Genomic DNA, 456565 nt, shown 5'->3' with positions numbered 1-456565 from the left:
GCTGCGCTGCCTGGCTCTGGGCGGCACCGCCTGGAGCGACCAGGCCGTGGCGGAGAACGCCGCCGGGGGCCTGCCGACGCTGGACAGGGACCGGCTGCGGGCGACGGCGGCCGAACGGCTGCGCGACATGTTCGACGAACTCCCCACGGTGAAGAAGCCGTTGATGGTGGTGACCGCCGAGTGGCTGCGCGAGCCCTCCCGACCGCTCTCCCTCCTCGCCGAGGAGCACGAACTGCCCGGCTGGCCGCGCCAGAACAGTGCCCCCCTGCTGTACCTGGGGCTGCTGTCGGTGTTCGGCGACTGGTTCGGCACGGAGTGGAGCTACGCCACGTACGACACGGTGGACACGCACGCGTTGCGCCTGACCTGCGTGCCCGAGTGGTCGTCCCAGGCGGCGGGCGCCCGGTCGCTGGCCCGCATCCGGCTGCGGCTGCCCGCCGAGGGGGACGTCGAGATGGCAGCGGCGAAGGAGATGGTCGAGTACGTGCTCGACCGCCCCGGCGCGGCTCCGGGCGTGCCCCTGCTGACCGGCGAACTCCTCTCCGCCGCCCGCCTGCCCCGGCAGGAACGGCGCGAGGCCCTGCGCCGCATGCTGAACGCCCGGCACGCCCCGACCCTCGCACCGGCACCGGCACCGGCACCAGCACCGGCACCAGCACCGGAGGAGGGCCGCCACCGCCGCGTACGGCAGGAGGACCGGTACGGGCGGGGGGACCAGGAAGAGGACCGGTACGGGCGGGGAGACCGGCAGGAGGACCGATACGGGATCGAACCCCGACGGGAGGACCGCTACACCATCGAACCCCGGCGGGAAGACCCGTATGCGATCGAGCCCCGGCGGGAAGACCGGTACGCGGCCGAGCCCCGGCGGGAGGGCCGGTACGCGCGCCAGGACCGGGAGGAGGAGCGATACGCGCGCCAGGACCGGGAGGAGGACCGGTACGCGCGCCAGGACCGGGAGTCCCACCACAAGCAGGAACTCCATCGCCTGCACCAGGAGCTGCTGGTTCACCAGCGCGCCGACGCCGCCCAGTCCGCACGGCTGGCCGCCCGGCTCCGGAACCTCCGGGACACCGATCTGCTGACCCTCCTGTCTGCCGACGGGCTGCCGTGGGCGTCCCGCGATCTCGTCCTGGCCGAACTGGCCTTCGCGGAGCGACAGCGGTCCCGGGACGAAGCGACCGCTCACGCGCTCTGCACCGAAGTGCTGCGGCACAACCTGTACTTCCGACCCGGCCGGCCCGAGGCGGACAGTCCGTCCGCCCCGGAGATGCGGGAGCGTGCGGCCGATCTCTTCTCCTGGGCCGTCGCCCCGCTGGTACGGGACCCCCTCCGGGCCCCCGATCTCCGCCCGCTGTTCAACATCGTCCTCAAGGACGGTCGCACCACCGGCATGGAGTGGCTGCGGCGCATCCTGGTCACGCCCCCGGGCGGCCGGGCCCCCGACCTGCCCCCGCAGCTGTGGCAGCAGGTCGTGACCGACCTCCTCACCCGCCCCGCGTCCGTACCCGCACCTGGGTCCGTGCAGGCACCGGCACCGGCACCGGCACGGACCCAGGAACCCGCGCCACCCGCCGGCGTGCCGGCCCCCGCCAAGCCGACAGTGTCCCTCCCGCCCTCGTACGCATCGGCGTCGTCCACCACACCGCTGCCGAAGAGCGCGCCGATGCCGACGGCGCGACCGGCCACTCCCCCGCCGAAGGTGGCTCAGTCGTCCCCCTCGGCAAGGGACGGAACATCCCAGCGGTCGGATCTCGGGGAGAAGTTGTTCGTGGCTGCCCTCGTCGGGATCGGAGCGATCGTCATCGGCTTCCTCCTGCTGATCGTTCTCACCTGACCGCCGTCCGGTGGCACGGGCCCGTCCGTCAGCCGCCGAGCGCGTCGACCGCGGCCCGCACGGCCCGGGTCGGACCGGGTCGCGCGAGCCGGCGGCCCGCGAGCCGGCGGCCCGCGTCAGCCGCCTTTCGCCGCCTCTCCCACCGGCCGCCGGTCCACGACCCGGGCCGTCGCGTCCGCGTCCAGGTGGGCGGTGCCCTCCTTCCCGGTCACCGCGACCCGGACCCGGGGGCCCTCGCCCGGACCGGCGCCGGGTGTCACGTCGATGCGCCAGCTCTTCGGCTCGCGTACGCCCAGGGTCGTGCGGGCCTCGTGGACCAGCGCGGGGAACAGCTCGTACGGGAGCATCTGGACGTGCATCGTCTCGGCGGCCGGGCGGGCTGCGTCGCCACGGATCTTCATGTGGCGCTCCTCGATGGTGATCGCGGTGACCTCCGAGGTGCCCACGCGGGCCTCCAGCTCCGTGGCCGTCTCCCGCATCCGCCCGAGGACCAGCAGCGAGGAGGAGGGCCCGGAGACGGTGGTGGAGGAGGTGAACGTCCGGGAGGAGGAGGCGGACGACGTGACGGAGGGCTGCTTCGACGAGGGCCCCGTGTCACCGTCGGACGTGAACAGCTCGCCCCGGAAGAGGAGCACCACCAACGCCGCACCCGCCAGGCAGGTGAAGAGCACCAGCATGCACCAGGAGCCCTCGCTCAGCCCCGGATTCTCCACCAGCGTGGACTCGGGCGCCGAGTCGATCTCCGCCTCATCGGCCCGGCGGCTCCACTCCGGGGTCGGGCGGGTGACGATCCGCACCTCCCAGGGCTCGTCCGGCCGGTACTCCACGACGGCGATGGAGCGCGGCCGGTAGGCAGGGAGGTCGACCAGGTTGATGTGCTGGGTGGTGTTCACGCGGTACGCCGGCCGGCCGTCCTCCGGCTCCGGCGCCACGGTCAGCCTGAAGTCCACCGGTACGTCGGCCATTTCGCCGCTCGTCGCCCGCAGGTCCTCGATCCGGGCGAGGGCGGTCCGGGTGGCCGGCGGCACGACGGGCCCCGGGGGCCGCCGCCCGGCGACGAAGCCGATCAGGATGAGGACGACCAGCACTCCGCCGCCGGAGAGGAAGACCGGGGCACGCTCCAGGATCACGCCGACCACGACGGCCGCGATCGCCGCCCCGGTCACGCCCGAGGTGACCGTCAGGCGCAGCCCGACGAGAATTGCGGCCGGCGTCGAACGGCCTTGTACAGCCTGCGCGTTGCCCTCAGCGGCGTCCTGCGCCGCCGCCCCCTGCCCCGTTTTCCCCATGACCGTGATTGTGCCGGTCGGGGGCGATCCGGGGCAGGGGGCGGCGGAAGAAATACGCCGGAGTCAGTCCTCGCCCTCCAGGTTCCCTTCCGTCTCCAGGTACACCTGGCGCAGCGCGTCCAGCACCGCCGGGTCGGGCTTGGCCCACATGCCGCGCGACTCGGCCTCCAGGAGGCGTTCCGCGATGCCGTGCAGGGCCCAGGGGTTGGCTTCCTGGAGGAACTGCCGGTTCTCCGGGTCCAGGACGTACGTCTCGGTGAGCTTGTCGTACATCCAGTCGGCGACGACGCCGGTGGTGGCGTCGTATCCGAAGAGGTAGTCGACGGTGGCCGCCAGCTCGAACGCGCCCTTGTAGCCGTGGCGGCGCATCGCCTCGATCCACTTCGGGTTGACGACCCGGGCGCGGAAGACGCGGGACGTCTCCTCGACGAGGGTCCGCGTGCGGACGGTCTCGGGGCGGGTGGAGTCCCCGATGTAGGCCTCCGGGGCCTTGCCCTTGAGCGCACGCACGGTGGCCACCATGCCGCCGTGGTACTGGAAGTAGTCGTCGGAGTCCGCGATGTCGTGCTCGCGGGTGTCGGTGTTCTTCGCGGCGACCTCGATGCGCTGGTAGGCGCTCTCCATCTCCTCGCGGGCCGGGCGGCCGTCCAGCTCGCGGCCGTAGGCGTAGCCGCCCCAGACCGTGTAGACCTCGGCGAGGTCGGCGTCGGTGCGCCAGTCGCGGGAGTCGATGAGCTGGAGGAGGCCCGCGCCGTAGGTGCCGGGGCGGGAGCCGAAGATCCGGGTGGTGGCCCGGCGTTCGTCGCCGTGCTCGGCCAGGTCGGCCTGGGTGTGTGCCCGTACGTAGTTCTGCTCGGCGGGCTCGTCCAGCGAGGCGGCCAGCCGTACGGCGTCGTCGAGCAGGCCGACCGTGTGCGGGAACGCGTCGCGGAAGAAGCCCGAGATGCGCAGCGTCACGTCGATCCGGGGGCGGCCCAGCTCCTCGTACGCAATGGGCTCCAGGCCGGTCACGCGGCGCGAGGCGTCGTCCCAGACGGGGCGGATGCCGAGCAGCGCGAACGCCTCGGCGATGTCGTCGCCCGCCGTGCGCATCGCGCTGGTGCCCCAGAGGGAGAGGCCGACCGAGGTGGGCCAGTCGCCGTTGTCGGTGCGGTAGCGGGTCAGCAAGGAGTCCGCCAGGGCCTGGCCGGTCTCCCAGGCGAGCTTGGAGGGGACGGCCTTCGGGTCGACCGAGTAGAAGTTGCGGCCGGTGGGCAGGACGTTGACCAGGCCGCGCAGGGGCGAGCCGGACGGGCCGGCCGGGACGAAGCCGCCGTTCAACGCGTGGACGGCGTGGGTGAGTTCGTCGGTCGTGGCCGCCATGCGCGGGACGACCTCGGTGGCCGCGAAGGTGAGGATGTCGGCGACCGCGTCCGGCAGCCCGGCGGCGACGGACGCCACGGCGGCCGGGTCCCAGTCGGCGTCGTCCATCGCCTGGACCAGCGCGCGGGCCTGCTCCTCGATGGTGTCGGCCGCGGTGCGGGTGGCGGCCGACTCGTCGAGGCCGAGAGCCTCGCGCAGCCCCGGCAGCGAGGCCGTCCCGCCCCAGATCTGGCGGGCGCGGAGCACGGCGAGCACCAGGTTGACCCGGTCGTTCCCGGCGGGGGGGTTGCCCAGCACGTGGAGCCCGTCGCGGATCTGGACGTCCTTGATCTCGCAGAGCCAGCCGTCGAGATGCATGATGAAGTCGTCGAAGCCCTCGTCCTCCGGCCGGTCCTCCAGGCCGAGGTCGTGGTCGAGCTTCGCGGCCTGGATCAGCGTCCAGATCTGCGCGCGGATCGCGGGCAGCTTCGCCGGGTCCATCGCGGCGATCTGGGCGTGCTCGTCGAGGAGTTGCTCCAGGCGGGCGATGTCGCCGTAGCTGTCGGCGCGGGCCATCGGCGGCACCAGGTGGTCGATCAGCGTGGCGTGGACGCGGCGCTTGGCCTGCGTGCCCTCGCCCGGGTCGTTGACCAGGAACGGGTAGATCAGCGGCAGGTCGCCGAGGGCGGCGTCCGGGCCGCAGGCGGCCGAGAGACCGGCGTTCTTGCCGGGCAGCCACTCCAGATTGCCGTGCTTGCCGAGGTGAATCATGGCGTCGGCGCCGAAGCCGTTGTCGTCGGCGGAGGCGGCGATCCAGCGGTAGGCGGCCAGGTAGTGGTGCGAGGGCGGCAGATCGGGGTCGTGGTAGATCGCGATCGGGTTCTCGCCGAAGCCGCGCGGCGGCTGGATGAGGATGAGGAGGTTGCCGCGCCGCAGGGCCGCGAGGACGATGTCGCCCTCCGGGTTGGCCGACCGGTCGACGAACATCTCGCCGGGAGCCGGGCCCCAGTGCCGCTCCACGGCGAGGCGCAGCTCCTCGGGGAGGGTGGCGAACCAGCGGCGGTAGTCGGCGGCCGGGATACGGACCGGGTTCTTGGCCAACTGCTCGTCGGTCAGCCACTCCTGGTCGTGGCCGCCCGCCTCGATCAGCGCGTAGATCAGCTCGTCGCCCTCGCCGGAGACCAGCCCCGGGATGTCGGCCTCCGGGCCGAAGTCGTACCCCTCGGCGCGCAGCCGCCGCAGCAGCGCGACGGCGCTGGCGGGCGTGTCGAGCCCGACCGCGTTACCGATCCGGGAGTGCTTGGTCGGGTAGGCGGAGAGTACGAGCGCGATGCGCTTCTCCGCGTTCGGGATGTGCCGCAGCTTCGCGTGCCGTACGGCGATCCCGGCGACCCGGGCCGCGCGCTCGGCGTCGGCGACGTACGCCGGGAGCCCGTCCTCGTCGATCTCCTTGAAGGAGAAGGGGACGGTGATCAGCCGGCCGTCGAACTCCGGCACCGCGATCTGGGTGGCCGCGTCCAGCGGGGAGACGCCCTCGTCGTTCTCCTCCCAGGCGCTGCGCGGGCTGGTGAGGCAGAGCGCCTGGAGGATCGGCACGTCGAGCCCGGTGAGCGCGCCCGCGTCCCACGACTCGTCGTCGCCGCCGGCCGACGCCTCGGCGGGCTTGGTGCCGCCCGCCGCGAGGACGGTGGTCACGATGGCGTCGGCGGCGCGGAGCGCGTCGATCAGCTCGGTCTCCGGCGTACGGAGGGAGGCGACGTACAGCGGGAGCGGCCGGGCCCCGGCGTCCTCGACGGCGGTGCACAGCGCGTCGATGAACGCGGTGTTCCCGCTCATGTGGTGAGCGCGGTAGTAGAGGACGGCGACCGTCGGCGCGCCCTCGGCCACCTCACGGGCCTCCCGCTCCAGCGGCCCCCACGCGGGGGCCGGGGCGGGCGGCTCGAAGCCGTGGCCGGTCAGCAGCACGGTGTCGGAGAGGAACCGGGCCAGCTGCTCCAGGTTGGCGGGCCCGCCGTGCGCGAGGTAGGCGTGCGCCTCGGCGGCGATGCCGATCGGCACGGTGGAGGCGGCCATCAACTGGGCGTCGGGGGCCTGCTCCCCGGTCAGCACGACGACGGGGCGGCCGGTGGCCAGCACCGCGTCGAGCCCTTCCTGCCAGGCCCGGACGCCGCCGAGGAGGCGTACGACGACGAGGTCGACGCCGTCCAGGAGGTCCGGCAGTCCGTCGAGGGAGACGCGGGAGGGGTTGGCATACCGGTAGCTGACGGGTCCCTCACAAGCGCGGGCGCTCAGGAGGTCGGTGTCGGACGTCGACAGGAGCAGGATCATGCTGCGTCAGGCCTTCCTCGGGGTGTCCACGCCCCGGGCGGTGTCGGAGGGTCTCCCCACGTCCGGCTCGGGAACCGGGCGCTCGGGGAAGGGAGTTCCTGACTCGCCCGGCCGGTGGTGGCGGCCGTGCTCACAGTGGCGGGACCGCGCCGGAATCTCACCGGGCTTCCTCCCCTGTCGCCGTCTGGCGATGGCGGCCTGAACGGACCACCGCCTGCATCCTAAGCGGCGGGGGCGGGGCGGGGGCAGGGGGCGGGGGTGCGGTGATGATCACTGGGCACGGGCGCGGCGGCTCTCCGCACCCCGCTGAGCAGCGGGTCGAGCCTGCCGTGCCCGTCCCGGCGGGCCCGCGCGTCTGTCCCGCGCGTCTGTCCCGCGGGTCTGACCCGCAGGTCTGACCCGCAGGCCGGCCCCACCCGTTCCCGCAGGACGGCCCCACGCCATGTCCGCAGGCCGGCCCCGCGCCGTTCCCGCAGGCCAGCCCCACGCCGTTCCCACAAGGCCGGACTCACCCGTCCCCGCAAGCCGACCCCACGCCGTTCCCACGATCGGCCTCACCCGCTGTCCCGGACCGGCCTCACCCGCTGCCCCACGGATCGGCCCCACCCGCTGCCCCACAGATCGGCCCCACCCGCTGTCCCGGACCGGCCTCACCCGCTGTCCCGCAGGTCACAGGAGCGAGCCTGCCGACGGGACCGGCCCGGTCGGTATGCTCGCCGCCATGCCCGATTCCGCCCCCTCGCCCCTTTCCGTGGGCGGCACATCCCCCCGCGACGGCGGCGACGCCTGCCCGGGGACGCTGCGGCTGCACCGGGCCGACGACGGTGGCCTGGCCCGGGTACGCGTCCCCGGCGGGGTGTTGAGCGCGGACCGGGCGGACGCGCTGCTCGCGGTGGCCGGCCGGTTCGGGGACGGTGAGCTGCATCTCACCTCGCGGGGCAACGTCCAGCTGCGCGGCCTCGACGCGGAGTGCGGCGGCGGGCCGGCCGAACTGCTCGGCGCCGCCGGGCTGCTGCCGTCCGCCGCGCACGAGCGGGCCCGCAACATCGTGGCCTCGCCGCTCGCCGGACTCGACGGATCGCCCTCGGTCAGCGGCTGGTTGTCCGAGCTGGACGGCCTGGTGTGCGGGTCGGCCGCCACCGCCGCGCTCTCCGGCCGCTTCCTCTTCGCCCTCGACGCGGGCGGCGGTGACGTGGACGCGCTGGGCGCTGACGTGACGCTGATCGCGGAGGGCGGTGCCTGCCTCCTGCGGGTCGGGGCCGCCGACGAGGTGTTCCGGCTGCCGGCGGCGGACGGCCCGCGCGCCGCGCTCCTGGCCGCCGAGGCATTCCTCCGCGCCGCCCGGGACTCCGGCGCGTGGCGCGTGAAGGACCTGCCCGACGAGGTACGCGCCGCACTGGTCCGCACGATCGGGGCGGCGGCGGGCCCCCCTGTCCACCGTCCCCGTCCGCGTACGGCGAAGGCCCCGGCCCCGGGCCCGGTCACCGCACGAACCCACAGCACGACCGAGACCGCGACAGCACTCGCGACCGCGACCGTGACAGCACGCGCGACCGTGACCGCGATCAGCGTCGGCGTGCCGCTGGGCCGGCTCGCCCCCGCCCAGTGGCGGCTGCTCACCGAGACGGCCCGGCGGTACGGGAACGAGCGGTACGGGCACGAGCTGCGGCTCACCCCGTGGCGCGGGATCATCATCCCCGGCTCCTTCGGGGAGTCCGGGCCCTCCGGGCGCTCCGGGCACGCGGCGGAGGCCCTGGACACGCTGGCGGCAGCCGGACTGATCACCGGCCCGGACTCCCCGTGGACCGGCGTCGGCGCCTGCATCGGCCACCCCGGCTGTGCGAAGTCGCTGTCCGACGTACGGGCCGAAGCGGGGGCCGCTGTCGGACCGGTCGGCCGGCTCCCTGTGTACTGGTCCGGGTGCGAACGCCGCTGCGGCCACCCCCACGGCGAGTGGATCGACGTGGTCGTCACGCCCGACGGACACCGGATCGCGCACGTACGGGGCGAACACCGTGACCCCCGGGCAGCGGTCCGCGACGACCCGGCGGAACTCGCCGCGGCGGTGGCCGCGGCCCGCGCCTGAGCACGCTCCCCCAGCTTCCCCTCCCTCCCCGACCGGCAGAAGAAAGCGACAGCACTGTGCACCAGTACGAGAAGGACGGACCGGCGATCTACCGCCAGTCCTTCGCCACCATCCGCGCGGAGGCGGATCTGGCCGGGCTGCCCGCCGACGTGAGCCAGGTCGCCGTCCGCATGATCCACGCCTGCGGCATGGTCGACCTCGTGGCTGACCTCGCCTTCTCACCGAACGCCGTGGCCGACGCCCGCGCGGCCCTGCGGTCCGGCGCTCCGATCCTCTGCGACGTGGCGATGGTGGCCAGCGGGGTCACCCGCAAGCGGCTGCCCGCCGACAACGACGTGGTGTGCACGCTGTCCGACCCGTCCGTGCCGGAGCTGGCCGCGAAGATGGGGACCACGCGCAGCGCGGCGGCCCTGGAGCTGTGGCGGGACCGGATGGAGGGGGCGGTCGTCGCGGTAGGCAACGCCCCGACCGCCCTGTTCCGCCTGCTGGAGATGATCGAGGAGGGCGCCCCGCGCCCGGCCGCGGTCATCGGCGTCCCGGTCGGCTTCATCGGCGCGGCCGAGTCCAAGGAGGCCCTGGCCGAGCACGCGTCGGGCCTGGAGCACCTGATCGTGCGCGGCCGGCGCGGCGGCAGCGCGATAGCGGCCGCGGCGCTCAACGCCATCGCGAGCGAGGAAGAGTAGTGACTTCTCCGGTGAAGGACACCAGTACCGGCAGGCTCTACGGTGTCGGGCTCGGCCCCGGCGACCCGAACCTGATGACGCTGCGGGCCGTCCGGGCGATCGGCGAGGCCGACGTCGTCGCGTACCACAGCGCCCGGCACGGCCGCTCGATCGCCCGGTCCATCGCGGCGGCGCACCTGCGGCCCGACCACATCGAGGAGGCCCTGGTCTACCCCGTCACGACGGAGACCACGGACCACCCGGGCGGCTACCGGGGCGCGTTGGAGGAGTTCTACGAGAAGGCCGCGGCCCGTCTCGCGGCGCACCTGGACGCGGGCCTGACCGTCGCGGTGCTCGCCGAGGGCGACCCGATGTTCTACGGCTCGTACATGCACATGCACAAGCGCCTGGCCGACCGCTACACCACCGAGGTCATCCCGGGCGTGACGTCCGTCAGCGCGGCGGCGGCCCGCCTCGGCACCCCCCTGGTCGAGGGCGAGGAGATCCTCACGATCCTCCCCGGCACCCTCCCGGAGGAGGAGCTGACGGCCCGTCTCGCCGCCACGGACACGGCCGTGGTGATGAAGCTGGGGCGTACGTTCCCGGCGGTGCGCGGGGCGTTCGAGGCGTCGGGGAGGCTGGCGGAGGCGCGGTACGTGGAGCGGGCGACGATGGCCGGGGAGCGCACGGGCGACCTGGCGGACATCGACCCGGCGTCGGTCCCGTACTTCTCGGTGGCGGTGCTGCCGAGCCGCGTCGACGCGCCGCGCCCGTCCGGGCAGGGCGACTCGGGCGAGGTCGTGGTCGTGGGCACAGGACCGGCGGGCCCGCTGTGGCTGACGCCGGAGACCCGGGGAGCACTCGCGGCGGCCGACGCCGTGGTCGGCTACACGACCTACCTGGACCGGGTGCCGGTCCGTCCGGGTCAGGCGCGGCACGGCTCGGACAACAAGGTGGAGTCGGAGCGCGCCGAGTTCGCGCTGGACCTGGCCCGGCGCGGCCACCGTGTCGCGGTGGTCTCGGGCGGCGACCCCGGGGTCTTCGCGATGGCGACGGCGGTGCTGGAGGTGGCCTCGCAGGACGCGTACGCGGACATCCCCGTACGGGTTCTCCCCGGCGTGACCGCGGCCAACGCTGCGGCGGCCCGCGCGGGTGCGCCGCTGGGCCACGACTACGCCACGATCTCCCTCTCGGACCGGCTCAAGCCGTGGGAGGTCATCGCGGAGCGCCTGCGCGCGGCGGCCTCGGCGGACCTGGTGCTGGCCCTGTACAACCCGGGCTCCAAGTCCCGTACGTGGCAGGTCGGCAAGGCCCGCGACCTGCTCCTGGAGCACCGCTCGCCGGACACCCCGGTGGTGCTGGCGCGCGATGTGGGCGGCCCGGCGGAGAGCGTACGCACGGTGCGGCTGGCCGATGTCGACCCGGCGGAGGTGGACATGCGGACGCTGCTGATCGTGGGCTCGTCGCAGACCCGGTGGGTGCGGAGGGGCGGCTCCGGCGCGGACCGGTCCATCGTGTGGACGCCGCGCCGCTACCCGGAGGCGTAGAGCCGGCGCACCCACTCGGCGGCCTCGTCGGGCGTACGGGCCACCGGCACCCCTTCCGGTACCGGTGGCCGCCGGACGACGACGACGGGAATCCCGGCTTCACGGGCGGCGGTGAGCTTGGGGGCGGTGGCGTCCCCGCCGCTGTCCTTGGTGACGAGCACATCGATCCGATGGCGGCGGATGAGATCGAGCTCCCCGGGGAGATCGAACGGCCCCCGGTCGAGCAGCACCTCCATCCGGGCCGGACAGGGCGGCTCCGGCGCGTCGACGGACCGCACGAGGAACCACAACGCGTCGAGTCCCGTTCCCGCGAAGGCGGCGAGCCCCATCCGCCCGGTGGTGAGGAAGACCCGCTCGCCGAGTGCGGGCAGCAGCTCGGCGGCCTCGGCGAGCGATCCGGCGATGTGCCAGCGGTCACCGTCCTGGGCGACCCAGCCGGGCCTGCGGAGGGCGAGGAGAGGAACATGGGTTTGTGCGGCGGCCTCGGCCGCGTTCCGGCTCATGGTCGCGGCGAAGGGGTGGGTGGCATCGACGAGGAGGTCCACACCGTGCTCACGCACCCAGGCGGCGAGCCCCTCGGGCCCCCCGAACCCGCCGACACGCACGTCACCGGGCGGAAGCCGGGGAGCGGAGACCCGCCCGGCGAGCGAGGTGGTGACCCGGACCTCCGGGTCATGGGCGACCAGGTGCTCGGCCAGCCGGCGCGCCTCGGTCGTACCCCCCAGAAGAAGCACATGCACAGGCAGAACAGGCAGAACACGCAGCATCGAAACGGACTCTCTCATGAACGCTGAGGCGCGGGGCGGTCGCAGTGCCCAACTCAAACACACCGGCCTGCGCCCCGGCTGGACGACCGGGGCCTGTGCGACGGCGGCGACGACGGCCGCGTACACGGCGCTGCTGACCGGCGACTTCCCGGACCCGGTGACCATCACCCTGCCGAAGGGCCAGACACCGGCGTTCGCGCTGGCGGTGGAGGAGCTGACGGCCGGGCCGGGTGAGGCGGTGGCGACGGCCGGAGTGGTGAAGGACGCGGGCGACGACCCGGACGTGACGCACGGGGCGCTGGTCCGGTCGACCGTACGGAGACTGCCGCCCGGTTCCGGTGTGGTGTTCCGGGCGGGCCCGGGCGTGGGCACGGTCACCCTCCCCGGCCTGCCGCTGGACGTCGGTGAGCCCGCGGTGAACCCGGTCCCGCGCCGGCTGATGCGCGAGCATGTGGAGCGGGTGGCGGCGGAGCACGGCGGGACGGGGGACGTGGAGATCACGGTCTCGGTCGACCACGGCGAGGAGATCGCCCGCTCGACGTGGAACGGCCGGCTCGGCATCCTGGGCGGCCTGTCGATCCTGGGCACGACGGGGGTGGTGGTCCCGTACTCCTGCTCGGCGTGGATCGACTCGATCCGCCGGGGCGTGGACGTGGCGAGGGCGGCGGGCCTGGCCCATGTGGCGGGCTGCACGGGCTCGACGTCGGAGAGGACGGTGGTGTCGGAGTACGGCCTGCCGGACATCGCGCTGCTGGACATGGGCGACTTCGCGGGCGCGGTCCTGAAATACGTACGCCGGCATCCCGTCGCCCGCCTCACGATCTGCGGCGGCTTCGCCAAGCTCTCCAAACTGGCGGCGGGCCACCTGGACCTCCACTCGGCCCGCTCCCAGGTCGACAAGCCCTTCCTGGCCGAGCTGGCCCGGACGGGCGGGGCGAACGAGGAGCTGGCTTCCCGGATCACCACCGCCAACACGGGCCTGGAGGCCCTGCGCCTCTGCGAAGCGGCGGGCGTCCCCCTCGGCGACCTGGTCGCCGCCCGAGCCCGCGACGAGGCCCTGGCGGTGCTACGGGGCGCGCCGGTCGCGGTCGACGTGATCTGCATCGACCGGGCGGGGGTGGTGGTGGGGCGGGGGTAGGGCAACGGGCACCGACGCTTGGCACGATCGAGGGTGTCAGCCGCACGGTCTACGCTGCACGGAAGCCCACGGGGTCGAATCGTTCCTACCAGGAATTCATCGCGGACATCTGCGACTGGGAGGTTCCCCGCTCGCCGGGCCGCTGACCGTGCCCTTGCCCCGGGGCTGCTCCGCTGTGCCCCTGGGCCTTCTTGAACGCATGGGGTCAGGCCAGGCCCTCGGCTACGCACCCCTGACTGGCTCCGAACGCAGACCACTACGTGCCTGCTCGCACACAGTTCTTGCCCCGTCGGCAGCACCAGCTCCCCCGGGCACCCCCGCAGCAGCCGCAGCCGCTGCGAGCCGCCCCCGCCACCCGTCCGGATCGCGCCCGGCCTCCACGGCGGCCGCCGCGTCGTCGGCGAGGTCGACGCCGAGGTCCGCGGCCCGGCGCTCGGCCCAGCGGGCCCAGGCGGCGGCCTGCTGGCAGTCCGGGCACTCGGTCTCCTCGGCCATGGCCCGGAAGACATGCTCGGTCCCGGGTCCGGCGCAGGTGACGAGGGGTGCGACGTACTGGGGGACGGCAGGCGGGGACGGGGGCGGCGGGTCCGAGGGCGCACGCACCGGTTCGGCGTCGGGTACGGAGACGACGGCTTCGGGCAGCTTCTGCTCCAGCCTGTGCCGCAGGAACCCCACGGCGCACCGGACCCCGTCCTGCGGCAGATCGCTGCTCAGCACACGGCGCAACTCACCCCCGGAGACCCCTCGCCGCAGCCACTCCACCGTCTGCGCGAGGAGCGAACGAGCCTCGGCGACACCGAGGCGGAGCCCGTGGCTCGTATGCCGCAGCGACAACAACACCCGTTCGGCTTCGACTTCTTCGGCGGTCAGCAGCGGTTCCACCACCTGTGCCGCGTTCGCGTCCGGGGCTTCGGTGGGTGGGTGGGAAGAGTTCTTCTCCCGTTCTTCGTCTACCGGTAGTTGATGACCGACGGCCCGACCCCTCGGCTGACCGACGGTCGGAAACCGCGCACTCGGAGGCGAGGCGTCACCGGCATCGATACCCGCGTCGCACCACAGCCCCAGGACCTCGGCCTCGGCCAACGGCACGTTGGCGAACACCTGTTGTGTCGCCCAATGTCCCCGCTCTCCGCGGACCTTCCGCTCATGCACGAATCCGCACATGACCAGCTCCTTCTTGGCCCGCTGGTACGCCCGCCCCTTGATGCCCAGCTTCCGGGCATGCTCGGACAACGCCAGATCCGTGCCGCCGTCCGGCAACCCCTGAACGTAAAGAATCAGAACCTTCGCGTCACTGCACAGACGCGGATGACGCACGACGTCGTGCGAAGCCTTCGTGTAGCGCCGAGACGGCGCGATAGCATGCCAAAGCATCCCGGTGGGACCTGTTCTTCCACTAGTTGGGTGAAGGCCCTCGGATCGGTGCTGTGAACACCACCGGGGGCCGCCCCATGCGCGGGAACACACAGAGCGTGATGACGCGATTACGGTACCGCAGCCGCGAAGGCGCGAGGACCAAAAAGGTGGAACACCCCACCCGACCAGGTGACTTGCTGATTCCGTGGGCGCATGCGCGACGACGACCACACACCCGGGGCGCATCCTCCGCGTCCGCTGCTCCTCCTGGACGTGGACGGCGTACTGAACCCCTTCGCCGCCCCGGCCTGCCCGCCCGGCTACCGCGAACACGGCTTCTTTTTCGACGACGCCCCCCCGGTCCGCCTGAACGGCCGGGGCTGCGAGGCCCGGACTGGTTTCCTCCAAGGCCCCGCAGCGCCATTCCTCGCCCCCCTACTCCGCCCCCGACTCCACCTGCGTCAGCGCCTCCGTGATCATGCAGGTCGCGAAGTTCTGGTCGCCCGTCATGCGGTTGATGTGTTCGGCGAGCAGGAACGCCGTCGCCTCCAGCGGGGTCAGTTCCGCTTCCGTCCAGTCGCCGTACTGCTTGCGCCAGAGGGTGGGGCTCAGGCCGGTGGCAGCCGCAATGGCCAGGCCCGCCATCGTGGGCACGGCCTCGGGCGGGACGCTCCTCGGCAGCATCTTCAGGGAGGTGACGAGAGTCGGCACCACGTATTCGACGACGTCCTTCTCGTGCGCCTCGTGGGCCTCCCGGAGCCACTTCATGTACAGGTAGATGAGCGTGCATGTTCCGTCCCGCACGTCGTCGATGCCCTCCGGGCCGAGTGACGAGAGCAGTTGCTGGATCAGCTGCTCCTGTTCGGGGTCGGTCCCGCTCTTGCCCGCGTGGACGGTCCTGAGCCGGGAGTCGATCAGCATGAGCGCCGCGCCCACATCGCCGGCGGGAGCGTGTCGAGGTTCGAAGAGCGACATGGCAGAAGTCCTTTTCGGGGTGGCTGCGGGTGGGCAGCACGCTGTGCCCGGGTACGCTCCGTACCTCTGCGCACCCGGACGACTACGCAAACGACTCTCCACGATCCCCGACGGCTCCGCCCCGCACTTCGTGGATTCGGCCGACCCTCGCCGTCACTTCCGCCAGAACAGGTGATGCGTCATGCCGCTCGGGCTCGGGACGACGTCCAGGTGGTAGCGGTCGCGCAGGTCGTCCGGTGAGTCCCACAGGTGCAGGCCGGTGCCCAGTTTCACCGGGGCGACCGCGACGTGCAGGGTGTCGATCAGGTCGGCGTCGAGGAACTCGCGGATCGTGGTGACGCCGCCGCCGAGCCGGACGTCCTTGCCGCCCGCCGCCTCCCGCGCCCGGTCCAGCACCGCCGCCGGGTCGGCGTCGACGAAGTGGAACGTGGTGTCGGAGAGCGTGACCGAAGGGCGCGTGTGGTGGGTCATCACGAACACCGGTGTGTGGAACGGAGGTTCGTCGCCCCACCAGCCCTGCCAATCGTGGTTCTCCCACGGGCCCCGCTGCGGGCCGAACTTGTTGCGGCCCATGATCTCCGCCCCGATGTTCTGCGCGAAGTCCCGCGTGAAGTAGTCGTCCAGGCCACGACTCCCGCCGGGATCGGTGCGGTTCGGCCAGCTCGCCGTGGCGCCCGCCCAGGAGAAGAGCCGGCCCGGGTCGACGTGGCCGAACGGCCGCTCCAGCGTCTGGTCCTCACCGGCGGCGATGCCGTCGCTCGACACCGTGAAGTTCTGAACTCGCAGAAGCTGAGTCATGCCGTCCGTCCTCCTGTGTTCCGTGCTCTGGGGGTACTCCGTTGTGAGACCGGGATCGCCGCCTCAACTCATCGGTACGGCGGTCGCGTCCGCAGGCCTCTCCCTCACTATCGCCGTCCGCACCCCCCGTACGCTGCTGAGCCGCACCGCCTCAGCGATCAACAGGGGAGCCCATGAGCGATCAGCCCGACCGGCCGGCCCGGAAGCCGTTCTTGTACGTCATCGTCTGCGCGGCCGGCGTCGCCCGTGACGTCGACCGGCTCTTCGTCGCGGCGCAGGACGCCGGCTGGGACGTCGGCGTCGTCGCCACCCCGCAGGGGCTCGGCTTCCTCGACGCGGCGGCCGTCGAGGCGCGGACCGGATACCCGGTCCGCTCCGCCTGGCGCTCCCCCGGAGAACCACGCCCGCTGCCCGACCCGGACGCCATCGCCGTCGCGCCCGCCACGTTCAACACCGTCAACAAGTGGGCGGCCGGGATCTCGGACACCCTGGCCCTCGGCATCCTCTGCGAGGCGTACGGCCTCGGCGTCCCCACCGTCGTACTCCCGGCCGTGAACTCTTCCCTCGCCGCGCATCCCGCGTACGCCGAGAGCCTGCGGAGGCTGCGCGGCATGGGCGTCCTCGTCAGCCCCCACACCCCGCACACGCCCAAGTCCGGTGAGGCGGCTCCCTTCCCCTGGAAGGACGCCCTGGAGCTGCTCGCGCCCGTGCTCTCCGCGCGGACCTGAGCGGCTGCTGCGGCCGGGCGGCCCCGATGGGAGGCGCCGCGTCACTGAAGAAAGTACTTTCCCTGGGGGAAAGTAGATGTCATCATGAACATCTGCAGGTCACCCGTGCTCCCGGAAGGTCCCCGCATGTCCATGCCCACGCCCTCGTCGCCGTCGCCGTCGCCGTCGCAGGAGGACGCGGGCGAGCGCCCCGTCGCCTCGGCCGAGTACGCGGCCGGTGCGCTGAGCGACGTGCGGCTGGCGCAGGAGCGGGCCGGGCTCCGGGCGGGGCTGACGCCTGCCTGGTACGGGCCGGCCGCCGCGGTCTGCCTGGTGGGGCCGAGCGTAGTGCGGGCCTGGAGCGACGGCCGGGGCGGAGTCGCGACGGTGATCGCGCTGCTCGTTTCGGTGCTCGGGCTCGGCGTCGTCGTCGCGCTCGCGCGGGCCGCCCGACGGGGGGCCGTGGTTCTGGTGGCGCGGTCCTGGTCCTCGCGCCTGCGGCGGAGCCGGGTCGTGCTGCCCGCCGTCTTCGCGGCCGGAGCGATCGCGGGGCTCGTCTGCTGGGCGGCCGGCGCAGGCCAATCTGCCACCCGGATCGGCGTGTTCGGCGTATGGGGGATCGGCGTCTGGGGCGCTTGCCTCGCCCGTAACGCCTCCGTCCGGCGGGCCCTGCGGAGGCTCGCGTGAGCGACAGAGCTGCCCTGGGCGAGAGCCCCCCGCGAGACGACAGGGCCGCGCAGGACGAGGCCCCCGCTCTGGACGGAGTCATCCACCATCCGACCCGGCTGACCCTCGTCGCCTTCCTCTCCGCCTGCGACGAGGCCGAGTTCGCTGCCGTACGCGAAGGGTGCCGGGTCTCCGACTCGGTCCTCAGCAAGAACGCCTCCGCGCTGGAGGCCGCGGGCTACCTCCACGTACGCAAGGGGCACGTCGGCAAGCGGCCCCGGACCTGGCTGTCCCTCACCCCCGCCGGGCGGCAGGCGCTGGCCCGGCACCTCGCGGCGCTCCAGGGTCTGGTGGACACCGCCCGCCGGGCGGCGGGCTCGGTCGGCACGTAGCCCATCCCCTCCCGCGTACGCGAACCGAACGACCAGGGCGATTCTCGGCCAGGGCGGCGAGGCCGACCACGGCGGTGGCTCGTGGGAGCACTCCGTCATACGTGCCCGTACGGCTTCCGGCCGCGGCCCCAGGCGGATTTTCGCCGCCCGATAAGGTCATGGCCGGATAAAGAGATCGCCAAGTGCGCGCGCACCGCCGCACGTCTCGGGAGGAAGCCATGGGAACCCGCCGCACGTCACTGCCCGGAGTGGGTGCTCAGTACGACTTCACGACCGAGACGGGCCAGCACATTTCGGTCGTCGTCCACAACGACGGTCGCCGGTTCATCGGGTTCTACGAACAGGACGATCCTGATTCGTGCCAACTCTCCGTCCCTCTGTCGACGTCCGAGGCCACCGCGCTCGCGCACCTCATCGATGCGGCGCCCATCGACGCCGTACGGACCGATGGCATCGACCTCGTCACCGAGCACATCCCGCTCGGGTCCCGCTCCCCGTACGGCGGGCGGCTGCTGGGGGAGACGCGGGCACGGACTCGGACCGGGGCGTCCATCGTGGCGGTGCTGCGCACCCACAGCGCGCACCCGTCGCCGGAACCGGATTTTCGACTGGCCATCGGGGACACACTCGTCGCCGTCGGTACGCGTGAGGGCGTCGACGCGCTCTCCGAGATCATTGCGGAGGGCTGACCGTGCATGACACGACTGCGTTGCTGGTGGAGCTGGGAGCCGTCATCCTCGGGCTGGGGCTCGTGGGACGGTTCGCCGGGCGGATAGGCCTCTCCCCGATCCCGCTCTACCTCCTCGCCGGGCTGGCGTTCGGACACGGCGGGCTGATTCCGCTCAAGGCCAGCGAAGAGTTCACCGCGGTGGGCGCCGAGATCGGCGTCATCCTGCTGCTTCTCCTGCTGGGGCTCGAATACAGCGCGTCCGAGCTGGTCACCAGCCTGAAGACGCAGTACCCGTCCGGCGCCGTGGACTTCGTGCTCAACGCGACGCCCGGCGCCGTCGCGGCCCTGATCCTCGGTTGGGGCCCCGTGGGCGCGGTCGCGCTCGCCGGGGTCACCTGGATCTCGTCGTCCGGGGTGATCGCCAAGGTCATGACCGATCTCGGCCGGCTCGGCAACCGCGAGACACCCGTCATCCTCGGCGTCCTCGTCATGGAGGACCTGGCGATGGCGGTGTACCTGCCGCTGCTCACCGCCATGCTCGCCGGGGTCAGCCTGGCCGGCGGCAGCCTCGCGCTCGTGATCGCGCTCGGCGCCGTCGGGTTCGTCCTCTACCTGGCGCTCCGCCACGGCCGCCTGATCAGCCGCGCAGTCTCCTCCGACAACCCGGAGATGCTGCTCCTGGTCGTCCTCGGCCTCACCGTCCTCGTCGCCGGAGTCGCCCAGCAGCTCCAGGTGTCCGCGGCCGTCGGCGCGTTCCTCGTCGGCATCGCGCTCTCCGGCGAGGTCGCCGAGGGCGCCCGCAAGCTGCTCACCCCGCTGCGGGACCTGTTCGCCGCCGTGTTCTTCGTCTTCTTCGGGCTCTCCACGAACCCGGCCGACATCCCGCCGGTGCTGCTGCCCGCGGCCCTGCTGGCCATCGTCACCATCTTCACCAAGATCGCCACCGGCTACTACGCGGCCCGGCGCGCCGGGATCGGCTCGCGCGGCCGCTGGCGGGCGGGCGGCACCCTCGTGGCGCGCGGTGAGTTCTCCATCGTCATCGCCGGTCTGGCCGTGGCCACCGAGCCGCGCATCGGCCCCATCGCCACCGCGTACGTCCTGATCCTCGTCATCGTCGGCCCGCTCACCGCCCGGTGGACGCAGCCCCTCGCGGCGAAGATCGAGGCCCGTCGCGCCGGCGGCGACGGCGACGGAGACGGAGACCACGTCGGCGGCGGGAAGAGCCAGGGCGCGAGCGGCGCGGAGAAGGAGCCCCCCGCGAAGTCCGCTCCCGAGCGCCGACTGGCGTCACACGACGACCTCACCCCCGAACCGGCGGGCGAGACGCGCGAGTAGCCGCCTTGCGGCCCTGTCGCTCGCAACCCCCGCCGGAGCCCCCGGATGCCCTCACCGCGTCCGGGGGCTTCGCCGTGTCCGAGGCTTCTCCGCGAAGGCACCCCGCACCCCATCATCGATATCTACACGCCTGTAGAGTTGCACCCGTTCCGGTTCCGGTCCCGGATTCGCACCGCAACGTAGGGAGACGTCATGGCTCTGTGGGATCGCATCAAAGAATCCGCGTCGTCGATGCAGACGCAGCTGGAGGCGAAGAAGAACGACCTGAAGTCGGGGTCGTTCCGGGACGCGAGCATGGCCATGTGCGCGCTCGTCGCCGCCGCCGACGGCTCCATCGACCCGTCGGAGCGTCAGCGCGTCGCCACCCTCATCTCGACCAACGACGTCCTGCGGAACTTCCCCGCGGACGACCTCCAGCGCCGCTTCAACGCCTACGTCGACCAGCTCACCGCCGACTTCGCGTTCGGCAAGGTCAACGTCCTCCAGGAGATCGCCAAGGCGAAGAAGAAGCCGACCGAGGCCCGTGCCGTGGTCCAGATCGGCATCGTCATCGGCGGCGCCGACGGCGACTTCGACCCGTCCGAGCAGGCCGTCGTGCGGGAGGCGTGCTTCGCGCTCGACCTGCCGCCGCACGAGTTCGACCTGTAGGGCCCACCAGGACCGCCGGTGCGGTCGCTCGGGCCGGCAGACCATCGGCCCGCGTCCCCTCCCCACCGGCAGGCCGGGGGTGCGTCACCCCCCTGAGCACCCCCGGCCACACCTTCCGTCCCCCGCCCCCACGTTCCTCCGCCGGGCGGCCGTCCGTCACAGCTCCTTGGCCGGCCAGTCCAGCAGCCGGGCCCCGATGACCGCCGTCTGCAAGGTGTAGCGGTGCATCGGATCCGAAGGGTCGGACCCGGTCAACTGGTGGATGCGCTCCAAGCGGTACGTCAGCGCCCGCACGCTCAACGCCAGTCGGCGGGCGGTCTCGGCGGCGACACAGCCCGCGTCGAAGTAGACCGCCAGCGTGTTCAGCAGCGGTTCCGCGCCGCCCCGGGCCTTCTGGAGCGGGCCCAGCTCACTGCGCACCAGATCGGCCATCGCCTGCCGGTCCCGGGTCAGCACCGGGTAGACCATGAGGTCCGAGGCGTACAGCACGGGGTCGTCCATCCCCATCCGGCCCGCGAGGTCGAGGGCTTCGAGCGCCTCGTCGTACGAGTGGACCACCCCGCCGGGGCCCTTGTGCGGGCGGCCGACCGCGACCTGGCCGCCGTCCGTCGCCGCGTGCGCCTGCTTGGCGAAGTAGCGCAGGACGTCGGGCTGACTGCCCGGTGCGATACAGACGATCCGGCCGTCCTTCGTCGTCAACAGGATCTTGCGGCCGCTGAACCGCGCCAGCAGCGCCGCCTCCACACTGCGCGGCACCGCGTCCGTCTCCGTGTACGCCTCCGGGCCGGCCGCCACTGCCACCGCGTGCGCCCGGGAAAGCCGCAGGCCGAAGCGGGTCGCCCGCTCCGCGAGGCGCACCAGATCGCTGCGCCCGTAGAGCAGGTCGTCGATGAACTCGCGGCGCGCCGCCTCCTCCCGTCGCACGGTGAGCCGCTGGGCACGCTCGAAGCCCTCGGCGAAGGCGTCGACCGCCTGCTCCACAGCGGCCAGAACGGCGTCGGTCGTGGCGGGGGAGTTTCCGGCAGCTCCTCGTGGCCAGGACTCACGAGTCTGTGCCAGATGCATCGTCACCAGAGCGCGGAGCTGATGACCCGCGTCCGCCGCCGCACGGCCCAGCGCACGGCGAGCTTCCAGTTCGTCGCGGGTCAAGCGACGGCCGGTGAGGGCGACTTCGCCCAGAATGTGGGCATAATTGCCCAGCATTTCCTCGGGAATCCTCAGCTCGGCCACGCACTCTCCTTCAGCCTTGCAACAGTCTTGTCATTTCCCCGACGCACACGGGGCGGTGCCGGTGCCCGGCATGAGCGAAGCGTATAGATTGCCGGGTTCCGGCAATGCGCTGGGCCGGTGTCGGATGACACGATCAGGTCAGCAACAACACGGGGGAAGCACGGGGGAGCACGGGGGCGGAAGCCCCTTCCGGATCCCGGGTGCCGGACCGTCCACGGGGGATCGGGGACGGTCCAGGGCCCGGGATCCGGGATCCGGCGGGAGGAGTCCCGAGGGGCGTTCCGGCCGCCGCGGCAGGTTCGGACAACGCCGCGGCGCCGAGCCTCGCCACCCGCCCGCCGAGCGACCGCTCGCCGCCCCCGTGCCGAATCACACGGACGCGCACCGCCTCAGGGCCCGTGCGCAGAACCGCAGGGGGTGGGACCGATCGGCGAATTCCTGAGCGCGACACTCGGATTCCCCGCCGTCGTTTTCGGCGCCGCTCTGGTGGTCGTCGTCTGCTTCTGGCTGCTGGTGCTCGCCGGGGCCGCCGGCCACGACTCCTTCGACGCGGATCTCGACACCGGCCCGGCCGGTCTCGGCGGCGTCCCTGTCTCCGTCTCCGTCTCCCTGCTGGTCGTCTTCGCCTGGTTCGGCAGCGTGACCGGCACGGTCCTGCTGCACCGGAGCGAGACCGGCAGCGCCACCCGCGCCGTGCTCTCCGTCGCCGTACTCGCCGGGTCGCTGTTCCTCGCCTGGGCGGCCGTCCGCCTCCTCGTCCACCGCTTCCGCCGGTACTTCCCGGCGGAACCTCCGCCATCGCGGCTGGACTTCGTCGGAAGTGTCTGCACGATCCGCACGGGCTCCGTCACCGCCACGTTCGGCCAGGCCGAGGTCGTGTCGCACGACGGATCGACGGCCATCGTGCAGGTCCGCACGGCCGGACCGTTCCCGTCCGCTTCCCGGCTCTCCGGCCCGGCCGCCGAAGAAGCACCGCTGGTCATGGGCGGCTCCGGACTGCTCTACGCGTACGACGAGGACGGCGAGTTCTTCTGGGTCTCGCCCTATGACGCGGCGCTCGATCCGGGTCCGAGCGCCAGACCGCACGAACTGCCGGGCGGGGCGACCGGCTGACCCGGACGGGCCACCGGGCCACCGGGCCACCAGGACTTCAAGCCTTCGGGTACCACCGTCGTCGCCGCCCACCGGCCGCCCGCCCCCGTGACAGGCAGGCCACCTCTACTTCGCTTGTTCCCTCTCCGTACCGACAAGCCGCCAAGGACTCTTCAATGGATGCCATCTCCTTGGGCATCGGCGTGCTCATCGCCGTTGTCCTGCTCATCGTCATCGCCATCGCCTTCGTCATCACCCGGCTGTTCCGCAAGGTCGAGCAGGGCAAAGCACTGATCATCTCCAAGACCAAGAAGGTCGACGTCACCTTCACCGGAGCCGTCGTCCTGCCCGTGCTCCACAAGGCCGAGACGATGGACATCTCGGTGAAGACGATCGAGATCCGCCGTGCCGGGCGCGAGGGTCTGATCTGCCAGGACAACATCCGCGCCGACATCCAGATCACCTTCTTCGTCCGGGTCAACAAGACCGTCGAGGACGTCATCAAGGTCGCGCAGTCCATCGGCACGGCACGGGCCAGCGACAAGGTCGCCATCCAGGAGTTCTTCGCCGCGAAGTTCTCCGAGGCACTCAAGACCGTCGGCAAGCAGCTCGACTTCGTCGACCTGTATACCAAGCGCGAGGAGTTCCGCGACCGGATCATCCAGGTCATCGGTACCGACCTGAACGGCTACCACCTCGACGACGCCGCGATCGACTTCCTCGAGCAGACCCCGATGGCCCAGCTCGACGGGGCCAACATCCTGGACGCCCAGGGCATCCGGAAGATCACCGAGCTGACCGCGATCGAGCACGTGCGGACCAACGAGTTCCAGCGCACCGAGCAGAAGGAGATCACCCGGCAGGACGTCGACGCCCGCGAGACGATCCTGGAGCTGGAGCGCCGGCAGGCCGAGGCGGAGATCAAGCAGCGCCGCGAGGTCGAGGTCCTGCGGGCCCGCGAGGAGGCGGCCACCGCCCGGGTGCAGGAGGAGGAGCGGCTCGGTTCGCAGACGGCGTTCATCAAGACCGAGGAGCAGCTCGGCATCCAGCGCGAGAACCAGGCGCGGGAGATCGCCGTCGCGCAGAAGAACCGCGAGCGCGTCATCGCCGTCGAGAGCGAGCGCATCGAGAAGGACCGGATGCTGGAGGTCATCGGGCGCGAGCGCGAGACCGAGCTGAACAGGATCGCCGCCATGAAGGAGGTCGAGGCCGAGCGCCGCGAGGTCGCCGACGTCATCCGGGAGCGGATCGCGGTGGACCGCACGGTCGCCGAGCAGGAGGAGTCGATCCTCACCCTGCGCGCCGTCGAGGACGCCGAGCGGTCCCGCAGGTCGGTCATCATCGCGGCCGAGGCGGAGGCCCAGGAGAAGCTGGTCAAGGACATCAAGGCGGCCGAGGCCGCGGAGGCGGCCTCCACCCACCTGGCGGCCGAGCAGCTCACGCTCGCCGAGGCCCGGCTCAAGACCGCAGACCTCGACGCGCAGGCCAAGCTGCGGCTCGCCGAGGGCATCCAGGCCGAGACGGCCGCTCCCGGGCTCGCCGCCGTACAGGTGGCGGACGCGGAGGCGGACGTCACCGAGAAGGCCGGTCTCGCGGAGGCCGGGGCGACGGCGGCCCGGCTCAAGGCCGAGGCGGAGGGCTCGCGGCTCAAGGCGCTCGCCACGGCGGAGGGCACCGCAGCCCAGGCGACCGCCGACGCGGCGGTCATCGGCGAGAAGCTGAAGGCGGAGGCCGCGGGGCTCACGGACAAGGCGGCCGCGATGGCGGCGCTGGACGAGGCGTCGCGCGGGCACGAGGAGTACCGGCTGCGGCTGGAGGCGGAGAAGGAGATCCGGCTGGCCGGTCTCGACGTGCAGCGGCAGGTCGCCGAGGCACAGGCGACGATCCTGGCGACGGGCCTGGAGAACGCCGACATCGACATCGTCGGCGGCGACTCGGTCTTCTTCGACCGGCTCGTCTCGTCGATCTCGCTCGGCAAGGCGGTGGACGGGTTCGTCGACAACTCGCGGACCGCGCAGGCGCTGGCGGGGCCGTGGCTGGACGGTTCGTCGTCCTTCACCGACGACATCAGCCGGGTGCTGGGATCCTTCTCCACGGGCGATGTCCAGAACCTGACGGTGTCGGCGCTGCTGATGCGGCTGATGGGGCCGGGGGCGTCGGGGGCGGCGTCGGGGCAGGTGCAGCAGTTGCTGGCGGCGGCGAAGGAGCTGGGGCTGGCGGATCTGCCGGTGTCGTCGCTGACGACCGGTACGCCGGTGGCTCCGGCGGCCACGACCGCCTCCCGGAACGGGGCGGGGGCGGGGGCCGGGGCCGGGGCGCTCGGGTAGCGCACGCCACCCCGTCCGCCGCTTGAGGACGGAACCCTCGGCCACTCCCAGCCCGTCCGCCGCTTGAGGACAAGCCCTCGGCCACTCCCAGCCCGTCCGGCGCTTGAGGACGGAACCCTCGGCCCGGGGGCCCAGGACCGAACGAGGGCGGCCACATCAAGCCCGTCCGGCGCTTGAGGACGGAACCCCTGGCCCGGGGGCCACCGGACTGGGTGTGCGTCCCACGGGGGCGGGCGCACCAGGGACCGGTCTGCCCGTCAGGGCTGGCTCACCGAGCCGAGGGTTCCGTCCTCAAACGCCGGACCGGCTGGAATCCCGGGCCCGCCCCCGCACGCCAGGAGGCGGGACCACCGGCCGCACGGTTCCGTCCTCAAACGCCGGACGGGCTGGGGGTGCCGGGCCGGCTGAAGACGATGGAACACGTAGGGAGCCGTACCCATGGACAGCGACACCACCGCCACCACCACCGCCACCGCCACCGCGCCGCAGAACACCCCGAGCGCCGCCGACGACGTGGACACCGGTGCCTACGAGGTGCTGCGGCGGCGGCTCTCGGCGCAGGCCGGGGAGCTGGTGCGGCGGGCCGAGGCGCTCAACGTACGGCGGACCGAGGAGTTCGGCTCGACCGGGCTGCGGCTGCTGGCCACCGAGCAGGTGCGCACCGAGCGGGCCTCCGTGCCGCGTGACCTCGTCGCGGTGGGCGACCAGTTGCTCTTCGGTTTCGAGCGCGGGCCGGGCGCGCGCGGCGAGGCCGAGGTCGAGGACGTCCTCCTCGTACGGGACTCCGCCCCGGCGGACGACGCCCCGGCATCGGAGTCCGGTGCGGAGACCGGTGCGGAGACCGCCCTCCTCGACGACGACGGTTTCCGGCGCGAGTTCGCCTCCCTCCACCGCTACTTCCGCGACGCCCGCCTGCTGCGGCTACGCCGCGTCGACGGCAGGCTCCTCGCCGTCTTCCGGACCGGCGAGAACGCCGACGACATCCGGGTGCTGCGCTGGGCGCTGGGGCCGGACGGGTCGCCGGGGGCGTTCCTCGACGCGCAGGGCGAGCGCGACCACGTCTTCCCGCCCTCCCACGACTTCGCGTGGATCGTGGCGGGGCGCGAGGCCCACGTCCCGGGACGCCATCCGCACATCGCCGTCGGCAAGGGCGGCGGGCTCTTCGTCGACACGCTCGGCGGCACCCTCACCGTCAAGGTCACCGACGACACGGAGTCGCCGGACGGGATCTACGAGGAGCCCGTCGACGAGCCGTTGCAGTCGCTGGCCGACGCCGACGTCGAGTACGCGGAGGTCGGGCCGCTGGTGCTGCTGCGCGTCCGCCCGTACAAGGAGGACGCCTGGCGGCACCTGGTCTTCAACTCGCTGCTCGCCACCGTCCAGCGGCTCGACGGCATCGGCCCGTCCTGCCACCGGCTCCCCGAGGACCAGGGCATCATCTTCCCCGGCGGCTACTACCTCACCACCGGCACCGCGAAGACCTTCGACACCGCCGAGGAGCTGACCGAGCCGGTCTTCGAGGGCGCGGTCCGCTCGCCCAACGGGGAGGACGTGCTCTACGTCTTCCGCTCCCGCGACGGGCTGCGCAGCCTCCTGCTCCCGTACAACCTGATCCGTCAGGAGGTCGCCACCCCGCTCACCGGGCGCGGGCACGCCCTGCTGGACGACGGGACGCTGGTCCTGCTCCGGGACGCCCCGGACGGGCCCGCGCGCGTGCACCCCTTGCAGCGCTGGGAGACCCCGTACGTCTCCGACACCTACGCCGCCGCCCGGCCCGCCGGGACCGGCCCGCTCGCCCGGACCGGCAACGCCGACCTGGTACGCGGGATCTCCGACTGCCTCGCCCTCGCCCACGGCGTACGGGACATGACGCCGACGACCGCTGTCTACGGCCGGCTCGCGGCCGACTGCGCCCGTGCCCAGGACCGGTATCACTGGCTGTCCGACCCCGAACTGGGTGCGCTCGACGAACCGTTGCGCGAACTGCGGGTCACCGCGCAGCAGGTGCTGGCCGAGTTCACCGCCGTACAGGAGCTGACCCGGCGCGCCGCCGACGCGCTGGAGGAGACCGCCGCCCGCATCACCGCACTGGTGCGCCGGGTGCGCGGCGAGGCTCCCGGGTCGGCTTCCGCCTGGATCGAGCGGCTGACCGAACTCCGCCGGGCGCACGGCCACTTGGCGACGGTCGGCGAGATGCGGTACGCCGACGTCGAGCGCGTCGCGGAACTGTCGGCCCGGACCGAGGACGACATCGCATCGGCCGCCCAGCGGGCCGTGTCGTTCCTCGCCCGCGAGGACGCGTTCGACGGGTATCACAAGGACATCGCGGGGCTCGTGGCCGACGCGGGTGCGCTGGAGACCGTCCGGGACGCATCCGCCGTGACCGACCGGCTGTCGGCGATGACGGAGGGGCTGGCCACCGTCACGGATGTCGTCGCCGGTCTCGACATCGGCGACGCCACCGTCCGTACGTCGATCCTGGAGCGGATCGCGGAGGTGCTGGGCGGTGCGAACCGGGCCCGCGCCACGCTCGACGCACGCCGCCGGGAGCTGCTGTCGAAGGAGGGGCGGGCCGAGTTCGCCGCCGAGTTCGCGCTGCTCGGACAGGCGGTGACGGGCGCGCTGTCCGCTGCCGACACCCCGGAGACATGTGACGACCAACTAGCTCGCTTGTTGCTCCAGTGGGAGAACCTGGAGTCGCGGTTCGCGGAGTTCGACGACTTCCTCGCCGAGCTGGCCGAGCGCCGCACCGAGGTGTACGAGGCGTTCTCGGCGCGCAAGCAGACCCTCCAGGACGAGCGGGCGCGGCGCGCGGAGCGGCTGGCCGGGTCGGCGGGCCGGGTGCTGGAGACCATCGCCCGGCGACTGGCCTCGCTGGAGGACCTCGACGCCGTCCACACCTACTTCGCCTCCGACCCGATGGTCGCCAAGGTCCGCCGGACCGCCGACGAGCTGCGTGAACTGGGCGACCCCGTACGGGCGGAGGAGCTGGACGGGCGGCTGAAGGCGGCCCGCCAGGAGGCCGGCCGCGCCCTGCGCGACCGCACCGAGCTGTACGCAGACGGCGGCTCCGTGATCAAGCTGGGCCGCCACCGGTTCGCGGTGAACACCCAGCCGTTCGACCTGACGCTCGTGCCCGCAGGGGAGAGCCTCGCCTTCGCGCTGACCGGGACGGACTACCGGGCCCCGGTCACCGACCCGGCGTTCGCGGCGGCCCGGCCGTACTGGGAGCAGCTGCTCCCCTCCGAGAACGCCTCCGTCTACCGCGCCGAGCACCTCGCCGCCCGCCTCCTCGACGAGCACGGGGCCGGACACCTCGCCTCGCTGGCCGATCCCGAACTGGCGCGTCTCGTGCGGGAGTCAGCTTCCGATGCGTACGACGAGGGGTACACGCGGGGCGTCCACGACGAGGATGCCACCGCGATCCTGGCCGCACTGCTGCGCCTGCACGCGGACGCGGGGCTGCTGCGCCACGAGCCCGCCGTCCGCGCGGCGGCCCAGCTCTTCTGGGTGTACGACGCCGACGACCCGCTGCGCACCTCCTGGACCAGGCGCGCGGTCTCGCTGGCGCGTGCCCGCGACACCTTCGGGCTCGCCCCGGCCATCGCGGTGCTCCAGGGGGAGTGGGCGGCGGCGATCGGCTCCCCGTGCCCGTCCGCGCCGGGTCACGCCGTCGCCGCGTACCTCTTCGATGAGCTGACCACCGGGCCCGCCGGATTCGTCGTGGGCTCCTCGGTCCGCGCCTTCCTGGAGGCCTTCCACCGGGCGGTCGGCCCTGACGCGTACGCCGAGGACCTGGCGGCCCTGGGCGACGACCAGGCCGCCCGCCGGCAGCTCGTGGAGGGCTGGCTCGCCCCGTACGCCGAGACGGCGGGGGCCTGCGGCGGAGCCGGTCTCGGCGGCGGCGACCTGGCGGAGGCCGTGGCGGTGGAGCTCTGCCCGGAGCTGGAGCGGTACGCGAGCGACGCGCCGCTCACCGAGCGCCTGGAGGGCCTCCTCGGCGACCACCCGCGCATCGAGGGCGGCGGGGCCCTCACCGTACGGATCGACGAACTCCTCGCCCGTACCGCCGCGTTCCGCGCGCACACCGTGCCCGGCTTCCGCGCCTACCAGCGGCTGCGCACCTCCCTGGTGACCGCCGAGCGCGGACGGCTGCGGCTGGACGACCACCGGCCGCGCGTGATGTCGGCCTTCGTCCGCAACCGGCTGCTCGACGAGGTGTACCTGCCGCTGATCGGCGACAGCCTTGCCAAGCAGCTCGGCACCGCCGACGCCGACCGGCGCACCGACTCGCAGGGGCTGCTGCTGCTCGTCTCGCCGCCCGGCTACGGCAAGACGACGCTGATGGAGTACGTCGCGGAGCGGCTCGGCATGGTGCTCGTCAAGATCAGCGGGCCGAACCTGGGCCACGACGTGACCTCCCTCGACCCGACCCGGGCCCCGAGCGCCACCGCCCGGCAGGAGATCGAGAAGATCAACTTTGCGCTGGAGGCGGGCAACAACACCCTCCTCTACCTCGACGACATCCAGCACACCTCGCCCGAGCTGCTCCAGAAGTTCATCCCGTTGTGCGACGCCACACGCCGGATCGAGGGCGTGCGGGACGGCGAGCCGCGCAGCTACGACCTGCGCGGCAAGCGGTTCGCGGTGTGCATGGCGGGCAACCCGTACACCGAGTCCGGCGAACAGTTCCGGATCCCCGACATGCTCGCCAACCGGGCCGACGTCTGGAACCTCGGCGAGGTCCTCAGCGGCCGGGACGACGTCTTCGCGCTGAGCTTCGTGGAGAACGCCCTGACCGCCAACCCGGTCCTCGCCCCGCTGGCCGCCCGGTCCCGGGACGACCTGGCGCTGCTGGTGCGGCTGGCGGGCGGCAGCGACCCGGCGGCGCGCGCGGAGCACATGGACCACCCGTACAGCGCTGCGGAGTTGGACCGGATCCTGGCGGTGCTGCGCCATCTGCTCACGGCCCGGGACACCGTGCTCGCGGTGAACGCGGCGTACATCGCCTCGGCCGCGCGGACGGACGCCACGCGCACCGAGCCGCCGTTCCGGCTCCAGGGCTCCTACCGCAACATGAACAAGATCGCCGAGCGGATCGTGCCCGTCATGAACGACGACGAGCTGTCCGCCGTCGTCGACGACCACTACGCCGGCGAGGCCCAGACGCTCACCACGGGGGCCGAGGCGAATCTCCTCAAGCTGGCCGCCCTGCGCGGGACGCTCACCGCCGAACAGGCCGAACGGTGGGCGGCGATCACCGCGTCCTACGTCCGCACGCAGGCGCTCGGCGGCCCGGACGGCGACCCCATGACGAGGGCGGTGGCCGCGCTCGGGCTGCTCGCGGACCGGATCGCGGCGGTCGAGGCGGCGATCCAGCGCGCGGCGGACCCCCGGCACCTGCTGGCGGGCGGACACCACGGACCGGTGGGCGCGCTGAACGACCGGGCGGTTCCGGAGCACCACGCGGAGATCACCGACACTCCACACTGACCGCAAAGACACTCGGACCGCAAAGACATACGGACCGGGAAGACACACGGACCGGGAAGACCGAGCCGAAGGATCACGGCATGCTGGGTTTCGTGCCTCCACTTCCTCAGCAGCCGGGACGCCCACCGTCGGCCGGCCACATGATCGTCTGCGGTGACGACGCCCTGGCGCGCCGGCTCGCCGTAGAGCTGCGCTACGTCTACGGGGAACGGGTCACCCTGCTCCTGCCCCCGGGCCGGGACGCCAACAGCCCGGAGACGCCGCTGACCCAACGGGGGCGGGCGGCGGCCCTGTTCGGCCGGATGTCGGCGGCGATGAACCGCGCGGGCAACGGCAACGGGACGACCGGGGGCGGCGACAGCAACGGGACGGCCGGGGACGGCAGCGGCGACACCAACGCCGGGGTCGAGGCCGTCCGCATCATGGAGGCCCCCGAACCGTCCGACGACGTACTGGAGGAGGCGGGCGTCGACCGGGCCGCCGCCCTCGCGCTCGTCTACGACGACGACGAGCGCAACATCCGCGCCGCCCTGACCGCCCGCCGCCTCAACCCCCGTCTGCGGCTGGTGATCCGGCTCTACAACCGCAAGCTCGGGCTCCACCTGGAGGAGCTGCTCGACCAGGCGGCGGCCGTCGCCATGCCCGGCATTGACCCGGCACTGCTGGACGCCTCCACCACCGTCCTGTCCGACGCCGACACCGCCGCCCCGGCCCTCGCCGCCACCGCCCTCACCGGCAGCAGCAAGATCATCCAGGCCGAGGGGCTGCTCCTGCGCGCCGCCGAACGCCCACCGCCGCGCTCGGGGGAGACAGCCGACCCCGGCCTGTGCACCCTCGCCCTGCTCTCCTCCACCACCAACGACCCGGCGGGCGCGGAGGGTTCGGACAGCAGCGGCGACGAGGCCCCGCAACTGCTGCCCGACGCGAGCGCCGTCGCCGCAGCGACCGGCCGGGGCACGGTGGTCCTCGAAGCGGTCAGCCGGGCCGGTCCGGCCCGTCCGGCCACCCGGATGGGCGGCAGGGGCGCCCCGCTCTCGCAGGTCTTCTCCCGCAGGCTGCGCTGGTCGGCCCTCGGGGTCGCGGCCTCCGTGGTCGCCCTGGTGATCGCCTCGGTCGTGACCACCGAGGACAGCGTGGTGCACTCCACCCACCTGACCCTGCTCGACCTGCTGGCGATGGGCGACCCGGCCGAGGGCGAAAGGGACGCCCGGCAGATCATCCAGCTCCTCTCCGGCGTCGCCGGCCTCCTCCTGCTCCCCCTGCTGGTCGCCGCCGTACTGGAGGCGTTCGGCACCCTGCGCACCGCCTCCTCGCTGCGCCGCCCACCGCGCGGTCTGTCGGGGCACGTGGTGCTGCTGGGGCTCGGCAAGATCGGCACGCGCGTCCTCGTACAGCTCCGCGAACTCGACGTCCCCGTGGTCGTCGTCGAGGAGGACCCCGACGCGCGCGGCATCCCGCTGGCGCGCTCCTTGCACGTGCCGACCGTCCTTGGCGACGTCACCCAGGAAGGCGTCCTGGAGGCGGCCAAGATCCGCCGCGCCCGCGCTCTCCTCGCCCTCACCAGCATCGACACCACGAACCTGGAAGCGGCGCTGTACGCCCGCTCGGTGAAGCCCGAACTCAGGGTCGCGCTGCGGCTGTACGACGACGAGTTCGCCACCGCCGTCTACCGCACCCTGCGCACCGCGCACCCCGGGGCCCTGACCCGCTCCCGCTCCGTCTCCCACCTGGCCGCCCCGGCCTTCGCCGGCGCCATGATGGGCCGCCAGATCCTGGGCGCGATACCGGTCGAGCGCAAGGTCATGCTGTTCGCGGCCCTGGAGGCGGCGGGGCACCCGCAGCTGGAGGGCCACACGGTCGAGCAGGCCTTCCGCGCGGGCGCCTGGCGGGTCCTGGCCATCGACGCCACCCCGCCGGCCGACCGGACCCCGGACCTCGCCGCGATCCCGCCGTACAACCCGGACGGCGACGCGGAGCCGCCGCCGTCCGGACTGGTCTGGGACCTGCACCCCGGCTACGTCCTGCGCGCCACGGACCGGGTGGTGATCGCCGCCACCCGCCGGGGGCTCGCGGAGCTGCTGCGGCGGCAGCGGCCGGTGGCGCCGAGACGGTAGGGGGCGCGGGGCGGCAGGGGGCCGGGCAGAGGGGGCGCCGGGCGGGCGGAGGCCCGACGGCACCCGGCCTACCCGGCTACCCGGCCTACCGCGTTACCGGAACGCGCCCATCTTCTCCCGCACCTCGTCCAGCGTGGCCTCCGCCAGTGCGTTCGCCCGCTCGTTGCCCGCGCGGAGCACCGACCGTACGTACGTCAGGTCCTTCGCGTACTCCGCCCGCCGGACCCGGAAGGGGGCCAGGTGGCTGTTGACCGCGTCGGTCACCGTCCGCTTGAGAGCGGCGGCTCCGCCGTCGCCGATCTCCGCCGCGACCTCGTGCGGGTCCCGCTCCAGACAGAGGGCGGCCAGCAGCACCAGGGAGGAGACGTTGGGGCGGGCGTCGGGGTCGTAGGTGATGTGCCGGTCGGCGTCCGTGGTCGCGCCCTTGATGAGGCAAGCCGTCTCGTCGGCGGTGGCGCCGAGCGGTACGGAGTTGGCCCGGCTCTTGCTCATCTTCGTACCGTCCGTGCCGAGCAGCAGAGGCGCGGCGGAGAGCATGATGTCCGGTTCCTGGAAGACGTCGCCGTACCGCTCGTTGAAGCGGCGGGCGATCGTCCGGGTGACTTCCAGGTGGGGCGCCTGGTCCCGGCCGACCGGAACCAGGTTTCCCTTGCAGGACAGGATGTCGGCGGCCTGGTGGACCGGGTAGGTGAGCATCAGCCCGCTGACCGTGGACTGCCGTGAGTACGCGATCTCGTCCTTGACCGTGGGGTTGCGGTTCAGCTCCGCGACGGAGACGAGGCTGAGGAAGGGCAGCATGAGCTGGTTGAGCGCGGGGACGGCGCTGTGGCAGAAGACGGTGGACCGGGCGGGATCGATACCGAGGGCCAGATAGTCCAGGAGCAGCCCGTCGGTGTACTCCCCCAGCCGCTCGGCGGTGTCCCGGTCGGTGATCACCTGGTAGTCGGGGATGAGGACCATGACGTCCACGCCGAGGTCCTGGAGGCGGACCCGGTTGAGCAGGGAGCCGAAGTAGTGGCCGAGGTGGAGGGGGCCGGTGGGGCGGTCCCCGGTGAGGACCCGGAAGCTTCCGGGGTCCTGGGCGATGCGGCGCTCCAGCTCGGCGCTGGAAAGCCCGGCGCTGTGGCGCTCGGCGCTGGGGAGCCCGGTGGGGGCGGCCGGGGCGGGGGCCGTGCCGGTGGCGGCGGGCGCTGTGCCGGGTGCGGTGCCGGTGCTGGGTGCGGTGCTGGTCATGGGATCGGGTCTCTCCTCGCGTGGATGGTGCGTGGAGGACGGCCCCGCCGGTGAGCGCCGCTGCGCTTCGTCTCCGTGTCCGCGCCGTACGAGAACGCCGTACGAGAACGCCGTACGAGAACGCCGTACGAGAGCGCTTTGCGGGGGCAGCGAAAAGGGCCGTCCATGTCGAACGGCCCTGGTTCCGTGCAGATGCTGTGGCCGCTCCTAGAAGGAGCGCCACCAGTTTCGGCACAGGACGGAGGTCATGGGCCGAGTGTAGCGGCCGCAGGGCGCCGGGCCGCGTGGAACAGGCAGGAATAGGCCGGAGGGGGGTCCCGTTGTAGGGTGTAGTTCAACGTTCAACCAAATCGGCCAGGGCTTCGACCCAGAGCTTCGGAACGGAGCTCGGAACCACGGCCGGGACTCAGGAAGGCGGACGCCATGCAGTTCGGGATCTTCACCGTCGGGGACGTCACGACCGACCCGACCACCGGCCGGACCCCCACCGAGAACGAGCGGATCAAGGCGACCCTGGCCATCGCGCAGAAGGCCGAGGAGGTCGGCCTGGACGTCTTCGCGACCGGCGAGCACCACAACCCGCCGTTCGTCCCGTCCTCCCCGACGACCACCCTCGGCTACATCGCCGCCCGCACCGAGAACCTCGTCCTCTCCACCTCCACCACGCTGATCACCACCAACGACCCGGTGAAGATCGCGGAGGACTACGCCACCCTCCAGCACCTCGCGGACGGCCGCGTCGACCTGATGATGGGCCGGGGCAACACCGGACCGGTCTACCCCTGGTTCGGCAAGGACATCCGCCAGGGCATCCCGATGGCGATCGAGAACTACGCCCTGCTGCACAAGCTGTGGCGCGAGGACGTCGTGGACTGGGAGGGCAAGTTCCGTACGCCGCTCCAGTCCTTCACCGCCACCCCGCGCCCGCTGGACGGCGTCCCGCCGTTCGTCTGGCACGGCTCCATCCGCTCCCCCGAGATCGCCGAGCAGGCCGCGTACTACGGCGACGGCTTCTTCCACAACAACATCTTCTGGCCCATGGAGCACACGAGGAAGATGGTCGACCTCTACCGGCGCCGCTACGCCCACTACGGGCACGGCACCGCCGACCAGGCCATCGTCGGACTCGGCGGCCAGGTGTTCATGCGCAAGAACTCGCAGGACGCGGTACGGGAGTTCCGCCCGTACTTCGACAACGCGCCGGTCTACGGCCACGGCCCGTCCCTGGAGGACTTCACCCGCGAGACCCCGCTGACCGTGGGCTCCCCGCAGGAGGTCATCGAGCGGACCCTGACGTTCCGGGACGCGGTCGGCGACTACCAGCGCCAGCTGTTCCTGATGGACCACGCGGGGCTCCCCCTGAAGACGGTCCTGGAGCAGCTCGACATCCTCGGCGAGGAAGTCGTACCGGTGCTGCGCAAGGAGTTCGCGAACCTGCGGCCGGCCGGAGTGCCGGAGTCCGCGCCCCTCCACCCGGCGGTCGCCGCCGCCCGAGCCTCTGGAAAGGAGGCCTGACCCCGATGTTCGCCACCACCCCCCTGCGCATCGTCGCCGTCTCGGCCGGGCTCAGCCAGCCGTCCTCCACCCGGCTGCTGGCCGACCGGCTGGCCGCCGCCACCCGCGAGCGCCTCGCGGCCGAGCAGGACCGGAACGTCGAGGTCCAGGTCATCGAGGTCCGCGACCTCGCCGTGGACATCGCCCACCACCTGCTCAGCGGCTTCCCCTCGGCCACGCTGCGGGAAGCGATCGACGCGGTGACGGAGGCCGACGGGCTGATCGCCGTGACGCCGGTGTTCACCGCCTCGTACAGCGGTCTGTTCAAGTCGTTCTTCGACCTGATCGACAACACCGCGCTGACCGGCAAGCCCGTGGTGATCGCCGCGACGGGCGGGACGGCCCGGCACTCGCTGGTCCTGGAACACGCGCTGCGCCCGCTCTTCGCCTACCTCCGGGCGGTCACCGTGCCCACCTCCGTCTACGCGGCCTCGGAGGACTGGGGCTCCTCGGGCGACGAGTACACCGAGGGCCTGCCGTCCCGGATCCGGCGCGCCGGCGGCGAGCTGGCCTCCGCGGTCCTGGGCCGTACGGTCTCCGGCGCCTCGCGGTCCCCGGGCCTGGACGACGGGGAGGACGCGGTCGTCCCGTTCGAGCAGCAGCTCGCGGACCTGCGGCTGGACTGAGGCCGTGGGGGTGGTTCCCACCGAACCACCCCCACTTGTCCGATGTGATTACAGTGAGATCAAACGCTGTACGAGCGGGACAGAACGGGACCGCGCTGTACGGACTCGGACTCACTGGGCTGTACCGAGCTGGAGGCACATTATGGGCAGGATCGTTGTGGGCGTCGACGGCTCCGACTCCTCGATCAAGGCGCTGCACTGGGCCGTGCGGCAGGCCGAGCTGACCGGCGCCACGGTGGAGGCCGTGAACAGCTGGGAGTACCCCGCCACCAGCTGGGCGTCGATGATGCCGGGCTTGCCGGAGGACTTCGACCCGCAGGCCCTGGCCACCGTCTCCCTCACCGAGGCGCTGGAGGAGGCCCTCGGCGCCGAGGGGGCCGCCGCGGTCAGCAAGGTCGTGGTCATCGGCAATCCGCCCCAGGCCCTGCTCGACCGCGCCCAGGGCGCCGACCTGCTCGTCGTGGGAGCCCGCGGCCACACCGGCCTGAAGGCCACCCTGCTCGGCTCGGTCAGCCTCCATGTCACCCAGCACGCGCCGTGCCCGGTGACGGTCGTACGCGACTGAGGCGTCTCCCCGGTCGTACGCGACCGAGGCGGAGGCGTCTCTCCGTTCGTACGTGACCGAGCCGCCTCGCCGGTCGTACGCGACAGAGCCGTCTCCCCGGTCGTACGCGACCGAGGCGTCCCTCCAGTCGTACGCGACAGAGCCGTCTCGCCGGTCAGAGAACGGAGGGGCCGTTGTCAGTGGCTGCTCCTATCGTGTGGTCATGACCCCTGCTCTCTTCGGGCGCGACCACCCCGCAGGCGTTCTCCGCTCGGAGATCGCCCGGGCCACGGACAGCCACGGCGGTCTCGTGCTGGTCACCGGCGAGGCCGGGATCGGCAAGAGCACGCTCGTCACCGACGCCGCCCACGAGGCACGGCGGCGCGGGGCTCTGGTGGTCGGAGGCTCCTGCTGGGACTCGGACAGCACCCCCGGCTACTGGCCCTGGGTCCAGATCCTGCGCGGCCTCCGCAGGTCCGCCACCGCGGCCGAATGGGCAGCGGCCCAGGATGCGTCGGACGGCCGGCTCGCCGCGTTCCTGGGCGACCCGGTCAGGGTCGCCATGGGCGGGACGGACGGTCCCAGCGTGCCTATGGCTCCGGCTCCGGCTCCGGCTCCAGGGCCGACCCCGGGCGCCGCCGGTGGCTCGGGCCCCCAGGGGGCGCACGACGGCGGCTCCGGCTCCGGCACGGAAACGGGCACGAGCCCGCCGGGCGGCGGCTCGCCGGGCGACGGTTCGTCGGAGGGGGCCGAGGCCTTCGGGCTCTTCGACGCGGTGACCACGGCTCTCGTCACGGTCTCCCAGAGCCGGCCGCTGGTGGTCGTCCTCGACGATCTGCACAGCGCCGACCCGGCCTCCCTGCGCCTGCTCGAATTCGCCGCCCAGCACGCCTGGTTCGAGCGGCTGCTACTGATCGGCACCTACCGGGACGTCGAGGTGGAGGCCCCCGGGCACCCGCTCCAGCAGCTGATTCTGCCGCTGGTCTCGCGCGCCGCCGCGACCCTCACCCTGACCGGTCTCGGCCGGGACGAAGTGGGGGCGCTGATGACGGTGACGACGGGCCGCGAGCCCACACCGCAACTGGTCGACGAGGTCCACCGGCGCACCGGCGGCAACCCCTTCTTCGTCGAACAGACCGCCCGGCTCTGGCACAGCGGAAGCCCGGTCTCCACCATTCCGCCCGGCGTGCGGGAAGCGGTCCGCCGGCGGCTCGCCCTGCTGCCCGAGCCCGTCGTCGCCCTGCTGACCAGCGCCGCCCTGCTCGGCCGGGAGTTCCGCCGCCAGGTCCTGGCCGTGGTGCACGGCGCACCGGTCCCCCACGTGGACCGGCTGCTGGAGCCCGCCGTCGTCGCCCGTGTCGTCGTCCCCCGCCCCTCCGGGCAGTACGCCTTCACCCACGACCTGCTGCGCGAGACGCTGTACGCCTCGCTGGACGACGCCGAGGCCCGCGACCGCCATGCCGCCGCCGTACGGTCCCTGGACGCGCACGGCGGCCTCGGCGACGCGGTCCGACCCGGCGACCTCGCCCGGCACGCCCACCTCGCCGGCGAGGCCCTGGACCGCGACCGCCGGATCGACCTGCTGCTGGCGGCCGCCCGGGACGCCTCGGGACGCCTGGCCGACGAGGAGGCCTCCGGCCACTACCGGCGCGCCCTCGCGGTGGCCGGGACGGGCCCGGCGGGGGCCGAGGGCCGGGGCCCGGACCTGCGGCGTGCCGCGCTGATCGGTCTCGACCTCGCCGGACAGCTCCGGCACGCGGGGGAGACGGCCGAGGCGGAGCGGCTGCTGGACCGGTCGGTCGCCCTGGCCCGGGAGCTGGACGAACCGGAGCTACTGGCCCGGGTGGCGATCACCATCCACCGGGACGGGTCCTTCGGCGGCCACGGCGTGGCCACGATGGGCCTCCTCGCCGAGGCACACCGCAGGATCACCGGCAAGGAGGGCCAGGAGGGACTCTCCGACGACCGGCTCGCCCAGGAACTGGCCATCCACATCATGGCGCTGGCCCGGAGCGGCTCGGACGACGAGGCGCTCGCCTTCTCGCTCTGGGCGCGCCACGACTCCGTGTGGGGTCTCGGCTCGGCGGTGGAGCGGCTCGGGCTGACCGACGAGATGACCGTCGTCGGCCGGCGCACCCAGCACCAGGACATGGAACTGAACGCGACGTCCATGCGCTGGGTGACCCTGCTGGAGCTGGGCGACCCGGCCTTCCTCGACCAGTTCCGGGCGTTCGTCCGGCTCGCCGAGCTGACCGGGCTGCCCCGGTTCGCCCTGGGGGTCGCCGTCGACACCAGCCTGATCGCCTCCCTGCAGGGCCGGTTCGCCGAGGCGTCCACCGCGCTGGAGGACGACGCACTCGCCCAGGAGAACAGCGACCACGCCTCCTTCGGCTTCATGGGGTACCACCTGCGCTGGGCGATGCACCTGCTCCGGGGCCACTTCGCCGAGGCCGAGGAGACCCTCGGCGAGCTTCCGGGCTCCGGGTATCCCTATCCCGGGCTGCTGGAAGCGGTCACCTCGGCGGAGCAGGGCGACGCCGCTCCCGCGCTGCGCCTGATCGCCGAGCACGCGGACCGCGCCGCACCCTATCCGCGGGCGTTCATGCCGCTGTGGCTCAGGCTGCTGGCCCAGACGGCCGCGATCAAGCGCGACCCGCGGCTCATCACCCGCGCGGAGGACGAGCTGACGCCCTACACGGGCCAGTGGGTCGTCTCGCTGTACGGGTGCGACATCGGCGGCCCCGTCGACCTCTGGCTCGGGATGCTCGCCGCCGCGCGCGACGACCAGGACGCGGCGGTGGCGGCGCTCACCGAGGCCGCCGCCTCCTCGGACCGCCTCGGCGCCCGCCCCTGGGCCGTACGCGCCCGGCTGTGCCTGGCCCGCTCCCTGCTCGCCCGCGCCGAAGCGTCCGGTGCCGGGGCAGCCGGTGAGAGGGCAACCGGTGCCGGGGCAGCCGGTGACGCCGGGCAGGCCCGTCGGCTGCTCGGTGAAGTGGAGCGGGAGGCGGGTGAGTTGGCCCTGGCCCACATGGCCGCCGAGGCCGCAGCCCTCCGCACGCCCCCGCCCATCACGGCTGCCCGTAGCACTACGGCGATCGACGCCTCCGCCGCCTCCCGCCTCGCCATCGCCTCCGGCCCCGCCGCCTCCGGTCCCGCCGCCTCGCCGGCCCAGGACCCGGTCGCGGCTCCGGAGCGGAGCACGGCCGGGGTAGCGGCCGCATCATCATCGGCAGGGGTATCGACCGGGTCGTCATCGGCCGGGGACCGGGCCGTGCCGTCCGCCGAGTTCCGGCGGAACGGGCCGGTGTGGCAGCTGCGTTGGGACGGGGTGACCGTGCACGTCCCGGACGCCAAGGGCCTGCGGGACCTGCACAGCCTGCTGGGGCTGCCCGGCGCCGACGTCCCGGCCGTCCGGCTCCTCGCGCCCGAGGGCGGGGACCTCGTGACCGCCGCCGGACAGCTCGGCGGCGATCCGGTGCTCGACGAGGAGGCCAAGCGCCGCTACAAGGAACACCTGGCCCGGCTGGACGCCGAGATAGACCGGGCCGCCGCCCGGGACGACGTCCGGGGGGTCGAGACATACGACCGGGAGCGGCAGGCCCTCCTCGACCAGCTCCGCACCGCGGCCGGTCTCGGCGGCCGGACCCGCCGACTGGGCGACCAGACCGAGCGGGCCCGCAAGACGGTCACCGCCCGGATCCGCGACACCCTGCGGAAGCTGGACACCCTGCACCCCGCGCTGGCAGCCCATCTGAAGGCCTCCGTGACGACCGGGACCACCTGCGCCTACCGTCCCGAGCACACCCCCGACTGGCGCCTCTGACCCGAGCCGCTACGCCTCTTCGCGGCTACTCCTCTGCTCCTCTTCACCGCTACTCCTCGACGACGTCGGCGACGACGCACGCCACGTTGTCGGGTCCGCCCGCCTCGCGGGCCAGGCCGACCAACCGGCGTACGGCCGCCTCCGGGTCCTCCGCCGCGATGACCGTCGCCCTCAGCTCCGCCTCGTCCACCACTGCGGACAGCCCGTCCGAGCAGAGCAGATAACGGTCCCCTGCCCTCACCTCCCGCAAGCTGACGTCGGGGCGGCCCGCCACGGCCACCGGGGCGGACCGCGCCTCCCCGACCAGCGCCTTCAGCAGCAGCGCGGGCCCCGGGTGGGAAGCGGCCTCCTCCCGGCTCAGCGAACCGTCGTCGATCATCGACTGGACCAGGCTGTGGTCATGCGTGATCCGGAACAGCTCCCCGCCCCGCAGCAGATAGGCCCGCGAGTCCCCGATGTGCACGAGCCCGAGCCGCGATCCGGTCCACAGCATCGCGGTGAGCGTGGTCCCCGAACCGTCCGGGTCCGCACAGGGCGCGACCGCGTCCCGGACCGCCCGCGAAGCGGAATCCGCCGTGTCCTCCAGGGCGTTCAGCAGATCCGCCGCGGACAGCGCACCCTCACGGGCGCCCCACGCGGAAGGCTTGAGCGCCTCGATCGCCGCCGCACTCGCCTCGGCCCCGCCCTCCCCGAAACCGTCGGCGACCGCCAGCAGCCGGGACCCCGCGAACGCCGCGTCCTGGTTCGCCGTACGCACCGCCCCGGTATCGGTCAGCGCCGCACACCGGACCGCGAGCGCCACCGCCCCCGGGCCGCTAGCTGTGTCCCCTGTGGTGCCCGTCTTGCCTGCATCCCCCGTGTTCCCTGTCTTGCCCGTGTTCTCCGTGTTCCCTGTGTTGCCTGTGTTGCCCGGTATCCGCGACATGACCCTGCCCTCCGCTGACAGATGGTCGACGAGGTACATCGCCAGATCGCGCCGGGCCGCCGTCTCGGCCTCCACCCGCGCCCAGTAGGCCCGGATCTCCACGGCCGCGGCGCCCGCGTCGAGCGCCACGACCCGGCCGATCCGGCTCAGGGGCATGCCGATCCTGCGCAGCCACGCCACGAGCCGGGCCCCCTCCGCCTGCGCCGGGTCGTAGTACCGGTAACCGTTCACCGGGTCGACCAGGGCGGGCCGGAGCAGCCCCAGCTCGTCGTAGCGCCGGAGCGCCTTGGCGGAGAGCCGGGACAACCGGGCGAACTCCCCGATCGTCACCAGCTCTCCGCTCCCGGCGCCCACCGCGCGGCCTTCGCGTTCCACCCCGTACCTCCTCGTACCGGGCGCCTTCCGCCCGGCCCCACCGATCCTGGGGCTTCCCCTGCGGGGAAGGTCAAGGACGCACGCGGCGGATGCCTCCGCGACGCACGGGCATACGAGCCCGCCCGCCGCAGGTCACTTCCGGTTGTAGAGCCGCATCGTCACCGCGCCGAAGACCACCAGGAGCACCCCGGACCAACCCAGCGTCCAGGCGATGTCGGCGGCCGGCCAGTTGCCCTGCATCAGCTCACGCACCGCCGTGCTGAGGTGGGTAACCGGGCTGTTGTTCACGAAGACCTGGAGCCAGCCCGGCATCGTCTTCGGGTCGACGAAGACATTGCTGAGGAACGTCAACGGGAAGATCACCATCATGCTGACGCCCATCACCGACTTCTCGGAGCGCAGCAGCAGCCCGAACATGGTCCAGATCCAGGAGAACGAGAACGAGAACACGACCAGCAGAGCGACACCGGCCAGCACACCGAGCACACCGCCGTCCGGACGGAACCCGATGATCATGCCGACGGCGAGCATCACCGCCGACGCCAGCAGATAGCGCAGGACGTCGCCGAGCAGATAGCCGACCATCGGAGCGGGCCGCCAGATCGGCAGCGTGCGGAACCGGTCGAAGACGCCCTTGGCAATGTCCGTGTTGACCGCGATACCCGTGTACATCGTGATCATCACGACGCTCATCACCATGATGCCGGGCAGCAGGAACTGGATGTACTCCTCGGTGGAGCCGGCCAGCGCCCCTCCGAAGAGGTACGTGTACATCAGGACCAGCATGATCGGGAAAGCCGTCACATCGAAGAGCTGTTCCGGCACGTGTTTGATCTTCAGCATGGCGCGCCAGCCGAAGGTCATCGATGCCGACACGGCGCTGGGCCTCGGTGGCGGCTGCTGGCCCACCAGGAGCGCCGAGAGGCGTTCCTGGTCCGGTGCGGCGAGCTCGACGCCCTCCAGCTCCGTCTTGAGCTCCGTCTTGGCGGTCGCGGTGCTCATGCCGCCGCTCCCTTCTTGTCCGTGAGTGCGAGGAAGACCTCGTCGAGGCTGGGCTGTCCCAGCGAGAAGTTGTCGACCGTGATGCCGCGACGGGCCAGCTCGGCCAGGGCACGCCCGGCCACCTCCGCGGCCCCCTGCTCGGTGCTCTGCCCGTCGACCCGGGCGGTCAGCGCCACCGGGTCCGCATCCAGCTGGACCTCCGTGTCCAGCGCGAGCGCCAGCACCTGCTGCGCCTCGGCCCGCTGGTCGGCGTCCCGCAGCCGCAGATGGACGGTGCCCGCGCCGACGGACGCCTTGAGCTCGCCCTTCGTTCCCTCGGCGATGACCTTGCCGTGGTCGATCACCGCGATACGGGCGGCCAACTGGTCGGCCTCGTCCAGATACTGGGTGGTCAGCAGGACCGTGGTGCCGTGGTCGACGACCGCCCGCACGATGTCCCAGACCTGGTTGCGGCTGCGGGGGTCGAGCCCGGTGGTCGGCTCGTCCAGGAACAGCACGTCCGGGGTGTTCAGGATGGACGCGGCGATGTCGATGCGCCGCCGCATGCCTCCCGAGTAGTTCTTCACCTGCTTGCCCGCCGCCTCGCTCAGCCCGAATCCTTCGAGCAGCTGGGTCGCCCGGTCGCGGGCCGCCGGCTTGGAGTGGCCGAGCAGCCGGGCGAGCAGGACGAGGTTCTCCGCCCCGGTCAGGTCCTCGTCCACCGAGGCGTACTGCCCGGTCAGGCTGACCCGGCTGCGGACCGCGTCGGCATCCTTCACGACGTCCTTGCCGAACACCCGGGCCGTGCCGCCGTCGGGGCGCAGCAGGGTCGCGAGCATGCGGACGGCGGTGGTCTTCCCGGCGCCGTTGGGTCCGAGGACGCCGTAGACGGTGCCGGTGGGGACGGCGAGGTCGATGCCGTCCACCGCGCGGTTGTCGCCGAAGACCTTCACCAGCCCCGTGGTCTCGATGGCCAGTTCAGTGCTCATGATCCATTCCTTGTGGGTTGTCGGGGAGGGGGGTCGGTGGTGATCCGTGTCCGGATACCGGGAGCTCAGGAGACGTACGGGCGGGCGGCGCGTGCCTCGCGCAGGGCCCGGCCCCACCAGCCGAGCTGGTCGAGCATCAGCCCCACGGACCGGTCACGGCCGGTGTCGCCGGGGTGCCCCTCCAGCGGCTGCCGGAGGAAGTCGAGAGCGACCCCGTTCCTCAGGGTCACCGTGTGCAGCTCGGTGAAGACCGAACGCAGCTGCTCCACGGCGTACAGCCCGGCGGAACCGTGTCCGTAGCTCACGAAGGCGACCGGCTTGGTCTGCCACTCCTCGTAGGCGAAGTCGATGGCCTGCTTCAGGGAGGCGGGGAACGAGCGGTTGTACTCCGGGGTGACCACGACGAAGGCCTCGGCCCTGGCGATCTCCTCGGTGAACTCCGTCATCTGCTCGGTCGCCCGCCCCGGATAGTGCACGGGGAAGTCGTAAGCGGCGAGATCCAGCACGGCGAGGTCCAGCTCGCTCCGGTCCTGGGCCCGCTCCATGAACCAGCGGCCGACCGCGTCGCCGATGCGCCCCTCTCGGGTGCTGCCGATGATCACCGCGACACGGAGGGGAAGGCCGCTTCCCGCGTCCCGGCTCCCGCCGGGGCTCTCGTCCGTGCTCCCGCCGGGCCTCTCGTGCGCGTTCCCGCCGGTGGTCCCGTCCGTCGTCATCACCCGCTCCTCCTCCCGCGACCTCCGTCGCCTTCCGGACCTTCCGGGCCTCCCGTCCGGCCCGGCCCGTTCCGCTCCCTCACCTCTTGGGCGCCAGACGCGGGGGCGCGGCCGCCAGATTGAATCTGGCGGCCGCGCACGCGGTCGGTGAGGACGGCCGGAACCCGGTCCCGGGCGGCGGACAGGATTCAGGGCTCCCTCGTGTAGAAGACGTAGAACGAGACGCAGAAGACGCCCGCCCCGACCACCAGGCCCAGAACGGTCGACCTCAGCACGCTGGTGTCGGTGAGGCTCACCAGGAAGCCGATGGCGCATGCGGTCAGCGCGCCGTAGACGGCTGCCCGCAGTTCGCGCGGCAGCGAGCGCTGGATCCGGCCCACCGCGAAGCAGAGGACCGCCAGAGCGACACCGGAAAGAAGCCCCAGCAGGACCTGCCCGCCGGTGCTGGGGCCGCCGTCGCGACGGATGAACGCCGCGTAGAACCCGTAGGCGACGCCCAGCACCAGGGGCAGCGCCCAGGCGAGCGGGGTGTGGTGGCGGGCCCGCGCAGGGGCGCGGGAACCTCTTCGGCCGGGCATGGCTGCGTGTGTGGCCATCGCGGACAGCTCCTTCCGTCGCCCCCGTCGCACGCCCCCGTTCCTCCAGAGCACACCCGACCGCGCCGCCCGGCAACTCGAATGGCGTACGGCCCGGAGCGGCCCGGCCCCGCACGGGATTCCCTGGAGGAGTGCGGACCTCTCACTCGACGATCCCGGCGACCACCGCGGCCTTCTCGGCGCTCCTGCTCGTTCTGCTCGCCGTCCTCGTGCCGCTGAGCGCGCTCTCCGCCTGGGCCGATCTGGAGATCGACGACACGGACCGGTACGTCGCCGCCGTGTCGCCGCTCTCCTCCGACCCGGCGGTCCGGAGCACCGTCGCTGACCTGGTCACCGAGGAGGCGATGCGGCAGATCGATCTAGGCCCGCTCCAGGACACGGTCCGGGAGTTCCTGCACGAGACCGTGCGGTCGTTCACCACCACCGAGGCCTTCCGGAACGCCTGGGACACCGCGAACCGGGCCGCTCACAAGGCCGTGGCAGCCGCCCTGGACGGTGACAGCGGGGAGGCCGTGACGATCGATCTGGCCCCGGTGATCGACCAGGTCAGACAGGACCTGGTCCGTGACGGTGTGCCGTTCGCCGACCAGATTCCGGTCGAGCGGACGGAGATCACTGTGCTCGGCCCCGATCAGGCCGACGTCCTCAGGAACTCGTTCCGCTGGCTCCGCTACTGCAGCATCTGGCCGGCCGTCGCCACGCTGGTGTTCCTCGTCCTGGTGGTGGGCATCGCCACCGTACGGCGTGGGCTGCGGGCCGGGCTGTGGGCCACCGCGACCGTGGGCGCCGGGTTCGTGCTCGGTGCGATCGTGCTCCGGGTGCTGGTCGCGGTCGGCCGGAGCCGGGTGCTGGACGAGGTGCCGGGCAGCGACCGGGACGCGGCCGCCGCCGTGGTCGACGCGCTGACCGCCTCCCTGCGGACCACGGTGTGGGTGGTGCTGGCAGTCGGTGTGGCCCTGCTCGTGGGTGCGGTGCTGACCCGGGTGCTCCTGCGGGGCAGACGGTCCGCGGCCGACGTGCGATGAGACGGCACCGGGGCGAGAGTGGGATCCGAGACCGCCGCCGAGCGACCGGGAGAGGCGTCATGGCCGACCGCGACATCTTCGAGAACATCGACGACCTGGTCTCCGAGGAACGCGAGCTACGCGACCGCTCCGTGGCGAAGATGGGTCTGTCCACGGACGAGAAGGCCCGGCTGCGGGCAGTGGAGGTCCAGCTCGACCAGTGCTGGGACCTGCTGCGCCGACGGCGGGCGCTCAGCGAGTACGGCGAGGACCCCTCGACGGCGAAGGTCCGCCCCGCCGACGAGGTGGAGGGGTACCAGAGCTGACCAGTGCCCCGGGGGTGCGCCTGGGGCAGCCACTCGGTGTTTCACGTGAAACACCGGGGCGGCCTCAGCGCTCTGGCGGGTGTCCCTGAAGGCGTTCCATCTCCCGGCGGTCGCGCTTGGTCGGACGGCCCGTACCCCGGTCCCGTACGGGGACCTGGAGCGCGACCTCGCGGGGCGGCGGAGGCGGACTGTTGTCGACGAAGCACTCCACGGCCACCGGCGGGCCGACCCGCTTCTTCACGATCTTCGAGACGACGACCACCCGGTCCCGCCCCGCGTGCCGGAGCCGCACCTCGTCGCCGACGCGCACGGCCTGGGCGGGCTTGGCCCGCTCGCCGCCGACCTTCACATGTCCCGCCCGGCAGGCGGCGGCCGCCTGCGCACGGGTCTTCGTCAGCCGGACCGACCAGATCCACACGTCGACCCGGACGCTTCCCTCCGCCTGCGGCGCGTCACCGGAAACCATGGGTCCGACTGTAATGCGGACCGGTGGTGGGCGGGCGGCAATAAAGCCGCCCGCCCACCGGACCTCACACGCCGATGTCGCGCCCGTCCTTGCGCCAGACGGCGACGACCGAGGGGCGGACGATCTTGCCCGGGCCGTCGGGCCAGACACTCGCCGGCTTCTCGACGGAAGCCCCGTCGATCTCGCCCGGGTGCTGGACCGCGACCAGGACCCGGCGGTCCTGGATGACCGGACCGCAGGTCTCGGCCCCGGCCGGGACGGTCAGGAACTGCTTCAGCTCGCCACGCCGGTCACCCTGGGTCGCCACGCCGAACAGGCCGTCGTGCGAGTCGAGCTTGTTGCCGTCCGTGGAGATCCACAGGTTGCCGTGGTCGTCGAACGCCACGTTGTCCGGGCAGGAGATGGGGCTGACGTTCTCCTTGGGGAAGCCGGCGAAGTACGTCGACGGGTCGTCCGGGTCGCCCGCCACGAGGAACAGCCGCCAGGCGAATCCGTCACCCGCAGGGTCGTCCCAGTTCTCCGCGAGCTCCAGGATCTGCCCGTGCTTGTTGTTGTTGCGCGGGTTGGCCTCGTCCGCACCGGCCTTGCCCGCCTTGCCACGGTCCGTGTTGTTGGTGAGCGCCACATACACCCGGCCGGTGCGCGGCGAGGGCTCGACGTCCTCGGGGCGGTCCATCTTGGTCGCGCCGACCTTGTCGCCGGCGAGGCGCGTGTAGACGTACACCTCCTCGGCGGTCATACCGGGCACGTGCGACGTGGTGCCGGTGGCCAGCGGAATCCAGACGCCGCTGCCGTCGAACTCCCCGTCGCCCGGCAGCTTTCCGGTGCCGTCGATTTCGGTGACCGGCGAGTCGCCGCTCAGCTTGGCGACGTACAGGGTGCCCTCGTCCAGCAGCGTCAGGTTGTGCTCGCGGGCCGCCCGCGAGTTGCCCTTCTTCATCCGCCTGCTGGAGACGAACTTGTAGAGGTAGTCGAACTTCTCGTCGTCGCCCATGTAGACGACCGGGCGGCCGTCGGAGGTGAGCCGGGGCTCTGCCGCCTCGTGCTTGAACCGGCCCAGCGCGGTCCGCTTGCGCGGGGTGGAGTCCGGGTCGTACGGGTCGAGTTCGACGACCCAGCCGAAGCGGTTGGCCTCGTTGGGCTCCTTCGCCAGGTCGAACCGCCGGTCGAACTGCTCCCACTTGCGCTCGGTGGCGCTCGTGCCGATCCCGTACCGCTTGTGCATGTCGGTGTTGCCGTTGGCGAAGTACTGGTTGAAGTTCTCCTCGCCGTGCAGCGTGGTGCCCCACGGAGTGGTGCCGCCCGCGCAGTTGTTGAGGGTCCCGAGCACCTTGCGGCCGGACCGGTCCGCCGAGGTGCGCAGCAGGGTGCTGCCCGCGGCCGGGCCCGTCATGCGGAACTCGCTGGTCGCGGTCAGACGGCGGTTCAGCGGGTGCCGGTTGACCGGCCCCAGCCTGCCGGTGCGGTGCTCCTCCTGGACGACGACCACGGAGAGTCCGTGCGCCGCCCAGGCGATCTCCACCTGCTCACGCGTCGGGTTGGCCGGATCGTAACCGCGGAACATGAGGATCTCGTCCGTGTACTCATGGTTCGCGACCATGACCTGCCGGCCGCGCTCGCCGCGCAGCGGGAGCAGGGAGAGGAAGTCGTTGTTGTAGCCGAACTGGCCGGCCTGGGCCTTCGCCGTCTGCTTGTCCGGGTTGAAGGCGGGCGCGCCGCGCAGGATCGGCTCGCCCCAGCGGATCACCACGTTCTGGGCGTACCCGTCGGGGATGGTGACCTTGTCGTCCTTGTTGGGCGCGACCGGCGAGAACCGCAGGCCACGCGCACCGGACGGGGCCGGTTTGTGGGGGTGGCCCGGCTTGTGACCGTGTCCGGCGAGCGCGGCGGCCTCGGCCTGCGGGGCGTTCGGGCCGGTCAGCGCCGCGGTGCCGGCGGCGGTGGCGACGGTGACCACGGCGGCGGCGCGCATCATCGAGCGGCGCGACACGGCACCGGCGATGATGTCGCCGGCGTACTCGTTGTCGCTGTTGTTGGGCGTCTCCTTGAAGCAGGCGTCCCCGCAGCGGAAGCGGCAGGTCAGCGCGGAACGCCCACCGGGATGCGAGCTGATGAACGGCAGCAGGTTGCGCACGTGGATTCCCTCCGTCTGGTGTCGTGCGTGACGGTATGTGTGCCCCCACGCGGTCCGAGGGACTCCCGGTGAACGGCGGGTGAAGTCCGGGCCACTGCTGTTCCCTTGGGGTCCGGTGGTGGACACCGTCGTGGACTCGGTCCGGGTACGGTTTCGGCTCGGTTGACGCAGGGGCGGGCCGCACCGGCGAACGGCCGGATCCGGCCGCTAACCTTACGTATCCGTCCTGGCCAGGGATGAATTCACCCAGGTCGGACATTCACCGCACCCAACTCATGCGAAAGGCCTCGCCCATGGGCATTCGGAGCTTGCTGCGTAAGGTGTTCGGCCGCACGGAGCAGGACGAGCCGACCACGGCCACCGTCCCGCCCCAGGCCGAGCGCGTTCAGCCCAAGGAGCCGGAGCCGGAGACCACTTCGGCGGCCGAGCCAGCGGCGGAGCCGAAGGTGTCGATCCCGGCCCCGGCCTCGCCCTCGTCCTCCACCTCGTCCTCCACGCCCTCCGCGTCCTCCACGGAAACACCCTCCACCGCGTCCACGGCTTCCTCCGCCGCCGACTCCACGGAGCGTGACGACTCGCCGGCCACCGACCTGGTGGCGGAGGCCTTCGACAAGGCGGCCGCCGCGCCGGCGTCGCCGACCGTCCCCGCGCAGAAGTCGGCCCCGGAAGACACGCCGTTCGCGGAGAAGGCGGAGAAGGCAGAGACGGGGAAAGAGGCGGCGCCCGCCGAGGAAGCCGTCGAGCCCGAGGCGCCGGTGACCACCGTGGCTCCTGTCAAGGCCGCCGAGGAACCCGAGTCGGCGCCGGAGCCCATCACGATCGACCTCGACCTCGACGAGACCCCGATGCCCACTCCGGAGCCGAAGGCCGAGCCGGAGCCGGCAGCGGAGGCGGAGGCTTCAGCGAAGCCGGCAGCGGAGGCTTCAGCGAAGCCGGCAGCGGAGGCTTCAGCGAAGCCGGCAGCGGAGGCTTCAGCGGAAGCCGCCCCCGAAGCGGAGACCAAGGCCCCTGAGACCGCCCCCGAGTCACCTCAGGCAGCCCCCGCCGAAGCCCCCGAGACCCCCAAGGTCCCCGAGGCCTCAGCGGCACCGGCAGCCACAGAGGCACCGAAGACCGCAGAGACACCGACCATCACGGAGACCCCGGCGGCCCCGGAGCCCGTCGTGACCGCACCCGAGCCGGTCGTCGCCGCCCCCGAGTCCGTGGTCACCGCGCCGGAGGCCGCCCCCGGCAAGCCCGCCACCACGCTCGCCCGGGTCAAGACGCATGCTCCGCAGCTCGTCGCCCCGTACAAGGCGGCACAGGCAGCGCTCAAGGCGCACGGGCTGACCGGTCTCCGCGCCCGCGTCTACCTGGTGCTCGACCGCTCCGGCTCGATGCGGCCGTTCTACAAGGACGGCAGCGCCCAGCACCTGGGCGACCGGACGCTCGCGCTCGCCGCGCACCTGGACGAGGACGCCACCGTGCCGGTCGTCTTCTTCTCGACGGACATCGACGGCACCGGGACGATCGAGCTCTCCGGACACGAGGGCCGCGTCGACGAGCTGCACGCGGGCCTCGGCCGGCTGGGCCGGACGCACTACGAACGTGCGGTCGAGGAGATCGTCGCGCACTACGAGAAGACGGAGGCCACCGGTCCGGCTCTCGTGATCTTCCAGACGGACGGCCCGCCGGACGCCAAGCAGGCCGCCCGGCAGGCCCTCACGGAGGCGGCCCGGCTGCCGCTGTTCTTCCAGTTCGTCGCCTTCGGCGAGCAGGACGCGAAGGGCTTCGACTTCCTGCGGAAGCTCGACGCCCCGAACACCGGCTTCTTCCACGCGGGCCCCGCGCCCCGCGAGGTCGCGGATGCCGAGCTCTACCGCGAGATCCTCGCCGGGCTGCCGGCCTGGACCGCCGCGCGCCCCGCCGGCTCCGAGGCCTGATCGACCGGCAGCCGTACGGTCACGGCGAGACCGCCGCCCTCCGGGCCCGGTACCGCCGTGACCGTACCGCCGTGGGCCACCGCGATCGACCGGACGATCGAAAGACCGAGGCCCGACCCCGGGCCCATCCGGTCCCGGCCCTCGCCCCGCCGGAACGGCTCGAAGAACACCGCGATATCGGCCTCCGAGACCTCCGGTCCGGTGTTGCGCACCCGCAGGGCCCCCTCCCCGGTCAGCGAGACCTCCACCGAGCCGCCCGGCACGTTGTACGTGACCGCGTTGGCCAGCAGGTTCGCCACCAGCTGGGCAAGCAGCAGCCGGTTGCCGCGCACGGAGCAGGCCGCCACCACGACGTTCACGGCCGGACCGCCGCCCTCCACGCCCCGTACCGCCGGACCGCCGCCCGGCTCCCGTACCGCCGGACCGCCGCCCTCCGCTCCCCGGCCCTGCGGACCGCCGCTCGCACCCCCTACCGCCGCACGGCGGGCCGCCTCCTCACGGACCACATGGTCGAGGCGGACTCTCTCGCGCTCGTCCGCGGCCAGTCCCCTTTCGCTGCGGGCCAGCACGAGCAGCCCCTCGATGAGCCGCTCGCTGCGCCGGTTGGTGTCCAGCAGGGTCTGCCGGGTGCGTACGAGGTCCTCGGGGGACGGATCGTCCAGGCCGATCTGGATCGCGGCGCGCTGGGTGGCCAGCGGGGTCCTCAGCTCGTGCGAGGCGTTGGCGATGAATCTCTGCTGGCTGTCGAACGCCTTCTCCAGCCGGGCCAGCAGCGCGTCCAGCGTCTCGCCCAGTTCCTTGAGCTCGTCGTCGGGCCCGGTGGGCGCCATGCGTTCGTGGAGGGTGTGCGCGGAGAGCCGGCGGGCCTTCTCGGTCATGTCGTGGACGGGTCGCAGCACCCGCCCGGCGGTCCACCAGCCCACCGCGACCGCGCACCCCGTCATCACGAGCAGGGCGGCGATCGACCAGTACAGGAGCTGTTGCCCCGCCGCGTTGCTGACGTTGTCGGTGAGGTCGTAGACGGTGGGCGGCCCCAGGTGCCGGCGGGAGATCAGCGGACCGTTCACCGCGTAGCCGGGCTGGGCGACGGCGGCGGACGAGGCGATGGAACGCGCCTCGGTCTCCGTGCCGGCGCGGGAGGCCAGGTTGACGGTGGCCAGCAGGGCGGTGCCGAGCACCAGGAAGACACCGCCGTACACGAGGGCGATCCGGGTCCGGATCGTCGAGTGCGGCAGCTTCGAGGCGTCCACCAGCCGCCGCAGGGACGGCCGCATCACAGGGCGTACCCGACGCCCTGCACGGTGCGGATCAGCGCGGGCTCGCCGAGCTTGGCGCGGAGCTTGCTCATGCAGACGCGCACGGCGCCCGTGAACGGGTCGGCGTTGGCGTCCCAGGCCCGCTCCAGCAGCTCTTCCGCGCTGACCGTGCCGCCGTCGGCCTCCAGGAGCAGTTGCAGCACGGTGAACTCCTTCGGCGAGAGGTCCAGGTCCCGGCCGTCGCGGAGCGCGGAGCGCCGTACGGTGTCGAGCCGGATGCCGTGGCGCTCCAGCTGGGGCGGTACGGGTCTGGCGCTGCGCCGGCGCAGGGCGCGCACCCGGGAGACCAGCTCGGGGAACTCGAACGGCTTGGCCACGTAGTCGTCGGCCCCCAGATCGAGCCCGGCGACCCGGTCCTCCATGGTGCCGGAGGCGGTGAGCATCAGGATCCGGGTGCGGGAGCCGGAGGCCACCAGCCGGCGGGCCACGTCGTCACCGTGCACCCGGGGGAGGTCGCGGTCGAGCACGACGACGTCGTAGTCGTGCAGGCCGAGGTAGGCGAGGGCCGCGTCCCCGCTGTACACCGTGTCGACCGCGAAGCCGGCCCGGCGCAGTCCGGTGGCGACCAGCTCCGCGAGGATCTCCTCGTCCTCGGCGACCAGTACCCGCATGGTGATGTCCCCTGCCTCGTGCACGCTTGTCCGCTCCCTCCCAGGATGCGACTTTCCTACGGGAACCATTACGGGAACGGATGTTTCGCAAAGCTCTCCACCGGAGGCCGCCGCTCCGCCCGCACGGGGCCCCACGTTTATCGATGTGAGTGGATCTTGATCTGGCCGTTAGGATTTCGACCATGGCGGCCACTGGATCCGAGAAGCAGGGGGCGAAGGCGTACTACGTCTCGACCCCCATTTACTACGTCAACGACGCTCCTCACCTGGGCCACGCCTACACGACCGTCGCAGGCGACGTGCTCACGCGCTGGCATCGCCAGCGCGGCGAGAAGGTGTGGTACCTCACCGGCACGGACGAGCACGGTCAGAAGATCATGCGCACGGCCGAGGCGAACGACGTCACGCCGCAGGCCTGGTGCGACAAGCTCGTCGAGGAGGCGTGGAAGCCCCTCTGGGAGCACCTCAACATCGCCAACGACGACTTCATCCGGACGACGGAGAAGCGGCACACCGACCGTGTGCAGGAGTTCGTGCAGGACCTGTACGACAAGGACGAGATCTACAAGGGCGGGTACGAGGGCCCGTACTGCGTGGGTTGCGAGGAGTACAAGCTCCCCGGCGATCTGATCGACGGCGAGGGCGAGTTCGCCGGGCAGAAGCTCTGCCCGATCCACAAGAAGCCGGTGGAGCTCCTCAAGGAGGAGAACTACTTCTTCAAGCTGAGCGAGTACGGCCCGAAGCTGCTGGAGTTCTACGCGGCGAACCCCGGCTTCATCCAGCCCGAGTCGGCGCGCAACGAGGTCGTGAACTTCGTCGAGCAGGGGCTCCAGGACCTGTCGATCTCGCGCTCGACGTTCGACTGGGGCGTCCCGGTTCCGTGGGACGACAAGCACGTCATCTACGTGTGGATCGACGCGCTGCTCAACTACGCGACGGCCGTGGGCTACGGCGCGAACCAGGAGAAGTTCGACGGTACGTTCCCCGCGAACGTGCACCTGATCGGCAAGGACATCCTCCGCTTCCACTCGGTAATCTGGCCCGCGATGCTGATGGCACAGGGTCTGCCGCTGCCCGGCAAGGTCGTCGCCAACGGCTGGCTGATGGTCGGCGGCGAGAAGATGTCCAAGTCCAACCTGACCGGCATCAAGCCGCAGGACCTGACCTCGCACTTCGGCGTGGACGCGTACCGCTGGTACTTCCTGCGGGCCATCGCGTACGGCAGCGACGGGTCGTTCTCGTGGGAGGACTTCACCGCCCGCTACACCTCCGAGCTGGCCAACGACTACGGCAACCTCGCCTCGCGGGTCGCGGCGATGGTCGGCAAGTACTTCGGCGGTGCGCTGCCGGAGGCAACGGCCGCCGGTGACGCCGAGCGGGCCGTGCAGGAGGGCCTGGCGAAGGCCGTGGCGACCGCCGACCGGAAGATCGGTGAGGAGCTGGACTTCCAGTCCGGCATCCTGGCGGTCTTCGACTTCGTGAAGCAGGTCAACGGCTACATCACGGAGCAGGAGCCGTGGAAGGTGGCCAAGGACACCAGCCCGGAGGGCCAGGCCCGCCTGGCGACCGTCCTGTACACGGCCGCCGAGGCGCTGCGCGGGGTCGCGGTCCTGCTCAACGCCGTGATGCCGGAGACCTCGCAGAGCCTGTGGGAGTCCCTGGGGGCCGAGGAGTCCCTGGGCGCGCTGGCCGACCAGAAGGTCCAGGACGCGGGCGCGTGGGGCGTACTGCCCGTAGGCGCGACGGTGACGAAGGGCGCGGTGCTGTTCCCGCGCCTGGAGGAGAAGCCGGCGTAGCCCCCCCGTGCGTACGCGAGGAGCCCGGGACCACGAGCGGTGGTCCCGGGCTCCTCGCGTACTGCGTCGGGTCAGCGCGTCCAGTTCTTGAGCGGCCCGGTGTCCAGCTCGATCCCGACCGGGTCGGCGAGGGTGACGGGGATCACCGAGTCGCCAGGGTCACCTGGAAACACCGCCGGCGTACGGATGCGCTCCCCGCCCGTACGCCCGATCAGTGGCTCACCGCCCCAGCGTCGCCGGGTCCCCCATCACGATCACCGGGCTCATGGCCGGGTCCAGGGTGCGCAGGAGTTCCTCCATGTTCGCCTCCGGGATGGAGACGCAGCCCTGCGTCGGCCCGCCGTGGTCGACGTGGATCCAGATGCCGCCGCCGCGTTCGAGGCCGAGCGGGCGGGTGCGGTCCAGGGGGCTGACGCCCTCCGTGCGGTTGTAGTTGATCGCGACGACGTAGTCGAAGGAGCCCTCCAGCGGCTCTCCGAAGAAGCCCTCGCCGTCCACCGCGAACCGGGGGTGCTCGTCGTACGGCAGCAGCGCTCCCGGGTCGGGGAGCCGGCCGCCCGCGTCGGTGAGCGGGTAGACGCCCGTGGGGGACCTCAGGTCGCCCGCCACATGGTGGTCGGTCCAGCCCTCCATGCCGTTGTGCGCCGGCCAGGGCCCCGCGACCGGTTCCCAGCCCTTCACCGGGTCCTCGCGGCTGTACAGGACCGCGCTGGACTGGTTGGAGTCGACCTCTTCGCCGGTCACCACGAACGCCTGCCGGGCCTCGGCGGGGATGTGGGCCAGGGTCTCCGGTCCCAGGTCCGGGATCTCGGCGGGGCTCGGGGTGGGCGCCGCGCTGGGTGAGGCCCGGAGCGCGGACGCCGCGTCGGACTGCGGGCCCGCGGCACCCTGCCCCGGAGCGCCCACGGGGGCCTTCGCGGGAGCGGCGCCGGAAGCGCAGCCGGTGAGCAGCAGGGCCAGGACGAGGAGTGGTGCGGCGAGCAGGGCGGGCGGGCGGCGCGGGACGGACACGGTGGCGGGCTCCTCGGGTGGCGGCGGCTCGACGCGGCAGCGGGGTGCGAGAGGGGTGTCTCGGTGCCAGTCTTTGCCGGGCCCGGCCCGCCCGAACCCGAACCGGGGCCATCCGGCTGTACCGCGTCGCCCTGCCGTCACCGGCTCGCCGTCGCGTGCAACGAAACAGCCCCCGATCGGGTGATCGGGGGCTGTTTCACGTGAAACATCCGCAGAGCGGGACCGGAGCCGCCGGTCCTGCGCGGACTACTTCTCCGAGGCGGGCTTCTCCGACGCGCCCTTCGCGGCGACCGGCTTGCGCAGCTGGATGTTGAGCTCGCGCAGGCGGGTCTCGTCCAGCTCGGTCGGGGCGCCCATCATCAGGTCCTGGGCGTTGCCGTTGAGCGGGAAGGCGATCGTCTCGCGGATGTTGGGCTCGTCGGCGAGCAGCATCACGATGCGGTCGACGCCCGGGGCGATGCCACCGTGCGGCGGGGCGCCGAGACGGAAGGCGCGGAGCATGCCCGCGAACTCGTGCTCGACGGTCTCGCGGTCGTAACCGGCGATCTCGAAGGCCTTGAGCATCAGCTCGGGCTCGTGGTTACGGATGGCTCCCGAGGACAGCTCGATGCCGTTGCAGACGATGTCGTACTGCCAGGCAAGGATGTCGAGCGGGTCCTTCTCCTCCAGGTCGGCGAGGCCGCCCTGGGGCATCGAGAAGGGGTTGTGCGAGAAGTCGATCTTCCCGGTCTCCTCGTCCTTCTCGTACATCGGGAAGTCGACGATCCAGCAGAACCGGAAGACGCCCTCCTCGAAGTGGCCGGCGCGCTTGGCGGCCTCGACCCGGACCGCCGACATGATCTTGGAGACCTCGTCGAACTCGCCCGCACCGAAGAAGACGGCGTGGCCCGGGACCAGCGAGAGGCGCTCGGTGAGCGTCTTGACGTCGGTCTCGGTGAGGAACTTGGCGATCGGTCCGGCCAGCGCCCCGTCCTCGCCCACGCGCACCCAGGCAAGGCCCTTGGCGCCGTGCTCGACGGCGTACTCACCGAGGCCGTCGAAGAACTTCCGGGACTGGCCCGCGGTGTCCGGGACCGGCAGCGCGCGGACGTGCTTGCCGGCGAACGCCTTGAACCCGGAGTCGGCGAAGACGTCCGAGATGTCGACGAGCTCCAGCTTGGCGCGCAGGTCCGGCTTGTCGTTGCCGTACTTCAGCATCGACTCGCGGAACGGGATGCGCGGGAACGGCGAGGTGACCTCGCGGCCGTTGCCGAACTCGGTGAAGAGCTCGGTCATCAGCTTCTCGATCGGCTGGAAGACGTCCTCCTGCTCGACGAAGGACATCTCTACGTCGAGCTGGTAGAACTCGCCCGGGGAACGGTCCGCGCGGGCGTCCTCGTCGCGGAAGCAGGGCGCGATCTGGAAGTAGCGGTCGAAGCCCGAGATCATCAGCAGCTGCTTGAACTGCTGCGGGGCCTGCGGCAGCGCGTAGAACTTGCCGGGGTTCAGCCGGGACGGGACGACGAAGTCACGGGCGCCCTCGGGGGAGGTCGCGGTGAGGATCGGGGTCGCCATCTCGTTGAAGCCGAGGGCCACCATCTTGGAGCGGATGGAGGCGATCACGGCCGAGCGCAGCAGGATGTTGCGGTGCATGCGCTCGCGGCGCAGGTCGAGGAAGCGGTACTCCAGGCGCCGCTCCTCGTTGACGCCGTCCTCGGTGTTGATCGTGAAGGGCAGCGGGCCGGCCTCGCCGAGCACCTCGACCTCGGTGACCTCGATCTCGATCTCGCCGGTCGGCAGCTCCGGGTTGACGTTGTCGGCTCCGCGCGCGGAGACCTTGCCGTCGATCCGGACGACGGTCTCCTTGGTGAGCTTCGCCAGGGCCTCGTTGCCGGGGGTGCCGGGGCGGGCGACGAGCTGCACCAGACCGTAGTGGTCGCGCAGATCGATGAAGAGGATGCCACCCAGGTCTCGGCGATTGTGCAGCCAGCCGCTCAGCCGGACGTCGGTGCCGACGTCAGAGGCGCGGAGCTCGCCGCAGGTGTGGGACCTGTACCGATGCATCGTCGTTCATCCAGTCTTCGCGGTTGGGGGTGGATTGAGCTTCCCCAGGCTACCGCCCGGGACGGGACGCTTCATTTCCCTTTACGTCGCCGTATTCGCCGGCCCCCGGGGCAGGTGGCGGCCCCTCGGTGGCGTCCGCCGAGCACATCTTCCTAAAGTGGGGCAATGCGCACCGAGGAAGTCCTGGCCGCGATCGCGACGGGCCTGTGGCGCTGGGACAACGCAGCCGGCACGGTCACGCTCGACGCGGAGGCGGCCCGGCTGCTCGGGCTGCCCGCCGAGCCGGGCAGCTACCGGGAGTCCACGGTGCGCTCCCGCTTCCACCCGGTCGACTGGAACGAGATCTACGCGGTGGTGAACCTCGCGGTCGCCGAGGGCACTCTCGCCGAGGCGCGGCTCCGCATCGTGGACGAGCGCGGCCGGGTGCTCCGTACCGTGCGCAGCCGCTCCAAGCCGGTCGTGCCGCCGGACCGGGACGCCGACAGCTACGTCCTCTTCGGCACGCTCCAGGAGGTCGCCGAGGCGCAGCCCGGCTCCACCGACGCCGCCCACACGCCGATCACCGGGGACTGGCGCCGGTCCCGGGAGGCGTTCCTGCTGGACGCCGGGCGGGCGCTGGCCGAGGCCCGGTCCACCGCGGAGGTGCTGCGGGTCGCCGGTTCGCTCTCCATGCCCGGCTTCACCCCGGACGGCCTCGCGGTCTTCGGCTCCGCCGGGGAGCGGCTGACGATCATCGGGCACCACGGGCACAGCTCGGAGGACGAGGAGCCCTTCACCGACATGCCCCTGGAGACGGACTACCCGGCCGCCGAGGTCGTCCGCACGGGCCGGGCGATCTATCTCCCCTCCCCCGACGAGTACCGCCGCCGCTACCCGGCCACCTGGCCGCTCGCCCGGCGCTTCGGACGGCAGTCCTGGGCCTTTCTGCCCCTGGTGTCCTCGGGCCGCACGATGGGCGCCTGGATGGCAGGGTTCCAGCATCGGGTGGGGTTCTCCCCCGATGAGCGCGCGGTGCTCTCGACGGTCGCCCGCATGCTCGCCCAGGCCCTGGCCCGCGCCGGGGTGGCCGAGACGGAACGCGAGCTGTCCCTCGGGCTCCAGCGCTCGATGATGCCGACCCTGGGGCCGCAGATCCCCGGCATGACGGTGGCCGCGCGGTACGTGCCGACCGGCGGCGGGCTCCAGGTGGGCGGCGACTGGTACGACATGATCCCGCTGCCCAACGGCCGCATCGCCCTGGTCATCGGCGACGTCCAGGGCCATGATGTGCGGGCCGCCGGGCTGATGGGCCAGCTCCGCATCGCTCTGCGCGCCTACGCCTCCGAGGGGCACCGCCCGGACGCCGTGCTCGCCCGGGCCTCGCGCTTCCTGTCCGGGCTCACCGACGCGTACGAGAGCGTCGAGGGCGACCAGGAGCCCGCGACGCCGCGCTTCGCGACCTGCCTGTACGCGGAGGTGGACCCGGAGGCCGGGACCCTGGACATCGCCCGCGCGGGCCACCCCGACCCGGTGGTGATCAGCGCCGACGGGACCGCGGTGATCCGGCAGACGGCCGGCGGGCTGCCGCTCGGGATCGAGACGGACTCCGACTACCCCACCACCCGGGTGGTCCTGGAGCCCGGCGAGACGATCATGCTCTGCACGGACGGTCTCATCGAGACCGGCGGGCACGACATGGCCACCGGCTGGGACCGGCTGCGCCCGGTCCTGGAGGAGCCCGTCGAGGACCTGGAACTGCTGGCCGACGCCCTGGTCCAGGCCGTGCACGGGCCGACCTCGCACTACACGACGGGGCCGCTCGCGGACCGGCGGGAGGACGACATCGCGGTCCTGGTGCTGCGGCGCGAGAGCATCTTCGCCCGGGAGACGCCGCCCCGCCGCAGCGTCATGACCATCGCGCAGGCCGAGCCCGAGCGGATCTCGGTCGGCCGGCAGCTCGTGCGCGAACTGCTCCACGACTGGCGCGATCCCGAGCAGGTCGACTCGGCGGTCCTGATGGTCTCCGAGATGGCCACCAACGTGCTCGTCCACACCGACGGGGACGCGCTGATGGTGGCGGAGATCTCCGGCGAGCAGGGGAAGCGGCGGCTGCGCGTCGAGGTCGCCGACGCGAGCGACGAACTGCCGCACAAGAGGCGGCCGGGCGAGATGGCGTCCAGCGGGCGGGGGCTGGTGCTGATGGAGATGCTGGCGGACGCGTGGGGGGTGGATCCGCGCGGGGAGGGGAAGTCGATCTGGTTCGAGCTGTACGAGGCGGCCGGGCCGGGGGAGCCGGCGGAGGCCGCGGTCTCCTGAGCCCTGCCCACGGGCTCCGCGGCCCTTGCCTGCCCGGCCCGGCCCTTGCCTGCCCGGCCCTTGCCTGCCCGGCCCCGCGGCCGCGCCGGCGTTCCCGGGCCCCTGCGGCCCTGGCCTCCGGAGCGCTCGGGCTCACCCCCGTAACGGTTCCGTCCTCAAACGCCGGACGGGCTGGGGTGGCTGCCCGAAGGGCCGGGGCCGCCACCAGACGGACTGGGATGGCTGCCTTCCGGACCCGACGTGCTTCCGGGTGGTCCGGGCGGTGGCCCGTACCCCCTGCGCAGCTCCCCCAGGACACCGAAGGCCGCCGCGCACAGGGGCACGGCCAGCAGCATGCCGAGCAGGCCCGCCACGCTCGCGCCCGCCGTCAGCGCGATCATGATCATGGCGGGGTGCATCTGGACCGTACGGCTCTGGATCATCGGCTGGAGCACATGGCCCTCCAGCACCTGGACCGCGAGGACCACCCCCAGGGCCCACAGGGCGATCACGAACCCCCGGTCGGCCAGCGCGACCAGCACCGCCACCGCGCCGGAGAGGAACGCCCCGAGATACGGGATGTACGCGCCGACGAACACCAGGGCGCCGAGCCCCACCGCCCCGGGGACGTCCAGGATCAGCAGGCCCACCGTGATGCACACGGCGTCGATCAGGGCGATGAACGTGGTGCCGCGCATGAAGCCCTCGACGGCCTCGAACGCCCGGCGCCCCATGGCCTCGACCAGGTCCCCGGTGCCGCGCGGGGCCACCGCGTGGGCCAGATTGACCGCCCGGTCCGCATCGCGCAGGAAGAAGAAGGTCAGCAGCAGGGCCAGCACACTGGTCGCCACCAGCGAACCGACCAGGCTGATGCCGCTGAGCAGACCGCCCGCCGCGCTCGCCCCGAACTTCTCGACCAGGTTCTTCGCATTGTCGGCCAGGTCGTCGACGTCCGTGGCCCCCGCGATGTCCAGATGGTCCACGACCCACTGGCCGGCGTCCTTCAGCGAGTCGACGATCTGGGCGCCGGAGTCGACGAGAGCGGTGACGACGATGTACCCGGCACCCCCGACCACCGCGATCAGGGCCGCACAGGTCAGCCCCGCGGCCAGCGACCGGTTGAGCCTGCGGGCGATGAGCCACCGGTGGACGGGGCCGAGCAGCGCGGTGCCGAGCAGGGCGAGCAGCACCGGGGTGACCGCGGTCTTGAGGGCGACGACGAGCCAGATCGCGACGGCGGCGACGCCCACGGCGAGCAGGACGACACCGCACCAGGCGGCCGCGCGGCGGGCGCTCTCGGGAAGGAGGGGCTTGGGTGCGGGCACCCTTCCACCCGATCACGGGGCACGGCGGTCGGCCCGTCCGCCGCCCCCGTACGGGTGACGGGGAGTCACCTGACGGAAGCGGCGGGAGGGGTCACATGCCGTGGACTGCGGGGACCGTGCCCAGGCGGCCGGCCTGGAAGTCCTCGAAGGCCTGCTTCAGCTCGGCCTGACTGTTCATCACGAACGGTCCGTAGTGCGCCATCGGCTCCCGGATCGGACGGCCGCCGAGGAGGACGACCTCCAGGTCCGGGGTGTTGGCGTCCTGCCGCTCGTCCGCGCGGACGGTCAGCGAGCCGCCGGCTCCGAACACCGCGGTCTGGCCCATCGCGACGGGGCGGCGTTCCGCGCCGGCCGTGCCGCGCCCGGCCAGGACGTAGGCGAGGCCGTTGAAGTCCTCGCGCCACGGGAGGGTCACCTCGGCGCCGGGCCGGACGGTGGCGTGGATCATCGTGATCGGGGTGTGGGTGATGCCGGGGCCCTCGTGGCCGTCGAGCTCACCGGCGATGACCCGGAGCAGCGCACCGCCGTCGGGGGAGGCGAGGAGCTGGACCTCGCCGCCGCGGATGTCCTGGTAGCGCGGGGCCATCATCTTGTCGGCCTTGGGCAGGTTCACCCAGAGCTGGAGGCCGTGGAAGAGCCCGCCGGACATGACGAGCGACTCCGGCGGGGCCTCGATGTGCAGCAGGCCCGATCCGGCGGTCATCCACTGGGTGTCGCCGTTCTCGATGGTGCCGCCGCCACCGTTGGAGTCCTGGTGGATGAAGCTCCCGTCGATCAGGTACGTGACCGTCTCGAAGCCGCGGTGCGGGTGCCAGGGGGTGCCCTTCGGCTCGCCGGCGGCGTACTCCACCTCACCCATCTGGTCCATCATGATGAACGGGTCGAGGTGCCGGTAGTTGATGCCCGCGAACGCGCGGCGGACGGGGAAGCCCTCGCCCTCGAATCCGCTCGGCGCGGTCGTGACGGTGAGGACGGGACGGGCCAGGGCCTCACCCGAAGCGGTCACCTTGGGCAGGGTCAGCGGGTTGTCGACGGTCACTGCGGGCATGGAAGCCACCTCCGGGCGAGTGTTCTGCGATCAATTTAGTTGAATGGTGAACATCCCGCAAGGCGTCACGCATTCCCGGGCGGCCACGCCGGTGGGCCCGCCCGTGACCCGACAGCGAAAAGGGCCCGCGCCACTCCCGGCACGGACCCGCGTCCGAACAACGAAACAGCAGGTCAGCGACCCGCTTGTAGGTCCCCCCTACGCATAGGCGCCTACCCGTACATACGGCGCATCGCGAAGTCGACCATCTGCTCGACGGCCTTGGCGTCGAAGACCATCCGGTGATCACCCTCCATGTCCAGGACGAAGCCGTACCCCGTCGGCAGCAGGTCGATCACCTCGGCCCCGGTGATCACGAAGTACTTGGACTCCTTGCCCGCGTACAGCCGCAGCTCCTTCAACGTGGTGAACATCGGGATCACCGGCTGCTGCGTGTTGTGCAACGCGAGGAAGCCCGGATTGTCGCCGCGCGGGCAGTAGACCTTCGACGTGGCGAAGATCTGCTGGAAGTCCTCGGCGGAGAGGGAGCCGGTGGTGAAGGCCCGGACCGCGTCGGCCAGGGAGGGCGGCGACGGTTCGGGATACAGCGGCTGCTCCCCGTAGCCGCCGCCCATCTGACCCATCTGGCCCATCTGACCCATCTGCTGCTGAGCACCAGGGTTCTGGTCGTAGCCGTACATGCTGCAAAGAGTAATCGGACACATCTGCGGCTTGAGGGGTTGCGCCTTATTACTGACGGGTAGCATCATCGTAGAGGTCAGCTGATAGACCTACGCCTGCCTGTCGCCCGACCCGCATCACTCCCCGGGGCGCTGTGCGCCACTGCTATTGATTACGGAGCCTTCCCATGGGGCACTACAAGTCGAATCTCCGCGACATCGAGTTCAACCTCTTCGAGGTCCTCGGGCGCGACAAGGTGTACGGCACCGGTCCGTTCGGTGAGATGGACGTCGATACCGCGAAGAGCATCCTGGACGAGGTCGCGCGCCTCGCGGAGAACGAGCTCGCCGAGTCCTACGCCGACGCCGACCGCAACCCGCCAGTCTTCGACCCGGAGACGAAGACCGCTCCGGTCCCGGCGAGCTTCAAGAAGTCGTACCAGGCCTTCATGGACTCCGAGTACTGGCGCCTGGGCCTCCCCGAGGAGATCGGCGGCACCACCGCGCCCCGCTCCCTGATCTGGGGCTACGCGGAGCTGCTGCTCGGCGCGAACCCGGCCGTGTGGATGTACTCCTCCGGCCCGGCGTTCGCCGGCATCCTCTTCGACGAGGGCAACGACGAGCAGAAGAAGATCGCGGAGATCGCCGTCGAGAAGCAGTGGGGCTCGACGATGGTGCTGACCGAGCCGGACGCCGGCTCCGATGTCGGCGCCGGCCGGACGAAGGCCGTGCGGCAGGAGGACGGCTCCTGGCACATCGAGGGTGTGAAGCGCTTCATCACCTCGGGCGAGCACGACATGTCCGAGAACATCCTCCACTACGTGCTGGCCCGCCCCGAGGGCGCCGGACCCGGCACCAAGGGCCTCTCGCTCTTCATGGTCCCGAAGTTCCACTTCGACTGGACCACCGGCGAGCTGGGCGAGCGCAACGGCGTCTACGCGACGAACGTCGAGCACAAGATGGGCCTCAAGGCCTCCAACACCTGCGAGATGACCTTCGGCGACCAGCACCCCGCCAAGGGCTGGCTGATCGGCGACAAGCACGACGGCATCCGCCAGATGTTCCGCATCATCGAGTTCGCCCGCATGATGGTCGGCACGAAGGCCATCGCCGCCCTCTCCGCGGGCTACCTGAGCGCGCTGGAGTACGCCAAGGAGCGTGTCCAGGGTCCGGACCTGGCGAACTTCATGGACAAGACGGCGCCCAAGGTCACCATCACGCACCACCCCGACGTGCGCCGCTCGCTCATGACGCAGAAGGCGTACGCCGAGGGCATGCGCTCCCTCGTGCTGTACACCGCCTCCGTCCAGGACGCGATCCAGGAGCAGGAGGCCGCGGGCGAGGACGCCAAGGCGCTCAACGGCCTCAACGACCTGCTGCTGCCGATCGTGAAGGGCTACGGCTCCGAGAAGTCCTACGAGCAGCTCGCGCAGTCGCTCCAGACGTTCGGCGGCTCCGGCTACCTCCAGGAGTACCCGGTCGAGCAGTACATCCGGGACGCCAAGATCGACACCCTCTACGAGGGCACCACGGCGATCCAGGGCCAGGACTTCTTCTTCCGGAAGATCGTCCGCGACCAGGGCGCCTCCCTCAACACGCTCTCCGAGGAGATCAAGAAGTTCCTGGCGGGCGCCCACGGCAACGAGGAGCTGGCCCCGGCGCTGGACTCGCTCGCCAAGGCCGCCGTGGACCTGGAGGCGATCGTCGGAACGATGATCACCGACCTCACCGCCACCGGCGAGGACGTCAAGAACATCTACAAGGTGGGCCTCAACACGACCCGCCTGCTGATGGCCTCCGGCGATGTCGTCGTCGGCTACCTGCTGCTCAAGGGCGCGGCCGTGGCGGCCGAGAAGCTGCCGACCGCCTCCGCCAAGGACGTCCCCTTCTACCAGGGCAAGATCGCCGCCGCGAAGTTCTTCGCCGCGAACGTCCTGCCGGGCGTCTCGACCGAGCGCGCGCTCGCCGAGTCGATCGACAACTCCCTGATGGAGCTGGACGAGGCCGCGTTCTAAGGAATCGCTCGCCTGTTTCGTCAACACGCGCCGCCATCCGGAATTCGTTCGGGTGGCGGCGCTGTCGTATCAGCTGGGTACGCTGAGTGCACGGGCCAGGATCCCTTCCATGGGAGGAACCATGACCGCCGAGGCACAGTCCGAAGCGTCGCAGCAGCGGCGCACCAACCCCGGGTGGCCGGTCCCGCCACCGGACGGCTACACCGTGGACGATTTCTTCACGCTTGACGACCTCCCGCCGCACACAGAGCTGATCGACGGGAGCCTGGTTTTCGTGAGTCCGCAGCGAGACTTCCACACGCTGGCGATGTATCTGCTGGAGCAGGGGCTGCGGCAGCACGTGCCGAACGACCTGCGCGTGCGTCGCGAGATGGCGATCGTGCTGGGCAAGAGAAACGCCCCGGAACCCGACCTCGTCGTTGTCAAGGCGGAAGCGATCAAGGGCCGCCGCCAGACCCGCTACGAGGCCGCCGACGTCCTCCTCGCCGTCGAGGTCGTCTCCCCCGACTCCGAGGACCGCGACCGCGACACCAAGCCGCACAAGTACGCGGCGGCCGGCATCCAGCACTTCTGGCTCGTCGAGATGGCCGGCGAGAACGACCGCCCCATGGTCATCACCTACGAGCTCGACCCGGTCAACAAGACGTACGTCTCCACCGGCGTCCACCACGACCGGCTCAAGCTCTCCGCCCCGTACGACATCGACATCGACCTGACCGCGATCGACGAGCTGTAGGGCCACCGAACTCCCCGGTCACCGGATACCGGACCCCGAGTCCTCGTTACAGTGAAGAACATGAGTTCCCCTCCCCGGTTCGACCGCGCGCACACCGATGACCTGATGTCCTTCCTGGCGGCCAGCCCGTCCCCGTACCACGCCGTGGGGAACGCCGCCTCGCGGCTGGAGGAGGCCGGCTTCCGGCAGGTCGAGGAGACCGCCGCCTGGGACGCGTCGGCCGGCGGGAAGTACGTGCTGCGCGGCGGGGCGATCGTCGCCTGGTACGTGCCGGAGGGCGCCGAGGCGCACACCCCGTTCCGGATCGCCGGGGCGCACACCGACTCCCCGAACCTGCGGGTGAAGCCGCTGCCCGACACCGGGGCGCACGGCTGGCGCCAGATCGCCGTCGAGGTCTACGGCGGCACGCTGCTGAACACCTGGCTCGACCGGGACCTGGGCCTGGCCGGGCGGATCTCGCTGCGGGACGGCACCCACCGGCTGGTCAACATCGACCGGGCGCTGCTGCGGGTGCCACAGCTGGCCGTGCACCTGGACCGGTCGGCCAACACCGAGGGGCTCAAGCTCGACCGGCAGAAGCACATGCAGCCGATCTGGGGGCTCGGCGAGGTCGAGGAGGGCGACCTGATCCGGTTCGTCGCCGAGGAGGCGGGTGTCGACGCGGAGGACATCACCGGCTGGGACCTGATGCCGCACGCCATCGAGCCGCCCTCGTACCTGGGCCGGGACCGGGAGCTGGTGGCCGGGCCCCGGATGGACAACCTGCTCTCGGTGCACGCCGCGACCGCCGCCCTGGCCGCCGTCGCCGGGCAGAACGACGCCGACATCCCGTACATCCCGGTGCTCGCCGCCTTCGACCACGAGGAGAACGGCTCCCAGTCCGACACCGGGGCCGACGGGCCGCTGCTGGGCTCGGTGCTGGAGCGCTCGGTGTTCGCGCGCGGCGGCACGTACGAAGACCGCGCCCGTGCCTTCGCCGGCACGGTCTGCCTCTCCTCCGACACCGGCCACGCCGTGCACCCCAACTACGCGGAGCGGCACGACCCGACGCACCACCCGGTCGCCAACGGCGGGCCGATCCTCAAGGTCAACGTCAACATGCGGTACGCCACCGACGGCAGCGGCCGTGCGGTGTTCGCCGCGGCCTGCGAGAAGGCGGGCGTGCCGTGGCAGAGCTTCGTGTCCAACAACGCGATGCCCTGCGGCACCACGATCGGACCGATCACCGCGGCCCGGCACGGCATCCAGACCGTGGACATCGGCGTGGCGATCCTCTCGATGCACAGCGCGCGTGAGCTGTGCGGCGCCGACGACCCGTATCTGCTGGCGAACGCGCTCACCTCGTTCCTCGCGGGCTGACCCGCCCACCCAACCGCCCTCGCACACATGGTTGTTGCCGGGCCGGGTACGCGACCCGTACACCGGCCCGGACTGACCGGGCGGTCGAGGAGGCGTGATTCATGGGACTCGGAGGATGCATTCTGCTGATCGGCGCGGGCGCGATCCTGGCGTTCGCCACCGACTGGCAGATGGACACCGTCAACGTCGACCTGGTCGGCTGGATCATGATGCTCGTCGGCCTCGTGGGGGTCTTCGTCTACATGAGCATCGCGCGGCGCCGCCGTATGGTCGTGCCGCCCACCACCACCACCGTCGTATCGGACGACGAACAGCGCTACCGCTGACGGCCGCGCCCGCACCACCGGACGGCCCGTGCGACAACCGGCCCGCACCACCGCTGACAAGCGCGGGCGGTCCCCAAGGGCGGCCCGGAATGGCGGCCCCTTGGGGGACTGCCTCAGCCCTGCTCGTCCATGCCCGCCAGCACCAGCGGCAGCCGGGGCGTTCCCTTGGCGGTCACGCGGACGGGGACGCCCCAGTCCTGTTGGTGCATATGGCAGGCCGGGTACTCGTTGGCCGGGTCGTCGTCGCAGGACGCCGCCATCGCCGAGACGTGCAGGACGCCCTCGGTGACCCCGTCCGCGAGGACCAGGTCGCGCCCGAGGTCCGTCCCCGCGCCGGAGCCCTCCGCCAGGAGCTCGGGCGGGGTCGCGGAGACGAGCAGCCGGGTCGAGGGGCCGTAGCGGGTGTCCAGCTTCTGGCCCGCGGGCGCCTGGAAGACGACGTCGAGGCGGAGGGTGCCCGGGGCGATCTCGGTCGCGGCCCGCTGGGTGCGGTGCGCCTGGTCGGCGACCCGGACCGCCTCCTCCGGCAGCCGGAGCCGGGTCAGCCGGTGGCGGGCCGACTCGACGACGACCAGATCGCCGTCGACCAGCACCGCGTCGCTGGGCTCGCGGACGTCGGTGGCCAGGGTGGTGACCTCGTCGGAGGCCGGGTCGTACCGGCGCAGGGCGTGGTTGTACGTGTCGCTGATCGCGACCGACCCGTCGGGCAGGGCGGTCACGCCGAGCGGATGCTGGAGGAGTGCCCGGTCGGCGGCACCGTCGCGGTGGCCGAAGTCGAAGAGGCCGGTGCCGACGGCGGTGCGGACGTGCTCGTCGCGGTCGATCCAGCGCAGTGAGGAGGTCTCCGAGTCGGCGACCCAGAGCCGCTCGCCGTCGGCGGAGACGGCGAGTCCGGACGGCTGGGCGAACCAGGCCTCGGCGGCCGGCCCGTCGACCAGGCCCTCGTTGGTGGTCCCGGCGGCGACGCGTACGGTCGCGCTCTCCGGGTCGTACGTCCACAGCTGGTGCACGCCCGCCATGGCGATCCACAGCCGGTCGCCGAACCAGGCGACGTCCCACGGCGAGGAGAGGTCCACCTCGCGCGCCGGACCGCTGGTCGCCGTCCCCTGCCACCACTGGCGGCCGGTCCCGGCGAGGGTGCTGGTAACGCCGGTCGTGAGGTCCAGGGCGCGGAGGGCGTGGTTGACGGTGTCCGCGACGGCGACCCGGCCGTCGGGGAGGACGGCGAGCCCCTGCGGTTCGCTGAAGCGGGCTTCGTCCGGGCCGCCGTCGTGCAGACCGCGTTCGCCCGTGCCGAAGTGGCGGCGTACGGTCTCGCCGTCGGCGTCCAGCTCGACGAGGCGGTGCCGGGTGGTGTCGGAGACCAGGAAGCCCCCGTCCGGCAGGAGCAGCGCCTTGCCGGGGAAGCGCAGATGCGTGGCGACGGGCTCGGGCGCCACGTAGGGGCCGTCACCGCGGCGGAGCGTGCCCTTGGCCCCGTGCTCGGCCTCCAGCTCCTCGACGAGCTTCTCGATGGCGTGCGCGTGGCCCTCGCCCGCGTGCTGGGCGACGACGTAGCCCTCGGGGTCGATCACGACGAGCGTCGGCCAGGCGCGTACGGCGTACTGCTTCCAGGTGGCCAGCTCGGGGTCGTCGAGGACGGGGTGGTGGACCTCGTAGCGCTCGACGGCGTCGACGACGGCCTGGTGCTCGGCCTCGTGGACGAACTTCGGCGAGTGGACGCCGACGATCACCACGGTGTCGCGGTGCTTCTCCTCCAGCTCGCGCAGCTCGTCCAGGACGTGCAGACAGTTCACACAGCAGAACGTCCAGAAGTCGAGGATGACGATGCGTCCCCGCAGGTCAGCGAGGGTGTACTGCCGGTCGCCTGTATTGAGCCAGCCGCCCTTGCCGATGAGTTCGGGGGCGCGGACGCGTGCACGTGATGCCATGCCACCAGTCAACACCGTGACCGCCTGCACGCATTCCGCAGGACCCCGCGGGAACCTGTGACGCATGAGACTTCTCGTACGTGAGCGGCTGTTCGCCATCGGCGACGACTACTGGATCGAGGACGACGGGGGCCGCAAGGTCTTCCTGGTCGACGGCAAGGCGATGCGGCTGCGCGACACCTTCGAGCTGAAGGACGCCGACGGCCGGGTCCTGGTCGAACTACGGCAGAAGCTGGTCAGCCTGCGCGACACGATGCTCATCGAGCGGGGCGGGGAGGAGCTGGCCAAGGTCAAGCGCAAGCGGCTGTCGCTGCTCCGCAACCACTACCGGGTGACGTTGGTGGACGGCACGGAGCTGGACGTCAGCGGCAGGATCCTGGACCGCGAGTTCGCCATCGAGTACGACGGCGAGCTGCTGGCCCAGATCTCGCGCCGCTGGCTGACCCTTCGGGACACGTACGGCATCGACGTCGTCCGGGACGACGCCGACACCGCGCTGCTCATCGCGGTGGCGATGTGCGTGATCGTGCTGGCGGACAAGGAGCACGAGGACTGAGCGCCCGCCCGCGCACGGGAGTTCGTTGTTTCACGTGAAACGTCGGGCACGGGCCGTAAGGTCCCCGAGAGCCGGGGGCGGGGGTGCTCATCCCGCCTGTCGCGCGGCGGCCCGCCGGTCCGCCTGGACGAAGGCGGTCGCCGTGAGGGCGACGGTGGCCGCGAAGGAAACCGCGAGCGTCGGGTTGAGCCAGGAGGGGACGACCCGACTGGTGAACTCCCCGCCGTCGGTGGTGCGGCACAGGATGTGCACCGGGAGGTAGCTCACCTCGTGCGTCTCCACGTGAGTGCCTTCCGGCACGTTGGGCGCGTACACGCACTGGTGCATGGGCGTCGAGTTCGTTCCCGACCCGACCTCGCTGACCGTGAGGCCCACGAGGAGGAGGCCGAAGAGGTAGAGAACGACCGTGACCGAGGCGGCGAAGATCGCCGTGCCCCGCAGCAACGTCGATTCGGCGGCGCCCTGTTCAGCCATGGCGCTCACTGTAGACAGGGCGTCCCGCCCGCCCGCACCGGGCAGCCCTCAGAGCGGCGGCGCGAGCCCCAGTCGGCGGTCCTTGAGCGCCGGGAACTGCTCCCGGGTCGCGCGCACCTTCGCCGGGTCCAGCTCGACGGTCAGGACCTCCTCGTCCGCGCCCGCCTGGGCCAGCACCTCGCCCCACGGGTCGACGACGATGCTGTGGCCGGCCTGCTGGATGTCGCCGTGGGTGCCCGCCGTCCCGACGGCCAGCACGTACGCCTGGTTCTCCACGGCACGGGCCTGTGCCAGGAGCGTCCAGTGGGCGCGCCGGCGCTCGGGCCAGCCCGCCGCGACGACCAGCATCTCGGCACCCGCGTCGACGAGCCCCCGGAACTGCTCGGGGAAGCGCAGGTCGTAACAGGTGGCGAGGCCCAGGGTGGTGTCGGGCAGGGCGACGGTCACCAGCTCCTCGCCCGCGCCCATCATCACCGCCTCGCCTTTGTCGAAGCCGAAGCGGTGGATCTTGCGGTACACGGCCGTGCGCTCGCCCTGGGGCGAGAAGACCAGGCTGGTGTTGTAAAGGGTGCCGTCGTCCGCCCGTTCGACGAAGGAGCCGGCGTGCAGCCAGGTCCCGGCCTCGGCGGCGGCCTTCGCCATCACCTCGTGCGTGGGGCCCTCCAAGGGCTCGGCCTCCGCCTCGAAGGCGGTGTAGGCGAATGCCCCGACCGGCCATAGTTCTGGGAGAACCACCAGGTCAGCGCCGCGCTGGGCGACTACCAACGAGGCCGCTCGCGCCCTGCGGGCATCGACGGATTCGTCCGGGTCCACTGCGATCTGGATGAGGGAGGCGCGCACACTACCACCGTCCTGGCATTCGAGCCGTCAACACGGGCCTACGATCGTCACACCAAAGCACTGCCGGGGTGCCTGCTCGCAGCGTAACTTGGACCCATCGTCGGTGGGTCCGGCGGTCGAACCTCCCACGCAGCTCGCCGACAGCGCCGTCAGTGCCAGCCCGCCCGCCAGCACTCCTGCTCTCCAGCCCATGCACCGCAGAACCGCACGAGGGGTCCCGTGACCGTCCATCCCAGCCTCCAGCCCTACACCGACGCCGCGACCCACTCCATCGAGGCGATAGCCGAGCTGGTGAAGCCCCTCCCCGAGGGTGAGTGGAACCGCCGAACGCCCTGCCCGGGATGGTCGGTGCGCGACATCGTGTCGCACGTCATCGGCATGGAGTGCGAGATGCTCGGCGATCCCCGGCCGATCCACACCCTGCCGCGCGACCTCTACCACGTGCAGAGCGACTTCGCCCGCTACATGGAGATGCAGGTCGACGTCCGGCGGCACCACACCTCCCCGGAGATCACCTCCGAGCTGGAGTACGTCCTCATCCGCCGGGCCCGCCAGATCCGCAACGAGTCGCGCAGCCCCGAGACCAAGGTCCGCGCGCCGCTGGGCGCCGAGCAGACCCTCGAAACAGCGCTCAATCTGCGGGCGTTCGATGTCTGGGTGCACGAGCAGGACCTGCGCGCCACGCTCGGGCAGCCCGGCAACCTGGACTCTCCCGGCGCCCTGATCACCCGCGACATGCTGCTCGCCGGACTGCCGAAGGTGGTGGCCAAGAAGGCCGGCGCCCCCGCGAATTCGGCGGTCGTCTTCGACGTGCACGGGCCGGTGGAGTTCCTGCGGACGGTACGGGTCGACGCGGAGGGCCGCGGTTCGGTGGACGGCGCGCCCTCGCTCGGCCCCGCCGTGACGCTGTCGGTGGACTGGGAGACGTACGTCCGGCTCGCCTGCGGCCGGGTCCGCCACACGGCCGTCGCGGACCGGATCAAGGTCGAGGGCGACCAGGAGCTGGCCACCGCGATCCTGGACAACTTCGCCGTGACCCCGTGATCTCGCGACTACCTGACCCCCTGGCCCCCTGGCCCCCTGGCCCCGTGAGTACCTGACCTCGTGACCTCGTAACACCGCCCCAGCGCCCCGGCGGCGCCCGTCCCGGACCATGGGCGACGGGCGCGCCGCCGAGCGCGAAGGAGACGGTTACGCCGGTACGTGCACGGCCTCGACGCGGCTCACCACGTGGTGCTCGCGTTCCCTGAGCGCCGCCCGGCGGCGCAGCCGCAGGATCTGGGTGACGCCGAGCGCCTCCAGGACGAAGACCGAGGCGAACGCGGCGCGGTAGTTGTCGCCCGTGGCGTCCAGCAGGAACCCGACGGCGAACAGGGTGGTCATCGAGGCGATGAAGCCGCCCATGTTGACGATTCCCGAGGCGGTGCCCTGCCGCTCGGGCGGATTGGCCGGGCGGGCGAAGTCGAAGCCGACCATCGAGGCCGGTCCGCAGGCGCCGAGCACCACGCACAGGACGACCAGCAGCCACATCGGCGTGTGGTCGGCCGGATAGAAGATCGCGGACGCCCAGAGCAGGGCCGTCGTGGCCACCGTGCCCAACGCGATGGGGACCCGTGCCTCGTGGTGGCGGGCGATGATCTGCCCGTAGACGAGCCCCACCACCATGTTGGACAGCACCACCAGAGTGAGCAGCGTGCCCGCCGTGCCCCGGCTCAGCCCCTGCGCCTCGACCAGGAACGGCATCCCCCACAGCAGCAGGAACACCATCGCCGGGAACTGGGTGGTGAAGTGCACCCACATCCCGAGCCGGGTCCCCGGCTCCCGCCAGGCGGCGGCGATCTGGCGGCGGACGTACGCGGCCCCGGCGTGCTCGGCGGGCGGCGGCTCGTGGCCCTCGGGGTGGTCCTTGAGGAACAGCAGGAGCGGCACCAGCACCAGGACACCGGCCAGCGAGCTGCCGACGAACGTCGCGGTCCAGCCGTAGCTGTGCAGCGCCCGCGCGATGAACAGCGTCGAGACGAGGTTGCCCGCCATCCCGAACAGCGCCGCGACCTGCCCGATCAGCGGTCCGCGCCGGGCCGGGAACCAGCGGCTGCCGAGCCGCAGCACGCTGATGAACGTCATCGCGTCGCCGCAGCCGAGCAGCGCGCGGGCCGCCAGCGCCATGCCGTACGACGGGGAGAGCGCGAAGCCGAGCTGCCCGACGGTGAAGAGAACGGCCCCGATGGTGAGGACCTTCTTGGTGCCGAGCCGGTCGACCATCAGGCCGACGGGTATCTGCATGCCCGCGTAGACGAGGAGCTGGAGGATCGAGAACGTGGACAGCGCGGAGGCGTTGACGTCGAACCGGTCGGCGGCGTCGAGTCCGGCGACGCCCAGGCTCGTACGGAAGATGATCGCGACGAAGTAGACGGCGACCCCGATGCCCCAGACCCAGGCGGCAGTCCGGCCGCCGGGCGGGTCACCGGGCAGCGAGAGCGTGGGGGCGGCCGAACTCACCGGTCCTCCCCCCGCACCAGCACCCGCACCCGGCCGACATGGCGGCGCACGACCAGGGCCGCCCCCTCGGCGTCCCCGGCGCGGATCGCCTCCAGCAGCTCACCGTGCTCGGTGATGTTGGCCTCGATCCTGCCCGGGTGGGACTCCATCACCGCGACGCCCATCCGCAGCTGACGGTCGCGCAGCTGGTCGTAGAGGCGGGAGAGGATCTCGTTGCCGGCGTTCTTCACGATCTCGGCGTGGAAGCAGCGGTCCTTGACCGCCACGGCGGCCAGGTCCCCGACCTCCGCCAACTGCCGCTGCTCCTCCAGGAGCTGCTCCAGCCGCGCGATCAACTGCGGAGACGCGGGCACCGCCCTGCGCGCGGCGAACTCCTCGACCAGCAGCCGGGTCTCCACTACGTCCTTGATCTCCTGCGCGGAGACGGCGAGGACGAGGGCGCCCTTCTTCGGGTAGAGCTTGATCAGCCCCTCGACCTCCAGCCGCAGCAGCGCCTCGCGCACGGGCGTCCGGGAGACGCCGACCGCGTCCGCGAGATCCCCTTCGGTGAGCAGCGTCCCGCCCTCGTAGCGGCGGCCCAGGACGGCTTCCTTGATGTGCGTGTAGACGCGCTCGGCGGCGGGCGGGCGCTTGAGGGAGGAGGGCGGCGGCTGTACGGGGGCGGAGGGTGCGGCAGGCATGCGCACAGCATAGATACAACATGCACGCATGTGGGCCCGCGTCCGGATTCTGGACCTCCGGGGCGACCGAGAGGTCAACAGTTCACCCTCTTCTGAATTCAGACTTGGCTGTACTATCAGCCCATGCTGACCGTCGCTTCCGACATCGAGGTGCTCGCGCGGTTCGGCCGCGCGCTCGCCGACCCGATCCGCTGCCGCCTGCTGCTCGCGCTCCGCGAGGCCCCGGCGTACCCCTCCGACCTCGCCGACACCCTGGGCATCTCGCGTACCCGACTCTCCAACCACCTGGCCTGCCTGCGCGACTGCGGCCTGGTCGTCACCGTGCCGGACGGCCGCCGGACACGCTACGAACTGGCCGACGAACGCCTCGGCAGCGCCTTGGGCGACCTGCGTTCCGCAGTGGTGGCCGTCGAGACCGACCGCACCTGCCCGGACGCGGAGACGAAGGGCTGCTGCTGATGACCACGCTCTCCCTGGGCCCCTCCCCGGCCCGCCGAGAGGCGCTCGCCCGCCGGATACGACTCCTGGTCGCGATCACCATCGCCTACAACGTCATCGAGGCGGTGGTGGCCCTCACCGCCGGAACGATGGCCTCCTCCAGCGCCCTGATCGGCTTCGGCCTGGACTCCGTCATCGAGGTGTCCTCCGCCGCCGCGGTGGCGTGGCAGTTCTCCGCCCGGGAGCACGCGGTGCGCGAGAGCCGGGAGAGGACGGCTCTCCGGATCATCTCCGTATCGTTCTTCGCGCTCGCCGCGTACGTCGCCATCGACGCGGTCCGAGCGCTGACCGGCACCGGCGAGGCCGAACCGTCCCCCCTCGGCATCGTCATCGCCGCGCTCTCGCTGGCCGTCATGCCGTTCCTGTCGGCCGCCCAACGGCGGGCGGGACGCGAGATCGGGTCCGCCTCCGCCGTCGCGGACTCGAAGCAGACCCTGCTGTGCACGTACCTGTCGGCCGTCCTGCTGGTCGGACTGCTCCTCAACGCCACGCTCGGCTGGACCTGGGCCGATCCGGTCGCCGCCCTCGCCATCGCCGGCCTCGCCGTCAAGGAGGGGCGCCAGGCCTGGCAGGGCAAGGGCTGCTGCGCCCCGACGGCCCATGGTCAAGCCTGCGCAAATTCACCCGATCAGTAACACATCCATTGCCCGCTCTCAGGAGTCTCACCTCCGAGCGGCACCCTTATGTGGCCGCATATCAGGGGCATTTGGAGCGTTCAGTTGAATATCGGCATCAAGCGCATCAATCGCGTCACCGTCACGGCCACCGTGACGCTCACCGCCGGTGCGGTGCTCGCGGGCAGCGCCTTCGCCTCCACGGCGCACGCCGCCACGCCGCCGACTCCGAAGATCGTCGCCAAGGGCGGCTTCGTGATGAACAACGGCACCGGAAAGACCCTCTTCACCAAGTCCGCGGACACCCGTCGCGCCACGGGCTCCACCACCAAGATCATGACGGCGCTGGTGGTCCTGTCGCAGAAGAACGTGAACCTGAAATCCAAGGTCACGGTCCAGAAGGCGTACAGCGACTACATCGTCAAGAAGAACGCCTCGTCCGCCCGGCTCATCGTCGGCGACAAGCCCACCGTCGGCCAGCTCCTCTACGGCCTGATGCTCCCCTCCGGCTGCGACGCCGCGTACGCCCTTGCCGACAAGTTCGGCTCCGGCAAGACCCGTGCGGCCCGCGTGAAGTCGTTCATCGGCAAGATGAACGCCACGGCGAAGAGCCTCAAGCTGAAGAACACCCGCTTCGACTCGTTCGACGGCATAGGGGGCGGCAACAACTACTCGACCCCGCGTGACCTGACGAAGATCGCCAGCAAGGCGATGAAGAACTCCACGTTCCGCTCGATCGTCAAGACCAAGTCGACGAAGCAGAAGGTGACCACGAAGAGCGGTGGCTACCGCTACATGTCGTGGAGCAACACCAACAAGCTGCTCAGCAGTTACAGCGGTGCCGTAGGCGTCAAGACGGGCTCCGGCCCGACCGCCAAGTACTGCCTGGTCTTCGCCGCGACCCGCAAGGGCAAGACGGTCATCGGCACGGTGCTGACGTCGTCCTCCGAGGCGAACCGCACCGCCGACGCGAAGAAGCTGATGGACTACGGCTTCAAGAAGTAGCCCGCACGCGTTGTACGGCGAAGGGGCCCGGCCCGCACGGTGTGTGCGGGCCGGGCCCCTTCGCCGTTGCCGAGGCCTACGGCTGCCGGCGCCGCAGGTCGGCCGTGAAGGCGTCCCAGGCTGCGGGAGCGAGGGTGAGGACCGGGCCGCCGAGGCGCTTGGAGTCGCGGACGGCGACGGTGCGGGGGATGTTGCGGGCGACCTCGACGCAGTCGTGTTCCTTGGTGCTGTAGCTGGACTTGGCGAACTTGAACGCTGTCATTCACTCATTCCTTTGGCGATGCTCTGCATGAACTGGTGCGAGTCGTGCGGCGACAGGCTCGACTTCACCAGGCTGTTGAACATCCCGATGAATACCGTGCTCCGCTCCGCGTCCTCGATCCAGATCTCGGAGCGCGACGCGTCCATGTGGACCACGTCCACAGCCCTCTCCTCACCGAAGGACAGGATGTTGAACGGACCGCCGACACCGCTGTGCCCACCTGCCCGGAACGGCAGCACCTGAATGTGAATGTTAGGCAGCTCCGACAGCTCACACAGGTGGTTAAGCTGCCGCCGCATGACGTCGGGACCTCCGATGAGCTGTCGCAAGGCAGCCTCCCAGATCACCGCGTGCATCAACAGCGGGTTGTCGCCATGCAGCCTTCGCTGCCGCCTCGCCCGTGTCTCCACCACCGCTTCGAGCTGTTCGATGTCGTCCCACGGCATATCCGCAACGGCCATCGCCCGAACGTAGTCGGCCGTCTGAAACAGCCCCGGGATCAAGGCAACCTGCCACTGCCTATTGCGCAACGCGCCATCCTCCATGGCGATGTAGTCCACGCCGCCCGGAACGAGGCCGTTGTCCCACCAGCCTTTTACCTTCCGGCGTTCTCGGTCCGTCTTCGCGAGATCCAGCAGCCCGATGATGACCTGGTCGTCCGTCATCCCATACAGCTGGCACAGCGCCCGGATGTCCGGATCACGGACCGGAACCCACCCGCTCTCCATCTTCACCACCTTGGTCGCCGTCGCGCTCAGGTACTCGGCAGCCTCTTGCTGCGTCATACCCGCTCCGAGCCGCAGACGTTGCAGCTCGCCACCGAGGCGTCGCCCAAGCACAGTTGACGTCCGACTGCCACGTGGCGCAGCTCCAGAATTCCGCATCTCGCCCTCCCGCTGATCGCGCCCAGTGTGCCAGGAAACACGCTGACGGCACCCACCATTCGCTCGTACGGGGAATATATTCCCCGGACTACTTGAGCGCGGGAGCCTTCTACCGCTACGTTCGGCGCTCATCCGCTCGCACAGCGGAGCCAACCAGGCACACCGCCGACTCCACCCCACCCCGGAGGCACCCACCCATGTCCGCAGCCCAGGAGACCCCCGTACCCGCCCCCACCCCCCTCCTCCGCGAGGACCGCGTCGACTACACGCCCACCGCGCACAGCGTCGTACGCAGCCGGCACCGCGCCGCCCGGCTCGTCCTCCAGTGGGGGCATCCCGCGCTCGCCGGTGACGCGGCGCTCCTGGTCAGTGAGTTGGCCACCAACGCGTTGCTGCACGGGGCCATCCGGGGGCGGCTCTTCCGGGTCCATCTCGCCCTCACCGCGAGCGCACTGCGTATCGCGGTGAGCGATCCGCGCGGGGAGCGGCTGCCCAGTGTCCGGCGGCCCGACGCCGAAGACTGTTACGGGCGCGGGCTCCTGGTCGTCGCGCAGCTCGCCGACGACTGGGGCGTCGAGCCGCGCACGGTGGGGAAGACCGTGTACGCCGAACTCGCCGTGCGGTGAGGGCCGGACATGCCGGTGGGCCCGTACGGAGAAACGTACGGGCCCACGGGGAAAAGCAGTTACGCCCAGGTGATCAGGCGCTTCGGCTGCTCCAGGATCGCCGCCACATCGGCCAGCACCTTGGAGCCCAGCTCGCCGTCGACCAGGCGGTGGTCGAACGACAGGGCCAGCGTGGTGACCTGACGTGGTTTCACCTTGCCCTTGTGGACCCACGGCTGGAGCTTGATCGCGCCGACCGCCAGGATCGCGGACTCGCCCGGGTTGAGGATCGGCGTACCGGTGTCGACGCCGAAGACGCCGACGTTGGTGATGGTCACCGTGCCGCCCGCCATCGCCGCCGGGGACGTCTTGCCGTCCCGGGCCGTGGTGACCAGCTCGCCCAGGGCCGCCGCGAGCTGCGGCAGCGTCTTGTCGTGCGCGTCCTTGATGTTCGGCACGATCAGACCGCGCGGGGTGGCCGCAGCGATGCCCAGGTTGACGTAGTGCTTCTGCACGATCTCCTGGTTGGCCTCGTCCCAGGCGGCGTTGACCTCGGGGTTCCGCTTGATCGCGACGAGGAGGGCCTTGGCGATGATCAGGAGCGGGTTGACCCGCACCCCCGCCATGTCCTTGTCCTCCTTCAGCTCGGCCACGAGCTTCATCGTGCGCGTCACGTCCACCGTGACGAACTCGGTGACGTGCGGCGCGGTGAACGCGCTGCCCACCATCGCCTGCGCGATGGCCTTGCGGACGCCCTTGACCGGGATACGGGTCTCCCGGGCGGAGTCGGAGGCCACGGCGGCTGCCGGGGCCTCGGGGGCCGCCTGCGAGGGGGCCGGGGCAGCCACCGGAGTCGTAGCGGCCGGGGCCGCCGCCGCGTGGACGTCCTCGCGGGTGATGACGCCGTCCCTGCCGGTCGGCACCACCGTCGCCAGGTCGATGCCCAGGTCCTTGGCGAGCTTGCGGACCGGCGGCTTGGCGAGCGGACGGCCGCCGGCCGGAGCGTCGGCCACAGGCGCGGAAGCGGGAGCGGGAGAAGCAGCCGGCGCCGCGTGCCCGTTCAGCTCGGCCTGCACCGCCGCCGCGACGGCGGCGGCCTCCGGTGCGGCCGTCGTCCCCTTGCGCGGGCGGCGCTTGGTGGAGGACTCGGCGACGCCGTAGCCCACCAGGACCGGCGTACGGCCCTTCGGCTCGGCTTCCGCCTCGGGCTCCTCCACCGGCTCCTGGGCCGGGGCGGCGGCCGGAGCAGGCGCGTCGCCGCTGCCCGGGGCCACGTCGATCGCGATGATCACCTGGCCGACGTCGACGGTCGTGCCCTCGGGGAAGCGCAGCTCGTGCACCACCCCGTCGAACGGGATCGGCAGCTCGACGGCCGCCTTCGCGGTCTCGACCTCGCACACGACCTGGCCGTCGGTGACGGTGTCGCCGGGCTGGACGAACCATTTGAGGATCTCGGCCTCGGTCAGTCCCTCGCCCACGTCGGGCATCTTGAACTCACGGAAACGAGCAGACGTTTCGGTCATCGTCGTCACGAACCCTCTCCTCAGAACGCCAGCGAGCGGTCGACGGCGTCGAGCACCCGGTCCAGGCCGGGCAGATACTCGTCCTCCAGCCGGGCCGGCGGGTAGGGGACGTGGTAGCCACCGACCCGCAGCACGGGCGCTTCGAGGTGGTAGAAGCAGCGCTCGGTGATCCGGGCGGCGATCTCCGCGCCGGAGCCGTAGAAGACGGGCGCCTCGTGGACGACCACGACCCGGCCGGTCTTCTCCGCCGACCTCTGGACGGCGTCGAAGTCGATCGGCGACATCGAGCGCAGGTCCAGGACCTCGATCGACTTGCCCTCCTCCTGGGCGGCCGCGGCCGCTTCCACGCAGACCTTCACCATCGGCCCGTACGCGACGAGCGTGAGGTCGCTGCCCTCGCGGACGGTCACGGCCTTGTGCAGCGGGCCGGGGATGGACTCGGTGTCGACCTCGCCCTTGTCCCAGTAACGCCGCTTGGGCTCGAAGAAGATGATCGGGTCGTCGCTCTGGACGGCCTGCTGCATCATCCAGTAGGCGTCGCTCGCGTTGGACGGCGAGACCACCTTCAACCCCGCGACGTGCGCGAAGAGCGCCTCGGGGGACTCGCTGTGGTGCTCGACCGCGCCGATGCCGCCACCGTACGGAATACGCACGACGACCGGCAGCTTGATCTTGCCGAGCGCGCGGGCGTGCATCTTGGCGAGCTGCGTGACGATCTGGTCGTACGCGGGGAAGACGAAGCCGTCGAACTGGATCTCGACGATCGGGCGGTAGCCGCGCAGGGCCAGGCCGATCGCCGTGCCGACGATGCCGGACTCGGCGAGCGGGGTGTCGATCACCCGGTCCTCGCCGAAGTCCTTCTGGAGCCCGTCGGTGATACGGAAGACGCCGCCGAGCTTGCCGACGTCCTCGCCCATGATGAGGACCTTGGGGTCGTTGTCGAGGGCGAGGCGGAGCGACTCGTTGAGCGCTTTCGCGATGGACATCTTTTCCACGGCCATGGCTACTTGCCCTCCTCGGCGGAATCGGCGAACGATGCCTGGTAGGCGGCGAACTGGGCCCGCTCCTCGTCCACGAGGGAGTTGCCGTCGGCGTAGCCGTGCTCGAACAGGGCCATCGGGTCCGGGTCGGGCATCGCACGCACCGCTTCCCGTACCCGCTTGCCGAGGGTCTCGCTCTCCTCGTCCAGCGCGGTGAAGAAGGCCTCGTCCGCGAGCTTGTCCTTCTCCAGGTACGCGCGCAGCCGCAGGATCGGGTCCTTGGCCTCCCACGCGGCCCGTTCCTCGTCGGCCCGGTACTTCGTCGGGTCGTCGGAGGTGGTGTGGGCGCCCATGCGGTAGGTGAACGCCTCGACGAGGGTCGGGCCCTCGCCCCGGCGCGCGCGCTCCAGCGCGGAGCGGGTGACGGCCAGGCAGGCGAGGACGTCGTTGCCGTCGACCCGGACGCCGGGGAAGCCGTAGCCCTGGGCGCGCTGGTAGAGCGGCACGCGGGTCTGGCGCTCGGTGGGCTCGGAGATGGCCCACTGGTTGTTCTGGCAGAAGAAGACGACCGGGGCGTTGTAGACCGCGGAGAAGGTGAACGACTCGGCGACGTCGCCCTGGCTGGAGGCCCCGTCACCGAAGTACGCGATCACGGCGGAGTCCGCGCCGTCCTTGGCGACGCCCATGGCGTACCCGGTGGCGTGCAGCGTCTGCGAGCCGATGACGATCGTGTACAGGTGGAAGTTGTTGCTGTTCGGGTCCCAGCCGCCGTGGTTCACCCCGCGGAACATGCCGAGGAGGTTGGTCGGGTCGACGCCGCGACACCAGGCGACCCCGTGCTCCCGGTAGGTCGGGAAGACGTAGTCGTCGTCGCGCAGGGCCCGGCCGCTGCCGATCTGGGCGGCCTCCTGGCCGAGCAGCGAGGCCCACAGGCCCAGCTCGCCCTGGCGCTGGAGGGCGGTCGCCTCGGCGTCGAAGCGGCGGGTGAGGACCATGTCCCGGTACAGGCCGCGCAGCTCGTCGGCGCTCAGGTCGATGCTGTAGTCCGGGTGCTCGACGCGCTCGCCCTCGGGCGTCAGCAGCTGTACGAGCTGAGGCTCGGCACTCTGCGGCTTCTTCGCGGCGCTGGTCCGCTTACTGGCGCGTCGCGGTTTACGCGCGGCGGCAGTGCTCTCCACGGTCACGTGCGTGCTCCTCCGTCGGTCCGGCCCCCGGGGTCTACCGGGGACCAGTGCGGCTCGCCTGGATCCGGAGCCGTGCACGGGGTGGGTGCCGGTCGGCCGGAGTCAGGCGTGACAGGTGCCCCGGCGAGTGCCCTGTCATAGGCACGTTACCCACAGCGTCGCAGAACTGCGAAACCCTATCTGACCTGCGATTTTGCTTGGATTTCCAAGTAAATCGAAAAAATCGCGAACCTCTGCTGGTCAGGGCACTGGAAGCAGCCTTGCGGGCCGCCGGAACAACGGCACGTTATCCCGCGGATCAGCGCCAGGGAAGAGCGGAGGAGAGGCGAGTGTGTGAGACTGCGATCGTGCGCGAAGATGGAAAAATCACGGTATTTCTGCTCGATGATCACGAGGTCGTCCGGCGCGGCGTCCATGAGCTGCTCTCCGTCGAGGCGGACATCGAGGTGGTCGGCGAGGCCGGTACGGCCGCGGACGCCCTGGTGCGGATCCCGGCGACGCGTCCCGATGTGGCGGTGCTCGACGTGCGGCTGCCGGACGGCAGCGGTGTGGAGGTGTGCCGGGAAATCCGTTCCCAGGACGAGAACATCAAATGCCTGATGCTCACCTCGTACGCCGATGACGAGGCGCTTTTCGACGCGATCATGGCGGGCGCGTCGGGATATGTGCTGAAGGCGATCCGCGGCAATGAACTGCTGAACGCCGTACGGGACGTGGCGGCCGGAAAGTCGCTGCTGGACCCGGTGGCCACCGCCCGGGTGCTGGAGCGGCTGCGCGACGGCGGCAGCGGCAGGGGCGACGACAAGCTCGCCGGCCTCACCGAACAGGAACGCAAGATCCTGGACCTGATCGGCGAGGGCCTGACCAACCGGGTCATCGGGGAGCGTCTGCACCTCGCCGAGAAGACCATCAAGAACTACGTCTCCAGCCTGCTGTCCAAGCTGGGCATGGAGCGCCGCTCGCAGGCCGCCGCGTACGTCGCGCGGCTCCAGGCCGAGCGCCGCTGAGTCCCGTCGCCCGCCGGGACTTTGGTCCCGGGCCACCCGGGGCAGGCGACTCTTACGCGGTCCCTACGGCCGGGGGACAGTGGAATCCATGTCCTTCGACGAACTCCCCGCGACCGGGACGATCCGGCGGGCCCCGGCCGGCACGCCAGGGTCTCCCGCGACCGGCACGATCGAGCGGGCCGAGCCGACCCGGGGAGCCGAGCCCATCGAACTGCTCCGCCGCGTCCCGTACGGCCGCCTCGCGACCAGCATGCGGGCCCTGCCGTTCCTGACGGTGGCCCGGCACATCGTGTGCGACGGTCGCATCCTGCTGCGGATGCACAGGGGCTTCGGCCACCACGAGGCGTGCAACGGGAGCGTCGTCGCGTACGGCGCGGACAACTACAACGCCGTCGCGTACGGCGCGGACCACTACAACGACGCGGCCTGCGCCGACGGCGGCGACCTGTGGTCGGTGCAGTTCACCGGCCCCGCCGAGATCGTGCACCCCTGCCCCGAGCAGGAGCGGCTGTTCGGCGCCGCGCCCGTCTCCGTCAACGGGGAGCCCTTCGCGCCGGCCTACCTCCGGGTCGATCCGCACTTCGTCACCGAGCACACGCTGAAGTTCTGAGGCATCCAGGCCTTCCAGACGGCGTCGGACGGCGTCAGACGGCCTTAGCGCACCTCCGGGCGTGACCGCAACTCCGCCGAGCGGCCACGCAGAGTGATCTAACATCTGGTAAGTGCCGCGCTCATATGTCACTCGTCCACCTGTTCCCCCGGTCGGCGAGGTGCTGCGCCGTTACCCGAACGTGGGCGAGCCGCTCGCCTGCGACCCGATCACCAAGGGCCTGCTGAACCACGGATACCGCGTCTCCACCACGAGCGGGTCCTACTTCCTCAAGCACCATCTCGACAAGAAGCACCTGGACGACACCAGCGGCGAACGTGCCGCGATCGTGCGCCAGCACCGCGCCACCCAGCGCCTGAAGTCGCTCGGCGTGCCCGTCGTCCCGCCCCTGACGGACACCCGGGGCGACACCGTCACCGTGATCGGCGAACGGTGCTACGCCCTGCACCCCTGGGTCGACGGCCTCCACCGGGTCGGCTCCGAGCTGACCCTCTCCCAGTCGCGCCGGCTCGGTGCGCTCCTGGGGACCGTGCACACCGGCCTGGAACAGGTGATGGCGCCGCGCGACGGCCCGCACCCGACGAGCCCGCCCGCCCGGCCGGGCCACCGCAGCCCGGACGCCGCCGACACCTTCGCGCTGATCGACGACCTGCTGGCCGCCGCGCGCGGGCAGGGCGGGCGGGACGCCCCCCGCGACGCCTTCGACGAACTCGCCGTGCACCGGCTCGTGGAGCGCCGCGCCCTGCTCGAACAGCACGCCCACCGCCGCCCGCCCACCCCGGAGGGGCCCGCCACCGGCTGGGTGCACGGGGACTTCCACCCGCTGAACCTGCTCTACCGGGGCGCCGACCCGGTCGCGATCGTGGACTGGGACCGGCTGGACGTACAGCCGCGCGCCGAGGAGGCGGTACGGGCGGCGGCGATCTTTTTCGTCCGCCCGGCCGGGGAGCTGGACCTCGCGAAGGTACGGGCGTACGCCCGCGCGTACCGGCGCGCCGCGGGGGCGGGCGCCGCCGAGCTGGCGGCCGCCGTACACCGGGTGTGGTGGGAACGGCTCAACGACTTCTGGATACTCCGCTGGCGCTACCGCCTCGACGACCGCAGGGCCGACCCGCAGTTCCCCGCGGTGTCGGCCCTGGCGGTGTGGTGGACGCGGGAGTACGAAGCGGTGTATGCGGCCTTCACGGAGTGACGCGGTTGCACCACCGCGTGAGCCCGGCGCGCGCCACGAGGGCGCACGCCGGGCTCAGAGGGTGGTGCGGTGGTGCGTTACGGCGTGGTGGCGCCGAGCGACGTGTCGCCGGGCGTCGTACCCGTACCGCCGTCGTCGCCGGCCCCGCCCTCGTCGTCGCCGCCGGCTCCGCCCGGGGTGCCGGGGTCGGTGGTCGGCTCGGTGGGCTCACCGGTGGGCTCGCCGCTGTTGCCCTCGTTGGTGTTGCCGTCCGAGGTCCCGGGGGCCGTGCCGGTCGGGTCCGGGGACGGGGTGAACGACGGCTTGCTCGGGATCGGGTCCGGGTTGTACGGCGGCGGATTCGGCTGCGTCTGGCCGCCGGTGGAGGAGGTGTCCGGGGCCTCCGGCTCGTCGCTCTCCTCCTCCTCGGACGGCGACTCCGAGGGCTTCTCCTTCTCGGACTGGCTGACCGAGGTGGACGGCGTGACCGGGTCCTTCTTCCCGCCGTCGTCCTTCGCGGCGTTGACGGCGAAGGCGACCCCCGCGCCGATCGCGACCAGCGCGAGCAGGACGAAGAGCCACATCTTGCCGCGCCCGCCGGAGCGTCGGCCGCCGCCGTCGTAGCCCCCGTCGTCCGGGTTGTACGGCGGCAGGATCGGGCCCTGCGAGGTGTCCCCGTGCGTCGGGTGGCCCATGGCGCGGGTGGAGCCGGACATCCCGTGCGGCGAGGTCTGGCCCCCCTCGTGCAGCGCGACCGGGCCGGTGTTCCACGTGCCCGTGTGACCGCCCTGCACCTGGAGCATCTGGAGGCTGTACTGGACGAGCCCGCGCATCTCCTCGGCGCTCTGGAACCGGTCGTCCGGGTCCTTCGCCAGCGCGCGCATCGCCATCCCGTCCAGCTCCGGCGGCACCACGTCCGAGACCTCGGACGGCGGCACCGGGATGTCCTGGACGTGCTGGTAGACCACCGAGAGCGGGGTCTCACCGGTGAACGGGGGCCGCAGCGCCAGCAGTTCGTAGAGCAGGCAGCCGGTGGCGTACAGGTCGGACCGGTGGTCCACGGCCTTGCCGAGCGCCTGCTCGGGGGAGAGGTACTGCGGGGTGCCCATGACCATGCCGGTCTGGGTCATCGTCGACTGCGCGCCGTGCAGCGCGCGGGCGATGCCGAAGTCCATCACCTTGACCGCGCCCGATTCCGTGATGATCACGTTGGCGGGCTTGATGTCGCGGTGCACGATGCCGTGCTGGTGCGAGTACGCGAGGGCCTCGAGCACCCCCGAGACGATGATCAGCGCCTGCTCGGGAGGCGGGGCCTCCGCGGTCAGGAGCAGATCGCGGATGGTGCGGCCCTCGACCAGCTCCATCACGATGTAGGGGACGGTCTGGCCGCCCACGACGTCCTCGCCGGAGTCGTAGACGGCGACGATCGCGTGGTGGTTGAGGCCCGCGACGGACTGTGCCTCGCGGGTGAAGCGCGCCTTGGAGACCGGATCCTCGGCCAGGTCGGAACGGAGCAGCTTCACCGCGACCGTACGTCCGAGCCGGACGTCCTCCGCCGCGTAGACCTCTGCCATGCCGCCCCGGCCGAGCCGGTAGGTCATCCGGTAACGTCCGTCACCGACCACGCCGCCGACACCCCAGGCGTCGGAGCCATCCGAAACTCCGCCGCCGTTTGCTTCGGAATCGGGTGCCATCAGTCCTCGCCGTCGTATCTGTCCGCGCGTCCGCGGGTTCTCACGGTGCCTTGCTGCATTGCAGCGTCACGCTACAGCCTCCACCGGACACCACGGTTCCGCTGCGGCAGGATCATCGGGCCACCCGGCGCGTCGTACACATGGATTTGATGCGTTTCCTGTAACGCTTCCGAGACGCTTCTTGTGCGTAGGGTCACGGAACGGGCACCCGGCTTGACGTGTCGGACCCCTGCGGCAGACTTGGCGCGTAATCGCGTTGTACGGAACCGCGTCGCACGCAACCACGTCAGACAGAAACGACGTCAGACGGATATACCGCGTGCGACCGCGCGCCGCCGAGGGGGAAGCAAGTCATGAGCCAGGACGGCGCACAGGGCCGCTACGCGGGCGGGGCGGTCGCGGGCGGCCGCTACCAGCTGCGCGACCTGCTCGGCGAGGGCGGGATGGCGTCCGTATACCTGGCCTACGACTCCGCCCTCGACCGCCAGGTCGCGATCAAGACCCTGCACACGGAGCTCGGCCGCGAGCAGTCCTTCCGTGAGCGTTTCCGGCGTGAGGCGCAGGCCGTCGCCAAGCTCCAGCACACCAACATCGTCTCCGTCTTCGACACCGGCGAGGACGAGCTCGGCGGTGCGCTGATGCCGTACATCGTCATGGAGTACGTCGAGGGGCAGCCGCTCGGCTCGGTGTTGGCAGCCGACATCCGCAGTCACGGCGCGATGCCCGCCGACAAGGCCCTCAAGGTGACGGCGGACGTGCTCGCCGCGCTGGAGACCAGCCACGAGATGGGCCTGGTCCACCGGGACATCAAGCCCGGCAACGTGATGATGACCAAGCGCGGCATCGTCAAGGTCATGGACTTCGGCATCGCCCGTGCCATGCAGTCCGGTGTCACCTCGATGACGCAGACCGGCATGGTCGTCGGCACCCCGCAGTATCTCTCCCCCGAGCAGGCCCTCGGCCGCGGCGTCGACGCCCGGTCCGACCTGTATTCGGTCGGCATCATGCTCTTCCAGCTGCTCACCGGCCGGATCCCGTTCGACGCGGACTCGCCGCTGGCCATCGCGTACGCGCATGTGCAGGAGGAGCCGGTCGCGCCGTCCAGCATCAACCGGTCGGTCACCCCGGCCATGGACGCCCTCGTCGCCCGCGCGCTCAAGAAGAACCCGAACGAGCGCTTCCCCAGCGCCGCCGCGATGCGCGACGAGATCGCCCGCGTGCTGAACGCCTCCGGCGGCCAGACCGGCGCCCCCGTGATCGTGGCCGGCGGCGGACCCGCCAACAGCGGCTCCGGTGTCGGCTCCGCGGTGTTCCCGCCGGTCGACCAGAGCGCCCCGTCGCCCCAGAGCGTCCAGACGCCGTACCAGCCGCATCCGCAGCAGCAGCCCCACCAGCCGGGTCCGTACGGCCAACCGACCCCGGCGCCCACGCCGGGCTACGGCTACCCGCAGGCGGCCCAGGGCTACCAGACCTCGGGACCACTGGCCCACCAGACCCCGCCGCCGTACTCGATCAGCCCGCAGCACGCGACGGCCGTGGGCGCGGCCGCCGGCGGCGGCTCCAAGCGGAACATGCCGGTCGTCGTCGGTTCGATCGTCGTCGCGCTGCTGGCCATCGGCGGCCTGATCACCGCGATCGCCCTCCAAGACGGCAAGGACGGCAAGGACGACGAGGCGGGCAAGGGCGGGGACCCGGGCACCAGCGAGGTGGAGGGATACCGCCCGCCGGAGCGCAACCGGACGATGAAGAGCACGGAGTGCACGAATGCCTCCGAGGACTCCAACGACCCGGCGAAGGTCCAGGCGCCGAACTTCGTCTACAAGGACATCCAGTCCGCGAAGGCGTGCGCGGCCGCCGCGGGATGGACCGTCAAGGAGATCGAGGAGAAGGGCAACACCTACGCCGACGGCCAGGTCGTCGGCCAGTTCCCGTCCTCCGGCGCGGCCGTCTCCGAGCGCGGCGCCCACTTCGAGCTGCAGGTCTCCACCGGCAAGCCCTCCTGATCCGCCGGCCACCTGTCGAATCCGTCCGGCCGGGCGGTGTCCGGAGGTGACCGTTACGGGCCCACGGATCTCCGCCCCGGACCGCTATCAGGGCACTATCAGGGCCCGAATTTCCGGATACCGCGTCCGGGATGCCGGATGAGGGGGCCCGTGTGACGCTGATCTCATGGGTCCAGGACTTCCGGCCGCATGGCCGTCGAGGTGTGCGGTCTGTCTGATGGCTGCAGCCGGAGCGGCGCTGGGGCCGCTGGGCGGCTCCGCCCACGGTTCACCGGCGCCCGCCAGCCCGCCCCACTCCGCCACGCCCCCCACCCCCGGCACGTCGAGCCCCGCCGCCACCCCGTCCGCGGCCCCTGCCCGTCCGGCCGCGCCACGGCCCGTACCGTCGGGCTCCGCGTCCCCCTCGGCGCTCCCGTCCGCCCTGCCCGGGCGGTCCGGCGTCCCTGTCTCCGGAACTCCGGGCAGCGGCCCGGACCCGTCCTCCCCGGCGACGACCGGGCACGGGGCGCAGGCCCCCGCCGGGCCCGGGTCCGACTCGCCGGACTCCGCCTCCTCCTCCCCTTCCGCTTCCCCCGGCGTATCCGGGTCGACCGCCCCCCTGGCCGGCCGCGAGGCCGGGGCGGGCAAGGCGCGGCCGGGGCGTTCACTGACGCCGCTGGAGCTGGCGCGGGCCGACGAGCCGGTGCCGGAGGACGAGCCCGATGCGGACCTCGTAGAACCGGTTGACCTGCCCGGTTCCGCCCCGCCGCCCAGCGCCTTCACCGATCCGGGGCCCCGGTCCGGACAGGCTCTGGACGCCGCGTCCGTACAACGGATACAGCAGGTCTCGCTCGGTACGGGCATCGCGCTGGTCGGGCTGGGGCTCGGCTTCCTCGCCTTCCGTATGCGTCAGGCGAACTGAGCGTCGCGCCCCCTCGTCGCGCTGCGCATAACACCTTGTCGCGCTGCGCGGAACCGTACCGATGCGACTTGCCAGGACGAACATACTCGGTATACATACTCAGTATGTCCATTCGCCACGGCCTGCTGGCCCTGCTGGAGCGGGGCCCTCGTTACGGGTCCCAGCTCCGCACCGAGTTCGAGTCACGCACCGGCTCCACCTGGCCCCTGAACGTCGGGCAGGTCTACACGACGCTCAGCCGGCTGGAGCGCGACGGCATGATCGTCCAGGAGGGCTCGGACGACGCCGGGCACGACCTGTACGCGATCACCGACGACGGCCGCACGGAGCTGCGCACCTGGTTCGAGACGCCCGTGGACCGCACCAGTCCGCCCCGCGACGAACTGGCCATCAAGCTCGCCATGGCCGTGGGCGCGCCCGGCGTCGACATCCGGGACGTCATCCAGGCCCAGCGCCACCACACGCTCAAGGCGATGCAGGACTACACCCGCCTCAAGGCACAGGCCCTGGCCGACGTCCCGGCCAACCGGGACGAGGTCGCCTGGCTCCTCGTCGTGGAGCAGCTGATCTTCCAGGCGGAGGCCGAGGCCCGCTGGCTCGACCACTGCGAGTCCCGGCTCGTCCGTCTCGCCGAGGCCGCCGCGACCGAACCCTCCGCCGAGCCCGGCCCCACGGCGACCCGCGGCCCGGCCCGCTCCCTGGCCGGCCGGACCCGGTCCAGGCGCTGACGCCGGCACCCGCGGCACCGGCGGACGCCTCTCCCGGCACCGCCGCCCACATCCCGGGCACCACCGCCGCCGGCCATACCTCCGGGCAGCACCGCCGCCGCCCCCATCCCGGGCGCCACCACCGCCCGCACCTGACCCCGTCCGTTCCCAGGGGGGAACCACTCGCCATGCCTTCGTCCGCCACACCCCCGCCCCCGCCGTCCTCCGGGACGCCCGGCGGCAGCCCCGTACTCGAACTGCGGGCGCTGACCCGTACCCATGGCTCCGGCATCGCCGAGGTGCACGCCCTGCGCGGGATCCAGCTCGCCGTGCACCCGGGCGAACTGGTCGCCGTGATGGGCCCCTCCGGCTCCGGCAAGTCCACCCTGCTGACCCTGGCCGGCGGGCTGGACACCGCCACCAGCGGCCAGGTGGTCATCGAGGGCCAGGACATCGCCGCCCTCGGCCCCAAGGGGATGGCCGCACTGCGCCGCCGCAGCGTCGGCTACGTCTTCCAGGACTACAACCTCATCCCCGCCCTCACCGCCGCCGAGAACATCGCGCTGCCCCGCGAACTCGACGGCGTCTCCGTGCGCAAGGCCCGCAAGGAGGCCCTCGCCGCACTGGCCGAGCTGAAGCTGGAGGAGATCGCCGACCGCTTCCCCGACGAGATGTCCGGCGGCCAGCAGCAGCGCGTCGCCATCGCCCGCGCCCTCGTCGGCGACCGGCGCCTCGTGCTCGCCGACGAGCCGACCGGAGCGCTCGACTCCGAGACCGGCGAGGCCGTCCTCGCCCTGCTGCGCACCCGCTGCGACCAGGGCGCGGCCGGCGTCATGGTGACCCATGAGCCCCGGTACGCGGCCTGGGCCGACCGGGTCGTGTTCCTCCGGGACGGCTCGATCGTCGACCAGACGCTGACCACCGGGGCCGACTCCCTGCTCTCCACCGGAACCGCCGAGGCCGCCACGTGAACCCGCTCCCCGGCTGGCGCGCCGCCTTCCGCATAGCCCGGCGCGACGCCGTGCGGGCCAAGGGCCGCAGCGCCCTGGTCGTCGCGATGATCGCCCTGCCGGTCCTCGGCGTGACCGCCGCCGACCTCACCTACCGCAGCGCCCTGCCCACCAAGGCCAAGGAACTGACCGCTGAGCTGGGGGCGGCCGACGCCCGGTTCTCCGCCACGAGCATGGGCCCGGTGAAGCTCCAGCAGATGCCCGACGGCGCGACCTGGGGAACACCCCAGGGCGCCCCGGACCCCACCCCGGAGGAGCAGGAGAGGCCGGTCGACGTGCCCGCGGCCTTCCCCGAGGGCTCGCGGTATCTCACCGAGCGGACCGCACCGGCGTCGGTGACCACCCGCCACGGCATCACGGACACCGAGATCACCGAACTGAGCGTCTCCGACCCGATGCTGCGCGGCCGCATCGAACTGACCGAGGGCGCCTACCCCCGGGCCGACGACGAGATCGCGGCGACCGAGGACTTCATCGAGGCGTCCGGGCTGTCCGTCGGCGACCGCGTCACGGTGCGCGGCCCCGACCAGACCTACACGCTCACCGGCGCGGTCGAACTCCCCGCCGACCTGCGGGCCGATTCCCTGTACGCGCTCCCCGGCTCGGTCATCGACCCCTGGCAGAAGACCGCCGACCGCGACAAGAACGTCCTGCCGCCCCAGGCGAGCGACCCGAGGTGGCTGGTCCAGGCCCCGACCGGCGCGGGCGTGACCTGGCAGGACGTTCTCGCCGCCAACGACAAGGGCGTGGTGGTCATGTCCCGCCGGGTCGCCCTGGATCCGCCGCCGGACTCCGAGATCCCGATGGCCGCCATGATGGGCGACCCGTACAACGCCACGGACAAGGCGCTGACCGCGGCGGCCCTCACGGTGGCGGCCATGGCCCTCCTGGAGATCGTGCTGCTGGCCGGCCCGGCGTTCGCCGTCGGCGCCCGCCGCTCCCGCCGGCAGCTGGGCCTGGTCGGCTCGTGCGGCGGCACCCGGGGCCAGGTCCGGGCCGTGGTGCTCGCGGGCGGCGCCGTGCTGGGCGCGGTCGGCGCGGTGGTCGGGGTCGGCGCCGGATTCGGTCTGACCGCCCTGTTCCGCCCGATGATCGAGGACTACGCGGGCAGCCGCTTCGGCGAACTGACCGTACGGCCCTGGGAGATCCTCGGCATCGCCGTGCTCGGCCTGGTCACCGGCGTCCTCGCCGCACTCGCCCCGGCGATCGTCGCGGGCCGCCAGTCGGTCCTGGAGTCGCTCACCGGCCGGCGCGGCACCCGCCGCGGCTCCCGGGTGCTGCCCGTCATCGGCGTCACCGCACTCGGTGCCGGTGTCGCCGTCGCCGTCTACGGCGGGGTCAACGGCAGCACCAATCTCGTCGCCGGCGGTTCCATCCTCGCCGAACTGGGCGTCCTCGGCTGCATTCCGGTGATCGTCGGCCTCCTCGGCCGGCTCGGCCGGAGGCTCCCGCTGACGCCCCGCATCGCCCTGCGCGACGCGGCCCGCAACCGGGGCCGCACCGCACCCGCCGTCGCCGCCGTGATGGCGGCCGTCGCGGGGAGCATCGCCATCGCCACGTACACCAGCAGCGGCGCCGCCGAGCAGGCGTACGACTACACGCCCAACATGACCCCGGGCACTGCGGCGCTGATGGCCTCCGACGACCGCGACAACGCCGACCTGCCCCGCTCCCGGGCCGCCGTCGAGGAGAACCTCCCGGTCAGCGGTGGGCGCGCCGACATCGGACGCGTCTGGGCCGGAAGCGACTGCTCCGTGTACTACGAGGAGGAGAACGGCTGCGGCACCCTCGAACTCGTGAAGCCCACCGGCAAGGGCCACTCCTGCCCGCTGAAGGGCAAGGGAGCCAAGGAACTCGCCCTGCGGATCTCGGCCGACGAGCACAAACGGCTGATGAACTCCCCGGCCTGCATGGACGAGAACTACACGATGGTCGCGTTCGGCACCGATGAGCACAAGATCGTCATCGGCGGCGCGGACGTCCTCGACTCGTACGTGAAGCTGGAGGACCCGGCGGCGGCGAAGGCCATCGCCGAGGGGACCCCCGTCCTGCTGAACCCGGCGTACGCGAAGGGTGGCGAGGTCACGCTCAAGGCCACCCATATCTACAACGCGCGCGACAAGAAGAACCGGGCCCTGCACCCGGGCAAGGCCCGCACCACCACGGACCGGCTGAAGGTGTACGTCGCTCCGGACCACTACGCGGCGACGCCGGGCATCCGGATGGTCATGCCGGAGAAGACCGCCGAGCGGCTCGGCCTGCACGTCAAGGAGTACGGCAGCTTCTTCACGCTGAACCGCGAGCCCACGGACGCCGAGAACCAGTCGGTCCAAGCCGCACTCGACCAAGCGGGGAACCGCGCGTACCTGATGACCTCGGAGGAGAGGTCCCGGACGGACGACGACACGATCCTGCTGATCCTCGCCCTCTTCGCCGGAGTGGTGACCCTGGGCGCGGCGGCGATCACGACCGGGCTGTCCAAGGCCGACGCGGAGGCCGACCTCACCACGCTCAGCGCGGTGGGCGCGCCCCCGGGCGTACGGCGTTCGCTGTCCGGCTTCCAGTGCCTGGTCGTCGCCCTGACCGGGGTGCTCCTGGGAACGGTGGCGGGGCTCGTGCCCGCGGTGGCCCTGCGGCTGACCGACCTGCGCGCGGCCCTCGCGGACATGCGGGAGGACCCGATGCAGTCGGCCTACACGCCGATCGTGATGCCGTGGGAGACCATCGGGCTGCTGGCCGTGGTCGTCCCGGTGCTCGCCGGACTCCTGGCCGCCGACCTCACCAGCTCCCGGCTGACCCTGGCCCGACGCGCGGGGTGAGAGGCGCTGCCGGAGGCTTCCGGTGCTGCCGGCGCTGCCAGTGCTGCTGGTGCTGCTGGTGCTGCTGGAAGGCTTTCGGTGCCCCCGAGGACGGTGGATCTTCCGTTTTCGGGGGCACCAACGTGGGGTACGGCACGTGTGCGAGACAATGGCGGCATGGAAATGCCGAGGAATGACCGGTCGCAGGAGCACCCGCAGGTCCTTGTCGTGGGCCAGGACGGAATGGCTATCGGCGGCGGTGCCAGTGACGACGAGTCGCGCGAGGTCCCGGTGACGGAAATGGTGGAACAGCCCGCGAAGGTCATGCGCATCGGCAGCATGATCAAGCAGCTCCTGGAGGAGGTCAGGGCGGCTCCTCTCGACGAGGCGAGCCGGGTAAGGCTCAAGGAGATCCACGCCAGCTCCGTGAAGGAGCTGGAGGACGGCCTGGCGCCCGAGCTGGTCGAGGAGCTGGAGCGGCTCTCCCTGCCGTTCACCGAGGAGTCGGTGCCCTCCGAGGCCGAGCTGCGGATCGCCCAGGCCCAGCTGGTGGGCTGGCTGGAGGGCCTGTTCCACGGCATCCAGACGGCGCTGTTCGCGCAGCAGATGGCGGCCCGCGCCCAGCTGGAGCAGATGCGCCGCGCCCTGCCGCCCGGCACGGGACACGAGGACGAGGAAGGCGGCGCGGACCCGCACGGCCCGATCCGTTCGGGCCCGTATCTGTAACCCCCTGCCCCCTGTCCCGTCCCCCCTGTATCCCCCGTATCCGCCTCCTGAAGTCCGAGGACCGACCGCGAGGGGCCCGGCGCACACATCGTGTGCGCCGGGCCCCTCGTCGTGTGCGCGGTCGTTTGCGGACCCCTCGTCGTTCGCGCGGCCGTTTGCGGGTCAGATGCCGGCCGACGGCGCGACCAGCAGCACCTTCCCGATGTGCGCGCTGGACTCCAGCACCCGGTGCGCCTCGGCGGCGTCCGCCATCGGCAGCGCCCGGTCCACCACCGGCCGGACCACCCCGTCCGCGATCAGCGGCCACACGTGCTCGCGTACGGCGGCGATGATGGCTGCCTTCTCGTGGAGCGGGCGGCCCCGCAGGGAGGTCGCGGTGACGGCGGCCCGTTTGGTCAGCAGGGCGCCGAGATTCAGCTCGCCCTTGGCCCCGCCCTGGAGCCCGATGATCGCGAGGCGGCCGTTGACGGCGAGCGCCGTGACGTTCCGGTCCAGGTACTTGGCGCCGATGAGGTCCAGGATGACGTCGGCCCCCGACCCGGCAGTGTTCTCCCGCAGCTCCTCGACGAAGTCCTGCTCGCGGTAGTTGATGAGGATGTCCGCCCCCAGCTCGGCACACCGGGCGAGCTTCTCCGGGCTGCCCGCCGTGACCGCGACCCGGGCCCCGACCGCCTTCGCCAGCTGGATCGCCATCGTGCCGATGCCGCTGGAGCCGCCGTGCACCAGGAAGGTCTCGCCGGGGCGGAGGTGGGCCACCATGAAGACGTTGGACCACACCGTCGCGGTGACCTCGGGGAGCGCCGCGGCCTCCACCAGGTCGACGCCCTCCGGTACGGGGAGGAGCTGGCCCGCCGGCACGGCTACCTTCTCCGCGTAGCCGCCGCCCGCCAGTAGCGCGCACACGGCGTCGCCGACCGCCCAGCCGGTCACCCCGGGGCCGAGCGCGAGGATGCGGCCCGCGCACTCCAGACCGGGGTAGGGGGACGCGCCGGGCGGCGGGTTGTAGAAGCCCTGGCGCTGAAGCACATCGGCGCGGTTCACGGCGGAGGCGACGACCTCGACGAGGACCTCGCCGTCGCCGGGTACGGGATCGGGCACCTCGGCCCACACGAGCGCCTCGGGGCCGCCGGGTTCGGGAATCGTGATCGCATACATGGCCGCGAGGCTACTCCGGCACGGCGTGCGTTCAGGGACGCGGCGGCATCGAGTTGTTCTGCGCGGAGACGGAGCTGGGGCTCTTCCGCACGATGGTGATGACCCGGTCCGTCAGCTGCAACGGGCTGGCCGCCGGGTCGTCGTAGCCGAGCAGCCGGTGCCCGCGCAGGACGCTGACGACGAGGTCGTCCGTCTCCCGTACGTTCTTGCCCACCTCGGCCTTTATGACCGGCCGTTCCACCAGGTCGAGGCCGCTGCCCTGCTGGATCAGGTCCTCCATCACGGTGCCCGCGCTGGGGCTGAGGACGGAGAGGCCGAGCAGCCGCCCGGCAGCACTGGCGCTGGTGATCACGGCGTCGGCGCCGGACTGCCGCAGCAGGGGAGCGTTCTCCTCCTCGCGCACCGCCGCCACGATCTTCGCCCCACGGTTCAGCTGTCGTGCGGTCAGGGCGACCAGGACGGCGGTGTCGTCGCGCTGGGTGGCGATGATGATCTGACGCGCCTTCTGGAGCTCGGCGCGCAGCAGGACATCGCTCCGGGTGGCGTCGCCGAGCACGCCGGTGAAGCCCTCGGCGTTGGCGGCCTCGATCACCTTGGTGGCCGGGTCGACGACGACGATCTGGTCCTTCCGCAGGCCGGTGGTGCAGAGAGTCAGGATCGCCGAGCGGCCCTTCGTACCGAAGCCGACGACGACGGTGTGGTCACGCAAGTTGGATCTCCAACGCTTCAGCCGGAAGTCCTCGCGGGTCCGTTCCGTGAGGACTTCGAGAGTGGTACCGACCAGGATGATCAGGAAGAGCACGCGCAGCGGTGTCACGAGCACCACGTTGATCAGCCTGGCCCCGTCGCTGAACGGCGTGATGTCGCCGTACCCGGTGGTGGAGAGGGTGACCGTCGCGTAGTAGATCGCGTCGAGCAGATCGACCTTGCCGTCGGCGTTGTCGTTGTAGCCGCCGCGGTCGAGCCAGACGATCAGCACGGTCGCGGTCAGTACGAGCAGCGCCATCAGCAGGCGCTTGCCGACCTGACGGGCCGGGCCGTCGACGACCCGGCGGGGCAGCATCACCCGGGTCGGCACGACCAGTTCGTCCGCTCGCCTGGCCATCGCATCGTGGCCGGGAAGTTTCACGTGAAACACCCTTCCGTCCACGGCGTCGCCGGGGCCCATGGGAGATCCAGAATCTCCACCTCGGTGCCGGACCGTACCCCGCCCGGCACCACCACGGCCAGCCCGTCCGCCGCGGCGATTCCCCGCAGCATCGCGGGGCCGTTGTAGCGCAGCGGCGCGACATGGTCCCGGCCCCCAGCCTGGCCCGCGCGGTGGACCACGGGGACGAGGCGGGTGTCGTGCGGATGTCCGTGTACCTCGGCATGGACGAGGGCCCGGTACGCGTCCTGGGCGGGGCGGCCCGCGATCCCCGCGAGCAGCGGCTCCGCGAGCGTCAGCAGGCCTGATACGGCCGCGAGCGGGTTGCCGGGCAGCCCGACCAGATAGGGCCCGTCCGGCGGGCCCTGCGACTGCCCCTGCGACTGCCCCTGCGGCTGTCCGTTCGGCGGTCCCTCCGGCTGCCGCACTGGCTGTCGCTCCGGCTGTGTTGGAGCCGGCAGCCGTGCCAGCAGCATGGGGTGGCCGGGGCGGACGGCGACCCCGTCCACCAGGAGTTCGGCCCCGAGGGCGTCGAGGACCCGATGCACATGGTCGACCGGGCCGGAGGCGGTGCCGCCGGTGGTGACGATCAGGTCGGCGTCGGAGGCGGTGAGGGCGTCGCGCAGCGCTTCCGCGTCGTCGCCGAGACGGTGGGGCCCGGAGACCTCGGCGCCCAGCGCCCGTAGCCAAGGGCCGAGCATGGGGCCGAGGGCGTCCCGGATGAGCCCGTCGTGCGGCAGGCCGGAGGCCAGCAGTTCGTCGCCGAGGACGAGGATGTCGACGCGCGTACGGGGGACGGCGGGCAGCGCGTCGTACCCGGCGGCCGCGGCGAGACCGAGCACGGCCGGGGTCACGACCGTCCCGGCCGGGACGAGCTGCTCGCCCGAGCGGCACTCCTGGCCCCGGGGCCTGATGTCCTGCCCGGCGGCCACCGGCCGCCGGGCGTGCAGCAGCCCCTTGGCCTCGTCGGCGTGCGCGTGCTCGCTGCGGATGACCGCCGTGGTGTCGGGCGGGACGCGGGCGCCGGTGGCGATCCGTACGGCGGTGCCGTCGGGCAGCGCGGTGCCGGGGCCACGTCCGGCGAGGAGCCCCGCCCCGGCCCCGAACACCCAGGGCCCCGGCCCCGCGACCGCCCAGCCGTCCATGGCCGAGGTGTCGAAGGACGGCAGATCGGTGAGCGCGCCGAGCGGCTCGGCCAGCACGTGCCCGAGTGCTCGGTCGAGCGGCAACCGGATCATCGCGAGCGGACCCGCCCGCCCGGCCCGCGCCGCGACCGCCCGCGCCCGGTCCCAGGAGAGGGGCGGGGGCGGGGGCGGCGACGGGTGCGGGGGCGGGGCACCGGTCGGAGTGGCGCCGCCCGGGGTGGCGCTGTTGGCGCTGTTCAGGGTGGAGTGGGGGCTGCCGGTGGAGGCGTCGTTCGCGTCACCGCGCGGGTCGCCCGCGGAGGCGTCGTCCCCTCGGCGGTCGTGGTCCCGGCCCGGGCCGGATCGCGCCCCGCCGACCAGGGCGAGCGCCTGCTCGACGGCCCGCTCCGCCTCCGCACGCGCGAGGTCGTCCGGGTCGCGGCGGGAGCGACCGGGGCCGACCGGGTCGGGGCCGGTCATGGTGTCCCGGTCCCTTCGCGCCCCGCGTCGGGCTTCGTCTCCGCGTTGGCCTCCGCGTTCGCCTCCGGGCTCACTTCCGCTTCCCAGCGCAGAGCCAGGGCGGTGGCCTTGCGAGCGGCCTCCGCGACCGCTGCCGCGGCCTCGTCGGGACCCGCGCCTGCGCTCGCCCTGGCGGCCGCGTACCCGACCAGGAAGGTCGTGAGCGGTGCGGCGGGGCGGGCCACTCCGTGCGCGGCGTCACGGGCGAGGTCGAGCAGGACACCGGTGTCGACGTCGAGTTCGATTCCCAGTTCGTTCTTGACCGAGGTGATCCATTCGTCCAGCACAGCCCCATGCTCCCTGATCCGGGCTCTGGCGGCGGCGATGTCGTCCCAAGTGTCGCAGTCGAACGCGGCGTCGGGGCCCGCGTCGACCCGGGCGAGATCGAGCTCCGCCGTCAGAAGCCGGAGCGGCAGCCCGGCAAGGCCCCCGTACTCGGTGGCGAGCAGGGCCAGCTCCCGGCGGAGCGGCTCGGCACGGTAGGCGGCCACCAGCGGCTGGTCACGCCCGTCGGGGTCGGTGCACAGGGCCCCTTCCCGGCCGGGTTGTCCGGCCGCGGCGAGCAGCGTGTCGACCGTCCCCGCGCCGAGGAACGGAAGGTCGGCGGAGAGGACGAGAACGCGCTCCGCCGTCGTCAGCCGCAGCCCGGCCCCCAGCGCCGCCAACGGCCCGCCGCCCTCGGGCACTTCCCGGGTCCAGAGCACCGGTCTGGCGGTGGCGCGACGACCGCCCACCACGACGGTGAGCGCCGCGCCGTCGCACGCCGCGAGCACCCGGTCGAGCAGCGCCCGGCCGCCCACCCTGACTCCTGGCTTGTCGGCGCCGCCGAGCCGCTTCGCGGCCCCGCCGGCAAGGACGATCACGTCATAGGCGGTCATACGTCGAGTATGGGCGGCGGCCCTGAGCGACGCCCCCGCCGGGGTGGCCGGAAGGTCCGGTCCCTGAGGGGCGCGTCCGGCGGGAAGCCGACCGGTCGGCTACAGGGTGCGCAGCAGCACCGCCGGCTGCTCCACGCAGTCCGCCACATACCGGAGGAAGCCGCCGGCGGTTCCGCCGTCGCACACCCGGTGGTCGAAGGTGAGGGACAGCTGGACGACCTGACGTACGGCCAGTTCGCCCCGGTGCACCCACGGCTTGGGCATGATCCGGCCGACGCCGAGCATCGCCGCTTCCGGGTGGTTGATGATCGGCGTCGAACCGTCGACGCCGAACACCCCGTAGTTGTTCAGCGTGAACGTGCCTCCGGTCAGCTGGGCCGGGCTCAGCTTCCCGGTCCGCGCCAGCTCGGTCAGCCGGGCGATCTCGGCCCCGATCGACTCGACGTTGCGGGTGTGCCCGTCCCGGACGACGGGAACGACGAGGCCCCGCTCGGTCTGGGCCGCGAACCCGAGGTGCACGCCGGGCAGCCGGACGATCTCCCGGGCCTCCGTGTCCACGGTGGAGTTGAGCTCGGGGAAACGGGCCAGTGCCGCCGTGCAGATCCTCGCCAGCAGGGCCAGGACCGACACCTTGGGTCCGGCGGACGGGCCCGTGGCGGCGTTCATCGCGGCCCTGGCCGCCATCAGCTCGGTGGCGTCGGCGTCGACCCAGCAGGTGGCGTCCGGGATCTCGGTCCGGCTCCGCGACAGCTTGTCGGCGACCGCTCCGCGCACCCCGCGCAGCGGAATCCGTTCGGCGGCCGGCGGAGCGGGAGCCGCAGGTGCCTGGGCTGGCTTCTGGGCTGATGCCTGGGCTGGCGTCTGGCCCGGTGCCGGTGCCTGGGCCACACGTGCCGTCACCGCCGCGGTCTCCTCCGCCTGCCGGATCGCGCCGTCGACGTCGGCGCGCAGGATCAGCCCGTCGGGACCCGAGCCCGCCAGCCGCCGCAGATCGATGTCGTGCTGCCGGGCCAGCCGGCGTACCAGAGGTGAGACCACCGGCACGGGCCCCTGCCCGTTCACCACGGCGACAGCCCCACCCGCGGGAGCGGTCTCGGCGGCAGCGGTCGCGGGAGCGGTCTCGACGGCAGCGGTCGCGGGAGCGGTGACGGACACGGCCGGGGCGAGCGCGGGTGCGTCGGGCACCGGAGCGTCGCATGCCGGCGCGTCGGGCCCCGGGGCCTGGGCGACCGTCCGGTCGAGTCGGTCCGGCCTGATGCGCCGACGCCGCGCGGCGGGTGCGCCCGTCCCGTACCCCACGAGCACGTTCCCCGAGCCGCCCGAGGTCTCCGTGGCGGAGACGGAGGATGCGGCGGAGGACGGGGATGCCCCGGAGAGATCCAGCCCCTCCGGCGCTCCGACGGCGACCGTCAGCAGCGGTGCGCCGACGGGAAGTTCCGTGCCCTCCTCCCCGAACCGCGCGGTCACCACGCCCCCGTAGGGGCAGGGCACCTCCACCATGGCCTTGGCCGTCTCGACCTCGACGACGGGCTGGTCGATGACGACGACGTCGCCGACCTCCACCAGCCAGCGGACGATCTCCGCCTCGGTCAGTCCCTCACCGAGGTCCGGAAGCTTGAACTCGAGCACCTTGGCCATCAGCTGTCCGCCTCCCACTGCAACCGGGCCACCGCGTCGAGCACCCGGTCCACTCCCGGCAGATGGTGCCGCTCCAGCATGGGCGGCGGGTAGGGGATGTCGAACCCGGCCACCCGCAGCACCGGAGCCTCCAGATGGTGGAAGCACCGCTCGGTGATCCGGGCGGCGATCTCACCGCCGGGCCCACCGAATCCGGGCGATTCATGGACGACGACCGCGCGCCCGGTGCGCCGCACCGAAGCGGCCACCGTCTCGTCGTCGAACGGCACCAATGAGCGCAGGTCCACCACTTCGAGGTCCCAGCCCTCGGCGAGCGCCGCCTCGGCGGCCTCCATGCAGACCGGCAGGGAGGGCCCGTACGTGATCAGTGTGGCGCTGCGCCCGGGACGGCGCACCACGGCCTTGCCGATCGGCTCGACCGCGGCGGGAGCCTCGGGCGACCAGTCGGCCTTGGACCAGTAGAGCCGCTTGGGCTCCAGGAAGATCACCGGGTCGTCCGAGGCGATCGACTCCCTCAGCAGCCCGTACGCGTCGTCGACCGTGGCCGGGGTGACGACGTGCAGGCCGGGGGTGGCCATGTAGTACGCCTCGGAGGAGTCGCTGTGGTGCTCGACCCCGCCGATCCCGCCGCCGTACGGCACCCGCACGGTGATGGGCAGCGGCATGGCCCCGCCGGTGCGGTTGCGCATCTTCGCGACATGGCTCATCAGCTGCTCGAACGCCGGGTAGGCGAACGCGTCGAACTGCATCTCCACCACGGGCCGCAGCCCGTACATCGCCATGCCGACGGCCGCGCCGAGGATGCCCGCCTCGGCCAGCGGGGTGTCCGTGCAGCGGTCGTCGCCGAACTCCTTCGCCAGCCCGTCGGTGATCCGGAAGACCCCGCCGAGCGTGCCCACGTCCTCACCGAGCACATGGACGGTGGGGTCCTCTGCCATCGAGTCGCGGAGCGCGCGCCCGAGGGCCTGCGCCATCGTGGCCGGTTTCGCCTTCGTCCGACGTCCGTCGGCCGTCACTGCCGCGGTCGTCATCGTCCCGCCTCCGCGTCGTGCTCGTCATGGTCCTGCTCGGCGTCCAGCTCGGCACGCAGGGCGGCCGCCTGCTCCCGGAGCTGGCTGGTCTGCTCGGCGTAGACATGGGTGAACAGGTCCATCGGGACCAGCTCCGGATCCGCGTTCATCCGGTCGCGCAGGGCGGCGGCCATGCGCTCCGCGGCCTCCTTCGCCTGCGCGATGCCCTCGTCGTCCAGCAGCCCGCGCTCCGTCAGCTCACGCTCCAGCAGCCGCACCGGGTCGTGCGCCTTCCATGCCTCGACCTCGCTGTCGACCCGGTAGCGGGTGGCGTCGTCGGCGTTCGTGTGGGCTTCCATGCGGTAGGTGACCGCCTCGACCAGGGTCGGCCCCTCGCCGCGCCGGGCCCGTGCCACGGCCTCGCCGAGGACCTGGTGCACCGCGGCCGCGTCGTTGCCGTCGACGAGGCGGCCCGGCATCCCGTATCCGACGGCCTTGTGGGCGAGGGAGGGGGCGGCGGTCTGCTTGGCCAGCGGAACGGAGATCGCGAAGCCGTTGTTCTGGACGAAGAAGACCACCGGGGCCTTCCAGACGGCCGCGAAATTCAGCGCCTCGTGGAAGTCGCCCTCGCTGGTGCCGCCGTCGCCGACCATGGCGAGCGCCACCACGTCGTCGCCCTTGAGCCGGGCGGCGTGCGCCAGCCCCACGGCGTGCGGGAGCTGGGTGGCCAGGGGGGTGCACAGCGGAGCGATGCGGTGCTCGCGCGGGTCGTAGCCGGTGTGCCGGTCGCCCCGCAGCAGGGTCAGCGCCTCGACCGGGTCCAGGCCGCGCGCGACAGCGGCCAGCGTGTCGCGGTAGCTGGGGAAGAGCCAGTCCCGCTCCTCCAGAACCAGGGCCGCGGCGATCTCGCACGCCTCCTGGCCGGTGCTCGACGGGTAGACCGCCAGCCGGCCCTGCTTCGTCAGCGCGGTGGCCTGGGCGTTGTAGCGGCGCCCGCGGACCAGCTCGGCGTGGAGCCGGAGCAACAGCCCGGGATCGACGTCGGCGACCGCGTCCGTACCGAGCACCCGGTGAGGCTCCGGGTCCGGGAGCAGCGGGGCGGGGTCGGTGATCGGCTTCCAGGCCGGGGGCGGCGTGGGCCGGTAGGCGGCCGCGCCGGGCAGCTCTTGGACCGTCATGAGAAGCACCTCCTGGCATCGAGGGAGATCGGGGGTGGTCGATCGTGGGTCGACAGGGAGCGAGACATCAAGCGTTGGGCGAGGCGCAGATGTGGTGTGCCTCACCTACCGATTGTTCGGTCGTGGGGGCATTTTGGCTACAGGCACCGCCAGCCTGTGGACAAACGGTTCTCCACAGCCTGGGATAGGTACAGGTCGTCCACAACAGGGAGGCGCGGGCAGATGGCAGCTGAACAAATGGCCGACAGGGGCGAGGAGCCGCGCCGGACCGCGCCCGCCGTCGTACCGCAGGCCGCATCCGCGGCCGTCCCGACGACCGCACCTGCCGGCCCGGCGGGGGAGCCCCCGGTTCCGCCCGCGCGGCCGCTGGACGCCATCGACCGCGACATCCTGCGCATCCTCCAGACGGACGGGCGCGCGTCGATACGTTCCGTGGCCGAGCGGGTCCACGTCTCGCGCGCCAACGCCTACGCCCGGATCAACCGGCTCGTCGAGGACGGCGTGATCCGCGGTTTCGGCGCGCGGGTCGACCACGAGCGGGCGGGCCAGGGGGCGTCCGCGTACATCACGCTCAAGATCGTGCAGAACTCCTGGCGCACCGTGCGCGAGCAGCTTCAGGCGCTGCCGGGGGCCACGCACATCGCCCTGGTCAGCGGCGACTTCGACGTACTGCTCCTGGTGCACACGCCGGACAACCGGGCGCTGCGGGAGCTGGTCCTCACCCGGATCCAGTCCATACCCGAGGTGCTCTCGACGCGCACCCTGCTGGTGTTCGAGGAGACGGACCTCGGTCCGCGCCCGGACCGGCCGGCCGAGCTCGCCTGACCGCGACGGGCGGGCTCAGCTGCCGTTCGCCCGCAGCCCCTCGAAGGCCAGCTGGACGATGGTGTCCGCGAGCTGCTCCTCCCCCGGGAAACCGCCCGGCTGCGGCCGGTACCACTCGACCAGCGAGTTGACCATGCCGAACAGCAGCCGGGTCGCCAGCCGTATGTCCACGTCCGCCCGGAGGTCGCCCTCGGCGACCGCCGCCTGGAGCAGCTCCGACACCCGCTGGTCGAACTCGCGACGCCGCTCCAGCGCCCAGCGCTCCGTCTTCGTGTTGCCGCGCACGCGCAGCAGCAGGGTGACGTAGGGGACCTCGGCCATCAGCAGGTCGACCGTCCGGCGCGTGACGTACTCGACCCGCTCGACCGCGCGCCCGCGCTGCGCCCCCGGCTCGTCGAGGATGTCGAAGAGCCCGTCGAGCGCCCGGCTCACGGCCCGGCGCAGCAGCTCCTCCTTGCCCGCCACATGGTGGTAGATGGAGGATTTCGAGATGCCCGCCGCCCGGGAGAGGTGCTCCATGGAGGTGCCGTCGTAGCCGCGCTCGTTGAAGACACGGACGGCGACGGTGAGCAGGGTCTCCGGTGTGTACGTGTCCCGCTTGGCCGTGGTCATGTCCGCGATCCTCCCCCATGAGGTATCAGCCCCGCACAGGCGGGGAGCGTCGAAGTTGTCCACAGGTTCCCCGGGGCCCCTTGTCCCGACCGATCGTTCGGTTACTCTAACTCCGTCCGTACCTCCCCGCCCGGCTCGATGAGGAGTTGGTCCGCCATGGCCGCCGCGCTCACCCCCCAGCAGCTGTCCGAGACCCACCGGCCCACGCTCGACCAGGCCCTCGACGCGATCAGTACCCGCGCGTACTGGTCGCCGCACCCCGAGCACCCGAAGGCCTACGGGGAGGGCGGCGCCGCGGGCAGTCTCGGCGCGGCCGAGGGCAAGGCCGCCTTCGACGCCGTCCTGAACACCCGTCTCGACCTGGGGCAGCCGGGCACGGACGGCTGGACCGGCGGCGAGGTCTCTCCGTACGGGCCGGAGCTCGGCGTCGAGTATCCGCACGCCGACCTGGACGTCCTGCTTCCGGCGATGAAGGCCGGCACGGGTGCCTGGCGGGCGGCGGGACCGGAGATCCGGGCCCTGGTCTGTCTGGAGATCCTTTCCCGGATCAGCGCCCGCACCCACGAGCTGGCCCACGCCGTGATGCACACGAGCGGCCAGGCCTTCATGATGGCGTTCCAGGCGGGCGGCCCGCACGCCCAGGACCGCGGCCTGGAGGCCGTCGCGTACGCCTACCGGGAGCAGGTCCGCACCCCGGAGACCGCCGACTGGTCCAAGCCACAGGGCAAGCGCGATCCGCTGAAGCTGCACAAGTCGTTCATCACGTCCGGCCGCGGCATCGCGCTGGTCATCGGCTGCAACACCTTCCCCACGTGGAACGGCTATCCCGGCCTCTTCGCCTCCCTCGCCACCGGCAACCCGGTGCTGGTCAAGCCGCACCCGCGCGCCGTGCTTCCGCTGGCCCTCACGGTGTCCATCGCCCGCGAGGTGCTGACCGAGGCGGGCTTCGACCCGAATCTGGTCGCGCTGGCCGCCGAGCGGCCCGGCGAGGGCATCGCCAAGACCCTCGCGGTCCGCTCCGAGATCCGGATCATCGACTACACCGGCTCCACCGCCTTCGGCGACTGGCTGGAGGAGAACGCCCGCCAGGCCCAGGTCTACACGGAGAAGGCCGGCGTCAACACGATCGTGCTCGACTCCACCGACGACTACCGGGGCATGCTCGCCAACCTGGCGTTCTCGCTCTCGCTGTACAGCGGTCAGATGTGCACCGCCCCGCAGAACCTGCTGATTCCCCGGGACGGCATCGCCACCGACGACGGCGCCAAGTCCTACGACGACGTGGTCGCCGACATCGCGGCCGCCGTCACCGGACTGCTCGGCGACGACGCCCGCGCGTCCGCCCTGCTCGGCGCGCTGGTCAACCCGGACGTCAGGGCCCGGGTGGAGGCGGCCGGTGAGCTGGGCGAGGTGGCCCTTCCCTCGCGTACGGTCGCGAACGCCGAGTTCCCCGACGCGGTCGTCCGCACGCCGGTGCTCGTGAAGCTCGACGGCACCAAGACCGACGACGGCGCGGCCTACCTCTCGGAGTGCTTCGGGCCGGTGTCCTTCGCCGTCGCCGTCGACTCGACGTCCGCCGCCGTGGAGCTGCTCCGCCGGACGATCCGCGACAAGGGGGCGATGACGGTCGGCGCCTACACCACGTCCCCCGAGGTGGAGCGTGCCGTCGAGGAGGTCTGCCTGGACGAGTCCGCCCAGCTCTCGCTGAACCTGACCGGTGGGGTCTACGTCAACCAGACCGCGGCCTTCTCCGACTTCCACGGCTCCGGGGGCAACCCCGCCGCGAACGCGGCGCTCTGCGACGGAGCCTTCGTCGCCAACCGCTTCCGCGTGGTGGAGGTGCGCCGCCAGGCGTGATCAGAGGGTCTCTCGCGGGTCCGGGACATCGGCGTGGCGCTGCACCCACGCGTGCATCGCGATGGCCGCGGCAGCGCCGGCGTTGATGGACCGGGTCGAGCCGAATTGCGCGATCGAGCACACCATGGAGGCGTACTCACGCGCTTCCTCGGTCAGGCCCGGCCCCTCCTGGCCGAAGAGCAGGACGCAGCGGCGCGGCAGCTCGGTGCGCTCCAGCGGTACGGCGCCGGGGAGGTTGTCGATCCCGATGATCGGCAGCCCCTCGGCCGCCGCCCACGCGGTCAGGTCCGCCGTGTCGGGGTGGTGGCGCACATGCTGGTAGCGGTCGGTGACCATGGCCCCGCGCCGGTTCCAGCGCCGCCGGCCCACGATGTGGATCTCCTTGGCCAGGAAGGCGTTGGCGGTCCGCACCACCGAGCCGATGTTGAAGTCGTGGCCCCAGTTCTCCACGGCGACGTGGAAGCCGTGCCGCCGCAGATCGAGATCGGCGACGATCGCCTCCCGCGTCCAGTAGCGGTACGCGTCACCGACGTTGCGCCGGTCGCCCTGGGCCAGCAGCTCGGGGTCGTAGCGCTCGCCCTCGGGCCAGGGCAGCGGGTGCGGCCCGACACCGACCGGCTGGCCGTAGCCGTCGTCGTACTGGAGGGGTTCCTCCTGAAGAGGCCCCGCCGGGGAGCCTTCCGCCGGGCGGGGTTCCGCAGGGCGGAGTTCCGCCGATGTCGGGGTCTCATGGGTTCTGCCGGTCTCGCTGCTCACCCGACGAGCGTATGGCCCCCGCCGCCACCCTGGCGCCGGGGCTCCTCCGTACCGCCCCCGCCGTCCTTCACCGGCCCGGCCTCCTCGGGTGGGTCGGCGGGCCCGCACGCGGCGCCGGGCTCCCCGGGCTCCCCCGGTGTGCGCGACCGGCCGGGCAGCCCGGAGAGCAGCCGCCGTCTGCCGATCGTGGCGCGGGCTCCCAGCCACATGAGGAAGGCCGTGGGCAGGAACACGGCGTCGGCCGCGATCATCGCCATGGAGAAGAACGGCAGCCCCAGGAGCAGGGCGATCCCCGCGTGCTCGCAGATCATCACGACCAGCAGGACGTTCTTGACCCGCCGGTTGAACAGCGTGAACGGAAAGGCGACCTGCACGATGACCGTGCCGTACGTCAGCACCATCACCATCAGCCCGCTGGCGCCCAGGACGTCCGACAGGGCGGGCCACGGGGTGAAGTAGTCGAGGTTCAGCGGGTAGTAGAGCGCGGTGCCGTCCTGCCAGCGCGATCCCTGGATCTTGTACCAGCCGGCAGTCGCGTAGATCAGGCAGACCTCGGCCATGATCACGGCGAGCGTGGCGTTGTGCGCGAGGTTGGCCAGCACATCGAGCAGGGTGCGGGGCTCGCCGTGCGGCAGGTAGCGGTTCACGACCCACCACGCGGCTGCGGAGAGCCAGATCGTCCACAGCAGGGTGGGGAACCACCAGGTGCCGCCGAGTCCGCCCATGAACGTGGCCGCCACGAGGACGTGGCCGAGGAGCACCCAGAGCACCGGGCCCACGATGTCCCGCGGGGGCGGCAAGCCCGCCGCGGCACGCTGCGCGTCGCGCGCCGCACGCCGCGCGTCCAGCGACCAGACCTGGGCGCAGCGCGTCAGCACCAGGTAGATCGCCATGAGGTGGACGACGTTGTCGCCGCCGTCGCCCATGAAGATGCTGCGGTTCTGCACGGAGAGCACGCCGACCATGAAGAGGACGGACATGGTCCGCGTCCGCCACCCGAGCAGCAGGGCCGCAGCGGACAGCAGCGTGAGGGCGTACACGGCCTCGAACCAGACCGTGTTGTCTGTCCACATCAGGACGGAGAAGGCCTCGTTGCCCTTGGTGAGCTGGCGGGCCAGGTCCCAGTGCCACGGACTGTCCGGGCCGTACAGCTCATGGCGGTTCGGCAGCTCGCGCAGCAGGAAGAAGAGGTAGGTGGCGGCGAAGCCGATCCGGACGACGGCGCTCTGGTACGGGCCGAGGGCCGAGGCGGTGACGCGCTGGAGGGCACGGGCCGGGCCACCGCCGGGACCGCCGGAGCCGCCGAAGCCGCCGGACGGGGGCACGGCCGGGCGGGGAGCCGGAGGCTGCATGCCCACGTTCTGAGGGCCGGTGTTCTGAGGGCCGGTGTTCTGGGAGATGGTGTTCTGGGAGATGGAGTTCCGCGGGCCGGTGTTCTGTGGGCCGGAGGGCGAGGGGATGGTCACTGGTTCTCCTCCACACCGCGCGCCTCGTCCCGGTCCTGGTCCGCGGCACGCTCGGGAAGATCGTCCGGCGTCACGGTCCACCAGGGGAGTACGCGGTAGACCGGCCGGGTGCTGATCTTCTCGTTGCTCCACGGGGGCGGGGCGATGGAGCTGGTGGCGGAGCGGAGCTGGATGCGCTCGATCGCGCCGCCGTAGTCGCGCTCGCTCAGCCGCAGCATCGTGATGCGCCGCACGTAGCGCTCGGAGAGGTCCCCGCGCAGACCGTTGGGGCGGTTCTCGCCGTCATGGGAATTGACGTAGAAGTCCCAGCCCCGGCGGAGCTCGTTCTGGTCCACGTGGCTGGGGAAGAAGTTGCCCCGTATCTGCTCGCCGTCCTCGTACGTCAGGTTCATCCACCTGGTCGTACGGCGGCCGTCGGCCCCCACCACTTCGGCCCGCACGTGGACGGCGACGTTCTGCTGGAGCGGGTTGGGAGCGAAAAGCTTCCAGTTCTGCTCGAACTCCGGGTAGATCCATTGGTCGATCGTCTTCCCGTGCTGCTTGGACAGCGTGTTGGACGGGGCGACGTGCAGGAACACCATGGCCACCTGCGTGCAGGCGAGCAGCCCGATCAGGGACAGCGCCAGAGCGGCGACCACCTGGTAGGGAGCGGAGAGCCCGGCTATGCCCCGGCCGGTGGCCGAAGGACCCTGCACAGGTACGGGCACAGGACCCGGGACCGGCGCCGAAGGCGAAGGTGGGGTCGGCGGGGGCGACGGCGGTATGGCTTCGAGGGCGTCCTGCGCTTCCGCCGGCCGGTTCAACGCCTGCGGCCAGACGTCCTTCCCCCCGCCCGCAGAGCTCCTGTCGTGGTCCGAATCCATCCCGCCCCGATCACCGTCGATCACCACTCAGTTATCCACAGGGTTGACACCCTACGGGCCTCCGACTCACCATTGAAGTCAAGGAACCGAACGATCGGTCGGTAGGGAGCCCGGGATGGCGGCAGTGACTGCGGACCAGAGGACGCAGAAGACGATCGGCGCGGAGGATGCGGTGGACGCGGACCGCATCGCGGCTTTCGACGCGGCCGTGGCAGCGGACGAGCGGATCGAGCCGCGCGACTGGATGCCCGACGCCTACCGGGCGACGCTGGTGCGCCAGATGGCCCAGCACGCCCACTCGGAGATCATCGGCATGCAGCCCGAGGCCAACTGGATCACCCGGGCGCCCTCGCTGCGCCGCAAGGCGATCCTCATGGCCAAAGTGCAGGACGAGGCGGGCCACGGCCTGTATCTCTACAGCGCCGCCGAGACCCTGGGCACCGGCCGCGAGGAGCTGCTCGACAAGCTCCACGCGGGCCGACAGCGCTATTCGTCGATCTTCAACTACCCCACGCTGACCTGGGCCGACGTCGGGGCCATCGGCTGGCTGGTGGACGGGGCGGCGATCACCAACCAGGTGCCGCTCTGCCGCTGCTCCTACGGCCCCTACGCCCGCGCGATGGTCCGCATCTGCAAGGAGGAGTCCTTCCACCAGCGCCAGGGGTACGAGCTGCTCCTCGCCCTCAGCCGCGGCACCGAGGCCCAGCACGCCATGGCCCAGGACGCGGTGAATCGCTGGTGGTGGCCCTCCTTGATGATGTTCGGCCCGCCCGACGACGCCTCGTCGCACTCCGAGCAGTCCATGGCCTGGAAGATCAAGCGGCACTCCAACGACGAGCTGCGCCGGCGCTTCGTGGACATCTGCGTTCCCCAGGCCGAAGCGCTGGGCCTGGAGCTCCCCGACCCCGACATCCGGTGGAACGACGAGCTCGGCCGGCACGAGTTCGGCGCGATCGACTGGGCCGAGTTCCACGCGGTCCTCAAGGGCAACGGCCCCTGCAACGAACAGCGGATCACCCAGCGGCGCAGGGCCCACGAGGAGGGCGCCTGGGTCCGGGACGCGGCAGCGGCGTACGCCGCCAAGCACGCCCCGGCGCGGTCATCGCCCCGGACACCGGCACAGCACAGCGCGCCCGCGCACCACATGGAGGAGACGGCATGAGCAGCTCGACCGACTGGCCTCTGTGGGAGGTCTTCGTGCGCTCGCGCCGCGGACTGTCCCACACCCATGCGGGCAGCCTGCACGCGCCGGACGCCGAGATGGCCCTGCGCAGCGCCCGCGACCTTTACACCCGCCGCTCGGAAGGCGTCTCGATCTGGGTGGTCCCGTCCACCGGGATCACCGCCTCCTCCCCCGACGAGAAGGACTCCTTCTTCGAGCCGGCCGGCGACAAGCCCTACCGCCACCCGACCTTCTACGAGATCCCGGACGGGGTGAAGCACCTGTGAGCGCCGCCCTCGCCCTCGGCGACGACGCGCTGGTGCTCTCGCACCGGCTGGGGGAGTGGGCCGGCCACGCCCCCGTCCTGGAGGAGGAGGTGGCCCTCGCCAACATCGCCCTCGACCTGCTGGGCCAGGCCCGGGTGCTGCTCTCGCTCGTCGGCGACGAGGACGAGCTCGCGTACCTCCGCGAGGAGCGGGCCTTCCGCAACCTCCAGCTGGTCGAGCAGCCGAACGGGGACTTCGCGCACACCATCGCCCGGCAGCTCTACTTCTCCGTCTACCAACACCTGCTGTACGAGCGACTGGCAGCCGGCAACAGCGAGTTCACCGGCCTCGCCGCCAAGGCCGTCAAGGAGGTGGCCTACCACCGCGACCATGCCGAGCAGTGGGTCCTGAGACTCGGCGACGGCACCGAGGAGAGCCGCGTCCGGATGCGGAGCGGCCTGGACGCGCTGTGGCGGTTCACCGGGGAGATGTTCCAGCCGGTCGAAGGGCTCGACTCCCCGGACTCCGGTGTCGACTGGCAGGCTCTGGAGGCCGGTTGGCTCGCCGCCGTCACCGATGTCGTCGAGCGGGCCGGTCTGGACCTTCCGGCGGGCCGGCGGTCCGGGGGCTGGGCGGCCGGAGCGGGCCGGCAGGGCCTGCACACCGAGCCGTTCGGCCGCATGATCGCCGAGATGCAGCATCTGCACCGCAGCCATCCGGGGGCGTCATGGTGACCGACACCCAGCTGGAGGCGGAGCTGCGTGACCTCGCCGGCTCCGTGCCCGACCCCGAACTGCCGGTGCTGACCCTGGCTGAGCTCGGCGTCCTGCGGGACGTACGTCTGGACGGGGCGGGCCGGGTGACCGTACAGCTCACTCCGACCTACACCGGCTGCCCGGCGATCGAGGCGATGTCCGCCGACATCGCGCGGGTGCTGCACGACCACGGCGTACCGGACGTCTCCGTGGTCACCGTCCTGGCGCCGGCCTGGTCGACGGACGACATCAGCGCCGAAGGACGCCGCAAGCTGGCCGAGTTCGGCATCGCCCCGCCGCGCGCCCAGGGCCCCGCCGGCGGCCCCGTGCCGCTGACGCTCTCGGTGCGCTGCCCGCACTGCGGTTCCACGGACACGGAACTGCTCAGCCGGTTCTCCTCCACGGCGTGCAAGGCCCTGCGCCGCTGCGTCGCCTGCCGTGAACCGTTCGACCACTTCAAGGAGTTGTAGATGTTCCATCCGCTCCGGGTCAGCGCGATCGAACGGATCACGGACGACGCGGTGGCCGTGACGCTCGCCGTGCCGGCCGAGCTGCGCGAGACCTTCCGCCACACTCCCGGCCAGCATCTGAACGTGCGCTACACCGTGGACGGCCAGGAGATCCGCCGTTCGTACTCGATCTGCGCACCGGCCACCGAACAGCCCGGCGAACCGGTCCTGCGGGTGGGCATCCGCATGGTCGACGGCGGGGCGTTCTCCACGTACGCCCTGAAGGAACTGGCCGTCGGGGACCGGGTGGAGGCCATGCCTCCGATGGGCCGCTTCGTCCTGAAGCCGCGTCCCGGGCTGTTCGCGGCGGTGGTCGGCGGCAGCGGCATCACCCCGGTGCTGTCCATGGCGGCCACCCTGCTCGACCGGGAACCGACGGCCCGGTTCTGCCTGATCCGCAGCGACCGCACAGCGGCCTCGACGATGTTCCTCGACGAGGTGGCCGATCTCAAGGATCGTTATCCGGCCCGCTTCCAGCTGGTCACCGCGCTCTCCCGGGAGGAGCAGTCGGCCGGACTCCCCTCCGGACGGCTGGACGCCGAACGGCTCACCGGCCTGCTGCCCGCCGTGGTTCCGGTGGCGGAGGTGGACGGCTGGTTCCTGTGCGGGCCGCTCGGCCTCGTACGGGCCACGGAGAAAGCCCTGAAAAACCTCGGCGTCGACCGCTCCCGGATCCACCAGGAGATTTTCCACGTCGACGAGGGCCCCACCGACGTGACGGTGGTCAAGGTCGCCGCCCCGTCCGACGCCGTGCTGACGGCCACCCTCCACGGCCGCTCGGGCAGCTGGCCCGTGCAGGACACCGAATCCCTGCTGGAGACGGTGCTGCGAAGCCGCTCGGACGCTCCGTACGCCTGCAAGGGAGGGGTGTGCGGGACCTGCCGGGCGTTCCTCGTCTCGGGCGAGGTCCGGATGGACCGCAACTTCGCGCTGGAACCGGAGGAGACCGGGGCGGGCTTCGTACTGGCCTGTCAGTCGCATCCGCTCACCCCGGAGGTGGAGTTGGACTTCGACCGCTGAGGTCGCCGAGGCGGCTGGGATCACTCAGGTCGCTGAGGTCGCTGCAACCCTCCGGTGCCGGGGCGCTGACGTACACCCACATCTCTCCGCACTGTTCCCTTCCCCTAGAACCTGTTCTATCTTGACGCTCCGTCAGGTCGTGCACGGTTAGCGGGAGGCCGGGACAGTGGACTTCACCTTCACCGAGGAGCAGCAGGCGGCCGTCGAGGCGGCCAGGACGGTCTTCTCGGACGTCGCACCCGACCGCGCCCCCAGTCCCGCCCTGACCCCGGGCGCCGTGGCGGATGACATCGACCGACAACTGTGGAACGAGCTGGCGCGCACGGATCTGCTCGGTCTCACCCTGTCGCCGGACCACGGAGGCGCGGGCCTCGACCCGATCGCGCTCTGCCTGGTCCTCCGGGAGTCGGCGAAGGTGCTGGCCAGGGTCCCGCTGCTGGAGAGCTGTGCGGTGGCCATGGCGGTCCAGCGGTACGGCGGGAGCACCCTCGCGGCGGAGCTGCTGCCCCCGGCAGGCCGGGGTGAACTGATCCTGACCGTCGGCGCCAATGGGCGGAGTGGCCACGATCCCGCCGAACTCGCCGTCGCCGCACGGCCGTACGGGGAGAGCCGCGAGAACGAAGAGAGCCGCGGGGCGTCGGCAGGCGGCTCCGGCTGGGTGCTCGACGGGGTGCAGTCCGCGGTTCCCTGGGCCCAGGTGGCCGACTGGATCGCCATCCCCGCGCACACCGCGGGGGGCCGACCGGTCCTGGCCCTCGTGCCCCGTACCCGCGACGGCGTCAGCCTGGCGGACCAGGTCTCCACCAGTGGTGAGCGCCTGGCCGAGGTCCGGCTCGACGGCGTGCGGGTGACGGACCGCGAGCTGATCGACGTCCCGGGCTGCTGGGAGTGGCTGCGGTCCCTGCTCACCACGGGGACCTGCGCGCTCGCGCTCGGGCTGGGCGAGCGGGTGCTCGCGATGACCGCCGCGTATACCGGTAAGCGCGAGCAGTTCGGATACCCGGTCGCCACGTTCCAGGCGGTGGCCGTCCAGGCAGCCGACCGGTACATCGATCTGCGGGCGATGGAGGCGACGCTCTGGCAGGCCGCCTGGCGGATCTCGGCCGACGCCGGGGGGCCGCTGCCCGCGGCGGGCGATGTCGCCGTGGCGAAGATCTGGGCCTCCGACGGCGTCCGCCGCGTCGTGCAGACCGCACAGCACCTGCACGGCGGCTTCGGCGCGGACACCGACTACCCACTCCACCGCTTCCACGCGTGGGCGAAGCAGATCGAGCTCTCCCTGGGCCCGGCCTCGGCCCATGAGGAGGCCCTGGGCGACCTGCTGGCCGCCCACCCGCTCGGCTGACCGACAGCACTGCCAGCACTGCCAGCACGAACATTCCGGATACCACCGACATCGCCGACGGCCCCGACCAGGCCGCCCGGGGGTCAGAGGACGAAGGCGGGCGTCCCGTTGTCCGTGACCATCGGGCGTCCGGCGCCGTCCCAGGCCTGCATGCCACCGTCGATGTTCACGGCGTCGATACCCTGCTGGACCAGGTACTGCGTGACCTGGGCCGACCGGCCGCCGACCCGGCACATCACGTGTACGCGCCGGCCGTCCTCGGCGGACTCGGTCAGCTCGCCGAACCGGCCCACGAAGTCGCTCATCGGGATGTGCAGCGCGCCCTCGACGTGACCGGCCGCCCACTCGTCGTTCTCACGGACGTCCAGGACAAAGCCGTCCGACGGCACCGCCGCGGCGTCCACCGAGGGCAGCGGGGCGAAGTTCATGGGTCATGCCTTCTCTCGTGCGGTCTTGGACCTCGTACACGGGGCCTCGTGCAGGGGCCTCGTCCGTACGCGGCAGAGTCACCCGGAACGCTACTGCACCGTCTCCGCGAGCTCGGCCTCGCGCCGGGACACCTCGCCCAGCAGTTGCTCCGCGATGTCCTCCAAAAGCTGATCCGGGTCGTCCGGGGCCATCCGGAGCATCGAGCCGATCGGGCCGTCCTCCAGCTCCTTGGCGAGCACCGTCAGCAGCTCCTTGCGCCGGCTGAGCCACTCCAGCCGGGCGTAGAGCTCCTCGCTCTCGCTCAGCGGGGCCGGGGGCTGCACCGGGCCGGCCGCCCACTCCGCCGCGAGTTCCTTGAGGAGGTCGACGTCGCCGCGCCCGTAGGCGGCGTTCACCCGGGCGATGAACTCGTCCCGGCGCTGCCGTTCCGGTTCGTCCTGGGCGAGGTCCGGGTGCGCCTTGCGGGCCAGCTCCCGGTAGAGCTTGCGGGCCTCCTCGCTCGGCCTGACCCGCTTCGGCGGCCGGACCGGCTGTTCGGTGAGCATCGCCGCGGCCTCGGGGGACAGCCCGTCGGTGTCCATCCAGTCGTGGAACAGCTCGTCGACCCCGGGCATCGGCATGACGACCGCCCGCGCCTCCCGCGCCTTGCGCTCGTCCTCCGGGTCCCCGGTCCGGGCAGCCCGCGCCTCGGCGATCAGCGCGTCCAGCTCGTCGAGGCGGGTGTACATCGGGCCGAGCCTCTGGTGGTGCAGCCGGGAGAAGTTCTCGACTTCCACCCGGAAGGTCTCCACCGCGATCTCGAACTCGATCAACGCCTGCTCGGCGACCTGCACCGCCCTGGCCAGCCGCGCCTCGGGGCGTGGTGCGGCGTCCTCGGGGCCGGTGGGCTCCCCGGCAGCACCATCCGCGGCGTCCGCGCCGCCGGAAGCGTCCGGGGTCCCCGGAGCGTCCTCAGCCCCCGGGGCATCCCCCGCTCCGGGGGCGGGTCGGGGCGCGTCCGGCCGGTCGTTGTCCTGCCGGTCTTCATCGTTCCGGGTGGTCGGCACCCCGGCGGCTTCGTGGGTCACCCGTCCAGCGTATGGCCACGGCCCGGCGGCACGGCACACACGGTGGGACCCGGCCCCGGGCCCCACCCCGTCACGAACAGGCCCCACCCCTCCACGAACAGGCCTCCGCGCCTCACGGACATGGCCCACCGCGCGGGCCCCACCGCCTCAGGGAGCCGTCATATACCGAACTCGGCGGCCAGCCTGCCCGCCTTGATCGCCCGCACCAGCTCGGCGTGATCCGCTTCCGTACGGTCGGCGTACGTCACCGCGAAGGCGGCCACGGCCCCGTCGAGCTCGTCGTTCTTGCCGCAGTAACCCGCCAGCAGGCGGGGGTCGGCGCTGTGCGCGTGCGCCCGCGCGAGCAGCGCGCCCGTCATCCGCCCGTAGTCGTCCACCTGGTCGGCGGCGAGCGCGGCGGGGTCCACGCTGCCCTTGCGGTTCCGGAACTGCCGGACCTGGAACTGCCTGCCGTCCACGTCCGCCCAGCCGAGCAGGATGTCGCTGACGACCTGCATCCGCTTCTGCCCGAGCACCACCCGGCGGCCCTCGTGCGCCACCTCCGGAACGTCGAAGCCGACCGCGGGCAGATGGGGAGCGAGCACCGAGGGGCGCGCCTCCTTCACCTGGAGGACCAGCGGCTCTCCCCGGTGGTCGAGCAGCAGCACCACGTACGACCGGGTCCCCACACTGCCGGTGCCGACCACCCGGAACGCCACGTCGTGGATCGTGTACCGGGCCAGCAACGGCACCCGGTCCTCGGAGACGGTGGAGAGATAGCCGCCAAGACCGGCGGCCACGACCGCAGCCTCGGCGTCCGGCACCCGGCGCAGCACCGGCCGGGCGTCGACGAAGCGCCGGCCGCCGTCGGGGCACTCCTCGGTGGAGCGGGCGGCGAAGCGGGCGCTGGTGTTGTTGCGGGCCTTCTCCGAGACCCGCTCCAGGGTGCCGACCAGGTCGCGCGCGTCCGTGTGCGAGACGAGCTCCTCGTCCGCGATCGCGTTCCAGGCGTCGAGGGCGGGCAGCCGGGCCAGCAGCCGCATCGTGCGCCGGTAGGCGCCGACGGCGTCGTGCGCGCCCCGGCGGCAGGTGTCCTCGTCGGCGCCGGCGGCCCGGCCCGCGAGCACCAGGGAGGTGGCGAGCCGCTTGAGGTCCCACTCCCACGGCCCGAAGACGGTCTCGTCGAAGTCGTTCAGATCGATGACCAGGCCGCCCCGGGCATCGCCGTAGAGGCCGAAGTTGGCCGCGTGCGCGTCGCCGCAGAGCTGGGCGCCCACGCCGGTGACCGGAGTGCCCGTCAGATCGTGGGCCATCAGCCCGGCCGCACCGCGCAGGAAGGCGAACGGTGTCGCCGCCATCCGGCCCACCCGTATCGGTGTCAGGCCCGGCACCCGGCCCCGGTTCGACTCCTCGACCGCCCGCACGGCGTCCGGCCGTCCCGGTGGCAGGACCAGCGAGGCGTGCGAGGACCGAGGCACCCGGTCGCGGAGGGCCTTGCCCGCAGCCTTCGGTGAACTCGCGGCGCCACGCCGGGCGAAGCCGGGCACGACCGGAATGCGCGGCTCTCCGCCCGCAGTTGGCTCCGTCGCCGCACTTGCCCCGGTCCCTGCGGTTCCCGTCGTTCCCCCGGCTCGCCGCTCAGGCACCGTCGCCTCGGTTCCGCTCATGGAGCGTCGCCTCCCCCACCCTCGTACCGCTTCCGGCTGCCCGGCTGTCCGACCGGTCAGCGGCCCTGTCCTCCAGCGACCGAGCACGACGGTACCGCCGGATGCCCGACACCCGCCGGGCCTGTGGACAGACGCTACGCCGGGAGTGGGTCCGGTGGACGGCAGTGGTACGCCCGGGGCGGCCGGACGAGGTCAGCGGACGGACGAGGTCAGCGGCCGGCCCCGGAGCCGGCCGTGCCGTCCCGCGTCAGATAGGTGTCCGCCCACCGCCCCAGCTCCTTGAGCGCGGGCTCCATCGCGGCGCCCGCCTCGGTGAGCCGATACGCGACGCGCAGCGGCGGTCCCGCGTCGGCCTCTCTGATCACCAGGCCGGCCGCGCCGAGTTCGGCCAACCGGTCCGAGAGCATGCGCTCGCTGATTCCGGGAATCGCCCGTCGCAGCTCGGCGAAGTGCACCGGTCGCTGGAGCAGCACCGAGACGATCTGGCCGGTCCAGCGCTTGCCGAACAACGCGAAGACGCGGCTGATCCCCCGGTCGACCGGCCGACAGGGCTGCTCGCCGTCATCCGCCATCTCCCCAGAATACCGGGCCGCACTTAGCGGCTTACTAAAGGTAAGTAGCCGCTCGGTGAACTCCGACACGGCTGGGGAGGCTCCAGGAGCACCGCGAATCTGCCGTATGATGATCATGACCAACCGGACGTTTCACGTGAAACAACAGCACGCCCGGAGCGAATCAGGCGACGACCCCTCCGGCCGCCACCCCCGCACCTGCGGGCTCCTCATCGCCCTCGTCTCCGGCCCCCCCGGCCCGCGGACCACGGCCCGACCCACCGCCCCGCAGACCTGACCCGCCCGATCGGGAGCCCGAGTCGGTCGCGGCATCGGAGCCCGCACCCTTGGCCTCCGCGGCGATCCTGGCCTTCTGCTCCTCACGCTCCGCCTTCTCGCGCGCCTGGGCCGCCAGATCCACGCGGCCCTCCGGCTTGATGTGGGCAATGACGCCGGGGTGAGCGATCGACGGCAGAATGTGGCGCCACATCTCCGCCACCTGCTCCCGCAGATCGGCCCGACCGGAATCGGCCTCCGAGACCAGCTGAATACCGGTGAACGAAGCGACGATGATTTTGGCTGACACCATCGGGTCGATCTGTGGGAACACCTCGCCGCGCTCCTGGCCCAGCTCCAGCATCCGGGCCGTCGCGTCGATCCAGTCGCCCCATGGATGCGGTCCACCGAGGAAGACACCCTCGATGGAGAGCCTGGTGCCGGCCCGGGCCATCGAGTTGTGGCGCAGAGCGAAAGCGAACTGCTGGCCACCGTCCACCAGGGACTGCAACGGCGACCCCTCCTGCTCGAACTCGACCGTGGAGGTCTGCTCGTCCATGATCGCCTGCGCGATGGCCTCCTTGGAGGCGAAGTGGAAGTACAAGGCCCCCTTGGTGACCTTGGCGCGGCGGAGAATCTCCGAGATGGCGGCACGCTCGTAGCCGTAGTCGTCGAAGACACTCGCCGCGGCATCCACGATCGACCGCCACGTCTGGACTGCGCGAGCCTGCTTCGCCATTTCCTGCCTCCGGGACGTTCTGTGCGCTCAGCCCTTCACCGCCGAGTCGCCGTCGATCCAACCTCTGCGGCCAGCGTATGCAAGTACGCCGTTGCACGGGCCATCGGTCTGTCCGGAAACCGTGCCCACACCCGGTGGATCACCGCCCGCGGACACCGCCGCCGCCTCCTCCTCATCCGCCTGTCCGTACCCCGCACGTCCATCAAAAACACGGACCCGCGAGAACGCGGAGGGGGAGGAACACACGTATACCCGGCAGGGAACCACCGAACAACGGCAGAACCCCCGCTCCGGATCTCTTCGAAGCGGGGGTTCTGGCGGACCAAACCCGACAGTCGCGAGCGACTGAGAATATGCGAGGAAAACCAGCTGTCCGCATACGACTGAGGCTCCTCAGGCTACAGCCGAGCACCCCCGCCTCCCGGAGCGTCCTGTCTCAGCGGTGGTGCTCGGCCAGGGCCTGACGTATCTGGCGGGTGGACGTATCCGGCGAGTGGTCCGGGCGACCGTCGGGGCCCGCGAGGCGATCGCCCGTGGGGAAGCCGCCGTGGAACCACCGCGGGAAAGCGAAATGGTCGGCATCGTCATGACGATGCCGACCATTTCGTCGGTGCTACCAGGACACCCTCTTCGGGGTCCGTCGTGCGCGAGGGGGGATTTGAACCCCCACGTCCCTAAGGACACTGGCACCTGAAGCCAGCGCGTCTGCCGTTCCGCCACTCGCGCATGAGTGGTGTTTTCAGACTCTCTCACCGTGTGGTGCGAGCGCCTGGCGACATCCGGAAGATTAGCACGGTGAACAGGGTGGAATCACATCCGTTGTTTCGTCGCCTCCGGCCAGGGAAGCGGGAACCCCGAACCATCGCCCCCACTCCTCCAGAGTGCGTCCCGGGTGCGGGACACTGTGAGGAGGTCACCTCTACGATCCGTGTGAGGGGTGACACTCATCCACAGGCCAGACAAGGGGAACCAGCCGATTTCCCGACGCGTGGATACGATCAGTAAGCAGTACAGGGACGATGACAACGGAGGAGGTGCCCCATGGGGGTCATGAAGCGTTTCGAGCAACGCCTCGAGGGGCTGGTCAACGGCACCTTCGCCAAGGTCTTCAAGTCCGAGGTGCAGCCCGTCGAGATCGCCGGCGCCCTCCAGCGCGAGTGCGACAACAACGCGACAATCTGGAACCGTGAGCGGACCGTCGTCCCCAACGACTTCATCGTCGAGCTCAGCACACCCGACTACGAGCGGCTCAGCCCGTACTCCGGTCAGCTGGGCGACGAGCTCTCCGGCCTGGTGCGCGACTACGCCAAGCAGCAGCGCTACACCTTCATGGGGCCGATCAAGGTCCACCTGGAGAAGGCCGACGACCTCGACACCGGGCTCTACCGGGTCCGCAGCCGCACGCTGGCATCGAGTTCGTCACAGCAGGACCCATCTGCGCAGCCCCAGTCCCAGCCCCAGCAGCCCGCGGCCGGGCGGCCCGCCGCCCCGCAGGCTCCCGGCGGCTACGGCTACCCCCCGAGCGCCGCTCCGCCGATGCCCGCGGCCCCGCCGCCCGGCGCCGGACGGCCCTCGGCCCCCACGAACGACCGGCGCCCGCCGGCCACGCCCGGCCCCCTGCCGGACGCCCGGACACGGCGCTGGATCGAGATCAACGGCACCCGCCATCAGATCTCCCGCCCGACGTTGGTGATGGGACGATCCACCGACGCCGACGTGCGGATCGACGACCCCGGCGTATCGCGCCGGCACTGTGAGATCCGGACCGGAACGCCCTCGACGATCCAGGATCTCGGGTCTACCAACGGCATCGTGGTAGACGGGCAGCACACCACCCGCGCTACGCTCCGCGACGGCTCGCGGATTGTCGTGGGCAGCACCACCATCGTTTACCGGCAAGCCGAAGGGTGAAGCGGGGGCAATGTCAGAGCTGACCCTGACGGTCATGCGGCTAGGTTTCCTGGCTGTTCTGTGGCTGTTCGTCATCGTGGCCGTTCAGGTCATCCGCAGCGACCTGTTCGGAACGCGCGTCACGCAGCGCGGCTCACGCCGCACTGCCGCCGACGCGCGCCCCCAACAGGGCCGCCAACAACAACAAGCGGCGCCGCCCCAGCAGCGCCAGCAGCCCGGGCGGCAGCGCCGCGGGGCACCCACCAAGCTGGTCGTGTCCGAAGGCACGCTCACGGGTACGACGGTCGCGCTCCAGGGGCAGACCATCACCCTGGGCCGCGCCCACGATTCAACGATCGTGCTGGACGACGACTACGCGTCCAGCAGGCATGCCAGGATCTACCCGGACCGTGACGGTCAGTGGATCGTCGAGGATCTCGGGTCCACCAACGGCACGTATCTGGAACGGACCCGGCTCACCACCCCGACACCAGTTCCGCTGGGCGCGCCGATCCGTATCGGCAAGACCGTCATCGAGCTGCGGAAGTAGTACGACAATGAGCGAGCGGAGCGAGCGAGCCGCGGCGGTCCCGACGGCGGACGCTGCCCGGTTCCCGACCGGAGGGTGGGCAGTGTGGCTCGAGACAGGCTGTACCCCGAGCCGACGGGCGAGGTGCGCATGAGTCTGTCGCTGCGCTTCGCCGCCGGGTCGCACAAGGGCATGATCCGGGAGGGCAACGAGGACTCCGGCTATGCCGGTCCCCGGCTCCTCGCCATCGCCGACGGCATGGGCGGTCAGGCGGCCGGTGAGGTCGCCAGCTCCGAGGTGATCTCCACGCTCGTCCCGCTCGACGACGACGTACCGGGATCCGATCTCCTGACCTCGCTCGGCACCGCCGTGCAGCAGGCCAACGACCAGTTGCGCGTCATGGTCGAGGAGGACCCCCAACTGGAGGGCATGGGCACCACGCTCACCGCCCTGCTCTGGACCGGTCAGCGCCTCGGCCTGGTGCACGTCGGCGACTCCCGCGCGTATCTGCTGCGGGACGGCGTCCTGACGCAGATCACCCAGGACCACACCTGGGTGCAGCGCCTCGTCGACGAGGGCCGGATCACCGAGGAAGAGGCCACCACCCACCCGCAGCGCTCCCTGCTGATGCGGGCGCTGGGCAGCGGCGACCATGTCGAACCGGACCTCTCCATCCGCGAAGTCCGCGCCGGCGACCGCTACCTGATCTGCTCGGACGGCCTCTCCGGCGTTGTCTCGCACCAGACGATGGAAGAGACCCTCGCCAGCTACCAGGGCCCGCAGGAGACCATCCAGGAGCTGATCCAGCTCGCTCTGCGCGGCGGCGGCCCGGACAACATCACCTGCATCGTGGCCGATGTCCTGGACGTCGACAGCAACGACACCCTGGCCGCGCAGCTCAACGACACCCCGGTCGTCGTCGGCGCGGTCGCGGAGAACCAGGCCCAGCTCGGCGACGGCGGGGCCATGCAGACGCCCGCCGGCCGCGCGGCCGGCCTCGGCCGCCCCGTGCCCCCGCCCGCCGGCGGCTTCGGCCCACCCGGCAGTGGCGACGTCGGCTACGGAGGCATGCCGGACGGCTCCTACGACACCTACACGGACGAGGACTTCGTCAAGCCGGGCGGCGGCCGGACATGGCTGAAGCGTTCCGTCTACATCGTGCTGGCACTGGCCGTGATCGGCGGCGGTCTGTACGGCGGCTACCGCTGGACGCAGACGCAGTACTACGTCGGCGCGCAGGACGAGAACGTCGCGCTGTTCCAGGGCATCAGCCAGGACCTCGCCTGGATCTCGCTCTCGAAGGTCGAGAAGAACCACCCCGAGATCGAGCTCAAGTACCTGCCGCCGTACCAGCGCAAGCAGGTCGAGGCGACGATCGCCGAGGGCAACATCACCGACGCCCGCGAGAAGGTCGCCGAGCTCGCCGCCCAGGCCTCCGCCTGCAAGAAGGACGCGCAACGCCGCGCGGCCGACGCCGAGAACCGGGCCCGTACGGGCGAGGGTGAGGCCGGCGGCACCGCCGGAGCCCCCGCCACCAGGACTTCCGCCACGTCCTCCGCCAAGGGGACCAAGCCGACCACCGCTCCCACTCCCGGCCCCAGCCTCTCGGAGGAAGAGAAGAAGCTGGTCCCGCAGTGCGGTAAGCAGTAAGCCGTAGGGGGCCTCAGCACCATGAGCGTTGTCACCAACACGACCACCATCGGCGCGATCGACGCACCGAGCCGCCGCAACACCGAGCTGGCACTCGTCGTCTTCGCCGTCGCCATCTCGGTGTTCGCCTACGCCAACGTGGGCCTCGCCCTCAACGGCGAACTGCCCGCGGGCATGCTCGGCTACGGAGCGGGCCTCGCCCTGCTCGGCGGCGTCGCCCACCTCGTGGTACGCAGATATGCCAAGTACGCCGATCCGCTGCTGCTGCCGCTGGCCACCCTGCTGAACGGCCTGGGCCTGGCACTGATCTGGCGCCTGGACCAGTCGGAGCGGCTGCTCGCCCACCCCAGCTTCGCGCCCGCCGCCTCCAAGCAGCTGATCTTCTCGGCGATGGGCGTGGCGCTGTTCATCGGTGTGCTGCTCCTGCTCAAGGACCACCGCATCCTCCAGCGCTACACCTACATCTCCATGGTGGTCGCGCTCATCCTGCTGATCCTGCCGATGTTCTTCCCGGCCCAGTTCGGCGCGAGGATCTGGATCACCATCCCCGGCATCGGCTCCATCCAGCCCGGTGAGTTCGCGAAGATCGTCATCACGATCTTCTTCTCCGGCTACCTGATGGTGAAGCGCGACGCCCTGGCCCTCGCCAGCCGCCGGTTCATGGGCATGTACCTGCCCCGCGGGCGGGACCTCGGTCCGATCCTCGCCATCTGGGCGATGTCGATCCTGATCCTCGTCTTCGAGACCGACCTCGGCACCTCGCTCCTCTTCTTCGGCATGTTCGTCGTCATGCTCTACGTGGCGACCGAGCGCACCAGCTGGATCGTCTTCGGCCTCACCATGTCGGCCGTGGGCGCGGTCGGCGTGGCCTCCTTCGAGAAGCACGTGCAGGACCGGGTCACCGCCTGGCTCGACCCCTTCGCCGGCTGGGGCACCCACGCAGCCAGTGAGCAGATGGCCCAGGTGCTGATGGCCTTCGGCTCCGGCGGCACGCTCGGGACCGGTCTCGGCCAGGGCAACTCCGACCTCATCCTCTTCGCGGCCAACACCGACTTCATCCTCGCCACCGTGGGCGAGGAGCTCGGGCTCGCCGGAGTGATGGCGTTCCTCCTGCTGTACGGGCTGATCGTCGAGCGCGGTGTGCGCACCGCGCTCGCCGCACGCGACCCGTTTGGCAAGCTGCTGGCCATCGGGCTCTCCGGAGCCTTCGCCATCCAGGTATTCGTCGTCGCCGGCGGTGTCATGGGCCTCATCCCGCTCACCGGTATGACGATGCCGTTCCTCGCGGCCGGCGGGTCGTCGGTCATCGCCAACTGGGCCCTGATCGGCATTCTGATCCGTATCAGCGACACCGCCCGCCGTCCCGCACCGGCTCCCGCGCCCTCCACCGACGCCGAGATGACGCAGGTGGTCCGACCGTGAACAAGCCCCTGCGCCGGGTGGCGATCTTCTGCGGTCTCCTGATGCTCGCCCTGCTCATCCGGGACAACTGGCTCCAGTACGTCCGCGCCGACGAGCTGACCAGCCACAAGTACAACCGCCGCGTCGAGATCGAGCGGTACGCCCACGAGCGCGGCGACATCATCGTCGACGGCAAGGCGATCACCGGCTCCGCCGAGACCGAGGACGGCGACTTCAGGTACAAGCGGGTATGGAAGGACGGCCCCCTGTGGGCCCCCGTGACCGGCTACTCCTCGCAGGCCTTCGACTCCTCGCAGCTGGAGAACCTGGAGGACGGCATCCTCACCGGCAACGACGACCAGCTGTTCTTCGACCGGACGCTGTCGATGTTCACCGGCGAGAAGAAGCGCGGCGGCAACGTCGTCACCACGCTGAACGGCGATGCCCAGAAGGCCGCCTTCAAGGGGCTCGGCGAGAAGAAGGGCGCGGTGGTCGCCCTCGACCCCAAGAGCGGCGCCATCCTCGCCCTCGCCAGCACCCCGTCCTACGACCCCTCGGTCTTCGCCGGCAACTCGCTCAAGGACTCGGACAACCGGCAGAAGCTCCTGAAGGACGAGGACAAGCCGATGCTCAACCGGGCCTTGCGCGAGACCTACCCCCCGGGCTCCACCTTCAAGGTCGTCACCGCCGCCGCCGCCCTGGAGAACGGGCTCTACGACGACATCGACGCCAAGACGGACTCCCCGCTGCCCTGGACGCTGCCGCAGTCCACCACGCAGCTCCAGAACGAGGGCAACATCCCCTGTGAGAACGCCACGCTGCGTGAGGCCCTGCGGGTGTCGTGCAACACCGTCTTCGGGAAGATGAGCGACGACCTCGGCAACAAGAAGATGATCGAGCAGACGGACAAGTTCGGCTTCAACAAGGAAGTCTTCACGCCCGTCCGCGCCGACGCGAGCATCTACCCCGAGGACAACAGGCCGCAGAACGCGATGGCCGGCATCGGCCAGGCGTCCAACCGCACCACCCCGCTCCAGATGGCCATGGTGGCCTCCGCGATCGCCAACGACGGCAAGCTGATGCAGCCGTACATGGTCGCGGAGCGGCAGGCGCCCAACCTGGACCCGGTCTACACCCACGAGCCCGAAGAGCTCAGCCGCGCGCTCTCGGGTGAGAACGCCCAGAAGGTCCAGCAGATGATGGAGACCGTCGTCAAGGACGGCACGGGAACCAACGCGCGGATCCCCGGCGTCACAGTGGGCGGCAAGACCGGTACGGCACAGCACGGTCTGAACAACAGCGAGAAGCCGTACGCCTGGTTCATCTCGTACGCGAAGACCGACAGCGGCTCACCGGTCGCCGTCGCCGTCGTGGTCGAGGACGGCAACGCCAACCGGGACGACATCTCCGGCGGCGGGCTGGCCGCCCCCATCGCGCGCGACGTGATGAAGGCGGTCATCGACAGCAAGAAGTGAGACCTGTCACGGCGGCCGCCCGTCATACCGGACATCGGATACCGGTCGGATATCGGCTGCCGGGTGCGGGCTGATCACGTCACCCGTGCCCGGTAGCGTATGCGCGAACAGCGCACCGCCGCGGACCACACACGGGTGCGGTCGGGACTGACGGAGAGGGCTGGAACAGATGGAAGAGCCGCGTCGCCTCGGCGGCCGGTACGAGCTGGGCTCGGTGCTCGGCCGTGGTGGCATGGCCGAGGTCTACCTCGCGCACGACACCCGGCTCGGCCGCACCGTAGCTGTGAAGACGCTCCGGGCCGATCTGGCCCGCGACCCGTCCTTCCAGGCCCGGTTCCGCCGTGAGGCCCAGTCGGCCGCCTCGCTCAACCACCCCGCGATCGTCGCCGTGTACGACACCGGCGAAGACTACGTCGACGGGGTCTCCATCCCGTACATCGTGATGGAGTACGTCGACGGGTCGACGCTGAGGGAGCTCCTGCACTCCGGTCGCAGACTGCTCCCCGAGCGCACGCTGGAGATGACGGTCGGCATCCTCCAGGCCCTGGAGTACTCGCACCGCGCCCAGATCGTCCACCGCGACATCAAACCGGCGAACGTCATGCTGACGCGCAACGGCCAGGTCAAGGTCATGGACTTCGGCATCGCCCGCGCCATGGGCGACTCCGGGATGACGATGACGCAGACCGCCGCGGTCATCGGCACCGCCCAGTACCTCTCCCCGGAGCAGGCCAAGGGCGAGCAGGTCGACGCGCGCTCCGACCTGTACTCCACCGGCTGCCTGCTGTACGAGCTGCTCGCCGTGCGACCCCCCTTCGTCGGGGACTCGCCCGTCGCGGTGGCCTACCAGCACGTCCGGGAGGAGCCGCAGCCGCCGAGCAACTTCGACTCCGAGATCACGCCCGAGATGGACGCGATCGTGCTGAAGGCGCTCACCAAGGACCCGGACTACCGCTACCAGTCCGCCGACGAGATGCGCGCCGACATCGAGGCCTGCCTCGACGGCCAGCCGGTCGCGGCCACGGCGGCGATGGGCGCCGCGGGGTACGGGGGCTACGACGGTTACCACACCGACCAGCCCACCGCCGCCCTGCGCCCGGCCGACCCGAACAACGCGCAGACCTCGATGCTGCCCCCGGTCAACCCGGACGACGGCGGCTACGGCTACGACGACCGCCAGGGCCGCCGACGCCAGCAGAAGAAGAGCAACACCTCGACGATCCTGCTGGTCGTCGCGGGCATCCTGGTGCTGGTCGGCGCGATCCTGATCGGCCAGGTGATCTTCTCCCCGACCAGCGACGACGGCCAGATCAACGCCCCGAACCTGGTGGGCTCCACGGTGCAGGAAGCGGAGAAACTCGCGGCCAGAACCGACGTCACCGTGAAGGTCGGCGCCGAGGAGCCGTGCGAGGAGCAGGAGAAGGGCGAGATCTGCTCGCAGGACCCGGCGGCCGACGCACTGATGGACAAGGACGGCACCGTCACGGTCGTCGTCTCCGCCGGAGCGCCGAAGATCGAGATCCCCAACGTCCTGGAGAAGTCCGAGGACGGCGCCCGCGAGGTCCTGGAGGGCAAGGGCTTCACGGTCAACGTCACCACGGAGGAGTCCGAGAAGACCGAGGGCACCGTGATCGAGCAGGACCCCAAGGGCGGCGAGAAGGCCGCGGACGGGGCCGAGATCACCATCACCGTGGCGACCCAGGCGACTCTCGACCTGCCGGACATGCGGACCCGCACGTACGAGGCGGCGGAGCAGCAGTTGCGGGGCATCGGTTTCACCAACATCTCGCGCACCGACGTGGATTCGGAGAAGCCGGCCGGAGAGGTGATCGAGCAGACGCCCACGGGCCCGAGCAAGCAGGCCAAGGGCGCGCAGATCGTCCTGAAGGTCTCCAAGGGCCCGGCGCAGCCGGAGCAGGTCGCGATCCCCGGTGACATCGGCAACAGGCCGTACCAGGACGTGAAGGCCCAGCTCGAAGGGCTCGGCTTCGTGGTCGCGCTCTCCCAGGGTTCGGTCGACAAGCCGAACGCCAAGGTGATCACCAGCAGCCCGGCGCCGACCACCCAGGCGGACAAGGGCAGCACCGTCACCCTCGTGACCATCGAGGGCGGCGGGAACGGCGGGAACGGGAACGGCGGGAACGGCGGGGGCTTCATCGGAGGCCTGGGCGACGACTGACCCTCCGCCCACCTCACCCGACATGGGAAGGGCCCCGGTCGCCTTGACGGTGACCGGGGCCCTTCCCGTGTGCCCGGGCGCGAGCGGCAGTTCCTCGGCGGCTCAGCGCAGCTCGACCGGCTTGGTGCGGTCCTTGTCGACCTTCTCCGTACGCTCCAGCTCGCCCCACACGATGTACCGGTACTTCGAGGTGTAGACCGGCGTGCAGGTCGTCAACGTGATGTAGCGGCCCGGTTCCTTGACGCCCGACTCCTCCGGGACCGGCTGGATCACGTCCACGTTGAACTTCGACGTCTCGGGGAGCTTCTTGTAGACCTTGTAGACGTACCAGGTGTCCTTGGTCTCGAAGACGACCGGATCGCCGTTCTCCAGCTTGTGGATGTTGTGGAACTTCGCTCCGTGCCCGTCGCGGTGCGCGGCCAGCGTGAAGTTGCCCTCGTCGTCCCAGGGGAGGGCCGACTCGACCGGGTCCGTGTAGTAGCCCGCGATGCCGTTGTTCAGGGTCTCGGGCTCGGTGCCCTTCTTGACCAGGATCTCGCCGTTCTTCATGGCGGGCACGTGCAGGAAGCCGATGCCGTCCTTGGTGTCCAGGGCGCCGGGTCCGTCCGCCCATCTGCTGCGGACCGTGTCGCCCTGTCTGCCGGCCTCGCGGTCGGCGAGCACATTGGTCCACCACAGGGAGTACGCGACGAACAGCGCGAGCACCAGGCCCGCGGTGATCAGCAGTTCGCCGAAGACGCTGACGGCCGTCTGGACGGGGTGGCGGCCTCGCCGGCGCGCCGCGGGCGCGTCCAACTGGGAGGGAGACGTGTCGGCCCGCTCGTCGTGCTCGGTCCTCGCTGCCACCGCACCGTCCCTGTCGTGAGGATGTTCAGCCGACGAGCGCGTCGGGCTTTCCCTGGCTGCGCGGCCGTTCGTCGACCATCTTGCCCCAGACGATCAGCCGGTAGGTACTCGTGAATTCCGGGGTGCAGGTCGTCATCGTGAGGTACCGGCCCGGGCCGTCGAACCCGGAACCCACCGGTACCGGCTCGATCACCGAGATGTTGGACGGCGCGGTCTGCGGGAGGATGCTGGCCATCTCGTACGTGTAATACGCGTCCTGGGTCTCGACCACGATCGGGTCGCCGGGTTCGAGCTTGTTGATGTAGCGGAACGGCTCGCCGTGGGTGTTGCGGTGGCCGGCCACGGAGAAGTTGCCCTGCTTGTCGGAGGGCATCGCGGTCTTGAGCCTGCCTTCGCCGTAATGGCCGAGCATCCCCCGGTCGAGCACCTTCTCCTTGTCGATGCCCTCGGCGATCGGGGCGACGACGTCCAGCTTGGGGATGTGCATGATCGCGAAGCCCTGGCCGGGTGCGAACACCCCGGGCTTCCGGTCGCCCTTGGCCCACTCGTCCTGGATGCGGTTCGTCTCCTTGCCGGCGATCTGCTCGGCCCGGATGTTGGTCCACCAGAGCTGGTAGGTGACGAACAGCAGCATCAGGACGCCCAGCGATATGAACACCTCGCCGACCACCCGGCTGGCGACGACCGCCGGGCTGTCCTTGGCCGCCTTGGCCGCGCGCCGGGCCTCCATCCGGGACATCGGGGCGGCCGGGGCGGCCTGTTCGACGACCGGTTCCGGGCGCCGCCGGCCGCGTCCCTTGGCCGCCCGCCTCCGCTCGGCCCGCCCACCGGAGGGAGGCGGCCCGGGGCGGGAAGCCGTCCCGGGACCGGGACCGGGCTCGGCCGGTATGCGGCTGATGACTTCGGTGCGGGGCTCGGCGGGCCCTCCGGCGACGGCGGCCATGACTTCGGTGCGCGGTTCGGCGGGGAGGTCCGGGGCCGGTCCCTCGGCCGGAGCCATGCGCGCAGACGGCTCCTGCGGCCCGTACCAGTCGCGCTGGTACCCGGCGGGGTCGTACCACTCGTTCGGGGCTCCCTGGGGCCGCTGAGGCCCTTGGTGAGCCGTGTAACCGGCCTCGTGCGACGACACCGCCGTCGGTACGTGTCCGGGCACGGGATCCGGTACGTGGCCGAGCACGGACGCCGACACCGACTCCGGCGCTCCGGGGCCTGGTGCGGGCACCGGCCCGGGAGCTGACCCGGGGCCCGGCCCCGGGCCGTCCGGGATGTTGTCCGCCCGGAACCACGGTGAGGCGTGCCCGCCGGGCAGCGGATCGCTCAGCGGATCCGCGAGGCCGTCCACCGCTGCCACGAACGCGCCGTCGGCCCCGTACCCCCCTTGCGCGTGGGGGCCCTCCGGTCCGGCCTCGTGCCCGGGGCGGCCTACGGTCACGCGGCGGCCTTGCCCACCACCGGCGCGAGCCCCGCCGACCGCGCGACGGCCCCCTGGTCTCCGCACTGCTCCAGCCAGTTGGCGAGCATCAGGTGGCCGTGTTCGGTGAGCACCGACTCGGGGTGGAACTGCACGCCCTCCACCGCCCGGTCGCGGTGGCGCAGCCCCATGATGATGCCGTCCGCCGTGCGGGCGGTGACCTCCAGCTCCGGGGGCAGCGCGCCGGGTTCGGCGGCGAGCGAGTGGTAGCGCGTCGCGGTGAAGGGGGACGGCAGTCCGGCGAAGACGCCCTTGCCCTCGTGGGTCACGGGGGAGGTCTTGCCGTGCAGCAGTTCGGGGGCCCGGTCGACGACGCCGCCGTACGCGACCGCCATCGACTGCATTCCCAGGCAGACGCCGAAGACCGGGACGCCGGTGTCCGCGCAGTGACGCACCATTTCGACGCAGACACCTGCCTGTTCGGGCGTCCCGGGGCCCGGGGAGAGCAGGACCCCGTCGAAGCCGTCCTGCGCGTGGGCGGGGGTCACCTCGTCGTTGCGCAGCACCTCGCACTCGGCGCCGAGCTGGTAGAGGTACTGGACGAGGTTGAACACGAAGCTGTCGTAGTTGTCCACGACGAGGACGCGTGCGCTCACTGGTCTGCTCCTGCTCCACCGGCGCTCTCGCCGTCGACGGTCACATCACCGAACGGCAGCAGCGGCTCCGCCCAGGGGAACACGTACTGGAACAGCGCGTAGACGACCGCCAGAACCAGCACGAGCGAGATGACACCCCGCACCCATGCGTTGCCCGGCAGATGCCGCCAGATCCAGCCGTACATGCTGACCCCTCCATTCGGTACCGGCACCAGACTAGAGGGCCGCGGCCGGGGAGGGGGTCAGCTGTGGAAAAGCACGGACGAGCACGGTCAGCCGGAGAGTTCCGGGGGCCTTCCGCCGCTCACCGGCCGCGTGGCGTCCAGATGCGCCCAGGCGATCAGCCGGTGGCTGCTGCCCCATTCCGGCTCGCACGTGGTGAGCGTCAGATAGCGTCCGGCGTCCTCGAAGCCGGAGCCGCGGGGCACCGGGGCGACGACGGCGGTGTCGGTGGGCACGGTCCGGTACGGCTTCCTCGCGATGCGGTACGTGAACCAGGTCGTCCCGTCGTTCACGACCACCGCGTCCCCGGGCCGCAGCCGCGGGAAGTCCTTGAAGGGGTCACCGTACGTCCGCCGGTGCCCGGCCACCGCGAAGTTGCCCGTGTCACCGGGGCGGGCCGTTCCGCTGTAGTGCCCGAGCCCCTTCTGCAGGGTGGTGACCGCGGTGTTCTCCAGGACGGGCCACTCCCAGTCGGCGCCGAAGCGCGGGATGTGCATCGTCGCGAAGGGCTTTCCGGCGCGGTACGGGGCTGGGCCCGGGTCCGGGGTCCGGTCCGCGTCCGGGGTCGTGGAGGGGGACGTCTCCGGGGAGGCGGGCGGTGGGGCCGGCGCCACGGGCTCATGGGCCCACTGGCTCCGGAGGGTGTCGATCTCGCCCTCGGCCGCGTCGGCCGCCTGCACACCTGTCCAGAACAGGAAGTAGACGACGAAGAGGATGATCAGCGCCCCCGCGGTGATGCAGAGTTCGCTGAAGGTTCTGACGACGACTCGCACCGACACCGGACGGCCTCCCCGGGGCTCAGCTCGGGCTCACTCCACAGGCTGCGCGTAGTGGAGATCCACTGTGCCCGAGTACCCGGGAAGAGTCACCGCCTCGTTGTCGTCGACTTTCCAGCCCAGCCCGTACGCCTTCACGTACAGCAGGTAGTTCTGGATCGCGGTGGAGTCGTTGAGCGCCTGCTTGAGCTTGCCCGGGTCACCGACCGCGGTGACCTTGTACGGCGGGGAGTAGACGCGGCCCTGGAGGATGAGCGTGTTGCCCACGCAGCGGACGGCGCTGGTGGAGATCAGCCGCTGGTCCATCACCTGGATCCCCCGCGCCCCGCCCTGCCACAGCGCGTTCACCACGGCCTGCAGGTCCTGCTGGTGGATGACCAGGTCGTTGGGCTGGGGCTCGGGGTAGCCGGGGTTGGCGGTGGCGTCGGGGGGCGCGTCGTCGAGCGTCACGCTGACGGAGTCGCCGCTGATCTTCGTGGTGCCGGCCGCCTTCTCCAGGGCCTTCAGCCGGGCGTCCTCGGCCTTGGTGGAGCCGTCGTCGCGCTGGGCGAGGGCGTCGACGTCCGCGCGGGCGCCGGCGACCGCGTCGTTCAGCTCGCCGTTGTTCTCGCTGCGCTCCCTGATCAGGTCGGAGAGCTTGAGCAGGGAGGAGTCGCTGCGCAGATTGGTGCCCTTGGCGGTGTTGGCGCTGGTGACGAAGATGAGTCCGGCCAGGGCGAAAACCGCAGCGGTGAGGCCCCGGACCGCCCACGCGGAGGTGCGCCGGGCCGGGCCTTCTGGGGAGTCGGCGGAATTGCTCAACGTACCCTTATCTCATCAGGCGCCAGAGAAGCACTACGCTAACGGACGCTCGGGGGAGGCAGCATTCCCCCTGGCACCCGCCCCCGGCGCCCGCCACAGATCCCTGCGCGGTCACGCAGCGCATCGACAGGAGAGTCCCTCGTGCCGAAGTCACGTATCCGCAAGAAGGCCGACTTCACGCCGCCCCCGGCGAAGCAGGCAACGACCATCAAGCTGACCAACCGCAGTTGGGTCGCTCCGGTGATGCTGGCCCTGTTCCTCATCGGGCTGGTCTGGATCGTGGTGTTCTACGTGACCGAGGGTGATCTCCCGGTCGACGCCCTGGGCAACTGGAACATCGTGGTCGGCTTCGGCTTCATCGCCGGCGGATTCGCCGTGTCGACGCAGTGGAAGTGACGGACCACCTCCGCGCGCAAGCCCTGCCCTGAGTTACCCACAGAGTTATCCACAGTCGGGGGAAAAGGTCAGACGATCTGTGGATAACCTCCGCTCACGTTGACGCCGGTGTGACCGCAGCCTCCCTCGTCGAGGGGGGCTGCACCCCGTTGCCCAGAAGGAAAGACCCAGTTCAGCGACGAGGGGAACGCATGTTCCTCTTGCCATGCACAAGATTCTGCGCAGACTGTGGACAACTTCGGTCCACCGGGGGGTGGAGGACCCCATTCCGCTCAGGTGAGCGACATCGTGCGGGCGACGATCATCCCGGCCGTCACCAGCAGGACGAGCGCACAGACACCGGCCTGCACCGCCGTACGCCGCTCGCGCGGGGCGTGGACCATGCCGATGGCGATGACGACGCCCGCGATCAGACCGCCGACGTGCGCCTCCCAGGCGATGCCGCCCCAGGTGAAGGTGAAGACCATGTTGATCGCCAGCAGCACCAGCACCGGACGCATGTCGTAGTTCATCCGGCGCATCAGCACGGCGGTGGCGCCGAACAGGCCGTAGACCGCACCGGACGCCCCGAGCGAACCCTGGTTGGGCGCGGCGATCAGATAGGTCAGGGCGCTGCCGGCGAGACCGGACAGCAGATAGAGCGCGAGATAGCGGGAGCGGCCGAGCGCGGCCTCCAGCTGTCCGCCGAGCCACCACAGCCCCAGCATGTTGAACCCGATGTGCACCACTTCCTGGTGCAGGAACATCGAGGTCACCAGGCGGTACCACTGGCCCTCGGCGACGCCCTCGACGGATCCCGGCGGCGGGCTCGGGTCCCACGCCAGCCCGAGCAGCGTCAGATCGCCCACCAGCGCGGGGCGGACGGAGACCAGGAGGAAGACGGCCAGATTGATGCCGAGCAGGATCTTGGTGACCAGGCGCGGATCGGCGGCCACCGGGCCGCCCGCCAGCGTCCGCGGCCGACCGGCCGCCGGGTGGTGCCCGGTGCCCGAGCCCTGGCGTACGCAGTCGGGGCACTGGAAGCCGACCGAGGCGCTGACCATGCACTCGGGGCAGATGGGCCGCTCGCAGCGCGTACAGCTGATGCCGGTCCCGCGGTCGGGGTGGCGGTAGCAGGTCGGCGTCGGCGCCCCGCTTCCCGTGGCGGCACGGTCCCCCGGCGGCTGCTGGTCCATCGGTCCTGGCCTGCCTCTCGGTCCTCGTCGCTCGGCGGCGCGAACAGGGCCGCCCCGCTGGTCCGCTATGTATCAGTACGGACGGCCGGGGCGGTTGGTTCCCGCGCGGGTATCCGGCGGGAGCGGACGTCAGCGGGTCTCGACGACCACGGACTCGATCACCACGTCCCGCAGCGGACGGTCGGTGCGCGGATTGGTCGGGGTGGCCGCGATGGCGTCGACGACCTTGCGGCCGGCCTCGCCGGACACCTCGCCGAAGATGGTGTGCTTGCCGGTCAGCCAGGCGGTGGGGGACACGGTCAGGAAGAACTGCGACCCGTTCGTCCCCGGGCCCGCGTTCGCCATGGCCAGCAGATACGGCTGCGTGAAGCCCAGCTCCGGGTGGAACTCGTCGGCGAACTTGTAGCCCGGGCCGCCGGTGCCGTTGCCCAGCGGATCGCCGCCCTGGATCATGAAACCGCTGATGACGCGGTGGAAGACGGTGCCGTCGTACAACCGGTCCGTGGATTTCTCGCCCGTCTCCGGGTTGACCCACTCGCGCTGCCCGGTGGCCAGCTCGACGAAGTTCCGGACCGTCTTGGGCGCGTGGTTCGGCAGAAGCCGAATCTCGATGTCGCCCTGATTGGTCTTCAAGGTGGCGTAAAGCTGCTCGGCCACGGTCTGCCTTCCTTCGTCCTTCACCTGACGTCACATCCATCGCTGACGTCCGCCGATCCTCCCACGGACCGGGAAACATGCGGCCGGATGCCGGACGAAACGGCGCGTTCGGCACCGAACCATGGCATTGTCGTCGGCACACTTCACATGAACCGTATGGGCCGCAAAGGGCGATCATGACCCGGATGCCCGTCCCGCATGCCGGGCGTGGACCCAACAGGCATGATTTCGAACTGGGCGGACAGGCGGAGTACCTACCCGCCACCAAGGAGGAGGATCTCGTGACCCGCATCGACAGCGTGCGCGCCGCAACCGACTCGGCGAAGGACAGCGCGCAGCACGCCGCGGAAGTGGTGGCGCCTTACGCCGACACAGCCAAGAAGCAGGCGGCCCACTACGCGCACGAGGCTCGTACGCAACTCGCGCCGAAGGTGACGAAGGCCGCCAAGCAGGCCCGTGTGCAGTACGCGTCCCACCTCGCACCTCGCCTCGAACAGGCCCGTACCCACGTGCCGCCCAGGGTCGACGAGGCCGCGCACCGCGCGGCGGCCTCCACCCGTAAGGCCGCACGGAGCGCCGCCGACTACACCGCCCCCCGCGTCGAGCACGCCCGGTCGGTGGCCCTGCCCGTCGCCGAGCAGGCTTCCGCCCGCAGCGCGGCCGCCCTCGCGGCGCTGCGCACCCAGGTGACGGCCAAGGAGATCCAGAAGCTGGCCAGAAAGCACCAGCGGCGGGCCAAGGCGGGCCGGGCCGCGAAGGGGTTCCTGGTGCTGGGCGTCCTGGCCGGCGGCGCCTACGCCGCCTGGCGCTGGTGGGACAAGCAGGCCAACCCGGACTGGCTGGTCGAACCGCCCGTCGCCACCGAGGTGGGCGACGAGCGTTCGCCGCTCAGCTCGGTCGACGGCAGCGCCCGGGCCGACCTCGACCCGGAGGTCAAGGCCAAGCAGGCCGAGGCCGAGTCGGGCGAGGGGGACACCCCCGGCCTCGACGACCGGCCCTGACCCGGAGCGCCCCGGGCCTGCCTACCCCCTGAGAGAACGGACGCGGCTGCGGTAACCGCCCTGGCGGTTACCGCAGCCGCGTCCGTTCGTGCCCCCGACCCGCCCCGCTCCACCGTAAGACGGCGGCGGGGCCCCGATCCACCGGCGACTACCGGCTTACGGCGAAGCGCATCAGGGCCTGCTCGTCGCCCTGCTTGATCTTCCCGGTCTCGTTGATCACCTGGAGCTTCCAGCCGGCGCCCTCGCGGATCGCCTTGGCCACGGCGACCCCGTTGTCCTGGGTGAGCATGCTCGGCCAGATGTCCGCGACCTGCTGCGTGCTGCCGCCCGTCGCGTCGTACACCTTGAAGCTGATGTTGCGCGCGTTGCTGAACGCGCTGCGCTTCTTGTACGCGGCGGCGATGAAGACGATCGCCGTGATGTTCGAAGGAATCTTGGCGAACTCGACGGTCACCGTCTCGTCGTCTCCGTCACCGTGCCCGCTCTGGTTGTCCCCGCTGTGCACCAGCGAGCCGTTGCCCAGCGGGTCCAGCGAGTCCAGACCTGCCAGCCGCACCGGGTCCCCACCCTGCAGCGCGATGGCGATCAGGTCGAGGTCCGTGCCGGCCTTCTGCCGGAGCTTCCCCATCAGGCCGCCGCTGCTCCCGACGGTGGGGTCCCAGGACGCCCCGATGGACAGATGGGTCACCCCACCCAGGTCGGCCGGGCCGTCTTCCTTCGTCAACGTGATCATGCCTGAGTCCTTTTTGTGGCTCGACTGTTTACGTATGAAGTGTGCCTGGTACCTCCGGCACCCGGCCCCGTAGGAAGCGCGCCGGTTCCGGATCGTACGAGACAGGAGCCCGGCAGGAGCCCAAGCGCTCGGCAGTACGCCAACGCGGACGCAGGCCGCGACAGAACGAGAAAGGCCCCCTGAACCGCGTTGTCGCAGTTCAGGGGGCTGGGATTGTGGAGCCTAGGAGATTCGAACTCCTGACATCTGCCTTGCAAAGGCAGCGCTCTACCAACTGAGCTAAGGCCCCGGGCCACAACGAACGAGGGCAACGCCCAGCACGTCCGTGCCAAGGCTACCGTCGCAGACCAGAGTACCGGGTGACCCCCGTAATCCTGCAAAAGGATAGGGACTCCCCGTGGACGACCACGCTCCGTAAGATGCTCGCAAGGTTCGCAGCAGCGAAGCCGCAGGGATGGGGAGACGCCATGGACGCAGCGCAACAAGAGGCGACGGCAAGAGCCAGAGAACTTCAACGCAGTTGGTACGGGGAGCCGTTGGGGGCGCTCTTCCGTCGGCTGATCGATGATCTCGGCCTGAACCAGGCCCGGCTGGCCGCTGTTCTCGGGCTCTCCGCCCCGATGCTCTCCCAACTGATGAGCGGCCAGCGGGCCAAGATCGGGAATCCCGCGGTGGTCCAGCGCGTCCAGGCCCTCCAGGAGCTGGCGAGCCAGGTGGCCGACGGCAGCGTCAGCGCGGGCGAGGCCACCGACCGCATGGAGGAGGTCAAGAAGTCGCAGGGTGGGTCGGTGCTGACCGCCACCGGCCAGACCACCTCCACCGGCGGCGCTCCCACCGTCCGCCGCGTGGTGCGCGAGATCCAGTCCCTGCTGCGGTCGGTCGCGGCGGCGGGCGACATCATCGATGCCGCGGACGCCCTCGCCCCGACCCACCCGGAGCTGGCAGAGTTCCTCAAGGTGTACGGAGCGGGACGCACCGCGGACGCGGTCGCGCACTACGAGGGGCACCAGAGCTAGCGGCTCCGGACCGCGACGGACGACGGAGCCAGGGCACGCGCACACCGTGCGGCGCCCTGGTGCCGGCAGGGCACGGGGGCCGGACACGGGCCGCGGCAGACGCCGCGGCACCACGGGAACGGGGAGCGGGCGCAGCACAATGGGTGAGGTCTTCGCTGGTCGGTACGAGCTGATCGATCCGATCGGACGGGGCGGGGTCGGCGCCGTCTGGCGCGCCTGGGACCACCGCCGCCGCAGGTACGTCGCGGCCAAGGTGCTCCAGCAGAGCGACGCGCACACGCTGCTGCGCTTCGTCCGCGAACAGGCCCTGCGCATCGAGCACCCGCACGTGCTGGCCCCGGCCAGCTGGGCCGCCGACGACGACAAGGTCCTGTTCACCATGGACCTGGTGAGCGGCGGCTCGCTCGCCCATGTCATCGGAGACTACGGCCCGTTGCCCCCGCGCTTCGTCTGTCTGCTGCTGGACCAGCTGCTCTCGGGGCTCTCCACGGTGCACGCCGAAGGGGTGGTGCACCGCGACATCAAGCCCGCCAACATCCTGATGGAGGCGACCGGAACGGGCCGCCCGCATCTGCGCCTCTCCGACTTCGGCATCTCGATGCGCAAGGGCGAACCCCGGCTCACCGAGACCAACTACGTGGTCGGTACGCCCGGTTACTTCGCCCCCGAGCAGATGATGGGCGCCGAGCCCGACTTCCCCGCTGACCTCTTCGCGGTCGGGCTGGTCGCGCTCTACCTCCTCCAGGGCCAGAAGCCCGACTCCCAGGCGCTGGTGGAGCACTTCGCCGCGCACGGCACCCCGAGCGCGCCCAACGCCATTCCCGAGCCGCTGTGGCAGGTTCTCGCCGGGCTGCTCCAGCCGGACCCGCACGCCCGGTTCCGGACCGCGACGGGCGCCCGCAAGGCCCTGACCGCGGCGGTCGAGATGCTGCCCGAACCCGGCCCGGACGACGAGCCGGTGGAGGTGTTCGACCAGATCGGGCCGCTGCCGGCGGGATTCGGCCCCGACGGGCCCGTAACCACCCCTCAGCAGCCCGAGGAGCCCGCACCCGCCCCCACGGCCGCCCCGGCGCGGCCGGCCGTTCCGGGGCCCGGTCAGCATGCCTCCGCACCGCCCCCCACGTCGATGTCCGAGACGGGCAGCTTCCACCTCGCGCCCCCGCCCGGGGCCTCTCCCCCGCAGCAACAGCCGTACCAGCAGCCGGGGTTCCAGCAGCCGCCGGCCGCACCGTTCACGGCGGACGCGCCGCCCCCGTACGCCGTCGGCGCGCCGGATGCCTCCCAGGCACCGACCTCCGGCGTACCGCACGATCCCGTCGCCACCCGCGCCTACACCGCCCAGCGGGGGCAACCACCGGTGCCGGCCCCGCCGGTGCAGCACGCCGCGCCCCACGCGCCCGTACGGGTGACGCGTCCGGGACCGCCGCCGAAGGTGGCTGCCGCGGTGCTGGTGGTGGCGCTGATCTGCTTCGCGGTCGGCATCTGGGCCCTGACCCGGATCTGACCGCCCCGCCGCCGGGCCGGCTACCAGCCCTGCGGCGGCTGGTGGCCCCCGGCGGTCGGCGAACCCGCCGCCGGGGCCCCGGCGGCGCGGCGGCGGGCCAGCAGCGTCCAGACGCCCAGCCCGAGCACCAGCACGGACCCCGTGCCGATCCCGGCCGCGGCGACCACCGTCATCGGGCCGCTCTGCGCGGCCTCCCGGGCGTTCTTCCCCTTCCGGGCCACTTCCCGGTCCTGGTCGGTGACGCCGAAGACCCCGGCGTCACCCTCGTACGGGGACGTCTCGGCCTTGTTCTTCACCTGGACCGCGAGCTCGAACGGGATCGGCTCGGCACCGTAGGACTCCTTGAGCTTCGGGCTGAGGGACACCGACAGGTAGTACCAGCCCGCGAAGCGCACGGCGCTGACCTGGGTCGAGGGGGCGAACCGGTTGCGGTAGGCCACCGGGGGCAGCGGCCTCAGGGACGCGGAAGCGGGCCCTCCGGAGTACGAGAGCGTGGCGTCGGAGACATGCCCCTGGGCGGGGTTTTCCAACGACAGGGTGAGCGCGTTGCCCACGAACTCCTTGCCGGTGCCCGTGCTGTTGGAGAGCCCTGCGGTGGCGTGGAGTTGCTGCCCCCAGTCCACCGGCACCCGGTAGAAGCGGGTCTGCCCCGGGGCGACCGTGTCCTGCCAGCGGCCGTTCTCCAGGCTGGTGGCCTCGGAGTACCCGGACCCACCGGACCGCTTCTGCTGCTTCCCGGTCAGCGGCTTCGCCGAGGCCGAGGGCCAGCTTTCGGGCCCGTCGGTCGGCATGGCCGCCCCGCTCTTCAACCGCGGCTCCTGGAGGAAGCGCAACTCCAGGTCCCAGGCATCGGAGTTGGACGTCTCCTTGCTCTCGCGCTCGACGAGGACGTCGTACTGGCCGCTCTCCTGGCAGGTGGGGCTGCCCTCCTTGACGGTCCGGGAGACGTACGCGGCGATGGGACGCGCGTACGCGCCCGCGCCGAAGTTCGCCCGCTCCGCGCTGCATTGGGTGTCGTCGTTCTCCCGGAGGCTGACGTTGATGCCGTCGCCGTAGGCGACCGCGCCGCTGTCGCCGGGCACCGCGACCGCCGAGACATAGGCGGCGGAGGCGTCGTCCAGCGTGACCCGGTAGTAGAGCTTCTCGCCCGGCTTGATCGTGCTGCGGTACGGGACGCCCTCGTCCAGCGTGGACGCCTCGACGTTGGTCGCCGCACCCTGCACGTTCTTCGCGTCGGGGTCGAACGCGTACACCCCGGGGCCCGCCGCGTGCGCCTGCCCCGGCAGGGCCGCCGCCGCACACATCGCCGCGAGTACCGCGGCCACCACCCGGCCCCTGTTGCGCTGCCTCTTCACGCGCTTCCCCTCGTCGTCCTCACGCGCCGGTGCCGTCGACCGCCCGGCCGCGATGCCGGTCCATCCTGCCCCGCCCGCACCGCCGGTGTCTCCGGCCACAGCTGCATTGCCCCTCTTGTCCGCGTTCCGGCCCCGGCCGACACCCCACCGGAGTTCACCAGAGCAATTTATGTATGTGCTCCAGTGAACTCAAGAGGCCGGAAGACCAAGAGACGCGGGCTCACGCGCGCACGACAAGGGGCCCGCACGCCGCCGAACGGCCCCCGGACAGCACGAAGCCCCGGCCGCTCAGCGACCGGGGCCCGTAACAGACTGTGCCGTCTCACACACCCGAACCTGCGGGCACGGAGTCGGTCGCCTCCGTCCACAGATCCTGCTCGGCGCGATCCGCCTGGATCTGGCGGTACACGAGGAGCCCGCCGATGGCAGCCAGTGCGACCAGGAGAAGCTTCTTCACCGCGCGACCTCGTCTTTCCTTGGCGTATGGGCCTTCTGTCGCCGACTATACACACCGGCCGATACCGATCGGTTACCTGCCCGGGGGCCCCGGAGCACCCCCTCCACGGCGTCCGGAAGGACCTCCGAGCACCCGTTTCCGACCGTCCGCGAGGGCCTGTCCACTCCAGTTGCACCATACGAGTGGTGTTCATCCGAAGATCGGCGCGGAGCGGGCGTCGCTCCTCGAAATCACGGGCCGGATCCACATGATCGGAGAAGTCAGCAACCGGACCGTCCGAAAGCGAGGGGCCATGAGCACCTTCCAGCCCAAGAACCTCTGGACCGCCTTCATCACCGCGTTCTTCGCCCTCCTGGCGTCGCTGGGCCTCGCCACCGCCACGGCGAGTACCGCGAACGCCGCGGCGCAGCCGAGCACCACGACCCAGGAGCACACGGCAGCCGCCGCGGCAACCCCGATCGCCCCCTCGGTCCGATGGACCCTTCCGCGTGACCGGGCCCTTCCGCCCACGATGAAGCAGCGCATCCGAGCGGAGGCCCACGGCTCCTCCCCGGCCACCCGGCACCTGTCGCTCGACCCCGCGGAGGCCGCCCGCACGACCGGACCGGCCGGCTCCCACCACGCAGCCCCGGAAGGCGACTCCCCGGCGCCACCCCCCTGATCCCGGCGCCCACCGCACTCCGGGGCCCCTGGTCCGGTTCACACCGGCCGGGGGCCCTTTCCGTGTGTCCCGAGCCGGTTCTGCGCCCCGGTGACCTCCCATGGACACCGGGCGGGCAACGTCCCGCAGGCCCGGGGCCTTCCCCGGGCCGGGCCGCCCCCAAGGACCCGCCCGTACGCCCGGCTCCCCGACCCAACTCGCCCACGCGAACCGACCCCGGCCTCAGCCAGCCCCGACCCGAGCCAGCCCGACCCAGCCCGACCCAGCCCAGGCCAGCCCGACCCAGCCCCGTCCGGCCGAGAGCCGACCGACCGACCGCACCGGCCCCGTCAACGCGAAGACCCCCAGCCACTGGTGACTGGGGGTCTTCGTTCTGTGGGGCTAACAGGATTTGAACCTGTGGCCTCATCCTTATCAGGGATGCGCTCTAACCAACTGAGCTATAGCCCCGCCGCGCTGTCGCGCTGACTTCTGAAGATTAGCGCACGTCGGGGCCAGTCCCAAAATCGATACTCGGCGCGCTACTCGTCCTCGGCCAGCGTGAGCTCGACGCCGCCCACGAAGCCCGCCGACAGGTTGTAGATGAAGGCGCCCAGCGTCGCCAGCGCGGTGGCCAGCACCACGTCGATCACGGCGATGACCGAGGTGAAGATGAGCACGCGCGGCAGCGACAGGAACGACTGCAGATCGAAGCCGTTGCTCTCGTTCGAGCCGGTGGCCTCGCTGATCGTGCCGCCGACGGTCTCGAAGACGCCCATCGCGTCCATGACCATCCACAGCACCGCCGACGCCACCACGGTGCAGATGCCCAGCGCGATCGACAGCAGGAAGCTGACCTTCATCACCGACCACGGGTCGGCCTTGGCCACCCGCAGACGGGCCTTGCGGGTACGCGGAGTGGTCCGCGCCCCCGTGCGCGGCTTGCGCGTCGCCTGAGCGCCGCCCACGCCCTGCGCGCCCCCCAGCGTGCCGCCGACCGGCTCTCCGGGGCGCTGGCCGCCCTGGGTGTCGCCGCCGGGCCCCTGGTACGCCTTGGGCGGGTGGTACGGCCCCGACGGCCCCGGTGCGGGCTCACGCTCGCCGGGCAGGGGCCCGGTCGCGTAACCCTCGTACTGGGGCTGAGGCCCTCGTGTGTCCGTCACAGTGCCCCCTTGGGAGTCCGTGGCAGGGCCACGGGCACCGTTCGCTCCAGCTCCGGAAGCGGCCGAACCGGCGCCCGTGGCTCCACTCACGCTCTACTCCTCGTGCTCCCCGGTCGAAGGCTCCATGCCCTCGACAGTGCCCTCGCTCACGCCCTCGGCGTGAACCTCGGCCAGCTCGCCATCGACGTCATCGGCCCCATCGACCTCTTCCGCCTCACGGCCGGCCTCGGCATTGCGCGCGATGCCGACGACGGCGTCGCGCTTGCCCAGATTGATCAGTTGAACGCCCATGGTGTCACGGCCCGTCTCCCTGACTTCATTGACTCGCGTACGAATCACACCACCGCCGAGCGTGATGGCGAGAATCTCGTCCGTCTCCTCGACCACCAGCGCACCGACGAGCGTTCCGCGGTCCTCCACGATCTTGGCGGCCTTGATGCCGAGGCCGCCGCGGCCCTGGACGCGGTACTCGTCGACGGGGGTCCGCTTCGCGTACCCGCCGTCGGTAGCAGTGAAGACGAACGTACCGGGCCGGACGACATTCATCGAGAGCAGTTCGTCGCCCTCGCGGAAACTCATCCCCTTGACGCCCGAGGTGGCACGGCCCATCGGGCGCAGCGCGTCGTCCGTCGCGGTGAACCTGATCGACTGGGCCTTCTTGCTGATGAGCAGCAGATCGTCCTCGGCCGACACCAGCTCGGCGCCGATCAGCTCGTCGTCGCCGCCGTCCGGCATCTCGCGCAGGTTGATCGCGATGACACCGCCCGAGCGCGGCGAGTCGTAGTCCTTGAGCGCGGTCTTCTTCACCAGACCGCCCTTCGTCGCCAGGATCAGGTACGGCACGGCCTCGTAGTCGCGGATCGCCAGGATCTGGGCGATCTTCTCGTCCGGCTGGAAGGCCAGCAGGTTGGCGACGTGCTGGCCGCGCGCGTCCCGGCCGGCGTCCGGGAGCTCGTACGCCTTGGCCCGGTAGACCCGGCCCTTGTTCGTGAAGAACAGCAGCCAGTGGTGGGTCGTCGAGACGAAGAAGTGGTCGACGATGTCGTCTTCCCGCAGCTTCGTCCCGCGCACGCCCTTGCCGCCGCGCTTCTGCGAGCGGTAGTCGTCCGTCTTCGTGCGCTTCACATAACCGCTGCGGGAGATCGTGACGACGATGTCCTCCTCGGCGATCAGGTCCTCGATGGACATGTCACCGTCGAAGGGCACCATCGCGGAGCGCCGGTCGTCACCGAACTTGTCGACGATCGCCGCCAGCTCCTCGCTGACGATGGTGCGCTGCTTGGCGGGCGAGGCCAGGATCTGGTTGTACCCGTTGATCTTCGCCTGGAGCTCGTCGTGCTCGGCGGTGATCTTCTGGTGCTCCAGCGCGGCCAGCCGGCGCAGCTGCATCTCCAGGATCGCGTTCGCCTGGAGCTCGTCGATCTCCAGCAGGCCCATCAGGCCCTCGCGCGCGATGTCCACCGTGTTGGAACGCCGGATGAGGGCGATGACCTCGTCGATGGCGTTCAGGGCCTTGAGGAGGCCGCGCAGGATGTGCGCCCGCTCCTCCGCCTTGCGCAGCCGGAACTTCGTCCGCCGGACGATGACCTCGATCTGGTGCGTCACCCAGTGGCGGATGAACGCGTCGATCGACAGCGTGCGCGGCACCCCGTCGACGAGCGCCAGCATGTTCGCGCCGAAGTTCGTCTGAAGGTCGGTGTGCTTGTACAGGTTGTTCAGGACGACCTTGGCGACCGCGTCCCGCTTGAGGACGACGACCAGGCGCTGGCCCGTACGCGAGGAGGTCTCGTCGCGGACGTCCGCGATCCCGCCGACCTTGCCGTCCTTGACCAGGTCGGCGATCTTCTGCGCGAGGTTGTCGGGGTTGGTCTGGTACGGAAGCTCCGTGACGACCAGGCACTGACGGCCCTGGATCTCCTCGACCGCGACGACCGCGCGCATCGTGATGGAGCCACGGCCGGTGCGGTACGCCTCCTCGATGCCCTTGCGGCCCACGACCAGCGCGCCGGTGGGGAAGTCGGGGCCCTTGATGCGCTCGATCAGCGCGTCCAGCAGCTCCTCGTGCGAGGCCTCGGGGTGCTCCAGATACCACTGGGCGCCGGAGGCGACCTCGCGGAGGTTGTGCGGCGGGATGTTGGTCGCCATGCCGACCGCGATGCCCGCGGAGCCGTTGACCAGCAGGTTCGGGAAGCGCGCCGGCAGGACCGTCGGCTCCTGGTTGCGGCCGTCGTAGTTGTCCTGGAAGTCGACGGTCTCCTCGTCGATGTCCCGGACCATCTCCATGGACAGCGGCATCATCTTGCACTCGGTGTACCGCATGGCGGCGGCCGGGTCGTTGCCCGGGGAACCGAAGTTGCCGTTGGAGTCAACCAGCGGCATGCGCATCGACCAGTGCTGCGCGAGGCGCACCAGGGCGTCGTAGATGGAGGAGTCGCCGTGCGGGTGGTACGTGCCCATCACGTCGCCGACGACGCGGGCGCACTTGTAGAAACCCTTCTCGGGGCGGTACCCGCCGTCGTACATCGCGTACAGCACCCGGCGGTGGACGGGCTTGAGGCCGTCCCGTACGTCGGGCAGCGCACGCGAGACGATGACGGACATCGCGTAGTCGAGGTAGGAGCGCTGCATCTCCGTCTCGAGCCCGACGGGCTCGACGCGCATGCCCACACCGGGGACGATGACTTCCTCGGGCGTCGCGGGTTCAGGTGTCACAGGGGTGTTCTCGTCGGCCATTGCTGGTCAAAGTCCTTTCGAGCTGCGGCGTCGCTGGTACGGCCGACTCAGATGTCGAGGAAGCGGACGTCCTTGGCATTGCGCTGGATGAACGAGCGCCGCGCCTCGACGTCCTCGCCCATGAGCACCGAGAACAGGTCGTCGGCCTGCGCCGCGTCGTCCAGCGTCACCTGCCCGAGCACCCGGTGGTCGACGTCCATGGTCGTGATGCGCAGCTCTTCGGCGTTCATCTCGCCGAGGCCCTTGAAGCGCTGGATCGAGTCTTCCTTGATCCGCTTGCCGTTCTGCTTGCCGAGCGCCACCAGGGCGTCGCGCTCCCGGTCCGAGTACGCGTACTCGAAGTCGTCCCGGCCCCACTTGATCTTGTAGAGCGGCGGGCGCGAGAGGTAGACGTTCCCCTGCTCCACCAAGGGCCGCATGAAGCGGAAGAGGAAGGTCAGCAGCAGGGTGTTGATGTGCTGACCGTCGACGTCGGCGTCCGCCATCAGGATGATCTTGTGATAGCGGAGCTTCTCGATGTCGAAGTCCTCGTGGACCCCGGTGCCGAACGCCGAGATCAGCGCCTGGACCTCGGTGTTCTGGAGGATCTTGTCGATCCGGGCCTTCTCGACGTTCAGGATCTTGCCGCGGATGGGCAGGATCGCCTGGTACATCGGGTTACGGCCGGACTTCGCCGAACCGCCGGCGGAGTCACCCTCGACGATGAAGATCTCGCACTTGGTGGGGTCGTTCGACTGGCAGTCGCTGAGCTTGCCCGGCAGCGAGGCGCTCTCCAGCAGCCCCTTGCGCCGCGTCAGGTCACGCGCCTTGCGGGCCGCCACCCGGGCGGTCGAGGCGGCGATGCCCTTGCGGATGATGTCGGCGGCCTCGTTGGGATTCCGGTCGAACCAGTCCGTCAGCTGCTCGTGCACGACCTTCTGCACGAAGGTCTTGGCCTCCGTGTTGCCCAGCTTGGTCTTCGTCTGGCCCTCGAACTGCGGCTCGCCCAGCTTCACCGAGATGATCGCGGTGAGGCCCTCGCGGACGTCCTCGCCGGTGAGGTTGTCGTCCTTCTCGCGGAGCAGCTTCTTGTCGCGCGCGTACCGGTTGACCAGCGAGGTCAGCGCCGCACGGAAGCCCTCCTCGTGCGTGCCGCCCTCGTGCGTGTGGATCGCGTTGGCGAAGGAGTAGACGCCCTCGGTGTACTGCGTGTTCCACTGCATGGCGATCTCGGCCGAGAGAAGACGGTCCTTGTCCTCGGCCTCGATGTCGATCACCGACTGGTGAATGACGTCGCCCTTGCGGGAGTTGAGGTACTTCACGAAATCGACGATGCCGTTTTCGTAGTGGTACGTGACCGTGCGGGCGGCCTCCTCCTCGGCGGGCTCGACCGCGTCCGCGCTGTCCGCGCCCGCCGTCGCCTTCGCAGACTCCCGCTCGTCGGTGAGCTTGAGGGTGAGGCCCTTGTTGAGGAACGCCATCTCCTGGAAGCGGCGCGAGAGGGTCTCGAAGCTGTACTCGGTAGTCTCGAAGATGTCCCCGTCGGCCCAGAAGGTGACCGTCGTACCGGTCTCATCGGTGGCCTCGTGCTGGGCCAGCGGGGCGGTCGGGACACCGAGCTTGTAGTCCTGGGTCCAGCGGTGGCCGTCGGTCTTGACCTCGACGGCGACCCGGGTGGACAGGGCGTTGACGACGGAGACGCCGACGCCGTGCAGCCCGCCGGAGACGGCGTAACCGCCGCCGCCGAACTTGCCGCCCGCGTGCAGCACGGTCAGCACGACCTCGACGGCCGGCTTTCCTTCGGACGGCACGATGCCGACCGGGATGCCACGACCGTTGTCGATCACACGCACCCCGCCGTCGGCGAGGATCGTGACGTCGATGGTGTCCGCGTGGCCCGCCATCGCCTCGTCGACCGAGTTGTCGACGACTTCCTGCACGAGGTGGTGCAGGCCGCGCTCACCGGTCGAGCCGATGTACATGCCAGGCCGCTTGCGGACCGCGTCCAGCCCTTCCAGCACGGTGATCGCGCTGGCGTCGTACGAGGCGGCGACCTCGCCGTGCTCGCCCGCTGTGGACGGAATGTTCTCGTTGGGGTTGCCGGAATCGGCCACGAAGCGCCCTTTCTGGCACAGCACAGGCCGTTCTCCGGACAGGCGGGAGCGGCTGCGTCGTTCGGCTTGTATCGACGACTCCCGCCTCAGCGGCGGGATTACTCACCAGTCTACCGGTAGCACTGACATGAATGGGGGTTTGCCGGTACCTGAGTACGCATGTGCCGCCCTGAATGAGCGGCTGACGACTCCCCATATTCGGGAAGGGGCTCCAAGAGGCCCTGAAGGGCTTTGAGCGCTTCGGGCTGTCAACCTCTCGCTACGGTGAGGGACGCTCCGGCCGTACCGCCCGGTTTCCTCTCGCGCGAACCACGACGAACCCACCCATACGCCCGCCCGGTACACGACAAGTTTACGCCAAAAGTGCAGCTCAGCGCGGTGACCAATGATTCTTACGGAAGGGGCGTACGGAGCGGGAACCCGACGGCGGGGCCACGAGGGCCCGCCCCCCTCCCGTCGGCGGCCCGCACCCTCACCCGTAGGTGTCGCCAGGACCCTTGCTGCCGGGCGCCCGCAACGGCCCGAACCGGCGCTCCGGGCCCCCCGGCCCGACCACCTTGATCATCCGTACGGTGCCCTGCCCCAGATCCGCGTTCAGCCGGGCCACCAGCTGAGGAGCCAGCAGCCGCAGCTGCGTCGCCCACGCCGTCGAGTCGCAGCTGACGGTCAGCACCCGGGCGTCCGGATCGTCGTCGTACCGCAGGGGTACGCAGTGGTTCGCCAGATCGTCGCCGACGATCTGCGGCCACCGCCCCATCACCCCGCCGACCGCCGCGGGCGTCTCCCAGCCCCGCTCGGTGATCAGCCGGTTGATCGCGGAACCCAGCGGCTGCGGATCCCGGCCGTCCGACCGGGCGCCCGAGCGCAGCCCGCCGCCCCGCCGGGCCTGCTTCTTCTGCTGCGCCGCCGCCCCCCGTGCCCTGGCCTGCTCCTTCGCCGCCCGCAACGCGACCCGGGCGAGATCGACGCCGGTCACCTCGAGCGGCTTCGACGCCCCCGAAGGCGCCCCGGAGGCCGTCCCGGACGTCGTCCCGGAAGCGGCCGGATCCGGCAACGCCTCTGCCGGCCCACCGGCCCGGCCCGCGCCCTTCGCCCGCGCCGCTCCCGTACCGCCCGCGCGGGAGGCCGATCCCCGTCGGCCCGCCCCGCTCTCGCCCCGGCCGGTCATACGCGCTCCACCTCGCCCGAGGACACCGCGTACCGCGCCCCCGCCAGCACGCCCGGAACGTCCTCCGCCACCGCGGCCGTCACGAGCACCTGCTCGCCCGGAGCCACCAGCTCCGCCAGCCGCTCACGGCGACGGGCGTCCAGCTCGGCGAAGACGTCGTCCAGCACCAGCACCGGCTCGTTGCCCTCGGAGCGCAGCAGCTCGTAACTGGCCAGCCGCAGCGCCAGCGCGTAACTCCAGGACTCGCCGTGGCTCGCGTACCCCTTCGCCGGCATCCCCCGCAGACCGAGCACCAGATCGTCGCGGTGCGGGCCGACGAGGGTCACACCCCGCTCGACCTCCTGCTTGCGGACCCCCACGAGCGTCGCGATCAGCTGCTCGTACAGCTCGTCGCGGGTGCGCTCGGGGCCCACGTCCTCGCCGACCGAGCTGCGGTACTCCAGCGCCACCGGACCGCCGCCCGGAGCCACGTCCCCGTACGCCTTGTCGGCCAGCGGCTGGAGCGTGGCGATCAGATCGAGACGCTGCGCGAGCAGCTCCGCGCCCACCCGGCCCAGGTGCTGGTCCCAGACGTCGAGGGTGGACATGTCCATCGAGCGACCGCCGTGCCGCCGGGCCATCGCCGCGGACTTCAGCAGGGTGTTGCGCTGCTTGAGCACCCGCTCGTAGTCGGAGCGGACCCCGGCCATCCGGGGCGACCGCGCCGTGATCAGCTCGTCCAGGAACCGCCGCCGCTCACCGGGGTCGCCCTTGACCAGGGCCAGATCCTCCGGCGCGAACAGCACGGTCCGTACGATCCCGAGCACGTCACGCGGCCTGACCTGCGAGGACCGGTTGATACGGGCCCGGTTGGCGCGGCCGGGATTCAGCTCCAGCTCGATCAGCTGGGACCGTTCGCCCTGGGTGACCGCCGCACGGATCACCGCCCGCTCCGCGCCCATCCGCACCAGCGGGGCATCAGAGGAGACCCGATGGCTGCCGAGGGTGGCGAGATAGCCGACCGCCTCGACCAGGTTGGTCTTGCCCTGCCCGTTGGGCCCTACGAACGCGGTGACGCCCGGGTCGAGAGGGACCTCGACCCGGGCGTACGAGCGGAAGTCGGCCAGCGAGAGATGGGTGACGTGCATGGTGGCCGACCTCTCCCGATGGTGCTTCGCAGGTTGTTGCGCTGCCGACGCGTCGCCGGCGTTCCGATCAGTTCTCGGACTTGGACTCGACCGCGTGGCCGCCGAACTGGTTGCGCAGCGCGGCGATCATCTTCATCTGCGGCGAGTCGTCCTGGCGCGAGGCGAACCGCGCGAACAGCGACGCCGTGATCGCGGGCAGCGGCACCGCGTTGTCGATCGCGGCCTCCACCGTCCAGCGGCCCTCGCCCGAGTCGGCGGCGAAGCCCCGCAGCTTCTCCAGGTGCTCGTCGTCGTCGAGCGCGTTGACCGCGAGGTCGAGCAGCCAGGAACGGATGACCGTGCCCTCCTGCCAGGAGCGGAAGACCTCACGCACGTCGGTGACGGAGTCGACCTTCTCCAGGAGCTCCCAGCCCTCGGCGTAGGCCTGCATCATGGCGTACTCGATGCCGTTGTGGACCATCTTCGCGAAGTGGCCGGCGCCGACCTTGCCCGCGTGCACGGAGCCGAAGTCGCCCTCGGGCTTCAGTGCGTCGAAGATCGGCTGGACCTTCGCCACGTTCTCCTCGGTGCCGCCGTACATCAGGGCGTAACCGTTCTTCAGGCCCCAGACGCCGCCGGAGACGCCGCAGTCCACGAAACCGATGTCCTTGATGCCCAGCTCGGCGGCGTGCTTCTCGTCGTCGGTCCAGCGGGAGTTCCCACCGTCCACGACGACGTCGCCGGGCGAGAGCAGCTCGGCCAGCTCGTCGATCGTGGACTGGGTCGCGGCACCGGCCGGGACCATGACCCAGACGACCCGCGGGCCCTTCAGCCTGCCCACAAGCTCTTCGAGACTGTGGACATCGGCGACATCCGGGTTGCGGTCGTAACCGATGACGGTGTGGCCTGCGCGGCGGATGCGCTCGCGCATGTTGCCGCCCATCTTGCCGAGGCCGACGAGACCGAGCTCCATCAGAGATTCCTTAAGCGTCGTGGCGATAAGCGTCGGGGCGTTTGCGCCCAGGACCGAGCCTACGCCCGGCGGGGGACAGCGCGGCGGGCCCGCTCCGCGCCGAGCGGGCCCGCCGGAAACTGCTGCGGACAGCTCCCCCGGTCGGCCGGGGGAAGCCGGGATCAGCCGGAGAGGCGGACCGGCATGATCAGGTACTTGTACGCGGCGTCCGCCTCGGCGTCGACCGCCGGGCGGCCGCTGAGCAGGGCGGGCTTGGTGGACGTGGTGAACGAGAGCTGGGCGACCGGGGAGTCGATCGCGCTCAGACCGTCCAGCAGGAACGTCGGGTTGAAGGCGATCGAGATGTCGTCGCCCTCCAGCACCGCGTCGACGCGCTCCACAGCCTGTGCGTCGTCACTGGAACCGGCTTCCAGGATGAGGACGCCCTGCTCGAAGCTGAGCCGTACGGGGGTGTTGCGCTCGGCGACCAGGGCCACGCGCTTGACGGCCTCGACGAAGGGAGCCGTCTCGATCACCGCGACGGAGTTGAACTCGGTCGGGAAGAGCGTGCGGTACTTCGGCAGATCGCCTTCGAGGAGGCGCGTGGTCGTCCGGCGTCCGGCGCCCTCGAAGCCGATCAGGCCCTCGCCCGCGCCGGAGCCGGAGAGCGCCAGGGTGACCGTGTCGCCGCTCGTGAGCGCCTTGGCGGTGTCCAGGAGGGTCTTGGCGGGCACCAGGGCGACCGCCGAGGCGTCGGCGTTCTCCGGCTTCCACAGGAACTCGCGGACCGCGAAGCGGTAGCGGTCGGTGGAGGCGAGGGTGACCGTGTCGCCCTCGATCTCGATCCGCACACCGGTGAGCACGGGCAGCGTGTCGTCGCGGCCGGCGGCGATGGCGACCTGGGCGGCGGCCGAGGCGAAGACCTCACCGGGGACGGTGCCCGTGGCGGTCGGCATCTGCGGCAGCGCTGGGTACTCCTCCACAGGCAGTGTGTGGAGGGTGAAGCGGGAGGAGCCGCAGACGACCGTGGCCCGCACACCGTCGGTGGAGATCTCCACCGGGCGGTTGGGCAGGGCGCGGCAGATGTCGGCGAGCAGCCGGCCGGAGACGAGCACCGTGCCGTCCTCGTCGATCTCCGCGTCCACGGAGACCCTGGCGGAGACCTCGTAGTCGAAGCTGGAGAAGCTGAGAGCTCCGTCCTCGGCCTTCAGCAGAAGGCCCGCGAGAACGGGCGCCGGCGGACGGGCCGGGAGGCTGCGGGCCACCCAGGCCACCGCCTCCGCGAGTACATCGCGCTCCACCCGGATCTTCACCGGAACCGCCTCCTGCTGTTGCTCGCTCGCCCTGCTGGCCTTCGTCGTCTGGACCGGAGCTCCCTGCCGAGGGCTGGGGAGGCTCCGGGGTCCAGTCTGACGTACGGCACCGACAGTCGTTGCTGCTCGGGGTCAAGTCGGGCCACGAGCTTCGCTGCGGTCGAGGGCCGAGTTGTCCACAGCACCCACTTCGAAGCTGATTCCTAGCTAACTCTGGGTGGTAGTAGTAGTAGGCCTTGTGGATACCGTGGATAACGTCGTTTGCGCAGGTCAGCGACTGTTTTTTGTCCACCGGTCCTGTGGGTGGCGCCCGTGGACAACCGGGGCTTTCTGTGGACGGGCGAAAGTTCTGCACACCCGATGCACAGGAGGGGGCCACTTCTCCCCAGGCCTGTCCCCAGCTTTACCCACGTTCCCCACAGCCCAACCGACCCCCTTGGTGTGACGCCTTTCACTCCGGGCGGTGAGAGCGTGTGTTGCGTTGCCGAACAGTGGACAGAGGTGTGGAGAAGCGGGACGAAGCTGGGGACAACAAGGCTCAGCCTGTGGGTCGCCGGTGGACAACCGCGACGGCCCCCTGTGGACGAAAATTCTGTCCACAGCCTGTGGATGACGGTTGACCACAAATCCCCAGCCGGGTGACCTGGCCTGATGGAGTATCGGCAGCGCGCCCTGTGGACGCAATATGGACAACTTCCCAGTCCCCAGGCTGTGGACGGAAGATTTCTCCCACATCTGTGGAGAAGAGCCTCTGAGCAGCCCCTATTCGAACAGCGCGGGCTCGACGGAGCGCTCGACGAGGGCCTCGAACAGCCCGATGGTGGCTCCGGGCAGCCCTCTGCGGGGCCCCGGGTACGCGAAAAGCGCCTGGCGCGGACCGTGGAGGTCCGCGCCAGGCGCCCCTGAGAAACGCTTCGGGAGAAGCCCCGGAAGCCGGCGTCAGCCGTTCTTGATGCGGTTGGTCAGCTCGGTGACCTGGTTGTAGATGGAGCGGCGCTCCGCCATCAGCGCCCGGATCTTCCGGTCCGCGTGCATCACCGTCGTATGGTCGCGGCCGCCGAACTGCGCACCGATCTTCGGCAGCGAGAGGTCGGTGAGCTCGCGGCACAGATACATGGCGATCTGGCGCGCCGTCACCAGGACCCGGCTGCGGGAGGACCCGCAGAGGTCGTCCACGGTGAGGCCGAAGTAGTCCGCGGTCGCCGCCATGATGGCCGGCGCGGTGATCTCCGGCGCCGATTCCTCGCCGCCCGGGATCAGGTCCTTCAGGACGATCTCGGTCAGCCCGAGGTCCACCGGCTGCCGGTTCAGCGAGGCGAAGGCGGTCACCCGGATCAGCGCGCCCTCCAGCTCACGGATGTTGCGCGAGATCCGCGAGGCGATGAACTCCAGTACCTCCGGCGGGGCGTTGAGCTGCTCCTGCACCGCCTTCTTCCGGAGGATCGCGATCCGGGTCTCCAGCTCGGGCGGCTGGACGTCGGTCGTCAGACCCCACTCGAAGCGGTTGCGCAGCCGGTCCTCCAGCGTCACCAGCTGCTTGGGCGGCCGGTCCGAGGAGAGCACGATCTGCTTGTTCGCGTTGTGCAGCGTATTGAAGGTGTGGAAGAACTCCTCCTGCGTCGACTCCTTGCTCGCCAGGAACTGGATGTCGTCGACCAGCAGGATGTCCACGTCGCGGTACCGCTTGCGGAAGGTGTCGCCCTTGCCGTCGCGGATCGAGTTGATGAACTCGTTGGTGAACTCCTCCGAGCTCACGTACCGCACCCGGGTCCCCGGGTAGAGGCTCCGCGCGTAGTGCCCGATGGCGTGCAGCAGGTGGGTCTTGCCGAGCCCCGACTCCCCGTAGATGAAGAGGGGGTTGTACGCCTTCGCCGGAGCCTCGGCGACGGCGACGGCCGCGGCGTGTGCGAACCGGTTGGACGCCCCGATGACGAAGGTGTCGAAGAGGTATTTCGGGTTCAGCCGGGCGTGCGGTTCGCCGGGGCCGGGCGCGGGGGCGGGCTGGGCGCCCATCGGACCGGGTACCGAACCGCCGGTCCGCCCGGGGCCGTGGCCGCCCTGGCGGGGCCCCGGCTGCTGCTGGTCCTGGCGGTCGGGGCGCTGCTGCTCGTACCCCTGGTGCTCGGGAGGCTGCGACCGGTAGTCGTGCTGCTGGGGGCGGCCGGTGCCGTAGGGCTCGCGCCACTGCTCCGGGGGCTGCTCCCGGTACTGCTCGTTCTCGCGCTCCCGGTACGACTCGCTCTCGCGGTACGGCTCGCCGGAGGGCTGCTCGCGGTCCTGGTACGCGCCGTGCCGCGGCTGCTGCCAGGAGAGGTCCTCCTGGGTACGCGGCCAGGCGCCGGGCTCCGGGCGCTGCTGCTGGTAGTCCGGGTAGGCCGGCCGGGCCGTCGGCATGCCGTCGTCGGAGGGCCGGTGGCCGTATCCGTCGTACGTGTCGCCCCGCGGGCCGTCGTCGCGGGGCTGCGCCGGGTAGCGGCGGCCCTGCTGGCTCTGGTGCGACTGGTGCATCGGGGGCGCGGGCGGGTCGCCCGCGGAGTCGTCGACGGTGATCGCGATCCGGATGGGGCGGCCGCACTCGCGGGTCAGCGTCTCGCTGAGGAGCGGCGCGAGCCGGCCCTCCAGGACGTGCTTGCCCCATTCGTTGGGAACGGCCAGCAGCGCGGTGTCGGCGACGAGTGCCAGGGGCTGGCAGCGCTCGATCCACTGCTTGTCCTTCGGCTCGATGCCCTGCTGACCCTCCCCGAGGAGTTGTTCCAGCACTCGCGGCCACACTGCGGCAAGATCGGCAGGTACGTCAGCCACAAGGCACGCTCTCTCGCATGTCCCACGAATGTGTGGTTCTCGGGACGGGATGGGTCGGGTCGGGTGAGGCCCGGCAGTCGGGAAGGAAAAGAACCGGAGTTCAGCCACGGTAGTCAGGCGGAGCCGCGCGGTTCAAGTTGTTGTCCACAGGCTGTGCACAATGAGGGGTCACGCGAAGCCGGTTTGACCGGATGGCGTAGCCGCGCGTACCGTGACCAGGTCGAGTTGTCGATGGCTGCTGCCGCCTGCCTCCGATGGGCAAAGATCACGATCTGTGATTGTGAAGCGGTGCACTAAGGCGTTTACGCGAGTTCCTCGTGGGCGCACGGTGACAGCCAGGCGATGTCCCGCCAACACACGAATCATTTCTGGAGCCCCCGAGTGAGCAAGCGCACCTTCCAGCCGAACAACCGTCGTCGCGCCAAGACCCATGGCTTCCGGCTGCGCATGCGTACCCGTGCCGGCCGTGCGATTCTCGCGAACCGCCGTGGCAAGGGCCGCAGCAGCCTGTCCGCCTGATCGCCAACAGGTCCATGACGTGCTGCCTACCGAGAATCGGCTGAGGCGGCGCGAGGACTTCGCGACCGCGGTACGACGAGGACGTCGAGCCGGACGTCCACTGCTCGTCGTCCATCTACGCAGCGGTGATACGGACCCGCACGTGACGGGGGAGACTGTTCCCCCGCCGCGTGCGGGTTTCGTTGTCAGCAAGGCAGTGGGGGGCGCAGTCGTCCGTACCGCGGTGAAGCGGAAGCTTCGCCACCTGGTCCGCGACCGGCTGGCTCAGCTGCCCCCCGGTAGCCTTGTTGTCGTACGGGCGCTGCCCGGTGCGGGCGACGCCGACCATGCACAGCTGGCCCGAGACCTGGACGCCGCCCTTCAGCGGCTGCTGGGAGGGGGCGCGCGATGAAGTACCCGCTGCTTGCTCTCATCAAGCTGTACCAGTGGACGATCAGTCCACTCCTCGGGCCTGTCTGCCGTTATTACCCGTCGTGTTCCCACTATGGATATACGTCGATCGACAGGCACGGTGCGATCAAGGGAACAGCGCTGACAGCCTGGCGCATCCTGCGGTGCAATCCGTGGTCACCCGGCGGTGTGGATCATGTCCCGCCACGCAAGCGTCCGCGGTGGCACGAGCTGCTGCGCAATGCCCTGCGCGGCGAAAAGGGCGGGGAGTCCGCCGCTGATGTGCCGTCCGGGGGGTCGGTCTCCGAACCTCCGAGCCCGGCCGCAGAGACCTCGCCCAATGCTCAAGGAGCCTGATTAGTGGACACGATTGCCAGTCTGTTCAGCTTTATCACCACACCCGTCTCATGGGTGATCGTTCAGTTCCACAAGGTCTACGGGGCGCTCTTCGGCGACGACTCCGGCTGGGCCTGGGGCCTGTCGATCGTGTCCCTGGTGGTGCTGATCCGGATCTGCCTGATCCCGCTCTTCGTGAAGCAGATCAAGTCGACCCGCAACATGCAGGTGCTCCAGCCGAAGATGAAGGCGATCCAGGAGCGCTACAAGAACGACAAGCAGCGTCAGTCCGAAGAGATGATGAAGCTGTACAAGGAGACGGGCACCAACCCGCTCTCCTCGTGCCTTCCCATCCTGGCGCAGTCCCCGTTCTTCTTCGCCCTCTATCACGTACTCTCGTCCATCGCCTCGGGCAAGAAGATCGGGGCGATCAACCAGGACCTGCTGGACAGCGCCCGTGAGGCCCACATCTTCGGCGCCCCGCTCGCCGCGAAGTTCACGGACAGCGTCGAGAAGGTCACCCAGCTCAACGCCGACCTGCTGGACGTCCGGGTCGTCACCGCCATCATGATCGTCCTGATGTCGGCTTCGCAGTTCTTCACCCAGCGCCAGCTGATGACGAAGAACGTCGACCTGACGGTGAAGACCCCGTACATGCAGCAGCAGAAGATGCTGATGTACATCTTCCCGGTCATCTTCGCCGTGATGGGCATCAACTTCCCCGTCGGTGTCCTCGTCTACTGGCTGACCACGAACGTCTGGACCATGGGTCAGCAGATGTACGTGATCAACCAGAACCCGACGCCGGGCAGCAAGGCGCAGGACGCCTACCTGCAGCGGGTCCTCAAGAGCGTGACCGCCCGCGAGCAGGTGCGCGGCCGCACCCGCCGCAACACCGTCAAGGCCATCGTCGCCAAGGGTCCCGACCGCAACGACATCGAGCGCAAGTTCATCACCGGCCTCGGCAAGCTGGGTTTCGCGGCCCAGGAGGACGGCACGGTGCAGAAGAGCGAGACCGCCGCCGTGGACGCCGAGAGCAGCCAGGCGCCCAAGCGCCAGCAGCCCAAGCGCCAGACCAAGGCGAAGCGCCAGACGGCCGGTGCCACGGCCGGTGGAGTCAAGGACACGGAGCCCGCGGAAGCCGGCTCCAAGACCTCGCTCGAGAAGCAGGACGCACCGCAGGACGAAAAGCCGAAGTCGGCGGGGCAGCCCGCCTCCGGCTCCTCACGCCAAGCCAAGTCCGGACAGCGCAAGGGCCCGCAGCGGCCCAAGCACCCGTCCAAGAAGTAAGAAGGAGTCCATCCGTGACGGAAGGCACCACCTCCACGGCCGCCGCTGAGGCCGGCAGCGACACCCTGACCCGCCTGGAGCAGGAGGGCGAGGTCGCGGCCGACTACCTCGAGGGACTGCTCGACATCGCTGACCTCGACGGCGACATCGACATGGACGTCGAGGCGGACCGGGCCGCGGTGTCGATCATCAGCGAATCGGCGCGTGACCTCCAGAAGCTCGTGGGCCGTGACGGCGAGGTCCTGGAGGCGCTCCAGGAGCTGACCCGGCTGGCCGTCCACCGGGAGACGGGCGACCGTAGCCGTCTGATGCTGGACATCGGTGGCTTCCGCGCCAAGAAGCGCGAGATCCTCGCGGCGCTGGGTGCCAAGGCCGCGGACGAGGTCAAGAGCTCGGGCGAGCCGGTGAAGCTGGACCCGATGACGCCGTTCGAGCGCAAGGTCGTGCACGACGCGATCGCCGCGGCCGGTCTCCGGAGCGAGTCGGAGGGCGAGGAGCCGCAGCGCTTCGTCGTCGTTCTCCCGGCCTGACCGGATCCTTGTACTGTCGGCCCCGTCTGTTCGCAGGCGGGGCCGATCTTTGTCAGCCTGATAGTCAGCCACCCACAGTGCGCTAGTGCGGTATGGAAGGACGGTTCCCGTGACGGAGGCAGCAGAGCTCCCCCAGGCACCTGCGGAGGCGCAGGCGGTGTTCGGAGAGCTCTTCCCGGAGGCTGTCCGATACGCGGAGCTTCTCGCGGATGCCGGGGTCAAGCGAGGCCTCATCGGGCCGCGTGAGGTCCCCCGGCTATGGGAGCGGCACCTGCTGAACTGCGCGGTGCTCTCCGAGGTCGTGCCCGAGGGCGTCACCGTCTGCGATGTGGGCTCCGGCGCGGGTCTGCCCGGCATCCCGCTGGCTCTGGTGCGCCCCGATCTCAAGATCACCTTGCTGGAGCCGCTGCTGCGGCGGACGAATTTCCTCCAGGAAGTCGTCGAACTGCTCGGACTGGACCATGTGACGGTCGTGCGCGGCCGGGCCGAGGAGGTCCTCGGGACGCTCCAGCCCGTTCACGTGGTGACCGCCCGTGCGGTGGCGCCTCTGGACCGGCTGGCGGGCTGGGGGGTGCCCTTGCTGAAGCCGTACGGGGAGATGCTCGCGCTCAAGGGCGACACCGCCGAGGAGGAGCTCAAGGGCGCCAGGGCCGCGCTCAGCAAGCTCGGTGTCCTGGAGACCGAGGTGCTCCAGGTCGGTGAAGGCTTGGTCGATCCGCTCGCCACCGTGGTCCGCGTGGTGGTGGGAGAGAGCCCGGGTGGTGTGAGGTTCGCCGCAAAGAAGGCCAAGGCCGCTCGGACGGAGCGGACGCGCAGGCGTCGCTGAGGGGCGCTGCGGGACGGCGGCACCGCCCGGTCAGGGCCCTGTCCGGCAGGTCGGTATGCGGGTTCTGTTGGCTCTTGAGCCGCTTAGCAGTGGTTCTACCGGAAGGTAGCGATACGTACCCCGTGCGGAGTGTCGTGGCCTGGTAGTTGCTTCGCGGGGGCATCGTGTTTCACGTGAAACGTCGCTCTCTGCTGCAGGGAATCATCGGCCGCGGTCGTGCGGCTGCCACGCCGCGCGACCGCAAGCCCGGACGGGTTGCCGAGTTGTCCACACGCACGGATTCATCCACAGAACAGCGGGCCTCGCTGGTTCACGACCCCGAAAGCATGGCAGGCTCTGTTCATTGTGAGCCTGAAGTCGAGGAGAGTGAATCCTTGCGGTCCGACGCCAACATCGCGGGACCGATGACCGACCCGGTCCCCGGTCCCCGAACCGAGTCCGTGGGCGAGGGTGTTTCACGTGAAACACCGCCGCCCATGGACGACACACCCATCGGCCGAGCCGCTCAGCTGGCGGTCGAGGCCCTTGGCCGCGCCGGCGAAGGGCTGCCCCGTCCCGACCGCACCCGCGTCATGGTGGTGGCCAACCAGAAGGGCGGGGTCGGGAAGACGACCACGACGGTCAACCTTGCCGCTTCCCTGGCCCTGCACGGTGCACGTGTTCTGGTGGTCGATCTCGATCCGCAGGGCAACGCCTCCACGGCTCTGGGCATCGATCACCACGCCGATGTCCCCTCGATCTACGACGTCCTGGTGGAGAGCCGCCCGCTCTCCGAGGTGGTCCAGCCCGTACCGGACGTCGAAGGTCTCTTCTGTGCCCCCGCCACCATCGATCTCGCCGGTGCGGAGATCGAGCTGGTCTCGCTGGTGGCACGGGAGAGCCGGCTCCAGCGGGCCATCCAGGCCTACGAGCAGCCGCTGGACTACATCCTCATCGACTGCCCTCCCTCGCTGGGTCTGTTGACGGTGAATGCGATGGTGGCCGGGGCCGAGGTGCTGATCCCCATCCAGTGCGAGTACTACGCGCTGGAAGGCCTGGGGCAGCTCCTGCGGAACGTCGACCTGGTGCGGGGCCATCTGAATCCGGATCTGCACGTCTCGACGATCCTGTTGACGATGTACGACGGCCGGACGAGGCTCGCCTCGCAGGTCGCCGAGGAGGTCCGTACCCACTTCGGCAAGGAAGTGCTGCGGACGAGCATCCCGCGGTCGGTACGCATCTCGGAGGCGCCGAGCTATGGGCAGACCGTGCTGACCTACGACCCGGGGTCCAGCGGCTCGCTCTCGTATCTTGAGGCCGCCCGGGAGATCGCCCTGCGGGGTGTCGGGATGCACTACGAGGCTCAGCACGCCCACACGAGCAGTCAGAACAGCCAGCAGAACGTTTCGGAGGGCATTCAGTGAGTGAGCGTCGTAGAGGACTGGGGCGTGGGCTCGGTGCGCTGATCCCCGCCGCTCCCCAGGAGAAGCAGGTGTCAGCGCCCGGAGGCGGCGCGGGGTCGTCCGGCGCGGGTCCGGTTCTGACAGCGGAGCGCGGGGTGGCCGCCGCGAAGGTGACCGCGCTGCCTTCCGTCCCGGTGGTGCCGGAGCCTGCGTCCACTCCGGAGGGCCGGTCCGAGCAGGAAGCCGGGACGTCCGGTGCGTACTTCGCCGAGCTGCCGATCGGGACGATCACCCCGAACCCCCGCCAGCCTCGTGAGGTCTTCGACGAGGACGCGTTGGCCGAGCTGGTCGTCTCCATCAAGGAAGTCGGCCTTCTCCAGCCGGTTGTGGTCCGGCAGGTGGGCCCGGACAGCTACGAGCTCATCATGGGTGAGCGTCGGTGGAGGGCCTGCCGTGAAGCGGGCCTGGAGCGGATTCCCACCATCGTTCGCGCTACGGATGACGAGAAGCTGCTGCTGGACGCGCTTCTGGAGAACCTCCACCGGGCTCAGCTGAACCCGCTGGAGGAGGCCGCTGCGTACGACCAGCTGCTCAAGGACTTCAAGTGCACCCATGACCAGCTGGCCGACCGGATCGGCCGTTCGCGTCCACAGGTGACGAACACGCTGCGGCTTCTGCGGCTTTCGCCGCCGGTGCAGCGCCGGGTCGCCGCAGGCGTTCTTTCGGCCGGTCATGCCCGCGCGTTGCTGTCCGTGGACGATTCCGAGGAGCAGGACCGGCTGGCGCACCGCATCGTGGCCGAGGGGCTTTCGGTGCGCGCGGTCGAGGAGATCGTCACGCTTATGGGCTCGCGCCCCACGAGCGCTGCGAAGCCGAAGGGCCCGAGGGCAGGCGGCCGGCTGTCCCCCGCTCTGACCGACCTGGCGACCCGTCTCTCCGATCGCTTCGAGACCCGGGTAAAGGTCGACCTGGGGCAGAAGAAGGGCAAGATCGTCGTGGAGTTCGCCTCGATGGAGGACCTGGACCGGATCCTCACCAGTCTCGCCCCGGGAGAGGGCCGTGTGCTGGAGCGTCGGCTCGCCGAGACGTCCGAGGAGGACGACGAGGGCTGAGCAGCGGGGCCCGAGGAAGGGCGGACCGTGAGCCGGGTGCATACCGGAACACGGCCCGCCCTTTGCGCTCTCTCGGTATCCGCATCACCTCTGGGTGGATACGATGCGTTCTGGGATGGCGCATCCACGGTGATCGACCTCAGAGGAGGGCGGAGGCCTTGCGAAGAGTGAGCCGCAGTCGGCTCGTCACGGTCGGGCTGGGCCTGGGCGCCGTCGGGGGATTCGTCGGCAGTCTGTTCCATGAACGGAGCACACTGGCAGCCGCACGCGGTGCGGCGGGCGAAGGAACGGAGGGATCGCTGTCATGGGGCGTCGGCTCGTACCACTCACCCTCGACAACCTTCCGGATCTCCCCGAGCGTTGCCGCTCGTGCGTCTTCTGGGAGCTTGACCCGGTCAGTGGGGAAGCCGCGGTAAAGGCGGGCAAGCCGGAACTGGAGAAAGAGGCCTGGATCTCCGCAGTCCTCCTGGAGTGGGGGTCCTGCGGCCGGGTGGTCTATGTGGACGACGTGCCGGCCGGCTTTGTGCTCTATGCCCCGCCCGCGTATGTCCCCCGCTCGACGGCGTTCCCGACCAGCCCGGTCTCCCCTGATGCCGTCCAGCTCATCACTGGGCTGATCATTCCCGAGTACCAGGGTCAGGGACTGGGCCGTGTCATGGTGCAGACGGTGGCGAAAGACGTTCTGCGCCGGGGCTTCAAGGCGATCGAGGCGTTCGGTGACGCGCGGTCCGAGCAAGCCACCTGCGTGCTCCCCGCGGATCATCTGCTGGCCGTCGGCTTCAAGACCGTGCGCCCGCATCCCGTGTACCCACGGCTGCGGCTGGACCTGCGGACGACGCTCTCCTGGAAGGAAGACGTGGAGATGGCGCTCGACCGGCTTCTGGGGGCGGTTCAGAAGGAACCGGTGCTGCGGCCGTTGTGAGATTGGGCCGTCGCTGCCTGCCGCGATGTTTCACGTGAAACGGGCCCACCCCTTCAAGGGGTGGGCCCGTTTCACGTGAAACATCGCGCCGAGGCGCCGCTGCGCGCTTACGCGCTGATGAAGCCTTCGAGGTCGCGGAGGATCGCGGCCTTCGGCTTGGCGCCGACGATGGTCTTGGCCACCTCGCCGCCCTGGTACACGTTCAGGGTCGGGATGGACATCACGCCGTACTTGGCGGCGGTGGCCGGGTTCTCGTCGATGTTGAGCTTGACGATCTCGATCTGGTCGCCGTGCTCCGCTGCGATCGCCTCCAGCGAGGGGGCGATCTGGCGGCACGGGCCGCACCAGGCGGCCCAGAAGTCGACCAGAACGGGCTTGTCGCTCTTGAGGACGACCTCGTCGAAGGTGTCATCCGTAACGTGCTTCAGGTCGCCGGCCACGGCGGCCTCCTTAGTCTCTCGGGGTGGTGGGGTGCGGTGCGGACGTTCAGACGGCCGGGGTCTTCTCCGGCTCGGCGGGCTCCGCGTCGGCCAGGGCCGCGAGGAAGCGCTCGGCGTCCAGGGCGGCGGAGCAGCCGGTGCCCGCTGCCGTGATGGCCTGACGGTAGGTGTGGTCGACCACGTCTCCGGCGCCGAAGACGCCGGTGAGGTTGGTGCGGGTGGAGGGCGCCTCGACCTTCAGGTAACCCTCGTCGTCGAGCTCCAGCTGGCCCTTGAAGAGCTCGGTGCGCGGGTCGTGGCCGACAGCGATGAACAGTCCGGTCACCGGGAGCTCGGACGTCTCGCCGGTCTTGGTGTTGCGCAGGGTCAGACCGGAGAGCTTCTGGTCGCCCTTGACCTCGGCGACCTCGCTGTCCCAGGCGAACTTGATCTTCGGGTCGGCGAAGGCCCGGTCCTGCATGGCCTTGGAGGCGCGCAGGGTGTCACGGCGGTGGACGATCGTGACGGACTTGGCGAAGCGGGAGAGGAAGGTCGCCTCCTCCATCGCGGTGTCGCCGCCGCCGATCACGGCGATGTCGTGGTCCTTGAAGAAGAAGCCGTCGCAGGTGGCGCACCAGGAGACGCCGCGTCCGGAGAGGGCGTCCTCGTTGGGCAGTCCGAGCTTGCGGTGCTGGGAGCCGGTCGTGACGATGACGGCCTTGGCGCGGTGGACGGTGCCCGCGGTGTCGGTGACCGTCTTGACGTCACCGGTGAGGTCGACCGCGACCACGTCGTCGGGGATCAGCTCGGCGCCGAAGCGCTCGGCCTGGGCGCGCATGTTGTCCATGAGCTCGGGGCCCATGATGCCGTCCTGGAAGCCGGGGAAGTTCTCCACGTCGGTGGTGTTCATCAGCGCACCGCCGGCCGTGACGGCGCCCTCGAAGACCAACGGGTTCAGCGAGGCGCGGGCGGTGTACAGCGCGGCGGTGTACCCGGCCGGTCCGGAGCCGATGATGATCACATTACGGACGTCGCTCACGGGTTTCTTCCTCGTTTCTGCAGACTGCCTAACTGCCTACGGGGTCGGTTCAACGACTCACACCCCACCCAACGGATCCTACGGCTGATGCATTCCCGAACGTGCCGCGGCGGTCGCGGACGGTTTTCAGGGGCGGTCGTAGGCCCGGGTGAGCAGCAGCTGCCCCGTGGACTCCGGGGCGGTGTCCACGCAGGAGGAGGCCACGAGATAGGCCTGCACGCGTGAGGGGTCGCTCGTGTGCGGAAGGACGACGAGATAGGCGTCCGTGCCCTGGTACGTCCCCTTGTCGAGGGCGAGGGCCGGCGTGGTGCGGCCGATGGCCTGCTGAACGCAGGGGGGAACGTCGACGGCAGGGGCCTTCAAGGGGCTCCTGGACGTCTCGGACTCGGGGGTGATCGCCTCGCTCGTCGACTTGGTGTCCGCGCCCGGCGGCACCTTCTGGGCGCCGGGGCTCTCCTGTGCGGCCCCGCTGCCGAGGATGTCCTGCACCTGGGCTTCCAGCGTGCCGTCGGCGTAGGAGTGCGCGCGGCTCTCTCCGGCGCTGACTCCGCTGTCGGCCGCAGTCTTGGAGGAGTCGCCGGACGGGGCGATGGACTGGAGGAAGAAGACGCTCATCCCGATGACCGCCGCGCCGAACGCGGTGCCGAGGACCACAGCGCGCCGCCGCCGACGGGAGGGTTGACGGCCGGGTCCGGTGGCGGTGGAGGCCCGGCCCGCAGGACGATCCCGCACGGACGAGCCGACGCTCCTGGAAGCGGGCTCGCGCGCCCCAGGGGTGGTCGTCCTGTCCTCGGCGGTCGTTGTTTCACGTGAAACAACGACCGGCTCGGCCACGGCGGGAGCAGTGGGATGAGCCTCCCCCGCGAGAGCCGCGTCGATACGGGCGGCGACGTCCTCGGGCATCGGCTCCGGGGCGGGCATCGCTCCGAGGAGCCCACGGATCTCTTCCAGGGAGTCCTGCACCTCCGAGCAGAGGTCGCATCCCGCTACGTGCTGCCGGACTTCCGTCGCCCGGGAAGGGGAGAGCAGTCCCTCGGTGAGATCGGAGATCTCGGAGACCTCCGGGTGCTGAGCCGTGTCGGCCGTGGATGTCACGGGCGCCCACCTCCTCCCTTCGTAGCGGCAGGATCGCTTGCTCCTGCGTCCTTGGGACCTGACGCAGGTGGGACGGATGCTCCGGGCGTCCGGTTCCTTCCGGCCGCGCCGTTCTCCCCGTCGGGGGTCTGCCCCCCGGTTCCCGCGCGCAGATGGCGGACCAGGGGGGCCAGTCTCGCCCGGCCCCGGGCACATCGGCTTTTCACGGTGCCGGACGGCACATCGAGGATGCTGGCTGCCTCCGCGACGGGGTAGCCCTGCATGTCGACGAGGACGAGGGCTGCCCGCTGCTCGGCGGGCAGAGTGGCCAGGGCTTCCTGGAGCTGGCGGTGGAGGTCCTGCCGGACCGCGGGGGCCTCGGCCGATTCGTGGGGTTCCAGGAGCTGATCGAGCCGTTCGGCGTCGTCCACCGGGGACGTTTTGCGGGAAGCTGCCTTGCGGACCCGGTCGAGGCAGGCGTTGACGGTGATCCGGTGCAGCCAGGTGGTGACCGCGGACTGGCCGCGGAAGGTGTGGGCGGCGCGGAAGGCGTTGACGAGGGCGTCCTGGACGGCGTCGGCCGCCTCTTCCCTGTCCCCCAGGGTGCGCAGCGCCACGGCCCAGAGCCGGTCGCGGTGGCGGCGTACGAGCTCACCGAAGGCGTCGGGGTCGCCCGCCACATGCTGGGCGAGCAGGTCCGAGTCGCTCGGTGCCTCGGGTGGAACGGAATCCACCGTGCTCCCCCTCCGAACCGGATCCGATGTCACATGCGGGCCGCACCCGGTGAAGCGGTGCGACGGGGAGAAGCCTGCCGTCACGGGTGTGACGGACGCAACCCTGGTCACCGCAGGCGCTCGGTGGTGTGGGCGGTCGCCCCACAGTAGCGGGCGAGTGGCGCCGGTGATCACGGACCGGCACGGGTGGCCCGGACCGGCCCGGCGTCAGCCGAGGACGGAGATGTCGGTGATGCCACCGCGGTAGCCGCCGGTGCCGTCCGAAGGGAGTTCCGTGACGTGGACCAGGACGTAGCGCGTGCGGACGGGCTCGTCCAGCTTCTCCTCCAGCGTCTTTCCCGCGACCGTCCGCTTGACGATCTGCTGGTCGAAGTCGGCCGTCGTGGACGGGTACGAAGCGTCCGGGGAGGCGGCGAGCACGGCCGTTGTCTGCCCCTTCCGGTACATGGACACGTCGACGCCGGAGACGTCCCGCACCTTGCCGAGGTCGATGACGATTCCGCTGCCCTGCTTGCGCTGGGGGAGGTTCCCGAAGTTGGCGAACCCCTGGTACCGAGGGGTGACCCAGTGGGTTCCGGAATCGCCGTCGATGGTGTTCTGCACCTCCCGCTCCTTGATGCCGGAGCCGTCGGGCATGAACTCGGTGGCCCCCGCGATGTTCAGCGGGTCGGCGGACGGCGCGGGCTTGTCGTCCTTGTTCTTGTCGTCCTCGTTCGGTTCGGCGACGCCGCTGTCGTCGGAGGCCTTGGTGCGGTCGAGCAACGCCTCCGCGAGCTGCCAGCTGCCGAGGCCCAGCGCGGCGATGAGGAGCGCGGAGACGGTCCACTTGAGCGCGCGGCCGGCACGGCTCTGCAGGGGGGCCGGAGGGGCTGGCATCACGGGCTGGGTGACGGCGGACGGGTGGGAGGACGGCCGTCCGTACGTGCCCTGCTGATAGGTCGTCCGCTGGTAGGCCGGCGGCGCGGTGAACGTGGGTTCCGGAGGAAGGATGCGCGGCATGGACGCGACGGCCTTGGCCAGCTCGTCCGGGGTGGTGCAGGGCGGTTCCTGCCGGGAGGCGGTGGCGCCGTCGTTGGCGAGCGCCCGCATGGCGAGCTCGGAGAGACCGCGGTGGACGCCGGCCCGGACCTGGTCCGGGGCGATGAGTCCCATGCCCTTGGGCAGCCCGGCGAGTCCGTGGGCGTCGTCCCCGTACGGCCAGCGGTGGGTCAGTGCGGCGTACAGCAGGGCGCCGATGGCCTCGGTGTCCGTCCGGAGGGGGTGCTCGGCGGTGATGCCGCGCAGGGCGGCGTTCACGGCGAGGCCACGGATGCGGTACTGCCCGGTGGAGCTGCGCAGGACCGCACCGGGGGTGAGGCGCAGATGGGACAGGCCCTCGCGGTGGGCGGCGGCCATCGCCTGGGAGACCTGGCTGACGAGTTGGTAGGCGTCGTGGGCCTCCATCGGCCCGGTGGCCAGCAGAGCGGTGAGCTCGGTGGCGTCCGGCAGCCATTCGTGGACCACGTAGACGAGGTCGTTCTCCTCGACGGCGTCCAGGACCTGGACGAAGCGGGGGTCGCCGAGCAGCGCTGAGGAGCGGGCGGCGGCCAGCACCGAGCGGGCCCGCGGGTGGGCCGCGGGCAGCAGGTGCACGCCCACCGCGCGGCGGAGCTTCTCGTCGACAGCACGCCAGCTGCTGAAGCCGTCCAGACGGGTGACGCACTCCTCCAGGCGGTAGCGCCCGGCGAGTTTGTGACCGCTGTGCAGATCGGGTGAGGCCGGAACAGCCTCGGAACGCTCCCGCCCACCGTCCGATGTCTCGGTGTCCTTGGGGCTCGCGCCCTCGGTTTCCTCGGCTTGCGCCGTCCCGTCGGTCGTGACCTCGTCCGCCTTGGCGGTCAGCGGCTCGTCGCCGCTGTTGTCAGCCACGTCGACGGCAGCCGTGCTACGTTCCGCCACCGTCGTTCCTGCCTCCCCATCCGTTGCGCGATGCCAGCCAGCTCTGCACAGTCACGCCAATTGTGCCCACACTCCGGCGCTATGCACGACACGCGGAGTGCGGCGATGGTTGTGCGGGCGAGCGCTCATTCAGCGTCCGAGCCGTCCACGGACCATGCCGACCAGGCCGTTGACCTCTTCGATGCGCATCTTCTTCGCCGCGACGAAGAAGATGCCCAGGAGGATGACGCCGCCGCAGATCAGCGCGGCCAGTGAGCCGAGTGCGCCGGTGCCGACGAGTTCCAGGATCCCGAATCCGACGGCGCCGCCGACCAGGGCGGCGGGCACCGCTGCCATGCAGAGGCGCGCGTAGGTCCGCACGATGTGCGCGCCGTCCAGGTCGCCGCCCAACCGGTTGCGCAGTCGGCGCCAGGCGACACCGACGCCGACCGCGTAGGCCAGACCGTAGGAGAAGGCCATGCCGACGACGGCCCAGCGGGCGGGCAGGACGACGTAACAGAGAGCGGAGGCGGCGGCGTTGACGGCGGCCACGATGACCGTGTTGTAGAAGGGGGTGCGGGTGTCCTCGTAGGCGTAGAACCCTCGGAGGACGACGTACTGCACGGAGTACGGGATCAGGCCGAGAGCGAAGGCCATGAGGATGAAGCCCATGGAGCGGGCGGCCTCGATGCCGCTGGATGCGTACAGCAGGGTGGCCATCGGCAGGCCGAGCGCGAGGAAGGCGAAGGCCACCGGCACGATGGCGACGGCCGAGTTGCGCAGTCCCTGCGAGATGTCGTCGCGGACCGCGCCCGGGTCGTTGTCATGAGCGGCCCGGGAGATGCGGGGCAGCAGCGCGGCCATGACCGAGACGGTGATGATGGCCTGCGGCATGCCCCAGATCAGCTGGGCGTTGGAGTAGGCCAGGAACCCGGTGCCGTCGTGGCCCGAGGCCGTGCCGGCCGCGGTGGCGAGCTGGGTGACGACCAGGACGCCTGCCTGATTGGCCAGGACGAACAGCACGGTCCACTTGGCGAGCTTGACGGTCTTGCCGAGCCCGTGGCCCTTCCAGTCGAACCGGGGGCGGAAGCGGAAGCCTGCCTCGCGCAGGTACGGGATCATCGCCAGCGACTGGACGACGAGGCCGAGCAGGGTGCCGATGCCCAGCAGCCGGACGCCTTCCGGCGGGATGGTGTCGACGCCCATCTGCGATTCGGCGGAGGTTCCGTAGACCCAGATGAACAGTCCGAACGTGATGATCATGACGATGTTGTTGAGGACCGGAGTCCACATCATCGCGCCGAACTTGCCGCGGGCGTTGAGGATCTGACCCATCACCACGTGTACGCCCATGAAGAAGATGGTGGGCAGGCAGTAGCGGGCGAAGGTGACGGCGACGCTGTTGGCGGCCACGTCGTCGGCGATCGTGCTGGACATGAGCTTGATCAACACAGGTGCGACAAGGACCGCTGCGGCGACGATCAGGCCGAGCGCGACCATCACCAGGGTCAGGAGCCGGTTGGCGAAGGCCTCACCGCCGTCCTCGTCGTTCTTCATCGCGCGGACTAGCTGGGGGACGAAGACCGAGTTGAGGCCACCGCCGACGGTGAGGATGTAGATCATCGTCGGCAGGGTGTACGCGATGGTGAAGCTGTCGCCGAGCAGCGCGGCGCCGAGTGCGGCGGTGATCACCAGGGACCGTACGAACCCGGTGAGCCGGGAGACGAGCGTGCCGGCGGCCATGACCGCGCTGGACCTGAGGAGTCCGGAGACCTTGCCGCCGCCGCCCTTGGCGGGCACGGGTGCGGGAGCCGGTTCGGGCTGGGGCGGTACCGGGGGCTTCCCCGATCCCTCCTGGTCCCGGAAGAGATGGGCGAAGGCGTCCGGCTCCTGCCGGTCGTCCGACGCCTGGGTGACGAGCGCGTCGACGCCGACGAACTGCGTGGTCGCCGGGTCGTCCCCGTACGGCAGGTGCCGGGAGGGACCCGCCGGCTCGGGGGGCGGGGTCTGGGCCCAGATGCGCGGGTCGGGGGCGTAGGGGGCGGCGGGCGGCTGCTGGTAGAGCGGCCCCGGCTCCTGGTACGTGCCGGGAGGCGGCGGCGGGTGCGCGGCGCGGTCGTAGAGCGCCTCGCCCACCGGGTCCTGGGCGGCCAGGTCCCGCGCCCGGTAGGGGTCGTCCTCGTAGGCGTGCTGGAGGTACGGGTCCGGCGGCACTGAGCCGTCCCGGCCCGCGTCCGGAGGAACCGGAGGCCCGCCCGGAGACGCTGCTCCGCCCGCGCCCTGCCCGCGGTCTCCGTCGTACGGCGCGTTCATCGAAACCCCTACCTCATCGTCCCCGGCCGACCGGCCACGACAGACATCGCTCAACGGTTCACTTTCTCACCCGTTCCCGACGGGGCCCCGCTTTCCGGACCGGTGTCCGGAGTCGGGTCACTCGGCTGCTCGGGTCCGTCGCCGTTGCCGTCCGCCGTGTCGCTTGCCACGGCGCGCTTGCGGTGGCTGTACATCCTGATGCCCGCCAGCACCAGGAGCAGCAGGCCGCCTGCGATGACGAGCAGCACGGTGGGCGTCACCTCGGAGACCTTCACGGTGAAGGTCATCTCCTCGCCGTACTGGGTGCCGTCCTCCGTGTACAGCCGGGCGGTCACCTGGGCGCGGCCGTTGGCGCTGGTCGCCGTGTCGAACTTCACCGACTGGCTGTGGCCGCCCGCGATGCTGACCGGCAGTTCGGCCATGCTTCCGTCGTCGTTGAACTTGAGCCGGATGTTGTCCGACGTCAGCTGGAGAACCAGCCGGTCCACGCCCTGCACCAGCTTGTTCTGCACGGTGACGGGGATCGTCGCGCTGCGCCCGGAGAGGGTGACGTCGGACTTCTCGATGAGCTGCACCTCGGAGGTGAGGCTCCGCAGGTAGTCGCGGACCGCGTCCCGGTACTGCTGCGCCTCCAGGGACCGGCCGCGCCAGGACGTCGACATCGAGCGGTTGACGGCGTTGCCGAAGGGCGTCACCACGCGCTCGGGCTGCGTCAGGATCGTCTCGAAGCTGTCGAGCGAGCCCTGGGTGGTGCGGATGTCCTGGAACGCCTGCGTGGGCAGCTCCTGGGATCGGAGCTTCTTGGGGTACGCCGAGGCCCGGGGGACCTCGGTGGTGGCCCTCGGGTCGGGCTTCGCCTCGGCGGCGGCGACGAGGTCCAGGGGCTGCGTCCAGCGGTTGCCCGCCAGGCCCTCCAGCGCGCGGGCCATCGTCTGGGCCTGTGCGGCGGTGGGCATCCGCGGCGGGGCCACGACGATGCTGCGCTCGTTGTCCGGTGCCTGCTCGGTCAGGGCGAGGGTCTGGGCGAGGAACTTCTGGACCGCGCGGGTGGAGGAGCCCGCCCTCGACATGTCGCCGTCGAACAAGGTCGACAGCCGGGCGTCCGCGACGACCGCGGTAGTGCCCCCGCCGATCGGCCGCGCCGCGGTCGGTGTGTAGGGCAGTTTCGTGGTCTCCCGGAAGCTGTCGCTGCGGGCGATCACGTTGTGGGCCCCCGCCGAGGTCGCCACATCGACGATGGACGAGTCCACGGCGCCGTTCACGGGCCAGGCGAAGTCGGTGGACGGCTTCACATGGAGGATGGTCTCCACGGTGGTCGCGGCCACGGCGGAGGCGTTCTGCAGATGGCTGAGCGTTCCGGAGACGTTCTTGCCGCGGTGCGCGATGGAGGCCAGATCAGGGTCGGCGAAGGGCAGCGCGATCACCTTGCCGTCCTCGACCACCTTCTCCAGCGCGCTGAGCCACTGCTTGGCGACGGCCTGATGCTTGCCCGGGACGGTCGTGTCACCCGACTCGACCTCGTACTTTCCGGCCATCGCCGCGACGCTCGCCAGGAGGTCCGGGTCGACGACCCAGGTCACGGGGAGCCGGCTGCCCAGGGACACCAGCTGCTCCAGCCGGCCGCCGGGCGCCAGCTCCTTGGCCAGGTCGTCGTCGGTGAACACGGGGGTCTGCTGTTCGTCCGAGCGGGTCTCCGCCGTGACATGGGGGGACGCGATCAGCGGCCAGAGGAAGGTCAGCTTCGTCCTGCTGTCGCTCGCCTCGGGCTGCCAGGGCAGGAACGAGCGCTCGATGCCCAGCACCTGCTCGTAGGGAGTGGTGGTCGTGCGGCCGGAGACCGAGACGCCGAGCTGGTAGACGCCCGGGTCGTCCAGGCCGAGCTTGTCGACGGGCACGGTGAGCGTGAAGTCCTGGCTGATGCCCTTGGCGAGCTTGGGAAACTTCACCGTGTACTTGTCCCCGACGGTGGCCGGGTCGACGCCGGGAACGTACGCGGAGCGCTTCGCGGCGTCGTCGACCTCTCCGCGGCCGGAGAGCCGGGGCCCGACCCGCAGGTCGACCTCGGCGCTGCTGATCGTCTTCTTGCCCTTGTTGGTGAGCGTTCCGGAGACGGTCAGGGTGTCGTCCTCCGCCGGAACGCTCGGGGAGAGCGTGTTCAGGGACACATCGACCGTACGGGAGCCGGTGGGGGCTTTGGCGGGCTCGGCGGCCGGGGCGGCACCGGCCGCCGGAACGGCCAGGAGACCGGCCAGCAGCGGTGCTCCGAGCACCGCCGAGGCTGTGCGCCGGAGCCACCGGCGGGCAGGAGAGGGACGAGTCCCCTGGAAGTCTGCCGCCTCGGCCACGCGCCTACCCGTCCCTCGTCGTCATCAAATGCTGTCGATCGTTCGGTCCTGCGTCCCCGCATGGTAACGAGGTGCGGCGGGCCGAAGTGCTGGGGTCCATCGCACATGATCGCGGGTATCCCGCAGGGCCCCCGTAAACGATGACGCCGCGGCCGGTCCGTGCACGTACCCTTTTCTGTTGTGCCGAATGCCAACGAAGAGAACGCCAGTGCACTGAGCCAGGTGCAGCACCGCGCGGTGAGTGAGCTGCTGCGGGTGTCCCCGGTCGCCGACGACCTCGCCCGTCGATTCCAGGAGGCCGGATTCGGCCTCGCGCTGGTCGGCGGCTCGGTCCGCGACGCACTGCTGGGCAGGCTCGGGAACGACTTGGACTTCACCACCGATGCCCGCCCCGAGGACGTGCTCAAGATCGTCCGCCCCTGGGCCGACTCGGTGTGGGAGGTCGGGATCGCCTTCGGCACCGTCGGCTCCCAGAAGGACGGGTATCAGATCGAGGTCACGACCTACCGGTCCGAGGCCTACGACCGGACCTCGCGCAAGCCGGAAGTCTCCTACGGCGACTCCATCGAGGACGACCTCGTGCGCCGTGACTTCACGGTCAACGCGATGGCCGTGGCTCTGCCGCAGAAGGAGTTCGTCGATCCGTACGGAGGTCTGAAGGACCTCGCCGAGCGGGTGCTGCGCACCCCGGGAACGCCCGAGGCGTCCTTCTCCGACGACCCGCTGCGCATGCTCCGCGCCGCCCGCTTCGCCGCGCAGCTCGACTTCGAGGTCGCCCCCGACGTCGTGACCGCCATGACGGAGATGGCCGCGCGGATCGGCATCGTCTCCGCCGAGCGGGTCCGCGACGAACTCAACAAGCTGCTGCTCTCCCAGCACCCGCGCAAGGGTCTGGGGCTCCTGGTCGACACGGGACTGGCCGAGCAGGTGCTGCCCGAGCTTCCCGCGCTGCGCCTGGAGAGTGACGAGCATCACCGCCACAAGGACGTCTACGAGCACTCGCTGACCGTCCTGGAGCAGGCCATCGACCTGGAGGAGGACGGACCCGACCTCGTGCTGCGTCTGGCGGCGCTGCTCCATGACATCGGCAAGCCGAGGACCCGCCGCTTCGAGAAGGACGGCAGGGTCTCCTTCCATCACCACGAGGTGGTGGGCGCGAAGATGACGAAGAAGCGCATGACCGAGCTCAAGTACTCCAACGAGCTGGTCAAGGACGTGTCGAAACTGGTGGAGCTGCACCTGCGCTTCCACGGGTACGGGGACGGCGAGTGGACCGACTCCGCGGTGCGCCGGTATGTGCGCGACGCGGGGCCGCTGCTCGAACGTCTACACAAGCTGACCCGATCGGACTGCACGACCCGGAACAAGCGCAAGGCGAACGCGCTCTCCCGCACCTACGACGGGCTGGAGGAGCGCATTGCCCAGCTGCAGGAGCAGGAGGAGCTCGACTCGATCCGCCCCGACCTGGACGGCAACGAGATCATGCGGATCCTTGAGGTCGGCCCAGGTCCGGTGATCGGCAAGGCGTACGGGTTCCTCCTGGAGCTGCGCCTGGAGCACGGGCCCATGGAGCGGGACGCCGCTGTGGCCGCGCTCAAGGGGTGGTGGGCGGCGCAGAACTGAGCCCGGCGGCTGATGTTTCACGTGAAACATCAGCCGCCGGATATGGCGAGGGGCGTTGTTTCACGTGAAACGACGCCCCTCGCCACATCCGTGACCGGCTACCGGTAACCGTCGATCCGTCGTCGGCGGAACATCGTCACCGCGACCACCGCGTACAGCACCGACACGACCGCCACGACGGTGACCGATCTGCCGTCCGGCGGGAGCATGAGAGCCGCCACTCCTGCGGCGCTCACGAACGCGACGTTGAAGAGCACGTCGTAGAGCGAGAAGACGCGGCCGCGGAAGGAGTCGTCGACCGAGGTCTGCACGACCGTGTCGGTCGCGATCTTCGACCCCTGGGTCACGACGCCGAGCACGAACGCGGCGATCAGCATCGGGAGAAGGGCGAAGGAGAGGCCCAGGGCGGGCACCAGGACCGCCGCCGCCCCGGCACAGCCCACGATCCACCCGTACCGGCCGAGCCGCCCCACCGCCCATGGGGTGAGGACGGCGGCGACGAAGAATCCCGCACCGGAGACCCCGACCGCCAGGCCGAGCAGGGCCAGCCCGTCGGACTCGGTGTCCGACCAGGCGTAGCGGCAGAGCATGAGCACCATCACGGTGAGGGCGCCGTAACAGAAGCGGAGCACGGTCATCGCGGCCAGCGCCTCGGCCGCATGTCTCCGGTGCGCCAGATGGTGCAGCCCGGCGACGAGCCCGCGCGCGGTGACGGCCAGAGCGGCCCGCAACCGCAGGGGGCTCCCGTCGGCATCCGGTCCCAGCAGGGCGCGGGGCAGGCTCAGGGACGCCAGCGCGGAGAGCAGGTAGAGCACCGACCCCAACAGCACGACCGCCGCGTCGGACTCGTCGGCCACCAGCCGTACGACGAACGCGAGACCGCCTCCCGCGGTGGCCGCCAGAGTTCCGGCGGTGGGAGACAGGGAGTTGGCGACGACGAGGCGATCGGTGTCGACCACCCGGGGCAGGGCGGCGGAGAGACCGGCCAGCACGAAACGGTTGACGGCGGTGACGCAGAGGGCCGAGGCGTAGAAGAGCCAGTCGGGCACCGAGGTGAGAATCAGCAGGGCCGTGGAACAGGCCAGGGCGGCCCGAAGGAGGTTCCCGTAGAGGAAGACCTGGCGTCGGGGCCAGCGATCCAGCAGAACCCCGGCGAAGGGGCCGATCAGGGAGTAGGGCAGGAGGAGCACGGCCATCGCGGAAGCGATGGCGGCGGCCGACGCCTGCTTCTCGGGGGAGAAGACGACGTACGAGGCGAGGGCGACCTGGTAGACGCCGTCGGCGGACTGGGAGAGCAGCCGCACAGTGAGCAGGCGGCGAAAGTTCCGCAGGCGCAGCAGGGTGCGCAGATCACGCGCGACAGACATGGGAGCAAGCGTCACACACGTCGGGGGTCCGCGGGCGGATTGCCCGGGGACCCCCGACGTGCGGCAGGAAGAGGTGAGCGTCTCCGCTCAGCGCTCCGGTGAGGCTTCTCGGCCGAGAGGGCCGGTTCAGCTCTCGGTGTCGCCGTTGATGAACCGCTCGACGTTCTCGCGCGCCTCGTCGTCGAAGTACTGCACGGGCGGGCTCTTCATGAAGTAGCTCGAAGCCGACAGGATCGGGCCACCGATGCCGCGGTCCTTGGCGATCTTCGCCGCACGGACGGCGTCGATGATGACACCGGCCGAGTTCGGGGAGTCCCACACCTCGAGCTTGTACTCCAGGTTCAGCGGAACATCGCCGAACGCGCGGCCTTCGAGGCGCACGTACGCCCACTTGCGGTCGTCCAGCCAGGCCACGTAGTCCGAGGGGCCGATGTGGACGTTGTCCGCACCGAGCTCGCGGTCACGGATCTGCGAGGTGACGGCCTGCGTCTTGGAGATCTTCTTGGACTCCAGGCGCTCACGCTCGAGCATGTTCTTGAAGTCCATGTTGCCGCCGACGTTCAGCTGCATCGTGCGGTCCAGGACGACACCCCGGTCCTCGAAGAGCTTCGCCATCACGCGGTGCGTGATGGTGGCGCCCACCTGGGACTTGATGTCGTCGCCGACGATCGGGACACCGGCCTCGGTGAACTTGTCCGCCCACTCCTTGGTGCCGGCGATGAACACCGGGAGGGCGTTGACGAACGCGACCTTGGCGTCGATGGCGCACTGCGCGTAGAACTTCGCAGCGACCTCGGAACCGACGGGCAGGTAGCAGACGAGGACGTCGACCTGCTTGTCCTTGAGGATCTGGACGACGTCGACCGGGGCGTCCGCGGACTCCTCGATCGTCTCGCGGTAGTACTTGCCCAGGCCGTCGTGGGTGTGGCCGCGCTGGACGGTCACACCCGTGTTCGGCACGTCCGCGATCTTGATGGTGTTGTTCTCGCTGGCGCCGATGGCGTCCGCGAGGTCGAGGCCGACCTTCTTCGCGTCGACGTCGAAGGCGGCGACGAACTCGACGTCACTGACGTGGTACTCGCCGAACTGGACGTGCATCAGACCGGGCACCTTGCCGGCCGGATCGGCGTCCTTGTAGTACTCGACGCCCTGCACCAGCGAGGCGGCGCAGTTGCCCACGCCTACGATGGCTACGCGAACCGAACCCATTCCGGTTGCTCCCTGTGTAATCGGTGATTCCGATGAAGTCGCCGCGGAGTGCGATGACTTCACTTGGCGGTGTCGTCGGACGGATCCGGCCGGGTGTTGTCCCGGTGCCGGGGCAGGCCGCCCGTCTCTCCAGGTGTGTCCTGCTGAGCAGAGCCCTCGGGCGAGGATCGTCGCTGATCCCGTCCCGACCGCTCGCTCTCGATGAGCTCGTTCAGCCAGCGCACTTCGCGCTCCACGGACTCCATGCCGTGTCGCTGCAGCTCAAGTGTGTAGTCGTCGAGTCGTTCACGGGTGCGGGCGAGAGAGGCGCGCATCTTCTCCAGGCGCTCCTCCAGCCGGCTGCGCCGGCCTTCGAGCACCCGCATCCGCACCTCGCGCTCGGTCTGGCCGAAGAAGGCGAAGCGCGCTGCGAAGTGCTCGTCCTCCCAGGCGTCCGGACCGGTGTGCGACAGCAGCTCCTCGAAGTGCTCCTTACCTTCTGCCGTCAGCCGGTAGACGATCTTCGCCCGGCGTCCCGTCAGTGAGGAGGACGCAGTGGCCGGACGCCCGGTGACCGGCGCGGTGTCCGCCGGGTCACCGGCGGGTTCCTCGATCAACCAGCCGCTGGTTACCAGCGTCTTGAGGCAGGGGTAGAGGGTTCCGTAGCTGAACGCACGGAAGATTCCCAGCGAGGTGTTGAGGCGTTTGCGCAGCTCATAGCCGTGCATCGGCGATTCGCGGAGCAGGCCGAGAACAGCGAACTCGAGGATGCCGGAGCGTCTGCTCACCGGTGCCTCCCCCTTCTCCCGCTGCTTCCGTCGGCACGGTCAACCGGGGCCACCGGCGTACTTATGCCGTGCTGATGTATCGACTCGATACATCAGCACGATAGATCGCTCCGACCTGTTCGACAAGGGTGACCTTCGTGAACGGCGTCACATCGGCGATTCCCAGGGTTCGACTTGCGTTGTTTGGGGTGAAGTTCGGCCCTAGGCGGGTTTTGACCGTGCGTAGTCTGTGCGGCATGCAGACCACCGGGAACCGCGAGGCGCTTTCGCGCGTCAGTCATCGCGGACTGCCGGATGTACTGCGGATGAGCCTTCCGCAGTGGCTTGTCCGTAATTCGGGGGGACCGGATCTCAACTGCCGCTTCCAGGCGCTCTCGCCTGCCCGAGGAGTAGTCGTTCCATGAGCGAGCACCGTCGCAAAACGCCGCAGCCACAGGGTGGCGGGCGTGCAGCGGCCAGACGAGCCGCCCAGCAGTCGACCGGACGCCGAGCAGTCCCGTCACGCAGAGCCACGTCGGCATCACCTTCCGAATCGCCGTCCGAGTCGCACGGCGAGGAACGCCAGTACGGCAGCCGCGCCGAGGCCCGCCGCGCGGCCCAGAAGGGCGGTGGCCGACGCCGTGGTGGCGGCGGTTCCGACGGGCCGGGGGGGCGGGGGCACGACCACGGTGACCCCGGCAAGAAGCGCATCATCGACTACCCGCGCCACGGCAGGTACGGGTTCCGCCGCTGGGTGCCCTCGTGGAAGTTGGTGTCGGGGCTCTGCCTGGGCTTCCTCGGCGTGCTGATGGGCATTGCGGGCATTGCCTACGCGTTCGTGGTCCCACCGGACATCAACAAGACGGCCCAGGCGCAGAACAACGTCTACTACTGGGCCGACGGCACGCAGATGGTGGCGACCGGCGGGGCGGCGAACCGTCAGATGCTCAAGTACGAGCAGATCCCGGTGGAGATGCGTAACGCCGTGATCTCGGCCGAGAACAAGAGCTTCGAAACAGACAAGGGCATCGACCCGAAGGGCATCGGCCGTGCGGTGTTGAACATGGCCACGGGCGGTGAGACCCAGGGCGGCTCGACCATTACCCAGCAGTACGTGAAGAACTCCATGCTCACCCAGGACCAGACGCTCAAGCGGAAGTTCCAGGAGCTCTTCATCACGCTCAAGGTTGCCGGCGATCAGTCGAAGGAAGAGGTGATGGCGGGCTACCTCAACGTCTCCTACTACGGGCGCGGGGCCTCGGGGTTGCAGGCGGCTGCCCGCACCTACTACAACAAGGACGCTGGCGAGCTGAACGCGAGCGAGTGCGCCTTCCTGGCCACCCTGCTCAAGGGCGCGAGCTACTACGACCCCGCCGGGGCCCCCGACATCGACAAGAACAACGCGACCGCGGCGAAGAACACCGAGCGGGCCAAAGAACGTTGGAAGTGGATTCTTGACGAGCAGGTCAAGGACGGGCGCATGACGGCGGAGAAGCGCGCCGAGTTCAAGAAGTTCCCGAATCCGCTGCCGAAGAAGAAGGACGCCAAGCTGGGCGGCCAGACCGGCTACCTGGTGGAGCTCGCCAAGAAGTACTTCCTCGCCAACAACGACCGCGGCATCGACGCCAAGCAGCTCGAACTGGGCGGCTTCGAGATCCACACCACCTTCCAGAAGAAGAGGGTGGAGGAGCTCGAAGCAGCGGTGAACAAGGTCTACAAGGCCAAGATCCGGCCCGAGGAGCGCCCCAAGACGGATACGCACGTCGAGTTCGGCGGGGCGTCCGTCGACGCGAAGACCGGCGCCATCATCGCCACGTACGGCGGCCAGAACGCCACCACGCACTTCATGAACAACGCGGACGCCACCGGTGCCCAGGTCGGTTCGACGTGGAAGCCGTTCGTCCTGGCCGCAGCCATGCAGTACGGCGTGCGCGACCCTTCCGGCGGGAAGGAGCAGAGCGAGTCCCAGCGCACCCAGGTCTCGCCGAAGAGCATCTACAACGGCGACAACAAGCTGCAGATCAGGGACTACACGGGCAAGGTCTGGCTGAACGAGAACGACGAGGTGTGGCGTCAGACCAACGACGGCGATGAGGACTACGGCGAGATCGACCTGCGGACGGCCATGGAGAAGTCCGCCAACTCCCCGTTCGTGCAGCTCGGCATGGACGTCGGTACGGACAAGGTCAAGGACGTCGCCGTTGTCTCCGGTCTGAAGGACGACGACTTCATGGCGGACGCCACCGTTCCCTCGTTCTCCATCGGCACCTCGTCGCCCAGCGCCATCCGCATGGCGGGCTCCTACGCCACCTTCGCCACGAGTGGCCAGCAGAACGACACCTACTCGGTGACCGAGGTGAAGCAGGAGGGCGTGACCGTCTTCAAGCACGAGAAGAAGCCCAAGCGCGCCTTCAGCCCGGTCATCGCCGACAACGTGACGGACGTGCTGAAGAACGTCGTGGAGAACGGAACGGGCAAGCCCGCCCGTCTGGAGGGCCGTGAGGCCGCGGGCAAGACCGGTACGACGGACGGCAACCGGTCCGCCTGGTTCGTCGGGTACACACCGCAGATCTCGACCGCCATCAGCATGTTCCGGTACGACGACGACGAGACGAACAAAGAACGCGAGTTCTTGAAGATGTTCGGCACCGGAGGCGAGCAGAAGATCCACGGAAACTCGTTCCCGGCCACCATCTGGCACGACTACATGACCGGCGCGATGAAGGGCAAGAAGGCCGTCTCCTTCCCGGAACCGAAGGACCTGGGCAAGAAGGTGTGGGGCGGTGGTGCGGAGAGCCCCAGCCCGACACCCAGCCCCACACCTTCGCCGACGCCCTCCGAGGAGGAGGACGAGGAGGAGAAGCCGCCGCCGAGTCCGAAGCCGACTCAGACCACGCCGAGTCCGCCGTCACCGTCGCCGAGCAGGACCTGCGGCATCTGGGACCCGAACTGCCAGGAGGCCAACGGCGGGGCGAACGCCGGGGCGGATGGCGGGGGCGACAACACGGGAGCGGATGGCGGGGGCGACAACACCGGAGCGGATGGCGGGGGCGACAACACCGGAGCGACCGACGGCGCCGACAACGGCGGAGCTCAGGGAGCCAACGGCAACTCGGGCGGAACCGGCTCCATCTGGGGCAACAACGGATAGCCGGACGCCCCGGCCGGGCCCTCACCGGCCGGCCCAGCACAGCGGCGAGGGCCGCCGTACCCACCCGGGTGCGGCGGCCCTCGCCGTGTTACCGGCGGTGACGTGCGGCATCCTGGTTCGGTGTCTGTGTCCCCCGGGCGGCCCTTGCCCCGGGCACAGCCCCGTACGGCAGGATGTGCGGCATGCCAAGCCCCAGCGGAGAAGACACGAGCGTGCACCAGGAGCGGCCCGTCGTGCGGCCCACCGATCAGGACGAGGTCGCGGCGGCCGGCAGCGAGCTGTTCGGTGGCCGGGTGGGACGCTGGGCGCGGCTCGGCGACGGCCCGCTCACGCCCGTGCGCATCGTCGCGCTGGTCATGATCGGGATGTTCGCCCTCGGCATGGTGCAGAAGATCCCCTGTTACGAATGGGCCTGGTTCCGCGGGGCCACCTCGCAGTACACCCACGCCTGCTACTCCGACATTCCGCACCTCTTCATGGGGCGCGGGTTCGCCGACGGTCTCGTGCCGTACTTCGACCGGCTGAGCGGCGATATGCAGTACCTGGAGTACCCCGTGCTGACCGGGGTGTTCATGCAGGTGGCGTCCTGGCTGACACTGACGCCGGACAGCGACCCCATCCAGCAGCGCGAGCAGATGTACTGGATGGTCAACGCGGGCATGCTGATGATCTGCGCGGTCGTCGTCGCCGTGTGCACCGTCCGCACGCACCGCCGTCGCCCCTGGGACGGCCTGCTGGTCGCGCTGGCCCCCGCGTTCGTCCTCACCGCGACCATCAACTGGGACCTGCTTGCCGTCGCCCTGACGGCCGCGGCGATGCTCATGTGGTCCCGGGGCCGGGTGCTCGCGTTCGGCATCCTCATCGGCCTGGCGACCGCGGCCAAGCTCTACCCCGTCCTGCTGCTCGGCCCGCTCCTCGTGCTCTGCTGGCGGGCGGGCAGGTGGCGTGAGTTCGGGACGGCGATGCTGGGCGCGGGAGCGGCCTGGCTGGTGGTGAATCTCCCGGTGATGCTCTTCGCCCCCGAGGGATGGCGGAAGTTCTACACGTTCAGCCAGGAGCGGCCCATCGACTTCGGTTCGTTCTGGCTGATCATCACCCAGCGCACCGGCAAGCCCATCGACGTGGAGACGGTCAACACCGCGTCGGTCGTCCTGATGGCCGTGTTCTGCGCGGGCATCGCGGGCCTGGCGCTCTCCGCGGCCCGCCGACCGCGCTTCGCCCAGCTGGCGTTCCTGGTGGTGGCCGCGTTCATCCTGACGAACAAGGTCTACTCACCGCAGTACGTGCTCTGGCTGATCCCGCTGGCCGTCCTGGCCCGGCCGCGCTGGCGCGACTTCCTCATCTGGCAGGCCTGCGAGGTCATGTACTTCCTCGGGATCTGGTTCTACCTCGCCTACACCAGTGGCGCGGACAAGCACCAGGGGCTGCCGCAGGAGGGCTACCAGGTCGCGATCGCCCTGCATCTGCTGGGCACGCTGTACCTGTGCGCGCTGATCGTCCGGGACATCCTGCAGCCCGAGAAGGACCCGGTGCGCGGGGACGGGTCGGACGACCCGTCGGGCGGTGTCCTCGACGGGGCTGCGGACGCGTTCGTGCTGGCGCCCGATCCCCGTCCGTCCGGACACAAGGCCCCGGCGGTGGCGGGACCACAGGTGGAGTGGGGCGCCGCGCCGACCCGGGACGGCTGACCCGGGGCCCGGACGCGGCCGTTCAGGCCGCGCCCGGGCGGGCTCAGCGGTCGACGAGCCGGTCGTACTGCGTGGTGGTGTGGCGCAGGTGGGCGACCAGCTCGTCACCGACCCGCGGCTCCTGGGCGTCGGAGGGCACGAACAGGATCGATACCTGCATGTGCGGCGGTTCGGCGAACCACCGCTGCTTGCCCGCCCAGACGAACGGCGACAGGTTGCGGTTGACCGTGGCCAGCCCCGCGCGGGCGACGCCCTTGGCCCGCGGCATCACGCCGTGCAGCGCCTTGGGCGCCTCCAGACCGACCCCGTGGGACGTACCGCCGGCCACGACGACCAGCCAGCCGTCGGAGGCGGCCTTCTGCTGGCGGTAGCCGAACCGGTCGCCCTTGACGACGGGGGTGACGTCCAGGACGGCCCCCCGGTACTCGGTGGCCTCGTGGTCGCCGAGCCAGAGCCGGGTGCCGATACGGGCGCGGAACCGGGTCTGGGGGAACTGCTGCTGGAGCCGGGCCAGCTCCTCGGCGCGCAGATGGCTGACGAACATGGTGTGCAGCGGCAGCCGGGCCGCGCGCAGCCGGTCCATCCAGCCGATGACCTCCTCGACGGCGTCGGAGCCGTCGGTGCGGTCCAGGGGCAGATGCAGGGCGAAGCCTTCGAGCCGTACGTCCTCGATCGCCGCGTGCAGCTGCCCGAGCTCCTCCTCCTTGACGCCATGGCGCTTCATCGAGCTCATGCACTCGATGACGACCCGGGCGCCCACCAGGGCGTGCACCCCGTCGACGGAGGAGACGGACCGGATGACGCGGTCCGGCAGGGGTACGGGCTCCTCGCCGCGCCGGAACGGGGTCAGGACGAGCAGGTCGCCGCTGAACCAGTCCTTGATCCGGGCCGCTTCGTAGGTCGTCCCGACGGCGAGGGTGTCGGATCCGAAGCGGATCGTCTCGTCGGCGAGGCGCTCGTGACCAAAGCCGTAGCCGTTGCCCTTGCAGACGGGTACGAGACCGGGGAACTGGTCGATCACGGACTTCTGGTGCGCCCGCCAGCGCGCGGTGTCGACGTAGAGGGAGAGCGCCATGGCCGGCCCGGAACCTTTCTGGTGGCTGCGGTGAATCAGGAACGAACGGTCTGTGCCGAGATGTGTGCGGCCCAGATGTGGGGCGAAGCGGATCAGCGGCGCGACATATAGATGTCGAGCGCCTTGTGGAGCAGCTTGTTGAGCGGGAAGTCCCACTCGCCGACGTACTCGACGGCCTCGCCACCCGTGCCGACCTTGAACTGGATCAGGCCGAAGAGATGGTCGGTCTCGTCCAGCGAGTCACTGATCCCGCGCAGGTCGTAGACGGTCGCGCCCATCGCGTAACTGTCGCGCAGCATGCGCCACTGCATCGCGTTCGACGGCCGGACCTCGCGCCCGATGTTGTCGGAGGCGCCGTAGGAGTACCAGACGTGGCCGCCCACGACGAGCATCGTGGCCGCGGAGAGGTTCACGCCGTTGTGCCGGGCGAAGTAGAGGCGCATCCGGTTGGGGTCCTCGGAGTTGAGGACGGTCCACATGCGCTGGAAGTACGAGAGCGGGCGCGGCCGGAAGTGGTCGCGCACGGCGGTGATCTCGTAGAGCCGCTGCCACTCGGCCAGGTCCTCGTAGCCGCCCTGGACGACCTCGACGCCGGCCTTGTCGGCCTTCTTGATGTTGCGGCGCCACAGCTGGTTGAAGCCCTTGAGGACGTCCTCGAGCGAGCGGTTGGCCAGCGGCACCTGGAAGACGTAGCGGGGCTGTACGTCACCGAATCCGGCCCCGCCGTCCTCGCCCTGCTGCCAGCCCATCTTCCGCAGCCGGTCGGAGACCTCGAAGGCGCGCGGCTCGATGTGCGTGGCCTCGACGTCACGCAGGCGCTTCACGTCGGGGTCCTGGATGCCGGACTTGATGGCCGCCGAGTCCCAGCGGCGGATGACCACCGGCGGGCCCATCTTCACGGAGAAGGCGCCCTGCTGCTTGAGGTGCGCGAGCATCGGCTGGAGCCAGTCGTCCAGGTTCGGTGCGTACCAGTTGATGACCGGGCCTTCGGGGAGGTACGCCAAGTAGCGCTTGATCTTGGGCAGCTGGCGGTACAGGACGAGGCCGGCGCCGACGATCTCGCCGTTCTTGTCGAACCAGCCCAGGTTCTCCGAACGCCATTCGGTCTTCACATCAGCCCACGCCGGGACCTGGCAGTGACTGGCCGAGGGCAGGCTCTGGATGTACGCCAGATGCTGTTCTCGGCTGATGGTCCTCAGGGTCAGGCTCATGCGGGGGGCTCCTCGGCAGGTGTGTCCCCATCGGTCAGGGGCTCCGGCTCTCGCGCCGAAGCCTACTGTGACCGAGGGGCGCCCGGCCTGGCCCCGGGGGCCGGAACGTACGGCGGACCGGTGCGGGCGCCCGGGCACCCGCACCGGTCCGTGCTCCGGTCGGTGCTCCGGTCAGGTGATCACGCCGCCGAAGAGACCGCCGTGGGCCATGCCGAGGTAGAAGCCGATCGCAGAGGCCCCGATGCCCATGATCAGGCCGAACCGCTCCCATGTGGTCTTCGAGATGTACTGGCCGTAGGCCCCGGTCAGGATCCCGACGAGCCCCGCCCACGAGCTGATCAGATGCAGATGGTGGAACATCGCCGTGACGAACGCGAGGACGCCGAGCACCCCGGTCACCACCATCAGGACGTCCTGGACGGGATGCGGTCTGCCGTCCGTCGCGAAGAGTGAACCGGTGGCGCGGCGGCCGGTCGGGGACCGGGAGCCGGCGGGGCGGATGGTCTGTGCCATGGAGTACCTCCTGGCCGGACGGATGGGCGGTGGATCCAGCGCCCTGCGCACCGCGGCGGGTGGAGCGCCTCTCACACCGCATCTGTCTCGATTGTGCCCTCTGAGCTCCTGATTTCAACCGGAAGCCTGTCTACGGGTAGTCTGTACGGTCTGCACCGGTGTCTGCCCAGGCCAGCACGGCGAGCCTCCCCCGAACCCCGTCTCCGGGATCGTTCGGGAGCGGATTGTCAGTGCTGGGTGTTCTCCTCGGGAACGCCGTTGCAACACGCATCACGACCCTCCTGCCACGGAACGACCGTGGCCGCTGAGTCCAAAGGAGGTGGGTTCCACATGCGTCACTACGAGGTGATGGTCATCCTCGACCCCGATCTCGAGGAGCGAGCAGTCTCCCCGCTGATCGAGAACTTCCTCTCCGTCGTCCGTGAGGGCGATGGAAAGGTGGAGAAGGTCGACACCTGGGGCCGTCGTCGGCTCGCCTACGAGATCAAGAAGAAGCCCGAGGGCATCTACTCGGTCATCGACCTGCAGGCCGAGCCTGCGGTCGTCAAGGAGCTCGACCGCCAGATGAACCTGAACGAGTCGGTCCTCCGGACCAAGGTCCTCCGTCCCGAGATCCACTGAGCTTCTAGCTCAGCGGTTTTCGGGTCCGAGTAGCAGCAAGCAGCCAGCAGCAATCCCCGCCGAGAGGTTCACCCATGGCAGGCGAGACCGTCATCACGGTCGTCGGCAATCTCGTCGACGACCCCGAGCTGCGCTTCACCCCGTCCGGTGCGGCGGTCGCGAAGTTCCGTGTCGCGTCCACTCCCCGCATCTTCGACCGGCAGACCAATGAGTGGAAGGACGGCGAAGGCCTGTTCCTCACCTGCTCGGTCTGGCGTCAGGCGGCGGAGAACGTCGCGGAGTCGCTTCAGCGAGGCATGCGCGTCGTCGTGCAGGGCCGGCTGAAGCAGCGGTCCTACGAGGACCGTGAGGGCGTCAAGCGCACGGTCTACGAGCTGGACGTCGAGGAAGTCGGCCCCAGCCTCAAGAACGCCACGGCCAAGGTCACCAAGACCACCGGTCGCAGTGGCCAGGGCGGCCAGGGTGGATACGGCGGCGGCCAGCAGGGCGGCGGCAACTGGGGCGGCGGTCCCGGTGGCGGTGGCCAGCAGGGCGGCGGCGGTGCACCCGCCGACGACCCGTGGGCGACCGGCGCGCCGGCAGGCGGCCAGGGCGGCGGGGGACAGCAGGGCGGCGGAGGCGGCTGGGGCGGAAGCTCCGGCGGTTCCGGCGGTTCTGGTGGTTCTGGCGGTGCCTCTGGCGGCGGCTACTCGGACGAGCCTCCCTTCTAGGGCTGCTCGTACCCCCACTTCTTGATCACACAGGAGAAACACCATGGCGAAGCCGCCTGTGCGCAAGCCTAAGAAGAAGGTCTGCGCGTTCTGCAAGGACAAGACCCAGTACGTGGACTACAAGGACACGAACATGCTGCGGAAGTTCATTTCCGACCGCGGCAAGATCCGTGCCCGCCGCGTCACCGGCAACTGCACGCAGCACCAGCGTGACGTCGCCACGGCTGTCAAGAACAGCCGTGAGATGGCGCTGCTGCCCTACACGTCCACCGCGCGATAAGGGAAGGGTGACAAGAGCATGAAGATCATCCTCACCCACGAGGTCTCCGGCCTCGGCACCGCCGGCGACGTCGTCGACGTCAAGGACGGGTACGCCCGTAACTACCTGGTTCCGCGTGGCTTCGCCATTCGCTGGACCAAGGGCGGCGAGAAGGACGTGGCGCAGATCCGCCGCGCCCGCAAGATCCACGAGATCGCGACGATCGAGCAGGCCAACGAGATCAAGGCCAAGCTCGAGGGCGTGAAGGTCCGTCTGGCTGTTCGCTCCGGCGACGCCGGCCGTCTCTTCGGCTCGGTCACCCCGGCTGACGTCGCTGCGGCGATCAAGGCCGCCGGTGGTCCCGACGTCGACAAGCGTCGCGTCGAGCTCGGCTCGCCGATCAAGACGCTCGGCGGACACCAGGTGTCCGTCCGTCTGCACCCCGAGGTCGCAGCGAAGCTCGGCGTCGAGGTCGTTGCTGCCTAAGGGCAGAGCTCAGCTGAGTCAGTGAAGGGCCGCACCCGTTGGGTGCGGCCCTTTCTGTCTTCTGTGTCGCGCGGTGTTTCACGTGAAACACCGCGGCCTGTTTCACGTGAAACAGGCCGCGAAGCGTACGGATCAGCGCGTGGCTCCGGTGACGATCCACCGGCCCGACCGCGTACGCAGCCAGAGCGTGATGAGGCGGACGGCCATCATCAGCGTCATTGCCCACCAGAGCGCGGTGAGCCCGCCGCCGAGCGAGGGCACCAGGAGCGCGACGGGCGCGAAGGCGGCGAGCGTCACCAGCATCGCCCAGGCGAGATAGCGTCCGTCGCCGGCACCCATCAGGACGCCGTCCAGGACGAAGACCACGCCGGCGATCGGCTGGGAGACCGCCACGACCAGGAGCGCGGGGAGCAGGGTGTCCTGCACCGAGGGGTCGCTGGTGAAGAGCGGGATGAACAGAGGCCGGGCGAGCACGATCAGGAGGCCGAGCACGATGCCGCAACCGATACCCCACTCGACCATGCGGCGGCAGGCCTCGCGGGCGCCCTTCTCGTCGTTCGCCCCCAGGTAGCGGCCGATGATCGCCTGCCCGGCGATGGCGATGGCGTCGAGTGCGAAGGCTGTGAGACTCCAGAGGGAGAGGATGATCTGGTGGGCGGCGATGTCGACGTCTCCCAGCCGGGCGGCGACGGCGGTGGCGATCATCAGGACGGCGCGCAGGGACAGGGTCCGGATCAGCAGAGGCACGCCGGCCCGTGCGCTGGCCCTGATGCCGGCCACGTCGGGGCGCAGGGAGGCGTTGTGCCTTCGGGCTCCGCGGATCACCACGACGAGATAGGCGGCGGCCATACCGACCTGGGCGATCACCGTTCCCCAGGCGGATCCGGCGATGCCGAGCCCGGCACCGTAGACGAGGGTCACATTGAGGGCGGCGTTCACCGTGAAACCGCCGATGGCGACGTACAGCGGGGTGCGGGTGTCCTGGAGGCCGCGCAGTACGCCGGTGGCGGCGAGCACGACGAGCATGGCCGGGATGCCGAGGATGGAGATCCTCAGGTACGTGATGGCGTACGGAGCCGCGGTGTCGGACGCGCCGAAGATGTCGACGAGCCACGGGGCCGTCGGGATCGCGAGGGCGACGACGGCCGCTCCGAGCAGCAGGGCGAGCCAGATGCCGTCCATGCCCTGGCGGATGGCGGCGGGGAGATCGCCCGCCCCCACGCGGCGGGCGACGGCCGCCGTGGTCGCGTAGGCGAGGAAGACGAAGATGCTCACGGCCGTCATCAGGAGGGCTGCGGCGATGCCGAGGCCGGCCAGTTGCGGGGTGCCGAGGTGGCCGACGACGGCGCTGTCGACCATCACGAACAGGGGCTCGGCGACGAGTGCGCCGAAGGCCGGGACGGCGAGAGCGATGATCTCGCGGTCGTGCCGTCGGCGGCCGTTCTTCGGGGTCGCGGGGGCCTTGGTCATGAGGGTCAATCTAATCTTCCACAGGTAAGAGATGCAATCGACCTACAGTCCTTACTTGTGGACCGGTAGGGCCTTCCTCCCGGCGCCGTTTGCGGTGATCTTGAAATGAGGGCGAAAGTTTTTCTCCCCCACAGTCAGTGGATGGAGAATGTGCAGGTCAGCAGGGTCACGCCGCTAGCGCTATGAGTTTGTCCACAGTGCTGTCCCCCGGTCCGTGCACAGGTTCGGCAGGGTTCTCCACAGCATCTGGTCCGTCGTCCACATGCCCTGTGGATAACCAGATTGGCTGACGGTGCGGAGGGGCCTACCGTGGTGCGGCGCCCGCACTCCGTTCCGGCACCGGAATCCACCGAACCAGATGCGCCGGAAGTGGAGTCGGGCGACCTGTTTGTCGGTGCCGTGCCGTAAGAAAGAGTGGCACGGCTAGGTCCGCGATGCGGACGGGAGGAGGCGGCCCGGTGAGCATTCCCGAGCCTTTGGACGACCCCTGGACCGAGACCGGTCCCGGGGACCGTCTGCCCGTCTCCCGTCAGCGTCGGGGGGACCGCAAGGGGCGTGAGGACCGCCACGACCGCGGCTCGGACGAGGCCTGGGAAGGCGGCTCTCCCGGGTTCGAGCGGGTGCCGCCCCAGGATCTCGACGCCGAGCAGTCCGTCCTCGGCGGCATGCTGCTGTCCAAGGACGCCATCGCGGACGTCGTGGAGATCATCAAGGGGCACGACTTCTACCGCCCCGCCCACGAGACCGTCTACACGGCGATCCTCGACCTCTACGCCAAGGGCGAGCCGGCCGACCCGATCACGGTCGCCGCCGAGCTGGTCAAACGCGGAGAGATCACCAAGGTCGGCGGAGCACCGTATCTGCACACCCTGGTGCAGTCCGTGCCCACCGCGGCCAACGCCTCGTACTACGCGGAGATCGTCCACGAGCGGGCGGTGCTCAGACGGCTGGTCGAGGCAGGCACGAAGATCACACAGATGGGATACGCGGCCGACGGGGACGTCGACGAGATCGTCAACTCCGCGCAGGCCGAGATCTACGCGGTCACCGAGCAGCGCACCAGCGAGGACTACCTCCCTCTCGGCGACATCATGGAGGGCGCGCTCGACGAGATCGAGGCCATCGGGTCGCGCAGCGGCGAGATGACCGGTGTGCCGACGGGCTTCACGGACCTCGACGCCTTGACGAACGGCATGCACCCCGGACAGATGATCGTCATCGCGGCCCGCCCCGCCATGGGTAAGTCCACGCTGGCGCTGGACTTCGCGCGCGCCGCGTCGATCAAGAACAACCTGCCCAGCGTCATCTTCTCCCTCGAGATGGGGCGCAATGAGATCGCGATGCGTCTGCTGTCGGCCGAGGCGCGGGTGGCCCTGCACCACATGCGGTCCGGCACGATGACGGACGAGGACTGGACGCGGCTCGCCCGACGGATGCCCGAGGTCTCGGCCGCTCCGCTGTACATCGACGACTCCCCCAACCTGTCGATGATGGAGATCCGCGCGAAGTGCCGCCGGCTCAAGCAGCGCAACGACATCAAGCTCGTGATCATCGACTATCTGCAGCTGATGCAGGCCGGTGGATCGAAGCGTTCCGAGAGCCGTCAGCAGGAGGTCTCGGACATGTCCCGAAACCTCAAGCTGCTGGCCAAGGAGCTGGAAGTGCCGGTGATCGCTCTCTCGCAGCTGAACCGTGGACCCGAGCAGCGCACGGACAAGAAGCCGATGGTGTCCGACCTGCGTGAGTCCGGTTCCATCGAGCAGGACGCCGACATGGTCATCCTGCTCCACCGCGAGGACGCGTACGAGAAGGAGTCTCCGCGCGCGGGCGAGGCCGACATCATCGTCGGCAAGCACCGTAACGGCCCGACGGCCACCATCACCGTGGCCTTCCAGGGGCACTACTCCCGTTTCGTGGACATGGCGCAGACCTGACGGGTTGCCCGCGCAGGACTCACCCGACCCCGAGCCCACGGAAAATGCCGGCTCAGGGGAAGGAAGCGGGGCGCTGCGGACCTCAGGCGTCCGTCAGGGTGCGGGCGAGGAGGGGAAGCAGGCGGTCCCAGTGGCGCCGCAGTCCGGCCGGGTCGAAGGAGTCGGTGTCGGACATGGTGAAGCCGTGGACGGTGCCGGGGTAGATCTCGGAGGTGTAGCCGACGCCCGCGGTGTCCAGGAACCCGTTGAGCTCGCCGAGTGCCTCGGGCGTGATGTCCGTCGCCGCGTGGCCGAAGTGGACCTCGGCGGTGATGCCGCGCAGGCTGTCGGGTCCGTCGGCGGCGACGGGAGCGTGGAACGCGGCGACGGCGGCCACCTGTCCGGGGCGGGCCGCGGCGGTACGGGTCGCCAGGAGGCCGCCGATGCAGTAACCGGTCACCGCGACCGGCCCGGCGTCCACCTCGGGCTGGGCCGAGAGGAACGTGAGGTAGGCGTCGGCGTCGCGCGCGACGCGTTCGGCGGTGTGTGCCTCGATCAAGGGCATCAGCCGGCCGATGAGAGCGGGTCGGTCCTCTTCTCCGATGTGCTCGGGAAGATCGACGACCGGTGTCGACCCGTTGCGGTAGAAGAAGTTGGGGACGAGCACGTAGTAGCCGTGCCCGGCCAGTTCACGGGCCATCTCCCGCAGTACGGGACGGATGCCGAAGGCGTCCGGGTACATCAGCACCCCTGGGTGCCGGCCGCCGTGTTCGGGGTAGACGGCGAAGGCGTCGGCCAGGCCGTCCGCGGTGGAGATCTGCACGGTTCTGGTGGGAATGGCGGCTCTGCCTTCCTGGGAGTTCGCCGTTGACGTACACGGCGCTTACGTTCATGACGCTACGTCGGCGACACTAACGTTTGAACGGACCCGGCAGCCAGGCCGAGCTGAACAAGCGTTCCGGCATCGACCGGAGCGACATGGGCGGCGTGCTCAACGAGCTGGCGGCCGTTCCGGCGGAGTTCGCGGGCAGTTCCTCAGCAAGCTGTGAGCTCGCGAACGAGGGGCATCTCATCCGGGCCCGACGGGGCGTCCTCTCGGACGGTACGGAAGTGCTTGGACGCGCCACGTTGCATGATCATGCGTTCAGATGCATACTCTTCCTATGTCTAAGGTTCTCACCTCCCTGCCCATCGGCGAGCGTGTCGGCATCGCCTTCTCCGGCGGTCTCGACACATCGGTCGCCGTCGCGTGGATGCGCGACAAGGGTGCCGTCCCGTGCACCTACACGGCCGACATCGGCCAGTACGACGAGCCGGACATCGCCTCGGTGCCCGGGCGCGCGTCGACGTACGGTGCCGAGATCGCCCGCCTGGTCGACTGCCGTGCGGCGCTGGTCGAGGAGGGACTGGCCGCGCTCACCTGTGGCGCGTTCCACATCCGGTCGGGTGGGCGCGCCTACTTCAACACCACGCCGCTCGGCCGTGCCGTCACGGGCACCCTGCTGGTCCGGGCGATGCTGGAGGACGACGTACAGATCTGGGGCGACGGGTCGACGTTCAAGGGCAACGACATCGAGCGGTTCTACCGCTACGGGCTGCTCGCCAACCCTCATCTGCGGATCTACAAGCCGTGGCTGGACGCGGACTTCGTTTCCGAGCTCGGCGGCCGCAAGGAGATGTCGGAGTGGCTGATCGCCCACGAGCTGCCCTACCGCGACAGCAGCGAGAAGGCGTACTCGACCGATGCCAACATCTGGGGCGCCACCCATGAGGCCAAGACTCTGGAGCACCTCGACGCCGGCATCGAGACCGTGGAGCCGATCATGGGCGTGCGGTTCTGGGACCCCGCGGTGGAGATCGCTGCCGAGACCGTGACGATCGGCTTCGAACAGGGCCGCCCGGTGACGATCAACGGCAAGGAGTTCGCCACCCCGGTCGACCTGGTGATGGAGGCGAACGCGATCGGTGGACGGCACGGCATGGGCATGTCCGACCAGATCGAGAACCGGGTGATCGAGGCGAAGAGCCGCGGCATCTACGAGGCGCCGGGGATGGCGCTGCTGCACGTGGTGTACGAGCGGCTGGTCAACGCGATCCACAACGAGGACACCCTGGACAACTACTACAACGAGGGGCGGCGGCTCGGCCGGCTGATGTACGAGGGCCGCTGGCTCGACCCGCAGGCGCTGATGATCCGCGAGTCGCTGCAGCGCTGGGTGGGCACGGCGGTCACCGGAGAGGTGACCCTGCGGCTGCGGCGCGGCGACGACTACTCCATCCTGGACACCGACGGACCGGCTTTCAGTTACCACCCGGACAAGCTGTCGATGGAGCGCACCGAGGACTCCGCGTTCGGTCCGGTGGACCGGATCGGCCAGCTCACGATGCGCAACCTCGACATCGCCGACTCGCGAGCCAAGCTCGAGCAGTACGCCGGCCTCGGCATGGTCGGATCGACCCACCCCGCCCTCATCGGCGCCGCTCAGGCGGCCTCGACCGGGCTGATCGGCGCGATGCCGCAGGGCGGCGCCGAGGTCATCGCCTCACGTGGCAGGGTGTCCGGTGGCGACGAGATGCTCGACCACGCCGCGATGGAGTTCGGCACCGACTGAGCGGAAGCGTCGTCGACGCTGGTCCAAGCCGTGGCTCCGTGGAAAAGGGTTCGTCAGGGAGCCGTTCGTCGGGTAGGGGTTGGACCATGACTTCCAGCGACGCAGACCTGCTCCCCAGTACCCGACGCGCCCTGCTGCATCGCATCGCCGTCGCCCAGCGGGACGGCCGCGCGCCGTCCCTCGTGGCCGCGGTGCGGCGGCAGGGGCGTACGGCCTGGAGCGGGGCGCGTACGTGCGTCGTGGGGCATGCTCCCGACGCCGATACGCAGTACCGGATCGGTTCGATCACCAAGACGTTCACTGCCGTTCTGGTTCTGCGGCTGCGGGACGAGGGCTTGATCGACCTGGACGACCCTCTGGAGAAGCACCTCCCGGGCGCGGGGGCGGGCGCGGTCACCGTCTTTCAGCTGCTGGGCCACAGCGCGGGGCTGGGCGCCGAAGCACCCGCGCCCTGGTGGGAGCGGACGCCCGGCGGCCTGCGGCCCGAGATCGCCGACGTGCTGGGCGACCGGCCGCGGAGGCATCCGGCCGGTCATCGCCATCACTACTCCAACCCTGGTTACACCCTGCTCGGTTCACTGGTCGAAGCGGTGCGTGGCGTCTCCTGGGAGGAGGCGCTGCGCCGCGAGATCCTGGAGCCACTGGGTATGCACCGCACGACGAGCGGGCCCGTGGCTCCGCACGCGGGCGGCTGGGCCGTCCACCCTTGGGCCGATGTCATGTTGAGCGAACCCGCCGAGGACCTCGGGATCATGGCGCCCGCCGGTCAGCTCTGGTCCACCGCGGCGGACCTCCTGCGGTTCGCCGCCTTTCTGACCGAGGGCGACGACCGCGTCCTGTCGGCCTCCTCGGTACAGGAGATGCGGACGCCCGCCGCACCCGCCGAGACGGGAGGCAGCGGTTACGGTCTCGGACTCCAGATCGTCGGGGGCGAAGAGCGCGTGCTCTTCGGGCATTCGGGATCGCTTCCCGGGTTCGTCGCCGGCCTCTGGGTCAGCGAGGAGGACGACGTGGCCGCGGTCGTTCTCGCCAACGTCACCTCGGGGCTGCCCGCCGCGATGGTGGCCGCCGAGCTCCTGGGGATCGTGGCCGAGGCCGAGCCGCGGATCCCGGAGCCCTGGCGCCCGCTGCCCGAGGTGGACGAAGAGCTGCTGGCGCTGACCGGGATCTGGTACTGGGGCACCCACCCGGTCACGCTGAGGCTCACGGGGGACCGGGGCCTGCAGCTCACACCGCTGGGGGGCAAGGGACGAGGCGCGGCCTTTACGTACCGCCCGGACGGCACCTGGATGGGCCAGAACGACTACTACGCGGGGGAGACCCTGCGCGTCGTGCGCAAGGACGACGGCTCGGTGGACCACCTCGACCTCGGCTCGTTCGTCTTCACCCGGCAGCCGTACGAGGCCGGCGCGGCCGTTCCCGGCGGCGTGGACGCGGAGGGCTGGCGCGGGCTCGCCGGCTGAGCTTCCGGCCGGGTCGCGGGTGGGTGTTTCACGTGAAACCCCACCCGCGTTTCACGTGAAACCTCCACCCGTCCGCGCTCGTCAGAGCGCCAGCTTGAAGCCCACATGGCTGGCTGTGAAGCCGAGCCGCTCGTAGAAGCGGTGCGCGTCTTCGCGGGTGATATCCGAGGTCAGCTGCACCAACTGGCAGTTCTGGCGGCGGGATTCGTCGACCGCCCACTGGATGAGCTGGGTGCCGAGGCCGCTGCCGCGCTCGTCGCCATGGATGCGGACCCCTTCGATGATCGAGCGGGTCGCGCCGCGGCGGGACAGCCCCGGGACGATGGTCAGCTGTAGTGTGCCGACGACCCGGTCCTCGCGCACGGCGACGACCACGTGCTGGTTCGGGTCGTCCGCCAGCCGCTGGAACGCCTCCCGGTAGGGGGCAAGATCGTCCGGTGACTCGCGCTGTGCACCCAGAGGGTCGTCGGCGAGCATCGCGACCACAGCGGGCAGGTCGTCCGGGACGGCGGATCGTATGGCGAGATCACTCATGATCGGCATCCTAGGACGGCTTCAGGGGATATCCCGCCCGATCGGAGTCCGTCAGGCCGGGACCTTCAGCTCTTCGACGGCCGTGACCAGAGGCGCGAGTTCAGGGTTCTCCGCCGCCTCGTCCAGTGCCGCCCGCAGCGCGGTGTCGTTCGTCGGCCGGGCGGCCTCCAGTAGCGTGAGACCGGCCTCGGTGACGTCGGTGTAGATGCCGCGACGGTCGGTGTCGCACAGGTAGCGGGTCAGCAGCCCCCGGTCCTCGAGCCGGGTGACGAGCCGGGTGGTGGCGCTCTGACTGAGGACGACGGCGTCGGCGACCTGCTTCATCTGGAGATGCCCGCCGGTGCCGTTGTGCTGCCGGCTCAACACGTCGAGCAAGGAGTACTCGCGGGCGCTGAGTCCGTGGCCGGCCTGGAGGGCCCGCTCGATCCGGGCCTCGATCTTTCCGTGAAGCAGGGAGAGCGCGCACCAGCTCTGGGCGATGGCGGTCAGGGCGGGGTCGGTCGCTGTCATGTCTCTCTCCTCCGGGCGGGAGCTGCGTGACTCCAGGATAGGGGACGTCTGCAATAGCCCGCGTTTGCAATTAGTAGGCGTCTGCAATTATTGTGGACGCTCGTAAGGCGCAGACGCAATCTTCAGGGAAGGTGAACCCATGCCGCTCGCGCTCCTCGCCCTCGCCATCGGGGCATTCGGGATCGGAACGACCGAGTTCGTGATCATGGGGTTGCTCCCCGAGGTCGCCGGTGACTTCCAGGTCTCGATCCCGACCGCGGGCTTCCTGGTGACCGGCTACGCGCTCGGCGTGGTCCTCGGCGCCCCGCTGATGACGCTGCTCGGCACGCGTGTCACCCGCAAGCGCATGCTGATGCTCCTCATGGGGCTCTTCATCGTGGGCAACGTGGTGTCCGCGCTCGCCCCCGTCTTCGGAGTCATGCTCGGCGGACGGGTGATCGCCTCCCTCGCGCACGGTGCCTTCTTCGGCATCGGCTCGGTGGTCGCGGCCGATCTGGTCGCCCCGCAGAAGAAGGCCGGGGCCATCGCCATGATGTTCACCGGGCTCACCGTCGCGAACGTCGTCGGCGTTCCGCTGGGCACCTTCATCGGACAGACCGCGGGCTGGCGGACCACGTTCCTCCTCGTCGCCGTTCTGGGCGTCGTGGGGCTGCTCGGCGTCGCGAAGCTCGTACCGGACCAGCCCGGGCCGGAAGGCGTGCGCATCCGCCACGAGCTGGCCGCGTTCCGCAATGTCCAGGTCCTGCTGGCCATGGCCATGACGGTCCTGGGCTTCGGCGGAGTCTTCGCCGCGATCACCTACATCACCCCGATGATGACCGGGATCGCCGGCTACTCGGCCTCGTCCGTCACCTGGCTGCTCGTTCTCTTCGGCCTCGGCATGGTGGGGGGCAACCTGATCGGCGGCAGGTTCGCGGACCGCCATCTGATGCCCCTGCTGTACGTATCGCTCGGCTCGCTCGCCGTGGTGCTCGGCCTGTTCACCGTGACCGCTCACCACAAGATCGCCGCGGCGGTCACCATCGTTCTGATCGGCGCCCTGGGCTTCGCGACCGTGCCTCCGTTGCAGAAGCGGGTCCTCGACCAGGCGGCGGGTGCGCCGACGCTGGCCTCCGCGGTCAACATCGGGGCGTTCAACCTCGGCAACGCCCTCTCCGCCTGGCTCGGCGGTCTCGTGATCGCGGCAGGCCTCGGCTACACCGCCCCCAACTGGGTCGGCGCCGCGCTCGCCGCGTCGGCCCTGGTCCTGGCCGTGTTCTCCAGCCTGCTGGAGCGCCGGGAGGCCGGCAAGAGCCGGATCGTCGCCGAGAGCAGTCCCGAGCCGGCCGTCGCGACAGCGGCCCGGCACTGAGTCGCCCGCTCCCCGGGGACCCGCATCGCGCAGCAGCCGCACCGCCACGAGGGCGGTGCGGCTGCTGCGCGTCAGCCCGTCGCGAGGGTGAGCGGAGCGAACCTGCGGGCTGCGTCGCCGGGCAGGTCCGGGATGCCGTGCGTCATCACGGTGGTCCGGGAGAGGGGCTCCAGCCCGCTCTCCGCCAGCCAGCCGAGCAGTTCCTTGTGCCGGCCCTCGACATCGATCCGCAGCGGCCGGTCCGTCGTGGCGGCCACGGCCGTGACCAGGGCCTGCGCGGTGGCCGTGTCCCGGGCGATCAGCGGCCCGACGACCTCGGTCTGCCCGCTCGGCCAGAGCGCCGCGTAGCCGATCAGCTCGCCGTGCTCCTCGGCGACCTGGAGCCGGTCGGAGAAGGCGGGCAGCCGGGCGAGAAGATGCGTCCGGTCGGCGCCGAAGACGGGGAGGTCGAGCCGGACCAACGCCCGCAGGTCGTCTGCCGCTGCCGGGCGGGTGGTCACGGACGGGCGAGAGGCCGAGGGGGAGGGAGAGCCGGAGGGGGAGACGTCGGAGCCGCCCGCCCCGAAATGGCCGCCGACGCGTGCGGCCCGGCCCACCGGGGAGAAGCCGAGGTCCTCGTAGAGCGGCTGTCCCTGTTCGGTGGCGTACAGGATGAGCGGGGTGTCCCCCACGGCTTCCATCACGTGCCGCATGAGTCGGCGGGCGAGCCCCCGGCGTCCGTAGCGGTCGGCGACGAGCAGCATGCCGACCGCCGTGAGGTCGGATCCGTACGGCATGGTCAGGCAGGTCGCCGCCAGGCCCTTGCCGTCCGGAGCGTCGATCCCGTATCCGGTGCCGGCCGAGAGGAGCAGCCCCCACCGGTGTTCGTCGCGCGGCCAGCCGCGGTCATCGCAGAGATCGGCGCACGGGACCAGGTCTCCCCGGTTCAGACGCCGGATCGGCAGCTCGACGAGGGGAAGGGGTGATGGGCTGTGCATGGGGTCAGGCTGTCTGACGGGATGATCGTGCGTCCACCGATTTCGCGGAACTGGCCGAGATCCGCAGCCGCCTGCCGTGCCGGGTGAGTCCCCAGGGCTTGAGGTACGGGCGCTTGAGTGGTTTCACGTGAAACACGACGCCGAGCAGGGCTCCCCGGGGCGTCCGGCGGCGGGAGTTTCCACGGGTACCCGCTGCGGAGTACGGGCCATGGCAGAGCCCCGGCGCGCCCCCGCCGCGGAGGGTGTCAGCCCAGGTCGGGGGCGTGCATCGCCCGTACGCCTTCGATGTTGCCGTCGAGGTAGTGCCGCAGGGACAGCGGAACGAGGTGCACGGCCGCGATCCCGACCCGGCTGAACGGCACCCGGACGATCTCGTACTCCCCGGTGGGCTCGTCGATCTCCGGGCCGTGCCGCAGGGAGACGTCCATCGACACCAGTCGGCAGACGAAGAAGTGCTGGACCTTCACCCCCGTCACGCCCCCGTCCGCGATGTGCTCCACGGTGTCGACGAAGCACGGGACCACGTCGACGATCTTGGCGCCCAGCTCCTCGTCGACCTCGCGGTGCAGCGCTTCCACGACGGTGGCGTCCTCCGGCTCGACCCCGCCGCCGGGCGTGAGCCAGTACGGATCGACCCCCGGCTTCGTGCGCTTGATCAGGATGAGATCGTCGCCGTCGAGCAGGACGGCGCGTGCGGTGCGCTTGACCACAGGACGTTCGGTCATGGCAAGAGAGTGGCCCGTGGAGGACCGTCTGAAACTCCCCCGACCTACCGGACCGCCGTGTTCAGCGCCTGTTCGACGTCGGCGAGCAGGTCCTCGGGGTCCTCCGCGCCGACCGAGAAGCGGATGAAGCCCTCCGCGACGGCGTCGCCACCCCAGCGGCCCCGGCGCTCCGCGGTGGACCGGACGCCGCCGAAGCTCGTCGCGTCGTCGACCAGGCGCAGCGCGGACAGGAAGCGCTCAGCGGTCTCCCGGTCGGCCAGCTCGAAGGACACCACGGATCCGAAGCGTCGCATCTGGCGCCTCGCGACGACATGTGACGGGTCGGTGGGCAGTCCCGGATACCGCAGCCCGGTGACCTCCGCGCGCTTCGTCAGCGCCTCGGCGAGAGCGAGGGCGGTGGTGCACTGCCGGTCGATGCGCAGGTGGAGGGTGGCCAGCGAGCGGTGCGCCAGCCAGGCCTCCATCGGCCCCGGAATCGCCCCGACGACCTTGCGCCAGCGCCGCACGTCCGCCGTCAGCCGGGGATCGCGGCAGGTCACATGGCCGAGCAAAATGTCGCCGTGCCCGGTCATGCCCTTGGTGTCGCTGGCGACAGAGAAGTCGGCGCCCAGCTCCAGCGGGCGCTGGCCGATCGGGGTGGCCAGAGTGTTGTCGACGGCGACCAGCGCGCCCGTCGCGTGCGCGGCATCGACCAGCCGCCGGATGTCGCAGACGTCCAGGCCCGGGTTGGACGGGCTCTCGATCCAGAGCAGCTTCGCCCCGGTCAGCAGGGCCAGCTGGGCGTCGCCGCCGGTCGGCGCGGTCCGGACCTCGACCCCGTACGCCTCCAGTTGCTCCCGTACGAGCGGCAGCGCCTGGTAGCCGTCGTCGGGCAGGACCACGGCGTCACCCGAGCGGACCTGGGAGAGCAGTACTGCGGTGATCGCCGCCATGCCCGAGGCGAACACGGTCGTGCCCACCTCCTCACCGGGAGCCTCCAGCTCGCCGATGGCCCGCTCCAGGTGGGTCCAGGTCGGGTTGGTCTCCCGGCCGTAGGTGTAGGGACCCACCGGTTCGCCCGAGAGGTGGAAGTGCGCGGCGAAGACCGGGCCGGGGAGGGTGGGTCCGAACTGCTCCGGTTCGGGAAGCCCGGCGCGTACTGCGCGCGTTCCGTCGCCCATGGTGCTCATGCCTGCTCCTTCGCTGCTCTCCCGGTGGTGCACCGGCGTCCCCCGCACTCTTCCAGAGGCACCCGGAGCGGCCTTCCCCGGAGGCCCGGAATACCGAATACCGGAATCACTTCTCGTCGGGCAGGACGACGTTGAGCGCCCAGGACACGACCGAGATGATCAGTCCGCCGAGCACCGCCGTCCAGAACCCCTCGACGTGGAAGCTGAGATCGAACACTCCGGCCAGCCAGGAGGTCAGCATCAGCATCAGGGCGTTGACCACCAGGGTGATCAACCCCAGTGTCAGGATGAACAACGGGAACGTCAGCAGCTGGACCACGGGCTTCACCAGGAAGTTCACCAGGCCGAAGAGCAGCGCCACCAGGATCAGGGTGAGGGCCTTGCGGCCCGTGCTGCCGCCCTCCAGCGTGATGTTGCCGATGAGCCAGATGGCAACGGCCAGCGCACCCGCGTTGGCGATCGTCTTGACTACGAAATTCTTCATGTGTCTGATCGTGGCAGACATGATCGGTGGCGGACACCGGCAGCGCGGGTACAGGCGACAGCGTGAGTACAAGGGGCGGGACGGGCCATGAAGGCATTCAGACTGGACGAGCTGGAGGCGGAGCGGGCCGCCAACGACGGCGCTTACCTGCAGTTCGTGCGGGAACGCAATATGTCGGTCGGCCTGTACGCCCTGGACGCGGGAGCGCTCGATCCGCAGCAGCCGCACCAGCAGGACGAGGTCTACTTCGTCGTCAGCGGGCGGGCATCGATCACGGTGGGGACGGAGACGACGCAGGTCGGCAGGGGGAGCGTCGTCTACGTGCCCGCGGGCGTGGCCCACAAGTTCCACCACATCACCGAGGATCTGCGGGTGATGGTTGTCTTCTCGCCGCCCGAGGGCTGATTCTCGCCCGTCCGAAAGGTGAGCTTCCGTCCGGGGACCCGACGCGGCTGTCCCGGGGATCCCTAGGGGCTCGATCAGGGGTCTTCAAGGGCTGCCCGCCCCCGCGGGAGGCCTTGGCGCCTTTAGCATCGAGGCAAGGACTCAGAGAGACGAGGTAGAGGCGATGGCCGTGCGGGAGATATTCGCGGGAATGCCCTGGTGGGTGAAGTGGATCGCGGTGCCCGTCATTGCGATCTTCGTGTTCGGCGGGCTGATCGCCAGCGTCGTCGGCTTCGTGATCAGCCTGCTCTTCAAGGCGCTGGTCTTCGTCGTCGTGGTCGGCGGGCTGATCTTCGTCGTCCGCAAGTTCATGTCGTCGTCGTCCTCGCGCGGTGACTGGTAGCACACGGAACGCCGGTCGGCACGGGGCAGGTCCGTCCGTCCGGCCCGTCCGTCCCGGGCCCGTAGGACGAGGTGAGGTCAGCGCCGGCGGGGGAGATTAGCCCAGCAGAGCTAAGTCCCGGAGGAAACCACCCGTCTGCCGTAGGCGGCCGATACAGTGACAAAACACTGCCGCCATCCGGAATGTGACCTTCCGTCACCATATCGATCGCCTGATCGGTCCTGGGTACGACAGTCCGGTCGTTGGCCTTCCATCGTCGGCGCCCGGACCGGTCCTCGCCGGTCACGGGCCGGATCTCCGGTCCTCGGGATCGCGGCAGGCCCGTGGGGGCGGCCCCCACGGGAGGGCCGACGGCCCGTCACCATGCCTGGGGGTGGCCCTTGACCACGGCATCTAGCACCGCTGTGCCGACGTTGATCGGTTCGGTTCAGCGAGCATTGAGGCTGCTGGAGGCTGTGGGCACCCATCGGGACGGGGCGCCCGCCAAGCAACTGGCACGTGAGGCGGGGCTTCCGCTCCCGACCGCGTACCACTTGCTGCGGACCCTGACGCATGAGGGCTATCTCCGCCGCGAGAACGGTGTCTTCTTGTTCGGCGCGGCCGCCGAGAACCTGACCGCCGCCCCCGGGGTCCGGAGCCGCCCGCGCCCCGCCTCCGTCGCCGATTCCCTCGGCCGCTGGCGGGACGCCATCGGAGCCCCGGTGTACTGCGCCGTCTACTGCGACGGCGAGATCGATCTCATCGCGGTCGCGGACGCCCCCGAAACCCCGGCCGTGGAGGAGTGGGCCTCGTTCCGGGAAACCGCGCACGCGCACGCCATCGGCCAGTGTCTGCTCGCCCAACTCGACGAGCGAGCCCGCGAGGATCACCTCGACCGGCACCCCGTGCGCCCTCTCACCCGTTACTCAGTGCGAGATCGCGCCACGCTTCTGGAACGGCTGCGCACCCTCCGACGAGGTGAACCGGTCATCGAACGCCAGGAGTACGCACTGGGGACCGTGTGCGCCGCGATTCCCGTCACGGCCGGTGCCACCATTGCGGCGATGGCCATTTCCGTACCTCTCGACCGAGAGGATCGGTTGCTGCCCGCAGTCGAACAACTACGTGGCGAAGTCGCCAGCCTCTTGCGTTCGCTCGTGTTCTCTATCAGTATCTGAAAAATCACTCCTTGTGATCTGCTATCGCGTGCACCACGATGGCGTCAATAGGGCCATGGGGGATCATTCCTGGCCAGATTCATCTACTGCGGGGTTGAACGATGCGCGAGTCGGTTCAAGCAGAGGTCATGATGAGCTTCCTCGTCTCCGAGGAGCTCTCTTTCCGTATTCCGGTGGAGCTCCGGTACGAGGTCAGCGATCCGTATGCCATCCGAATGACGTTCCACCTTCCCGGCGATGCCCCTGTGACCTGGGCGTTCGGCCGCGAGTTGCTGCTGGACGGGCTCAACAGCCCGAGCGGCGACGGCGATGTGCACATCGGACCGACCGAGCCCGAGGGCCTCGGCGATGTGCACATCCGGCTTCAGGTCGGCGCGGACCGTGCGCTGTTCCGGGCCGGGACGGCGCCATTGGTGGCGTTTCTCGACCGGACGGACAAGCTCGTGCCGCTCGGTCAGGAGCACACGCTGGGTGACTTCGACGGGAACCTGGAGGATGCGCTCGGCCGCATCCTCGCCGAGGAGCAGAACGCGGGCTGACCGGGCGCGCACCCGATGTCCCGTCACCCCGTCTTACGACGACGGCCCCGACCCGTCCGCGCGGGTGCGGCCGTAGCCGCCTGGGCGCCGCCGGACCCCGGACGGTCCGCGGAGACGACCAGCGCCGCGAGCACCGTGGTCACCGGCACCGAGGCGACCAGGCCGATCGACCCGACCAGCGTGCGGACGATCTCCTCGGCGATCAGCTCGCTGTTGGCCACCGTCCCCACACTGCTCTGGGCAATGGAGAAGAGCAGCAGCAGTGGCAACGCCGCGCCCGCGTACGCCAGCACCAGGGTGTTGACCACCGAGGCGATGTGGTCCCTTCCGATCCGGATACCTGCCCGGTACAGCCCCTTCCAACCCATCCGCGGGTCCGCCTGGTGCAGTTCCCAGACGGCGGAGGTCTGGGTGACCGTCACATCGTCGAGCACTCCGAGCGAACCGATGATGACGCCGGCCAGCAGCAGACCGCTCATATCGATGTCCGGGTAGAGGCCGTGGATGAGGCCGGTGTTGTCGTCGGTATTTCCGCTCAGGTTCGCCCAGCCGATGAACAGGGAGCCCAGCAGCCCGATCAGCAGCAGCGAGATCAGCGTGCCGACGACCGCGACCGACGTGCGGGCCGTGACCCCGTGGCACAGATAGAGGGCCGCCAGCATGATCGCACTGGCCCCGATCACCGCCACGACCAGTGGGTTCGAGCCCTGGAGGATCGCCGGCAGGATGAATAGGGTCAGCACGCCGAACGACACGGCCAGCGCCACCAGCGCCATCACCCCCCGCATCCTGCCCACCAGGACCACCGCCAGCGCGAAGATCCCGGCCAGCACCGCCATCGGGATCTTCCGGTCCACGTCGGTCACCGAGTACTGGAGGTCGCGCGGCGCGTCGGGGGCGTACGCGACGACCACGCCCTGACCCTCCTTCAGCTGCCGGGGGGCGTCCGGCTGGACCACCTCGACGAACTTTCGGCCCTTGTCGTCGCCGCTGGTCACCTCGATGGTGGCCTTCGCGCACTCCCCCTCCTGCTCGTTGACGGCCTCGCGGCCCGAGGGCGTGGAGGTGTCGCCGGTCGGGGGCACCTGCGCGGCGTTGACGTCCGCGCAGTCGACCTTCACGACCTGGACGACCTTGCCGTCCTGGGTCTGCCGGTCGAATCCGACGCCGGTGCGCTCGTGGTCGGGCGCGCCGCCGGGCCAGAACGCGATCAGGCCGACGACGACCGCCGTCGCGAACGGGATCAGCACCGCGGCAATCACCTTGCGCAGGTGCCGGGAGACCGGAGCGGCCGGCCCGTGGCTGTGGGTGTGGCCGTGGCTGTGGCCCTGGGGCGGCTGGGGTGCGGGGTCGCTTTGGGGGGAGGTCACCTGGCGATCATCGCAAGAACGGGCGGCCCCTCTGGTCAGCTCGCCCGAAAGGACGCTAGCGTGGAGGCACCTTTGCACACGCGGGAGCTCGGAGCACCGGGCTGAGAGGGCGCTGATCGCCGTACATCCGTACGGGACACGCTGCGCCGACCGCCGAACCTGTTACCGGGTAATGCCGGCGTAGGGAGTAGGTCTCATGACCACAGCGGACGCACGCACGCCTGCCTCGAAACAGAACGACGGAACGCCGGACGGCACGACGCCGGGCGACGGGACGCGGAACGACGAGGCCGGGAAGTCCATCGGCTGGCACAAGGGGTACGTCCAGGGCTCGCGCCCGGACCTCCGGGTGCCGGTTCGACAGGTGCACCTCACCAACGGCAAGGACGTGACGCTGTACGACACGTCCGGGCCGTACACCGATCCCTCCATCGACACCGATGTCCGCCGGGGGCTCGCGCCCTTGCGGGAGAACTGGATCATCGCCCGCGGCGACACCGAGGAGTACGCGGGCCGGCCGGCCCGCCCCGAGGACGACGGGCTCAAGCACACCTCGCCGCGCGGCGGACTGCGCAACCTCGACGCGGTCTTCCCCGGCCGCCCGCGCCAGCCGCGCCGCAGCCGCGACGGACGTCCCGTCACCCAGCTCGCGTACGCCAGGAGAGGGGAGATCACCCCGGAGATGGAGTACGTGGCGATTCGGGAGAACGTGGAGCCCGAGGTCGTCCGCGAGGAGATCGCGCAGGGCCGGGCGGTGCTGCCCGCCAACGTCAACCACCCCGAGATCGAGCCGATGATCATCGGCAAGCGGTTCCTGGTGAAGGTCAACGCCAACATCGGCAACTCGGCCGTCACCTCCTCCATCGAGGAGGAGGTGGACAAGATGACCTGGGCGACGAAGTGGGGCGCCGACACGGTCATGGACCTGTCCACCGGCCGCAACATCCACACCACCCGAGAATGGGTGCTGCGCAACTCCCCCGTGCCGATCGGCACCGTCCCGCTCTACCAGGCCCTGGAGAAGGTCGACGGCCGGGCAGAGGAGCTGACCTGGGAGATCTACAAGGACACCGTCATCGAGCAGGCCGAGCAGGGCGTGGACTACATGACGGTGCACGCCGGTGTGCGCCTGCCGTACGTCCCGCTGACGGCCCGTCGTAAGACCGGCATCGTCTCGCGCGGCGGCTCGATCATGGCGGCCTGGTGTCTCGCCCATCACAAGGAGTCGTTCCTCTACGAGCACTTCGAGGAGCTCTCCGAGATCCTCGCGACCTACGACGTCACCTACTCCTTGGGTGACGGACTGCGTCCCGGTTCGATCGCTGACGCCAACGACGAGGCGCAGTTCGCCGAGCTGCGCACGCTGGGTGAGCTGAACACGATCGCCAAGCGCTTCGGCGTCCAGACCATGATCGAGGGCCCCGGGCATGTCCCGATGCACAAGATCAAGGAGAACATCGACCTCCAGCAGGAGATCTGCGAGGAGGCGCCGTTCTACACGCTCGGCCCGCTGACCACGGACGTCGCGCCCGCCTACGACCACATCACCTCGGGCATCGGCGCCGCGATGATCGCCTGGTGGGGCACCGCGATGCTCTGCTACGTCACGCCCAAGGAGCACCTGGGGCTGCCGAACCGGGATGACGTGAAGACGGGCGTCATCACCTACAAGATCGCCGCCCACGCGGCCGACCTGGCCAAGGGGCACCCGGGTGCGCAGGAGTGGGACGACGCTCTCTCCGACGCACGGTTCGAGTTCCGCTGGGAGGACCAGTTCAACCTGGCCCTCGACCCGGACACGGCACGGGAGTTCCATGACGAGACGCTGCCCGCCGAACCGGCGAAGACGGCGCACTTCTGCTCGATGTGCGGGCCGAAGTTCTGCTCGATGAAGATCTCCCAGGACATCCGGCGTCAGCACGGCGGTTCGCAGGAGGAGATCGAGGAGGGCATGGCCGAGAAGTCGAAGGAGTTCGCGGCCGCAGGCAACCGGGTCTACCTGCCCATCGCCGACTGATGCGGGCCGGCCGCCGGCCCGTCCCCGGCGGTCGGCTTCTCCGCAGGACTGAGGCCCGATCCGGCCAGGAGCCTGTGGGCGGTGTATGGCTTAACGAGTAACTACAGCCATTTCGCGTTGGTTTGACATGGTTGGCTGCCTTGTTAAGCGACAGTATGGACACAGTCGTGTGGCAGCTGTATGTACGTTTGGTCCGCAGCTCACCTGTGCTTGACCCCTTCCTTATCTGTGGCTTACTTTCCGGCTTGCTTGGCTTGAAATTGGCGCCCCCTCGGAACGGGGGCCGGGGAGGGAATCACAGTGAACTGGTACCTGGACGTACTCAAGAACTACGCAGGCTTCAGCGGACGCGCGCGCCGCAAGGAGTACTGGATGTTCGCGCTCTTCAACTTCATCATCGCCGTGGTGCTGACGGTGCTCGGCCTGGCGATCGACACGCAGATCCCGTACTACCTCTACCTCGCCGCGGTCCTCGTTCCGTCGCTGGCGGTCATGGTGCGCCGTCTGCACGACACCGGCCGCTCGGGCTGGTGGTTCTTCATCTCGTTCGTCCCGCTGGTCGGCGCCATCATCCTGCTCGTCTTCCTCGCCTCGGAGGGCAAGCCGGAGACGAACCAGCACGGTGCCAACCCGAAGCTGGCTCCGGCCGTCTGACCAGCAGCTCCGGTACGTTCCGGAGCACCGTGAGGCCGGGCGCGGCACACAGCCGCCCCGGCCTTCGCCGTACCCGGACCTCAGTCCGGCCGGTGCTCCGGACCGCCGAAGTCCGGGCTCGTGAAATCGGGGCTGGTGAAGGTCGGTCGGGGACCGGCAGCCGGGCCGTCGTCCGGGCCGGAGAAGTCCGGCCTGCTGTACCCGATCTTCGGGATGCGGTTGGGCGAACGGTGCGGGGTCCGTGCGGCGGGTCCCGCGGTGGGGTCGGCCAGGGCGTCCCGGAGGAACGGGAGGATGCCGCGCTCCAGCAGGGCGTGGCGCCACGCCTCCCTGGCCCGCGCGACGTCCTCCGGAAGCTCCTGCTCCTCGTTCTCGGCGGCCAGCGACGTCGCGCCGTTGCGGAGCGCGGTGACGAGCAGCCCGACGGCCGCGACCAGGATCGCCGCGGCGGCGACCGCGGCGAAGAACCACCCGGCCGCGACCATCGAGCCGCCGAAGGTCACCGACGGGCTGACCGCCTTCAGCAGATAGCCGACGAGCAGGAAGATGACGGCGGCGGAGCCGGCCAGCAGCGGGGTCAGAACCGTGATGACCGCGCCTACGCCGGCGCCCGCACCGGCCGCCGTGCTCTGCGGCCCGTCCGCGGCCGGGCCGCCGTCGATCCCTTCCGCGCTCGCCGCGCGGCGCAGTTCGCCGCGGGCCTTCACGTAGTGCTCGTACTCGGTGGCCGCGGCTGCGGTGATCAGCGCCGTGGCGCTGAGCGCCATGGTGCGCAGCTGTTCGGTGTTGAGCCGGTCCCCGACGCCCTCCAGGTCCGGGCGTTCATGAGCGTGGCGCAGTGCGTCGCCCAGGATCCGCTCGTACTCGGGTCCGTCCTCGGCCAGCAGGTGCGGAGCGCTTGTCATCTGCATCCCCCGATGCTCCGTCGGTGCCCGGCTGCCCGCGTGGACCGGGCGATCGGGCGGAAACGGAGGAGAGCCTGCCACTGATACGCCGATGGTAGAGCGCTCACGGCACGGGGTGACAGGGTGTTTCCAGAATTGGGCCCGGTGACGGGCCCGTCGATCGGCGAGGTCGGCGCAGGCGGAACCTGAAGCGCCTTCCCCGCCGACGGTCAGTCATGCAGCGGGAGTTGCACCACCAACAGCTTTCCGGCCATGGTCACTCCGCCGTCCATGGCGATGGCGAGATCGTCCGCGTACACGTGCGGGCCGTTGATCACGGGCCCTGCGCTGTCCTCGCCGTCCTCCGTGCCGACCTCGCCCAGGAGGTACGGAATGGGGCTGTGACCATGGACGACGCGCTGTCCGCCGTACGTCGTCAGCAGCTCGCGCACCGCCTGGGCGCCGCCCTCGTCCCGGAAGGCGAACCGCTTGGTGAGCTTGCGGAAGAGGTCCCAGCACTCGTCGGCGTCATTGCGCGTGAGAATGGCCGTGATCGTGTCATTGACGTCCTCGATGGTGGACCCGTAGTCGAGGTAGGCCGTCGTGTCGGAGTGCATCAGCAGATGCCCGTCCTCCTCGACGACCGCGTCGAGCCGGGACATCCACTGGAGGTGGACGTCCTGGAGGCGCTCCATGTCGGTCTTCTGGCCGCCGTTGAGCAGCCAGGCGGCCTGGAAGGTGGCGGTGCCCGCCCCGGAGTTGACGGGGGTGTCGGCGAACCGCTTGGCACCGATCAGCAGCAGCTCGTGGTTGCCCATCAGGGCCTTGCAGTAGCCGCCGGCCGCCGCCGCCTCGGCGGAGAGTCGCATGACGAGGTCGATGACCCCGATGCCGTCGGGCCCGCGGTCGGTGAAGTCGCCGAGGAACCACAGGCGGGCGTTGCCCGCGGCCCAGTTCCCGTCGGCGTCGATGAGGCCCTGCGCGCCGAGGGCGGCGATCAGCTCGTCGAGGTAGCCGTGGACGTCGCCGACGACGAAGAGCGGGCCGCGGCTTTCCTCGGCCACGAGGCGCGGCTCGGGAACCGTCTGCACCTGGACCGTGTCGCCGCGACGGATGACCGGGAGGTCCCGCTCGGTCGGGGTGTAGCCCTCCGGCTGCTCGTCGCCCACGACGGCGTTACCGGGATGCGGCGGCCGGGGCGGGGCGGGAGCGCGCGGCGGCACTGCCGGGGGCACCGAGGCACCGGGCGCCGGAGGGTTCGGTTCCGGCGCCCGCGGTGGCACCGGGGAAGGAGGTGCCGCCTGTGCTGGCGGTGGCACGGGTGTCTGCGCATACGGCGGAACCCGGAAGTCACGCAACGTCGCCGTCCGCACCACGGGTTCCTGACCGGCCCCCTGAGTCATCGACCCCTCCACCACCGTCGCGCCGCCGTACACCTGACGGGCCTTGCCTGGTAGAGGTGGTCCGCGGTGTCGTGCGCCCATCATAGGAATGCGGATCGATCTGTGTGACGCACCAGGGGTGGTGAATCCGGGCGCACGCACGGTTCACCGGCCGATTGGTCCGAAAAGAGATGATCAGTCCCCGCTGGGGGAGCGCGGTGCGCTGACCGTGGTGCGCGGCGGACGTCGTTGCGAGGAGGTCCGGACGATGAGCTCCGTCGGTATGACCTGCTCCACGGGCCCGTCGTGTTCGACCCCTTCGATGGCGTCGATGAGGAGCTGGACGACGGCCGTGCCGATGCGGCGGGGCTTCAGCGAGAGCGTCGTGATGGGCGGCTCGGTGGCCGCGTACACGGTGGACTCGCTGCAGCAGACCAGCAGCAGGTCCTCGGGGACCCGCAGCCCGTAGCGGCGGGCCGCGGCGAGGAGATCGGTCCCATTGGGGTCGAAGAGCCCGTAGACCGCGTCGGGGCGGTCCGGGCGGGCGAGCAGCCGGTCGGCGGCGACCGCCCCCGCGCAGGGGTCGTGGGCCGGGTAGGACTCGTAGACGGGATCCTGGCCGACCCGCTCGCACCAGTGGAGGTAGGCGGTGGTGGACAACCGGGTGTACGTGTCGGTGGTGTTGCCGGTCAGCAGGCCGATCCGGCGGGCTCCGGCGGCGGCGAGGTGGTCGAGGAGGTCGAGCACGGCGGCCCGGTGGTCGTTGTCGACCCAGGCGGTGACGGGGAGCGTCCCGGCCGGGCGGCCGTCCGAGACCACGGGCAGTCCCTGGCGGACGAGTTCGGTGACGACCGGGTCCTGGTCGGAGGGGTCGATGACGACGGTCCCGTCGAGCGCGACGTTCGACCAGACGTCGTGCCGGGAGGTGGCGGGGAGGATGACGAGGGCGTAGCCGCGGGCGAGCGCCGCGGAGGTCGCGGCTCTCGCCATCTCCGCGAAGTACGCGAATTCGGTGAAGGTGAAAGGTTCATTCCCGTACGTGGTCACGGTCAGGCCGATCAGGCCCGACTTGCCCGTACGGAGGGTTCGGGCCGCGGCGGACGGGCGGTAGCCCAGGCGCTCGGCGACCTCGCGGACATGGCGGCGGGTGGCGTCCGGGAGCCTGCCCTTGCCGTTGAGCGCGTCGGAGACGGTCGTGATCGAGACTCCGGCCGCGGCGGCCACATCACGGATCCCCGCCCGTCCTGGCCGGCCGCTGCGCCGGGGGGTCTCCGTCCGGCTCACCTGGTGCTTCCCTGCTGCTGTCATGGCGAGCCGATAGTAGGGCTCCGAGGGGTGGTCGGTCCGGTCGCATATGCGCACGTTGACAGGCACGTTTCTGCAAGGTCACTAACCATCAGAATCCTTGCAATGCAAGGGAGTTGGCCGCTCTTGCATAGGTGTTTCAGGTGCTGGAGGGCGGCAGCCTGCTGTATGTGCGATGTCTCGAAGAGGTCTCAACTCACCACTTCGGGGGACGCGCGCCACGGCGCGAGCCACCGGCGCGCGCCGAAAAGCGAAACGCTCCCCCCGGGAGAGGGCCCGGACCGGCCCCACGCGAGGCCCCATTCCCGGGCACTGCGGTCGATTTCCCGCTCGGGCCATTCGCAGCGGGGCCCAATCCTCTTAAGGTGTGCAGTATTGCTGTGAACGGACGGTCGAGGAGGACCTGCGGTGAGCGAGACGAGCCCCAAGCTGCGCGCCGAACTGGACGGCGTTCCCGCCTATGTGCCGGGGAAGCCCGCGGCGGCCGGTGGACCGGTCGCGTACAAGCTGTCCTCCAACGAGAATCCCTATCCGCCGCTGCCGGGGGTGCTGGAGTCGGCGCTCGCCGCCGCGGGGAACTTCAACCGCTACCCGGACATGGCGTGCACCGGCCTGATGAACGAGCTGGCCGACCGTTTCGGTGTGCCCCTGACGGACCTCGCCGCCGGCACCGGGTCGGTGGGGGTGGCCCAGCAGCTGCTCCAGGCCACCTCCGGGCCCGGCGACGAGGTCATCTACGCCTGGCGGTCCTTCGAGGCGTACCCGATCATCACGCAGGTCAGCGGCGCGACCTCGGTGAAGGTCCCGCTGACCGACGGCGAGGTGCACGACCTCGACGCGATGGCGGAGGCGATCACCGACCGGACCCGGCTGATCTTCGTCTGCAATCCCAACAACCCCACCGGCACGGTGGTGCGCCGGGCCGAGCTGGAACGGTTCCTCGACCGGGTGCCGAGCGACGTGCTGGTGGTGCTCGACGAGGCGTACAAGGAGTTCATCCGCGACGCCGAGGTGCCGGACGGCATCGAGATCTACCGGGACCGGCCCAACGTGGCGGTGCTGCGGACCTTCTCCAAGGCGTACGGCCTGGCCGGGCTGCGGGTCGGCTTCGCGGTGGCCCACGAGCCGGTGGCCGCGGCACTGCGCAAGACCGCCGTCCCCTTCGGGGTGAGCCAGCTCGCCCAGGACGCGGCGGTGGCCTCGCTCCGCGCGGAGGACGAGCTGCTGGGCCGGGTGGGCTCGCTGGTCGCCGAGCGCGCCCGGGTGAGCGCGGAGCTGGTGCGCCAGGGCTGGACGGTGCCGGAGTCGCAGGCGAACTTCGTCTGGCTGCGGCTCGGCGAGCGGACCCTCGACTTCGCCGCTGCCTGCGAGCGGGCCGGGGTGGTCGTGCGGCCCTTCAAGGGTGAGGGCGTCCGGGTCTCGATCGGTGAGAGCGAGGGCAACGACCTCTTCCTGAAGACGGCGGAGGCGTTCCGCGCGGAGCTGTAGACCCGCACGCGCCTGTAGTGCCGACTGGCCCCGGACCTCGATCGCGAGGTCCGGGGCCCTTTTGCGTGGGGCGGGGGCCGGGTTCGTGGGGCGGGGGCCGAAAAGGGGTACCCCCGGCGATGGGTCCGAAAGTATGTGCGTCATAATTGCTTGTGAATGTGAACGCTTTCACAAGCTCGCCTGCTTTCTCCCGTAATCGGTGGGATCGAAGGGGCGTAGTGCCGGTATGACCACGGCGATGTAAGGAGACTGACGACGTGGACCTCGCTCTGGCGCCGGAGACCCTGGCGCGATGGCAGTTCGGCATCACCACCGTCTACCACTTCCTCTTCGTCCCCCTGACGATCTCGCTCGCCGCGCTCACCGCCGGCCTGCAGACCGCCTGGGTGCGGACGGAGAACGAGAAGTACCTCAGGGCGACCAAGTTCTGGGGCAAGCTGTTCCTGATCAACATCGCCATGGGCGTCGTCACGGGCATCGTCCAGGAGTTCCAGTTCGGCATGAACTGGTCCGACTACTCGCGCTTCGTCGGTGACGTCTTCGGCGCTCCGCTCGCCTTCGAGGCGCTGATCGCCTTCTTCTTCGAGTCCACCTTCATCGGCCTGTGGATCTTCGGCTGGGACAAGCTGCCGAAGAAGATCCACCTCGCCTGCATCTGGATGGTCTCGATCGGCACGGTCCTCTCCGCCTACTTCATCCTGGCGGCCAACTCCTGGATGCAGCACCCGGTCGGCTACCGGATCAACGAGGAACGCGGCCGCGCCGAGCTCACCGACTTCTGGCGGGTGCTCACCCAGGACACCGCGGTCACCCAGTTCTTCCACACCATCACGGCGGCGTTCCTGGTCGGCGGGGCCTTCATGGTCGGCATCGCCGCGTTCCACCTGGCGCGCAAGAAGCACATCCCGGTGATGCGGACCTCGCTGCGCCTGGGCCTGATCACCGTCGTGGTCGCCGGAATGCTCACCGCCGTCAGCGGCGACAGCCTCGCCAAGGTCATGTTCCGGCAGCAGCCGATGAAGATGGCCGCCGCCGAGGCCCTCTGGGACGGACAGGACGGGGCGCCGTTCTCGATCTTCGCGTACGGGGACGTCAGCAAGGGCCACAACTCGGTCGAGATCTCGATCCCCGGTGTGCTCTCCTTCCTCGCCAACAACGACCCGAACTCGTACGTCCCCGGCATCAACGACATCAACAAGAGCATGGAGGAGAAGTACGGGCCCGGCGACTACCGCCCCAACATCCCGGTCGCGTTCTGGAGCTTCCGGTGGATGATCGGCTTCGGCATGGCCTCCTTCGGCCTCGGCCTCCTGGGGCTCTGGCTGACCCGGAGGAAGTTCCTGCTGCCACCGGCGCTGCGGACCGGTGAGGACGAGGTGCCCCATCTGGTCCTCTTCAGGAACAAGGCGCTGAGCCCGAGGCTCACCAAGCTCTACTGGGTCGTCGCGCTCTGGACGCTGCTCTTCCCGCTGATCGCCAACTCCTGGGGCTGGATCTTCACCGAGATGGGCCGCCAGCCGTGGGTCGTCTACGGGGTGCTCCAGACCCGCGCGGGGGTCTCCCCCGGTGTCTCGCAGGGCGAGGTCATCACCTCGATGGTCGTCTTCACCCTGCTGTACGCGGTGCTCGCCGTGATCGAGGTGAAGCTGCTCGTGAAGTACATCAAGGCCGGCCCCCCGGAACTCACCGAGGACGACCTCAACCCGCCCACCCGGATCGGCGGCCACGACGAAGAAGACGCCGACCGGCCGATGGCCTTCTCGTACTGAGCACAGGAGCTGAGAGATGGAACTCCACGACGTCTGGTTCGTGCTCATAGCCGTCCTCTGGACCGGCTACTTCTTCCTGGAGGGATTCGACTTCGGCATCGGGGTCCTCACCAAGCTGCTGGCCCGTGACCGCAAGGAGCGCCGGGTCCTGATCAACACGATCGGGCCCGTCTGGGACGGCAACGAGGTCTGGCTGCTCAGCGCCGGCGGCGCGACCTTCGCCGCCTTCCCCGAGTGGTACGCCACCCTGTTCTCCGGCTTCTACCTGCCGCTGCTGATCATCCTGTTCTGCCTGATCGTCCGCGGCGTCGCCTTCGAGTACCGCGCCAAGCGGCCCGAGGAGCGGTGGCAGACGAACTGGGAGACCGCGATCTTCTGGACCTCACTGATTCCGGCGGTGCTCTGGGGCGTGGCCTTCGGGAACATCGTGCGGGGCGTGAAGATCGACGCCGAGATGGAGTACGTCGGCAATTTCTGGGACCTCCTCAACCCGTACGCGATCCTCGGCGGTCTCGTCACCCTCACCCTCTTCACCTTCCACGGGGCGGTGTTCGCCGGCCTCAAGACGGCGGGCGACATCCGGGCCCGGGCCCGCTCACTCGCGCTGAAGCTGGGACCGGTCACCGCGGTGCTCGCGCTGGGCTTCCTGGTCTGGACGCAGGCGGACAACGGGGACGCCTGGAGCCTGGGGGCCATGATCGTGGCGGGGGTGGCGCTCCTGGCCGCGATCGGGGCCATCGCCAAGGGCCGCGAGGGCTGGTCGTTCGCGTTCTCGGGCGTGACGATCGCGGCGGCGGTCGCGATGCTCTTCCTGACGCTCTTCCCCAACGTCATGCCGTCCTCGCTGAACGACGCCTGGAACCTCACGGTCACCAACGCCTCGTCCAGCCCGTACACGCTCAAGATCATGACCTGGTGCGCGGGTATCGCCACGCCCATCGTGCTGCTGTACCAGAGCTGGACCTACTGGGTCTTCCGCAAGCGCATCGGCACCCAGCACATCGCCGACGCGCACTGACTCCGGTGAGCTGCCGCGGGCCCCGCGAGGCGCGCGGCAGCTCACCAGCCCGCAGAGTTCACCGACCCCGCCGGGGGGATGTTTCACGTGAAACCGATCGATCCGCGTCTGCTCCACTACGCACGCGCCACCCGCCTCTTCCTGGCGGCCGTGGTGGCCCTCGGCCTGGTCGGCGCCCTGCTGGTGATCGCCCAGGCGATGCTCATCGCCGAGATCGTGGTGGGCGGTTTCGAGGGCGGGCTCACGGTCACCGCGCTGCGCACCCCTCTTCTGCTGCTCGCCGCGGTCGCCCTCGGCCGGGCCTTCGTCGCCTGGCTCACCGAACTGGCGGCCCATCGCGCCAGCGCGGCCGTCAAGTCCGAACTGCGCGGCCGGCTCCTGGAGCGGGCGGCGCGACTGGGCCCCGACTGGCTGAGCGGGCAGCGCACCGGTTCGCTCGTCGCGCTGGCGACCCGGGGCATCGACGCGCTCGACGACTACTTCGCCCGCTACCTCCCGCAGCTCGGACTCGCCGTCGTGGTGCCCGTGGCGGTGCTCGCCCGGATCGTCACCGAGGACTGGGTGTCGGCGGCGATCATCGTCGTCACGCTGCCGCTCATCCCGCTCTTCATGATCCTGATCGGCTGGGCCACCCAGTCCCGGATGGATCGCCAGTGGCAGCTGCTGTCCCGGCTCTCCGGGCACTTCCTGGACGTCGTCGCCGGGCTGCCGACCCTGAAGGTCTTCGGGCGGGCCAAGGCGCAGGCCGAATCGATCCGCACGATCACCTCCGACTACCGCCGGGCCACCCTGCGAACCCTGCGGATCGCCTTCCTGTCCTCGTTCGCCCTGGAGCTGCTGGCGACCCTGTCGGTGGCCCTCGTCGCCGTCACGATCGGCATGCGGCTCGTCCACGGCGAACTCGACCTCTACACCGGCCTGGTGGTCCTGATCCTGGCTCCGGAGGCGTATCTGCCGATCCGCCAGGTCGGAGCGCAGTACCACGCGGCGGCCGAGGGCCTGTCGGCCGCCGAGGAGATCTTCACGGTCCTGGAGACCGCACCCCGGGCCTCGGGCACCGAGGACGTCCCGGACGCGCTGCGCCTGGAACTGGCGGACGTGACCGTACGCCACGAGGGCCGCACCGGACCCTCGCTGGACGCCGCGTCGCTCACCGTGGAGCCGGGGGAGACCGTCGCCCTGGTCGGCCCGAGCGGGGTCGGCAAGTCCACGCTGCTGCACGTGCTTCTCGGGTTCGCCGCACCCGACGAGGGGCGCGTCCGGGTCGGCGGCCGGGACCTCGAGGACCTCGACCTCGAACGCTGGCGGAGCCGTATCGCCTGGGTCCCCCAGCGCCCCCACCTCTTCGCGGACACCATCGCCGAGAACGTGCGCCTCGCGCGGCCCGACGCCGACGACGAGGCGGTCCTCGCGGCGCTGCGGGACGCGGGCGCGTACGACTTCGTCGCGGCGCTGCCCGACGGGATGCGGACGGCCCTGGGCGAGGACGGCGCCGGACTCTCCGCGGGCCAGCGCCAGCGCCTCGCCCTCGCCCGGGCGTTCCTCGCCGACCGGCCGCTCCTGCTGCTGGACGAGCCGACCGCGAGCCTGGACGGCGAGAGCGAGGCGGGCATCGTCGACGCCGTACGGAGGCTGGCCGCCGGGCGGACCGTGCTGCTGGTCGTCCACCGCCCGGCCCTGCTGGCGGTCGCCGACCGCGTGGTGGCCCTGGAGCCGCGTACCGACGTGCGGGAGCGGACCGAGGACGGGGGCCGCGGTACGCGTGCCGCCGCCGCCGGACCGGCCGTCCCGCAGCCGCTCGCCGGGGGCGAGCTCCTGGACGCCCACCGGGCGGAGGAACTGCGCGCGGCCGACGGCGGACCGCGGAGGACCGGTGCCCGCTCCGGGCGGGTGCTCGCCCGGGTTCGCGAGTCCGCCGGTACGCAGCGCGGACGACTGATCCTGGCCCTGCTGCTCGGCAGCCTGGCGGTCGGGTCGGCCGTGGGGCTCATGGCGGTCTCCGGCTGGCTGATCTCCCGCGCTTCCGAAGAGCCGCCGGTCATGTACTTGATGATGGCGGTCACCGCGACCCGCGCCTTCGGCATCGGCCGGGCGGTCTTCCGCTACGCCGAGCGGCTCGTCTCGCACGACGCCGTCCTGAAGCTCCTCGCCGATCTGCGGGTCTCCGTCTACCGGGGCCTCGAACGCATCGCCCCCGGGGGCCTGCGCACCACGCGGCGCGGCGACCTGCTGTCCCGGCTCGTCGCCGATGTGGACGCGCTCCAGGACTACTGGCTGCGCTGGCTGCTGCCGGTCGGCACCGCCGTCGTGGTGGGGGCCGCGGCCGCCGGATTCACCGGCTGGCTGCTCCCGGAGGCCGGCGTGGTCCTGGCCGTGGGGCTGCTGGTCGCCGGGGTCGGCGTCCCGCTCGTCAGCGGTGCCTGTGCCCGCCGTACGGAGCGGCAGCTCGCACCCGCCCGTGCCGCCCTGGCCACCCGGGTCACCGACCTCCTGGGCGCCACCGCCGAACTGACCGTCGCGGGCGCGCTGCCCGCCCGCCAGGCGCGGCTGCGCGCGGCCGACACGCTGCTGACCCGGATCGCCTCGCGCGCCGCCGCCGCGACGGCACTGGGCGGCGGACTGTCCGCCCTGGTCTGCGGGCTCACGGTGGTGGCCGCCGCGGCCGTCGCCGTCCCCGCCGTGCAGGACGGCCGGCTGTCCGGTGTCGCGCTCGCCGTGGTGGTGCTGACCCCGCTCGCCGCCTTCGAGGCCGTCACCGGGCTGCCGCTCGCGGTGCAGTACCGCCAGCGCGTCGCCCGGAGCGCCGAGCGGGTGTTCGAGGTGCTGGACGCCCCCGTGCCCGTACGGGAGCCCGAGGCCCCCGCCGAGGAGCCCGCGTCGCCCTTCCCGCTGGAGGTACGGGGGCTGAGCGCCCGCTACCCGGGGGCCCGGCACGACGCGCTGGCCTCGCTCGACCTGACGCTGACGCCCGGTCGGCGCATCGCGGTCGTGGGCCCCTCGGGCTCGGGCAAGACGACGCTCGCCCAGGTCCTGCTGCGCTTTCTGGACGCTTCGACGGGGACGTACCGGCTGGGCGGCGTCGAGGCGTCCGCGCTGGAATCGGAGACGGTCCGGCGCTCGGTCGGGCTGTGTGCCCAGGACGCGCACGTCTTCGACAGCACGATCCGTGAGAACCTGCGCCTGGCCCGCCCTGGGGCGACCGACGCCGAACTGCGCGACGCGCTCTCCAGGGCCCGGCTCCTGGACTGGGTGCTGGCCCTGCCGGAGGAGCTCGACACCCCGGTGGGCGAGCACGGCGCGCGGCTCTCCGGCGGCCAGCGCCAGCGCCTCGCGCTGGCCCGCGCGCTGCTCGCGGGCTTCCCCGTACTCGTCCTGGACGAGCCGGCCGAACACCTCGACCTGCCGACCGCCGACGCCCTCACCGCCGACCTGCTGGACGCGACCCGTGGTTGCGCGACGGTACTGATCACCCACCGGCTGACCGGCCTCGACACCGTCGACGAGGTGCTGGTGCTGGACGCGGGCCGGGTCGTGCAGCGCGGACCGTACGCCGAACTCGCCGCCGAGGACGGGCCGCTGCGCCGCATGGTGGAGCGCGAACGGGAGACGGTCGGGGCGGGGGTCCGGTAGCGGCGGCCGCCCCCGGTCCGGGCCCCGGACGGCCGGCGCCCCTTCGCCTGGCGAGCGCATTCTCGACTTTCGCCCCCAATCGGTACTAACTAGGCTCGGTCCATGGCCGAGCCCGACCCGCAGGACTCCCTGGACGCCACCACCCGGGCCACCCGCAGCCTCCAGGGTCTCTCCACCGAGCTGACCGCGCGGGTGCCGCAGCTCCTGGAGGCGATGCGTTCCGTCGGCGCGGGGCTGGAACTCCACTCCACCCTGGACCGGATCTGCGAGACGGCGGCCGAGCTCGCCCACGCCCGGTACGCCGCCATCGGCGTCGTCGACGAGCTGGGTGAGGGACTGTCGGACTTCGTCACGTACGGGGTTCCGCAGGAGGTGGCCGACGCGATCGGGCGTCGCCCCGACGGCCACCGGGGTCTCCTCGGCGCGCTGATCCACGACCCCGCCCCGGTCCGGCTGGCCGATCTGTGCACCGATCCGCGGTCCGCGGGCTTCCCGCCGGGGCACCCCTCGATGCGGACCTTCCTGGGGGTGCCCATCCGGGTCCAGGGGGAGATCTTCGGCAACCTCTACCTCACCGAGAAGCGACACGGCGCGGAGTTCACCGACTACGACCTCCACATGGTCCGGGTGCTCGCCACGGAGGCCGGGATCGCCATCGGCAACGCCCGGCTGTACGAGGCGGCGCGGCAGCGGGAGCACTGGATCGACGGTTCGGTCGCGGTCACCACGGCCCTCCTGTCGGGCGGGGACGCCGACGAGGCGCTGTCCGTGGTCGCCGAACAGGCCCGTCGGCTCGCCGACTCCGCCGCGGGGATCGTGCTGCTGCCCGCCGAGGAGGGCGGCCTGGAGATCGTCGCCGTCTCGTCCGACGACCCCGCGTCCTCGCTCGGCGTGATCATCCCGCCCCGGAGCGCGGTGGTGGCGAAACTCCTGGCCGGCGAGGCGGTGTTCATCGACGACTCGGCCACCGACAGCCGGATGGTCACCAGGCTGGCCGACCGGTTCGGCCCCAGCATGATGCTGCCGCTCCACAGCGGCGGCCGGGTGCTCGGCGCGCTGGCCACCCCCCGGGCGCGGGGCGGGCGCCCGTTCACGGCGACCGAGCGGACGCTCGCCACCCAGTTCGCCTCCCAGGCGGCGCTCGCGCTGATGATGGCCGAGGCGCAGCGGGACCGGGAGCGGCTCGCGGTGTACGAGGACCGTGACCGGATCGCCCGCGACCTCCACGACCTGGTCATCCAGCGGCTCTTCGCCACCGGGATGATGCTGGAGAGCGCCCAGCGCCGGTCGGTGGTGCCCGAAGTGCGGACCGGCGTCGGCCGGGCCGTGGACGAACTGGACGTGACGATCCAGGAGATCCGCACGGCCATCTTCGCGCTCCAGCAGGAACCGGCCGAAGCCCCGTCGGGGCTGCGCACCCGCGTACTGCGGGAGATCAACATGGCGGCCGTCCCGCTCGGCTTCAAGCCCTCGCACCGCTTTCTGGGCCCGGTGGACTCGCTCGTCGGCGAGCTGACCGGCAAGAACCTGGTCGCCGCGCTGCGCGAGGCCCTCTCCAACGCATTCCGGCACGCGGAGGCGTCGCTGATCGATGTGGTCGTCGACGCCACGGTGACCCTGCCGGACGGGCGGGCGGCGGTACGCCTCTCGGTCGCCGACGACGGGGTGGGCATCCCTGAGGGCGGCCGCCGCAGCGGGCTGCGCAACCTGGCCCGCCGGGCCGAGTCCCTGGGTGGGTCGAGCCGGATCGAACCGGGGATCGGGGAGGACGGCGGCGGTACGACGGTGGTGTGGGAGGCGCCGTTGTGAGGGCGGCCCGACGGTGATCCCGCAGGGCGGGCGGGGCAGGCCTCACGGGCCCCGCCGGGCCTGCGAGGCGGTGTGCGGGTGTGCTGATGCGCGGGTGTGCGGATAGCGGGGTGTGCGGGTGTGCCGAAAGGTTTCAGCGGGTCTCTGCGCGGGCGGCGAGGATCCGCTCGATGACCACCGCCACCCCGTCCTCCTCGTTGGTCGCGGTCCGGCCCGAGGCGGCGGCCACCGCGTCCGGGTGGGCGTTGCCCATCGCGAAGGAGGCGCCGGCCCAGCTGAGCATCTCGATGTCGTTGGGCATGTCGCCGAAGGCGACCACCTCGGCGGGCGAGATGCCGCGCTCGGAACAACAGGCGGCGAGCGTGGTGGCCTTGGAGACGCCGAGCCCGCTGACCTCCAGGAGCGCGGAGGGGCTGGAGCGGGTGAAGGCGGCCCGGTCGCCGGCGGCCGTACGGGCCAGGGTCAGGAAGGCGTCGGGGGACAGCTCGGTGTGGTGGGCCAGCAGTTTGATCACCGGCGCGCCGGTGCCCGGGGCTTCCTCGTGCAGCAGCTTCTCGGCTCCGGCCACGGCCGCGCCCGGATCCAGGTGGAAGGGCGGGTAGGCCGGTTCGTAGTTGATGCCGGTGGTCATCTCGACGGCGAAGGAGGTGCCGGGGGCCGTCTCGCGCAGGGCGCGCACGACGTGCAGGGCGGCCGCGCGCTCCAGCGGCCGTACGGAGAGCAGGTCGCCGTCCGTCCGCAGGTCGGTGACCACGGCGCCGTTGGCGCAGATCGCCGTACCGTGGCTCTGGACGTGGTCCCGTACGACGTCCATCCAGCGGGCCGGCCTGCCGGTGACGAAGAAGACCTCGATCCCGGCCTCCTCGGCCGCCGCGAGGGCCGCGACCGTGCGCGCGGACAGCGTCTTGTCGTCGCGTAGCAAAGTGCCGTCGAGGTCGGTGGCGATCAGCCGGGTCACGGCGGGAAGAGGCGTATCGGTCACTGAGGTCACCGGCCCATTCTCGCCCACAATGGTGCACGTGCGTGCGGAGGGGCGCACATCTGAGTGGGCAGGACGCTGATCTGCGGAAAAGTCCTCTGGCATATGCCGAGGCCATCAGGTCGCCGTCACCCGTGCGTACGGTCGTAGGCTCAGGGGCATGAGTCTCCGCCTGAGCACCGTGATCCTCCCCGTTCATCGCTGGCACGAGGGCGGTCGCGACCGCTGGCAGCGCGCGGAGGAACTGGGCTTCCACACCGCCTACACCTACGACCACCTGTCCTGGCGGACCTTCCGGGACGGACCGTGGTTCGGGGCGTTGCCCACGCTCACCGCCGCGGCGACGGCCACCGAACGCCTGCGGCTGGGCACCCTCGTGACCTCGCCGAACTTCCGCCACCCGGTCACGCTGGCCAAGGAGCTGATCTCCCTGGACGACATCTCGGGCGGCCGGGTCACCCTCGGCATCGGCGCGGGCGGCAGCGGCTTCGACGCCACCGCCCTGGGCCAGGACGCCTGGACCCCGCGCGAACGCGCCGACCGCTTCGCCGAGTTCGTCCCGCTCCTGGACCGGCTGCTCACCGAGGACGCGGTGACCGAGCACGGGACGTACTACGCGGCGGAGGAGGCCCGCAACATCCCCGGCTGTGTCCAGCGGCCCCGACTGCCCTTCGCGGTCGCCGCGACCGGACCGCGCGGCCTGAAGCTCGCCGCCCGCCACGGGCAGGCCTGGGTCACCACCGGCGACCCCAAGCTGTACGAGAACGGCACCCCGGAGGAGTCACGGGCTGCGCTGCGTGGACAGAACGAGAGGCTCACGGCGGCCTGCGCGGAGATCGGCCGGGACGCATCCGAGCTGGACCGGATCCTGCTCACCGCTTTCACACCGGACCGCAACGGCCCGTTGGAGTCCGTGGACGCGTTCGTCGACTTCGCGGGGCGCCACGCGGAGCTGGGCTTCACCGAGATCGTCATCCACGCCCCGATCCCGGACTCGGTCTTCAACGTTGACCCGGAGGTCTTCGAGCGCATCGCCACCGAAGCGCCCGCGCAGTTGGCGTAGTGACGCGGTGGCGTAGTGGCCGTCTCTCAGGCGCGCAGGCGCAGAAACCGCGGAGGTACGGCGTCGGCGAGCCAGACCCCGTTGGCGCTGACCCGGAAGACATGGCCGGCGCGGTGCATCGCGCCCGCGTCCACGGTGAGGACGAGGGGGCGGCCGCGACGGGCGCTGACCCGGGTGGCCGTCTCCCGGTCGGGGGACAGGTGGACGTGGTGGCGGGCCATGGGGCGCAGGCCCTCGGTCCGGATCGCGTCCATGACCCGGGCGACCGTGCCGTGGTAGAGGTACGCGGGCGGTTCGGCCGACGGCAGGTCCAGGTCGACGGCGACGGTGTGTCCCTGATCGGCGCGGATGCGGTCACCTTCGATGCCGCCCTGGACGCCGCTCCCTACGCTGCTCCGGGCGCCGCGCTCTACGGTGAAGCGCCGTTTGTCGTTGGCGGCGACGACGTGGTCGAGCTCGGCGCGGGAGAGGGTGAATCCGTGCCGGGCCGCGGCGCTCAGCAGCTCCTCGACGGCCACCCAGCCGTTCTCGTCGAGGGTGAGGCCGATGCGTTCCGGCTGATGCCGCAGATGGGTCGAGAGGTACTTGGACACCTTGACGGTGCGACGTTCGTCCATGGCGTCAGAGTGCCCGTGGCGGGCTTGCCCGTGCATCCGCATTTCGGCTCGTCGGCTCCTCACCTCGTCACCTCGTCGGTTCTTCGTTCTTCCGAGGTTCTTCGGCCTTTCTCCTCGGACAGGTTTGATCCACAGCCAACTCCAGTTATCCACAGGCTATATGGCAGTTCTGTGGACAACACTCTTTCGCTTTAGGGGCTTCTGTTGATTTCGCCCTCCTTGGGGTGAGTTGCTGTCAGGTTGTCCAAGGCGCGCGCCTGCACCTCCCGTTCGGTGGCCGCCGCCACGAAAGCGGCGACCCGCTCCGCGCCAACCAGCTTCTGCACGGCCCGTGTTGTCCGAACGGGGAGCAGCACGGGACGCGCCGCGTCCTCGGGGATCGCCTTTTCCTCCGCGCCGAGGTGGTGGTGCAGATGACGTGTCGCGAACGTCCGCATGGCGCGGGCCAGTTCCGCGTCCACCGTCTGCTGTGCGAGGGGCCGCAGACGGCGTACGAGAGACGCCGCCTCGGCCGCGTCGGAGTCGGTGGGCGGCCGGTGGCCGAGATAGCGGGCGAAGACGTGCTCGGTGGTGAACTCCAGGAAACGGGAAGCGATGTGCTCCACCTGACCGCGCAGTTCCCGCAGATGGCCGGAGATCGCGGACAGCGGGACCCCGGCCCCGTACAACTCGACTGCCACCGCCAGCTCTTGCGGACTGGGTACGAGGAACTCGTCGTCCCGGCCGGGCACCCGCTCCAGCACGCCCAGCTCCACCGCCTCGGCGATGGCCTCGTCGTCCTGCCGGCCGCCGAACCTCGCGTCCAGCTCCCGGCGGCTGATCCGGTCGGCCTCCTCGTCCGTCCACGGGCCGTGCACCTCGGCGACCAGACCGAGCACCCCGCCGAGCCCCCGTCCCGCGTCCCACGCCTCCAGCAGCTCCTTGATGCTGGCCAGGGTGTAGCCCCGGTCGAGCAGGTCCGCGATCTGCCGCAGCCGGGTCAGATGGGTCTCTCGGTACACATTGGCCCGTCCGCGCCGCTCGGGCGTCGGGAGCAGTCCCCGGTCCTGATAGGCGCGGATCGTGCGCACCGTGGCACCGCTGGCGTGGGCCAGGTCCTCGATCCGGTACTCGGCGGCCCGGGCCCCGGCCCCGGTCACAGCGGAGGCTTCAGCCGGGCGACGGAGCGCAGGGCCCCGGGGCTCAGCCGGGACAGCAGCCGCGCGCCACGCGCCTCGGGGGTCACCGGCACCACCGCCTGGTTGCGCACGACCGCCCGCAGGATCGCGTCGGCGACCCTCGCAGGCGGGTAGTTGCGCCGCCCGTAGAGACGGCTCGTCCGCTTCCGGAGCCGCTCCTCCTCCGCCGCGTCGGTCCCCGCGAAACGCGTGGTGGCGGTGATGTTGGTGTTGACGATGCCGGGACATATCGCGCTCACGCCGATCGACTTCTCCGCCAGCTCGGCCCGCAGACATTCGCTGAGCATCAGCACGGCCGCCTTCGACGTGCTGTACGCCGGCAGCACCCGGGAGGGCTGGAAGGCGGCGGCCGACGCCATGTTGACGATGTGGCCGCCCTGGCCCCGGTCCGCCATCTGTTTGCCAAAGATCCGGCAGCCGTGGATGACCCCCCACAGATTGACGTCGAGGACCTTCTTCCACTCCTCGCTCGTGGTCTCCAGGAAGGAGCCGGACAGCCCGATCCCGGCGTTGTTGACCAGGACGTCGACGATGCCGTACTCGGCGGCGACCCGGGCGGCGAGCTTCTCCATCGCGGCCTCGTCGCTGACGTCGACCGCCTCGCCCCAGGCCGCGGGCGCCCCGATCAGCCGTGCCATCTCCGCCGTCCGGGCGGCCCCCTCCGCGTCCCGGTCCACGGCCACGATCCGGGCGCCCGCCTCGGCGAACGCGAACGCGGTGGCCCGTCCGATCCCGGAGGCCGCGCCCGTCACCAGGACCAGCTGACCGCCGAACCGCTGTGCGTAGGGGCCTTGCGCGCCCGTCAGCTGCGCGGGCGCGCCCTCCCGTCCGGCGGACTCGATCGCGGTGACGAACTCGTCGATCCAGGCGGCCAGCTGGTCCGGTCGGGTGCGGGGCACCCAGTGCTTGGCCGGAAGCGAGCGGCGCAGCAGTGTGGGGACCCAGTCCTCCAGCCCGTCGTAGAGCCGCTCGGAGAGGAAGGAATCCCCGGTCGGCGTGATCAGCTGGACGGGGGCGTGGGCGTAGGCGTCCGCGCGGGGCCTGCTGAGCCGGGCGCGGACGTTGTCGCGGTAGAGCCAGGCGCCGTGCGCCGCGTCGTCCGGCAGGGAGGCGGTGGGGTAGTCGCCCGCGGGCACCTTCTCCATGCGCTCCAGGATCCGGGGCCACCGCTTCCCGAGCGGGCCGCGCCAGGCGAGCTCCGGCAGGACCGGGGTGTGGAGCATGTACACGTACCAGGACTTCGCACCCTGGCCGAGCAGCTGGCCGACCCGGCGCGGGGTGGGGCGGGCCATCCGGCGCTTGATCCAGTGCCCGAAGTGATCCAGGGACGGACCGGACATCGAGGTGAAGGAGGCGATCCGGCCCTCGGTCCTGCCGACCGTGACGAACTCCCAGGCCTGGACGGACCCCCAGTCGTGACCGACCACGTGCACCGGCCGGTCCGGGCTGACCGTGTCGATCACGGCCAGGAAGTCGTCGGTCAGCTTCTCCAGGGTGAAGCCGCCGCGCAGCGGCTTCGGGGCGGTGGACCTGCCGTGCCCCCGCACGTCGTACAGCACCACGTGCCAGTGCTTGGCCAGCCGGACGGCGACGTCCGACCAGACCTCCTTGCTGTCCGGATAGCCGTGGACCAGCACCACGGTCGGCCGGCCCGCGTCGCCCAGTTCGGCGACGCACAGATCGACGCCTCCAGTGAGCACGCGTCGCTCACGCGCCTGAGACAGATTCACGCCGCCACCTTCTCCTCGGCCCAGCGCCGCACGTGCGGCAGATCGTCGTCCAGCCAGAAAGCGCTCTGCTTGGGGTCCCCGGAGTCGGTGACGACCAGGATCTCCTCGAACTTCGCGCCCGTACCCCGGAATCCGAGGTGGGGTCCGACCGCCCAGAGGCCCGGCTGCGGTGGGTGGTCGGAGAAGCGGTACGGGCTCCACAGCGGCGACCAGCCGTCCCGATGACCGTGCACCGCGTCGCTCATCAGCCCCTTGATGGCCTGGGCGCCGAACCCGAACACCTGCGGCGACCAACGGGGTTCGGCGACGCGGTTGACCTTGTGGGCCAGCACGCCGAAGAGGTGGGCCCGGTGCCTGTTGGCGTACCCCTGCGCGGTCATGAGGCGTTCGACGTCCTCGTATATCTCGCGCAGCGAACGGCGCTCGCGCACCTCGCGCAGGATCAGCTCGCGGTGGGCCTCCAGATCGGCCAGCAGTCTGTCGTGCAGGGGATTGAGGCCGAGGCACCCCGCATACCCGACATGGGCGGTGAAGCCCTTGTACACCGGGGCAAGGTCGAGGATGAACGGCATCCCGGGCTCCAGCTTCCGGTCGGTCGGGAAGAACCGCAGCGGCACCCTGACCCCGGCGAAGGCCGTACGGTCCCCGAACCAGGCGAACGGGAGGTGGAACCAGTCGCGCACGCCGCGCTCGCGCAGCCACGTGCGCTGCATCCGGGCCGCCTCGCGCTCGGTCACCCCCGAACGCAGCTGACCGGCGACCGCCTCCGCGCAGGCAGCGGCCAGACTCTGGACTTCCCTGAACCCCCGCAGCTCCGGGGTGATCTCGTGCTGTACTCCCGCGGTCAAGCCGGTCATGCCACCGTCCGTTCCCTGCCGTGTGCGGTACGCGTCCGTAACGTGACACTGATGAATGTGACCATGTCCGGCGGCTGCGTCAAGGGGGCCGCATGTCCTGTGGACAAGTGGGGTGCCGGGCGCCCCGCCTGTGGAGAACTCCGCCCCCCGCCGGTGGGAACGGGCACCACCCCGCCTGTGGGGACTGCGCACCGCCGCCGCCCGTGGGAACCCGGGCAACCGGCCCCTCTGGAGGGCCCCGGGCGCACCCACGCCCCGGCCGCGGGCGCACCCACGCCCCGGCCCCGGGCGCACCCACGCCCCGGAGTCCGGGCCTTGTCCTCCGCGGGGTCCCCCTACGGGCGCGTACTCCTGGAGTCTGACGTGGATCCAGCCATCAGGGCTGACGACCCCTGTGGCCCGCGCCACTAACGTCGTTGCCGTGACAGCCGTTATCGCTACCGAAGCCCTGAGCATGCGGTTCCCCCGGGTGACCGCGCTTGACCGGCTCACGTTGGACATCGGACCGGGTGTGACCGGTCTGGTGGGTTCCAACGGAGCCGGCAAGTCCACACTGATCAAGATCCTGCTGGGTCTCTCCCCCGCCACCGAGGGCCGGGCCGCAGTGCTCGGGCTTGACGTGGCGACCAGCGGCGCCGCCATCCGGGAACGGGTGGGGTACATGCCCGAGCACGACTGCCTGCCGCCCGACGTCTCGGCGACCGAGTTCGTCGTGCACATGGCCCGGATGTCGGGGCTGCCTCCCACCGCGGCCCGTGAGCGCACGGCCGACACCCTGCGCCACGTAGGCCTCTACGAGGAGCGCTACCGGCCCATCGGCGGCTACTCGACCGGCATGAAGCAGCGGGTCAAGCTGGCCCAGGCCCTCGTCCACGACCCCCAGCTGGTCCTCCTCGACGAGCCGACCAACGGCCTGGACCCGGTCGGCCGTGACGAGATGCTCGGCCTGATCCGCCGGATCCACACCGACTTCGGCATCTCCGTGCTGGTGACCTCGCACCTCCTGGGCGAACTGGAACGCACCTGCGACCACGTCGTCGTCATCGACGGCGGTACGCTCCTGCGCTCCAGCTCCACCAGCGACTTCACGCAGACCACCGCGACCCTCGCGGTCGAGGTGACCGACAGCGACGCCCATCCCGACGGCACCGGCGCGCTGCGCAAGATCCTCACCGACGCCGGGGTCACCCTCATCGGCCACGACGGGATCGACGCGGAGGGGCTGCCGGGCGCGGGCCACATCCTGCTGATCGAGGCGGCCGGCGAGGACACGTACGACCTGGTCCGCGACAGCGTCGCCGGACTCGGGCTCGGCCTGGTCCGCATGGAACAGCGCCGCCACCACATCGCCGAGGTCTTCCGTACCGAACAGGGCGGGGCGCACAGCACCGCCGTCCCGGCCGCGGCCGCCACCGCCGGGGCCGTACAGCAGAAGGGAAGCGGTCGCGATGAGCACTGAGACCGGGACCGCGGCCGGGCGCGACGCCTCCCGGATCCACAACATCGGCTACCGCTCCTACGACGGACCGCGGCTCGGCCGGGCCTACGCCCGCCGCTCCCTGTTCTCGCAGACGCTGCGGGGCTCCTTCGGACTGGGCCGTTCCGCCAAGTCCAAGGTGCTCCCCATGCTGCTGTTCGGCGTGATGACGCTGGTCGCGGCGATCCTGGTGGCGGTCTCCATGGCCGCCCCGGACGCCAGCAAGCTGGTGGTCGAGTACACCTCGTACGCGATCTACCTCCAGGCCGTCATCGGCCTGTTCATCGCCGCCCAGGCGCCGCAGGCGGTGTCCAGGGACCTCCGGTTCAAGAGCGTCCCCCTGTACTTTTCGCGGCCGATCGAACGCGCCGACTACGTGGGGGCGAAGTTCGCCGCCACCGCCGCCGCGCTCTTCATCCTCACCGGCGCGCCGCTGCTCGTCCTCTATGTGGGCTCTCTGCTCGCGAAGTTCGACTTCGCCGATCAGACCAAGTGGTTCGGCCAGGGACTGGTGTCGGTGGCGCTGCTGTCCGTGCTGTTCGCCGGCCTCGGCCTCGTGATGGCCGCCCTGACCCCCCGGCGCGGCTTCGGCGTCGCCGCGGTGATCGCCCTCCTGACCATCACCTACGGCGCCGTCTCGACGGTCCAGGCCATCGCCTGGGAGACCGGGTCGGAGGGGGCCGTGCAGTGGCTGGGCCTCTTCTCGCCGATCACGCTGATCGACGGCGTCCAGACCGCGTTCCTCGGCGCCCCCTCCGCCTTCCCCGGAGGGGAAGGCCCGGACGCCGGCACCGGCGTGGTCTATCTGTTCGTTGTTCTCGCGCTCGTCGCCGGCTCGTACGCCGTTCTGATGCGCCGCTACCGGAGGGTCGGGCTGTGACCACCATCGAGATCGACCACACCTCGCGCTGGTTCGGCAACGTGGTCGCCGTCAACGACGTCTCCATGACCGTGGGGCCCGGCGTCACCGGACTTCTCGGCCCGAACGGCGCCGGAAAGTCCACCCTCATCAACATGATGGGCGGATTCCTCGCCCCCTCGACGGGGAAGGTCACGCTCGACGGCCGGCCGATCTGGCGCAACGAAGCCGTCTACAAGAAGATCGGCATCGTCCCGGAGCGGGAGGGGATGTACGACTTTCTCACCGGCAAGGAATTCGTCGTCGCCAACGCCGAACTCCAGGGCCTGGGCGGGGCCGAGGCGCAGAAGGCGCTTGCCACGGTCCAGATGGAGTACGCGCAGGACCGCAAGATCTCCACGTACAGCAAGGGCATGCGCCAGCGCGTGAAGATGGCGTCCGCGCTGGTCCACGAGCCCTCGGTGCTGCTCCTGGACGAGCCGTTCAACGGGATGGACCCGCGCCAGCGGATGCAGCTGATGGAACTGCTGCGGCGGATGGGGGACGAGGGGCGCACGGTCCTGTTCTCGTCACACATCCTCGAAGAGGTCGAGCAGTTGGCCTCGCACATCGAGGTGATCGTGGCCGGCCGTCACGCCGCGTCCGGCGACTTCCGGAAGATCCGCCGGCTGATGACGGACCGCCCGCACCGCTATCTGGTGCGCTCCAGCGACGACCGGGCCCTCGCGGCCGCGCTCATCGCCGACCCGTCCACGGCGGGCATCGAGGTCGACGTGACCGAGCAGGCGCTGCGTATCCAGGCCGTCGACTTCGGGCGGTTCACCGAACTGCTGCCGAGGGTGGCCCGTGAGCAGTCCATCCGGCTGCTCACCGTCTCACCGTCCGACGAGTCCCTCGAATCGGTCTTTTCCTACCTCGTAGCGGCCTGAGTAGTGGCCTGAAAGGAGCTGTGCACCGTCATGTACGACCCCACAGTCGCCCGGCTCACCTACCGGGCCCTGCTCGGCCGGCGCCGGGCCGCCATCCTGTTCGTCCTGCCCGCACTGCTGCTGCTCATCGCCGCGGCCGTGCGCATGTTCGCCGGAGCCGATGACCAGATCGCCTCGGACGTCCTCGGCGGTTTCGCCATCGCCACGATGGTGCCGCTGATCGGCGTGATCGCGGGCACCGGGGCGATCGGCCCCGAGATCGACGACGGCTCGATCGTCTATCTGCTCGCCAAGCCCGTGAAGCGGCCCACGATCATCTTCACCAAGCTGATCGTGGCCATCGCGGTGACCATGGTGTTCTCCGCCCTGCCGACGCTTCTCGCGGGCCTGATCCTCAACGGCAACGGCCAGCAGGTCGCCGTCGCCTACACGATCGCGGCGCTGGTCGCCTCGATCGCGTACAGCGCGCTGTTCCTGCTGCTCGGCACGGTCAGCCGACACGCGGTCGTCCTCGGCCTGGTCTACGCGCTGGTCTGGGAGGCCCTGTTCGGCAGCCTGGTGGCCGGGGCTCGGACGCTCAGCGTCCAGCAGTGGTCCCTGGCGGTCGCCCAGAAGGTCGCGGGCGACGGCGCGGTGACCTCGGAAGTCGGCCTGCCGCTCGCCACGGTCCTGCTGGTCGCGGTCACGGTCGCCGCCACCTGGTACGCGGGCCAGAAGCTGCGGGCGCTGAAGCTGGCAGGCGAGGAGTGAGCCTTCCGGCCTGAGCTCCGCGCGCCCCGACGACCCCCGCCCTTTCGGACATGGGCGGGGGTCGTCGTATGAGCGGACAGATGTGCGCGTGACCGTACGTTTATCGGGTCGTTGGGCAGGGTGCGTGGAGGCAACTGGAATCCGTGGCGTCGTAGCGATCGTGAAATAGGGGAATGCCGGTACCGGGTGAGGCTCAGCCCACCGGATCGGTCATCGAGTGAGTGGCAACCGTGAGCGTCCTCCACCCCTGAAGCCCGGGGTGTGGGCCGTCCTTGTCATTCCCTCGTACGAAAGGCACACCCATGCCCACGGAAGTCGCCCTGCTCGAATCGCGCGCGTTGCGCGTGGAGCAGATGGGGCGCGTCGACGTCCTCGACAAGGTGAAGAGCCTGGTCATGCTCCCGGACGGAATTCACGTTCGCACAGAGGAGGTGGCTCGTTACTTCGAAGTATCCACAGGTGCGGTCAAAAGGCTGACCGATCGGCACCAGGAGGAGTTGACCGAGAGTGGGCTGCGCGTGTTGCGCGGCGCTGACCTGCAGTCCTTCCATGGCGACATGATGTCGCTATGGGCCCGCGAAGGGGTGGAGAGTTATCCACAGGCGGCCACGCAGCTGCGGCTCTACACCCGCCGCACCGTCCTCAACGTCGCCATGCTTCTTCGCGACAGCGACATTGCTCGCTGCGTGCGTACGTACCTCCTCGACGCCGAGGAGTCGCTGCGCACGCAGTACGCCTCCCTCGACCAGCGCGTCACGCGCATCGAGAGCTGCCTCACCGGCGTCGGCAGTGCGCTGCAGGAGCTGGGGCCGGTGCTGGTGCGGATGTCGGAGCGGCTCGACAGTCTGGACCGCAAGGTGGAGGTGACGCACCAGGTGGTCGGGGCGATGAGCCTGCGGCTGACGGATGTGCGGCAGGACGTCGCCCGCCTGGACGGGCGGCTGGACTCCTTCGCCCGGCAGCTGAAGGATCTGCGCCGCCGTAGCGGGCAGCGCGGGTAGCGCAAGCAGCGCTGACACACCGGCGGCCCGGCACCGTGGGTACGGGTGCCGGGCCGCTGTCGCGCTGTCCGGTGGGGCGTCCTACTGCACGGGCGCCGAGCGGAGCAGTTCCTCCAGAACCACCGCGATGCCGTCGTCCTCGTTGGAGGCCGTGATCTCGTGGGCGACGGCCTTCAGATCGTCGTGGGCGTTGGCCATGGCCACGCCGTGGTGGGCCCAGCCGAACATCGGGATGTCGTTCGGCATGTCGCCGAAGGCGATCGTGTCGGCCGCCTTCACGCCGAGCCGGCGGGCGGCCAGCGAGAGGCCGGTCGCCTTGCTCAGGCCCAGCGGCAGGATCTCGACCACGCCGGTGCCGGCCATGACCACGTCGACCAGGCTGCCGACCGCCGCCCGCGCGGCGAAGGCGAGCGCGTCGTCGTCCAGCTCCGGGTGCTGGATGTAGACCTTGTTGAGGGGGGCGGTCCACATCTCGGTGGCGTCGTCCACGAAGAGATACGGGAGCGGCCCTTCCTGCACCCGGTAGCCGGGGCCCACCAGCACCTCGCCGTCCAGCCCGTCGCGGCTGGCGGCCAGATGCAGCGGGCCGACCTCCGCCTCGATCTTGGACAGCGCGAGACCGGCGAGCTGCCGGTCCAGGGTCAGCGAGGTCAGCAGCTTGTGCTCGCCCGCGTGGTAGACCTGCGCGCCCTGACCGCAGACCGCGAGCCCCTCGTAACCGAGGTCGTCCAGGATGTGCCGGGTCCAGGGGACCGCACGTCCGGTGACGATGATGTGCGCGGCGCCGGCCGACGTGGCGGCGGCCAGAGCCTCGCGGGTGCGCTCGGAGACCGTGTCGTCCCCGCGCAGCAGTGTGCCGTCGAGGTCGGTCGCGACGAGCTTGTAGGGGAAGGTCACTTGGCGACCGGTTCCAGGACCTCGCGCCCGCCCAGGTACGGACGGAGCATCTCGGGCACCCGGACCGAACCGTCGGGAAGCTGGTGGTTCTCCAGGATCGCCACGATCGTGCGCGGTACGGCGCAGAGCGTGCCGTTCAGCGTGGCCAGCGGCTGGATCTTCTTGCCCTCCCGCATCCGGACGGACAGGCGGCGGGCCTGGAAGCCGTCGCAGTTCGACGCGGAGGTGAGCTCGCGGTACTTGCCCTGGGTCGGGATCCACGCCTCGCAGTCGAACTTCCGCGAAGCGGAGGAGCCGAGGTCACCGGTGGCGACGTCGATCACCTGGAAGGGCAGTTCGAGGGCGGTGAGCCACTGCTTCTCCCAGTCCAGGAGCCTGCGGTGCTCGGCCTCGGCGTCCGCGGGGTCGACGTACGAGAACATCTCGACCTTGTCGAACTGGTGGACGCGGAAGATGCCGCGGGTGTCCTTGCCGTACGTGCCGGCCTCGCGGCGGAAGCACGGGGAGAACCCGGCGTACCGCAGGGGCAGCTTGTCGGCGTCGATGATCTCGTCCATGTGGTACGCGGCGAGGGGGACCTCGGAGGTGCCGACCAGGTAGTAGTCGTCCTTCTCCAGGTGGTACACGTTCTCCGAGGCCTGGCCGAGGAAGCCGGTGCCCTCCATCGCGCGGGGGCGGACCAGTGCCGGGGTGAGCATCGGGATGAAGCCGGCCTCGGTGGCCTGCGCGATCGCCGCGTTGACGAGGGCGAGCTCCAGGAGCGCGCCGATGCCCGTGAGGTAGTAGAACCGCGAGCCGGAGACCTTGGCCCCGCGCTCCATGTCGATGGCGCCGAGCGCCTCGCCGATCTCCAGGTGGTCCTTGGGCTCGAAGCCCTCGGCGCCGAAGTCCCGGATGGTGCCGTGGGTCTCCAGGACGACGAAGTCCTCCTCGCCGCCGACCGGCACGTCCTCGTGGACGATGTTGCCGAGCTGGAGCAGGAGCCGCTTGGCGTCCGCGTCGGCCTCGTCCTGGGCGGCGTCGGCCGCCTTGACGCCGGCCTTGAGCTGTTCGGCCTTCTTGAGGAGCTCGGTGCGCTCCTCGGGGGTCGCCTTGGGGATCAGCTTGCCGAGGGACTTCTGTTCAGCACGGAGTTCGTCGAAGCGGACGCCGGACGACCTGCGCAGCTCGTCGGCGGAGAGCAGGGCGTCGACGAGGTCGACGTCCTCTCCACGGGCGCGCTGGGAGGCGCGAACACGGTCGGGGTCCTCACGGAGCAGGCGAAGGTCAATCACCCCTCCAGGCTACCGGTGCGCGGTTCTCGCACGGGAACCGATATTACCGAGCGTGTCACTTTGACCGAATTGCCGGAATTGATATCTCTGAGGGGAGAGGGGTGCGGATGCGGGTCAATAGCGGTGGTTAACTCCCCTGAACAGGGCAGAAGGTGTGATCCTTCTTGACGTACCCGCCTTGAGTGGGGCGGGAGTTGAGCGCGCGCCGGTCGCCGTTGTCCACAGGCGGCCCTGTGTCGGAATAGTTATCCACAGGCTGTGTGGAAGTTCTGTGGATTCCGGAGGGCATTTGCTCTGGAACTCGGGCGAAGCCCTGCGTAAGCCCCACTCAAACCTGTCCCGCGAGCTCGTTCGGGTGGGAATTCGTCGCCCTAAAGAGTTGATCAAGAGAATGGAGCGGCGTGGGTGCCTCGCGCCGCCCAAGGTCTCTGTGGATGACTCCGGGCCAGCTGGGTTGATTTGTCGACGATGTCGCATTGCGATGTCGACTTGTCCCCAGGTTGAGAGCCTTCCTGTGGATAACTCTCCGGAGTGCATGACTATCTGTAGATCGCACCGCTGCGGAGCGCGCAAGGAGGCCGCCCCGGGAGCCTTCGCACCGGGGCTTCTCCTGCCCGAACGTCAGATCCGGCCGTCCTGGCTGCGCGCCAGCCAGTCGGATGCTTCCGTGAACGCCGTGTCCGACGTGCCCGCCCGCAGCGGCCCCACCTCGTCCGGGGAGACGCCCGCCCGCGGGTACGAGCCGAGGAACCGCACCTTCGGGCTGATCCGCTTCAGCCCCATCAGGGCCTCCCCGACCCGCCGGTCCGCGATGTGTCCCTCGGCGTCCACGGCGAAGCAGTAGTTGCCGATGCCCTCGCCGGTCGGGCGGGACTGGATCAGCATCAGGTTGACGCCGCGCACCGCGAACTCCTGGAGCAGCTCGAGGAGGGCGCCGGGATGGTCGTCGCCCAGCCAGATCACCACGGAGGTCTTGTCCGCGCCGGTCGGTGCGGAGGGCCGGGCGGGCCGGCCCACCAGGACGAAGCGCGTCTGCGCGTTCTCCGCGTCGTGGATCTCCGTCACCAGCGGCTCCAGGCCGTAGGTCGCGGCGGCGAACTCCCCGGCGAACGCGGCGTCGTACCGCCCCTCCTGGACCAGCCGGGCCCCGTCCGCGTTGGACGCCGCCGACTCCCACAGGGCCCGCGGGAGGTGGGTCGCCATCCAGTTGCGCACCTGCGGCTGGGCGGCCGGGTGCGCGGTGACCGTCTTGATGTCCGACAGCTTGGTCCCCGGCCTCACCAGCAGCGCGAAGGTGATGGAGAGCAGCACCTCGCGGTAGATCATCAGCGGTTCCCCGCCGGCCAGCTCGTCCAGCGTCGCGGTGATGCCGCCCTCGACGGAGTTCTCGATCGGCACGAGCGCCGCCGCCGCCTCGCCGCTGCGCACGGCGTCCAGGGCGGCCGGTACGGACACCATCGGGACGAGTTCCCGGGTGGCGGCTTCCGGGAGCGTACGGAGGGCGACCTCGGTGAAGGTGCCTTCGGGACCGAGATAGGCGTAGCGCGTGGCTGACATACGGTCACCCTAATGGGCCCCGCGAGGCCCGCCGCGCTGTCTCAGAATGCGGTCGGGAGCGCGGGGGATAGCGCCGAAGGGCCGGGCGGGCGTCGGACGGGCGCGCCCTCTACGACTCCAGCAGCCGCTGTCCCACGTACTCGCCCTCCGCCGCCCCACCCGGGACCGCGAACACCCCGCTCGCCTCGTGCCGGAGGAACGGCGACAGCGCGTCGCCCCGGTCGAGCTTGCGCTGCACCGGCACGAAGCCGCGGAACGGGTCTGCCTGCCAGCAGACGAAGAGGAGTCCGGCGTCCGGAGCGCCGTCCTCCGCGATGCCGTCGTGGTACGAGAACGGGCGGCGCAGCATGGCGGCCCCGCCGTTCTCCTCGGGCGAGGAAATCCGGGCATGGGCGTTGTCGGGGATCACGAGCCTGCCGTCCGGGCCCGCCTTGTCGAGGTCCATCTCCGTGGTCTCCGTCCCTCCGCTGAGGGGCGCCCCGTCCGCCTTGCGCCGCCCGATGACCCGCTCCTGGCGCTCCACCGGAAGCTTCTCCCAGTCGTCCAGGAGCATCCTGATCCGGCGGACGACGGCGTACGAACCGCCCTCCATCCACTCCTGCGGCTTCCCGGGGGACGCGGGGACGAAGACGCGCCGGTCGAAGTCCTCGTCGTCCTGCTTCGGGTTTCCGGTCCCGTCGATCTGGCCCATCAGATTGCGGGCGGTCATCGGGCGCGCGGTCGCGCCGGGGGTGCGGTTGAAGCCGTTCATCTGCCACCGCACCCGCGCCGTGCCCGCGGCTTCCTTCTGGAGCGCCCGCAGCGCGTGGAAGGCGACCAGCGCGTCGTCCGCGCCGATCTGCACCCACAGGTCGCCGTTCGACCGCTCGGCGTCGAGGGCGTCGGCGGAGAAGGGGGGCAGCGGGTCGAGCGCGGCGGGAAGGCGGGCGGTCAGACCGGTGCGCGCGAAGAACGTACGGCCGAAGCCGAAGGTGACGGTCAGGGACGACGGCCCCGCGTCCAGGGCGATCCCGGTGTCGTGCCCGGGGCCGTCCGGCCCGCCTGCGGCCGGGCGGCCCGCCATCAGCTCCTTCGCCACCGCGGACCAGCGCCGCAGCAGGGCCGACGCCTCCTTGCGCCCGGCGCCCGCCGCCAGGTCGAAGGAGACGAGATGGCCCCGGGCCTGAAGCGGAGTGGTGATCCCCGGTTGATGTTTCCCGTGAAACATCGCCTCGGTCGCGCCGACGCTCGTCAGCGCGGCCGTCTCCTCGGGACGGGTGGCGGCGTACCCGGCGGCCCCGCCACCGGCCCCCAGCACCAGCCCCGTTGCGCCCGCCGCACCCGCCGTGCCCAGCAGCCGCCGCCGCGATACGCCGGTACCGCCGGCGTTGTCGGCGCCCGGGGAACCGGGGGCGTGGCTGCCCGGGGGGCCGGTGGCGGCGGTCTCGTCCGGGGTCTGCTTCTTGGTCCTGCTCACCGTACTCAGCCGATCTTCGCGTTCTTGTCGATGGTGACCTGGTCGATCTCGGAGGTCCGTACCGTCACGTCGACCTTCCACTCCCCGGCCATCGGGATCTGTACGCCGCTCGCCGTCCAGTGCCCCTCGGCCAGCCGGTCCGGGACGACCGGCAGCGGGCCGATGTCCTTCGACTCCAGAGTGAGGGCCACCTTCAGCTCGGGAACGTCCATCGGCTCGCCGTCGCTGCCGTCGATCCACACATGCAGATCGTTGGATCCGGTGCGGCCGGGGTCGATGTCGATGCGGACGGTGCCCTTGCCGTTCTCGCCGCCGGTGTCGAACGGCATGCTCAAGTTGACCGGGCCGCCGGCGGCGGGGGCGGTGGCCGCGGTGGTGCCGGCCGCGGCCTCCTCCTCCGTACGGCCGGGTTCGGTGGACGTCAGCATGGTGGTGACGGCCAGCAGGACGACGGCGACGGCGGCTTCGGCCAGCACCGAGCGGCGCAGCCCGGAGCGCTCCGGGTCGGCGTCCCGTACCCGCTTCTTCTTCGTCGCGGTCAGCACGGCCCGCTGACGGGCCAGTTGCGCGGCGCGCTCGGGGGCGACGTCGGCGTCAGAAGCCGTAGAAGCCGTAGAAGACGCAGAAGCGTCGGAAGCCTCCGCCGACGCGGCCGGGGCGGTGTTCTCCGGCTCGGTCGCGGCGCCCTCCTCCTCGGCGCCGGAGGAGGCGGTGGCGGTGTCCGTCAGCCGCCCTGTCCAGCGCCGGGAGAACCAGGCGACGGCGAGCAGGACGGCGATCAGCGCCACCTTGAGGATCAGCAACTGCCCGTAGCGCGTCCCGGTCAGCGCCGACCAGGAGCCGACCTGCCGCCAGGACTGGTAGATCCCGGTCGCCGCCAGGACCACGACACTGCCGAACGCGACCGCGGAGAAGCGCCGGACCGCGGCGCTCCCGATGTCCGGCGTCCGGTACAGCGCGACCAGGAGCGAGGCGAGCCCGCCGAGCCACGCGGCGACGGCCAGCAGGTGCAGGACGTCCACCGGCATGGCGATGGACGCCTGGATGCCGGTCGAGGCGTGCTCGGACATCGCCCAGGTGGCGGCGATGCCCGCCGCGACGACCCCGCCGCCGACGGCGAGGCCGAAGGTGAGGTCCTTCTTCTCCCGCTCGTCCTCGCGCCGGGCGTACGTGCCGAAGAGCACGGCGATGAACAGGGCGGCGGCCCCGAGCAGCAGCAGCCGGGAGACGAGGGCGGCGCCGGGCTTGGTGTCCAGGACGGACTGGAGCCCGGCGAGGTCGAAGGCGTCGGCGAACTTCCCGCTGCCCGTGTACGGGTTGCGCAGCAGCAGCATGACCAGGGTCGCCGCGGTCAGCGTGAGCCAGCCCCGGACCACGAGCCGCTGCATCGGCAGGGCGGACGCGCCCCGCCGCCAGCAGGCCAGGACGAACGCGCTGCCGCCGACGAGCAGCACGAATCCGGCGTACGCGGCGTAGCGCGCGATGTCGTAGACGACGCCGACCGGGCCGCCGCCCACGTCCTGGGAGGACAGGGCCACCGTGGTCGCGGACGGGGCGCCGATGGAGAACGTGAACGCGCCGGAGATGGGGTGGCTGTCGGCGGAGATCGCCTGCCAGGCCACCGTGTAGGTGCCGTCCGGCAGACCGGAGTGGAGTGCGACGCCGTAGCGGACGGTGGAGCCCTCGGAGAGGTCGCGCGGTCCGGCCTCGGTGTCGGCGCGCTTGCCGCTGGGGTCGAGGACGCGGATGGAGTCGTCGCCCACGGCGATGGCCTCGGAGAAGCTGAGGGTGACCTCCTTGGGCGCGGTGTCCACCACCGCCCCGTCCTGCGGGTCGCTCCCGGTGAGGGCGGCGTGCGCGGCCGCCGGGCCCGCGCCGGCCAGCAGCAGCCCGAACACCAGGCTGAGCAGCGCGGCGAGGAGCGCGGCGGCGGCGACGGGCCGTCGTATCGGGGACGGTCCGGCGTACGGGGCGGTGGCAGACATCGATTCAGTCCCTCACTGCTTCTTCGGGTTGTGGGTGGTTTCCTTCACCGGCAGGTCGACCGTGATGAGGCCGGCCTTCTCGAAGTGCAGCTCGACGGAGACCTTCTCGCCCTGCTTGGGCTTCTGCTTGAGCTTCATGAACATGATGTGGTTGCCACCGCGTTCGAGGTCGAGCTCGCCGCCCGCGGGCACCTCGAACGAGGAGACCTCGCGCATCTTCTGGTTCTTCGTCTCGTGGATCGTGACGTCGTCGGAGAGCGGACTGGTCACCGAGGTGAGCCGGTCCCCGGCATCGCCGTTGTTCTGGACGACGAGGAACCCGGCGGCCATGTCGCTGACGGGCTGCGGCAGATACGCGCCGACGACCTTCAGGTCGGGCGAGCTGTCCGACGAGCAGCCGGCCAGCGTCAGCCCCGTGGCGAGGGCCAGGACGCCTGCGAGGGCCGCCCGGCGGTTCACGGAGCCTCCCCCTCGAGGAGCTTGGGGAGGTCCTTCGTGTACTCCTCGGCGGAGGTGTCCTCGCCGTAGAGGACATACCCCTTGTCCGTCTTCGGGGAGAAGGCGATGACCTGGGCGCCGTGCATCGAGACGACGGTCCCGTCCTTCTCCTTCTTCGGCGCGTCGATGCCGATGCCGATCTGCCGCGCCCCGGCCTGGATGGTCGGGAAGTCGCCGGTGAGGCCGGTGAAGGAGGGGTCCTGGGCGGAGAGCCACTTGCCGAGCGAGGCGGGGGTGTCGCGCTCGGGGTCGGTGGTGACGAAGACGACCTGGAGCTTCTCCTGGTCGGCCTTGGGCAGCTCCCGCTTGGCGAGGGAGATGTTGCTCATGGTCAGCGGGCAGACGTCGGGGCAGTTGGTGTAGCCGAAGTAGATGAGCGTCGGCTTGCCCTTGGTCGCCTCGCGGAGGTCGTACTCCTTGCCGTGGGTGTCGGTGAGGACGAGGTTCGGCTTGGTGAACGGCTGGTCGAGGACGGTCGCGGCCTTGTTCTTCGGCGCGGCGCTGATGTCGGCGATGGACGAGGAATCCGCCTTGTCGTCACTGGTGCCGCAGGCGGAGAGGGCCAGTGCGGCCGCGGCGGCGAACGCCACGGCCGTCACTGCTTTTTTGTTGCGCATGGGGTGAGGTGTCCTGAACGTGGTGCGGGTGAGGGAACCGGCCGGTCAGGCCGAACGGCGACGTCCGGCGAGCACGCCGAACGCGATGCCACCGATGCCGATGACGATGCCGATGATGCCCAGCGTGCGGGCGGTGGTGTCGCTGGTGGAGGAGGACGCGGCGGTGCTGCTCTCCTTGGCCGACGCGGCGGTGTCGGTGGCCTTGTGGTCGTCGGTCTTCTCGGCGTCGTCGGCCGCGCCGCCGTGGCCGTCCTCGGCGGCGGCGGTCAGCTTCAGGACGGGGGCCGGGCTGTCGGGCTCCTCGCCGCCCGCTGTGGGCTCCTCGATCCAGCGGACGACTTCCTTGTTGTCGTACGTCTGGATCGCCTTGAAGACGAGCTGGTCGGCGTCCTCGGGAAGCGCGCCGACGGAGACCGGGAACTGCTGGAAGTAGCCCGGGGCGATCTCGCCCTCGTCCGCGGTCCAGGTCACCTTGGAGACGGCCTCGGTGATCTTCTTGCCGTGCACCTCAAGAGGCTTGTCGAGCTTGCTCTTGGAGATGGCGATCTTCCAGCCCGGGACGGCCTGCGGGGTGACGGACGACAGCGGGTGGTCGGCCGGGAAGTTGACTTCGAGCTTCACCGTCGAGGCCTGGTCGCGCTCGTTGGGGACCTTGAAGTTGAGCGTGGCGTATCCGCCCTTGGCGGCCTCGCCGACCGGCTGGACGCTGACGTGGGCGGCGGCCGGGCCGGCGATCAGCAGGACGGTGGACGCGGCGACGCCGCCGGCGAGGGCGATACGGGAAAGCTTCATGGCAGGAATCTCCACAGGGGAAACGGAACACGGTGGTCCGGCGCGCGGGTGCGCGGCGGCATCACGACACCTCGTGGTCCGGTTCCGCGGGCGGGCGTGCACAGGGACGTGCACGGACGGGTCCTGCGGGGTCGGTGGAGGCGTCGCGTCAGGCTGCGAGGGCGTACGGGGCCGGAGGCCCGCGCCTGATCACCAGGTGCTGCAGAGGATCCCCGGCGGACGGTGGCGGCACGTCGTCGGAGTGACGCGGAACGCGCGGCCCGGCCGTGAGCTGCTCGCGCGCCCCGGCCCGCAGGGCGCGGACGAGGGCGAGCGCGGCCCGCAGGGACCGCAACCGGGCCCCGGCCGCCAGTGCCTGGGCGCTGTGGGCGGAGAGCCGGGCCAGTTGGAAGAGGGCGACCTCGCCGCGCCGCAGCAGCCAGCCGGTGGCGAGCGCGACGAGGACGTGGGCCAGGAACATCGACAGGCTCGGCAGCAGCGCGGAGACCGCGGCGCAGACCTGCGCGATGCCGGAGACGCCGTCCGGGGCCGCCGACGCGGCAGTCCCGACCGCTCCGGCCCCGCCGTCCGCGAGATGGCCGTGGGCCCCCGTGAGCGTCGACGGGTCGATGCCGGCGGAGGAGACGATGCGGTGGGCGTCGGTCGCGGTCAGCTGCTCCGGGCCGGCACCGCAGACGAGACCGGCGGCGAACCGGATGACCGGATTGTCGCCGCCCGTGGGCGCCGCGGCGGCAGACGCACCGGCGTGGCTGCCGTACGCGAAGAGCACGTGCAGGAGGACCTGCCCGCCGGCCAGCGCGCCCACGATCGCCGGAAGGGAGCGTTCCCGTCCGGCGAGGACCGTGGCGACGGCGAGGACGCCGAGGAATCCGGCGAGCAGTGTCCACGCCGGGACGGGCGCTCCGGCGGCGAGCGCGTGACCGGCCGCGGACAGCACGACGCAGGCCGCGGTGAACACCGCGGCCCTCATGAGCCGCAGACCGGCTCCTGCGTGTGCGAGAGGCGTGGACATGGCCGGAACATCATCGCACTGCACCCCCCTGTCCCGTACGGCAGGTCCGGAAGATCTAAGTCCGTCCCCAACCGTGCTTGTTGAGCCCGTTCGCGGGGGATGTACGGACCGGGGCCGCGCCCACCAGGTCACCGGACGGACGCCCGGTGACCTGGTGCCGAGCGGGTCCATACACCGGGCGGCCGAATATCCACATCCGCCGAATGAGGGCTTTCCCACCCCGTCCGTGCTTACGAAGTGCCGAGGGCGGCAATACGTATCGATACGTCGAGCCGCAGCCAGGAGGCTGGAAGATGAGCATCTGGTGGTCTCTCCATTTGCGGCGCGAAGCTGCGAGCGTCCCGCTCGCCCGCCGTTTTCTGCTCGGCACCATGGAAACCGCAGGGGTGGATCCGGACATCTCCTTCGACCTGTCGGTCGCGCTCAGCGAGGCCTGTGCGAACGCCGTCGAACACGGTGGCGACCGGACGGCCCTCGGGGAGCAGGGGGATTCCGGGTACGGACGCCCTGCGGCGGACTCCGGGCAGTACCGGGTCACGGCCTATCTGGACGGCGAGAAATGCCGTATCGAGGTCAGCGACTCGGGGCCGGGCTTTCCCGCCCGCCGCGCGCTTCGCCCAGCCGCGCACGCAGAACAGCACCCGCAGCACGCGCAGTATCCGCAGCAGTCACTCCCCCCGCGGGACGCCGAAGCCGAGAGCGGGCGGGGCCTCGACCTCATCCAGCAGCTCTCGGACCACGTCCAGTTCGGCAACCGGCCGGGCCACGGCGCGGTGGTGCGCTTCGACAAGGTCCTGAAATGGCGCGAGGGCGCGCTGCTCACGGTGTAGTGAGCGGCGCGCCCTCGCGAGAGGTACGGCGGTGGGTCAGCCCTTCAGCCGAGCCATCCAGGCCTCGACCTCGTCCGCCTGGCGGGGCAGCGTGTCGGAGAGGTTCCGGTTGCCGTCCTCGGTGACGAGGATGTCGTCCTCGATCCGGACGCCGATGCCCCGGTACTCCTCGGGCACGGTCAGGTCGTCGGCCTGGAAGTACAGACCCGGCTCCACGGTCAGGCAGACACCCGGCTCCAGGACGCCGTCGACGTACGCCTCGGTGCGCGCGACGGCGCAGTCGTGCACGTCCATGCCGAGCATGTGGCCCGTGCCGTGCAGGGTCCAGCGGCGCTGGAGGCCGAGCTCCAGGACCTTGTCCACGTCCAGGTCGCCGAGCAGACCCCACGCGACGAGCTTCTCGGCGAGCACGCGCTGCGAGGCGTCGTGGAAGTCGCGGAAGGTGGCGCCGGGCTTCACGGCGGCGATGCCCGCCTCCTGGGCCTCGTACACCGCGTCGTAGATCTTGCGCTGGAGCGGCGAGAACGTGCCGTTGATCGGCAGGGTGCGCGTCACGTCGGCGGTGTAGAGGTCGTTGGTCTCCACGCCGGCGTCCAGGAGCAGCAGCTCACCGGCGCGGACGTCGCCGTCGTTGCGGACCCAGTGCAGGGTGGTGGCGTGCGGACCGGCGGCGCAGATCGAGGCGTAGCCGATGTCGTTGCCCTCGGTGCGGGCGCGCAGGAAGAACGTGCCCTCGATGAAGCGCTCGCTGGTCGCCTCGGCCTTGTCCAGGCTCTTCACGACGTCCTCGAAGCCGCGCGCGGTGGCGTCGCACGCCTTCTGCAGCTCGGCGATCTCGAAGGCGTCCTTCACCAGACGGGCCTCGGAGAGGTAGACGCGCAGTTCCTCGTCGCGCTCCGCGGTGACCTTGTCGGTCAGGGCGGCCTCGACGGACGCGTCGTGGCCGCGCACGTTGCGGACCGGGCCGGTGGCCTCGGTCAGTACGGCGTTCAGCTCGCGGACGTCCTTCGCGGGGATGTTCAGCAGCTGCTCGGCCTCGGAGAGGGAGTTCCGTCGGCCGACCCACAGCTCGCCCTGGCCGTCGAGCCAGAACTCGCCGTTCTCCCGGTTGGAACGCGGCAGCAGGTAGAGGGTCGCCTCGTGGCCGCTGCCCGTCGGCTCCAGGACGAGCACGCCGTCCTGGGTCTGGTCACCGGTGAGGTACGCGTACTCGGTGGAGGCGCGGAAGGCGTACTCGGTGTCGTTGGAGCGGGTCTTCAGGTTGCCCGCGGGGACGACCAGGCGCTCGCCGGGGAAGCGGGCGGAGAGCGCGGCGCGCCGGGCGGCGGTGTGCTCGGCCTGGGCGATCGGCTGGAGGCCGTGCAGCTCCGTGTCGGCCCAGCCGGACTTCATGTTCTCGGCGAGCTCGTCGGAGACGCCCGGGTACAGGCCGTTCTTCCGCTGCTTGACCGCTTCTGCTTCGTTCTCCTCGGTCTCCTGCTCCGGGTTCTCCGGGATGAGCTCCTCAGACACGATGTGTTTCTCCTTGAGTACGACACTGGACCATCACCCATCGTACGGGCGTGCGGAAGGGGGCCCAGGGCCGAAGGACCTGTTACCGGAGACCGCCGCCGGATCGGCCGAAGGAGCCCGTCGGCGGGTCGGCCAGGGCGGTCGGCCGACGTGGGTGGCCACGCGGCGTGGGCGGTCGATCGACGTGGGCGGAGACGCGGCGTGGGCCGTCGCTCGACGGGGGAACTGTCAGTCGAAGCGGGCGGCGAGGATCACGACGTCCTCGGCGGAGTCGCTCCGGTCGAGGCCGTCGGGGAGCATCGTGCGCAGGACGTGGTCGGCGACGGCCGCCGGATCGCGCCGGTCCGCTTTCGGTACGGAGGCGGCGGCGGAGTGCAGCCGGGCGAAGGCGCGGTCCATCGCGTCCCCGGTGCGGCGCAGCAGCCCGTCCGTGTAGAGCAGCACCGTTTCACCGGGCGCCGGGCTGAACTCCACGCTCGGCGCCTCCCAGCAGGCGAGCATGCCCAGCGGGGCGGAGAGCGTGGTCTCGACGAACTCGCAGCGCCGCTCGCCGAGCACCAGGGGCGGGGTGTGACCGGCCCCGGCCAGCACGACCTTGCGGGCGGCCGGCTCGCAGTAGGCGAAGAGGGCGGTCGCGGTCCGCGCGGGCTCGGTGAGCCGCAGCAGCAGTTCCAGGTCGGAGAGGACGGCGACGGGGTCCTCTCCCTCCATCACGGCGTACGCCCGCAGACTGGCGCGCAGCCGGCCCATCGCGGCCATGGCGCTCGGTCCGGACCCGCCGACGGAGCCGACGGCGAGCCCGAGCGCGCGGTCGGGGAGCGGCAGCGCGTCGTACCAGTCGCCGCCGCCCCGGGGGCCGGTGCGGTGCCGGGCGGCGAGCTGGACGCCCGGGATCCGGGGCAGCCTGCTGGGGAGCAGCTCCTCGGCGACGGCGGCGACGTCCGCGCGGGCGCGTTCCAGCTCGATCAGGCGGGCCAGGTGCTCGGTGGCGTAGCGCGCGTAGAGGCCGGCGAGGTGGCGCTGCTTCTGTGCGGGCTCGGCCGGTTCGTCGTAGAGCCAGACGGCCGCGCCGAGCCGGCCGGCCGCCTCGGAGGCGAGCGGGACAGCGTAACTGGCGGCGTAGCCGAGCCGGGCGGCGACCTCGCGGTGCCGGGGGTCCAGGTCCTTCTCGCCGAGCAGGTCGGGGCTGGTGACCCCGTCGGCGGTGCCCGGCAGCCCGTCGAGGACCCGGCCGAGCGCGGTGGCCGCGCGCGGCACGGTCTCGATGTGGCCGAGCTCGGCGTGGCTGAGCCCGAGGCCGAGGGTGGCGGAGGGGCCTTCGCCGTTCGCCGGTTCCAGAACGAGAAGTCCGCGGCGGGCGCCGACGAGGGCGGCACCGGCGTGCAGCAGCTCGTTCAAGGCGTCGTCGAGGGCGCTCGTCCCGGCCAGCCGCTCGGTGAGTTCGTGCAGGGTCGTGAGGTCCGATACCCAGCCCGCGAGCCGGTCCTGGATGAAGGCTCCGGGAGGTCCTGGGACCTCCTTCAGGGGAGCGGGAGTGTGCGTTGAAACCGGAACCCTTGGATCGATTCCAGCCACTTTCGGCAGATGTGGGGCGCTCATGGCAGCCAGCTTTCCGACCGGTGTGATTCGTCGAATAGCATCGCAAACCCCCATGTGATTCTGCGCCACTATCAATACATCCACATGTACACGCACAAGTAACCCGATGTCCAGCATTGTCCCTTCGAGGACCGGGCGATTCGTTCTCTCCCAGTGTCGGTTAACTTGGCCAAAAATTGCACCCTATGGACGCTATTTGCGATCGACTGGGGCTGCTCAACAGGGGTGCCTCCGGGGTCAAGTCGCCGGAGGAGCGTCATTCCGGGCATGCTGGGTACGTAAACGGTGATGCGCGGGTGCGGTTGTGATCGCCCAGGAACCCGGCAGCGGGTTCAGGCGTCCTTACCCGTGAAGGTGACGCCCTCGCCCCGGACGGCGGGGTTCGCACCAGGGACGGCAGGCGAGGCGCATGCCGCCCTCGCCCAGCGATCGCCGGTCCGGCTCGACCCGCTCGGTTCGACCCGCACGACTCCGCACAGAGCAGCACGACTCCGCTCGGTCAGTCCGGCCCGTTCGGTCGGTTCGGCGCCGTCCGGTTCGACTCCGCTCGACTCTGCTCGGTTCGGCTCTGCTCCACCCCAGATCGGTTCTATTCGGATCGGTTCCACTCGGCTCGGCTCGGCTCACGCTCGGTAGCGGCGGCACGCCCGTACCGCGGAAGTGATGAGCACGTACGCACAGCGAAGAGATACGCACGTGGTGTCACACACGCGTGTGTCATGTGGACTCGGCGTTCAACGGAAAGGAACGAGCGCTCATGCGCGAGATCCTCGGAAGGCGACGCAGGCTCCGGCTCCGGCGCAAGGAGGGGGCCGCCCAGCTCGACGCGGCCCTGACCTGCGCCACCGTATGGCGGTGGCCCGTGCTCCCCGGAGTGGGGACGGCACAGGCCGGCCCGCGCGGCGAGAGCGGCGGCCTCGGCTGCGCCTGCCCCGAACCCGACTGCGCCGTACCGGGCGCACACCCCTTCGATCCCGGCCTGCTGGCGGCCACCACGGACGAGCGCATGGTGCGCTGGTGGTGGGCCCACCGCCCCACCGCCCCCGTGATGCTGGCGACCGGCGGCCGCGCGCCCTGCGCGGTGAGCCTGCCCGCCGTGGCCGGCGCCAGGGCACTCAGCGCCCTCGACGACCTCGGCATGCGGCTCGGCCCCGTCGTGGCGACGCCCACCCGGTGGTCGCTGCTCGTGGCCCCGTACGGCCTGGAACGGCTCGGCGAACTGCTGTACGCGAAGGACTGGGTGCCCAGTTCGCTCCGGTTCCACGGTGAGGGCGGCTATCTCGTCCTGCCGCCGTCCCGGACCGGCACGGGCCAGGTCCGTTGGGAGCGGCCCCCCGCGCCGGCGGCGACCTCCGCCGCCGTCCCGGTCTCCCAGGGCCGGGCGAAGGGCGGGGCTCCAAGGGGCGCGGTGCCCTGGCTCCCGGATGTGGAAGCGGTCCTGGACGCCCTGGTCGAGGCGAGCACCGGCGCCCCGGGCGGCGGTAGTCGGCTCGCCCACTGACCCGGCTCATGGTGCCCGGCTCACTCGAACGGGTGTGAGCCGGGCCGGATCACCGGCAAACGGGTTCCGTCGGTCGCTTACGCGGATCCCGCTGGTGCTCCTGATGCCGGACCGGGTGTTCCGGCATCATCCGGTGAGAGATCACCTGGAGGATGGCCTGAAAGCGTGCGGACAAAGCCTTCTGATGGCCCATCCGGAGATGAATCCGCCTCCGAACCCCGCCGATCGGTCTCCGAACCCCGCCGATTCGTCTCCAATCCGCCTCCCTTTCTCCGACGTTGCTGAAATCGCCATCGAGAATGAGCACAGAAGCAGGATCCCTGCCCGAATTTGATCATTCGCCCTCTTTTCCTGGGGCGGCGAGGCCTGGGCGCGCGTCTCCTACAGGAACGCGACCGGGGAGGAACTCCGTTCCGTGCTGACCCTGATGGGGCCGACCGGGCGGGCAGACCGTGGAGCTGTACTGAGAGCCGGCCGCGCACGATGAGCCCGGCATCTGCGAGACGCCGCGCGTCCTGGCCTCGGGTGCGCCCCGGGCCGCGACGGTGGTGGCGGAGTTCATGGGAGCCGGGACGGTGGACGAGGCACCGCTGCTGCTCCGCGCCGGACCCGAACGGGCTCCGGCGCGCCGGACGGGGTTTCAGGGAGGCGCGGTCTCCACGCCCGGGGGTTTCACAGGGCGGTCCGCAGCCGGAAACGAAGACGCCCGGTCGCTGGCGACGGGGGATGCACCAGCGACCGGGCTTCTAGAACCGTAACAAGAGATCTGCCGTTCGCAAATTCGATCTCGCCTGTAGGGACGCGGATTTACTTACGAGTACGGCGAGTTGTGACGCGGGTCACCGACTGCGGCGCCCTGTCGTCACTGTCAGCTGAGGGTCACCTGGCGGTTGGTGAGACCGCCCCGGGCGCGGCGTTCCTCGGCCGTGAGCGGGGCGTCGGACGCGAGCGCCGCCGCCAGTCGCTCGGCGAACTCGACGGCGGGCTTCTCGCACGCCTCGGCCCCCATCGAGCTGGGCAGGTCCCAGACGGGGACCACGAGCCCGTGCGCCCGGAACGACCCGACCAGGCGGGTGTCGTCGCCGAGCGAGGAGGTGCCGGCCGCGTGCAGCCGGGCGAGCGCGTCGAGGAGCTCCTCCTCGGGGTGCGGCATGACCCAGCGCAGGTGGTTCTTCTCCGGGGTCTCGCACCAGTACGCGGCGTCGACGCCGGACAGCAGCGTCGTCGGGATCGCGGCGGCGTTCGCGCGCTCCAGCGAGGCGGACACCTCAGGCGTGGCGTTCTCCGCGTCCGGAACCCAGAACTCGAACCCGGAGTGCACGTTCGGCTCGAACACGGCGTCCGGGGCGAGAAGGTCCTGGAGGCGCGGACCGTCGGCCGGCACGCGGCGGGCGGTGACCGGGGAGCCGGGCTCCGCCTCCAGGGCGCGCTGGAGGGTGTCCGCGAGGTCGCGGCTGAGGTCGCCGGATGAGGTGTCGTTCTGCAGGGCGAGCAGGACGGAACCGTCGTCCCGGCGGAGAGCCGGCCAGGCCATCGGCAGGACCGTCGCGAGCGTCACCGACGGAACTCCCTCGGGCAGCCCGTCCTCAAGGGTCAGTTCGACCGTGGCGGCGGGCACCAGCTCGCGCAGCGCGACCCAGTCGCATTCGCCCGCGAGTCCCTCGAAGGGGCGGTGCACGAGCTCGGTCACGGCCTGGGCGGCGGCGCGTCCGTGACACGCCTTGTAACGGCGGCCCGATCCGCACGGGCAGGGCTCACGGGCCCCGACGACCGGGATCTCACCGTCCTTGAGCTGCTGCTTCCCGGCCTTGGACTGAGGGCGCTTCTTGGCCATGGTGGGCATTCTCCCGATTGCGACAGTGCGGACTCGGCGCGAGCCTAGCCGCCCTGGGAGCCCCGCTCGCCCGCCGTACGGGCTCGGCCCACGTCATCCGCGCGGCCAGGCCCATGTCGTCCGTGCGCTCGTCCGTGCGCTCAGCCCACGTCGTCGAAGGCCTCGGAGAGGTCCAGGCCCTCGAAACCGGTCAGCCCGCCGGCGCCGTTCGCGCCGATGCCGTTCGCGTCGGAGCCGTTCGCGCCTGTGCCGTTCACCTCGGAGCCGTTGCCGCCGATGCCGGGGGGCTTCTTCGAGGAGACCAGGGCCCAGACGGTGACCTCGCCGGATGATCCGTCCCGCACACCCCATTCCTGGGCCAGGGCGCTGATGATGTTGAGGCCCCGGCCGCCGCGTGCCGTCACCGAGGGGGTGGCCGGAACCGGGCGGGTCGGGCCGCCGCCGTCCGTGACCTCCACGGTGAGCGCGCCGGCGGTGTCCACCCGCCAGGCGGCGCGGATGTCTCCGTCGCCGACGTCGGTGTGCCACCCCAGGGGCCTGCCGTGCCGGCAGGCGTTGCTGAGGAGTTCGGAAAGGATCAGAACAGCGTCGTCGACGACCGCGTCCGACACCCCGTTGCCGCGCAACTGTTCACGCATCCGGTGTCGTGCCTGCCCCACGCCGGCAGGGCCATGAGGAATGGCCATGCTCGACGACGCGGGCACTTCTTGTGCCACCACCAACGCCACCCCCGAGACCTCCTTTGCCCCACGCCACGGGTTGGATGCCCCACTGAGCTGCACCGGAAACCGGCCAATGCACTCCCGGTGACGCACTCGTAACGATCGAACGCGCAGTGAGTGCGCCGGGGCACACCCCGTAAGGGCGAGGTCGGGGCCCTGATGGATCCTTATCCGTACTAAATGCGGCCCAGTTGCGACAGAACCTGCCTGGGCCGGTTGGTGATGATCGCCTCGACGCCGAGTTCGGCGCACATGTCGACATCGGCCGGTTCGTTCACGGTCCACACGTGCACCCGGTGCCCCGCACGGTGCAGCCGTTCGATGTACCCGGGGTGGCTGCGTACGATCCGCATGCCCGGCCCCGCGATCCGGGCCCCGGCGGGCAGCCGCCCGTCGCGCATCCGGGGCGAGACGAACTGCATCAGGTAGACCGTCGGCAGCGTGGGCGCGGCGGCCTGGACACGGTGGAGGGAGCGGGCGGAGAAGCTCATGACGCGGATGGGCGAGGGCCCGTCCGCGGGTGGATCGGCCAGCCCGAAGCGCTTCAGTAGATGCAGCAGCCGCTCCTCGACCTGTCCGGCCCAACGGGTGGGGTGCTTCGTCTCGATGGCCAGCTGCAACGGCCGCCCGGTGGCCCGGACCTCGGTGAAGAGCTCCAGGAGCCGTTCCAGGGTGAGTACGGAGGTGAGCTCGCCCGGTGCCGGATCCCAGTCGGGCGACTCCTCGCGGTCCTTCCAGGAGCCGAAGTCGAGGGCGGTGAGGTCGGCGAGCTCCAGCGCCGACACGGCACCGCGCCCGTTGGACGTACGGTTCACCCGCCGGTCGTGGACGCAGACGAGGTGTCCGTCGGCGGTGAGCCGGACATCGCATTCCAAGGCGTCGGCACCGTCCTCGATCGCCTTGCGGTAGGCGGCGAGGGTGTGCTCGGGGGCGTCGTCGGAGGCCCCGCGGTGGGCGACGACCTGGATGGAGGTGTGCGCGTTGCGCTGCCGTGCGTGGGTCACCCGCGCCATGGTGTCACCGCCGCGGGGAAGGCTGAGCACATGTCACCCTGGAGGTCTGTTTTGTCGGATGTAAAGATTGGTGTGCGGATGCACAGGTCCTGCTTACAGTGGCCCGACGTGTCGTGGGAAAAGCTGACCGCAGACACGTGCACAGCGGATTTCTTGCCGAACGCCGACTGGATGCCGAGTGGAACCGAGGAGTAAAGAGCTGTGAGCACCGAGAACGAGGGCAACGAGGGCAACGCGGTACCGGCCGTGCCGTCCGCACCTCCCGGGCCGGCCGTCACTCCCGAACCGGCGACCGACGGAGTCACGCCGCCGTCGGCCCCCGACCCGGCCCAGGACGTCGCGCACAAGGCGGCGCACGACCCCGCGCACGACACCGCGCGCCTTCCCGTGCACGGCACCGGAGCAGGGGAGGCGGCTCCCTATGCCCCCGGCGCGGAGTCCCCGGCACCGGGAGCACCGGCGCACGCCGAGGCACCGCGCCACGACCCCACGCACCAGGGCGCCCCGGCCTCCCCGGGCGCTCCGGTCACGCCCGCGTACGCCCAGGGGGCCCACCCGACGCCGTCCCAGCCGCCGCAGCCCCCGCAGCACTCCCCGTACGGAGCGACGCCCGGATACGGAGCGGAGCCCGGGCTTCCCACGGGCGCCGCGTCCTGGCCGCCGCCTCCGCCCGCCGTCCCGTCGTACGCCGACGGGGGTGCAGGTCACGCGTCCGGCGGTATCGGCAACGGCAGCGGTCACGGCCCGGTCTGGGGCGCTCCGGTCCCGCCCGGCTCCGAGTCCCCGGGTGGAAAGAGCGGCAGGGGCCGCGGGAGCGGTCTGGTGGCGGCCGTGGCCGTCGCGGCCCTCGTCGCGGGCGGCATCGGCGGAGCCCTCGGCTTCTGGGCGGCCGACCAGAACGACGGCAACGGCGGTGGCTCGACCACCATCTCGGCGTCGGACACCCCGAGGGACCTGAAGCGCCCGGCGGGCACGGTGGCCGGGGTCGCGGCGAAGGCGCTCCCCAGCGTGGTCACCATCGACGCGCAGGGTGGCGAGGGCGAGGGCGGCACGGGCACGGGCTTCGTGTACGACAAGGAAGGCCACATCCTGACCAACAACCACGTGGTGGCGTCCGCCGCGGAGTCGGGCGAACTGTCGGCGACCTTCTCCGACGGCAAGAAGTACGCCGCGGAGGTGGTCGGCCGGGCCCAGGGTTACGACGTGGCCGTACTGAAGCTCAAGAACCCGCCCGCGGGCCTCGCCCCACTGCCGCTGGGCAACTCGGAGGGCGTCGCGGTCGGCGACTCGACGATCGCGATCGGCGCGCCCTTCGGCCTCTCCAACACGGTCACCACGGGCATCATCAGCGCGAAGAACCGCCCGGTGGCCTCCGGGGACGGCTCCAGCAACAAGAACTCCTACATGAGCGCCCTGCAGACCGACGCGTCGATCAACCCGGGCAACTCCGGCGGCCCGCTGCTGGACGCGACGGGCGCGGTCATCGGCATCAACTCCGCGATCCAGTCGACCGGCGGCGGCCTCGGCCAGTCCCAGGCCGGTTCCATCGGTCTCGGCTTCGCGATCCCGATCAACCAGGCCAAGAACGTCGCCGAGCAGCTGATCAAGACCGGCAAGCCGGTCTACCCGGTGATCGGCGCGACGGTCACGATGGAGGAGAAGACGGGCGGCGCGGCCATCTCCGCCGAGGGAGCGGGCGGCACCCCCGCGGTCACCCCGAACGGCCCGGCGGCCAAGGCGGGCCTCAAGGCGGGCGACGTGATCACGAAGTTCAACGACACCGTGATCGACAGCGGCCCGACCCTGATCGGCGAGATCTGGACCCGCAAGCCGGGCGAGAAGGTGACCCTGACGTACGAACGCGACGGCAAGACGGCCACGGCCGAAGTCACCCTGGGCCAGCGCGAGGGCGACAGCTGACCGGCTAGGCTGTCCCACGCGTCGAACCGGCCCCACGCGGGCCTGACGGCCCATCGGCTTGCTCAGCGACCGGACCGCCGACGCGAGGTGGGTTGCCCGAGCGGCCTAAGGGAACGGTCTTGAAAACCGTCGTCGCAGCGATGTGACCGTGGGTTCAAATCCCACACCCACCGCAGGCGAGAGGCCCCTGACCAGTACGTATGGTCGGGGGCCTTTGCCATGCCCGTTCCCTGCCGGGCACCGCTGTTCCCCCTGGTTTCCCGCTCTGTCGGGCACGGAAGGGGCACGCAGGGGGCACGGCTGGGCCACGGCTTTGGAGCTGCCTGGGCAGCTCGTCAGCGGTTGATCGGGATCTCGTAGACGATCTCACAGTGCGCTGCGGGCACCACGATGTCCGCTGTCTCCACGGGTCGGCCGTCGTCGCTGTAGTACGTCCGCCGGATGTGCGTTACGAGCGCGGCTTTCTGGATGCCGAGTAGCGATGCTTCCTCGGCGGTCGCGTGCCTCGGTTCGGGCTGCTCCACCGCGTGGCTGATGGTGACTCCGATCTCGGCCATGCGGTTCACGACCCCGGCCCCCGCGTGGGGCCCTCCCTCGGGAAGAACGACGAGGGTTCCGCCAGTGACGGCGTACGGCTCCCAACTCGTCGACAACTGGACCGGCTTCCCGTCCGCAAGGAACTCGTACGTCGTCCGCACGCACGGCTCGCCCTCGATGATCCCGAGCCGCGTCGCGATCTCCGCCGGGGCCGGCACCTTCGCGTCGGTCCGGCTCTCCCAGTCGCTCTGTCGGCGAAGGGCCTTCATGTCCTGGCGGAAGGGGGATCCACTGGGCTGCTCACGTGCCGACGACCGGACGACTCTCACGCGCTCCCGGGGCTCGGCGACGTAGGTCCCCGATCCGGCCCGGCCTTCCAGCACGCCTTGGGAGATCAGCAACTCCTGCGCCCTGCGCACCACGTTCTCACCCACGCCGCACTCCTGGCCGATCTGGGCGCGGGATGGGAGGCGGTCGCCCGGTTCCCAGACGTGCTCCGCGATGCGCTGCCGGAGTTCGTCGGCGATGCGGAGGTACGGCGGTTGCTCAGACATATGGAAAATCTAGTCCACTAGCTCTAATCTAGTTAACTAGCTTCACTGAAAGTGATCGCTGGCAACGGAGGGTGCGCTGTGTCCGCTTCGGAAGTGACCGCGGCGGCTATCGCCGCCCGCTTGTCTGCCGCTGGCCTCCGCCCGCGCGTGGAAGAGCACACCCAGTTCACGACGGTCGAGGCAGAAGTACCGGACACGCTCTCCGCCGACTCATGGCGGGAGGTCCTGGACGCGGTGGCCGATGCCGATCGATTCGGGCTCGTGGCCACCAGCTTGAACGGCCGCACCTTATGGGCGGTCGTACGTAAAACGGTCCCCACGACAGGCGACGTCGGGGGACCGGGCTATCAGCGATAGGAGCTGAACAGCATGCTCAACCGTATCCGCCGAGCCATCTCGCGCACCAGAGCGCGGTGCTTCCCCAACGGTCGGCACCGCCGCCCCTTAACTCCCTCCCGGCCGCTGGTCCCTCTCACCTGCCCCGCGCCCGCTGACCCTTCGACCGTCGCCCTGGGGCGGGCTCCGGCCGGCACGGTCCACCGATACCCGCTGAGGGGAGAGGACGTCGCGCTTGTCCGCCCGTACCTGCTGGCGTGGGAAGAGCAGCGTGCACGGACGCGCACAGTGCTCGTCGCCCCGCATCTGCCAATCGACGCATGGTCGGTTCTCGCGGGGGCCCACTGATGCCTTCTCGCCGACAACCGCACCCAACGGGCATGACTTCCGTCCCCTACCGCTCGATCGCCTGCTGGATCGGGACGCATCACTCATGCATCGAGCCTTCCGCGCCTGCGACGACGGACAACGTACCGGTGATCTACGAGGAGTGCATCTGCCCTTGCCACTCGACCCCGGACCCGTTCGTGCCCGTGCAGGTGGTTGCATGAGGGTCCCAGCCCCCGGCGGCGCACTGGTCTCCTCCGTCGAGGTCACTGCGGCCACCGTGCAGCGCGGCGACATCATCGAACTTGGCGGTCAGGCCTGCCGAGTGAGCGACCTCTTCCAGCTCCCTCAAGGGGCCAAGCAACTGGTCTTCGAGTCGGGCGAACTGCTGGCCATACACGCCCGTACCCGGCTCATCGCCCTGCGACTGCTGAGAAGGCGGTGACCAACTCCGTGCACCGACGCCATCACGACATCGCCAACGACCTACGCCACCAGATCACGACGGGCAGCATCAAGCCTGGCGAACGCCTCCCGTCCGAAGCCGGCCTGGCCGCCCGGTACAGGGTCAGCACGGTGACCTTGCGACGTGCTCTCGCCGTGCTCCAGGGCGAAGGACTCGTCGAGAAGATCCACGGCAAGGGCAACTACGTCCGTCACCCGCGCCGCAAGATCATGTACGTCGGCGGCTGGGGCACGCTGGACCCCTGGACCGCGGCTGAGCCAACGTTGCGCATCACGGTTCGCAGCGCCACGGTTCCGGCCTCCCTGCAGCTGACGGCGTTGCTGAAGGTGCCAACGGGCAGCCCCCTCGCGGAGTACACCTGCCTCAGCCTCGAACACGGGTCACCGCACGGGCTGGCCCGCATCTACATCCCGCGCGACCTGGCCCCGGCCGGAGTCCTCGACGACGACCCCGTGTGCCGGGCGGCAGCCACGAGATTCGCCGTCCTCGGCCCATCGCCGGCCACCATCCGAGAGACGGTCTGCGCCCGATCTCCCACCCCAGACGAAGCGTCGGCACTCCGGCTCGGAAGCAGCATGGCCGTTCTCTCGATCACGCGCATCGCCACCGACGCCACCGGTCGCGTCGTTGAAGCCGCGCTGCTGGCCTTCCCGGGAGACCGAGTCGACGCCGTCTTCACCGCCCACCACGTGCTCAACGAGAGGCCAACCCAAGGATGACGACACCGAACGAACTTCGGCTCCTCCCGTGGTCGGGCCCGGGGGGCAAACCCTGCTACCTGAGCACGGACGACCCCGGTGGCTACATGTCGCGCTTGGCGGACAACGTCGAAGCGGTCCAACTAGGCACGGCGGCACAACTGCTGGAGATGGCATCGGAAAGCCTTGCCGACGAGGACGCTGAGCCGTTTGAACTTCGCCGACTGGGCCACGCCCTAGCCGGCGCCCTGAGGGACGTGCTCCGTGTTGCAGTCAGCCGGGGTCATCTCCCGGCGGCGGGCAAGGCTCACCGAATCTGATTAGACGCAGGCGAGACGGCCTTCTTCCGCGCGGGGAGGGGAACCCGAGCACAGAACCGGGGCGCCCCTCCCCGCAGTGCTGTGCCCGCACGGATTTGCGGCGCGAACTGGTGCAGTAGGCGTAGCTCTTGTACTGGCGCCGTCGATCAGAGGAAGCCTTGTCAGCCGGTCAGTAAGTCACCACGCATGCGATGAGCTTGGGAATCATTGGTCAGCTTGCGGTCCCAAGTCCCCTGAGCAGCAGGAACGGCAATCTAGCCTCGAAGTTTCGTGACGGTCCGCCGACGGAGTCGGTGGGCCGTTTTCGTGCCGTGGGCGGAGAGTGGACAGGTTGAGGGCCCGAGTGTCGCCTCGGGGTGGCGCCGGGTTCCACTGCTCCGGTGTCGGGCTGCTGTCGTAGGGACGGGAAAGTTGCTGGTCAGCCGGGGTTCGGCAGGAGTGCGAGCCGTTCGAGGGCGTCGGTGATCACGTGGGTCCAGGGCCAGTGCCGGGCGAGGCGGAGGATTCGCCGGCGGCTGGTGGTGACGAGCTGTCCGGCCGCGGTGAACAGACGTAGCCGCAGTCGGCGGGGTTCCCAGAGCCGAGCCTTGCCGGTCAGCGCGAGCATCGGCATCCAGACCAGCAGGTCGAGGGCGATCTGCACGATCTCCAGCCAGATCCGGTTCTGCGCGGTGCGGTGCAGAGGCAGGTTGCGCAGGCCGGTGGCCCGGGCGGCCCGGATGCGGTCCTCGGCGCGGGCCCGCAGGCGGTGACGGAGCTCGAGTTCGGCGATCGGGAGGCTGGTGGTGTTGGTGGCGAAGCACGTCAGCCGCATGCCGTCCGCGTCCGCAATCCTCAACTGGGCTCCGGGGTGAGGTCGTCCCTTCCTGACGATCAGCCGCATCCCCTTCGGCCAGCCGTGAAGGACGTCACCGGTGAGCTCGGCGACCCAGGCCCCGTCACGGACTTGGCCGCCGGTCTCGACGGCCGGCGTCCAGGCCGATGCCGGAACCTTCAGCACATGCTGGTGGACCTGCTCGGTGACCGTCATGCCGACCGAGTAGGACAGCCACCGGCCCCGCTGGGCGAGCCAGGCGACGAAGGCGTGGGTGCCACCCGCGGAGTCGGTGCGAATCAGGGTCCGCCGCCCACGCCGGTACTCCTTCGGCAGTTGCGCCAGGGCCAGCCGGGCGGCGGTGATGTGGTCGGCCGCCGTGTTCGAGCCCGCGTTGCCCGGCCTGAGCAGGGCCGCGACCGGCTCACCCGTGCCGCCCGGCCCGTGGTCGACGAATCCCATCAACGGGTGGTGCCCGTAGGTCCGCTTCCAGGTCGGCGCGGCGTCCTCCTTCTCGGAGTGCGCGAGAACCAGCACCCCGTCGAGGCCCACGGTCACCGACCCGCCGCCATCGGGCGCCCCGGCGCCCGCCAACTTCCAGACACGGGAGCGGGCTTCGGCCCGCGCGGCACGGATCGCCCCCAGGGCCTTCTCCCCGGAGGCGGCGAGGGTATCGATGAGACGGGAGACCGTCGGGTCGGAGGCGACCGGCCCGAACACCGCCGGCTCTGCCCGCAGCATCCCGACATCCGCCAGGCAGCCCCCGCCCACCGCGACCGCCAAGGCCACATCCAACAGGACCTTGCCCGGATCGTGGACGGCCCGCGGCTTCCGCCACGGCGCCAGCGCCGCCGATATCGCGGTATCCAAACCGGCCTTGCGAACGGTCTCAACGAGCAGCACGCCCCCGGCCTGCGAGACCACCGCCCGGCCTCCGCCCTCGATGCGGACACGCGGGTAGGACCCGATACCCTTCTTCACCTGGAGAGTGCTTCTTTCCTGCGGCTGACTGGACCTTAGACAAGTCCCATCGTTGCAGGTCAGAAGCACTCTCCGCTTATTTGATCAAGCCTCGGACAGCATGCTCATGAAAGCGCGAGGCTAGGGCGTGCTCGTGGTACTTGGTCTCTGCCCGGTAATGACCGATGAGCAGCGCACATCGGTGCTCTGGTGGGACTTCCAGTAACCGCTCCGAAGTGCATGGTTGCATGGTGTGATGGGAGCCTAGGCGCAGGGTGGACCGCCTTGGTAGGGACGTTGGAGGATTAATGGTTTCGGTCGATTTGCCCCAGCTTGTTAGCAGGATCGCCTCGCGGGACAGTGGTCGTAGCGAAGCGGACTTGACGTCCGACATCCGATCCCTCTTGCTCTACGGCGGACTCAACCTAAACACTGCAGATGTCGAAGACGTGAGCGTTCGCCTGGAGTCGGCTGCCAGCATGCGCAGGCGTATCGACATCGAGATCGGTACGACCGTCATCGAGGTGAAAAAGGACCTACGGCCGGATAGCGTTCGAGAGGATGCCATTACTCAGTTGGCCGGGTATGTGACCGACAGGTCGGCAGCGACTGGACAGCCTTACGTCGGAATCATCACCGATGGGGTCGAGTGGCGCGCTTTGCACCTCAGCGATGGGAACCTTCGGCAAGTAGGAAGCACCTTCATCGTTGACGCGCGTCGACCGGATGGAGCAACAAGCAACCTGTGCTCTTGGCTAGAGTCCGTTCTCTCGACTCAGGCCTCTGTTCGTCCCTCGCCTCATGAAATTGAATGCCGCCTCGGAGTGAATTCCCCGTCATATGACTTGGACGAAGCTGCCCTGTGGGATATTTGGGAAAGTTCGCAAAGTAATTCAGAAGTGCAAGTGAAGCGACAACTCTGGGCAAGGCTAGTCGCCACGGCACTCGGAACCCAGTTCCCAGACACGGATGAGTTGTTCGTTCAGCACACTTATCTGGTCATCTCTTCCGGTCTCATCGCTCACGAACTGCTGGGAATTGACGTAACTGAAACAAGTCGTACCGTCGAGTCTCTGCTCAGAGGATCAGAATTTTCCGATTCTCAGGTGTACAACGTCGTCGAAGCTGGCTTCTTCGACTGGGTGCTTGATAGCCCGAGAGGAAACGGATTTGTTCGCCGCCTTGCTCGTCGCATTCACCGCTTCGCGTGGTCGGATGTCGAGCATGATATCTTGAAGGTTTTGTATGAGTCGGTAATTAACGAGGAGCAGCGGAAACAGCTTGGTGAATTCTACACTCCTGACTGGCTTGCGGCTGCTGTAGTCGACACCTCTCTGGATGAGCCGCTTTCTATGCGCATCCATGACCCTTCATGCGGATCTGGTACCTTCCTCTTTCATGCTGTGCGAAAATACCTTGCCAGTGCGGAGGAGGGTGGAGCGTCCCCCGGTGTCGCTGCCGTGGAGGTAACCAGGCACATTTCCGGAATTGACATTCATCCGGTAGCTGTCGTCCTAGCGCGCGTGACATACCTTCTCGCTATTGGAGCGGATAGGCTCTCTTCGCAGGAACGTAGTTCGATCACCATCCCTGTTTACCTCGGGGACTCGCTCCAATGGAATGAGTCCTCTGATTTGCTTGCAGTCGACGATGTTGTTGTGCCAACCAAGGTGGGATCGAGCTCATACGAGCAAGAGCTTCGTTTTCCTCGGAGGCTGTTGGCCGACGCTGGTAGGTTCGACGAGCTTGTTGCTGAGCTTGCTATTAGGGCGACTTCGCGCACGCCTGACACTGCGGCACCTCGTCCGAACATCGACCCCGTCCTTGATCGGTTCAAGGTCCCAGCATCTGACAGGCCGACTCTGGTCGAGACTTTCGGACATATGTGTCACCTGCATGATGTCGGAAGGGATGGAATATGGGGTTTCTATGTACGAAATCTCGTCCGCCCCGCTTGGCTCAGTCAGGAGAGTCAGCAGGTAGATCTGCTGATGGGAAACCCCCCATGGTTGGGCTATAGGTTCATGACCCCAGCGATGCAAGAGGCCTTTAAGGCTCGTACGGTGGGATACGGTATTTGGGCTGGCGGCCATAACGCCACTCAAATGGATTTGTCAGCGATGTTCGTTATTCGCGCCTGTGAGCTATATCTCCGTAATGGAGGAAAGTTCGCGTTCGTAATGCCGAGATCTGTGTTGTCAAGAGAGCAATACGCAGGTTTTCGCAAGGGGACTTGGCCGCTTGAAGCCGGCGACTACCTGCGAGCCCGTTTTAGTGAACCGTGGGACTTGTTTCGGGTTCGGCCACATTTCTTCCCTTACCCGGGAAGTGTAATCTTTGGGGCTGCTGGGCGTGTGGATTACTTTGCGGCCCGCGAAGAAGCTCATATGCCGCACACAATGGAATCTTGGGTCGGTCGTATTGCTGAGGTGAGGCGAGCTACCTGGGATGCGGTAAAGAGTGTGATTGCAAGGACTCCGCTCCCTAGGGCTGAAGTCGGAGACTACCGGGCGCATCCCTATTTCGCCGAGTTCTCGAACGGGGCAACACTGTATCCGCGAGTGCTGATTTCGGTAAACGAGACCTCTGGTGGACTAATGGGGGCGGGTGCTGGACGTGTCCGAATTGAGAGCGCGCGAAGCAACAATGAGAAGAAGCCGTGGAAATTCGTTCCCAATTTGCGCGGCACGATCGAGCGTAAGTTTCTGCATCGGTATTACACTGGAAATACCCTGCTGCCGTACAGGCTTATCGAACCTGGAAATGCTGTCATTCCCTGGGATGAAGAATCCCGTGAGCTCCTCGATGGCGGTCATGAAAGAATCGATTTGTATCCTGCTCTAGCGCAGTGGTGGCGAGAAGCGCAACGCCTGTGGGATAAGCATAAGGAAACTAAGAGCAAAAACCTATCCCTGCGGGGAAGGTTGGATTTTCAGCACAATTTGAGCGCCCAGTATCCGATTGCGGAACATCGAGTAGTCTACAATAAGTCCGGGCTGCATTTGTTCGCTTCGTATCTTGGTGATCGCGATGCGGTAGTAGATAATGGCCTTTACTGGGCAGCGGTAGGGTCCGAAGAAGAGGCGCATTTTCTGTGTGGAATTCTCAACAGTGACATTGTTGAGGATCTCGTGACTCCTCTAATGTCGAGCAGTAAGGATGAGCGTGACTTCGCCAAGACGGTATTCGCCGTTCCGTGGGCCAAGTATGCCCCAGGCGACTCTCTGCACGCCCGCATCCTGGCGGTCGCCCGCCGTGCTTCTCAAGTGGCATCCGAAGTAGATGTTTCAGACCTCTACTTTGTCCGTGCTCGTCAGATTGTCACTAACCATCTTGAGCAAGAGGGGATTGCCGCAGAAATGAACGATCTGGTAGTGGAGCTGCTCGAACGCGAGACACCTGGAGAGGCCTAGCGTCGCCGACGCAGTTCCAGGGACTGCTGCTTTCAACGGTCTGCGGGAACGGCGAAGCGTTAGGTCGGTGGAGCGGCTTTGGGCGGGAGCTGCTTTGGGGTGAGTGATCATGGCCCCTTAAGCTTCAGGCGAGTCGGGCAGTCTGTGGACCTGCCCGTTAAAGCACGACGTTGGGGCCATGATCTTCGAGGCTCGCCCCAAAGTGGCTGCCTAAAGCCGTGGAGCCGACCGCCCCAGCCACAGAGGGTGTCCCCCACTTCATGCCCGCAGCCGCCGAGCGCGCCGCCGGGCGCGGCCAGCCGGGGCGGAGACAGGAGGCAGGCCGCGCCGCAGAGGCGGCGCGCGCCCGCGCCGTGCGCGGGCCTTGATGAAGTAGAGAAAGTCTTATCCCGCTGTGATGAGCTGCTTGCCGTCGTGGCTCCGCACGTGAGGGCCGTTGCCGTCCAGGGCGTCCAAGAGGCGGACCGCGTAGACCTCGGCCATGCGCTCGCTGACCTCGTCGGGTGTGAGCCAGGAGACGGCTGTCGACTCGCTTGATGTGCGCTCGGTGCCGCCGGAGGGCTTGCAGCGGAAGACCAGGGCGACGATGCCTCGCGTCGTGTTCTTGTAGACCCCGGTGAGATGGTCCACCTTGACGTGGATGCCTGTCTCTTCCCAGACCTCGCGGGCAACGCCGGCTTCCGGTGTCTCGTTTAGTTCGAGGATGCCGCCGGGGAGCTCCCAGGTGCCGTTGTCGGCTCGGCGGATCGCCAGGAGGCGGCCGTCCTCGCGCACCACTACTCCGGCGACGGACACGGAGTGCAGGGGAGTGGGTGCCGCTTCCTGTGATTGACTCATGTAGAGGAGCATAGGAGGCAGGGAAGGACTATGGGAACTGCGGCGGGAGGGGCCGGTTCCGGTCCTCGGTATGTACAGATCGCTGATGACCTCGTGCAGCAGATCCGGGCAGGGGTTCTCAAGGCCGGTGACATGGTGCCGAGCGAATCCGAGCTGGTGGACCGCTACGGCGTCTCCGGCGGGACGATCCGTAAGGCCATGGTCGAGGTACGGGCGAGTGGGCTCGTCGAGACCAGGCACGGCAAGGGCTCGATCGTGAAGAACCGGCCCCCCGTACGGCACCGCTCCTCCGACCGCTTCCGGCGCTCGCTCCGGCAAGGTGGCCAGGCCGCCTACCTCGCGGAGTCCGCACAGTCCGGCGCCACCGCGAAAGTCAGCGTCCTCTATATCGGTCCCATGGACGCGCCCGAGGACGCCGCCGAGCGGCTGGGTGTTCCCGCCGGTACCCAGGTGTTGGCCCGCCGGCGCCTCTACTTCCGCAACGGCACCCCGGTGGAAACCGCCTCGTCGTACCTGCCCTGGGACGTGGTGAAGGAGATCCCGGAGCTGTTCGCCGAGAACCCGGGGGGCGGTGGCATCTACGCCCGACTTGAAGACCACGGACATGAGTTCGCGGAGTTCGTCGAGACGCTGCAAGCGCGCCCGGCCTCGAAGTCGGAGGCGTCGGAACTGGCGCTCAGCCCTGGTGCGCCCGTGGTTCACCTGATCCGGGAGGCTCGTACGGCTGCGGGTCGGGTGGTCGAGGTGTGCGACACGCTCATGGCCGCTGACCAGTTCGTTTTCGAGTATCGGATCCCTGCCGACGACTGACGTCCGCTCAACTTCCCTCAACCCGTCGCGAGTTCTTCTTCGCGGCGGGCTGACTCATGTACAGGAGTCATGCACTCTTCTTCATGTCACTCATATACATGAGTGACGAAGTCCAGCATCTATAGAGGAGTGATCAGCTGTGCGTCAGATTCCCGTCGACACCTCCAGCGCTGTCGTGATGGTCGCCAAGACTCCGCAGGTCAAGGTCCGTGACCGCCGCACCGGTGAGATCGCCACCGACATGGAGACCGGTGCTCAGCTCATGACCGTGGACGTGATGTTCGCGGCGAACGAGGAGGTGGAGATCCTGTCCGTCACCGTTCCGGAGCCCGGGATCACCGGTGAGCTGGCCATGGGTACGCCGGTCGCGCTCACCGGCCTGGTCGCCCGTCCGTGGGAGAACGACTTCAACGGTCAGCGGCGGCACGGCATCGCGTTCCGCGCGGTCGCGGTCACCTCGCTCGCCGACGTCGCCGCCGCAGGGTCGAAGGCAGCCTGATCATGACCGCCTTCACGGTCGCTCTGGTGCTGGTCGTCGCCGCTGCGGGTCTCCTGCGGTGGCGGCGGCCCGCCTGGTACTGGCTGGCCTTCGGGGTCACCCTGGCCGCGCTGCGGGTCCTGGTCCGGTACCGCTCGGTCATGGACGCGTGCGGGTTGACCGTTCCGCCGGCGCGGTGGCGGTTATCTCTGGCTCGGGCCACCAACCGGCCGATACCTGAGCCCCGCCCACCGCGTATCCGGCGACTCCGGCCGACTCGCACCGGCCTGGTCCTCCGACTCAAGCTTCGCCCCGGCCAAGACGTCTTCGACATCGCTGCGGCCTCGGACCGGCTTCGGCACTCGTTCTCGATGTTCGGCGTGACCTCGCGTGAGGTGCGGTCCGGTGTCGTCGAGGTGCGGATGACCGGATACGACGTGCTCAAGCGGGTGCAGATGCCTGCTGAGACGGAGACCCGGGCGATGCGGGTACCGGTCGCCCTTCGGGAGGACGGGTCGGTGCACTATCGCGACTACCGCGCGATACCTCACGCCCTCACCCTCGGCGCCAAGGAGTCCGGCAAGTCCGTCTACCAACGCAACCTGGTCGCCAGCCTTGCTCCTCTGGACGTTGCCCTCGTCGGTATCGACTGCAAGCAAGGGGTCGAGCTTTTCCCGCTGGCGCGCCGGTTCTCAGCGCTGGCCGACAGCCCGGACACCGCCGCCGAACTCCTCGATGCACTCGTGGCGCGGATGGCGGACGTCTACCGCCTCATACGTACCCAACAGCGCATCACCGTCGATGTGCCGGACGCGGAGATCGCCGCCGACATCTGGGACCTGCCTGAGGAGCTCCGCCCGACCCCGGTCGTCGTCCTGGTCGACGAGGTGGCCGAACTCGCCCTCTACGCAACGAAGGAGGAGGAGAGGCGGCGGGACCGCATCATCACCGCCCTGGTCCGTCTCGCGCAGCTCGGCCGCGCCGCCGGTATCTACCTCGAAATCTGCGGACAGCGCTTCGGTTCCGAACTCGGCAAGGGCATCACCATGCTCCGCGCCCAACTCACCGGCCGCATCGCCCACCGTCTCAACGACGAGACCTCCGCCAACATGGCCTTCGGCGACATCGCCCCCGACGCGGTCCTCGCCGCCATCCAGATTCCCGCCGAACTGCGAGGCCTCGCCATCGCGGGAGACGCGTCCGGCGGTTGGCACCGCATCCGCGCTCCGCACACCTCGCTCCGCCAGGCCGTGAACCTCTGCAACCGGTACGCCGACAGGACCCCGGACCTGCCCGAGCTGGCCCCTTTCCGGCCCACCACCGGCACCGCCACCGAGCTTGTGCCATCGGCTAAGGCCTCTCCGGCCACCGCCTGATCTCTCCCCCCACCCGGTAGGCGTGACCGTCTTCGCGCCGAGTCCCTACCACTGCCATGCCCAGAGAAGGGAGAACCGCCATGTGCCCCGACTGCGAGGACTTCGCCCGGACCGTGCTTCTGCTCGGCCAACTCGCCCTGTACGCCGATATGGCCGGCGCCGACCTCGACTTCGTGGACGCCGTCAGCCCGTCCCTCGCCGTGTCGCTGCCGGAGCCGCCGCCGGGCACGTTCCCGGACGACTCCGACCCCGCTGAGGACTCCTGATGGGCGCCCGGCACGTTCTCCGGATCGACGCGGTGTTGATCCAGGCGGTCATCGCCGGGGCTCTGTCCTTCGCGCACCTGCACGACCTCGCCGCCGCGGCCGGACAGGACGGCTGGAAGGCATGGGCCTACCCGGTCAGCGTCGACCTGCTCCTTGTCGCCGCCTGGCGTCGGCTGCCCAGCGAGGGTCCGTCCCGGTTGGCCTGGTGCTGGTTCCTGATCGCCCTGTTCGCGTCGCTCGGCGCCAACGTCGCCACCGCCGGGTTCCTCGACCTGGCCGACCCGCCGGCCCCGCTCCGGCTCGGCATCGCCGGATGGCCCGCACTCGCCTTCCTCGGTGGCACTCTCCTCGCCCACTCGTCGGGGAGGCCGGATCCAGCTCCGTCAGCCGCCGTCACGGAGACGAAGGACATCGAGCCGGCGCGTGTGCCTGACGCCGCCCCGACCCCATCCCCGGCCGATGAACCCCCTGCGACAACGGCCCTGTCCTCGCCACCGTCCCCGTCCCCGGATGCGCCCGTTCCCGCCGTGCTGATCGACCACGCCCGCAAGGTCGCCGACGAGTACCGCACGCGCACCGGATCACCGATCGACACCGACACCCTCCGCTCCCGCCTCGGCGTACCGCCCCACCTCGCAGACGCCATCGCCGCCCGCCTCAGCTGACTGCAAAGGAGAACTGAGATGACCCACGATCCCGCCGACCTGACCGTGGCCGACTACCTCGACGGAGCGCGTGAGATGGCCGCAGCCGGACGCCTCTTCCTCGCCCACCTGCTCGCCGAGGAAGCCGCACGACGCGTCGACGACCCGGCCACCGCCCGCAGCATCCGCGCCCAGTACACCGACCCGACGACCGACAGGGGCTGACCGGCATGCCCGCCCACGACAGCTTCCACTCCGTGATGCGTATCGGCCCCGTGCAGATCGGCACCCACCGCGACCGCACCGGCCGTACCGCCCACGCCGCCGTCTGCTCTGCCGACCGCTGCGGCTGGTCCGCCGACTACTCCAGCCGGACCGCCGCCCAACTCGCCGCCCGTACCCACCGCTGCACCGCCCGTTAGGAGACAGCGTCCATGGACGTCCCCCTCTGGATCGCCCTGCTGGTCGTCGGCTACCTCGGCATCAAGCTCTTCCGTCCGCCGGTGTGGCTGATCTGCGTGCTCCTCCTCGGCGGCTACCTCCTCGCCGACAGCCTCTTCGCCTCCGTCATCGACACCGCCGTCAAGTAACCCGCGCCCGGGAGAGGAGAACCACCCATGTTCCAGACCAAGATCCCGACCATGCCGCAGCCCTCGGGCCTGGTCACCCCACCCGCCGTCGTCCAGCCGACCACCATCACGCCGGGCACGCCTGCCCCGGCACCCGCCGCTGCCCCTGAGCCGTCCCGTCCGGTCGTACAGCTCACCCCCGGCACTGCGGTCGCGCTCGTCGGTGCCGGTACTGCCGTCGTCCTGGTCGTCGGCACCGTCCTGGTCTCGCTGCTCCTGGCGGTCGCCGTCACCAGTGCCTCGGTCGCGGTCTGCGCGGTCGTCCTGCGATCCCTGATCGCGTCCGACGCCAAACGCCGCTGACCGGCCCCCGGGCGGCCTCGATACCGCCAAGCATCCGCCGCCCGGGAGCCGTGCCCACCGATCGATCTCGCAACCGGAAGGAACCCCCAGCATGGCCCACCGGCCCGCACCCTCGAAACAGAAGCGGTTCATGCCTGCCCCACGGCTCGACCCGACCGTCCTCGGGGACGTCCTCCGCGTGGCCTCGGCCTCCGACTACACGCGCTGGGAGGACCAGATCCGCCGCACCGGCGGCTGTGCCGACCCTGTCCATCTGAGCGGCTGGGTAACCCACAAGGACAAGACCACCGGCGAGACCCTGCACCGCTACTCGACCGCGTACGAGCCGGGCGGACGCCTCCGTATCGCCTGTGGCAACCGCCGCGCCTCCCGCTGCCCCTCCTGCGCCTGGACCTACGCGGGCGACACCTACCACCTGATCCGCGCCGGCCTCGCTGGAGACGACCGCCGCGACATCACCGCCGCCGTCCGCGACCACCCGCGCGTCTTCGCCACCCTCACCGCACCCTCGTTCGGCCCCGTCCACAACCGCCCCGACCGGGACACCTGCCGGTGCGGCACGGCGCACGCCTCGGACGCCGGGGACCTGGGCTCCGCCCTTGATCCGGAGACCTACGACTACGCGGGCGCCGTGCTCTTCAACAACCACGCCGGGGAGCTCTGGCAGCGTTTCACCACCCGACTCCGCCGCGAACTCGCCATCCACGCGGGCGTCCCCCGCCGTGAGCTGGGCGACCACCTCCGCGTCTCCTTCGGCAAGGTCGCCGAATTCCAGAAGCGTGGAGCCCTCCACTTCCACGCCGTCGTACGTCTCGACGGCCCGGAGGGACCTTGTACTCCGCCGCCCGTGTGGGCCACGGTCGACCTCCTCACCGACGCGATACGCGCCGCAGCCGCGCACTCGTACACGTCGGTCTCCGTCCCTGCTGCCGGTGAACAGTCGGCCCGGACCTTCCGGTGGGGCCGACAGCTCGACGTCCGCCCGGTCAAGGCCTTCGGCGACGGTTCAGATGTGACCGAACAGGCCGTCGCCTCGTACGTGGCCAAGTACGCCACCAAAGCCGCCGAGAACACCGGCACCCTGGACCGCCGTATCGGTGAACTTGCCGAACTCGACCGCCACCGCGTTCCCGATCACACCCGTCGGCTCATCACCGCATGCCGTGAGCTCGACAGCCTCTATCCGGACCGACGTCTCTGGGCCTGGGCCCACATGCTCGGCTTCCGCGGCCACTTCTCGTCCAAGTCCCGCACCTACTCCACCACCCGGCGCCCTCCGTCAGGAACGCGCCGACTACCGCGCCGCCCAGGAAGCGCCTGCTCTCGGCCTCGCCGACCGCGAAGCGGACACCGTCCTCGTCCTGACCGACTGGCAGTACGTCGGCCACGGGCACACCCCCGGCGAAGGAGCTCTCGCCGCCACCATCGCCCGAGACCTCCAGACCAATCGCGAGACCGCCCGCGATGCACTGAAGGAGCGCACTGCCAACGAGGGGGAGTGGTGACCGTGGCGGACCGACTGCTCACCGTGAACCAGGTCGCCGAACGACTCGGCACCGGTCTCCGCTTCCCTCGCCGGCTCATCGAGGAACGCCGCATCACGTTCGTCAAGGTCGGCCGACATGTCCGCATCCCCGAGAGTGCCGTGGAGGAGTACGTCAGTGCCCACACGGTGGCGCCGATCGTCCTGCGGCCCGCCTCGGCGTACTCGTTCCGGAGGGCTGCCTGATGCCCGCCAAGCGCAAGTCCCGACGTGCCTTCGGCCGGATCCGGAAGCTGCCGTCCGGCCGGTTCCAGGCTCGGTATCCGGGGCCTGACGGCGTGCTGCGTGCCGCTGATCAGACGTTCGCGACAACGACGGACGCCGATCGCTGGCTGGCACGGAAGCGAATCGAGATGGAGGAGGGCCGCTGGCTCGACCCCGCCGAGGGGCGGACCACCGTCCGCGATTGGTCGGCACGATGGCTCACCGCGGTCTCCCCGCAGCTCAAGCACAAAACACAGGCGTCGTACCGATCCCTGATCAACTCGCTGATCGTTCCGGCGCTCGGTGACCGTGAGCTTTCCAGCCTCCGGCCTATCACCATCGTCGAATGGGTCGGTGCGATGAAGACCCGTGGTCTCAGCGCATCGCGGATCAGACAGGCCTACCGGGTGCTCTCGCAGATCATGCGGGCGGCCGTCGACAACGAGATGATCGGGCAGACCCCGTGCCGGGGCGTGAAGCTGCCTCGAATGCCGCAGACCGAGCCGCACATCCTCACCCCGCTGGAAGCCTCACGGATCGTGTGCAGTGCGACGAAACCGCATGACCTGCTGATCTCCTTGCTCGCCTACGCGGGTCTGCGGGTCGGGGAGGCGTTCGCGTTGCGGCGAGCGGACATCGATGTGTCCGGCGGCCTGGTCCTCGTCGATGAGAACCTGGCCGAAGCGAACGGCACCCTCGTCTTCGACACTCCCAAATCCCATCAGAAACGGGTTTTGCGGATCGGGCCGTCACTCGCGGCGCGGATCGGCCGGCACTTGGAGACGCTGCCCGGCGGGGAGGATGCTCTCCTCTTCGTCACGCCCGGCGGCAAGCCTCTGCGCTACAACCAGTGGCGCAAGGCGTACTTCGATCCCGCCGTGGCGGCTGCCGGGCTCACCGATGTCACGCCGCACGATCTCCGCGCCTCGCACGGGACGTGGGTCGCCGACCGGTATGGCGTGATGACCGCCGCGCACCGGCTCGGGCACTCGAACGCGAGCGTGACCACTCGGCACTACGCCCGGCCTGTGGCTGGCCGTGATGAACAGGTGGCTGAGGCTGCTGACGCATGGCTCGGCGGGCAGGATGAGCATCAGGCCCCCGAGGTGGGCGAGGCTCGCTGAGACAAGCGCATATGGTGACGCCCCTGGTACATCGGCCAGGGGCGTCCTGCTGGCCTCACAGGTGCTCGTGGAGTGGAGCAGTACGCGGATGGTCCTCCGCGAGAGCTTCGTTCATGGAAAGCCCAACCAACGCACAGACCACACGAGTTGAGTTACACGTCATGTCCGATTCAGTCCCCCATGGGAGATCCACTGAGCTAACGTTCCGCCCATGAAAACCGTCTCTGCGAAGCGGCTCGTCCCGGCTGCCCTGGTTGCAGCCCTGTTGCTGACCGGGTGCGCCGAGACTCTGCCGGAGCCGAAGCTGGCCGACCAGACGGGCAACACGCTCGCCGAAGCGGCTAAGAACGCCGAGGAGGCTGGTTACCACATCCCAAAGGGGTATGTAGCTGGCGGCATGGCAGAACTGCTGACCTTCAGTGACAATGCGCCGCTGGAAGGCTACGAGTCATGGACGGTCTGCTGGGCGAAGGCTGACTACATTGATGTGGGCGACGATCCCTTCTGGACCATCGAGTTTCACGGCGTGGAGCAGAAGTCGGACTGCGTGAACGGGAAGCTCGATCAGATACGCGGCAAGGACTACAGCGAGATGGCCGACGATGTGAAGGCTGCTCGGGAAGAGGCCGAGAACGGCACCGACTACGACGGCAGCGATCACGAAGATAGCGATGGTGGAGGGTACGAAGAGCCGCCGCTAGCGCTGGATATGGCTTGGCTCGCCTTGTCTGACGCCGACCGGCTGCGGATGTGCTCAATGTACAGCCGGGACTCCACGACTGCGGTAGCGGCGCTCATGGCTGTGTTGTCCACGACGGAGCATGGCAACGACATCACTGAGGCCCAGGCGGACACACTTTTCTCCACCAATTGCTGACGCACTATGGAAGCCGGGTGCGTTGGTCGGTGGGGCACGTCAGGGGCACGTCGACGGCGCCGACATGGGCGCTGGGACTTTTGCTGCTATCTGACCTGCGACGGAGCCCGTACCGCCTCTGAGCACTAACTGATCGTTTCAGAATGAGGTACGGAGTCGTCTCAAGCAGATGATGCTGCAGGCGAGTTGGAGTAGTGCGAGGTGGAGGTCGGCTCGTATCTCGTAGCGGATGCGCAGTCGTTTGAACTGGTGGAGCCAGGCGAAGGTCCGCTCGACGACCCAGCGTGTCTTGCCCAGTCCCGAGCCGTGCGGGGTGCCGCGTCGGGCGATCTTGGGTGTGATCCCACGGGCGCGGACGAGACGCCGGTACTTGTCGTAGTCGTACCCGCGGTCGGCGAACAGTCGCCGGGGCCGCTGGCGTGGCCGGCCCCGCAGGCCGCGGATGCGGGGTATGGCGTCCAGCAGAGGCATGAGCTGGGTAACATCGTGACGGTTTCCGCTGGTCAGAGAAACGGCGAGCGGGGTTCCGTGCCGGTCGACGATCAGGTGGTGCTTGCTGCCGGGCCGGGCCCGGTCGACCGGCGAAGGTCCGGTGTGAGCCCCCCTTTGAGAGCCCTGACGTGCGAGCCGTCGATCGCGGCGTCGTCCATCTCCAGCAGGCCCTCTTTACCCAGTTCCGCCAGAAGAACCTCATGCAGGCGGGGCCACACTCCGGCCTCGGTCCAGTCCCGCAGGCGCCGCCAGGCTGTCACGCCGCTGCAGCCCACCAGCTCTGCGGGAACGTCGCGCCAGCTCACACTCTTGCGCAGCACGTAGACGATGCCCCGCAGAGCAGCACGGTCATCGGCCGGCAGCCGCCCGGGATACCGGTGTCGTCGAGGCGGTCGAACCGGCAGCAGCGGGGCTATGCGTTCCCACAGGTCATCAGGCACAAGATCAGCAGACACCCAACAGATCCTGCCGACCCAACTCCCAACTGCCAAGCCACCACACCGATCTCATTCTGAAACGATCAGTAAAAGGTCTTGAAAACCGTCGTGGCAGCGATGTCACCGTGGGTTCAAATCCCACACCCACCGCGGGCGAGAGGCCCCCGACCAGTAGGTATGGTCGGGGGCCTCTGCCATGCCCGGGCCCCGCCGGGCGCGGCCAGGCGGGGAGGACGCTCTCCTCTTCGTCACGCCCGGCGGCAAGCCCCTACGCAACAACCAGTGGCGCAAGGCGTACCTCGATCCCGCCGTGGCGGCTGCCGGGCTCACCGACGTCACGCCGCACGATCTCCGCGCCTCGCACGGGACGTGGGTCGCGGACCGGTACGGCGTGTTGTCGCCGAAAGGATCCCGTCCCGGAGACTGTGGTCATGCCGCCATTCGGGTTCCGCGGCGCCAGACGGCACGGGTGTTGAGGGTGTCGCTGATGTTGCTGGTCGGGTCGCCGTCGACCAGTAGGAGGTCGGCGCGGAGGCCCTCGGCGATGCGGCCCCGGTCGCTCAGGCGGAAGCGGCGGGCCGTGGTCGCCGTGGCCGCGCGCAGGGCCCGTGCGGGGGTGAGGCCGGCTGTCACCAGGTACTGCAGTTCGTGGTGCAGGCTCGCTCCGTGTGCCAGGCCCCCGAAGAACGTCTCGGGCATGGAGACGTCGGTTCCGGCGAGCACGTCGACACCGGCAGCGTCCAGTGCGCGCACGGTGTCGTAAACGTCGTGGAGCTTGCCCTGCGGGTAGCGGTCATAGCTGGAGCGCAGGGTCCGGTCCCAGTCGGCGTCGAGGCGTGCGGCGACCCGGGGGTCGTCGGCGAGTTCGCTGCCGGTGATCCCCATCATCGAGGCGTTGAGAGTGACGCAGGGGATGACGAACATGCCCGCGTCCTTGATCAGGCTGATGATTTCGGCGGTGTGCGGCTGGTCCATGAACACGTGGGTGACGCCGTCGATGCCGGCTTCGGCGGCCGTCCTGGTGGCCTCCACGGTCAGCGCGTGGGCCACGGTCAGGGCGCCGTACTTCTTGGCTTCGGCGACACCGGCGTGCACGGTGGCCCGGTCGAGCGTGGGCAGCCCGGGGTGTCCCTCTACGCTGCCGTCGTCGATCATGAACTTGATGAAGTCGGACCCCCGGGCGAGGAGCTGCGGCACGAAGGCGGCGGCCTCCTCGGGTGTGGTGGAGAACGGCATCAGGGGCATGACCGGGGGAAGGTCCCACTTGGGCCGAAACCCTTCGGGCATGAGCTCACTCGGGTGACCGCCGGGCGGTGTGATGGCGAAGCCGGAGGAGCGCACGTCAGCCTGTGTGTCGTCGTCGGTGATGAGCCCCCGGTTCTCCCGGGTGTTCATCCCCTGCATCTCCAGTTCGGTCGTCACCCCGAACCGCAGGGCGAGCGCCAGGGAGCCCGGGGCGGAGTGGACGTGGGCGTCGATGAGTCCCGGCAGCAGTGTGGCGCCGCTGCCGTCGACGATCTCGCTGCCCTCGGGAGCGTCGCCACCGACGCGGGCGATCCTCCCGCCGTCGATGACCACGGTCCGCACGCCGACCGCCTTCTCCCCGTCGAAGATCTGCGCGTTGGTGATCGCGGTGAGCGCCATGGCGGTCCGCCTCATTTCCTGGCTCGTTCAAGATTTACATACCTGATGCTATGGACTTATCGAATGGTATGCAAATGTGCCGGCCGGGCCTAGACTCGGCACATGAGCAGCACCTCCTCCTCCGAGCAGCCCCCCGACGACCGGACGCTGGATCAGATCGGCCCGGCGCTGTCCCGTCTGCGGCGACGCGCACCCGCAACGGGCAGGGACCTCTCCCGCAACCTCGTGCTCAACGTCATCGCCGACGCGCCGGGCGAGACGACCGTCGGCGGGCTTGCCGCCGAGATGGGCGTCGCGCAGCCGGTCGCCAGCCGGACCGTCGCCGCCTGCATAGCGGACGGGCTGCTGCGGCGGGCGGCATCCCAGTCCGACGGGCGCCGCACCGTGCTCGAACTCACCGAGCACGGCGAAGCCGAACGCAACCGCTTCGCCGCCGAACAGCGAGAAGCGTTCCTGGAGATCACTGTCGCCTGGTCACCGGAGGAGCGAACCCAGTTCGCACGGCTCCTGACTCGATACGGAGTCGACGCCACCGCCTGGTCCAGGAAACAGACCCCAAGCCGCGATTGAACGGGCAGCGCCCCGAGACCGAGCCACGGCCAGGGACCCAGTCGCTGTTCCAGGCAGCCATCGCGCCGAACAGGGGCAGGAACGTGCCGCCGGTGATCGTCAGGCCGACCTGCCAGGGGAGCGCCCGGGGCGAGCGCGCCTGCCGCTCCGGGCTGTCGTGATCGCGGCCATCAGGAACATCGCCCCGCAGATGCCGAGGAGCAGACCGATGGCGAGGGGCATGCGGAAGGACTCGCGCGGGTCCGCGTTCGTGTAGTGGCGGTCCGGCCCGAAGTCGACGTACCGGATCTGGTCCTGCCAGTACGTGACCTCGATGTTCGCTCCCGGACGGGCGGCCGGAAGCCGTTCCAGGTCGCTCTCGATCCGGGTGCGCGTGGACGTTCCGTCGGCCTCGGTGAGGTACAGCCAGTACGACGGGGTCTTGCGCGTCGTCTCCTTCTCGGTGCGGTCGAGCACCGCCGTGACCGTCCGCAGACAGTCGGACCCCCGTCCGCCGGGGACCGTACACGCGGTTGCCGTGGTGAAAGCGTGCTCGTCGTCGCGGGCGTCCGGTGCGGTGAGGAGCAGCAGCCAGGCCGCCACCAGGGAGAACAGGATGCCGACTGCCAGGTAGGCGCGTACCGGCCCACGGCGGGCGGGCGCTGCCTCATGGCTTGGTGTCGGGGTCACCTCCGCATTCTGCGCCGGTGGGAGCGGAAGCGATATGAGTGATGTCCGCATGTCCTGAGGCTGCTTCTTGCCGGGATCCGGCAGTGGGCGGGGGCCGCGGGCCCCGGCGGCGGGGAGTCGCCGGCCTCCTGTCGGGGAGAACCCCGTCAGGCCGCGCCGTCGTGCTCCTCGCCCCGACCCGAGGTCAGCCGTGCCGCCGAGGCGATCGCGGCGCGGGCCTCGTGTTCCGGCAGTCCGGTGCGGACGGCGGCGGCGGTGAGCCCGTCGGCCAGGGCGTCGCCGAAGCCGTGCTCGTAGGCGCGGCAGGCCGCCCAGAACAGGCGGGTGTTGCGCTGGCCCTCGTGGGCGGCCAGCACGAACTGGATCAGGCCCTCCCCGCGACGGGCCGCGTTCGCCGGTGCGCCCGAGCCGGTGGCCGGTCCGGAGGTGGTGCCCGAGGCCGGGCTCGTACCCGTGCGCGGGGCGCGGCCGGACGGCGGGGTCAGGAGGCGGAGCAGGGCGCGGGGGCAGGGGGCCGGAGTGAGGTGGGCGGTGCCGGGGGCCAGGCGGTAGCGGCCGTGGGCGGTGACCGAGCCGGGGCCGACCAGGTAGCCCCCGGTGCCGCGGATGTCGATGCCCGGGGCGAGGCGGCCGGCGGAGTTGGGGACCGTGGCGTCGGCGGGGCCGGTCAGCCAGAGGTGGCGGCCGCCGCTCGGGGTGAGCACCGTGACCGTCGGCGGGATGGTGAACAGGTGCTGGAGGGCCAGCTGGCGCAGCGCGCCCGCCGCGTCGCTGCCGTACGCGGGGTCGACGTCCAGATCGATGCCGATGAGGCGGTGCGGGGCCCGTCCGCAGGCGATGCCGTAGCCGGTGGCCCGGGGCGCGGCGGAGAAGAGGGCGCGGACGGCCGCGGGGTCGGTCGTGGCGTCGTGCACCCCGTGGCCTGGCAGCCCGCACTCCCCCCGGCAGTGCGCCGACGGCTGCTCGCCCCGGTGCGGCGAGCGCAGCGCGGGGAGCTTGGTGGCGGAGAGCGGGAAGACGGGGAGGCCGCGCCCGGCGGCGGCGAGGGCGTGGGCGAGGGCCAGGGTGGGGGTCTGCCGGTCGATGGTGGCCATGCAGCCATTTTCGTACACGCGTTCGAATAAAGGAAGAGGGGGAGGTGGGGAGTGGCGCGGAGGCGCTCGGGAGGGGCGGGTGGCGGAACGCTTCTTCCCGGGCGTGCCAACGGGTCGCCGAGGCCACTTCGCTGACCTCGACTTTCGCGCGGCTCGGGAGGTTTATCCGCTCTTCGTCATACGTGAGGGGGAATCGGGAGATGGGGAGGGGTTCGTCGGGGACGTGCTGGGCAACTCTGGTCTCGCGACGTTGTGAACAGCACCGGGGTGGTCGGCCGACTCCCCCGGGACCAGCCGAATATGAAGCCGCAATTCCGTTTCCTGGAGGAAATGACATGGCAAGTATCCGTACCGCTCGCGCCCTCGCCGCTGTCGCCGCTCTGCCCCTGACCGTCGCGCTCTGCGGCGGTGTCGCCATGGCGGACAACGGCTCCTTCGCGAACGACGGATCGAACGCGGCTGTGGCGACGGTCGGCGGCAGCGGTGTCGGCGGCATCAACACCGGCAACTCGTCCACCACCCAGCAGCAGGCGGTCGGGGCCGGTGCGTCGAACCAGAACACGTCCGCCCAGGTGAACGACTCGGCCTTCGTGCCGATCGACCAGTCCGACCACAGCGTCGCGGTGAACTTCACGCCCATCTTCTGGTGACCCTCCTCGGGTGAACACGGCCGTCGGGACCTCCCGGGGGGTGGGTTCCGGCAGACCGAACGGCAGCCCGCGCGAAGGCACTCAGGTGTCCTCGCGCGGGCTGTCGCCGTCTTGACAGGGGTCAGTATCTGACGGACAGTCAGAAACGTCGGATCGCGGGCCGCCGGTCGTCGGGTACGCCGGTAGCCGGACGGGAGCGCTCCGGCTTTTCCGTATCCGCAGCTCTGGAGGCCCCTCCGTGCATCTCGCTCCGACGGAACGCCAGCAGCGGCTCCGTGCCGAACTCCGGTCGTATTTCCGTGCGCTGATGCCCGATGCGGCGGGCGGAGGGACGGGGGAAGGCCAGGGGAAGGGGGAGAGCGGGGGCGGTGGGCCGGACGCGGGCGAACAGCGGCGGCTGCTTCGCCGGATCGGCGCCGACGGCCTGCTCGGTCTCGGCTGGCCCGAGGAGTACGGCGGCCGGGGCCGGGGCCCCGACGAGCAGTTCGTCTTCTTCGACGAGGCGTACCGGGCAGGCGCCCCGGTCTCCATGGTCACGCTCAACACCGTCGGCCCGACCCTGATGGCGTACGGGACCGAGGAGCAGAAGGCGTACTTCCTGCCCCGCATCCTCGGCGGCGACCTCGTCTTCGCGATCGGCTACAGCGAGCCCGATGCCGGTACGGACCTGGCGGCGCTGCGGACCCGTGCCGTGCGGGACGGCGACGACTGGGTCATCGACGGCCAGAAGATCTTCACCAGCAACGCCCAGCAGGCGGACTGGATCTGGCTCGCCTGCCGCACGGACCCCGAGGCCCCCAAGCACCGCGGCATCTCGATCATCCTGGTGCCCACGGACTGCCCCGGCTTCTCCTGGACGCCGATCCGTACGGTGGGCGGGGTCACCACCACCGCCACCTACTACGACGGCGTACGCGTCCCGGCCACGAACCTCGTCGGTGCGGAGAACGGTGGCTGGAAGCTCATCACCAGCCAGCTCAACCACGAACGCGTCGCCCTGGCCGCGATCGGCATGCAGGCCGAGGACTTCTACGAGGAGGCCCTCGCCCACGCGCGCACCCCCGATCCCGTGACCGGGCGCCGCCGGATCGACGAACCGTGGGTGCGCGCGCGGCTCGCGGAGGCGTACGCCCGGCTCACGGCGACGCGCCTGCTGAACTGGCGGCTGGTCGACGCCGTCGGTGCCGGAGCGCCCGCCCCCGGAGAGGCCAGCGGGGTGAAGTTCGCGGGCACCGAGAGCGCGGTCGAGGTCTACCGGATGTGCCAGGAGGCCGTCGGGGAAGCCGCTCTGCTCCGGGGCGGTTCTCCCGGCTGCTTCGGGCCCGGCGGTGAGCTGGAGCGGATGAACCGCGCGGCGCAGATCAACACCTTCGGGGGCGGTGTCGGCGAGGTCCAGCGCGAGATCGTCGCCACGGCCCGGCTCGGGATGACCCGGAGCAAGCGATGAGCGAGCGGGAGTACGAGGCCGAGTACGAGGTCCGGGAGCGTGACGCGCGGGATGCCGAGGGCCCGGAGCGTGAGGTCCGGCAGCGTGACGTGCGGGATGCCGAGGACCGAGAGAGCGAGCCCCGGCAGCGTGACGCGCGGGAAAGGGAGGACGGGGAGCGTGAGGTCCGGGAGCGTGACGGCCAGGTGCGTCAGGCGCCTGACGGCCGGGATCAGCTGTACGAGCGGCTCGCCGCCTACGAGGGCCGCGCCGCCGCGACCGGGGGCAGGGGCAAGGACCCGGTCAACGAGCCCATGATCCGGCACTGGTGCGAGGCGATGGGCGATACCTCGGCCGCCTACCGGGGCCCGGACGCCGTCGCCCCGCCCACGATGCTCCAGGCGTGGACGATGGGCGGGCTCTCCGGGCACCCGGACGGAACGGGGCGCTCCGCGGCGTACGACGAGATGTTCGCCCTGCTCGACGGGGGCGGCTACACCTCCGTCGTCGCGACCGACTGCGAGCAGGAGTACGCGCGCCCGCTGCGCCCCGGCGACCGGATCACGTTCGACACGGTCATCGAGTCCGTCTCCCGGCGCAAGACGACCAAGCTCGGCACCGGCTACTTCGTCACCACCCGCACGGACGTCCGGGCCGACGGCGAGCCCGCCGGGAGGCACCGCTTCCGCATCCTCAAGTACCGCCCCGCGCAACGGGAGAAGCCCGTCGATCCTCCTCTGCGCCCCCGACCCGTGATCAACCGTGACAACGCCGGCTTCTGGGCCGGAGTCGCCGACCACCGGCTCCTCATCCAGCGCTGCACCGACTGCGCGACCCTGCGCCTCCCCTGGCTGCCGGGCTGCAACGCCTGCGGCGGCGCGGAGTGGGACACGGTCGAGGCGGGCGGTCGGGGCACGGTCTTCAGCCATGTCGTGATGCATCACCCGCCGTTTCCCGCCTTCAGCCCGTCCGGCGAGGGCGGACCGTACGCCGTCGCGCTCATCGAGCTGGCCGAGGGCGTACGCATCGTCAGCAACGTGATCGGTGTGCCGTACGACAAGGTCCGCGTCGGCATGCCCGTACACCTGGAGTTCCTCGTCACGGACCCCGAGCTGGAACTGCCCGTCTTCCGGGCGAGCGAAGGCGGTTGAGATGGACTTCACCCCGAGCGAGGAGCAGTCCGCCGCACAGGGACTGGCCGCGCGCATCTTCGGCGACCTGTCCTCCCACGAGCGGCTGGCGGCGGCAGGAACGGGCACCGACGCGGAACTGTGGAAGGAGCTGTGCGCGGCCGGACTGCCCGGCGCGGTCGAGGACATCGGGCTGCTCGGCCTCGTCCTGCTCCTGGAGGAACAGGGCCGGACCACCGCTCAGGTCCCGTTCGCGGCCACCTGTGCGTACGGGCTGCTCGCGCTCGCCGAGCACGGGACGCCGGAGCAGCGCGAGCGCCTGCTCCCCGCTCTGCGCGACGGTACGGCGGTGGCGACGGGCGCCTTCCCGGCGCGGGGCGGCGTACACGCGTCGGACGGTGCGCTGCACGGGGCCGTGCCCTGGGTGCCCTGGTTGCGCGACGCCTCCCTGGTGCTGGTGGCGGACGCCGACCGGGCCCTGTGGATCGTCGAGGCGGGCTCGCCGGGCGTGGCCGTGGTGCCGGTGGAGACGACCGCGCCCTGGGCGGCGGGGCGGCTGGTGCTCGACGGCGTACGCGGGGAGCGACTTGGGCGCGGGCCGGAGGTATACGCGGCCGTCCTCGCCACCGCCCGTACCGCGTTCGCCGGGCTCCAGGCCGGGGTCTGCGCGGGCGCACTCGCCCGCGCGGTCCACCACACCGTCACCCGCGAGCAGTTCGGGCGCCCGCTCTCCACCAACCAGGGCGTCCTGCTCCGCGCCGCCGACGCCCACATGGACACCGAGGCGATCCGGGTCACCGCGTACGAGGCGGCCTGGCGGCGGGACGACGGGCGGGAGTACGGGGCAGCGGCGCTGACCGCTGCCTGGTGGGCCTCCGAGGCGGGCAAGCGGGTCGTCCACGCGGGCCAGCATCTGCACGGCGGCACCGGGTCCGACCTCGACCACCCGGTCCACCGGCACTTCCTCTGGGGCCGTCAGCTCGACGCGTATCTCGGCTGCGGCAGCGAAGTCCTGGAGGAACTGGGCCGGTTGCTCGCGGACAGCGGCCAGGAGGGCGCCTCGTGACACGCACGTACCGCGTCGGTGACGAGCTGGCGCCCCTGGAGATCCCGCTGACCCGGACCCTGATCGTCGCCGGGGCCATCGCCTCGCGTGACTACCAGGACGTGCACCACGACGCGGACCTGGCCCGGGAGAAGGGCTCCCCCGACATCTTCATGAACATCCTCACCACCAACGGGCTCGTCGGCCGCTACATCACCGACCACTTCGGGCCGGATGCCGTCCTCCGCAAGGTCGCGATCCGCTTGGGCGTTCCCAACTACCCGGGAGACGCCATGCGGTTGACCGGCCGCGTCACGGAGGTGGCCTGGCCGGCCGGCGAAGAGCCCGTACGCGCGACGATCACCGTCACCGTCACTGTCACTGGCGACAACGGCATCGGCCGCCACGTCACCGGCACGGTCATCGTGACCCTCCCGGCCCCGAGCGGCGAAGAAGAAGGGGCCGGATCATGAGCATCCGCAGGGCCGACTCGCTCGGCGGGAAGGCCGCGATCGTCGGCATCGGGGCCACCGAGTTCTCCAAGGACTCCGGCCGCAGCGAGCTGAAGCTGGCCGTCGAGGCCGTCCGCGCCGCCCTCGACGACGCGGGTCTCACCCCCGGCGACGTGGACGGGCTCGTCACCTTCACCATGGACACCAGCCCCGAGATCACCGTCGCCCAGGCGGCCGGGATCGGCGAGCTGTCGTTCTTCTCCCGGGTCCACTACGGCGGCGGCGCGGCCTGCGCCACCGTGCAGCAGGCCGCCCTCGCGGTGGCGAGCGGGATCGCGGACGTCGTCGTCTGCTACCGGGCCTTCAACGAGCGCTCCGGCCGCCGCTTCGGCTCCGGCGTCCAGCGGCGCGAGTCCACCGCCGAGGGCGCGGCGCTCGGCTGGAACCTGCCGTACGGGCTGCTCACCCCCGCCTCCTGGGTGGCGATGGCGGCCCAGCGCTACCTCCACGCGTACGGCCTCGACCCGGAGGTCTTCGGGCACGTGGCGGTGGTCGACCGGCTCCACGCGGCACGGAACCCGGCGGCGTACTTCCACGGGAAGCCGATCACGCTCGCCGACCACGCCGCGTCCCGCTGGATCGTGGAGCCGCTGCGGCTGCTGGACTGCTGCCAGGAGACGGACGGCGGCCAGGCCCTCGTCGTCACCAGCCTGGAGCGCGCCCGCGACCTGCCCCGACCGCCCGCCGTCGTCGTCGCGGCGGCCCAGGGCGCGGGCCGGTCGCAGGAACAGATGACGAGCTTCTACCGGGACGGGCTGACGGGCCTGCCGGAGACCGCCGTGGTCGCCCGGCAGCTCTGGCGCAGCTCCGGACTGTCGCCGGCCGACATCGACGTGGGCATCCTCTACGACCACTTCACCCCGTTCGTCCTGATGCAACTGGAGGAGTTCGGTTTCTGCGGTCCCGGGGAGGCCGGGGCGTTCGTCGCCGCGGACGCGCTGCCCCTGAACACCCATGGGGGTCAGCTGGGGGAGGCGTACCTCCACGGGATGAACGGCATCGCGGAGGCCGTCCGGCAGATCCGGGGGACCTCGGTGAACCAGGTGGCGGGGGCGGCGAGGTCGCTGGTCACGGCCGGTACGGGGGTTCCGACGTCGGGCCTGGTCATCGGCGCGGACCGCTGAGCGGCGAGGCCCGGCCCCCGGGGGCTCTCGGGGGCGGACCCTTACGGCCGGGCGCAGGCCCGTCCACCTTCAGGAGGTGCAGGGTGCACACCCCCTACAACCTGAGGCGGACGAGCCTTCGGGACCTGGGGGCGATCCCCTCGGCGGCGCCCGCTCCTAGCGTGGAGTACATGACCACGCCAGTCTGCACGGGCGCCTCCAGGGCGGCCTCTGCCACCGCCGCCGGCCACCCCCACGCGCCCTACGCGTCGTTCTCCTCGTACGTACGGGCCCGTGGTCCGGTCCTGCTGCGTACCGCGCGCTCGCTCACCGCGAACCCGTGCGACGCGGAGGACCTGCTGCAGACCGCGCTCGCCAAGACGTACGTCGCGTGGGAGCGGATCGAGGACCACCGGGCGCTGGACGGCTACGTCCGCCGGGCGCTGCTCAACACCCGTACCTCGCAGTGGCGCAAGCGGAAGGTCGACGAGTTCGCGTGCGAGGAACTGCCCGAGGGGGAGGCCTTTCCGGCGCCGGACCCGGCCGAGCAGCAGTCGTTGCACGACGCGATGTGGCGCGCGGTGCTCAAGCTCCCGGACCGCCAGCGCGCGATGGTCGTCCTGCGCTACTACGAGGACCTGAGCGAGGCCCAGACGGCGGAGGTGCTCGGCGTGTCGATCGGTACGGTCAAGAGCGCGGTCTCCCGTGCTCTCGGCAAGCTCCGCGAGGACCCGGAGCTGACGCCGGTCCGCTGATCCGGACGGCCCGGCGAGGTCCCTCAGGAGGTCCTGACCCGGCTCCCCAGCGAGGAGTTCCCGGCAGGAATCTTCTCGCGAGTAGTGACATACCGCTTGGTATGTGCGCAGAATCAGCGGAACCTTACTGCCGCGTAGCGCCTACCGGGAGGACGCCGTGCTGAGCACCATGCAGGACGTACCGCTGACTGTCACCCGCATCCTGCACCACGGGATGACGATTCATGGGAAGTCGCAGGTCACGACCTGGACCGGCGAACCCGAGCCGCACCGTGCCACCTTCGCCGAGATCGGCGCACGCGCCACCCGGCTGGCCAACGCGCTGCGCGACGAGCTGGGCGTCGACGGCGACCAGAGGGTCGCGACGCTCATGTGGAACAACGCCGTCCACGTCGAGGCGTACCTCGCCATTCCCTCCATGGGCGCCGTGCTCCACACCCTCAACCTCCGGCTGCCGCCCGAGCAGCTCGCCTGGATCGTCAACCACGCGGACGACAAGGTGGTGATCGTCAACGGCTCGCTGCTGCCGCTCCTCGTGCCGCTGCTGCCCCACCTGCCGAGCATCGAGCACGTGGTCGTGTCCGGCCCCGGCGACCGCTCCGCCCTCGCCGGCGTCACGCCGCGCGTGCACGAGTACGAGGAACTGATCGCGGGCCGCCCCACCACGTACGACTGGCCGGAGCTGGACGAACGCCAGGCCGCGGCCATGTGCTACACCTCCGGCACCACGGGCGACCCCAAGGGCGTCGTCTACTCGCACCGCTCGATCTACCTGCACTCGATGCAGATCAACATGACCGAGTCGATGGGGCTGACCGACAAGGACACCACGCTCGTCGTCGTGCCCCAGTTCCATGTGAACGCCTGGGGGCTGCCGCACGCCACGTTCATGACGGGCGTCAACATGCTCATGCCGGACCGCTTCCTCCAGCCCGCTCCGCTCGCCGACATGATCGAGAGCGAGCGCCCGACGCACGCCGCCGCCGTTCCCACCATCTGGCAGGGCCTGCTCGCCGAGGTCACCGCCAACCCGCGCGACCTCACCTCCATGGCCAACGTGACCATCGGCGGCGCGGCCTGCCCGCCCTCGCTGATGGAGGCGTACGACAAGCTCGGCGTCCGGCTCTGCCACGCCTGGGGCATGACGGAGACCTCGCCCCTCGGCACCATGGCCCACCCGCCCGCCGGCCTGAGCGCCGACGAGGAGTGGCCGTACCGGGTCACCCAGGGCCGCTTCCCCGCCGGGGTCGAGGCGCGGCTGGCCGGCCCCGGCGGGGAACGCCTTCCGTGGGACGGCGAGTCGGCCGGTGAGCTGGAGGTCAGGGGCAACTGGATCGCCGCCGCCTACTACGGCGGCGCCGACGGCGAGCACCTGCGCCCCGAGGACAAGTTCAGCGAGGACGGCTGGCTGAAGACCGGCGACGTCGGTGTGATCAGCACCGACGGCTACCTCACCCTCACCGACCGGGCCAAGGACGTCATCAAGTCGGGTGGCGAATGGATCTCCAGCGTCGAGCTGGAGAACGCGCTGATGGCCCACCCGGACGTCGCGGAGGCGGCCGTCGTCGCCGTGCCGGACGAGAAGTGGGGCGAACGGCCGCTGGCGACGGTGGTCCTCAAGGAGGGCGTCACCGGGACCGACTACGAGGCGCTGAAGGAGTTCCTCGCCGAGTCGGGCATCGCCAAGTGGCAGCTGCCGGAGCGCTGGTCGGTCATCGACGCAGTGCCGAAGACGAGCGTCGGCAAGTTCGACAAGAAGGTGATCCGCAAGCAGTACGCGGAAGGCGAGCTGGACGTCACCCAGCTCTGAGGCGCCGGGCCCTTTTCCGGTTTCACGTGAAACAAGGGCGGGGGCGGTACGGGACACCCGTACCGCCCCCGCCCTCTTCCGCCCCCGCCCTGTTCCGTCCCCCTGCGTCCGTCTAGTTGGTGCCGATCTTCGCCAGCAGGTCCACGATCCGCGACTGGACCTCGTCGCTGGTCGACCGTTCCGCCAGGAAGAGGACGGTTTCCCCCGACGCGAGCCGCGGCAGCTCCGCCTGGTCCATCCCGGCCGAGGTGTAGACGACCAGCGGGGTGCGGTTCAGCTGCCCGTTGGCCCGCAGCCAGTCGATGATCCCCGCGCGCCGGCGGCGTACCTGCATCAGGTCCATCACCACGAGGTTCGGCCGCATCCGGCCCGCCAGGTCGACGGCCTCGCTGTCCGTCGCGGCACGCGCCACCTGCATCCCGCGCCGCTCCAGGGTCTGCGTCAGCGCCACCGCGATCTCCTCGTGCTCCTCGATCAGGAGCACCCGCGAGGGATGCTGTTCGCTGTCGCGGGGGGCCAGCGCCTTGAGCAGGACGGCCGGGTCGGCGCCGTACGCCGCTTCCCGGGTCGCCTGCCCCAGACCGGCGGTGACCAGCACCGGGACCTCGGCCGCGACCGCCGCCTGACGCAGCGACTGCAACGCGGTCCGGGTGATGGGGCCGGTCAGCGGGTCGACGAAGAGCGCGGCGGGGAACGCGGCGATCTGGGCGTCGACCTCCTCGCGGGAGTTCACGATCACCGGACGGTAGCCCCGGTCGCTGAGCGCCTGCTGGGTCGGCACGTCGGGCGCGGGCCAGACCAGCAGCCGACGCGGGTTGTCCAGCGGCTCGGGCGGCAGCTCGTCGTCGACCGGGTGCGGGTGCGGCCGGTTGGCGACCTCGACCGCGCCTCCGGGCCCGTCCAGCGGCTCGGGACCCTCCGCCCCCTCGTCGGGCGCCCCTATGGCGTACGCGCGCCCCTCCGCGACGGGCGGCGCGAGCAGTTGCCCCTCGCCGTAGGCGGCGCCGGGCCCACCCTGCGGCTGACCTGGCTGACCCGGCCGTCCGGGCTCCTGCGCCTGGTCCGGCCCCTGATCCTGGCCCTGGTCCTGGGGGTGGGTGCGGGGCTGGTGCTGCTGCGGCCCGGGAGGCTGCGCGGAGCCGGTCGGCTGGGCCGGGCCCGGCCGGTCGCCCTCCGGCGGGGCGGCGAGCTTGCGGCGCCGGCCGGCCCCGCCGAGGCTCTGATGCGGCTGGTTCTGCTGGTGCGCGAGGTGCTGGGCGAACGGCACGCCCTGGCCCAGCGTGCGCACGCTGAAGGCCCTCCCCTGCGTCGAGTCGGGGTTGCTGCCGTCCGGCATCGGCTCCTCGGCGGGCAGCGGCTGCCGCCGCGCGTCCGGGGCCGGGACGCCCGCGACACCGTCGGCCGGGTGCGCCACCGGATCGGCGACGCCCGCGACGCCGGTGGTGTGGGCGGTCCGCCCGGCGCCGTCCTGTCCGGTGTCGGGGTGGACGTCCTGCCCGGTGTCGCCCCACGGCGCGAGGCCCGGCCCCGGGCTCGGAGACTCCGGTACGCCGTCGTGCGGGGCGGGCGCAGGGGGTGTCGCCCCGGGGAGGCGGGGGGCGTGGGCCGCTCCGGGCGCGGCCGGGAAGCCCTGCCCGGAGGCTCCGTCCGTCTGCGGGCCGGGGTGTGCCGGGGTGATGGGGTGCGCCTGCAGAGGCGTGTGACCGGCCTCCGGCGCGGTACGCGCGTGGTGCGTGCCCGTCCCGTCGCTGGGGGCCACCGGGGCCGCCGGGGCGTCGGGGGCGAGCGGCACCCGGTCCGCGTCGGCGGGCGGCAGGGCGAAGGCGGTGCGCGGTCCGGCCTCGGCCGCGGTGCGCTCCTGGGCGGCGGCCAGCGCACGCCGGGCACGCCGCCCCCCGGGCTGCTGGGACTGCTCCGGCCCGGGGCGCCCGCCATCGCTGTCAGTTCCGCTGTTGCCGCTGTCGCCGCCGCCGTTGCCGCTGTTTCCGGAGGGGAGGGCGGGCAGGGCGGGGCGGGCGGGCTCGTCCTCACGACGGGCCCGCCGCCCGGTGGGCGGTACGGGCTGCTGCGGGTCCACCGGGACGCCCTGCGGCGGCACGGTCTGCCCGAGCTGCGGGCGGCCGCCGCCCTGGGCGTTCTCGGCCGCGGTGACGACCGACCCCTCGGAAGGGGCGGTGGGCGCCGCCGCGGACGGGGCGGAGGTCAGGGCCAGCGCCCCCCGCTGCGGTGGCCGGGGCTGCTCCCGGGCGCCGTCGGCCGGAACCGTGCCCGGGGGCGCCTCGGCCGGGCTGGGCCTGCCGCGGCGACGCCCGGAACCCTCACCCTGCTGGGCCGGGATCAGCTCGGGAGCCTGCTGCTCCTCGGGCGCGGCCGGTCCACGGCGCGCCCGCCGCCGCCCGGTCGGCTCGGCGGCCGGGCGGTCGTCGGGAGAGGGAGCCACGGCGCCGACCGCGTGGTCGCCGACGCCCTCCGGCGTACCGCCGTGGCTGTCCAGGAACGCGTCGGTGGAGGACCGGCGCGCTCGGCGCCGCCCGCCGCTGGTGACGCCGGGAGCTCCCAGCCCTTCGGGCGACGAGGCGACGGGGGGAGGTTCCGGCAGCAGGGCGGTGCCGTCCGTCTCCGGGGGCGCGATCGTGCCGGACGCGGTGCCGATGGGCAGGTCGAGCACGTACGCGCTGCCGCTCATGCCCGGCATCTCGTGCGTCTGGAGGACCCCGCCGTGCGCCCGGACGATGCCGCGCACGATCGGCTCGTGCACCGGGTCGCCCCCGGCGAACGGGCCGCGCACCTCGATCCGTACGACGTCCCCGCGCTGGGCCGCGGCCACGACCACGGTGGAGTCGACATAGCCGCCCCCGGGCACGGCCCGGGTCTTGCCGGTCGAATCGACGCCGCAGACGTCCGCGACGAGGTGGGCGATGGCGGTCGCGAGCCGGGGTGCGTCGACCTCGGCCTCGATCGGCGGGGCGTGCACGGCGAACTGGGCGCGCCCGGGACCGATCAGCTCGACCGCCCCGTCGATACCGCCCGTGACGATGCCGTCCACCATCGCCGGGGCCTTGTGCAGCCCCTCCACCCCCGCGTCCAGGCGCTGGTACCCCAGCACGTTGTCGACGAGCGTGGTCATCCGTGCGTACCCGGCGGCGAGGTGGTGCAGGATCTGGTTGGCCTCGGGCCACAGCTGACCGGCCGGGTCGGAGGCCAGCGTGGACAGCTCGCCGCGCAGCTCCTCCAGGGGCCCGCGCAGCGAACCGCCGAGGACGGCGGTGAGCTGGGAGTGCTGGGCGCCCAGGGAGGCGAGCAGCTCGGCCTGTCCCTCGATCTCGGCGGCGTACCGCTCGCTACGGTCGGCGAGCTCGGCGGTGTGCGCCTCCTTCAACGCCTCCAGCTCGGCGGCGTGCGCCTCCTTGAGCGCGGTGACCTCGGCGGAGTGGCTCGTGGTCAGCTCGGCGACGACGCTTCTGTGCTGCGCCGACAACTCCTCGTACGGCCGGCGGTCGGTGAACGTCATCACCGCGCCGACGAGCTGGTCCCCGTCCCGTACCGGCGCGGTCGTGAGGTCCACCGGCACCTGCGCGCCGCTCTTGGACCACAGCACCTGCCCGCGCACCCGGTGCTTGCGCCCGGACTTGAGGGTGTCGGCGAGTGGGGAGTCCTCGTACGGGAACGGCTCGCCCTCCGCCCGCGAGTGCAGGATCAGCGGATGCAGCTCCTGACCGCCGAGGTCACTGGCCCGGAAGCCGAGGATCTGCGCGGCGGCGGGGTTGACGAGGACGACGCGCCCGTCGGTGTCCGTGCCGACGACGCCCTCGGAGGCGGCCCGCAGGATCATCTCGGTCTGCCGCTGCGAACGGGCCAGCTCCGCCTCGGTGTCGACGGTGCCGGAGAGGTCCCGCACGACGAGCATGAGCAGCTCGTCACCGGTGTAGCTCGAGTGGATGTCGTTGTACGCGGCCTGACCGCTGTCGACGTTCGCGCTGGTGACCTCGACCGGGTACTCGTGGCCGTCGGTGCGCCGCGCGGTCATCCGCGTCGGCTTGGTCCTGCCCTGCTCGTCCGCAGCCTCGGGTCGGCGCATCGAACCCGGGATCAGCGTGGAGTCGAACTCCGGCAGCAGATCGAGCAGTCCGCGACCGACGAGCGCGGTGCCCGGGGTCTCGAACATTTCGAGGGCGATGGCGTTGGCGTTGACGACCGTGCCGTTGCAATTGACGAGCAGAAGCCCGTCAGGAAGGGCATCGAGTATGGCTGCGAGGCGAGCAGTGCCTCGGGATGGCCTGCTGCTCACGACGACGCTTCCTCCCTGATTACCGCACCTTGCCGACAGCGGGCCCCATCTTGCCCCTCGGGCCGCAGACTGTCACTGGAGGAGTCTAAGGGCAGGGGAGGCCCCGGGGGCGGCGGATGAGGGGGAGCTCTCACCAAGGTTCTGTGCGCGGTGGGTACGCCGCGGGCCCATGACGTGAGCGTCCGCGCACCCTGTGACCTGCGCGAACGCGCGGCGTGGCCAGGTCCTTCGGGGCGCGCGGGCCCCCGGAGCGGTCTGCGGCGGATACGCGGAGGCGAACGCTTTTACGCCGTGGCCGACGGGCTATCGCACGTCCGGGAGCACCGGCACGAGACTGTTCCAGCGCGCGATCTCGCACCCGTCGCGGCGGCTCGCGGTGGTGTCCACGGCCCGTCCCTCCCAGGTGCCCACGATGCGCGCGGTGGCGTCGCCGCCGTGGATCATCGTGCACATCGTGCCCTCGGGGGTCGGCCGGAACAGCTCCTGCCGCCCGGACCGGGTGGCGCCGGCCTCCGCCAGCCGGTCACAGGCCGCCTGCCCCCGCGGGTGGCTGCCCCCGATGGGCCCGCACTCCAGCTCGAAGGTGCCGTCGGCCCCGGCGACCCCGGTGTTCTCGACGGACACGGTGAGCCGCGTCAGCACCTCGCTCGCCTCACCCGCGCCCTTCCCGCCCCCGCCCTCCAGGAACCCGGGCAACGGGATGGGCATGGGCAGCGGCCCGAGAGAGGGCCGGGCGGCGGCGAACGGCCCGGAGGTGGGCACCGCGGCGGGCGTCGGACCGGAGGATCCGGGGCCGGAGGCGGTGGCGGTGGACGCCGGCACGGCGGTGGCGAGCGCGGCGAGCGAGACGACGGCGGTGAGGGCGAGACGGCGCAGCATGCGGAAGCTCCAGGATCTCTGCAGCGGGGCCGGCCACGGGCGGCGGTCACGGGTGATCACCGACCCGCCCGGGCGCCACGGCTGACGGACGACTGACGGGCGACGACGACGGGACGACTGACGGAGACCGGAGTCCCCACCCCTCTCTAACGCGCACCGCGCCCGGACGTTGCGGTAACACGCCGAACTGCTTTGCCCTGGCCCCCGGGGGCCTAGTAACGTGTGCGGCGATTGGTGGCACGACGCTCGACTGTGTCATCATCTGCACGCACCACTCGCCTCCGCGCGAGGTGTGCTGGAGGCGTCGCCTAGTCCGGTCTATGGCGCCGCACTGCTAATGCGGTTTGGGTCTTAAAGCCCATCGAGGGTTCAAATCCCTCCGCCTCCGCCCCACCCCGAAGCCCCGTGCCCCTGGCACGGGGCTTCGGCCGTTCCGGGACGCGCGAGCGCGCGGAGGGGGTGCCGGTGCCGGTTCGTGGCTGGTTCGAGAGGGTGGCCGGGACGGGCCTCAGGAGGCCGTTTCCGCAGGTCGGCAGCGGTGCGGCCAATGGATTTCGCGTCACGGCGCAGGTCATGTAATGTTGTTCTCGCAACGCCGACCGGGGAGAAAAAAGCCCGGAACGCCAAGCACTCGTAGCTTAACGGATAGAGCATCTGACTACGGATCAGAAGGTTGCAGGTTCGAATCCTGCCGAGTGCACAGCAGGCCAGAGGCCCCCAGGAGAAATCCTGGGGGCCTCTCGCGTCGGCCCTCTTGGGGAAATGCCGGTCAGTCCAGAGATGTTGAGACCGGGCCCCTCCGGGTGAGTCAGCGAGCCATGAACGGCTCGGTCAGGTGCGGGGTCGCGAGGTAGAGGCTGTCGGCGGACCGGCTGTGGAGCACCTGTTCTCTTGAGGCCCTTGCCTGCTCAGGGTCCATCTCGTGGGCGTAGGCGAGTTCCGGGTGGAGTAGCTGGATCGCGTGCACGAGCAGATCACCGGTGATGGCGACTGCTTCTCGCCCGGACGCGAGGAGCACGCTCTGGTGCCCGGGTGTGTGACCGGGGGTGGCGAGCACGCGCTCCCCGCTGCGCAGCGGGGTGTCGCCGTCGAGCAGTCGTAGCTGATCGGTCTTTCGCAGTGGGTCGATGACGGCGGACCGCAGCTGCGGGTTGATGGTCTCGATCGCTTCGACTTCGGCCTGCTGCAACAGGTATGCGGCGTTCGGGAAGAACGGCCGCAGCTGCTCGCCGCCGACGACGGCCCAGCCCACGTGGTCGGTGTGGAGGTGCGTGAGCACCACGGTGTCCACTGCGGACGGGTCGATGCCGGCGGCGGCCAGCGACGCGGGGAGTGCCCCGGGCACGGGCGCCCACGGGGCCGCCGGGCTGTCGGCCGGGCCGATTCCCGCGTCGACCAGCGTCACGCCCTGGTCGCTGCGGATCGCGAACGCGCGGAACTGGAGCTGCCAGCGCCCTTCGGCGTCGAGCGCGCCGGGATCGAGCCGGTCGGCCTCCGCCCACTGCTCGGTGGTGGCGTCGGGGAACGCCTCCGACCGGGGAGAGAAAAAGGGGCCCGCGCCATCGTCGAGCGCGATGACGGTGTACGGGCCGACCTGAAGGGAAGGAGGCATCCCCCAGATGGTGCCACTGGCGGGTGGCCCACGACCAGGCGGACGACGACTGTCGACGCTCTTCCGCCCCGGGCTACGCTCGGGCTTCTTCGCGGCCGACGGTCTCGGGCCCGTGCGCCCAGCGGGTCCGAGGCCCTCAGGAGGAATCCTGGGGGCCTCTTCCGTCCGTCGGCCCTGGCCGGCCGGAACCTCAGGCCGCTTCGGCGGCAGCGGCTGTGGCGGTCGCCTGCGCCGGCTCCGCCGTGATCCGGCGGCGGCGGGTCGGCAGGCCCATGGTGGGGTTCGCGACGCCCCAGGCCGCGGCCTTGCAGACCAGTTCCTTGTAGAGGGCGGCCACGCGGCCGGTCAGGGCGGTGCTGACGGCTCGGTCGTCTGCGGTGACGTACTGGATCAGGCCCTCCTTGCGGCCGAGGGAGACGCACTGGTTGAAGTAGCGGGCCGAGATGGTCGGGAGCTTGGTGCCGGTGAGGCGGGCGGCGATGGCGTCGGCGGCCTGCCAGGCGGTGGGGACGCCCGAGGCGCACGACATGCGCAGCGGCTTGCCGCCGGGGCCCGCGACCAGGGCCGCGTCGCCGATGGCGTACACGTCCGGGTGGGAGGTCGAGCGCATGGTGCCGTCGACCACGATCTGGCCGTTGTGGCCGGTCCGCAGTGGTGTGGCACGGGCGATCGGGTGGACCGCGAAGCCCGTCGTCCAGACCGTGACCGCGGCCGGGATGTCGCCCTCGGTGGTGGTGACACGGTCGGCGTGCACGGCGGTGACGTCGGCGTGTTCGTGGGCGGTGATGCGCAGGTCGGCGAAGACCTTCCGCAGGTGCCTGGCGCCCTTGGCGGAGAGCCAGTCGCCCAGGGCTCCTCGGGCGGCCAGGGAGACGTCCAGGTCCGGGCGGGTCTCGGCCAGCTCCGTCGCGGCCTCCACGCCGGTGAGGCCGCCGCCGACGACGACCACGGGTGTGCCGGGGGTGAGGGAGGCCAGGCGGTCGCGCAGGCGGAGGGCGCCGGGGCGGCCGGCGATGTCGTGGGCGTGTTCGGCGGCGCCGGGGACGGCGTGGGTGTTCCAGGCGCTGCCCAGGGCGTACACGAGGGTGTCGTAGGGCAAGGTCTCCGGCTCGCCGGTTCGGTCCGGGTCGGCGACGGACACGGTTCGGCGGTCGACGTCGATGCCCGTGACCTTGCCGAGGCGCAGCCGGACGGCCGTGCCGGCGAACATCTCGTGGAAGGGGCGGGGGCGGAGGTCCTGGCCCACCGCGAGCTGGTGCATCCGGACGCGCTCGACGAAGTCGGGTTCGGCGTTGACGAGGGTGATGGAGACGTCCTCGCGGTGCAGTCGCCTGGCGAGGCGTCCGGCGGCGCTCGCTCCGGTGTAGCCGGCTCCGATGACGATGACGCGGTGCTGCTGGAGATTCTGCTGCATGTCCTTCGCTCCTGTCTCGCGCGGTTTCGCCCCTTGAACCGGGCAGCTCGGCGATTCCTGACAGGTGAAGAATGTGACGTGCGCCACAGAGGGTTAGTTGATGCGGAGGGCCGGTTCTCCGTGGGCCGTCGCCGCCCACTGACGCGTCGCGCGGTCGAGCTTGTCGGGGTTGGCCTGGTTGCGGAACGCGGCGATGCCGTCCGCCGTGATCTCCAGGCACATGACGCCGATGACCCGGCCGTCGACGGTGACCACGAGCGCGGGCAGGCCGTTGGCGTACGAGACGTGGACCTCCGCCGTGCCGCCGAGGAGGTTGCGGGCGGCCTGGTTGGGGGTGAACAGGCTGCGCATGAACTTCGCGACGGCCGACGCGCCCTCGAACGGCTTCGCGCGGGCCGGTACCTTCCCGCCGCCGTCGCCGATCGCGACGGCGTCCGCGGTGAGCAGCCGGACGAGCGGTTCGGTCCGGCCGCTGGTGGCGGCCGTGAGGAACTCCTCGACGATCCGCCGGGCGGCGGCCTCGTCGATCTCGGTCCGGGTCCGGCCCTCCGCGATGTGCTTCTTGGCGCGGTGGAAGATCTGCTGGCCGGCGGCCTCGGTGATGTCGAGGATCTCGGCGATCCTCCGGTGCGGGTAGCCGAAGGCCTCCCGCAGCACGTACACCACCCGCTCGTTGGGGGTGAGGCGTTCCATGAGGGCGAGGACCGCGTACGAGACGGATTCACGCTGTTCGACGGTGTCGGCGGGGCCGAGCATCGGGTCTCCGACGAGCAGCGGTTCGGGCAGCCACTGGCCCACATAGGTCTCGCGGCGGGCGCGTGCCGAGGTGAGCTGGTTGAGGCAGAGGTTGGTGAGGACCTTGGTCAGCCAGGCCTCGGGGACCTCGATGCGGTCGATGTCGGCGGACTGCCAGCGCAGGAACGTGTCCTGGACGGCGTCCTCGGCATCGCTCGCGGAGCCGAGAAGGCGGTAGGCGATGGCCTTCAGCCGGGGCATGGACGCCTCGAACAGATCCACCTGGTTCCCGGTCAGCGCCATGGGCCGGATCATAACGGCCCTCCGCGGCGGTCGTTCGGAGGGCTGGGAGCGGGGTACCCGACGGGGTACGGACGTGACGGACGCGTTCCTCTCGGAGGTCGGCGATGAGGTCGAAGGAGCACGGGTGGGAAGAGCGTTGGCAGGACCGGTGGTGGGCGATGGGGCTGTTGGTGCTGGTGGTGTGGGTCGGTATCCAGCTGGCCTTCTACGGGTGGTCGGGGTGGCCGGGCATTCTGGTCGGCGGATTCGTCTACGCGGGTCTGATGACGTGGCTCTTGATGCGGCGTCGGCGGTGGGACGCGCGTGCCGTGGGTACGGAGGCCTCCCGGGTGCCGGAGCTGGAGCGGCGCATCGCGCAGAACGGCGAACTGCCCGAGGACCCGGCCGAACAGGTCGCCATGGTGCGCTTGATCCGGCGCCGGGAGGAGAAGCTGCGGCGCAACCGGTGGTGGGCCCTTCCCTCCCTCGGGTTGCTCTTCCTCACCATGCCGCTCTTCTGGTTCGCCGCGGGCAACGTCCCGATCGGGTTGTGGGGCCTCGGCTTCGGCGTGGGGTTCATGGGCTGGATGATCTGGTTCAACCGGCGGTTCGAACGGCGCATGGCCGCGATGCGGCGGCGGATCGAGGGTGTCGGAGGCTACGCGTAGCATCGCCGGACCGGTTCGACCGGTGGTCTTGTGCCGGTGGGAGAGAGCGGGGTCCGGGTGTCCGGTGGGTGGTGGTGCGCCGGGGTGCGGTGGCCCGGGCAGGTGCCGGAGCTGGGGTGGAGCAGGGGCGGTGACCGGCGGGTGAGCGTGCTCGCGTACGGGACCGGTCTCGGGTTCCGGGCCGTCGGGGAGCGGCACTGTGTGGGGGCCCGGGGGAATGCGTGCCCGCTGGGCGCGGTGGTGCCGGGGCGTTCCACCGGCGGGCGGTGCGCCGAGTGCGCGCGGCTGGACCGGGCGCACTCGGTGGCCGCCGACACGATCGCGGACGACCCCCGGACGTACCGTGTCTACCTCGCCTGGTTCGGGCCCGGCATGGTCAAGGTCGGGATCACCGGGGAGGAGCGCGGGGCCGCCCGGCTGCGGGAGCAGGGGGCCGTGGTCTTCAGCTGGCTGGGGCGCGGGCCCCTCATGGCGGCCCGGCGGACCGAGGAGGTGCTGCGGGCGGCCCTCGGAGTGCCCGACCGGATCCCGTACGCCAGGAAGCGGGCCGTGCGCGGGCGGCTTCCCGGGCGCGAGGAGCGGGCTGCCGAGGTGGCGGAGCTGTACGGGCGGGCCGAGCGCCTCGAAGGGCGTGGTTGGCCCGAGTCGTTGGAGCGGCTGCCCCTCGAAGTCGTCGATCAGGCCGCCCTGTTCGGGCTGGACCGGGCGCCCGCTCCGGTGCGGTCGGTGCGGGAGCTGGTCGACGGGGGCGTCCTCGCGGGGCGGCTGGTCGCGGCGGCCGGGCCCGATCTGCACCTGGCGGTGGACGGCGTGGGCGTGGTCGTCCTGGACACGCGGCTGATCACCGGGTGGGACCTCGCCGCTGTGGCCGCGGAGGCCGTGCCCGCGGAGGCCGTGCCCGCGGAGGGCGTAACTGCGAAGGGCGTATCTGCGCAGGCCGCGTCCACGGGGGCTGCGTCTGTGGGGGCCGAGCCCGCCGTGGCGCAGGGTGGTGTTCGTGTCCCCCTCATCGACATCGGCGGCGGCGGTGTGCAGGGTGGGTTGTTCTGACCGCCGACCGAGGGAGAGCGTCCGTGGGGCCGGAGAGCGATGACGTGGTGCGGTTCTGGAAGCGGCTCGGGCTGCCCGGGATCATCGACGTGCACACCCACTTCATGCCGGAGCAGGTCCTGCGCAAGGTGTGGGCCTACTTCGACGCCGTCGGACCGCTCACCGGCCTGGAGTGGCCGATCACCTACCGGTACGAGGAGGAGCGGCGGCTGGAGCTGCTGCGGTCGTTCGGGGTACGGCGCTTCACCTCCATGGTCTACCCGCACAAGCCCGGCATGGCCCGCTGGCTGAACGGCTGGGCCGCCGACTTCGCGGCCCGGACCCCCGACTGTCTGCACACCGCGACCCTCTTTCCGGAGGACGGTGTGGAGGTGTACGTGAAGGAGGCCGTCGAGGCGGGGGCGCGGGTCTTCAAGTCGCACCTCCAGGTCGGCGCGTACGACCCCAACGACCCGCTCCTGAAACCCGCGTGGGGGCTGCTCGCGGAGGCCGGGGTCCCGGTGGTCACGCACTGCGGGTCGGGGCCCGCGCCGGGCGCGCACACCGGGCCCGGGCCGATCGGGCGGCTGCTGGCGCGTCATCCCCGGCTGCGGCTGGTCGTCGCGCACCTGGGGATGCCGGAGTACGCGGAGTTCCTGGCGCTGGCGGAGGCGTATCCGGAGGTCCGGCTCGACACGACGATGGCGTTCACCGACTTCAGCGAGGGGTTCAGCCCCTTCCCGGCGGCGGAACGGGGGCGGCTCGCCGACCTCGGGGACCGCGTGTTGCTCGGGACCGACTTCCCGAACATCCCCTACCCGTACGTGCATCAGCTGGAGGCGCTGGAGCGGCTCGGGTTGGGGGATGAGTGGTTGCGGGCGGTCTGCCATGGGAACGCCGCCGCGTTGTTCCCCGCTCAGGGCCAGTAGAACCCGCGCCGCTTTCTCAGGGAATTCACAGGAACGGGTCAGGCTTCTCTCACGGGTGCCTCACAGAGTGGTCCCCATGACGACGACGACCTCGCCCCAGGGGCGTACCGAACTGCGCAGGCCGGACCGTACCCCCGTGCGGGTCCTGGTCGTGGACGACGAGGCTCCGCTCGCCGAGCTGCTCTCGATGGCCCTGCGGTACGAGGGGTGGGAGGTGCGCAGTGCCGGGGACGGGGCCGGGGCCGTCCGTGCCGCGCGGGACTTCCGCCCGGACGCGGTGGTCCTGGACGTGATGCTCCCGGACATGGACGGGCTGTCCGTGCTGGGCCGGCTGCGCCGCGAGTACGACGATGTGCCGGTCCTCTTCCTGACCGCCCGGGACGCCGTGGAGGACCGGATCGCCGGGCTGACCGCCGGTGGCGACGACTATGTGACCAAGCCGTTCAGCCTGGAGGAGGTCGTGGCCCGGCTGCGCGGGCTCATCCGCCGCTCGGGCTCGGCCGTCGCCGCCGGCCGCACCGAGTCCACGCTCGTCGTCGGGGACCTGGTGCTCGACGAGGACAGCCACGAGGTGAGCCGGGGCGGGGACGCGATCCACGTCACGGCCACCGAGTTCGAGCTGCTGCGCTTCCTGATGCGCAATCCGCGCCGGGTGCTCAGCAAGGCGCAGATCCTCGACCGGGTCTGGAACTACGACTTCGGCGGCCAGGCCAACGTCGTGGAGCTCTACATCTCCTACCTCCGCAAGAAGATCGACGCCGGGCGCACGCCGATGATCCACACCCGGCGCGGCGCGGGGTATCTGATCAAGCCCGGTGAGTAGGTGAGTAGGGGCCGGGGCGGTGTCCGGGTGCCGCGGCGGCCGTGGACGCTGCGGACGCGGCTCGTCGTGTCGGCGGTCTCGCTGATCGCCGTCGTCGCCGCCGTCATCGGGTCCGTCACCGCGATCGCCTTCCACAGCTACATGTACGGCAAGCTCGACGATCAGCTGCACTCCGTCGCCGAGCGCGCCCAACGTCCGCCGGGCCCGGGGCCGCAGGCGTTGCGCGAGGCGGGACCGCTCGGCTTCGTCGGCGGGGGCGGGCAGCCGCTCGGCACGTTCGGGGCCCTACTCGGTGAGGACGGGGACGTCACCGCGTCGAAGGTCGTCGAGGACAGCGGGCTGCGCGCCCAGGAGAGCGCGAAGCCGCTGACCGGGGAGGAGCGGAGCGCCCTGGAGGCGGCCGCTCCGACCACCGGTGAGGGAGCCCGGAGCGTCGACCTTCCAGGGCTCGGCGGCTACCGGGTCGAGGCCGCCACCACCACCGAGGGGCACACCGTCCTCGTCGGCATCCCCAGCGCCGAGGTGAGCGGTGCGCTGACCACCCTGATCGTCGTGGAGGTCTGCGTGACCGCCGCCGGGCTGCTGGCCGCGTCGATCGCGGGAAGCGCGCTCGTGGGGGTCGCCCTGCGGCCGTTGCGCCGGGTCGCCGCCACGGCCACCCGGGTATCCGAACTCCCCCTGCACCGCGGTGAGGTGGCCCTCCTGGAGCGGGTCCCGGACGCCGAGGCCGATCCGCGCACGGAGGTCGGGCAGGTGGGCGCGGCGCTCAACCGGATGCTCGGGCACGTCGGTTCGGCACTCGCCGCCCGCCAGGAGAGCGAGACGCGGGTCCGGCAGTTCGTCGCCGACGCCAGCCATGAGCTGCGCACCCCGCTGGCCTCGATCCGGGGCTACGCCGAGCTGACCCGCCGCGCCGGAGCGGGACGGGACGCGCCGGAGCGGCGCCCCACCGGGGGCCGGGAAGCGCCGGGGCCCGACCCGGTCACCCGGCACGCGCTGGGGCGGATCGAGTCGGAGGCGGCCCGGATGACGGGCCTGGTGGAGGATCTGCTGCTGCTGGCGCGACTGGACGCCGGGCGTCCGCTCTCGTACGGGAGCACCGATCTGCTGCCGCTGGTCGTGGACGCGATCAGCGACGCCCGGGCGGCGGACCAGGGGGCGCCGGGCCGGGGTGACAAGGCGGTGGACCAGGGGGCGCCGGGCCGGGATGCCGGCGCGGTGGACCGCCGGGGTGCCAGGGCGGTGGACCAGGGGGCGCCGGGCCGGGGCGCCAGCGCGGTCGATCGGGGTGCGCCGGGCCGGGAGGCCCTGCACCGCTGGCGGCTTGAGCTGCCCGCCGAGCCCGTGACCGTACGCGCCGATCCCGACCGGTTCCAGCAGGTGCTGGTCAACCTGCTGGCCAACGCCCGCACCCACACCCCGCCGGGGACCACCGTCACCGTGGCCGTACGGCCGTCCGCGCGCGCCGGAGGGCCGGTCACGCTGGAGGTGGGCGACGACGGGCCCGGCATCCCGGCGGAGCTGCTGCCGCACGTCTTCGAACGGTTCGCCCGCGGTGACGCCTCCCGCTCGCGCGGGGCCGGTACGGGAGGGGCGACCGGGTCCACCGGGCTCGGCCTGGCCATCGTGCAGGCCGTCGTCTCCGCGCACGGCGGGCGCGTACGGGTGGAGTCGGAGCCGGGCCGCACGGTGTTCGTGATCGAGCTGCCGGCGGCGGAAGCGGACGAAGCGCTCCGCGCGGACGCACAGGGCAAGGACAGGGCGGACTCAGAGGGCAAGGACAGGGCGGACTCACAGGGCAGGGACAGGCTCAGCACACCGGTGTGACAGCGCGGTCGGCGAACGTCGGAGCATGACCACCGACAGCCTCCGGAGCGGCCCCGGCGCGACCGGCCGCAGCAGCGGGGCCGGCGTGCACCGCGCCCGTCTGCCGGTCAGGGAGCACCTCCCGGCCCGTGGCCCGGCCACCGCCGCCGACGTCCCCGTGCTCGACGTCGTCGTCCCCGTGTACAACGAGGAGAAGGACCTCCGCCCCTGCGTCGTGCGCCTGAACGGCCATCTCGCGCGGACCTTCCCGTACCCCTTCCGCATCACCGTCGCCGACAACGCCAGCACCGACTCCACGCCCGCCGTCGCCGCGTCGCTCGCCGCGGAGCTGCCCGGGGTGCGGTACGTGCGGCTGGCGGAGAAGGGGCGGGGGCGGGCGCTGCGTACGGTCTGGGCCGAGTCAGACGCGCCGGTCCTCGCCTATATGGACGTCGACCTCTCCACCGACCTCAACGCCCTCCTCCCGCTGGTCGCCCCGCTCATCTCCGGCCACTCCGACCTGGCCATCGGCTCCCGGCTGGCGAGGAGTTCGCGGGTGGTGCGGGGGCCGAAGCGGGAGTTCATCTCACGCGCCTACAACCTGATTCTGCGCTCCTCGCTGGCCGCCGGGTTCAGCGACGCCCAGTGCGGGTTCAAGGCGGTCCGGCGCGAGGTCGCCGAGCGGCTGCTGCCGATGGTGGAGGACAGCGGCTGGTTCTTCGACACCGAGCTGCTGGTCCTCGCCGAGCGGGCCGGCCTGCGCATCCACGAGGTGCCCGTCGACTGGATCGACGACCCCGAATCGACCGTCCACATCGTGCGGACGGCCACCGAGGATCTGAGAGGCGTGTGGCGGGTGGGGCGGTCGCTGGCCGTCGGCGCGCTGCCGCTGGACCGGCTGGCCCGGCCCTTCGGGGACGACCCGCGCGACCGGACGCTGACCGGGGCGGAGCGCGGACTGGCCCGCCAGCTCGTCGGGTTCTGCTTCGTGGGCGCGCTGTCGACGCTGTTCTACCTCGCCCTGTACTCCCTCTTCCGGCTCGGCGTCGGACCGCAGTTCGCCAACGCCGGCGCGCTGCTCGTCTCCGCCGTCGCCAACACCGCCGCCAACCGCCGCCTCACCTTCGGTGTACGCGGCCGGGGCGGTGCCGTCCGCCACCAGGCGCAGGGGCTCGTGGTCTTCGCCATCGGCCTCGCGCTGACCAGCGGCTCGCTCGCCGCGCTGGGGGCGGCGAGCGGATCGCCCTCGCACGGCACGGAGCTGGCCGTGCTGATCACCGCCAACCTCGCGGCCACCGTGCTGCGTTTCCTGCTCCTGCGCGCCTGGGTCTTCCCGGCCAGCGCCTGCCCCGACCCCGAGGACGTCCGATGACCACGACCGCCGCCCCCGCGATGCCCGTCGCCGCGCCGCCGGCCGGGAGAGAAGGCCCTCGCTGGGCGCGCCCCGCGCTGTACGGGCTGCTGCTGGCCGTCGGCCTCGCGTACTTCTCCAACCTCAGCGCCTCCGGGTACGCCAACTCCTTCTACTCCGCAGCCGTCCAGGCGGGCAGCCAGAGCTGGAAGGCCCTCTTCTTCGGCTCGCTGGACTCGGGAGGCGCCATCACCGTCGACAAGCCGCCCGCCGCGCTCTGGCCGATGGCCCTGTCGGTGCGGCTGTTCGGGCTCAACTCCTGGGCGATCCTGGCACCGCAGGTCCTGATGGCGCTCGCCACGGCGGCCGTGCTGAACACCGCCGTACGCCGTCGTTTCGGACCGGTCGCCGGGCTGATCGCGGTGGGCGTGTTCGCGTTGACGCCCGTCGCGGCGCTGATGTTCCGCTTCAACAATCCGGACGCGCTGCTCGCCCTGCTGATGACCGTCACCGTCTGGTGCGTGCTGCGGGCCCTGGAGCAGGGTCGGACGAAGTGGCTGCTCTGGGCGGGCGCGGCGGTCGGGTTCGCGTTCCTGACGAAGACCCTCCAGGCGTTCCTGATCCTGCCGCCGCTGGCCGGGCTGTACGCGGTGTGCGCCCCCGTTCCCGTACGGAAGCGGATCGGTCAACTCGCCCTGTCCGCGCTGACGATGGTCGTCGCCGGCGGCTGGTGGGTCGCGATCGTGGAGCTGATGCCGGCTTCCTCGCGCCCGTACGTCGGCGGCTCGCAGAACAACTCCTTCCTGGAACTCACCTTCGGCTACAACGGGCTCGGCCGGATCAACGGCGAGGAGACCGGGAGCGTCGGCGGGGGAGGCGGCGGCCGTGGGGGCGGAGGCGGCGGTGGCTGGGGTGAGACCGGCATCGGCCGAATGTTCGACTCCGAGATCGGCGGCCAGATCGCGTGGCTGCTCCCCGCCGCGCTGATCCTGCTGGCGGCCGGGCTCTGGCTGACCCGGAAGGCGGCGCGGACCGACTCCGCGCGGGCCGCGTTCGTCGCCTGGGGCGGTGCGCTGATCATGACCGCCGCCGTGTTCAGCTTCATGGCCGGGATCTTCCACCAGTACTACACGGTGGCCCTCGCCCCGTACGTCGCGGCGCTCGTCGCCATGGGCGTCACGGTGCTGTGGGAGGAGCGGGGCGCGTGGTGGCCGCGCGCGGTGCTCGCGGGCACGGTCGTGGTGACGGTGGTCTGGGCGTACGTCCTGCTGGGCCGTACGCCGGACTACCTGCCGTGGCTGCGGTGGGCGGTACTGGCGGCAGGGATCGTCGGCGCGCTCGGGTTGCCGGCCGTGGGCCGGTTCGGCGGCCGGGGTCTGGCGGCCGCCGTGGTCGGGCTGTGCTGCGCGGCGTCGCTGGCGGGGCCGGCGGCGTACACCGTCTCCACCCTGAACAGCGCCCACCAGGGGTCGATCGTGACCGCCGGTCCTTCGGCCGGCTTCGGCAGGGGCGGACCCGGGGGCGGTGGCGGCCGGGGCTGGCCCGGCGGCGGTGACGACGGGCAGCGCGGTGGCATGCAGCAGCCTCCCGGCCAGGCGCGGGGGCAGGGGCAGGCGCAGGGCGGCATGCCTACGTTGCCGGGAGGGGCCGCACCGGGAGGAACCGCACCCAGCGGTGCAAGCACAGGGGCGGGGACGAACCCCGGCTTCGGTGAAGGGATGAGGGGTGACGGCGGCGGAGGCGGCGGCATGGGCGGGCTGCTCAACGGCGCGTCCGTCGACGCCAAGGCGAAGGCGCTGCTGGAGAAGGACGCGGACGACTACACCTGGGTCGCCGCCGCCGTCGGCGCGCAGAACGCGGCCAGCTACCAACTCGCGACCGGCGAGCCGGTGATGGCGATCGGCGGCTTCAACGGGAGCGACCCGTCACCGACGTTGGCCCAGTTCAAGAGCCACGTCGCGGAAGGGAAGATCCACTACTTCGTCTCGGGCGGAGAAATGGGAGGCGGAATGGGCGGAGAAACGGGAGGCGGGACGCAAGGTGGCGGTGGCGGCAGAGGCGGCAACTCCGGTACCTCGTCGCAGATCTCCTCCTGGGTGACGGAGAACTTCACCGAGGTCACCGTCGGCGGCACCACCTTCTACGACCTGACGCAGCCCGCCGGCTGAGGACCGGGCGTACGCGGTCGGGCTCAGAACCCGGCCGCGTACGTCCAGAAGTCCCGCACCACCTGCGGAGCCGCGGGCCCGGCCATCTCCAGCTGGGTGAGGAGGACGGCGACGGTGCCCGTGGAGGGGATGACGTGGGCCGTGGTGCCGGTGCCGCCGATCCAGCCGTAGCGGCCGAGAACGTTCCAGGGGGCCGCGATCTCGATGTCCACCGCACCGCCGAAGCCCCAGCCCTGCCCCTCCGTGAACAGCCCGCTCGCGGCGCGCTGGTCCGGGGTGAGGTGATCGGTGATCATCTGGCGGACGGACTCGGCGGCCAGCACCCGGTGGCCGCCGTCGTTCAGGCCCCCGGCGAGCAGCATCCGGCCGAAGGCGGCCCAGTCGTCGACGGTCGAGACCAGCCCGCCCGCGCCGGACGGGAAGGCGGGCGGGCTGCTCCACTGCCCGTCCGGGGCGTCGACCAGCACCGGATCGCTTCCGCTGTCCGCCCCGGCCCGGTAGTAGCCGGTGAACCGGTCCAGCGCGGCGGGCTCCACGGCGAACCCGGTGTCCGTCATGCCGAGGGGTTCGAACAGTCGCTCCGCCAGATACCCGGGCAGCGGGCGGTCGGCGACTCGGGCGATGAGGACGCCGAGGATGTCCGAGCACGTGTTGTAGAGCCAGCCGTCGCCCGGCTGGTGCAGCAACGGGACCCGGGACAGCGCGGCCATCCAGGCGTCCGGCGCGAGGACGGTCTGCGGCTGCGGCGGGCCCTGTTTCAGCTCGGCGAAGAGCGGGGCGACGGCCGGGAGGGAGAAGTCGGAAGGGAAGCCGTAGCCGGCCCGGAAGGTCAGCAGGTCCAGCAGGGTGATCGGGCGGACCGCCGACACCACGTCGTCGACCGGACTCTGCGGGGTCCGTACGACCAGGGGCGCGGCCAGTTCCGGCAGCCACGCCGCGACCGGGTCGGCGGGGGCGATGAGGCCGTCCTCGACGAGCGTCATGGCGGCCGCCGCCACGATCGGCTTGGTGATCGAGGCGATGCGGAAGATCGAGTCCCGCCGCATGGGCGCGGACCCGGCCAGGACGGCCGTACCGGCCGCCGCCACCTCGGCCCTCCGGCCCCGGGCGACCAGGGCCACCGCGCCCGGCATCGACCCCTCGGCGATGTGGGCGTCCAGCAGTTCGTGCAGGGAGGTGGTGGTCATGGGTCGTCCTTCGTCCGGTACCGGTACCGCGTGTGCTGTCGGAGGCATGCCCCCGGGGCCCCGCGGCGCGCGACCGCGGGTGGTGGTGGACCGGGCGCGGCCCTCGGACAGGAGGACGCGCGCCGGCCGTAAAAGGAGGCATGCGGACCGAAAATGATGACTCCCGGCCCGCCCGGGACTCATCGGCCCGGGCCGGGGGTGCTGTGGGCCGAGCCCAGGGCTCACCGGCCCCTTCCTCCCCGTACCAGCAGGTCCGCCACCACCGGCCGGTGGTCGGAGGCGACGCTCTCCGGGACCCACGCCTTCCGCACCGTGATCGCGGCGCCCGGCCCGCCCTTCGACACCGCCACGAAGTCGATCCGCTTGACCGGGTTCTGCGCCGGGAAGGTGGGCGCGCCCGGGTCGGCGTCCGCCAGCTCCCGCCACAGCGGGGCCAGTTCGGGGGCGGCGGGCTCCGCGTTGAAGTCGCCGAGCAGGATGTGCGGGCCCCGGTCCTCGGCCATGATCCGCCGGGTGTCGGCGACCTGGGCGACGCGGACGGCGGGGTCCGGCCGGTAGTCGAGGTGGGTCACGTACACGTGCACGGGCAGCCCTCGCACCCGTACGACGACCTCGCCGAACCCCGGTGCGGGAGCGGGGGCCGGATTCGGGTCCTGAGTGGAGAGGCGGGTGATCTCGTGGTTCTCGGCGCTCACGATCCGGTGCCGCGACAGCACGGCCACCCCGTACTCCGCCCGGGGGCCGCCCGGCCGGGCCGGGTCCAGGCTGTAGATCGGGGCGAAGGAGACGTGCATGCGCAGCCGCCGCGCCAGCTCTCCTGCGAGATCCCGCCGCTCGCTGCGGTCGCCCCAATGCCGGTCGACCTCCTGAAGGCCGATCACATCCGCTTGCAGGGAACGTAGTTCGGCGGTCAAGCGGTCCAGGTCGAAGACTCCGTCCACGCCCGCCCCGGCGTGGATGTTGTACGTGGCGACCCGCAGCGGCACGCCCCCGCCGGACGGGGGGCGGGTCGTGGTGACGGCGGCCGCGGGCGGCGCGATGAGCGCGCCCAAGAGGGACGCGGCGAACAGGAGTTGAGGGATACGAGAGGTACGGCGACGCAGCGACATGGCTCTCCAACCGGCCGAAAATCGCGCACTTTGTCAGGTCAGCGTCGAGAACCGTACCGCTCGGCCGCCGCGCGGGTCCCACCGGCGCGGCCGGTCCGGTGGCACGGAATTGACTTGTACGATGTACAGGAGTCATCTTACGCTGTATATCAACGACCTGCCTTACGCCGTACAGTGCCGAGCTGCGCGTGCCGTACGACCACTCCGGAGCGAGCTGTCACCGCACCGGACCCCGGAGCCCAAGGAGTCCGCATGACGGCACCCGCCGCACCACGACCAGACCTCGCCCATCAGGGGCATCCGCAGCGCTGGCTGATCCTGGGTGTCATCTGCCTGGCCCAGCTCACGGTGCTGCTCGACAACACCGTCCTCAACGTCGCGATTCCCTCCCTCACGTCGGAGCTGGACGCCTCCACCGCCGATGTGCAGTGGATGATCAACGCCTACTCACTCGTCCAGGCAGGGCTGTTGCTCACCGCGGGCAGCTCCGCCGACCGCTACGGGCGCAAGAAGTTGCTGATGGTGGGCCTCGCCCTCTTCGGCGTCGGCTCGCTCGCGGCCGGGCTCTCCCAGTCCTCGGGCCAACTCATCGCGGCCCGCGCCGGGATGGGTGTCGGCGGCGCGCTGCTGCTCACCACCACGCTCGCCGTCGTGGTCCAGATCTTCGACGACACCGAGCGGGTCAAGGCGATCGGGATCTGGTCCACGGTCTCCTCCCTCGGCTTCGCGGCGGGTCCGCTGTTCGGCGGGTTCGTCCTCGACCACTTCTGGTGGGGTGCGATCTTCCTCATCAACATCCCGGTCGCCCTGATCGCCCTGGCCGCCGTCGCCCGGCTCGTACCGGAGTCGAAGAGCGGCCAGGGAGAGCGGCCGGACCTGCTGGGCGCGCTGCTCTCCACGATCGGCATGACCGCCGTCGTCTTCGCCATCATCTCGGGGCCCGAGCACGGCTGGGCGTCCGGCCAGGTGCTGCTGACGGCGTCCCTCGGAGTCGCGGTGCTGGCCGGATTCGTGCTGTGGGAGCTGCGCGTTCCCCACCCGATGCTCGACATGCACTTCTTCCGGAACCAGAAGTTCGTCGGAGCGGTGGCGGGGGCCATCCTGGTCGCCTTCGGGATGACCGGATCGCTCTTCCTGCTCACCCAGCACCTCCAGTTCGTCCTCGGTTACGGGCCGTTGGAGGCCGGCTTGCGGACGGCTCCGATGGCGCTCACCGTGGTCGCCCTCAACCTCACGGGGCTCGGCGCGCGCATGGTCCAGAAGTTCGGCACGCCCGTCGTCATCGCGGCGGGGATGAGCTGCCTGGCGGCCGGCCTCGCCGCGATCGCGGTGCTCGGCGGGGGCGACGGCGGGTACGGCGGCATGCTGTTCGGCCTGGTCGTGATGGGTGCGGGCGTCGCCCTCGCGATGCCCGCGATGGCCAACGCCATCATGAGCGCGATCCCGCCGGAGAAGGCCGGAGTGGGCGCGGGGGTCAACGGCATGCTCGCGGAGTTCGGCAACGGACTGGGGGTCGCGGTGCTCGGCGCGGTGCTGAACGCCCGATTCGCCGCTCTCGTGCCGGCCGCCGTCGGCGCCGCCTCGCTGCCCGCGGCCCTGGCCGCCGCCGACGGCCCCGCCGCCCGGGAGCAGATCAAGGACGCCTTCGCCTCGGGCCTGGAGGTCAGCCAACTGTTCGGCGCGGTCGCGGTGCTGGCGGGCGGGCTGCTCGCCGCGCTGCTGCTGCGCCGGGCCGAGCGGGCGGAGTCGTCGCCGGCCGGGGCTGCGAAGGCGCCGCTGGACGACGTTGCGGAGATGCCGGTGGCCGACGCCAGGAAGGCGCCGCCGGCCGGCGCCACGAAGACGGCGGTGGCCGGGGCTGCGAGGACGCCGGTGGCCGGGGCTGCGGAGGCCGGGGACCGGGCAGACTCGACGGGACCGGCGGCATAGCATCGGACCGGGCGCGCGTACCGGACCGTCAGCGTCCGGTACGCCGTCCTTCCGGCAGGACGACTTCGTCCCGCCCTTCCGGCAGGATCGAACGGCGGAGCGGTCCGCGCAAGACGAGGAGAGTGCGCCATGGTGTCCGAGTCCGACCGCGATTCCGACCGGGAGTCCGTGCCTGAACCTGAGCCGGAGTCCGGACCCGGGGCGGGGGCTGGGGCGGGGGCCGGGACCGGGACCGGGACCGAGACCGACCTGGCGAACAACGCCGCGCGGACCAGCGTATGGCTGGACCACCGGGCCCCCTCGCGCTCGCGCAGGACCGAGTCCCCGGCGGGCCTGGACCGCAACCGGATCACCGAGGCGTCGGTGCGGCTGCTGGACGCCGACGGCCTGGCCAAGTTCTCGATGCGCCGGCTCGCCGCCGAGCTGGACGTCACCGCGATGTCCCTCTACTGGTACGTCGACACCAAGGACGACCTCCTGGAGCTGGCGCTCGACTCGGTCTACGCCGAGATCGCCCCGCCCCGCGAGGACGCCGACTGGCGGGACCGGCTGCGGGAGCTGGCCCGCAGCTACCGCGAACTCCTCGTCCGCCACATCTGGATCTCCCCGCTGGCCGGGACGTTCCTCAACATCGGCCCGAACTCGATGCTGTTCTCGTACGCCGTCCAGGACATCGTCCGGGCCACCGGGCTGCCCCTGGAACGGCAGACGGGCGCGCTGTCGGCGGTCTTCCAGTTCGTGTACGGATTCGGCACCGTCGAGGGCCACTTCAAGGCGCGGTGCGACGCGACCGGGCTGACCCAGGACGAGTACCACCACCAGGCGCTGAACACGATCAGGGCACAGCCGCACCTGCGGCAGATCACCGAGGCCTCGGACGAACTGATGGCGGCCCGGGGCGGGGAGACGGTCGAGGAGATGCGTGAACGGGACTTCGTCTTCGCGCTGGACCTGCTGATCGCGGGCATCGAGGCGGTGCGCGACCGGAGCGGGTCAGCGACTCAGTAGCCCTTCTCCGAGGACCGCTCAGTGCTCGTGCCGGTCCTTCGAGGGCCGCTCGGTGGTTGCGTGAGTCCTCCGAGAGACGCTCCATGCTCGTGCCGGTCCCTTCGGGGGGCGTTCAGTACCCGCGCCCCGCGTCCACCGTCAGCTCGGGCCTGCGGCCCGCCGTCACGGCCTCCCAGCAGGCGGTGAAGTCGACGGAGACGTCCTCGTCGGTGGTGATCCCCGAGGAGTGCGAGGTGATGACCGTACGGGGCAGCTTCCACACCGGGTCGCCGGGCGCGGCCGGTTCCGCCGGCAGGACGTCCAGCACCGCCCGCCGCACCCGGCCGTCCCGCAGCGCGGTCTCCAGCGCCTCCATGTCGACGGTCGCGCCCCGCCCCACGTTGACGAACGTCGCCCCGCGCACCGCCGTGAACCGGTCGGCGCCGAAGAAGCCCTCGGTGGCCCCGGTCAACGGCAGCGTGGAGATCACCCAACGGGCCTCGCCCAGCACCCCGTCGTCCTCGGCGGCCCCGATCACGCGGTCGAAGCCGGGCACCACCCGGGCGGCGCCCGGCGCGGGCCCGAACCGCGTCGTGCGGGCGACGCCCACGGTGCGTACCCCGCAGGCGCCCAGCAGCCGCCCGACGGCCGCGCCGATGCGGCCGGTCCCGTAGATCAGGGCGGTCTGCCCGGCGACGAGCTCCGAGGGGAGGCGCTCCCACTGCGCGCGGGCGTGCAGGGCCGTGAACTCCGGTACGGACTGGCACTCGGCGAGCACCCAGGCCAGGACGTACTGGGCCATCCGCTCGCCCATCCGGCCCACGGTCCGGGTCAGGAGCGCCGAGCCGGGCCAGGGGCCTCCGGCGAACAGCGGGTCGGTCCCCGCGTTGACGCTGTGGAACCAGAGCAGGCGGCTGGTCCGCAGCGCGTCGGGCAGTGTCTCCCCCACGCACAGCAGGGGCGCGTCGGACGGCGGCGGGACGTTCTCCAGGGGCTCCGCGCCCCGACCGGTGATCCGCTCCAGTTCCCGTACCAGCCCGCCGTCGAGCGAGGGCGCGACCAGCAGCCGGGCTCTCGCGAGGGCGTCGGGCGAGGGCAGCGGGGCCGGGACGGGCATCCCACACGCGAGGAGGGAGTGGGGCTGCCCCGGGACGGGTATCGGCGGAACGGGCTCGGCGTTCCCGCCCTCTTCGTTCTCCCCGTTCTCCCCGCTCTCTGCGGCTTCTGCGGCTTCTGCGGCCTCTGCGGTGTTCCCGGTCTCTCCGGCCTTTCTGGCTTCTCCGGTCATCGCGCGGTCAGCTCCCCGGGGCCAGGTGGGCCGGGAAGCCGCCGGTGGCGACGGGGCCCCAGCGCTCCGGGGTGACCCGGATGATGGACTTGCCCTGCCTCACCATCGCCGCCCGGTACTCGTCCCAGTCCGGGTGCTCGCCCGAGATGTTCCGGAAGTACTCGACGAGCGGCTCGACCGAGTCCGGGGCGTCGATGACCTCCGCCGAACCGTCGACCTGCACCCACGGCCCGTCCCACTCGTCCGACAGCACGATCACGCTGACCCGTTCGTCGCGCCGCGCGTTGCGGGTCTTGGCGCGCTCGGGGTACGTCGCCATGACGATCCGCCCCGCGCCGTCCACGCCGCAGGTCAGCGGGGAGCCCTGGGGGCGGCCGTCGGCCCGGGTGGTGAGCAGGACCGCCCGGTGCCGGGGGCGTACGAACGCCAGCAACTCGTCGAGCTCCACGGCGGTGTTGGTCGCGATGTTCGGTGCCATGCCCACCACCCTACGACCGGGCCGGGCCAAGGCCGGGGTAGCGCCCCGCCGAGGACTAACCGGGCAGCGCCTCGCCCTGTACCGCCTGGATGTCCAGCTCCACGCGCAGCGTCGTCCCGATCGCGGAGATGCCCGCCTGGACGACCTGGTTGTAGTTCATCGCGAAGTCGGCGCGGCGCAGTTCGGCGGTGGCGTGGAAGGCCGCGCGCACCCCGCCCCACGGGTCGGGCCCGGTGCCGAGGTAGCTGAGGTCCAGGTCGACGGGGCGCGATACGCCGTGCATGGTCAGTTCGCCGTGCACGGTCCAGCGGTCGGGTCCCGCCGGGTCCAGCGCGGTGGAGCGGTAGGCGATCTCCGGGTACCGGTCCACGTCCAGGAAGTCCGGAGAGCGCAGGTGCTTGTCCCGCATCTCGTTGCCGGTGTCGATTCCGGCCGCCCTGATCACCGCGTCGACCCGGGAGCGGGAGACGTCCTCGGCGATCTCGATCCGGCCGCCGAAGTCGGTGAAGCGGCCGTGCACGCTGGAGATCCCCAGGTGCTGGGCGACCGCGCCGACCGAGGAGTGCGCGGGGTCCAGCGACCAGACGCCCGGCGGCGGGAGCTCCACCCCGCCCTGGCGGGCCAGCACGATCTGGCCGCCCTCGATCCGGCCGCTCGCGGTGACGAGGGCGGTGGAGGCGGCGGGCGCGTACCCGACCGCCGTGACGATCACCGTGTACGCACCGGCCGCCAGGGAACCGTCCGTCCGGACGGCCCCGTTCTCGTCGGCGGCGGCGCGCAGCACCTGGGCGCCGGTCATGTCGGTGACGGTGACGACGGCGTGCTGGACCGCCCAGCCGTCCCGTGTCCGTACCTGTGCGCGAAGTCCCATCCCGTATCTCTCTCCTAGCTCGATGACCCCGCGGCCGGCCCGAAGGAACCCGGGGCCACATGGGTCGGGCCCCGGGGCGGGCACGGCAGGCCGTCCCCTGCTCGCCGTGCCCGCCACCGGGGCCCATTTCCACCCGGTCGTGACAGCCTCTCCGCTGGAAGTGCCGTCCGACCAGGGGTCTTCGCGATCCCTTCACGTGCTCGCGCGCATCCCTATAGGTGCTCGCGCGCCGGTGCCGAAGGAATCAGTCCCCAGGAATCAGTCCCGAGGGGTCAGTCCCGAGGGGTCAGTCCCGAGAGGTCAATCCCGACGGACCAGTCCCGACGGACCAGTCCCGACGGACCAATCCGTGGGAATCAGTCCGCGGGAATCAATCACTCACCCGGGTGGGCGAGTTCGATGTCGTGCCCGTCGACTCCCGGGCCGCTCACGGTCAGCGATCCGGCCACCGGCGGGTAGCCGGTCGCGATGACCGCGTACTCGCCCGCGTCCAGGTCGGTGAAGGCGTACGCCCCGTCCTCGCCGGTCGTCGCGGTCGCGACCACGTTGCCCGCCGCGTCGATCAGCGTGACCCGTGCGTCGGTCAGCGGGCTCCGGGCGGACCCGGCCCGCACGACGCCCCGGACCAGCGCCCCGGACCGCAGCGCGGCCTCGACGCGGGTGACGCCCTGGCCGCCGATCTCCACCGGCAGCGCCAGCGGACGGAAGCCGGCGGCGTTGACCGCGACGGTCACGGAGCCCGGGATCAGCTCGCCGAAGGCGAACTCCCCGGACGGGCCGGACACGCCGGTGGCCAGCACGTCGCCCCGAACGTCGGTCACGACGACCATCGCGCCGTCGACGGCTGCGCCGGACTCGACGGCCTTGACCGTTCCGGCCAGTCCGCTCGTACCGGAGAGCAGGATGTCGAAGCCCAGGGGCTCCTCGCCGACGACCACCGTGGACGCCTGCGGCTGGAAGCCGTCGGCGGAGGCGATCAGCACATAGCTGCCGGAGCCGGGGGCGTCCAGGGCGTAGCCGCCGTCGGGCCGGGCCACGGAGCGGCCGAGCTGCCGGCCGCCCAGCGAGATCAGGGTGACGGCGGCACGGGCGACCGGAGCACCCTCCGCACCCCGCACCACACCGTGGACCGAGGTGCCCTGAACGCCGCCGCCGCTGTGGGCGGTGTCGTACGAGGCGGAGGCGGGGGCGGGGGCGGTGGCGGGGACGCCGGTGGTGTCGACCGAGGTGACCCCGGCCGCGCCCTCGGAGACCGGACCGGTGGCCGCGCCGACGGCGGCCGGCACGGGGACCTCGGCCGTCTCACCGGTCGCGGAGGCCTCGGCGGTGGTGTCGGTCGCCACGCTGCTCTTCAACGCGACCTCCTTGATGAAGATCGTCACGATGAAGGCGACGAGTGCGGCCGGGGCGGCGTACAGGAAGACGTCGCCGACGCCGTGCCCGTACGCGGCCTCCATGACCAGGCGCAGGGGCTCGGGCAGCTTGTCCAGGTCGGGGATGCCCCCGCCGCCGGTACCGCCGTGGCCGAACGCCGCACCCTCCGGGCCGAGGGCGGTGATGCCGTCCTGGACGTAGTGGGTGACCCGGTTGCCCAGGACCGCGCCGAGCGCGGAGACGCCGATCGCACCGCCGAGGGAGCGGAAGAAGGTGACGACGGAGCTCGCGGAACCGAGGTCCTCGGGGGCGACCTGGTTCTGGGTGGCGAGGACCAGGTTCTGCATCATCATGCCGATGCCGAGACCCATGACGAACATGTAGACCGCGACGTGCCAGTACGTCGTGTCGTACCGGATCGTGCCGAGCATCCCGAGCCCGGCCGTGACCAGGAAGCCACCGGTGACCAGCCACGCCTTCCAGCGCCCGGTCTTGGTGATGACCTGGCCGGAGATGGTCGAGGAGAGGAAGAGCCCTGTGATCATCGGGATGGTCATCACGCCGGACATCGTCGGCGACTTGCCGCGCGCCAGCTGGAAGTACTGGCTGAAGAAGACGGTGCCCGCGAACATCGCGATGCCGACGAACAGCGAGGCGATCGAGGCGAGGGTGATGGTGCGGTTACGGAAGAGGCGCAGCGGAATGATCGGTTCGGCGGCGCGCGACTCGACGAGGACGAAGAGCAGGCCGAGCAGGACGGAGCCCGCGACCATCACGCCACTCTGCCACGACAGCCAGTCGTACTTGTCGCCCGCGAAGGTCACCCAGACCAGCAGCAGGGAGACGGCGGCGCTGATGAAGAACGCGCCGGTCCAGTCGACCTTCACGCCCTCGCGCTTGACGACCGGGAGCTTCAGGGTCTTCTGGAGCACGATCAGCGCGATGATCGCGAACGGCACGCCCACGTAGAAGCACCAGCGCCAGCCCATCCAGCTGGTGTCGGTGATGACGCCGCCGAGCAGCGGACCGCCGACGGTGGCGACCGCGAAGACCGCGCCCAGGTAGCCGCTGTAACGTCCGCGCTCGCGCGGGGCGATCATCGCGGCCATGACGATCTGCGCGAGGGCGGAGAGACCGCCGACGCCGATGCCCTGGACGACCCGGCAGGCGATGAGCATGCCGCTGCTGGTCGACAGACCGGCGACGACCGAGCCCAGGACGTAGATGATCAGGGCTATCTGGACCAGCAGCTTCTTGCTGAAGAGGTCCGAGAGCTTGCCCCAGAGCGGGGTGGTGGCGGTCATGGCCAGCAGCGAGGCCGTCACGACCCAGGTGTAGGCGCTCTGACCGCCGCCGAGGTCGGAGATGATCTCGGGCAGGGCGTTGGAGACGACCGTCGACGACAGGATCGCGACGAACATGCCGAGCAGCAGCCCGGCCAGCGCCTCCATGATCTGCCGGTGCGTCATCGGCGTGCCGTCGGAGGCACCGGAGGCGGTGGCGCTCCCGTGCCCTCCGTGCTTGGCGTGGCCGCCCCGCACACCGGTGGGTGTGGTCGTAGCCATTGAGTTCCTTATCCGTGCGTATTTGCTTCTGTTACACAGGTGTACGGGTGTGAGCCTCGTCGCCGAGGCGGGTCCTGCACTCACCGGTGTGGGTTCCGGGGGCGCAGCCGCCGGCTCCGCGACAGGCGAAGCTGTCGCGGAGCCGGGACAGCAGCGCGATGAGCCGGCCGACGTCGTCGTCGGACCAGTCCTGGAGGTTGTGGGCGAACACCTCGGTGGTCCGCCGGGTCAGTTCGTCGAGCTGCTCGTGCCCGCCGGGGGTCAGCCGCAGGATGCGGGACCGCTTGTCCGCCGGGTCCGCGGACCGTTCGATCCAGCCGCGATCGGCCACATGGGCCACATGGCGACTGGTCACCGACATGTCCACGGACAGCAGCTCGGCGAGCCGGCTGATCCGCATCTCGCCGTGCCGGTCCAGGAGGGTCAGCACGGCGGCGGATCCCGCGGGACATTCGTGGGGCAGTGCGCGGGCGAGCCCTCTTTTGACGGCCCCGACGGCGCTGAGCTGCCGGGCCAGTTCCTCGTAACTACTCCGTGCGGCCACGGGAACCCCCAGCACACTCACGACTATGTTGTTGCTTAGGGCAACGATAGAAGCCGTTGGTTGCTACAGGCAAACGAAAACGGCCTTGCAGAAGTAAAGGAACGCAAAAGCCTCCGTAGGGTCCGGGTCAAGCCCGTTCGCCGGCTGTGGCGACCCGGGTCGGACGGGGCGCGGGGTGGCCCGGGGGTTGGGCGGTGGGCCCGAGTTCGCTAGGGTCCTGCCCCATGGCACACAACCCCCACGCCCCTCAGCCGGGCCCCGAGGGCACCCCTGACCCGGCGGGCAGCACGCAGATGTTCCGCGCCTTCGTCGACGAGGGCGAGCCGCAGCGCCGGCAGCAGCCCGCGGCGACCTCTTCCGGGCCGAAGGCCGGGGTGATCGCGGCGGTGATCGCGGTCGTCGTCGTCCTCGGCGCGGTCGCCTGGCTCGCACTGGGCTGACCCGCGCTCGCACGGCCGCGCCCCAGGACGGTGCGTGCGCGCCCACGACGGCGCGATACGTACGGGGTGCGTGCGCGCCCGCGACGGCGCGATACGTACGGGGTGCGTGCGCGCCCGCGCCACGCACAACACATACGACCGTTACGTTCCGGTTCCGGCCGCACGGGGGACGGAGGAGCGGAGCCGCACCGTCGGCCGCCGCTTCGCCCTCGGGCGGCCTTCGTGCGTCAGGGACCTGCCGCCGCCGTCCGGTCAGCCGGTCAGGTCACTTCCACACGGCGGAGACGTCCTGTGTCTCGACGCGCATCCCCAGCGGGACCCGCCAGGACTCCACGCAGACGGTGTACGTCTCCGAGCGCGCCGAGCCCGCGCCGATCGGGGCGGGCAGGGGCTGGGACGAGGTGATGGTCGCCCAGTCGACGCCGAGGGCGCCGATGATGTGGGTGGCGAAGGTGACGGTCCCCGAGCGCGCCGGGGAGCCGCCGGTGTTGCGGAACTCCACGGTCACCTTCTCGCACCACCGTTTGTCCGCCGCCGCGCGCTGTGGTGCGCTCAACGTCAGAGCGGCCGGGGCCGCGGGCGGAGCGGGAGGTTCCGGAGTGCCGGGGGTGCCGGGTTCGCCGGGTTCGCCGTCGCCCGGAGGTGAAGGGGCGCCGGGCCCGCTGCCCGGCTCCGCGGGGTTCGAGGGGTTTGCGGGGTTCACGGGGTTCACGGGGTCTGAGGGCTTCGCGCCCGGCCCGCCGGGCGAACCACCCCCCTGACCACCGCCAGGCGTCTCCGTACGCGCCCCGCCGGGAGGGCCCTGGGCGCGCCCGGGCTCGCTCGCACCCGGGCCGGAGGGTGCAGACGAGGGGCTGCCGGACCCGCGGCCGCCGGGGCCGGGCTCACCGCTCCGGCCGCCGCTGCCGCCGTTCCCGTCCAGCGGGACCAGCGTCACCTCGCCCGAGGGCTTCCCGTCGCCGCCCGCCGGCCGGTCCCCGCCCTCGGCGGCGGCGCCCACGGCCACGTACCCGTCGTCGCCCGGTCCGCCCCCGCAGGCGGCCAGGAGGCCGCCGCCCAGACACAGGGCGGCCGCCGAGGCGACGATGACGGTGCCTCGGCGGCCGGTGGAGCCGAATGTCTGACGTCGCATCGCGCCAGTGTGGCTGACGGGCCGTCAAATCTGAACCCCGGTGCAGGGACCGGCGGAGTCCGGGCGGACTCGGCCGACCGGCTTCAGTCCGCGATGAGCCCTTCCCTGAGCTGCGCGAGTGTGCGGGTCAGCAGCCGGGAGACGTGCATCTGGGAGATGCCGACCTCCTCGCCGATCTGCGACTGCGTCATGTTCGCGAAGAACCGCAGCATGATGATCTGGCGCTCGCGCGGGGCGAGCTTGGCCAGCAGCGGCTTGAGCGACTCGCGGTACTCGACGCCCTCCAGCGCCGAGTCCTCGTACCCGAGGCGGTCGGCGAGGGAGCCCTCTCCGCCGTCGTCCTCGGGGGAGGGGGAGTCCAGGGAGGAGGCGGTGTAGGCGTTGCCGACGGCGAGACCGTCGACCACGTCCTCCTCGGAGACCCCGAGCGCGCGGGCCAGCTCCGGCACGGTCGGCGAGCGGTCGAGCTTCTGCGCCAGCTCGTCGCTGGTCTTGGTCAGGGCGAGCCGCAGCTCCTGGAGGCGGCGGGGGACCCGCACGGACCAGGAGGTGTCGCGGAAGAAGCGCTTGATCTCGCCGACGACGGTGGGCATCGCGAATGTGGGGAACTCGACGCCCCGTTCGCAGTCGAAGCGGTCGATCGCCTTGATCAGGCCGATCGTGCCGACCTGGACGATGTCCTCCATCGGTTCGTTGCGGCTGCGGAACCGAGCCGCGGCGTACCGCACCAGCGGGAGGTTCAGTTCGATCAGTGTGTCCCGCACGTAGGTCCGCTCCGGACTGTCCGTTCCCTCGGGGCCCGAGGCGGGGCCGAGCGCGGCGAGCCGCAGGAACAGGGAGCGGGACAGCGTACGGGTGTCGATGGCTTCCGGCGAGCTGGTGAGCACGGCGGGTGCCGGCACGCTCTTCGTGAGCGTGAGCACCTTCGAGCTGCCCTGTTCTTCGGACATGCCACCCCCTTGAGGTCGCGGACGGTCGCGGTGGCCGCGACCATCGGAGGAACGCAGCCTCCACCTGAATACCGGAGGCGGGGCTGCGGCAAACGCGCTTCGAGCAGAATGTCACATGTCGGCAACACGCTGTAGTGACATGTCGACAAGTCAGCGGGGAATCCGCCCTGGAAACAGGGGGTGTAGGCCTTTTATGCCGTCAGAACTGCTCTGTGAACGGTCTACCCGTTCCGGTTACGCCTCGATCCTGTTTGCGGATCTCAGTCGGGCGAAACTTCTGGCGAGAAGCCTTGACACATGCATCTGGGAGACGCCCAGCTCCGCGCTGATCTGAGACTGGGTCAAGTTGCTGTAGTAGCGCAGGAGGAGGATGCGCTGCTCGCGCTCGGGGAGCTGGACGAGGAGGTGCCGGACGAGATCGCGGTGTTCGACACCCGCGAGCGCGGGGTCCTCGTAACCGAGGCGGTCGAGGAGTCCGGGCAGCCCGTCGCCCTCCTGGGCGGCCTCCAGGGAGGTGGCGTGGTACGAACGCCCCGCCTCGATGCAGGCGAGCACTTCATCCTCGGAGATCTTCAGCCGCTCGGCGATCTCGGCGGTGGTCGGGGACCGCCCGTGGGCGGTCGTCAGGTCCTCGGTGGCGCCGGTGACCTGGACCCACAGTTCGTGCAGCCGGCGGGGGACGTGGACGGTGCGCACGTTGTCGCGGAAGTACCGCTTGATCTCGCCGACGACGGTAGGCATCGCGAACGTGGGGAACTGGACCCCGCGGTCCGGGTCGAACCGGTCGATGGCGTTGATCAGGCCGATGGTGCCGACCTGGACGACGTCCTCCATCGGTTCGTTGCGGCTGCGGAACCGCGCCGCGGCGTACCGCACGAGGGGCAGGTTCGCCTCGATGAGGGCGGCCCGGACCCGCCCGTGCTCCGGAGTGCCCGGCTCCAGGTTCTTGAGCTGGCCGAAGAGGACCTGGGTGAGCGCCCTGGTGTCGGCGCCGCGGGTCCTGGCGGGCCTGGCGGAGGGGTCCGGGGTCTCGGTCTGGATGTCCTCGGCCCGGACGGTCTGGACGGTCTGGACGGTCTGGGCGGTCTGGGCGGTCTGGACGGTCTGGGGAGGCACTTGAGGCGCTGTACTGGCCGGCACGGTGACGCCACCCCTTCGCGGTCAACTACGGTCAACTCATCCGTCAAAAGCGGTCATAGCATCACAAGACATGTCCACTGTGTGCAAGCACCTCAAAGTGCCGTGTTGAGGTCATAAGGGTTTAAACGGAACAAGGAAACCCCCCGCCCGACGGGCGAGGGGTTGCAGGGACCGGACCGAACCGGCGCCGGGGAGACGTCAGAAGGGGTAGTCGGCGATCACCCAAGTGGCGAATTCCCGCCACTGTCCGGCGGCGGCCTGGTGGGCGGGGTGCTCGATGTACCGCTTGAGCGCTTCCTCGTCGGCGACGGCGGAGTTGATGGCGTAGTCGTACGCGATCGGCCGGTCGGTGATGTTCCAGGCGCACTCCCAGAACTCCAGCTCCGGAACCTGCCCCTCCAGCTCCCGGAAGGCCCGGTCCCCGGCGACGACGCGCGGGTCGTCCCGCTCGACGCCGTCGTTCAGCTTGAAAAGGACCAGGTGGCGGATCATCGCACTACTCCTACTTCACCAGCTCTGACATGAAGTCACCGACGCTCTGCGCGGCGGTGGAAATGCCTTCGAACCCTACCTGGACCAGCTCGGCGGCCCGCTGCGGAGACATGATGATCGTGTACAGCACGAAGACCACCACTAGGTAGATGATGATCGTCTTAGCCTTGGCCACAATCCTGCCTCCCCGTCGACCCCATGTGCGATCGGGCGATTCTATCCGCACGGATGGCCGTATCCGGTGGCTGTTCTCGATCACTGATGCGTCTTTTAAGGACCTACGTCCCCACCATCGAGGCCTTTCGCCCGACCACACGGCTCCCGCCGCCCGGCAGGATGGACACCGAGCCCAAAGGGACCAGGCAGGACCCGGAGGGCCGGAACAGGGCCTCTCTGTGGGGTCACCGCCGCGCGATCCCCCCTGACCGCGGCGGAGGACCAGCAGGCCCTGTTCTCACCGGGGGAAGCGGCTTGTCCCCCCGATGCCGCTTCCCCCGACCTGAACCGTGAACCGGAGCGCCCGGTCGCCGTACATCCTCTGTACGGCGACCGGGCGCTCTGCTGTTCCCGGGCGCCTGCCGCAGTACCACGGGCGGCGACCGGGGAATGACCGCGAGCGATGCCGTGCGGCTGGCCGTGAGCAGCTCCGCACGCGCGGGGCGCGTCAGAAGAGGTCGTCGCGCTCAGACTGATCTGAGCAGGTCGCGGAGGTTGGTCATGTGCGCCTTGGCATCGGCGATCTGGGAGGGGCGGGGCGAGTCCTCGGCGGCTCCGGAGTGAGCTGTACGGCAAGGTCGGCAGAGGCCGTCGGGGAGGGCTTGCGGGGGCCCGGGACGGCCGCAGTCCGCGCATTCCACGAGGAGGTGGCGGGCGGGGGCCGAGGCGTCGGCCGAGGGGCTCCCGGCGGTGGGCAGCCGGGGAGGCATCTTGTCGGTGAGGCGGCGGCGGAGGAGGCCGACGGGGAAGTCGACCTTTGCGGGGAGCCCCGCCGTCAGCGCACTGGTCAGGTAGTCGACGCTCACGCCTCGCGCGAGCCATTCCGCTGCCTGTGCTTCCAGGGCGGCGCAGTCGTCGGCGGAGAGGGCGAGCCGGTGATCGGCACGACCGAGACGGGCCAGCGCGAGGTAGGCGGGGCCGACTTCGACGGCGTGGGGCGCCGCATGAACGGTGGCCGGGGGCGGCGCGGGCGGCTCGGGCTCGGTGTCCGGGGCCTGGGCCGGGGTGCGGGTGCGCTGGTGCGGTACGTGCGGTACGGCGGTGGGTTCGGGGACCTGATCGGTACCGGGGCGCTCCGGAGCGGGCGGAGGCGGCGGTTCCTCGGCCGGGGCCCACGGTGGCGGCGGTGCCGTGTCGAGGGCGGGCGCCTCCGGTACGGGGGCTGCGGCCAGGGCGGCCTGCTCGGTGGCGAGGAAGGCGTTCCACCACTCGTTGTCCCGGGCCGTGCGCGACCAGAAGGTGCGGAAGACCCAGCGCGTTTCGTCGCCCGCGCCGACGGGGCATCGGACGCGCCGCAGGTGGCCGGCGACGGAGAGGTCGGTCAGGGACGTGGAGACGGCCTGCTGGCCGTAGAGCGGGAGCTGTTTGGCCAGGGTCTTCACGCTCATCGCGGCACCCTCGGGGAGGTGGTCGATGAACCCGGCGACGTAACGCTCGCGGGTAGGCAGGTGAGCGAAGTCGTGGCGCGTACGGGCCTGTTGGTCCGGTGCGGAGCGTTTGCCGTAGCCGGGCTTGGCCATCGGGTACGCGGCGGAGCGTGCGGGAGCGGGCAGGGCGGAGCTAGTGTGCTGGGTAGCCATGGGATCGGCTTTCTGGGTTATCGATCTCGTGGTGAGACCCCGGCCTGGTGTGCAACCACCGCGTCGGGGTCGTTTGGTTCCCGCACCGTAAGCAGTCGTGACACTGTGCCGCAAGCTGTCACGATTAGTCATACTTGCTGACCGTGACGGGGGCGGGGAGGTAGGGGAGGTTTCCCCAAACCCCTTCTTCTACCTACCGGTTAGGGAAGGCGCTCGAATCCCGGGTCCCGCATCCCGAAGCCCGAGTCCCGGCACCCGAGCTTCGGGCCGGGGCCTCATTCACGTACCCCCGGAAGAGTGACGCGACCGTCCCGAAGCCCGAAGCCCGAGGCTCAGGGTTCGGGACCCGAGCTTCGGAGGGAGGCCTCCCCGTTACCCCCGCCAAGAGCGCTACGCAGCCAATCAAGGCCCCCCTGCGCCAGAAGTTCGTCGGCCAGGCGGTGGGCGGTCTCGGTGACGAGGCGGACTCGACTGTTGTCGATCCAGCGCCGGGCGTTCTCGTAGCCCTGGGCCTTGTATTCGATCCCCTGGAGCATGCACTCCAGCTCGTCCGCGTCCCGGGCGCAGACCGCCTCCGGCGACTTCTGCGCCTCGTACTCCACGACTATTTCGCGCACTGCCGAGGCCAGTACCTTGGGCATACCGGCCGTCTGGTCGACGGTGGCTTCCTGCGGGTCGCCGGCGGATGCGTACCTCTTCCCGGGGTGGTGCACGTCCCCGGTCCCGGTCTCCCGTCTCTCGTGCCGGACGGCGAGGTATACGGCGCGCGCGGGTGCCGCGCGCTCAGGTTCGCGGGGATGTGGCGATCAGCGCCGTACGCCACGAGTGCTCGGCAACGCTCTCGGGATCACGGACCCCGGCCATCCACCAGCCGGTACGCCGCGTCTGCTTGAGCGTGCCCGCCTCGTACAGGAAGCGGCCCACTGCGGACAGATCGTCAGCCACGACCCTCTCCTCTCACGCCTCGGCGAGGCGGATCTGCCTGCGCTGATCCGGAGTTGTGAGGCTGTGTCTGGTGCGCCGCCGCGATCCCTGCCCGTCCTCAGTTCCCCTCGGCCACCGGCACCAGGATTTCCGTATGGTCTCGGGCGACCGGGGGCATCGTGCCACGGAGTACTGGCCCGTGGGCGAGTGGATGTCGCGATGCCTGCCTGTCGCCCCTAGGCTCGACATGTGAAGACGTTCGTGTTCGACATAGGCGAGACTCTCGTCCGCGACGACCGCTACTGGGGTTCCTGGGCCGACTGGCTAGGCACCCCCAGACATACTCTGTCCGCCCTTGTCGGCGCCGTGACCGCCCAGCGGCTCGACAATTCCGAAGCGCTGAAGCTGGTGAAGCCGGGCATCGACATCCCGGCCGAATACGAGGCCCGCGAGGCAGCCGGACGAGGTGAGCACCTTGATGAGTCCGACCTGTACGAAGACGTCCGACCCACGCTTGCGAAGCTACGCCAACTCGGGATGCGCGTCGTCGTCGCAGGCAACCAGACCGTGCGCGCGGGTGAGTTGCTCCGGGCGCTCGACCTGCCCGCCGATCTCGTCGCAACCTCCGAGGAGTGGGGCTGCGCCAAGCCTTCGCCGGAGTTCTTCGCAAAGGTTCTGGAGGCGTCCGGCGTCCCCGCGATAGACACCGTGTACGTCGGTGATCACCCCGCGAACGACACGTTCCCCGCAGCCAGGGCCGGGCTTCGCACCGCACACATCCGCCGCGGCCCCTGGGGGAACCTCTGGGGCGCCGACGACCAGGTGCACGCGACTGCCGACTGGGTGATCCAGTCGCTCACAGACCTCATCGCGATCGCCGAGAAGTAGAAGAATCAGGTTCCGCAACGTCATCGCGCGAGTACGGTCAGTGGGTGTCTTCCGAAAGCCCGCACGAGATCGGCAGGCGCATCGCCGCCTGCCGCCGTGCACACCGGTACACCCAAACCGAACTTGCGACGGCCTCCCATGTGTCCTACGCCATGGTTCGCGCCGTTGAGCGAGGTGCACGCCGACCCAGCGACGAGGTGCTCGAAGCGATCGCGGACGCCCTTGAGGTGGACGTCACGCGTCTGCGCACTGATCACGTCGGCACGGAGCGACGTGTCCATCGGGCGCTACCTGCCCTGTCGGAAGCGATCGCTGGTTACGACCTGGCCCTGGGCCCACCGGCGCGTGGGCCGGAAGAACTGGCCGATGGGATCATCACGGCGGTGGGCTGGCGTCTCGCCGCCCAGTACGGCCGGATCGCTACCGTCATCCCTGGTCTGCTGACCGATGCGATTCGGTACGTCCATACTGCGCCCGGTGCCGAACACCAGGATGCCGCGCGGATGCTGGCCTCCGCTGCTCGAACCGCCGATGCCGTCGCCTACAAGCACGGGGCACACGACCTCTCCGCGCGCCTCATCGACCTGATGCGCTGGGCAGCCGACCGTGCTGCGGACCCTCTCGTCCAGGCGACCGCCTCGTACGTTCGCGCCGAGACGTTCTTCGCCGCCCGCGCTCACGCAGCCGGCCTGGTAGCGCTGGAGCAGGCCATCGAGGCCGCCCCGCCACCGGACGGGCGCACGCAGGCAGCCGCTCGCGGAGCACTCCACATGAGGGCCGCAGTGATCGCGAGCCGCGCCCAGAACGTAGGGGCGGCCGACACTCACCTGACCCATGCCCGACAGCTAGGCAAACAAGTCGGCCGAGAGGACCGCTACCTGGGCACGGCCTTCGGGCCTGAAAGTGTGCGCATCCACGAAGTGTCCGTCGCGGTCAGCCTCGGACCTGACCACGCCGACCGGGCTCTCCGCGCCGCTGCCGCATGGGCACCGGGCATCGATCTGCCGGCCGAACGCCGCAGCGGGTTCTACATCGAACTTGCCAGGGCTCAGGATTGGGCAGGCCGCCCCGTAGAGGCCTTCACCAGCCTCCGGATGGCGCGTGCTGCGGCACCCCAGCACACGCGCGAGCACCCTTGGGCGCGCGAGGTCGCCCGAAACCTTCGCCGCTTCCATCGCTCCGACTGCGAAAGACTGACGCACTTCGCCCACTGGGTCGGAGCGGTCTGAACCACGCCTTGCTGCTACAAGCCGTAGCAGTCAGGCCTGGCCCCTGCCTCCATGCTCTACCCGTCCGTACCAGACGGGTAGTTGAGGAGACGGAATGCTTATTCCCGTGCGGGTTGAGGGACGGCGCATCGCCTGGCCACATGTCGGGGCAAGCTCCGGAAGAAGCAGTCGGTGCGAGGGCGGCGACACCGCGTACAAGATCTGGCTCGGCCACACCCAGTGTTGCCCCACCTGCCGTGCCGGAGCCTCCTGTCCGACCGCTGTCCACCTTGGTCGTGCCTGGCGGGAGGTCCGAAGCACATGAGGTGCTACGCAGAGTGGGAGGCGCACGAGTTGCCGGTCGAAGACGACACCGGTGCGTACTGTCCGGAGCATGAGGTGACTCTGTTGTGGCGTGGTGAGCCGATCACTTTCGCTGATGTGGCCGAGGGCGCGGTGGCCGACCTGGGTGGGCTGCGTGCGGGGGCGGACGGCCCGTACGGAGTCGTCTGCCGCAGCGCCTTGGTGACGGGTCTGGCCGACGTGCACGCCATCTGCCTGCGGCCTGACTGTGTCTGTCCGTGCCATGCGGCGGCCACCGCTCTCCGGGAAGCGGCGTGAGCGCCAACCTTTCGGCAGCGGATGTGCGGATGTGCGAGGCGTGTTGGCGCGATCCGGTTACTGCCGTACGGCGCACTGAGGGTGGCCGCGATCTGTTGTGCCGGGCGTGTGCCGAGGGTGGCTGGCCGCGCCGGGTCGATGTCTTTCCGCCGTACGGGATCTACGGGGTTCACGACCCTGCCAAACGAACTGTTGCAACGATCAGGGGAGAAGGACGATGATCACCACCCCCGTACGGGCCGATGCCGGTAAGCACGGTGGGCCGCCGTCGGACAAGCCGTGGACACCGCCCCAGGAGCCGAAGCCGACTCCGGACGGCAGCCGCCCTCAGTGCTTCCCGCAGCCGTGAGCGCCGCACACCAGGCACCCACCTACCCGGACCTGGTACGGGGGTTGGCCGATCGTGGATTGCTCACCGGCCGGTGGCGGCGAGTGTTCGAGGCTGTTCCGCGCAGTCGGTTCGTTCCGGCGAGGGTGTGGCGGCAGTTGCCCGATCGGTGTGAGCCGGTCGTGGGGGCGGATGCGTGGCTGGCGTTGGTGAACAGCGACGAACCGGTGATCACCCAGCTCGACGACGGGGCCGAGGACGGGCCCGGTGTCGCTACGTCGTCGAACTCGATGCCCTCGATGGTTGCCCGGATGCTCACGCTCCTCGATGTCCAGGACGGGCAGCGTGTGCTGGAGATCGGGACCGGCACCGGGTACGTTTCCGCGCTGCTCTGCGAACGGCTCGGCGACGATCTCGTCCACAGCGTCGAGCTCGACCCGGTCGTGGCCCGGCAGGCGGCCGATGCCCTCGCGCAGGCCGGGTACCGGCCGCACCTGCGGGTCGGGGACGGTGAACAGCCGTGGCCCGGTCTGGGGTTGGTGGATCGGCTGATCGCCACCTGCGCCCTGCGGTACGTCCCGCACGCGCTGCTGCGGCAGGTCCGGCCCGGTGGGGTCGTCGTGGCCCCGCTGGCCCGGGAGTTCTGGTCCGGCGCGCTGGTCCAGCTTCGTGTTCAGGATGACGGCACGGCGGTGGGGCCGTTCTGCGGCGGGGCCACGTACATGCCGATGCGAGCCCACCGCGTGCCTGACCTTTACGAGGTGCGGGGCAAGGGTCGGGCCCGTGCCGCTGGTCTGGACCCCGCCCGGCTCCTCGATCTCGGATTCGCCCTGTATGCGGGGGCCCGGCTGCCCGGCGTGCGGCTCATCCACCAGGAGACCGTCGACGGGGCGCGGGTCTGGGTGACCCGGGAGGACGGAGGCGCTGCGACGGCTGCCTCGGGGGAGGAGGTGTGGCAGTACGGGCCCGGGTTCCTGTGGGAGGAGATCGAGCAGGTCTGGTGGGAGTACGAGTCGGTGGGGCGGCCCAACTCCGAGCAGTTCGGGCTGACCGTGACCGACCGCGGCCAGCAGGTATGGCTGCGCGAACCCGCCGAGGTCATCCGGCCCAGCAGGACATAACCCTCGGCAGGTCGTCTGTGCAGCCCGCTGTTTGTTGTCTACGCGCCGACTCGGCGACTGAGACGCGGATCGTGTCAGCCGCGCAAAATGCGGAGCAACAGGACGATGAGCGGCACGCCCGGCAGTCGGTCTTGAGGACAGCCCCGCGTGCGCGGGGACCAGGAGGAGCTGCGTACGCACGCGAGTACGCAACTTCCCCATGCCGCTCGTCAACCGCGGGCTGGCTCCACTCCTCGCATCAGACCGCTACTCGGGTGGGCAAGGCGTCCGCCCTCCCATAGGCGAGCACCTGGGCGAGGATGTCCCGGAACCGGACCACGTCGTGCGGCGGTGCCTCGATGACGGCCTCGATTTCGCTGTCCTCCAGCCGGAGGCTCTCCAGTGCCTCGGGGTCCAGCACGACGCGGAGGACATTGCCCTGCAGGACGGCTTCGCGCACACAGCCATAGGCCGTCCCCTGCCCTGCCGTGACCAGGCAGTGTGTGTCCATTCCCAGGGCGACCTCCTGGTCGTCGGGATCTTCTTCGCCCGACATGAACGACAGAATGAAGCCGCTGCCGTCCTCGGCCTCCGCCAGGCCGGCTTCGGTGAAGTAGCCGTCGGGATCGACCTCGGCTCCGGCGGCGCGGGCGGTGAATCGAAAGGTCATGAAGAGGTTCTACCAAGGCGGTCGGACAGCAGACGGGGGTGTTCGTCTGCACGACGAGATCCAAGGAGGAGCTGTTCAGACCGTTCCTCCCCGGGCCGGACGGAGCCGGTGCCGCGGCCGCAGAGATGCCGTCCTGGGCACCAGCGGCTGGGGCGGTCTGGAAGGGGGCGTGGTCGCGGATCATGGCCCAGAAGACGTTGACGCGGCGCCGGGCGAGGGCGAGGACGGAGTCGGCGCAGGTGGTTCGTGGCATGGTCCGGTGCAGCGGACTCCGGCGACGCTGACCGTAGAGATGGAGGCCGCGTACCCCTCGGCTTCGGCGACCTTGAGAATCAGCGTCATCCTGCGGTCCTGGTCGGCCGGGAGGAAAGTCGCTGCGCGTCAAGGACGAGGAGGGGCGCGGGGGAACGCCGGGGCTACTCGCCGTGCCATGTTCGGCGGGCCTCCTCGATCTCCTCGGGAGTGAAGGGGCCGTGTGCGTCCTCGTATGCCTCGACGATCTCTCTGGTTCTGGCCAAGGCGAGGGCGTGGGCGCCTGTGCGGGCTTCGGTCTCGCCGTCAAGCGGTCTGGGGATGGTGACGGACTTCTTGGCGGTGGTCTCGTCCAGAGGTGCGTACTCGGCAGCCACACCCGCATTACCCCACCAGGAGTAGGACTGCTGTCCAGTCGCGTTCGCGTTCTTGCGGCCATGCAGCACGTATCGCACGCAAAAACCCCCTTGACCGCGTCTCCGCAGATCAAGGGGGCTTTGTAAGAGCGGTAGCGGTGGGATTTGAACCCACGGTGACGGGTTACGCCACACTCGCTTTCGAGGCGAGCTCCTTCGGCCGCTCGGACACGCTACCGAGAGAGAGCTTAGACCATCCCGGGGCGTGGACAGAAATCGGTTCTCGGGAGCGGGGCCCTACCTGGTCAGGCAGCCGGGGCGCACCTGGTCGGGGGCGGGGCCGTACCGGTCAGAGCGCCCGGAAGAAGGCCGTCAGCTGTTCGGCGCACGTGTCCTCCAGTACGCCGCCGATCACCTCCGGGCGGTGGTTGAGGCGGCGGTCGCGGACGACGTCCCAGAGGGAGCCGGCCGCGCCCGCCTTCTCGTCGCGGGCGCCGTAGACGACCCGGGCGACGCGGGACTGGACCAGGGCGCCCGCGCACATCGTGCAGGGCTCCAGGGTGACCACCAGCGTGCAGCCGGTCAGGCGCCACTCGCCGTGGGCCTCGGCCGCCCGGCGCAGGGCCAGGATCTCGGCGTGCGCGGTGGGGTCGCCGGTGGCCTCGCGTTCGTTGTGGGCGGCGGCCAGCTCGGCGCCGTCGGGGCCGAGGACGACGGCGCCGACCGGCACATCGCCGGCCGACGCCGCCCGCCCGGCCTCGGCCAGGGCGCGGCGCATCGGTGCCTGCCAGGGGTCGCGTACGGGGTCGGGCTCGGGTACGCGTACGGGATCCGGGGCGGGCTCGGGTGAGGGGTCCGGCGGTCGTGCGGTCACCTGCGGACCCTAACGGACGGGATCAGGACGGACGGGCAGGACGGACGGGCATGTACGACGGGACAGGTGGTGAGGGAAGGGCGGGTGTACGGGCCGGCTAGCGGACCGACTCCAGGACCTCCGCCGCTCCCACGGCCTCCGCGATCTCGGAGAGTGCGTCGGTCTGCAGGGTGAGCAGCTCCTTCTCGGACATCCCGAGGTCGGCGAGGACCCCGAGCTCGCCGATCGGTCCCGCCGGTACGGCGTCCGGGTCGGGGCCGTCCTCGTCCGGGTCGACGGCCGCGGGGGCGGGCCGTTCCGGTTCGCCGTCCTCGGTGCCGTCGAGGTCGACGAGCTCCTCCAGGGCGGCGATCTCGTCCTCGGCCCCTGGTTCGCGGCCGAGCACTTCGTCGGTGAGCAGGATCTCCCCGTACGAGGAGCGGGCGGCGGCGGACGCGTCCGAGACGTAGATTCGGGGGTCCTCCTCACCGTCCACCCGGACGACGCCGAACCAGGCGTCCTCCTGCTCGATGTAGACCAGGACCGTGTCCTCGTCCACCGAGGCCTCCCGGGCCAGATCTGTCAGATCGGACAGGGTCTCCACATCGTCGAGCTCTGTATCGCTCGCTTCCCACCCGTCTTCGGTGCGCGCGAGCAGTGCGGCGAAGTACACCGTGACTCTCCCACTGGTCATAGGCGAATCGGTCCGGCGGGAGGGCGAACGGTGATCCGTCCGTCCTGCGCCCCGCCCAATCGGCATCGTGGCAGAAACAAGCGCCGTGCGAGACCTCTTCGGCCGTTGCGTCGGCCATCAGTTCCAGGAGTGCCTGGTCGGCCGTCGCCCTGACGAGGCGAACGGCGGGGGAGTGCGCCGGTGGTACGTGGAGTGGTACGGGGAGGATTCACCAACGGAACGTGCGCATCCGCATCTGTTGCCGCATACGGGCCGCACGGGCCCGGCGCGGCTGCACGCGGTCGCGCAGCTGCTTGGCCTCGTGAAGCTCACGGAGGAACTGGGCGCGTCGACGGCGGCGGGCGGCGTCACTCTCCTGCGCGTCCTCGACGTCCTTGGCCGCGCCCTCGGCGTCGCGCCCGTCGCGCGGCCCGCGCGAGGCCGGGTCGCGCCGCAGTTCCCCGTCCACCATCGACACACCACCCCAGTGCTGGGTCCGTATGCCCCCACCTTCCCCCCGAACAGGTGGTTGATGCCAGCGCAGAGTGCCGGGCGGCGCGGTTACTGTTGACACATGCGGATCCACGTCGTCGACCACCCGCTGGTGGCGCACAAACTCACCACGCTGCGCGACAAGCGCACCGATTCCCCGACCTTCCGGCGGCTCGCCGACGAGCTGGTCACCCTTCTCGCCTACGAGGCCACCAGGGATGTGCGCACCGAGATGGTCGACATCGAGACCCCGGTGACGCCCACGACCGGGGTGAAGCTCTCGCACCCCCGGCCCCTGGTCGTCCCGATCCTGCGGGCCGGTCTGGGCATGCTGGACGGCATGGTGCGGCTGCTGCCGACCGCCGAAGTGGGCTTCCTCGGCATGATCCGCAACGAGGAGACGCTCCAGGCGGAGACGTACGCGACCCGGATGCCCGAGGACCTCTCCGGTCGCCAGGTCTACGTCCTGGACCCGATGCTGGCCACCGGCGGCACCCTCGTCGCGGCCATCCGCGAGCTGATCAAGCGCGGGGCCGACGACGTCACCGCCGTCGTCCTCCTCGCGGCGCCCGAGGGCGTCGAGGTGATGGAGCGCGAGCTGGCCGGGACCCCGGTCACCGTCGTCACCGCCTCCGTCGACGAGCGGCTCAACGAGAACGGCTACATCGTGCCGGGCCTCGGGGACGCGGGCGACCGGATGTACGGAACGGCCGAATAGGCCACGGCCGAATAGGCCACGGCCGAATAGGTTGGGGCCGCATAGGTTGGGACGCCGCCGAGTGGGTCGTCCAAGACGCCCGAACAGGTTCGGAGTCCGGATAGGTCCGGACGGCAAGGTCCGGTCAGGGCCCTTCCACGCTCTCGCGCCCCGTCCCGGCGTCGTACGTATCCGTACGGCGCCGGGGCGGGGCGCGAAAGCGTGTGCGCGTTCAGCAGGAGCGTGCGTGTGCGTGTGTGACGGGGTTCAGCAGGAGGGGGACGGGGCCGGGGCCGGCTTCGTCAGGGCCGCCATCGCGGCAGTGGCCTCCTGCGGGGTGCTGAACGCCTTGAACTTCGTCCCGAGGATCAGGTCGACCTCGCCCGTTCTGCGGGTGTCGGTCTTCTGTACCGCGCCCGCCAGCTGGGTGCCGAGCACCGTGAAGCTGCCGTTCGTCGCGGTCGGTGCGCCGAGCAGCACGCCGGTGCCGGGCACCTTCTTGTCGTACGCCTTCGTCGCGTTGCCCACCTCGCCGATGGTGAAACCGCGTTTCTTGAGCTCCTCGGCGGCGGACTTGGCCAGGCCGCTGCGCGTCGTCGCGTTGTAGACGTTGACCTTGATGGCGGCCGGTTTCGGCAGCGCCTTGGCGGGGGCCGCCGACGGCTTCGGGGTGGGGCAGTCCCGCTTGTGGTCGGCCGCGCTGGCACTCTTGTCGCCGCCGGTGAAGACGTCGATGAGCTGCAGCGTGCCCCAGCCGGCCAGGCTGAGGGCGACGACGGCTCCGATGCCCGCGAGGACCAGCCTGCGGCGGTGCCGGGGGCGGCGCATACGGGGATAGGCGTCGCCCGTGATGCGGTACTTTCCGCCCATGCCGGGGGGAGTGAGCATGCTCATGGAGGCAGCGTAATGCGACCCTGTGTTCATGCGTACAAGATGATCAACGTATGGCACCCGGATGAGCGTGAAAACACCCGAAAGGCTCGAATTGGGCTTCGGTGGGGTGCGGAGCCCGGGTGGAGTGCGGAGCCCGGCTGGGGTGCGCGGGCGCCCTCGCGGAGGTGCGCGCAGGTAGCCGAGGGTGGCGTCAGCCCAGGTCGAGGACGCGGGCGTGCAGCACCTGGCGCTGCTGGAGCGCGGCCCGGACCGCCCGGTGCAGGCCGTCCTCCAGGTAGAGGTCGCCCTGCCACTTCACGACGTGGGCGAACAGGTCGCCGTAGAACGTGGAGTCCTCGGCGAGGAGGGTCTCCAGGTCCAGCTGGCCCTTGGTGGTCACGAGCTGGTCCAGGCGAACCGGACGCGGCGCGACATCCGCCCACTGTCGGGTGCTTTCCCGGCCGTGGTCGGGGTATGGCTTCCCATTTCCGATGCGCTTGAAGATCACACGGAAAGCCTACCGGGCAAGGGCCACCGGGCGCAGCCAGGCAAGCTCACCGCGATGACGGTGCAAAGGGGGTATAGCGCCGTATTGGGCTGGATAACCGTGCAGGGGGAGTGGGAATGGAGTGGCGGGAGGTCCTGCCCGCCCCGTCGGACCCTGGGGGCGTGGGAGGTCGCGGTAGCGGGCCCGGTGCGGAATTCCGTGGGGATTCCGCACCGGGCCCGCTGGTGGTCCACCGTGCGGGCTCGCGTTGCGCCGTCTACGGGACTGCTTACGGGACGGTCCACGGGACGGTCCACGGGACGGTCCACGGGACCGTCTGCGGGACCGTCTGCGGGACTGCTTTCGGGACCGCTTACGGGACTGCTGCTTGCGGGACGGACGTGTTCCGGGCCGCCGCTCCTACTCCGCGACCCGGCCGTGCCCCTCGCGTAGGCCGCCGCCGCTGCCACCGCTGCCGGGCGTACCCGTGCCGGTGTCGGGGGTGACCGGGCGGGTCAGGGAGCGCAGGTCGTGGGCGTACGTTCCGACCGCGTTGGCGATCACGTCGATGTTGGTGTCGAAGTGACCCATGTCGATGTTGTCCAGGTCGTCGCAGGCCGCGTGGTAGCAGGGGTCGTACGCGATGCCCGCCTCGCCGCCGAACACCTCGGCCTGGGCCGGCGTCTTGATGCCCTCCGCCCCGGTGTCCGTACCGCCGGACGGGATTCCGACCTCGATGAACGGTCCGTAGTCCGAGCGGCCGGTGAAGTCCGTGCCCTCGTGCGGCTTGCCCTTGCCGTCGAGGAACTCGTTGATGTCACGCTCCAGTTGGGCCGAGCCCTCCGGGCCCGCGCCTTCGCCGACGTTGTCGGAGTTGTCGCCGTCGAAGACGAACTGGACGCCGTTCGGCGAGGCGATCATGTCGAAGTTCAGATAGAGCGCGATCTGCTCGCGCTGCTTCGCGGAGAGCGCCGCGACGTACTTCTCCGAGCCGATCAGGCCGTTCTCCTCGGCCGACCACCAGGCGAACCGCACCTTGTTGGCGGGCTTGCTCTTCGACTTCGCCAGGTCCAGTGCCACTTCGAGCAGACCGGCGGATCCGGAGCCGTTGTCGTTGATGCCGGGGCCCTCGGTCACCGAGTCGAGGTGGGCGCCGAGCATCACCGTCCGGGCCGTGCTGCCGCCGGGGGTCTCGGCGATGACGTTGCGGGTGGGGCGGTCCTCCTGCAACTCGCGGATCTCGAAGGAGACGGTGACCTCGCCGCCCGCGAGGTCGGCGGCCAGCTTCTCGCCCTCCGCCTGAGTGAGGCCTCCGGTCGGGATCCTGCCCGCCGCGACCTCGCCGAGCGTGCCGGACAGGGCGCCCTCGACGTTGTTGTAGATGACCGCCCCGGCCGCGCCCGCGTCGGCGGCGGCCGCCTGCTTCTCGGCGAAGGAGCAGCCGCCGCGCTTGATCAGCGCGATCTTGCCGGTGAAGGTCGTGGACGCGTAGTCGGTGGCCTCGCAGCCCGTAGTCCCGTCGACGGGCACCGCGACGAGCGCCGCCGTCAGGCCGCCCACCTCGGTCGACGGGGTGTACGTCATGGCCTTGATCGTGACGTCGCGGGGCGTCGGCGTCACCACGGCGAGATTCTCGGCCAGCGTCTCCGTGTAGGTGAAGCGGAAGTTCTCGTACGAGACCTTGTACCCGGCGCGCTGGAGCTGGCGGTAGACGTACGCCGCCGAGGCGTCGTGGCCCAGCGAGCCGGCGGCGCGGTGACCGTCGGTCGAGTCGGCTATCGCCTGGAACTGCTGGAGGTGGCGGTGGGCGTCGCGTGCGGACCCCTTCCTCACCAACTCCTTCGACAGCTTCGCCGCTTCCTTACCGGGGTCGTGCGGCGCGGGGCGGCCGGGGTGCGGGGACGCGGCCAGGAGGAGCGGTGTGGCCAGGGCGGTGGCGGCCACGACAGCGATGGCTCTGCGACGTGTTGCGTGCACAGGAGTCCTTCCGGTCTGAACGGCTGGTGCTCTGAGCGGCTCAGTACCTGAATCGCCGGCGCTCCGAGCGGCTCAGTACCTGAACGGCTGAACAAATGTGCTGCGAAAGCTAGCGAGTGGGGTGATGCCTGTGAACAGATGTGGCCGGATTCGATCGGTGAGAGGGAGGTGTCGGCCGGATCCGACGCTCGACCGCATCCTTCTCGGCCGAGCGTCGGACCAGGCCGACTACCTGCCAGACTTCTTGGGCGGTGAGCCGCCCGACTTTCCGGGCGAGGGTCCGCTCGGCTTCTTCGCTGTCCCGCCCGGCTTCTTCGCTGCTTTGGCCGCCGCCTTGGCCTCCTGCTTGTACGCGCGCACCTCGACGAGCGACTCCGGGCCCGTGATGTCGGCGACCGACCGGTGCGATCCGGCCTCCCCGTACGGGCCCGCCGCCTCCCGCCACCCCGCCGGCCGCACCCCGAACTGCTTGCCGAGCAGCGCCAGGAAGATCCGCGCCTTCTGTTCGCCGAAGCCGGGCAGCGCGTTGAGGCGTTTCAGCAGCTCGTCGCCGGTCGCCGCGTCCCGCCACACCGCGCTCGCGTCGCCGTCGTACTCCGCCACCAGGAAGCGGCACAGCTGCTGCACCCGCTGGGCCATGGAGCCGGGGTAGCGGTGCAGAGCCGGTTTGGTGGTGAACAGCTCGGTGAAGGCGTCCGGGTCGTAGGCGGCGATCCGCTCCGCGTCCAGGTCGTCGGAGCCCATGCGTTCAGCGAGGGTGTACGGGCCCGTGAACGCCCACTCCATCGGCACCTGTTGGTCCAGCAACATGCCGACCAGAGCGGCCAGCGGGCTGCGGCCGAGAAGCTCGTCGGCCTCCGGATTCTGGGCGATCCGCAGGGTGATGTCCTTGCCGCTGTCGCTCGTGGTCATGCTGCCGATCATCGCGAGCACGGCGGACGACGGCGACCGGGACTGCGCCGATGGCCTCTCCCCTGTCGGCCGAAGGGAGTAAGGAGAAGCGGGGAGGAGCGGCGAGCAGCGGGGCGGCCGTAGTGCGCGCGCCCGTCCGTGTCGGGGCGGTGCCCGATGAGGCAGTTCCGGATGCCCCGGCCGGGTCGGGGGGCGGGCTGGACGCGCGGGGGCCGCGCCGTAATCGTGGAATGCCGAGGACAGCGCGGTCAGGGGAGAGATGAGCATGGACGCGCACGACATCGAGCACGAGCACCACGAGCACCACGAGCACCACGAGCACCACGAGCACCACGGGCATGGTGGACACCATGGGCACGGTGGGCGGGAACAGGCCCACGAGCGCGATGAGCAGCGCGGCGAAACCGCCGCGGAGGCGTCCGGCGAGCAGGCCCATCACGTCTTCCGGGCGGCCGCCACAGGACGCGCCGACGTGGTCGGGGCGTCCGGGATGCGGCTGCTCCAGCGGACGGCCGGCAACGGGGCGATCGGGGCGATGGTCCAGCGCTCCCGGTCCGGGGCCGCCGAATCCGCCGCCGAGCAGGCCGAGCAGGCCGACCAGGCGAACCAGGCCGAGCGGACAGAGCAGGCGGGGCTGGCCGAGGAACAGCGGTCGCCGGTGCACGACGTGGTCTCCTCCGGCGGTTCGCCCCTGGATACCGACACCCGTACGGACATGGAGAGCCGGATGGGCGCGGACTTCTCCGACGTGCGCGTCCACCACGACTCCGCCGCGCACGAGTCGGCGAAGGGCGTCGGGGCGCACGCGTACACCGTGGGCAACAACGTGGTGTTCCAGCGCGACGCCTACGACCCCGGATCGCCGCAGGGCCGCACCACGCTGGCCCACGAGCTGACCCATGTGATCCAGCAGCGCAACGGCCCGGTGGAGGGAACGGAGGCCCCGGGCGGGATCCGGGTCAGCGACCCTTCGGACCGGTTCGAGCGCGAAGCCGTCGCGAACGCGGACCGGGTGCTGTCCGATCCCGCGCCTGCCCCGGCTGCCCCCGTGTCCGCCCCTGCGCCCGCCGCCGCTTCCGCCGTGCAGCGGGCGGCCACGGAGGACGAGGACGAGCAACCAGCTGACGTCCAGGGGTCGTTCGTGCAGCGTGCGGCGGAGAAGCAGCCGGGAGAGGAGGAAGAGGAGGAGAAGCCCCCGGCCTGACGGGAGCCCGCTTCAGTCGGCTGGTGCGTCGGTGGGTCGGTGGGTTGGTCGGTCGGCCGGTGGGTCGGCCGGTTCCGGCGCGGGCTTCAGCCTGCCGGGGTGTCCGGGCGCATCGTCCCGCCCAGGAACATCGAGGACGAGCACCGCGAGGGGGCCGGGGTGCCCACCGGCTTGCCGACCCGCCTGCAGTCGATCGTCATCGTGACCTTGCCGCCCGCGGGCACCAGGATCGGGGTCACGAAGTGGTAGTCGGAGTCGCGGAAGTTCTCCAGACCGAGGCTCAGGACGCGGGTGTCCTCGCCGGCCGTGACGGTGACCGTGCCCGCGTCGCCCTGCGGATTCTGCACCACGATGTCGGTGAGCTGGAAGGTGTGGCCGGCCGGTACCTCCAGGGCCGTCCCGCTGTTCGGGCCGCCGCCCACCGCGTCCCGCACCCGGGCCTGCGCGCTGGTCGGCGCGCCCGCCGCCGCGTCACCTCCGCCGCCCCCGCCGTTGCCGTTGCCGCCCGAGGCGGACGGACCCGGTGACGGGGTGGGGCCGGCCATGCCTCCGCCCGTGCCCGCACCGGCGGAGGCGCCGCCTCCGGAGCCCGTGCCGCCTTGCTCGCCCTCTTCAGGGGCCTTGCTCTTGTCGGCCGCGGCGGCCGACCGTACCGCTTCTGGAGTGACCGCCTCCCGGGCCGCGGACTTCACCGCCGGGCGCAGCAGCGCGTACCAGAGTCCCACCAGGACGAGGAGCAGCAGAGCGGCGGTGAGCAGGGCCCGGGGCAGCCAGCGCGGCAGGATCGGGTCCTGCTGGTAGGAGCCGTCCACCAGCACCGGGGCCGGCGCCTCCTCGCCCTCGGGCGGCTGCGGGGCGGCGAACACCTGAAAGGCGTGCGTCACCGGCGTACCGCGCCACATCCGCTTCGCCGGGCGGACCCGCAGTTTCGCGAACTCCGCGTGCCCCGGTTCGATCCGCAGCTCGGAGGCGGCGAACACGACCCGCGCCTGTTCCGTACCGGGCTGGGCACCGAGCCGTACGGTCACCGGGGTGTTGCCGCGGTTGTCGACGGCGAACTGGTGCCGTCCGCCGCGCGAGCCGTTCGAGCCGCGCGGGACCAGCTCGGCGGTCGTCTCGGTGAACGGCAGGACGGTCACCCGGCCCTCGGGCACCACGGTGTCGCTCCGGTCGCCGGTCGGCATCACCCGGATCCCGAAGGTGCTCTCGCCCGCGAGGACCGTCGCTTCGCGCGGCGGGCGCATGACCAGGGAGACGGTTCCGGAGTCGCCGGGGTACAGGGGGAGGACCGCGGGTTCGATCGCCGACCAGGCGGCGCAGGTCCCGACCACCTCGAAGTGGTACTCCTCGACGGTCCGGCCGGAGTTGAGGATCTGGAGGGGAATGGTCGTCTCCTCACCCGGTACGACGGTGACGGATGACGCGTCGAGGCTTGCGGTAAGACTCATACGCGGACCGTAGGACCGGGCCGGAGGGCGGGCACCGGTCACGGAGGAACACTTTCGGGCAGATGCGATGCCCGAGGTGACCTTTTAGTTTCCTCACGGGTAAGAACGGGAATCTTTAGACCGCCTCACAACGGCTGGGGCGGACGAGTACAGCTGTGGAGCTTGTGCCTGCAGTGTGATGCTTCCGGCTGGTGCCCAGGGGGAGCATTCGCATGGAGCGCATTACTGTCGTTTTACGCGCGCAGGACCCGATTTCCCAGGCCGGTGTGGCCAGTCAGCTACGGGCCCGTCCCGAGGTCGCTGTCGTCGACCGGGATGACGGGGAGCCGACGCCCCAGGTCGTGGTCATGGTGGTGGACGCGGTGGACGACGAGGTCCTGCGCGTCCTGCGCAACATCCAGCGCACCAGCACCTGCCGCACGGTGCTGGTGACCACGGACATCGACGAACAGAAGCTGGTGAGCGCGGCGGAGTGCGGGGTCGCGGGGGTCGTCAGGAGGTCCGAGTCGACTCCGGACCACCTGGTTCAGGTCATCGGAACGGTGGCGCGGGGCGAGGGGCATCTCCCCTCCGACCTGCTCGGACGCCTCCTCGAAGAGGTGGGCAGGCTCCAGGGGCAGGTGCTCGGTCCGCGTGGCCTGCACTTCACCGGCCTGGCTGCGCGTGAGGTGGACGTGCTGCGACTGGTCGCCGAGGGGTACGACACCGCGGACATCGCGACGAAGCTGGCGTACTCCGAGCGCACCATCAAGAACGTGCTGCACTCGGTGATGACCCGTCTGCAACTGCGCAACCGCTCCCATGCGGTGGCGTACGCGATGCGTCAGGGGCTTATCTGACGGCCCGTCTGACGATCCGTCTGACGGGCCATCGGACGACCCGCCTGACGACCCGCCTGACGACCCGCCTGACGTCTCGTCCGGTGGCTCCGTCCGACGGCTGTTTCCTGAGTGCTTCTGCCCCATAGGGCAGTTGAAGCTACCCGAGTGAGTGACTCGCCTCCCTCGGTGCGGGGGCGGCCGGCGCGCGACGGTGGTCTCCGGGAACCGGGCAGGACGCGGGGAGGGGAACGCTGTGCGGTGGTTTCAGCCAGGGACCGGGCCGGGAGGGCGGCCGGGCAGCCGCACCGGGGCACGCCGCCGGTCGGCCGCGTGTGTTCTGCTCCTGCTGGCCGCCGGACTCGCCCCCGCCTCGGGCGTGAGCGGGGTGGCGTCCGCCGTGCCCGTGCCGCCGGAGCCGTGGGTCACCCCGGCGGCGCTGGAGGAGACGCTCGACCCGGGCGGCTCGACGGGCGTGGACAAGCAGGTGCGGACCCCGGCGATCCCGCCCCGGCCGGACGTGGTCCTGCTGGTGGATGGCACTGCGAGCATGGTCGACGCGATCACCAGCGTCCGGGAGAACCTGCCTGACATCACCGGCAAGATCCTGGCCGGGCAGCCCGAATCGCGGTTCGCGGTGGCCACGTTCGGCGACCAGGAGGTCGACCCCGGCGCCGGATTCCGGGTGCTCACGGAGTTGACCGACGACCTGACGAAGGTGGAGGCCGGTGTCCGCGAGCTGAGGACCGATCTCGGCAACGGCAGCCGCGGCCCTTCGGAGGACTGGATCAACGGGCTGTGGCAGATAGCCGACGGCGCGGGCGGCACGACGGTGTTCCGCGACGGCGCGAGCCCCGTCGTGGTGCTCGTCGGCGACGCCTCCAGCCACGCGCCCAGCAACGGCCACACCATCGACGACACGATCTTCGCCCTCCAGGACAAGGGCGTCCGGGTGATCGGGGTGGACGTGGCGACCACGATCGGCGACGGCCTCAACGGCAACGGCGACGCCGGAAACCCGAACTACGTCGAGGACCCGCCCACCACGCCGGGCCAGGCCACCCGCATCATCGAGGCCACCGGCGGCAGGCTGCTCGAAAGCATCGACGGGGACCGGGTCGCCGAGGCCATCATCGACGGCTTCGACAACCTCCCCACCTCCGTCGGCTACCGCCTCGACGCCTGCGACCCCCATCTGACCGTCGCCCTCGACCCGCCCACCCGGCAGCTCACCAGCGGGGAGACCGCGCACTTCGCGGAGACCGTCGATGTGGCGGAGGACGCCCCGCAGGGCACGACGCTGACCTGCACCGTGCAGTTCCTCCTCGGCACCCAGGTGCCGGGGACGGACGCGCTCGGCCCCGCCGCCGTACCCGACCCCGACTTCCAGCAGCAGATCAGCATCGCCGTGAACGACGTCGACGTGCCCGTCGTCACCGTGGACGACCGTACGGCCAGGGCGCCCGACGACGACGGCGTCCGCATCGACTACACGGCCACGGCGACGGACCCGCAGGACGGGGCGCTGCCGGTGACCTGTGCCCCGCCGTCGGGATCGCTCTTCCCGGTCGGAACGACGGCGGTCACCTGTTCCGCTACGGACTCGGCGGGCAACACGGGTGCGGACACGGCCCGGTTCGAGGTGCTGGAGCCCGTGGTCCCGCCGGACCCGCCTGCGCCTCCGCCGCCGCCCCCGCCCCCGGCCTCCGACCTCGCGGTACGGGCCGATGTCAGCCCGGACCGTACGTACGTGGGGCGGCCCGCCACCGCCCGGTTCACCATCACCAACGCGGGCCCGGACACGGCGACCGGGGTCGTCCTCGGGACGGTCTGGCCGAGGACGGACGAGTTGAAGGACCGGAGCCTGCCCGGCCTGAGCCGGTGCACGGCGGCGCGGCCCTGCACGATCGCCGCCGGGGACCGGGTCGTGGTGACGCAGACGGCGACCTACCGGGCGGCGGTCACCGGCGACGTACGGGCCACGGTACGCGGCACTCTGCCCGACGGGCGGGCGGCGAACAACCGGGACGTGGACCGGCTCAGGGTCCTCAAGCCCTCGCTGACGGTCACCCCGCAGGTGGCGAAACCGGGGCAGCCGGTACTGGCCCGGGGCAAGGACTATCCGCCGGGCGAGACCGTACGTTTCACGTGGAACATCGGCATCACCGCGGACCGGTCCGGCGTACGGGTCGGTCGGGACGGCACCTTCGAGGTGCAGGTGCTGGTCCTGCGCAAGGACACGCTGGGCCCGCGCGTCCTGCGTGCCGAGGCCCGCGATCTCCCGCGCCTCCGGAAACCGGTCCTGGTCGTCCAGCACAACCTCCAGCCCCCGGACTTCGCGGGCCGGTCATGAGCGGGCTCTTCGCTTGGGAGGAGGTCACCGGATGATCCACGAGGTGGACGACGTCCTGCGGGCCCTGATCCGGGCCGAGGTGCTGGAGGGCCGCCAGATCGCAGTGGTCTTCGACGCCCCGACCCGGGAGTGGGCGGCCAAGGTCAACGCCCCGATGGTCAACCTCTACCTCTACGACATCCGCGAGGACATGCGGCGGCGGGAGCGCGGACTGCACAACGAGTACGACGAGCGCGGGGCGATCGTCGCCCGGCGCCGCCCGCCGCGCTTCTTCAAACTGTCGTACCTGATCACGGCGTGGACGAAGCGCCCCGAGGACGAACACCGGCTACTCTCCTCCCTCCTGGGCTGTCTGCTCCGGTACGAGGCGCTGCCGCCGGAGCGGCTGGCGGGCACGCTGGCCGAGGTCGGGGCCGCCGTCCCGATGTCGATCGCGCTGCCGCCGCCGGAGGACCGGTCGTTCGCCGATGTGTGGAGCGCGCTCGGGGGTGAGCTGAAGCCCTCGCTGGACCTGGTGATCAGCGTCCCGGTGACGGCCTCACCGGTCTACGAGGCGGGCCCGCCGGTGGGCGACGAGGGGCTGCGGGCGCAGTTCGGGGACGTACCCGCGCCGGTTTCCGGGGAGGGTGCGGGTGCGGGTGCGACGGAGGCGCAGCCGGGCCGGCCGGGGCTGCCGGTGTACGGGTCGCGTCCCGGGCGGCCGGTCCGGGAGCCTTCCTCCGTGCCCTCGGGCGGGGCGCACGGACGGGCGGTGTCGCTGCGGATCACGGAGCGGCGGGGCACGCCACCCGAGAGACGGGGCACGCCATCCGGGAGACGGGGTACGCCATCCGAGGAAGGGGACGTATGACGGAGGTCCTGGACGTCGTCGGCCCGGACCTCCGTCAGCTGCTCGCCCGTGCGGCGGCCGTGGAGCGGCGCATCCGGCAGGCGGTGGAGCTGCGACGGAGCACCGATCCGGACCCGGACGACGACTTCCGGGGGCTGTATCTGACGGACGAGAACATCGTGCGGCTACTGGATGAGGCGGGGGCCAGGGCGTTTCCGGAGCTGGACGAGCCCTCGGCCGAGGGTGCGCCGGCCGGGGAGGGGGCCGCCGAGGCGGAGAAGGATTCCCGACTGGCGCGCCTTGCGCGGGAGTTCGGACTCACCCCGCTCGACACGGAGATCCTGCTCATCGCGCTCGTACCGGATCTGGACGACCGCTTCGAGGCGTTCTACGGCTATCTGAACGACGACGTGTCCCGTCGCCGCCCGTCCATCGGACTGGCCCTGGGCCTGTGCGGCGCGGCGCTCTCCGACCCCGCGGCCCGGGCCCGGCTGGCGGCGGGGGCGCCGCTCCGGGCCGGCGGTCTGCTCCTGGCGGAGGACCTGCACCGCCCGTTCCTGAGCCGGGCGCTGCGGGTGCCGGACCGGGTGGCCGCGCACCTGCTGGGCGACGACACCCCGGACCCGCGACTGGCGGAGCTGCTGGCCCCGTGGCAGGCCGTGCCCGGGGTGGGCGACCCGGCCCCGCTCGCCGGAGTCCTCGCCGACGGCGTCCGGCTGGCCTACCTGAGCGAGGACCAGGGCGGCGCGGGCACGGCGCTCGCCGCGTCGGCGCTGACGCGGGCGGGCCGGGGGGTCCTGGGCCTGGACCTGGCCCGGCTGGCGGAGGACCCGTCGCCCGCCGAGGCGGTGAGCGCCCTGGTCCGGGAGGCGCGCCTGACGGGGGCGGGCCTGGTCTGCGCGCCGCTGGACGCGGTGTCCAGGGAGCGCCCGGGGCTGCTGAGGCTCCTCACGGCCACCCCGGTCCCGACGGTCCTGGTGGGCCGGGCGCCCTGGGACGCGTCCTGGTCGGTCGCCCCGCCCCTGCTGCTGCACGCGCCCCGGGTGGAGCCGTCGGCGCGGGGGGCGCTGTGGCGGGACGCGTACCGGCTCCGGGAGGACGCGCCGCTTCCGCCCGCCATCGCCCCGGACCAGCTGCTGGCCCCGTTCCTCCTCACCCCGGAACAGATCACGGGGGCCGCCCGCTCCGCCGCCCAGGCGGCCCGGCTGGCGGGCGGTGAGCTCACGGCGGACCACGTACGGCGGGGGGCCCGCGCCCAGAACGCGGCGGGCCTGGACCGGCTGGCCCGCCGCATCGAACCCACGGTGACCTGGGACGACCTGGTCCTCCCGCCCGACACTCACACCCAGCTCCGCGAGCTCACGGCCCGCGCCCGGCACCGCGACCGGGTGCTGGGGGAGTGGGGGATGCGGCCGGGCGGGGGCCGGGGCCGGGGGGTGTCGGCGCTGTTCGCGGGCGACTCCGGCACGGGCAAGACGATGTCGGCGGAGGTGATCGCCGCGGACCTGGGGCTGGACCTGTACACGGTCGACCTGGCGACGGTGATCGACAAGTACGTGGGCGAGACGGAGAAGAACCTGGAGCGGATCTTCACGGAGGCGGCGGGCGTGAACGGCGTGCTCCTCTTCGACGAGGCGGACGCGATCTTCGGCAAACGCTCGGACGTGAAGGACGCGCACGACCGCTACGCCAACGTGGAGAGCGCGTACCTCCTGCAACGCATGGAGTCCTTCGACGGCCTGGCCATCCTCGCCACCAACCTCCGCGCCAACCTGGACGACGCCTTCACCCGTCGCCTGGACCTGGTCATCGACTTCCCGGTCCCGGACCCCGAACAACGCCTACTCCTCTGGGACCGCTGCCTGGGCCCCACCCTCCCGCGCGGCACGGACCTGGACCTGCCCTTCTGCGCCGAGAACTTCGAGCTGGCGGGCGGCAACATCCGCTCGATCGCGGTGACTTCGGCGTACCTGGCGGCAGAGGCGGGGGGCGCGGTGACGATGGAGACGCTGATCCACGCGATCCAGCGGGAGTACCAGAAGCTGGGGCGGCTGACGCTGGCTTCGGAGTTCGGGCCGTATCTGGGGCTGGTGACCTGAGGCGGGGTCGAAATGTGGGGCGGCCCCGAGGGTGGGGATCAGACCTTGACGATGCGCACGCGGTCGCCGCAGAGCATGGTCAGGTCCTCGGGGTCGGATGTCAGGATCACGGCCGGCTTCGGAGCGTGGAGTGCGGTGGCGGCGACCACGGAGTCGATGGCGTACTTGTGCCCGTGCAGGCCCGCATCGACGAGCAGTGCCATCGCCGTACGCCCGATCTCCTCGGTGACCGGCTCCACGTTCAGCCGGGAGACGGCCCAGTTGAAGCGGGCTGAGTTCACCCGCGCGTGGTGTGCCTCGATGAGGGTGAGGATGCTGGTCACGACCCGCATGTCCTCCTGCTCGGCCCCGCGTACCAGGGCCATGACCTGGCGGTCATCGGCGACGACCTTCGACAGCCCTTCGCTGTCGAGGACGAGGGTGCCCGGCCGGTTCATCAAGCCGCGCTCCCTACGCCGCCGTCGGCGTCCCCGCGCAGCAGGGCACGGGCGGCGTCGATCTCCGCCTGGCTGAACGCACCGTGCTCCGCTTCGTGCGCGGCGGTCAGCTCGGCGAGGTTGTCCCGCTCGATCTGACGCTGCACGGCGGCGTCCACGTAGGCGGAGAACCCGCGCTTCCCGACGCGCGCCCGGATGGCGGCGATGTTGCCGGAATGCAGGCTGACGGAGACGTTGGCGGTGGGGCCTTCGCCTGGTCTGTAGGTGACTTCGTCGCTCATGGGCCCATTCTAATATATCAACTAGTACGAGGCGCCCGGCAGCGCATGGGAATCCGCACCCACTCGATCGCGGGTAACAGAGATGCGCCTGCTGCGATCACCGGGGAGTGACCATGCATACAGCAATGCGCCAGCTGAAGACAGCATCTTCATCCGGTCCCACGTGGTTAGTGTAGGGGCACGTTCAAGTTTCTCTCCGTCGGTTGATCCGTTCATCCAGGCGTGCGGTCAACTCGCTGTAGTCATGGTCCGGGAAGTTTTCCTCAAGGAAGTCGATTGAAGATCTCAAGCCTGATGCGATAGCCTCAAAATTGTAATGTTCAAACGGTATGTCAGTAAATAAATACTGCCAATAATAGACTCCGCGAGTGAGTAGCAATTGGTTCATGTAACCCTCGTAATCTATCTCCATCTCGATGCTTCCGTAAGTGATGTTAAAGTACCAGATCTTAGGATTCTCGACTCCGTCCTGTAGGCGCAGTGCGGAAAAAGTCCCGACGCCGCCGTAGAATTGGCTGTCGAAAACTCGAAAATCAGAGTGAAGCACTCGTTGCTCTTCTGGCCATCCTTCCTGAGTTAGCCATGCCGGGGCGCCGCCTATAATAGCGTCGAGCAGTTGCACTAGGCGGAACTCGCCGCCCGGCCATTCATTCTCTCCTGACTTAGACCACTGGAGCCCTAGTCCATTGAAGCGGTGAAAGGTGTTCTTCAGCGAGGGGCTCAGTGTTACCCCTTCGATTTGTTTAAGCCTTCTGAAGGCGTTGTCGGCGTCGCCGAGGAAATCACCTAGAGTCCCTTCCTCCTGTTCTAGGATCTGGATTTCTGTACAGCTGATTGTCTCTTCGACCATGTTGATCAGTTCGGCTTCGTACTCCAGCATTTCTTCGTGCCATCCCGTCCGTTAGTAGACTGGCGGTGCTCGATTTATTCTGTGGTTCAATCCCAGCGGAATAAGCCTTGAGTGTTTATCTCTATGAGTGCGTCCCTTATTTCTGGGTGCTTAGTCGTCAGTTCGGTTATTCCGGAGTACGGGCGCCCCTTCTTAATGGCCTCTCCCGTCTTATCCTTCTTCGGTAGTCCGAGTCGGTTGTTTGCTGCCGTGCTGCCCTCGACATTTATTCGCCAGTAGTTGACGTTGGGTGGGTCTTGATCGTCGGAGAATGATCCACTTGCCTTCTCTGCTTTCCATTCTCCGTCGGATATTTTGTATCCTCCCCACTCTGCGGCTAGTTGGTGAGGGAAGACTCCGTCCGGGAACTCGCCGTTGGGACTATTATGGAAAGTCAACTCTTTTATCCTGTACCAGATGATTTTTTCGGTTCCTTTCTCCAGGGCCTCCTTGGCGGGATTTTCGGTGGCGTCGAGGAATAATGGATTGTTGGTGAATCCGCGAGCTGGAACAAGATTGGAGTCGGTCGCCAAACCTCCGAGGAAGTCCGGCAGTAGATGCATCTTGACCCAAGCCGTATGATTTGATCCTCTATTGAGGGTCTTCATGTGCTTCCAGACGTTGAGTACCCCGTCGTGTCGCTTGTGTTTGTTGGAGGGGCTGCCTTTCAGGTCGTTATTGACGTAATGCGCGGTAAATTTTGTAGCAATCACGTGATCGACGAAAGGTGGGAGGACGGGTCCCGGTATTGGGGCCATCAGGCCTGGGTCATGCTTCGCAACGGCGTTTGCCAAGTTATTGAGGAGGCCGACCAATGCTTGGAGGTGGGCCTGCCTAACTGATCCCGTGCTGCGCGCTAGGGAAGTCTGTTCTGTTTTCACTTCTTTGTGTCTGTTAAATGCTTCGATGTGTGCGTCCTCCTGGGCCTTGCGCTCGTTGGATTCCTCGCTCCTCTCTATGTCCTCACGCCAATTCTGAAGAAAATTCTCCACGGTGAGCGGATTACTGTGAATCATGAGTTCCGCTTTTGGCTTGTTCTCGGAAAATGTTAGAAGATGTCCGTCGCCGCTCGTGGTGTGAAATCTCTTCTTCGGTAAATGTAGCGCGTCGTCTCTTCCTTTCACTTCTTCCTTCTCGTTCTTTTCCTTGTTTTTCTGCTTTCCTCGGAGCTTGCTCCAGAGCGCCTTGCCCTTCTTCGCTATGAAGTCGACGATCTTGTCGATGGCTCGGGTGACCGGTCGTGACACCGACTGGAATACCGACTTGACCTTGTTGGCGAGGCCGCCGATGCCCAGCAGGGCGGCGAGGAAGCCGATCAGGAGGGGGACGCTCGTGGCGAGGGCGGCTTCGATGAGTTTGGGGACGCCGGCCTGGCCGCCGTTGGCTATGGCGATGACCGCGTCCAGGACCGCGTTGACGAAGTCCGCGATCTGGGCGCCCTGCGTCACGATGAACGTGACGATGTCGATGATTCCCTTGACCGCGCGGACGAACGCGGAGGCGGGGTTGAGCAGGGAGATGATCCAGGTGATGCCCGCGATGAGGACCGTGGGGATCAGGTAGGTCGTCAGCTTGCCGAGGATGGTGGCCTTGAGGTCGCCCGTCTCGGCCTGGATCTCCTTGACCGCGCCGGCCGGGCCCTCGCGGGCGAGGGAGCCGGCCACCGGGACGGACGTTTCGACCGCGCTCATCGCTTCGTCGGGGACGCCCTTGCGGGTGATGCGGGTGCGGATGCTGTCCCAGGTCAGGCCGAGCATCGAGCCGATGAGCTGGATGATGCCCTTGAGGTCGAAGCGGGCCGGGAGGTCCAGGCCCGCCTTCACCGCTGTGCCGAGCAGCCAGGAGACGACGCCGGTCTTCAGGTGGTCGGCGATGTTCGTGATGAAGAGGTTCAGGCCCGCGCCGACCGCTTTCACCAGGTTGCCCAGGAACCCGATCGGGTCCTTGATGATCTTCATGATCGCGGAGGCGGCCTTGGCGAGAATGCCCAGGAGCAGGTTCTTCAGTTCGTTGATCGTCTTGATGGCGCCGACGATGGCGTCCTTCGCCTTGTCGATGAGGCCCTTGTTGGCTTCCTGGAGCTTCTTGATCTCCTCGTCGATCTTGTTGAGGGCGGCGGTGTACTTCTGGGCCAGGTCCTGGACCAGCTGTTCCGACTTCTCGTTGACCGTGGCTTCCAGGTCGTCGAACTTTCCCGCGAAGTCCTTCGCCGCCTCCTCGCCGAACTGGCGGAGGTCCGCCGGGAGTTTGTCGACCTCGGCCTTCAGCTCCGTGCGGCCCTTGGCTATGCGGGCCTTCGCCTTGCCGAGTTCGGCGCCGATGATGTCGGCGACCGAGGAGATGACCGTCTGCATGCGGGAGACGTAGAGCTTGCGGGACTCCTGGTATAGGTCGTTCGCCGCCTTCGGCAGGCCGGCGAACTTGTCCTTGATCCAGCGGCCCTTGCCCATGAGGCCGGAGTACCGCTTGTCCTTGTACTTCTTCATCCGGCTCTTGTGGTCGGCCGTGAACGCGTCCCGCGCTGACTTCTCGCCCGACGTGAACGCCGTGTCCACCTTCTTGTCCAGGCCGGACAGGGTGTCCTCGACGTCCTTCTTCGTGCCGTCGTAGACCTTCTGGAGTTTCGCCGTGACCTCGGCGCGCTTCTTTTCGTCCTTCGACTTCGTGTCGTTCTTGCCGCCGTCCACCTGTTTGCCGGCGGTGGCCCGGGTCGCGGTGAGTCCCGCCATCGCCTGGGCTCCGGAGGCCGCCGCGTTCTGTTGGGCGGTGGAGAGCTGCTGGTCCTCCGCCGCCTTCCCCTTCGCGGGGGCCTTCGCCGCGTCCGCCTCGGAGGTCTTCTTCGCCGACAGCGCCTCGTTGAAGTCCGGTTCGTTGCCCTTGGCCAGCTGTTCCTCGGTGACCTCGGCATCCGCCATCGCCTTGTCGTTCTCAGCCGGGCCCTCGGAGAAGTCCGTGACGGCCGCGGGCTGCTTTGCGGGGACCGCGTCCGTGGCGGACGGTGCGCCCGGGTTGCCCGGAGGCTGGTCGGGGGAGAGCGGGGTGACGTCCTTGTCCTTGGCGGCCGAGGTGTCGGGCGGGGCCTTCGTCGCCGTGTCGATGTCCTTGGCCGACGACTCCTTGCCGTCGGTGACCTTGCCGTCGACCTCCGCCTTGACCTGGTCCGCCTTGCCGGACTTGGCGAACTTGTCGGCCTCGTCGAGGTTCTTGGGGGCCTGGGAGTCGATCGCCTTGTTCACGGCGTCGATGAACGCCTTCTTGTCGAACTCCCCGGGCTTCGCCGCGTTCATCTTCTCGGCGTTCGCCGCCTTGCCCTGGGCCTCCTTGTCGTCCGGCGGGGCCACCGCCGCGTCCTGCGAGGCTTTCGACTCACTGGCTGCCGGGGCGTGCGCGGCGAGCCGGGTCTTCTTCCCCGCCACATCGGCCTTCACCTTGCGGAAGCCCGCCGACTGCGCCGGGGACGGCTTCACCGGCGCCGTGTACCGCTGGGCGACCAGCCGCGACACCGCCCCGTTCCCCGCCATCCGCTGGAGCCGTTGGATGGAGCGGCGGTCGGGGCGGCGGGCGGGGGGCGGGGCCGTGGCCGCCCGCTCCGTGCGCGGCGCTGCCGAGCGGGAGAGTTCGACGGCCGGGGGGTGTGAGGAGGGGGAGGAGGAAAAGGGGAAGTCGAGGGCCGGCGTGTGTGCCGGCCCGTGGTCCGGGGCGCGTACGGCGTCGAGCTCCGGGGTGCGTATGGCGTCGTGGTGTGGGGGCGTGGCGGAAGGCTTCTCCGGAACCGCCTTCATCCGCCCTCCCGCTCCTCCCGCCCCTCCCGCTCCCGCCGGCCAGGAGGCCGCCCGGACGGCCCCGGTGGTCCGGATGGCCCGGATGGCCCGGGTGGCCCGGGTGGCCCGGGTGGCCCGGGTGGCCCGGATGGCCCGGACGGTCCGGGTGGGGGGCATGCGTGGTGGTCGCCACCGTGCCGGGGAATCCGGGGACGTACGCAGCGCGCGCGGACCCCTTACCGGGCAGGGCGGGGCGGCACTCATGGCGCGGTCGCGTTGCCTCATCGGGCAGCCCTCGATGCGCGGCGGGGCGGCCGACCGTCCGTTCCCGGTGATCGCCCCCGTGACGAGAATGGCCCGCGTCCCACGGTCGAGCAGTGCGTCCAGGAGTGTGTCGAGGAGAGGCCTTATGCCGTCGTACCTGTCCCCCGGCGTCTACGTCGAAGAGGTCGAGTCCGGATCCCGGCCGATCGAAGGGGTGGGCACCTCGGTCGCCGCCTTCGTCGGCTTCGCGCAGAAGGGGCCGTTCGACGAGCCAACGCTGATCACCAACTGGAGCCAGTTCGTCGCCACGTTCGGCGACTTCGTCGGCGGCGCCTACCTCGCGTCCGCCGTCTACGGCTTCTTCGCCAACGGTGGCGGCGTCTGCTACATCGTTCGGGTCGACGACGGCACGGCAGCGGCTCACGTCGGGGCCGACGAGGGCGGCACGGGGGAAGCAGAAGGAGCCGGGGGAGCCGGCGCACTGCCCGTCGGCGCCGACGTCCCGGTCGGGCCCTACGCCGTACGGCCCCGGCCGGGTGTGAGCGGCGAGATCAGCGTGGAGGTCGCCCCGGTGGAGGGAGACGATCCGCCCGCCGACGTCTTCCGGTTCCTCGTGAAGCGTGACGGCCAGGTCGTGGAGACGTACCCCTCGGTCACCACCAAGCGCAGCAAGGACAACGTCGCCACCCGCGTCAACGCCAAGTCGGAGCTGATCGAGGTACGGGAGTCGGGGCGCGGCGCCGCCCCCGCCCCGCCCGCGCCGCAGACGGTGGTCCTCGCCCCGGCCGCCCCCGCCGCCGGCAGCTTCGGGGCGATGGCCCCCGAGGTGTACGTCGGCGACGCCGACCGCCGTACGGGGCTGGGCGGCCTGGAAGCGGTCGACGAGGTCACGATGATCGCCGTGCCCGACCTGATGAGCGCGTACGAGCGCGGGCTGCTCGACCTGGAGTCGGTCATCGCCGTCCAGCAGGGGCTGATCTCCCACTGTGAGCTGATGGGCGACCGGGTGGCCATCCTCGACCCGCCGCCCGGGCTCACCCCGCAGCAGATCCGCGGCTGGCGCACCGGTCAGGCCAACTTCGACTCCAAGTACGCCACGCTCTACTACCCCTGGATCAGCGTCGCCGACCCCGCGTCCGGCCGCGCCGCCCTCGTACCGCCGAGCGGGCACATCGCCGGGGTCTGGGCGCGCAACGACGCTACGCGGGGCGTGCACAAGGCCCCCGCGAACGAGGTCGTCCGGGGAGCCGTCGCGCTGGCGACCCAGCTCACCAAGGGAGAGCACGACCTCCTCAACCCGATCGGACTGAACTGCATCCGGGCCTTCCCCGGCCGCGGCATCCGGGTGTGGGGCGCACGGACACTGGCGTCCGACCCCGCCTGGCGGTACCTGAACGTCCGCCGGCTCTTCAACTACCTGGAGGAGTCGATCCTCGCCGGTACGCAGTGGGTCGTCTTCGAGCCGAACGACGACGCCCTGTGGGCCCGTGTCCGACGCACGGTCTCGGCGTTCCTCGTCAACGAGTGGCGCAAGGGTTCGCTGTTCGGGCTGACCCCCGAGGAGTCGTTCTACGTGAAGTGCGACCGCGAGACGAACCCGCCGGAGAGCATCGATGCGGGTCAGGTCATCTGCGAGATCGGGGTCGCCCCCGTCAAACCGGCCGAGTTCGTGGTCTTCCGGCTCTCCCAGCTGACCGGCGGCAGCGGTGGTGTCGACGAATGACGACCTGCCGCGGACGCGTTGACCGTGGACCGTTGAGAGCCCCGTTGACAGTCCCTTCCTGAGCCCGGCGTAAGGAGTCTGCTGTGCCACTTCCCGATCTCGACAGTTCCGTCGGGCATTCCTTCGGCCTCGAATTCGACAGCGTCATCATCAAGCAGATCACCGAGGTCAGCGGTCTGAAGATGGAACAGGACGTCATCGAGCTGAAGCAGAACACCTTCGACGGCAAGTACGCCATCAAGAAGCTGCCCGGCCGCCCCAAGGCCGGTGAGGTCACCGTGACGCGCGGGCTCACCGAGGACAACAGCTTCGAGCGGTGGATCAAGGACTCGCGGTTCGGCCGCATGACGAACGCCCGCCGCAACGGCGCCGTCATCGTCTACGACTACGAGGGCTTGCCGATCAAGCGCTACAAGCTCATCAACGCCTGGCCGAAGTCCCTGGAGATCGGCACCCTGAAGGCCGGCGACACCTCGGTGCTGACCGAGAAGCTGGCGATCACCTACGAGGCCATGGAACTCGACTGATGCGCCGCTCGGTCCAGTTCCAGAGCCCGGAGCAGGCCGGGGCGGTCGGCGAAGCCGGAGCGCGGGGCGGTTCGGCTCGCCAACAGGAGACGTTACGGACGGAGTTCGGCTTCGAGCTGCCGCGCGGTTACGTCGACGAGTCGGGGACCGTCCACCGTACGGGCGTGATGCGCCTCGCCACCGCACGCGACGAACTGGTCCCCCTGCGGGACGACCGGGTCAGGGAGAACTCCGCCTATCTGTCGGTGGTCCTCATCTCCCGGGTCGTGACGCGCATCGGCACGGTCGAGGACATCCACCCCGGTGTCATCGAGGACCTGTTCGCCTCCGACCTGGCCTTCCTCCAGGACTTCTACCGCCGGATCAACGCCGAGGGCCACACCCGCGCCGCCGTCACCTGCCCGTCCTGCGACGAGGAGTTCGCGGTGAATCTCGCCGGTGGCCGCCTGGGGGAATCGTGACGTACGCGGCCGACCTGCTCTACGAGGAGGTCGCGTACCTCGCCTACCACTTCCACTGGCCGCTGGACGACCTGCTGGACCTGGAACATCCGGAACGCCTGAAGTTCGTCGCGCAGGTCGCCCGCCTCAACGGGCACTAGCCGGCGGCCGGACGGAACACACCGTGCAGGGGGGGACGAGGAGCTCATGGGGTTGATGGCCTGGCTGCGGGGTGGCCGCTCCGGCGGTGCTGACCGCTCCGACGATGTGCCCGCCGTCGTCCCTGCGCCCGTGCCTGTGGCCGAGCGTGGCGAACGGGTTGACCCGAACCGGCTGGAGCCGATCCAGCGGGTGGTGTCCGGGCAGCAACTGACTGTGGCTCCAGCGGAGTTCGAGGCAACGCTCACCACCCGTCAGGACACCGCGCTCGGGACCCCGCTCGGGCACCTGGTGAGCCCTGATGCTCCGGCCGGACTTGTGCGCGGGGTCGGTGTAGCGGAGTCCGCCCCGTCGTCGTCGCCGTTGTCGCCGTCGTCCGTCGCCGCTCAGCGGTCCGTGGACATGCCGATGCGGGGGGCGGCGACCCACTTCGGGCGAGTGGGCGGGCCCGAGGCCGTGCCGGGGATGGTGTCCGCATCCGCATCCGCATCCGTACCCGTACCCGTACCCGTACCCGTACAGCGTTTGTACGGAGGTGAGCACTCGGCCCTGACGTCCGTCGCCGGGGGTGCGGAGGAGCTGCCCGTGCGGCGTCTCGTGGGGGAGCGGGCCGTCGTGGCGGAGCCCACGCCTCCGGCCCCTTCGCCCGAGCCGCTGCCCGCCCCGGCCTCCGGCGGCGTCGGTGTTCAACGGGCTGCGATGCCTCCGGCGGGGGAGCTGCCCCGGCGGGCTCCCGGGCTCGGTGCGCCGCTGCCCGGTCTGCCGCCGACCGCCCAGCGGCGGGCCGCCTCCGGCCCGGAAGCCCCCGGGAGCCAGGTTCCGCCTGCTGCCCCGGCTGTGCCCGGCCCGGCCGATGCCGTTCTGGCGGGGGGCGCGGACCAGCCCATCGCTCCCCTGCTCGGTGAGGGCCCGCTGGTGGGCGAGGCGTCCCCCAGCCGGCCCGGTGCGGGCTTTGTGGGCGGTGCGGGTGACGCCGAGGGGATCGGAGGTACCGGGGTTTCCGGAGGTACCGGGGCCACCGGGGATGCCGGACGTCCCGTCCAGCGGTCGGTCGGCCCGCCTGCCCTCTCCGGTCCGTCGTCCGTCCCGCATTCCCCCCTTGCCCCGGCCGACAGCGGGCCCGTCGTCCCCCTGCTGGGCGACCGGCCCCTGGTTCCGCGGAACGTCGACGTACAGCGTGCCGCCGAGCCGGGTTCCGGGCCCGACGGGGGGCCCGCGACGGAGCCTGGCGGTTCCGCCCCGCCTCCCGAGGGCGTACCGGTCCGGTGGACCGAGGCGGCGGGCGGGGGGCCGGCGGCCGGTCCCGGTGTCTCCTTGGGGCCCGCGCCCCCGTTGTCCGTCCCCGCAGGTCCGCTCTCCGTGGCCTCCGGATCCTCCGTGGCCTCCGGATCTTCCGCGTCCGCCGCGTCCCTTCAGCGGCGGGCAGTCGGAGGGCCTCCGGTGCCGGCCTCGGTGGCGCGTTCCCTGCCGGGTTCCGGCAGTGAGCGCCGGTTGCCCTCGGCCGGGGCCGTGGCGGTGGCGGCCGGGGTGGCGCAGCGGATGGCCGACGGCAGTGTCGTCTTCGGGGGCGCGCCGGTCTCCGGCACCTCGCGGCCGGTCGTCCAGCGGGACGCCGAGGTCGCCGAGGTCGCCGAAGTCGTCGAGGCACCGCCGCCGCCCGAGCCCGAGCCCGACCTCGTAACGGAACCGGAGGACGGCGTGGGGCCCGGGCCCGGCCCCGTAACGGACGCGGCTGCGCCGAAGGACGGCAAGGGGGCTCCCGCTGTCACGGACGAGCTGGTCCGGGCCCTGTACGCCCCGCTGAGCCGGCTTCTGAAGAACGACCTTCGGCTGGAACGCGAACGCGCCGGTCATCTCATCAACACCCGCCACTGAGGACCGGGGTGAAGCCCGGGCCGCCCCCGAACGATCGGCTGCTCGACCGAACTGAGAGGTACGTGTCATGGCCACCGCCCAGGACAGCGACCCCGCCGTCAGCGTCTGCTTCGTCGTGACGATCGACGACATCGAGCTCGGGTCGTTCAACACGTGCGAGGGCCTCGGCTGCGAAGTGGTCCTCGAAACCCGGGAGGAGGGCGGCAACAACGGGCATCTGTGGCAGCTGCCGACCCGGCTGAAGTACTCCAACGTGAAACTGTCGCGGCCGCTGACCCGGGAGACGGAGAAGGTGGCGCGCTGGTTCGCCACGATGACCACCGGGTTCAGCCGGAAGACCGCGCATATCGAGGCGCGGACCGGGGACGGCCAGAAGGTCGCCCAGTGGGGGCTGCTGGAGGTCGTGCCCGTGCGGTGGACCGGGCCCTCGTTCACACCCGAGTCGCCGAAGGTCGCGATCGAGACCATCGAGATCGCCCACCACGGCTACGTGATGGAGGGCTGAGGACGATGAGCGGTGCGGGCCCCATCGCGTTCAGCGCGGCCGGTACGTCGGGGGTGGCCTCGGCGGCGAAGGGCGGCTCGGCGCGGCCCAAGCTGGAGCACGCCTACCTGGAGCTGCGGACCCCGCCGACCGGGGGCGGGCTGACACCCGGCGGGCCGTGCGGCCGGATCGACTTCCAGTTCAACCCCAAGGAGCTGAGCCTGACCAAGGCGGCTTCCTGGAAGCGGAGTCCGGCGAAGGGGGCGAAGAGTTCGGGTCCGCCGGAGTACCAGGGATCCCAGCCCAGCAAGCTCACCGTCGAGATGTTCTTCGACGCGAGCGACACCCAGGACACCCGGGTCGTCACCTCGGTGGAGCAGCTCTTCGCCTGCTGCGTGCCGACGGACGAGACCCGGCAGCAGCAGCGGTCGTCCCCGCCGTGGGTCGTCTTCCACTGGGGCGGACTGACGGGATTTCCCGGTTACGTGAGCCAAGTCGCCGCCAAGTACACCCTGTTCACGACCTCCGGCGTGCCGATCCGGGCGGTCTGCCAGGTCACCATGGAGGAGATCAGCGGCGAGACGCCCGGCCAGAACCCGACCTCGGGGGCGCTGGCCGCCCGGCGTGTCCACCGCGTCGGCTCGGGCGACTCGCTGCCCTCGCTCGCCCACCGGGAGTACGGGGACCCCGGGGCCTGGCGGGTGATCGCCGAGGCGAACGGGATCGACGACCCGATGCGGCTCGCGCCCGGCACCCAGCTTCTGCTGCCCGCCCTGGACGAGCTGGCCCGGCTCAGGGACTCCTCGGGCCGGAGCGCCGCCGGGGCCGGCCGGGGCAGGGGGCGGGGCTGATGGCGCAGCAGGGGGTCTCCACGGCGCTGACGGTGGAGTTCGACGGCACGCCACTGCCCGCGAAGTTCGTGAACACGCTGGTCGAGGGCTATGTCGACGACAGCCGTACGCTCCCCGACCTGTTCCTGCTGCGCTTCCGGGACCCCGACCGGGTGCTGCTGGAGCAGGCCGGGCTGAAGATCGGCACCGAGGCCCGGCTGCTGGCCCGCGCGGGCGGCGGCACCGAGCCGAAGCCGCTGCTGGAGGGGGTCGTCACGGCGCTGGAGGTGGAGCTCGACGAGTCCGGCACGTTCACCGTCGTCCGGGGGCTCGACGAGTCGCACCGGCTGTTCCGGGGCCGCCGGGTGGCCAGCTACCAGAACATGACCCTCGCCGACATCTGCGGCCAGGTCGCCCAGCGTGCCGGGCTGAAGCCGGGGCCGGTCGACATCGCCGGGCCCGTACTGGAACACATCGCCCAGCCCAACATCACCGACTGGGAGTTCGTGCGCGGCCTCGCGGAGGAGGCGGGCGCGCAGGCGTACGTACGGGACGGGCAGCTGCACATCACGAAGCCGGCGGAGGCGGGCGGCGCGCCCGACGCCTCGGCGCGCGCCGACCGCGACCCGCTCGTCCTGGAGCTGGGCAGCAACCTGCTGCGCTGCCGGGCCGGGGTGTCGGCCGCCGAGCAGGTCTCCGAGGTGGAGGTGCGCGGCTGGGACGTCCGGGCGAAGCAGCCGCTGGTGGGCCGGGCCCCGGCGGGCTCGTCCCCGACGCTGGAGCTGGGGGTGACGGCGGCTGAGGTGTCGGCCCCGTTCGGCGAGGCCCGGTTCGTGGTGACCGACGCGGCGTACGGGGCGCAGGCCCAGGTCGACCAGGCGGCGAAGGCGCTGGCGGAGCGGATCGCCGGGTCGTTCGCGGAGCTGGAGGCGGTGATCCGGGGCAATCCGGAGGTGCGGGCGGGCAGTGCGGTGGCGTTGAACGCGGTGGGCGCGCCGTTCGAGGGCCGGTACACGGTGACGACCTCGCGCCATGTCTTCGACGCCGTACGCGGGTACGAGACCTGGATCACCGTGTCGGGGCAGCAGGAGCGGTCGCTCTTCGGGCTGACGGGCGGCTCTCCGGCGGCGGCGGGTGGAGGACGGTGCGCGGGGCTGGTCAGCGGGACGGTGACGGACACGCAGGATCCGGAGGGGTCCGGGCGGGTCAAGGTGCGGTTCCCGTGGCTCTCCGACGAGTACGCGAGCGACTGGGCGCGCACGGCGCAGTCCGGCGGTACGGGGGGCGGCGAGGCGTTCATCCCGGAGGTGGGCGACGAGGTGCTGGTCGGCTTCGAGCACGGGCATCTGGACCGGCCGTACGTCCTGGCGGGGCTGTACAACGGGCAGGACCGGCCGGGGGGCGGCGGGAGCCCATCCGCCGGCACCCCTGGTGCTCCCGGTACTCCCAGTGCGTCCAGTGCGTTTAGTGCTTCTGGTGGTGCGGGAGGTGCGGGAGGCGGGGACGCACTCGTCGATCCCACCACCGGTGCGGTGAACCGCCGCGCCTTCGCGTCGAGGAGCGGAAACCAGCTGGAGCTGCTGGACGCGGCGAACGGCCCCCAGGGCGTCCGGCTCCGTACCGGTGACGGCAAGCTCACGATCGACCTCGACCGCAAGGGCACCGCCATCGTCATCGGCAGCGACGGCAGCGTGACCATCGAGGCCAAGGAGCAGGTCTCCATCCGGGCGGCCGACGGCGTCGCCCTGGAAGCGGGGCGCGGGGCGCTCGAACTGAGCGGCGAGAGCGTCACGTTGACCGCGCGGAGAGGCGTGTCCGTGGACGGCGGCACCGGGAAGGTCGGCATCGCGGCGCAGGGCCCGGTGGAGGTGCGGGGCGGCGAGGTCACCGTCGAAGGAAGCCGCCGCACGGAGATCAGGAGCGGAGGCTCGGTGAACGTCAACGCGTCGATGATCAAACTCAACTGACGTTACGTCAGTCAAGACGTACGGGAGGAGCACGCCGCATGTCCGACGCAACAGCCGCTCCGGCAGCCCGGGTCGGCGACCCCACGGGTCACCCCGGCACGGTCGGGCCGCCCGGAGTCCTGTCCGTGCTCATCGGCGGGAAGCCCGCCGCCACCGTCGGGACCGCCCACCTGTGCTCCTCGCCCGCCGCCCATCCGCCGACCGTCCTCGCGCCGCCCGGCAGCGCGACGGTGTTCATCGGCGGGCAGCCGGCCGCCCGCGCCGGTGACCTGGCGGGGTGCGGCTCCCCGGTGCTGTCCGGCTGCCCGACCGTACTGATCGGCGGGTGATCCGGACCCATGGGACAGCAGTTCATCGGCGCGGGCTGGGCGTTCCCGCCGCGCACGGACGCCACCGGGTCCATCGCCCTGGTGCGCGGCGAGCACGAGCTGGAGGAGTCGATCCGGCTGATCCTGGCGACCTCGCCGGGGGAGCGGCCCATGCGGCCGGAGTTCGGCTGCGCGGTCAACGACTACGTGTTCGCCCCGGCGGACGCGGGGACCGCCGGCCAGCTCGCGTACGAGGTGCGGCTCGCGCTGGAGCGCTGGGAGCCCCGGATCGAGGTGACCGAGGTCGTCGTCCGGTTCGACGAGGCGGACAACGGCGTCCTCTACATCGACATCGGCTACACCGTGCGCGGCTCGAACGACCCGCGCAACCTCGTCTTCCCGTTCTACGTGATCCCGCAGCACGCAGAGGACGCACCGGACGAGCCGGAGGCGGGCGCGTGACCCGTTCCCGTACGCACGACGAGGAGGCGAGGGCATGACCCTGCCCAGCCCGCATCTGGACGACCGCACCTTCCAGGGCCTGGTCGACGAGGCGAAGCGCCTGGTGCAGCAGCGCTGCCCGGAGTGGACCGACCACAACGTCTCCGACCCCGGGGTGACGCTGATCGAGGCGTTCGCGACCATGGTCGACCAGCTCGTCTACCGGGTGAACCGGGTCCCGGAGAAGAGCTATCTGACCTTCCTCGACCTCATCGGGGTTCAACTCCACCCGCCGACCGCCGCCCACACCGAGGTGACGTTCCGGCTCTCCGCCCCCCGCCCCGAACCGGTGCTGGTGCGGGCCGGCACGGAGGTCGCCACCGTCCGTACGGAGACGGAGGAGGCGGTCGTCTTCACCACCTCCGAACCGCTCTCCATCGTGCCGTGCGCCTTCGCCCACCTGGCCACCTGGCCCTCGCCCGGGGAGGCCGTCGACCGGACCGAGGAGCTGACGCTCGGCCGGGACGTGCCCGTCTTCGGTGCGACGCCCGCCCCCGGCGACTGCCTGTACGTCGGCCTGTCGGCCGCCGTGCCCGCAGGCGTCCTGGCGCTCCGGCTGGACTGCACGGTGGACGGCGTCGGGGTCGACCCGGCACGGCCGCCGATCCTCTGGGAGGCCTGGGACGGGGAAAGTTGGGCGGCCTGCGAGGTGGAGAAGGACGACACCGGCGGCTTCAACCGCTCCGGCGAGCTGATCCTCCACCTCCCGCGCACCCATGTCCCGGCGGCCGTCGTCCGCCGCACCGGGGGCTGGCTGCGGTGCCGGCTGGTCGAGGCGGAGCCGGGCCGGCCGACGTACATGGCCCCGCCCGTCGTGCGCTCCATCACCGCGTTCACCATCGGCGCGACGGTCGCCGCCGAACACGCCGAGACCGTCACCGACGAGGTGCTGGGCCAGGCGGAGGGCGTCCCCGGGCAGGTGTTCCGGCTGGCCAGGCCGCCGGTGGTACCGGGGGAGTTCGTGGTCGAGGTGACCGACCCGGCGGTGCCCGACGCCGTCGCCGGCTCGGACGTCACCCGCTGGAGCCGGGTCGACGACTTCGCGCACTCCGGCCCCGAGGACCGGCACGTCACGCTGGACCCGAACGAGGGACGCGTCGAGTTCGGCCCCGCCGTACGCGAACGGGACGGCTCCGTACGCCACTACGGCCGGGTCCCGGTCAAGGGCGCCACCGTCCGGGTCCGCTCCTACCGCAGGGGCGGCGGGCTGCGCGGCAACGTCGCCCGCTCCACGCTCCGCGTCCTGCGCAGCGCGATCCCGTACGTCGCCCGGGTCGAGAACCGCCGGCCGGCGCTCGGGGGCGTGGACGGCGAGACCGTCGACAGCGCCCGGGTGCGCGGGCCCATGACCCTGCGCACCCTGCACCGGGCGGTCGTCCCGCACGACTACGAACTCCTCGCCCGGGAGATCGCCCCGGACGCGGCCCGGGTCCACTGCATCCGGGCCGGTACGCAGGACAGCGCGGAGGCTTCCGACGCGGGCGGGGTGCGGCTGCTCGTCGTCCCCGCCGGGAGCGGCGACGCGCAGGGCCGGATCGAGTTCGACGAGCTGATCCCGCCCGCGAACACGCTCGCCCTGATCGCCGGACACCTGGACGCCCGGCGGCCGATCGGGGCCCGGCTGGTCGTCGAGCCGCCGTTCTACCAGGGCGTCACCGTCGTCGCCCTGGTCCAGGCGGAGCGCGGGGCGGTCGCGGAGAAGGTCCGCGAGAGCGCCCTGGCCGCGCTGTACGGGTACTTCAACCCGCTCACCGGCGGGCCGGCCGGGGACGGCTGGCCGTTCGGCAGGCCCGTCCAGTCCGGGGAGGCGTTCGCCGTGCTCCAGCGCGTGCCGGGGGTCGACCTGGTGGAGGACGTCCGGCTGTACCGGGCCGACCCGGTCACCGGCGAACGCACCGACGCCACCGCGAAGATCGCGCTGGACCCGCACGCGCTGGTCTTCAGTTACGAGCACCAGCTCCGGGTGAGGGGGGCCTGATCCGATGCGCGACGGAATCCCGGGGCTGCCGACCCCGCACCCCCTGATCGACCAACTGCCCGCCGTCTACCTGGAACAGGACTTCCTCCAGCGCTTCCTGGCCGCCCTGGACGACGTCCTCGCCCCCGTCCTCCTCTCCATCGACAACCTGCCCGCGCACCTGGACCCGCGCAGCGCCCCCGACGACTTCCTCGACTGGCTGGCCCAGTGGGTGGCCGTCGACCCCCACGAGGGCAGCCCGCCGGAGCTGCGCCGGGCGGCGGTGCGCGGCGCGGTCGCCCGGCACGCCCGCCGGGGCACGGTGGGCGGCCTGGCGGAGGCGCTCCGGCTGGAGACCGGTACGGAGCCGGAGATCGTCGAGAGCGGCGGCACCGCCTGGTCGACCGGCCCGGGCACCCCGCTGCCGGGCCAGGACCGCCCCTGGGTGACCATCCGGATCCGGGCGTCCGGAGGCGATGGGGGAGGGGGCGACGGGGGCGTCGGTGGCGGGGACCGGGACGCGCCCGGGCCCGGGCCCGTCGGGCGGCAGCCGGACCGGGTGCGGCTGGAGGAGTTGATCGGCGCGGAGGTCCCGGCGCACGTCGGATTCACCCTGGAGCTGCTGTGATCTGCGACGAGTGCGGACACCGGAACCCGCCGGGGCGGGAGTTCTGCGTGGCGTGCGAGGCGTTCCTGGGGTGGGAGGAGGGGGAGACCGCGCCCGCGCCTAACGCGCCGAACGCACCGAACGCACCGAACGCTCCCCACGTGCCGAATGCTCCCCGCGCGCCCCACGTGCCCCACGCGCCGAACGTGACTGCTGGGCGGCCTGCTGCTGCTTCCACCGGGTCTGCGGGGCCGCCCGGGGCACCCGCTTCCGCCGAGCCATCCACTCCCGCCGGGCCTGCCGGTTCCGGCCCGCCCGCACCCGGCCCGCCCGCGCCCGCACCCGGCCCTCCCGTGCCGGAGAGACCATCCGCACCGGGGACCTCGTCCGCTCCCCCGCCCACCGCACCGCCCGCGGTTCCCTTCGTGACGCCGCCCGCGCCCGCCCCCGTGGCGTCGCCCGCGCCCATGCCCGTAACGGCCCCGCTGCCCCCGTCCGCCACGACGCCCCCCGGACCGCCGACGCCACCGCGGGCAGCGGGACCCCGGCGTCCGGGCGAAGGGCCGCCCGGTCCGGCTCCCGGGCCCGACGCGTGGCCGGGCGGGGGGCCGGGGCCCGCCACCGAGCCGCCCGGTCCGGGACCCGCCGGTGCACCGGTCGTCTGCCCCAACTGCCGTACGGAGAACGCCCCGGGCCGCACGCTGTGCGTCCGCTGCGCCCTGCTCCTGGACCCGGGGCCCGCCCCCGAGCGCCGACTGCCGTGGTGGCGGCGGATCCTGCGCCGCCGCGCCCGGCAGGCGCGCGTGGCGGGGGCCCGTCCGCGGCGCGGGTGGCGGCGGCCGAGGGTCGGGCTGCCCATCGTGCTGATCCTGCTGGCGGTGGGGGTGTGGTTCGCGCTGCCGCATCTCCCTGGCCTGTTCGGCTTCGCCAAGGAGGAGACCGGAACCCCGGAGTCCGTGCCGCCCGCCGTCTGCCGGGGCTCCAGCGAGGCGGGCGGGCACCCGGCGACGGCGGCGTTCGACGGGTTCAACAACCGCTACTGGGCCCCCGAGGAGACCGGCGAGGGCGTCGGGGAGCACCTGGAGTGCGCGTTCGCGCAGCCGGTCCGGATGATGAAGATCGTGGTGTTCTCCGGGACGTCGGGGCGCCAGAACGAGTTCCTGACGCAGGGCCGCCCGGCGCGGCTCACGGTCGAGCTGACGTCGAAGGACGGGGAGAAGACCGACCGGACGATCCGGCTGCGCGACCAGGCGGGGCAGCAGACCTTCGACGTACGGGGTTCGGACACGGTCAAGGCTCGGCTCACGGTCGAGTCGGCGTACGGCTCGGGGAAGGACCGGCGTACGGCGGTGGCGGAGATCGAGTTCTTCGGCCGACGGGAGTGAACGGGCGTGCCGGAGGGTCGGCGGGAGTGAACGGGCGTGCTGGAAGGCCGACGGGAGTGAACGGGCGTGCCGGAAGGCCGGCGGGAGTGAACGGGCGTGCCGGAAGGGCTCCTACGGGTCCAGCCGGTCGGCGCGCATGCGCAGATAGCGGGCCTCGGGTTCGCTGAGCGTGCCGTCGGCGGCCGCGCGGTAGGCGGCACGAGCGGCGGCCGGCTCCCCGGCCCGTTCCAGGAGATGCCCGCGTACGGCGTCGAGGCGGAAGTGCGGCTCCACCGTCCCCGACAGGGCGTCGACCGCCGCCAGCCCCGCCCGGGGCCCGTCCACCATGGCCACGGCGACCGCCCGGCCCAACGCGGCGGCGGGGTCGGGGGTGCGCCGCACGAGGAGGTCGTAGAGGGCGAGGATCTGCGGCCAGTCGGTGTCCTCCGCACGCTCCGCCTCGTCGTGGAGGGCGGCGACGGCAGCCTGGAGCTGGTAGGCCCCGGCCGGGCCCTGGGCGAGCGCCTCCTCGGCCAGGGCGGTGCCTTCCGCGACGGCCGTACGGTCCCAGAGCGCCCGGTCCTGTTCGTCGAGCGGGATCAGCTCACCGCCCGGCCCGGTGCGCGCCGGGGTGCGCGCCTCGGTGAGGACCATCAGCGCCAGCAGCCCGGTCACGCGCCCCTCGTGGGGCAGCAGCCGGCGGACGGCGCGGGTCAGCCGGATCGCCTCGCGTGCCAGGTCCGTGCGGGTGAGGTCGGGGCCCGCGGTGGCGGTGTAGCCCTCGTTGAAGATCAGGTAGAGGACCTGGAGCGCGGCGCCGAGCCGCTGGTCGAGGTCCTGGGCGTCCGGCCGCCGGAACCGCGTACCGCGCAGCGTCCGCTTGGCCCGGCTGATCCGCTGCGCCATCGTCGCCTCCGGCACCAGATGGGCGCGGGCGATCTCCGCCGTGGTGAGACCGCCGACCGCGCGGAGGGTGAGCGCGATCTGGGCGGCGGGGGAGAGCACGGGGTGGCAGCAGAGGAAGAGCAGGGTGAGCGTGTCGTCCTCGGAGGGGGACCGGTCCAGGCCAACGGGGCCTTCCCCGGGCGGCGGCGCGACGAACGCGTCCGCCGGGGTGAGGGCCGCCGCCGTCTCCTCCCGCCGGCGACGGGCCTCGTCGCTGCGGAGCCGGTCGGTGAGGCGGCGGGAGGCGACCCGGATCAGCCAGCCGCGCGGGTTGTCGGGGACCCCGTCCCGCGGCCACTGCTCGGCGGCCGCGATCAGGGCCTCCTGGACGGAGTCCTCGGCCGGGTCGAAGTGCCCGTACCGGCGCACGAGCGCGCCGAGGACCTGCGGCGCGTGGCGGCGCAGCAGGTCCTCGATGATGACGTCGGCCGTACCTTCCATCCGCGTCCTCGGGGGGTGTTTCCGTCGTGGTGTGTCAGTCGTGGTGTGTCAGTCGTCGGTCCCGCCGTCGACGGGCCGGATGAGCACCGGGTAGTCGGGCGCCCCGGCCGGCTGCGGACAGCGTGCCACGCGGGCCGCGATCTCGGTCACCCTTTCCAGGCTCTCGCAGTCGAGCACCCAGAACCCGGCGAGCAGCTCCTTCGTCTCGCTGTACGGCCCGTCCGAGACCACTGGGCGGCCTTCGGCATCGACGCTGACGGCCCGGCCCGAAGCGGGCTCCCGCAGCCCGTAGCCGGTGACCAGTTCGCCCGACTCGGCGAGGTCGTCGTTGATGCTGCCCATGTGGGCGAACATCTCCTGCATGGCCTTCTCGTCCCAGGCCGGGCTGTCCGCGGTGCCCTTGCCGGTCTGCGCGTCGTAGTCCGCCTGGCTGCCCTGGACCATCACCAGATACTTCATGACCGTCGCCTCCTGGTCGATCGTTCGCTCGATCGTTCGCTCGATCGTGCGTTCGTGCGGTGGTGCTTCTTCCTCCTGCACAGGGGACGTCGGGGCCGGTGCGGGTTTCTCGACACCACGCGCGAAGTTCTTTCGGATTCACCCGCTGGAGGGGGCGGAACGCGAGGGTCAGTAAAGTTCGGCAGCGTCGCCCCGCGCCTTCCAGCTACCTCTTCCAGCTACCTCCTCCTACCACCTCCTCCTGATTCCTTATTCCTTCTCGCCGCGCCGAACGAGGTCCCGACCGTGTCTGCCGCCCCTCCCCCCGCCGCTCCCCCGCGCCCCGTCTCCGTTGTGGGGATCGGCGCGGACGGCTGGCCCGGCCTGTCCGGTACGGCCCGCGAGGCGCTGCGGGAGGCGGAGGTGCTGATCGGCGGGGCGCGCCAGCTGGACCTGCTCCCGCCGGAGTGCGCCGGTGCGCGGGTGGCCTGGCCGTCCCCGCTGCGGCCGGCCGTCCCCCGGCTGCTGGCCGAGCACCGGGAGCGCCGGATCGCGGTGCTGGCGAGCGGGGACCCGATGTTCTACGGGATCGGGCGGGCGCTGGCGGAGGAGCTGGGCCCGGAGGGGCTGCGTGTGCTGCCGCACCCGTCCTCCGTCTCGTACGCCTGCGCGCGCCTCGGCTGGCCGCTGGAGGACACGGAGGTCGTGACGCTGGTGGGCCGTCCGGCGGCGCGCCTCGCGGCGTCGCTGTACGAGGGCCGGCGCCTGCTGGTCCTGAGCGCGGACGCGAGCACCCCCGCGACGGTCGCCGCACTCCTCACGGAGCGCGGCTTCGGCCCGAGCGGGCTGCGGGTGCTGGAACAACTGGGCGCCGAGGGCGAGGAGTACGTGGACGGCCTCGCGGAGACGTGGGAGCACCCTCCGGGAGACCGGCTGAACGTCATCGCGATCGACTGCCGGGCGTCGGCGGCAGCGGAAGCACTGCGGCTGGGCACGGTCCCCGGGCTGCCGGACGAGGCGTACGAGCACGACGGCCAGCTCACCAAGCGCCACATCCGGGCGGCCACGCTCGGGACCCTGGCGCCCGCGCCCGGCGAGCTGCTCTGGGACGTGGGCGGCGGCTCCGGCTCGATCGCGATCGAGTGGCTGCGGGCGCATCCGTCCTGCCGGGCGGTGAGCGTGGAGCGGGACCCGGTACGGGCGGAGCGGATCACCCGTAACGCGGAACGCCTGGGAGTCCCCGCGCTGGAGGTCGTCACCGGGCCGGCCCCGGCAGCCCTGGCCGGGCTGGAGGCGCCGGACGCGGTGTTCATCGGCGGCGGCCTGACCGCGCCGGGTCTGCTCGACGCGTGCTGGGAGGCGTTGCGGCCGGGGGGCCGGCTGGTCGCGAACACGGTGACGCTGGAGTCGGAGGCGCTGCTGGCCGAGCGGCACAAGGCGCACGGCGGCGAGCTGGTGCGCCTCGCGGTGGCCCACGCCGTCCCGGTCGGCGGCTTCACCGGCTGGCGCCAGGCCATGCCCGTAACGCAGTGGTCGGTTATCAAGCCCCCGGCTTCCGGGGCACGTTCGCACAAGGGAGATCGATCATGACGGTGCACTTCATCGGCGCGGGGCCGGGCGCGGCCGACCTGATCACGGTGCGCGGCGCCCGCATCCTCGCCGCCAGCCCGGTCTGCCTGTACGCGGGCAGCCTGGTCCCGGTGGAACTGCTGGCCGAGTGCCCCGAGGACGCCCGCCTGATCGACACGGCGAACCTGGACATCGAGCAGATCACCGCCGAGCTGGTCCGGGCCCACGCGGACGGCCACGACGTGGCGAGGCTGCACTCGGGCGACCCGTCGGTGTTCAGCGCGGTGAACGAACAGATGAAGCGCCTGGACGAGGCGGGGGTCCCGTACGAAGTGGTCCCCGGAGTCCCCGCGTTCGCCGCGGCGGCGGCGGCACTGAAGCGCGAGCTGACGGTCCCGACGGTCGGCCAGACGGTCATCCTGACCCGCATCGCGCAGCGCGCCACGGCCATGCCGGAGGGCGAGGACCTGGCGACACTGGGCCGCAGCGGCGCCCTGATCGTCCTGCATCTGGCGGCGAGGTACGTGGACCGGGTGGTCGACGAACTGCTCCCGCACTACGGCGCGGACTGCCCGACGGCGGTGGTGGCGATGGCGTCCCGCCCGGACGAGATCATCCTGCGGGGCCCGCTGGACTCGATCGCCGGCCAGGTGAAGGCGGCGGGGGTGATCCGGACGGCGGTCATCATGGTGGGCCGGACCTTGGGCGCGGAGCAGTTCCGGGACAGCCACCTGTACGCGGTGGGGCGGGACCGGGGGGAGAGCTGAGGGGTGTGCGGAGCACGCGCTACGAGGCGGGCGCGGGCTTCTTCCGGCAGGACCGGCACGATGAGACGGGTGTCGGCGTCGACGACGACCTGGTGCTTCGTGGAGTATCGAATGGTCCTTCGACCGCTTGGCCGGCCACCGTCTTCCCACCGTGTGGTCGCGGTGGGAAGCCCACTCCTCCGAAGGGCGACCTCCTATGAGTTCGACGCACGGTATCGAAGTCCCCGACGCCCTGGTGGCGTCGTACACGAGGAACGGGGGCACAGAGGAACGCGCCTGGATCGCCCGGCTGCCCGCACTCGTGGCGGAGCTGCTCGACCGATGGGAACTGGAGCGCGACGGCGACACCAGGTCCGGTGAGGCTTCACTGGTGGTGCCGGTGCGCCGCACGGACGACGCCCGCGCCGCGCTCAAACTCCAGATGCCCCGCGAGGAGACGACCGCCGCGCTGATCGGGCTGCGGGCGTGGAACGGCGACGGCATCGTGCGGCTCCTCGACCACGACCCGGAGAGCAGCGCCATGCTGCTGGAAAGCCTGGACGGCTCCCGCACCCTGGCTTCCGTCGAGGACGACGACTTGGCCATGAACGCCTTGGCCCGACTCATGGCCCGGCTGCATTCCGTCTCGGCGCCCGAGGGCCTGCGCGGCCTCGGTGACGTCGCCCGCGACATGCTGGCGTCCGTGCCGGCGGCCGTCGCCGCCCTGCCGGACCCCGAGGACCGGCGGCGTCTGCACGGCTGGGCGTCGGCAGTCGACGAACTGGCCGGCGAGCCCGGCAACCGGATGCTGCACTGGGACCTGCACTATGACAACGTGCTCGCTGCCGAGCGCGAGCCGTGGCTGGCCATCGATCCCGAACCCCTCGTCGGCGACCCGGGTTTCGACCTGTGGCCGGCGCTGGACACCGGCTGGGAGAAGCTCGACGCCACCGGGGACGCTCCCCGGGTGGTGCGGCGCCGCTTCGACCTGCTGACCGAAGCGCTCGGGCTGGACCGCCAACGCGCGGCCGGCTGGACCCTGGCCCGGCTGCTGCAGAACACGCTGTGGGACATCGAGGACGGGCGGACCACCATCGCCCCCTCGCAGACCGCCGTGGCCGATGCGCTGCCCCGCCACTGAACAGGCTGGTCAGTCATGCCTGCCGGTCTCCGTCCGCCGGCCGTCGGCCATCTCGATCAGGGCGAGCACCGCGGCGTGGCGGTCCTCCTCGACGCCCCGCGGTTGGGCCTCGTCCGGCGTGGCACCGGTCTGGATGAGGCTGTGCTGACGATCCGTCCAGTCACGCAGGACGGCGCGGGCCTCGTCCGGCGTGGTGTCCATCGCCGCTGCGACCTCCGCCCAGGTGGCCCCGAGCAGGATGGCCTCACGGATGTCGCCCCCGCGGCGGGCAGTGAGGTCGCGCCGGATCGACTCCGACAAGGCGAGCACGGCCAGCACGTCGTCGGCACCTCCCCGCTCGACCAGGTCCGGGAAGTCCGCGGGCAGAGTCCTGTTCATCAGCCGGTCGACGTGCTTGACGCGCTTTTCCATCTGCCAGGAAAGCGGGATCCGACCGCCGGCGGTCTTGCGGACGTCGTCCGGGCGCCGGACAGCCAGGCCGTTCCAACGCACGTACTCGGGTGTGTTCACGTGCTCCTCGCCTCATGACAGCTGAGATGGTCGGGGCCTTCGGGGCCTTCGGGGCCTTCGGGGCTGTACAGGGCGCGTGCGAAGTCGGTGAGGGCGTGGAAGTCGGTCTCGCGAAGCGTAGTCACCCTCCACGTGCCCGTGCCCGGCGGCGAACAGGTCGCTGCCGGGCACGGGTAAGGGGCCAAGCCCCTGGTGACGCCTCGCGCGTCAGCCCTTGATCTCGATCTCGCCGTTCTTCGAGGTCGACGCGTCCGCCTCCGGGGCGTCCGAGGTCGCGGGAGCGGGCACCGTGCCCACGCGGCCCTTCAGGTTCTGGAGGAGGGACGCCATGTCCACGCCCGTCGTCGAGGTGAGCAGCTCCATGCCCTGCGCGACGTTGTCGGTGACCGTGCGGGCCAGCTGGCTCGCGCCGTCCGTGGAGATGACCGTCATCTTGTCGATGGCGCTCAGCGGCTCGGAGGCCTTCGCCACCACGCTCGGGAGGACCTCGACCAGCATCTGGAGGACGGCCGCGTCGCCGTACTGGGCGAACGCGTCGGCCTTCTTCCGCATGGCCTCCGCCTCGGCCGCACCCTTGGCGGCGATCGCCGCGGCGTCCGCCTCACCCTCGATGCGGACCGCGTCGGCCAGCGCCGAACGGTGCAGCTTCTCGCCCTGACCGGTCAGGCGCGAGCGCTCCGCGTCGGCCTCGGCCTCCTTGACCTGGGCGATGCGGCGGGCCTCCGCCTCCTGCTCGGCCTGGTAGCGGGCGGCGTCGGCGGGCTTACGGACCTTCGTGTCCAGCTCGCGGTCGGTCAGCGCCGCCTGGCGCTCGGCGACCTTCTCCTGCTCCTGGAGCACTTCCTGCTGGCGTGCCGCCTCGGCGAGCGGGCCGGCGGCGTTGGCCTTGGCGGCCGCGGCTTCCGTCTCGGCCTTGATCTCGGCCTGCTTCAGGTAGTACGTCCGCTCGGCGATGGCGATCTCTTCGGCCGCCTTCAGCCGGGCCTGCTCCGAGGCCCGCTTGGCAATGGCCTCGGCGATGTCCGCCTCCTGCTTGGCGCGGGCGGCCTCCGGGCGGCCGAGGTCCTCCAGGTAGGAGCCCTCGGTGGTGATGTCCTGGATCTGGAAGGCGTCCAGGATCAGGCCCTGGCCGGAGAGGCTGGCCTCGGCCTCCTCCGCGACCTGTCCGGCGAACGCGGCCCGGTCCCGGATGATGTCCTCGACCGACATGCGGCCGACGATCGCGCGGAGCGCGCCGGAGAGCACTTCCTGGGTGAAGCCGACGATGCCGTCCTGCTGCTGGAGGAAGCGCTGGGCCGCGGCGCGGATCGCGTCCTCGCTGCCGCCGACCTTGACGATCGCGACGCCTTCGAGGTTCGACTTGACGCCGCGCAGGGTCACCGCGCCGCGCACGGCGATCGGGATGTGCCGGCTGGACAGGTCGAGGGTGAACTTCTGCTGGACGAACGGCACGACGAAGACGCCGCCGCCCACGACGACCTTCTGGCCGCTGTTGTCGATGCTGGTCTGTCCGGTGACCGGATCCGTCGACTTCTTGCCGCGGCGGCCGGTGATGATGAACGCCTCGCTGGGCCCGGCCACTTTGTAGCGCGTGATGACGACGAGGCCGAGCAGAACGAGGAGTACGACGATGCCGATGACGGCGATGACTACTGGACTCATGTGATGTGTCCCCCCTGCCTCCCGTGGGGGACGGCAGATTGTTGTGGAGCGGGGTGGTGCTGTGGAGTTGACCGGTGCGGTGTGCTGCGCAACGGTGGGTCGTCAGTGGGGATCAGTGGGATCAGTGGGGATCGGTGGGATCAGTGGGGTTACGTGGTCAGCGTTCCACCGGGCGGACCGCGACCGACGTGGTCGACAGCGCCTCTTCCACCCAGATCTCGGTGCCGCGCGCGACGGGCGCGGCCGACTTGGCCGAGTACTTCACGGGCTGACCGCCCAGTCGCAGCAGCACCTCGCCGTAACCCTCGGCCGGGATGGCCGTCACGACGGACCCCGAGGTGCCGATCAGGTCGGAGCCGCGCGGGGTGGCGTCCGTCTGGTCGCGCATCAGGGCCTTGCTGAGTCTCCAGGTGAGCCAGGCCGCCACCAGGCCCGCGGCGACGCCGATGACCGTGGCCACGAGCGTTCCGGCGCTCGTCGAGCCGAGCACGATCGCTCCGCCGAAGCCGAGCATCGAGATGAAGCCGGCGATCACCGGAAGCGACAGCAGTCCGTCGAAGAGGCCGTCGAGCACCCCGTCGAAGAGCCCTTCGAGGATCCCGCCGAAGATCAGGGAGAGCGCGAGCAGCACGATCCCCGCAATGCCGAGACCGAGAAAGATGGTCACGCGATCACTCCCCTGTTGCTCCCGCTGCCGACTTCCCCCGAACGTTTTCCGTCGATCTGGCTGGATGATCCCATACAGCACCTACTTCGGTCACTGCCGGATTCCGGCAACCTTTACGCGTCTTTGATGCCGGACAGGCGGTCCGTGAGCGTGGTGAGCGACTGGAACGTCGCACCGAGCAGGGCCACGTGTTTCCAGCGCAGGACCCCGTCCGGGCCGATGAGGAAGACCGCCCGCCGCACCCCGATGCCCGGCGCGGAGACCCCGTACGCCCTGGCGGTCTCCCGGCCGTCATCGGCCAGCAGCGGCATGCGCAGCCCGAAGGAGCGGGCGAACGACTCATGGCTGTCCACACCCTGTGGACTGATTCCCCAGACGTCGGCGTCGAGCCCCTCGAAGGCCTCCATGCCCGAGGAGTACGAGCACAATTGCTTCGTGCAGACGCTGGTGTTGTCCCCGGGGTAGAACGCCAGCACCACGGAACGGCCTCGGGCGGACGACAGCCGGTAGTCGGCGCGCTCGAAGGCATCGCCCGAAAGGACCCCGCCCGGGAGGGTGAAGTCCGGTGCGGGGCTGCCGAGTTGAGGGCCTGATGCCATGGGAGGCTCCTTCGCTGTCATATACGGGGATGGTGCCGGGGGCACGGATGGTTCCGCGATCGTGACCGTACAGTGGAGGGCACCGGGCCCCGGTCGAGCCGGCGGCCCGGCGGACCGTCGGCCCGGCGACGGCGATCCCTCGATCCGGCGATCCGGTGATCCGTACGCCCATCCGGAGCGGCCTCGGCGCCGAATACGGGGAGAGGGGGCAGCACGCCCCGCACCCGCACCTGGAGGTACGCGTGGCCCAACGACCGCCGTCGGCAGCGGTTCTCGTTCTGCACGGGGGGCGCGAGAGCGGTACGGGACCCCCGCCGTCGGGGCTGCTGAATCTGCCCGGTACCCGGATGCGTCCCTTCGTCCGGGCCCTCGCCCGGGCCGCCCGCGCGGCCGGCGACGACATCCTCGTGAGGCAGGTGCGGTACGTCCACCGGGGCTGGAACGGCACCCGCGCGGACCCCTTCCACGACGCCGTGGCCGCCCTCGACGCGCTGCGGGAGGAAGCGGGCGAGGAGCTGCCGGTGGTGCTCCTGGGCCATTCCATGGGGGCGCGCGCCGCCCTCCGCGCCGCCGGGCATCCCCTGGTGCGGGGTGTCGTCGGGCTCGCCCCCTGGTGTCCGCCGGGGGACCCGGTCACCCAGCTCGCGGGCCGCGACGTCGTCCTCGTCCACAGCAACCGGGACCGGATGACCAGCCCCCAGGCCAGCCAGTCCCTCACCGCCCGGGCCCGTCGCGCAGGAGCCCGTAGCTGCATGGTCACCGTCCGGGGCGGCGACCACGCCATGATCCGCCGGGCCGCCGCCTGGCACCGGCTCACCGTCGCGCTGGTCACCGGACTGCTCGGTTCCGGCAGTCTGCCGGGCCCGGTGGCCAAGGCCCTCGCCCTGCCGCCCACCGCCGAGGCCACTGAGGGCACCCTCGACCTGGACACCGATCTCGGCCCCGGCCCCGGCCCGTTCCAGGACCGGGCGGGCGCCCCGCGCTGACCGGCCGCGCTGAGGATGCGGTACGTGAGCGGGCGGCCGACGATGGAAGCCGGGAGAACCGACGACGGCGGGAGGCATGCTCTTGCAGGCCGACACGTGTGACGACGGGATGCCGTCGTCCTTCGACCCGAGGACCGTCGCGGCCCTGTTCGACGGGAACCCGGCCGCCGTCGCGGTCCTCGACCACGATCTCCGCTACACCTACGTCAACCCGGCGCTCGAACGGCTCAACGGCCTCCCCGCCGGCTCCCACATCGGGCGGAGGTTCTTCCAGGTGCTGCCCGGGCTGCGCGGTCAGGCCTCGGCCCTGCGCGCGGTCCTGGCCGACGGAAAGCCCCGCGAGGAGACGCTTCACGGGCAGACCTGGGCGGCGGACGGGGCGGACGACGCGGACCAGCGGTTCTGGCGTGCCACGTACAGCCGGCTGGACTCCGACGGGGCGGCGTGCGGTCTGATGGTGATCGTCGTCGAGATCACCGACCTCACCCGGCAGCGCGAAGAGCTGGAGCAGGCCCGCGGCCACGTCGCCCTCCTCAGCACCGCCGCCGTCCGGATCGGCACGACGCTCGACATGGACACCACCTGCCGGGAGCTGGCCGCGTTCGTCGTGCCCGACTTCGCCGACGCCGCGGCCGTCGACGTGTTCCCGTCCGAGGTGGGCCACTCCGTACGCCGTCCGGTGCCCGGCGTCATGCGGCTCCGGCGGGCCGCGGTGCGGGGCGACGGCGAACTCGACGAGCAGGTGCAGCGGTTCGGTCACCCCGGGGAGTACATCGACTTCGCGGCGGACTCCGCGGTGACCCGCTGCCTGGCGGAGAACGAGCCGGTCCTCGACGGCTGGGAGGACCACAGCAGCGGGCGCAGCGTCGTCACCGCGGACCGGATCGCCGCCTCCCGGGCGCTCGGGCTGCGCGAGGCGCTCGTCGTCCCGCTCGCCGCCCGCGGCCGGCCGCTCGGCACGCTCAGCCTCGTCCGGGCCGACGGCTCACCGGCCTTCAGCGACCAGGACGTGGCCGTTGCCCGTGAACTCGCCGTCCGGGCGGCCGTCGACCTCGACCACGCCCGCCGCTACGACCACGAGCACAGCATCGCCCGCGAACTCCAGCGCTCCCTGCTCTCCGAGCCCTGGGGACCCCACCCGCACGTCGAGATCGCCACCCGCTACCTCCCCGCCGACGAGGGCGTCCTGGTCGGCGGCGACTGGTTCGACGTCGTGCCGCTCAAGGACGGCCGGCACCTCAAGGCGATGGGCGACGTGATGGGCCACGGGGTGGAGGCGGCCGTCGCCATGAGCCAGTACCGCTCGCTGCTGCGGCTCCTGGCCGGGGACGACCTGCACCCCCACCAGATCCTGGAGCAGCTCGACGGCATGGTCGAGCGGTCGGGCCTGGACCGGGCGGCGACCTGTCTGCTCGCGGTCGTCGACCGGTTCGGCGGGGTGTGCGAGGTGGCCAGCGCGGGCCATCTGCCCCCGGTCTTCATCGACCCCGCTCCCGCCGGTGCCCGGCTCGTGCCGGTGCCGGTGGGGCCGCCGCTCGGCACCGGGTTCGGCGGGTACCGGACCGCGTCCGTGCCCTGCGGCCCCGGGACCGTGCTGTTCATGTACACCGACGGCCTGGTGGAGCGCCGGGGCGAGGACATCGACGTGTCCGTGGGGCGGCTGGCCTCGCTGGCCCTCCCGCCGGGCGGGCATCTGGAGGACCTGCTGGACCAGGTGCTGGACCGGTTCGGCGATGACGCGGAGGACGACATCGCCGTGCTGGCCTCCCGGATCCGCGAGGGCCCGCCGGTGGTGCGGCCGACCCCTCCGGAATGACGAGTGGCGGAGCGACGGACCGGGCTGCTGTGCCGGGTCAGCCCAGTCCGAGCCCCGTGATGCCGTACAGGCCGGGCCGGTGCTCAGGCCGCTTCGGGGTTCTTCCGGCGCCGGCCGCGCAGTTGGCGCAGTACGAGGGCGGCCGAGGTGATCAGCGGCAGCAGCCCCGCCACCGCGTCGGCGGTGTTCAGCTTGTCGTGCGAGCCCTTGGCCCGGCGGACCTGCTTGGACGCCCTGATGACCGCGAGCGCGCTGCTGCCCAGGCTCAGCACGAGCCCGGCCTTGCTGCCGCGCAGGCCCTTGGCGGGCGCGGACCGGTTCTTCGCCATCGGAGGTACCTCCAGCCTGCGGGCCGCCCCCGTTCGCGGGCCGCCCTCCCCGTACACGTAACCGGGTGTCCGCCGCCCCCGCAAACGGGACGGTCCGCGCGGACGCCGCGCCAGGCCCGTCCCGCCGTGGCGCCCCGGCGCCATCCCTCGTTCACACCACGTCCGCACGGGGGTCGTCGCGCCTTGCGATCGTCCCTGCGGAAGACCATCACGCGGGAGGGGACGTACATGAACGGATCCAGGGCGAGGGCACGGATGCCTCGGAGCGGGGCGCTGCTGCTGGCCGGGGCGCTGGCGGCGGGCACGGTCGTGGCCGGTGCGGGCACAGGAGCCGCCGCCGCGGACCCGTGCGCCGGAGGCGGGCCGTTGCCGCGCGTCTGCGCTCAGCCGGGGGAGCTGATCGACGTCCGGCTCGGCGAGCTGCACCCGACACAGGCCGTACTCGGCTTCGACCAGGTCTTCTACAAGCTCGGCCGGTACGGCGGCGAACGCGACGAGGCGGCGGGCGACGTCAACAAGCGGTTCGACGACTGGTGCGAGACCAACGGCCAGGAGGAGGCGGCCACGGCCGGTCCCGGCGCCCGGCTGGACGACCCGGCGAGCTTCTCCTGCACCGTCCCGGTCGGGCAGGAGACGGCCGGGACGGTCGAGGAGATGAAGACGGCCGTCGTCGGGCCGGGCGGCAAGCTGTACCTCACCGACGGGCACCACACGCTGACGTCTTTCCTGGAGGGCCCCGACGGCTCCGCCGACCTGCGCATCCGGCTCCGCGTCACCGACAACTTCAGCTCCCTGTCGACCCCGGCCTTCTGGCAGCGGATGACCGAACAGAAGAAGGTGTGGCTGCGCGACGAGAACAACCGGCCGCTCGGCGTCGACCGGTTGCCGGACCGGCTCGGCATCACGCACTTCCGCGACGACCCGTACCGCAGCCTCGTCTACTTCACCCGGGACATCGGTTACGAGGTTCCGGACGGGGCCACGGAGTTCCTGGAGTTCGCCTGGGGGGCGTGGCTGCGCGGCGAGCACGACACGAGCGCGTACGACCTGACGGCCCCGGGCCCGTACCTCGACCTGGTGAAGGGCGCCTCGAAGTCGATGGCCGCCCTGGACGCCGACGCGGTCGTCGACGACGGGAGGACCGCCGCCCAGCTCGGCCGGATCGACGCGTGGAACGGCGGCAAGAAGGAGACCGGCGGGGAGTTCGCCAAGCTGGCCAGGCCGCTGAGCGACCCCAAGCCGGGCAAGCTCGCCGAGGCCCTCGACTACAAGGCCCGCGTCCTGCCCGCCCCCGCCTGCACCCGCACGGTCACCGGCCCCCGCAACGGACCGCTGACCGTCACGAGCGGCGTCACCTGCCTGGACCGCGCCGCCCAGCGCGGCCCGGTCGTCGTCCGCCCCGGAGCGGCCCTCGTGGTCACCGGCTCCACGGTGGACGGCCCGCTCCAGGCCGACCGGGCGGCGGCCGTCCACCTCTGCGGCTCGCGCGTCGAAGGCCCGGTCTCCGTGAGCCGCACCGCCGGTCCCGTACGGGTGGGGGGTCCGGGCTGCACCGCGAACACGGTCGTCGGCCCCGTCGTGCTCACCGGCAACACCGGCGGCGTGCTGTTCGCCGCCAACACAATCACCGGCCCGCTGGTGTGCTCCGCCAACCGGCCGGGCGTGGACGACACCGGCCGCGCGGGCCAGGTGGGCGGACCGCGCACCGGGCAGTGCGCCGCGCTCTGACCCGGTGACGCCGGCCCGGACGCCGTCGCACTCGGCTCGGAAGGATCGGACTCAGACGAACACGTACGCCACCGTCGTCGCCGCGCCCAGGCCCGCGCCCGCCACGGTCTGGGCGACGGTGTGGTAGCCGAGGGCGACCCGGGACCAGCAGACCGCCGTCGTCACCGTGTAGGCGGCGATCCACCAGGGGGAGTGCACGACGGCGAGGAGGGAGACGGCCGCCGAGGCCACCGCCGAGTCGACCGAGATCTTCCACACCGTGTTGACGGCCAGCAGCCCGATCGTCATCACCCACAGCGCGAGCATCGCGACGAGGATGCCGGTGGGCGCGTTGCCCAGCACCATCACCACCGAGCCGGCGCCGATCGAGCCCAGGATCACGAAGAAGATCGGCGCCCGCTTGGTGCGGTCCACCACATGGCGGTCGCCCCAGGTGCCGCGCCCGCGCTCCCACTCGATGTACCCCGCCGGTATCAGTCCGGCGCAGAGTGCCCCGAGGAAGCCCCAGAGAAGTCCTGTCCAGTCACCCGCCGCCGCGAGGCCGATGGAGAGCATGCCGGCCAGCAGGACGTTGCGCGGCTGGAGGGCGTCGGTGACGGTGCGCGCCACGGAGGCCGTGCGGGCGGAGGCGGTGGGGATCCCCTCGCCGGTGGTGGTGCCGGTCATGCGCTCGTCTCCGTCGTGCGGGTGGTTCCGGCCGTCGCGGCCGCGAGGACGGCGCGGGCGCGCTCCTCGTCGACCGTCCGGTACGCGGCGGCGACCCGGACCAGCCGGGCCACCTCGCCGTCCTGGTCCGCCGCGTGCTGCGCGGCGACCGTCGCGGCTGCTCCGGCGGGCGCGCCGGAGTCCTTCGCGAGGAGGGCGGCCCGGATCCAGTAGGCGTCCGTGAGGGACTCGGCCCGGCGCGGGTCGTCCGTGTCGCGGGCGGCGGCCCTTTCGGCGGCGTCGAGCAGCCCGTCGGGCACGTAGTGGCGCAGTTTCTCGGCGGCGTCCGCGATGTCGGCGGCCCAGCGGTCCACCCGCAGGTCGGCCGGGACGTTGAACCGGGTCAGCTCGCGGGCCAGCGGGGCGGGCGGGTCGAACGGCTGGTCCGGGAACGCGGCCATCAGCTCGTACCAGAGGGCGTGCAGCCGGACCTGGGCCCGCCACAGCCGGGCCCGGCGGGCGCCGGCCGCGAAGGCGGGGACGGACGCGCCGAGGGCGAAGAAGGCGAACAGCACCAGCTGCGCGGCCTCGGTGACCTGGTCGAACCGCAGGGCGAACGCCTCGCTCGGCTCGTCCACCACGCTGATCCACAGGAAGAGGGTGCGGCTGACGGTGTAGCCGACGCCGATGAACATCGCGAACGTCATCATCCCGAGCCCGATGCGCAGGTGGCGCCGCCGGGTGTCGAGGGTGGCCAGCGCCCACTGGAAGGCGCACACGGCGGACGCGGCCCCGAGGTAGAGGTAGAAGACGCTCATGTAGAGCGTGGCGCCCCACTCCCCGGCGTGGTCGGAGACGAAGCGGTCCGAGGGCTCGGAGCGGTCGACGACGGTGAAGAAGAGGACGGTCAGCAGGATCAGCGTGGCGACGGAGGCCTTGGCCGCCAGCTTCTGGACGAGCCGCGCGAACCGTACGTGGCGGGGGACCGCGCCCGCTTCGGGGTAGCTGCCGTAGATGGCCACGATGTAGCTGAGGATGGCCAGAATTGCCACGGTGGCGGTGTAGTGCTTGATGAGGACGGCGAGGTCGGTGACGGCGCTGTTGTTGAGGCCGATGCGCACCGCCTCGGTCTTCGTCCACAGGGCGATGGCGAATCCGGCGTAGCAGCCCCACAGGGCCCGGCGTCTGCGGTCCTCCTCGTCGCCCCACAGGGCAGCGGGCATACGCCACAGGGCAACGGCCGTCATCAGGCCGGCTATCAGGTAGCCGGCGAGATCGAGGGGGGTCACGGCGGTGTTCGTCCTCGAGGTCGGGAGCGCGGGGCGGGGGCCCGCGGGTGGGCAGGTGGCACGTGTCAGGCGTCGCCGGACCGTCTTCCGGGAAAGAGACCGCGCCGTCGGTGGGCCACCGGGCGGGACAGGGAGTTGTCCAGCCGCCCCACCATGTCATCGGTGGTGAGATCCCGCGCCATCCGGGGGATCAGGGAGGCACCGAATTCGGCCATGCGTTCGTCGTGTGTCGCGTACTGCGCTCGGGCCTGGACGGTGCCGCCGCCGGAGGCGAAGGACGCGGCGGCGGCCGGAGAGATCATCCGGGCGATCAGCGAGGTGTCGAAGACCGGGAGGAGGGCCCGGAGCTGTTCCGCGTCGAGCGTCGTCCCGTGGTCGAACCACTCGTGGCACAGCTCGTGCAGGATCACGTGCTGCGTCTGGTAGGCGGTCGGCCGACGGCGGTAGAGGACGAGGCTGGTGCCGCCCGCCTTCAGGCGCAGTCCGCAGGCGGCGTTGACGCGGGCGAGGCGGTCCGGCATCTCGTGCAGCCGGATCGTGCGCCCGCTCGCCTCCTCCATGTTGGCGACGAGCCCGTCCAGCGTGAAGGGAACCGGGATGGGCAGGTCGGCGAGCCCGGCCTCGCACTCTTTCCGCAGTTTCCGCAGGGACATGACCAAGACGCTACGCTGCCGGACCCGCCGGGCGGTGGTTCGCGGCGGAATCGTTGCCGCCGCTTTCCCCCTCCGGCCCGTCCTTCTCCCGGGCCGCGTCCTCCAGCAGGGACAGGGCGAACCGCAGCAGTTCCGGCGGAAGCCCGTCGTCGTCCAGACCCCGGCCGGCCAGGCCGCTGATCTCCCCGGTGCGCCGCTTGGCCAGGAACTGGAGTCCGGCGACGACGTCGTCGACGACCTCGGACTCCTCCTTGAAGAAGCGCCAGTCCACGCCGAACCCCAGGCCGAGGGCCTTGAGGATGTCCTCGGAGGGCTGGGTGACCTTGCCGGCCAGGATGTTGGAGAAGTAGCTGTGCGACAGCGAGCCGCCGCGGTCGCGGACCAGCTCGGCGAAGACCCGGCCCGAGATCTTCTGGCCGGGGAAGGTCTTCTCGACCATGTACTCGACTTTTTCCCGCAGTGAGCCGAGGCGGGGGAGCTCGTCCGGGCCGGGGGGTTCGACGGGTTCCGGACCGCGTTCGTCGCCGTCGTCCATGGCCATCCGGGCCTCCACGATCACCTCGGAGTCGGAACTGAGCTTGCGCAAACACTCTACGTCACTGTTAACTCGAAAAAACACGGGCAGGGGACCACGAGGGGAGTCCCCTGCCCGTGAATGATCCTGTGCCCCGCGGCGCCCGGAGCGGGCTCCGGACACCGGACAGGGGTGTAGCCCTTCACGACGGGGGATGCGTGAAGGGCTACGCGTGCATTATGGCCCCACGGTCCTCCCGGCGACAACTGACCGGTCGGTCAGTGATCCCCGGGGGTGTGTCCGCCGTGTCCTTCCCCAGGGCCCAAATCTGTTCCAGCCGCGATAGACATGGCCTTGCCGGGCGATTAGGGTTTCTTGTGCAGTCACGTGAAACAGGTGTACGCAGCAGAGGCGCACCCCGCAGGCGGGCGCCGCCCGGCTCCTCCGGTCGCGCGTGACGGAAGAGGTGCAGATGCCCCCGGAGACCCCCTCGCACGCCACCGACCGGCTCGACGACGACGATTACCCCGCCTACACGATGGGGCGAGCCGCGGAGATGATCGGTGCGACGCCGGGGTTCCTCCGGGCGATCGGCGAAGCCCGGCTGATCACCCCGCTGCGGTCCGAGGGCGGCCACCGCCGCTACTCCCGCTACCAGTTGCGCATCGCCGCCCGCGCCCGCGACCTGGTCGACGCCGGCACGCCCATCGAGGCCGCCTGCCGCATCGTCATCCTGGAGGACCAGCTGGAGGAGGCGCTGCGCCTCAACGAGGAGCTGCGCGGCCGGCCCGCCCGCTCCGGCGGTCCCGCCGAGCGCTGACGGGTGCTGACGGGTGCTGACGGGTGCTGACGGGCGCCGCGCCGCAGGTCACGCGGGGTGCCGCGCGACCCCGGGGAGATATCTGCATTCGTCAGCACAGAATTTCGCGCAATGCGCGATGAGGCTTTTCTCTTCCCGGTCTGTTCCGACACGGCCGGTGATATTAGGCACCCGCCTCTCCCGGCCCCCTCGTGCTAGTGTTGATCTCAGTTGCAGTTGTGGTTCCCAAAAACTTCAAGTGTTCTTGCCGGTCGGATGTCGGCGGGCACACTTTTGTATTTCCGGTGTACTTCCGGACGGGGTAATCATCGCGGCGACGTTGGGTCCGCACAGTGTGGGCCCGCGGGCTCTGCCCCTAAGGAGATATGACATGGCTACTGGCACCGTGAAGTGGTTCAACGCGGAAAAGGGCTTCGGCTTCATCGAGCAGGACGGCGGCGGCGCCGACGTCTTCGCTCACTACAGCAACATCGCCGCCTCCGGCTTCCGTGAGCTGCAGGAGGGCCAGAAGGTGAACTTCGACGTCACGCAGGGCCAGAAGGGCCCGCAGGCCGAGAACATCACCCCCGCCTGATCACTCAGGTAGTACTGCGCAGCTGGGGCCCGCACCTTGGGGTGCGGGCCCCGGCTCGTTGTCGTTTCCGGGGCCCGCTCTGCGCGCCCCCCGACGAAGCCGCGTCCGGTGCTCTGTTTCCCGGCGGCCGGGCTTCGTTTTCTTTTGTCATTTCATCGGCTCGTTCTTGCGATTCTGGGTGCCGTTCACGGTCGCTTCCCGAAAAAGAATCCCTCGATACGTGCCCCATCGAGGAAAGGTTCTAGATGAACCGCGAACGCACGCCCCGCTCGAACGACCGATTCTCCCGCACCCGCTCCGGCGGCGCTGCCCCCCGTTACTCCGGTGGCGGCGGCGAGCGCCGCGCCGCGGGCTTCGGCGGCGGACCCAAGCGCTCCGGCGGCTCCGGCGGCTCCGGCCGGTCCGGTGGCTACGGCCGCCGCTCCGCCTCCGGCCTCAAGGGCGAGTTCGCCCTGCCGGTGACCGTCACCCCGGCCCTCCCCGCCGCCGAGACCTTCGGCGAGCTGGAGATGCCCGCACCGCTGAAGGCGGCGCTGGTCGCCGAGGGCATGACCGTGCCCTTCCCGATCCAGGCGGCCACCCTGCCGAACTCGCTGGCCGGCCGGGACGTCCTGGGCCGCGGCCGCACCGGCTCGGGCAAGACGCTCGCCTTCGGTCTCGCGCTGCTGGCCCGCACCGCCGGCCGCCGCGCCGACGCCAAGCGCCCGCTCGCCCTGGTCCTCGTCCCCACCCGGGAGCTGGCCCAGCAGGTCACCGACGCGCTCACCCCGTACGCCCGGTCGCTGAAGCTGCGCATCGCCACCGTGGTCGGCGGCATGTCCATCGGCCGCCAGGCCAGCGCGCTGCGCGGTGGCTCCGAGGTCGTCGTCGCGACGCCGGGCCGTCTCAAGGACCTGATCGAGCGCGGCGACTGCCGGCTGGACCGGGTCACCATCACCGTCCTCGACGAGGCCGACCAGATGGCCGACATGGGCTTCATGCCGCAGGTCACCGAGCTGCTCGACCAGGTGAACCCGGACGGGCAGCGGATGCTCTTCTCGGCCACCCTGGACCGCAACGTCGACCTGCTGGTGCGGACGTACCTGAAGGACCCGGTCGTGCACTCCGTCGACCCGGCGGCCGGCGCCGTCACGACGATGGAGCACCACGTCCTGTACGTCCAGGGCGCGGACAAGTACGCCACCACGACCGAGATCGCGGCCCGCGACGGCCGCGTGATCATGTTCCTGGACACCAAGCACGCGGTGGACAAGCTCACCGACCACCTCCTGCACAGCGGGGTCCGGGCGGCCGCACTGCACGGGGGCAAGTCCCAGCCGCAGCGCACCCGCACCCTGGACCGTTTCAAGACCGGGCACGTCACGGTGCTGGTCGCCACCAACGTGGCGGCGCGCGGCATCCACGTCGACAACCTCGACCTGGTCGTCAACGTGGACCCGCCGAGCGACCACAAGGACTACCTGCACCGCGGCGGCCGTACCGCCCGTGCCGGGGAGTCCGGCAGCGTCGTCACGCTGGTGCTGCCGAACCAGCGCCGCGAGATGACCCGGCTGATGGCGGACGCCGGGATCACCCCGCAGATCGCCCAGGTCCGCTCCGGCGAGGCCGAGCTGAGCCGGATCACCGGTGCGCAGGCGCCCTCCGGCGTCCCGGTCATCATCTCCGCCCCGGCCAAGGAGCGCGGCAGCAGCCGCGGCGGCGCGTTCATGGGCCGCGGCACCAAGCGCGGCGGCAGCGGGGCTCCGGCCCGGGGCCGCCGCCCCGGCGTGCCGACGCCCGAGGCCCGTGCGGCCGCGACGCAGCGCCGGAACAACCGCGCCGCGTGATCCGTGCGGCCGGCGGTCCGCCGCCGGCCGCCCCGCACGCCCGGCAATCCCCCCGCCGGCGCGTGCACCGGGCCCCCTCGCCCGGGCTCCCTTACGTCTCCTCCGTGCACTCGACACGTCCCCGTGCACTCGACCCCTGTTGAGGAACCATGCGCTGTGTCATCGCCCGCTTCCCCTTCGATCTGTTCAAGAACGAGGTGGAGGACTCGATGAAGGGCATCAAGCCCGAACCCGTGACCGGCGACGCGGTGGTCATCAGCCGCCGGGTCTACCCCGTCAAGCAGGTGGGTGAGGTCATCACCCGCCAGGACCGCCGGGACTTCAGCTCCGCCGAGGTGGTCCGGGCGCTGTCCAAGCTCGGCTTCACCTGCCGTACCGCCGAGTCGGCCGTGCCGGCTCCGGCCCCCGCCCGTACCCCGCTGGAGACGGCCTCCGCGCTCCTGGGGACTCCGGCCGAGGCGCGGAGCGAGGCTCCCGAAGCGGTGTCCGCACCCCGGGCCGACGGGGTCTGAGACCTGCTTTTCCGCCCCGCGACGCCGACTTCGGGTGTCGCGGGGCGTGCGATGATCGCCGTCATGATGAGGAAGCTGATCGCGTTGGGCGTGACAGTGGCGGCCTTCATGCTGCCCGCCACCGCCGCGTACGCCGACGAGACACACACCGACGCTCACAACGGCCCGCAGATAGCCCTGATCTCGACGGGCCAGATCGACGATCCGCTGGAGGACGTCCTGGAGCACGTCGCGGTCCTCGGCCACAACATCATCGTGGACTGAACTCTCCCCCGCGACCCCCTCCGGCTCCCGGCCGTTCGGCGTCTCAGGACGCGCGGGCGGCCGGTGTTCTCTGCCGGGCCCACTCCATGCGCGGCTCCAGCAGCGGACGCAGCAGCCACCGAACCGGGGGCGTGCACAGCAGGGTCATGATGACGACCGCCCCCAGGGTGACGGCGACCGTGCCCATCGTGGTGTCGAAGAACGGGTCGTCGTAGAAGCCGCCGTACTTCAGGCTCCGGACGACGAAGCCGTGGAGCAGATACCCGTACAGCGTGCAGGTGCCGAGCGTGGTCATCCAGCTGCGGCCCCGGGGCACCCAGGCGAGGAAGCACACGCCCAGCACGATCGCGGCCAGGAACAGCAGGACCGTGGTGGTCGGGCCCGTCCACTCGGAGACGCTCAGCACCTCGGTGCTGTTCTTCCGGAAGAACCACGAGGTCGAGATCCGGGGCACCAGCCAGTACGCCAGCAGCATCCCGGCCACGAACACCGGCACCGAGGCGACCCGCACCCAGGTGGAGCGGAGAGCCGTGAAGTGCTCCGGGCGCAGCCGCAGGCCGAGCACGTAGAACGGCAGGAACTGCAGGATGCGCTGGATCTGGAGACTTCCGTCGGCGGCCGGTGACACCGTCGCCAGGGCGGCGATGGCGAGGGAGACCAGCACCGGGAAGCGCACGGTCTGCCACAGCGGGGTGGAGAGCCGCCAGAGGAACAGGGCGGGCAGGAACCACAGCAGCCAGTAGGGCTCCAGCAGCGAGAGGGCGTACTCCGGCTCGCGTGTCGCCCGCTCGAAGAGCGTGTACAGGGTCTCCAGCAGGACGTAGGGCACCAGCAGACCGGTGACCAGCTTCCACACCCGGTCCGGCCGCAGCTCGAAGTTCCGCGAGAAGTAGCCCCCTATCAGGATGAACACCGGCATGTGGAACGTGTAGACGAAGGTGTACGCGGCTTCCACGAGGCGGCCGGGGGGCAGGGGCTCCCAGGCGTGTCCGATCGCCACCAGCACGATCGCCAGGTACTTCGCGTTGTCGAAGAAGTGGTCACGGCCGTCGGGCGGTGGCGTTCCGGTCGCCGGGGCGCCGGCAGCGGCGGTGGGGCGCGGCTGCTCGGAGGTGAGGGGGGGACGCATCCTGACACCCTAGAACGGTGCCCTGACCCTCTGGAACGCGGAGGCGTTCCCTCCCTTTGCTATGGCGTGCGTCACGTCCGTTCGGGTGGGTGTGGGGGCGGGCCGGAGGACCTTCCGGGGGGTGACCCCCACCCCGGTTCACCAGGCTCCCCCATGGGCGGCGCGTCCCGGTTCAACAAGGCTGTGTCCATGACGACTTGGAGCCGAAAGGCCTTACTTCTCACCGTCTCGGCCGCCGCGGCCGGCACGCTGACCGCTGTCGGCGCGCCCGTGGCGCACAGCCGCCCGGCGGGCCCCGCCGCGCCCCCGCTCAGCTGGGGGGCCTGCGACCCGATCCCGGGGACGCCCGCCCTCGACGGGCAGCAGTGTGCGACGCTCCGCGTTCCCCTGGACTACCGCGCCCCCGGCGGGCGCACCGTCGACGTGGCGGTCACCCGCCTGCGCACCGACCGGCCCGAGGCCCGGCGCGGCACCCTGCTGGTGCTCGCCGGCGGCCCCGGCGGCTCGGGGGTGCAGCGCCTCGCGCAGAAGGGCGAGGCGCTGCGGACGGCGACCGAGGGGGCGTACGACCTGGTCAGCCTGGACCCGCGCGGCGTCGGCGGCTCCACCCGGGCGACCTGCGGGATCCCCGAGGCGGACCGGCACATGGTGACACTGCGCGCCTGGCCCGCGGCGGACGGCTCGATCGCGGAGAATGCCGAACGCGCCCGCCGCACCGCCGAGTCGTGCGCCCGCAACGGCGGCCCGGAGGTGCGTTCCTTCACCACGCGGAACCAGGCCCGCGACATGGACCGGCTGCGCGCCGCGCTGGGCGAGCGGAAGCTGTCGGTCTGGGCCCACTCGTACGGCAGTTACGCCGGGGCCGTGTACGCGCAGGAGTACCCGGACCGCGTCGACCGGCTGGTTCTGGACAGCGTCGGCGACCCGGACCCGACGCGGGTGGCGTACGGCTGGATGGCCAACGTGGGCCCGGCCGTCGCCCTCCGCTTCCCCGACTTCGCGGCCTGGGCGGCGGACCCCGCCCGGGAGGCCGAGGGGCTCCGGCTGGCCCGGCGTGCCGAGGACGTGGAGCCGTTGTTCCTCGCGCTGGCCCGGAAGCTGGACCGGCACCCGAAGGAGTCGGGGACCCCCGGCGCCCCGTTGACCGGTAACCGGCTGCGGCAGGCGCTCCACGGCAGCCTCAACAGCGATACCGCGTTCGCGCCGCTGGCCCGGCTGATCCGGGCGGCGCAGGATCCGGCGGGCCGCCCGGTGCTGCCGCCGGAGCTGACGGGCGCGATGCCCGACGAGGACGCGACGCTGACGATGGCCGTGGTCTGCAACGATGTGCGCTGGCCGGGGCCGGACTCCGGGTACGCCCGCCGGGTCGCCGCCGACCGGGCGCGGTATCCGCTGACGGCCGGGATGCCCGTGAACATCTCCCCGTGCGCCTACTGGAAGTACGAGGAGGAGCCGAGGCCCACCCGGATGACCGACGAGGGTCCCTCGAACGTCCTGATGATCCAGAGCCTGCGCGACCCGGCCACCCCGTTGGCCGGGGCCCTGAAGATGCGGGCGGCGCTCGGCGAGCGGGCCAGGATGGTCACCGTCGAGCAGGGCGGGCACGGGATGTACCTGGGCAACGGCAACGCCTGCGGCGACCGGGTGGTCAGCGACTTCCTGGTGACCGGGAAGCGCCCCGCCAGGGATGCCCACTGCCCGGACTGAACCGGCGGCCCCGAAGGGTGCAGAGGGTGCAGAGTGCGCAGAGGGTGTCATAGCGGCTGCTTTCGGGGTGTTCCTTGCTATACACGAGCGATGGAGCACCCCGGGACTCTTGTCCTGATCATGGCCCTGGCGGTTCTCGCCCCGCTGCTCGGTTACGCGACCGGGCGGTGGCTGCCGGTCCCCGTCGTCATCTTCGAGATCGTCCTCGGGATCCTGGCCGGGCCCGATGTGCTCGGCTGGGCCCACCACGACCACGTCATCGACACCCTGTCCGACCTCGGGCTCTCGATGCTGATCTTCCTGGCGGGTTACGAGATCCGGTTCGCCGAGGTCCGCGGGCCAACCCTGCGCCGGGCCGGCGGGGCGTGGGTCCTCTCGTTCGCCGCCGGGCTCGGCGTGGCGCTGCTGCTCAGCGGGGCGGACCTGGCGAAGAGCCTGGTCATCGGCACCGCGCTGACCAGTACGGCGCTGGGCGCGGTGCTGCCGATCCTGCGGGACTCGGGGCGGCTGGAGGGGCGGTTCGGGTCGGTGGTGATGGCGTTCGGGTCGGTCGGGGAGTTCGGTCCGATCATCGCGATGGCCCTGCTGTTCAGCGGCCGGAGCCCGGGGGCGGCGGGCGTGGTGCTGGCCGTGTTCGCGGTCGTCACGGCGGGCGCGGTGTTCTGGGCGATGCGGCCCCGGCCGCCGTGGTTCGCCCGGCTCATCGCCGTGACCCTGCACTCCAGCGGCCAGTTCGCGGTCCGCTTCGTGATGCTGATGCTCGCCGGGATGCTGGGCCTCGCCCACGTCTTCGGCCTGGACACCCTGCTCGGCGCGTTCGCCGCCGGGATGCTGACCCGGCTCGTCCTCCAGGGGGCGGTGCCCGAGCGCAGCGGGCAGATCCTGGAGCGGATCGAGGCGATCGGCTTCGGCTTCCTCGTGCCGTTCTTCTACATCGTCACGGGCATCGACTTCGACCTCGCGGCGCTCCTGGACGACGGACGCCCGCTGCTGCTCCTGCCGGTCTTCCTGCTGCTGTTCCTGCTGGTGCGCGGGGTCCCGGCGTATCTGCTGGCCCCGCACGACCTGACCGGGCGCGGTCCGCGGGCCGCGCTCGGGCTGTTCTCGTCCACCTGTCTGCCCCTGGTGGTCGCGATCACCGCGATCGGCCTGGACGAGAAGGTGATCGGGGCGGGAGAGGCCGCCGCCCTGGTCGCCGCCGCGATGGTGTCGGTGCTGGTGTTCCCGCTGCTGGCGTTCCGGCTGCTGCGCCGGGAGGAGGGCGACGGGGGCAGGGCCGTCCCGGGCCGGACGGCGGAGACCGGGGAGGCCTGGTGAGGCCTGATTCGGATGAAGCGCCCCCGCCGGTGGCCTGTCACCCGAACGGCCCGCTCCTCTGCGAAGCCGGAGGCCGGGCCGCAGGGTGGAGTGCATGTGGTCCCGCCGAATCGTCCTGGGCGCTCTGGTCCTGCCCCTGGCCCTCCTGGTGTTCGGGGACGGCCCGGCGTTCCGCGCGCCGGGGACGGAGCTGGCCTCCGGGCCCCGCCCGCCGCGCGGACTGCCGCAGCCGGCCGTCGTCAGCCGCCGGGAGTGGCACGCTGACGAGGAGCTGGTCCGGGAGGGGCCGCACTACACGGGCGCGGCGCGGGCGGTGTTCGTCCACCACACCGGCAACCCCGGCGACTACGACTGCGCGGACGCGCCCCGCCTGATCCGGGGCGTCCAGGGCGACCACATCCGGCAGGACGGCTGGGACGACATCGGCTACAACTTCCTCGTCGACCGCTGCGGCACCATCTACGAGGGCCGCGCCGGCGGCGTCGGCCGCTCGGTGCTCGGGGCGCACACCAAGGGGTTCAACACCGACACGGTCGGCATCGCGGCGATCGGGAACTTCGGCGCGGGCGCCGAGGTCCCGAAGCCGATGATGGACGCGCTGGTGAAGCTGGCCGCCTGGAAACTGCGGCCCGGGGCGGATCCGCTGGGCATGGTCGACCTGGTCTCGACGAACGACGAGAGCCGCTTCGACGAGGGCCAGGTGGCCCGGCTGCACGTCATCTCCGGGCACCGCGACAGCTTCGAGACCCGCTGCCCCGGCGACGCGCTTCACGGGCTGCTGCCCGAGCTGCGGGAGCGCGCCGCGAAGCTGCGCGCCGCCGCCCCCGGGCACTCGGCGACGGCCCGGCTGCGCCCGTACGTCTGAGCCCGTAGGTCTGAGCCCGTACGGCTCGGTTACCGGGCGACGAACTGGGTCAGTATGGCCTGCACCTCGTAGATGTCGACGCCCTTGGTGAACGTCTTCTGGAGCGGGGTCGCGCTGCCCGAGATCCAGATCTTCAGCTCCGCGTCGAGGTCGAACGTGCCGGCCGTCTCCACGGAGAAGTGCGTGATGCTGCGGTACGGCACGGAGTGGTACTCCGTCTTCTTGCCGGTGATGCCCTGCTTGTCGACGAGGATCAGCCGACGGTCCGTGAACAGGATCGTGTCGCGAATCAGCAGGAACGCGGCGTGCACCTGCTCGCCCTGTCCGAGCAGCCGCGCGTAATCCTGATGGGCGGTGGCCGGATTGATCGTGTGGGCGTTGCCGAACAGTGCCATGAGGTCCCCGTTTCTCGGTGTTTCTCCGTCGCGTGTTCTTTCGCGTCGTACTGGAGTACGTGTGCGGTGGGGTTCTGGTTCCCGGGCCGGACCGGCCCATACCTCGCGCCTACAGCGGGACGATCGTCGCCTCGGTGGCCTTCACGCTGGTCCAGACGGCGGTCCCGTCGGCGATGCCCAGCTCGGCGGCGGCCCCCGGAGTGATCTCCGCGACCAGGTCCGGGGCCTCGGCGGAGGTGATGAGCAGCCGCAGCCGGCTGCCGCCCGAGGTGATCTCACGGACGGTTCCGGGCCAGACGTTGCGGGGGGAGCCGGTGGGGCGTTCCCGGTGTACGGAGACGGCTTCCGGCGCGATGACCGCGAGGGCGTCCGTGCCCGCCGGGAGGGGTTCGGCGACGACGAGGTGTCCGCCGCCCGCCAGGGCCAGGCCGTCGGCGGTGGCGGTGCCGGGCCAGGCGTTTCGGCCCAGCATCCGGGCCACCCACGGCGAGCGCGGGTGCCGGGTGACCTCGGCGGGCGGCTCGTCCTGGAGGACCCGGCCGTCCTCCAGCACCAGGACCCGGTCGGCCAGCGAGACCGCCTCGACCGGGTCGTGGGTGACGATCAGGCAGACCCCGCCGAAGTCCGCGAGGTGCCCGCGCAGGGTGTGCCGGACCCGGGCCCGGGTGGTCTGGTCGAGGGCGGCGAGCGGTTCGTCCAGCAGCAGGAGGCGGGGGCGGGCCGCCAGCGCACGGGCCAGGGCGACCCGCTGGGCCTGGCCGCCGGAGAGCTGGGCGGGCTTCCGGTGGGCGAGGTGGCCCACCCCGAGACGGTCCAGCCAGCCCTGGGCCTCGCGCCGGGCCGCGACGCGGGGGACGCCGTGGGCGCGGAGCCCGTACGCCGTGTTGGCCAGGGCGCTCAGGTGCGGGAAGAGCGCCCCGTCCTGGGGGACCCAGGCGACGCCCCGGCGGTGCGGGGGGAGTGCGGTGACGTCGCTGTCGCCGAGGCGCAGGGTGGCGTGCGCGCGGGGCGTGAGGCCGAGGAGGGCCCGCAGGAGCGTCGTCTTGCCCGCGCCGTTGGGGCCGACCACCGCGATGGTGGTGGAGCCCGGGGCGTCCAGCGTGAGGTGCGTGAAGCCGGTGACGTCGGTGTGCAGCGGCCAGCGCTCCGGCTCGGCCTTCGGCCGCGGGTCGGCGGCGGGCCCGGGGAGCGGGGCCGGGGCGGGGGCCGCCGGTTCCTCCGGGCGGGCCTCCGCCGCCCGGCTCGCGGGGTTCCGGTGGACGCCCGGGGTCCCGGTCCACCGGCCGCGCAGCGCGATGAGCACGATCATCGCGATGGCCAGCAGCAGCAGGGACACCGAGGTGGCGGCCTCCGGGGATTCCTGGAGCAGCAGATAGACCTGGAGCGGCAGGGTCTGCGTGGTGCCGGGGAGGTTCCCGGCGAAGGTGATGGTCGCGCCGAACTCGCCGAGCGCCCGCGCCCAGGTCAGGGCGGCTCCGGCGATCAGTCCGGGGGCGACCATCGGCAGCGTCACGGTGAGGAACACCCGGACCGGCGAGGCCCCCAGGGAGGCCGCGGTCTCCTCGTACCGGGGGCGCAGTCCGCCGAGCGCGCCCTCCAGCGAGATGACCAGGAACGGCATCGCGACGAACGTCGCCGCCAGCACGGCCCCCGAGGTGTGGAAGGGGAGCGTGACGCCGAAGGTGTCCTCCAGCCAGGGGCCGAGCAGTCCGCGCCGCCCGAACGCCAGCAGGAGGGCGACGCCGCCGACCGTGGGCGGCAGGACCATCGGCAGCAGCACCAGCGAACGGACGAACCCCTTGCCGGGGAACGGCACCCGGGCCAGCAGCCAGGCCAGCGGCACCCCGAGCAGCAGGGAGAGCCCGAGCGCCCACAGGGAGACCAGCAGCGAGAGCCGCAGCGCTTCGGTGGTGGCCTCGGCGGTGAGGTGGGCGCCGAGCTCGCCCCAGGAGGTGCGGACCAGGATCCCAGCGAGCGGCAGCATCAGGAACGCCACGGCCAGCAGGGCGGGCACCGTGAGCAGCAGGGGTGCGCGGGCCCCTGCGGTGCGGCGGCGGCCGGGACGTTTCATCGGTGACCTCGTGGGACTGGACGGGCGGTGCCCAGCGGGCCTGTCGGACGGTACGGGGCTGCCGGGCCGGGTGCGGTCACGGCTGCTGGAAGCCCGCGCCCCGGAGGATCTTCTGCGCGGCGGGCGTGGAGAGCCAGGCGACGAACGCGGCGGCGGCCTCGCTGTGCTGCGACGTCTTCAGGGTGGCGGCCGGGTAGGAGGCAATGGCGTTCTGCTCGTCCGGGATGTCGATCGCGTCGACCTTGTCGGCGGCGGTCGCGGCGTCGGTCCTGTAGACGAGCCCGGCGTCCGCCTCGCCGAGCGAGACCTTGGACAGCACCGCGCGGACGTTGGGCTCCTGGGAGACCGGCCGCACCTCGGTCCTCTGCGCGTCGAGGATCTGCGCGCTGTAGCGGCCCACCGGCACTTCGGGGGCGGCCAGGACGACCTTCAGCTTCGGGTCGGCGAGGTCCTCCAGGCTTTCGACCTTCTCGGGGTTGCCCTCGCCGGTGGCGATGACGAGGCGGTTCTTGGCGATGACGGTCGGCTTTCCGGTGTCGCCGGAGAGGCCGTCCATCGTCGTAGTGTCTGCGGTGACCAGCGCGTCGGCGGGGGCGCCCTGCTTGACCTGGGCGGCCAGTTCCTGGGAGCCGGCGAAGGAGAACGTCACCTTCGTGCCGGGGTTCTCCTTCTCGTACGCGGCCCCGGCCGCCTTGAAGACGTCCGTCAGGGAGGAGGCGGCCAGTACGGTCAGGTCGGCCTCCGGGGCGCCCGTCGCGTCCGCCGAGCCGCTGCCCTCGCCCTTGGCCGGGCCGGAGTCGTCGCCGCAGGCGGCGAGCGGGATCAGGAGGGCGGTGGTCAGGACGGCGGCGGCCGCGCGGCGGTGGTTGATCACGTGGCGGTGGTCGATCATGTTGCGGTGGTTGATCAGCGGGGGCATGCGGGTCTGGGCTCCTTCGATGCTCGTCGTCGGCCGGTCTCAGACGCGGTCGATGTGCACGCTGGTCGACTTCACGCGGGCGGTCGCCCGCATGCCGACCTCCAGCCCCAGCTCCTCCACCGCCTCCCGGGTCAGGAGCGAGACGAGCCGGTGCGGTCCGGCCTGGATCTCGACCTGGGCCGCGACGTCGCCGAGCTTCACCGCGGTGACGATGCCCGGGAACGCGTTGCGGGCCGAGGTGTACACGGCCTCGTCCTCGCCGCCCGCGCCCTGACCGACCTCGATCGAGAAGGCGGCCAGCGCGCGGCCGTCGATCAGACGGCGGCCGGCCTCGTCGCGATGGGTCGCGACCCGGCCGGCGTCCGCCCAGCGGCGTGCGGTGTCGGGGCTGACCCCGAGAAGTCGTGCTGCCTGGCCGATTGTGTAGGACTGCATGTGCGACACGCTAGGCCATATGGGCTGGCACTTACCACTCTCTGGACGATGATCCACAGCAGGTGCGAGGGGTGCAGGAGGAACGTACGAAGGGGCGTACGACGGGGCGTACGGGTGTGGGTGCGGGGAGCGTGTACGGGCGAGCCCGGGCGAGCCGCCGAAACCCGCCGGGCGCGTGTACGGGCCGCGCCGGTTCTCCGGTCGCGGCCCGTGCGGTGTGACGGCCCCGGGTCGGCCCCGGGTCGGCCCCCGGTCAGGTCACCGGGCTCGTCGTCGGCATCTCGCCCTCGGTGGTGGTCACGTCGATCACGGTGAACCAGGCGCCCTGCGGATCGCTGAGCGTCGCGAACCGGCCGAACGGGCTGTCCTCCGGCCCGAACCGCAGCACCCCGCCGCGCTCGGTCGCCTTCGCCACGGCGGCGTCGCAGTCCGGCACGGCGAAGTAGACGTTCAGGTACGCGGGTACCTCCGGCGGGAAGTCGTCGCCCATCGCCATCCGGCCCAGGACCGTCTCCCCCCGGACGTCGTACAGGGAGAAGTCCATCGACTCGTCGTCGAACTTCCGCACGGTGTAGGGGAAGACCGAGGGGTAGAACGCGTCCGCCTTCTTCGGGTCACGGGTGAAGACCTCGCCCCAGCAGTACCCGCCGGGCGCGCCCATCTCCGTCTCGAACCCCTCGTGGCTGCCGGCCTGCCAGATGCCGAAGACGGCTCCACCGGGGTCACGGACCAGGGCCATCGTGCCGAAGTCGTCGACCCGCATCGGCTCCATCAGCACCTCGCCGCCGCTCGCACGGACCTTCTCCGCGGTGGCCGCCGCGTCCGGCGACGCGAGGTACAGGCACCACGCCGAGTGGCCCTCCGCGCCCGGCATCGGCGGGACGACGGCCGCCGCGGCCTTCCCGTCCGCGTACGCCTGCGTGTAGTTGCCGAACTCCGACGCACTCTCGCCGAACGTCCAGCCGAGTACGTCACCGTAGAAGCTCTTGGCACCCTCGACGTCGGCGAACATGGCGTCCGCCCAGCATGGAGTGCCCTCGGGTTGTACAGCCATGGTGCCGGTCCTTCCCTGGAGTCCCTGTCGTCGGCCCCACCCGCGCGGCCCCCTGCCCGCACCGGCCACGCTAGTCAGCGGGAGGCCGGTCCGCGCGTCGGGTCATCCGGGCGCATTTATGCACTAGTGCATATGCAGTGTGCGCTAGTGCGAAGGTGGTCGGAGGGTAGGATCGGCTCATGTCCGCACTTCCTCCTCGGCCCGTGACACTGACCGGGCAGCACGTCGAACTGGTCCCGCTGAGCTTCGGCCACCTCGACGACCTCTTCGCGGCGGGCGGCGGGGACGAGGAGGTGTGGCGCTGGCAGGGCGGCCCGGCGCCACGGACCCGCGAGGAGCTGCGCGAGCGCATGGAGAGGGTGCTCGGCAACGCGAAGTACGTGCCGTTCGCCGTCGTCCACCGTCCGAGCGGGCGGGCCGTCGGCTGGACCACGTATCTGGACGTGGCGGTGGCGGACGAGCGCCTGGAGATCGGCTGGACCTGGTACGGCCGGGCCCACTGGCGCTCGGCGGTGAACACCGAGACGAAGCTCCTGCTCCTGACGTACGCCTTCGAGGAGCTGGGGATGGGGCGCGTCCAGCTCAAGACCGACCACCGCAACGAGCGCTCGCAGGCGGCCATCGCCCGGCTCGGGGCGCGGCGCGAAGGGGTGCTCCGGAGGCACCGGCGGCGGCCGGACGGGAGCTGGCGGGACAGCGTCTACTTCTCGCTGCTGGCCGACGAGTGGCCCGCGGCGAAGGCGCGTCTCACCGCGCGCCTGGCAACAGGCTGAGAGCGCCTGGCCGCGGGCTGGGAGGGCCGGGACTACCGGTCAGGCGGAGCCGGTCCGGTGCCGGGCGGGCTGCTCCTGCGCGGCGTACTCCGCGCAGTCGGGGTTCTCGCAGGGGCCCGCGCGCCAGACGGGGACGAAGATCCCGAGGGACTTGTGGCGGTGGATCTCGGAACGGACGGGCTGCTTGCAGGTCGGGCACATGAAAGCGGCCCGCTGTCGGGTGTCACGCTCTTTGCTTGCCATTTATTCACGATAGGCGGGGCGGGAGATTTTGGAAAGTCTTTCCCTTTGCCTTGCCGATGCATGGCGTCTCGCGCTGCCGTGAAAGGCGTTGCTTTCCGTGACCCTACTTGTCCGTATCGGTGTCGGAGGCGTCGGACGCTTCCGTGGAGCCCGTACTTTCCGCCGGACGGCGCATGCTCAGGGTCACCGAAACGGCCAGAATGACGATGATCACCGCGAGGCTCACCGGCGACGGGATCTCCGGGATCGAGGTGCTGATCATCTTGTGGCAGGCCTGGAGGAGGAGCTTGACCGCGATGAAGGCGAGAATGATCGCCAGCCCGTGGCTCAGGTAGTGGAAGCGGTCCAGCAGCCCCGCCAGCAGGAAGTACAGGGCCCGCAGCCCCAGGATCGCGAAGGCGTTGCTGGTGTAGACGATGAAGAGGTCGTCGCTGACCGCGAGCACTGCGGGCACGCTGTCGACCGCGAAGATCAGGTCGGCCGCCTCGATCGCGGCGACCACCGCGAGCAGCGGAGTGGCGACCCGCCGCCCCTCCTCGCGGACGACGAAGTGCGTCCCGGAATAGTGCTCCTGGACCGGCATCACTTTCCGCAGCAACCGCACCGCGAAGCTTTTACCGGGGTCGAAATTCTCTTCCTGGCCGCTGAGGATTTTATAGCTGCTGTAGAAAAGGATCGCGGCGAAGAGGAACAGGACGAAGGTGAAGCGGTTGACCACCGCGACGCCGAGGGTCAGGAACACGGCGCGGAACACGAGTGCGCCGATGACGCCGAAGAAGAGCACCCGGTGCTGATACTCCCGGGGGACCTTGAAGTACGTGAAGATCAGCGCGAAGACGAAGAGGTTGTCGACCGAGAGGCTCTTCTCCAGCAGCCAGGCGGTCGTGTACTCCGTTCCGGCGGTGCTCCCGAGCGTCAGGAAGACGACCGCACCGAAGATCAGCGCGAGGCTCACCCACAGCGCGCTCCACAGCCCGGCCTCCTTGAAGCCGATGACATGCGCCTTGCGGTGCGCCAGGAGGTCGACCGCCAGCGAGACGACGACGGTCACGGCGAACACGATCCAAAGCCACACCGGTACGTCCACGCCGGAGACCTCCCACTCGGGTTTTTACGAGTGTGCCCCGCCCGCCCCGTTGCCGCCCGCCGGAGAGCGCCGGGTGGCCGCCGCGACCGAGGCCATCAGCTCCGCGTCGAGGAACGAGGGGTCGGCCAGCCGGGTGGCGGCGGCGTAGGAGTTCAGCAGCGCCTTGGTGACCCGCAGCGCGGCCTCCGGGCGGCGGACCACCGGCTTCGCCCAGGCGGCGACCGCGGCGTCCAGCTCCGCCTCGGGCACCACCCGCTGGAGCACCGACAGCGCGTACGCCTCGGCGGCGCCGAAGGCCCGGCCGGTGAGGATCAGCTCGCGGACCCGGGCCGCGCCCACCTCGTGGATCAGCCGGGGCAGCAGCCCGCCCCAGGCGGTCGGCAGCCCGAGCGCCAGCTCCGGCAGCCGGAAGGCGGCGGTGTCCGCGCCGACCCGCAGATCGCAGGCGAGGGCCAGCGCGAACCCCGCGCCGACCGCCTTGCCCTGCACCCGGGCGATGGTCACCGCCCGGCCGCCGGAGATCGCCTCGCAGACCCGGCGGGCCTTCTCCCCGGCGACCCGGATGCCCCGGCCGGCGGGGTCCTCCTCCAGCCACTCGGCGAACTCGGTGCGGTTCCCGCCCAGGCAGAAGTCGTCCCCCGCGCCGCTGAGCACCAGCACCCGCACCTCGGGGTCCGGGGCGGCGACGATGTCCAGCAGCTCGTCGAGCATCGCCTCGGTCACCGCGTTGCCGGTGTCCGGCGCGTGCAGCTCCACGTACAGGACGGGCCCCTCGCGCCGGGCGCGTACCGTCGGCGAGTGCTCCTCGGAGCGGCCGGCCGGCATGAGGAATTCGGGGAGCGGGAGCTTCACAGGGCCACGCCCAGGGAGGTGATCCGTCTGAACACCATCCGGGGGGCGTACACCGGCCGCGAGACGGTGTGCAGCGTGGGGAAACGATCCAGCATCCGCGCCAGCAGCGTCCGCGCCTCCAGCTTGGCCAGCGCCGCGCCCAGGCAGTAGTGCACCCCGCCGCCGAACGTGAGGTGGCTGCCGCCGCGCAGGATGTCGAAGGCGCCCGGGTCCGGATTCCGCCGCGGATCGTGGTTGGCCGCGCCGTACAGGACGTGGATCATGCTGTCCTTCTTGATCGGGACCCCGGCCAGGACGGTGTCCTCGGCGGCGATCCGGGTGTTGATGTGGATGGGCGGGTCGTGGCGCAGGACCTCGTCCACGGCCGCGTCGATGTGCTCCGGGTACTTCCGCAGCCACGCCCACCGGCCAGGCTCGGTCAGCAGGGAGGTCATCGAGGTGAGCAGCGTCGCGGTGGTCTCCAGCGAGGCGATGGTGACGAACATGGTGAGCCGGTAGAGGATCTCGTCCGCCCGCTCCCGGTCCGGCTCCATCGCGTCCCAGGTGTGGATCCAGCCGGTCAGCACGTCGTGGCGGGGCTCCGCCCGGCGGCGGGCGACCAGACCGGTGAAGTAGGCCCGCAGCCGCAGGGTCGCCTCCGCGGAGACGGCCAGCTGCGACTTGGTGGGGAGCAGTTCCTGGGCGAACACCTGGTTGTGGGTGATCTCCAGGATGTCCGGATGGTCCTCGGGCGGTATCCCCAGCCAGCCGCCGACCGTGCTGATCGGCAGCTGCTCGCTGACGGTGGAGACGAAGTCGGCCTCGCCCCAGCGGAGCTTGCCCGCCAGCTCGTCCAGGAGCCGGTCGGCGTCGCGCTCGACGTCGGGGGTGAGGCGTTCGATGGTGGAACGGTCGAAGAGGTTGCCCAGTGAGCGGCGCTGGCAGGTGTGCTCGGGGGCGTTGAGCCGGGCGAGCGTGGTGGTCATCTCCCGGGTCGCTATCGCGTCCCACTGCTTGGAGTCGTCCTGCCGCTGCTGCCAGGCGAGATCCGGGGCGAGCCAGTTGCGGCCCCGGAGCACCTGGCTGCAGGCGTCGAAGCCGGTGACGAAATACCCGTTCCACGGAGCGCGGACGACGTCACCCATCGCCCGGAGCTCCGCGAGTATTCCGTACGGCTCGGCCTGTCCTTCCGGGGAATGGAGTCTGCGGAGCAGACCGATGACCGCGCGCCGTCCGTCGGGCGTCCTGGATGTACCGCCAGTGATGCTCACGCAGAGTTCCTCGACCTAGGCCCGTGGTTACCGCACTGAACCTACCCCTCCGGATATCGGCGCCAAGCATCGTTCTTTGTTGCCCCCGTCACATGCAATCGTCACTAAATGCCCGTTGTCATACGCGAATTGTCGGCGTGTGGGTCATACGCGGAACACGTCGAGGAACGAACTCCACCAGCCCTTCTGCTTCTTGGCCGGCTCCGAGGCGTGACGGGGCGTCACCGAGGGTGCGGCGGAAGTGTTCCGGAACGGGTCGGGCAGCTGGGCCGAGGTCGGGGCCGGGGGCTGCGTCCCGGTCCCCGCACGCCGCGCGGCCGTCGGGGTGAACCGTACGGGCAGCGCGACCAGGGCCCGGTGGAACGGGCCGGGCCGCCAGGCCACACCCGAGGCGGGCACGGCCAGTGCGAGGTCCGGGACGGTGTTGAGGATCTTCTCGATCGCGGTCAGCGCGATCAGCGTCGCGGGCGACTTCGCCGGGCACACGTGCGGGCCCGCGCCCCAGGCCAGGTGGGCGCCCTTGCTCAGGGTCTGGCGGGCGTCGGTGAGCCCCGGGTCGCTGTTCGCGGCGGCGAAGCTGATCAGTACGGGGGTCTCCGCCTTCAGCACGACCCCGTCCAGCTCGATGTCCCGCACCGGGTAGTGCGTCGCGTAGTTGGCGATCGGCGGGTTGTTCCACAGGACGTCGTCCAGCGCGTCCTCGACGAGCATCCCCGAGCCGCGCCGCTCGGGCGTGCCCGGCTGGTCGCCCGCGAGCATCAGCAGCAGCGCGTTGCCGATCAGATTGCGCTCCGGCTCCACGCCGGCGCCCATCAGCATCACCAGCTGGTCCTTCAGCTCCTCGTCCCGCAGCCCCGCCGGGTGCTGGATCAGCCAGGAGGTGATGTCCTCGCCGGGCTGGCGGCGCTTGATCGCGACCAGCTCCATCAGGCACTCGGTCAGCTCGGCGTTGGCGCGGAGGACGTCCTCGCCGTCGAAGATGGCGGACATCGAGCGGGTCAGCCGGTCGCCGATGTCGCCGGGGCAGCCGAAGAGCTGGTTGAACAGCAGCAGCGGCAGGAGCTTGGCGTACTCGTTGAGCAGATCGGCGGTGCCGCGCTCGATGAACTGGTCGATCAGGTAGTCGGCGATCCGCTCGACGTCCCGGCTCAGCCGGGAGCTGTTGAGCCGCGACAGCGACTCGGTGACCGCCTTGCGCAGCCGCAGGTGCTCCGCGCCGTCGGTGAACAGGCAGTTGGGCCGGTACACCATCATCGGCAGGACGGGGCTGTCCATGGGTATGGCGCCCTCGCGCAGCGCGGCCCAGCGCCGCGCGTCCCGGGCGAAGATCGCCGGGTTCTGGAGCACCCGCAGCGCCGCCTCGTGCTGCACGATCAGCGTGGCCTCCACCCCGGGGGCCAGCTCGATGGGCGCGGCGGGGCCGTGTGCCCGGGACGCGTCGTAGAAGCGGTGCGGATCGGCGGCGAACTCCGGTCCGTACAGCGACGTCTGCTGCTGGTGCATGGGGCACCCGGCGGGCGCGCTGTACGGGGTGGCTCCCGGCTGCGGGTCCATGTCGGCTTCCTCGGTGTGATCGCGGGGCCCGGTCGGCCCCGGCTCGGGATACGTCTGGGGGTGGGTCAGGCCGCGTGCGCGAGAAGATGGCGGACGAGGATGATCAGGGCCTGTGCGGAGGAGTTCTGGTCCCGGGCGTCGCAGAAGACGACCGGGGTGTCCGGCAGCAGGTCGAGCGCCTCGCGCAGTTCGTTCTCGGCGTGCTGCGAGTACGGGTCGAAGCTGTTGACGGCGACCGCGTACTCCAGCCCGTACGTCTCGACCAGGTCGATGACGGGGAACGTATCGGCCAGCCGCGCCGGGTCGACCAGGAGCAGCGCGCCCAGCGAGCCGCGCGCCATGTCCTCCCACAGCTCCACGAACCGCTGCTGGCCCGGCGTGCCGAACAGGTACAGGACCAGTTCGTCGCTGAGCGTCAGGCGTCCGAAGTCCAGAGCGACCGTCGTCGTCTTCTTGTCGGGGGCGCCGCGCAGATCGTCGACCTGGGCCGCGGCCTGCGTCATCCGCTCCTCGGTGCGCAGCGGGGTGATCTCGGACAGTGTGCCGATCAGCGTCGTCTTGCCCACGGCGAAGTGCCCGACGACGAGGATCTTCGCCGCGCGCTGCACCGCGTCCGGCACATAGATGCTCTCAGCCGAAACGGACTTGTAGTCCATGCAACACCTCTTCGAGGATCTTCCTGTCAACGAGCTGGGCAGGCGGCGGCGCCTTCCGGCGCAGCAGGTGTCCCTGCTGGTTTAAATCCTGGAGCAGGAGACGGGCCACCCCGACCGGCAGGCCGAGGTGGCCGGCGACCTCGGCCACCGACAGATAGCCGCCGGAGCACAGCTCCCAGATCGCCTTGACCTCGGGGCTCTGGCTCGGGGGCGGCTGGCGGTCGGGCGCGAGGGTGACCAGGGTGACCAGGGAGAGGTCGTCCGCGTCGGGCAGGCCCCGTCCGCCGGTGATGACGTAGGACCGGACGAACCCGCTGCTGACCTGCTGCTCCTCGCCCGGCGCCGTCATATCTCGCTGCTCGCGTTCTGGCGGGGCGGCGTGGTCATCGCCTTCCCCAGTGCGGTGACCTGCTGCTGCATCCGGAAGGACATCGCTTCCATATCCACCTCGGCGGCGGCGGTGGCGGCCAGGTAGGCGCCGGTGCCGGCGGCGATCAGGAAGATCCAGCCGTCCTCGTACTCCAGGAGCGTCTGCCGCCAGCGGCCCGGTTCACGGGTCCCGATGAAGGGGGCGACGGCCCGGCTGAGGGACTGCATGGAGCTCATCGCCGCGGCGACGGTCTCCGCGTCGTCCCGGCCGATCTCGCTGGAGTTGGCGAGCAGCAGGCCGTCGGCGGACACCAGGATCGCGTGCCGGGCGCCGGGCACCTGGAGCAGGTCGTTGAGCACCCAGGACAGATCGGGGTTCACTGGAACTCGGGTCCTTCCGTCGTCGTCGTGTCGCGTCCCGACCGGGTGCCGCGCTGGAACGCGCCCAGTCGGGAGGCGGTCTCCTCGTTGCTGCGCACGGGCTCCGGTTCCGCCGATGGCACCGCGGAGACCGGGCTCTTACGACGACGCTTCGGCAGCCCTCCGGGGGTGGTGGTGATCTGGGCCAGCGGCTGGGTGGCGGTGTCGGGCTGCTGCGGGGCGGGCGGGAAGAGCGGGGTGGGCGCCGGAGCCGGGGCCTGCCACTGGTCGGCCTGCCGCACCCGCTGCTCCTGCGGCGGGTGGGGAAGGGCCGCCGCTTCGGGGGCTTCGACGGGCGCCGCGGTGGGCGGCGCCTCGGTGGTGAGCAGTTCGTCGGGGATGAGGACCACCGCGCGTACGCCTCCATAGGGGGAAACGGAGTCCACCGAGACCCGGAAGCCGTAGCGGGCGGCGAGCATCCCGGAGACGGCGAACCCGAACTGCGGCGGGATGCCCAGGCTGGAGACGCTGATCGCGGCCTGGGGGGAGAGGAGTGCCGCCGCGCGGTCCTTCTCCTCCTGGCCCATGCCGAGGCCGGCGTCGTCGACGATGAGGCAGACGCCCGTCGGCACGGCCTGGATGTTGATCTCGACCGGGGTGCCGGGGGCGGAGTAGTTCGTGGCGTTGGCGAGCAGCTCGGCGAGGACCACGGCGACCGGCTCGACGGCCCGGCTCACGACGGAGAAGTTCACCTGGCCGTTGACCCGGACCCGGTCGAAGTGCCGGATACGGCCCTGGGCGCTGCGGGCCACGTCGAAGACGGAGGCCACGGTCTCGCGCCGGCCGAGCCAGCCGCCGCAGAGCACGGCGATGCCCTGGGCGCGCCGGCCGAACTGGCTGTTGGCGTGGTCCATGGCCATCAGGTCGGCGAGGATCCCGGGGTCGTCGCCGTACTTGCGCTGGGCCTTCTCGATCACGACCTGCTGTTCGTCCGCGAGGCCCTGGAGGGTGCGGACGGCGGCCTTGAGGACGGCCTTGGTCTCCTCCTCGGCGTCCTTGCGGACCTCCGCCAGCTCGGTGGACTGACGCTGGAGCAGACCGTTGTGGACGACGTGGAGTTCGTCCCGTTGGTGCAGGAGCGCATCGCGCTCCTGGCGCAGCTCCGCATGGTGTCTGCGGAGCTTGACGTTGGTCGCGCGAGCCCGCAGAACGGCACCCACGGCGACCAGTGCTACGACAACCAGCGCCCAGATGACGGGGCCCTGTGGAAATGTCATGAGACTCACTTCAAGTGCCATGGCGGAAACGGCTTGACACCCCGTCAGGCGGCACGCAGTCAGGGCTCGTTCGCCACGACCGTGCGCCGCTTCGGGAGGTGCCCCTCCGAAGGTGGGGCCGAGGATTTCATCCCTCCCGGAATGCCCCCATACGCCATCAGCCCACTGGAAGTAAGATGATCTTATCATCGGCCGCGCGGTGAAATGTCAAGGCCGCCACGCCAGTTGCCAGTCGACTCACAACGTTCACATTGCGGAGACGCGGAGGACGGCAAGCGGTCGCCGTTCGCCCGAGGTTGGTCAGCCCGTCGACGCTGTCGACGCGCGGGTCTCCAGGGTCCAGGCGTGCAGGCGGACGGTGTCGGGGGCCGCGCGGCCCCCGAGGATGTCGCAGAGCAGCTCGGCGCAGGCGCGGCCGTACGCGGCGGGGCGCAGGTCGACGGCGGTGACGGGCGGCTGCGCGCCCCGGGTGGCGGTGCCGTCGACGCAGGACGCGACGAGGAGGCCACCTCCGGGCGGGGCGCCCGGGTCGTTTGTGGCGGGTACGCCGCTCGGGTGGGTTCCGGTGGGTGTGCCGCTCGGGTCGTTTCCGTCGAGTACGCCGCCCCGGTGGGTTCCGGTGGGTGCGGCGCCCGGGTAGGTTCCGCCGCTCCCCCCGACCTTCCGGCCGAGGGCCGCCGCCGCGCGCAGGACGCCGGGGGCCGAGCCGTCGGGGGCGCAGATCACGGCGTCCACGGCGGGGTCGGCGGCGAGCAGTTCCCGGGTGGCCGCCTCGGCCTCGGCCGGGGTCGCGGCGAAGGGCACGGTGCGCAGGGTCACCGCCACCCCGTGGGCCCGCCCCCAGGATCCGGCCGTCGCGCGCAGGGCGGTCGCCCAGGCGGAGGAGCCGGACGGGGCGAGGAGTGCGGGGCGGCGGGCGCCGTGCTCGGTGACATGGTCGAGGAGGGCGGTCAGCGAGGCGGCGTTGTCGCAGACCACGGCGCCGCTGGGGCCGGTGGCCGGGCCGAGGTAGCGCTCGCCGGTCACCACCGGGACGCCCGCTTCGAGCAGCCCCGGCACCGCGCTGTCGCCGGCCTCGGGGTCGATCACCAGCAGGCCGTCGACGCGTGAGGCGATCCGCCCGCCCGCCGCCGCCGAGGGGGCGAGCAGCACCATGTCGAGCCCGTCCTCCTGGGCGCGCTCGACCGCCCCGAAGGCGAGGTTCATGTAGTAGTCCAGCCGGGTCGCGGTCGTCGGCAGATGCAGCCCGACGGCTCCGGTGCTGGCGCGGCGCAGCCGCCGGGCGGCGCTGTTGGGGCGGTAGCCGAGCTGCTCCGCGACCGCGCGGACCCGGTCCCGGGTGGCTTCCGCGACCCGCCCCGAGCCCTGGAGCGCGTCGGAGACGGTGCTCTTGGAGACCCCGGCGGCGCGGGCGACATCGAGCAGGGTCACGGTCCGGGAGGTCACGGGGGTGAAGTCTAGACGTTCGCCGGTGGGTGGGGCGGGGGTTGCCGGAACGTTCCGGCAGGGTTAGATTCCCGGGCAGTGCCGGAACGTTCCGGCATGCACTCCCCGCCTCGCACCCGCCCCGTCGGCCCCTCCCTCCCCGAGGGCCGTCGGTCCCTCCCTCCCCAGGAACCCCGCCATGCGTCTGATCACCGCGTACAACCCGCCCGCTTCCCCGACCCGGACCCGCCCCGCCGAGCGCGCCCCCCTGCGCGTGGCGGCGGTCCAGCAGCGCTGGCACCGGGACCCCGCCGAGCACCGGGCCGCCCTGCTGGAGGGCATCCGGCTCGCCGCGGCCGAGGGCGCCCGCGTGGTCTGCCTCCAGGAGCTGACGCTGTCGCCGTACTTCGCCGTCGTGCGCCGGGCCGACCACCCCGGGCCCGCCGGGCCGGAGGAGCTGCTGACCGGCCCCACCTTCACCTTCGCGGCCGAGGCCGCCCGCGAGCACGGCGTGTACGTGCACGCCTCGCTGTACGAGAAGGCTCCGGCGCCCGGCGGTGAGGACGACGGCCTCGGCTACAACACCGCGATCCTCGTCGCCCCCGACGGCACCCTCGCCCAGCGCACCCGTAAGACCCACATCCCGGTCACCGAGGGGTATTACGAGGACGACTGGTTCCGCCCCGGTCCGGCGGGCGACGACGCCTTCCCGCTGGTCACGGTCGACGAGGCCCGTCTCGGCCTGCCGACCTGCTGGGACCAGTGGTTCCCGGAGCTGGCGCGCGCCTACTCGCTCGCCGGGGCCGACGTCCTCGTCTACCCGACCGCCATCGGCTCCGAGCCCGGCTTCCCCGGCTTCGACTCCCAGCCGCTCTGGCAGAAGGTGATCACCGGGAACGCCATCGCCAACGCCACCTTCATGATCGTGCCGAACCGCATCGGCGCGGAGAACGGCCTCACCTTCTACGGCAGCTCCTTCATCGTGGACCCGTACGGCCGCGTCCTGGCCCAGGCCCCGCGCGACGAGCCCGCCGTGCTGGTCGCCGATCTCGATCTCGACGCCCGCCGCGACTGGCTGGAGCTGTTCCCGTTCCTGACCACCCGCCGCCCGGACGCGTACGGCCCGCTCACGAAGACCGGCCGCTTCACCGGGTGACCGGCGCGCCCGACGGCAGCCGTGCGCACCGGCGGCAGGCACGGGCCGAGCCGGCGACGACCGCGTGGGAGGCGGCGGCCGGGCGCACAGGCGGCGTCACGACGGTGGCCAAACTCCGCCGCTCGGTCCTCGTACCGCTGACCGCCGCCGTGGTGCTCGTGGCCGGTACGGGCGGGTGGTACGCGGCCGCGGCACCACCCCCACCGAGGGCAGCGCCGCCGCCCACGAGGCCGGCCGCGCCCTGATCACCGCCATCCGCGCGGACCTCCCGGCGGCGGCGAACAGGGCACAGGCGCCGGGGCGAGGCCTCGCGGGTCAGCGCAGGGTCGTCAGCATCTCCGCGGTGAACGGGGTGATGTCCGCAGCGCGTCCGTGCAGGGTCTTCGCCGCCCACTCCGGGTCGGCGATCAGCGCCCGGCCGACGGCGACCATGTCGAACTCGTCGCGCTCCAGCCGGTCCAGCAGCTGCTCGATGCCGGTGACCTTGGAGTCGTTGCCCTGGAAGGCGCTGAAGAAGTCGCCGTCCAGGCCGACCGATCCGACGGTGAGGGTCGGCCTGCCGCTGATCTTCTTCACCCACCCGGCCAGGTTCAGGTCGCTGCCCTCGAACTCCGGCAGCCAGTAGCGGCGGGTGGACGCGTGGAAGACGTCGACACCGGCCTCGGCCAGCGGCGTGAGCAGGGCCTCCAGCTCCTCCGGCGTCCCGGCGAGCTTCGCCTCGTAGGAGTCCATCTTCCACTGGGACATCCGGAAGAAGAGAGGAAAGGCGTCCGAGACGGCGGCGCGGCAGGCCGCGACGATCTCGGCCGCGAAACGGGTCCGGGAGACCAGGTCGCCACCGTAGGCGTCGGTACGCCGGTTGCTTCCGGACCACAGGAACTGGTCGATCAAGTAGCCGTGGGCCCCGTGCAGTTCGATGCCGTCGAAGCCGAGGCGTTCGGCGGCCGCCGCCGCGTCGGCGAAGGCGGCGATGACGTCGTCGAGGTCCTGCTGTGTCATGGCGCGCCCCTTGGGCTCGCCGCTCAGGGACAGGCCCGAGGGGCCGACCGGCTCGGCGTCCGGTACGGGCCCGGCGCCTTCGGTGCGGGTGACGCCCACGTGCCAGAGCTGCGGGATGATCGCGCCGCCCGCGCGGTGCACGGAGTCCGCCACGTCTGCCCAGCCCGCGAGCGCCGCCTCGCCGTGGAAGCGCGGGACCCGGTCGCTGGTTCCCGCGGACTCGTGGTCGACGTAGGTGCCCTCGGTGATGATCAGCCCGACGTCACCGGCGGCTCGCCGGGTGTAGTAGTCCGCCACGTCCTGTCCCGGCACGCCGTCCGGGGAGAACTGCCGGGTCATGGGCGCCATCGCGATCCGGTTCCGGCTGGTGAGCCCGCGGACGGTGAACGGGCGGGAGAGGGCGTCCGCCGCGCGGGCTGCCGTCCCTGTCTCGCCGGTCGCCACGCCGGTCGCCACGCCGGTGGTCATGTCGGTCGTCACGCCGGTGGTCGGGCCTGTCGCCACGTTGGTCGGAGCGTGTGCCGTCACGTCTGTCACGTCGGGTTCCTGTCGCTAGCCGGGGGGTGTCCATCCGGCGCCAACGCGCTCCCGCCGCGTGGGCATCCCGGCACCGGCCCCGATCCGGGTAAAGTCTGGGCAAAGAACGGAGTCAGCCTCCGGTGACCGGTGGCCGTCGGCGCGGCGTGGCGCAGCGGGACTGTGACCCGAACCACTTCCGGTCGCCGCTGACTTCACCGTCCGCCGCCGGTCATACCCCCGACACCTTCCGGACGGGGAGGGCACGACAGACGGGACACGCCATGACCGACGCCGTGAAGGGCCCTGCCAGCTACTTCCCCTCGATCGAGAAGAAGTACGGCCGCCCGGTCTCCGAGTGGAAGGACCTCATCCGCGCCTCCCCGCTGACCAGCCACATGGAGCTGGTCGCCTGGCTCAAGTCCGACCACGGACTGGGCCACGGCCACGCGAACGCCCTGGTCGCGCACACCCTTGCCGAGGGCAGGGCTCGCTGACCCGGTCTCCCGACAGCCCGCGTTTGTCGCCGGCTCCCTGCAGCTATGTCCGCGCTCGGTAACCGAGGCATCCCACCGGAGCGTTCGCCCGTCTAGCTGGGCGAACGGAATCGGTGGGTGGACGGCATCGGTGAGTGCGCGGCATCGGTGAGTGCACGGCATCGGTGGAGACAGCAAAAAAAGGGGCGGGCGGACATGGGCAAGCACAAGGGAAGGGCATGGCACAGCCGGCTCCTCGCGGCGGCGCTCGGCGGGACGGCGCTGGCCGCCGCCACCTCGGTATGGACCGCACAGGCCGACACCACCGGGGGGCGGCCGTCGGGAAGTGTCGCCTCGCCGGACGAGCGGGACCGGCCGGTGGCCAAGGTGGCGGCGGACATCGCGCACGCCTCGGACCGCGGGGACCGGGGCGTCAACATCACCATCGACGACGGACCGGACCCCGTCTGGACGCCGCAGGTGCTGCGCCTGCTGAAGGACGAAGGCGTGAAGGCCACGTTCTGCATGGTGGGCACCCAGGCCCGGGCGTACCCGGACCTGGTCAAGCAGGTCGTGGCGGACGGCCACCGGCTGTGCAACCACACGGTCTCGCACGACACCGCCATGGACACCAAGTCCGAGGCCTACCAGTCGCAGCAGATCCTGGACGCCGAACGCATGATCATCAAGGCGTCCGGAGGCGTGCGGTCGCAGTACTACCGGGCCCCGGGCGGCGCCTTCACCCCGTACAGCCGACAGCTCGCCGCGTCCCACGGGATGCGACCGCTGGGCTGGAACGTCGACACCAAGGACTTCCAACAGCCCGGCGCGGACACCATGGTCGCCACCGTCAAGCGCGAGATCTCGAACGGGCCGACCGTCCTCTTCCACGACGCGGGCGGGGAACGCTCCCAGACGTTGGCCGCTCTGCGCGAGGCCCTGCCCTGGCTGGAGGAGCAGGGCTACTCCTTCGGATTCCCCGTGCGTTGATCGCGGCCCACGCGATCCGTCCCCGTCAATCCCGCCACGCCGAGCGTCAGTTGGCCCAGACGACCGGGCTGTCGCTGTACGTGTCGCCCTCGTCGAACTGGGCGGCCGTGACCGGCGCGCTCTTCGTGGCGGTGAGCGAGCAGGTCTCGTACGACGCGCCCTTGGTGGTGAATTCGCGGGGCGCGCTCTCCCTGTCGCACTTGCCGGGGATGTCGCCGATCAGCACGACGCCCGTGCCCGCGCCTCCTTCGAGCACACCGTCCAGCTTCAGCGACGCGTACGACAGGTCGGTGCCGCCGACGTTCTCCACCTTCATCTTGATGAAGTAGGGCGTCATCCCCTTCGCCTTGTCACCGAAGGCGGCCATATCGGCCTCGGCGCCCTTCTCGATCGCCGTGACGGTCACGGCGATGGTGCCCTTCTTGTCACTCGTGTACGCGAACGGCAGGACGGCCCTGTCGCCGACCTCGAGCTCCGTGCCCGGGGCGGCGACGTCCCCCTCGCCCCCGGCCGGAGCGTCGTCGCCGTCTCCGCTGTCGGCGGCCGGGCTCTCGCTGTCCGCCTCACTGTCCGGCTCGGACGGGGACGGGGCCGGGGCCGACGCCGCCGGTGAGTCCGTCGCCGCGGGCTCCCCGTCGTCGTCGCTGCAGGCCGAGAGCCCGAGTCCCAGGGCGACCACAGCGGCCGCGGACACGATACGTCGCTTGTGCACTACTGCTACCTCACTGATCAGGAGAACGGTTCCGTCGTTGAGGCGCAGGGTGGCACGGTGCGGAATACGGCTGGTACACGTCCGGGGTGACGCCGGAAGCACCGAAACCACGTGCGTGCGGTGCCGCGCGGTGCGGTGCCGTGCCGTGCCATGGGGCTCAGCGGATCCTGCCCCGCACGACGGCCGCCTCGTCGGCCAGTCGCCCCGCGGTGGTGGCGTCGCCCGCCGCGTCCCGCAGCCGGGCGAGCTTCTCCAGTACGCCCGCGAGCAGGTACGGGTAGTCGATTCCGCGGGCCACCTCGACCGCGCGTTCTCCCCGGCCGATCGCGGCCGGCAGATCACGGGGTCCGTGCAGGCGGGCATCGAGCAGGTCGATGAGGACACGGGTCTCGAACATGGGGTCATGGAGTGCGTGCGCGATCTCGACGCCTTCGAGGAGACGGCGGCGCGCCTCGGCGTACTCGCCCCGGGCCAGGTGGAGGCAGCCCCAGGCATGGGCGGTGTAGAACGTGCCGGACGACCCGATGTTCCGGGCGCACGCGGCCAGTTCGGTGAACGACGCCTCGGCCTCCGCGGGCCGGCCGAGTGCGAGCTGTGCCTGGCCGAGCCAGTAGGTGTCCCGCGCGATCAGGGTCCGGATCCGGCCCGCCACACGGTCAGCGGACCCAGTACCCCGAAGTCCACAGCTCCTGCCCCCACCGTCGACGGCCACTGTAACGGCCACTGTCCGCGACCGGCCCGACGGAGCCGCAGGGTGGGGCGGGCCGGGCCGTCCTGGGGTGGGGCTGATGCTCGGGGATCCGCACCCGCCAGTAGAGTTCGATGCTTGTTCGATTCGATGCGAGGTGGGGGGACGGATGGTGGGCACACAACTGAGGGACACCGCACAGAAGTTGGCGGCGGTGTTGTGGCGGGAGCACACCGTGTACCGGGAACGGTCCGGGGGGATGGTCATCCGGGGCGAGCACGTACGGCGGTGGATCAGCCTTGCTCCGGCGGGCGGCCGGGACGAGATTCTCGTACGCGCGGGTCGCATCCTGGACGGCGGCACCACCGCTCCGGCGCGTTCGGAGGCCGTGGTGCCCCTCTCCGCCGGTACGAGCGTGCTCGCCGCGACCTGTCGGCGCCTGCTGGCCGACGCGGCGGCCGACGCGTCGCGGCCCGCTCCGGACCGGGCGGACACGGGGCGGACCCGGCGGTCGCGGCGGCCCCGCAGGTCCGCGCGGCGGAACGGCAGGCGAAGGCACACCGGTTTCAGCTCATGGGTGATCCTGGTGTGCGTCGCCGGCGTGATCGCGCTGTTCGCGTACACGTCCGCGATGAACGGGTGACGCGGGGCGTCGGCAAGGAGCTACCCGGGCCGGGGCCGCACCGGTGATTGTCAGTACCCACTGGCAGGATCCCGTGCCATGACCGCACCGATCAGTGAGTCGTGGACGCGCATCGAGAACTGGCTGGCCGAGCACGCGCCGACGACCTACGCGGCGCTGCTGCCGCCCGCCGATCCGGCGGATATCGCCGCGACCGAACGGGACATCGGCCACCCGCTCCCGAGGCCCCTGGTGACGTCATTACTGCGGCACGACGGCCTCCGCGACCAGGGAGGGGAACTGCTGCCGGGGTTCTACAGGCCGATCGGCGCACGCCGGATCGCGGACGAGTGGCGGCGCCTCACCTACTACTACGACAGGCGCACGGCGGAGGAGATCGGGGACGACGAGGTGGACTTCGACTTCATGAGCGGGGGGTCCAGCAGCGTTCTCTACGGACATCCTCGGTTGATCCCCATCGCACGGGACGTGAGCGGGGGCTACCTCGTGCTGGACCAGCGCCCGGAGATCGACCGGGGGCGTATCCATCAAGCCGAGGCCGTGGAGGGCGTCAGGCGTGGATCCCATGAGGTGTGGGCGTCCCTGCCCGTGCTCATGGAGACCGTGGCCGCGTCGCTGGAGACCGGCCGGCCCGTCGAACACTTCAGGCCCGAGGTGGACGAGCAACAGCGGCTGCGGTGGGACGTCATACCGCTGCCCGACGGCCGGGCCGTGGGGGACCGGGCTGTGCGTCAGCCATGACGAGGGCGCCCGCCGCGGGCCGACGACGTCAGTGAGCAGCGCGTGTCAGGGCTTGGCGTTCCGCTCCGCCGACCACACGGCGGACCGGTGAGCCACGGGACCGTCGAGGCGGAGCGCCCCCGCCGTCCAGACGGCCCAGAGCAGTTCCTGGCATCCGAAGAAGGATTCCCCCCAGCTGTCCACCCAGAGGTGGACGCGGGACGGCCCGGCCTGTGTGGCGTCCCACCACTCCCAGCCCCGGGAGCTCTCGTCGGGAGCGAAACGGTGCAGCCAGTCGTGGAGCTCCCACGGCCGGCCGCCCCCGGTGTGCCTCACGTACCCGTCGCGGCCGGCCCGTGCGAACTGCGGGGCGGCCCGCTCCTCGCTCCCGGGACTCACAGCGGCGAACCAGTCCGGAACACCGTCGGCCGGGAGGTTCTCCTGCTCGAAATCCGCGGCCCGGCCCAGCCGCACCGCGGCTGAGAGCGCCGACCGCAGGCGTCGTCCGTACTCCGCCGCGCCCCCGGAGACGTCAACGGCGAAAAGGGAGAGAACGGGCGGCGCGGCAGAGGCACTCGGGCGGTCCCGCAGGCGTCGGAGTTCGGCGGCCAGGCTGTCGGTGGTGTGCGTCATACGAGGAAGTACACCCTGCCCGGGCAACTCGACAACTTGGCTACTTGGCTACTCGGCTACGGGCGGCAGCGGCCCGGAAAGACGGTCCGAACCCGCGCGGCGACGCGGGCGAGGCCAGCGCGGGCGGGGGCGGCGTCGGGATCGCATCCGTGCCGCGGGGTCAGGCCCTGAATCAGGCCGCAGGGTCAGGCCCTCGCCCAGGGAGCGGAGTCGAGGGCGGAGTCCTGCGCCCGCACCAGCCCGTCGCCGATAGAGGTGCGGTAGTAGAGCACGGACCGCCCCGCACGGCGCCGGCCGACCAGCCCGGCATCCAGGAGCACCTTGAAGTGGCGTCCCACCGAACCGAGGCCCTGGCCCGTCATCGCCACCAGGTGCGTCGTGCTCATCGGGCTGTCCAGGAGCATCAGAACGCTCGCCCGCCCGGCACCGAGCAGCCTGGCCAGTGCCTCCGGAGCGGCGGTTCGCTCCTGCTCCGCCAGCGTGCCCGAGCAGGGGTACACCACGGCGTTGCGGTGGACCGCGCCGCGGGAGTCCGGGCGGTCCGTGGAGATCCACCCCCTGCGCGCCGTGACCGGCACGAACAGCAGCTGTGCGCCCATGAGTTGCCGGGGCGGGAAGGCGCGAGTGTTGATCTGCAGCCGGTTGCTGCCCAGCCATCGCATCTCCGGGTGCATGCCGTCCAGAGCCGCTGCCCAGCCCTGTTGGCTCAACTGGCGTGTACGCGCGACCACATCGGCCTCGATGACGCGCCGTCGTCGCGACCAGTCGGGCGCAACGGTCTCCCGCCACACCCACTCCAGCAGGTCGGCGATGCGCTCCGGCAGATCGGCGCGCAGCAACGGGCCCGGCAGCGGACCCCGGTGGGCGATCTCCAGGTCGGTGCGTGCGGTGTCGGCCGGCGTCTCACGGATCCGCGCCAACTCGTCATGGAACTCCGCACCGCCCTGCGTTTCACCCTCCCGGAACGGCACCGGCGTCACGAAGTCGGCGATCCACCGATACCTGCCCAGGGCGACACGTACCAGCAGGGCGGTGACCGGATCGGCGGTCAGCCGCTCACGGTAGGCGGGTCCGTGTCTGTCCAGCCAGCGGCGCTCGGCGGTGTGCGCGGGGGTTTCCCTCTCCAGGGCGATCAGGCTCGCGATCGTCTCGCAGAGGGGCGATACGACGAACCGGCTGCTCGCGACCGTATCCGCGTTGACTTCCCAGCAGCCCAATGGTTTCGCCTCCCCGCGAAACATTACCTCCGTGCCGGAACGCGTGCCGACACTCCGGCCATGCGCACCTACCAGGAGCTTTTCAGGACTCCGGAGTTCTCCCCGCTGCTCTCGGCCACCGCCGCGCACGTGGCGGCACAGACGATCAGCAGAACGGCCATCGGCACCCTCGTCCACGACGCGACGGGCTCACCGTTCCTCACCGCCCTCAGTATGTTCGGCCCGTTGCTGGCGCAGATCATCGGTGCGACCTTCCTGCTGTCGGCGACGGACCGTCTGCCGCCGCGCGCCGCCACCACCGGCCTGGCACTCTTCTTCGCGACGGCCACCACCGCCCTGGCCCTGCCCGGCCTGTCCATCGCGACGATCTTCGCGATCCTGGCGGTGCAGGGCATGCTCGGCTCGGTCGGCGGCGGGGTGCGCTACGGACTGCTCACCGAGATCGTCCCCGCGGAGGGCTACCGGCTCGGCCGTTCGGTGCTCAACATGAGCGCGGGAACCCTGCAGATCTTCGGGTACGCCGTCGGCGCCGTGCTCGTCAACGTCCTGACGCCTCGCGGGGCCCTGCTGGCAGGCGCCGCGCTCTTCGTCGTGGCCGCGTCCGTCGCCCGCATCGGTCTCACGAGCCGGCCGCCGCGCGCGCAGGGGCGTCCGTCCGTGCGGGACACCTGGCGGGGCAACGCCCGCCTGTGGGCGTCGAAGCCGCGGCGCCGCGTCTACCTGGCGCTGTGGGTGCCCAACGGTCTCGTCGTCGGCTGCGAGTCGCTCTTCGTCTCCCACGCCCCCCACCACGCGGGGCTCCTGTTCGCCTCCGCCGGGGTGGGCATGCTGGCGGGAGACACGTTGACGGGTCGCTTCCTGCCCCCGCGGTGGCGCGACAGACTCGGTGCGCCACCTCTGCTGTTGCTGCTGCTCGCCGCCCCCTACCTGATCTTCGTCCTGCACCCGGCGCTGCCCGTGGCCCTCGCCGCCGTGACCCTCGCCTCGGTCGGCTTCTCCGCCAACCTGCTGCTTCAGGAACGCCTGATGACCATGGTCCCGGGCGAGCTGAGGGGACACGCCTTCGGACTGCACCACTCGGGGATGTTCACCATGCAGGGCGTCGCGGCGGCGACCGCCGGCGGCCTCGCGCAGTTCACGTCGCCGGCGACCGCCATGACCGTGATGGCCGCCGCCTCCGTCGCCGTCACCCTCGCTCTCACGCCCGGGCTCCGGCACGCTGGGCCGCCGGCCGGGGCTGTGCCGGCCGAGCACGTGCCCTCCGAAGACGCACCGACCGGGGTCGGCGCCGACCGCGGAACGCGGCATCCGGCCACGGAATAGGGGACGCCTCAGGCTGAGCAGCGGGCGTCGTCGGAATGCAGGCGGCGCGGGGCGGCGGAGAGCACGAAACCGCTACGTCCGCCGGGCCCGGGTCGGCGAACTGCGGAACCGTTGCCGTGCCGGCCCGGCAGACAGACCCTGCCCCTGATCACTCCGCCTCCCGCAGCAGTCCGATCACGGCGTTCTTCAGCTCGTCGCCCGACAGGTCGTCGGGCCCCTTGAATCGCTCGTCGATGGAGTAGTCCTCCAGCAGTGAGAAGACATGGTCGAGGTGGGTCTCCAACGGACCGCGGACCCGTTCGCCCCGCCGCTGCGAGCGCCGTCTCGCGTCCAGCCAACCGACAGCGAAATCCGCAGCCGTGCACCGTCCTGCTGCGAAGTCGCCCATGAACGCCAACTGCTGGGCCGTGGCGGTACCTACAGGAACGTCCCCCGGGCTCTTCCAGACGAAGTGCGCGGGGCGGAACGCCCGCACCGTCGCCTCCAGATCGGGCCATTGCCGTGCCGCGACGCGTGCATACCGGGCGAATCGGGCCCGGCCTTGGTCAACTCCTTCCGGAGCGGCCCCCGCGAGGAACACCGACGTACCGGCGACCAGTGCGAAGCCGGGCCGGGCGAAGAGGATCGCTCCCTCCAGGCTCGCGGTGATGAGCAGCAGGGGCGGAGGCAGCGTGAGAAGGCGGGGGTCGGCCGGCGGTAGACGGTCTGCCGCGGAAGCTGCCCCGCCGTCCGGACGCACGAGCAGTACGGCGTCGACGCCCGCTGTTCGGCACCCCCCGGCGATACGCCTGGCGAGGGAGGCGTCGGTGTGGCTGCCTGCCGGAACCGGGACGATCCTCTTGTCCCCCGCCGAGAGCCAGTGTTCGCTGTAGCGCCACTGCCCGTCGGGGGCGAGCGCATCGGTCACGACCATGCCGAGCAGTCCTCCACGGAGATCTCCGCGACAGCCGCATCCTGTACATCCTCCAGTGCCGGGATGTAGGGGCGAACGTCGGGAAGCGGAGTGCAGAAGGTGACGTTAGAGGTGAGGAGACCCGGGTCGGCATCGGCATCGATGTCGGCATCCGCATCGTTGTCGATATCGGCGAAGGAGAGGAAGACGTACGCCCTCACTTCGGCGTCACCGAACTCCTCCTGTGCCGTCCGAAGGCAGGCACACACGTAAGCCATGCACCTCCGGACGAGGCGGGGCGTGCGTTCGTGCGGAGGGGCCGGGAGGTCGTAGTCGGTCATCCCCCTCCCATTGCTCGTAGTCTCCTCCGCGAGCCGGTCGAAGTAAGGGCCGGGTATCTCCGGACGGAGCGCGGTCAGCACGCGCCCACCGGAGGCCGTGACGGACCACCCGCGTTCCACCACTTCACGGAACACAGGCGGGATATCCCGATCGCTCAGGCCGGTGAGACCCGCCGTCCGCAGGATGTCCCGCATCACAGGATTGCTTCGCATGTGCCCCCCTCCCCGATGGCGACGACGTTAATGTGAGGTCTGCGAGAGCGCCCCACGGTCACAGACCGTCAGGAGTACCGTCAATGGCCGGCCCGCAGCCGTCAGGAAGGCGGGCGGCGATCAACTCGTATGCCTCTTCGACGGTGTCGACCTCGCCGAGCATGGTTTTGCCAGACTCCCGACGTACTCGGTACCCACCCTCGACCAGCGGGTAGGCCGTACCGACATCTCTTGTCCAGGGCCACTGGGTACACCGGCTCAGGTACAGGACGCCGTGGCTGACCATGGGCCAGAGTTCGCGCAGCGACGGATGCTGGTAAGCAGCTCGGGGAACGGCCGGATTGATGAGGTCCGTGCCGTAGGACAGGATATCGGACCACTCTGCTGCCACGACCTCAGCCGCGCTTCGGCCCTTTTCGTTGCTCGCCATGGATTTCGTTACCTCACGTGTGCCGGGAGGTGTCCGCTCAGCTGGTCACGGATGGGGCCCGGGTGCCCGCATCCGTGGGCTGCTTCGCAATCCTGTCCCTCACCAAGTGCGGCGCGCACCTTTCAAGCAGCCTCGTTCCACGCCAACCTAGAGTGCTCACGGCAGGGGCGGTCAAGATGGCTGCCTCTGTGGTTACAGATCGTTAGCCGATCCGTCGATGGCTGGGCCGCAGCCTTCTGGAAGGTTCGCGGCGATCAACGTCACTGCCTCCTCCACCGTCTCGGGCTCCCCGAGAACCGTGCCGTCGGACTGGCGGACGACCATGAACCCGCCCCCGGCGCGTGGGAACAGGCTGCCCACGTCGTGCGGCCGCGGGTGGCGAATGCATCGGCTGAGGTACAGGGCGCCGTGGCTGACGGTCGGACACAGTTCCCGCAGGCGAGGGTTTGCGTAGGCCGCCCGGGGCATGGCGGGATCGATCAGGCCGTCCTCGGAGTCGAGGATGTCCTTCCACTCAGTCGCGACGATCTCCGCAGCCCGCGCGAGAGCTTCATCATTTGTCATTAGTCAGTCCATTACTTTCGGGGCTTAGGGGGTTGTATCTCGGGGATGTCCGGCTTCGGGACTTCCTTGATCTCCTCATTGCCTGAGTACCACCGTATTTCCTCCCACGGGCGGCCGATCGGTTCGTCATCGTCGAACATCAAGCTCGACTCGTACATGCGCACGTTGCGTGCGACGACGCTCATCTCCCAGGCCGTCCCCAATCCGTCACTCGGCCAGTTCTGGGGTGCGGTGCCGAACGGCTGCCCGTTCCGGACAGCGGTTTGGAAGGCGTCCACGATGGTCTCCGGGGTGTTCCAGTTGCCGTACTCGCCTCTACTGTTGGGCATTCCGTCGAGCGTGATGGACAAGGTGGTGTCGCGATCTCCCACTGCGGCCATGACGTTCGTCATCCAGATCGGCCCGCTTGCCTCGACCCCGGCGTAGTCCGACCCGTTGTAGGTGTGGGCCCCCGGATCACCGTTGGCGCGGAGATGTGCTGCGAGAGAATTCGAGTCGTCGACCAGTTCACGAGGTGTGCCGATGAGGTCGGTGATGATCGCGAAGAAGCGGCTGTCGACTTCCGCCTGGTCCACGAGCCTGCGTTCCACCTGGGTCACCGGCTTCACGCCGTCGTGGTCCCAGGTGAGGGCGACGGAATCCGGGGAGCCCGTCGTGGACGTGGTCTGTTCGCAGAGGGTGTCGCCGTCCCAGGTGAAGGTCACCTCCTCGACCACCGTCGCCTCGTCCTCGGCCAGGCGTTGCTTGGCCGAGCGCCGTCCCAGGGCGTCGTAGAGGTAGCGCCAGCGCGTACCGTCCGGGGTGGTGACCAAGACCAGGCGGTCCTCCGCGTCCCAGTCGTAGTGCCAGGTCTCGGGCTTGCGGGAGAGGCGTGCCTTCTGGCGCAGGATCACCCGGCCTTGGGCGTCGTGCTCGTACCGGACCCGGCCTGCACGGGTGATGCGCGTTCCGGTGTACTCGCGCGGACCGGAGGCGTCGCCCGCACCGGGCCAGGAGGCACTGGTCTGGTTCCCGGCCTCGTCGTACGCGTACCGCTCCGACCAGTTCTCCGCCGTGACACCGGTGACCCGACCGGCACCGGAGACCTCCAGCCGCTTGCGGCCTCCCGTCAGCTCCTCGGCCGAAGCGAGATGGCCGTCGGGACGATACGTGTACGTGCGGCGCTGGAGGACCCGGTCACCGGTCGTCCGGACGAGCTGGTCGGTCAAGCGCCCGGCCGGGTCGTACGCGAGGTCGACGGTCAGCGCGTCACCGATCCGGCGGGCGGTCTCGCGACCCGTCTCGTCGAATTGGAAGCCCAGCCGGTGGCCGGAGGCGGTCAGCTCGGCGGTGCGACCGGCCGGAAAGGACCAGGTGCTGACGGCACCGGACGGGGTGCCGCGACGGGTGCGCCGCCCGGTCTCGTCGTAGGTGTTGACCAGTTCGCGCCCGTCGCATACCTCCCGGAGGACCCTGCCCGAGCTGTCGCGTACGTACGACAGCTCGCTGTCCGGACCCGTCGCCGAGGCGAGGCGTCCGTGGATGTCGTAGGCAAAGCGCGTGACGCTCCCGACGGCGTCCTTGGCGGTGACCCGGCCCGCGAGGTCGCGTTCGTAGCGGACCGTCTGGCCGAGTCCGTTCGTACGGGAGACGAGTTGGCCGCAGGAGTCGTGGGAGTAGCGGAGGGTGCAGCCGTCATAGTCGGTCTCCGCGTTGGTGCGGCCTGCCGCGTCGTAGGTGTAGTCCAGGTCAGATCCTTGGGGTTGGTGACCCGGGTGAGGAATGCGAGCTGGACGACTATCAGGTCCGCCGCTACCCGGCTGGCACCGCCGCATGACCCTGGCATTGCCGGGCCACGCCTGCCTCACCGTCCTGCGAGCCCGCGAGATCGTCTCCGGGAGAGCAGAAGCGGATCACCCGGGCTCATCCCTCTCAGCCTCCCCGAGCCAAGCCGCCTGATCAACCGCCTCACCCACCGCCGCCCGGCGTCCGTCGACCAGGTCCTGCATTGGTCCCACTGGCAACGCAGACGCCAACACCAAGCCCGCGTCAGCCACTACAAACGACGCGGCCACACACCACCCGAACCTGCCCAACCGTCACGACGACAACGTTGCAGCAGTTTCCTCAGCAAGGATCGGTGCCCCTCGTCGACCCTGGTGACCAAGGGGCCGTCCGCTGCCCGGGTGGCCCGGAAACCATGGTGTCGTCGGGCACGTCGATCCAGCGGGCGCGGACATGGTAAGCCCGCGGCCGGTGCGGGGCGCGGTAGAGGAAGCCCCTGGGCGCAGGGCCCGGCGTCCGTCCTCGGAGCCTAATCGCTTTGCGCCATGCGGCGTTGAAGTGGCGTGAACAGATATTGCCCGTCCCGCCATGCCATGCGCACTGTGGAAGCGCGGGAGCGCTCCCACGCCCTTGACCCTGCCGGGTTTCCCGGCCCCCCCACCGAAGGAAGAGATCATGAATTGTCATGTACGCAACACTCGAACGTGGCGCACTCTAACGCTCGTCCTGAGCACCGTGGCAGCGGTGCTTCTCAGCATGACCACCTGGAGCGGCACAGCCATGGCTCACGGGTCGGTCGTCGACCCGGCATCACGCGCCTACGACTGCTGGCAGCGCTGGGGCAGCGACTTCCAGAACCCGGCCATGGCACAGCAGGACCCGATGTGCTGGCAGGCGTGGCAGGCCAACCCGAACGCCATGTGGAACTGGAACGGCCTGTACCGCAACGGCTCCGCTGGCGACTTCCAGGCGGTCATACCGGACGGACAGCTGTGCAGCGGCGGTCGGACCGAGGGCGGTCGCTACAACGCGCTGGACACCGTGGGCGCATGGAAGACCACGAACATCACCGATGACTTCACCGTCAAGCTGTACGACCAGGCCAGCCACGGCGCGGACTACTTCAAGGTCTACGTCAGCCGACAAGGCTTCGACCCAACCACCCAGGCGCTGCGCTGGAGTGACCTCGAACTGGTCGCGCAGACCGGCCGGTACGGGCCCAGCCAGAACTATTCGATCCCCGTGAGCACGTCCGGCTACACCGGTCACCACGTCGTCTACACGATCTGGCAGGCATCGCACATGGACCAGACGTATTTCCTGTGCAGCGATGTGAACTTCGACTGACCTCACCGCTCACCGGGTGATCCCGCCGGACGCCACACACCCGGCGGGTCTCCCGCGTCCCGACGCCCTTTCGCGTACCGACGCCACCGCCGTGCAAGCGTCCTCGACTCCGGAGCCGACATGTCGCGACACCGCTGGACCGGGCAGCTCCTGCTGGCCCTCCTGTTGACCCCCCTCACCGCGTTGCCCGTCGCCGCCCAGTCCCTCGCGGCGGCCCCTCCCGCGACGGTTACCGCCACGCCGGCCGACGCGGCGACGAACTCCTCGTCCGTCCCCCTTCCATCGCTCCGCGCGACGACCACCCAGGTCGCCTACGGACTGAGGCGGCCGACCGCCGTCGTCGCTCCCGATGACGGCACGGAGCGCTTGTTCATCACCGAGAAGTCCGGAACCGTACGGGCCTACCACCCCCGTACCGGCCTGGCCCCGGAGCCGCTCATCGACATCACCTCGGCCGTGGACGAATCGGGCAACGAGCGCGGCCTGCTCGGCATCGCCGTTCCGCCCGACTTCGCCGACAGCCGTAGCGTGTACCTGGCGTACACGGCACTGCCCGACGGTGCGGTCACCGTCGCCCGTTACCGGCTCGACGACTCCCGCCTGGAGGTCCTGCTCTCCCAGCCGCACGCCGAGTTCAGCAACCACAACGGCGGCCAGCTGGCGTTCGGCCCGGACGGTCACCTGTACTGGAGCATCGGTGACGGCGGCGGTTCCGCGGACCCCCTCCGTGCCGGGCAGCGACTGGACACCCTGCTGGGCAAGATCGTGCGCATCGACGTGAGCCGCAGTTGCGGCCGGCTCCCCTACTGCGTGCCCGAAGACAACCCCTTCGTGGACACCCCCGGCGCCCGCGACGAGATCTGGCTGTACGGTTTGCGCAACCCGTGGCGATTCTCCTTCGACAGCGTCGACGGCTCGATGTGGATCGGCGACGTCGGCCAGGGCCGGTGGGAGGAGGTCGATCACATCAGGCCCGGACAGGGAGGTCTGAACCTCGGCTGGTCCTGCTACGAGGGACTGGAGAAGTTCGCCGGCGGCGACTGCGACGCCGGCGAAACGTACACCGCGCCGGTTTTCACCTACTCCCCTTACACCGGTGGCTGTTCGGTCATCGGCGGTCACGTGTACCGGGGCCAGAACCACGCCGACCTCGTAGGCGGCACGTACATCGCCACCGACTACTGCTCCTCCACCGTCTGGGCGCTGCGCCCCGATGGCGATGGCGGCTATGAGCAGGCCGAGATTGGGGAGATGCCCACCCAGGTGACGGCGATCGGTACGACCGTCGACGGGGAGCTCTACGCGGTCAACGACCTGCCAGGCGGCCTGCACCGCGTGTCCTTCGCCCAGGAGGAACCCACCTGCCGAGTGCAGCCCACCGTGCGGGCATGGGGCACCGGTACGACTGTCGACCTGACGGTCACCAACACCGGCAGCACTCCGGTGAACGGCTGGACACTGAAGCTTCCGCTGGCCCTCGGACAGACCGTGACCTCCGACTGGAACACCGACCTCACCCAGGGAAGCAACACGATCACGGCCGCCAACACCTCGCACAACGCCACGATCGCTCCCGGCGCGAGCATCACCCTCGGCTATCTCGCCGCCCATACCGGCGACTCATCACCACCGCCGCGCTTCACGCTGAACGGGGGCGCCTGCGCGGTCGGCCGCTGAGATCAGCTGCTGCGGCCGGTTCTCGTCAGCGCGGTCCTGGAGGATCATGAGCGACTCGGCTTCGAGGCCAGGGACCCGCTCCGGGGCCACGCTGAAGGACACGATGGTCCGCGCGGGGCAGTCGACCGAACGGGCCTCGCTGATCTACCAGGACTCCGACACCGACCGGCAGCGTGAGGTGGCCGCCGGCCTCGACCAGCTTGCTCGGGCACGGCGCAGGGCGGCGGGAATCGCAGGCATGACACGGATGTGGCGCGCGACGCCTAGACAGGCCCAGACAACAAACAAGGCCCGGGTCGATGACCTGGGCCTCAGCCGTGGAGCGGGTGACGAGAATCGAACTCGCGCTCTGAGCTTGGGAATCAGCGGTTCTTGGGCCGTTGAAGGGGCTCTTACCTGCAACTTCGTGCTGGAAGAGGTGTATGGCTACGGTCTCTGGGAACCGCACCTGACCGCTGTTGTCCGCTCTGCTGGGCACGGATGGGGCACGTCGACGGCGGGTCTTCAGTCTGAGGTCCTGTGCCGGAGCGGTGACCGGAAACGGAACAGAGGCCACCTATGCTGCAGACGTTCCGGTGGCGCAGACGTCAGGCCCAGAAGGCTTCGGTGACGACGTTCTGCGGCTCGGCGTGGCGCCGCATGAAGGTGTAGATGAGCCAGCCGCGTCCGCCGGCCAGGTCCACGGTGTGGGGGCCGCCAGGCTTGTAGGGGCCAGAGGCCAAAGCGACCCCCTGTGGGAAGGCGCTGCGATCACAGGTCGTCCGCAGTACCGACTACGGCGGGTCCGCAGTTGTCAGGGAGATTGGCTGCGATCAACTCGTAGGCCTCTTCGACAGTGGCGGCCACACCGATGAGGGTCCTATCGGACTCACGGCGCACTCGGTAGCCGCCCGCGCTTTGAGGGAAAGCCGTTCCCACATCACGTGACCACGGGTACTGGGTACACCGGCTCAGGTACAGGACGCCGTGGCTGACCATAGGCCAGAGCACTCGCAGGGACGCGTGGCTGTAGGCAGTTCTGGGAACGACCGGATCGATACGATCCGTACCGTAGGACAGAACAACAGACCAAGCCGCAGCAACGACTTCAGCATCGCTCCGGGAGGCTTCATTACTCGTCATGGGGTACCTACCTCAAGTGTTCTGGAAGATTTGCCAGGTTCGGCTTGACCTCAGGAATGTCCGGCTTGGGCACGCTGACCTCCTTGTAAGCTCCGTCGTCTCCGTCACGGGTGTACCAATGGATCTCTTCCCATGGCCGGCCTGGGCGTTCGCCATCAGGATCGCCCCACGCGGCGGCTCCATCGTAGTTGCGCACGGCGTAAGCTACTTCGCTCATTTCCCAGGCAGTTCCATCACCTTGGCCCGGATAGTTATCCTCATGCGAGGTATTGAACTGGGAACCGTGCTGCGCTGCCCTTTGGAAGGCGTCCACGATGTCCGCCGGCTCGCTCCAGTTTCCTTTCTCGCCCCTACTGTTGGGCATTCCGTCCAGGGTGATTGACAGGGTGGTGGCGCGGTCTCCTACGGCGCCCATCACATTCGTCATCCATACCGGGCCTCCCGCCTCGTCGGCGGAGTAGTCCGGGCCGTTGTAGGTGTGTGCTCCCGGATCGCGGCCACGGGTCGGATCGTGGCCGGAGTCCGAGAGGTCGTTGCGAAGGTACTTGGCCAGCGAATCCGACGCCACGTCCGGCTCGATGGCTACCCCCAGCACCACACTGTGCCGGTGTTCCCCACCTCTGTGGGGGCAGCCTGCCAGTCCCAGAGGGTCGGTCCACCGGGTCGGGTTGTCGACGTAGGTGACCGCGTTCGGGGCTGGTACCAGACCGAGTGGGTCCGGGGAGAGGTAGCGGCCCGATTCGGGGTCGAAGTACTGGCCGGGGAAGCGCAGGGGCGTGTACGCGTCGGCGTCGCGGTTCCATGACGTGGCTCCCCACAGGGCGGAACGGGTGCGCCACGCCACCTCGCCCTGTTCGTCGACCAGTTCACGAGGTGTGCCGATGAGGTCGGTGATGATCGCGAAGAAGCGGCTGTCGACTTCCGCCTGGTCCACGAGCCTGCGTTCCACCTGGGTCACCGGCTTCACGCCGTCGTGGTCCCAGGTGAGGGCGACGGAATCCGGGGAGCCCGTCGTGGACGTGGTCTGTTCGCAGAGGGTGTCGCCGTCCCAGGTGAAGGTCACCTCCTCGACCACCGTCGCCTCGTCCTCGGCCAGGCGTTGCTTGGCCGAGCGCCGTCCCAGAGCGTCGTAGAGGTAGCGCCAGCGCGTACCGTCCGGCGTGGTGACCGAGACGAGGCGGTCCTCCGCGTCCCAGTCGTAGTGCCAGGTCTCGGGCTTGCGGGAGAGACGGGTCTTCTGGCGCAGGATCACCCGGCCTTGGGCGTCGTGCTCGTACCGGACCCGGCCTGCACGGGTGATGCGCGTTCCGGTGTACTCGCGCGGACCGGAGGCGTCGCCCGCACCGGGCCAGGAGGCACTGGTCTGGTTCCCGGCCTCGTCGTACGCGTACCGCTCCGACCAGTTCTCGGCGGTGACGCCCGTAACCCGGCCCGCCTGGTTCACCTCCAGCCGCTTGCGGCCGCCGGTCAACTCGTCGACCGAGGTGAGGTGGCCGTCGGCGCGGTAGGTGTACGAGCGACGCTGGAGGAGCCGGTCGTCGGCTGTGTGGACGCGCTGGTCGGTCAGACGGCCCGCGAGGTCGTAGGTATGCTCGATGGTCAGAGCGTCGCCGATCCGGCGGCTCGTCTCGCGGCCTGTTTCGTCGAAGGCGAAGACCACCTGATGGCCCGAGGCGTTCAGTTCCGCCTCCCGGCCGGCCGGGAAGGACCAGGTGCTCACTGCCCCGGACGGGGTGATCCGACGGAGGCGGCGCCCGGTCTCGTCATAGGTGTTGCTCAGTTGGCGGCCGTCACAGGTCTCGCGGAGAATCCTGCCCGAGCTGTCTCGTAGGTAAGTCAGCTCGGTATCCGGCCCCGCCGCCGAGGCGAGACGGCCGTGGATGTCGTAGGTGAAGTGCGTGACCGCGCCGTCCGCGCCCTTGGCGGTGACGCGGCCCGCCGTGTCGCGCTCGTAGCGGACTGTCTGCCCCGCAGCGTTCGTGCGGGAGGTGAGCTGCCCGCAGGTGTCGTGTGTGTAGCGGAGCGAGCGGCCGTCGAAGTCGGTTTCCGAGCTGAGGCGGCCTGCCGGATCGTAGGTGTAGTCCCAGGTCAGGCCTTGAGGGCTGGTGACACGGGAGACGCGGAGCTCGGTGTCGTGCGTGAACTCCTGGCGTACCCCGTCGGGCGTGGTGCGGGCGGAGACCAGATCGAAGTGGGTGTACTCGAAGTGGGTCTCGCCGCCCGCCGCGTCGGTGTGCAGGAGGCAGTTGCCCTCGCCGTCGTAGGTCCAATTCTGCTGTGCGCCGTCCGGGTCCGTACGCCGGGCGAGCTTGCCTTCGACGGTCCACTCCAGCTCGGTGGTGTGACCCTGTGCATCGGTGATCGTTATCGCGCGTCCGAAGGCGTCACGGGCATAGCGGGTGACCGCGCCGCGTGGGCCGCGGATGGCCAGGGGAAGGCCGGCAGCGTCGCAGCGCAGCCGGTCCAGCGCGCCCAAGGAGTCGTCGACGCCGGTGAGGTGGCCGTTCGGGCCGTGGGTGAGGCGAGTGGTGGACCCGTCCGGCCGGGTGAAGACCGTCGGGTTGCCCCGGTCGTCGTACTCCTGGCGTGAGGTGGCGCCGTCCGGGCCGGTGACGGCGGTGAGCTGGTTCAGCTCGGTGTACTCGACCGTGGCCGAGCTGCCGTCGGGGTGCTCGACGCGGGTGAGGTTTCCATGGTCGTCGTAGGTGTATGCCGTAGTACGACCGAGGGGATCGGTCCGGGACAGGAGCCGGTCGTACCGGTCGAAGCTGCGGTAGGTGACGCCGCCCAGCGCATCGCTCTCCGCGACGGCCTGGAGCCGGTCGTTGAACTGGTGGACCTTGGTCGCGCCGAGCGAGTCCGTGTACCGGGTGGCGCGGTCGCCCGTCTCCGGATGGACGTCGTAGGCGAACGTCGACGACAGATAGCCGTCCGGGCCGACCGTGCGGATCACGCGGCCGGCATCGTCGTACACATAGCGGAACGTGGAGTCGTTACGGTCGGTCCACGAGGTGATGCGGTCGTCCGGGTCGTACGTGAAACGCAGTGGCAGCCCGGACGAGTTGATGACGGCGTCGAGGTTGCCGAGGGGGTCGTAGCCGTAGCGCATGACGGTGACGGGACCGCCCGGCGTACGCAAGGACAGCTCACGTACGCGGGAGTCCTCGACGGCCAGAGCGACCCGGTAGCCCCCGGAGTGGACGACGGCGGTCGGACTCCCGTCGCCGAGGCGGGCGAAGTCGATCCGATTGAGGTTGCGGTCCTCGATCTCCCTGAGCCAGTAGGCGGGGGACGCGTTGTACGGGCCGCCGCGGAATGAGCGCGTCAGACCGGTACGGGGATCGGTGACGAGATAGGTGGTTTCGCCGTTGCTCTGGCCTCCGTGCCGCAGGGGCAGCCGTGGGCCTTCCACGGGGAGTACCCCGTCGTCGTCCTCGGCCAGTGGCAGCCGCGGATAGACGAGGAGCGAACCGTCCTCCCGGGACCACACCGCGCCCCCGCCGAGCGGGTCCAGCTCGATCCGCTCGTCCAGCGTGGAGGCCCAGCTGCGCCCGAACCACTGGCCGTAGCGATAGCCGGAGAGATGAGTCCGGCGTAGGACCAGGGGAAGGACTCCAGGCAGGGCCAGATCGGTCTGCGGCAGGGTCATCTCTCCGGTGGCGACGTCCACCGGGTCGTTCTCGCAGGTCTTCTTCTCCAGCGAGATGGCGTTACGGCGCGGCTCGTCCTTGGCGTTCTTCAGCGCGTCGGCCTTGGTGCGGGCGGAGCTCCGGGGCGCATCGGGGCGCGGGCCGTCTTCCTTGTCGCCCTTACGTACCTTCACGCCCTTGGACATCATCTCCTTGATGTCCAGTTCGATCTTCTTCTGGTTCTCGGAGATCTCCTTGACCGCTTTGGGGAGTGTCTTGCCGAAGTGGTCGCCCATGGCCTTGTTGGCCTTGCCGAGCGCCTTCATGGCCTTGTCGATCACGGGGTCCAGGGCGCCGGCGATGTCGTCCTTGCCTCGACTTCGTCCATGATGCGTCCTGGCCTTGGACAACTTCCCCGCCGTCTTGCCGTGAACGTCGACGCTGACCAGGTTCAGCTTCGTGCCGGCGCGGGTGTGCTCCGCGTGCTCGATGTGCACGCCCTTGCCGGGCGCGGGGCCGGGGCCGTCGGCCGAGGCGAGCTGGAGGGAATCCTTGGCCCCCGCCACTCCTTCGTTGAAGCCCTCCTTGCCCGACTGGCCGACCTGGTTCATGTCGACGCCGTCCTGAAGGCCGAGCGCGTTGGCACCGACCTGTACGGCGAGATCCGCGGCCATGTTCTCCAGCGCGGCGACGGCCGGCTCGGTCAGGGCGGAGACGATGTAACCGACGACCTCTTCCATGCACTCCTTGATGATCCGGCGGATGGCCTGCTGGGCGACCGCGATGGCTGCCCCGCCGATGAGCATGGACAGCCCGCCGGTCACCGGTATCAACGCCATGGAGATGCCCGCCTTGCCGGCGAGCACGCCCAGGTGGACGATTGCCGCGTACTTCATGGCCTCGATCGCCGTGGCCGCGTTGTCCAGCGCGCCGGCGATCGTGCGAGCGCCACTGGCCAGGTCCCTCACGTGCTTGTTCTTGACCTTGCCCCAGTGACCGTTGAGCGCGTCGAGGGCTTCACCGCTGCCGGAGGACAGCAGACGTTGCACGTGCTGGTTGGCAAGGTGACCGTCGTCCTCGACATCGTCGGCGAACTCCCGGAGAGCGTCGGCCATGTCCCGGTACGCGTCTTCGTCGACGTTCGGCCAGTTGATCCCGATGAGGTCGAGCATGGTGTCGGCCCAATCGGGCACGGTTACGGCCACAGTGCGAAGTCCCCCCGTACAAAGCTGCGTTCACTGAATGCAGGTGCGAACAGGATCTCATTCCTGGGCCGTGATACCAAGATCGTTTAAATGAGGCGTGCGTGGGCGGGCAGGCAGCTGCGAGGTGAAACTGTTGACGTCTGGCGCCCGGTTTCTCGCGGCGGGGCGAGGCGTCGAGGCGACGGAAGGGAGGCCCGTACGCCTGAGGGGGCGTCCCGGCGGAGGCCGGGTGCCGGAGGGGCGCGGCCGCTGGCTGGCCGGTCCGTACTGAGGGTGCGCCACCTGGTCCGGATCTGGTGCGCGACGCCTGGAATGGTCCAGACAACAAACAAGGCCCGGGTCGATGACCTGGGCCTCAGTCGTGGAGCGGGTGACGAGAATCGAACCCGCGCTCTGAGCTTGGGAATCAGCGGTTCTTTGACCACCGAAGAGGTTCTGACCTGCGCTTTCCCGTGAGACGGCTTAGATGACCGAGGTCTGTGGAAGCCGCACCTGACCGTTGTTGTCCGCTCCGCTGGGCACGGACGGGGCACGAGCGAACATGGTAGGCACCACGTCCGGAGGCTCGGCCCTAGCTGTATTGAGCCGCAGCGTTGTTCACACGGCTGATGGGTGGCTGGCCGCCGAGTGCGGTGTGGCAGCGGTGGTGGTTGTAGGTGTGCAGGAAGTCTGCCAGGGCTGCTGTGCGCTCGGTGTTGGAGGTGTAGGGCCGCTGGTAGGCCCATTCGTCGGCGAGGGTGCGGTTGAAGCGTTCGACTTTGCCGTTGGTCTGGGGCCGGTAAGGGCGGGTGAGTTTGCCGGTCGCGCCGATGTCGGCCAGGGCTTGCTTCCAGACCAGGCCCTTGCGGTAGGCCCACGCGTTTTCCGTCAGAACGCGCTCGATCCGGGTGATGCCCAGGTCGGCGAAGAACGCGGCGGCCCGGGTCAGGAAGGCTGCGCAGGTCGCGACTTTGTCGTCGGGGTGGATCTCGCTGTAGGCGAGGCGGGAGTGGTCGTCGACCGCGGAGTGGATGTAGTCGAAGCCGACGTTGCTGCGGGTGGCGCGGCCGGCCTGGCGGCCCAGGGTCCTGTGGCCGCCGCCGTCGGGGATCCGGCCGAGCTTCTTCACGTCGACATGGATCAGCTCGCCGGGGCGTTCACGCTCGTAGCGGCGGATGACCTGGCCGGTGGGCCGGTCGAGGGAGGACAGGCGGTTGAGGCCGTGCCGGGTGAGGACACGGTGCACCGTCGAGGCGGGCATGCCGAGGACCGGCCCGAGCCGTGCGGGTCCGAGCTTGCGTTCCTGGCGCAGGCGGCATATCCGGGCTTCGGTTGCGGCACTGGTCCGGTGTGGTGTTCGGTGCGGGCGGCTGGAGCGGTCGATGAGTCCGCTTTCACCCTCGGACCGCCATCGCCGGAGCCACTTGTGGGCGGTGGGACGCGAGATGCCCATCTCCGCGGCGACGTGCGCGACAGGACGACCGGAACAGACACGGTCGACGAGCAGCCGCCTGCCATGAACAGTCAGCCGGGCATTACGGTGGGACACGAGGGCCTCCGTCCGGTGAAGATTCGACACCTCCACCACACACGGGGGCCCTCGTCATGATCAAGCCCCACCAGCGTTAACAACGCTCGTGATCAATACACCTAGCATGCTAAGTGTCGAGGCCGCCCCGGCCACCACCGCTACGACATCGCGGCGTTCGGTCCCCAGGGCCATAGGGTGGCTCTTCGCTCAGCGTAGCCGCGGAATGGCGCCAACAGGCCCTTGATCCCTCCAGTTGGCGCGACAGGGAATACCAGCAGGGCAGAACGATGGGTGGGCGCACTGGGGCGCCCTCGTTCGGTTTCCCGGGAACCGCACCCGTCACCGAAACCTCAGCTGTCGTCGGACTGCCGCAGTCGCTGGATGCCTCCCATCCAGGGAAGTTCATCCTCGAAGTCACACGCTGCGACGGCCTGTGCCTGTGCATCCCAGAGGGCTTCGAGAATACGTGAAACGGTTTTCACCGCAGTGGTCTCGCCGTGCGGCGTCATCGGTTCCGTCTCGATCTGGACAGGCCACCGGACAAAGTCATCGGGCTGAACACCGTCGGCTTGGGCGTCAGGATTTCGACGCACCTCGATTTCCATCTCGCCAACCGTCAGCGTGCGCCGCTCGAAGGCCCCACCGCAGAGACTGCTGAGTAGGCGCTGCGTTTCGTCGACCGTGATGTTCGCGACCAGGATCTTGCAGTAGGAGTATCTGCTCATGGGGATCACGGGACCCTGATGTAAGGGGGATTGTCAAACGGGCCTCCCCTGCGGATGATGGACAGATCAACCTCCATTCCCAGTTGCGCCTCCAACGCCTTCCTCAGACTCCGTAGACCGGCTTCGCCCGCTTGGATCTTCCCTGTCTCCATGGCGTGCAGCATCGTTCTCTCCTTGGCGCTTTCAGGGTTGGGTGTACCGAATCGCTCTCCGACCAACTGGTCGAACCTGTCAGAGTCGACACGAATGGCGAAGTCGATGTCGGAGTCCGGGCGCGCCGTTCCTCCGGCTCGACTGCCCTGGACGACCATGTCGTCGCCGAGATGCCCCGCCCTCTCACGCAACATCCTGGCCGCTGTGTCGAAGGTTTCCTGCGAGATTCCTTGGGGCGGACCCGGGCGATAGGGCGAAAGGCCGAGGGGGTCGCTCCACGTGTGGGGGTTGTGGACGTAGGCCACCGGGTTGGGGGCGGGGGACAGGCCCAGCGGGTCGGGGGTGAGGTACCGAGCCGTCTGCGGATCGTAGTAACGGTGGTGGTTGTAGTGGAGGCCGGTTTCGGGGTCGTAGTACTGGCCCGGGAAGCGCAGGGGAGTATAGGTAGAGGCGTCCGAATTCCAGGTCGTGGTCCCCCACAGAGTGGTGCGGGAATGCCAGGCGATGTCGCCGTTTTCATCGATGAGTTCGGTAGGGGCGCCGACCAGATCGGTAGCGATGGCGAAGAATCGTGCGTCCACCTCGCTCTGGTCGGCGGCATCGGTGAGCCGTTCGGTCTGGGCGACAGGTGTGAGTCCTTGATGATCCCAGGTCAGCGTCACCGGGTAGGGCAGCCGCCCGGGGTGGACGGTGGTCTGTTCGACCAGGATGGTGCCGTCCCAGGTGAATGCGGTCTGTTCAGCCACAGTGACGCCGTCGTCGGCAAGGCGCTCCTTGAGGCTTCGGCGGCCAAGAGGATCGTAGCGATACCTCCATCGGACGCCATCAGGGGTTGTGACGGCGGTGAGCTGATTTCCGGCGTTATAGGTGTAGCGCCACGTGGCAGGCTTCTTGGACAGGCGGGTCTTGGTGCGTACCACTACGCGGCCCGCAGCGTCGTGCTCGTACCGGTTGTGGCCGGCTCGTAGAACCCGGGTGCCGGCGTATGCACGCTCACCCGTCGCGTCGTTGTCAGCGTGCCTCTCGGGCCAGGCCGCGGAGAGCTGGTTGCCCAGCGCGTCGTAGGCGTACTCCTCGGCCCAGTCTGTGGCGGTGACCGCGGTGACCCGACCGGCAGTGTCGAGGTCGAAGCGAGCCTGGCCGCGGAGGGCGTCGGTCCATTCCGTCAGGTGGCCGTCCGCCTGGTACGCATACGAGCGGTGATTCAGGCTGCGGTTGCCACTGGTGAGATGCTGGGAAGCGAGACGACCGGCTTCATCCCAGGTGAAGTCGATGGTGAGGGAATCGCCTATGGAACGACTGCGTTCGAGGCCGGTCGCGTCGTGGTCGAAGGTGATTCTGCGCTCGCCCGCGGTGAGGACGGTCGAGCGGCCGGCGGCGTCGTAGGAGTATGTGGTGAGTTGGCCGCTGGGGGTGGTGCGTCGTGTGCGGCGGCCCAGTGCGTCGTACGCGTATGTGGTCGCGCGTCCGTCGGAGAGCTCTGTCTTGACCTGGCCGAGTCGGTTGTATTGGTAGAACAACTCGCCACCTGAGCCGGCCGCGTGGACCAGTCGCCCGGACGGATCGTAGGCGTAGGTCGTCACCTCTCCCATTGCGTCCTTGCGGATCACCCTGCCCAGCACGTCACGTTCGTACGTGATGGTCTCGCCCAGCGGGGTTGTGCGCTCCGTGATGTGCCCGGCCGGATCGATGGTGTACGAGAGCGTGCGGCCGTCGAAGTCTCTCTCGGAGACCAGTCGACCTGCCTGGTCGTAGCCGTATGACCAGGTATCTCCCTGAGGGTTGACCACCTGGGTGAGGCGCAACTCCGAGTCATGGGTGAACTCGTGGCGGCGTCCGTCGGGATCGACACGGGCTGCCAGCAGGTCGAACTCTGTGTACTCGAAGGAGGTGGTGCGGCCCATGGCGTCGGTATGACTGGTCCGGTTGCCTTCGCCGTCGTAGGTCCACGACTCCGTGCTGCCGTCTGGGCCTGAGCGATGGGCGAGGTGCCCGTCGAGGGACCACCCCAGGGCTGTGACTGATCCCTGCGGGTCCGTGACGAGCACGGGGCGGCCGTACGCGTCGCGCTGGTACCAGGTGGTACCGCCGAGCGGGTCGGTGTACCTGAGCGGTAGCCCGGCAGGGTCGCAGTGGACCGTGGTCTCTTCACCGACTGCGTCGGTGATGGAGACGAGGTGCCCGAGGTCGTCATAGGCGTAATGGGTGGTGCGGCCGGCCGGGTTGGTGATACCTGTGCGGTTACCGTGCTCGTCGAACTCCTGGGTCCAACGGGAGTTGTCCGGACCGTAGAATTCCGTCGGTCTCCCCAGAGCGTCGCGTGAGGTGCGGAGTTCGCTGCCATCGGGCAGGGTGACGGCTACCGGCCGCCCCTCCTTGTCGTACCTGGAGGTGGTGGTGCGGCCCAGTGGGTCGGTGTGGGTCAGCCGATTGCCCAGCGCATCATAGGTGAATCGGGTGGTGTGGCCGAGAGGGTCGGTGGTGGCCACAACCCGGCATCCCTCACCGGCCAGGTAGCGGGTGGTGCGGCCGTCCGGGGTGGTCAGAGTGGTGGTGCGGTGGCTTCCGGCCGAGACCAGTTCACCGTAGGCGAGAGTCACTTGAAGGTGGCCGGCTCCGCCACCTTCGGCAATCACCCGGTCATGCTCGTCATAGACATAGTCGTAGCGACGATTGTTTGAGTCGATCCAGGCCGTGATGCGGTGCCGGTCGTCGTACTGGAGCTGGAGGCGGGCACCAGACGGTTTTACGACGGCGGTGAGGTTGCCGTCCGCGTACTCGTAGGAGCGCAGAAGGCGAGTTGCATTTGTGCCGCTGCCCGTCTCACTCGGGCACGTGTCGAGCGCAATCGTCTCGCCACGGTCAGTCTCGGTGACCAGCGCGAGACGCGTGACTTGGTCCTCCGACACAGTCAGGTGTACGCGGTATCCGGCGGAGTGGACGAGTTGCTGCGGAGTGCCGTCGTCGGTGCGATCGATGCTGATGGTGTTGTTCCGGTCGGCGATCTGGACGAGCCAGGCCCTGCCGTCTTCGCCGCCCTCCGCTCCGAGAGGACCGGCGAAGTGCTTGGTCAGCCGGGTCGCGGGGTCGGTGACCGTGTAGTCGCCGGAACCGTCGCGGCTCAGAATGCTGCGTGAGGTGCCGGTCTCCGAGCGAGTGGGCAGACCGGGAACGGGGTGGGGGTAGGTGATGAGCAGTCCGTCGTCGGTGACGTGGATGACGCCGGTGGCGTCGATCTCCAGGCGTTCGTCGACGGTGGAGGACCAGGAAGGGCCGAAGAACCGGCCGGCTGTGTACCCGGACTCGAAGCGACGCGTGAATGCCAGTGGCAGTACGCCGGGGAGGCTGACGTCGGTCTGGGGCAGGAACATGCGGCCGGAGGCGAGGTCGACGGGGTCGGTGCCCCCGCTGGTGCGCTCGCTGTCGGGGCGGTTGTGGGTGCCTTCGGGTGCGGCGTTTTCCAGCTTGCGGGCGTCGGAGGCGATGTCGGCGGCCTCCTTCACCACCCGCGCCCCCTTGACACCCGCCCCAGCGCCTCCGGTGGCGGCGGTGAGGGCCAGGTCGGGCAGGAGCCGCCCGAACCCTTCGGCGGGGTCCTTCATGAACCCGTCGATCATCTGCTTGCCGGTGCCCCAGGGGTCGTTGGCGACCCGGACGAGCCCGGCGGCGGTGTTGTTGAGCGCGAGCGCGTACTCGGCGGGGTGAGTGATGTTGTACGGATCCGTCGGGTTGACGCTGCGCGCGAAGTTCAGGATCCCTGCGGTGCCTTTGACGACGCCGCCCGCGATATGGGTCTTGATGACCTGGTACTCGGCGAGGCCGTCCATGGCCTGCTCGGAGTACCGCGGCTTCGCTGGCGCGGAGTCCCGGGCCGCCGTCACCGCTGCACGGGCGGTATCGGCCGCTGTGTTGCGCTGCTTGCGGGCCTCGGCGAGCAGCTCCTGGGCCTCCTCCATCCGCCCGGTGCCCGGGTCGCTGAAGGTGCCCGGCTTCGGCGGCAGCGTGGAGGGATCACGCTCGTCGGAGGGCTTGGCGTTGTAGACGTCGACGGCCTTGTTGTACGTGTCCGCCTTCTCGTTGTACGCGTCCCTGGCCTCCTCCGACGCCTTCGTCCCGGCCTTCCACTTGTCGATCGCGGCCTGCGCCTGCCCCTGCGCCCACTCCACGGTCCCGGCGAACGAGTCGAGCGCTCCCGCGGCCTTCTCGAAGGCGTCGGCGGCCTTGAACCACTTGGGCGGCTCGATCGACACCGAGCCCCGGAAGGCGTCGGCAGCCTGCCCCTTGAGCGCCGAGGAGTCGATCCCCTTGAGCCCGCCGCCGACCTTGTCGAACGAGCCCTGCAACTTCCGCAGATGGGTCGCGGTGGACCGGATCTCGGACGGGCTGCCGTAGATGAGCTTGGTCTTGTCCTCGGTCTGCCCGAGGTCCATTTCGTCGACCTCGGCGCCCATCCGGTTCGCGACGGACCGGGATTTCTCCCGGACCCAGTCCGCCCCGGACTTCCAGCCGGCGTCGTCGAGTCGGTCACCGGTCCAGTTCCCGGCGTCCTGGACCCGGTCACCGGCCCACTCGACGCCGTCCTCGACCGCGTCCTCGACGACATCGGGCGTGATGTCACTGACGAAATCCCCGAACCCCATGACCTAGTTTCCCCCGCCGCCCTGCTCCTGTTGCTGCCGGGCGCGTTCCTCGGGTGAGGGCCCGAACGTGTCGTCCACGGACCGGTCGAACGCCTCCTGGTCCACGCCGAGCATCTCGTTGAGCTGGTCGGCCTGCCGGCCGCCGTTGCCCTCGGTGACGAGCGCACGCCCGGTGTCCTTCCAGGTCTGTCCGGCCTCGTCGGCTGTCCGCTCGAAGGACTCGCGGCTGTAGTCCGGGCTCAGGTAGTCCGGGGTGAACACATCGCCCCAGTTCTGCTTGACGATGTCGTCCTCGGGCGCATGGGGATTGCCGATGCCGGCGTTGACGGCGATCTTGAGGGTGCCCTGGACGTACTGGTCCTCCTCCCACACGATCCCCGCGGCCAGCCCGAGCTTCGCCGCGATCGCGTTGGCGTCCTGGACCAACGCCCGGACTCCCCACTCCCACCGCTCGCAGAAGTCCTCGAAGTCCATCGACAACCCGTGGTGCCCGGCCTCCATCCCGGTCATCGACAGGTCCGAAAGCCCCTTGCCGAGCACCGCCCCCGTACCGTTCCCGATCTCCTTCAACTCCGCCACGGCTTCCCGCAGCCCGGTGGTGATCTTCTGGACACTGACCGGATCGACGTCGAGGTCTTCCGCACCGCCACCGCTCATCGACCCGACCCCCCGTCCCGGCCCTGCCCATCGACGGCCGCCGCATCGGGTGCGTCCGCATCGACGGCGACGGCATCCGGCACGATCCCCATCACCGGCGGAAACAACATCGACCCGTCCGGATCGGCCACGTTCACCGCGACCCCGGCGGGCACTCCCATGGCCGGAATGACCTCGTCAAGCAACCGCGCACCCCGGAACACGGCGTACTCCCATGCCCGCTCCGCAGCCCCAACCCCGTCCACAGCGGTCCGGGCCTCGGCGAACCGGGCCAACGCCGCCTCATCGGTGAACCCGCACACCCACCGCACCCCACCGAACTCGGCGGTCCAGAGCCCGCCACCGTCAAACGGCACCAGGACCAACGACCGCCGCAGCTCACCCACCAGAGCCCGCGGATCCCCGACCCCGGCCCGCCGCTCGTATATCCGATCCGCCAGCGCCGCCCCGTCACCCACTTGAAGCCTCCCCCGTACGCAAGTCGTCACTCTTCACTTCCCCACACGCTAGGACACCACGCCCACCCGCAACCACCTGGTTCCAGCCGCCACCGCAGGCCAGCACCGAACGCAAAAAGGCCCCGGTCGCTGACCAGGGCCTTCATCAAAGAGCGGGTGACGAGAATCGAACTCGCGCTCTGGGCTTGGGAATCAACGGTGCTTGGGTAGGTAGAGCTGCCCTCACCTGCACCTTTGTCTGTTGCAGGTGGATGGGTCCTGGTCTTTGGGAGCCGTATCTGACCGCTGTTGTCCGCTCTGCTGGGCACGGACGGGGCACGAGGGCGGCGATGCAGCGGACCCTGTCAGGCGGTGTGCTTAGGGGTGGGCCGGCGTGTCAAAGAGGGATGATGCGAATCTCGTAGCGACAGAGTTTGGTCATGTCGTCGCTGTCGGGCGTGAGGAGGGCGTCCCGATTCGGCTGGCGAGAGACCTCGGGGGCCGTTCCGCCGATGGGCATGCATGTGCCTTGGGTTTCTGGTCATGCTTTCCAAGGGCACCCTGTTCGCCCGCGGCTGGATCGCCCCCTGCCGTGACGACCTGGTCAACTGTGACCCGAGTCTCCTTGGGCGGCCAGAGGAGCACATGCGCGAGTCCAGGCTCTTTCCTTTCCTCCGGCGAGGCGTGAGTATGAGGGCATATGCGAAGAAAACCGGTGGCCGGAGCTTCGTCGGAGGGGACTTCGGACGGGGTTTGGCGGCCCTACATAGACCCTCCGCTGATTACTCCCTGGATGATCCGGCCGGGAGCCAGCGAGCCGGCGGACGAAGCGCGGCTGCGTCGATATCTCCTTGCTCTCGTCGAGCGGCGAGCCGCTCCCGTCCACGTCGCAGTCGCGTTTAACGCCGTGTACTTCGGCTTCGACACGGACACTGCAGGATACGCAGGCGGGCCACTGGACATCGGTGACTTCCCCTCGGTCGCCCTCGGTGACGAGATGGCGGCGTTACCGGTCGGCGCGATGATCAACGTGCGGACCGGCGGTGATCTGTTGCCTGCGGAGATCGTATATAAGGAGGGCGCCCACGAGGCACTCGGCGCCGAGGGCGATATACCGGGCTGGTTGTCGGGTGCCCCCGCCGGCGCACAAGGGCCGGACCAGTTCGACGGGGCGAAGGCCACCTCGCTGCGCGAGCGACTTGTCTTCGACGCCGACGCGTTCGGGCCCGGGCTGGCTGCTTCCGCTGCACGCCTGAACAGGCTGATCCGCCGCGGCACTCTCGACGCGCACGAGTCCTTGGTCGTCAACAGTCTGTACAAACGGTCCGACGACGGCCTGCCCCAGAGCGACCTAGACGACACGTCGTATTACCTGCGCTATCTCATGACGCGCGGCAGGGAGCAGCTGGACAGCTCCCTCGCCCCCATGCCACTGCCCTTGTTGCTGCCTCCCGGTGCAACTTCGCAGGACAGGGAGGCGGGGCTGCGGAACCTTGTGAACGTGGTCCGGCGCGCTCTCGCGTCGCTGCCGGGGATTCGCCTGTGGGGAGAGTACGCCTTCACTCGCGCCTCGATGGCGGACCGTCTCGCCGATGATGGGCCGCTGGGACGTGACGCCCTGGAGACACTCGCTCGGTCCGTGGCCCGCGGCGCGGCGCCGATCGTCAGTCGCGGGACAGCGGTGCGGAGGCGGCCGGTCTACACCGCCCTCGGGCCCGCACTGTGTTCCCTGCCCGAGGCCGGCAGGCTGATGCGGGGCACGAGGTACCCCTCGGCCGTCCTCCACGCCAACGCCGTACTGATGGACCACGTACGGCGTGAGGCCGACGAGAGGACGGGCCTGCTGCCCACCGGCGTATGGGTCGCCCTCGACGACCGCTGGCAGGGCGGCGGAGTGTGGCGGGCCGAGCACGTGGGGGCCGGTTCGGCGTCGGACGTGCTCCGGGGGGCCTCGGAGGAGCCGACCGGGTGGGGTTGGGCGGAATGCAGAGAGCGCCAGGTTCCGGTGGTGCCCGTGGTGGAGCCGGAGCCCGGAGACTCGCACCCAGGGATGCTGTGGCCGGACGAGCCCGACCTCGGGGGATCTGTACTGGTTCATGAGGGGCCGGACCGGCTGGAGTGGCAGCAGCCCCTGCGCGCTCGACAACTGGAGGGCGGTTACCTGCCGATGCCTCTGGCTGTGACGACCAGGCAGGGCGCCGTGCAACCGCCCGGCCGCGCACCACGCGACGGATCGGGCCTGCTACCGAGTTCGGGTCCGAGCCCGGACGTCATCTTCCACCTGGAGCACGACGGTCAGCCGTCCTGCGTACAGCATGTCCGGATGGACGAGGAGGGATGGCTCGTGGGACTGCACTGGCCGTCCACCTGCTTCCCCGGCATCTTGCTCGACCTCTCCTGGCAGCGCGGCAGCCGGACCGTGGAGGCGCGGACGACCGCGCTGCTCCGGCCGAAGACAGTTGACGGGGAGTCGATCGAGTACCGGTACGACCAGCGAGTGCGTACAAGGGACGGTGCCCGGCAGCGGCCACTGGATGACACACCCCTCGACCGAACCCGGTGGCTGGTTATGACGGCGGTACGGAGGTTCGGCCTGCTGGATGTCGTCGGCCGGGCCATGCTGGCCCGTGAACTTCTGGCCCCCGTCCTGCCTCTGGTCATGACCGATGCCCCGCAGGACCCCACGGTCGAGCTGGTGGACGCGGCGGTGGCCGAACTGCTTTCGGCCGGGGCGCTGACCAGCCTGCCGGGCAGCCGCGGCGACGACGGGCGACCGCACCATCCGACACGACTCGGAGAACGCATCGTCGAACTGCTCTGTTACGCACCACAGGTGGTGGAGGGCCGTCCCCGAGGCCACGGGGATACGGGGGGTGACGATTCGCAGGTCCGTGCGAAGGCCGTACACCATGTGCCGGGGTCTTTACGCTACATAGGCCATTTGGGGTACGAAGCGAGCGCGGAACAGCGACGCTTGTTCCGACAGGACTTTCTGAGGTTCGGCCTCGTCGGCAGCCCTGAGCTGCCCCCCGGCTACACCTACGTACGGCCGCATCAACGGGGCCGCTGAACGGTCGCTCCCCAGCAATTCAGTTCGCAGGAGTTTGTGTGACATCACCCCGTCGTGGAATGCACTCGTGCGGAGAGTCGGACATGCCGTTCTCCGTGGTGGAGGGGGCGTCGGACACCCCGGCTCTCACCGACGCCCTGGAAGCGCTGGCCCAGGCGCTCCGTGCTCTGCCGTCGCCGGTCGGCGCGGCCGTCGAACAGCTTCAACAGGCTGACATAGAACATGCGTTGAACTCGACGCCGATGCAGTGGCGACGCCACATCCTCGGCGCGCTACGGATCCCGGTGGCGGGAACCCGCGTGAGCCCGGCCCTGTGCCGTGATGTGCTCGCGCGGATGAGCCGGGATCCGGCCTCTGCTAACTCGCGCCATGTGGCTAGCCACTTGACCCAGCCTCTCCTGAGCGACCTCCTGATGGCAGCCGATTCGGGTGAGCCGCTCACCCGGCGTTGGAGCCCGGGCCTGCTTCGGCTGGCCGGGTGGGCGCATCTGCAGGTCAGCGAGGAGGACGGGGCGCTGTGGCTCTGGGCCCTTGACCAGCCCTGGATGACGGACGGGTTGCCGGTCAAATCGGTTGCGGAGGTGCGTGAGGCCGCCCGACGCGTGGTGGAGCTCGCCCCGGTGCCACAGCCCCCGCGAGCAGAGGACGACTCCACCGGCTCCGGCGCGGAACCGGCCGTGACGACGCCCCTACATGAGCCCGTGGACCACGACAGGAGCGTAGGGCTCCGGCCCGACGCCGCCGCGCTCACCGTAGCCGTCGAGCGAGTGGAACGGGCGCTGACGGCGGCCCGCGAGCCGGTTCGGCGGGTTGCCGGCTCGGTGTCCGCGCAGAGCCGGCCGGCCGACGCGGACCTCGTCTCGCTCCACGAGCTCACGGCGGCGTTCGATGACGCGCTGGCTGGATTCAGGACCTTCGGTGCAGAGCCTGCGCCCAACCTCGGCAGCCTGCGCGAACGCGCGGTGTCGGTGGCCGAGACGCTCGCTTCCGAAGCACTGCGCACCCGGCTTGCCGACGTCGACGGGCTGCGCCGTGAGCCGGGGTCCGCTTCCGCCTTGTCCACCGCCGTGTCCGAAGCCCGGGAGGCCGCCCGTGCGCTGCTGGCCCGAGCCGATTGGTCCCAGCAGGACAAGTCGGACGCCGAGGCCCTCGGGATTCTACTGACGATGGTGGAACTTGCCCACAGCGGCGAGGAACGCTCGGCCGAGATCCTCGGGCTTCTCCAGCAGATATCAGCGAAGGCCCCCGCATTCCTCGTGCTGGCAGCGCAGTGCGGGGATCTGACTCTCGGGCCCGCCCCGGACGCCGATCTCGCCTCCTCCCCCGGTACCGGCTCGGAGCCAGCCCAGGACACGACCGTGGACGGAGCGGCAGGAGCGGTGGTGGAGCCGGCCGCGGGAGGGGGAACGGCAGCGGAGCCCGAGCCCAGCGAAGCAGCCGACGGCGATGCCGCACGGGCTCACGGCGGCCTTGACACCTCCGCCCCGCACCCACAGGGGAGCCCCCCTACGACGGAGCCTGGCCCGCAGAGGGCCGGGGCCCTCGCAGACCGTGGCGTCGCATCCGGACCGCGCCGTGACCCCACCCCGGGGGAGAACCGGCAGACCGCCGAGCTCTCTGCACAGCCCGAAGCGCCGTCCCGCTCTACCGAAGCCGCGGACGGTTCGCTGCTCACTGCCGGGCGGCACCGGCCCCCGCCCCCTGCCCCCGCTTCCGCGCAGCCCCCCGGTTCGAGCGCCCACCTGCCACAGCAGCGCCCGCATCCGGCCGTGAAGACGGACACAGCGCTCGGGTCGGGTGCCCCGCAGGCCGTCCTTGCCCCCTTGGTGGCCGATCACCGCTACGGAGCCGCCGCGGCGTTGGCCGAGCAGAACGCCGAACCCGTATTCCGTTCCGCCGCCCTGCGGATCTCCGGGTACGCCATCGCGCTGCGTTCCTCCAGCGGAGAGTGCGCATCGCGGGTACGCGCCGAACTAGCCGGGATCGACGTCGACTCCCTCGTCCGAAGCCGCCCCGACGCGGCTCTCGTAACGGCCGCTCTGCTGCGGGTCGTACTCGTGACCGGGGACGCTGAGACCAGTGCCCCGCTTCAGCAGGTGGCCGCCGTACTGCCGCCGAGCCTCGTGTCCGTGGCCGACGAGGTCTCCCGGTGCGCGCTTCAGTCCATGCTGCTGCATTCCCCGCCGCTCGCCCTGGCGCGCGGCACGGCCGAACTGGAACGCTCCCTCCAGGAGGCCCGCGAGGAATGCCAACAGGGCTTGGACCAACTGCCCCGCATCCGGTTCAACCGGGCCACCGAAATCACCCGGCTCTGGCTCGCGCCCTCCGGACTCATCGGCAGCCTGCTCCAGCGGGCCGCCGACGACCACAGGGACGGCCTGGACGAGGTCGCGGACGGCGTGCGGAAGCTGGCCAACGGGTCTGCACTCCAGGACGAACTCAACGAGGTTGACCGCAGGCTGATGAGATCCAACAGGAGCCGACTGGAAGGCCCCGCCAGGCAGAATTTGCTTCGGCTGATGCACGACCGACTGCGCTCGGTCGACAAGTGGGTCGTCGCGGCTCGCGCGCTCGACGTCGGAGCGAACGACTGGAGCGTCGACCAGGTCCAGGCGATGCGCGCGGCCGTGCTGGCTCTGCGCGACCAGGTGTTGGACGACTTGGCGGCGCAGTCGCTCGCCGATGACGCCTACACCCAGGCCGCCATGAGAGCGGCAGCGGATTCGCTGAGGCTCACCTTCGATCTGCTGTCGGGCGACACGCGGCTCGATCCCGCCGAGTATCCGGCGGAAGTCGTCCTGGGCATGGACCTCTTCAAGCTCCCCGGCGTGCGGGTGGAAGAGGCGACGGGACGCGTGATTCCACCTGAACTGACCGCCGAGAGAATCATTGAGAGCGCCCGACGGTCGTGGCTGGACGTCATCGACAGCCATCGGGCGGCCGAACGGTTCGACCTCGCGGCTCACCTCCTGGGTCTCTCCGAGATGCGCCTCCTGCCGCCTGGCCCGAACGGCCACGAAGAGTTGGCCGATGAGAGTGTGCACCTCGCGGTGGGGGAGGCGGCAAGCCACACGGCGGCCGCTCTAGAAGACAAGCGGCGCGTACTGGAGGACTCGCTGCGCCGCACGCGCGTCAACGGCGTCTTCAAGGAAGAGGAGGAGCGCGACTTCGAGCAACGCCTTCAGGCAACCGCGGTGACCACAAAATCCGACCTCGCCTCCGCACGGCGGCGGCTCAGCGGATTGTCGGAGGAGCTTGAACGCGCTCATGCGACGGCCACTGCCAAGCTGCGGGCGCGGCTCATGGAGATCCCCGGTCTGAAGGCCGAGGACTCCGCACGGGTGACTCCCCTACTCGACGACGGCGATCTGCTGACCGCTGAGGAGCTGATCTCCCACCTCTCCAACGGCGAGAGCATCCCCGACACGCGCTACGGGGATCACCCGCTGAACGCCTTCTTCCCCTCGGTACCCGATGCCCTGCCCCAGGGCATCACCGAGGAACTCATTCGGGCGGTACGGGACCGGCAGCGCTTCCAGAACCTTGACGCACTCGACTTTTCCGCCATGTCCCAGGAGTTCACCGATCAGGCGGCCAACGGCCTCGCAGGCTGGCGAGAGATGGCCTCACGACGGGGCGTAAGGAGGACGGAGGGCCTGAGTGAGGAGAACCTGCTGATGCCGGCGCTCCGTCTCATCGGATACCGAAGCCTGCGCAAACCGCAACGTGACCGCCAGCGCAGCACGACCCCCGAGCACCGTTTTCTGGACCTCCAGGAGGTCCGGTACACAGGAGAAGCCTTGGTGCCGTCCTTCGGGTCCGCCCTGCGCGGCAGGCTGCGGGTCATGCTCGCGTGGGGCCAGCCGACTCCAGAGGCGCTGATGGCCCGTGTGCAACAGGACCCCAGCCAGGAGAGCCTGCTCGTCGCATACTTTGGCACCCTTTCCGCGCACGCCCGGACATCGCTGGCCGCGCTCAGCGTCGGCCGCCGGCCCATGGTGGTGCTGGACGATGCGGCCCTCGCCTATCTCGCCGCCCGGGGCAACCAGTTGCTCGACCCGGCGATGCGGGTGTTGCTGCCGTTCTCGGCCGTGAATCCGTACGTCAGTGAGAAGCGCGGCCGGGTGGCCGAGGAAATGTTCTTCGGACGCCTGGAGGAACTCGGCTCCGTACAGAACCCGGTGGGCAACCAGGTGGTGTTCGGAGGCCGGGGGCTCGGCAAGTCAGCGCTGCTGAAGGAAGCGGGCCGGAAGTTCACCGCGCAGGCGCCCACGGCTCACATCAGCATGGCCCTCAGCCTGGACTCCACCTACAACGGCACCAGTGCCCAGTCCTCGGCCGTGTGGAATCTCATCGGGCGCAGGCTGCTGGAAGAGGACGCCCTTCCGCTGCCCAAGCGTGTACGGGGCGACGCTACCCTGACCTACGACAACGTGCTGACCGGCATCAGGACCTGGCTGAAGGCCGACAGCAGTCGGCGGATGCTCATCATGCTGGACGAGGCGGACGGCTTCTTCGAGTCGGACTCGCCGAGGTTCACCGAGACCCGGCGGCTGCGTGATCTCAGTTCCGAGACCAACGACGGTGTCAAGATCGTCTTTGCCGGGCTCCACTCGGTACAGCGATACGCCACCCTCGCGGCGAACAATCCGTTCAGCCACCTCTCGCAGCACCCGACGGTCATCGGCCCGCTCCAGCCCCAGGACGCCGCGAACCTGCTGCTGAAACCGCTGGCCGCCCTTGGATACCAGTTCCTGGAACCGCAGTTGGTGCACCGCATCCTGGGCCACTGTTCGTATCAGCCGTTCCTGCTCCAGATGTTCGCGCACCGGCTTGTGCAGACCATGCACGCCAAGAGGCGGGAGACGAAGTCGGGGCCGCTGCACTTCATCGCCCGCGACGACGTCGAACGCGTACAGTCCGACAAGGACCTCCAGCGGAGCATCACCGCAGCCTTCCATGACACCCTGCGGCTCGACTCCCGGTACAACATGATCGCAAACGTGGTGGCGCATCACGCTCATCACCACGGCATCGACGCCCGGATGACCCACGCCGAACTGCGCGACGAGTGCACCTATTGGTGGGCGGAGGGTTTCAGGGACCTGGACCCGGACCAGTTCCGCGCCTACCTCACGGAGATGGAGGGCCTCGGCGTCCTCGCCCCCGACCCGGACCACCGGGGCTGGCATCTGCGAAGCGCCAACGCCCTCAGCATGATCGGAACGTTGGAGGACGTGGACGCGCAGTTGGAGAACACATCCAGTCGGCAGGTCACCGAGCGGCTGACAGCCCTGGAGACGCGGCACAAGTCCGCGAAGTCGCACTCGCACTGTCCGCTGACCGCCGCACAGATTGCGGACATCCTGCCAGGCAGGCAGGTCTCCGGTTCGGAACCGGGCCGCCGGAACCTGGCTCGGATCGTACTCGGCTCTCCCGCCACCGGCGTGAACCGGGTCACCACGGGGCTGCGCGAGATCGCTGAGACCACCGGCTGGAAGATGCCGCATGTGGCCCGAAGGGCCGATTTCGAGCGTGAGCTCGTCGGCGGCGAGCCGGGGATGAGCAGGCTCGTAGTCTCCGACCTGACCGTCAAGTCCCCCGGCGAGCAGTCCTGCCTCATCTCCCCGGAGCTGGCGACCACCCGACTGCCGGACGGCCCGGGGGTCACTCGCTCCGCCGTGGTCGTGGCAGGTCTGGAGCAGCTCACCCTGTGGGCCTCGTTGCTGTCGGACGAGCAGACGTCCGGCGTGGGAGTCGTTCCACTGCGGCGCTTCACCCGACACGGGCTGCGTACCTGGTCCCTCGACCAGAACTCCTTCACGTCGGAGGCGGCGCTGCAACGGGTGGCGGAGACCACGGGCGGCTGGCCGCTGCTCGTCGACCAACTCTCCGAACAGGTATCCCGCGGCGACTCGGAGGGCGCTGCCCTGAAGTCCGTACGCGGTCGGCTGGAGAGTATCGAGGGCGCGGCCGACTTCCTGGCCCAGGTGGGTCTCGTACCGGAGACGTTCCGATGGTCGGCGTTCACCGCTGTGCTGGAGTTCATGACAGAGCAGGGCCTGCCGTTCGAGGACCTGGAAGCAGCCGTCGGCGCTGCCGGCCTGGACCCTGGGCCGGAAGCCGCCGACGCCATCCGGATCCTTCGCGCCCTCCAGGTCTTCGACGTGGACACGACCGGTCTGCACAGCCCTGAACCGGTGCTGCTCTCCTGTTGGTCGAGGGTTACTAACTCCTGATCAGATCTACACGACGATGAGGTCCCAGGCCGACGACCTGGGACCTCACATGAGAGCGGCTGGCGAAAATCGAACTCAAGTTCTAGACTTGGGAATCGATGCGATTCTAGCTGGTTGCACAGCTGTGGCTAGCAATGACGGGCATGGCGTTGAGTGCTGACCTCTTCCTCTCGACCAAATAGCAAGGCAGGCAACTACGTTTCTGAGCGTTTTGTCAGGCGTTCTGCTAGGGCCTCAGTTCTGAGATCTCTGACTTTTTAGCGCTTCGGCGTCACCTCGGAGGCGCTGTGGTGACTGCACGGGCTCAGTTCTCGGCTCATGCCCGTCTGGTCTACCTACTGCTGGCGGGCGTTGACGGCGGCAGCGCCGAGGGGACCGAAGGCAGGAGCCCGGGCCCAACCAGAGCCGGATGCCTTGATGAAGTAGGGAAAGTTCTACCGCGCTGGGAGCACGTGCCTGCCGCAACTTGTGGGTCTGATGTGGCCGTCGACCGCGCTCACCTGGAGCGGTCGACGACCACGTCCGAAGGCCGTCAGGCCGCCGCAGCGGCCTCGCGGCCCCTGCGCGTCCGGCGGTGGAAAATCTCGTCGAAGGTGGCGCGGGCGCCCGTAGGACCGATGTAGTGCATCGCCAAGAGCGCTGCGATGACGGCGCCGACCAGGTCGTTCTGGACCTCGGACCAGTCGTGGTCGTCGCCGCAGGTCGTGAGGCCCTTCAGGCCGTGGAGGGCGTGCATCGCCTCGCCGGCTTCCTCGGCGACCTTACCGACCTGGAGGGTTTTGAGTTCTTCGTCGGGGAGGTGGGCGCCGGCTGCTCGGTAGACGGCGGAGAGCTTCTCGATGTTGTCCCACAGGGTGTCCACGTCGGACCTCCGATCGATGGGTTCGGCTATTCCTGTGCGGGTCGTCCGAGCTGACGTACGGTCCATCCGGCCATGCGCCAAGCCTCGGCGTCGATGAGGTTGCGGAGGTCGACGAGGACCTGGTCCGCGACCAGAGGGGCGAGGGCCTTGGGGTCGGCCTCGCGGAAGTGGGGCCATTCGGTGGCCACGACGATCAACTGGGCGGCCCTGAGGGAGGCTTCGAGGTCTTCGCAGTAGTCGAGTTCCGGGTGGCGGCGCAGTGCAGTAGGCACTGCGTGCGGGTCGTGGACGGTGACGGTCGCGCCGCGCTGGTGCATGAGCGCTGCAATCGCCAAGGCCGGGGATTCCCGGACGTCGTCGGTTCCGGCCTTGAAGGAAGCGCCCCAGACGGTGATGCGTACGCCGTCGACGGGGCGGCCGAGCGTCTGCTCGATGAGCTTCAGCGCGGCGGTGGGGCGGGATTCGTTGACCTCCTCTGCAGCGCGCAGCATGGTAGCTGCCTCGGCGGCGCCCAGCGTGTGGGCGGAGGCGGTGAAGGCGCGGACGTCCTTCGGGAGGCAGCCGCCGCCGTAGCCGGGGCCGGCGTTCAGCCCGCCGCGTCCGATGCGGGGGTCCAGGCCGATGGCCTCGGTGAGCTGCTGGACGTCGGCTCCGGCGGCGGTGCACATGTCGGCGACGCCGTTGATGAAGGAGATCTTCATGCCGAGGTAGGCGTTGGCGGCGCCCTTGATGAGTTCGGCGGTGGCGGGGTCGGTCACGAACAGCGGGATGCCGTTCGCCAGGAGGGGCGCGTAGACCTGGCGTACCGCGTCCTCGGCGCGGGCCGAGGGGACGCCCACGACGATCCGGTCGGGGCGCAGGGTGTCGTCGATGGCGTGGCCCTCGCGCAGGAACTCCGGGTTCCAAACGACTTCCACGTCCTCACCGGCCGGGGAGAGACGGGCGAGCAGAGCACCGAGGTCACGAGAGGTGCCGACGGTGACCGTGGACTTGCCGACGATGACGGTCGGGCGGGTCAGGTGCGGGGCGAGGGCGCGGGCTGCGCCGAAGACCTGCCCGGTGTCGTAGCTTCGTCCATCCGCGTCGATAGGCGTGCCCACGGCCAGGAAGTGGATGTCGGCGAACTCGGCTGCCTCTGCGAGGCTGGTGGTGAACCGCAGGCGTCCAGTGGCGGTGTGGGTGCTGAGGAGTTCGGGCAGGCCGTCCTCGTAGATGGGGCACTCACCGGCGTTGAGACGGTCGATCTTCGCCTGGTCCAGGTCCACGCCGATGACCTCGTGGCCGATCTCGGCCATGGCAGCGGCGTGGGGAATGCCCAGGTGACCACAACCGATGACGGATACGCGCATGGGGTCGACGCTCCTTTCCTTGCCTCTCGCCCGCCCAGAGGAGTCCGGGCCGGCCGGGTGCGTCACGCTAGCGCCAACACCCGGCATGGCCCTCTTCGTGCAGGTGAATCAACCAGCATGCTGATTCAGCAGGTTGACGAGAGCGGGCAGTGCCTCGGCGGCGGTTGCCCGGCACACCAGGTCGCCGTCCTGGGGCCCTTCCAGGGGGTAGGGCAGGAACTGGCCGTCGCGCCAGAAACCCTCCGGGTCCAGGTAGACGACCTGCATGCCGCGAGCGCGGGCGCGCGCCTGGACCTTGCGTCGGTCGGCGTGCAGGCCGACGACGAGAAGGGCCTTGGCGCCGTCCACCCACTCGACATCGGGTACGGCCTGGTCGTACCGGCGCATGAAGCACTCGTCGAGCCCGGCGCGCGCCGCGAGCACGTCGAAGTTGTTGGTGATGACCGGACCGACGAGGTGCCCGGCGTCCTTCAGTTCCTTGAGCGCCCACATGGCCGGGGTCGGCTCGGCCAGGAAGCATGCGCGGAACATCTCCACGAATTCCGCCGCCTTCTCCTCCGGCTCTGTCAGCAGCTCGTGGAGGAGGGTGTCCGCTGTCGGGGAGAGGGTGAAGCGGTGTTCCCGCGGTTCGTGGCCCTGGCGGTCGGTGACCCGGTAGATCTCGTGGAGACGGTGCAGGGGCGGGATACCCGCCTCGACCGACATACCGCAGCCGATCTCCACCTGGAACGGCAGCAGGTCCGCGAGGACGGACAGGTCCGGGACGCGGGTCGGCGTACCGGGGCGGTCCTTGGACCTGATCCCGGTGGAGAGGACGTTCCACGGCAGCTGCCGGACAGCGGGCGGCGGTGCGTAGGACACCGAGGCGATCTGCACGTCCAGGCTCCGGTAGCCGACGGGGAGAGTACGGCCCGCAGCGGCGTCCTGGGGGTGGACGTCGTGCTCGGTGATCCGGCACTTCAGATCCCGACGTGTCCATAAGAATCCACCGGGAGCCTCCTTCCAGCCGCCGGTGGCGAGCGAGTCCCAGAGGGCGTCGTGGTGCGCGTCGATCTCGTCCGCAGGAGCGGTAGCGGAGTGGTAGAGGTACAGGTCGGTCAGGCCGATGGCCGGCGCGGCGGTGGTGGGGACCAGGCCGTACCGGTAGCGGTAGTGGATAATCCGCCGCCGGGCGTCGTCGGCGGCCGTCCAGCCGCTCTGGTCAGCCGTGGCCTTCTCCTGCGTACGACGCCAGATGCCTTCCTCGATGTAGCGGGGTCGGTCGGCGTCGCCGAAGTAGGTCTTCCAGACCTGCTGTTGGTCGGGGGTGAGCTGGTCGATGACGATGTACGGGATGTCCACGATCTCTCCCTGGAGAATCACGCCTGGATGTTCCGGGTGCATGGCAGGCTCCGTTTGCCGGGAGCGTGGGGTGAACGTCCCGGACAGCGGAGCGGAGTCAGTGGTCGGAGGGCGGGCTCGCGTCCGCCGAGACGGCGGCGGGCTGATGACCGAGGCCGTTGAGGAGCGGGGCGGCCTGCTCACGCAGTGCCCAGGCCGGTCCCACCAGGCCGGCGACGGCCAGAAGCATGAGCGCGATGCCTCCGCCTTCGGGGCGTACGGAGCGCGGCGCGGCCTTTCGGGCGTGGCGTCGCCGAGGCTCGGTCACGGGGTGCCGCCGATGGCGCGTTCGTGTGCGTCGACGAGGCGGCTGATCTGCTGGTGCAGCCACTCCACCTCGGCAGAGGTGAGGATGAGCGCGCCATCGAGGGTCGAGCCGTCATCCAGGTGGAACTCGATGGGAACCGATCCCTGCCGGGCCCTCGGGTCGTAGACCGCGTCCCGTCCGGCCGAGAGCGTGGCGTGGGTGGCCCTCACCGGCACGGGACTGAGCGTCGTCCCGTCGGCGGGCGCGGACCACGGGGCCCCGCCCCCAGGCGGACGCAGGTGGTACGTCGTGGCGGAGCCCTCGCCGGGGAGGGCGACCACGACCCCGACACGGCCATCGCGAGCGCTGTCCGTGGCGAGGTCGCCGAGCAGTGGGCGGAAGGGTGCTGCCGTACCTAACTCGGTTCCCTGCGAAGGAAGATGAGAAGAACGTCGTCGCGTCATGCCCCGAAGTTAGGGACAGCGCGGGCCTCGAATATGAGCCGGAGGAATACGACCCCTATCCGTCCAGGTGAAAGCGGTCGGACATGTGCCGCAGCTTCTCCCTCGTGGCTGCTCGTTCCGCGTAGACGATGCTGCGAAGCGTTGAACGGGCGATGGGATGGTTCCGTACGAGCTGCGGCGCGATCCGCTCAGCCGTCTCCAGCTCGGTGAGGGCCTTTGCCCGGTTTCCGTCCCACAGCCAGGCTCGTGCGACGTCCATGTGGTGGTGTCCCTGACGGGAGTTGGGCAGTGCCCCGACCAAGCCCGGGCTGGTGCGGCGGTTTATCTCCAGCGCCTTGCTCTGCTTGCCCATTTCCAGGGCCACGCTGATCGCGTGGATCTGCACGTTTCCGGCGGAGAACGTCAGCGAATGCCGGTCATACACCGGTGCGCCGACGTACGCGTCCATGCGTTCCGCCGCGTCCTTTGCGTGTCCGATCCGGTCCTCCGCTTCCGATGGACGGTTGGCACGAGCGGCGGAGATGGCCGCCCGAAGCTGAAGCGTGCCCCAAGCCCGCACGGCCAGCGGATCACCCTGCTCGTAAGGCTGTTGCACCGAGGCGATCGCCTTGTCCGAGAGGGTCAGAGCGTCGGCCCAGTCAGCGGTCGCCCACATGTCCCAGACGCGCATCCAGTCGGCGACGGCAGGCAGCACCGGATCTCCCGACAACCTGGCAGACCACGCGGCCCGTTCGCACGCCATGGCCACCAGCTCCGGGTGTCCGAGGGCGTGCGCGGCGGTGTGCGCGAACTTGCAGCACACGGCGTAGACGGCATACGCCTCTTCCCGCTCGTGCCCGTCCGAGTCCTCCGCCAGGGCGCGCGCTTCCCGGAACAGGTCCGGGAGAACTCGGAGGATCGCGACGTTGGAGGCGGTGTCCCGCAGGCGGTGTAGCCGGGTCACCTCACGCCATAGCTGTGAGGCCGGTCGGGGATCCCCGTCGAAGACGGGAACGAGGTCGTAGCGACGCAGCTCGCGCAGGATCGACGAGGCGGCGATCTGCCACTGGCTGTCGTCGGGGGAGCTGCTGTACGGGCGTCCGATCAGGTCGTTCGGATGGACGTGCAGCTCTGCGGCCACCTGGTTGAGCAGGCCGACCCGGTCCAGCTCGATCAGTCCACGCTCCATCTTCGACACCCAGCCCTGCGACTTCCCGAGGGCCGTCGCCAGGTCGGCCTGCGGCATGCCCAGTCGCAGCCTCGCCCTGCGAGCGCGTTTGCCGATCTCCTCGGCTTCCTCCAGCATCAGGACACCTCCCAGCCGCCGGACGATCCGGCGCGACCGCCGGTCTGTCCGTACAGAGTTCGTCTCCTGCACGGTACCCATGACGCGGCTTCAGCGTGAGACGAGCTGCAAGGACAGTCGGGGCCGCGGCCCGTGTACCGCTGTCCCGTCCTGAACGGCGAGTCCGAGACCGGAGGCACTTCTGTCCGCCATCAGCGCCCGGACTGCCATCAGGCATTGAGCCCGAAGCCGCCGGCGCCGAGCGACAGCGGATCATGAGGATGAGGAACATTCCACGTCGCGCACCGCCGGAGGCAGCCAGTGATCACCGTGACCGTCCTCCACCCTGGAACCATGGGCGCGGCGATCACCGCCGAGCTCGTCGCCGGCGGCCATGAGGCGCTGTCGGTGACCAAGGGCCGCAGTGAGAACACCTGGCTCCGCGGGAGGGAGGCTGGTGCCACGCCCTGCGACTCGCTTGCGGAAGCGCTGTCCCGAAGCGCAGTCGTTCTCTCAGTCTGCCCACCGCAGGCGGCGGAGGACGTTGCGGCGGCGGTGGCCGCGCACGGCTTCGCGGGGGTGTATGCCGATGTCAACGCCATCAGCCCTCAACGCGTACGGCGCATCGCTGACGAGATCCGCCCCGGCTCCGCAGTTGTCGACGGTGCCGTTTTCGGTCAGCCGCCAGGCGAGGGGCGTGCCACACGGCTCTATCTCGCAGGGGCCGACTCTGCCGTCGAGCTGGTGGCGTCGCTGTTCACGGAATCTGCGCTGCACGTGTGCCGCGTCGGGGACACACTCGGTTCCGCTTCCGCGCTGAAGATGGCCTTTGCCAGCTACCAGAAGGCCGCCCGCACCCTCGCCGGAGTCGCTCACGCGCTCGCCGACGCCCATGGAGTCGGTGATCAGCTCACAGCCGAAGCCGAGGTCATGATCTCCGCGATCCTCTCCGATCCGGAGTATCTACCGAGCGTGGCAGCCCGAGCCTGGCGCTGGGCGCCCGAGATGGAAGAGGTCACCGATACTCTCCGCGCGGCTGACCTGCCCACGGACATGGCCGAAGCCACGGCTCGGGTGCTCGCCTACTGGGAGCAGGACAAGGACCAGTTCGACCTGCCGGTCGTGCACACCCTCTCCCAGCTCCGGTCAGAGAAGAGCCGTTGATTCGTTCACGCTGAGGGCACCCGGCACCTAGACAGGTCCAGACAACAAACAAGGCCCCGGTCGCTGACCAGGGCCTTCATCAAAGAGCGGGTGACGAGAATCGAACTCGCGCTCTGAGCTTGGGAAGCTCATGTTCTACCATTAAACTACACCCGCGAAGCGTGCCGATCACCGGCGCTGCATCGTTCCACACTCTACCCCATGCCAGGCCCCCGGCGGATGAGCCGTGGGGCCTCCGTGTTGTGTGTCCGGTGGGGGAGGGCGTGTGGACGGGGGTGTGATGGGCGGGAGTTGGGGGCGTAGCGTGGGTGGTCGGAGTGCCGTGTGGAGTGGCGTCCCGTTCATCCCCTAGTGTGGCTTTCTCGTCCATATGTGGTTGGGGAAGGGACTTGATGGATCCGATGGAGCGCACCGTCGTCCGCTGTGCCGAAGGGCATGTTTTCGCTACCTCGTCGTTCCCGCTGCAGCAGCTCGGGGCCGACCGGATCGGGCCCGGGCGGTTGATCCGGTGTCCTCGGTGTGCCCGGTTGCGGCAGGCCGTGCCGGTGGCGTTCGAGAAGCGGTAGGGCGCAGGGGTAGCAACGGTAGTAGCAGCAGGGGGAGTAGGCAGCGGTAGGCCGTGGCGGTGGCAGTAGTCGCGGGACAGCCGGCTCGGGGAGTGGTGGCGGTAGCCGTTGTGGGCATGTGCGTCGTGGTCGGCAGCTGTGGCGGCGGGTGCGAGGGGGCGCGTAAGTAGCGGGGCGGAGGTGTTCTGCAGGCGCGCGGGTGGTCCGGTTGGGGTGGGCTCGCGCGTTCTGCGTATCCTCGGGAGGTGCTTCTCTCAGACAAGGACATCCGGGCCGAGATCGACACCGGCCGAGTCCGTATTGATCCGTACGACCCTTCGATGGTGCAGCCGTCGAGCATCGACGTGCGGCTGGACCGCTACTTCCGGGTGTTCGAGAACCACCGGTACCCGCACATCGATCCGGCCGTCGAGCAGCCCGATCTGACCCGTACGGTCGAGCCGGAGGGCGACGAGGCGTTCATCCTGCACCCCGGGGAGTTCGTGCTGGCGTCCACGTACGAGGTGATCTCGCTCCCCGACGATCTGGCCTCGCGGCTGGAGGGGAAGAGTTCGCTCGGGCGGCTCGGGCTGGTGACGCACTCGACGGCCGGGTTCATCGACCCCGGGTTCTCCGGGCACGTGACCCTGGAGCTGTCGAATCTCGCGACCCTGCCGATAAAGCTCTGGCCGGGTATGAAGATCGGGCAGCTCTGCCTGTTCAAGCTGACCTCGCCCTCCGAGTTCCCGTACGGCTCCGAGCGGTACGAGTCGCGGTACCAGGGGCAGCGGGGGCCGACGGCCTCGCGGTCGTTCCAGAACTTCCATCGGACCCAGGTGTGATCAACCATGGCTAGTGATGTGCGGGAAAACCTGACCTACGAGGGCTTCGGGCGGGCCGTGCGCGAGTTGGCGCAGGCCGTCGCCGACGACGGGTACGAGCCCGACGTCGTCCTCAGCATCGCTCGGGGTGGTGTCTTCGTCGCCGGGGGGCTGGCCTACGCGCTCGACTGCAAGAACATCCATCTGGTCAACGTGGAGTTCTACACGGGGGTGGGCACCACTCTGGACATGCCCGTCATGCTGGCGCCCGTGCCCAACGTGATCGACTTCTCGAAGAAGAAGGTTCTGATCGCGGATGATGTCGCCGATACGGGCAAGACGCTCAAGCTCGTCCATGACTTCTGCGTCGACCATGTCGCCGAGGTGCGCAGCGCCGTCATCTACGAGAAGTCCCACTCACTCGTGAAGTGCGAGTACGTGTGGAAGAAGACCGATCAGTGGATCAACTTCCCGTGGAGCGTGGAGAAGCCCGTCGTGCGGCGGGACAGGCAGGTCCTCGACGCGTAGGCTCCCTAGGCTCCCTAGGGTCCCTCGGTGGCCCGGTGGCCCGGTGGCCCGGTGGCCCGGTGGCCCGGTGGCCCGGTGGCCCGGTGGCCCGGTGGCCCGGTGGGGCCACACGGTCTCGTGTATCCCCGTGTACGGGAGAAGGCCCCCGCGTGCGCGTTCTGCGCTCCGGGGGCCTTCTCGTGCGTAACGAGGCTTACTAGATCGTGCCCAGCTTGATGATCGACAGCAGCGCGATCAGCTGGATCGCCGACGCTCCCAGCGCCTTCGGCCACGGCAGGTCGTGCGACTTGCTGACCATCGACGTGAACAGCGCCCCGGCCGCCAGCCAGGTCAGCCAGCCCACGATCTGGACCAGGAGGTTCTCGCCACCCAGGAAGAGGGCGAAGAGGAGGCGCGGGGCGTCGGTCATCGACATGATCAGCATCGACAGGCCCACCGTCGGCTGCCACGAGCCCGTGCCGCCGAGCTGGCGGGCCAGGGTGTGGGTCACCGCGCCGAGGACCAGGCCGCCGATGACGAAGCCGACGCCGGTGAACAGGACGTACGGGATGGCCGTCGAGATCGTCGCGTTGATCGCTTCTTCGCGTGCCTGGTCGAAGCCGAACAGCGCGAGCAGGCCGTAGACGAACGTGATGACCAGCGCCGGGCCCCAGACCGGGTAGTCCCGCATCTGCCAGAACGTCGGTCCCGGGCGCGCCACGATGCCGGTCAGCAGTTCCTTCCAGCGCAGGCGCGGGCCCGGCGGCGGGGCGGGGGCGGAGCCGGCCTGGTAGGTGTTGCCGCCGTTGTACGGGTCCTCGTCGACGCGGAACGCCTGCGTGTGACCCGGGTTGTTGGCGTACGGGTCATGGGGGGCGGGGGCCGCGTACGGGTCGCCGAAGTACTCCGGCTCGCCGTGGCCGCCGTGGCCGTGCGGGCCCTGGCCGTGTCCGGCCTGTCCGCCCGGTCCGGGGCCCGCGTAGCCGCCGCCCGCGTTGTACGGGGCGCCTTGCGGCGGGCCGTACGGCGGTGGCGCTCCGCCGTTGCCGGGGCCTCCTGCCGTCGGCCACGGCTGAGCACCGTACGGCGGCTGTGGTGCCTGCCCTCCGTACGGCTGCTGCCGCTGCTGCTGCGGTTGTTGCGGGGTGCGGTTGTCCCGGCCGCGTCCGATCCTGAATCCAGCCACCCGTCGAACGTACCTGGTCCCCGGGGGCGAGGGGTGGGGGCCGGGGGAACCCGTGCGCCTTTGCGGCCGAGCTGTGACATCCCCTAGGGGCCGCACCCCGGGCCCCGGGAGGGGGAGCTCAGGGGGAGTTCAGGGGAGGAACAGCGCCGTGGAGAAGGTGAGGACCGGCTCGTCCGTGTTACCCGCCGTGTAGAGGGCGATCAGGTCCTGGCGCTCGCCCCGGTACGTCCGCACCACCGTGTCCTGCTTCTTGTCGGCGTCGTAGTCGCCGTGGTCCAGGAGGGCGGTGCGGGTGGTGCCCGTCACGTTCAGCGGCGCGCTGGGGAGCTCCTCCGCCCGGAACGCGTACGCGCCGCCCGGCCGGGCCGGGCCCTCCGCGGAGCCGAGGAGCAGGGTGCCCTTGGCCGCCTGGCCGGGGGCGTGCGGGCGGGCGGCGGTGACGAGGTCGTCATAGCCGTCCCCGTCGGTGTCGGGCCGGGGCTCGGGGGCGTAGAGGTACTGGCCGCCGTCGGGGAGCAGTTCCGCGCTGCGCGGGGCCCCGGTGCGGGTGAAGGGGCCGCGCAGGAAGGTGACCCGGCCGGCGCTGGCGGTGACCGCGAGGTCGGCCTTGCCGTCGCCGTCGAAGTCGCCGCAGACCGGCTGCTCGGGCCACTCGTCGCCGAACCGGGCCTTCTGCGGGATGCGTACCGTGACCGCCTTGCCCGTCAGGCCCTGGGGGGAGCCGAAGAGGATCTGGAGGGGGACGGGCGGGGCGCCGATGCCGTTGTACGGGGGGTCGGTGGAGACGATCAGGTCGGTGAAGCCGTCCCGGTCCAGGTCGCAGGCCGACTCGGCGTCGAACGCGGCGGGCAGGGTGTCGCCGGTTTTCGCCGCGTTCGCCCGGGCGCTCAGCAGTTGCCGGGTGGCCGGGTCCAGGGGGCGGTCGGCGGAGCCGTAGACGACGCCGATGCCCGCGTCGTCGCCGTGGCTGTCCTCGGGGGCCTTCACCAGGTCGTCGATGACCAGGTCGCGGTGGCCGTCGCCGTTGAAGTCGTACGGGACGCGGCTGCCGGTGCCGTGCGGTACGGGGATGCGTGCCGTGTCCGCCCGGGTCCCGGACTGTGCCTTCGGCGGGGTGTCGCCGTTCTTGTCCCCGGAGGCGGCGGACGAGGGTGCGTCGGCGGCCGAGGGGCTCCCGCAGCCGGTGAGTGCGAGCAGCAGACCGGCGCAGCCTGTGGCGAGGGCGGCCGTCGCCCTGGTGGTGACCGCTGCCTTCGGGTGCGTGATGCGTGGGCGCACGGGGCCTCGTTCGTCGCTCGTTCGTTGTTCGTCGTGTGCTGCCGCCCGCCGCCTGCTGTTGGCTGTCCGCCTTCGGCGTTCGCTGTCCGCCTTCGGCCGGCGCGGGGTTCCCGACCCGTGACCGGGCGGCTCCGGGGCACATGATGCTCCAGATACGCCGTCGCGTATATGCCCGAGTTCACCGTTCGCGTGCGGCGCTCGTCACGTCCGGCGGGCGGGGCCGCTGTGCCCACGGAGAAGCGGCCGGTCCTGCCCCCGAGGCAGGTCCGGCCGCTCATCGCGTCGACGCGTTACGTCACTTTGCCGGTTCGGGCTCCGGCGCGTCCACCTGCTCCGACTCGCCGGCCGGATCGGCCGGGGTCTTCACGGACTCCAGGAGGAGCTGCGAGACGTCCACGACCTGGATGGACTCCTTGGCCTGGCCGTCGTTCTTCTTGCCGTTGACGGAGTCGGTCAGCATGACGAGGCAGAACGGGCAGGCGGTGGAGACGATGTCCGGGTTGAGGGCGAGGGCTTCCTCGACGCGCTCGTTGTTGACGCGCTTGCCGATCCGCTCCTCCATCCACATCCGGGCGCCACCGGCGCCGCAACAGAAGCCGCGCTCCTTGTGGCGGTGCATCTCCTCGTTCCGCAGCCCCGGGACCTTCGCGATGATCTCGCGCGGCGGGGTGTAGATCTTGTTGTGACGGCCCAGGTAGCACGGGTCGTGGTACGTGATCAGGCCCTCGACCGGGGTCACCGGGATCAGCTTGCCCTCGTCGATGAGGTGCTGGAGCAGCTGCGTGTGGTGGATGACCTCGTACTCGCCGCCGAGCTGCGGGTACTCATTCGCGATCGTGTTGAAGCAGTGCGGGCAGGTCGCGACGATCTTCTTCGACGACTTGGGCTTCTTCGTCGTCGTGTCCTCATCGTCCTCGCCGTACGCCATGTTCAGCATGGCCACGTTCTCCTGGCCGAGCTGCTGGAACAGCGGCTCGTTGCCCAGGCGGCGGGCGGAGTCGCCGGTGCACTTCTCGTCGCCGCCCATGATCGCGAACTTGACGCCCGCGATGTGCAGCAGCTCCGCGAAGGCCTTCGTCGTCTTCTTGGCCCGGTCCTCCAGGGCGCCCGCGCAGCCGACCCAGTACAGGTAGTCGACCTCGGTGAGGTCCTCGACGTCCTTCCCGACGATCGGGACCTCGAAGTCGACCTCCTTGGTCCACTCGACGCGCGCCTTCTTGGCCAGCCCCCAGGGGTTGCCCTTCTTCTCCAGGTTCTTGAGCATCGTGCCCGCCTCGGACGGGAACGCGGACTCGATCATCACCTGGTAGCGGCGCATGTCGACGATGTGGTCGATGTGCTCGATGTCGACCGGGCACTGCTCGACGCAGGCGCCGCAGGTGGTGCAGGACCACAGGACGTCCGGGTCGATGACGCCGTTCTCCTCGGCGGTGCCGATGAGGGGGCGCTCGGCCTCGGCGAGGGCGGCCGCGGGAACGTCCTTGAGCTGTTCCTCGGTGGCCTTCTCGTTGCCCTCCATGTCCTTGCCGCCGCCGGCCAGGAGGTAGGGGGCCTTGGCGTGCGCGTGGTCGCGCAGCGACATGATCAGGAGCTTGGGGGAGAGGGGCTTGCCGGTGTTCCAGGCGGGGCACTGGGACTGGCAGCGGCCGCACTCGGTGCAGGTGGAGAAGTCGAGGATGCCCTTCCAGGAGAACTGCTCGACCTGGGAGACGCCGAAGACCGCGTCCTCGGCCGGGTCCTCCCAGTCGATCTCCTTGCCGCCCGACGTCATCGGCTGGAGCGCGCCGAGCGCGACGTCGCCGTCGGCGTTCCGCTTGAACCAGATGTTCGGGAAGCCGAGGAAGCGGTGCCAGGCGACACCCATGTTGGTGTTGAGCGAGACCGTGATCATCCAGATCAGCGAGGTGCCGATCTTGATCATCGCGGTGAAGTAGATGAGCGTCTGGAGCGTGCCGAGGCTCAGCCCCTCGAAGGCGAGGACCAGCGGGTACGACACGAAGTACGCGGCGTCGTAGCTCTCGACGTGGTGGATCGCGCCCTCGAGGCCGCGCAGCACCAGGATCGCGAGGCCGATGATCAGGATGATGTACTCGACGAAGTACGCCTGCCAGGCCTTCGAGCCCGCGAAGCGCGACTTGCGGCCGGCCCGGGAGGGGAGGTTCAGCAGCCGGATCGCCATCAGGGTCACGATGCCGACGACCGTCATCAGGCCGATGAACTCGATGTACATCTCGAACGGCAGCCAGCCGCCGATGATCGGCAGCACCCAGTCGGCCTGGAAGAGCTGTCCGTACGCCTGGAGCAGCGTCGGCGGCAGCGTCAGGAAGCCGATGGCGACGAACCAGTGGGCGAAACCGACGATTCCCCACCGGTTCATCCGGGTGTGGCCGAGGAACTCCTTGACCAGGGTGATCGTCCGCTGCTTGGGGTCGTCGGTGCGGCTGCCTGCTGGTACCGGCTGTCCGAGACGGACGAAGCGGTAGATCTGCGCGACGGCTCGGGTGATGAGCGCAACGCCGACGACCGTCAGCACCAGCGACACAATGATCGCGGCGAGTTGCATTTCGGGGCTCCTCGGGCCTGCGAGAGCGGGATCCAGTTACTACTGCCCACTACTACTAAGCAGTAACTTAATTAGTCTGTGCTGACACTATCCACTTATTCCACCGTGCTGTAGCCGGGTCGTCGGTGATCTGCGTCGCTCAGGTGCGCCTTGGTCCGACGGGCCTTCCGGAGCCGCGTCCGCAGGGGAGCGCGTGCGGCTTCGGTGAGGATCGCCAGGTCGAGCACCACTCCATGGTGCTCTGCGTAGTGCTGGTCCAGCAGAGCGGGGTCGTCCCACGGCATGCCGGAGCGGGCGCGCACCTGCGCGAGACCGGTCAGCCCCGGCCGCAGCTCCTGTCGCCACTGCCGTGCGCCGGACCTGGCGGCCCGCGGGTCGCCCGGGGCCAGCGGTGCGGGGCCGACCAGGGAGAGGTCGCCGCGTACGACGTGGGGCAGGCGGGAGAGCAGGTCCAGCCGGAGCCTCCGGGTGCGCAGGGTGCGCAGCTCGAAGACCCGCCCGCCCAGGCCGGTCCGGGGCCGGCGGTCCCAGGCGCCGCCCGGGGTGCGCCGCACGCTCAGGGCGAGGGCCGCCACGGCGACGGCCGGGGCGGTCAGGATCAGCAGGGCGGTGCCGAGGGTCAGGTCCAGGACGCGTTCGGCGGGTGTGCGCGGGAGGAAGCGGTCCGCGAGCCGCCCGGCCCGGTCGGCGAGGCCGTCCAGGTGTGCCATGGGGCGCGAGGGGAACTGGCCCCTGACCGTCCCTGTCACTGTCCTGTACGGGGACGGGGACGGGGACGGGTGCGGGTGCGGGTGCCGACGTGGGTGCGGGGCCGCGTACGGATGTGGGTGCGGGTGCGCCTCGTACGGTTCCGGGCTCTGCGGCTCCGTGCCGGGCGGCGCCGGATGCGGCTGGGCAGGGAGGGGCTGGGGCGGGAGGGGGAGCGGCTGGTGTCGCGGTTGCCGGCCCTGTCGGCCCTGGTTGCCTTGCTGGTCCTTCCGGTCCTTCCGGTCCTTCCGGTCCTTCCGGTCCTTCTGGCTCTTCTGGCTCTTCTGGTTTCTCTGGTTCTTCCGCCGTACGCGCGGCTTCCTCGCGTTCTGCATCGCGCCCGCCCGGGTTCGAGGTTCGATGGTGGTGACTGACGATCCACGGTGAAACCTGCCGGTCGGTGACGGTTGTGACCGTCTCGCGGCATTTTGTGACAGAACGATCCCACGGTGAGACGGTGGGGTGGGTGGTGCGCGAGGGGCGTGGCGTGCGCCGGTGCGGTCATGGGGTGGATTGGGAGGGCGGGCGGCGGGTGGACGTGCCCTGGGTGTGCTCTACGTGAGCACTTAAGTTGAGCGTAAGAGACTCAGGTCTGTTGACTCCGGCGTCGGCGTCATGCATCCTTGAGTCAGATCCACTCAAGTAGTCAGTTGGAGGAATTGAAATGGCACGTGCGGTCGGCATCGACCTGGGCACGACTAACTCCGTCGTCAGCGTTCTCGAAGGCGGCGAGCCCACCGTCATCACCAACGCCGAAGGCGCCAGGACCACGCCGTCCGTCGTCGCCTTCGCCAAGAACGGCGAGGTGCTCGTCGGCGAGGTCGCGAAGCGCCAGGCGGTCACCAACGTCGACAGGACCATCCGCTCCGTCAAGCGCCACATGGGCACTGACTGGAAGATCGACCTGGACGGCAAGAGCTTCAACCCGCAGCAGATGAGCGCCTTCATCCTGCAGAAGCTGAAGCGCGACGCCGAGTCCTACCTGGGCGAGAAGGTGACCGACGCGGTCATCACCGTCCCGGCGTACTTCAACGACTCCGAGCGTCAGGCGACGAAGGAGGCCGGCGAGATCGCGGGCCTGAACGTCCTGCGCATCGTCAACGAGCCGACCGCCGCCGCGCTGGCGTACGGCCTCGACAAGGACGACCAGACGATCCTCGTCTTCGACCTCGGTGGCGGCACCTTCGACGTGTCCCTCCTGGAGATCGGCGACGGCGTCGTCGAGGTGAAGGCCACCAACGGTGACAACCACCTCGGTGGTGACGACTGGGACCAGCGCGTCGTCGACTACCTGGTGAAGCAGTTCGCCAACGGGCACGGCGTGGACCTGTCCAAGGACAAGATGGCTCTCCAGCGTCTCCGCGAGGCCGCGGAGAAGGCGAAGATCGAGCTCTCGTCCTCGACCGAGACCACGATCAACCTGCCCTACATCACGGCGTCCGCCGAGGGCCCGCTGCACCTGGACGAGAAGCTCACGCGCTCGCAGTTCCAGCAGCTGACCTCGGACCTCCTGGACCGCTGCAAGACCCCGTTCCACAACGTCATCAAGGACGCGGGCATCCAGCTCTCCGAGATCGACCACGTCGTTCTCGTCGGTGGCTCCACCCGTATGCCCGCCGTCGCCGAGCTCGTCAAGGAGCTGACCGGCGGCCAGGACGCCAACA

Annotated in this window: 398 protein-coding genes, 8 tRNA genes, 5 pseudogenes and 1 riboswitch (2 of these 412 only partly in view); of the genes and pseudogenes, 198 read left to right on the top strand and 213 right to left on the bottom strand. The window is 70.8% G+C overall.

The features are described 5' to 3' along the window. On the top strand, positions 1–1837 hold the 3' portion of the coding sequence (locus N7925_RS18650; protein ID WP_274344524.1) for a hypothetical protein. Its footprint begins 335 nt before the window's first position; only the last 1837 of its 2172 coding nucleotides appear in the window; its start codon lies off the left edge, out of view; it ends in the stop codon at positions 1835–1837. Between the two features lie 116 nt (positions 1838–1953). On the opposite strand, the gene N7925_RS18645 is transcribed toward N7925_RS18650, so the two are convergent. Together N7925_RS18645 and cobN are read right to left on the bottom strand one after the other, a co-directional pair. Further along, on the bottom strand, positions 1954–3126 hold the full coding sequence (locus N7925_RS18645) for a hypothetical protein (RefSeq protein WP_274344523.1): 1173 nt from the start codon (positions 3124–3126) through the stop codon (positions 1954–1956). A gap of 63 nt (positions 3127–3189) precedes the next feature. Further along, positions 3190–6795 (bottom strand): cobaltochelatase subunit CobN, encoded by a 3606-nt coding sequence (cobN, locus tag N7925_RS18640; RefSeq protein ID WP_274344522.1) that lies wholly within the window; start codon positions 6793–6795, stop codon positions 3190–3192. A 92-nt stretch (positions 6796–6887) separates the two neighbouring features. Then, positions 6888–6967, bottom strand: a riboswitch (cobalamin riboswitch). Between the two features lie 537 nt (positions 6968–7504). Here cobN and N7925_RS18635 point away from each other — a divergent pair. Genes N7925_RS18635 through N7925_RS18625 form a run of 3 tightly spaced genes read left to right on the top strand, consistent with a single transcriptional unit; the run spans position 7505 to position 11090 of the window. Then, the gene (locus N7925_RS18635; protein ID WP_274344521.1) at positions 7505–8881 is read left to right on the top strand and encodes a cobalamin biosynthesis protein CobG; all 1377 of its coding nucleotides are present in this window, start codon (positions 7505–7507) and stop codon (positions 8879–8881) included. 56 nt (positions 8882–8937) lie between these two features. Next, positions 8938–9564 (top strand): precorrin-8X methylmutase, encoded by a 627-nt coding sequence (locus tag N7925_RS18630; protein WP_265600687.1) that lies wholly within the window; start codon positions 8938–8940, stop codon positions 9562–9564. A gap of 11 nt (positions 9565–9575) precedes the next feature. Further along, positions 9576–11090, top strand: coding sequence for a precorrin-2 C(20)-methyltransferase (locus N7925_RS18625; RefSeq protein WP_274346498.1), 1515 nt, complete (start codon positions 9576–9578; stop codon positions 11088–11090). Here N7925_RS18625 and N7925_RS18620 read toward each other — a convergent pair. Beyond that, complete coding sequence (locus N7925_RS18620) at positions 11075–11857, bottom strand: cobalt-precorrin-6A reductase (RefSeq protein WP_274344520.1); 783 nt, start codon at positions 11855–11857, stop codon at positions 11075–11077. The two genes, N7925_RS18625 and N7925_RS18620, sit on opposite strands and share 16 nt — an antisense overlap. Positions 11858–11873: 16 nt before the next feature. Between N7925_RS18620 and N7925_RS18615 the strand changes: the two genes are divergently transcribed. Further along, positions 11874–12995 carry a cobalt-precorrin-5B (C(1))-methyltransferase gene (locus tag N7925_RS18615; RefSeq protein ID WP_274344519.1) on the top strand — a complete coding sequence of 374 codons (1122 nt, stop codon included), beginning with the start codon at positions 11874–11876 and terminating at the stop codon, positions 12993–12995. A gap of 222 nt (positions 12996–13217) precedes the next feature. Here the strand turns inward: N7925_RS18615 and N7925_RS18610 are convergent, their stop codons facing one another. The 3 genes from N7925_RS18610 to N7925_RS18600 all read right to left on the bottom strand — a co-directional run bounded on the left by N7925_RS18610 (position 13218) and on the right by N7925_RS18600 (position 16124). Then, positions 13218–14369, bottom strand: a complete 1152-nt coding sequence (locus tag N7925_RS18610) for a hypothetical protein (RefSeq protein ID WP_274344518.1) — start codon at positions 14367–14369, stop codon at positions 13218–13220. 417 nt (positions 14370–14786) lie between these two features. After that, entirely contained in the window at positions 14787–15272 is a 486-nt protein-coding gene (locus N7925_RS18605) for a hypothetical protein (RefSeq protein ID WP_416222989.1), read from the bottom strand. Between the two features lie 207 nt (positions 15273–15479). Next, complete coding sequence (locus N7925_RS18600; protein ID WP_274344517.1) at positions 15480–16124, bottom strand: dihydrofolate reductase family protein; 645 nt, start codon at positions 16122–16124, stop codon at positions 15480–15482. Between the two features lie 173 nt (positions 16125–16297). On the opposite strand from N7925_RS18600, the gene N7925_RS18595 reads away from it, so the two are divergent. The 6 genes from N7925_RS18595 (at position 16298) to N7925_RS18570 (ending at position 20542) form a co-directional block, all read left to right on the top strand. Continuing rightward, positions 16298–16852, top strand: a complete 555-nt coding sequence (locus N7925_RS18595; protein ID WP_265600681.1) for a flavoprotein — start codon at positions 16298–16300, stop codon at positions 16850–16852. 126 nt (positions 16853–16978) lie between these two features. Next, a complete protein-coding gene (locus N7925_RS18590; protein WP_274344516.1) occupies positions 16979–17518 on the top strand; it encodes a hypothetical protein in 540 nt (179 codons plus the stop codon). Next, positions 17515–17889 carry a winged helix-turn-helix domain-containing protein gene (locus tag N7925_RS18585; protein WP_416222910.1) on the top strand — a complete coding sequence of 125 codons (375 nt, stop codon included), beginning with the start codon at positions 17515–17517 and terminating at the stop codon, positions 17887–17889. The genes N7925_RS18590 and N7925_RS18585 overlap by 4 nt, the downstream gene beginning before the upstream one ends. A 218-nt stretch (positions 17890–18107) precedes the next feature. Further along, entirely contained in the window at positions 18108–18578 is a 471-nt protein-coding gene (locus N7925_RS18580; RefSeq protein ID WP_265600679.1) for a cation:proton antiporter regulatory subunit, read from the top strand. Positions 18579–18580: 2 nt separating this feature from the next. Beyond that, positions 18581–19894, top strand: coding sequence for a cation:proton antiporter (locus tag N7925_RS18575; RefSeq protein WP_274344515.1), 1314 nt, complete (start codon positions 18581–18583; stop codon positions 19892–19894). Positions 19895–20086: 192 nt separating this feature from the next. Next, positions 20087–20542, top strand: a complete 456-nt coding sequence (locus tag N7925_RS18570; protein ID WP_274344514.1) for a tellurite resistance TerB family protein — start codon at positions 20087–20089, stop codon at positions 20540–20542. A gap of 156 nt (positions 20543–20698) precedes the next feature. On the opposite strand, the gene N7925_RS18565 is transcribed toward N7925_RS18570, so the two are convergent. Next, on the bottom strand, positions 20699–21772 hold the full coding sequence (locus N7925_RS18565; protein WP_274344513.1) for a PucR family transcriptional regulator: 1074 nt from the start codon (positions 21770–21772) through the stop codon (positions 20699–20701). Between the two features lie 426 nt (positions 21773–22198). On the opposite strand from N7925_RS18565, the gene N7925_RS18560 reads away from it, so the two are divergent. The 4 genes from N7925_RS18560 (at position 22199) to N7925_RS18545 (ending at position 32798) form a co-directional block, all read left to right on the top strand. Beyond that, positions 22199–22885, top strand: coding sequence for a hypothetical protein (locus N7925_RS18560; RefSeq protein ID WP_274346497.1), 687 nt, complete (start codon positions 22199–22201; stop codon positions 22883–22885). Between the two features lie 155 nt (positions 22886–23040). Then, positions 23041–25191, top strand: coding sequence for a flotillin family protein (locus N7925_RS18555; protein WP_274344512.1), 2151 nt, complete (start codon positions 23041–23043; stop codon positions 25189–25191). Positions 25192–25629: 438 nt separating this feature from the next. Further along, a complete protein-coding gene (locus tag N7925_RS18550; protein WP_274344511.1) occupies positions 25630–30684 on the top strand; it encodes a DNA repair ATPase in 5055 nt (1684 codons plus the stop codon). An 80-nt stretch (positions 30685–30764) separates the two neighbouring features. Next, positions 30765–32798 (top strand): NAD(P)-binding protein, encoded by a 2034-nt coding sequence (locus N7925_RS18545; protein ID WP_265600673.1) that lies wholly within the window; start codon positions 30765–30767, stop codon positions 32796–32798. A gap of 93 nt (positions 32799–32891) precedes the next feature. Here N7925_RS18545 and trpS read toward each other — a convergent pair whose 3' ends face one another. Continuing rightward, positions 32892–34031, bottom strand: coding sequence for a tryptophan--tRNA ligase (trpS, locus tag N7925_RS18540; RefSeq protein ID WP_274344510.1), 1140 nt, complete (start codon positions 34029–34031; stop codon positions 32892–32894). Between the two features lie 423 nt (positions 34032–34454). Here trpS and N7925_RS18535 point away from each other — a divergent pair, with 423 nt between their 5' ends. The 4 genes from N7925_RS18535 to N7925_RS18520 all read left to right on the top strand — a co-directional run bounded on the left by N7925_RS18535 (position 34455) and on the right by N7925_RS18520 (position 40578). Next, positions 34455–35546 carry an LLM class flavin-dependent oxidoreductase gene (locus tag N7925_RS18535; protein ID WP_265600671.1) on the top strand — a complete coding sequence of 364 codons (1092 nt, stop codon included), beginning with the start codon at positions 34455–34457 and terminating at the stop codon, positions 35544–35546. Positions 35547–35551: 5 nt separating this feature from the next. Further along, complete coding sequence (locus N7925_RS18530; RefSeq protein ID WP_265600670.1) at positions 35552–36211, top strand: FMN reductase; 660 nt, start codon at positions 35552–35554, stop codon at positions 36209–36211. Positions 36212–36353: 142 nt separating this feature from the next. Beyond that, a complete protein-coding gene (locus N7925_RS18525; protein ID WP_274344509.1) occupies positions 36354–36776 on the top strand; it encodes a universal stress protein in 423 nt (140 codons plus the stop codon). A gap of 202 nt (positions 36777–36978) precedes the next feature. Next, positions 36979–40578, top strand: coding sequence for an ATP-binding protein (locus N7925_RS18520; RefSeq protein ID WP_274344508.1), 3600 nt, complete (start codon positions 36979–36981; stop codon positions 40576–40578). Positions 40579–40627: 49 nt separating this feature from the next. Here the strand turns inward: N7925_RS18520 and N7925_RS18515 are convergent, their stop codons facing one another. From N7925_RS18515 to N7925_RS18495, 5 genes are all read right to left on the bottom strand, one after another. Beyond that, entirely contained in the window at positions 40628–41878 is a 1251-nt protein-coding gene (locus N7925_RS18515; RefSeq protein WP_274344507.1) for a MerR family DNA-binding transcriptional regulator, read from the bottom strand. A gap of 132 nt (positions 41879–42010) precedes the next feature. After that, the gene (locus N7925_RS18510; RefSeq protein WP_274344506.1) at positions 42011–42880 is read right to left on the bottom strand and encodes an ABC transporter permease; all 870 of its coding nucleotides are present in this window, start codon (positions 42878–42880) and stop codon (positions 42011–42013) included. After that, positions 42877–43848, bottom strand: coding sequence for an ATP-binding cassette domain-containing protein (locus N7925_RS18505; RefSeq protein WP_265600665.1), 972 nt, complete (start codon positions 43846–43848; stop codon positions 42877–42879). Before N7925_RS18505 ends, N7925_RS18510 begins: the two co-directional genes overlap by 4 nt. A 65-nt stretch (positions 43849–43913) precedes the next feature. After that, positions 43914–44564, bottom strand: a complete 651-nt coding sequence (locus N7925_RS18500) for an NADPH-dependent FMN reductase (RefSeq protein ID WP_274344505.1) — start codon at positions 44562–44564, stop codon at positions 43914–43916. Between the two features lie 188 nt (positions 44565–44752). After that, on the bottom strand, positions 44753–45160 hold the full coding sequence (locus N7925_RS18495) for a hypothetical protein (protein ID WP_274344504.1): 408 nt from the start codon (positions 45158–45160) through the stop codon (positions 44753–44755). Between the two features lie 131 nt (positions 45161–45291). Here N7925_RS18495 and N7925_RS18490 point away from each other — a divergent pair, with 131 nt between their 5' ends. Together N7925_RS18490 and N7925_RS18485 are read left to right on the top strand one after the other, a co-directional pair. Beyond that, entirely contained in the window at positions 45292–46185 is an 894-nt protein-coding gene (locus tag N7925_RS18490) for a hypothetical protein (protein WP_274344503.1), read from the top strand. Positions 46186–46244: 59 nt separating this feature from the next. Then, positions 46245–46490 (top strand): DUF2630 family protein, encoded by a 246-nt coding sequence (locus N7925_RS18485; RefSeq protein ID WP_265600661.1) that lies wholly within the window; start codon positions 46245–46247, stop codon positions 46488–46490. 64 nt (positions 46491–46554) lie between these two features. On the opposite strand, the gene N7925_RS18480 is transcribed toward N7925_RS18485, so the two are convergent. Next, complete coding sequence (locus N7925_RS18480; RefSeq protein ID WP_265600660.1) at positions 46555–46956, bottom strand: RNA-binding S4 domain-containing protein; 402 nt, start codon at positions 46954–46956, stop codon at positions 46555–46557. Positions 46957–47020: 64 nt separating this feature from the next. Further along, positions 47021–49090, bottom strand: coding sequence for a PhoX family protein (locus N7925_RS18475; protein WP_265600659.1), 2070 nt, complete (start codon positions 49088–49090; stop codon positions 47021–47023). Between the two features lie 293 nt (positions 49091–49383). On the opposite strand from N7925_RS18475, the gene N7925_RS18470 reads away from it, so the two are divergent. Continuing rightward, positions 49384–51012, top strand: coding sequence for a VWA domain-containing protein (locus tag N7925_RS18470; RefSeq protein ID WP_274344502.1), 1629 nt, complete (start codon positions 49384–49386; stop codon positions 51010–51012). On the opposite strand, the gene N7925_RS18465 is transcribed toward N7925_RS18470, so the two are convergent. After that, positions 50946–52286 carry a sensor histidine kinase gene (locus N7925_RS18465; protein WP_274344501.1) on the bottom strand — a complete coding sequence of 447 codons (1341 nt, stop codon included), beginning with the start codon at positions 52284–52286 and terminating at the stop codon, positions 50946–50948. The two genes, N7925_RS18470 and N7925_RS18465, sit on opposite strands and share 67 nt — an antisense overlap. Continuing rightward, positions 52286–52939, bottom strand: a complete 654-nt coding sequence (locus N7925_RS18460) for a response regulator transcription factor (protein ID WP_032752670.1) — start codon at positions 52937–52939, stop codon at positions 52286–52288. Before N7925_RS18460 ends, N7925_RS18465 begins: the two co-directional genes overlap by 1 nt. A gap of 182 nt (positions 52940–53121) precedes the next feature. Here N7925_RS18460 and metG point away from each other — a divergent pair, with 182 nt between their 5' ends. Further along, complete coding sequence (metG, locus tag N7925_RS18455; RefSeq protein ID WP_274344500.1) at positions 53122–54735, top strand: methionine--tRNA ligase; 1614 nt, start codon at positions 53122–53124, stop codon at positions 54733–54735. Between the two features lie 219 nt (positions 54736–54954). Here the strand turns inward: metG and N7925_RS18450 are convergent, their stop codons facing one another. Then, complete coding sequence (locus N7925_RS18450) at positions 54955–55746, bottom strand: L,D-transpeptidase family protein (protein WP_274344499.1); 792 nt, start codon at positions 55744–55746, stop codon at positions 54955–54957. 246 nt (positions 55747–55992) lie between these two features. After that, entirely contained in the window at positions 55993–57789 is a 1797-nt protein-coding gene (gene aspS / locus N7925_RS18445; RefSeq protein ID WP_265600654.1) for an aspartate--tRNA ligase, read from the bottom strand. 165 nt (positions 57790–57954) lie between these two features. Here aspS and N7925_RS18440 point away from each other — a divergent pair, with 165 nt between their 5' ends. Next, positions 57955–60084, top strand: coding sequence for an ATP-binding SpoIIE family protein phosphatase (locus N7925_RS18440; RefSeq protein WP_274344498.1), 2130 nt, complete (start codon positions 57955–57957; stop codon positions 60082–60084). A 155-nt stretch (positions 60085–60239) separates the two neighbouring features. On the opposite strand, the gene N7925_RS18435 is transcribed toward N7925_RS18440, so the two are convergent. The 3 genes from N7925_RS18435 to N7925_RS18425 all read right to left on the bottom strand — a co-directional run bounded on the left by N7925_RS18435 (position 60240) and on the right by N7925_RS18425 (position 63116). Then, positions 60240–61388: an AI-2E family transporter gene (locus N7925_RS18435; RefSeq protein WP_274344497.1), complete on the bottom strand. Its 1149-nt coding sequence runs from the start codon at positions 61386–61388 to the stop codon at positions 60240–60242. Positions 61389–61479: 91 nt separating this feature from the next. Then, complete coding sequence (locus N7925_RS18430) at positions 61480–62436, bottom strand: pirin family protein (protein ID WP_265600651.1); 957 nt, start codon at positions 62434–62436, stop codon at positions 61480–61482. A 212-nt stretch (positions 62437–62648) separates the two neighbouring features. After that, positions 62649–63116: an SseB family protein gene (locus N7925_RS18425; RefSeq protein ID WP_007447855.1), complete on the bottom strand. Its 468-nt coding sequence runs from the start codon at positions 63114–63116 to the stop codon at positions 62649–62651. A gap of 167 nt (positions 63117–63283) precedes the next feature. Between N7925_RS18425 and N7925_RS18420 the strand changes: the two genes are divergently transcribed. The 4 genes from N7925_RS18420 (at position 63284) to N7925_RS18405 (ending at position 67531) form a co-directional block, all read left to right on the top strand. Beyond that, positions 63284–65110 carry an acyl-CoA dehydrogenase gene (locus N7925_RS18420; protein WP_265600650.1) on the top strand — a complete coding sequence of 609 codons (1827 nt, stop codon included), beginning with the start codon at positions 63284–63286 and terminating at the stop codon, positions 65108–65110. A 109-nt stretch (positions 65111–65219) separates the two neighbouring features. Further along, positions 65220–65846 (top strand): Uma2 family endonuclease, encoded by a 627-nt coding sequence (locus tag N7925_RS18415; protein WP_265600649.1) that lies wholly within the window; start codon positions 65220–65222, stop codon positions 65844–65846. Between the two features lie 60 nt (positions 65847–65906). Continuing rightward, complete coding sequence (locus tag N7925_RS18410; protein ID WP_274344496.1) at positions 65907–67205, top strand: M18 family aminopeptidase; 1299 nt, start codon at positions 65907–65909, stop codon at positions 67203–67205. 101 nt (positions 67206–67306) lie between these two features. Beyond that, entirely contained in the window at positions 67307–67531 is a 225-nt protein-coding gene (locus N7925_RS18405) for a DUF6458 family protein (protein WP_018957233.1), read from the top strand. A 113-nt stretch (positions 67532–67644) separates the two neighbouring features. On the opposite strand, the gene N7925_RS18400 is transcribed toward N7925_RS18405, so the two are convergent. Further along, positions 67645–69462, bottom strand: coding sequence for an NHL domain-containing thioredoxin family protein (locus N7925_RS18400; protein ID WP_274344495.1), 1818 nt, complete (start codon positions 69460–69462; stop codon positions 67645–67647). Between the two features lie 64 nt (positions 69463–69526). Here N7925_RS18400 and N7925_RS18395 point away from each other — a divergent pair, with 64 nt between their 5' ends. Next, the gene (locus N7925_RS18395) at positions 69527–70018 is read left to right on the top strand and encodes an LURP-one-related/scramblase family protein (protein WP_274344494.1); all 492 of its coding nucleotides are present in this window, start codon (positions 69527–69529) and stop codon (positions 70016–70018) included. An 87-nt stretch (positions 70019–70105) separates the two neighbouring features. Here N7925_RS18395 and N7925_RS18390 read toward each other — a convergent pair whose 3' ends face one another. Next, positions 70106–70492 (bottom strand): hypothetical protein, encoded by a 387-nt coding sequence (locus N7925_RS18390; RefSeq protein ID WP_274344493.1) that lies wholly within the window; start codon positions 70490–70492, stop codon positions 70106–70108. A 48-nt stretch (positions 70493–70540) separates the two neighbouring features. Continuing rightward, entirely contained in the window at positions 70541–71332 is a 792-nt protein-coding gene (locus tag N7925_RS18385; protein WP_265600644.1) for a carbon-nitrogen family hydrolase, read from the bottom strand. 219 nt (positions 71333–71551) lie between these two features. Between N7925_RS18385 and N7925_RS18380 the strand changes: the two genes are divergently transcribed. Beyond that, on the top strand, positions 71552–72376 hold the full coding sequence (locus N7925_RS18380; RefSeq protein ID WP_274344492.1) for a maleylpyruvate isomerase family mycothiol-dependent enzyme: 825 nt from the start codon (positions 71552–71554) through the stop codon (positions 72374–72376). A gap of 147 nt (positions 72377–72523) precedes the next feature. Here the strand turns inward: N7925_RS18380 and N7925_RS18375 are convergent, their stop codons facing one another. Together N7925_RS18375 and N7925_RS18370 are read right to left on the bottom strand one after the other, a co-directional pair. After that, positions 72524–73831: an MFS transporter gene (locus tag N7925_RS18375; RefSeq protein ID WP_274344491.1), complete on the bottom strand. Its 1308-nt coding sequence runs from the start codon at positions 73829–73831 to the stop codon at positions 72524–72526. Then, positions 73828–74511 carry a GntR family transcriptional regulator gene (locus tag N7925_RS18370; RefSeq protein WP_274344490.1) on the bottom strand — a complete coding sequence of 228 codons (684 nt, stop codon included), beginning with the start codon at positions 74509–74511 and terminating at the stop codon, positions 73828–73830. Before N7925_RS18370 ends, N7925_RS18375 begins: the two co-directional genes overlap by 4 nt. A 123-nt stretch (positions 74512–74634) precedes the next feature. Between N7925_RS18370 and N7925_RS18365 the strand changes: the two genes are divergently transcribed. The 3 genes from N7925_RS18365 (at position 74635) to N7925_RS18355 (ending at position 76628) form a co-directional block, all read left to right on the top strand. Further along, positions 74635–74970: an ArsR/SmtB family transcription factor gene (locus N7925_RS18365; protein WP_265600638.1), complete on the top strand. Its 336-nt coding sequence runs from the start codon at positions 74635–74637 to the stop codon at positions 74968–74970. Next, positions 74970–75644 (top strand): cation diffusion facilitator family transporter, encoded by a 675-nt coding sequence (locus N7925_RS18360; protein WP_274344489.1) that lies wholly within the window; start codon positions 74970–74972, stop codon positions 75642–75644. Before N7925_RS18365 ends, N7925_RS18360 begins: the two co-directional genes overlap by 1 nt. A gap of 84 nt (positions 75645–75728) precedes the next feature. After that, the gene (locus N7925_RS18355) at positions 75729–76628 is read left to right on the top strand and encodes a D-alanyl-D-alanine carboxypeptidase family protein (protein WP_018957246.1); all 900 of its coding nucleotides are present in this window, start codon (positions 75729–75731) and stop codon (positions 76626–76628) included. Positions 76629–76704: 76 nt separating this feature from the next. Here the strand turns inward: N7925_RS18355 and N7925_RS18350 are convergent, their stop codons facing one another. Then, positions 76705–76890: a DUF397 domain-containing protein gene (locus N7925_RS18350; protein WP_274344488.1), complete on the bottom strand. Its 186-nt coding sequence runs from the start codon at positions 76888–76890 to the stop codon at positions 76705–76707. After that, positions 76887–77774 (bottom strand): helix-turn-helix domain-containing protein, encoded by an 888-nt coding sequence (locus tag N7925_RS18345; protein ID WP_097909948.1) that lies wholly within the window; start codon positions 77772–77774, stop codon positions 76887–76889. Before N7925_RS18345 ends, N7925_RS18350 begins: the two co-directional genes overlap by 4 nt. Positions 77775–77971: 197 nt before the next feature. Here N7925_RS18345 and N7925_RS18340 point away from each other — a divergent pair, with 197 nt between their 5' ends. Then, positions 77972–78400, top strand: a complete 429-nt coding sequence (locus N7925_RS18340) for an ATP-binding protein (protein ID WP_274344487.1) — start codon at positions 77972–77974, stop codon at positions 78398–78400. A gap of 59 nt (positions 78401–78459) precedes the next feature. On the opposite strand, the gene N7925_RS18335 is transcribed toward N7925_RS18340, so the two are convergent. Genes N7925_RS18335 through pdhA (N7925_RS18325) form a run of 3 tightly spaced genes read right to left on the bottom strand, consistent with a single transcriptional unit; the run spans position 78460 to position 82066 of the window. Then, positions 78460–79911 carry a dihydrolipoamide acetyltransferase family protein gene (locus N7925_RS18335; RefSeq protein ID WP_274344486.1) on the bottom strand — a complete coding sequence of 484 codons (1452 nt, stop codon included), beginning with the start codon at positions 79909–79911 and terminating at the stop codon, positions 78460–78462. An 11-nt stretch (positions 79912–79922) separates the two neighbouring features. Further along, on the bottom strand, positions 79923–80903 hold the full coding sequence (locus tag N7925_RS18330) for an alpha-ketoacid dehydrogenase subunit beta (RefSeq protein ID WP_274344485.1): 981 nt from the start codon (positions 80901–80903) through the stop codon (positions 79923–79925). Positions 80904–80905: 2 nt separating this feature from the next. After that, on the bottom strand, positions 80906–82066 hold the full coding sequence (pdhA, locus tag N7925_RS18325; RefSeq protein WP_018957252.1) for a pyruvate dehydrogenase (acetyl-transferring) E1 component subunit alpha: 1161 nt from the start codon (positions 82064–82066) through the stop codon (positions 80906–80908). A 347-nt stretch (positions 82067–82413) separates the two neighbouring features. On the opposite strand from pdhA (N7925_RS18325), the gene N7925_RS18320 reads away from it, so the two are divergent. From N7925_RS18320 to N7925_RS18310, 3 genes are all read left to right on the top strand, one after another. Beyond that, entirely contained in the window at positions 82414–83073 is a 660-nt protein-coding gene (locus N7925_RS18320; RefSeq protein ID WP_274344484.1) for a response regulator, read from the top strand. 88 nt (positions 83074–83161) lie between these two features. Then, complete coding sequence (locus N7925_RS18315; RefSeq protein ID WP_274344483.1) at positions 83162–83683, top strand: pyridoxamine 5'-phosphate oxidase family protein; 522 nt, start codon at positions 83162–83164, stop codon at positions 83681–83683. A 160-nt stretch (positions 83684–83843) separates the two neighbouring features. Further along, complete coding sequence (locus N7925_RS18310; RefSeq protein WP_274346496.1) at positions 83844–84875, top strand: phosphotransferase; 1032 nt, start codon at positions 83844–83846, stop codon at positions 84873–84875. A 77-nt stretch (positions 84876–84952) separates the two neighbouring features. On the opposite strand, the gene N7925_RS18305 is transcribed toward N7925_RS18310, so the two are convergent. Further along, complete coding sequence (locus N7925_RS18305; protein WP_274344482.1) at positions 84953–86548, bottom strand: protein kinase domain-containing protein; 1596 nt, start codon at positions 86546–86548, stop codon at positions 84953–84955. Positions 86549–86901: 353 nt separating this feature from the next. On the opposite strand from N7925_RS18305, the gene N7925_RS18300 reads away from it, so the two are divergent. The 6 genes from N7925_RS18300 (at position 86902) to N7925_RS18275 (ending at position 94693) form a co-directional block, all read left to right on the top strand. Beyond that, positions 86902–88551 (top strand): protein kinase domain-containing protein, encoded by a 1650-nt coding sequence (locus N7925_RS18300; protein WP_274344481.1) that lies wholly within the window; start codon positions 86902–86904, stop codon positions 88549–88551. Positions 88552–88768: 217 nt separating this feature from the next. Beyond that, the gene (locus N7925_RS18295) at positions 88769–89452 is read left to right on the top strand and encodes a hypothetical protein (RefSeq protein ID WP_274344480.1); all 684 of its coding nucleotides are present in this window, start codon (positions 88769–88771) and stop codon (positions 89450–89452) included. 104 nt (positions 89453–89556) lie between these two features. Continuing rightward, positions 89557–90180, top strand: a complete 624-nt coding sequence (locus N7925_RS18290; RefSeq protein ID WP_265600626.1) for a PadR family transcriptional regulator — start codon at positions 89557–89559, stop codon at positions 90178–90180. 167 nt (positions 90181–90347) lie between these two features. Next, positions 90348–91130 (top strand): ABC transporter ATP-binding protein, encoded by a 783-nt coding sequence (locus N7925_RS18285; RefSeq protein ID WP_274344479.1) that lies wholly within the window; start codon positions 90348–90350, stop codon positions 91128–91130. After that, positions 91127–93988: an FtsX-like permease family protein gene (locus N7925_RS18280; protein ID WP_274344478.1), complete on the top strand. Its 2862-nt coding sequence runs from the start codon at positions 91127–91129 to the stop codon at positions 93986–93988. Before N7925_RS18285 ends, N7925_RS18280 begins: the two co-directional genes overlap by 4 nt. A gap of 156 nt (positions 93989–94144) precedes the next feature. Then, positions 94145–94693 carry a bacterial proteasome activator family protein gene (locus N7925_RS18275; protein ID WP_026290403.1) on the top strand — a complete coding sequence of 183 codons (549 nt, stop codon included), beginning with the start codon at positions 94145–94147 and terminating at the stop codon, positions 94691–94693. A gap of 162 nt (positions 94694–94855) precedes the next feature. Here the strand turns inward: N7925_RS18275 and N7925_RS18270 are convergent, their stop codons facing one another. The 7 genes from N7925_RS18270 to pdhA (N7925_RS18240) all read right to left on the bottom strand — a co-directional run bounded on the left by N7925_RS18270 (position 94856) and on the right by pdhA (N7925_RS18240) (position 103342). After that, the gene (locus N7925_RS18270; RefSeq protein WP_274344477.1) at positions 94856–95848 is read right to left on the bottom strand and encodes an NAD(P)H-quinone oxidoreductase; all 993 of its coding nucleotides are present in this window, start codon (positions 95846–95848) and stop codon (positions 94856–94858) included. A gap of 31 nt (positions 95849–95879) precedes the next feature. Then, on the bottom strand, positions 95880–97016 hold the full coding sequence (locus N7925_RS18265; protein ID WP_265600622.1) for a potassium channel family protein: 1137 nt from the start codon (positions 97014–97016) through the stop codon (positions 95880–95882). Beyond that, the gene (locus N7925_RS18260) at positions 96974–98599 is read right to left on the bottom strand and encodes a molybdopterin molybdotransferase MoeA (protein WP_274344476.1); all 1626 of its coding nucleotides are present in this window, start codon (positions 98597–98599) and stop codon (positions 96974–96976) included. Before N7925_RS18260 ends, N7925_RS18265 begins: the two co-directional genes overlap by 43 nt. Beyond that, complete coding sequence (locus N7925_RS18255) at positions 98596–99516, bottom strand: DUF6457 domain-containing protein (RefSeq protein ID WP_274344475.1); 921 nt, start codon at positions 99514–99516, stop codon at positions 98596–98598. The genes N7925_RS18260 and N7925_RS18255 overlap by 4 nt, the downstream gene beginning before the upstream one ends. Before the next feature lie 99 nt (positions 99517–99615). Beyond that, on the bottom strand, positions 99616–101154 hold the full coding sequence (locus tag N7925_RS18250; protein ID WP_274344474.1) for a dihydrolipoamide acetyltransferase family protein: 1539 nt from the start codon (positions 101152–101154) through the stop codon (positions 99616–99618). Continuing rightward, on the bottom strand, positions 101154–102185 hold the full coding sequence (locus N7925_RS18245) for an alpha-ketoacid dehydrogenase subunit beta (RefSeq protein WP_265600617.1): 1032 nt from the start codon (positions 102183–102185) through the stop codon (positions 101154–101156). The genes N7925_RS18250 and N7925_RS18245 overlap by 1 nt, the downstream gene beginning before the upstream one ends. Beyond that, on the bottom strand, positions 102182–103342 hold the full coding sequence (gene pdhA, locus N7925_RS18240) for a pyruvate dehydrogenase (acetyl-transferring) E1 component subunit alpha (protein WP_274344473.1): 1161 nt from the start codon (positions 103340–103342) through the stop codon (positions 102182–102184). The genes N7925_RS18245 and pdhA (N7925_RS18240) overlap by 4 nt, the downstream gene beginning before the upstream one ends. A 222-nt stretch (positions 103343–103564) precedes the next feature. Here pdhA (N7925_RS18240) and N7925_RS18235 point away from each other — a divergent pair, with 222 nt between their 5' ends. Next, positions 103565–104167 carry an Lrp/AsnC family transcriptional regulator gene (locus tag N7925_RS18235; RefSeq protein ID WP_274344472.1) on the top strand — a complete coding sequence of 201 codons (603 nt, stop codon included), beginning with the start codon at positions 103565–103567 and terminating at the stop codon, positions 104165–104167. 15 nt (positions 104168–104182) lie between these two features. Here N7925_RS18235 and N7925_RS18230 read toward each other — a convergent pair whose 3' ends face one another. Then, the gene (locus tag N7925_RS18230) at positions 104183–104779 is read right to left on the bottom strand and encodes a TetR/AcrR family transcriptional regulator (RefSeq protein WP_274344471.1); all 597 of its coding nucleotides are present in this window, start codon (positions 104777–104779) and stop codon (positions 104183–104185) included. A gap of 156 nt (positions 104780–104935) precedes the next feature. Here N7925_RS18230 and paaN point away from each other — a divergent pair, with 156 nt between their 5' ends. Further along, on the top strand, positions 104936–106636 hold the full coding sequence (gene paaN / locus N7925_RS18225) for a phenylacetic acid degradation protein PaaN (protein ID WP_274344470.1): 1701 nt from the start codon (positions 104936–104938) through the stop codon (positions 106634–106636). On the opposite strand, the gene N7925_RS18220 is transcribed toward paaN, so the two are convergent. Genes N7925_RS18220 through N7925_RS18210 form a run of 3 tightly spaced genes read right to left on the bottom strand, consistent with a single transcriptional unit; the run spans position 106637 to position 109721 of the window. Further along, complete coding sequence (locus tag N7925_RS18220; RefSeq protein WP_274344469.1) at positions 106637–107392, bottom strand: TrmH family RNA methyltransferase; 756 nt, start codon at positions 107390–107392, stop codon at positions 106637–106639. Beyond that, entirely contained in the window at positions 107389–108858 is a 1470-nt protein-coding gene (locus N7925_RS18215) for an HTTM domain-containing protein (RefSeq protein ID WP_274344468.1), read from the bottom strand. Before N7925_RS18215 ends, N7925_RS18220 begins: the two co-directional genes overlap by 4 nt. Continuing rightward, positions 108855–109721: a DUF5819 family protein gene (locus N7925_RS18210; protein ID WP_443032186.1), complete on the bottom strand. Its 867-nt coding sequence runs from the start codon at positions 109719–109721 to the stop codon at positions 108855–108857. Before N7925_RS18210 ends, N7925_RS18215 begins: the two co-directional genes overlap by 4 nt. A 115-nt stretch (positions 109722–109836) precedes the next feature. Between N7925_RS18210 and paaA the strand changes: the two genes are divergently transcribed. From paaA to N7925_RS18180, 6 genes are all read left to right on the top strand, one after another. Next, positions 109837–110883, top strand: coding sequence for a 1,2-phenylacetyl-CoA epoxidase subunit PaaA (gene paaA, locus N7925_RS18205; protein WP_274344466.1), 1047 nt, complete (start codon positions 109837–109839; stop codon positions 110881–110883). Beyond that, complete coding sequence (gene paaB / locus N7925_RS18200) at positions 110880–111170, top strand: 1,2-phenylacetyl-CoA epoxidase subunit PaaB (RefSeq protein ID WP_274344465.1); 291 nt, start codon at positions 110880–110882, stop codon at positions 111168–111170. The genes paaA and paaB overlap by 4 nt, the downstream gene beginning before the upstream one ends. Further along, positions 111167–111883 (top strand): 1,2-phenylacetyl-CoA epoxidase subunit PaaC, encoded by a 717-nt coding sequence (gene paaC, locus N7925_RS18195; RefSeq protein ID WP_265600608.1) that lies wholly within the window; start codon positions 111167–111169, stop codon positions 111881–111883. Before paaB ends, paaC begins: the two co-directional genes overlap by 4 nt. Next, on the top strand, positions 111877–112374 hold the full coding sequence (paaD, locus tag N7925_RS18190; protein WP_265600607.1) for a 1,2-phenylacetyl-CoA epoxidase subunit PaaD: 498 nt from the start codon (positions 111877–111879) through the stop codon (positions 112372–112374). The genes paaC and paaD overlap by 7 nt, the downstream gene beginning before the upstream one ends. Further along, the gene (locus N7925_RS18185; protein ID WP_265600606.1) at positions 112375–113433 is read left to right on the top strand and encodes a 2Fe-2S iron-sulfur cluster-binding protein; all 1059 of its coding nucleotides are present in this window, start codon (positions 112375–112377) and stop codon (positions 113431–113433) included. A 166-nt stretch (positions 113434–113599) separates the two neighbouring features. Then, positions 113600–114778, top strand: a complete 1179-nt coding sequence (locus N7925_RS18180) for an acyl-CoA dehydrogenase family protein (RefSeq protein ID WP_265600605.1) — start codon at positions 113600–113602, stop codon at positions 114776–114778. Positions 114779–114861: 83 nt separating this feature from the next. Here N7925_RS18180 and N7925_RS18175 read toward each other — a convergent pair whose 3' ends face one another. From N7925_RS18175 to N7925_RS18150, 6 genes are all read right to left on the bottom strand, one after another. Continuing rightward, the gene (locus tag N7925_RS18175) at positions 114862–115206 is read right to left on the bottom strand and encodes a rhodanese-like domain-containing protein (RefSeq protein WP_215105740.1); all 345 of its coding nucleotides are present in this window, start codon (positions 115204–115206) and stop codon (positions 114862–114864) included. Between the two features lie 90 nt (positions 115207–115296). Next, positions 115297–116274, bottom strand: coding sequence for a J domain-containing protein (locus tag N7925_RS18170; protein WP_274344464.1), 978 nt, complete (start codon positions 116272–116274; stop codon positions 115297–115299). A 158-nt stretch (positions 116275–116432) separates the two neighbouring features. Beyond that, entirely contained in the window at positions 116433–117920 is a 1488-nt protein-coding gene (locus tag N7925_RS18165; protein ID WP_416222908.1) for a DUF2252 domain-containing protein, read from the bottom strand. Between the two features lie 209 nt (positions 117921–118129). Then, positions 118130–118492 carry a winged helix-turn-helix transcriptional regulator gene (locus tag N7925_RS18160; RefSeq protein ID WP_274344463.1) on the bottom strand — a complete coding sequence of 121 codons (363 nt, stop codon included), beginning with the start codon at positions 118490–118492 and terminating at the stop codon, positions 118130–118132. Between the two features lie 163 nt (positions 118493–118655). Further along, entirely contained in the window at positions 118656–119486 is an 831-nt protein-coding gene (locus N7925_RS18155; RefSeq protein WP_274344462.1) for a ScbR family autoregulator-binding transcription factor, read from the bottom strand. Between the two features lie 643 nt (positions 119487–120129). Further along, positions 120130–120212 (bottom strand) — tRNA-Leu (locus N7925_RS18150). Between the two features lie 315 nt (positions 120213–120527). Here N7925_RS18150 and N7925_RS18145 point away from each other — a divergent pair. From N7925_RS18145 to pknB, 6 genes are all read left to right on the top strand, one after another. Next, positions 120528–121397 (top strand): FhaA domain-containing protein, encoded by an 870-nt coding sequence (locus tag N7925_RS18145; protein ID WP_274344461.1) that lies wholly within the window; start codon positions 120528–120530, stop codon positions 121395–121397. Between the two features lie 10 nt (positions 121398–121407). Further along, on the top strand, positions 121408–121926 hold the full coding sequence (locus N7925_RS18140; RefSeq protein ID WP_003967913.1) for an FHA domain-containing protein FhaB/FipA: 519 nt from the start codon (positions 121408–121410) through the stop codon (positions 121924–121926). 129 nt (positions 121927–122055) lie between these two features. Next, positions 122056–123555, top strand: a complete 1500-nt coding sequence (locus N7925_RS18135; RefSeq protein WP_265603922.1) for a PP2C family protein-serine/threonine phosphatase — start codon at positions 122056–122058, stop codon at positions 123553–123555. 21 nt (positions 123556–123576) lie between these two features. After that, the gene (locus N7925_RS18130) at positions 123577–124977 is read left to right on the top strand and encodes an FtsW/RodA/SpoVE family cell cycle protein (RefSeq protein WP_265600599.1); all 1401 of its coding nucleotides are present in this window, start codon (positions 123577–123579) and stop codon (positions 124975–124977) included. Further along, a complete protein-coding gene (locus tag N7925_RS18125; RefSeq protein WP_265600598.1) occupies positions 124974–126431 on the top strand; it encodes a peptidoglycan D,D-transpeptidase FtsI family protein in 1458 nt (485 codons plus the stop codon). The genes N7925_RS18130 and N7925_RS18125 overlap by 4 nt, the downstream gene beginning before the upstream one ends. 169 nt (positions 126432–126600) lie before the next feature. After that, the gene (gene pknB, locus N7925_RS18120; RefSeq protein WP_274344460.1) at positions 126601–128610 is read left to right on the top strand and encodes a Stk1 family PASTA domain-containing Ser/Thr kinase; all 2010 of its coding nucleotides are present in this window, start codon (positions 126601–126603) and stop codon (positions 128608–128610) included. 102 nt (positions 128611–128712) lie between these two features. Here pknB and N7925_RS18115 read toward each other — a convergent pair whose 3' ends face one another. The 6 genes from N7925_RS18115 to N7925_RS18090 form a co-directional block, all read right to left on the bottom strand. Then, positions 128713–129456, bottom strand: coding sequence for a class E sortase (locus tag N7925_RS18115; RefSeq protein WP_274344459.1), 744 nt, complete (start codon positions 129454–129456; stop codon positions 128713–128715). Between the two features lie 25 nt (positions 129457–129481). After that, entirely contained in the window at positions 129482–130888 is a 1407-nt protein-coding gene (locus N7925_RS18110) for a class E sortase (protein WP_274344458.1), read from the bottom strand. Then, entirely contained in the window at positions 130885–131523 is a 639-nt protein-coding gene (locus tag N7925_RS18105; RefSeq protein ID WP_018957297.1) for an aminodeoxychorismate/anthranilate synthase component II, read from the bottom strand. The genes N7925_RS18110 and N7925_RS18105 overlap by 4 nt, the downstream gene beginning before the upstream one ends. Then, positions 131520–131708, bottom strand: coding sequence for a hypothetical protein (locus tag N7925_RS18100; RefSeq protein ID WP_003967905.1), 189 nt, complete (start codon positions 131706–131708; stop codon positions 131520–131522). The genes N7925_RS18105 and N7925_RS18100 overlap by 4 nt, the downstream gene beginning before the upstream one ends. A gap of 87 nt (positions 131709–131795) precedes the next feature. Next, the gene (locus tag N7925_RS18095; protein ID WP_265600594.1) at positions 131796–132524 is read right to left on the bottom strand and encodes a class E sortase; all 729 of its coding nucleotides are present in this window, start codon (positions 132522–132524) and stop codon (positions 131796–131798) included. Between the two features lie 30 nt (positions 132525–132554). Continuing rightward, positions 132555–133322 (bottom strand): DUF881 domain-containing protein, encoded by a 768-nt coding sequence (locus N7925_RS18090; RefSeq protein WP_265600593.1) that lies wholly within the window; start codon positions 133320–133322, stop codon positions 132555–132557. Between the two features lie 141 nt (positions 133323–133463). Here N7925_RS18090 and crgA point away from each other — a divergent pair, with 141 nt between their 5' ends. Continuing rightward, positions 133464–133718 carry a cell division protein CrgA gene (gene crgA, locus N7925_RS18085; RefSeq protein ID WP_265600592.1) on the top strand — a complete coding sequence of 85 codons (255 nt, stop codon included), beginning with the start codon at positions 133464–133466 and terminating at the stop codon, positions 133716–133718. 272 nt (positions 133719–133990) lie between these two features. Here the strand turns inward: crgA and N7925_RS18080 are convergent, their stop codons facing one another. Both N7925_RS18080 and N7925_RS18075 read right to left on the bottom strand, forming a co-directional pair. Beyond that, positions 133991–134893 (bottom strand): rhomboid family intramembrane serine protease, encoded by a 903-nt coding sequence (locus N7925_RS18080; RefSeq protein WP_265600591.1) that lies wholly within the window; start codon positions 134891–134893, stop codon positions 133991–133993. 129 nt (positions 134894–135022) lie between these two features. Beyond that, the gene (locus N7925_RS18075) at positions 135023–135550 is read right to left on the bottom strand and encodes a peptidylprolyl isomerase (protein ID WP_265600590.1); all 528 of its coding nucleotides are present in this window, start codon (positions 135548–135550) and stop codon (positions 135023–135025) included. Positions 135551–135831: 281 nt separating this feature from the next. Here N7925_RS18075 and N7925_RS18070 point away from each other — a divergent pair, with 281 nt between their 5' ends. Then, the gene (locus tag N7925_RS18070; RefSeq protein WP_265600589.1) at positions 135832–136551 is read left to right on the top strand and encodes a DUF5324 family protein; all 720 of its coding nucleotides are present in this window, start codon (positions 135832–135834) and stop codon (positions 136549–136551) included. 148 nt (positions 136552–136699) lie between these two features. On the opposite strand, the gene N7925_RS18065 is transcribed toward N7925_RS18070, so the two are convergent. After that, positions 136700–137284 carry a TerD family protein gene (locus tag N7925_RS18065; protein WP_018957304.1) on the bottom strand — a complete coding sequence of 195 codons (585 nt, stop codon included), beginning with the start codon at positions 137282–137284 and terminating at the stop codon, positions 136700–136702. 216 nt (positions 137285–137500) lie between these two features. Beyond that, positions 137501–137573: transfer RNA gene (locus tag N7925_RS18060), tRNA-Ala, on the bottom strand. 178 nt (positions 137574–137751) lie between these two features. On the opposite strand from N7925_RS18060, the gene N7925_RS18055 reads away from it, so the two are divergent. Beyond that, complete coding sequence (locus N7925_RS18055; protein WP_265600588.1) at positions 137752–138300, top strand: helix-turn-helix domain-containing protein; 549 nt, start codon at positions 137752–137754, stop codon at positions 138298–138300. A 139-nt stretch (positions 138301–138439) separates the two neighbouring features. Continuing rightward, complete coding sequence (locus N7925_RS18050; protein ID WP_274344457.1) at positions 138440–139804, top strand: serine/threonine protein kinase; 1365 nt, start codon at positions 138440–138442, stop codon at positions 139802–139804. A gap of 20 nt (positions 139805–139824) precedes the next feature. Here the strand turns inward: N7925_RS18050 and N7925_RS18045 are convergent, their stop codons facing one another. Beyond that, entirely contained in the window at positions 139825–141159 is a 1335-nt protein-coding gene (locus N7925_RS18045) for a hypothetical protein (protein ID WP_274344456.1), read from the bottom strand. A 322-nt stretch (positions 141160–141481) separates the two neighbouring features. Next, on the bottom strand, positions 141482–141616 hold the full coding sequence (locus N7925_RS18040) for a DLW-39 family protein (protein ID WP_003958712.1): 135 nt from the start codon (positions 141614–141616) through the stop codon (positions 141482–141484). Positions 141617–141908: 292 nt separating this feature from the next. Between N7925_RS18040 and N7925_RS18035 the strand changes: the two genes are divergently transcribed. Then, a complete protein-coding gene (locus tag N7925_RS18035) occupies positions 141909–142277 on the top strand; it encodes a DUF6344 domain-containing protein (RefSeq protein ID WP_274344455.1) in 369 nt (122 codons plus the stop codon). A gap of 376 nt (positions 142278–142653) precedes the next feature. Here the strand turns inward: N7925_RS18035 and N7925_RS18030 are convergent. The 9 genes from N7925_RS18030 to dnaA form a co-directional block, all read right to left on the bottom strand. Next, positions 142654–142727 (bottom strand) — tRNA-Ile (locus N7925_RS18030). Positions 142728–142798: 71 nt separating this feature from the next. Then, positions 142799–143419 carry a DUF3566 domain-containing protein gene (locus N7925_RS18025; RefSeq protein ID WP_274344454.1) on the bottom strand — a complete coding sequence of 207 codons (621 nt, stop codon included), beginning with the start codon at positions 143417–143419 and terminating at the stop codon, positions 142799–142801. 93 nt (positions 143420–143512) lie between these two features. Continuing rightward, entirely contained in the window at positions 143513–146152 is a 2640-nt protein-coding gene (gene gyrA, locus N7925_RS18020; RefSeq protein ID WP_265600584.1) for a DNA gyrase subunit A, read from the bottom strand. Positions 146153–146199: 47 nt separating this feature from the next. After that, complete coding sequence (gyrB, locus tag N7925_RS18015) at positions 146200–148269, bottom strand: DNA topoisomerase (ATP-hydrolyzing) subunit B (RefSeq protein WP_274344453.1); 2070 nt, start codon at positions 148267–148269, stop codon at positions 146200–146202. Positions 148270–148717: 448 nt separating this feature from the next. After that, positions 148718–149413 (bottom strand): DUF721 domain-containing protein, encoded by a 696-nt coding sequence (locus N7925_RS18010; RefSeq protein WP_274344452.1) that lies wholly within the window; start codon positions 149411–149413, stop codon positions 148718–148720. After that, a complete protein-coding gene (recF, locus tag N7925_RS18005; RefSeq protein WP_274344451.1) occupies positions 149410–150540 on the bottom strand; it encodes a DNA replication/repair protein RecF in 1131 nt (376 codons plus the stop codon). Before recF ends, N7925_RS18010 begins: the two co-directional genes overlap by 4 nt. A 67-nt stretch (positions 150541–150607) precedes the next feature. Next, positions 150608–151492 carry a phosphogluconate dehydrogenase (NAD(+)-dependent, decarboxylating) gene (gene gnd / locus N7925_RS18000; RefSeq protein WP_265600581.1) on the bottom strand — a complete coding sequence of 295 codons (885 nt, stop codon included), beginning with the start codon at positions 151490–151492 and terminating at the stop codon, positions 150608–150610. Between the two features lie 161 nt (positions 151493–151653). Next, a complete protein-coding gene (dnaN, locus tag N7925_RS17995; protein WP_228921967.1) occupies positions 151654–152784 on the bottom strand; it encodes a DNA polymerase III subunit beta in 1131 nt (376 codons plus the stop codon). Positions 152785–153723: 939 nt separating this feature from the next. Beyond that, positions 153724–155586 (bottom strand): chromosomal replication initiator protein DnaA, encoded by a 1863-nt coding sequence (gene dnaA, locus N7925_RS17990; RefSeq protein ID WP_274344450.1) that lies wholly within the window; start codon positions 155584–155586, stop codon positions 153724–153726. A 381-nt stretch (positions 155587–155967) separates the two neighbouring features. On the opposite strand from dnaA, the gene rpmH reads away from it, so the two are divergent. The 9 genes from rpmH (at position 155968) to N7925_RS17945 (ending at position 162893) form a co-directional block, all read left to right on the top strand. After that, the gene (gene rpmH, locus N7925_RS17985) at positions 155968–156105 is read left to right on the top strand and encodes a 50S ribosomal protein L34 (RefSeq protein ID WP_003967884.1); all 138 of its coding nucleotides are present in this window, start codon (positions 155968–155970) and stop codon (positions 156103–156105) included. A 19-nt stretch (positions 156106–156124) separates the two neighbouring features. After that, the gene (gene rnpA / locus N7925_RS17980; protein ID WP_007447378.1) at positions 156125–156496 is read left to right on the top strand and encodes a ribonuclease P protein component; all 372 of its coding nucleotides are present in this window, start codon (positions 156125–156127) and stop codon (positions 156494–156496) included. Continuing rightward, the gene (gene yidD, locus N7925_RS17975; RefSeq protein ID WP_006125986.1) at positions 156493–156852 is read left to right on the top strand and encodes a membrane protein insertion efficiency factor YidD; all 360 of its coding nucleotides are present in this window, start codon (positions 156493–156495) and stop codon (positions 156850–156852) included. Before rnpA ends, yidD begins: the two co-directional genes overlap by 4 nt. Before the next feature lie 3 nt (positions 156853–156855). Beyond that, positions 156856–158121, top strand: a complete 1266-nt coding sequence (gene yidC, locus N7925_RS17970; protein ID WP_274344449.1) for a membrane protein insertase YidC — start codon at positions 156856–156858, stop codon at positions 158119–158121. A gap of 14 nt (positions 158122–158135) precedes the next feature. Continuing rightward, a complete protein-coding gene (locus N7925_RS17965; RefSeq protein WP_265600578.1) occupies positions 158136–158651 on the top strand; it encodes a Jag family protein in 516 nt (171 codons plus the stop codon). A 109-nt stretch (positions 158652–158760) separates the two neighbouring features. Next, the gene (gene rsmG / locus N7925_RS17960) at positions 158761–159477 is read left to right on the top strand and encodes a 16S rRNA (guanine(527)-N(7))-methyltransferase RsmG (RefSeq protein WP_265600577.1); all 717 of its coding nucleotides are present in this window, start codon (positions 158761–158763) and stop codon (positions 159475–159477) included. A gap of 326 nt (positions 159478–159803) precedes the next feature. Continuing rightward, complete coding sequence (locus N7925_RS17955; RefSeq protein WP_274344448.1) at positions 159804–160880, top strand: ParA family protein; 1077 nt, start codon at positions 159804–159806, stop codon at positions 160878–160880. Continuing rightward, positions 160877–161971: a ParB/RepB/Spo0J family partition protein gene (locus N7925_RS17950; RefSeq protein WP_265600576.1), complete on the top strand. Its 1095-nt coding sequence runs from the start codon at positions 160877–160879 to the stop codon at positions 161969–161971. The genes N7925_RS17955 and N7925_RS17950 overlap by 4 nt, the downstream gene beginning before the upstream one ends. A gap of 304 nt (positions 161972–162275) precedes the next feature. Next, entirely contained in the window at positions 162276–162893 is a 618-nt protein-coding gene (locus tag N7925_RS17945; RefSeq protein ID WP_215103635.1) for a GNAT family N-acetyltransferase, read from the top strand. A 107-nt stretch (positions 162894–163000) separates the two neighbouring features. Here N7925_RS17945 and trxA read toward each other — a convergent pair whose 3' ends face one another. The 7 genes from trxA to N7925_RS17910 form a co-directional block, all read right to left on the bottom strand. Next, a complete protein-coding gene (gene trxA, locus N7925_RS17940) occupies positions 163001–163333 on the bottom strand; it encodes a thioredoxin (protein WP_018957328.1) in 333 nt (110 codons plus the stop codon). Positions 163334–163379: 46 nt separating this feature from the next. After that, entirely contained in the window at positions 163380–164351 is a 972-nt protein-coding gene (gene trxB / locus N7925_RS17935) for a thioredoxin-disulfide reductase (RefSeq protein WP_032790329.1), read from the bottom strand. A 126-nt stretch (positions 164352–164477) separates the two neighbouring features. Then, a complete protein-coding gene (locus N7925_RS17930) occupies positions 164478–165446 on the bottom strand; it encodes an anti-sigma factor family protein (protein ID WP_274344447.1) in 969 nt (322 codons plus the stop codon). Next, positions 165443–166159, bottom strand: a complete 717-nt coding sequence (sigM, locus tag N7925_RS17925) for an RNA polymerase sigma factor SigM (RefSeq protein WP_265600574.1) — start codon at positions 166157–166159, stop codon at positions 165443–165445. The genes N7925_RS17930 and sigM overlap by 4 nt, the downstream gene beginning before the upstream one ends. Before the next feature lie 207 nt (positions 166160–166366). Beyond that, a complete protein-coding gene (locus N7925_RS17920; protein WP_274344446.1) occupies positions 166367–168097 on the bottom strand; it encodes a serine/threonine protein kinase in 1731 nt (576 codons plus the stop codon). A 129-nt stretch (positions 168098–168226) separates the two neighbouring features. Next, on the bottom strand, positions 168227–170389 hold the full coding sequence (gene murJ, locus N7925_RS17915; protein ID WP_274344445.1) for a murein biosynthesis integral membrane protein MurJ: 2163 nt from the start codon (positions 170387–170389) through the stop codon (positions 168227–168229). Positions 170390–170439: 50 nt separating this feature from the next. Beyond that, entirely contained in the window at positions 170440–172734 is a 2295-nt protein-coding gene (locus tag N7925_RS17910; RefSeq protein ID WP_274344444.1) for a DUF6049 family protein, read from the bottom strand. A 180-nt stretch (positions 172735–172914) separates the two neighbouring features. Here N7925_RS17910 and N7925_RS17905 point away from each other — a divergent pair, with 180 nt between their 5' ends. Then, a complete protein-coding gene (locus tag N7925_RS17905; RefSeq protein ID WP_274344443.1) occupies positions 172915–174357 on the top strand; it encodes a CCA tRNA nucleotidyltransferase in 1443 nt (480 codons plus the stop codon). A 98-nt stretch (positions 174358–174455) separates the two neighbouring features. Here the strand turns inward: N7925_RS17905 and N7925_RS17900 are convergent, their stop codons facing one another. The 3 genes from N7925_RS17900 to N7925_RS17890 all read right to left on the bottom strand — a co-directional run bounded on the left by N7925_RS17900 (position 174456) and on the right by N7925_RS17890 (position 177700). Continuing rightward, positions 174456–175724 (bottom strand): MFS transporter, encoded by a 1269-nt coding sequence (locus tag N7925_RS17900; RefSeq protein WP_274344442.1) that lies wholly within the window; start codon positions 175722–175724, stop codon positions 174456–174458. 126 nt (positions 175725–175850) lie between these two features. Beyond that, positions 175851–176933, bottom strand: a complete 1083-nt coding sequence (locus N7925_RS17895; RefSeq protein WP_265600568.1) for an inositol-3-phosphate synthase — start codon at positions 176931–176933, stop codon at positions 175851–175853. Between the two features lie 59 nt (positions 176934–176992). After that, the gene (locus N7925_RS17890) at positions 176993–177700 is read right to left on the bottom strand and encodes a PadR family transcriptional regulator (RefSeq protein ID WP_274344441.1); all 708 of its coding nucleotides are present in this window, start codon (positions 177698–177700) and stop codon (positions 176993–176995) included. 400 nt (positions 177701–178100) lie between these two features. Here N7925_RS17890 and N7925_RS17885 point away from each other — a divergent pair, with 400 nt between their 5' ends. Both N7925_RS17885 and N7925_RS17880 read left to right on the top strand, forming a co-directional pair. Continuing rightward, positions 178101–180830, top strand: a complete 2730-nt coding sequence (locus N7925_RS17885) for a transglycosylase domain-containing protein (RefSeq protein ID WP_274344440.1) — start codon at positions 178101–178103, stop codon at positions 180828–180830. Between the two features lie 173 nt (positions 180831–181003). Then, positions 181004–182518: a glycosyltransferase family 87 protein gene (locus N7925_RS17880; RefSeq protein ID WP_274344439.1), complete on the top strand. Its 1515-nt coding sequence runs from the start codon at positions 181004–181006 to the stop codon at positions 182516–182518. 43 nt (positions 182519–182561) lie between these two features. On the opposite strand, the gene N7925_RS17875 is transcribed toward N7925_RS17880, so the two are convergent. The 3 genes from N7925_RS17875 to N7925_RS17865 all read right to left on the bottom strand — a co-directional run bounded on the left by N7925_RS17875 (position 182562) and on the right by N7925_RS17865 (position 185317). Beyond that, entirely contained in the window at positions 182562–183593 is a 1032-nt protein-coding gene (locus tag N7925_RS17875; protein WP_003967862.1) for an alanine racemase, read from the bottom strand. 92 nt (positions 183594–183685) lie between these two features. After that, on the bottom strand, positions 183686–184804 hold the full coding sequence (locus N7925_RS17870) for a lipid II:glycine glycyltransferase FemX (RefSeq protein WP_097865582.1): 1119 nt from the start codon (positions 184802–184804) through the stop codon (positions 183686–183688). Positions 184805–184975: 171 nt separating this feature from the next. Further along, positions 184976–185317 (bottom strand): hypothetical protein, encoded by a 342-nt coding sequence (locus N7925_RS17865; protein WP_265600564.1) that lies wholly within the window; start codon positions 185315–185317, stop codon positions 184976–184978. Positions 185318–185647: 330 nt separating this feature from the next. On the opposite strand from N7925_RS17865, the gene rpsF reads away from it, so the two are divergent. The 4 genes from rpsF (at position 185648) to rplI (ending at position 187393) form a co-directional block, all read left to right on the top strand. Continuing rightward, entirely contained in the window at positions 185648–185938 is a 291-nt protein-coding gene (gene rpsF / locus N7925_RS17860) for a 30S ribosomal protein S6 (RefSeq protein ID WP_018957345.1), read from the top strand. A 74-nt stretch (positions 185939–186012) separates the two neighbouring features. After that, positions 186013–186648: a single-stranded DNA-binding protein gene (locus N7925_RS17855; RefSeq protein ID WP_265600563.1), complete on the top strand. Its 636-nt coding sequence runs from the start codon at positions 186013–186015 to the stop codon at positions 186646–186648. Between the two features lie 43 nt (positions 186649–186691). Next, complete coding sequence (gene rpsR / locus N7925_RS17850) at positions 186692–186928, top strand: 30S ribosomal protein S18 (RefSeq protein ID WP_003967857.1); 237 nt, start codon at positions 186692–186694, stop codon at positions 186926–186928. An 18-nt stretch (positions 186929–186946) separates the two neighbouring features. Next, complete coding sequence (gene rplI / locus N7925_RS17845; RefSeq protein ID WP_003967856.1) at positions 186947–187393, top strand: 50S ribosomal protein L9; 447 nt, start codon at positions 186947–186949, stop codon at positions 187391–187393. Positions 187394–187525: 132 nt separating this feature from the next. Here rplI and N7925_RS17840 read toward each other — a convergent pair whose 3' ends face one another. Then, the gene (locus N7925_RS17840; protein ID WP_265600562.1) at positions 187526–188863 is read right to left on the bottom strand and encodes an MATE family efflux transporter; all 1338 of its coding nucleotides are present in this window, start codon (positions 188861–188863) and stop codon (positions 187526–187528) included. Positions 188864–189321: 458 nt separating this feature from the next. Here N7925_RS17840 and dnaB point away from each other — a divergent pair, with 458 nt between their 5' ends. Beyond that, a complete protein-coding gene (dnaB, locus tag N7925_RS17835) occupies positions 189322–190797 on the top strand; it encodes a replicative DNA helicase (RefSeq protein ID WP_026290418.1) in 1476 nt (491 codons plus the stop codon). 82 nt (positions 190798–190879) lie between these two features. On the opposite strand, the gene N7925_RS17830 is transcribed toward dnaB, so the two are convergent. After that, entirely contained in the window at positions 190880–191599 is a 720-nt protein-coding gene (locus N7925_RS17830; protein ID WP_443032172.1) for a dienelactone hydrolase family protein, read from the bottom strand. A 340-nt stretch (positions 191600–191939) separates the two neighbouring features. Between N7925_RS17830 and argG the strand changes: the two genes are divergently transcribed. Beyond that, a complete protein-coding gene (gene argG, locus N7925_RS17825; RefSeq protein ID WP_265600560.1) occupies positions 191940–193388 on the top strand; it encodes an argininosuccinate synthase in 1449 nt (482 codons plus the stop codon). 86 nt (positions 193389–193474) lie between these two features. Then, a complete protein-coding gene (locus tag N7925_RS17820; RefSeq protein WP_274344438.1) occupies positions 193475–194851 on the top strand; it encodes a serine hydrolase domain-containing protein in 1377 nt (458 codons plus the stop codon). Positions 194852–194932: 81 nt separating this feature from the next. Here N7925_RS17820 and N7925_RS17815 read toward each other — a convergent pair whose 3' ends face one another. Both N7925_RS17815 and N7925_RS17810 read right to left on the bottom strand, forming a co-directional pair. Continuing rightward, complete coding sequence (locus N7925_RS17815) at positions 194933–195385, bottom strand: GNAT family N-acetyltransferase (protein WP_274344437.1); 453 nt, start codon at positions 195383–195385, stop codon at positions 194933–194935. Between the two features lie 51 nt (positions 195386–195436). Continuing rightward, entirely contained in the window at positions 195437–195895 is a 459-nt protein-coding gene (locus N7925_RS17810) for a MarR family winged helix-turn-helix transcriptional regulator (protein ID WP_265600557.1), read from the bottom strand. 139 nt (positions 195896–196034) lie between these two features. On the opposite strand from N7925_RS17810, the gene N7925_RS17805 reads away from it, so the two are divergent. Then, positions 196035–197246 (top strand): MFS transporter, encoded by a 1212-nt coding sequence (locus N7925_RS17805; protein ID WP_274344436.1) that lies wholly within the window; start codon positions 196035–196037, stop codon positions 197244–197246. A 71-nt stretch (positions 197247–197317) separates the two neighbouring features. On the opposite strand, the gene N7925_RS17800 is transcribed toward N7925_RS17805, so the two are convergent. From N7925_RS17800 to N7925_RS17785, 4 genes are all read right to left on the bottom strand, one after another. Beyond that, positions 197318–198223: a GNAT family N-acetyltransferase gene (locus N7925_RS17800; RefSeq protein ID WP_274344435.1), complete on the bottom strand. Its 906-nt coding sequence runs from the start codon at positions 198221–198223 to the stop codon at positions 197318–197320. 245 nt (positions 198224–198468) lie between these two features. Continuing rightward, positions 198469–198948, bottom strand: coding sequence for an NUDIX domain-containing protein (locus tag N7925_RS17795; RefSeq protein ID WP_056702163.1), 480 nt, complete (start codon positions 198946–198948; stop codon positions 198469–198471). Positions 198949–198992: 44 nt separating this feature from the next. Continuing rightward, positions 198993–200117: a cystathionine gamma-lyase gene (locus N7925_RS17790; RefSeq protein ID WP_274344434.1), complete on the bottom strand. Its 1125-nt coding sequence runs from the start codon at positions 200115–200117 to the stop codon at positions 198993–198995. A 106-nt stretch (positions 200118–200223) separates the two neighbouring features. Continuing rightward, on the bottom strand, positions 200224–200601 hold the full coding sequence (locus N7925_RS17785) for a phage holin family protein (protein ID WP_265600553.1): 378 nt from the start codon (positions 200599–200601) through the stop codon (positions 200224–200226). Positions 200602–200688: 87 nt separating this feature from the next. Here N7925_RS17785 and N7925_RS17780 point away from each other — a divergent pair, with 87 nt between their 5' ends. From N7925_RS17780 to N7925_RS17765, 4 genes are all read left to right on the top strand, one after another. Further along, complete coding sequence (locus N7925_RS17780) at positions 200689–201006, top strand: cupin domain-containing protein (RefSeq protein ID WP_015577932.1); 318 nt, start codon at positions 200689–200691, stop codon at positions 201004–201006. A 169-nt stretch (positions 201007–201175) separates the two neighbouring features. Beyond that, positions 201176–201388: a DUF5326 family protein gene (locus N7925_RS17775; protein WP_265600552.1), complete on the top strand. Its 213-nt coding sequence runs from the start codon at positions 201176–201178 to the stop codon at positions 201386–201388. 380 nt (positions 201389–201768) lie between these two features. Beyond that, positions 201769–202545 carry an IclR family transcriptional regulator gene (locus N7925_RS17770; RefSeq protein WP_322784792.1) on the top strand — a complete coding sequence of 259 codons (777 nt, stop codon included), beginning with the start codon at positions 201769–201771 and terminating at the stop codon, positions 202543–202545. Positions 202546–202646: 101 nt separating this feature from the next. Further along, the gene (locus tag N7925_RS17765) at positions 202647–203084 is read left to right on the top strand and encodes an SsgA family sporulation/cell division regulator (RefSeq protein ID WP_265600551.1); all 438 of its coding nucleotides are present in this window, start codon (positions 202647–202649) and stop codon (positions 203082–203084) included. A 23-nt stretch (positions 203085–203107) separates the two neighbouring features. Here N7925_RS17765 and N7925_RS17760 read toward each other — a convergent pair whose 3' ends face one another. Beyond that, entirely contained in the window at positions 203108–204454 is a 1347-nt protein-coding gene (locus tag N7925_RS17760; RefSeq protein WP_274344433.1) for a YibE/F family protein, read from the bottom strand. Between the two features lie 196 nt (positions 204455–204650). Between N7925_RS17760 and thiC the strand changes: the two genes are divergently transcribed. Both thiC and N7925_RS17750 read left to right on the top strand, forming a co-directional pair. Beyond that, positions 204651–206471, top strand: coding sequence for a phosphomethylpyrimidine synthase ThiC (gene thiC, locus N7925_RS17755; protein ID WP_274344432.1), 1821 nt, complete (start codon positions 204651–204653; stop codon positions 206469–206471). A 300-nt stretch (positions 206472–206771) separates the two neighbouring features. Continuing rightward, positions 206772–207125 (top strand): DUF805 domain-containing protein, encoded by a 354-nt coding sequence (locus tag N7925_RS17750; RefSeq protein WP_274344431.1) that lies wholly within the window; start codon positions 206772–206774, stop codon positions 207123–207125. A gap of 80 nt (positions 207126–207205) precedes the next feature. Here the strand turns inward: N7925_RS17750 and N7925_RS17745 are convergent, their stop codons facing one another. From N7925_RS17745 to N7925_RS17735, 3 genes are all read right to left on the bottom strand, one after another. Further along, positions 207206–208036, bottom strand: a complete 831-nt coding sequence (locus tag N7925_RS17745; RefSeq protein ID WP_265600547.1) for a hypothetical protein — start codon at positions 208034–208036, stop codon at positions 207206–207208. A 203-nt stretch (positions 208037–208239) separates the two neighbouring features. Further along, the gene (locus N7925_RS17740) at positions 208240–209427 is read right to left on the bottom strand and encodes a metallophosphoesterase (RefSeq protein WP_443032348.1); all 1188 of its coding nucleotides are present in this window, start codon (positions 209425–209427) and stop codon (positions 208240–208242) included. Positions 209428–209586: 159 nt separating this feature from the next. Next, positions 209587–210699: a LacI family DNA-binding transcriptional regulator gene (locus tag N7925_RS17735; RefSeq protein WP_006126041.1), complete on the bottom strand. Its 1113-nt coding sequence runs from the start codon at positions 210697–210699 to the stop codon at positions 209587–209589. A 405-nt stretch (positions 210700–211104) separates the two neighbouring features. Here N7925_RS17735 and hisC point away from each other — a divergent pair, with 405 nt between their 5' ends. The 5 genes from hisC (at position 211105) to N7925_RS17710 (ending at position 220410) form a co-directional block, all read left to right on the top strand. Beyond that, positions 211105–212184, top strand: coding sequence for a histidinol-phosphate transaminase (gene hisC / locus N7925_RS17730; protein WP_274344429.1), 1080 nt, complete (start codon positions 211105–211107; stop codon positions 212182–212184). A gap of 257 nt (positions 212185–212441) precedes the next feature. Continuing rightward, on the top strand, positions 212442–213953 hold the full coding sequence (locus tag N7925_RS17725) for a cytochrome ubiquinol oxidase subunit I (protein WP_274344428.1): 1512 nt from the start codon (positions 212442–212444) through the stop codon (positions 213951–213953). Positions 213954–213969: 16 nt separating this feature from the next. Then, the gene (cydB, locus tag N7925_RS17720; RefSeq protein WP_265600544.1) at positions 213970–214971 is read left to right on the top strand and encodes a cytochrome d ubiquinol oxidase subunit II; all 1002 of its coding nucleotides are present in this window, start codon (positions 213970–213972) and stop codon (positions 214969–214971) included. A gap of 87 nt (positions 214972–215058) precedes the next feature. Next, positions 215059–218601, top strand: coding sequence for a thiol reductant ABC exporter subunit CydD (gene cydD / locus N7925_RS17715; RefSeq protein WP_274344427.1), 3543 nt, complete (start codon positions 215059–215061; stop codon positions 218599–218601). A gap of 102 nt (positions 218602–218703) precedes the next feature. Next, on the top strand, positions 218704–220410 hold the full coding sequence (locus N7925_RS17710; protein ID WP_274344426.1) for a GAF domain-containing sensor histidine kinase: 1707 nt from the start codon (positions 218704–218706) through the stop codon (positions 220408–220410). Between the two features lie 133 nt (positions 220411–220543). Here N7925_RS17710 and N7925_RS17705 read toward each other — a convergent pair whose 3' ends face one another. Then, complete coding sequence (locus N7925_RS17705; protein WP_265600541.1) at positions 220544–221401, bottom strand: HAD family hydrolase; 858 nt, start codon at positions 221399–221401, stop codon at positions 220544–220546. 148 nt (positions 221402–221549) lie between these two features. Between N7925_RS17705 and N7925_RS17700 the strand changes: the two genes are divergently transcribed. Then, complete coding sequence (locus N7925_RS17700; RefSeq protein ID WP_274344425.1) at positions 221550–222452, top strand: LLM class flavin-dependent oxidoreductase; 903 nt, start codon at positions 221550–221552, stop codon at positions 222450–222452. A 26-nt stretch (positions 222453–222478) separates the two neighbouring features. Here N7925_RS17700 and N7925_RS17695 read toward each other — a convergent pair whose 3' ends face one another. The 4 genes from N7925_RS17695 to N7925_RS17680 form a co-directional block, all read right to left on the bottom strand. Next, the gene (locus N7925_RS17695; protein ID WP_274344424.1) at positions 222479–223069 is read right to left on the bottom strand and encodes an RNA 2'-phosphotransferase; all 591 of its coding nucleotides are present in this window, start codon (positions 223067–223069) and stop codon (positions 222479–222481) included. Between the two features lie 191 nt (positions 223070–223260). Continuing rightward, positions 223261–224208, bottom strand: coding sequence for a MerR family transcriptional regulator (locus N7925_RS17690; RefSeq protein ID WP_265600538.1), 948 nt, complete (start codon positions 224206–224208; stop codon positions 223261–223263). Then, on the bottom strand, positions 224205–225977 hold the full coding sequence (locus N7925_RS17685) for an SDR family oxidoreductase (RefSeq protein WP_274344423.1): 1773 nt from the start codon (positions 225975–225977) through the stop codon (positions 224205–224207). Before N7925_RS17685 ends, N7925_RS17690 begins: the two co-directional genes overlap by 4 nt. Further along, entirely contained in the window at positions 225974–226834 is an 861-nt protein-coding gene (locus N7925_RS17680) for a M24 family metallopeptidase (protein WP_265600536.1), read from the bottom strand. The genes N7925_RS17685 and N7925_RS17680 overlap by 4 nt, the downstream gene beginning before the upstream one ends. Before the next feature lie 454 nt (positions 226835–227288). Between N7925_RS17680 and N7925_RS17675 the strand changes: the two genes are divergently transcribed. The 5 genes from N7925_RS17675 (at position 227289) to N7925_RS17655 (ending at position 231850) form a co-directional block, all read left to right on the top strand. Then, on the top strand, positions 227289–228293 hold the full coding sequence (locus N7925_RS17675) for an ABC transporter ATP-binding protein (protein WP_265603916.1): 1005 nt from the start codon (positions 227289–227291) through the stop codon (positions 228291–228293). Further along, a complete protein-coding gene (locus N7925_RS17670; protein WP_265600535.1) occupies positions 228283–229191 on the top strand; it encodes an ABC transporter permease subunit in 909 nt (302 codons plus the stop codon). Before N7925_RS17675 ends, N7925_RS17670 begins: the two co-directional genes overlap by 11 nt. Beyond that, the gene (locus tag N7925_RS17665) at positions 229188–230099 is read left to right on the top strand and encodes an ABC transporter ATP-binding protein (protein ID WP_265600534.1); all 912 of its coding nucleotides are present in this window, start codon (positions 229188–229190) and stop codon (positions 230097–230099) included. Before N7925_RS17670 ends, N7925_RS17665 begins: the two co-directional genes overlap by 4 nt. A 30-nt stretch (positions 230100–230129) precedes the next feature. Continuing rightward, positions 230130–230849, top strand: coding sequence for an ABC transporter permease (locus N7925_RS17660; protein WP_265600533.1), 720 nt, complete (start codon positions 230130–230132; stop codon positions 230847–230849). Between the two features lie 302 nt (positions 230850–231151). Further along, positions 231152–231850 (top strand): hypothetical protein, encoded by a 699-nt coding sequence (locus N7925_RS17655; RefSeq protein ID WP_265600532.1) that lies wholly within the window; start codon positions 231152–231154, stop codon positions 231848–231850. An 81-nt stretch (positions 231851–231931) separates the two neighbouring features. Here the strand turns inward: N7925_RS17655 and N7925_RS17650 are convergent, their stop codons facing one another. The 9 genes from N7925_RS17650 to N7925_RS17610 form a co-directional block, all read right to left on the bottom strand. Continuing rightward, positions 231932–232747 (bottom strand): HAD family hydrolase, encoded by an 816-nt coding sequence (locus N7925_RS17650; RefSeq protein WP_274344422.1) that lies wholly within the window; start codon positions 232745–232747, stop codon positions 231932–231934. Continuing rightward, positions 232744–234021 (bottom strand): serine--tRNA ligase, encoded by a 1278-nt coding sequence (serS, locus tag N7925_RS17645; protein WP_265600530.1) that lies wholly within the window; start codon positions 234019–234021, stop codon positions 232744–232746. Before serS ends, N7925_RS17650 begins: the two co-directional genes overlap by 4 nt. A gap of 621 nt (positions 234022–234642) precedes the next feature. Continuing rightward, positions 234643–235578 carry a prephenate dehydratase gene (gene pheA, locus N7925_RS17640; protein ID WP_265600529.1) on the bottom strand — a complete coding sequence of 312 codons (936 nt, stop codon included), beginning with the start codon at positions 235576–235578 and terminating at the stop codon, positions 234643–234645. A gap of 109 nt (positions 235579–235687) precedes the next feature. Next, positions 235688–237034, bottom strand: a complete 1347-nt coding sequence (gene efeB / locus N7925_RS17635; protein ID WP_274344421.1) for an iron uptake transporter deferrochelatase/peroxidase subunit — start codon at positions 237032–237034, stop codon at positions 235688–235690. A 5-nt stretch (positions 237035–237039) separates the two neighbouring features. Beyond that, the gene (locus tag N7925_RS17630) at positions 237040–239019 is read right to left on the bottom strand and encodes a copper resistance CopC/CopD family protein (RefSeq protein ID WP_274344420.1); all 1980 of its coding nucleotides are present in this window, start codon (positions 239017–239019) and stop codon (positions 237040–237042) included. A gap of 12 nt (positions 239020–239031) precedes the next feature. Continuing rightward, positions 239032–239478 (bottom strand): copper chaperone PCu(A)C, encoded by a 447-nt coding sequence (locus tag N7925_RS17625; protein ID WP_274344419.1) that lies wholly within the window; start codon positions 239476–239478, stop codon positions 239032–239034. After that, on the bottom strand, positions 239475–240134 hold the full coding sequence (locus N7925_RS17620) for an SCO family protein (RefSeq protein WP_274344418.1): 660 nt from the start codon (positions 240132–240134) through the stop codon (positions 239475–239477). Before N7925_RS17620 ends, N7925_RS17625 begins: the two co-directional genes overlap by 4 nt. Positions 240135–240179: 45 nt before the next feature. Beyond that, positions 240180–240926: a YcnI family copper-binding membrane protein gene (locus N7925_RS17615; RefSeq protein WP_274344417.1), complete on the bottom strand. Its 747-nt coding sequence runs from the start codon at positions 240924–240926 to the stop codon at positions 240180–240182. Between the two features lie 148 nt (positions 240927–241074). Then, complete coding sequence (locus N7925_RS17610) at positions 241075–241938, bottom strand: hypothetical protein (RefSeq protein ID WP_274344416.1); 864 nt, start codon at positions 241936–241938, stop codon at positions 241075–241077. A 293-nt stretch (positions 241939–242231) separates the two neighbouring features. Here N7925_RS17610 and N7925_RS17605 point away from each other — a divergent pair, with 293 nt between their 5' ends. Next, positions 242232–242768, top strand: a complete 537-nt coding sequence (locus N7925_RS17605) for an ATP-binding protein (RefSeq protein WP_274344415.1) — start codon at positions 242232–242234, stop codon at positions 242766–242768. A 36-nt stretch (positions 242769–242804) separates the two neighbouring features. On the opposite strand, the gene N7925_RS17600 is transcribed toward N7925_RS17605, so the two are convergent. Together N7925_RS17600 and N7925_RS17595 are read right to left on the bottom strand one after the other, a co-directional pair. Beyond that, the gene (locus tag N7925_RS17600; protein WP_265600522.1) at positions 242805–244280 is read right to left on the bottom strand and encodes an aminopeptidase P family protein; all 1476 of its coding nucleotides are present in this window, start codon (positions 244278–244280) and stop codon (positions 242805–242807) included. 228 nt (positions 244281–244508) lie between these two features. After that, on the bottom strand, positions 244509–245996 hold the full coding sequence (locus tag N7925_RS17595; protein ID WP_265600521.1) for a PP2C family protein-serine/threonine phosphatase: 1488 nt from the start codon (positions 245994–245996) through the stop codon (positions 244509–244511). Between the two features lie 640 nt (positions 245997–246636). Here N7925_RS17595 and N7925_RS17590 point away from each other — a divergent pair. After that, positions 246637–247380, top strand: coding sequence for a bifunctional DNA primase/polymerase (locus N7925_RS17590; protein WP_265600520.1), 744 nt, complete (start codon positions 246637–246639; stop codon positions 247378–247380). Between the two features lie 868 nt (positions 247381–248248). Here N7925_RS17590 and N7925_RS17585 read toward each other — a convergent pair. From N7925_RS17585 to N7925_RS17575, 3 genes are all read right to left on the bottom strand, one after another. Beyond that, a complete protein-coding gene (locus N7925_RS17585) occupies positions 248249–249214 on the bottom strand; it encodes a DUF5926 family protein (protein ID WP_265600519.1) in 966 nt (321 codons plus the stop codon). A gap of 140 nt (positions 249215–249354) precedes the next feature. Further along, positions 249355–250029 carry an ATP-binding protein gene (locus tag N7925_RS17580; protein WP_274344414.1) on the bottom strand — a complete coding sequence of 225 codons (675 nt, stop codon included), beginning with the start codon at positions 250027–250029 and terminating at the stop codon, positions 249355–249357. A gap of 83 nt (positions 250030–250112) precedes the next feature. Next, on the bottom strand, positions 250113–250949 hold the full coding sequence (locus N7925_RS17575) for a glycerophosphodiester phosphodiesterase (RefSeq protein WP_265603915.1): 837 nt from the start codon (positions 250947–250949) through the stop codon (positions 250113–250115). Positions 250950–251150: 201 nt separating this feature from the next. Between N7925_RS17575 and N7925_RS17570 the strand changes: the two genes are divergently transcribed. Both N7925_RS17570 and N7925_RS17565 read left to right on the top strand, forming a co-directional pair. Next, a complete protein-coding gene (locus N7925_RS17570) occupies positions 251151–252869 on the top strand; it encodes a S1C family serine protease (RefSeq protein WP_265600517.1) in 1719 nt (572 codons plus the stop codon). A gap of 86 nt (positions 252870–252955) precedes the next feature. Next, positions 252956–253042, top strand: a tRNA-Ser gene (locus N7925_RS17565). A 162-nt stretch (positions 253043–253204) separates the two neighbouring features. Here the strand turns inward: N7925_RS17565 and N7925_RS17560 are convergent. Then, positions 253205–253960, bottom strand: a complete 756-nt coding sequence (locus N7925_RS17560) for a GntR family transcriptional regulator (protein WP_274344413.1) — start codon at positions 253958–253960, stop codon at positions 253205–253207. Between the two features lie 78 nt (positions 253961–254038). Here N7925_RS17560 and N7925_RS17555 point away from each other — a divergent pair, with 78 nt between their 5' ends. The 4 genes from N7925_RS17555 (at position 254039) to N7925_RS17540 (ending at position 256107) form a co-directional block, all read left to right on the top strand. Beyond that, complete coding sequence (locus tag N7925_RS17555) at positions 254039–254317, top strand: hypothetical protein (RefSeq protein WP_024491522.1); 279 nt, start codon at positions 254039–254041, stop codon at positions 254315–254317. 526 nt (positions 254318–254843) lie between these two features. After that, positions 254844–255068, top strand: coding sequence for a hypothetical protein (locus N7925_RS17550; protein ID WP_031124591.1), 225 nt, complete (start codon positions 254844–254846; stop codon positions 255066–255068). After that, a complete protein-coding gene (locus N7925_RS17545; protein WP_274344412.1) occupies positions 255065–255808 on the top strand; it encodes a GntR family transcriptional regulator in 744 nt (247 codons plus the stop codon). Before N7925_RS17550 ends, N7925_RS17545 begins: the two co-directional genes overlap by 4 nt. Then, positions 255805–256107: a hypothetical protein gene (locus N7925_RS17540; protein ID WP_274344411.1), complete on the top strand. Its 303-nt coding sequence runs from the start codon at positions 255805–255807 to the stop codon at positions 256105–256107. The genes N7925_RS17545 and N7925_RS17540 overlap by 4 nt, the downstream gene beginning before the upstream one ends. Positions 256108–256525: 418 nt before the next feature. On the opposite strand, the gene N7925_RS17535 is transcribed toward N7925_RS17540, so the two are convergent. After that, positions 256526–257902 carry an IS1380 family transposase gene (locus N7925_RS17535; RefSeq protein WP_274344410.1) on the bottom strand — a complete coding sequence of 459 codons (1377 nt, stop codon included), beginning with the start codon at positions 257900–257902 and terminating at the stop codon, positions 256526–256528. Positions 257903–258360: 458 nt separating this feature from the next. Here N7925_RS17535 and N7925_RS17530 point away from each other — a divergent pair, with 458 nt between their 5' ends. After that, positions 258361–261294: an N-6 DNA methylase gene (locus tag N7925_RS17530; RefSeq protein WP_274344409.1), complete on the top strand. Its 2934-nt coding sequence runs from the start codon at positions 258361–258363 to the stop codon at positions 261292–261294. A 384-nt stretch (positions 261295–261678) separates the two neighbouring features. Here the strand turns inward: N7925_RS17530 and N7925_RS17525 are convergent, their stop codons facing one another. Next, the gene (locus N7925_RS17525; RefSeq protein WP_274344408.1) at positions 261679–262143 is read right to left on the bottom strand and encodes an NUDIX hydrolase; all 465 of its coding nucleotides are present in this window, start codon (positions 262141–262143) and stop codon (positions 261679–261681) included. An 18-nt stretch (positions 262144–262161) separates the two neighbouring features. Between N7925_RS17525 and N7925_RS17520 the strand changes: the two genes are divergently transcribed. The 13 genes and pseudogenes from N7925_RS17520 (at position 262162) to N7925_RS17460 (ending at position 270385) form a co-directional block, all read left to right on the top strand. Next, the gene (locus N7925_RS17520) at positions 262162–262941 is read left to right on the top strand and encodes a GntR family transcriptional regulator (RefSeq protein ID WP_274344407.1); all 780 of its coding nucleotides are present in this window, start codon (positions 262162–262164) and stop codon (positions 262939–262941) included. 139 nt (positions 262942–263080) lie between these two features. Further along, entirely contained in the window at positions 263081–263440 is a 360-nt protein-coding gene (locus N7925_RS17515; protein WP_274344406.1) for an SCO3933 family regulatory protein, read from the top strand. Positions 263441–263442: 2 nt separating this feature from the next. Beyond that, positions 263443–264795: an FtsK/SpoIIIE domain-containing protein gene (locus tag N7925_RS17510; protein ID WP_274344405.1), complete on the top strand. Its 1353-nt coding sequence runs from the start codon at positions 263443–263445 to the stop codon at positions 264793–264795. 80 nt (positions 264796–264875) lie between these two features. After that, positions 264876–265061 (top strand): hypothetical protein, encoded by a 186-nt coding sequence (locus tag N7925_RS17505; protein ID WP_098898778.1) that lies wholly within the window; start codon positions 264876–264878, stop codon positions 265059–265061. Then, positions 265061–265726, top strand: a complete 666-nt coding sequence (locus N7925_RS17500) for a DUF2637 domain-containing protein (RefSeq protein ID WP_274344404.1) — start codon at positions 265061–265063, stop codon at positions 265724–265726. The genes N7925_RS17505 and N7925_RS17500 overlap by 1 nt, the downstream gene beginning before the upstream one ends. 18 nt (positions 265727–265744) lie before the next feature. Then, positions 265745–265930 carry a hypothetical protein gene (locus N7925_RS17495; protein ID WP_056702243.1) on the top strand — a complete coding sequence of 62 codons (186 nt, stop codon included), beginning with the start codon at positions 265745–265747 and terminating at the stop codon, positions 265928–265930. A gap of 5 nt (positions 265931–265935) precedes the next feature. After that, positions 265936–266127 (top strand): mobile element transfer protein, encoded by a 192-nt coding sequence (locus tag N7925_RS17490; protein WP_274344403.1) that lies wholly within the window; start codon positions 265936–265938, stop codon positions 266125–266127. A gap of 12 nt (positions 266128–266139) precedes the next feature. Continuing rightward, the gene (locus N7925_RS17485; RefSeq protein WP_010060553.1) at positions 266140–266295 is read left to right on the top strand and encodes a hypothetical protein; all 156 of its coding nucleotides are present in this window, start codon (positions 266140–266142) and stop codon (positions 266293–266295) included. A 27-nt stretch (positions 266296–266322) separates the two neighbouring features. Beyond that, positions 266323–266637 carry a SpdD-like protein gene (locus N7925_RS17480; RefSeq protein WP_274344402.1) on the top strand — a complete coding sequence of 105 codons (315 nt, stop codon included), beginning with the start codon at positions 266323–266325 and terminating at the stop codon, positions 266635–266637. 91 nt (positions 266638–266728) lie between these two features. Then, positions 266729–268142: pseudogene (repSA, locus tag N7925_RS17475) on the top strand (replication initiator protein RepSA). Continuing rightward, positions 268136–268366, top strand: a complete 231-nt coding sequence (locus tag N7925_RS17470; protein ID WP_274344401.1) for a helix-turn-helix domain-containing protein — start codon at positions 268136–268138, stop codon at positions 268364–268366. The pseudogene repSA and the gene N7925_RS17470 overlap by 7 nt, the downstream one beginning before the upstream one ends. Beyond that, positions 268366–269508, top strand: a complete 1143-nt coding sequence (locus N7925_RS17465; RefSeq protein WP_274344400.1) for a tyrosine-type recombinase/integrase — start codon at positions 268366–268368, stop codon at positions 269506–269508. The genes N7925_RS17470 and N7925_RS17465 overlap by 1 nt, the downstream gene beginning before the upstream one ends. Positions 269509–269719: 211 nt before the next feature. Then, positions 269720–270385, top strand: a complete 666-nt coding sequence (locus tag N7925_RS17460) for a hypothetical protein (protein ID WP_274344399.1) — start codon at positions 269720–269722, stop codon at positions 270383–270385. Between the two features lie 138 nt (positions 270386–270523). Here the strand turns inward: N7925_RS17460 and N7925_RS17455 are convergent. Then, positions 270524–271332, bottom strand: a protein-coding gene (locus N7925_RS17455) for an IS5 family transposase (protein WP_274344398.1) whose coding sequence is annotated in 2 segments (ribosomal slippage) — positions 270524–270993 and positions 270993–271332 — 810 coding nt in all. Because the reading frame shifts where the segments join, the coding sequence is not laid out codon by codon here. Positions 271333–271743: 411 nt separating this feature from the next. Continuing rightward, a complete protein-coding gene (locus N7925_RS17450) occupies positions 271744–272958 on the bottom strand; it encodes an amidohydrolase family protein (RefSeq protein WP_274346494.1) in 1215 nt (404 codons plus the stop codon). Positions 272959–273060: 102 nt separating this feature from the next. On the opposite strand from N7925_RS17450, the gene N7925_RS17445 reads away from it, so the two are divergent. Continuing rightward, positions 273061–273528 carry a MarR family winged helix-turn-helix transcriptional regulator gene (locus N7925_RS17445; protein ID WP_274344397.1) on the top strand — a complete coding sequence of 156 codons (468 nt, stop codon included), beginning with the start codon at positions 273061–273063 and terminating at the stop codon, positions 273526–273528. 99 nt (positions 273529–273627) lie between these two features. On the opposite strand, the gene N7925_RS17440 is transcribed toward N7925_RS17445, so the two are convergent. Next, on the bottom strand, positions 273628–274197 hold the full coding sequence (locus tag N7925_RS17440; RefSeq protein ID WP_265600515.1) for a hypothetical protein: 570 nt from the start codon (positions 274195–274197) through the stop codon (positions 273628–273630). 146 nt (positions 274198–274343) lie between these two features. Beyond that, positions 274344–275291, bottom strand: a complete 948-nt coding sequence (locus tag N7925_RS17435) for a bifunctional DNA primase/polymerase (RefSeq protein WP_274344396.1) — start codon at positions 275289–275291, stop codon at positions 274344–274346. A 335-nt stretch (positions 275292–275626) separates the two neighbouring features. Here N7925_RS17435 and N7925_RS17430 point away from each other — a divergent pair, with 335 nt between their 5' ends. From N7925_RS17430 to N7925_RS17395, 8 genes are all read left to right on the top strand, one after another. Beyond that, positions 275627–275941 (top strand): hypothetical protein, encoded by a 315-nt coding sequence (locus N7925_RS17430; RefSeq protein ID WP_050359915.1) that lies wholly within the window; start codon positions 275627–275629, stop codon positions 275939–275941. Positions 275942–276179: 238 nt separating this feature from the next. After that, entirely contained in the window at positions 276180–277388 is a 1209-nt protein-coding gene (locus tag N7925_RS17425) for an acyl-CoA dehydrogenase family protein (RefSeq protein ID WP_274344395.1), read from the top strand. Further along, entirely contained in the window at positions 277385–278518 is a 1134-nt protein-coding gene (locus N7925_RS17420) for a bifunctional MaoC family dehydratase N-terminal/OB-fold nucleic acid binding domain-containing protein (RefSeq protein ID WP_274344394.1), read from the top strand. Before N7925_RS17425 ends, N7925_RS17420 begins: the two co-directional genes overlap by 4 nt. A 1-nt stretch (position 278519) precedes the next feature. Further along, the gene (locus N7925_RS17415) at positions 278520–279563 is read left to right on the top strand and encodes an acyl-CoA dehydrogenase family protein (protein WP_274344393.1); all 1044 of its coding nucleotides are present in this window, start codon (positions 278520–278522) and stop codon (positions 279561–279563) included. Continuing rightward, entirely contained in the window at positions 279560–280015 is a 456-nt protein-coding gene (locus tag N7925_RS17410; protein ID WP_274344392.1) for a MaoC/PaaZ C-terminal domain-containing protein, read from the top strand. Before N7925_RS17415 ends, N7925_RS17410 begins: the two co-directional genes overlap by 4 nt. Next, on the top strand, positions 280012–281178 hold the full coding sequence (locus N7925_RS17405; protein ID WP_274344391.1) for a lipid-transfer protein: 1167 nt from the start codon (positions 280012–280014) through the stop codon (positions 281176–281178). The genes N7925_RS17410 and N7925_RS17405 overlap by 4 nt, the downstream gene beginning before the upstream one ends. Before the next feature lie 170 nt (positions 281179–281348). Further along, the gene (locus tag N7925_RS17400; RefSeq protein ID WP_265600508.1) at positions 281349–281912 is read left to right on the top strand and encodes a SigE family RNA polymerase sigma factor; all 564 of its coding nucleotides are present in this window, start codon (positions 281349–281351) and stop codon (positions 281910–281912) included. A gap of 157 nt (positions 281913–282069) precedes the next feature. Continuing rightward, a complete protein-coding gene (locus tag N7925_RS17395) occupies positions 282070–283722 on the top strand; it encodes a long-chain fatty acid--CoA ligase (protein WP_274344390.1) in 1653 nt (550 codons plus the stop codon). Between the two features lie 112 nt (positions 283723–283834). Here the strand turns inward: N7925_RS17395 and N7925_RS17390 are convergent, their stop codons facing one another. Both N7925_RS17390 and N7925_RS17385 read right to left on the bottom strand, forming a co-directional pair. Continuing rightward, the gene (locus N7925_RS17390) at positions 283835–288010 is read right to left on the bottom strand and encodes a hybrid sensor histidine kinase/response regulator (protein WP_274344389.1); all 4176 of its coding nucleotides are present in this window, start codon (positions 288008–288010) and stop codon (positions 283835–283837) included. Between the two features lie 303 nt (positions 288011–288313). After that, positions 288314–288889, bottom strand: coding sequence for an SSI family serine proteinase inhibitor (locus N7925_RS17385; RefSeq protein WP_274344388.1), 576 nt, complete (start codon positions 288887–288889; stop codon positions 288314–288316). A gap of 297 nt (positions 288890–289186) precedes the next feature. Between N7925_RS17385 and N7925_RS17380 the strand changes: the two genes are divergently transcribed. Continuing rightward, positions 289187–289277 (top strand) — tRNA-Ser (locus N7925_RS17380). A gap of 239 nt (positions 289278–289516) precedes the next feature. Beyond that, positions 289517–289589: transfer RNA gene (locus N7925_RS17375), tRNA-Arg, on the top strand. Between the two features lie 108 nt (positions 289590–289697). On the opposite strand, the gene N7925_RS17370 is transcribed toward N7925_RS17375, so the two are convergent. The 3 genes from N7925_RS17370 to N7925_RS17360 form a co-directional block, all read right to left on the bottom strand. After that, entirely contained in the window at positions 289698–290501 is an 804-nt protein-coding gene (locus N7925_RS17370; protein ID WP_265600505.1) for an MBL fold metallo-hydrolase, read from the bottom strand. Positions 290502–290691: 190 nt separating this feature from the next. Then, complete coding sequence (locus N7925_RS17365; protein WP_265600504.1) at positions 290692–291915, bottom strand: NAD(P)/FAD-dependent oxidoreductase; 1224 nt, start codon at positions 291913–291915, stop codon at positions 290692–290694. A gap of 93 nt (positions 291916–292008) precedes the next feature. Continuing rightward, positions 292009–292953, bottom strand: a complete 945-nt coding sequence (locus tag N7925_RS17360; RefSeq protein ID WP_274344387.1) for an RNA polymerase sigma-70 factor — start codon at positions 292951–292953, stop codon at positions 292009–292011. A gap of 104 nt (positions 292954–293057) precedes the next feature. Here N7925_RS17360 and N7925_RS17355 point away from each other — a divergent pair, with 104 nt between their 5' ends. From N7925_RS17355 to N7925_RS17325, 7 genes are all read left to right on the top strand, one after another. Beyond that, positions 293058–293600 carry a hypothetical protein gene (locus tag N7925_RS17355; RefSeq protein WP_265600503.1) on the top strand — a complete coding sequence of 181 codons (543 nt, stop codon included), beginning with the start codon at positions 293058–293060 and terminating at the stop codon, positions 293598–293600. 57 nt (positions 293601–293657) lie between these two features. Then, positions 293658–294650, top strand: a complete 993-nt coding sequence (locus tag N7925_RS17350; protein ID WP_274344386.1) for a DUF2797 domain-containing protein — start codon at positions 293658–293660, stop codon at positions 294648–294650. Positions 294651–294673: 23 nt separating this feature from the next. Further along, the gene (locus tag N7925_RS17345) at positions 294674–295558 is read left to right on the top strand and encodes an amidohydrolase family protein (RefSeq protein WP_274344385.1); all 885 of its coding nucleotides are present in this window, start codon (positions 294674–294676) and stop codon (positions 295556–295558) included. 76 nt (positions 295559–295634) lie between these two features. Next, the gene (locus N7925_RS17340; RefSeq protein WP_274344384.1) at positions 295635–296381 is read left to right on the top strand and encodes a response regulator transcription factor; all 747 of its coding nucleotides are present in this window, start codon (positions 295635–295637) and stop codon (positions 296379–296381) included. A 27-nt stretch (positions 296382–296408) separates the two neighbouring features. After that, complete coding sequence (locus N7925_RS17335) at positions 296409–298208, top strand: sensor histidine kinase (protein WP_274344383.1); 1800 nt, start codon at positions 296409–296411, stop codon at positions 298206–298208. Positions 298209–298233: 25 nt separating this feature from the next. Continuing rightward, complete coding sequence (locus N7925_RS17330) at positions 298234–299559, top strand: bifunctional glycosyltransferase family 2/GtrA family protein (protein ID WP_265600498.1); 1326 nt, start codon at positions 298234–298236, stop codon at positions 299557–299559. After that, positions 299556–301706 (top strand): ArnT family glycosyltransferase, encoded by a 2151-nt coding sequence (locus N7925_RS17325; RefSeq protein WP_274344382.1) that lies wholly within the window; start codon positions 299556–299558, stop codon positions 301704–301706. The genes N7925_RS17330 and N7925_RS17325 overlap by 4 nt, the downstream gene beginning before the upstream one ends. A 23-nt stretch (positions 301707–301729) precedes the next feature. Here N7925_RS17325 and N7925_RS17320 read toward each other — a convergent pair whose 3' ends face one another. Both N7925_RS17320 and N7925_RS17315 read right to left on the bottom strand, forming a co-directional pair. After that, entirely contained in the window at positions 301730–302893 is a 1164-nt protein-coding gene (locus N7925_RS17320) for a serine hydrolase domain-containing protein (protein WP_274344381.1), read from the bottom strand. A gap of 221 nt (positions 302894–303114) precedes the next feature. Then, positions 303115–304002: an endonuclease/exonuclease/phosphatase family protein gene (locus N7925_RS17315; protein WP_274344380.1), complete on the bottom strand. Its 888-nt coding sequence runs from the start codon at positions 304000–304002 to the stop codon at positions 303115–303117. 252 nt (positions 304003–304254) lie between these two features. Here N7925_RS17315 and N7925_RS17310 point away from each other — a divergent pair, with 252 nt between their 5' ends. Both N7925_RS17310 and N7925_RS17305 read left to right on the top strand, forming a co-directional pair. Beyond that, on the top strand, positions 304255–305931 hold the full coding sequence (locus tag N7925_RS17310) for an MFS transporter (protein ID WP_274344379.1): 1677 nt from the start codon (positions 304255–304257) through the stop codon (positions 305929–305931). Between the two features lie 129 nt (positions 305932–306060). Continuing rightward, a complete protein-coding gene (locus tag N7925_RS17305; protein ID WP_274344378.1) occupies positions 306061–306939 on the top strand; it encodes a TetR/AcrR family transcriptional regulator in 879 nt (292 codons plus the stop codon). Between the two features lie 112 nt (positions 306940–307051). On the opposite strand, the gene N7925_RS17300 is transcribed toward N7925_RS17305, so the two are convergent. From N7925_RS17300 to N7925_RS17280, 5 genes are all read right to left on the bottom strand, one after another. Next, positions 307052–308035, bottom strand: coding sequence for an NAD(P)-dependent oxidoreductase (locus N7925_RS17300; RefSeq protein ID WP_274346493.1), 984 nt, complete (start codon positions 308033–308035; stop codon positions 307052–307054). A 178-nt stretch (positions 308036–308213) separates the two neighbouring features. Beyond that, entirely contained in the window at positions 308214–308684 is a 471-nt protein-coding gene (locus N7925_RS17295; RefSeq protein WP_265600492.1) for a PPOX class F420-dependent oxidoreductase, read from the bottom strand. 55 nt (positions 308685–308739) lie between these two features. Next, positions 308740–309555 (bottom strand): YceI family protein, encoded by an 816-nt coding sequence (locus N7925_RS17290; protein ID WP_274344377.1) that lies wholly within the window; start codon positions 309553–309555, stop codon positions 308740–308742. 374 nt (positions 309556–309929) lie between these two features. After that, a complete protein-coding gene (locus N7925_RS17285) occupies positions 309930–312494 on the bottom strand; it encodes an MFS transporter (protein ID WP_274344376.1) in 2565 nt (854 codons plus the stop codon). Positions 312495–312525: 31 nt separating this feature from the next. Next, positions 312526–313038: a MarR family winged helix-turn-helix transcriptional regulator gene (locus N7925_RS17280; protein WP_265603912.1), complete on the bottom strand. Its 513-nt coding sequence runs from the start codon at positions 313036–313038 to the stop codon at positions 312526–312528. A 224-nt stretch (positions 313039–313262) separates the two neighbouring features. Between N7925_RS17280 and N7925_RS17275 the strand changes: the two genes are divergently transcribed. After that, positions 313263–313478, top strand: a complete 216-nt coding sequence (locus N7925_RS17275) for a hypothetical protein (protein WP_018958646.1) — start codon at positions 313263–313265, stop codon at positions 313476–313478. 265 nt (positions 313479–313743) lie between these two features. Here N7925_RS17275 and N7925_RS17270 read toward each other — a convergent pair whose 3' ends face one another. The 7 genes and pseudogenes from N7925_RS17270 to N7925_RS17240 form a co-directional block, all read right to left on the bottom strand. Further along, positions 313744–314610, bottom strand: coding sequence for a hypothetical protein (locus tag N7925_RS17270; protein ID WP_274344375.1), 867 nt, complete (start codon positions 314608–314610; stop codon positions 313744–313746). An 83-nt stretch (positions 314611–314693) separates the two neighbouring features. Further along, on the bottom strand, positions 314694–315560 hold the full coding sequence (locus N7925_RS17265) for an RNA polymerase sigma factor SigF (RefSeq protein WP_018958648.1): 867 nt from the start codon (positions 315558–315560) through the stop codon (positions 314694–314696). Positions 315561–315794: 234 nt separating this feature from the next. Further along, entirely contained in the window at positions 315795–316700 is a 906-nt protein-coding gene (locus tag N7925_RS17260) for an RNA polymerase sigma factor SigF (RefSeq protein WP_274344374.1), read from the bottom strand. 198 nt (positions 316701–316898) lie between these two features. Further along, positions 316899–317192 (bottom strand): Dabb family protein, encoded by a 294-nt coding sequence (locus N7925_RS17255; RefSeq protein ID WP_274344373.1) that lies wholly within the window; start codon positions 317190–317192, stop codon positions 316899–316901. A gap of 10 nt (positions 317193–317202) precedes the next feature. Further along, positions 317203–317367, bottom strand: a complete 165-nt coding sequence (locus N7925_RS17250; RefSeq protein ID WP_265600487.1) for a hypothetical protein — start codon at positions 317365–317367, stop codon at positions 317203–317205. Between the two features lie 508 nt (positions 317368–317875). Further along, on the bottom strand, positions 317876–318988 hold the full coding sequence (locus N7925_RS17245) for a MarR family transcriptional regulator (RefSeq protein ID WP_274344372.1): 1113 nt from the start codon (positions 318986–318988) through the stop codon (positions 317876–317878). Positions 318989–319320: 332 nt separating this feature from the next. Beyond that, a pseudogene (locus N7925_RS17240) lies at positions 319321–319933 on the bottom strand (HD domain-containing protein). A gap of 228 nt (positions 319934–320161) precedes the next feature. On the opposite strand from N7925_RS17240, the gene N7925_RS17235 reads away from it, so the two are divergent. From N7925_RS17235 to N7925_RS17210, 5 genes are all read left to right on the top strand, one after another. After that, positions 320162–320800, top strand: a complete 639-nt coding sequence (locus tag N7925_RS17235; protein ID WP_274344371.1) for an HAD family hydrolase — start codon at positions 320162–320164, stop codon at positions 320798–320800. Between the two features lie 44 nt (positions 320801–320844). Further along, positions 320845–322029: a helix-turn-helix domain-containing protein gene (locus N7925_RS17230; RefSeq protein WP_274344370.1), complete on the top strand. Its 1185-nt coding sequence runs from the start codon at positions 320845–320847 to the stop codon at positions 322027–322029. A gap of 300 nt (positions 322030–322329) precedes the next feature. Next, positions 322330–322629 carry a hypothetical protein gene (locus N7925_RS17225; protein WP_274344369.1) on the top strand — a complete coding sequence of 100 codons (300 nt, stop codon included), beginning with the start codon at positions 322330–322332 and terminating at the stop codon, positions 322627–322629. A gap of 217 nt (positions 322630–322846) precedes the next feature. After that, complete coding sequence (locus tag N7925_RS17215; protein WP_274344368.1) at positions 322847–322978, top strand: hypothetical protein; 132 nt, start codon at positions 322847–322849, stop codon at positions 322976–322978. Further along, on the top strand, positions 322960–324078 hold the full coding sequence (locus N7925_RS17210; protein WP_443032168.1) for a methyltransferase domain-containing protein: 1119 nt from the start codon (positions 322960–322962) through the stop codon (positions 324076–324078). Before N7925_RS17215 ends, N7925_RS17210 begins: the two co-directional genes overlap by 19 nt. A 238-nt stretch (positions 324079–324316) precedes the next feature. On the opposite strand, the gene N7925_RS17205 is transcribed toward N7925_RS17210, so the two are convergent. The 6 genes from N7925_RS17205 to N7925_RS17180 form a co-directional block, all read right to left on the bottom strand. Beyond that, a complete protein-coding gene (locus N7925_RS17205; RefSeq protein ID WP_274344366.1) occupies positions 324317–324727 on the bottom strand; it encodes an Imm10 family immunity protein in 411 nt (136 codons plus the stop codon). Positions 324728–325143: 416 nt separating this feature from the next. After that, positions 325144–325356 carry a hypothetical protein gene (locus tag N7925_RS17200; RefSeq protein ID WP_274344365.1) on the bottom strand — a complete coding sequence of 71 codons (213 nt, stop codon included), beginning with the start codon at positions 325354–325356 and terminating at the stop codon, positions 325144–325146. Between the two features lie 129 nt (positions 325357–325485). Beyond that, positions 325486–325573: transfer RNA gene (locus tag N7925_RS17195), tRNA-Ser, on the bottom strand. A gap of 111 nt (positions 325574–325684) precedes the next feature. Continuing rightward, the gene (tadA, locus tag N7925_RS17190; RefSeq protein WP_265603911.1) at positions 325685–326113 is read right to left on the bottom strand and encodes a tRNA adenosine(34) deaminase TadA; all 429 of its coding nucleotides are present in this window, start codon (positions 326111–326113) and stop codon (positions 325685–325687) included. Between the two features lie 193 nt (positions 326114–326306). Continuing rightward, positions 326307–326861 carry a tRNA adenosine deaminase-associated protein gene (locus N7925_RS17185; RefSeq protein WP_265603910.1) on the bottom strand — a complete coding sequence of 185 codons (555 nt, stop codon included), beginning with the start codon at positions 326859–326861 and terminating at the stop codon, positions 326307–326309. A 229-nt stretch (positions 326862–327090) separates the two neighbouring features. Continuing rightward, positions 327091–327333 carry a hypothetical protein gene (locus N7925_RS17180; protein WP_265600479.1) on the bottom strand — a complete coding sequence of 81 codons (243 nt, stop codon included), beginning with the start codon at positions 327331–327333 and terminating at the stop codon, positions 327091–327093. 102 nt (positions 327334–327435) lie between these two features. Between N7925_RS17180 and upp the strand changes: the two genes are divergently transcribed. After that, entirely contained in the window at positions 327436–328071 is a 636-nt protein-coding gene (upp, locus tag N7925_RS17175) for a uracil phosphoribosyltransferase (RefSeq protein WP_265600478.1), read from the top strand. 246 nt (positions 328072–328317) lie between these two features. Here upp and N7925_RS17170 read toward each other — a convergent pair whose 3' ends face one another. The 4 genes from N7925_RS17170 to N7925_RS17155 all read right to left on the bottom strand — a co-directional run bounded on the left by N7925_RS17170 (position 328318) and on the right by N7925_RS17155 (position 332299). After that, positions 328318–328920, bottom strand: a complete 603-nt coding sequence (locus tag N7925_RS17170; RefSeq protein ID WP_265603909.1) for a LytR C-terminal domain-containing protein — start codon at positions 328918–328920, stop codon at positions 328318–328320. A gap of 214 nt (positions 328921–329134) precedes the next feature. Continuing rightward, positions 329135–329431, bottom strand: a complete 297-nt coding sequence (locus tag N7925_RS17165; RefSeq protein WP_003967677.1) for a type II toxin-antitoxin system VapB family antitoxin — start codon at positions 329429–329431, stop codon at positions 329135–329137. A 399-nt stretch (positions 329432–329830) separates the two neighbouring features. After that, the gene (locus N7925_RS17160; RefSeq protein ID WP_265600477.1) at positions 329831–331387 is read right to left on the bottom strand and encodes a M28 family metallopeptidase; all 1557 of its coding nucleotides are present in this window, start codon (positions 331385–331387) and stop codon (positions 329831–329833) included. Positions 331388–331615: 228 nt separating this feature from the next. Then, on the bottom strand, positions 331616–332299 hold the full coding sequence (locus tag N7925_RS17155) for an HhH-GPD-type base excision DNA repair protein (protein WP_265600476.1): 684 nt from the start codon (positions 332297–332299) through the stop codon (positions 331616–331618). 259 nt (positions 332300–332558) lie between these two features. Here N7925_RS17155 and N7925_RS17150 point away from each other — a divergent pair, with 259 nt between their 5' ends. Next, positions 332559–333503, top strand: a complete 945-nt coding sequence (locus tag N7925_RS17150) for an eCIS core domain-containing protein (RefSeq protein ID WP_274344364.1) — start codon at positions 332559–332561, stop codon at positions 333501–333503. 86 nt (positions 333504–333589) lie between these two features. On the opposite strand, the gene N7925_RS17145 is transcribed toward N7925_RS17150, so the two are convergent. Next, positions 333590–334951, bottom strand: a complete 1362-nt coding sequence (locus N7925_RS17145) for a COG1470 family protein (protein ID WP_274344363.1) — start codon at positions 334949–334951, stop codon at positions 333590–333592. A 212-nt stretch (positions 334952–335163) separates the two neighbouring features. Here N7925_RS17145 and N7925_RS17140 point away from each other — a divergent pair, with 212 nt between their 5' ends. From N7925_RS17140 to N7925_RS17125, 4 genes are all read left to right on the top strand, one after another. Continuing rightward, complete coding sequence (locus tag N7925_RS17140) at positions 335164–335790, top strand: response regulator transcription factor (RefSeq protein ID WP_265600473.1); 627 nt, start codon at positions 335164–335166, stop codon at positions 335788–335790. 235 nt (positions 335791–336025) lie between these two features. Then, positions 336026–338122 (top strand): HYR domain-containing protein, encoded by a 2097-nt coding sequence (locus tag N7925_RS17135; protein WP_443032165.1) that lies wholly within the window; start codon positions 336026–336028, stop codon positions 338120–338122. A 31-nt stretch (positions 338123–338153) separates the two neighbouring features. Continuing rightward, positions 338154–338972: a DUF4255 domain-containing protein gene (locus tag N7925_RS17130; RefSeq protein WP_274344362.1), complete on the top strand. Its 819-nt coding sequence runs from the start codon at positions 338154–338156 to the stop codon at positions 338970–338972. Then, positions 338969–341050, top strand: coding sequence for an AAA family ATPase (locus N7925_RS17125; RefSeq protein ID WP_274344361.1), 2082 nt, complete (start codon positions 338969–338971; stop codon positions 341048–341050). Before N7925_RS17130 ends, N7925_RS17125 begins: the two co-directional genes overlap by 4 nt. Before the next feature lie 38 nt (positions 341051–341088). On the opposite strand, the gene N7925_RS17120 is transcribed toward N7925_RS17125, so the two are convergent. The 4 genes from N7925_RS17120 to N7925_RS17105 all read right to left on the bottom strand — a co-directional run bounded on the left by N7925_RS17120 (position 341089) and on the right by N7925_RS17105 (position 346160). Beyond that, positions 341089–341487: a hypothetical protein gene (locus N7925_RS17120; RefSeq protein ID WP_018960792.1), complete on the bottom strand. Its 399-nt coding sequence runs from the start codon at positions 341485–341487 to the stop codon at positions 341089–341091. Next, on the bottom strand, positions 341487–341768 hold the full coding sequence (locus N7925_RS17115) for a hypothetical protein (protein WP_274344360.1): 282 nt from the start codon (positions 341766–341768) through the stop codon (positions 341487–341489). Before N7925_RS17115 ends, N7925_RS17120 begins: the two co-directional genes overlap by 1 nt. A 184-nt stretch (positions 341769–341952) precedes the next feature. Then, positions 341953–342648, bottom strand: coding sequence for a hypothetical protein (locus tag N7925_RS17110; protein ID WP_274344359.1), 696 nt, complete (start codon positions 342646–342648; stop codon positions 341953–341955). A gap of 56 nt (positions 342649–342704) precedes the next feature. Next, entirely contained in the window at positions 342705–346160 is a 3456-nt protein-coding gene (locus tag N7925_RS17105) for a phage tail protein (protein ID WP_274344358.1), read from the bottom strand. 667 nt (positions 346161–346827) lie between these two features. Between N7925_RS17105 and N7925_RS17100 the strand changes: the two genes are divergently transcribed. The 13 genes from N7925_RS17100 to N7925_RS17040 all read left to right on the top strand — a co-directional run bounded on the left by N7925_RS17100 (position 346828) and on the right by N7925_RS17040 (position 359445). Then, positions 346828–348405 carry a phage tail sheath family protein gene (locus tag N7925_RS17100; RefSeq protein ID WP_274344357.1) on the top strand — a complete coding sequence of 526 codons (1578 nt, stop codon included), beginning with the start codon at positions 346828–346830 and terminating at the stop codon, positions 348403–348405. 83 nt (positions 348406–348488) lie between these two features. Next, entirely contained in the window at positions 348489–348932 is a 444-nt protein-coding gene (locus tag N7925_RS17095) for a phage tail protein (protein WP_018960795.1), read from the top strand. Next, a complete protein-coding gene (locus tag N7925_RS17090; RefSeq protein ID WP_274344356.1) occupies positions 348932–349393 on the top strand; it encodes a hypothetical protein in 462 nt (153 codons plus the stop codon). The genes N7925_RS17095 and N7925_RS17090 overlap by 1 nt, the downstream gene beginning before the upstream one ends. Further along, the gene (locus N7925_RS17085) at positions 349390–349533 is read left to right on the top strand and encodes a DUF6760 family protein (protein ID WP_007457431.1); all 144 of its coding nucleotides are present in this window, start codon (positions 349390–349392) and stop codon (positions 349531–349533) included. The genes N7925_RS17090 and N7925_RS17085 overlap by 4 nt, the downstream gene beginning before the upstream one ends. A 1450-nt stretch (positions 349534–350983) precedes the next feature. Continuing rightward, entirely contained in the window at positions 350984–351406 is a 423-nt protein-coding gene (locus tag N7925_RS17080; protein WP_274344355.1) for a hypothetical protein, read from the top strand. A gap of 67 nt (positions 351407–351473) precedes the next feature. Then, a complete protein-coding gene (locus tag N7925_RS17075) occupies positions 351474–351911 on the top strand; it encodes a phage tail protein (protein WP_265600463.1) in 438 nt (145 codons plus the stop codon). Between the two features lie 5 nt (positions 351912–351916). Beyond that, on the top strand, positions 351917–352741 hold the full coding sequence (locus N7925_RS17070; protein ID WP_274344354.1) for a CIS tube protein: 825 nt from the start codon (positions 351917–351919) through the stop codon (positions 352739–352741). Beyond that, the gene (locus tag N7925_RS17065) at positions 352741–354687 is read left to right on the top strand and encodes a VgrG-related protein (protein ID WP_274344353.1); all 1947 of its coding nucleotides are present in this window, start codon (positions 352741–352743) and stop codon (positions 354685–354687) included. Before N7925_RS17070 ends, N7925_RS17065 begins: the two co-directional genes overlap by 1 nt. Before the next feature lie 38 nt (positions 354688–354725). Further along, positions 354726–355016, top strand: a complete 291-nt coding sequence (locus tag N7925_RS17060; RefSeq protein WP_265600460.1) for a PAAR domain-containing protein — start codon at positions 354726–354728, stop codon at positions 355014–355016. 9 nt (positions 355017–355025) lie between these two features. After that, positions 355026–355457 (top strand): GPW/gp25 family protein, encoded by a 432-nt coding sequence (locus N7925_RS17055; RefSeq protein ID WP_265600459.1) that lies wholly within the window; start codon positions 355026–355028, stop codon positions 355455–355457. A gap of 34 nt (positions 355458–355491) precedes the next feature. Beyond that, on the top strand, positions 355492–357474 hold the full coding sequence (locus tag N7925_RS17050; protein WP_274344352.1) for a putative baseplate assembly protein: 1983 nt from the start codon (positions 355492–355494) through the stop codon (positions 357472–357474). A gap of 4 nt (positions 357475–357478) precedes the next feature. Next, positions 357479–358081: a phage tail protein gene (locus tag N7925_RS17045; RefSeq protein WP_274344351.1), complete on the top strand. Its 603-nt coding sequence runs from the start codon at positions 357479–357481 to the stop codon at positions 358079–358081. A gap of 446 nt (positions 358082–358527) precedes the next feature. Continuing rightward, the gene (locus N7925_RS17040) at positions 358528–359445 is read left to right on the top strand and encodes an NADase-type glycan-binding domain-containing protein (protein ID WP_274344350.1); all 918 of its coding nucleotides are present in this window, start codon (positions 358528–358530) and stop codon (positions 359443–359445) included. 111 nt (positions 359446–359556) lie between these two features. On the opposite strand, the gene N7925_RS17035 is transcribed toward N7925_RS17040, so the two are convergent. Further along, on the bottom strand, positions 359557–360810 hold the full coding sequence (locus tag N7925_RS17035) for an RNA polymerase sigma factor (protein ID WP_274344349.1): 1254 nt from the start codon (positions 360808–360810) through the stop codon (positions 359557–359559). A 48-nt stretch (positions 360811–360858) separates the two neighbouring features. Further along, complete coding sequence (locus N7925_RS17030; protein WP_265600454.1) at positions 360859–361269, bottom strand: YciI family protein; 411 nt, start codon at positions 361267–361269, stop codon at positions 360859–360861. 285 nt (positions 361270–361554) lie between these two features. Between N7925_RS17030 and cbiE the strand changes: the two genes are divergently transcribed. From cbiE to N7925_RS17015, 3 genes are all read left to right on the top strand, one after another. Then, positions 361555–362838, top strand: a complete 1284-nt coding sequence (gene cbiE / locus N7925_RS17025) for a precorrin-6y C5,15-methyltransferase (decarboxylating) subunit CbiE (RefSeq protein ID WP_274344348.1) — start codon at positions 361555–361557, stop codon at positions 362836–362838. Beyond that, the gene (gene cobM / locus N7925_RS17020; protein WP_274344347.1) at positions 362835–363584 is read left to right on the top strand and encodes a precorrin-4 C(11)-methyltransferase; all 750 of its coding nucleotides are present in this window, start codon (positions 362835–362837) and stop codon (positions 363582–363584) included. The genes cbiE and cobM overlap by 4 nt, the downstream gene beginning before the upstream one ends. Before the next feature lie 196 nt (positions 363585–363780). After that, positions 363781–364704, top strand: coding sequence for an aminoglycoside phosphotransferase family protein (locus N7925_RS17015; RefSeq protein ID WP_274344346.1), 924 nt, complete (start codon positions 363781–363783; stop codon positions 364702–364704). Positions 364705–364713: 9 nt separating this feature from the next. On the opposite strand, the gene N7925_RS17010 is transcribed toward N7925_RS17015, so the two are convergent. The 4 genes from N7925_RS17010 to N7925_RS16995 all read right to left on the bottom strand — a co-directional run bounded on the left by N7925_RS17010 (position 364714) and on the right by N7925_RS16995 (position 368142). Next, positions 364714–365214 carry a hypothetical protein gene (locus tag N7925_RS17010; protein ID WP_274344345.1) on the bottom strand — a complete coding sequence of 167 codons (501 nt, stop codon included), beginning with the start codon at positions 365212–365214 and terminating at the stop codon, positions 364714–364716. A 207-nt stretch (positions 365215–365421) separates the two neighbouring features. Continuing rightward, positions 365422–366876 carry a flotillin family protein gene (locus tag N7925_RS17005; RefSeq protein WP_274344344.1) on the bottom strand — a complete coding sequence of 485 codons (1455 nt, stop codon included), beginning with the start codon at positions 366874–366876 and terminating at the stop codon, positions 365422–365424. A 157-nt stretch (positions 366877–367033) separates the two neighbouring features. Then, complete coding sequence (locus N7925_RS17000; protein WP_265600448.1) at positions 367034–367543, bottom strand: NfeD family protein; 510 nt, start codon at positions 367541–367543, stop codon at positions 367034–367036. Between the two features lie 113 nt (positions 367544–367656). Then, on the bottom strand, positions 367657–368142 hold the full coding sequence (locus N7925_RS16995; protein ID WP_265600447.1) for a peroxiredoxin: 486 nt from the start codon (positions 368140–368142) through the stop codon (positions 367657–367659). A gap of 242 nt (positions 368143–368384) precedes the next feature. On the opposite strand from N7925_RS16995, the gene N7925_RS16990 reads away from it, so the two are divergent. Next, entirely contained in the window at positions 368385–369128 is a 744-nt protein-coding gene (locus N7925_RS16990; RefSeq protein WP_274344343.1) for an alpha/beta fold hydrolase, read from the top strand. Between the two features lie 76 nt (positions 369129–369204). Next, entirely contained in the window at positions 369205–370944 is a 1740-nt protein-coding gene (locus tag N7925_RS16985; protein WP_274344342.1) for a SpoIIE family protein phosphatase, read from the top strand. A gap of 83 nt (positions 370945–371027) precedes the next feature. Here the strand turns inward: N7925_RS16985 and N7925_RS16980 are convergent, their stop codons facing one another. Next, positions 371028–371273 carry a hypothetical protein gene (locus N7925_RS16980; RefSeq protein WP_274344341.1) on the bottom strand — a complete coding sequence of 82 codons (246 nt, stop codon included), beginning with the start codon at positions 371271–371273 and terminating at the stop codon, positions 371028–371030. 228 nt (positions 371274–371501) lie between these two features. Here N7925_RS16980 and N7925_RS16975 point away from each other — a divergent pair, with 228 nt between their 5' ends. Beyond that, positions 371502–373001, top strand: coding sequence for a ParB/Srx family N-terminal domain-containing protein (locus N7925_RS16975; protein ID WP_274344340.1), 1500 nt, complete (start codon positions 371502–371504; stop codon positions 372999–373001). 51 nt (positions 373002–373052) lie between these two features. Here N7925_RS16975 and N7925_RS16970 read toward each other — a convergent pair whose 3' ends face one another. From N7925_RS16970 to N7925_RS16955, 4 genes are all read right to left on the bottom strand, one after another. Next, complete coding sequence (locus N7925_RS16970; protein WP_265600444.1) at positions 373053–373667, bottom strand: hypothetical protein; 615 nt, start codon at positions 373665–373667, stop codon at positions 373053–373055. Further along, positions 373664–374935 carry an MAB_1171c family putative transporter gene (locus N7925_RS16965; RefSeq protein ID WP_274344339.1) on the bottom strand — a complete coding sequence of 424 codons (1272 nt, stop codon included), beginning with the start codon at positions 374933–374935 and terminating at the stop codon, positions 373664–373666. The genes N7925_RS16970 and N7925_RS16965 overlap by 4 nt, the downstream gene beginning before the upstream one ends. A gap of 65 nt (positions 374936–375000) precedes the next feature. Further along, entirely contained in the window at positions 375001–375588 is a 588-nt protein-coding gene (locus tag N7925_RS16960; RefSeq protein ID WP_265600442.1) for a toxin, read from the bottom strand. 10 nt (positions 375589–375598) lie between these two features. Beyond that, positions 375599–376174 (bottom strand): hypothetical protein, encoded by a 576-nt coding sequence (locus N7925_RS16955; RefSeq protein WP_265600441.1) that lies wholly within the window; start codon positions 376172–376174, stop codon positions 375599–375601. Between the two features lie 400 nt (positions 376175–376574). On the opposite strand from N7925_RS16955, the gene N7925_RS16950 reads away from it, so the two are divergent. The 5 genes from N7925_RS16950 (at position 376575) to N7925_RS16930 (ending at position 380098) form a co-directional block, all read left to right on the top strand. Beyond that, positions 376575–376922 carry a MerR family transcriptional regulator gene (locus N7925_RS16950; protein WP_265600440.1) on the top strand — a complete coding sequence of 116 codons (348 nt, stop codon included), beginning with the start codon at positions 376575–376577 and terminating at the stop codon, positions 376920–376922. A 370-nt stretch (positions 376923–377292) separates the two neighbouring features. Further along, positions 377293–377496, top strand: a complete 204-nt coding sequence (locus N7925_RS16945; RefSeq protein ID WP_015609674.1) for a cold-shock protein — start codon at positions 377293–377295, stop codon at positions 377494–377496. A 245-nt stretch (positions 377497–377741) separates the two neighbouring features. Beyond that, on the top strand, positions 377742–379322 hold the full coding sequence (locus tag N7925_RS16940; RefSeq protein ID WP_265600439.1) for a DEAD/DEAH box helicase: 1581 nt from the start codon (positions 377742–377744) through the stop codon (positions 379320–379322). A 149-nt stretch (positions 379323–379471) separates the two neighbouring features. Beyond that, positions 379472–379834, top strand: coding sequence for an SCO5918 family protein (locus N7925_RS16935; protein ID WP_219611204.1), 363 nt, complete (start codon positions 379472–379474; stop codon positions 379832–379834). A 51-nt stretch (positions 379835–379885) separates the two neighbouring features. Next, positions 379886–380098, top strand: a complete 213-nt coding sequence (locus N7925_RS16930; protein WP_416222903.1) for a hypothetical protein — start codon at positions 379886–379888, stop codon at positions 380096–380098. Positions 380099–380141: 43 nt separating this feature from the next. Here the strand turns inward: N7925_RS16930 and N7925_RS16925 are convergent, their stop codons facing one another. Continuing rightward, positions 380142–381227, bottom strand: a complete 1086-nt coding sequence (locus N7925_RS16925; protein WP_265600437.1) for an acyltransferase family protein — start codon at positions 381225–381227, stop codon at positions 380142–380144. 189 nt (positions 381228–381416) lie between these two features. Here N7925_RS16925 and N7925_RS16920 point away from each other — a divergent pair, with 189 nt between their 5' ends. The 3 genes from N7925_RS16920 to N7925_RS16910 all read left to right on the top strand — a co-directional run bounded on the left by N7925_RS16920 (position 381417) and on the right by N7925_RS16910 (position 385116). After that, the gene (locus N7925_RS16920; RefSeq protein WP_274344338.1) at positions 381417–382934 is read left to right on the top strand and encodes an alpha/beta hydrolase; all 1518 of its coding nucleotides are present in this window, start codon (positions 381417–381419) and stop codon (positions 382932–382934) included. A 90-nt stretch (positions 382935–383024) separates the two neighbouring features. Next, positions 383025–384251 (top strand): cation:proton antiporter, encoded by a 1227-nt coding sequence (locus tag N7925_RS16915; RefSeq protein WP_265600435.1) that lies wholly within the window; start codon positions 383025–383027, stop codon positions 384249–384251. 94 nt (positions 384252–384345) lie between these two features. Next, a complete protein-coding gene (locus N7925_RS16910; RefSeq protein WP_274344337.1) occupies positions 384346–385116 on the top strand; it encodes a peptidoglycan recognition protein family protein in 771 nt (256 codons plus the stop codon). 29 nt (positions 385117–385145) lie between these two features. Here N7925_RS16910 and N7925_RS16905 read toward each other — a convergent pair whose 3' ends face one another. The 5 genes from N7925_RS16905 to N7925_RS16885 form a co-directional block, all read right to left on the bottom strand. After that, a complete protein-coding gene (locus N7925_RS16905; protein WP_265600433.1) occupies positions 385146–385511 on the bottom strand; it encodes a PH domain-containing protein in 366 nt (121 codons plus the stop codon). A gap of 109 nt (positions 385512–385620) precedes the next feature. Further along, complete coding sequence (locus N7925_RS16900; RefSeq protein ID WP_274344336.1) at positions 385621–387582, bottom strand: ABC transporter permease; 1962 nt, start codon at positions 387580–387582, stop codon at positions 385621–385623. A gap of 76 nt (positions 387583–387658) precedes the next feature. Then, positions 387659–388501, bottom strand: a complete 843-nt coding sequence (modA, locus tag N7925_RS16895; RefSeq protein ID WP_274344335.1) for a molybdate ABC transporter substrate-binding protein — start codon at positions 388499–388501, stop codon at positions 387659–387661. A gap of 39 nt (positions 388502–388540) precedes the next feature. Further along, positions 388541–388936 (bottom strand): TOBE domain-containing protein, encoded by a 396-nt coding sequence (locus N7925_RS16890; RefSeq protein ID WP_097910046.1) that lies wholly within the window; start codon positions 388934–388936, stop codon positions 388541–388543. A 253-nt stretch (positions 388937–389189) separates the two neighbouring features. Then, positions 389190–389990: a VOC family protein gene (locus N7925_RS16885; RefSeq protein ID WP_274344334.1), complete on the bottom strand. Its 801-nt coding sequence runs from the start codon at positions 389988–389990 to the stop codon at positions 389190–389192. A gap of 179 nt (positions 389991–390169) precedes the next feature. On the opposite strand from N7925_RS16885, the gene N7925_RS16880 reads away from it, so the two are divergent. Continuing rightward, positions 390170–390763 (top strand): GNAT family N-acetyltransferase, encoded by a 594-nt coding sequence (locus N7925_RS16880; RefSeq protein WP_274344333.1) that lies wholly within the window; start codon positions 390170–390172, stop codon positions 390761–390763. A gap of 39 nt (positions 390764–390802) precedes the next feature. On the opposite strand, the gene N7925_RS16875 is transcribed toward N7925_RS16880, so the two are convergent. The 10 genes from N7925_RS16875 to N7925_RS16830 all read right to left on the bottom strand — a co-directional run bounded on the left by N7925_RS16875 (position 390803) and on the right by N7925_RS16830 (position 399857). After that, positions 390803–391006 (bottom strand): hypothetical protein, encoded by a 204-nt coding sequence (locus tag N7925_RS16875; protein WP_274344332.1) that lies wholly within the window; start codon positions 391004–391006, stop codon positions 390803–390805. 103 nt (positions 391007–391109) lie between these two features. After that, a complete protein-coding gene (locus N7925_RS16870; protein WP_274344331.1) occupies positions 391110–392093 on the bottom strand; it encodes a TerC family protein in 984 nt (327 codons plus the stop codon). A 24-nt stretch (positions 392094–392117) separates the two neighbouring features. Beyond that, positions 392118–392945, bottom strand: coding sequence for an enoyl-CoA hydratase/isomerase family protein (locus N7925_RS16865; protein WP_443032161.1), 828 nt, complete (start codon positions 392943–392945; stop codon positions 392118–392120). Next, entirely contained in the window at positions 392942–394069 is a 1128-nt protein-coding gene (locus N7925_RS16860; RefSeq protein ID WP_265603905.1) for a cytochrome P450, read from the bottom strand. Before N7925_RS16860 ends, N7925_RS16865 begins: the two co-directional genes overlap by 4 nt. 270 nt (positions 394070–394339) lie before the next feature. Next, entirely contained in the window at positions 394340–395749 is a 1410-nt protein-coding gene (locus tag N7925_RS16855) for a cytochrome P450 (protein ID WP_274344330.1), read from the bottom strand. A gap of 65 nt (positions 395750–395814) precedes the next feature. Continuing rightward, entirely contained in the window at positions 395815–396405 is a 591-nt protein-coding gene (locus tag N7925_RS16850; RefSeq protein ID WP_274344329.1) for a GTP-binding protein, read from the bottom strand. Next, positions 396380–396754, bottom strand: coding sequence for a DUF742 domain-containing protein (locus N7925_RS16845; protein WP_265600424.1), 375 nt, complete (start codon positions 396752–396754; stop codon positions 396380–396382). The genes N7925_RS16850 and N7925_RS16845 overlap by 26 nt, the downstream gene beginning before the upstream one ends. Next, the gene (locus N7925_RS16840; protein WP_265600423.1) at positions 396751–397155 is read right to left on the bottom strand and encodes a roadblock/LC7 domain-containing protein; all 405 of its coding nucleotides are present in this window, start codon (positions 397153–397155) and stop codon (positions 396751–396753) included. Before N7925_RS16840 ends, N7925_RS16845 begins: the two co-directional genes overlap by 4 nt. Continuing rightward, positions 397152–398411, bottom strand: coding sequence for an ATP-binding protein (locus N7925_RS16835; protein ID WP_265600422.1), 1260 nt, complete (start codon positions 398409–398411; stop codon positions 397152–397154). The genes N7925_RS16840 and N7925_RS16835 overlap by 4 nt, the downstream gene beginning before the upstream one ends. 300 nt (positions 398412–398711) lie before the next feature. Next, on the bottom strand, positions 398712–399857 hold the full coding sequence (locus N7925_RS16830) for a LacI family DNA-binding transcriptional regulator (RefSeq protein WP_274344328.1): 1146 nt from the start codon (positions 399855–399857) through the stop codon (positions 398712–398714). Positions 399858–400035: 178 nt separating this feature from the next. Here N7925_RS16830 and N7925_RS16825 point away from each other — a divergent pair, with 178 nt between their 5' ends. Continuing rightward, complete coding sequence (locus tag N7925_RS16825) at positions 400036–400992, top strand: carbon-nitrogen hydrolase (protein WP_274344327.1); 957 nt, start codon at positions 400036–400038, stop codon at positions 400990–400992. Further along, the gene (locus tag N7925_RS16820) at positions 400989–401237 is read left to right on the top strand and encodes a hypothetical protein (protein WP_274344326.1); all 249 of its coding nucleotides are present in this window, start codon (positions 400989–400991) and stop codon (positions 401235–401237) included. The genes N7925_RS16825 and N7925_RS16820 overlap by 4 nt, the downstream gene beginning before the upstream one ends. 70 nt (positions 401238–401307) lie before the next feature. Here the strand turns inward: N7925_RS16820 and N7925_RS16815 are convergent, their stop codons facing one another. Beyond that, positions 401308–402459 (bottom strand): NADH:flavin oxidoreductase, encoded by a 1152-nt coding sequence (locus tag N7925_RS16815; RefSeq protein WP_274346489.1) that lies wholly within the window; start codon positions 402457–402459, stop codon positions 401308–401310. 332 nt (positions 402460–402791) lie between these two features. Between N7925_RS16815 and N7925_RS16810 the strand changes: the two genes are divergently transcribed. Both N7925_RS16810 and N7925_RS16805 read left to right on the top strand, forming a co-directional pair. Next, the gene (locus tag N7925_RS16810; RefSeq protein WP_265600419.1) at positions 402792–403004 is read left to right on the top strand and encodes a DUF4287 domain-containing protein; all 213 of its coding nucleotides are present in this window, start codon (positions 402792–402794) and stop codon (positions 403002–403004) included. A 195-nt stretch (positions 403005–403199) separates the two neighbouring features. Beyond that, positions 403200–403973: a polysaccharide deacetylase family protein gene (locus tag N7925_RS16805; RefSeq protein ID WP_274344325.1), complete on the top strand. Its 774-nt coding sequence runs from the start codon at positions 403200–403202 to the stop codon at positions 403971–403973. A 46-nt stretch (positions 403974–404019) separates the two neighbouring features. On the opposite strand, the gene N7925_RS16800 is transcribed toward N7925_RS16805, so the two are convergent. Together N7925_RS16800 and N7925_RS16795 are read right to left on the bottom strand one after the other, a co-directional pair. Next, positions 404020–404685, bottom strand: a complete 666-nt coding sequence (locus tag N7925_RS16800) for a hypothetical protein (RefSeq protein ID WP_274344324.1) — start codon at positions 404683–404685, stop codon at positions 404020–404022. Between the two features lie 157 nt (positions 404686–404842). Continuing rightward, positions 404843–405337, bottom strand: coding sequence for a hypothetical protein (locus tag N7925_RS16795; protein WP_274344323.1), 495 nt, complete (start codon positions 405335–405337; stop codon positions 404843–404845). 205 nt (positions 405338–405542) lie between these two features. Here N7925_RS16795 and N7925_RS16790 point away from each other — a divergent pair, with 205 nt between their 5' ends. Then, positions 405543–406016: a hypothetical protein gene (locus N7925_RS16790; protein WP_274344322.1), complete on the top strand. Its 474-nt coding sequence runs from the start codon at positions 405543–405545 to the stop codon at positions 406014–406016. A gap of 78 nt (positions 406017–406094) precedes the next feature. Continuing rightward, complete coding sequence (locus N7925_RS16785; RefSeq protein ID WP_274344321.1) at positions 406095–406757, top strand: SMI1/KNR4 family protein; 663 nt, start codon at positions 406095–406097, stop codon at positions 406755–406757. Positions 406758–406802: 45 nt separating this feature from the next. Here N7925_RS16785 and N7925_RS16780 read toward each other — a convergent pair whose 3' ends face one another. Both N7925_RS16780 and N7925_RS16775 read right to left on the bottom strand, forming a co-directional pair. Beyond that, a complete protein-coding gene (locus tag N7925_RS16780) occupies positions 406803–407369 on the bottom strand; it encodes a hypothetical protein (protein WP_274344320.1) in 567 nt (188 codons plus the stop codon). Between the two features lie 185 nt (positions 407370–407554). Then, on the bottom strand, positions 407555–408586 hold the full coding sequence (locus N7925_RS16775) for an ArsR/SmtB family transcription factor (protein WP_274344319.1): 1032 nt from the start codon (positions 408584–408586) through the stop codon (positions 407555–407557). 60 nt (positions 408587–408646) lie between these two features. Here N7925_RS16775 and N7925_RS16770 point away from each other — a divergent pair, with 60 nt between their 5' ends. After that, positions 408647–409909, top strand: a complete 1263-nt coding sequence (locus N7925_RS16770; protein ID WP_265600411.1) for an MFS transporter — start codon at positions 408647–408649, stop codon at positions 409907–409909. Between the two features lie 148 nt (positions 409910–410057). Here the strand turns inward: N7925_RS16770 and N7925_RS16765 are convergent, their stop codons facing one another. The 5 genes from N7925_RS16765 to N7925_RS36185 form a co-directional block, all read right to left on the bottom strand. Continuing rightward, on the bottom strand, positions 410058–410822 hold the full coding sequence (locus N7925_RS16765; RefSeq protein ID WP_274344318.1) for a hypothetical protein: 765 nt from the start codon (positions 410820–410822) through the stop codon (positions 410058–410060). Further along, positions 410813–411337 (bottom strand): hypothetical protein, encoded by a 525-nt coding sequence (locus N7925_RS16760; protein ID WP_274344317.1) that lies wholly within the window; start codon positions 411335–411337, stop codon positions 410813–410815. The genes N7925_RS16765 and N7925_RS16760 overlap by 10 nt, the downstream gene beginning before the upstream one ends. A gap of 76 nt (positions 411338–411413) precedes the next feature. Then, entirely contained in the window at positions 411414–411785 is a 372-nt protein-coding gene (locus tag N7925_RS16755; RefSeq protein ID WP_265600408.1) for a DUF6193 family natural product biosynthesis protein, read from the bottom strand. 192 nt (positions 411786–411977) lie between these two features. Then, positions 411978–412349, bottom strand: coding sequence for a DUF6193 family natural product biosynthesis protein (locus N7925_RS16750; RefSeq protein ID WP_274344316.1), 372 nt, complete (start codon positions 412347–412349; stop codon positions 411978–411980). A gap of 11 nt (positions 412350–412360) precedes the next feature. Continuing rightward, a complete protein-coding gene (locus tag N7925_RS36185) occupies positions 412361–412924 on the bottom strand; it encodes a polymorphic toxin type 27 domain-containing protein (protein WP_443032347.1) in 564 nt (187 codons plus the stop codon). A 1181-nt stretch (positions 412925–414105) separates the two neighbouring features. Between N7925_RS36185 and N7925_RS16740 the strand changes: the two are divergent. The 4 genes and pseudogenes from N7925_RS16740 to N7925_RS16725 all read left to right on the top strand — a co-directional run. Next, a pseudogene (locus N7925_RS16740) lies at positions 414106–414287 on the top strand (IS701 family transposase); the annotation flags it as partial. 501 nt (positions 414288–414788) lie between these two features. Further along, positions 414789–415460 (top strand): lytic polysaccharide monooxygenase auxiliary activity family 9 protein, encoded by a 672-nt coding sequence (locus N7925_RS16735; RefSeq protein ID WP_265600406.1) that lies wholly within the window; start codon positions 414789–414791, stop codon positions 415458–415460. Between the two features lie 120 nt (positions 415461–415580). After that, positions 415581–417137 carry a PQQ-dependent sugar dehydrogenase gene (locus N7925_RS16730; protein WP_274344315.1) on the top strand — a complete coding sequence of 519 codons (1557 nt, stop codon included), beginning with the start codon at positions 415581–415583 and terminating at the stop codon, positions 417135–417137. A 73-nt stretch (positions 417138–417210) separates the two neighbouring features. Then, a pseudogene (locus tag N7925_RS16725) lies at positions 417211–417404 on the top strand (tyrosine-type recombinase/integrase); the annotation flags it as partial. A 320-nt stretch (positions 417405–417724) separates the two neighbouring features. Here the strand turns inward: N7925_RS16725 and N7925_RS16720 are convergent. From N7925_RS16720 to N7925_RS16680, 9 genes and pseudogenes are all read right to left on the bottom strand, one after another. Then, complete coding sequence (locus N7925_RS16720; protein ID WP_274344314.1) at positions 417725–417859, bottom strand: hypothetical protein; 135 nt, start codon at positions 417857–417859, stop codon at positions 417725–417727. A 28-nt stretch (positions 417860–417887) separates the two neighbouring features. Then, positions 417888–418259, bottom strand: a complete 372-nt coding sequence (locus N7925_RS16715) for a DUF6193 family natural product biosynthesis protein (protein WP_265600395.1) — start codon at positions 418257–418259, stop codon at positions 417888–417890. Positions 418260–418266: 7 nt separating this feature from the next. After that, entirely contained in the window at positions 418267–423081 is a 4815-nt protein-coding gene (locus tag N7925_RS16710) for a DUF6531 domain-containing protein (RefSeq protein ID WP_274344313.1), read from the bottom strand. A gap of 583 nt (positions 423082–423664) precedes the next feature. Continuing rightward, a complete protein-coding gene (locus N7925_RS16705; RefSeq protein ID WP_274344312.1) occupies positions 423665–424621 on the bottom strand; it encodes an IS481 family transposase in 957 nt (318 codons plus the stop codon). A 332-nt stretch (positions 424622–424953) separates the two neighbouring features. After that, positions 424954–425328 carry a hypothetical protein gene (locus N7925_RS16700; RefSeq protein ID WP_274344311.1) on the bottom strand — a complete coding sequence of 125 codons (375 nt, stop codon included), beginning with the start codon at positions 425326–425328 and terminating at the stop codon, positions 424954–424956. Positions 425329–425333: 5 nt separating this feature from the next. Further along, positions 425334–430121 carry a putative T7SS-secreted protein gene (locus tag N7925_RS16695; RefSeq protein ID WP_274344310.1) on the bottom strand — a complete coding sequence of 1596 codons (4788 nt, stop codon included), beginning with the start codon at positions 430119–430121 and terminating at the stop codon, positions 425334–425336. A 3-nt stretch (positions 430122–430124) separates the two neighbouring features. Next, a complete protein-coding gene (locus N7925_RS16690; RefSeq protein WP_274344309.1) occupies positions 430125–430778 on the bottom strand; it encodes a hypothetical protein in 654 nt (217 codons plus the stop codon). Next, positions 430775–431236 carry a hypothetical protein gene (locus N7925_RS16685; protein ID WP_274344308.1) on the bottom strand — a complete coding sequence of 154 codons (462 nt, stop codon included), beginning with the start codon at positions 431234–431236 and terminating at the stop codon, positions 430775–430777. The genes N7925_RS16690 and N7925_RS16685 overlap by 4 nt, the downstream gene beginning before the upstream one ends. 376 nt (positions 431237–431612) lie before the next feature. Beyond that, positions 431613–431729, bottom strand: a pseudogene (locus tag N7925_RS16680) (DNA-binding protein); the annotation flags it as partial. Positions 431730–432008: 279 nt separating this feature from the next. Here N7925_RS16680 and N7925_RS16675 point away from each other — a divergent pair. After that, the gene (locus N7925_RS16675; protein WP_274344307.1) at positions 432009–434285 is read left to right on the top strand and encodes a hypothetical protein; all 2277 of its coding nucleotides are present in this window, start codon (positions 432009–432011) and stop codon (positions 434283–434285) included. Between the two features lie 83 nt (positions 434286–434368). Next, the gene (locus tag N7925_RS16670) at positions 434369–440524 is read left to right on the top strand and encodes a hypothetical protein (protein ID WP_274344306.1); all 6156 of its coding nucleotides are present in this window, start codon (positions 434369–434371) and stop codon (positions 440522–440524) included. Between the two features lie 532 nt (positions 440525–441056). Here N7925_RS16670 and N7925_RS16665 read toward each other — a convergent pair. From N7925_RS16665 to N7925_RS16640, 6 genes are all read right to left on the bottom strand, one after another. Next, positions 441057–441386: a MazG-like family protein gene (locus N7925_RS16665; protein WP_274344305.1), complete on the bottom strand. Its 330-nt coding sequence runs from the start codon at positions 441384–441386 to the stop codon at positions 441057–441059. A 26-nt stretch (positions 441387–441412) separates the two neighbouring features. Beyond that, positions 441413–442735: a UDP-glucose dehydrogenase family protein gene (locus N7925_RS16660; protein ID WP_274344304.1), complete on the bottom strand. Its 1323-nt coding sequence runs from the start codon at positions 442733–442735 to the stop codon at positions 441413–441415. 108 nt (positions 442736–442843) lie between these two features. Beyond that, on the bottom strand, positions 442844–444076 hold the full coding sequence (locus tag N7925_RS16655; RefSeq protein ID WP_274346487.1) for a hypothetical protein: 1233 nt from the start codon (positions 444074–444076) through the stop codon (positions 442844–442846). A gap of 97 nt (positions 444077–444173) precedes the next feature. Beyond that, positions 444174–444383, bottom strand: a complete 210-nt coding sequence (locus N7925_RS16650; RefSeq protein WP_274344303.1) for a hypothetical protein — start codon at positions 444381–444383, stop codon at positions 444174–444176. Further along, positions 444380–444598, bottom strand: coding sequence for a hypothetical protein (locus N7925_RS16645; RefSeq protein ID WP_111381863.1), 219 nt, complete (start codon positions 444596–444598; stop codon positions 444380–444382). Before N7925_RS16645 ends, N7925_RS16650 begins: the two co-directional genes overlap by 4 nt. Before the next feature lie 283 nt (positions 444599–444881). After that, positions 444882–446111, bottom strand: coding sequence for a helix-turn-helix domain-containing protein (locus N7925_RS16640; protein WP_243314528.1), 1230 nt, complete (start codon positions 446109–446111; stop codon positions 444882–444884). Positions 446112–446411: 300 nt separating this feature from the next. Here N7925_RS16640 and N7925_RS16635 point away from each other — a divergent pair, with 300 nt between their 5' ends. Beyond that, a complete protein-coding gene (locus tag N7925_RS16635) occupies positions 446412–447254 on the top strand; it encodes an NAD(P)-dependent oxidoreductase (protein WP_274344302.1) in 843 nt (280 codons plus the stop codon). An 85-nt stretch (positions 447255–447339) separates the two neighbouring features. Here the strand turns inward: N7925_RS16635 and N7925_RS16630 are convergent. Further along, positions 447340–447410: transfer RNA gene (locus N7925_RS16630), tRNA-Gly, on the bottom strand. A 655-nt stretch (positions 447411–448065) separates the two neighbouring features. Here N7925_RS16630 and dcd point away from each other — a divergent pair. Further along, positions 448066–448641 (top strand): dCTP deaminase, encoded by a 576-nt coding sequence (dcd, locus tag N7925_RS16625; protein WP_265600383.1) that lies wholly within the window; start codon positions 448066–448068, stop codon positions 448639–448641. A 6-nt stretch (positions 448642–448647) separates the two neighbouring features. Further along, a complete protein-coding gene (locus tag N7925_RS16620) occupies positions 448648–449148 on the top strand; it encodes a phosphoribosyltransferase (protein WP_265600382.1) in 501 nt (166 codons plus the stop codon). A 196-nt stretch (positions 449149–449344) separates the two neighbouring features. On the opposite strand, the gene N7925_RS16615 is transcribed toward N7925_RS16620, so the two are convergent. The 4 genes from N7925_RS16615 to N7925_RS16600 all read right to left on the bottom strand — a co-directional run bounded on the left by N7925_RS16615 (position 449345) and on the right by N7925_RS16600 (position 454864). Next, on the bottom strand, positions 449345–450313 hold the full coding sequence (locus N7925_RS16615; RefSeq protein WP_274344301.1) for a Yip1 family protein: 969 nt from the start codon (positions 450311–450313) through the stop codon (positions 449345–449347). A 129-nt stretch (positions 450314–450442) separates the two neighbouring features. Then, entirely contained in the window at positions 450443–451591 is a 1149-nt protein-coding gene (locus N7925_RS16610; RefSeq protein WP_274344300.1) for an FG-GAP repeat domain-containing protein, read from the bottom strand. A gap of 295 nt (positions 451592–451886) precedes the next feature. After that, the gene (locus N7925_RS16605) at positions 451887–454154 is read right to left on the bottom strand and encodes a (Fe-S)-binding protein (protein WP_274344299.1); all 2268 of its coding nucleotides are present in this window, start codon (positions 454152–454154) and stop codon (positions 451887–451889) included. A 95-nt stretch (positions 454155–454249) separates the two neighbouring features. Then, positions 454250–454864 (bottom strand): sugar transferase, encoded by a 615-nt coding sequence (locus N7925_RS16600; RefSeq protein ID WP_274344298.1) that lies wholly within the window; start codon positions 454862–454864, stop codon positions 454250–454252. A 701-nt stretch (positions 454865–455565) separates the two neighbouring features. Here N7925_RS16600 and dnaK point away from each other — a divergent pair. Then, a protein-coding gene (gene dnaK, locus N7925_RS16595; RefSeq protein ID WP_018960887.1) for a molecular chaperone DnaK crosses the window boundary here: on the top strand, positions 455566–456565 show its 5' portion. It continues 854 nt past the right edge of the window; the window shows 1000 of its 1854 coding nt (coding positions 1–1000); the start codon lies at positions 455566–455568; its stop codon lies off the right edge, out of view.

Source organism: Streptomyces sp. CA-278952 (assembly GCF_028747205.1).
Lineage (GTDB): Bacteria > Actinomycetota > Actinomycetes > Streptomycetales > Streptomycetaceae > Streptomyces.
Note: the sequence above shows the minus strand (reverse complement) of the source record. Positions and strands in the feature narration are given on the sequence as shown.

What these genes read in the sequence shown, in the direction of transcription:
- N7925_RS18595 (WP_265600681.1), top strand. Translation starts at nt 16,298, where the DNA reads ATGAGCGATCAGCCCGACCGGCCGGCCCGGAAGCCGTTCTTGTACGTC.
- N7925_RS16815 (WP_274346489.1), bottom strand. Translation starts at nt 402,459, where the DNA reads ATGACCACCGGCGTGGCGACCGGCGTGGCGACCGGCGAGACAGGGACG.
- N7925_RS16640 (WP_243314528.1), bottom strand. Translation starts at nt 446,111, where the DNA reads ATGCTGGAGGAAGCCGAGGAGATCGGCAAACGCGCTCGCAGGGCGAGG.
- N7925_RS17505 (WP_098898778.1), top strand. Translation starts at nt 264,876, where the DNA reads ATGTGCCCCGACTGCGAGGACTTCGCCCGGACCGTGCTTCTGCTCGGC.
- N7925_RS18370 (WP_274344490.1), bottom strand. Translation starts at nt 74,511, where the DNA reads ATGCCTGCCGCACCCTCCGCCCCCGTACAGCCGCCGCCCTCCTCCCTC.
- N7925_RS17590 (WP_265600520.1), top strand. Translation starts at nt 246,637, where the DNA reads ATGCGCGAGATCCTCGGAAGGCGACGCAGGCTCCGGCTCCGGCGCAAG.
- N7925_RS17075 (WP_265600463.1), top strand. Translation starts at nt 351,474, where the DNA reads ATGGCCACCGCCCAGGACAGCGACCCCGCCGTCAGCGTCTGCTTCGTC.
- paaB (WP_274344465.1), top strand. Translation starts at nt 110,880, where the DNA reads ATGAGCAGCTCGACCGACTGGCCTCTGTGGGAGGTCTTCGTGCGCTCG.
- N7925_RS16790 (WP_274344322.1), top strand. Translation starts at nt 405,543, where the DNA reads ATGGTGGGCACACAACTGAGGGACACCGCACAGAAGTTGGCGGCGGTG.
- N7925_RS17015 (WP_274344346.1), top strand. Translation starts at nt 363,781, where the DNA reads ATGAGTTCGACGCACGGTATCGAAGTCCCCGACGCCCTGGTGGCGTCG.
- N7925_RS18530 (WP_265600670.1), top strand. Translation starts at nt 35,552, where the DNA reads ATGTTCGCCACCACCCCCCTGCGCATCGTCGCCGTCTCGGCCGGGCTC.
- N7925_RS16660 (WP_274344304.1), bottom strand. Translation starts at nt 442,735, where the DNA reads ATGCGCGTATCCGTCATCGGTTGTGGTCACCTGGGCATTCCCCACGCC.
- N7925_RS17805 (WP_274344436.1), top strand. Translation starts at nt 196,035, where the DNA reads ATGCCGCTCGCGCTCCTCGCCCTCGCCATCGGGGCATTCGGGATCGGA.
- rplI (WP_003967856.1), top strand. Translation starts at nt 186,947, where the DNA reads ATGAAGATCATCCTCACCCACGAGGTCTCCGGCCTCGGCACCGCCGGC.
- upp (WP_265600478.1), top strand. Translation starts at nt 327,436, where the DNA reads ATGCGGATCCACGTCGTCGACCACCCGCTGGTGGCGCACAAACTCACC.
- N7925_RS16695 (WP_274344310.1), bottom strand. Translation starts at nt 430,121, where the DNA reads ATGGGGTTCGGGGATTTCGTCAGTGACATCACGCCCGATGTCGTCGAG.
- N7925_RS18400 (WP_274344495.1), bottom strand. Translation starts at nt 69,462, where the DNA reads ATGGCATCACGTGCACGCGTCCGCGCCCCCGAACTCATCGGCAAGGGC.
- N7925_RS18305 (WP_274344482.1), bottom strand. Translation starts at nt 86,548, where the DNA reads ATGGCACCCGATTCCGAAGCAAACGGCGGCGGAGTTTCGGATGGCTCC.
- N7925_RS17275 (WP_018958646.1), top strand. Translation starts at nt 313,263, where the DNA reads ATGGCACACAACCCCCACGCCCCTCAGCCGGGCCCCGAGGGCACCCCT.
- N7925_RS18465 (WP_274344501.1), bottom strand. Translation starts at nt 52,286, where the DNA reads ATGCGGCCGTCCCTGCGGCGGCTGGTGGACGCCTCGAAGCTGCCGCAC.
- paaA (WP_274344466.1), top strand. Translation starts at nt 109,837, where the DNA reads ATGGCGGCAGTGACTGCGGACCAGAGGACGCAGAAGACGATCGGCGCG.
- N7925_RS16755 (WP_265600408.1), bottom strand. Translation starts at nt 411,785, where the DNA reads ATGGCGAGCAACGAAAAGGGCCGAAGCGCGGCTGAGGTCGTGGCAGCA.
- N7925_RS18405 (WP_018957233.1), top strand. Translation starts at nt 67,307, where the DNA reads ATGGGACTCGGAGGATGCATTCTGCTGATCGGCGCGGGCGCGATCCTG.
- N7925_RS18345 (WP_097909948.1), bottom strand. Translation starts at nt 77,774, where the DNA reads ATGCGGAATTCTGGAGCTGCGCCACGTGGCAGTCGGACGTCAACTGTG.
- N7925_RS17125 (WP_274344361.1), top strand. Translation starts at nt 338,969, where the DNA reads ATGACGGAGGTCCTGGACGTCGTCGGCCCGGACCTCCGTCAGCTGCTC.
- N7925_RS17630 (WP_274344420.1), bottom strand. Translation starts at nt 239,019, where the DNA reads ATGTCTGCCACCGCCCCGTACGCCGGACCGTCCCCGATACGACGGCCC.
- N7925_RS16920 (WP_274344338.1), top strand. Translation starts at nt 381,417, where the DNA reads ATGACGACTTGGAGCCGAAAGGCCTTACTTCTCACCGTCTCGGCCGCC.
- N7925_RS18645 (WP_274344523.1), bottom strand. Translation starts at nt 3,126, where the DNA reads ATGGGGAAAACGGGGCAGGGGGCGGCGGCGCAGGACGCCGCTGAGGGC.
- N7925_RS18130 (WP_265600599.1), top strand. Translation starts at nt 123,577, where the DNA reads ATGAGCGTTGTCACCAACACGACCACCATCGGCGCGATCGACGCACCG.
- cobM (WP_274344347.1), top strand. Translation starts at nt 362,835, where the DNA reads ATGACGGTGCACTTCATCGGCGCGGGGCCGGGCGCGGCCGACCTGATC.
- N7925_RS17415 (WP_274344393.1), top strand. Translation starts at nt 278,520, where the DNA reads ATGGACTTCACCCCGAGCGAGGAGCAGTCCGCCGCACAGGGACTGGCC.
- N7925_RS18300 (WP_274344481.1), top strand. Translation starts at nt 86,902, where the DNA reads ATGAGCCAGGACGGCGCACAGGGCCGCTACGCGGGCGGGGCGGTCGCG.
- N7925_RS17420 (WP_274344394.1), top strand. Translation starts at nt 277,385, where the DNA reads ATGAGCGAGCGGGAGTACGAGGCCGAGTACGAGGTCCGGGAGCGTGAC.
- argG (WP_265600560.1), top strand. Translation starts at nt 191,940, where the DNA reads ATGTCTAAGGTTCTCACCTCCCTGCCCATCGGCGAGCGTGTCGGCATC.
- N7925_RS18160 (WP_274344463.1), bottom strand. Translation starts at nt 118,492, where the DNA reads ATGGCGGATGACGGCGAGCAGCCCTGTCGGCCGGTCGACCGGGGGATC.
- N7925_RS16930 (WP_416222903.1), top strand. Translation starts at nt 379,886, where the DNA reads ATGATCGCCGTCATGATGAGGAAGCTGATCGCGTTGGGCGTGACAGTG.
- N7925_RS17300 (WP_274346493.1), bottom strand. Translation starts at nt 308,035, where the DNA reads ATGCCCGTCCCGGCCCCGCTGCCCTCGCCCGACGCCCTCGCGAGAGCC.
- N7925_RS18145 (WP_274344461.1), top strand. Translation starts at nt 120,528, where the DNA reads ATGGGGGTCATGAAGCGTTTCGAGCAACGCCTCGAGGGGCTGGTCAAC.
- N7925_RS17620 (WP_274344418.1), bottom strand. Translation starts at nt 240,134, where the DNA reads ATGCGCAACAAAAAAGCAGTGACGGCCGTGGCGTTCGCCGCCGCGGCC.
- N7925_RS17605 (WP_274344415.1), top strand. Translation starts at nt 242,232, where the DNA reads ATGAGCATCTGGTGGTCTCTCCATTTGCGGCGCGAAGCTGCGAGCGTC.
- N7925_RS18420 (WP_265600650.1), top strand. Translation starts at nt 63,284, where the DNA reads ATGGGGCACTACAAGTCGAATCTCCGCGACATCGAGTTCAACCTCTTC.
- N7925_RS18485 (WP_265600661.1), top strand. Translation starts at nt 46,245, where the DNA reads ATGGCCGACCGCGACATCTTCGAGAACATCGACGACCTGGTCTCCGAG.
- N7925_RS17045 (WP_274344351.1), top strand. Translation starts at nt 357,479, where the DNA reads ATGCGCGACGGAATCCCGGGGCTGCCGACCCCGCACCCCCTGATCGAC.
- N7925_RS18580 (WP_265600679.1), top strand. Translation starts at nt 18,108, where the DNA reads ATGGGAACCCGCCGCACGTCACTGCCCGGAGTGGGTGCTCAGTACGAC.
- thiC (WP_274344432.1), top strand. Translation starts at nt 204,651, where the DNA reads ATGACCACAGCGGACGCACGCACGCCTGCCTCGAAACAGAACGACGGA.
- N7925_RS16600 (WP_274344298.1), bottom strand. Translation starts at nt 454,864, where the DNA reads ATGGCACACCTGGACGGCCTCGCCGACCGGGCCGGGCGGCTCGCGGAC.
- N7925_RS17355 (WP_265600503.1), top strand. Translation starts at nt 293,058, where the DNA reads ATGAGGTCGAAGGAGCACGGGTGGGAAGAGCGTTGGCAGGACCGGTGG.
- N7925_RS18255 (WP_274344475.1), bottom strand. Translation starts at nt 99,516, where the DNA reads ATGACCGCCTATGACGTGATCGTCCTTGCCGGCGGGGCCGCGAAGCGG.
- N7925_RS16770 (WP_265600411.1), top strand. Translation starts at nt 408,647, where the DNA reads ATGCGCACCTACCAGGAGCTTTTCAGGACTCCGGAGTTCTCCCCGCTG.
- N7925_RS18035 (WP_274344455.1), top strand. Translation starts at nt 141,909, where the DNA reads ATGAGCACCTTCCAGCCCAAGAACCTCTGGACCGCCTTCATCACCGCG.
- paaD (WP_265600607.1), top strand. Translation starts at nt 111,877, where the DNA reads ATGGTGACCGACACCCAGCTGGAGGCGGAGCTGCGTGACCTCGCCGGC.
- N7925_RS18500 (WP_274344505.1), bottom strand. Translation starts at nt 44,564, where the DNA reads ATGACGACGGACGGGACCACCGGCGGGAACGCGCACGAGAGGCCCGGC.
- N7925_RS17460 (WP_274344399.1), top strand. Translation starts at nt 269,720, where the DNA reads ATGAAAACCGTCTCTGCGAAGCGGCTCGTCCCGGCTGCCCTGGTTGCA.
- gnd (WP_265600581.1), bottom strand. Translation starts at nt 151,492, where the DNA reads ATGGAGCTCGGTCTCGTCGGCCTCGGCAAGATGGGCGGCAACATGCGC.
- N7925_RS17035 (WP_274344349.1), bottom strand. Translation starts at nt 360,810, where the DNA reads ATGGAAGGTACGGCCGACGTCATCATCGAGGACCTGCTGCGCCGCCAC.
- N7925_RS16810 (WP_265600419.1), top strand. Translation starts at nt 402,792, where the DNA reads ATGACCGACGCCGTGAAGGGCCCTGCCAGCTACTTCCCCTCGATCGAG.
- N7925_RS17585 (WP_265600519.1), bottom strand. Translation starts at nt 249,214, where the DNA reads ATGGCCAAGAAGCGCCCTCAGTCCAAGGCCGGGAAGCAGCAGCTCAAG.
- N7925_RS17060 (WP_265600460.1), top strand. Translation starts at nt 354,726, where the DNA reads ATGTCCGACGCAACAGCCGCTCCGGCAGCCCGGGTCGGCGACCCCACG.
- metG (WP_274344500.1), top strand. Translation starts at nt 53,122, where the DNA reads ATGGCGGCCACTGGATCCGAGAAGCAGGGGGCGAAGGCGTACTACGTC.
- N7925_RS17315 (WP_274344380.1), bottom strand. Translation starts at nt 304,002, where the DNA reads ATGTCGCTGCGTCGCCGTACCTCTCGTATCCCTCAACTCCTGTTCGCC.
- N7925_RS18470 (WP_274344502.1), top strand. Translation starts at nt 49,384, where the DNA reads ATGGGCATTCGGAGCTTGCTGCGTAAGGTGTTCGGCCGCACGGAGCAG.
- N7925_RS17540 (WP_274344411.1), top strand. Translation starts at nt 255,805, where the DNA reads ATGACGACACCGAACGAACTTCGGCTCCTCCCGTGGTCGGGCCCGGGG.
- N7925_RS16620 (WP_265600382.1), top strand. Translation starts at nt 448,648, where the DNA reads ATGGCTAGTGATGTGCGGGAAAACCTGACCTACGAGGGCTTCGGGCGG.
- N7925_RS17370 (WP_265600505.1), bottom strand. Translation starts at nt 290,501, where the DNA reads ATGCCTCCTTCCCTTCAGGTCGGCCCGTACACCGTCATCGCGCTCGAC.
- N7925_RS16925 (WP_265600437.1), bottom strand. Translation starts at nt 381,227, where the DNA reads ATGCGTCCCCCCCTCACCTCCGAGCAGCCGCGCCCCACCGCCGCTGCC.
- modA (WP_274344335.1), bottom strand. Translation starts at nt 388,501, where the DNA reads ATGCCCCCGCTGATCAACCACCGCAACATGATCGACCACCGCCACGTG.
- N7925_RS18480 (WP_265600660.1), bottom strand. Translation starts at nt 46,956, where the DNA reads ATGGTTTCCGGTGACGCGCCGCAGGCGGAGGGAAGCGTCCGGGTCGAC.
- N7925_RS17745 (WP_265600547.1), bottom strand. Translation starts at nt 208,036, where the DNA reads ATGCAGATGACAAGCGCTCCGCACCTGCTGGCCGAGGACGGACCCGAG.
- N7925_RS17895 (WP_265600568.1), bottom strand. Translation starts at nt 176,933, where the DNA reads ATGGGTTCGGTTCGCGTAGCCATCGTAGGCGTGGGCAACTGCGCCGCC.
- N7925_RS17330 (WP_265600498.1), top strand. Translation starts at nt 298,234, where the DNA reads ATGACCACCGACAGCCTCCGGAGCGGCCCCGGCGCGACCGGCCGCAGC.
- N7925_RS16970 (WP_265600444.1), bottom strand. Translation starts at nt 373,667, where the DNA reads ATGACCGGCACCACCACCGGCGAGGGGATCCCCACCGCCTCCGCCCGC.
- N7925_RS18270 (WP_274344477.1), bottom strand. Translation starts at nt 95,848, where the DNA reads ATGTATGCGATCACGATTCCCGAACCCGGCGGCCCCGAGGCGCTCGTG.
- N7925_RS17955 (WP_274344448.1), top strand. Translation starts at nt 159,804, where the DNA reads ATGGCAGGCTCTGTTCATTGTGAGCCTGAAGTCGAGGAGAGTGAATCC.
- N7925_RS18615 (WP_274344519.1), top strand. Translation starts at nt 11,874, where the DNA reads ATGAACGCTGAGGCGCGGGGCGGTCGCAGTGCCCAACTCAAACACACC.
- N7925_RS17945 (WP_215103635.1), top strand. Translation starts at nt 162,276, where the DNA reads ATGGGGCGTCGGCTCGTACCACTCACCCTCGACAACCTTCCGGATCTC.
- N7925_RS17560 (WP_274344413.1), bottom strand. Translation starts at nt 253,960, where the DNA reads ATGTCTGAGCAACCGCCGTACCTCCGCATCGCCGACGAACTCCGGCAG.
- N7925_RS18410 (WP_274344496.1), top strand. Translation starts at nt 65,907, where the DNA reads ATGAGTTCCCCTCCCCGGTTCGACCGCGCGCACACCGATGACCTGATG.
- N7925_RS17785 (WP_265600553.1), bottom strand. Translation starts at nt 200,601, where the DNA reads ATGAAGAATTTCGTAGTCAAGACGATCGCCAACGCGGGTGCGCTGGCC.
- N7925_RS17290 (WP_274344377.1), bottom strand. Translation starts at nt 309,555, where the DNA reads ATGGGACTTCGCGCACAGGTACGGACACGGGACGGCTGGGCGGTCCAG.
- N7925_RS17500 (WP_274344404.1), top strand. Translation starts at nt 265,061, where the DNA reads ATGGGCGCCCGGCACGTTCTCCGGATCGACGCGGTGTTGATCCAGGCG.
- N7925_RS18365 (WP_265600638.1), top strand. Translation starts at nt 74,635, where the DNA reads ATGCTGACCGTCGCTTCCGACATCGAGGTGCTCGCGCGGTTCGGCCGC.
- N7925_RS17265 (WP_018958648.1), bottom strand. Translation starts at nt 315,560, where the DNA reads ATGTCCGAAGAACAGGGCAGCTCGAAGGTGCTCACGCTCACGAAGAGC.
- N7925_RS18140 (WP_003967913.1), top strand. Translation starts at nt 121,408, where the DNA reads ATGTCAGAGCTGACCCTGACGGTCATGCGGCTAGGTTTCCTGGCTGTT.
- murJ (WP_274344445.1), bottom strand. Translation starts at nt 170,389, where the DNA reads ATGAACGCGCCGTACGACGGAGACCGCGGGCAGGGCGCGGGCGGAGCA.
- N7925_RS16995 (WP_265600447.1), bottom strand. Translation starts at nt 368,142, where the DNA reads ATGGCATCAGGCCCTCAACTCGGCAGCCCCGCACCGGACTTCACCCTC.
- N7925_RS17700 (WP_274344425.1), top strand. Translation starts at nt 221,550, where the DNA reads ATGAGTCTCCGCCTGAGCACCGTGATCCTCCCCGTTCATCGCTGGCAC.
- cobN (WP_274344522.1), bottom strand. Translation starts at nt 6,795, where the DNA reads ATGATCCTGCTCCTGTCGACGTCCGACACCGACCTCCTGAGCGCCCGC.
- N7925_RS18235 (WP_274344472.1), top strand. Translation starts at nt 103,565, where the DNA reads ATGGCAGCTGAACAAATGGCCGACAGGGGCGAGGAGCCGCGCCGGACC.
- pknB (WP_274344460.1), top strand. Translation starts at nt 126,601, where the DNA reads ATGGAAGAGCCGCGTCGCCTCGGCGGCCGGTACGAGCTGGGCTCGGTG.
- N7925_RS17110 (WP_274344359.1), bottom strand. Translation starts at nt 342,648, where the DNA reads ATGCTGGAGTACGAAGCCGAACTGATCAACATGGTCGAAGAGACAATC.
- N7925_RS17735 (WP_006126041.1), bottom strand. Translation starts at nt 210,699, where the DNA reads ATGACAGCAGCAGGGAAGCACCAGGTGAGCCGGACGGAGACCCCCCGG.
- N7925_RS16975 (WP_274344340.1), top strand. Translation starts at nt 371,502, where the DNA reads ATGAACGGATCCAGGGCGAGGGCACGGATGCCTCGGAGCGGGGCGCTG.
- N7925_RS17765 (WP_265600551.1), top strand. Translation starts at nt 202,647, where the DNA reads ATGCGCGAGTCGGTTCAAGCAGAGGTCATGATGAGCTTCCTCGTCTCC.
- N7925_RS17360 (WP_274344387.1), bottom strand. Translation starts at nt 292,953, where the DNA reads ATGGCGCTGACCGGGAACCAGGTGGATCTGTTCGAGGCGTCCATGCCC.
- N7925_RS18210 (WP_443032186.1), bottom strand. Translation starts at nt 109,721, where the DNA reads ATGGATTCGGACCACGACAGGAGCTCTGCGGGCGGGGGGAAGGACGTC.
- N7925_RS17480 (WP_274344402.1), top strand. Translation starts at nt 266,323, where the DNA reads ATGTTCCAGACCAAGATCCCGACCATGCCGCAGCCCTCGGGCCTGGTC.
- N7925_RS16860 (WP_265603905.1), bottom strand. Translation starts at nt 394,069, where the DNA reads ATGGGTGACGTCGTCCGCGCTCCGTGGAACGGGTATTTCGTCACCGGC.
- N7925_RS17870 (WP_097865582.1), bottom strand. Translation starts at nt 184,804, where the DNA reads ATGAGCCTGACCCTGAGGACCATCAGCCGAGAACAGCATCTGGCGTAC.
- N7925_RS17180 (WP_265600479.1), bottom strand. Translation starts at nt 327,333, where the DNA reads ATGGTGGACGGGGAACTGCGGCGCGACCCGGCCTCGCGCGGGCCGCGC.
- N7925_RS18135 (WP_265603922.1), top strand. Translation starts at nt 122,056, where the DNA reads ATGAGTCTGTCGCTGCGCTTCGCCGCCGGGTCGCACAAGGGCATGATC.
- N7925_RS17255 (WP_274344373.1), bottom strand. Translation starts at nt 317,192, where the DNA reads ATGATCCGCCACCTGGTCCTTTTCAAGCTGAACGACGGCGTCGAGCGG.
- N7925_RS17865 (WP_265600564.1), bottom strand. Translation starts at nt 185,317, where the DNA reads ATGGCACAGACCATCCGCCCCGCCGGCTCCCGGTCCCCGACCGGCCGC.
- N7925_RS18165 (WP_416222908.1), bottom strand. Translation starts at nt 117,920, where the DNA reads ATGAGCGGAACCGAGGCGACGGTGCCTGAGCGGCGAGCCGGGGGAACG.
- N7925_RS17120 (WP_018960792.1), bottom strand. Translation starts at nt 341,487, where the DNA reads ATGAACCGGCCGGGCACCCTCGTCCTCGACAGCGAAGGGCTGTCGAAG.
- N7925_RS16900 (WP_274344336.1), bottom strand. Translation starts at nt 387,582, where the DNA reads ATGAAACGTCCCGGCCGCCGCCGCACCGCAGGGGCCCGCGCACCCCTG.
- pdhA (WP_274344473.1), bottom strand. Translation starts at nt 103,342, where the DNA reads ATGACGGTCCAAGAGCTGCCCGGCGCGGCCGCCTACCGGCCCACGCCG.
- N7925_RS16915 (WP_265600435.1), top strand. Translation starts at nt 383,025, where the DNA reads ATGGAGCACCCCGGGACTCTTGTCCTGATCATGGCCCTGGCGGTTCTC.
- N7925_RS18460 (WP_032752670.1), bottom strand. Translation starts at nt 52,939, where the DNA reads ATGCGGGTACTGGTCGCCGAGGACGAGGAGATCCTCGCGGAGCTGGTC.
- N7925_RS16905 (WP_265600433.1), bottom strand. Translation starts at nt 385,511, where the DNA reads ATGGCACTGTTCGGCAACGCCCACACGATCAATCCGGCCACCGCCCAT.
- N7925_RS16935 (WP_219611204.1), top strand. Translation starts at nt 379,472, where the DNA reads ATGCGCTGTGTCATCGCCCGCTTCCCCTTCGATCTGTTCAAGAACGAG.
- N7925_RS17495 (WP_056702243.1), top strand. Translation starts at nt 265,745, where the DNA reads ATGACCCACGATCCCGCCGACCTGACCGTGGCCGACTACCTCGACGGA.
- N7925_RS16910 (WP_274344337.1), top strand. Translation starts at nt 384,346, where the DNA reads ATGTGGTCCCGCCGAATCGTCCTGGGCGCTCTGGTCCTGCCCCTGGCC.
- N7925_RS17820 (WP_274344438.1), top strand. Translation starts at nt 193,475, where the DNA reads ATGACTTCCAGCGACGCAGACCTGCTCCCCAGTACCCGACGCGCCCTG.
- N7925_RS18295 (WP_274344480.1), top strand. Translation starts at nt 88,769, where the DNA reads ATGGCTGCAGCCGGAGCGGCGCTGGGGCCGCTGGGCGGCTCCGCCCAC.
- N7925_RS17800 (WP_274344435.1), bottom strand. Translation starts at nt 198,223, where the DNA reads ATGCACAGCCCATCACCCCTTCCCCTCGTCGAGCTGCCGATCCGGCGT.
- N7925_RS18495 (WP_274344504.1), bottom strand. Translation starts at nt 45,160, where the DNA reads ATGGCCACACACGCAGCCATGCCCGGCCGAAGAGGTTCCCGCGCCCCT.
- N7925_RS17780 (WP_015577932.1), top strand. Translation starts at nt 200,689, where the DNA reads ATGAAGGCATTCAGACTGGACGAGCTGGAGGCGGAGCGGGCCGCCAAC.
- N7925_RS16605 (WP_274344299.1), bottom strand. Translation starts at nt 454,154, where the DNA reads ATGCAACTCGCCGCGATCATTGTGTCGCTGGTGCTGACGGTCGTCGGC.
- N7925_RS18440 (WP_274344498.1), top strand. Translation starts at nt 57,955, where the DNA reads ATGCGCACCGAGGAAGTCCTGGCCGCGATCGCGACGGGCCTGTGGCGC.
- N7925_RS16845 (WP_265600424.1), bottom strand. Translation starts at nt 396,754, where the DNA reads ATGACGGCGCCGGGCGAGGAGCAGCAGGTCAGCAGCGGGTTCGTCCGG.
- N7925_RS16750 (WP_274344316.1), bottom strand. Translation starts at nt 412,349, where the DNA reads ATGACAAATGATGAAGCTCTCGCGCGGGCTGCGGAGATCGTCGCGACT.
- N7925_RS18570 (WP_274344514.1), top strand. Translation starts at nt 20,087, where the DNA reads ATGGCTCTGTGGGATCGCATCAAAGAATCCGCGTCGTCGATGCAGACG.
- N7925_RS17885 (WP_274344440.1), top strand. Translation starts at nt 178,101, where the DNA reads ATGAGCGAGCACCGTCGCAAAACGCCGCAGCCACAGGGTGGCGGGCGT.
- N7925_RS17855 (WP_265600563.1), top strand. Translation starts at nt 186,013, where the DNA reads ATGGCAGGCGAGACCGTCATCACGGTCGTCGGCAATCTCGTCGACGAC.
- N7925_RS17550 (WP_031124591.1), top strand. Translation starts at nt 254,844, where the DNA reads ATGAGGGTCCCAGCCCCCGGCGGCGCACTGGTCTCCTCCGTCGAGGTC.
- N7925_RS17670 (WP_265600535.1), top strand. Translation starts at nt 228,283, where the DNA reads ATGAGCACTGAGACCGGGACCGCGGCCGGGCGCGACGCCTCCCGGATC.
- N7925_RS18590 (WP_274344516.1), top strand. Translation starts at nt 16,979, where the DNA reads ATGTCCATGCCCACGCCCTCGTCGCCGTCGCCGTCGCCGTCGCAGGAG.
- N7925_RS18100 (WP_003967905.1), bottom strand. Translation starts at nt 131,708, where the DNA reads ATGTACGGCTGGATCTGGCGGCATCTGCCGGGCAACGCATGGGTGCGG.
- N7925_RS17880 (WP_274344439.1), top strand. Translation starts at nt 181,004, where the DNA reads ATGTGCGGCATGCCAAGCCCCAGCGGAGAAGACACGAGCGTGCACCAG.
- N7925_RS17790 (WP_274344434.1), bottom strand. Translation starts at nt 200,117, where the DNA reads ATGAGCACCATGGGCGACGGAACGCGCGCAGTACGCGCCGGGCTTCCC.
- N7925_RS17070 (WP_274344354.1), top strand. Translation starts at nt 351,917, where the DNA reads ATGAGCGGTGCGGGCCCCATCGCGTTCAGCGCGGCCGGTACGTCGGGG.
- N7925_RS16985 (WP_274344342.1), top strand. Translation starts at nt 369,205, where the DNA reads ATGCTCTTGCAGGCCGACACGTGTGACGACGGGATGCCGTCGTCCTTC.
- N7925_RS17340 (WP_274344384.1), top strand. Translation starts at nt 295,635, where the DNA reads ATGACGACGACGACCTCGCCCCAGGGGCGTACCGAACTGCGCAGGCCG.
- N7925_RS18050 (WP_274344457.1), top strand. Translation starts at nt 138,440, where the DNA reads ATGGGTGAGGTCTTCGCTGGTCGGTACGAGCTGATCGATCCGATCGGA.
- N7925_RS18505 (WP_265600665.1), bottom strand. Translation starts at nt 43,848, where the DNA reads ATGAGCACTGAACTGGCCATCGAGACCACGGGGCTGGTGAAGGTCTTC.
- N7925_RS16785 (WP_274344321.1), top strand. Translation starts at nt 406,095, where the DNA reads ATGACCGCACCGATCAGTGAGTCGTGGACGCGCATCGAGAACTGGCTG.
- N7925_RS16885 (WP_274344334.1), bottom strand. Translation starts at nt 389,990, where the DNA reads ATGGCTGTACAACCCGAGGGCACTCCATGCTGGGCGGACGCCATGTTC.
- N7925_RS17575 (WP_265603915.1), bottom strand. Translation starts at nt 250,949, where the DNA reads ATGGCGCGGGTGACCCACGCACGGCAGCGCAACGCGCACACCTCCATC.
- N7925_RS17040 (WP_274344350.1), top strand. Translation starts at nt 358,528, where the DNA reads ATGCCCGTAACGGCCCCGCTGCCCCCGTCCGCCACGACGCCCCCCGGA.
- N7925_RS18550 (WP_274344511.1), top strand. Translation starts at nt 25,630, where the DNA reads ATGGACAGCGACACCACCGCCACCACCACCGCCACCGCCACCGCGCCG.
- N7925_RS16805 (WP_274344325.1), top strand. Translation starts at nt 403,200, where the DNA reads ATGGGCAAGCACAAGGGAAGGGCATGGCACAGCCGGCTCCTCGCGGCG.
- N7925_RS17815 (WP_274344437.1), bottom strand. Translation starts at nt 195,385, where the DNA reads ATGAGTGATCTCGCCATACGATCCGCCGTCCCGGACGACCTGCCCGCT.
- N7925_RS16760 (WP_274344317.1), bottom strand. Translation starts at nt 411,337, where the DNA reads ATGCGGGACATCCTGCGGACGGCGGGTCTCACCGGCCTGAGCGATCGG.
- N7925_RS18535 (WP_265600671.1), top strand. Translation starts at nt 34,455, where the DNA reads ATGCAGTTCGGGATCTTCACCGTCGGGGACGTCACGACCGACCCGACC.
- N7925_RS17270 (WP_274344375.1), bottom strand. Translation starts at nt 314,610, where the DNA reads ATGCGACGTCAGACATTCGGCTCCACCGGCCGCCGAGGCACCGTCATC.
- N7925_RS17810 (WP_265600557.1), bottom strand. Translation starts at nt 195,895, where the DNA reads ATGACAGCGACCGACCCCGCCCTGACCGCCATCGCCCAGAGCTGGTGC.
- yidD (WP_006125986.1), top strand. Translation starts at nt 156,493, where the DNA reads ATGAAGTACCCGCTGCTTGCTCTCATCAAGCTGTACCAGTGGACGATC.
- N7925_RS17675 (WP_265603916.1), top strand. Translation starts at nt 227,289, where the DNA reads ATGCGGTTCCCCCGGGTGACCGCGCTTGACCGGCTCACGTTGGACATC.
- N7925_RS17170 (WP_265603909.1), bottom strand. Translation starts at nt 328,920, where the DNA reads ATGGGCGGAAAGTACCGCATCACGGGCGACGCCTATCCCCGTATGCGC.
- N7925_RS16825 (WP_274344327.1), top strand. Translation starts at nt 400,036, where the DNA reads ATGCGTCTGATCACCGCGTACAACCCGCCCGCTTCCCCGACCCGGACC.
- N7925_RS17490 (WP_274344403.1), top strand. Translation starts at nt 265,936, where the DNA reads ATGCCCGCCCACGACAGCTTCCACTCCGTGATGCGTATCGGCCCCGTG.
- N7925_RS18265 (WP_265600622.1), bottom strand. Translation starts at nt 97,016, where the DNA reads ATGGGCCCCGGCGACGCCGTGGACGGAAGGGTGTTTCACGTGAAACTT.
- N7925_RS17320 (WP_274344381.1), bottom strand. Translation starts at nt 302,893, where the DNA reads ATGACCACCACCTCCCTGCACGAACTGCTGGACGCCCACATCGCCGAG.
- N7925_RS17295 (WP_265600492.1), bottom strand. Translation starts at nt 308,684, where the DNA reads ATGGCACCGAACATCGCGACCAACACCGCCGTGGAGCTCGACGAGTTG.
- N7925_RS16730 (WP_274344315.1), top strand. Translation starts at nt 415,581, where the DNA reads ATGTCGCGACACCGCTGGACCGGGCAGCTCCTGCTGGCCCTCCTGTTG.
- N7925_RS18065 (WP_018957304.1), bottom strand. Translation starts at nt 137,284, where the DNA reads ATGATCACGTTGACGAAGGAAGACGGCCCGGCCGACCTGGGTGGGGTG.
- N7925_RS16715 (WP_265600395.1), bottom strand. Translation starts at nt 418,259, where the DNA reads ATGACGAGTAATGAAGCCTCCCGGAGCGATGCTGAAGTCGTTGCTGCG.
- N7925_RS17520 (WP_274344407.1), top strand. Translation starts at nt 262,162, where the DNA reads ATGGGAACTGCGGCGGGAGGGGCCGGTTCCGGTCCTCGGTATGTACAG.
- N7925_RS16675 (WP_274344307.1), top strand. Translation starts at nt 432,009, where the DNA reads ATGATCCGGCCGGGAGCCAGCGAGCCGGCGGACGAAGCGCGGCTGCGT.
- N7925_RS17615 (WP_274344417.1), bottom strand. Translation starts at nt 240,926, where the DNA reads ATGAAGCTTTCCCGTATCGCCCTCGCCGGCGGCGTCGCCGCGTCCACC.
- N7925_RS17710 (WP_274344426.1), top strand. Translation starts at nt 218,704, where the DNA reads ATGGCCGAGCCCGACCCGCAGGACTCCCTGGACGCCACCACCCGGGCC.
- N7925_RS16940 (WP_265600439.1), top strand. Translation starts at nt 377,742, where the DNA reads ATGAACCGCGAACGCACGCCCCGCTCGAACGACCGATTCTCCCGCACC.
- N7925_RS18360 (WP_274344489.1), top strand. Translation starts at nt 74,970, where the DNA reads ATGACCACGCTCTCCCTGGGCCCCTCCCCGGCCCGCCGAGAGGCGCTC.
- N7925_RS17465 (WP_274344400.1), top strand. Translation starts at nt 268,366, where the DNA reads ATGCCCGCCAAGCGCAAGTCCCGACGTGCCTTCGGCCGGATCCGGAAG.
- N7925_RS18555 (WP_274344512.1), top strand. Translation starts at nt 23,041, where the DNA reads ATGGATGCCATCTCCTTGGGCATCGGCGTGCTCATCGCCGTTGTCCTG.
- N7925_RS18635 (WP_274344521.1), top strand. Translation starts at nt 7,505, where the DNA reads ATGCTCGCCGCCATGCCCGATTCCGCCCCCTCGCCCCTTTCCGTGGGC.
- N7925_RS18290 (WP_265600626.1), top strand. Translation starts at nt 89,557, where the DNA reads ATGTCCATTCGCCACGGCCTGCTGGCCCTGCTGGAGCGGGGCCCTCGT.
- N7925_RS17215 (WP_274344368.1), top strand. Translation starts at nt 322,847, where the DNA reads ATGATCACCACCCCCGTACGGGCCGATGCCGGTAAGCACGGTGGGCCG.
- N7925_RS17055 (WP_265600459.1), top strand. Translation starts at nt 355,026, where the DNA reads ATGGGACAGCAGTTCATCGGCGCGGGCTGGGCGTTCCCGCCGCGCACG.
- N7925_RS18330 (WP_274344485.1), bottom strand. Translation starts at nt 80,903, where the DNA reads ATGGCCGTGGAAAAGATGTCCATCGCGAAAGCGCTCAACGAGTCGCTC.
- N7925_RS16835 (WP_265600422.1), bottom strand. Translation starts at nt 398,411, where the DNA reads ATGACATTTCCACAGGGCCCCGTCATCTGGGCGCTGGTTGTCGTAGCA.
- N7925_RS18545 (WP_265600673.1), top strand. Translation starts at nt 30,765, where the DNA reads ATGCTGGGTTTCGTGCCTCCACTTCCTCAGCAGCCGGGACGCCCACCG.
- N7925_RS17150 (WP_274344364.1), top strand. Translation starts at nt 332,559, where the DNA reads ATGAGCATGGACGCGCACGACATCGAGCACGAGCACCACGAGCACCAC.
- N7925_RS16690 (WP_274344309.1), bottom strand. Translation starts at nt 430,778, where the DNA reads ATGAGCGGTGGCGGTGCGGAAGACCTCGACGTCGATCCGGTCAGTGTC.
- N7925_RS18390 (WP_274344493.1), bottom strand. Translation starts at nt 70,492, where the DNA reads ATGGCTGAACAGGGCGCCGCCGAATCGACGTTGCTGCGGGGCACGGCG.
- N7925_RS17900 (WP_274344442.1), bottom strand. Translation starts at nt 175,724, where the DNA reads ATGTCTGTCGCGCGTGATCTGCGCACCCTGCTGCGCCTGCGGAACTTT.
- tadA (WP_265603911.1), bottom strand. Translation starts at nt 326,113, where the DNA reads ATGCGCCGCGCCCTGGCCGAGGCCGGGCGGGCGGCGTCGGCCGGCGAT.
- N7925_RS16960 (WP_265600442.1), bottom strand. Translation starts at nt 375,588, where the DNA reads ATGTCCCTGCGGAAACTGCGGAAAGAGTGCGAGGCCGGGCTCGCCGAC.
- N7925_RS16850 (WP_274344329.1), bottom strand. Translation starts at nt 396,405, where the DNA reads ATGGACTACAAGTCCGTTTCGGCTGAGAGCATCTATGTGCCGGACGCG.
- N7925_RS17385 (WP_274344388.1), bottom strand. Translation starts at nt 288,889, where the DNA reads ATGCTGCGCCGTCTCGCCCTCACCGCCGTCGTCTCGCTCGCCGCGCTC.
- N7925_RS16735 (WP_265600406.1), top strand. Translation starts at nt 414,789, where the DNA reads ATGAATTGTCATGTACGCAACACTCGAACGTGGCGCACTCTAACGCTC.
- N7925_RS18425 (WP_007447855.1), bottom strand. Translation starts at nt 63,116, where the DNA reads ATGTACGGCTACGACCAGAACCCTGGTGCTCAGCAGCAGATGGGTCAG.
- N7925_RS17450 (WP_274346494.1), bottom strand. Translation starts at nt 272,958, where the DNA reads ATGGCGCTCACCGCGATCACCAACGCGCAGATCTTCGACGGGGAGAAG.
- N7925_RS17245 (WP_274344372.1), bottom strand. Translation starts at nt 318,988, where the DNA reads ATGGCTACCCAGCACACTAGCTCCGCCCTGCCCGCTCCCGCACGCTCC.
- N7925_RS18230 (WP_274344471.1), bottom strand. Translation starts at nt 104,779, where the DNA reads ATGACCACGGCCAAGCGGGACACGTACACACCGGAGACCCTGCTCACC.
- N7925_RS17005 (WP_274344344.1), bottom strand. Translation starts at nt 366,876, where the DNA reads ATGAGTCCAGTAGTCATCGCCGTCATCGGCATCGTCGTACTCCTCGTT.
- N7925_RS18395 (WP_274344494.1), top strand. Translation starts at nt 69,527, where the DNA reads ATGAGACTTCTCGTACGTGAGCGGCTGTTCGCCATCGGCGACGACTAC.
- N7925_RS18285 (WP_274344479.1), top strand. Translation starts at nt 90,348, where the DNA reads ATGCCTTCGTCCGCCACACCCCCGCCCCCGCCGTCCTCCGGGACGCCC.
- recF (WP_274344451.1), bottom strand. Translation starts at nt 150,540, where the DNA reads ATGCACGTCACCCATCTCTCGCTGGCCGACTTCCGCTCGTACGCCCGG.
- N7925_RS17435 (WP_274344396.1), bottom strand. Translation starts at nt 275,291, where the DNA reads ATGGCCACCATCGACCGGCAGACCCCCACCCTGGCCCTCGCCCACGCC.
- N7925_RS18155 (WP_274344462.1), bottom strand. Translation starts at nt 119,486, where the DNA reads ATGGCGAAGCAGGCTCGCGCAGTCCAGACGTGGCGGTCGATCGTGGAT.
- N7925_RS16980 (WP_274344341.1), bottom strand. Translation starts at nt 371,273, where the DNA reads ATGGCGAAGAACCGGTCCGCGCCCGCCAAGGGCCTGCGCGGCAGCAAG.
- N7925_RS17050 (WP_274344352.1), top strand. Translation starts at nt 355,492, where the DNA reads ATGACCCTGCCCAGCCCGCATCTGGACGACCGCACCTTCCAGGGCCTG.
- N7925_RS16765 (WP_274344318.1), bottom strand. Translation starts at nt 410,822, where the DNA reads ATGGTCGTGACCGATGCGCTCGCCCCCGACGGGCAGTGGCGCTACAGC.
- N7925_RS17430 (WP_050359915.1), top strand. Translation starts at nt 275,627, where the DNA reads ATGGCAAGTATCCGTACCGCTCGCGCCCTCGCCGCTGTCGCCGCTCTG.
- N7925_RS17065 (WP_274344353.1), top strand. Translation starts at nt 352,741, where the DNA reads ATGGCGCAGCAGGGGGTCTCCACGGCGCTGACGGTGGAGTTCGACGGC.
- cydB (WP_265600544.1), top strand. Translation starts at nt 213,970, where the DNA reads ATGGAACTCCACGACGTCTGGTTCGTGCTCATAGCCGTCCTCTGGACC.
- N7925_RS17660 (WP_265600533.1), top strand. Translation starts at nt 230,130, where the DNA reads ATGTACGACCCCACAGTCGCCCGGCTCACCTACCGGGCCCTGCTCGGC.
- N7925_RS16950 (WP_265600440.1), top strand. Translation starts at nt 376,575, where the DNA reads ATGCCCCCGGAGACCCCCTCGCACGCCACCGACCGGCTCGACGACGAC.
- N7925_RS16945 (WP_015609674.1), top strand. Translation starts at nt 377,293, where the DNA reads ATGGCTACTGGCACCGTGAAGTGGTTCAACGCGGAAAAGGGCTTCGGC.
- N7925_RS17305 (WP_274344378.1), top strand. Translation starts at nt 306,061, where the DNA reads ATGGTGTCCGAGTCCGACCGCGATTCCGACCGGGAGTCCGTGCCTGAA.
- N7925_RS18245 (WP_265600617.1), bottom strand. Translation starts at nt 102,185, where the DNA reads ATGACGACCGCGGCAGTGACGGCCGACGGACGTCGGACGAAGGCGAAA.
- N7925_RS18010 (WP_274344452.1), bottom strand. Translation starts at nt 149,413, where the DNA reads ATGACCGGCCGGGGCGAGAGCGGGGCGGGCCGACGGGGATCGGCCTCC.
- N7925_RS18250 (WP_274344474.1), bottom strand. Translation starts at nt 101,154, where the DNA reads ATGGCCAAGGTGCTCGAGTTCAAGCTTCCGGACCTCGGTGAGGGACTG.
- N7925_RS17400 (WP_265600508.1), top strand. Translation starts at nt 281,349, where the DNA reads ATGACCACGCCAGTCTGCACGGGCGCCTCCAGGGCGGCCTCTGCCACC.
- N7925_RS17525 (WP_274344408.1), bottom strand. Translation starts at nt 262,143, where the DNA reads ATGCTCCTCTACATGAGTCAATCACAGGAAGCGGCACCCACTCCCCTG.
- N7925_RS17115 (WP_274344360.1), bottom strand. Translation starts at nt 341,768, where the DNA reads ATGAGCGACGAAGTCACCTACAGACCAGGCGAAGGCCCCACCGCCAAC.
- N7925_RS17530 (WP_274344409.1), top strand. Translation starts at nt 258,361, where the DNA reads ATGCGCAGGCGTATCGACATCGAGATCGGTACGACCGTCATCGAGGTG.
- aspS (WP_265600654.1), bottom strand. Translation starts at nt 57,789, where the DNA reads ATGCATCGGTACAGGTCCCACACCTGCGGCGAGCTCCGCGCCTCTGAC.
- N7925_RS18430 (WP_265600651.1), bottom strand. Translation starts at nt 62,436, where the DNA reads ATGCCCGCAGTGACCGTCGACAACCCGCTGACCCTGCCCAAGGTGACC.
- N7925_RS16890 (WP_097910046.1), bottom strand. Translation starts at nt 388,936, where the DNA reads ATGCAGTCCTACACAATCGGCCAGGCAGCACGACTTCTCGGGGTCAGC.
- N7925_RS16875 (WP_274344332.1), bottom strand. Translation starts at nt 391,006, where the DNA reads ATGGCAAGCAAAGAGCGTGACACCCGACAGCGGGCCGCTTTCATGTGC.
- N7925_RS18510 (WP_274344506.1), bottom strand. Translation starts at nt 42,880, where the DNA reads ATGAGCACCGCGACCGCCAAGACGGAGCTCAAGACGGAGCTGGAGGGC.
- N7925_RS18415 (WP_265600649.1), top strand. Translation starts at nt 65,220, where the DNA reads ATGGGAGGAACCATGACCGCCGAGGCACAGTCCGAAGCGTCGCAGCAG.
- N7925_RS17130 (WP_274344362.1), top strand. Translation starts at nt 338,154, where the DNA reads ATGATCCACGAGGTGGACGACGTCCTGCGGGCCCTGATCCGGGCCGAG.
- paaN (WP_274344470.1), top strand. Translation starts at nt 104,936, where the DNA reads ATGGCCGCCGCGCTCACCCCCCAGCAGCTGTCCGAGACCCACCGGCCC.
- N7925_RS17310 (WP_274344379.1), top strand. Translation starts at nt 304,255, where the DNA reads ATGACGGCACCCGCCGCACCACGACCAGACCTCGCCCATCAGGGGCAT.
- N7925_RS18350 (WP_274344488.1), bottom strand. Translation starts at nt 76,890, where the DNA reads ATGACAGCGTTCAAGTTCGCCAAGTCCAGCTACAGCACCAAGGAACAC.
- gyrA (WP_265600584.1), bottom strand. Translation starts at nt 146,152, where the DNA reads ATGGCCGACGAGAACACCCCTGTGACACCTGAACCCGCGACGCCCGAG.
- N7925_RS18520 (WP_274344508.1), top strand. Translation starts at nt 36,979, where the DNA reads ATGACCCCTGCTCTCTTCGGGCGCGACCACCCCGCAGGCGTTCTCCGC.
- N7925_RS18525 (WP_274344509.1), top strand. Translation starts at nt 36,354, where the DNA reads ATGGGCAGGATCGTTGTGGGCGTCGACGGCTCCGACTCCTCGATCAAG.
- N7925_RS18340 (WP_274344487.1), top strand. Translation starts at nt 77,972, where the DNA reads ATGTCCGCAGCCCAGGAGACCCCCGTACCCGCCCCCACCCCCCTCCTC.
- N7925_RS18185 (WP_265600606.1), top strand. Translation starts at nt 112,375, where the DNA reads ATGTTCCATCCGCTCCGGGTCAGCGCGATCGAACGGATCACGGACGAC.
- N7925_RS17875 (WP_003967862.1), bottom strand. Translation starts at nt 183,593, where the DNA reads ATGGCGCTCTCCCTCTACGTCGACACCGCGCGCTGGCGGGCGCACCAG.
- N7925_RS17090 (WP_274344356.1), top strand. Translation starts at nt 348,932, where the DNA reads ATGCGCCGCTCGGTCCAGTTCCAGAGCCCGGAGCAGGCCGGGGCGGTC.
- N7925_RS18620 (WP_274344520.1), bottom strand. Translation starts at nt 11,857, where the DNA reads ATGCTGCGTGTTCTGCCTGTTCTGCCTGTGCATGTGCTTCTTCTGGGG.
- N7925_RS18605 (WP_416222989.1), bottom strand. Translation starts at nt 15,272, where the DNA reads ATGCTGATCGACTCCCGGCTCAGGACCGTCCACGCGGGCAAGAGCGGG.
- N7925_RS17100 (WP_274344357.1), top strand. Translation starts at nt 346,828, where the DNA reads ATGCCGTCGTACCTGTCCCCCGGCGTCTACGTCGAAGAGGTCGAGTCC.
- N7925_RS16780 (WP_274344320.1), bottom strand. Translation starts at nt 407,369, where the DNA reads ATGACGCACACCACCGACAGCCTGGCCGCCGAACTCCGACGCCTGCGG.
- N7925_RS17445 (WP_274344397.1), top strand. Translation starts at nt 273,061, where the DNA reads ATGAGCAGCACCTCCTCCTCCGAGCAGCCCCCCGACGACCGGACGCTG.
- N7925_RS18055 (WP_265600588.1), top strand. Translation starts at nt 137,752, where the DNA reads ATGGACGCAGCGCAACAAGAGGCGACGGCAAGAGCCAGAGAACTTCAA.
- N7925_RS17655 (WP_265600532.1), top strand. Translation starts at nt 231,152, where the DNA reads ATGCCCACGGAAGTCGCCCTGCTCGAATCGCGCGCGTTGCGCGTGGAG.
- N7925_RS17365 (WP_265600504.1), bottom strand. Translation starts at nt 291,915, where the DNA reads ATGCAGCAGAATCTCCAGCAGCACCGCGTCATCGTCATCGGAGCCGGC.
- N7925_RS18175 (WP_215105740.1), bottom strand. Translation starts at nt 115,206, where the DNA reads ATGAACTTCGCCCCGCTGCCCTCGGTGGACGCCGCGGCGGTGCCGTCG.
- N7925_RS18600 (WP_274344517.1), bottom strand. Translation starts at nt 16,124, where the DNA reads ATGACTCAGCTTCTGCGAGTTCAGAACTTCACGGTGTCGAGCGACGGC.
- N7925_RS18275 (WP_026290403.1), top strand. Translation starts at nt 94,145, where the DNA reads ATGGAAATGCCGAGGAATGACCGGTCGCAGGAGCACCCGCAGGTCCTT.
- N7925_RS16855 (WP_274344330.1), bottom strand. Translation starts at nt 395,749, where the DNA reads ATGGACCCGCAGCCGGGAGCCACCCCGTACAGCGCGCCCGCCGGGTGC.
- N7925_RS17680 (WP_265600536.1), bottom strand. Translation starts at nt 226,834, where the DNA reads ATGACCGGCTTGACCGCGGGAGTACAGCACGAGATCACCCCGGAGCTG.
- N7925_RS17795 (WP_056702163.1), bottom strand. Translation starts at nt 198,948, where the DNA reads ATGACCGAACGTCCTGTGGTCAAGCGCACCGCACGCGCCGTCCTGCTC.
- N7925_RS17695 (WP_274344424.1), bottom strand. Translation starts at nt 223,069, where the DNA reads ATGGACGAACGTCGCACCGTCAAGGTGTCCAAGTACCTCTCGACCCAT.
- N7925_RS18610 (WP_274344518.1), bottom strand. Translation starts at nt 14,369, where the DNA reads ATGCTTTGGCATGCTATCGCGCCGTCTCGGCGCTACACGAAGGCTTCG.
- N7925_RS17155 (WP_265600476.1), bottom strand. Translation starts at nt 332,299, where the DNA reads ATGACCACGAGCGACAGCGGCAAGGACATCACCCTGCGGATCGCCCAG.
- N7925_RS16670 (WP_274344306.1), top strand. Translation starts at nt 434,369, where the DNA reads ATGCCGTTCTCCGTGGTGGAGGGGGCGTCGGACACCCCGGCTCTCACC.
- N7925_RS17595 (WP_265600521.1), bottom strand. Translation starts at nt 245,996, where the DNA reads ATGCTGGACATCGGGTTACTTGTGCGTGTACATGTGGATGTATTGATA.
- N7925_RS17510 (WP_274344405.1), top strand. Translation starts at nt 263,443, where the DNA reads ATGACCGCCTTCACGGTCGCTCTGGTGCTGGTCGTCGCCGCTGCGGGT.
- N7925_RS17285 (WP_274344376.1), bottom strand. Translation starts at nt 312,494, where the DNA reads ATGGCTACGACCACACCCACCGGTGTGCGGGGCGGCCACGCCAAGCAC.
- N7925_RS18315 (WP_274344483.1), top strand. Translation starts at nt 83,162, where the DNA reads ATGTCCTTCGACGAACTCCCCGCGACCGGGACGATCCGGCGGGCCCCG.
- N7925_RS16700 (WP_274344311.1), bottom strand. Translation starts at nt 425,328, where the DNA reads ATGAGCAGATACTCCTACTGCAAGATCCTGGTCGCGAACATCACGGTC.
- rpsF (WP_018957345.1), top strand. Translation starts at nt 185,648, where the DNA reads ATGCGTCACTACGAGGTGATGGTCATCCTCGACCCCGATCTCGAGGAG.
- N7925_RS16880 (WP_274344333.1), top strand. Translation starts at nt 390,170, where the DNA reads ATGTCCGCACTTCCTCCTCGGCCCGTGACACTGACCGGGCAGCACGTC.
- trpS (WP_274344510.1), bottom strand. Translation starts at nt 34,031, where the DNA reads ATGACCAGCACCGCACCCAGCACCGGCACCGCACCCGGCACAGCGCCC.
- N7925_RS17205 (WP_274344366.1), bottom strand. Translation starts at nt 324,727, where the DNA reads ATGACCTTTCGATTCACCGCCCGCGCCGCCGGAGCCGAGGTCGATCCC.
- N7925_RS18080 (WP_265600591.1), bottom strand. Translation starts at nt 134,893, where the DNA reads ATGGACCAGCAGCCGCCGGGGGACCGTGCCGCCACGGGAAGCGGGGCG.
- N7925_RS17030 (WP_265600454.1), bottom strand. Translation starts at nt 361,269, where the DNA reads ATGAAGTATCTGGTGATGGTCCAGGGCAGCCAGGCGGACTACGACGCG.
- N7925_RS17325 (WP_274344382.1), top strand. Translation starts at nt 299,556, where the DNA reads ATGACCACGACCGCCGCCCCCGCGATGCCCGTCGCCGCGCCGCCGGCC.
- N7925_RS17610 (WP_274344416.1), bottom strand. Translation starts at nt 241,938, where the DNA reads ATGTCCACGCCTCTCGCACACGCAGGAGCCGGTCTGCGGCTCATGAGG.
- rpsR (WP_003967857.1), top strand. Translation starts at nt 186,692, where the DNA reads ATGGCGAAGCCGCCTGTGCGCAAGCCTAAGAAGAAGGTCTGCGCGTTC.
- pheA (WP_265600529.1), bottom strand. Translation starts at nt 235,578, where the DNA reads ATGTCAGCCACGCGCTACGCCTATCTCGGTCCCGAAGGCACCTTCACC.
- N7925_RS17145 (WP_274344363.1), bottom strand. Translation starts at nt 334,951, where the DNA reads ATGAGTCTTACCGCAAGCCTCGACGCGTCATCCGTCACCGTCGTACCG.
- N7925_RS18260 (WP_274344476.1), bottom strand. Translation starts at nt 98,599, where the DNA reads ATGACCGGCCCCGACCCGGTCGGCCCCGGTCGCTCCCGCCGCGACCCG.
- N7925_RS17485 (WP_010060553.1), top strand. Translation starts at nt 266,140, where the DNA reads ATGGACGTCCCCCTCTGGATCGCCCTGCTGGTCGTCGGCTACCTCGGC.
- N7925_RS17840 (WP_265600562.1), bottom strand. Translation starts at nt 188,863, where the DNA reads ATGACCAAGGCCCCCGCGACCCCGAAGAACGGCCGCCGACGGCACGAC.
- N7925_RS17225 (WP_274344369.1), top strand. Translation starts at nt 322,330, where the DNA reads ATGAGGTGCTACGCAGAGTGGGAGGCGCACGAGTTGCCGGTCGAAGAC.
- N7925_RS17405 (WP_274344391.1), top strand. Translation starts at nt 280,012, where the DNA reads ATGAGCATCCGCAGGGCCGACTCGCTCGGCGGGAAGGCCGCGATCGTC.
- N7925_RS17140 (WP_265600473.1), top strand. Translation starts at nt 335,164, where the DNA reads ATGGAGCGCATTACTGTCGTTTTACGCGCGCAGGACCCGATTTCCCAG.